419 protein-coding genes, 17 tRNA genes, 1 other RNA gene, 4 pseudogenes and 1 riboswitch (1 of these 442 running past the window's edge) are annotated in these 450604 nt (G+C 66.8%); of the genes and pseudogenes, 246 read left to right on the forward strand and 195 right to left on the reverse strand.

What is annotated here, in order from left to right; all coding sequences use genetic code 11:
• Positions 1 to 116: 116 nt before the first annotated feature.
• Entirely contained in the window at positions 117 to 2324 is a 2208-nt protein-coding gene (locus tag QP552_RS06375; protein WP_286075347.1) for a TonB-dependent receptor, read from the reverse strand.
• A 135-nt stretch (positions 2325 to 2459) separates the two neighbouring features.
• Here QP552_RS06375 and QP552_RS06380 point away from each other — a divergent pair, with 135 nt between their 5' ends.
• Complete coding sequence (locus tag QP552_RS06380) at positions 2460 to 2873, forward strand: MerC domain-containing protein (RefSeq protein ID WP_019338435.1); 414 nt, start codon at positions 2460 to 2462, stop codon at positions 2871 to 2873.
• A gap of 111 nt (positions 2874 to 2984) precedes the next feature.
• Positions 2985 to 3164, forward strand: a complete 180-nt coding sequence (locus QP552_RS06385) for a 30S ribosomal protein THX (protein WP_004150462.1) — start codon at positions 2985 to 2987, stop codon at positions 3162 to 3164.
• A 151-nt stretch (positions 3165 to 3315) separates the two neighbouring features.
• Here QP552_RS06385 and QP552_RS06390 read toward each other — a convergent pair whose 3' ends face one another.
• The 3 genes from QP552_RS06390 to QP552_RS06400 all read right to left on the reverse strand — a co-directional run bounded on the left by QP552_RS06390 (position 3316) and on the right by QP552_RS06400 (position 6967).
• Entirely contained in the window at positions 3316 to 4566 is a 1251-nt protein-coding gene (locus QP552_RS06390; protein WP_111112072.1) for an ectonucleotide pyrophosphatase/phosphodiesterase, read from the reverse strand.
• 434 nt (positions 4567 to 5000) lie between these two features.
• Positions 5001 to 5492, reverse strand: coding sequence for a methylated-DNA--[protein]-cysteine S-methyltransferase (locus QP552_RS06395; RefSeq protein ID WP_106550394.1), 492 nt, complete (start codon positions 5490 to 5492; stop codon positions 5001 to 5003).
• A complete protein-coding gene (locus QP552_RS06400; RefSeq protein ID WP_111111854.1) occupies positions 5489 to 6967 on the reverse strand; it encodes a DNA-3-methyladenine glycosylase 2 in 1479 nt (492 codons plus the stop codon). The genes QP552_RS06395 and QP552_RS06400 overlap by 4 nt, the downstream gene beginning before the upstream one ends.
• A gap of 460 nt (positions 6968 to 7427) precedes the next feature.
• Here QP552_RS06400 and QP552_RS06405 point away from each other — a divergent pair, with 460 nt between their 5' ends.
• From QP552_RS06405 to ubiM, 4 genes are all read left to right on the forward strand, one after another.
• A complete protein-coding gene (locus QP552_RS06405) occupies positions 7428 to 8591 on the forward strand; it encodes a hypothetical protein (protein WP_111112795.1) in 1164 nt (387 codons plus the stop codon).
• Between the two features lie 58 nt (positions 8592 to 8649).
• On the forward strand, positions 8650 to 9195 hold the full coding sequence (locus QP552_RS06410) for a DUF4019 domain-containing protein (RefSeq protein ID WP_111112796.1): 546 nt from the start codon (positions 8650 to 8652) through the stop codon (positions 9193 to 9195).
• A gap of 11 nt (positions 9196 to 9206) precedes the next feature.
• Positions 9207 to 9596, forward strand: coding sequence for an MAPEG family protein (locus QP552_RS06415; protein WP_111112797.1), 390 nt, complete (start codon positions 9207 to 9209; stop codon positions 9594 to 9596).
• A gap of 80 nt (positions 9597 to 9676) precedes the next feature.
• Positions 9677 to 10855: a 5-demethoxyubiquinol-8 5-hydroxylase UbiM gene (gene ubiM / locus QP552_RS06420; RefSeq protein WP_286075348.1), complete on the forward strand. Its 1179-nt coding sequence runs from the start codon at positions 9677 to 9679 to the stop codon at positions 10853 to 10855.
• 11 nt (positions 10856 to 10866) lie between these two features.
• On the opposite strand, the gene QP552_RS06425 is transcribed toward ubiM, so the two are convergent.
• Entirely contained in the window at positions 10867 to 11088 is a 222-nt protein-coding gene (locus QP552_RS06425) for an RNA-binding S4 domain-containing protein (protein WP_010486399.1), read from the reverse strand.
• 266 nt (positions 11089 to 11354) lie between these two features.
• Between QP552_RS06425 and QP552_RS06430 the strand changes: the two genes are divergently transcribed.
• The 6 genes from QP552_RS06430 to QP552_RS06455 all read left to right on the forward strand — a co-directional run bounded on the left by QP552_RS06430 (position 11355) and on the right by QP552_RS06455 (position 20968).
• Positions 11355 to 13301, forward strand: coding sequence for a DEAD/DEAH box helicase (locus tag QP552_RS06430; RefSeq protein ID WP_049432175.1), 1947 nt, complete (start codon positions 11355 to 11357; stop codon positions 13299 to 13301).
• Between the two features lie 227 nt (positions 13302 to 13528).
• Complete coding sequence (locus tag QP552_RS06435) at positions 13529 to 15952, forward strand: EAL domain-containing protein (RefSeq protein ID WP_286075349.1); 2424 nt, start codon at positions 13529 to 13531, stop codon at positions 15950 to 15952.
• 109 nt (positions 15953 to 16061) lie between these two features.
• Positions 16062 to 17726 (forward strand): diguanylate cyclase, encoded by a 1665-nt coding sequence (locus tag QP552_RS06440; RefSeq protein WP_286075350.1) that lies wholly within the window; start codon positions 16062 to 16064, stop codon positions 17724 to 17726.
• A 34-nt stretch (positions 17727 to 17760) separates the two neighbouring features.
• Positions 17761 to 18483 (forward strand): pseudouridine synthase, encoded by a 723-nt coding sequence (locus QP552_RS06445; protein ID WP_012510490.1) that lies wholly within the window; start codon positions 17761 to 17763, stop codon positions 18481 to 18483.
• 134 nt (positions 18484 to 18617) lie between these two features.
• Positions 18618 to 19682 carry a sensor domain-containing diguanylate cyclase gene (locus QP552_RS06450; protein WP_286075351.1) on the forward strand — a complete coding sequence of 355 codons (1065 nt, stop codon included), beginning with the start codon at positions 18618 to 18620 and terminating at the stop codon, positions 19680 to 19682.
• Between the two features lie 125 nt (positions 19683 to 19807).
• The gene (locus tag QP552_RS06455) at positions 19808 to 20968 is read left to right on the forward strand and encodes an AAA family ATPase (RefSeq protein WP_286075352.1); all 1161 of its coding nucleotides are present in this window, start codon (positions 19808 to 19810) and stop codon (positions 20966 to 20968) included.
• 45 nt (positions 20969 to 21013) lie between these two features.
• Here QP552_RS06455 and QP552_RS06460 read toward each other — a convergent pair whose 3' ends face one another.
• The 3 genes from QP552_RS06460 to QP552_RS06470 are packed head-to-tail and all read right to left on the reverse strand — an operon-like array spanning position 21014 to position 23254.
• Positions 21014 to 21961, reverse strand: a complete 948-nt coding sequence (locus tag QP552_RS06460; protein ID WP_010486385.1) for a DMT family transporter — start codon at positions 21959 to 21961, stop codon at positions 21014 to 21016.
• Positions 21962 to 21995: 34 nt separating this feature from the next.
• Positions 21996 to 22814, reverse strand: coding sequence for a DUF72 domain-containing protein (locus QP552_RS06465; protein WP_286075353.1), 819 nt, complete (start codon positions 22812 to 22814; stop codon positions 21996 to 21998).
• Positions 22811 to 23254 carry a VOC family protein gene (locus QP552_RS06470; RefSeq protein ID WP_049427701.1) on the reverse strand — a complete coding sequence of 148 codons (444 nt, stop codon included), beginning with the start codon at positions 23252 to 23254 and terminating at the stop codon, positions 22811 to 22813. Before QP552_RS06470 ends, QP552_RS06465 begins: the two co-directional genes overlap by 4 nt.
• A 110-nt stretch (positions 23255 to 23364) precedes the next feature.
• On the opposite strand from QP552_RS06470, the gene QP552_RS06475 reads away from it, so the two are divergent.
• The 3 genes from QP552_RS06475 to agp all read left to right on the forward strand — a co-directional run bounded on the left by QP552_RS06475 (position 23365) and on the right by agp (position 28272).
• Entirely contained in the window at positions 23365 to 24924 is a 1560-nt protein-coding gene (locus QP552_RS06475; protein ID WP_286075354.1) for a serine hydrolase, read from the forward strand.
• 172 nt (positions 24925 to 25096) lie between these two features.
• Positions 25097 to 26929 (forward strand): multidrug efflux ABC transporter SmrA, encoded by a 1833-nt coding sequence (smrA, locus tag QP552_RS06480; RefSeq protein ID WP_111112805.1) that lies wholly within the window; start codon positions 25097 to 25099, stop codon positions 26927 to 26929.
• A gap of 119 nt (positions 26930 to 27048) precedes the next feature.
• The gene (gene agp, locus QP552_RS06485; protein ID WP_286075356.1) at positions 27049 to 28272 is read left to right on the forward strand and encodes a bifunctional glucose-1-phosphatase/inositol phosphatase; all 1224 of its coding nucleotides are present in this window, start codon (positions 27049 to 27051) and stop codon (positions 28270 to 28272) included.
• 9 nt (positions 28273 to 28281) lie between these two features.
• Here the strand turns inward: agp and QP552_RS06490 are convergent, their stop codons facing one another.
• Positions 28282 to 29280 carry a polysaccharide lyase gene (locus QP552_RS06490; RefSeq protein WP_286075357.1) on the reverse strand — a complete coding sequence of 333 codons (999 nt, stop codon included), beginning with the start codon at positions 29278 to 29280 and terminating at the stop codon, positions 28282 to 28284.
• Positions 29281 to 29423: 143 nt separating this feature from the next.
• The gene (locus QP552_RS06495) at positions 29424 to 31232 is read right to left on the reverse strand and encodes a DUF885 domain-containing protein (RefSeq protein WP_286075359.1); all 1809 of its coding nucleotides are present in this window, start codon (positions 31230 to 31232) and stop codon (positions 29424 to 29426) included.
• 111 nt (positions 31233 to 31343) lie between these two features.
• On the opposite strand from QP552_RS06495, the gene QP552_RS06500 reads away from it, so the two are divergent.
• Positions 31344 to 31700, forward strand: coding sequence for a GFA family protein (locus tag QP552_RS06500; protein WP_106550376.1), 357 nt, complete (start codon positions 31344 to 31346; stop codon positions 31698 to 31700).
• 23 nt (positions 31701 to 31723) lie between these two features.
• On the forward strand, positions 31724 to 32497 hold the full coding sequence (locus QP552_RS06505; RefSeq protein ID WP_111112809.1) for a DUF4349 domain-containing protein: 774 nt from the start codon (positions 31724 to 31726) through the stop codon (positions 32495 to 32497).
• Positions 32498 to 32576: 79 nt separating this feature from the next.
• Here the strand turns inward: QP552_RS06505 and QP552_RS06510 are convergent, their stop codons facing one another.
• Together QP552_RS06510 and QP552_RS06515 are read right to left on the reverse strand one after the other, a co-directional pair.
• The gene (locus QP552_RS06510) at positions 32577 to 32870 is read right to left on the reverse strand and encodes a hypothetical protein (protein WP_106550374.1); all 294 of its coding nucleotides are present in this window, start codon (positions 32868 to 32870) and stop codon (positions 32577 to 32579) included.
• A gap of 69 nt (positions 32871 to 32939) precedes the next feature.
• On the reverse strand, positions 32940 to 33884 hold the full coding sequence (locus tag QP552_RS06515) for a LysR substrate-binding domain-containing protein (RefSeq protein WP_106550373.1): 945 nt from the start codon (positions 33882 to 33884) through the stop codon (positions 32940 to 32942).
• 115 nt (positions 33885 to 33999) lie between these two features.
• Between QP552_RS06515 and QP552_RS06520 the strand changes: the two genes are divergently transcribed.
• Positions 34000 to 34872, forward strand: coding sequence for a DMT family transporter (locus tag QP552_RS06520; RefSeq protein WP_286075361.1), 873 nt, complete (start codon positions 34000 to 34002; stop codon positions 34870 to 34872).
• 274 nt (positions 34873 to 35146) lie between these two features.
• Positions 35147 to 36091: an IS481 family transposase gene (locus tag QP552_RS06525; RefSeq protein WP_286075362.1), complete on the forward strand. Its 945-nt coding sequence runs from the start codon at positions 35147 to 35149 to the stop codon at positions 36089 to 36091.
• A 351-nt stretch (positions 36092 to 36442) separates the two neighbouring features.
• Here QP552_RS06525 and QP552_RS06530 read toward each other — a convergent pair whose 3' ends face one another.
• Entirely contained in the window at positions 36443 to 37345 is a 903-nt protein-coding gene (locus QP552_RS06530; RefSeq protein WP_286075363.1) for a peptidylprolyl isomerase, read from the reverse strand.
• A 136-nt stretch (positions 37346 to 37481) separates the two neighbouring features.
• Here QP552_RS06530 and QP552_RS06535 point away from each other — a divergent pair, with 136 nt between their 5' ends.
• Both QP552_RS06535 and QP552_RS06540 read left to right on the forward strand, forming a co-directional pair.
• Positions 37482 to 37847, forward strand: coding sequence for a PadR family transcriptional regulator (locus QP552_RS06535; protein WP_021203665.1), 366 nt, complete (start codon positions 37482 to 37484; stop codon positions 37845 to 37847).
• Positions 37844 to 38833 carry a sensor domain-containing protein gene (locus QP552_RS06540; protein ID WP_111112811.1) on the forward strand — a complete coding sequence of 330 codons (990 nt, stop codon included), beginning with the start codon at positions 37844 to 37846 and terminating at the stop codon, positions 38831 to 38833. The genes QP552_RS06535 and QP552_RS06540 overlap by 4 nt, the downstream gene beginning before the upstream one ends.
• A 68-nt stretch (positions 38834 to 38901) precedes the next feature.
• Here the strand turns inward: QP552_RS06540 and phaZ are convergent, their stop codons facing one another.
• Together phaZ and QP552_RS06550 are read right to left on the reverse strand one after the other, a co-directional pair.
• Entirely contained in the window at positions 38902 to 40209 is a 1308-nt protein-coding gene (phaZ, locus tag QP552_RS06545; protein WP_111112812.1) for a polyhydroxyalkanoate depolymerase, read from the reverse strand.
• Between the two features lie 93 nt (positions 40210 to 40302).
• Complete coding sequence (locus tag QP552_RS06550; protein ID WP_111112813.1) at positions 40303 to 40893, reverse strand: class I SAM-dependent methyltransferase; 591 nt, start codon at positions 40891 to 40893, stop codon at positions 40303 to 40305.
• Positions 40894 to 41042: 149 nt separating this feature from the next.
• On the opposite strand from QP552_RS06550, the gene QP552_RS06555 reads away from it, so the two are divergent.
• Entirely contained in the window at positions 41043 to 41498 is a 456-nt protein-coding gene (locus tag QP552_RS06555; protein ID WP_049426663.1) for a CopD family protein, read from the forward strand.
• Positions 41499 to 41652: 154 nt separating this feature from the next.
• Here the strand turns inward: QP552_RS06555 and QP552_RS06560 are convergent, their stop codons facing one another.
• The 24 genes and pseudogenes from QP552_RS06560 to QP552_RS06675 form a co-directional block, all read right to left on the reverse strand.
• Complete coding sequence (locus QP552_RS06560) at positions 41653 to 42612, reverse strand: acetyl-CoA carboxylase carboxyltransferase subunit alpha (RefSeq protein ID WP_286075364.1); 960 nt, start codon at positions 42610 to 42612, stop codon at positions 41653 to 41655.
• Positions 42613 to 42725: 113 nt separating this feature from the next.
• Positions 42726 to 43595 carry a hypothetical protein gene (locus tag QP552_RS06565; RefSeq protein ID WP_106550365.1) on the reverse strand — a complete coding sequence of 290 codons (870 nt, stop codon included), beginning with the start codon at positions 43593 to 43595 and terminating at the stop codon, positions 42726 to 42728.
• Positions 43596 to 43659: 64 nt separating this feature from the next.
• The gene (gene dnaE / locus QP552_RS06570; RefSeq protein ID WP_286075365.1) at positions 43660 to 47250 is read right to left on the reverse strand and encodes a DNA polymerase III subunit alpha; all 3591 of its coding nucleotides are present in this window, start codon (positions 47248 to 47250) and stop codon (positions 43660 to 43662) included.
• 216 nt (positions 47251 to 47466) lie between these two features.
• A complete protein-coding gene (locus QP552_RS06575; protein WP_286075366.1) occupies positions 47467 to 48126 on the reverse strand; it encodes a ribonuclease HII in 660 nt (219 codons plus the stop codon).
• A pseudogene (lpxB, locus tag QP552_RS06580) lies at positions 48123 to 49286 on the reverse strand (lipid-A-disaccharide synthase); the annotation flags it as partial. The pseudogene lpxB and the gene QP552_RS06575, both read right to left, overlap by 4 nt.
• 92 nt (positions 49287 to 49378) lie before the next feature.
• Positions 49379 to 50170, reverse strand: a complete 792-nt coding sequence (gene lpxA, locus QP552_RS06585) for an acyl-ACP--UDP-N-acetylglucosamine O-acyltransferase (RefSeq protein WP_049426783.1) — start codon at positions 50168 to 50170, stop codon at positions 49379 to 49381.
• A gap of 16 nt (positions 50171 to 50186) precedes the next feature.
• The gene (gene fabZ / locus QP552_RS06590) at positions 50187 to 50645 is read right to left on the reverse strand and encodes a 3-hydroxyacyl-ACP dehydratase FabZ (protein ID WP_005408737.1); all 459 of its coding nucleotides are present in this window, start codon (positions 50643 to 50645) and stop codon (positions 50187 to 50189) included.
• Positions 50642 to 51664 (reverse strand): UDP-3-O-(3-hydroxymyristoyl)glucosamine N-acyltransferase, encoded by a 1023-nt coding sequence (lpxD, locus tag QP552_RS06595; RefSeq protein WP_286075367.1) that lies wholly within the window; start codon positions 51662 to 51664, stop codon positions 50642 to 50644. The genes fabZ and lpxD overlap by 4 nt, the downstream gene beginning before the upstream one ends.
• A 498-nt stretch (positions 51665 to 52162) precedes the next feature.
• Complete coding sequence (gene bamA / locus QP552_RS06600) at positions 52163 to 54526, reverse strand: outer membrane protein assembly factor BamA (RefSeq protein ID WP_286075369.1); 2364 nt, start codon at positions 54524 to 54526, stop codon at positions 52163 to 52165.
• Positions 54527 to 54600: 74 nt separating this feature from the next.
• Complete coding sequence (gene rseP / locus QP552_RS06605; RefSeq protein WP_286075370.1) at positions 54601 to 55959, reverse strand: RIP metalloprotease RseP; 1359 nt, start codon at positions 55957 to 55959, stop codon at positions 54601 to 54603.
• Between the two features lie 55 nt (positions 55960 to 56014).
• Positions 56015 to 57205: a 1-deoxy-D-xylulose-5-phosphate reductoisomerase gene (locus QP552_RS06610; RefSeq protein ID WP_106550902.1), complete on the reverse strand. Its 1191-nt coding sequence runs from the start codon at positions 57203 to 57205 to the stop codon at positions 56015 to 56017.
• 2 nt (positions 57206 to 57207) lie between these two features.
• Positions 57208 to 58044 carry a phosphatidate cytidylyltransferase gene (locus tag QP552_RS06615; RefSeq protein WP_111112821.1) on the reverse strand — a complete coding sequence of 279 codons (837 nt, stop codon included), beginning with the start codon at positions 58042 to 58044 and terminating at the stop codon, positions 57208 to 57210.
• A complete protein-coding gene (uppS, locus tag QP552_RS06620; protein ID WP_106550900.1) occupies positions 58041 to 58808 on the reverse strand; it encodes a polyprenyl diphosphate synthase in 768 nt (255 codons plus the stop codon). Before uppS ends, QP552_RS06615 begins: the two co-directional genes overlap by 4 nt.
• 5 nt (positions 58809 to 58813) lie before the next feature.
• On the reverse strand, positions 58814 to 59368 hold the full coding sequence (gene frr, locus QP552_RS06625; RefSeq protein WP_049427358.1) for a ribosome recycling factor: 555 nt from the start codon (positions 59366 to 59368) through the stop codon (positions 58814 to 58816).
• Between the two features lie 96 nt (positions 59369 to 59464).
• Positions 59465 to 60193 carry a UMP kinase gene (gene pyrH / locus QP552_RS06630; RefSeq protein ID WP_005408745.1) on the reverse strand — a complete coding sequence of 243 codons (729 nt, stop codon included), beginning with the start codon at positions 60191 to 60193 and terminating at the stop codon, positions 59465 to 59467.
• Between the two features lie 121 nt (positions 60194 to 60314).
• Positions 60315 to 61853, reverse strand: coding sequence for a GGDEF domain-containing protein (locus QP552_RS06635; RefSeq protein ID WP_286075372.1), 1539 nt, complete (start codon positions 61851 to 61853; stop codon positions 60315 to 60317).
• 318 nt (positions 61854 to 62171) lie between these two features.
• Positions 62172 to 63047, reverse strand: a complete 876-nt coding sequence (gene tsf / locus QP552_RS06640; protein WP_005408747.1) for a translation elongation factor Ts — start codon at positions 63045 to 63047, stop codon at positions 62172 to 62174.
• Positions 63048 to 63173: 126 nt separating this feature from the next.
• Entirely contained in the window at positions 63174 to 63980 is an 807-nt protein-coding gene (gene rpsB, locus QP552_RS06645; RefSeq protein WP_005408748.1) for a 30S ribosomal protein S2, read from the reverse strand.
• 220 nt (positions 63981 to 64200) lie between these two features.
• On the reverse strand, positions 64201 to 64899 hold the full coding sequence (locus QP552_RS06650) for a molecular chaperone (RefSeq protein WP_286075374.1): 699 nt from the start codon (positions 64897 to 64899) through the stop codon (positions 64201 to 64203).
• Complete coding sequence (locus QP552_RS06655; protein WP_286075375.1) at positions 64899 to 65117, reverse strand: hypothetical protein; 219 nt, start codon at positions 65115 to 65117, stop codon at positions 64899 to 64901. The genes QP552_RS06650 and QP552_RS06655 overlap by 1 nt, the downstream gene beginning before the upstream one ends.
• 230 nt (positions 65118 to 65347) lie before the next feature.
• Complete coding sequence (locus QP552_RS06660) at positions 65348 to 66385, reverse strand: spore coat U domain-containing protein (protein ID WP_286075376.1); 1038 nt, start codon at positions 66383 to 66385, stop codon at positions 65348 to 65350.
• A complete protein-coding gene (locus QP552_RS06665) occupies positions 66382 to 68760 on the reverse strand; it encodes a fimbria/pilus outer membrane usher protein (RefSeq protein ID WP_286075377.1) in 2379 nt (792 codons plus the stop codon). The genes QP552_RS06660 and QP552_RS06665 overlap by 4 nt, the downstream gene beginning before the upstream one ends.
• Before the next feature lie 7 nt (positions 68761 to 68767).
• On the reverse strand, positions 68768 to 69517 hold the full coding sequence (locus tag QP552_RS06670) for a molecular chaperone (RefSeq protein ID WP_286075378.1): 750 nt from the start codon (positions 69515 to 69517) through the stop codon (positions 68768 to 68770).
• A complete protein-coding gene (locus tag QP552_RS06675; RefSeq protein ID WP_099551070.1) occupies positions 69517 to 70047 on the reverse strand; it encodes a spore coat U domain-containing protein in 531 nt (176 codons plus the stop codon). Before QP552_RS06675 ends, QP552_RS06670 begins: the two co-directional genes overlap by 1 nt.
• A 230-nt stretch (positions 70048 to 70277) precedes the next feature.
• Here QP552_RS06675 and map point away from each other — a divergent pair, with 230 nt between their 5' ends.
• From map to dapE, 6 genes are read left to right on the forward strand one after another with little or no spacing between them, the layout of a single operon-like run.
• Entirely contained in the window at positions 70278 to 71063 is a 786-nt protein-coding gene (map, locus tag QP552_RS06680; protein WP_005412748.1) for a type I methionyl aminopeptidase, read from the forward strand.
• A gap of 2 nt (positions 71064 to 71065) precedes the next feature.
• The gene (locus QP552_RS06685) at positions 71066 to 73693 is read left to right on the forward strand and encodes a [protein-PII] uridylyltransferase (protein WP_286075379.1); all 2628 of its coding nucleotides are present in this window, start codon (positions 71066 to 71068) and stop codon (positions 73691 to 73693) included.
• Positions 73693 to 74754, forward strand: a complete 1062-nt coding sequence (gene dapD, locus QP552_RS06690) for a 2,3,4,5-tetrahydropyridine-2,6-dicarboxylate N-succinyltransferase (protein WP_286075381.1) — start codon at positions 73693 to 73695, stop codon at positions 74752 to 74754. Before QP552_RS06685 ends, dapD begins: the two co-directional genes overlap by 1 nt.
• A 2-nt stretch (positions 74755 to 74756) precedes the next feature.
• Entirely contained in the window at positions 74757 to 75623 is an 867-nt protein-coding gene (locus QP552_RS06695) for a hypothetical protein (RefSeq protein ID WP_286075382.1), read from the forward strand.
• A gap of 31 nt (positions 75624 to 75654) precedes the next feature.
• Positions 75655 to 76026, forward strand: coding sequence for an arsenate reductase (locus QP552_RS06700; protein WP_180849163.1), 372 nt, complete (start codon positions 75655 to 75657; stop codon positions 76024 to 76026).
• Positions 76023 to 77150: a succinyl-diaminopimelate desuccinylase gene (dapE, locus tag QP552_RS06705; RefSeq protein WP_106550892.1), complete on the forward strand. Its 1128-nt coding sequence runs from the start codon at positions 76023 to 76025 to the stop codon at positions 77148 to 77150. The genes QP552_RS06700 and dapE overlap by 4 nt, the downstream gene beginning before the upstream one ends.
• A gap of 133 nt (positions 77151 to 77283) precedes the next feature.
• Here the strand turns inward: dapE and QP552_RS06710 are convergent, their stop codons facing one another.
• A complete protein-coding gene (locus QP552_RS06710) occupies positions 77284 to 78168 on the reverse strand; it encodes a tetratricopeptide repeat protein (RefSeq protein WP_286075383.1) in 885 nt (294 codons plus the stop codon).
• 330 nt (positions 78169 to 78498) lie between these two features.
• Here QP552_RS06710 and asnB point away from each other — a divergent pair, with 330 nt between their 5' ends.
• Positions 78499 to 80190: an asparagine synthase B gene (asnB, locus tag QP552_RS06715; protein WP_111111610.1), complete on the forward strand. Its 1692-nt coding sequence runs from the start codon at positions 78499 to 78501 to the stop codon at positions 80188 to 80190.
• 131 nt (positions 80191 to 80321) lie between these two features.
• On the forward strand, positions 80322 to 81713 hold the full coding sequence (locus QP552_RS06720; RefSeq protein WP_286075384.1) for a cation:proton antiporter: 1392 nt from the start codon (positions 80322 to 80324) through the stop codon (positions 81711 to 81713).
• Positions 81714 to 81788: 75 nt separating this feature from the next.
• Here the strand turns inward: QP552_RS06720 and QP552_RS06725 are convergent, their stop codons facing one another.
• Positions 81789 to 84116, reverse strand: a complete 2328-nt coding sequence (locus QP552_RS06725; RefSeq protein WP_286075385.1) for a penicillin acylase family protein — start codon at positions 84114 to 84116, stop codon at positions 81789 to 81791.
• Between the two features lie 123 nt (positions 84117 to 84239).
• On the opposite strand from QP552_RS06725, the gene bfr reads away from it, so the two are divergent.
• Positions 84240 to 84728, forward strand: coding sequence for a bacterioferritin (bfr, locus tag QP552_RS06730; RefSeq protein ID WP_010486279.1), 489 nt, complete (start codon positions 84240 to 84242; stop codon positions 84726 to 84728).
• A gap of 482 nt (positions 84729 to 85210) precedes the next feature.
• Here the strand turns inward: bfr and parC are convergent, their stop codons facing one another.
• Positions 85211 to 87454, reverse strand: coding sequence for a DNA topoisomerase IV subunit A (parC, locus tag QP552_RS06735; RefSeq protein ID WP_286075386.1), 2244 nt, complete (start codon positions 87452 to 87454; stop codon positions 85211 to 85213).
• Between the two features lie 60 nt (positions 87455 to 87514).
• Positions 87515 to 88396 carry a helix-turn-helix transcriptional regulator gene (locus QP552_RS06740; RefSeq protein WP_286075388.1) on the reverse strand — a complete coding sequence of 294 codons (882 nt, stop codon included), beginning with the start codon at positions 88394 to 88396 and terminating at the stop codon, positions 87515 to 87517.
• 172 nt (positions 88397 to 88568) lie between these two features.
• Between QP552_RS06740 and emrR the strand changes: the two genes are divergently transcribed.
• Genes emrR through emrB form a run of 4 tightly spaced genes read left to right on the forward strand, consistent with a single transcriptional unit; the run spans position 88569 to position 93289 of the window.
• A complete protein-coding gene (gene emrR, locus QP552_RS06745; RefSeq protein ID WP_049429561.1) occupies positions 88569 to 89012 on the forward strand; it encodes a multidrug efflux system transcriptional regulator EmrR in 444 nt (147 codons plus the stop codon).
• Positions 89009 to 90502 carry a multidrug efflux transporter outer membrane subunit EmrC gene (gene emrC / locus QP552_RS06750; protein WP_111112571.1) on the forward strand — a complete coding sequence of 498 codons (1494 nt, stop codon included), beginning with the start codon at positions 89009 to 89011 and terminating at the stop codon, positions 90500 to 90502. Before emrR ends, emrC begins: the two co-directional genes overlap by 4 nt.
• A gap of 11 nt (positions 90503 to 90513) precedes the next feature.
• Positions 90514 to 91695, forward strand: a complete 1182-nt coding sequence (emrA, locus tag QP552_RS06755; protein ID WP_106550639.1) for a multidrug efflux MFS transporter periplasmic adaptor subunit EmrA — start codon at positions 90514 to 90516, stop codon at positions 91693 to 91695.
• 7 nt (positions 91696 to 91702) lie between these two features.
• Positions 91703 to 93289: a multidrug efflux MFS transporter permease subunit EmrB gene (gene emrB, locus QP552_RS06760; RefSeq protein WP_286075389.1), complete on the forward strand. Its 1587-nt coding sequence runs from the start codon at positions 91703 to 91705 to the stop codon at positions 93287 to 93289.
• A gap of 218 nt (positions 93290 to 93507) precedes the next feature.
• On the opposite strand, the gene QP552_RS06765 is transcribed toward emrB, so the two are convergent.
• Together QP552_RS06765 and QP552_RS06770 are read right to left on the reverse strand one after the other, a co-directional pair.
• Positions 93508 to 93592, reverse strand: a tRNA-Leu gene (locus tag QP552_RS06765).
• A gap of 50 nt (positions 93593 to 93642) precedes the next feature.
• Positions 93643 to 94542 carry a LysR family transcriptional regulator gene (locus QP552_RS06770; protein WP_286075390.1) on the reverse strand — a complete coding sequence of 300 codons (900 nt, stop codon included), beginning with the start codon at positions 94540 to 94542 and terminating at the stop codon, positions 93643 to 93645.
• A 99-nt stretch (positions 94543 to 94641) separates the two neighbouring features.
• Here QP552_RS06770 and QP552_RS06775 point away from each other — a divergent pair, with 99 nt between their 5' ends.
• Entirely contained in the window at positions 94642 to 95388 is a 747-nt protein-coding gene (locus QP552_RS06775) for a sulfite exporter TauE/SafE family protein (protein WP_286075391.1), read from the forward strand.
• Between the two features lie 56 nt (positions 95389 to 95444).
• Here QP552_RS06775 and QP552_RS06780 read toward each other — a convergent pair.
• Positions 95445 to 95529, reverse strand: a tRNA-Leu gene (locus tag QP552_RS06780).
• A gap of 218 nt (positions 95530 to 95747) precedes the next feature.
• Positions 95748 to 95832, reverse strand: a tRNA-Leu gene (locus tag QP552_RS06785).
• A gap of 128 nt (positions 95833 to 95960) precedes the next feature.
• Between QP552_RS06785 and rnr the strand changes: the two genes are divergently transcribed.
• From rnr to rlmB, 3 genes are all read left to right on the forward strand, one after another.
• A complete protein-coding gene (gene rnr, locus QP552_RS06790; RefSeq protein ID WP_286075392.1) occupies positions 95961 to 98426 on the forward strand; it encodes a ribonuclease R in 2466 nt (821 codons plus the stop codon).
• A gap of 84 nt (positions 98427 to 98510) precedes the next feature.
• Complete coding sequence (locus QP552_RS06795; RefSeq protein ID WP_099551089.1) at positions 98511 to 98996, forward strand: GFA family protein; 486 nt, start codon at positions 98511 to 98513, stop codon at positions 98994 to 98996.
• A gap of 91 nt (positions 98997 to 99087) precedes the next feature.
• Positions 99088 to 99831, forward strand: a complete 744-nt coding sequence (gene rlmB, locus QP552_RS06800; protein ID WP_005408775.1) for a 23S rRNA (guanosine(2251)-2'-O)-methyltransferase RlmB — start codon at positions 99088 to 99090, stop codon at positions 99829 to 99831.
• A gap of 127 nt (positions 99832 to 99958) precedes the next feature.
• On the opposite strand, the gene QP552_RS06805 is transcribed toward rlmB, so the two are convergent.
• Genes QP552_RS06805 through QP552_RS06815 form a run of 3 tightly spaced genes read right to left on the reverse strand, consistent with a single transcriptional unit; the run spans position 99959 to position 104588 of the window.
• Positions 99959 to 101398 (reverse strand): TolC family protein, encoded by a 1440-nt coding sequence (locus QP552_RS06805; protein ID WP_286075393.1) that lies wholly within the window; start codon positions 101396 to 101398, stop codon positions 99959 to 99961.
• On the reverse strand, positions 101395 to 103353 hold the full coding sequence (locus tag QP552_RS06810) for a MacB family efflux pump subunit (RefSeq protein ID WP_286075394.1): 1959 nt from the start codon (positions 103351 to 103353) through the stop codon (positions 101395 to 101397). Before QP552_RS06810 ends, QP552_RS06805 begins: the two co-directional genes overlap by 4 nt.
• Entirely contained in the window at positions 103350 to 104588 is a 1239-nt protein-coding gene (locus QP552_RS06815; protein ID WP_286075395.1) for an efflux RND transporter periplasmic adaptor subunit, read from the reverse strand. The genes QP552_RS06810 and QP552_RS06815 overlap by 4 nt, the downstream gene beginning before the upstream one ends.
• Positions 104589 to 104792: 204 nt before the next feature.
• Here QP552_RS06815 and QP552_RS06820 point away from each other — a divergent pair, with 204 nt between their 5' ends.
• From QP552_RS06820 to QP552_RS06830, 3 genes are all read left to right on the forward strand, one after another.
• Positions 104793 to 105521 (forward strand): response regulator, encoded by a 729-nt coding sequence (locus QP552_RS06820; RefSeq protein WP_005408779.1) that lies wholly within the window; start codon positions 104793 to 104795, stop codon positions 105519 to 105521.
• Between the two features lie 6 nt (positions 105522 to 105527).
• On the forward strand, positions 105528 to 106937 hold the full coding sequence (locus tag QP552_RS06825) for an ATP-binding protein (protein ID WP_111112565.1): 1410 nt from the start codon (positions 105528 to 105530) through the stop codon (positions 106935 to 106937).
• Positions 106938 to 107114: 177 nt separating this feature from the next.
• On the forward strand, positions 107115 to 110141 hold the full coding sequence (locus QP552_RS06830; protein WP_286075396.1) for a ligand-binding sensor domain-containing diguanylate cyclase: 3027 nt from the start codon (positions 107115 to 107117) through the stop codon (positions 110139 to 110141).
• Between the two features lie 202 nt (positions 110142 to 110343).
• On the opposite strand, the gene rnt is transcribed toward QP552_RS06830, so the two are convergent.
• From rnt to pstS (QP552_RS06885), 11 genes are all read right to left on the reverse strand, one after another.
• A complete protein-coding gene (gene rnt / locus QP552_RS06835; protein ID WP_005408782.1) occupies positions 110344 to 110928 on the reverse strand; it encodes a ribonuclease T in 585 nt (194 codons plus the stop codon).
• 235 nt (positions 110929 to 111163) lie between these two features.
• Positions 111164 to 111685, reverse strand: coding sequence for a DoxX family protein (locus QP552_RS06840; RefSeq protein WP_286075397.1), 522 nt, complete (start codon positions 111683 to 111685; stop codon positions 111164 to 111166).
• Between the two features lie 26 nt (positions 111686 to 111711).
• Positions 111712 to 112467: a putative DNA-binding domain-containing protein gene (locus QP552_RS06845; RefSeq protein WP_286075398.1), complete on the reverse strand. Its 756-nt coding sequence runs from the start codon at positions 112465 to 112467 to the stop codon at positions 111712 to 111714.
• A complete protein-coding gene (locus QP552_RS06850; protein WP_286075399.1) occupies positions 112460 to 113335 on the reverse strand; it encodes a DUF692 domain-containing protein in 876 nt (291 codons plus the stop codon). The genes QP552_RS06845 and QP552_RS06850 overlap by 8 nt, the downstream gene beginning before the upstream one ends.
• Positions 113322 to 113678, reverse strand: a complete 357-nt coding sequence (locus tag QP552_RS06855) for a hypothetical protein (protein ID WP_049428737.1) — start codon at positions 113676 to 113678, stop codon at positions 113322 to 113324. The genes QP552_RS06850 and QP552_RS06855 overlap by 14 nt, the downstream gene beginning before the upstream one ends.
• 360 nt (positions 113679 to 114038) lie before the next feature.
• On the reverse strand, positions 114039 to 114746 hold the full coding sequence (phoU, locus tag QP552_RS06860) for a phosphate signaling complex protein PhoU (protein WP_049444209.1): 708 nt from the start codon (positions 114744 to 114746) through the stop codon (positions 114039 to 114041).
• A gap of 65 nt (positions 114747 to 114811) precedes the next feature.
• Entirely contained in the window at positions 114812 to 115642 is an 831-nt protein-coding gene (pstB, locus tag QP552_RS06865; RefSeq protein ID WP_005408788.1) for a phosphate ABC transporter ATP-binding protein PstB, read from the reverse strand.
• Positions 115643 to 115661: 19 nt separating this feature from the next.
• Complete coding sequence (gene pstA / locus QP552_RS06870) at positions 115662 to 116525, reverse strand: phosphate ABC transporter permease PstA (protein WP_032127902.1); 864 nt, start codon at positions 116523 to 116525, stop codon at positions 115662 to 115664.
• A complete protein-coding gene (gene pstC / locus QP552_RS06875) occupies positions 116525 to 117493 on the reverse strand; it encodes a phosphate ABC transporter permease subunit PstC (protein ID WP_008267250.1) in 969 nt (322 codons plus the stop codon). Before pstC ends, pstA begins: the two co-directional genes overlap by 1 nt.
• Before the next feature lie 82 nt (positions 117494 to 117575).
• Entirely contained in the window at positions 117576 to 118664 is a 1089-nt protein-coding gene (gene pstS / locus QP552_RS06880) for a phosphate ABC transporter substrate-binding protein PstS (protein ID WP_197595751.1), read from the reverse strand.
• 605 nt (positions 118665 to 119269) lie between these two features.
• Positions 119270 to 120286 carry a phosphate ABC transporter substrate-binding protein PstS gene (pstS, locus tag QP552_RS06885; RefSeq protein WP_049431219.1) on the reverse strand — a complete coding sequence of 339 codons (1017 nt, stop codon included), beginning with the start codon at positions 120284 to 120286 and terminating at the stop codon, positions 119270 to 119272.
• Between the two features lie 507 nt (positions 120287 to 120793).
• Here pstS (QP552_RS06885) and QP552_RS06890 point away from each other — a divergent pair.
• Positions 120794 to 122026, forward strand: a complete 1233-nt coding sequence (locus tag QP552_RS06890) for a porin (RefSeq protein ID WP_286075400.1) — start codon at positions 120794 to 120796, stop codon at positions 122024 to 122026.
• Positions 122027 to 122107: 81 nt separating this feature from the next.
• Here QP552_RS06890 and nth read toward each other — a convergent pair whose 3' ends face one another.
• From nth to QP552_RS06905, 3 genes are read right to left on the reverse strand one after another with little or no spacing between them, the layout of a single operon-like run.
• Entirely contained in the window at positions 122108 to 122800 is a 693-nt protein-coding gene (gene nth / locus QP552_RS06895; protein ID WP_106550328.1) for an endonuclease III, read from the reverse strand.
• Positions 122800 to 123153 carry a hypothetical protein gene (locus QP552_RS06900; RefSeq protein WP_005408795.1) on the reverse strand — a complete coding sequence of 118 codons (354 nt, stop codon included), beginning with the start codon at positions 123151 to 123153 and terminating at the stop codon, positions 122800 to 122802. Before QP552_RS06900 ends, nth begins: the two co-directional genes overlap by 1 nt.
• A 4-nt stretch (positions 123154 to 123157) precedes the next feature.
• Entirely contained in the window at positions 123158 to 123940 is a 783-nt protein-coding gene (locus tag QP552_RS06905; RefSeq protein ID WP_106550329.1) for an enoyl-CoA hydratase-related protein, read from the reverse strand.
• Positions 123941 to 124107: 167 nt separating this feature from the next.
• Here QP552_RS06905 and QP552_RS06910 point away from each other — a divergent pair, with 167 nt between their 5' ends.
• From QP552_RS06910 to QP552_RS06920, 3 genes are all read left to right on the forward strand, one after another.
• The gene (locus tag QP552_RS06910; RefSeq protein ID WP_005408797.1) at positions 124108 to 124809 is read left to right on the forward strand and encodes an FKBP-type peptidyl-prolyl cis-trans isomerase N-terminal domain-containing protein; all 702 of its coding nucleotides are present in this window, start codon (positions 124108 to 124110) and stop codon (positions 124807 to 124809) included.
• A gap of 217 nt (positions 124810 to 125026) precedes the next feature.
• On the forward strand, positions 125027 to 125830 hold the full coding sequence (locus QP552_RS06915; protein ID WP_286075402.1) for a CoA pyrophosphatase: 804 nt from the start codon (positions 125027 to 125029) through the stop codon (positions 125828 to 125830).
• A complete protein-coding gene (locus tag QP552_RS06920) occupies positions 125827 to 126729 on the forward strand; it encodes a sulfurtransferase (protein ID WP_286075404.1) in 903 nt (300 codons plus the stop codon). The genes QP552_RS06915 and QP552_RS06920 overlap by 4 nt, the downstream gene beginning before the upstream one ends.
• 316 nt (positions 126730 to 127045) lie before the next feature.
• On the opposite strand, the gene QP552_RS06925 is transcribed toward QP552_RS06920, so the two are convergent.
• Entirely contained in the window at positions 127046 to 127612 is a 567-nt protein-coding gene (locus QP552_RS06925; RefSeq protein ID WP_286075406.1) for an N-acetylmuramoyl-L-alanine amidase, read from the reverse strand.
• Between the two features lie 72 nt (positions 127613 to 127684).
• On the opposite strand from QP552_RS06925, the gene QP552_RS06930 reads away from it, so the two are divergent.
• A complete protein-coding gene (locus QP552_RS06930; protein ID WP_286075407.1) occupies positions 127685 to 128212 on the forward strand; it encodes a hypothetical protein in 528 nt (175 codons plus the stop codon).
• A gap of 145 nt (positions 128213 to 128357) precedes the next feature.
• Positions 128358 to 130496 carry a bifunctional 23S rRNA (guanine(2069)-N(7))-methyltransferase RlmK/23S rRNA (guanine(2445)-N(2))-methyltransferase RlmL gene (gene rlmKL, locus QP552_RS06935; RefSeq protein ID WP_286075408.1) on the forward strand — a complete coding sequence of 713 codons (2139 nt, stop codon included), beginning with the start codon at positions 128358 to 128360 and terminating at the stop codon, positions 130494 to 130496.
• A 121-nt stretch (positions 130497 to 130617) separates the two neighbouring features.
• Here rlmKL and QP552_RS06940 read toward each other — a convergent pair whose 3' ends face one another.
• The 7 genes from QP552_RS06940 to QP552_RS06970 all read right to left on the reverse strand — a co-directional run bounded on the left by QP552_RS06940 (position 130618) and on the right by QP552_RS06970 (position 139168).
• Positions 130618 to 130947 (reverse strand): DUF3325 domain-containing protein, encoded by a 330-nt coding sequence (locus QP552_RS06940; RefSeq protein ID WP_106550335.1) that lies wholly within the window; start codon positions 130945 to 130947, stop codon positions 130618 to 130620.
• Positions 130944 to 132581, reverse strand: coding sequence for a PepSY-associated TM helix domain-containing protein (locus QP552_RS06945; protein WP_106550336.1), 1638 nt, complete (start codon positions 132579 to 132581; stop codon positions 130944 to 130946). Before QP552_RS06945 ends, QP552_RS06940 begins: the two co-directional genes overlap by 4 nt.
• A complete protein-coding gene (locus QP552_RS06950) occupies positions 132578 to 132892 on the reverse strand; it encodes a DUF3649 domain-containing protein (protein ID WP_106550337.1) in 315 nt (104 codons plus the stop codon). The genes QP552_RS06945 and QP552_RS06950 overlap by 4 nt, the downstream gene beginning before the upstream one ends.
• Before the next feature lie 106 nt (positions 132893 to 132998).
• Complete coding sequence (locus QP552_RS06955) at positions 132999 to 135197, reverse strand: TonB-dependent siderophore receptor (protein WP_106550338.1); 2199 nt, start codon at positions 135195 to 135197, stop codon at positions 132999 to 133001.
• Positions 135198 to 135468: 271 nt separating this feature from the next.
• A complete protein-coding gene (locus QP552_RS06960; RefSeq protein ID WP_106550339.1) occupies positions 135469 to 136755 on the reverse strand; it encodes a DUF445 family protein in 1287 nt (428 codons plus the stop codon).
• 118 nt (positions 136756 to 136873) lie between these two features.
• Positions 136874 to 137752, reverse strand: coding sequence for a plasmid replication/partition related protein (locus tag QP552_RS06965; RefSeq protein ID WP_106550340.1), 879 nt, complete (start codon positions 137750 to 137752; stop codon positions 136874 to 136876).
• A gap of 63 nt (positions 137753 to 137815) precedes the next feature.
• The gene (locus QP552_RS06970; protein ID WP_286075409.1) at positions 137816 to 139168 is read right to left on the reverse strand and encodes an aspartate aminotransferase family protein; all 1353 of its coding nucleotides are present in this window, start codon (positions 139166 to 139168) and stop codon (positions 137816 to 137818) included.
• Positions 139169 to 139271: 103 nt separating this feature from the next.
• Here QP552_RS06970 and QP552_RS06975 point away from each other — a divergent pair, with 103 nt between their 5' ends.
• Positions 139272 to 140768, forward strand: coding sequence for an aldehyde dehydrogenase (locus tag QP552_RS06975; RefSeq protein WP_286075410.1), 1497 nt, complete (start codon positions 139272 to 139274; stop codon positions 140766 to 140768).
• A 144-nt stretch (positions 140769 to 140912) separates the two neighbouring features.
• Here the strand turns inward: QP552_RS06975 and QP552_RS06980 are convergent, their stop codons facing one another.
• Entirely contained in the window at positions 140913 to 141554 is a 642-nt protein-coding gene (locus tag QP552_RS06980) for a hypothetical protein (RefSeq protein ID WP_286075411.1), read from the reverse strand.
• Positions 141555 to 141701: 147 nt separating this feature from the next.
• On the opposite strand from QP552_RS06980, the gene QP552_RS06985 reads away from it, so the two are divergent.
• Positions 141702 to 143003, forward strand: coding sequence for an MFS transporter (locus QP552_RS06985; RefSeq protein ID WP_286075412.1), 1302 nt, complete (start codon positions 141702 to 141704; stop codon positions 143001 to 143003).
• On the opposite strand, the gene QP552_RS06990 is transcribed toward QP552_RS06985, so the two are convergent.
• From QP552_RS06990 to QP552_RS07010, 5 genes are all read right to left on the reverse strand, one after another.
• Positions 142984 to 143445, reverse strand: a complete 462-nt coding sequence (locus tag QP552_RS06990) for a bacteriohemerythrin (RefSeq protein ID WP_004151683.1) — start codon at positions 143443 to 143445, stop codon at positions 142984 to 142986. The genes QP552_RS06985 and QP552_RS06990 overlap by 20 nt on opposite strands.
• An 85-nt stretch (positions 143446 to 143530) precedes the next feature.
• Positions 143531 to 144874, reverse strand: a complete 1344-nt coding sequence (locus QP552_RS06995; RefSeq protein WP_106550344.1) for a diguanylate cyclase — start codon at positions 144872 to 144874, stop codon at positions 143531 to 143533.
• 96 nt (positions 144875 to 144970) lie between these two features.
• Positions 144971 to 146524, reverse strand: coding sequence for an MASE1 domain-containing protein (locus tag QP552_RS07000; protein ID WP_286075913.1), 1554 nt, complete (start codon positions 146522 to 146524; stop codon positions 144971 to 144973).
• 198 nt (positions 146525 to 146722) lie between these two features.
• Entirely contained in the window at positions 146723 to 148327 is a 1605-nt protein-coding gene (locus QP552_RS07005; protein WP_111112545.1) for an MASE1 domain-containing protein, read from the reverse strand.
• A gap of 51 nt (positions 148328 to 148378) precedes the next feature.
• Positions 148379 to 149656, reverse strand: a complete 1278-nt coding sequence (locus QP552_RS07010) for an FAD-binding oxidoreductase (protein ID WP_345782975.1) — start codon at positions 149654 to 149656, stop codon at positions 148379 to 148381.
• Positions 149657 to 149817: 161 nt separating this feature from the next.
• On the opposite strand from QP552_RS07010, the gene QP552_RS07015 reads away from it, so the two are divergent.
• From QP552_RS07015 to QP552_RS07025, 3 genes are all read left to right on the forward strand, one after another.
• Entirely contained in the window at positions 149818 to 150579 is a 762-nt protein-coding gene (locus QP552_RS07015) for a gamma-glutamyl-gamma-aminobutyrate hydrolase family protein (protein WP_286075414.1), read from the forward strand.
• Positions 150576 to 151973 carry a glutamine synthetase family protein gene (locus QP552_RS07020; RefSeq protein WP_111112543.1) on the forward strand — a complete coding sequence of 466 codons (1398 nt, stop codon included), beginning with the start codon at positions 150576 to 150578 and terminating at the stop codon, positions 151971 to 151973. Before QP552_RS07015 ends, QP552_RS07020 begins: the two co-directional genes overlap by 4 nt.
• 91 nt (positions 151974 to 152064) lie before the next feature.
• Positions 152065 to 153174 carry a polyamine ABC transporter substrate-binding protein gene (locus tag QP552_RS07025; RefSeq protein ID WP_106550350.1) on the forward strand — a complete coding sequence of 370 codons (1110 nt, stop codon included), beginning with the start codon at positions 152065 to 152067 and terminating at the stop codon, positions 153172 to 153174.
• Between the two features lie 38 nt (positions 153175 to 153212).
• On the opposite strand, the gene QP552_RS07030 is transcribed toward QP552_RS07025, so the two are convergent.
• Positions 153213 to 154613: an NAD(P)-binding domain-containing protein gene (locus QP552_RS07030; protein ID WP_286075417.1), complete on the reverse strand. Its 1401-nt coding sequence runs from the start codon at positions 154611 to 154613 to the stop codon at positions 153213 to 153215.
• A gap of 272 nt (positions 154614 to 154885) precedes the next feature.
• On the opposite strand from QP552_RS07030, the gene potA reads away from it, so the two are divergent.
• The 4 genes from potA to QP552_RS07050 all read left to right on the forward strand — a co-directional run bounded on the left by potA (position 154886) and on the right by QP552_RS07050 (position 159238).
• Positions 154886 to 156022, forward strand: coding sequence for a polyamine ABC transporter ATP-binding protein (potA, locus tag QP552_RS07035; protein WP_010486163.1), 1137 nt, complete (start codon positions 154886 to 154888; stop codon positions 156020 to 156022).
• Positions 156019 to 156951, forward strand: a complete 933-nt coding sequence (locus QP552_RS07040; protein ID WP_054171376.1) for an ABC transporter permease subunit — start codon at positions 156019 to 156021, stop codon at positions 156949 to 156951. Before potA ends, QP552_RS07040 begins: the two co-directional genes overlap by 4 nt.
• Entirely contained in the window at positions 156948 to 157790 is an 843-nt protein-coding gene (locus QP552_RS07045) for an ABC transporter permease subunit (RefSeq protein WP_004151945.1), read from the forward strand. The genes QP552_RS07040 and QP552_RS07045 overlap by 4 nt, the downstream gene beginning before the upstream one ends.
• Positions 157791 to 157873: 83 nt before the next feature.
• Positions 157874 to 159238 (forward strand): NAD-dependent succinate-semialdehyde dehydrogenase, encoded by a 1365-nt coding sequence (locus QP552_RS07050; protein ID WP_111112541.1) that lies wholly within the window; start codon positions 157874 to 157876, stop codon positions 159236 to 159238.
• Between the two features lie 105 nt (positions 159239 to 159343).
• Here QP552_RS07050 and QP552_RS07055 read toward each other — a convergent pair whose 3' ends face one another.
• The 8 genes from QP552_RS07055 to QP552_RS07090 form a co-directional block, all read right to left on the reverse strand.
• Entirely contained in the window at positions 159344 to 160366 is a 1023-nt protein-coding gene (locus tag QP552_RS07055) for a magnesium and cobalt transport protein CorA (RefSeq protein WP_049431296.1), read from the reverse strand.
• A gap of 6 nt (positions 160367 to 160372) precedes the next feature.
• Entirely contained in the window at positions 160373 to 161635 is a 1263-nt protein-coding gene (locus QP552_RS07060) for a DUF4105 domain-containing protein (RefSeq protein WP_286075420.1), read from the reverse strand.
• Complete coding sequence (locus tag QP552_RS07065) at positions 161632 to 162513, reverse strand: transporter associated domain-containing protein (protein WP_005408827.1); 882 nt, start codon at positions 162511 to 162513, stop codon at positions 161632 to 161634. The genes QP552_RS07060 and QP552_RS07065 overlap by 4 nt, the downstream gene beginning before the upstream one ends.
• 64 nt (positions 162514 to 162577) lie before the next feature.
• Complete coding sequence (locus QP552_RS07070; protein ID WP_286075421.1) at positions 162578 to 163165, reverse strand: hypothetical protein; 588 nt, start codon at positions 163163 to 163165, stop codon at positions 162578 to 162580.
• Positions 163165 to 163773 carry a hypothetical protein gene (locus QP552_RS07075; RefSeq protein ID WP_286075422.1) on the reverse strand — a complete coding sequence of 203 codons (609 nt, stop codon included), beginning with the start codon at positions 163771 to 163773 and terminating at the stop codon, positions 163165 to 163167. Before QP552_RS07075 ends, QP552_RS07070 begins: the two co-directional genes overlap by 1 nt.
• Positions 163774 to 163850: 77 nt before the next feature.
• The gene (locus QP552_RS07080) at positions 163851 to 164459 is read right to left on the reverse strand and encodes a hypothetical protein (RefSeq protein ID WP_286075423.1); all 609 of its coding nucleotides are present in this window, start codon (positions 164457 to 164459) and stop codon (positions 163851 to 163853) included.
• A 48-nt stretch (positions 164460 to 164507) separates the two neighbouring features.
• Complete coding sequence (ybeY, locus tag QP552_RS07085) at positions 164508 to 164993, reverse strand: rRNA maturation RNase YbeY (RefSeq protein WP_005408831.1); 486 nt, start codon at positions 164991 to 164993, stop codon at positions 164508 to 164510.
• A complete protein-coding gene (locus QP552_RS07090) occupies positions 164990 to 165976 on the reverse strand; it encodes a PhoH family protein (RefSeq protein WP_106550359.1) in 987 nt (328 codons plus the stop codon). The genes ybeY and QP552_RS07090 overlap by 4 nt, the downstream gene beginning before the upstream one ends.
• A 441-nt stretch (positions 165977 to 166417) precedes the next feature.
• On the opposite strand from QP552_RS07090, the gene QP552_RS07095 reads away from it, so the two are divergent.
• From QP552_RS07095 to QP552_RS07105, 3 genes are read left to right on the forward strand one after another with little or no spacing between them, the layout of a single operon-like run.
• Entirely contained in the window at positions 166418 to 167374 is a 957-nt protein-coding gene (locus QP552_RS07095) for an HlyD family efflux transporter periplasmic adaptor subunit (RefSeq protein WP_286075425.1), read from the forward strand.
• Positions 167375 to 167394: 20 nt separating this feature from the next.
• Positions 167395 to 168318 carry an ABC transporter ATP-binding protein gene (locus tag QP552_RS07100; protein WP_286075426.1) on the forward strand — a complete coding sequence of 308 codons (924 nt, stop codon included), beginning with the start codon at positions 167395 to 167397 and terminating at the stop codon, positions 168316 to 168318.
• Positions 168315 to 169427 (forward strand): ABC transporter permease, encoded by a 1113-nt coding sequence (locus QP552_RS07105; RefSeq protein WP_008265309.1) that lies wholly within the window; start codon positions 168315 to 168317, stop codon positions 169425 to 169427. The genes QP552_RS07100 and QP552_RS07105 overlap by 4 nt, the downstream gene beginning before the upstream one ends.
• Before the next feature lie 86 nt (positions 169428 to 169513).
• Here QP552_RS07105 and miaB read toward each other — a convergent pair whose 3' ends face one another.
• Both miaB and QP552_RS07115 read right to left on the reverse strand, forming a co-directional pair.
• A complete protein-coding gene (miaB, locus tag QP552_RS07110; protein ID WP_049399909.1) occupies positions 169514 to 170932 on the reverse strand; it encodes a tRNA (N6-isopentenyl adenosine(37)-C2)-methylthiotransferase MiaB in 1419 nt (472 codons plus the stop codon).
• Positions 170933 to 171129: 197 nt separating this feature from the next.
• Positions 171130 to 171750 carry a glutathione S-transferase family protein gene (locus QP552_RS07115; RefSeq protein WP_286071512.1) on the reverse strand — a complete coding sequence of 207 codons (621 nt, stop codon included), beginning with the start codon at positions 171748 to 171750 and terminating at the stop codon, positions 171130 to 171132.
• An 80-nt stretch (positions 171751 to 171830) separates the two neighbouring features.
• On the opposite strand from QP552_RS07115, the gene QP552_RS07120 reads away from it, so the two are divergent.
• The 7 genes from QP552_RS07120 to QP552_RS07150 all read left to right on the forward strand — a co-directional run bounded on the left by QP552_RS07120 (position 171831) and on the right by QP552_RS07150 (position 177932).
• Positions 171831 to 172799 carry a WYL domain-containing protein gene (locus QP552_RS07120; protein WP_286075427.1) on the forward strand — a complete coding sequence of 323 codons (969 nt, stop codon included), beginning with the start codon at positions 171831 to 171833 and terminating at the stop codon, positions 172797 to 172799.
• A 46-nt stretch (positions 172800 to 172845) separates the two neighbouring features.
• Positions 172846 to 173766: a lytic transglycosylase domain-containing protein gene (locus tag QP552_RS07125; RefSeq protein ID WP_111112424.1), complete on the forward strand. Its 921-nt coding sequence runs from the start codon at positions 172846 to 172848 to the stop codon at positions 173764 to 173766.
• Positions 173767 to 174003: 237 nt separating this feature from the next.
• Positions 174004 to 174624: a ubiquinol-cytochrome c reductase iron-sulfur subunit gene (gene petA, locus QP552_RS07130; RefSeq protein WP_004151998.1), complete on the forward strand. Its 621-nt coding sequence runs from the start codon at positions 174004 to 174006 to the stop codon at positions 174622 to 174624.
• Positions 174624 to 175883 carry a cytochrome bc complex cytochrome b subunit gene (locus tag QP552_RS07135; RefSeq protein WP_006429450.1) on the forward strand — a complete coding sequence of 420 codons (1260 nt, stop codon included), beginning with the start codon at positions 174624 to 174626 and terminating at the stop codon, positions 175881 to 175883. Before petA ends, QP552_RS07135 begins: the two co-directional genes overlap by 1 nt.
• A complete protein-coding gene (locus QP552_RS07140; RefSeq protein WP_111112425.1) occupies positions 175876 to 176625 on the forward strand; it encodes a cytochrome c1 in 750 nt (249 codons plus the stop codon). The genes QP552_RS07135 and QP552_RS07140 overlap by 8 nt, the downstream gene beginning before the upstream one ends.
• Before the next feature lie 134 nt (positions 176626 to 176759).
• On the forward strand, positions 176760 to 177395 hold the full coding sequence (locus QP552_RS07145; RefSeq protein WP_005408842.1) for a glutathione S-transferase N-terminal domain-containing protein: 636 nt from the start codon (positions 176760 to 176762) through the stop codon (positions 177393 to 177395).
• 84 nt (positions 177396 to 177479) lie between these two features.
• Positions 177480 to 177932, forward strand: a complete 453-nt coding sequence (locus QP552_RS07150) for a ClpXP protease specificity-enhancing factor (protein WP_049432553.1) — start codon at positions 177480 to 177482, stop codon at positions 177930 to 177932.
• Between the two features lie 104 nt (positions 177933 to 178036).
• Here the strand turns inward: QP552_RS07150 and QP552_RS07155 are convergent, their stop codons facing one another.
• From QP552_RS07155 to QP552_RS07170, 4 genes are all read right to left on the reverse strand, one after another.
• Positions 178037 to 178387 (reverse strand): DUF3301 domain-containing protein, encoded by a 351-nt coding sequence (locus QP552_RS07155; protein ID WP_005415950.1) that lies wholly within the window; start codon positions 178385 to 178387, stop codon positions 178037 to 178039.
• Positions 178388 to 178454: 67 nt separating this feature from the next.
• Positions 178455 to 179456, reverse strand: coding sequence for a DUF2272 domain-containing protein (locus tag QP552_RS07160; protein WP_111112426.1), 1002 nt, complete (start codon positions 179454 to 179456; stop codon positions 178455 to 178457).
• Between the two features lie 115 nt (positions 179457 to 179571).
• Positions 179572 to 180423, reverse strand: a complete 852-nt coding sequence (nadC, locus tag QP552_RS07165) for a carboxylating nicotinate-nucleotide diphosphorylase (protein ID WP_106549015.1) — start codon at positions 180421 to 180423, stop codon at positions 179572 to 179574.
• Complete coding sequence (locus QP552_RS07170) at positions 180420 to 180689, reverse strand: Trm112 family protein (protein WP_005408847.1); 270 nt, start codon at positions 180687 to 180689, stop codon at positions 180420 to 180422. Before QP552_RS07170 ends, nadC begins: the two co-directional genes overlap by 4 nt.
• 58 nt (positions 180690 to 180747) lie before the next feature.
• Here QP552_RS07170 and purE point away from each other — a divergent pair, with 58 nt between their 5' ends.
• The 3 genes from purE (at position 180748) to QP552_RS07185 (ending at position 182862) form a co-directional block, all read left to right on the forward strand.
• Positions 180748 to 181251, forward strand: coding sequence for a 5-(carboxyamino)imidazole ribonucleotide mutase (gene purE, locus QP552_RS07175; RefSeq protein WP_005412808.1), 504 nt, complete (start codon positions 180748 to 180750; stop codon positions 181249 to 181251).
• Positions 181248 to 182396: a 5-(carboxyamino)imidazole ribonucleotide synthase gene (locus QP552_RS07180; RefSeq protein ID WP_286075429.1), complete on the forward strand. Its 1149-nt coding sequence runs from the start codon at positions 181248 to 181250 to the stop codon at positions 182394 to 182396. Before purE ends, QP552_RS07180 begins: the two co-directional genes overlap by 4 nt.
• A 124-nt stretch (positions 182397 to 182520) precedes the next feature.
• Complete coding sequence (locus QP552_RS07185) at positions 182521 to 182862, forward strand: carboxymuconolactone decarboxylase family protein (RefSeq protein ID WP_004152082.1); 342 nt, start codon at positions 182521 to 182523, stop codon at positions 182860 to 182862.
• 78 nt (positions 182863 to 182940) lie between these two features.
• Here the strand turns inward: QP552_RS07185 and QP552_RS07190 are convergent, their stop codons facing one another.
• Positions 182941 to 183519 (reverse strand): superoxide dismutase, encoded by a 579-nt coding sequence (locus QP552_RS07190; RefSeq protein ID WP_286075431.1) that lies wholly within the window; start codon positions 183517 to 183519, stop codon positions 182941 to 182943.
• A gap of 121 nt (positions 183520 to 183640) precedes the next feature.
• Between QP552_RS07190 and grxD the strand changes: the two genes are divergently transcribed.
• The 11 genes from grxD to QP552_RS07245 all read left to right on the forward strand — a co-directional run bounded on the left by grxD (position 183641) and on the right by QP552_RS07245 (position 197081).
• Entirely contained in the window at positions 183641 to 183961 is a 321-nt protein-coding gene (gene grxD, locus QP552_RS07195) for a Grx4 family monothiol glutaredoxin (RefSeq protein WP_005408852.1), read from the forward strand.
• A complete protein-coding gene (locus QP552_RS07200; protein WP_286075432.1) occupies positions 183958 to 184734 on the forward strand; it encodes an SDR family NAD(P)-dependent oxidoreductase in 777 nt (258 codons plus the stop codon). Before grxD ends, QP552_RS07200 begins: the two co-directional genes overlap by 4 nt.
• Before the next feature lie 232 nt (positions 184735 to 184966).
• Entirely contained in the window at positions 184967 to 188212 is a 3246-nt protein-coding gene (locus QP552_RS07205) for a carboxypeptidase regulatory-like domain-containing protein (RefSeq protein ID WP_111112429.1), read from the forward strand.
• 252 nt (positions 188213 to 188464) lie between these two features.
• Positions 188465 to 189853 carry a nucleotide 5'-monophosphate nucleosidase PpnN gene (gene ppnN, locus QP552_RS07210; protein ID WP_049432572.1) on the forward strand — a complete coding sequence of 463 codons (1389 nt, stop codon included), beginning with the start codon at positions 188465 to 188467 and terminating at the stop codon, positions 189851 to 189853.
• Between the two features lie 161 nt (positions 189854 to 190014).
• Positions 190015 to 190530 carry a Tfp pilus assembly protein FimT/FimU gene (locus QP552_RS07215; RefSeq protein WP_043034372.1) on the forward strand — a complete coding sequence of 172 codons (516 nt, stop codon included), beginning with the start codon at positions 190015 to 190017 and terminating at the stop codon, positions 190528 to 190530.
• Complete coding sequence (gene pilV, locus QP552_RS07220; RefSeq protein ID WP_106549010.1) at positions 190527 to 191027, forward strand: type IV pilus modification protein PilV; 501 nt, start codon at positions 190527 to 190529, stop codon at positions 191025 to 191027. Before QP552_RS07215 ends, pilV begins: the two co-directional genes overlap by 4 nt.
• Complete coding sequence (locus QP552_RS07225; RefSeq protein WP_111112430.1) at positions 191024 to 192193, forward strand: PilW family protein; 1170 nt, start codon at positions 191024 to 191026, stop codon at positions 192191 to 192193. Before pilV ends, QP552_RS07225 begins: the two co-directional genes overlap by 4 nt.
• A gap of 3 nt (positions 192194 to 192196) precedes the next feature.
• The gene (locus QP552_RS07230; RefSeq protein WP_049432582.1) at positions 192197 to 192718 is read left to right on the forward strand and encodes a PilX N-terminal domain-containing pilus assembly protein; all 522 of its coding nucleotides are present in this window, start codon (positions 192197 to 192199) and stop codon (positions 192716 to 192718) included.
• A gap of 11 nt (positions 192719 to 192729) precedes the next feature.
• Positions 192730 to 196518, forward strand: a complete 3789-nt coding sequence (locus tag QP552_RS07235) for a PilC/PilY family type IV pilus protein (protein WP_286075437.1) — start codon at positions 192730 to 192732, stop codon at positions 196516 to 196518.
• 13 nt (positions 196519 to 196531) lie between these two features.
• Positions 196532 to 196957, forward strand: coding sequence for a type IV pilin protein (locus tag QP552_RS07240; protein WP_111112432.1), 426 nt, complete (start codon positions 196532 to 196534; stop codon positions 196955 to 196957).
• A 47-nt stretch (positions 196958 to 197004) separates the two neighbouring features.
• A tRNA-Asn gene (locus QP552_RS07245) sits at positions 197005 to 197081 on the forward strand.
• Positions 197082 to 197129: 48 nt separating this feature from the next.
• On the opposite strand, the gene QP552_RS07250 is transcribed toward QP552_RS07245, so the two are convergent.
• Positions 197130 to 197624 carry a GspH/FimT family protein gene (locus QP552_RS07250; RefSeq protein ID WP_111112445.1) on the reverse strand — a complete coding sequence of 165 codons (495 nt, stop codon included), beginning with the start codon at positions 197622 to 197624 and terminating at the stop codon, positions 197130 to 197132.
• A gap of 171 nt (positions 197625 to 197795) precedes the next feature.
• Between QP552_RS07250 and uvrB the strand changes: the two genes are divergently transcribed.
• From uvrB to QP552_RS07265, 3 genes are all read left to right on the forward strand, one after another.
• Positions 197796 to 199820, forward strand: a complete 2025-nt coding sequence (gene uvrB / locus QP552_RS07255) for an excinuclease ABC subunit UvrB (RefSeq protein ID WP_286075438.1) — start codon at positions 197796 to 197798, stop codon at positions 199818 to 199820.
• A gap of 107 nt (positions 199821 to 199927) precedes the next feature.
• Positions 199928 to 200002 (forward strand) — tRNA-Val (locus tag QP552_RS07260).
• A 98-nt stretch (positions 200003 to 200100) separates the two neighbouring features.
• Positions 200101 to 200175, forward strand: a tRNA-Val gene (locus QP552_RS07265).
• Positions 200176 to 200269: 94 nt separating this feature from the next.
• On the opposite strand, the gene QP552_RS07270 is transcribed toward QP552_RS07265, so the two are convergent.
• From QP552_RS07270 to QP552_RS07280, 3 genes are all read right to left on the reverse strand, one after another.
• Entirely contained in the window at positions 200270 to 200602 is a 333-nt protein-coding gene (locus tag QP552_RS07270; protein WP_111112433.1) for a hypothetical protein, read from the reverse strand.
• 257 nt (positions 200603 to 200859) lie between these two features.
• On the reverse strand, positions 200860 to 201048 hold the full coding sequence (locus QP552_RS07275; protein ID WP_005408865.1) for a hypothetical protein: 189 nt from the start codon (positions 201046 to 201048) through the stop codon (positions 200860 to 200862).
• A gap of 112 nt (positions 201049 to 201160) precedes the next feature.
• Positions 201161 to 201730, reverse strand: coding sequence for a TlpA disulfide reductase family protein (locus QP552_RS07280; RefSeq protein WP_106549004.1), 570 nt, complete (start codon positions 201728 to 201730; stop codon positions 201161 to 201163).
• Positions 201731 to 201892: 162 nt separating this feature from the next.
• Here QP552_RS07280 and QP552_RS07285 point away from each other — a divergent pair, with 162 nt between their 5' ends.
• Positions 201893 to 202033 (forward strand): hypothetical protein, encoded by a 141-nt coding sequence (locus QP552_RS07285; RefSeq protein WP_173364575.1) that lies wholly within the window; start codon positions 201893 to 201895, stop codon positions 202031 to 202033.
• Between the two features lie 42 nt (positions 202034 to 202075).
• Here QP552_RS07285 and QP552_RS07290 read toward each other — a convergent pair whose 3' ends face one another.
• Both QP552_RS07290 and QP552_RS07295 read right to left on the reverse strand, forming a co-directional pair.
• A complete protein-coding gene (locus QP552_RS07290; RefSeq protein ID WP_005408868.1) occupies positions 202076 to 202360 on the reverse strand; it encodes a hypothetical protein in 285 nt (94 codons plus the stop codon).
• A 30-nt stretch (positions 202361 to 202390) separates the two neighbouring features.
• Positions 202391 to 203158, reverse strand: a complete 768-nt coding sequence (locus QP552_RS07295; RefSeq protein WP_286075443.1) for a MipA/OmpV family protein — start codon at positions 203156 to 203158, stop codon at positions 202391 to 202393.
• A gap of 145 nt (positions 203159 to 203303) precedes the next feature.
• Here QP552_RS07295 and QP552_RS07300 point away from each other — a divergent pair, with 145 nt between their 5' ends.
• From QP552_RS07300 to QP552_RS07375, 15 genes and pseudogenes are all read left to right on the forward strand, one after another.
• Entirely contained in the window at positions 203304 to 203975 is a 672-nt protein-coding gene (locus QP552_RS07300) for a response regulator transcription factor (protein WP_033833867.1), read from the forward strand.
• Position 203976: 1 nt separating this feature from the next.
• The gene (locus QP552_RS07305; protein ID WP_106549002.1) at positions 203977 to 205320 is read left to right on the forward strand and encodes a HAMP domain-containing sensor histidine kinase; all 1344 of its coding nucleotides are present in this window, start codon (positions 203977 to 203979) and stop codon (positions 205318 to 205320) included.
• Positions 205321 to 205379: 59 nt separating this feature from the next.
• Positions 205380 to 207780 (forward strand): annotated as a pseudogene (locus tag QP552_RS07310) (DNA internalization-related competence protein ComEC/Rec2).
• Between the two features lie 3 nt (positions 207781 to 207783).
• Positions 207784 to 208446 carry a MotA/TolQ/ExbB proton channel family protein gene (locus QP552_RS07315; RefSeq protein ID WP_111112438.1) on the forward strand — a complete coding sequence of 221 codons (663 nt, stop codon included), beginning with the start codon at positions 207784 to 207786 and terminating at the stop codon, positions 208444 to 208446.
• A gap of 3 nt (positions 208447 to 208449) precedes the next feature.
• Positions 208450 to 208872: a biopolymer transporter ExbD gene (locus tag QP552_RS07320; RefSeq protein ID WP_106549000.1), complete on the forward strand. Its 423-nt coding sequence runs from the start codon at positions 208450 to 208452 to the stop codon at positions 208870 to 208872.
• The gene (msbA, locus tag QP552_RS07325; RefSeq protein WP_099552684.1) at positions 208869 to 210617 is read left to right on the forward strand and encodes a lipid A export permease/ATP-binding protein MsbA; all 1749 of its coding nucleotides are present in this window, start codon (positions 208869 to 208871) and stop codon (positions 210615 to 210617) included. The genes QP552_RS07320 and msbA overlap by 4 nt, the downstream gene beginning before the upstream one ends.
• Positions 210617 to 211636 (forward strand): tetraacyldisaccharide 4'-kinase, encoded by a 1020-nt coding sequence (gene lpxK / locus QP552_RS07330; protein ID WP_286075445.1) that lies wholly within the window; start codon positions 210617 to 210619, stop codon positions 211634 to 211636. Before msbA ends, lpxK begins: the two co-directional genes overlap by 1 nt.
• Before the next feature lie 74 nt (positions 211637 to 211710).
• Positions 211711 to 212484 carry a 3-deoxy-manno-octulosonate cytidylyltransferase gene (gene kdsB, locus QP552_RS07335; RefSeq protein WP_106548998.1) on the forward strand — a complete coding sequence of 258 codons (774 nt, stop codon included), beginning with the start codon at positions 211711 to 211713 and terminating at the stop codon, positions 212482 to 212484.
• Complete coding sequence (locus QP552_RS07340) at positions 212481 to 212969, forward strand: low molecular weight protein-tyrosine-phosphatase (RefSeq protein ID WP_286075446.1); 489 nt, start codon at positions 212481 to 212483, stop codon at positions 212967 to 212969. Before kdsB ends, QP552_RS07340 begins: the two co-directional genes overlap by 4 nt.
• Positions 212966 to 214378, forward strand: coding sequence for a hypothetical protein (locus QP552_RS07345; protein ID WP_106548996.1), 1413 nt, complete (start codon positions 212966 to 212968; stop codon positions 214376 to 214378). Before QP552_RS07340 ends, QP552_RS07345 begins: the two co-directional genes overlap by 4 nt.
• Positions 214375 to 216219, forward strand: coding sequence for an excinuclease ABC subunit UvrC (gene uvrC / locus QP552_RS07350; protein ID WP_286075449.1), 1845 nt, complete (start codon positions 214375 to 214377; stop codon positions 216217 to 216219). Before QP552_RS07345 ends, uvrC begins: the two co-directional genes overlap by 4 nt.
• An 18-nt stretch (positions 216220 to 216237) precedes the next feature.
• Positions 216238 to 216864, forward strand: coding sequence for a CDP-diacylglycerol--glycerol-3-phosphate 3-phosphatidyltransferase (gene pgsA, locus QP552_RS07355; protein WP_012510614.1), 627 nt, complete (start codon positions 216238 to 216240; stop codon positions 216862 to 216864).
• A gap of 266 nt (positions 216865 to 217130) precedes the next feature.
• Positions 217131 to 217206, forward strand: a tRNA-Gly gene (locus QP552_RS07360).
• Between the two features lie 138 nt (positions 217207 to 217344).
• Positions 217345 to 218451 (forward strand): annotated as a pseudogene (locus QP552_RS20975) (NAD(P)/FAD-dependent oxidoreductase).
• Positions 218452 to 218565: 114 nt separating this feature from the next.
• A tRNA-Gly gene (locus tag QP552_RS07375) sits at positions 218566 to 218641 on the forward strand.
• Positions 218642 to 218708: 67 nt separating this feature from the next.
• Here QP552_RS07375 and QP552_RS07380 read toward each other — a convergent pair.
• Positions 218709 to 219218 (reverse strand): hypothetical protein, encoded by a 510-nt coding sequence (locus QP552_RS07380; RefSeq protein ID WP_286075452.1) that lies wholly within the window; start codon positions 219216 to 219218, stop codon positions 218709 to 218711.
• Between the two features lie 29 nt (positions 219219 to 219247).
• Between QP552_RS07380 and QP552_RS07385 the strand changes: the two genes are divergently transcribed.
• Genes QP552_RS07385 through QP552_RS07400 form a run of 4 tightly spaced genes read left to right on the forward strand, consistent with a single transcriptional unit; the run spans position 219248 to position 223503 of the window.
• Complete coding sequence (locus tag QP552_RS07385) at positions 219248 to 220711, forward strand: efflux transporter outer membrane subunit (RefSeq protein ID WP_286075453.1); 1464 nt, start codon at positions 219248 to 219250, stop codon at positions 220709 to 220711.
• The gene (locus QP552_RS07390) at positions 220708 to 221847 is read left to right on the forward strand and encodes an ABC transporter permease (RefSeq protein WP_286075454.1); all 1140 of its coding nucleotides are present in this window, start codon (positions 220708 to 220710) and stop codon (positions 221845 to 221847) included. The genes QP552_RS07385 and QP552_RS07390 overlap by 4 nt, the downstream gene beginning before the upstream one ends.
• A gap of 10 nt (positions 221848 to 221857) precedes the next feature.
• Positions 221858 to 222586: an ABC transporter ATP-binding protein gene (locus tag QP552_RS07395; protein WP_111112242.1), complete on the forward strand. Its 729-nt coding sequence runs from the start codon at positions 221858 to 221860 to the stop codon at positions 222584 to 222586.
• Positions 222583 to 223503, forward strand: a complete 921-nt coding sequence (locus QP552_RS07400) for an HlyD family efflux transporter periplasmic adaptor subunit (protein WP_286075455.1) — start codon at positions 222583 to 222585, stop codon at positions 223501 to 223503. The genes QP552_RS07395 and QP552_RS07400 overlap by 4 nt, the downstream gene beginning before the upstream one ends.
• 2 nt (positions 223504 to 223505) lie before the next feature.
• On the opposite strand, the gene QP552_RS07405 is transcribed toward QP552_RS07400, so the two are convergent.
• Together QP552_RS07405 and QP552_RS07410 are read right to left on the reverse strand one after the other, a co-directional pair.
• A complete protein-coding gene (locus QP552_RS07405) occupies positions 223506 to 223955 on the reverse strand; it encodes a hypothetical protein (protein WP_111112244.1) in 450 nt (149 codons plus the stop codon).
• Entirely contained in the window at positions 223948 to 224349 is a 402-nt protein-coding gene (locus tag QP552_RS07410; protein WP_111112245.1) for a hypothetical protein, read from the reverse strand. The genes QP552_RS07405 and QP552_RS07410 overlap by 8 nt, the downstream gene beginning before the upstream one ends.
• 130 nt (positions 224350 to 224479) lie before the next feature.
• On the opposite strand from QP552_RS07410, the gene QP552_RS07415 reads away from it, so the two are divergent.
• From QP552_RS07415 to QP552_RS07440, 6 genes are all read left to right on the forward strand, one after another.
• Positions 224480 to 224555, forward strand: a tRNA-Gly gene (locus tag QP552_RS07415).
• A gap of 142 nt (positions 224556 to 224697) precedes the next feature.
• Positions 224698 to 224773: transfer RNA gene (locus QP552_RS07420), tRNA-Gly, on the forward strand.
• Between the two features lie 66 nt (positions 224774 to 224839).
• Positions 224840 to 224913: transfer RNA gene (locus tag QP552_RS07425), tRNA-Cys, on the forward strand.
• A gap of 474 nt (positions 224914 to 225387) precedes the next feature.
• Positions 225388 to 226293: a DUF4760 domain-containing protein gene (locus QP552_RS07430; protein ID WP_286075457.1), complete on the forward strand. Its 906-nt coding sequence runs from the start codon at positions 225388 to 225390 to the stop codon at positions 226291 to 226293.
• Positions 226294 to 226468: 175 nt separating this feature from the next.
• Positions 226469 to 227050 carry a hypothetical protein gene (locus tag QP552_RS07435; RefSeq protein WP_286075458.1) on the forward strand — a complete coding sequence of 194 codons (582 nt, stop codon included), beginning with the start codon at positions 226469 to 226471 and terminating at the stop codon, positions 227048 to 227050.
• A 57-nt stretch (positions 227051 to 227107) separates the two neighbouring features.
• On the forward strand, positions 227108 to 227341 hold the full coding sequence (locus tag QP552_RS07440) for a hypothetical protein (RefSeq protein ID WP_286075459.1): 234 nt from the start codon (positions 227108 to 227110) through the stop codon (positions 227339 to 227341).
• On the opposite strand, the gene QP552_RS07445 is transcribed toward QP552_RS07440, so the two are convergent.
• A complete protein-coding gene (locus QP552_RS07445) occupies positions 227342 to 228205 on the reverse strand; it encodes a hypothetical protein (protein WP_286075460.1) in 864 nt (287 codons plus the stop codon). It lies immediately after the preceding gene.
• 62 nt (positions 228206 to 228267) lie between these two features.
• Between QP552_RS07445 and QP552_RS07450 the strand changes: the two genes are divergently transcribed.
• Positions 228268 to 228480 (forward strand): hypothetical protein, encoded by a 213-nt coding sequence (locus QP552_RS07450; RefSeq protein ID WP_286075461.1) that lies wholly within the window; start codon positions 228268 to 228270, stop codon positions 228478 to 228480.
• Positions 228481 to 228482: 2 nt separating this feature from the next.
• On the opposite strand, the gene QP552_RS07455 is transcribed toward QP552_RS07450, so the two are convergent.
• Positions 228483 to 229046: a hypothetical protein gene (locus QP552_RS07455; RefSeq protein ID WP_286075462.1), complete on the reverse strand. Its 564-nt coding sequence runs from the start codon at positions 229044 to 229046 to the stop codon at positions 228483 to 228485.
• Positions 229047 to 229281: 235 nt separating this feature from the next.
• Here QP552_RS07455 and QP552_RS07460 point away from each other — a divergent pair.
• A pseudogene (locus QP552_RS07460) lies at positions 229282 to 229783 on the forward strand (hypothetical protein).
• 506 nt (positions 229784 to 230289) lie between these two features.
• Here QP552_RS07460 and QP552_RS07465 read toward each other — a convergent pair.
• Positions 230290 to 231318 (reverse strand): HEPN domain-containing protein, encoded by a 1029-nt coding sequence (locus QP552_RS07465; RefSeq protein ID WP_286075463.1) that lies wholly within the window; start codon positions 231316 to 231318, stop codon positions 230290 to 230292.
• 438 nt (positions 231319 to 231756) lie between these two features.
• Positions 231757 to 232161, reverse strand: a complete 405-nt coding sequence (locus QP552_RS07470; RefSeq protein WP_111112217.1) for an NUDIX domain-containing protein — start codon at positions 232159 to 232161, stop codon at positions 231757 to 231759.
• Between the two features lie 107 nt (positions 232162 to 232268).
• Here QP552_RS07470 and QP552_RS07475 point away from each other — a divergent pair, with 107 nt between their 5' ends.
• The 3 genes from QP552_RS07475 to QP552_RS07485 all read left to right on the forward strand — a co-directional run bounded on the left by QP552_RS07475 (position 232269) and on the right by QP552_RS07485 (position 233974).
• The gene (locus tag QP552_RS07475) at positions 232269 to 232766 is read left to right on the forward strand and encodes a GNAT family N-acetyltransferase (protein WP_111112218.1); all 498 of its coding nucleotides are present in this window, start codon (positions 232269 to 232271) and stop codon (positions 232764 to 232766) included.
• Positions 232767 to 232844: 78 nt separating this feature from the next.
• The gene (locus QP552_RS07480; RefSeq protein WP_258179449.1) at positions 232845 to 233354 is read left to right on the forward strand and encodes a GNAT family N-acetyltransferase; all 510 of its coding nucleotides are present in this window, start codon (positions 232845 to 232847) and stop codon (positions 233352 to 233354) included.
• A 92-nt stretch (positions 233355 to 233446) separates the two neighbouring features.
• Positions 233447 to 233974 (forward strand): DUF4124 domain-containing protein, encoded by a 528-nt coding sequence (locus QP552_RS07485; RefSeq protein ID WP_258179448.1) that lies wholly within the window; start codon positions 233447 to 233449, stop codon positions 233972 to 233974.
• Positions 233975 to 233978: 4 nt separating this feature from the next.
• Here the strand turns inward: QP552_RS07485 and QP552_RS07490 are convergent, their stop codons facing one another.
• Complete coding sequence (locus QP552_RS07490; protein ID WP_111112239.1) at positions 233979 to 234626, reverse strand: flavin reductase; 648 nt, start codon at positions 234624 to 234626, stop codon at positions 233979 to 233981.
• A gap of 103 nt (positions 234627 to 234729) precedes the next feature.
• On the opposite strand from QP552_RS07490, the gene QP552_RS07495 reads away from it, so the two are divergent.
• Both QP552_RS07495 and QP552_RS07500 read left to right on the forward strand, forming a co-directional pair.
• A complete protein-coding gene (locus QP552_RS07495) occupies positions 234730 to 235434 on the forward strand; it encodes a winged helix-turn-helix domain-containing protein (protein ID WP_111112220.1) in 705 nt (234 codons plus the stop codon).
• A 124-nt stretch (positions 235435 to 235558) separates the two neighbouring features.
• The gene (locus tag QP552_RS07500; RefSeq protein ID WP_106548983.1) at positions 235559 to 235828 is read left to right on the forward strand and encodes a hypothetical protein; all 270 of its coding nucleotides are present in this window, start codon (positions 235559 to 235561) and stop codon (positions 235826 to 235828) included.
• A 15-nt stretch (positions 235829 to 235843) separates the two neighbouring features.
• On the opposite strand, the gene QP552_RS07505 is transcribed toward QP552_RS07500, so the two are convergent.
• The 3 genes from QP552_RS07505 to QP552_RS07515 form a co-directional block, all read right to left on the reverse strand.
• The gene (locus QP552_RS07505) at positions 235844 to 236608 is read right to left on the reverse strand and encodes a thioesterase family protein (protein WP_111112221.1); all 765 of its coding nucleotides are present in this window, start codon (positions 236606 to 236608) and stop codon (positions 235844 to 235846) included.
• 116 nt (positions 236609 to 236724) lie between these two features.
• The gene (locus QP552_RS07510) at positions 236725 to 236925 is read right to left on the reverse strand and encodes a hypothetical protein (RefSeq protein WP_111112222.1); all 201 of its coding nucleotides are present in this window, start codon (positions 236923 to 236925) and stop codon (positions 236725 to 236727) included.
• 90 nt (positions 236926 to 237015) lie between these two features.
• The gene (locus tag QP552_RS07515) at positions 237016 to 238092 is read right to left on the reverse strand and encodes a hypothetical protein (protein ID WP_286075466.1); all 1077 of its coding nucleotides are present in this window, start codon (positions 238090 to 238092) and stop codon (positions 237016 to 237018) included.
• A 261-nt stretch (positions 238093 to 238353) separates the two neighbouring features.
• Here QP552_RS07515 and QP552_RS07520 point away from each other — a divergent pair, with 261 nt between their 5' ends.
• Positions 238354 to 238872: an ATP-binding protein gene (locus QP552_RS07520; protein WP_286075467.1), complete on the forward strand. Its 519-nt coding sequence runs from the start codon at positions 238354 to 238356 to the stop codon at positions 238870 to 238872.
• A 10-nt stretch (positions 238873 to 238882) separates the two neighbouring features.
• Here QP552_RS07520 and QP552_RS07525 read toward each other — a convergent pair whose 3' ends face one another.
• A complete protein-coding gene (locus QP552_RS07525) occupies positions 238883 to 239800 on the reverse strand; it encodes a LysR family transcriptional regulator (protein ID WP_106548978.1) in 918 nt (305 codons plus the stop codon).
• Positions 239801 to 239903: 103 nt separating this feature from the next.
• Between QP552_RS07525 and QP552_RS07530 the strand changes: the two genes are divergently transcribed.
• The gene (locus QP552_RS07530) at positions 239904 to 240923 is read left to right on the forward strand and encodes an aldo/keto reductase (RefSeq protein WP_286075469.1); all 1020 of its coding nucleotides are present in this window, start codon (positions 239904 to 239906) and stop codon (positions 240921 to 240923) included.
• A gap of 19 nt (positions 240924 to 240942) precedes the next feature.
• The gene (locus tag QP552_RS07535) at positions 240943 to 241353 is read left to right on the forward strand and encodes an SRPBCC family protein (RefSeq protein WP_106548976.1); all 411 of its coding nucleotides are present in this window, start codon (positions 240943 to 240945) and stop codon (positions 241351 to 241353) included.
• Positions 241354 to 241411: 58 nt separating this feature from the next.
• On the opposite strand, the gene QP552_RS07540 is transcribed toward QP552_RS07535, so the two are convergent.
• The gene (locus QP552_RS07540) at positions 241412 to 241906 is read right to left on the reverse strand and encodes a DUF6265 family protein (RefSeq protein WP_286075470.1); all 495 of its coding nucleotides are present in this window, start codon (positions 241904 to 241906) and stop codon (positions 241412 to 241414) included.
• Between the two features lie 134 nt (positions 241907 to 242040).
• Here QP552_RS07540 and QP552_RS07545 point away from each other — a divergent pair, with 134 nt between their 5' ends.
• On the forward strand, positions 242041 to 242874 hold the full coding sequence (locus tag QP552_RS07545) for an AraC family transcriptional regulator (RefSeq protein ID WP_111112229.1): 834 nt from the start codon (positions 242041 to 242043) through the stop codon (positions 242872 to 242874).
• Positions 242875 to 242877: 3 nt separating this feature from the next.
• Here QP552_RS07545 and crcB read toward each other — a convergent pair whose 3' ends face one another.
• Positions 242878 to 243270, reverse strand: a complete 393-nt coding sequence (crcB, locus tag QP552_RS07550) for a fluoride efflux transporter CrcB (RefSeq protein ID WP_286075471.1) — start codon at positions 243268 to 243270, stop codon at positions 242878 to 242880.
• 74 nt (positions 243271 to 243344) lie between these two features.
• A riboswitch (Fluoride riboswitch) is annotated at positions 243345 to 243408 on the reverse strand.
• Positions 243409 to 243430: 22 nt separating this feature from the next.
• Positions 243431 to 243832 carry a transcriptional regulator gene (locus QP552_RS07555; RefSeq protein ID WP_106548973.1) on the reverse strand — a complete coding sequence of 134 codons (402 nt, stop codon included), beginning with the start codon at positions 243830 to 243832 and terminating at the stop codon, positions 243431 to 243433.
• Positions 243833 to 243943: 111 nt separating this feature from the next.
• Between QP552_RS07555 and QP552_RS07560 the strand changes: the two genes are divergently transcribed.
• Complete coding sequence (locus QP552_RS07560; protein WP_111112230.1) at positions 243944 to 244153, forward strand: hypothetical protein; 210 nt, start codon at positions 243944 to 243946, stop codon at positions 244151 to 244153.
• 353 nt (positions 244154 to 244506) lie between these two features.
• The gene (locus tag QP552_RS07565; RefSeq protein ID WP_005408923.1) at positions 244507 to 244743 is read left to right on the forward strand and encodes a hypothetical protein; all 237 of its coding nucleotides are present in this window, start codon (positions 244507 to 244509) and stop codon (positions 244741 to 244743) included.
• 1 nt (position 244744) lies between these two features.
• Here the strand turns inward: QP552_RS07565 and QP552_RS07570 are convergent, their stop codons facing one another.
• Positions 244745 to 245788 carry a 4Fe-4S dicluster domain-containing protein gene (locus QP552_RS07570; protein ID WP_286075472.1) on the reverse strand — a complete coding sequence of 348 codons (1044 nt, stop codon included), beginning with the start codon at positions 245786 to 245788 and terminating at the stop codon, positions 244745 to 244747.
• Positions 245785 to 246072 carry a hypothetical protein gene (locus tag QP552_RS07575; protein WP_106548971.1) on the reverse strand — a complete coding sequence of 96 codons (288 nt, stop codon included), beginning with the start codon at positions 246070 to 246072 and terminating at the stop codon, positions 245785 to 245787. The genes QP552_RS07570 and QP552_RS07575 overlap by 4 nt, the downstream gene beginning before the upstream one ends.
• Before the next feature lie 178 nt (positions 246073 to 246250).
• Between QP552_RS07575 and QP552_RS07580 the strand changes: the two genes are divergently transcribed.
• On the forward strand, positions 246251 to 246691 hold the full coding sequence (locus QP552_RS07580; protein WP_106548970.1) for a group III truncated hemoglobin: 441 nt from the start codon (positions 246251 to 246253) through the stop codon (positions 246689 to 246691).
• Between the two features lie 44 nt (positions 246692 to 246735).
• Positions 246736 to 248145, forward strand: a complete 1410-nt coding sequence (gene hemN, locus QP552_RS07585; RefSeq protein WP_286075474.1) for an oxygen-independent coproporphyrinogen III oxidase — start codon at positions 246736 to 246738, stop codon at positions 248143 to 248145.
• A gap of 4 nt (positions 248146 to 248149) precedes the next feature.
• Here the strand turns inward: hemN and QP552_RS07590 are convergent, their stop codons facing one another.
• Both QP552_RS07590 and QP552_RS07595 read right to left on the reverse strand, forming a co-directional pair.
• The gene (locus tag QP552_RS07590; protein ID WP_106548968.1) at positions 248150 to 248617 is read right to left on the reverse strand and encodes a hypothetical protein; all 468 of its coding nucleotides are present in this window, start codon (positions 248615 to 248617) and stop codon (positions 248150 to 248152) included.
• Between the two features lie 56 nt (positions 248618 to 248673).
• Positions 248674 to 248760: transfer RNA gene (locus tag QP552_RS07595), tRNA-Leu, on the reverse strand.
• Between the two features lie 131 nt (positions 248761 to 248891).
• Here QP552_RS07595 and QP552_RS07600 point away from each other — a divergent pair.
• From QP552_RS07600 to QP552_RS07615, 4 genes are all read left to right on the forward strand, one after another.
• Complete coding sequence (locus QP552_RS07600) at positions 248892 to 249326, forward strand: BLUF domain-containing protein (RefSeq protein WP_099552647.1); 435 nt, start codon at positions 248892 to 248894, stop codon at positions 249324 to 249326.
• 142 nt (positions 249327 to 249468) lie between these two features.
• Complete coding sequence (locus tag QP552_RS07605) at positions 249469 to 250755, forward strand: nucleotide sugar dehydrogenase (protein ID WP_286075476.1); 1287 nt, start codon at positions 249469 to 249471, stop codon at positions 250753 to 250755.
• Positions 250756 to 250810: 55 nt separating this feature from the next.
• Positions 250811 to 252433, forward strand: coding sequence for an FMN-binding glutamate synthase family protein (locus tag QP552_RS07610; RefSeq protein ID WP_106548966.1), 1623 nt, complete (start codon positions 250811 to 250813; stop codon positions 252431 to 252433).
• 85 nt (positions 252434 to 252518) lie between these two features.
• Complete coding sequence (locus QP552_RS07615; protein WP_286075477.1) at positions 252519 to 252980, forward strand: GNAT family N-acetyltransferase; 462 nt, start codon at positions 252519 to 252521, stop codon at positions 252978 to 252980.
• A gap of 97 nt (positions 252981 to 253077) precedes the next feature.
• On the opposite strand, the gene QP552_RS07620 is transcribed toward QP552_RS07615, so the two are convergent.
• Positions 253078 to 254325: a TIGR03862 family flavoprotein gene (locus QP552_RS07620; protein ID WP_286075478.1), complete on the reverse strand. Its 1248-nt coding sequence runs from the start codon at positions 254323 to 254325 to the stop codon at positions 253078 to 253080.
• Complete coding sequence (locus tag QP552_RS07625; RefSeq protein WP_111112237.1) at positions 254312 to 254746, reverse strand: FKBP-type peptidyl-prolyl cis-trans isomerase; 435 nt, start codon at positions 254744 to 254746, stop codon at positions 254312 to 254314. The genes QP552_RS07620 and QP552_RS07625 overlap by 14 nt, the downstream gene beginning before the upstream one ends.
• Positions 254747 to 254816: 70 nt before the next feature.
• Here QP552_RS07625 and QP552_RS07630 point away from each other — a divergent pair, with 70 nt between their 5' ends.
• The 4 genes from QP552_RS07630 to QP552_RS07645 all read left to right on the forward strand — a co-directional run bounded on the left by QP552_RS07630 (position 254817) and on the right by QP552_RS07645 (position 258142).
• On the forward strand, positions 254817 to 255182 hold the full coding sequence (locus QP552_RS07630) for a DUF6164 family protein (protein ID WP_049430657.1): 366 nt from the start codon (positions 254817 to 254819) through the stop codon (positions 255180 to 255182).
• A gap of 307 nt (positions 255183 to 255489) precedes the next feature.
• Positions 255490 to 256257: a sulfurtransferase gene (locus QP552_RS07635; RefSeq protein ID WP_111113881.1), complete on the forward strand. Its 768-nt coding sequence runs from the start codon at positions 255490 to 255492 to the stop codon at positions 256255 to 256257.
• Between the two features lie 322 nt (positions 256258 to 256579).
• A complete protein-coding gene (locus QP552_RS07640) occupies positions 256580 to 257575 on the forward strand; it encodes an LLM class flavin-dependent oxidoreductase (RefSeq protein WP_106548961.1) in 996 nt (331 codons plus the stop codon).
• 69 nt (positions 257576 to 257644) lie between these two features.
• On the forward strand, positions 257645 to 258142 hold the full coding sequence (locus tag QP552_RS07645) for a pyridoxamine 5'-phosphate oxidase family protein (RefSeq protein ID WP_049428962.1): 498 nt from the start codon (positions 257645 to 257647) through the stop codon (positions 258140 to 258142).
• 90 nt (positions 258143 to 258232) lie between these two features.
• On the opposite strand, the gene QP552_RS07650 is transcribed toward QP552_RS07645, so the two are convergent.
• Complete coding sequence (locus QP552_RS07650; RefSeq protein ID WP_106548960.1) at positions 258233 to 258892, reverse strand: exopolysaccharide biosynthesis protein; 660 nt, start codon at positions 258890 to 258892, stop codon at positions 258233 to 258235.
• Complete coding sequence (locus tag QP552_RS07655) at positions 258876 to 260180, reverse strand: hemolysin family protein (protein ID WP_005408992.1); 1305 nt, start codon at positions 260178 to 260180, stop codon at positions 258876 to 258878. The genes QP552_RS07650 and QP552_RS07655 overlap by 17 nt, the downstream gene beginning before the upstream one ends.
• 292 nt (positions 260181 to 260472) lie before the next feature.
• Between QP552_RS07655 and QP552_RS07660 the strand changes: the two genes are divergently transcribed.
• Together QP552_RS07660 and QP552_RS07665 are read left to right on the forward strand one after the other, a co-directional pair.
• On the forward strand, positions 260473 to 261099 hold the full coding sequence (locus tag QP552_RS07660; protein WP_004152833.1) for a DUF47 family protein: 627 nt from the start codon (positions 260473 to 260475) through the stop codon (positions 261097 to 261099).
• A gap of 13 nt (positions 261100 to 261112) precedes the next feature.
• Positions 261113 to 262234, forward strand: coding sequence for an inorganic phosphate transporter (locus QP552_RS07665; RefSeq protein WP_006431323.1), 1122 nt, complete (start codon positions 261113 to 261115; stop codon positions 262232 to 262234).
• 425 nt (positions 262235 to 262659) lie between these two features.
• Here QP552_RS07665 and QP552_RS07670 read toward each other — a convergent pair whose 3' ends face one another.
• The 3 genes from QP552_RS07670 to parE all read right to left on the reverse strand — a co-directional run bounded on the left by QP552_RS07670 (position 262660) and on the right by parE (position 266858).
• Positions 262660 to 264153 (reverse strand): S10 family peptidase, encoded by a 1494-nt coding sequence (locus QP552_RS07670; RefSeq protein WP_286075480.1) that lies wholly within the window; start codon positions 264151 to 264153, stop codon positions 262660 to 262662.
• 109 nt (positions 264154 to 264262) lie between these two features.
• Entirely contained in the window at positions 264263 to 264841 is a 579-nt protein-coding gene (locus tag QP552_RS07675; protein WP_286075481.1) for a GNAT family protein, read from the reverse strand.
• Positions 264842 to 264968: 127 nt separating this feature from the next.
• Positions 264969 to 266858, reverse strand: coding sequence for a DNA topoisomerase IV subunit B (gene parE / locus QP552_RS07680; protein WP_111111340.1), 1890 nt, complete (start codon positions 266856 to 266858; stop codon positions 264969 to 264971).
• Positions 266859 to 267030: 172 nt separating this feature from the next.
• Between parE and QP552_RS07685 the strand changes: the two genes are divergently transcribed.
• The 10 genes from QP552_RS07685 to truD all read left to right on the forward strand — a co-directional run bounded on the left by QP552_RS07685 (position 267031) and on the right by truD (position 274924).
• The gene (locus tag QP552_RS07685) at positions 267031 to 267264 is read left to right on the forward strand and encodes a hypothetical protein (protein ID WP_049429546.1); all 234 of its coding nucleotides are present in this window, start codon (positions 267031 to 267033) and stop codon (positions 267262 to 267264) included.
• A 400-nt stretch (positions 267265 to 267664) separates the two neighbouring features.
• Positions 267665 to 269329 carry a CTP synthase gene (locus QP552_RS07690; protein ID WP_106548957.1) on the forward strand — a complete coding sequence of 555 codons (1665 nt, stop codon included), beginning with the start codon at positions 267665 to 267667 and terminating at the stop codon, positions 269327 to 269329.
• 89 nt (positions 269330 to 269418) lie between these two features.
• Complete coding sequence (gene kdsA / locus QP552_RS07695) at positions 269419 to 270249, forward strand: 3-deoxy-8-phosphooctulonate synthase (protein ID WP_014036736.1); 831 nt, start codon at positions 269419 to 269421, stop codon at positions 270247 to 270249.
• Positions 270246 to 270593 carry a hypothetical protein gene (locus QP552_RS07700; protein WP_286075484.1) on the forward strand — a complete coding sequence of 116 codons (348 nt, stop codon included), beginning with the start codon at positions 270246 to 270248 and terminating at the stop codon, positions 270591 to 270593. The genes kdsA and QP552_RS07700 overlap by 4 nt, the downstream gene beginning before the upstream one ends.
• Positions 270593 to 270922 carry a hypothetical protein gene (locus tag QP552_RS07705; RefSeq protein WP_106548955.1) on the forward strand — a complete coding sequence of 110 codons (330 nt, stop codon included), beginning with the start codon at positions 270593 to 270595 and terminating at the stop codon, positions 270920 to 270922. The genes QP552_RS07700 and QP552_RS07705 overlap by 1 nt, the downstream gene beginning before the upstream one ends.
• A 96-nt stretch (positions 270923 to 271018) precedes the next feature.
• A complete protein-coding gene (eno, locus tag QP552_RS07710) occupies positions 271019 to 272311 on the forward strand; it encodes a phosphopyruvate hydratase (protein WP_106548954.1) in 1293 nt (430 codons plus the stop codon).
• A 4-nt stretch (positions 272312 to 272315) separates the two neighbouring features.
• Complete coding sequence (ftsB, locus tag QP552_RS07715) at positions 272316 to 272669, forward strand: cell division protein FtsB (RefSeq protein ID WP_005412924.1); 354 nt, start codon at positions 272316 to 272318, stop codon at positions 272667 to 272669.
• Positions 272666 to 273364: a 2-C-methyl-D-erythritol 4-phosphate cytidylyltransferase gene (gene ispD, locus QP552_RS07720; protein ID WP_286075488.1), complete on the forward strand. Its 699-nt coding sequence runs from the start codon at positions 272666 to 272668 to the stop codon at positions 273362 to 273364. The genes ftsB and ispD overlap by 4 nt, the downstream gene beginning before the upstream one ends.
• Positions 273365 to 273398: 34 nt before the next feature.
• The gene (ispF, locus tag QP552_RS07725) at positions 273399 to 273896 is read left to right on the forward strand and encodes a 2-C-methyl-D-erythritol 2,4-cyclodiphosphate synthase (RefSeq protein WP_286075489.1); all 498 of its coding nucleotides are present in this window, start codon (positions 273399 to 273401) and stop codon (positions 273894 to 273896) included.
• A complete protein-coding gene (gene truD / locus QP552_RS07730) occupies positions 273893 to 274924 on the forward strand; it encodes a tRNA pseudouridine(13) synthase TruD (RefSeq protein ID WP_286075490.1) in 1032 nt (343 codons plus the stop codon). Before ispF ends, truD begins: the two co-directional genes overlap by 4 nt.
• A 415-nt stretch (positions 274925 to 275339) precedes the next feature.
• Here truD and QP552_RS07735 read toward each other — a convergent pair whose 3' ends face one another.
• Positions 275340 to 275879 (reverse strand): Smr/MutS family protein, encoded by a 540-nt coding sequence (locus QP552_RS07735; RefSeq protein ID WP_005409007.1) that lies wholly within the window; start codon positions 275877 to 275879, stop codon positions 275340 to 275342.
• A gap of 208 nt (positions 275880 to 276087) precedes the next feature.
• On the opposite strand from QP552_RS07735, the gene surE reads away from it, so the two are divergent.
• The 5 genes from surE (at position 276088) to QP552_RS07760 (ending at position 279693) form a co-directional block, all read left to right on the forward strand.
• The gene (gene surE, locus QP552_RS07740) at positions 276088 to 276867 is read left to right on the forward strand and encodes a 5'/3'-nucleotidase SurE (RefSeq protein ID WP_012510655.1); all 780 of its coding nucleotides are present in this window, start codon (positions 276088 to 276090) and stop codon (positions 276865 to 276867) included.
• The gene (locus QP552_RS07745; protein ID WP_049429575.1) at positions 276864 to 277541 is read left to right on the forward strand and encodes a protein-L-isoaspartate(D-aspartate) O-methyltransferase; all 678 of its coding nucleotides are present in this window, start codon (positions 276864 to 276866) and stop codon (positions 277539 to 277541) included. Before surE ends, QP552_RS07745 begins: the two co-directional genes overlap by 4 nt.
• A gap of 18 nt (positions 277542 to 277559) precedes the next feature.
• Entirely contained in the window at positions 277560 to 278174 is a 615-nt protein-coding gene (locus tag QP552_RS07750) for a YqaA family protein (RefSeq protein ID WP_014036746.1), read from the forward strand.
• On the forward strand, positions 278171 to 278953 hold the full coding sequence (locus QP552_RS07755; protein ID WP_106548951.1) for a peptidoglycan DD-metalloendopeptidase family protein: 783 nt from the start codon (positions 278171 to 278173) through the stop codon (positions 278951 to 278953). Before QP552_RS07750 ends, QP552_RS07755 begins: the two co-directional genes overlap by 4 nt.
• A gap of 251 nt (positions 278954 to 279204) precedes the next feature.
• A complete protein-coding gene (locus QP552_RS07760; protein WP_111113572.1) occupies positions 279205 to 279693 on the forward strand; it encodes a hypothetical protein in 489 nt (162 codons plus the stop codon).
• A gap of 27 nt (positions 279694 to 279720) precedes the next feature.
• Here QP552_RS07760 and QP552_RS07765 read toward each other — a convergent pair whose 3' ends face one another.
• Both QP552_RS07765 and yhbY read right to left on the reverse strand, forming a co-directional pair.
• On the reverse strand, positions 279721 to 280095 hold the full coding sequence (locus QP552_RS07765; RefSeq protein ID WP_111113573.1) for an Mth938-like domain-containing protein: 375 nt from the start codon (positions 280093 to 280095) through the stop codon (positions 279721 to 279723).
• A 13-nt stretch (positions 280096 to 280108) separates the two neighbouring features.
• On the reverse strand, positions 280109 to 280414 hold the full coding sequence (yhbY, locus tag QP552_RS07770; protein ID WP_004152868.1) for a ribosome assembly RNA-binding protein YhbY: 306 nt from the start codon (positions 280412 to 280414) through the stop codon (positions 280109 to 280111).
• A 65-nt stretch (positions 280415 to 280479) separates the two neighbouring features.
• Here yhbY and rlmE point away from each other — a divergent pair, with 65 nt between their 5' ends.
• The 15 genes from rlmE (at position 280480) to QP552_RS07845 (ending at position 295839) form a co-directional block, all read left to right on the forward strand.
• Positions 280480 to 281112, forward strand: a complete 633-nt coding sequence (rlmE, locus tag QP552_RS07775; RefSeq protein ID WP_005409014.1) for a 23S rRNA (uridine(2552)-2'-O)-methyltransferase RlmE — start codon at positions 280480 to 280482, stop codon at positions 281110 to 281112.
• A gap of 69 nt (positions 281113 to 281181) precedes the next feature.
• Complete coding sequence (gene ftsH, locus QP552_RS07780) at positions 281182 to 283116, forward strand: ATP-dependent zinc metalloprotease FtsH (RefSeq protein WP_049427664.1); 1935 nt, start codon at positions 281182 to 281184, stop codon at positions 283114 to 283116.
• Positions 283117 to 283217: 101 nt separating this feature from the next.
• Entirely contained in the window at positions 283218 to 283403 is a 186-nt protein-coding gene (locus QP552_RS07785) for a hypothetical protein (RefSeq protein WP_008265807.1), read from the forward strand.
• Between the two features lie 587 nt (positions 283404 to 283990).
• The gene (folP, locus tag QP552_RS07790) at positions 283991 to 284887 is read left to right on the forward strand and encodes a dihydropteroate synthase (RefSeq protein WP_286075491.1); all 897 of its coding nucleotides are present in this window, start codon (positions 283991 to 283993) and stop codon (positions 284885 to 284887) included.
• The gene (gene miaA, locus QP552_RS07795; RefSeq protein WP_286075492.1) at positions 284887 to 285840 is read left to right on the forward strand and encodes a tRNA (adenosine(37)-N6)-dimethylallyltransferase MiaA; all 954 of its coding nucleotides are present in this window, start codon (positions 284887 to 284889) and stop codon (positions 285838 to 285840) included. Before folP ends, miaA begins: the two co-directional genes overlap by 1 nt.
• 96 nt (positions 285841 to 285936) lie before the next feature.
• The gene (gene hfq / locus QP552_RS07800) at positions 285937 to 286212 is read left to right on the forward strand and encodes an RNA chaperone Hfq (RefSeq protein WP_004152891.1); all 276 of its coding nucleotides are present in this window, start codon (positions 285937 to 285939) and stop codon (positions 286210 to 286212) included.
• A 14-nt stretch (positions 286213 to 286226) separates the two neighbouring features.
• The gene (gene hflX / locus QP552_RS07805) at positions 286227 to 287537 is read left to right on the forward strand and encodes a ribosome rescue GTPase HflX (RefSeq protein ID WP_106550720.1); all 1311 of its coding nucleotides are present in this window, start codon (positions 286227 to 286229) and stop codon (positions 287535 to 287537) included.
• A gap of 103 nt (positions 287538 to 287640) precedes the next feature.
• Positions 287641 to 288135 (forward strand): nicotinamide-nucleotide amidohydrolase family protein, encoded by a 495-nt coding sequence (locus QP552_RS07810; protein WP_010484249.1) that lies wholly within the window; start codon positions 287641 to 287643, stop codon positions 288133 to 288135.
• Positions 288136 to 288169: 34 nt separating this feature from the next.
• Positions 288170 to 289852 carry a 2-polyprenylphenol 6-hydroxylase gene (gene ubiB, locus QP552_RS07815; RefSeq protein WP_106550724.1) on the forward strand — a complete coding sequence of 561 codons (1683 nt, stop codon included), beginning with the start codon at positions 288170 to 288172 and terminating at the stop codon, positions 289850 to 289852.
• Between the two features lie 227 nt (positions 289853 to 290079).
• A complete protein-coding gene (lexA, locus tag QP552_RS07820; protein ID WP_057498317.1) occupies positions 290080 to 290715 on the forward strand; it encodes a transcriptional repressor LexA in 636 nt (211 codons plus the stop codon).
• Positions 290716 to 290919: 204 nt separating this feature from the next.
• Positions 290920 to 291957 carry a recombinase RecA gene (gene recA, locus QP552_RS07825; protein WP_049428133.1) on the forward strand — a complete coding sequence of 346 codons (1038 nt, stop codon included), beginning with the start codon at positions 290920 to 290922 and terminating at the stop codon, positions 291955 to 291957.
• Positions 291958 to 292067: 110 nt separating this feature from the next.
• Positions 292068 to 292559, forward strand: coding sequence for a recombination regulator RecX (gene recX, locus QP552_RS07830; protein WP_106550719.1), 492 nt, complete (start codon positions 292068 to 292070; stop codon positions 292557 to 292559).
• Between the two features lie 109 nt (positions 292560 to 292668).
• The gene (gene alaS / locus QP552_RS07835; protein WP_111113578.1) at positions 292669 to 295317 is read left to right on the forward strand and encodes an alanine--tRNA ligase; all 2649 of its coding nucleotides are present in this window, start codon (positions 292669 to 292671) and stop codon (positions 295315 to 295317) included.
• 147 nt (positions 295318 to 295464) lie between these two features.
• On the forward strand, positions 295465 to 295668 hold the full coding sequence (gene csrA, locus QP552_RS07840; RefSeq protein WP_004152909.1) for a carbon storage regulator CsrA: 204 nt from the start codon (positions 295465 to 295467) through the stop codon (positions 295666 to 295668).
• Between the two features lie 78 nt (positions 295669 to 295746).
• Positions 295747 to 295839 (forward strand) — tRNA-Ser (locus QP552_RS07845).
• 120 nt (positions 295840 to 295959) lie between these two features.
• On the opposite strand, the gene QP552_RS07850 is transcribed toward QP552_RS07845, so the two are convergent.
• Positions 295960 to 298290: a TonB-dependent receptor gene (locus QP552_RS07850; RefSeq protein WP_286075493.1), complete on the reverse strand. Its 2331-nt coding sequence runs from the start codon at positions 298288 to 298290 to the stop codon at positions 295960 to 295962.
• A gap of 139 nt (positions 298291 to 298429) precedes the next feature.
• On the opposite strand from QP552_RS07850, the gene QP552_RS07855 reads away from it, so the two are divergent.
• The 3 genes from QP552_RS07855 (at position 298430) to QP552_RS07865 (ending at position 302257) form a co-directional block, all read left to right on the forward strand.
• Positions 298430 to 299368 (forward strand): helix-turn-helix transcriptional regulator, encoded by a 939-nt coding sequence (locus tag QP552_RS07855; RefSeq protein WP_286075494.1) that lies wholly within the window; start codon positions 298430 to 298432, stop codon positions 299366 to 299368.
• 111 nt (positions 299369 to 299479) lie between these two features.
• On the forward strand, positions 299480 to 301651 hold the full coding sequence (locus QP552_RS07860; RefSeq protein ID WP_286075495.1) for a TonB-dependent siderophore receptor: 2172 nt from the start codon (positions 299480 to 299482) through the stop codon (positions 301649 to 301651).
• A 123-nt stretch (positions 301652 to 301774) separates the two neighbouring features.
• Complete coding sequence (locus QP552_RS07865; protein WP_106550714.1) at positions 301775 to 302257, forward strand: LuxR family transcriptional regulator; 483 nt, start codon at positions 301775 to 301777, stop codon at positions 302255 to 302257.
• Positions 302258 to 302308: 51 nt separating this feature from the next.
• On the opposite strand, the gene aceE is transcribed toward QP552_RS07865, so the two are convergent.
• The 5 genes from aceE to QP552_RS07890 form a co-directional block, all read right to left on the reverse strand.
• Positions 302309 to 304978, reverse strand: a complete 2670-nt coding sequence (aceE, locus tag QP552_RS07870; RefSeq protein WP_286075496.1) for a pyruvate dehydrogenase (acetyl-transferring), homodimeric type — start codon at positions 304976 to 304978, stop codon at positions 302309 to 302311.
• Positions 304979 to 305226: 248 nt separating this feature from the next.
• A complete protein-coding gene (locus QP552_RS07875; RefSeq protein WP_286075497.1) occupies positions 305227 to 307335 on the reverse strand; it encodes a phospholipase C, phosphocholine-specific in 2109 nt (702 codons plus the stop codon).
• 8 nt (positions 307336 to 307343) lie between these two features.
• Complete coding sequence (locus QP552_RS07880) at positions 307344 to 309722, reverse strand: TonB-dependent receptor (protein WP_111111491.1); 2379 nt, start codon at positions 309720 to 309722, stop codon at positions 307344 to 307346.
• Between the two features lie 120 nt (positions 309723 to 309842).
• On the reverse strand, positions 309843 to 310769 hold the full coding sequence (locus QP552_RS07885) for a c-type cytochrome (protein WP_111111492.1): 927 nt from the start codon (positions 310767 to 310769) through the stop codon (positions 309843 to 309845).
• Positions 310766 to 312112, reverse strand: coding sequence for a cytochrome c (locus QP552_RS07890; RefSeq protein WP_111111493.1), 1347 nt, complete (start codon positions 312110 to 312112; stop codon positions 310766 to 310768). Before QP552_RS07890 ends, QP552_RS07885 begins: the two co-directional genes overlap by 4 nt.
• Before the next feature lie 183 nt (positions 312113 to 312295).
• On the opposite strand from QP552_RS07890, the gene QP552_RS07895 reads away from it, so the two are divergent.
• Entirely contained in the window at positions 312296 to 313414 is a 1119-nt protein-coding gene (locus tag QP552_RS07895) for an alpha/beta fold hydrolase (protein ID WP_049428170.1), read from the forward strand.
• 80 nt (positions 313415 to 313494) lie between these two features.
• Here the strand turns inward: QP552_RS07895 and QP552_RS07900 are convergent, their stop codons facing one another.
• On the reverse strand, positions 313495 to 314634 hold the full coding sequence (locus tag QP552_RS07900) for an MFS transporter (RefSeq protein ID WP_111111497.1): 1140 nt from the start codon (positions 314632 to 314634) through the stop codon (positions 313495 to 313497).
• Between the two features lie 184 nt (positions 314635 to 314818).
• Here QP552_RS07900 and QP552_RS07905 point away from each other — a divergent pair, with 184 nt between their 5' ends.
• Both QP552_RS07905 and QP552_RS07910 read left to right on the forward strand, forming a co-directional pair.
• Entirely contained in the window at positions 314819 to 315514 is a 696-nt protein-coding gene (locus QP552_RS07905; RefSeq protein WP_106550709.1) for an alpha/beta hydrolase, read from the forward strand.
• Between the two features lie 144 nt (positions 315515 to 315658).
• A complete protein-coding gene (locus tag QP552_RS07910) occupies positions 315659 to 317863 on the forward strand; it encodes a TonB-dependent siderophore receptor (RefSeq protein ID WP_111111494.1) in 2205 nt (734 codons plus the stop codon).
• 112 nt (positions 317864 to 317975) lie between these two features.
• Here QP552_RS07910 and QP552_RS07915 read toward each other — a convergent pair whose 3' ends face one another.
• Positions 317976 to 318677 (reverse strand): pirin family protein, encoded by a 702-nt coding sequence (locus tag QP552_RS07915; protein WP_049428172.1) that lies wholly within the window; start codon positions 318675 to 318677, stop codon positions 317976 to 317978.
• 140 nt (positions 318678 to 318817) lie between these two features.
• On the opposite strand from QP552_RS07915, the gene QP552_RS07920 reads away from it, so the two are divergent.
• Complete coding sequence (locus QP552_RS07920; RefSeq protein WP_111111496.1) at positions 318818 to 319738, forward strand: LysR family transcriptional regulator; 921 nt, start codon at positions 318818 to 318820, stop codon at positions 319736 to 319738.
• Between the two features lie 571 nt (positions 319739 to 320309).
• On the opposite strand, the gene QP552_RS07925 is transcribed toward QP552_RS07920, so the two are convergent.
• From QP552_RS07925 to QP552_RS07970, 10 genes are all read right to left on the reverse strand, one after another.
• Positions 320310 to 320386: transfer RNA gene (locus QP552_RS07925), tRNA-Arg, on the reverse strand.
• A 32-nt stretch (positions 320387 to 320418) separates the two neighbouring features.
• A tRNA-Arg gene (locus tag QP552_RS07930) sits at positions 320419 to 320495 on the reverse strand.
• 69 nt (positions 320496 to 320564) lie between these two features.
• Positions 320565 to 320641 (reverse strand) — tRNA-Arg (locus tag QP552_RS07935).
• On the reverse strand, positions 320632 to 321558 hold the full coding sequence (locus QP552_RS07940) for an alpha/beta fold hydrolase (RefSeq protein ID WP_286075500.1): 927 nt from the start codon (positions 321556 to 321558) through the stop codon (positions 320632 to 320634). The genes QP552_RS07935 and QP552_RS07940 overlap by 10 nt, the downstream gene beginning before the upstream one ends.
• Positions 321555 to 322364, reverse strand: a complete 810-nt coding sequence (thiD, locus tag QP552_RS07945; RefSeq protein ID WP_286075501.1) for a bifunctional hydroxymethylpyrimidine kinase/phosphomethylpyrimidine kinase — start codon at positions 322362 to 322364, stop codon at positions 321555 to 321557. The genes QP552_RS07940 and thiD overlap by 4 nt, the downstream gene beginning before the upstream one ends.
• 135 nt (positions 322365 to 322499) lie before the next feature.
• Positions 322500 to 323168 (reverse strand): YoaK family protein, encoded by a 669-nt coding sequence (locus tag QP552_RS07950; RefSeq protein WP_049430678.1) that lies wholly within the window; start codon positions 323166 to 323168, stop codon positions 322500 to 322502.
• A gap of 12 nt (positions 323169 to 323180) precedes the next feature.
• Positions 323181 to 323684 carry a hypothetical protein gene (locus QP552_RS07955; protein WP_286075502.1) on the reverse strand — a complete coding sequence of 168 codons (504 nt, stop codon included), beginning with the start codon at positions 323682 to 323684 and terminating at the stop codon, positions 323181 to 323183.
• Positions 323681 to 325081 (reverse strand): PhoH family protein, encoded by a 1401-nt coding sequence (locus QP552_RS07960; RefSeq protein ID WP_014036782.1) that lies wholly within the window; start codon positions 325079 to 325081, stop codon positions 323681 to 323683. The genes QP552_RS07955 and QP552_RS07960 overlap by 4 nt, the downstream gene beginning before the upstream one ends.
• An 84-nt stretch (positions 325082 to 325165) precedes the next feature.
• Positions 325166 to 325645 (reverse strand): peroxiredoxin, encoded by a 480-nt coding sequence (locus QP552_RS07965; RefSeq protein ID WP_087803263.1) that lies wholly within the window; start codon positions 325643 to 325645, stop codon positions 325166 to 325168.
• Between the two features lie 92 nt (positions 325646 to 325737).
• On the reverse strand, positions 325738 to 326298 hold the full coding sequence (locus QP552_RS07970; protein WP_005409051.1) for a glycine cleavage system protein R: 561 nt from the start codon (positions 326296 to 326298) through the stop codon (positions 325738 to 325740).
• Between the two features lie 164 nt (positions 326299 to 326462).
• Here QP552_RS07970 and dapA point away from each other — a divergent pair, with 164 nt between their 5' ends.
• On the forward strand, positions 326463 to 327356 hold the full coding sequence (dapA, locus tag QP552_RS07975) for a 4-hydroxy-tetrahydrodipicolinate synthase (protein WP_049430670.1): 894 nt from the start codon (positions 326463 to 326465) through the stop codon (positions 327354 to 327356).
• Positions 327357 to 327388: 32 nt separating this feature from the next.
• A complete protein-coding gene (locus QP552_RS07980; RefSeq protein WP_005409053.1) occupies positions 327389 to 327904 on the forward strand; it encodes a hypothetical protein in 516 nt (171 codons plus the stop codon).
• A gap of 167 nt (positions 327905 to 328071) precedes the next feature.
• On the opposite strand, the gene fdxA is transcribed toward QP552_RS07980, so the two are convergent.
• The gene (gene fdxA / locus QP552_RS07985; protein WP_005409054.1) at positions 328072 to 328395 is read right to left on the reverse strand and encodes a ferredoxin FdxA; all 324 of its coding nucleotides are present in this window, start codon (positions 328393 to 328395) and stop codon (positions 328072 to 328074) included.
• A 193-nt stretch (positions 328396 to 328588) separates the two neighbouring features.
• Between fdxA and QP552_RS07990 the strand changes: the two genes are divergently transcribed.
• A complete protein-coding gene (locus tag QP552_RS07990) occupies positions 328589 to 330013 on the forward strand; it encodes a sugar porter family MFS transporter (protein ID WP_286075504.1) in 1425 nt (474 codons plus the stop codon).
• Between the two features lie 537 nt (positions 330014 to 330550).
• On the opposite strand, the gene QP552_RS07995 is transcribed toward QP552_RS07990, so the two are convergent.
• Positions 330551 to 330625: transfer RNA gene (locus QP552_RS07995), tRNA-Glu, on the reverse strand.
• 52 nt (positions 330626 to 330677) lie between these two features.
• On the opposite strand from QP552_RS07995, the gene pcnB reads away from it, so the two are divergent.
• From pcnB to pgi, 7 genes are all read left to right on the forward strand, one after another.
• Complete coding sequence (pcnB, locus tag QP552_RS08000) at positions 330678 to 332057, forward strand: polynucleotide adenylyltransferase PcnB (protein WP_286075915.1); 1380 nt, start codon at positions 330678 to 330680, stop codon at positions 332055 to 332057.
• 3 nt (positions 332058 to 332060) lie between these two features.
• A complete protein-coding gene (folK, locus tag QP552_RS08005) occupies positions 332061 to 332546 on the forward strand; it encodes a 2-amino-4-hydroxy-6-hydroxymethyldihydropteridine diphosphokinase (RefSeq protein ID WP_286075505.1) in 486 nt (161 codons plus the stop codon).
• 34 nt (positions 332547 to 332580) lie between these two features.
• On the forward strand, positions 332581 to 333396 hold the full coding sequence (gene panB, locus QP552_RS08010; protein ID WP_061480290.1) for a 3-methyl-2-oxobutanoate hydroxymethyltransferase: 816 nt from the start codon (positions 332581 to 332583) through the stop codon (positions 333394 to 333396).
• Complete coding sequence (gene panC / locus QP552_RS08015) at positions 333393 to 334232, forward strand: pantoate--beta-alanine ligase (RefSeq protein ID WP_106550776.1); 840 nt, start codon at positions 333393 to 333395, stop codon at positions 334230 to 334232. Before panB ends, panC begins: the two co-directional genes overlap by 4 nt.
• A 66-nt stretch (positions 334233 to 334298) precedes the next feature.
• Positions 334299 to 334796, forward strand: a complete 498-nt coding sequence (locus tag QP552_RS08020; protein WP_099472945.1) for a hypothetical protein — start codon at positions 334299 to 334301, stop codon at positions 334794 to 334796.
• 87 nt (positions 334797 to 334883) lie between these two features.
• Positions 334884 to 335264 carry an aspartate 1-decarboxylase gene (gene panD / locus QP552_RS08025; RefSeq protein WP_286075507.1) on the forward strand — a complete coding sequence of 127 codons (381 nt, stop codon included), beginning with the start codon at positions 334884 to 334886 and terminating at the stop codon, positions 335262 to 335264.
• Positions 335261 to 336775: a glucose-6-phosphate isomerase gene (gene pgi / locus QP552_RS08030; RefSeq protein WP_286075509.1), complete on the forward strand. Its 1515-nt coding sequence runs from the start codon at positions 335261 to 335263 to the stop codon at positions 336773 to 336775. The genes panD and pgi overlap by 4 nt, the downstream gene beginning before the upstream one ends.
• A 102-nt stretch (positions 336776 to 336877) precedes the next feature.
• On the opposite strand, the gene QP552_RS08035 is transcribed toward pgi, so the two are convergent.
• Positions 336878 to 337441 carry a response regulator transcription factor gene (locus tag QP552_RS08035; protein ID WP_005409063.1) on the reverse strand — a complete coding sequence of 188 codons (564 nt, stop codon included), beginning with the start codon at positions 337439 to 337441 and terminating at the stop codon, positions 336878 to 336880.
• Complete coding sequence (locus tag QP552_RS08040; RefSeq protein WP_111113864.1) at positions 337438 to 338664, reverse strand: ATP-binding protein; 1227 nt, start codon at positions 338662 to 338664, stop codon at positions 337438 to 337440. The genes QP552_RS08035 and QP552_RS08040 overlap by 4 nt, the downstream gene beginning before the upstream one ends.
• Positions 338665 to 338778: 114 nt before the next feature.
• On the opposite strand from QP552_RS08040, the gene ispG reads away from it, so the two are divergent.
• From ispG to QP552_RS08055, 3 genes are all read left to right on the forward strand, one after another.
• A complete protein-coding gene (gene ispG / locus QP552_RS08045) occupies positions 338779 to 340044 on the forward strand; it encodes a flavodoxin-dependent (E)-4-hydroxy-3-methylbut-2-enyl-diphosphate synthase (protein WP_286075510.1) in 1266 nt (421 codons plus the stop codon).
• On the forward strand, positions 340025 to 340774 hold the full coding sequence (locus QP552_RS08050; protein ID WP_106550781.1) for a phosphatase PAP2 family protein: 750 nt from the start codon (positions 340025 to 340027) through the stop codon (positions 340772 to 340774). The genes ispG and QP552_RS08050 overlap by 20 nt, the downstream gene beginning before the upstream one ends.
• Positions 340775 to 340974: 200 nt before the next feature.
• Positions 340975 to 341622, forward strand: a complete 648-nt coding sequence (locus QP552_RS08055; protein WP_005409067.1) for a response regulator — start codon at positions 340975 to 340977, stop codon at positions 341620 to 341622.
• 292 nt (positions 341623 to 341914) lie between these two features.
• Here QP552_RS08055 and eda read toward each other — a convergent pair whose 3' ends face one another.
• The 5 genes from eda to zwf all read right to left on the reverse strand — a co-directional run bounded on the left by eda (position 341915) and on the right by zwf (position 347939).
• Positions 341915 to 342574, reverse strand: a complete 660-nt coding sequence (gene eda / locus QP552_RS08060) for a bifunctional 4-hydroxy-2-oxoglutarate aldolase/2-dehydro-3-deoxy-phosphogluconate aldolase (protein ID WP_049429315.1) — start codon at positions 342572 to 342574, stop codon at positions 341915 to 341917.
• 231 nt (positions 342575 to 342805) lie between these two features.
• Positions 342806 to 344722: a phosphogluconate dehydratase gene (gene edd, locus QP552_RS08065; RefSeq protein ID WP_111110829.1), complete on the reverse strand. Its 1917-nt coding sequence runs from the start codon at positions 344720 to 344722 to the stop codon at positions 342806 to 342808.
• Between the two features lie 57 nt (positions 344723 to 344779).
• Positions 344780 to 345502, reverse strand: coding sequence for a 6-phosphogluconolactonase (gene pgl, locus QP552_RS08070; RefSeq protein WP_106550784.1), 723 nt, complete (start codon positions 345500 to 345502; stop codon positions 344780 to 344782).
• The gene (gene glk, locus QP552_RS08075) at positions 345499 to 346506 is read right to left on the reverse strand and encodes a glucokinase (protein ID WP_099554236.1); all 1008 of its coding nucleotides are present in this window, start codon (positions 346504 to 346506) and stop codon (positions 345499 to 345501) included. The genes pgl and glk overlap by 4 nt, the downstream gene beginning before the upstream one ends.
• The gene (gene zwf, locus QP552_RS08080) at positions 346503 to 347939 is read right to left on the reverse strand and encodes a glucose-6-phosphate dehydrogenase (RefSeq protein ID WP_106550785.1); all 1437 of its coding nucleotides are present in this window, start codon (positions 347937 to 347939) and stop codon (positions 346503 to 346505) included. The genes glk and zwf overlap by 4 nt, the downstream gene beginning before the upstream one ends.
• Positions 347940 to 348291: 352 nt before the next feature.
• On the opposite strand from zwf, the gene ugpC reads away from it, so the two are divergent.
• Positions 348292 to 349374 carry a sn-glycerol-3-phosphate ABC transporter ATP-binding protein UgpC gene (gene ugpC, locus QP552_RS08085; protein ID WP_286075513.1) on the forward strand — a complete coding sequence of 361 codons (1083 nt, stop codon included), beginning with the start codon at positions 348292 to 348294 and terminating at the stop codon, positions 349372 to 349374.
• A gap of 207 nt (positions 349375 to 349581) precedes the next feature.
• On the opposite strand, the gene QP552_RS08090 is transcribed toward ugpC, so the two are convergent.
• The gene (locus tag QP552_RS08090; RefSeq protein ID WP_286075514.1) at positions 349582 to 350457 is read right to left on the reverse strand and encodes a folate-binding protein; all 876 of its coding nucleotides are present in this window, start codon (positions 350455 to 350457) and stop codon (positions 349582 to 349584) included.
• Between the two features lie 39 nt (positions 350458 to 350496).
• Between QP552_RS08090 and QP552_RS08095 the strand changes: the two genes are divergently transcribed.
• From QP552_RS08095 to QP552_RS08140, 10 genes are all read left to right on the forward strand, one after another.
• Entirely contained in the window at positions 350497 to 350667 is a 171-nt protein-coding gene (locus QP552_RS08095; RefSeq protein WP_005409075.1) for a DUF1674 domain-containing protein, read from the forward strand.
• A gap of 56 nt (positions 350668 to 350723) precedes the next feature.
• Entirely contained in the window at positions 350724 to 351116 is a 393-nt protein-coding gene (gene sdhC, locus QP552_RS08100; protein ID WP_286075515.1) for a succinate dehydrogenase, cytochrome b556 subunit, read from the forward strand.
• A complete protein-coding gene (gene sdhD, locus QP552_RS08105; RefSeq protein ID WP_099554226.1) occupies positions 351113 to 351499 on the forward strand; it encodes a succinate dehydrogenase, hydrophobic membrane anchor protein in 387 nt (128 codons plus the stop codon). Before sdhC ends, sdhD begins: the two co-directional genes overlap by 4 nt.
• Positions 351500 to 351530: 31 nt before the next feature.
• Positions 351531 to 353321, forward strand: coding sequence for a succinate dehydrogenase flavoprotein subunit (sdhA, locus tag QP552_RS08110; RefSeq protein ID WP_164139248.1), 1791 nt, complete (start codon positions 351531 to 351533; stop codon positions 353319 to 353321).
• 66 nt (positions 353322 to 353387) lie between these two features.
• The gene (locus tag QP552_RS08115) at positions 353388 to 354173 is read left to right on the forward strand and encodes a succinate dehydrogenase iron-sulfur subunit (RefSeq protein ID WP_005409079.1); all 786 of its coding nucleotides are present in this window, start codon (positions 353388 to 353390) and stop codon (positions 354171 to 354173) included.
• 98 nt (positions 354174 to 354271) lie between these two features.
• Positions 354272 to 354520 (forward strand): succinate dehydrogenase assembly factor 2, encoded by a 249-nt coding sequence (locus tag QP552_RS08120; RefSeq protein ID WP_286075518.1) that lies wholly within the window; start codon positions 354272 to 354274, stop codon positions 354518 to 354520.
• Positions 354471 to 354920, forward strand: coding sequence for a hypothetical protein (locus QP552_RS08125; protein ID WP_345782976.1), 450 nt, complete (start codon positions 354471 to 354473; stop codon positions 354918 to 354920). The genes QP552_RS08120 and QP552_RS08125 overlap by 50 nt, the downstream gene beginning before the upstream one ends.
• A 23-nt stretch (positions 354921 to 354943) precedes the next feature.
• Complete coding sequence (locus QP552_RS08130; RefSeq protein ID WP_049427320.1) at positions 354944 to 356185, forward strand: lipoprotein-releasing ABC transporter permease subunit; 1242 nt, start codon at positions 354944 to 354946, stop codon at positions 356183 to 356185.
• Positions 356178 to 356891, forward strand: a complete 714-nt coding sequence (lolD, locus tag QP552_RS08135; RefSeq protein WP_014036806.1) for a lipoprotein-releasing ABC transporter ATP-binding protein LolD — start codon at positions 356178 to 356180, stop codon at positions 356889 to 356891. Before QP552_RS08130 ends, lolD begins: the two co-directional genes overlap by 8 nt.
• 230 nt (positions 356892 to 357121) lie before the next feature.
• A complete protein-coding gene (locus tag QP552_RS08140) occupies positions 357122 to 357571 on the forward strand; it encodes a DUF6491 family protein (protein WP_106550790.1) in 450 nt (149 codons plus the stop codon).
• 67 nt (positions 357572 to 357638) lie between these two features.
• Here QP552_RS08140 and QP552_RS08145 read toward each other — a convergent pair whose 3' ends face one another.
• The 3 genes from QP552_RS08145 to ftsY all read right to left on the reverse strand — a co-directional run bounded on the left by QP552_RS08145 (position 357639) and on the right by ftsY (position 360431).
• Complete coding sequence (locus tag QP552_RS08145; RefSeq protein WP_014036808.1) at positions 357639 to 357908, reverse strand: oxidative damage protection protein; 270 nt, start codon at positions 357906 to 357908, stop codon at positions 357639 to 357641.
• A 5-nt stretch (positions 357909 to 357913) separates the two neighbouring features.
• Entirely contained in the window at positions 357914 to 359038 is a 1125-nt protein-coding gene (gene mutY, locus QP552_RS08150) for an A/G-specific adenine glycosylase (RefSeq protein ID WP_286075520.1), read from the reverse strand.
• Positions 359039 to 359129: 91 nt separating this feature from the next.
• A complete protein-coding gene (gene ftsY, locus QP552_RS08155; RefSeq protein WP_286075521.1) occupies positions 359130 to 360431 on the reverse strand; it encodes a signal recognition particle-docking protein FtsY in 1302 nt (433 codons plus the stop codon).
• A 141-nt stretch (positions 360432 to 360572) separates the two neighbouring features.
• On the opposite strand from ftsY, the gene QP552_RS08160 reads away from it, so the two are divergent.
• Complete coding sequence (locus QP552_RS08160; RefSeq protein WP_111110831.1) at positions 360573 to 360872, forward strand: hypothetical protein; 300 nt, start codon at positions 360573 to 360575, stop codon at positions 360870 to 360872.
• Between the two features lie 166 nt (positions 360873 to 361038).
• Here the strand turns inward: QP552_RS08160 and htpG are convergent, their stop codons facing one another.
• Positions 361039 to 362928, reverse strand: a complete 1890-nt coding sequence (gene htpG / locus QP552_RS08165) for a molecular chaperone HtpG (protein WP_286075523.1) — start codon at positions 362926 to 362928, stop codon at positions 361039 to 361041.
• A gap of 695 nt (positions 362929 to 363623) precedes the next feature.
• Between htpG and rsmD the strand changes: the two genes are divergently transcribed.
• The 6 genes from rsmD (at position 363624) to QP552_RS08195 (ending at position 368468) form a co-directional block, all read left to right on the forward strand.
• On the forward strand, positions 363624 to 364232 hold the full coding sequence (gene rsmD / locus QP552_RS08170) for a 16S rRNA (guanine(966)-N(2))-methyltransferase RsmD (protein WP_345782979.1): 609 nt from the start codon (positions 363624 to 363626) through the stop codon (positions 364230 to 364232).
• A gap of 26 nt (positions 364233 to 364258) precedes the next feature.
• Positions 364259 to 364768, forward strand: coding sequence for a pantetheine-phosphate adenylyltransferase (coaD, locus tag QP552_RS08175; RefSeq protein WP_005409091.1), 510 nt, complete (start codon positions 364259 to 364261; stop codon positions 364766 to 364768).
• A 60-nt stretch (positions 364769 to 364828) separates the two neighbouring features.
• Entirely contained in the window at positions 364829 to 365320 is a 492-nt protein-coding gene (locus QP552_RS08180; protein WP_286075525.1) for a hypothetical protein, read from the forward strand.
• 132 nt (positions 365321 to 365452) lie between these two features.
• A complete protein-coding gene (locus QP552_RS08185; RefSeq protein ID WP_004153175.1) occupies positions 365453 to 365734 on the forward strand; it encodes a YfhL family 4Fe-4S dicluster ferredoxin in 282 nt (93 codons plus the stop codon).
• On the forward strand, positions 365731 to 367461 hold the full coding sequence (gene ggt, locus QP552_RS08190; RefSeq protein WP_106551412.1) for a gamma-glutamyltransferase: 1731 nt from the start codon (positions 365731 to 365733) through the stop codon (positions 367459 to 367461). Before QP552_RS08185 ends, ggt begins: the two co-directional genes overlap by 4 nt.
• Before the next feature lie 119 nt (positions 367462 to 367580).
• The gene (locus tag QP552_RS08195; protein WP_005412984.1) at positions 367581 to 368468 is read left to right on the forward strand and encodes an MBL fold metallo-hydrolase; all 888 of its coding nucleotides are present in this window, start codon (positions 367581 to 367583) and stop codon (positions 368466 to 368468) included.
• A gap of 311 nt (positions 368469 to 368779) precedes the next feature.
• On the opposite strand, the gene QP552_RS08200 is transcribed toward QP552_RS08195, so the two are convergent.
• Positions 368780 to 369073, reverse strand: coding sequence for a PsiF family protein (locus QP552_RS08200; protein WP_106549394.1), 294 nt, complete (start codon positions 369071 to 369073; stop codon positions 368780 to 368782).
• A gap of 126 nt (positions 369074 to 369199) precedes the next feature.
• Here QP552_RS08200 and QP552_RS08205 point away from each other — a divergent pair, with 126 nt between their 5' ends.
• Both QP552_RS08205 and QP552_RS08210 read left to right on the forward strand, forming a co-directional pair.
• Positions 369200 to 369559, forward strand: a complete 360-nt coding sequence (locus QP552_RS08205; protein WP_345782980.1) for a metalloregulator ArsR/SmtB family transcription factor — start codon at positions 369200 to 369202, stop codon at positions 369557 to 369559.
• On the forward strand, positions 369540 to 370019 hold the full coding sequence (locus tag QP552_RS08210; RefSeq protein ID WP_111111979.1) for an SRPBCC family protein: 480 nt from the start codon (positions 369540 to 369542) through the stop codon (positions 370017 to 370019). Before QP552_RS08205 ends, QP552_RS08210 begins: the two co-directional genes overlap by 20 nt.
• Before the next feature lie 108 nt (positions 370020 to 370127).
• Here QP552_RS08210 and upp read toward each other — a convergent pair whose 3' ends face one another.
• A complete protein-coding gene (gene upp, locus QP552_RS08215; RefSeq protein WP_005409099.1) occupies positions 370128 to 370760 on the reverse strand; it encodes a uracil phosphoribosyltransferase in 633 nt (210 codons plus the stop codon).
• A 168-nt stretch (positions 370761 to 370928) separates the two neighbouring features.
• Here upp and QP552_RS08220 point away from each other — a divergent pair, with 168 nt between their 5' ends.
• The 4 genes from QP552_RS08220 to QP552_RS08235 are packed head-to-tail and all read left to right on the forward strand — an operon-like array spanning position 370929 to position 376594.
• The gene (locus tag QP552_RS08220) at positions 370929 to 373490 is read left to right on the forward strand and encodes a TonB-dependent receptor (protein ID WP_286075530.1); all 2562 of its coding nucleotides are present in this window, start codon (positions 370929 to 370931) and stop codon (positions 373488 to 373490) included.
• Positions 373490 to 374605: a phytase gene (locus tag QP552_RS08225; protein WP_286075531.1), complete on the forward strand. Its 1116-nt coding sequence runs from the start codon at positions 373490 to 373492 to the stop codon at positions 374603 to 374605. Before QP552_RS08220 ends, QP552_RS08225 begins: the two co-directional genes overlap by 1 nt.
• Positions 374602 to 375969 carry a metallophosphoesterase family protein gene (locus tag QP552_RS08230; RefSeq protein WP_286075532.1) on the forward strand — a complete coding sequence of 456 codons (1368 nt, stop codon included), beginning with the start codon at positions 374602 to 374604 and terminating at the stop codon, positions 375967 to 375969. Before QP552_RS08225 ends, QP552_RS08230 begins: the two co-directional genes overlap by 4 nt.
• Before the next feature lie 10 nt (positions 375970 to 375979).
• A complete protein-coding gene (locus tag QP552_RS08235) occupies positions 375980 to 376594 on the forward strand; it encodes an inorganic diphosphatase (RefSeq protein WP_286075533.1) in 615 nt (204 codons plus the stop codon).
• Between the two features lie 19 nt (positions 376595 to 376613).
• Here the strand turns inward: QP552_RS08235 and QP552_RS08240 are convergent, their stop codons facing one another.
• The gene (locus tag QP552_RS08240; protein WP_286075534.1) at positions 376614 to 377198 is read right to left on the reverse strand and encodes a hypothetical protein; all 585 of its coding nucleotides are present in this window, start codon (positions 377196 to 377198) and stop codon (positions 376614 to 376616) included.
• Between the two features lie 109 nt (positions 377199 to 377307).
• Between QP552_RS08240 and QP552_RS08245 the strand changes: the two genes are divergently transcribed.
• Positions 377308 to 378723 carry a deoxyribodipyrimidine photo-lyase gene (locus tag QP552_RS08245; RefSeq protein ID WP_286075917.1) on the forward strand — a complete coding sequence of 472 codons (1416 nt, stop codon included), beginning with the start codon at positions 377308 to 377310 and terminating at the stop codon, positions 378721 to 378723.
• Positions 378724 to 378862: 139 nt separating this feature from the next.
• Entirely contained in the window at positions 378863 to 379558 is a 696-nt protein-coding gene (locus QP552_RS08250) for an OmpA family lipoprotein (RefSeq protein ID WP_010484399.1), read from the forward strand.
• 580 nt (positions 379559 to 380138) lie between these two features.
• Here the strand turns inward: QP552_RS08250 and QP552_RS08255 are convergent.
• On the reverse strand, positions 380139 to 381170 hold the full coding sequence (locus QP552_RS08255; RefSeq protein ID WP_005409107.1) for a LysR family transcriptional regulator: 1032 nt from the start codon (positions 381168 to 381170) through the stop codon (positions 380139 to 380141).
• A gap of 147 nt (positions 381171 to 381317) precedes the next feature.
• Between QP552_RS08255 and QP552_RS08260 the strand changes: the two genes are divergently transcribed.
• The 6 genes from QP552_RS08260 to QP552_RS08285 all read left to right on the forward strand — a co-directional run bounded on the left by QP552_RS08260 (position 381318) and on the right by QP552_RS08285 (position 389142).
• Positions 381318 to 381545, forward strand: a complete 228-nt coding sequence (locus tag QP552_RS08260) for a hypothetical protein (RefSeq protein WP_286075535.1) — start codon at positions 381318 to 381320, stop codon at positions 381543 to 381545.
• Positions 381542 to 382312: an SDR family NAD(P)-dependent oxidoreductase gene (locus tag QP552_RS08265; protein WP_286075537.1), complete on the forward strand. Its 771-nt coding sequence runs from the start codon at positions 381542 to 381544 to the stop codon at positions 382310 to 382312. The genes QP552_RS08260 and QP552_RS08265 overlap by 4 nt, the downstream gene beginning before the upstream one ends.
• A 91-nt stretch (positions 382313 to 382403) precedes the next feature.
• On the forward strand, positions 382404 to 383627 hold the full coding sequence (locus QP552_RS08270) for an efflux RND transporter periplasmic adaptor subunit (protein WP_111111987.1): 1224 nt from the start codon (positions 382404 to 382406) through the stop codon (positions 383625 to 383627).
• Positions 383628 to 383754: 127 nt separating this feature from the next.
• Complete coding sequence (locus QP552_RS08275) at positions 383755 to 386925, forward strand: multidrug efflux RND transporter permease subunit (protein WP_057496844.1); 3171 nt, start codon at positions 383755 to 383757, stop codon at positions 386923 to 386925.
• 64 nt (positions 386926 to 386989) lie between these two features.
• Positions 386990 to 387727, forward strand: a complete 738-nt coding sequence (locus tag QP552_RS08280; protein WP_106549383.1) for an SDR family oxidoreductase — start codon at positions 386990 to 386992, stop codon at positions 387725 to 387727.
• Positions 387721 to 389142 carry an efflux transporter outer membrane subunit gene (locus QP552_RS08285; RefSeq protein ID WP_106549382.1) on the forward strand — a complete coding sequence of 474 codons (1422 nt, stop codon included), beginning with the start codon at positions 387721 to 387723 and terminating at the stop codon, positions 389140 to 389142. Before QP552_RS08280 ends, QP552_RS08285 begins: the two co-directional genes overlap by 7 nt.
• Before the next feature lie 41 nt (positions 389143 to 389183).
• Here the strand turns inward: QP552_RS08285 and QP552_RS08290 are convergent, their stop codons facing one another.
• Complete coding sequence (locus QP552_RS08290) at positions 389184 to 389561, reverse strand: VOC family protein (RefSeq protein WP_106549381.1); 378 nt, start codon at positions 389559 to 389561, stop codon at positions 389184 to 389186.
• Positions 389562 to 389700: 139 nt separating this feature from the next.
• Between QP552_RS08290 and QP552_RS08295 the strand changes: the two genes are divergently transcribed.
• Positions 389701 to 389964: a hypothetical protein gene (locus QP552_RS08295; protein ID WP_106549380.1), complete on the forward strand. Its 264-nt coding sequence runs from the start codon at positions 389701 to 389703 to the stop codon at positions 389962 to 389964.
• Positions 389965 to 389983: 19 nt separating this feature from the next.
• Here the strand turns inward: QP552_RS08295 and QP552_RS08300 are convergent, their stop codons facing one another.
• The 6 genes from QP552_RS08300 to QP552_RS08325 all read right to left on the reverse strand — a co-directional run bounded on the left by QP552_RS08300 (position 389984) and on the right by QP552_RS08325 (position 394278).
• Entirely contained in the window at positions 389984 to 390838 is an 855-nt protein-coding gene (locus QP552_RS08300) for an endonuclease/exonuclease/phosphatase family protein (RefSeq protein ID WP_286075538.1), read from the reverse strand.
• A gap of 156 nt (positions 390839 to 390994) precedes the next feature.
• The gene (locus QP552_RS08305; RefSeq protein ID WP_049429131.1) at positions 390995 to 391237 is read right to left on the reverse strand and encodes a hypothetical protein; all 243 of its coding nucleotides are present in this window, start codon (positions 391235 to 391237) and stop codon (positions 390995 to 390997) included.
• 134 nt (positions 391238 to 391371) lie between these two features.
• Positions 391372 to 391605, reverse strand: coding sequence for a hypothetical protein (locus QP552_RS08310; protein ID WP_049429130.1), 234 nt, complete (start codon positions 391603 to 391605; stop codon positions 391372 to 391374).
• An 87-nt stretch (positions 391606 to 391692) separates the two neighbouring features.
• Entirely contained in the window at positions 391693 to 392397 is a 705-nt protein-coding gene (locus tag QP552_RS08315) for a PA1136 family autoinducer-binding transcriptional regulator (RefSeq protein WP_286075540.1), read from the reverse strand.
• Positions 392398 to 392402: 5 nt separating this feature from the next.
• Positions 392403 to 393275 carry a glyoxalase III HchA gene (gene hchA, locus QP552_RS08320; RefSeq protein ID WP_286075541.1) on the reverse strand — a complete coding sequence of 291 codons (873 nt, stop codon included), beginning with the start codon at positions 393273 to 393275 and terminating at the stop codon, positions 392403 to 392405.
• 70 nt (positions 393276 to 393345) lie between these two features.
• On the reverse strand, positions 393346 to 394278 hold the full coding sequence (locus QP552_RS08325) for an AraC family transcriptional regulator (RefSeq protein ID WP_286075542.1): 933 nt from the start codon (positions 394276 to 394278) through the stop codon (positions 393346 to 393348).
• A 98-nt stretch (positions 394279 to 394376) separates the two neighbouring features.
• Here QP552_RS08325 and QP552_RS08330 point away from each other — a divergent pair, with 98 nt between their 5' ends.
• On the forward strand, positions 394377 to 395069 hold the full coding sequence (locus QP552_RS08330; RefSeq protein WP_286075544.1) for an alpha/beta hydrolase: 693 nt from the start codon (positions 394377 to 394379) through the stop codon (positions 395067 to 395069).
• A gap of 98 nt (positions 395070 to 395167) precedes the next feature.
• Here QP552_RS08330 and QP552_RS08335 read toward each other — a convergent pair whose 3' ends face one another.
• Positions 395168 to 397189 (reverse strand): alpha/beta hydrolase, encoded by a 2022-nt coding sequence (locus QP552_RS08335; protein ID WP_286075545.1) that lies wholly within the window; start codon positions 397187 to 397189, stop codon positions 395168 to 395170.
• A 153-nt stretch (positions 397190 to 397342) separates the two neighbouring features.
• Between QP552_RS08335 and QP552_RS08340 the strand changes: the two genes are divergently transcribed.
• The gene (locus QP552_RS08340) at positions 397343 to 397804 is read left to right on the forward strand and encodes an isoprenylcysteine carboxylmethyltransferase family protein (protein ID WP_286075546.1); all 462 of its coding nucleotides are present in this window, start codon (positions 397343 to 397345) and stop codon (positions 397802 to 397804) included.
• Between the two features lie 14 nt (positions 397805 to 397818).
• On the opposite strand, the gene QP552_RS08345 is transcribed toward QP552_RS08340, so the two are convergent.
• From QP552_RS08345 to ssrA, 3 genes are all read right to left on the reverse strand, one after another.
• Positions 397819 to 398301, reverse strand: coding sequence for a hypothetical protein (locus tag QP552_RS08345; RefSeq protein WP_111111996.1), 483 nt, complete (start codon positions 398299 to 398301; stop codon positions 397819 to 397821).
• An 80-nt stretch (positions 398302 to 398381) separates the two neighbouring features.
• Positions 398382 to 399971, reverse strand: a complete 1590-nt coding sequence (locus QP552_RS08350) for a hypothetical protein (protein ID WP_286075547.1) — start codon at positions 399969 to 399971, stop codon at positions 398382 to 398384.
• Positions 399932 to 400285, reverse strand: a transfer-messenger RNA (tmRNA) gene (gene ssrA, locus QP552_RS08355). Before ssrA ends, QP552_RS08350 begins: the two co-directional genes overlap by 40 nt.
• Before the next feature lie 207 nt (positions 400286 to 400492).
• On the opposite strand from ssrA, the gene QP552_RS08360 reads away from it, so the two are divergent.
• Together QP552_RS08360 and QP552_RS08365 are read left to right on the forward strand one after the other, a co-directional pair.
• Positions 400493 to 401623 (forward strand): hypothetical protein, encoded by a 1131-nt coding sequence (locus tag QP552_RS08360; RefSeq protein ID WP_286075548.1) that lies wholly within the window; start codon positions 400493 to 400495, stop codon positions 401621 to 401623.
• A gap of 168 nt (positions 401624 to 401791) precedes the next feature.
• Positions 401792 to 402364 (forward strand): hypothetical protein, encoded by a 573-nt coding sequence (locus tag QP552_RS08365; RefSeq protein ID WP_111112055.1) that lies wholly within the window; start codon positions 401792 to 401794, stop codon positions 402362 to 402364.
• A 160-nt stretch (positions 402365 to 402524) separates the two neighbouring features.
• Here QP552_RS08365 and smpB read toward each other — a convergent pair whose 3' ends face one another.
• Complete coding sequence (smpB, locus tag QP552_RS08370; RefSeq protein ID WP_005409231.1) at positions 402525 to 403028, reverse strand: SsrA-binding protein SmpB; 504 nt, start codon at positions 403026 to 403028, stop codon at positions 402525 to 402527.
• Positions 403029 to 403085: 57 nt separating this feature from the next.
• Here smpB and QP552_RS08375 point away from each other — a divergent pair, with 57 nt between their 5' ends.
• On the forward strand, positions 403086 to 403511 hold the full coding sequence (locus tag QP552_RS08375; protein ID WP_005409232.1) for a type II toxin-antitoxin system RatA family toxin: 426 nt from the start codon (positions 403086 to 403088) through the stop codon (positions 403509 to 403511).
• Positions 403512 to 403514: 3 nt separating this feature from the next.
• On the forward strand, positions 403515 to 403772 hold the full coding sequence (locus QP552_RS08380) for an RnfH family protein (RefSeq protein WP_005409233.1): 258 nt from the start codon (positions 403515 to 403517) through the stop codon (positions 403770 to 403772).
• Between the two features lie 36 nt (positions 403773 to 403808).
• Here the strand turns inward: QP552_RS08380 and bamE are convergent, their stop codons facing one another.
• A complete protein-coding gene (gene bamE, locus QP552_RS08385; RefSeq protein WP_005409234.1) occupies positions 403809 to 404201 on the reverse strand; it encodes an outer membrane protein assembly factor BamE in 393 nt (130 codons plus the stop codon).
• Between the two features lie 103 nt (positions 404202 to 404304).
• Here bamE and fur point away from each other — a divergent pair, with 103 nt between their 5' ends.
• Positions 404305 to 404712, forward strand: coding sequence for a ferric iron uptake transcriptional regulator (gene fur, locus QP552_RS08390; RefSeq protein ID WP_005409235.1), 408 nt, complete (start codon positions 404305 to 404307; stop codon positions 404710 to 404712).
• Positions 404713 to 404787: 75 nt separating this feature from the next.
• Here the strand turns inward: fur and QP552_RS08395 are convergent, their stop codons facing one another.
• Positions 404788 to 406044 carry an SGNH/GDSL hydrolase family protein gene (locus QP552_RS08395; RefSeq protein WP_111112057.1) on the reverse strand — a complete coding sequence of 419 codons (1257 nt, stop codon included), beginning with the start codon at positions 406042 to 406044 and terminating at the stop codon, positions 404788 to 404790.
• Positions 406045 to 406141: 97 nt separating this feature from the next.
• Between QP552_RS08395 and QP552_RS08400 the strand changes: the two genes are divergently transcribed.
• A complete protein-coding gene (locus QP552_RS08400; RefSeq protein ID WP_286075551.1) occupies positions 406142 to 407059 on the forward strand; it encodes a LysR family transcriptional regulator in 918 nt (305 codons plus the stop codon).
• A gap of 125 nt (positions 407060 to 407184) precedes the next feature.
• Here QP552_RS08400 and recN read toward each other — a convergent pair whose 3' ends face one another.
• Positions 407185 to 408846, reverse strand: coding sequence for a DNA repair protein RecN (gene recN / locus QP552_RS08405; protein ID WP_286075553.1), 1662 nt, complete (start codon positions 408844 to 408846; stop codon positions 407185 to 407187).
• 115 nt (positions 408847 to 408961) lie between these two features.
• On the opposite strand from recN, the gene hrcA reads away from it, so the two are divergent.
• From hrcA to dnaJ, 4 genes are all read left to right on the forward strand, one after another.
• Complete coding sequence (gene hrcA / locus QP552_RS08410) at positions 408962 to 410026, forward strand: heat-inducible transcriptional repressor HrcA (RefSeq protein ID WP_005416180.1); 1065 nt, start codon at positions 408962 to 408964, stop codon at positions 410024 to 410026.
• 63 nt (positions 410027 to 410089) lie between these two features.
• A complete protein-coding gene (grpE, locus tag QP552_RS08415; RefSeq protein ID WP_049429553.1) occupies positions 410090 to 410605 on the forward strand; it encodes a nucleotide exchange factor GrpE in 516 nt (171 codons plus the stop codon).
• Positions 410606 to 410814: 209 nt separating this feature from the next.
• Complete coding sequence (gene dnaK / locus QP552_RS08420; protein ID WP_106549320.1) at positions 410815 to 412740, forward strand: molecular chaperone DnaK; 1926 nt, start codon at positions 410815 to 410817, stop codon at positions 412738 to 412740.
• 154 nt (positions 412741 to 412894) lie between these two features.
• Positions 412895 to 414022: a molecular chaperone DnaJ gene (gene dnaJ, locus QP552_RS08425; protein WP_111112060.1), complete on the forward strand. Its 1128-nt coding sequence runs from the start codon at positions 412895 to 412897 to the stop codon at positions 414020 to 414022.
• A gap of 106 nt (positions 414023 to 414128) precedes the next feature.
• Here dnaJ and QP552_RS08430 read toward each other — a convergent pair whose 3' ends face one another.
• Entirely contained in the window at positions 414129 to 414926 is a 798-nt protein-coding gene (locus QP552_RS08430; protein WP_111112061.1) for a helix-turn-helix transcriptional regulator, read from the reverse strand.
• 72 nt (positions 414927 to 414998) lie between these two features.
• Between QP552_RS08430 and QP552_RS08435 the strand changes: the two genes are divergently transcribed.
• The gene (locus tag QP552_RS08435) at positions 414999 to 416198 is read left to right on the forward strand and encodes an MFS transporter (protein ID WP_286075555.1); all 1200 of its coding nucleotides are present in this window, start codon (positions 414999 to 415001) and stop codon (positions 416196 to 416198) included.
• A gap of 224 nt (positions 416199 to 416422) precedes the next feature.
• Here the strand turns inward: QP552_RS08435 and QP552_RS08440 are convergent, their stop codons facing one another.
• Positions 416423 to 417337 carry an IS110 family transposase gene (locus QP552_RS08440; protein WP_286074661.1) on the reverse strand — a complete coding sequence of 305 codons (915 nt, stop codon included), beginning with the start codon at positions 417335 to 417337 and terminating at the stop codon, positions 416423 to 416425.
• 630 nt (positions 417338 to 417967) lie between these two features.
• Here QP552_RS08440 and pdxY point away from each other — a divergent pair.
• Positions 417968 to 418876, forward strand: a complete 909-nt coding sequence (pdxY, locus tag QP552_RS08445) for a pyridoxal kinase (protein ID WP_286075556.1) — start codon at positions 417968 to 417970, stop codon at positions 418874 to 418876.
• On the forward strand, positions 418873 to 419997 hold the full coding sequence (locus QP552_RS08450) for a prephenate dehydrogenase (RefSeq protein ID WP_286075557.1): 1125 nt from the start codon (positions 418873 to 418875) through the stop codon (positions 419995 to 419997). Before pdxY ends, QP552_RS08450 begins: the two co-directional genes overlap by 4 nt.
• Before the next feature lie 221 nt (positions 419998 to 420218).
• On the opposite strand, the gene QP552_RS08455 is transcribed toward QP552_RS08450, so the two are convergent.
• The 5 genes from QP552_RS08455 to QP552_RS08475 all read right to left on the reverse strand — a co-directional run bounded on the left by QP552_RS08455 (position 420219) and on the right by QP552_RS08475 (position 424432).
• Positions 420219 to 420413, reverse strand: coding sequence for a hypothetical protein (locus tag QP552_RS08455; RefSeq protein WP_049428506.1), 195 nt, complete (start codon positions 420411 to 420413; stop codon positions 420219 to 420221).
• Between the two features lie 70 nt (positions 420414 to 420483).
• Positions 420484 to 422256 (reverse strand): ABC transporter transmembrane domain-containing protein, encoded by a 1773-nt coding sequence (locus tag QP552_RS08460; protein ID WP_286075558.1) that lies wholly within the window; start codon positions 422254 to 422256, stop codon positions 420484 to 420486.
• Positions 422249 to 422845 carry a YigZ family protein gene (locus tag QP552_RS08465; RefSeq protein WP_286075559.1) on the reverse strand — a complete coding sequence of 199 codons (597 nt, stop codon included), beginning with the start codon at positions 422843 to 422845 and terminating at the stop codon, positions 422249 to 422251. Before QP552_RS08465 ends, QP552_RS08460 begins: the two co-directional genes overlap by 8 nt.
• 40 nt (positions 422846 to 422885) lie before the next feature.
• On the reverse strand, positions 422886 to 423917 hold the full coding sequence (locus tag QP552_RS08470) for a hypothetical protein (protein WP_286075560.1): 1032 nt from the start codon (positions 423915 to 423917) through the stop codon (positions 422886 to 422888).
• A complete protein-coding gene (locus tag QP552_RS08475; RefSeq protein WP_238378638.1) occupies positions 423914 to 424432 on the reverse strand; it encodes an RNA polymerase sigma factor in 519 nt (172 codons plus the stop codon). Before QP552_RS08475 ends, QP552_RS08470 begins: the two co-directional genes overlap by 4 nt.
• A 292-nt stretch (positions 424433 to 424724) precedes the next feature.
• Here QP552_RS08475 and QP552_RS08480 point away from each other — a divergent pair, with 292 nt between their 5' ends.
• Positions 424725 to 427523 (forward strand): GGDEF domain-containing protein, encoded by a 2799-nt coding sequence (locus QP552_RS08480; protein WP_286075918.1) that lies wholly within the window; start codon positions 424725 to 424727, stop codon positions 427521 to 427523.
• Between the two features lie 19 nt (positions 427524 to 427542).
• On the opposite strand, the gene QP552_RS08485 is transcribed toward QP552_RS08480, so the two are convergent.
• Positions 427543 to 428136: a TIGR00730 family Rossman fold protein gene (locus tag QP552_RS08485; RefSeq protein WP_049428514.1), complete on the reverse strand. Its 594-nt coding sequence runs from the start codon at positions 428134 to 428136 to the stop codon at positions 427543 to 427545.
• 243 nt (positions 428137 to 428379) lie between these two features.
• Positions 428380 to 429876, reverse strand: coding sequence for an aminotransferase class III-fold pyridoxal phosphate-dependent enzyme (locus QP552_RS08490; RefSeq protein ID WP_049428517.1), 1497 nt, complete (start codon positions 429874 to 429876; stop codon positions 428380 to 428382).
• A 210-nt stretch (positions 429877 to 430086) separates the two neighbouring features.
• Here QP552_RS08490 and queA point away from each other — a divergent pair, with 210 nt between their 5' ends.
• The 6 genes from queA (at position 430087) to fabV (ending at position 437857) form a co-directional block, all read left to right on the forward strand.
• On the forward strand, positions 430087 to 431154 hold the full coding sequence (gene queA, locus QP552_RS08495; protein ID WP_111111630.1) for a tRNA preQ1(34) S-adenosylmethionine ribosyltransferase-isomerase QueA: 1068 nt from the start codon (positions 430087 to 430089) through the stop codon (positions 431152 to 431154).
• 245 nt (positions 431155 to 431399) lie between these two features.
• Complete coding sequence (tgt, locus tag QP552_RS08500; RefSeq protein WP_111111629.1) at positions 431400 to 432530, forward strand: tRNA guanosine(34) transglycosylase Tgt; 1131 nt, start codon at positions 431400 to 431402, stop codon at positions 432528 to 432530.
• A gap of 133 nt (positions 432531 to 432663) precedes the next feature.
• Positions 432664 to 433008 carry a preprotein translocase subunit YajC gene (gene yajC, locus QP552_RS08505; RefSeq protein WP_006434333.1) on the forward strand — a complete coding sequence of 115 codons (345 nt, stop codon included), beginning with the start codon at positions 432664 to 432666 and terminating at the stop codon, positions 433006 to 433008.
• 61 nt (positions 433009 to 433069) lie between these two features.
• Positions 433070 to 434926 (forward strand): protein translocase subunit SecD, encoded by a 1857-nt coding sequence (gene secD, locus QP552_RS08510; RefSeq protein ID WP_181358245.1) that lies wholly within the window; start codon positions 433070 to 433072, stop codon positions 434924 to 434926.
• A gap of 16 nt (positions 434927 to 434942) precedes the next feature.
• Entirely contained in the window at positions 434943 to 435923 is a 981-nt protein-coding gene (secF, locus tag QP552_RS08515; RefSeq protein ID WP_033834415.1) for a protein translocase subunit SecF, read from the forward strand.
• Positions 435924 to 436597: 674 nt separating this feature from the next.
• Positions 436598 to 437857, forward strand: a complete 1260-nt coding sequence (fabV, locus tag QP552_RS08520; RefSeq protein ID WP_286075562.1) for an enoyl-ACP reductase FabV — start codon at positions 436598 to 436600, stop codon at positions 437855 to 437857.
• A gap of 194 nt (positions 437858 to 438051) precedes the next feature.
• On the opposite strand, the gene QP552_RS08525 is transcribed toward fabV, so the two are convergent.
• From QP552_RS08525 to QP552_RS08535, 3 genes are all read right to left on the reverse strand, one after another.
• On the reverse strand, positions 438052 to 440121 hold the full coding sequence (locus tag QP552_RS08525) for an EAL domain-containing protein (protein WP_286075563.1): 2070 nt from the start codon (positions 440119 to 440121) through the stop codon (positions 438052 to 438054).
• A gap of 91 nt (positions 440122 to 440212) precedes the next feature.
• A complete protein-coding gene (locus tag QP552_RS08530; protein WP_286075564.1) occupies positions 440213 to 441397 on the reverse strand; it encodes an NAD(P)/FAD-dependent oxidoreductase in 1185 nt (394 codons plus the stop codon).
• Positions 441394 to 441942 (reverse strand): YaeQ family protein, encoded by a 549-nt coding sequence (locus QP552_RS08535; protein WP_106551293.1) that lies wholly within the window; start codon positions 441940 to 441942, stop codon positions 441394 to 441396. The genes QP552_RS08530 and QP552_RS08535 overlap by 4 nt, the downstream gene beginning before the upstream one ends.
• A gap of 123 nt (positions 441943 to 442065) precedes the next feature.
• Here QP552_RS08535 and QP552_RS08540 point away from each other — a divergent pair, with 123 nt between their 5' ends.
• The gene (locus QP552_RS08540; protein WP_286075566.1) at positions 442066 to 442959 is read left to right on the forward strand and encodes a pseudouridine synthase; all 894 of its coding nucleotides are present in this window, start codon (positions 442066 to 442068) and stop codon (positions 442957 to 442959) included.
• Between the two features lie 6 nt (positions 442960 to 442965).
• Here QP552_RS08540 and QP552_RS08545 read toward each other — a convergent pair whose 3' ends face one another.
• Positions 442966 to 443454 (reverse strand): YaiI/YqxD family protein, encoded by a 489-nt coding sequence (locus QP552_RS08545; RefSeq protein WP_286075568.1) that lies wholly within the window; start codon positions 443452 to 443454, stop codon positions 442966 to 442968.
• Positions 443455 to 443755: 301 nt separating this feature from the next.
• Here QP552_RS08545 and QP552_RS08550 point away from each other — a divergent pair, with 301 nt between their 5' ends.
• The 4 genes from QP552_RS08550 to QP552_RS08565 all read left to right on the forward strand — a co-directional run bounded on the left by QP552_RS08550 (position 443756) and on the right by QP552_RS08565 (position 447570).
• Positions 443756 to 443965 carry a cold-shock protein gene (locus QP552_RS08550; RefSeq protein ID WP_004153307.1) on the forward strand — a complete coding sequence of 70 codons (210 nt, stop codon included), beginning with the start codon at positions 443756 to 443758 and terminating at the stop codon, positions 443963 to 443965.
• A 184-nt stretch (positions 443966 to 444149) separates the two neighbouring features.
• Positions 444150 to 444839 (forward strand): glutathione S-transferase, encoded by a 690-nt coding sequence (locus tag QP552_RS08555; protein ID WP_111111597.1) that lies wholly within the window; start codon positions 444150 to 444152, stop codon positions 444837 to 444839.
• A gap of 32 nt (positions 444840 to 444871) precedes the next feature.
• Entirely contained in the window at positions 444872 to 446437 is a 1566-nt protein-coding gene (locus QP552_RS08560; RefSeq protein ID WP_286075570.1) for a protein adenylyltransferase SelO, read from the forward strand.
• A gap of 596 nt (positions 446438 to 447033) precedes the next feature.
• Positions 447034 to 447570 (forward strand): adenine phosphoribosyltransferase, encoded by a 537-nt coding sequence (locus QP552_RS08565; protein ID WP_049457836.1) that lies wholly within the window; start codon positions 447034 to 447036, stop codon positions 447568 to 447570.
• Positions 447571 to 447648: 78 nt separating this feature from the next.
• Here QP552_RS08565 and dbpA read toward each other — a convergent pair whose 3' ends face one another.
• Together dbpA and QP552_RS08575 are read right to left on the reverse strand one after the other, a co-directional pair.
• Positions 447649 to 449025 (reverse strand): ATP-dependent RNA helicase DbpA, encoded by a 1377-nt coding sequence (gene dbpA, locus QP552_RS08570; RefSeq protein ID WP_286075573.1) that lies wholly within the window; start codon positions 449023 to 449025, stop codon positions 447649 to 447651.
• 101 nt (positions 449026 to 449126) lie between these two features.
• Positions 449127 to 450206 carry a YeiH family protein gene (locus QP552_RS08575; protein WP_286075575.1) on the reverse strand — a complete coding sequence of 360 codons (1080 nt, stop codon included), beginning with the start codon at positions 450204 to 450206 and terminating at the stop codon, positions 449127 to 449129.
• A 102-nt stretch (positions 450207 to 450308) separates the two neighbouring features.
• On the opposite strand from QP552_RS08575, the gene QP552_RS08580 reads away from it, so the two are divergent.
• Positions 450309 to 450604, forward strand: partial view of a LysR family transcriptional regulator gene (locus QP552_RS08580; RefSeq protein WP_286075576.1) — the start only. Its footprint extends 580 nt past the window's final position; 296 of the gene's 876 nt are visible here — the first part of the coding sequence; the start codon lies at positions 450309 to 450311; its stop codon lies off the right edge, out of view.

Below are 450604 nucleotides of genomic sequence, written 5' to 3' on the forward strand. Positions count from 1 at the left end.
TCCTGCGGAAAGGGATCCGACCCCGCCGTGCCGGTAGATCCACGCCACGCGTGGATGCCGTTGCTCTGGGGTCAGAGCCCTTTCCGTCGGAAAGGGATTCGCCCCCCGTTACGCGATCAGAAGAACGCGCGGATGCCGAATGCGACACCACGGCCCGGCAGCGGCGAGTAGTCACGCAGCAGCGACGTATGCGGACGCACTTCGCGGTTGGTCAGGTTGCTGCCATCCAGGAAGACCTCGTAGCTGTTGCTGGCGTTGCGGTCCCAGCGATAGGCCAGGTGCGCATCGACCAGGGTGTAGCCGTTGCTCGGCTCCTCGTTCTGCGCGACGTCCTTCTGGCGGCTGTAACGCACCGCACCGACCGAGGCGCGCCAGCCGTCCTTCGACCAGCGCAGGTCGGCGCCGATGCGGGCCGGTGCGATGCGCGGCAGGTAGCCGGTGTTTGCCAGTTCCACCGAGTAATTGTGGCTGTGGTCGCCGTGCGGCACGGCGATGTCGAGATTGCGGCTGCCGCTGCCATCCAGCTTGGCCTTCACGTAGTCACCGAACAGGCGCAGGTCCCAGTCACCGGCGCCACCCTCGAACAGGTGCACCAGGGCCTCGGCCTCGGCGCCGCGGAACACCGCATCCTGCTGGGTCCAGGCGCGGACCGGCAGGCCCTCGGTCACCCCGGTGTCGGCCAGGTAGATGAAGTCCTTGAACCTGGTCTGGTAGATCGACGCCGAGAAGTCCAGGCGTTCGCTGTGGGTGTGGATGCCCAGCTCGACGCGCTGGCCGCGCTCGGTCTTGAGGTTGCCGTCGCCGATTTCCAGCGAACGGGTAGCAATGTGCGCACCGGCGGCGTACAGCTCTTCATTGGTCGGTGCGCGCTCGGAGCTGTCCACGCCGATGCGCAGGTCGACTGCGTCGTTGAGCTTCCAGATGCCGGCAGCCGACAGGTTGGTGGCGCCGAAGGTGCGGCGACGGTAGTCACCGGTCGGGTCCAGCTTGACCTGGTCGTGGCGGCCGCCCAGTTCCAGCTTGAACGGGCCGAACTGCTTTTCCTGCAGTACGAACAGGCCGATGTTCTTCGTGCCGGTATCCGGAACGAACGCCTCTTCGCCCTTGGCGCCGAAATCACTGTTGCCGAACTGCAGGCCGAAGGCACCGTCCCAGCCGCCGATCTGCTGCTGCACCGCCTCCAGGCGTGCTTCGATGCCACGGTTGGTGAAGCGGGTCGACGGTGTGCCGGCTTCCAGCTCCACGTGCTCGTAGTCGGTATAGGCCACGAGTGCGTTGATGTTCTTCAGGAACGAAACCGGGTTGTAGATGCCGGCTTTGGTCTCGAAGCGGTTCTGCACCATGTCGATGCGCACGTCGTGCTCGTCGCCGCCTTCCTCTTCGTCGCCATGGTCGTGGCCGTGGTCATGGCCGTGATCGTCGCCATCGGCGTGCACGTGCGCGCCATTGGGAATGCCGTAATTGGTGCGGTAGGTGCTGGCCGACACGCCGAAGTAGCCGCCTTCGCCCAGCCAGGTCGCGCCGACGCCGCCGGCGCGGGTGCGGATGGAGCTGTTGTCGAGGCGGCCGCGGCGCGGCTCTTCGCCTTCCTCGCCTGCGTGGTCATGGTCGTGGTCGTCGTGGTGGTCTTCCAGGCTGTCGATCACCGCATAGCCGGGAATGCGGTAGTCGTCGCCATTGCGCACCAGGCCGTCCACATGAAGCACGACATTGCCGCTGACGCCATCGAGGCGGAACATGCCGCTGCGCTCGTTGTTCACCGAATTGCCGCGCAGTTCGGCACGACCGCTGAGCGGTCGCTCCGGCAGCTCGCGCGCGATGCGGCCGTCGACCACATTGACCGCACCACCAATGGCGCCGCTGCCGAACAGCAGCGTGGCCGGCCCCTTCAGTACTTCGATCTGGTCAGCCAGGAACGGTTCGATGCTGGTGGCATGGTCCGCACTGACGGTGGACGCATCCATGTTGCCCATGCCGTTGGACAGCACGGCAACGCGCGGGCCTTCCTGGCCGCGGATGATCGGCCGGCCGACGCCGGGGCCGAAGAAGGTGCTCTGCACGCCCGGCAGCTTGGCCACGGTGTCGCCGAGGGTGCCGGCCTTCTGCTCGTCCAGGCGCTCGCCAGCCAGCACGTCAACCGGGCGCGCCAACGATTCGGCATCGCCCTGCAGCGGCGACGCGGTGACCTGCACCGACGACAGTTCAGTCAGGTGGCGGTCACGATGGGAGGTGTCCTGGCCGGCTGCAAAGGCAATGGACGGCAGCAGGGTGGCCAGAGCCAGGGCCAGGGAATGCGGCTTGAGCCGCGGGGTGTGGGCGGGCATGAAGAAGTCCTTTGTTACTGTATATCAATCGCTGGGCGCACGAATCCCGTCAGCGGGACAGGGGGAGGGAAACCGTGCGGGTCGGGAATGGATGTTATATTATTCCATAACGATTCGCCGACCCTGCTGGAAGTCATGTCCCTGTCCTCACGCCTGCGCCACCTGCTCGACCGTTTCGGCGCCACTGGTTCGATGCTGTGCGCGGTGCACTGCGCGGTGATCCCCGTGCTGCTGGCGGCGGCGCCGTCGCTGGGCCTGTCGTTCTGGCTGAGCGACGGCGTGGAGCAGGCACTGGTGGTGTTCGTGACCCTGCTGGGTCTGTTCAGCCTGGTCTGGGGCTACCGCCGCCATGGTGCGCTGCGCGCGCTGGGCTTCCTGATTCCCGGCCTGGTCGCGCTGTGGGCTGGCGTGCTGTACGACCCGCTGCATCACAACGCGGTGCCGCACGCGGTGGTGATGACCGTTGGCGGCCTGTTGGTTGGCGTTGCCCACCTGGTCAACCTGCGCCTCAACCACGGTCACGTGCACGACGCCAGCTGCGCGCACTAGGCGCTCCGTGATAGGATTTTCGATCGTGCGCGGGGGCGCCCAGCAAGGCTGGCCCCGCCGAACCCGTGTCAGTACGGGGTAACCAGATTTCACATTTGAGGAGTTGAAGACATGGGTAAGGGTGACCGCAAGACCGCCAAGGGCAAGCGCTACAACGCCAGCTATGGCAACGCCCGTTCGCACACCGCGAGCAAGGTCGCCGTAGGCGCCGCCGCTCCGGTTGCCAAGAAGACCGTGGCCAAGGCTCCGGCGAAGAAGGCTGTGGCGAAGAAGGCCGTCGCCAAGGCCTGATCCGGCCGAACGACCGGTTCAAGGAAAAACGCGGCGCCTGGCGCCGCGTTTTTTTATGCGTGCCGTCCGGGCCGCCGCGTTCGCCGGGCATGGCCCGGCGCTACCCACACTGGCGCGGTAGCACCGGGCCATGCCCGGCGGAGACATTCGATCAACGCAGGGTCTGCTTCAGCGTTTCCGGATTGCCGTCGTTCGGTGCTGCCGGTACCTGCAGCAGGTGGGCCAGCAGCGGGTAGACGTCGACGTTGTCGAAACCGTCGATCACCAGGCCCTGGCGGAACGATGGGCCACCGGCCACAAACACCGCACGCATCGACGGCAGCGCGTTGTCGTAGCCATGCGAACCCCGGTCCTGCTTGGCGCGCTTGGCGATCTTTTCGCGGTGCAGCGCATCCCAGCCTTCATCCATGGCGCAGACGATGGCCGGAACCCGCGGGTGCGTACCGTAATGCCAGCGCGGTGGCAGGTTTTCCTTCTTCCAGCATTCGTAATGCGCATGGCGGCCAAGCAGGGCGCGCTCGGCATCCGTTTCACGGCCGGGCAGAGGGGCGAACCCTACAGATTGGCCCTGGCTGACATTGCGCGCGATGTCCGGATCGACCATCGATTCGGTCGCGATCACGTGGCCATCGGCCACGCTGGCCATGCCGTGGTCAGACACCACGATCACGTTGGTGGTGGATGCCAGCCCACGCTGCCGCAGGCCGTCCAGTACCTGCCCGATGATCTGGTCGGCACGCACGATGGCGTCGGCGTACTGCTTCGAATCCGGGCCGTAGTGATGGCCGGCCTTGTCCACGTGTTCCATGTACAGCGTGGTCAGTCGCGGCGCATCGGCGTCGGTCTGCGCCAGCCAGTCGAGGACGATGCCGGCGCGCTGCTCCAGCGGCTCCTGCCCGTCATAGACGCGCCACTGGCTAGGGCGCACGCCGCGGATTTCCGACTCGCTGCCCGGCCACGAGGTGGTGGCGGTGCGCACGCCGACGTTCTCTGCGCCGACCCAGATCGGTTCACCGCCCCACCAGCCACTGGTGGTGACCGCCTCGCGGTTGCTCAGTTCGAAACGTCCCAGTGCTGCATCGTCCATGCTGTTGTTGACGATGCCGTGGTGGTCCGGGCGCAGGCCGGTGACGATGGTGTAGTGGTTGGGGAAGGTCAGCGAGGGGTACGAAGGCGTCATCCAGCGCGCGCGGACGCCGCCGTCGATCAGGCGCTGCAGGTTCGGCGTGAGCCCGCGGTCCAGCGCATCGGCGCGCAGGCCGTCGATGGAGATCAACAGCAGCTTCGGTGGCGCGACCGTTGCAGCAGCGGCGGGAACGGAGGCGGAAGGGGCGGGTGTGGTGGTGCAGGCGGCCAATGGCAGCAGCAGCGCCAGCGCGCAGGTCAGGCGTACGGAAGTCATCGCAACATCATAAGCGGCGGCAATGACGTGCCCAAGACACGCTGCACCGAAGGGCGCAGCGTGTCCGCGCATTTCTCCATATCCCCGCGCCTGTCGGCGCGCCCCCTTCAACAACAAGGGGGCTCTTCTCCAGACAGATTACAGACGCTTCCATCCACGCATGGCGTGGATCTACCGTGTCGACCCAGGTCGACACCTACCAGCCGCCGCGCGGTAGGCCATCCCGACAGATCGCAGGAACCTGTCGAAGGCGTGGTGGGTCCGGTTGCGGGGGTGTCCGCGGCATGGATGCCGCGGCCAAGCCCCCATGGAAGGGTTTACGGCGTCCCCCGCAACCGGACCCACCACGGCATCCCACGGAATCCTGCTGTTGCTTCGGCCGTTGCCGTTGCCGTTGCTTCTGCGGGTGCCGGGCGCCGCCCGGCCAGCAACTCTCAGGCGAACAGCGGTGCCTGGCGTTGTTCCAGCCGCAACAGCGCGGCCTTGGTTTCCAGCCCGCCGCCGAAACCGGTCAGCGCGCCGTTGCTGCCGATCACACGATGGCAGGGCAGGATGATCGGCAGCGGATTGCGGCCGTTGGCCGCGCCCACCGCGCGGGTCGCGCTGGGTTGGCCCAGGTGCTGCGCCAGCTGCAGGTAACTCCAGGTCTGGCCGAACGGGATCAGTGCCAGCGCCTGCCACACGCGTAGCTGGAACGGGGTGCCACGTGGCGCAAGCTGCAGGTCGAACTGGTTGCGCTCGCCGTGCAGGAACTGCAGCAGCTGGTCGCGTGCTTCCGGCAAAGCATCCGGCGCGTAATGCCAGTCGTCGCGGCCGCGTGCCGGATGGCGGTTCTCCGGGAACAGCACATGTGACAGGCCACGCTCGTCACCGGCGATGGTCAGCACGCCGATGGGGCTGTCGAAACGATCGAACAACAGGGTCATGTCGGTTCTCCAACGAAGGTGCCGGACAGGTGCCACAGGTGCAGCACGGCGTAGGCGCGCCACGGGCGCCACGGTTGCGAGCGGGCTTCGGTCGCACGTTCGCTCAGGCGCTGGCCCTGCGCATGGCCAAGCACCTGCTGCAGTACCAGGTCGCCAGCGGGGAAGGCATCGGGTTGGCCGAGCCCGCGTAGGGCGATGTACTGCGCGGTCCATGGGCCGATGCCCGGCAATGCCACGCAGCGGGCCACGAACTCCTCCAATGCCTGGCCGGGTCCGAAGTCGAGCTGGCCACTGGCACACGCAGCGGCCAGCGCACGCACGGTGGCGGCGCGGCTGCGCGGCAGGCCGATCGATTCCAGCGGCGCCTCGGCCAGTACCTCGGGCGCCGGGAACTGGCGATCGAACTCGGACGGCATGCCCGGCAGATGCGCGCCGTACGCATCCACCAGACGCCGCGCAAAGGTAGTGGCGGCGGCGACGCTGACCTGCTGGCCGAGCACGGCGCGTACGCCGACCTCGAAGCCATCCCAGCCGCCCGGAACGCGCAGGCCCGGGCGTTCGGCAATGCCGCGTGCCAGCAGCGGTTCCTCGCCCAGGGCTGCGTGGACCTGCTGCAGATCGGCATCGAGGTCGAACACGCGACGTACCCGGCGCACGATGTCGGGGATCAGGCGTGGATCGACGGCACCCAGCTGCAGGCGCAGTTCCGGCCGTTTCGGGTCGGCGGTGACGCGCAGCAGCGTGGGGCGTTCGGGTGTGCCGAGCACGCGCTGGTAGCTGTCTTCGCCGATCAGCTCGATGCCGGGCAGGCTGCGCTTGCGCAGGAACGCCAGCATGCGTGGGAAATCCAGTGGTGGGCGATACACCAGGCGCAGCACCAGGCCGCCATCATCGGCTGCCAACGGTTGATGCTGGCGGCGCAGCGCGGTCGGCGCCATGCCACAGCCTTGCAGGAACGCGGTATTGAAACGACGCAGGCTGTTGTAGCCGGCGGCCAGCGCGACGTCGGTCACCGGCAGCGTGGTTTCGGTCAGCAGCTGCTTGGCCAGCAGCAGGCGGTGGGTGGCATGGATCTGCCCGGGTGTTGCGCCGAGATGTTCGACGAACAGGCGCTGCAGCTGGCGCGCGCTGAGTCCGATCTTCTGCGCCAGGTCCGCTACCGGTTGCTCCTGCAGGAAGCCGCCATGGATGATGGCCAAGGCGCGCTGTACGGTCTGCCCGGCGAGGGCCTGCTGGGCCTGTGGCGCCAGTTCCGGGCGGCAGCGCAGGCAGGGGCGGTAACCGGCGGCAGCGGCCGCGGCGGCGGTCGGGTAGTAGGTGATGTTGCGTGGTTTCGGCGGCGGCGCCGGGCAGACAGGGCGGCAGTAGATGCCGGTGCTGCGCACGGCGGTGAAGAACACGCCGTCGAAGCGTGCGTCACGGGCCAGGCGGGCGCGGTCGCAGGCGGCGGTGTCGAGGGCGAGGGCGGTGTCCATGGTGCCAGTCTAGGCCTGCGAGGGCGGGGATACTCGCCACATTCGGACATGGATGCTGAAGGGGGTTCGGCAGGGCTGCGCCCTGCACCCGCCGAGGCCGGAGCAACAACAACAGCGGGCTTCCTGGGGGAGGGCGGGGTGGGTCCGGTTGCAGGGGACGCTGCAAGTACGTCCCTGTAAGCTCGGTCGCGCCATCCATGGCGCTCACGCCCCTGCAACCGGACCCACCCCGCCTTCGACAGGTTCCTGCGACCTGTCGGGACGGCGTTCTGTACTGCTGTTGGTGGGTGTCGACCTTGGTCGACACGGTAGATCCACGCCATGCTTGGATGGAGTGGTGGGGGACGCTGTAATGAAAAGGATGGAACCAGAGGGTCAGAAGGGGTTCAGTGCCACGCGCTGAATGCGCGGCCTGGACGGGTAGACTGTGGCCCTTGCTCCCTTGAAATCCGGTTGCCCGATGTCCGCCAAACTCCGCTGGTTGCCCCTGTTGTGCCTGGCCCTGGCGGGCTGCAGTCAGCTGGAGAATCCGGGCAATGTCACCGCCGCCGACAAAGCGGCGCGGGCGCCGGCCAGTGATGGCGAGAACATGGTCTCGATCAATGCGGCCGATGCGCCGCCACCGCCGGCACCGCCGCGCAGCCGGGCGGATCGGCCGTGGCCGCAGGCGCAGCTGGAGAATGGCCGCGCCTGGGTCAGCTGCAGCACCGAATATGCCGGCGATGCGGGCGACGGTGTCGAGCTGGAAGGCCTGCAGCGCGAGCAGATCAGCCAGGCGCTGGCGCCGTGTGCCGAGCGCGGCCTGATGCGCGTGCGCTACGCCGGCAAGATCAATCCGGGCTTCGCCGAGATGATGTGGCGGTTGGCCGTGGTCGCTGACGAACAGAAGATCCACAAGCGCATCCTCGACCTGGATTCCAGCGGTGGCCAGGTGGAATCGGCGATCGTCGCCGGTGACAGCATCGGTGAATCCGGCTGGACCATCTGGGTGCGCGAAGGCTCGATCTGCCACAGCGCCTGCGTGTTCGTGCTGGCCGCCGGTGACAACCGCCTGCTGTCGGGCAAGGTCGGCATCCATCGCATGATGCGCATCAGTTCCAAGGCCACCTCGCGCGCGGAACTCAACCGCGAGCTGCACGAGGTCTACGACAACGTGAAGGACTACCTGCAGCGCAACGGCGTGGCGGTGGGCGTGGCCGACCTGATGATGACCGTGCCCAACCGCAGCCTGCGCCTGCTGACCCCGGACGAGCTGCGCCAGTACGGTCTGGATGGCACCAACGCGGTGCAGGACGATCTGGAACGGATCAAGCAGATGCGTGCCTGCGGCGACGATTTCGTGCAGCGCAAGGACGCGTTCCTGATCGCTTTCGACCAGCAGTGCAAGCGCGAAGGCGCCGACATGGAATCGATCAACAGCTGCGGCCAGGCGCTGAAGCAGCGCTTCGGTTTCCCGGATGCGGTGTGCCCGGAAGAAAGCCCGCTGTCGGAAATCGACGTGGCGACGCTGCCGCCGGCGCCATCGGAGCCGCCGCCGGTGGCCGAACAGGCGCCGGCAGACACCGGCACGCCTGCCGCGCAGGCCGATGCCGCCGCGGTGGAAGGCAGCGCCAACGCGCGCTGACGGGCAGATCACCGCGCTGGCGTAGACTGCGGTTCTTTCCCGAGAACCGGCGGTGTCCATGAAGCGCGTGATCCTGCTGCTGTCCCTGATGCCCCTGACCGCGTTGGCGCAGGTTCCTGCGCCGAGCACGCCTGCACCGGCACCCGCGCGGCCTGCAGCGGCATCGCCAGCGGCTGCGAAACCGGCAACCGCTGGCGCTCCGGCGTTGACGGCTGCGCAGCAGGCGCAGGTCCAGAAACAGGATGCGGAAATGGGTGCGGCGGCAATGAAGGCGGCGCAGCTGGTCGATGCCAACCGCGCCGGCGAATTGTGGGATGGCGCCTCTGCCGTCGCGCGCCGTGCGGTACCGAAGGCCGCCTTCGTCAGCCAGTTGACCAGCGAGCGAGCGCGCCTGGGTGCGCTGGCCGGGCGTGGCCAGCCGACCATCACCCGGGTCAAGTACAGCGCCGGTGCTGCCGTGCCGGAAGGGCTGTACATCAACGTCAGTTTCCCTACCCGGTTCGCCAACAGCGCGCAGCCGGTGCGCGAGCTGGTCTCGTTCCGTTTCGACGAGGACCAGGTGTGGCGCCTGGCCGGTTACAGCCTGCGTGCGTCGGCACCCTGAGGAGATGATCGATGGCAACTGAACTGACGATGCTGGCCTGGTCGGTGCTGCTGGGCTTCGTCTACATCTTTGCTACCTCCACCGTGGTCACCCGCGAGCGCGGGATGAAGTGGAATGCCTCGGCACGCGATGGCGATGCAAAGCCGGTCAGCGCGCTGGCCGGGCGCCTGCAGCGGGCCCAGGGCAACTTCCTGGAGACCTTCCCGTTCTTTGCAGCCGCGGCAGTTGCGGTGGTGGTGGCCGGGCGTACCAACGACACCACGGCGCTGGCTGCGCAGGCCTACTTCTGGGCGCGCGTGGCCTATCTGCCGCTGTATGCCGCAGGTGTGCCCTATGTGCGCAGCCTGGTGTGGGCGGTGTCGCTGCTGTCGATCCTGGCGCTGGTGTTCGCGTTGTTGTGACCTGGGCCTGATCCAGATCAAGGCCAGTCATGCGGGCGGCGCTATGCTGGCGCGGACTGAATCAACGGCAGGAGGCGCGCATGCGCAGGATGGACGTGGTGGTGGTCGGTGCCGGGCCGGCAGGCCTGTGCTTCGCGCGCGCGCTGGCCGGCAGCGGCCTGCAGGTAGGGCTGGTCGAAGTCCAACCGCGCCAGGCCCTGGCCGAGGCCGCCTTCGATGGCCGCGAGATCGCGCTGACCCATGCCTCGCGGCAGAGCATGGAGCAGCTGGGGCTGTGGCAGCGCCTGCCGCAGGCCGAAGTCGCTGAACTGCGCGACGCCAAGGTAATGAACGGCGGCTCGCCGTTCGCGCTGACCTTCGCCAGCAGCCAGGTTGATGGCCAGCCGCTGGGTTGGCTGGTACCCAACCATCTGATCCGCCGCGCCGCATGGGATGCGGTGCAGGGCCAGGACGGCCTGGAACTGTTCGACGGACGCAAGGTGCTGGGCGTGCAGGCCGATGCGCAGGGCCACGTGGTCAAGCTCGATGACGGCAGCCAACTGCATGCGCGCCTGCTGGTTGCCGCCGACAGCCGCTTCTCCGCCACCCGGCGCATGCTCGGCATCGGCGCGCAGATGCGCGACTTCGGCAAGTCGATGCTGGTCTGCCGCATGCAGGTTGAGCGCGATCATCACCACACTGCGTGGGAGTGGTTCGGCTACGGCCGCACCATGGCGCTTTTACCGCTCAACGAGGGCCAGGCTTCGGCGGTGATCACGTTGCCGCCGCGGCAGATCGAGGAGCTGCTGGCGATGGACGAGGTGGCCTTTGGTGAGGCCGTCAGTGCCTGCTTCGAGCACCGCCTTGGCCGGATGCTGCCGGTGGCCACGCCGCAGGCGTATCCGCTGGTGGGGGTGTACGCGCACCGCTTCGTCGGCGAGCGGTCGGCGCTGATCGGCGATGCCGCGGTGGGCATGCACCCGGTCACCGCGCATGGCTTCAACCTGGGCCTGGCCAGCGCGCAGCGGCTGGCGCAGGGTATCGTCGCGCAGCAGCGCCGCGGTGCCGATATCGCCGCCGCCAGCATGCTGGCCAGCTATCAGCGCGGTCATCGGCTGGCATCGCGGCCCCTGTACGAGGCCACCAACGCGATCGCCAGCCTGTACACCGACGATCGCCGCCCGGCGCGCCTGTTGCGGGCGGCCGGCCTGCGCCTGGCGCAGGGCGTGGCACCGTTCAGGCAGTTGATCGCCTCGCACCTGACCCAGCGCGTGGCCTGAACCGGTTCAGATCAGCCGGCAGCCAGCACGCGGATCTGGCTGTCAGCGAACTCGACCACCTGGCCTGCGCGGATCTTGCAGGCCTTGCGCAGTTCGACTTCGCCATCGACCCGTACCTGGCCATCGCCGATGACCATCTTGGCCTCGCCGCCGCTGGTGACCAGGTCGGCCAGCTTGAGCAGCTGCTTGAGTTCGACGTAGTCGCCGTCGAGGTCGAATTCGAGAATCTGCATGGAACGGTTTCCTGGAGAGGGGCGTCGGCCAGCGGCCGGGCCGGGGAAGAGGGCGCGTATTGTGCGCCAGCGCGGGGCATGACGGCACACGCACGGCAAGCTGTACGCCTCGTTCAGGATCAATGCGGTATCATTCCGCTCTGAGCGAGTGAAATCTCCTCCGACCGAGCAGCGCCAGGGCACGCGATAAGAAGGGCGCCCAAAGCGCGGACCATCACCTTTTTTATCGCACTGCCAGGAAGACGGCAGTGCCTTCGGAGTTCCCCATGTCCCAAGATTCCCAAGCGCCGCTGCAGTTTGCGCAGCTCGGCCTGTCCGAGCCCGTGATGCAGGCGGTCACCGCCATCGGCTATGAAACCCCGTCGCCGATCCAGGCTGCCACCATCCCGGCGATGCTGGAAGGCCGCGACGTGCTGGGCCAGGCCCAGACCGGCACCGGCAAGACCGCAGCGTTCGCACTGCCGGTACTGTCCAACATCGACCTGCAGCAGATCAAGCCCCAGGCCCTGATCCTGGCGCCGACCCGCGAGCTGGCCATCCAGGTGGCCGAGGCGTTCCAGTCGTATTCCTCGAAGATTCCGGGCTTCCGCGTGCTGCCGGTGTACGGCGGCCAGCCGTACGGCCAGCAGCTGTCGGCGCTGCGTCGTGGCGTGCATATCGTGGTCGGTACCCCCGGCCGCGTGATCGACCACCTCGACCGCAGCACCCTGGACCTGTCCGAGCTGAAGACGCTGGTGCTGGACGAAGCCGATGAAATGCTGCGCATGGGCTTCATCGACGACGTCGAAGCCGTGCTGAAGAAGCTGCCGGAGCAGCGCCAGGTGGCCCTGTTCTCGGCCACCATGCCGCCGCAGATCCGCCGCATCGCGCAGACCTACCTGCAGGACCCGGTGGAAGTGACCATCGCGGCCAAGACCACCACCTCGGCCAACATCCGCCAGCGTTACTGGTGGGTGAGCGGCATGCACAAGCTGGATGCGCTGACCCGCATCCTGGAAGTCGAGCCGTTCGACGCGATGATCATCTTCGCGCGCACCAAGGCCGGCACCGAAGAGCTGGCCAGCAAGCTGCAGGCCCGTGGCCTGGCCGCTGCCGCCATCAACGGTGACATGCAGCAGGCCCAGCGTGAGCGCACCATCGCCATGCTGAAGGAAGGCAAGCTGGACATCCTGGTCGCCACCGACGTGGCCGCGCGCGGCCTGGACGTGGAGCGCATCAGCCACGTGCTGAACTACGACATCCCGTACGACACCGAAAGCTACGTGCACCGCATCGGCCGTACCGGCCGTGCCGGCCGCAGCGGCGAGGCGATCCTGTTCGCCACCCCGCGCGAGAAGGGCATGCTGCGCCAGATCGAGCGCGCCACCCGCCAGCCGATCGAAGAAATGCAGCTGCCGAGCGTGGAAGCGGTCAACGACACCCGCATCAACAAGTTCACCTCGCGCATCACCGAAACCCTTGGTGCCGGTGGCCTGGACTTCTACCGCCAGCTGCTGGAGCGCTTCGAGAACGAGCAGAACGTGCCGGCCATCGAAGTGGCAGCCGCGCTGGCGAAGATGCTGCAGGGCGATACCCCGTTCCTGCTGCAGCCGCCGGTGCGTGCCCCGCGTGAAGAGCGCGCGCCGCGCGAGCGCTTCGACCGTGGCGACCGCCCGGAACGCGGCGATCGCTTCGACCGCAACGAGCGTGGCCCGCGTTTCGAGCGCGGCCCGCGCCGTGACGACGCCGAAGGTGGTTTTGAGCAGCGTCCGCGCCGCGAGGTTCCGCCGCGTGGTGCACCGGAGCAGGGCATGGAGACCTACCGCATTTCGGTGGGCCACCAGCATGGCGTGAAGCCGGCCAACATCGTCGGCGCCATCGCCAACGAAGCCGGCCTGGAAAGCCGTTTCATCGGCCGCATCGACATCCACGACGACTTCTCGCTGCTGGACCTGCCGGCGCAGATGCCGCCGGACGTGCTGTCGCACCTGCAGAAGGTGTGGGTGTCCGGCCAGCAGCTGCAGATGCGTGCGCTGGCCCCGGGTGAAGACACCAACCCGGCCCCGCGTCCGTTCAAGCCGCGCTTCGACAAGCGTGGTCCGGGCGGCCCGGGTGGCCCGCGTCGTGGTGGTCCGGGTGGTCCGGGTGGCCACGGCGGCGACCGCGGCGGTGACCGCGACAGCCGCCCGCCGCGTCGTGACGGCTTCAAGCCGCGCGGTCCGCGCAGCTACTGAGCCGTACCGCAGCCATGACAACGCCAGCCTTCGGGCTGGCGTTGTGCGTTATGGGGCTGGAAAAGGGGACGGAGGGGATCAAGTCGTAAATGGCTGGCCGGGGCGCTTATGCCGAAAACGACTTAATCCCCTCCGTCCCTTTTTTCGCATGGCCAACACATTCCCGGTCCTAGGCTGAGCCGGTTCCAAAGGAGGTTGTCACCGCATCACATTCGGGGGGATCCGGGATGGGTAGGAGTGGCACGGACCAACAGAGCCGGCGGGTGCCGATGACCCGTGGCCTGGGACTGCGGTTTGCGTTGTTGACGGGCATGGCGATTGGACTGGTCGCACTGTCCGCCTTGATCCAGGAACTGCAGGCGGCTTCCACCGCCTGGATTGCCGGCCAGGGGTACTGGTCGCGGGGGCAGCAGGATGCGACCGCCGCACTCAGCCGCTACCTGGCGCGTGGTGATGCCCAGGACCTGGACGATGCGCGCCGGGCCCTGCAGGTGCCCATGGGGGATCTGCAGGCGCGGCTGGCACTGGAGCAGGCCGAGCCGGACGAGGCCAAGGCCCGGCAGGGCTTCCTGCGGGGTGGCAACGCGCGCGCCGATATTCCACGACTGGTGTTCTCGTTCCGGTATGCACGCGACATCGGTGCATTCCGTGAAGCGACTGCCCTGTGGCGGCAGACCGATGGCGACCTGATGGCCGTGCAGCGGCTGGTAGATGAGCTGCAGCAGCGGCATGGCCAAGGCGTGCTGCCGGTCGCTGCGCGTGACCGCTACCTTCAACAGCTGCGTGATCTCGACCGTCGCCTGCAGGTGCAGGCGCAGGCGTTCTCTCAGGCATTGCTGCGCATGGCCACCATGGTGCGCATCGCGACGCTGGTGGTGGGAGGACTGTCGGTGCTGGCGATCAGCCTGATGGCGGTGGCCCTCGCGCGCCGCGTAGGCAAGGACCTGACCGAACACGAGAGCCGCTTCCGCGCGGCGTTCTACCAGGCCAACGTTGGCATGCTCAAGCTTGACACCGAAGGCAGGGTGGTCGAAGCCAACCAGGCGATGGCCGATATCCTCGATTACCGGCGTGAGGTGCTGCTGCAGATGTCGCTCGGCGATCTGCTGATGGAAGGCGAGCTGGTCATCGACGGCGTTGGCCGCATCGACTGGGACCGCCAGCTGCGGCCGAGCGAACTGCGCTTCTGCCGCCGTGACGGCAGCCTGGTCTGGGGGCGCTGGAGCGGTACCGGGGTGCGCAGTGCCGGCGGTGGCCTGTCGGTGTTCGCGATCATCGAGGACGTCAGCCAGAACCATGCACTGGCACGCGAGATCGAGCACCACGCCAGCCATGATCCGTTGACCGGCCTGATCAACCGTCGCGAGATCGAACGCCTGCTGGAACGCGCGCTGCTGCAGGTGCGCAGCGATGGTGGAACGCATGCGCTGTGCTACATCAACCTGGACCACTTCAAGCTGGTCAACGACAGTTTCGGCCACGCCGCCGGCGATCAGATGCTGCGCAGTTTTGCCGACTACCTGGTGGCTGCGGTGCGTGATGGCGACTGGGTCGGGCGACTTGGCGCCGATGAGTTCGCGGTGTTCCTTGCCCATGCCAGCCAGGACGAAGCCAAGCGGGTGCTGCAGCGGGTGATCCGCAATCTGGGGCAGGCGACCTTCCCCATCAGTGAAGGCAGCCCGCAGCTGAGCTGCAGCATCGGCGTGGTCGAAGTCAGCGCCGACGCACCCGATGTTAACTGGCTGATGAGCGCTGCCGACAGTGCCTGCTATGCCGCCAAGCAGGCCGGCCGCAACCGCGTCCACTGCTTCAACGAGAACCGCATGGCACTGGAGGAGCGGCGGCAGGAGGCCGAGCGCCTGCAGGGTGTCAGCCTGGCGATGGCCGAGAACCGGATGCTGCTGTATGCGCAGCGCATCGCCCGGGTTGGCGATCCGTCCTACCTGCACTACGAAGTGCTGGTACGCATGCGCGGTACCGACGGCAGCCTGCACCTGCCCGGACAGTTCATGCCCGCGGTGGAGCGCTATGGCATGGCGGTAGCGCTGGACCGGCATGTGCTCGGACTGCTGTTCCGCCACCTGCAGGTCTGCCCGGTGCATGTCCGCCAGTTGGGGCTGTGCAACGTCAATGTATCTGCCCAGTCGATTGCCGAACCGGGTTTCCTTGCCTTCGTCTGCGACCTGCTTGAACGCAACCGTGCGCTGGCTTCCAAGCTGTGTTTCGAGATCACCGAAACGGCCGCGATCAGCAACCTCAGCCAGGCCCGTGCGTTCATCGATGCAGTGAAGGCGCGCGGCTGCAGGATGGCGTTGGACGACTTCGGGTCCGGCCTCTCTTCGTTCGGCTATCTGCGCCAGCTGCCGGCCGACATGCTCAAGATCGACGGCGCCTTCGTCCGCGACATGGACACCGACCCGGTCAGCCACGCCACCGTGCGCGCGATCAGCGAGCTGGGGCGCGAGCTGCAGATGGAAGTGGTGGCCGAATGGGTGGAGACCACGGAGGTGGCCGGGGCACTGACGCGGCTCGGCGTACAGGGCCTGCAGGGCTACGCGATCGAGCGCCCGCAGCCGCTGGAACGGATGACCCTGGCGGACCTGAGGCCGTTCCGGCTGGTGGCCGTGAAGGGGCCGCCCAGCGCTGGCTGAACCGCAGGCGCCGACTTTGGTCTACACATGCGCGGCGTGCCCGGCTGCGATAATGCGCGCCAGGGGCGACGCGCAGTGGGCGCGGACGTAAGCAGGAACAGGACGTGGCGTGGGCGGCAGGCAGTGGCGGTATGGAACAGGAGCGGTGCTGGCCGTCCTGATGGTGTGGTTGGCGTTGCCGTGGCCGCTTCAGGCTGCAGAGGCCGTGTCGGGCCGTGATTATCTTCTGGTCGGCGGCGCTACCGACGAGCCGACGCCGCACCGTGCGTGCACGCCGCAGATGCTGTCCGGCGCCCGCCAGCAGGCCGAGGTGCCCGCACCGCCCACTGGCTGGTCGGGGGAACCGCAGGCACTGGATGTTTTCAACGTCTTTGCCGGTGAAGTGCGCGTCCAGCATGGCGACCGCGAAATCTGCGGCGACATGCACGATGCCCGTACCCGCGATTCACGTTTCCGTGCTGGTATCGGCATGGTGGCCGTACCGCCGGCCGGCAGCCACGAGCCCTTCCTGGTTTCCTGGCAGGCGCCGCTGAAAACACGCTGGGTACCGACCCTGCGGCTGGGCGCGCCCAGCCCGGTGCAGCAGAACGATACCGCGCGCCTGCTGGTACGTGCCGCCTGCATCGCGGTGGCGATCGCGCTGGCGCTGTCGGCGCTGATGGCGTTCCTGACCACGCGCGACCGCAGCTTCCTGGTCTATATCGCCTGCACCACCGTGCTGGTGTTGTGGCAGGCCATCCTCGGTGGGCTCAGTGGCTACCCGGAACCCTGGCTGCCGGTGGGGGAGCACGGCGCGAGGTGGCTGCTGTCGTTGACCGCGGCCTCGCAGGCGCTGGTGCTGCCAGCGCTGTGGCGGCTGAACGGAGGCGACCGCGTGCTGCCTCGATCGCGCCCGGCGCAGCTGCTGGTGTTGTGGACCCTGATGGCGCTGGCCGCGCTGGTGCCGTGGCTGCGCTGGGAGCATCTGGCCTGGGTCGCACAGGGCCTGCAGGTGTCCTATCTGTCCGGGTGCGGGCTGGCACTGCTGGTCGGCATATGGGCACGCTGGCGCGGTGACCGTTGGGCGCAGGCGGGCCTGGCTGCGCTGGCACCGATGCTGGTGCTGATCATCGCCGATGCCTGTGGTGCGGAGTGGCTGCTGGAATACCGGGTGGAGGCGCTGCAGCTGGCGGTGACCTGGCTGCTGATGATGGCGGCCTATGCCCTGAACCAGCGGCTTGGCCGCCTGCGCCAGCAGCGTGACGAGCTGCGCCAGCTGGCCGAGACCGATGGCCTGACCGGCCTTCCCAACCGTCGTGCCGGCCTGCAGCAGCTGGCGCGGCATCTGGAGCGTGTCAACCGCGAGGGCGGGCCGCTGGTGATCGGCTTCCTCGACATCGACCTGTTCAAGGACATCAACGACCGCCATGGCCACGCGGTTGGCGACCAGGTGCTGGTGGCCGTTGCGCGGGCCCTGCGCACGGCGGTGCGCAGCCAGGACGAAGTGGTGCGGATGGGCGGCGAAGAGTTCCTGCTGCTGATGCCGGGCATGCCGCGTGAGGCGGCATCGGCGCGGCTGGATCGACTTCGCCAGCGCATCACCGAGGCTGGCCAGGCGCTGCAGGTAGCGGGGCTGGAGGTGACCGCCAGCATCGGCCTGGCACAGTGGCGGCCGGGCGAGGATGACCTGGCGGCGCTGCTGCGGCGGGCCGACCATGCCATGTACGTGGCCAAGCGCGCCGGCCGCGACCGTGTGTTCGACGGTGAAGAGCTCGATCCGCCCGGCCCGGCATGAGGCGCAGCGGGCGGCGATGCCGGATAATAGGGCGATGACCACCCGACTCAACAAACACATCGCCGACACCGGCTTCTGCTCCCGCCGCGAGGCCGATCGCCTGATCGCCGCCCGCCGCGTCACCGTCAACGGCCACCCGGCCGGCACCGGTGCGGTGGTGGGGGAAGAAGACCAGGTGCTGGTCGACGGCCAGCCGCTGCGCGCCCGCGTCGCCCGCAAGCCCGGCACCCGCCGCCACGTCTACATCGCGCTGAACAAGCCGGTCGGCGTCACCTGCACCACCGAAACATCGGTCAAGGGCAACATCGTCGACTTCGTCGGCCACGAACAGCGCATCTTCCCGATCGGCCGCCTGGACAAGGAGTCCGAAGGCCTGATCCTGATGACCAGCAACGGCGACATCGTCAACCAGATCCTGCGCGCCGAGAACGGCCACCAGAAGGAGTACCTGGTGGCGGTGAACAAGCCGGTTACCGATGAGTTCCTGCGTGGCATGGCCCGCGGCGTGCGCATCCACGACCAGATGACGCTGCCGTGCAAGACCTCGCGCATCGCCAAGTTCGGGTTCCGCATCACCCTGCAGCAGGGCCTGAACCGGCAGATCCGACTGATGGCTGCTGAATTCGGTTACCGCGTGACCCAGCTGCGCCGTGTGCGCATCGACAACATCAAGATCGGCGCGCTGAAGCCGGGCCAGTGGCGCAACCTGACCGAGCAGGAACTGCAGGGCCTGCTGCCGAAGCAGCTGGACTGGTAGTGCCGGCCGCTGGCCGGCGGCAATGGACGTGCGATGTACCCGGGATGCCGGCCAGCGGCCGGCACTACCCAGGGTGCAGATTGTGGACAGGCATCGGCTAGACTTCGCGATGACCTGCCGGAACGTGACGCTGCATGATCAAGCCCGACAAGCCTGCCAATGAAGCCCTTCGGCTTGAGGCGCTGTACCGCTACCGCATCCTGGATTCGGAGCGCGAAAAATCCTTCGACGACCTGGTGGTGATCGCCAAGGCGGTCTGCGGCACGTCGATGGCGGCGGTGACCCTGATCGACGTCGAACGGCAATGGTTCAAGTCGATCCAGGGCATCGATGCGGCGGAGAACCTGCGCAGCGAATCGATGTGCGGCCACGCCATCCTGCAGCCGCAGGAAATCATGGTGGTCGAGGACGCGCTGCAGGACATCCGCTTCCACGACAATCCGGTGGTGACCGGCGACCCGCACATCCGCTTCTACGCTGGGGCGCCGCTGATCAGTTCCGATGGCCTGCCGCTGGGCACGCTGTGCGTGTTCGATGCGCATCCGCAGCACCTGGCCAGCGACAAGGCCGAAGCGCTGGCCGCACTGTCGCGGCAGGTGATGCTGGTGATGGAACTGCGGCGCTTCGCCCTCGACATCCAGAAGCACATGCTGGAGCGGGATGATTACGAGCGGCTGTTGTCGGAATATCAGGACGTACTGCTGGCGCAGAATGCCGATCTGGCCGCACAGAGCCGTACCGATGACTTGACCGGCCTGCCCAACCGCCGTGCGATGGCGGCCGCACTGGAAGAGGCGGTGGCCGGGAATCCACCCACTGCGGCCTGCGTGGCGCTGCTGGACATCGACCACTTCAAGCACATCAACGACTTCCAGGGGCACGCCACCGGCGACCGGGTACTGGCCGAACTGGGAGCGTTGCTGCGCTCGCACTTCGCCGGCCGCGGCATGGCCGCGCGCTATGGCGGCGAAGAGTTCGTGGCGGTGATGCCCGGTACCGACCTGCGCACCGCGGAACTGCAATGCGAGTTCCTGCGCCTGGCGGTGGCCGACCTGCCGCTGGGTTTCCCGGTCACGATCAGTATCGGTGTCGCCCAGCACCGCACTGGCGAGAGCGTGGACGAGACCCTGGCACGTGCCGACAAGGCGCTGTACCGGGCCAAGGGCAATGGCCGCAACCGGGTGGAACGGGCGGGTTGAGCTGAATCGCCCCGCCCGGTCGATCCACGCCATGCGTGGATGCTGTTCCCGATTGGGTAACGCCGCGTCGCGGCCTGTGCGATTGCGCCCGGCGAACATGGCGTTCCTGCTCCCCGGACACGACCATGCTGCAGACCCTGGCCATCGCCCACTACCGTTCACTGCATGGGCTGGTGCTGCCGCTGCAGCCGTTGAATGTGGTCACCGGCGACAACGGCAGTGGCAAATCCAGCTTGTACCGCGCGCTGCGCCTGTTGGCGGAAACCGTGCAGGGCGGGGTGGCCGCGGTGCTGGCGCGCGAAGGTGGACTCGGCTCGGCGCTGTGGGCCGGCCCGGAAAAGATCGATCGCCGGGTCACTGCGGGCGACATTCCCCTGCAGGGTGGCCCGCGCCAGGAAGCGGTGGGCCTGAAGCTCGGCTTCGCCACCGACCAGTTCGGTTATGCGATCGACCTGGGGTATCCGCCGCCCAGCCGTTCAGCGTTCGCCCTGGATCCGCAGATCAAGGCCGAAGCGATCTGGGCCGGGCCGTTCCTGCGCAGCGCCAACCTGCTGGTCGATCGCCGCGGGGCGATGGTGCGGCAACGCCATGCGCACGGCTGGGATCTGGTCGATGATCGGCTGTCATCGTTCGACAGCCTGTTCACCCAGGTCGGCGATCCGCAGCGCATGCCGGAAACCATCGCCCTGCGTGAGTACATCCGTCGCTGGCGCTTCTACGATCATTTCCGCAGCGATGCCGATGCGCCGGCGCGGCAGCCGGCGATGGCCACGCGTACGCCGGTGCTGCATCACGACGGCCGCGATCTGGCGGCGGCCTGGGTGACCATCCTCGAGATCGGAGATCCGGTTGCCTTGGCACGCAGCGTGGACGATGCCTTCCCGGGTGCCACGATCGGCTTCGAGGAACTGGATGGCCGATTGGCCCTGCGTTTCCACCAGCCCGGGCTGCTGCGGCCCTTGTCGATGACCGAACTGTCCGATGGCACCTTGCGTTTCCTGCTGCTGGCTGCCGCGCTGCACACACCGCGCCCGCCGCCGCTGCTGGTGCTCAACGAGCCGGAGACCAGCCTGCATCCGGACCTGCTGCCGGCGCTGGGGCGGCTGATCATCGCCGCCAGTGCGCGCAGCCAGGTGTGGGTGGTCTCACACGCCAGCCGGCTGATCGCAGCACTGGAACAGGCACCGGGTTGCCACTCGCTGCACCTGCAGAAGGAGCAGGGCCGCACGCTGTTGAGTGGGCAGGGCTTGCTGGATGCCCCGGCATGGCACTGGCCGCAGCGCTGAAACGTCGATCCACGCCCGGTAGATCCACGCCCTGCGTGGATGCACTCAATCGGCGATGTTGCGCGCCTCGGCCGTGCCAAGGATTTCCGGATGCTGCACCGGCTTGCGGCGATTGAGCAGCGGATGCAGGAACACTGCACCGACGATGATCGCCACGCCCAGGTAGAACCATGGGGTGACCTCGTGCTGCTCGCGCAGCAGCACCACGGCCAGCACCACTGCGTAGACAGGTTCCAGGTTGGTCACCAGCTGTACGGTGTAGGCGCTCAGGTGGCGCAGCGCGACCAGGGCCAGGGCGAACGGCAGCAGCGTGCAGAACCCGGCCAGTACCAGCAGCAGGATGCCGTCGTGCAGGTCCGGAACCACCCACAGCGGGCTGGCCAGCGCCGGCAGCAGGTAAGGCATCAGCGGTGCCAGCAGGGTCAGGGTGAGGGTGCCCGCACCCAGTTCCAGCGCCGTGACCGTAAGCGGATCGGCGTGGCTGACCATGCGCTTGTTGAGCGAGCCGAACACCGCCACCAGCAATGCCGAGATCGCGCCGATCAGTACACCCAGGCGCATGCCATCGGGCACGCCACCCACCACCAGCGCCACGCCCGGCAGTACTGCCAGGCCGAAGGCCAGTTCACGCAGCTGGAACGGCCGCTTGGCCACCCACGGTTCGATGATTGACGTGAACACCGGCGCCAGCGCGATGCAGGTGGCGGCCACCGAGGCATTGGCCAGCTTCACCGCACCGTAGAACGTCAGCCAGTGCAGGGCGACCAGCGCACCGATGCCGGCGTAGCCGGCCACCAGCCGCAGGGGCAGGGTGCGCAGCCCGCGCCACACCCGTGGCAGCAGGGCCAGCATCGCCGTCACCAGCAGCATGCGCCACCACACCAGCGGCAATGCGGGCAGGGTGATCAGCTTGCCGAGGATGGCGGTGATGCCCCACAGCAGGACACAGAAATGGATCTGCCACAGCGCTTTGCGGGTGTCGGGTGTGCTCATCTGCCTATTGTGAGGCAAGGCGAACGTCGCAGCGCTACCCGCGTGCGGAATGGCTGCTCTGGTCAACCTGCCGCTGCAGCGCCATCGCTGCCGCCGGGTTGCGCGCCTTGCCTGCGCCGATGCACAGCAGGTAGACCTCGCGCGGGCTTTCAGGGGCGGGCCCTGCCAGGCAGGGCAGGTCGTCCACCGGCTCGCCGCGCGACCAGCGCCTGGCCCGTTCGGCCCAGCGCTGCTGCACGGGCGCCGGCAGGCCCTCCTTCAAGCGGGCCTGGCTGCGCTTGATCCGTGCGTAGACGAAGCCGGCGCTGACATCGCCGTGCAGGGGCGCCTCGTCGCTGTCCTCGATCACCAGGGCCACGCCATGCGCGCGTGCGGCGGTAACCAGTGCCGGGCCATGCGCCTCGGCATTGCGGACTTCCAGGGCGTGCTGCAGCGGCACGCCGTCCAGCTGCTTGGGCAGCTGCGCCATCAGCCGTTCCAGTGCTTCGGCATCGGCCGGATGCCGTGGATCGAACTGCCACAGCAGCGGGCCCAGCCGGTCGCCGAGTGCGAGTGCGGCCTGCAGGAACGGCGCCGCGGCATCCACCGTGCTGGACAGGTCGCGGCGCTGCACCAGGTAGCGCGGCGCCTTCAGCGAGAAACGGAAGCCTTCGGGGGTCTGCGCCGCCCACTGCGCACACTGCGCTGCGGTCGGCGTGCGGTAGAACGTGCCGTTGATCTCGATGCAGCGCAGCGCACGGCTGGCGTGTGCCAGCTCTTCGCGCTGCGGCAGGCCGGCGGGATAGAACACGCCGCCGCGCCATTGCGGAAACACCCAGCCGCCGATGCCGCAGCGGATCGCTTCGGCGGTCACTGGCCGTGGTCCGCGCGCCACGGATCGTAGCTGCCGAACCACCACAGGTAGCCTTCCGGATCGGCGCAGGCATAGCCACGGCCGCCGTAGTCCTGGTCGGCGATGTCGATGACGATGCGGGCGCCTGCGGCCTTGGCCCGGGCGTAGTGCGCGTCGGCATCGGTGACGATCACGCAGGCACTCTGGGTCTGGCGGCCGCCCACCTCGTCCGGCATTGCGGCATGCTGGCTCCACGCGCTTTCCTTGTTGGCCGAGCCGAGCATGATCATGCCGTTGCCGAAGGTCAGCTGGGCGTGGAACACGGTATCGCCGTCGGCATACACCGCCTGGGCATGGAAGCCGAAGGCGCGCTGCAGCCAGTCGATCGCCGCCTGCGCATCGCGGTAGCGCAGGCAAGGGATGATGGTGGATCCATTGCTCGGTTGGCCGTTCCCGTCCATGACACCCCTCCTATGGCACAGGCCAGCCTGCGCCGATGACCGTTACCATCGCGCGAACCCCTGATGACGGCCTGCACATGGCCGCCACCCCTGTTCGGAGATCGTGCTGGATGAAACCCTGGATTGGAGGAGCCGTGCTGCTGGCATGCACGACCATGGCAAGCGCGGCCACCCCGGCGCAGCTGCAGGACCTGGATGCGACCGTCGAGCGCGTACGCGCGCAGTTCGACGTGCCCGGCATCGCCGTGGCCGTGGTCAAGGACGGCCAGGTGGTGCTCGAGCGCGGCTGGGGCGTGCGTGAACAGGGCAGGCCGGAGCCGGTCCAGGCCGACACCCTGTTCGCCATTGCGTCCAATACCAAGGCGTTCACCGCAACCTCGCTGAACCTGCTGGCCGAGGACGGCAAGCTGAAGATGGACGACAAGGTGATCGATCACCTGCCGTCGTTCCGCATGTCCGACCCGTTCGTAACCGGCCAGATGACGATCCGCGACCTGCTGTCACACCGCAGTGGCCTGAGCCTGGGCGCTGGTGACCTGCTGTTCTGGCCGACCACCTCCTACAGCAATGCCGAAGTGGTGGAGCGCCTGGGCAAGGTGCCGCTGAAGGGCGGTTTCCGCGAAAGCTATGCCTACGACAACATCCTGTACGCGGTGGCCCAGCAGGTGATCGAGCATGTTTCCGGCATGAGCTACCAGCAGTTCCTGCAGACGCGCATCTTCGACAAGGTCGGCATGGCCGGCACGCGCTACAACGCCGATCACCTGAAGCCCGGTGACAAGGCCGCGGTCGGCCACGCCAAGTACGATTTCAAGGACCTGCGCACCGTTGCGCCGCTGACCTGGTCGAACAACGCCGGCGCCGGTGGCATCTATTCCAGCGCGCATGACATGGCGCGCTGGATGCAGGTGCAGCTGGCCGAAGGCAAGCTGGCCGACGGCACGCCGTTGTTCAACGAGAAGAGCCAGCAGCAGATGTGGCGGATGATCACGCCGCAGTCGATTCCGGCGCCAAGCGTGCCGGAGCTGGCACCGGCGCGGGCCAATTTCGCCGGCTATGGCGAGGGCTGGAGTCTGAGCGACTATCGCGGGCAGAAGCTGGTCTGGCATACCGGTGGCTGGCCAGGCATGGTCTCGCGACTGACCCTGGTGCCGGGCGAGAAGCTGGGCGTGGTGGTGCTGACCAACCAGGAGGTGGGTGCGGCGTTCAATGCGATCACCCTGAGCGTGCTCGATGCCTACCTGGGCGGTGAAAAGCACGACTGGGTGGATGCCTATGCCAAGGCCGTGGCCAAGGGCCAGGACAAGGCCGACGAGGCGTGGGCCAAGCACCAGAGTGCACGCGACAAGGGCAGCAGGCCGTCGCTGGCGCTGGCCGGCTACACCGGCACCTTCCGTGACCGCTGGTACGGCGACATGCAGGTCAGCAGCGAGGGCAAGGGCCTGCGCCTGCGCTTTGCGAAGACCGCACAACTGAGCGGGCGCCTGGAGCACTGGCAGCACGACACCTTCATCGTGCGCTGGGACGACCGTTCGCTCAACGCCGATGCGTTCGTGAACTTCAGCCTGGACCCGGATGGCAAGGTGCGCGAGGTGCGCATGCAGCCGATTTCCGACCTGACCGATTTCAGCTTCGATTTCCAGGACCTGCTGTTCACCCCGGCCACGTAACCCGATGCGGCCCACATGATCGGTAGCGCCGGGCCTCGCCCGGCGAGCGCGCAGCGCGGTTGCAGCGGGAACCGCCGGGCATGGCCCGGCGCTACCAGAATCGCGGCATCGTCGGCTGGCGTACACACCCGGCGTGGGATACTCCGCCGCTTGCAAGAGGCGAGGGAATGCAATGTTCCGTTGGTTTGAATCCCTGATTCCGGTGTTCCCGCCCGTGGACGGGCGCATGCCACCGCGCAAGGTGCTGCCGTTCTACCTGCACTACCTGCGCCCGGTGTGGCCGGTGCTGCTGGCCACGCTCATCGCCGGGCTGCTGCTGGCGCTGGTGGAAGTGGCGATGTTCGATTACCTGGGCCGCATCGTCGACATGGTCGCCGAGCAGCCGGGCGCCGACTTCTTCAAGCGCCACGCCAATGAACTGGGCTGGATGCTGTTCATCACGGTCATCGCGCGGCCGATCCTGGTTGGCCTGCACAACCTGCTGGTCAACCAGGCCATCGTGCCCGGCCTGAGCAACCGCTCGCGCTGGCTGATGCACAACTACGTGGTGCGGCAGAGCCTGAGTTTCTTCCAGAACGACTTCGCCGGCAGCGTCGCCAACCGGGTGATGCAGACCGGTACCTCGCTGCGCGAGTCGGCGGTGCAGATGGTCGATTCGCTCTGGTACATCGTGGTCTATACCGGCACCGCGCTGTACCTGTTCGCGCAGGCCGACTGGCGGCTGATGGTGCCGCTGATCCTGTGGCTGCTGGCCTATGCGGTGATCCTGGCCTACTTCGTGCCGCGCGCGAAGGAACGGGCATGGATAGCGTCGGAGGCGCGTTCCAAGGCCATGGGCCGCATCGTCGATGGCTACACCAACATCCCCACGCTGAAGCTGTTCGCCCATGGCGGGCGCGAGCAGGCCTACGTGGCCGAGTCGATCCAGGAGCTGGCGGTCAAGCACCGCGCACAGACCCGCATCACCACCGGCATGGACCTGACCATCGCCATCGTCAACGGCTTCCTGATCGCCGGTACCTGCGGTCTGGCGCTGTGGCTGTGGAACGGTGGCCACATCACCGTCGGTGCGATCACCCTGGCCACCGGCCTGGTGATCCGCATCCACAACATGTCCGGCTGGATCATGTGGACCATCAACGGCATCTTCGAGGATATCGGCACGGTGCAGGATGGCATCACCACCATCGCCCAGCCGCTGACCGTGCAGGACCGCGACGATGCGGTGCCGCTGCAGGTGACCCGCGGCGGCGTGCACTTCCAGGACATCCATTTCCACTATGGCAAGAAGGGCGGTGTGATCGCCGGCCTGGACCTGGTGGTCAAGCCCGGCGAAAAGATCGGCCTGGTCGGTCCGTCCGGCGCCGGCAAGTCGACCCTGGTCAACGTGCTGCTGCGCCTGTACGACCTGGAGAGCGGCCGCATCCTGATCGATGATCAGGACATCGCGTACGTCACCCAGGAAAGCCTGCGCCAGCAGATCGGCGTGGTCACCCAGGACACCTCGCTGCTGCATCGCTCGATCCGTGACAATCTGCTGTACGGCCGCCCGGATGCCACCGACGAGCAACTGCACGCGGCCGTGGCCAAGGCACGCGCGGCCAGCTTCATCGACACGCTGGTGGACGGGCAGGGCCGTCGTGGCTATGACGCGCATGTCGGCGAGCGCGGCGTGAAGCTGTCCGGCGGCCAGCGCCAGCGCATCGCCATTGCCCGCGTGCTGCTGAAGGACGCACCGATCCTGGTATTGGACGAAGCCACTTCGGCGCTGGATTCGGAAGTGGAAGCGGCGATCCAGGACAGCCTGGACGAATTGATGGGCGGCAAGACGGTGATCGCGATCGCGCACCGGTTGTCGACCATCGCGCGCATGGACCGGCTGGTGGTGATGGACCAGGGCCGCATCGTCGAGACCGGCACCCATGCGGAGCTGATTGCGGCCGGTGGCCTGTACGCACGATTGTGGGCGCGGCAGACCGGTGGCTTTGTGGCTGCCGATCAATGATCGCTTCGGGGTCAGAGCCCTCTCTGCGAGAGGGATCCGACCCCGATCCCGTATCCCTTGGGGTCAGATCCCCTTGTGAAGGAAAGGGCTCTGGCCCCAGCGTGCTTCTGGAGACCTGCATGATCCGCCCCCTACGCTCCCTGTTGCTGGCGCTCGCGCTGGGCATGAGCACTGCGACCGCGATGGCCGCACCCGTCGCAGACGAGCAGCTTGAGCAGGTCATCCTTCTCAGCCGCCACAACCTGCGCGCACCGGTGGTGGCGTCGGGCGCGCTGGCCAAGGCCACTCCGGAACGCTGGCCAGGCTGGGACGTAGGTGCAGGCGAGCTGACCACCAAGGGCGGTGTGCTCGAGGTCTACATGGGCCGCTACATCGGCCAGTGGCTGCGCCAGGCGCAGCTGCTGCCGGCAACGGGCTGCCCGAAGCCGGATGACTTCCACGCACACGCCAACAGCCTGCAGCGAACCCAGGCCACCGCACAGTTCTTCGTTGCCGGTGCCTTCCCGGGCTGCCACGTTGCGATCGAGCAGCGCATGCCGCTCGGCACGATGGATCCCTTGTTCAATCCGGTGATCCACAACGGAGACACGGCCTTCCGCGAGCGCGCGCTGTCGGCAATGCAGCAAGCGCTGACCGACGTGGACCTGGCGCCGGCACTGGCGGTGGTGGAGGCGGTCACCCGCTACCCGGAGTCGGCGGCGTGTACCGGCCGCGGCGACTGCCATCTGACGCTGGCCGATACCACCTTCAGTGCGGAGCCGGGCAACGAGCCTCGCGCTTCGGGTTCACTGGCGCTGGCCAGCGGGGTGGTGGATGCGCTGCTGATGGAGCACTACCAGGGAAGTGGCATTCCGCGCGAAGGTTGGGGCCGCTTGAACAACGAGGCGCAATGGCAGGCGCTGGCGCAGATCCGCAATCGCTACCAGGACATCCTGTTCGGTACTCCTGAAGTTGCTCGTGATGTGGCCGCACCGCTGCTGGCACGGGTGGATGCACTGTTCAAGGATCCGGCGTCGCCGAAGGTGAGCCTGCTGGTCGGCCACGACTCCAACATCGGCTCCGTGCTGGCTGCGTTGGGAATCGCTGACTACACGCTGCCGGGCCAGTACGAGAAGACGCCGATCGGAGGCCTGCTGCAGTTCGAGCGCTGGCGCGAGCGTCGCAGTGGCCTGGAGCGTTTCCGCGTGTCCTACGTCTATCCCACCACCGGGCAGCTGCGCGATGCGCTGCCGCTGACCGAGGTGCAGCCGCCGGGCCGCGTCGCACTGTCCTTGCCGGGCTGTAGTGCACAGGGCTGCAGCAGCGCGCAGTTCCAGCAGCTGCTGCAGCGGGCGATGCGCTGAGGCACGCGGCTAGCGCAGGGGCGTGCGCACGATGCCGTGCGCGGCCATCAGCGTAAGGTCGCCACCCAGCCGCGGTGAGTGGAACGGTCCACGTGCATGTGCCGCATCGAACAGGCCGCCATCCGGTGAGCGCAGACGATAGAACTCGACCCAGCCGCTGGCCTTCAGTGGCAGCTGAGCGACGCCGGTGCGTTGGTTGAACCACGCGGGGTCGTTGCTTCCACCGATCACCCGGCGCGCCAGGCGGTCGATGGCGTGATCGCGGCTGGCGTACCAGTCCTGGCCGCGCAGCCGCGCCAGTTCGGCCATCATCACCAGTGGCGCCAGCGCGTAGTCGTGGTAGTGCAGGGCACGCTGTCCGCGGGCCATTTCCAGCGGCAGGCTGCCATCGTCCTGGATGTCATCGATGCCCTTCTGGAAGGCCGCGTGGCCGGCCTGCCAGAGGGCCTGGTCATCGGTGGCCAGGCCGGTAGCCAGCACGCCCAGGCCGCCCCAGTAGTAGTGGTTGTTGCGGCGCCGTTTCGGGTTGTCCCAGTAGGCCAGGTTGGCGCGTGCCAGCTGTTGCAGCCACGGATCGATGCGCGCGCGCTGCTGCGGGTCGGCCTGGTCGTGCACTTTCAGGTAGGCCATCGCCACCGCATCGAGCATCCACTGCCGCATGTAGAACGACTGGTCGTTGTTGACCCGGATCATCTGCCCGAGCATCGCGCCTCCGTCTGCCCATGCACCCAGCCATGCCAGCGTGCATTGCGCCGCAGCCGGGTCACCGTTGCGCAGGTAGTCATCGCTCATGCGTGCCACGTCGGCGGCATAGCGGTCCAGTGGCGCGGTGGCGTCATGATTCTGCTGGTGCAGCGCCGGGTCGATCACCGAGCCGGCCTTGTCGGTGTAGTAGCCCAGGGCACGGATGTCGGGCTGGCCGGGCGGTGGTGGAGGGCAGGCGGCGAAGGCACAGGCGCTGGCCAGCAGCGTGGGCAGCTGTGCAAGACGGAACAGGGGGAGAGACATGGACGCTGGTGGAAGGGGGAACCCGGCGAACGATGCGCCCGTGCATGTTGCCGGTGCGTGATGCAGCCGCGGCTCCCGCCACCGCATGTAGAAACGGCCCGGGTTTGCCCGGGCCGTTCCATTTGCAACCTACATCCCCCCGATCATTCGATCGGCTGGTCCAGCATCAGCTGGCGTGCGAAGCGCACCGGCGGTGCGCCGTAGGACAGCACCTGGTCGTGGTACGCCTTCAGGTTGAACTTGTCGCCCAGCTTCTCCTGCACTGCCTTGCGGGTGTCGAAGTGTTCCTGCGCGCCGACGAAGTAGGTCGGCAGCTGCGCCGACGTCAGCTGTGCGCGTACCCACTTGCCGGCTGCTTCGCTTTCCTGCTGGAACGCGTCGTGGGTCATCAGGTGCATCGCCTTTTCGCGATCCCAGTTGTCCACGTGCACACCCTGGTCGAGGATCGCGTTGGAGATCGTGCGCAGGTAGAACTTCAGCTGCACCAGGTGGAACAGCGGATCGTTGTTGAGGTAACCCTGCTCCTGCATCATGCGCTCGGTGTAGACCGCCCAACCTTCGGCGAACAGGCCCGAACGCAGCACCGCACGCAGGGTGGAGGGGAACTTGGCCGAGTGCCAGCCTTCCAGGTAGTGACCCGGGGTGCCTTCGTGGATGCTGAGCAGGTGGATCATGCGCGAGTTGTATTCACGCAGGAACGAGTCGACCTGCTTCTCGTTCCAGTCGTCCGGAATCGGCGACACGGCGTAGAAGGTCTTCAGGTTCTTGTCCAGCGGGCCCGGCGAATCGCAGTAGGCCACGGCCACGCCACGCTGGAATTCCGGCATCAGGATGATGTCCACCGGCGCGTCGGGCAGGGTCACCAGGTCGTGCTCGCGCACGAAGGCGGTGGACTGCTCCAGCGCGGCCTTGGCATCGTCGACCACCTTGTCGCGTGCCGGCTTGTCGGCGTAGGCCAGTTCCAGCGCGGCCTCGATCGCCTTCTGCTGCTGCTCGTCGGTCGGCTGGGCCGGCATCTCCGGCGCACCCGGCTTGTCCTTCAGCACGGTCTGCGCGATGCCGTACATGTCTTCGCGCACGCGCTTGAGTTCGGCGCGCGCACGCTCACCGATCTCCTGGCGCGACAGCGACGAGCTCAGCGCGAACTTCAGCTTCTGGTCGTACTTTTCCGCACCGATGCGGAAGTCGCCCTTGGCGTTCGGCACCAGGGTCTTGTCCAGCCAGGTCTGCTGCTCGTCCACGGCCTTCTTCAGCCCGTCGATGGCAGCCTGCAGGCGCTGCTGGTCGGCCTGCGGCAGTTCACCGATGTGCGGGGTGATGAAGGTATCGACGATGCTGAGGATGCCCTTGTTCTGCTTGGCCACGGTCTCGGCATGGATCTTCGGCACGCGCGCCGGATCCAGGTTCTCGCGTGCCTGGGCGAAGATCGCCGGCAGCTTCTCCATGCGTGCGGTGGCCGACTTCAGGCGTTCCGGCAGCGGTGCGAATTCCCGCGCCATCAGGCCGTAGATCGCGCTACCGGCGATGCCGTTGTACAGCTGCGGGTCCCACTTGCCGGACTGCAGCACTTCGGCATTCCAGATTTCCGACTGCAGCTGGTTGCGCAGGATCGCCGCGTCCACCTGGTTCTCGCGGCCCAGCTTGGCCACTTCGATCTTGTCCAGCTCGCCCAGCAGCGCCTTGTAGGCGGCCACGGTCTTCTGCTGGCCGGCGGCGCTGAGGTCGTCCAGCTCGCTGTCGTAGCGGTGGTCGCCGATCTGGGTGGCGCTGACCGGGGACAGCTGCATCCAGGTGTCCAGGGCGCGCTTGGACAGATCGGCGAAGGCCGCATCGACCGCCGCGTCATCGGCCTGCTGGCTGGCGGTCGGGGTGGAAGCGTTGGTCGGGGCGTCGGCCGGCTGGCAACCGGCCAGGGCAGCGACCAGGGCAAGGGCAAGAAGATGCGGGCGCATCGGCGTTCCTGTACGGGGTCAAACTCCGAGCATAGGGCCCCGGAGCTGCTTTGTCCCCGTGCCATAGGATTACCATGGCGCAGACACGGACCCTCCAGCGGAGCACAGGACATGGAATACCAGGGAAGCTGCCATTGCGGCAGGATCGCATTCACCGTACAGGCCGAGGCGCCGATCAGTGACGTCATCGACTGCAACTGCTCGATGTGCCGCCGCCGTGGCAGCCTGCTGTGGTTCGCCCCGCGCGAGGCATTCCATCTGACTACCGATCCGGCGGACGTGGCCACCTACCACTTCAACAAGGCCCACATCGACCATCACCACTGCCGCGAATGCGGCATCGCTCCCTACAGCGAAGCGGTCGACCCGCGCACCGGCACGCCGATGGTGGCGGTGAATGTGCGCTGTGTGCCTGCAGTGGATCTGGCCACGCTGGCGGTGAGTTCTTACGACGGAGCCGCACTGTGAGGCCGGTGTGCGCGTGGACGCGCATGGCAGCAATGCCGGTGCTGCTGCTGGCGCTGGCAGCGTGCGGAAAGCACGGCGACGTCGCGGCCGATGCCGGAGGCGGTGCCGAAGCCGCGGTCGCTTCGCCGGAAGGTGCGTTCCTGGCCTACGAGCATGACGTGCAGATACAGCTGGACGCTGCGCAGATCGCACCGCGCATCCAGCAGGTGGCGCAGGCCTGCCAAAGCGCGAAGTTCGGGGATTGTGCGGTGCTGCAGGTTGATCAGCGCAGTGGCGAGCAGCCCAGCGGCGAGGTCAAGGTCCGCATTGCACCGAAGGGCACCGAACCGTTGATCGCAATGGCGGGCGAAGGCGGCAAGCTGCAATCGCGCAGCACTCGCGCCGAAGACCTCGCGCAGCAGGTGGCCGATACCGCCCTGACCAAGGCACGGCTGGAGAAGGAACACGCGCAGCTGCTGTCCTACCAGGACCGCAAGGATCTGAAGATCGAAGACCTGATGGCGATCACCACGCGGCTTTCGGAGATCGAGGCGGGCGTCGAACAGGCCAACAAGGATTCGGCGCAGCAGCGCCGGCGCATCGATACCCAGCTGGTGACGATGCACTTCGGCACCACCTCGGGGCAGCGCAGCCGCAGCGAGATCGGTGAGGCACTGAGCGAATCGGGCAGCATCCTCAGCACCAGTATCGCGTTCCTGATCCGTGCGGCGGCCGCATTGCTGCCGGTCGCGGTACTGGCGTTGATTGCAGGATGGGGCGTGCGGGCGTGGTGGCGTCGCCGCCGTCGCAAGGCCTGATCGAACGATGCGCCCGCCGGTCGTGGACCGGCGCTACCGGACAGGTGGAAGGTAGCGCCGGGCCACGCCCGGCGGACACTCACCCTTCGTCGGTTTCGTACTCGATGAAGACATCCAGCTCCAGCGCCAGCTCCTGCACCGCGTCACGCACCTTCTGCGCGGTGCTCTCGTTGCCGACTTCCACTTCCAGTTCGTGGATGCCCGGACCGATGTCATCGGACAGCCCGGCCGAACTGGAATCGTCGTCATCCATGTGCGGCATCAGGTCGTCGGTTTCCTCGACATGCTCGATGCCCTCCAGGCCAAGCAGCAGATCGCTGATGGCGCGGGCGTCGTCTTCGGTTCCGGTGATGCGCAGTCGCAGCAGGCTCATGTCAGGGGCACGTGGAAGGGTTCGCCTGCAGCCTAGCCAGCGCGAAGCAAAGAGCGGGTGAGGGCGCAGTCAGCCGCGCGTGGCCGGGCGCCCCAGCAGGCTGTCCGGCAGCGCGGGAATCGGCGTGCGTTCGTCCTGTGCCTGCTCCAGCAACCAGTCGATGAACAGGCGTGCCGCAGGGCTCGGCGGCTGCCCTTCGGCGTGCACCACGTAGTAGGCGTAACGGGCCTTCAGCGCAGGGCCGGGCAGGCGCACCACTTCATAGCGCTGCAGGTAGGGCTGGGCGACGTGGGTGCGTGCCAGCACCGCGCCCATACCGTACACCGCCGCGCGCATCGCATCGGTGCTGTCGGCAAAGGTGTGCATCGGTGGCAGCGGTGAGGGCGGGCGCACGCCGGCATGGCGGAACCAGTCGCGCCACCCCTGCGGCGACAGGTCGGTCAGCAGCGGCAGCTCGGCGATGCGCGCCGGGTCGTCCAGGGTTTCGACGCCGGCCAGCGCGGGTGACGCCACCGGGAACAGATAGTCGTCCATCAGGTGCTGCGCGCGCAGGCCGGGCCACTGGCCCAGTCCGTAGCGTATGCCGACCTCTGGGCCGTTGTCATCGTAGCGATCAAGCCCGCTACCGGTGTGCAGTTCGATGCGGATATGCGGATGCGCCTGGGTGAAGCGCGGCAGGCGTGGCAACAGCCAGCAGTAGGACAGCGAGCGCAGGGTGGTGATCCGCAGCGGCACGCTGTCGGCATCGGGGTGCAGGTGGTGGGCAACCGCCGCGACGTCGGTAAACGCGGCGCTGGCGGCGTCGGCCAGCTGCCGGCCTTCGGCGGTCAGGCGCACGCCGCGGGCGTGGCGCAGGAACAGCCGGGTCTCCAGCACCTCTTCCAGGCGACGCACATGGTGGCTGACCGCGCTGGCGGTCAGGTGCAGTTCCTGTGCGGCCTGGGCAAAGTTCTGGTGGCGTGCGGCGACCGCGAACACGGCCAGTGCGGGGAGCAGGGAAGGGCGTAGCTGCATGTCCAGCCTCAAACCATATTTGTGGCTGGCAGCGATACTACGCGCTTGTGCCGCGGGCGTCTGCGCCCGATCCTGTCCGCCCTGGCGAGGAATTGACGATGGACGGAGGCAAGGCATGAATGCGGTCCCACAGGCGGCCGAGCGCGATTGGCGCACACCGCTGGAGTTGACCCTGCTGGGCGCCATCTGGGGCTGCTCGTTCCTGTTCATGCGCGTGGCAGTGCCGTCGTTCGGCCCGTTCGCGCTGGTCGAGGTGCGGCTGGTGCTGGGGGCGCTGGTACTGCTGCCGTTCCTGTGGCGTGCCCGCGCCCAGTTCCCGCCGCGTCGCTGGCTTTGGCTGGCACCGATCGGGCTGATCAACTCGGCGCTGCCGTTCGTGCTGTTCGCCTATGCGGCGGAGCAGGCACCGGCGGCGATCGGCGCGATCTGCAATGCGATGACCGTGCTGTTCGCCGCGTTGATCGCTTTCCTGTTCTTCGGCGAGAAGATCGGCATGCGCCGCGCCGGCGCCTTGCTGGTCGGCTTCGCCGGCGTGGTGGTGCTGGCCACGGCAAAGGTGTCCGGCCTGAGCATCGGCACCGCGGTGATCGCCGGCGCTGCGGCGTCGCTGCTGTACGGGCTGGGCGTGAACCTGGTGAAGCGCCACATGACCGGCCTGCCGTCGGCAGCGGCTGCGGCGGCGACGTTGTCCTGCGCCTCGCTGTGGATGCTGCCGATGGCGGTGACGCACTGGCCGCAGGCCGCCATTCCGCTGAAGGCCTGGGGCGCGGCGATTGCGCTGGGCGTGGCCTGCACCGGCCTGGCCTTCCTGATGTTCTACCGCCTGATCGGTCGCATCGGCCCGTCGCGCGCATCGACGGTGACCTACCTGATTCCGCTGTTCGGCGCGGCGTTTGCGTGGTTGTTCCTGGGTGAGGCGGTGACGGTGCAGATGTTGATTGCCGGCGGGTTGATCCTGGGTAGTGTGGCGGTGAGTCAGAAGGGCTGAGGCGTTGGCGTTTTGCGCGTGGCACGTGCTGAAGGTGCTGCATTGTTCATGGGCGTCACTTTTCTTTTCGCGCGAAAAGAAAAGTAACCAAAAGAAACGCGCCGCCAGGTCGCGAGCCGCCTTGCTTCGCACGTCGGTCCACGCGCTTCTCGGTGAATCAGGGGACGGTGTGCAGAAGTCAGCCGACTAACTGTGATCTCTCTGTAGGTTGTTCATCCGGGACATCTTTGGAAAATGGTGGTTACCACACCTCTCCAGACCCCAAAGAGCCCGGATGAACCCCCATAAAAAAGCCCGTTTGACCGTCCATAGTCGAGCACTTCTTGTTCGCCGCATCCTCCACGAGGGCCTGCGCCCAGAGGAAGCAGCCCAAGCATGCGGCGTAAGTGTGCGTACGGCCTACAAATGGCTGGCCCGATTCCGGGAATTGGGGGTGTCAGGACTGGAAAACCGCAGCTCACGCCCTCACCGGACACCACATGCCACATCTGCACCGGTGGTCGAGCAGATCAAGGAGTGTCGCCGTAAACGGCAGACCTATCTGACCATCTCCAAAGCCTTGGGGATCGGCCACAGCACCATTTCCAGGCTGATGCGCGCCCACGGCCTCAATCGTTTGTGCCGGCTGGATCCGCCTAAGGAGGTCATCCGATACGAATACGATCAGCCCGGAGGGCTGCTACACCTGGACATCAAGAAGCTGGGCAACTTCCAGCGGCCGGGCCATAGAACCGACGCCAAGCGCCGAGGAAATGCCGGTGGCGGAGGCTGGGGCTACGTGCACGTGGCTATCGACGATCACTCCCGCATCGCCTACAGCAGCGTTCACCCCGACGAACAAAAGGAAACGGCCTGCCAAGCACTGCTTGGTGCCTTGGAGTACTACGCCAGCCTGGGAATCACCTTCAAACGAATTCTGACCGACAACGGGGCGTGCTATCGCTCCACTGCATTCGCCAAGCTACTTAAGTCCCTTGGGATCAAGCACATGCGAACCAAACCGTACACCCCGCGCACCAACGGCAAAGCGGAGCGCTTCATCCAAACCAGCCTGCGTGAATGGGCCTACGCCCGCGAATACGCCTCCTCGGACCAGCGCAATTCCGTGCTGACCCAATGGCTGCACCACTACAACTGGCACCGCCCTCACATGGGGATCGGTGGCCAGCCACCTATTTCCAGAGTCCTGCTGAACAACGTGGTGGGTTTACACAACTAACAGTCGGCTCTACAGGACATCGGCACCTCTTCGCCCCTGATTCCCCTGCGATGCTCGGCTCGCTCAAGGCGGATCCAAGGTCAAGAGCCACAGCTGCACAACGATGTTTGGTAGTGCCGGGCCGGGCCCGGCGAGCGAAGCGACCGCTTCTGCCTTTGATCTTGGATCCGCCTTGAGCGGGCCGAGGAGCGCAGGGTACCGGTGCGCAGCACCGGCTCGCGGCCGGCGGAACGTTTCTTTTGGTTACTTTTCTTTGCGTACAAAGAAAAGTAACGCCCATGAACAATGACGTGCCTTCAACATGCGCCACGCACGGAACTTGCCGCCATGCTCGCCGGGCATGGCCCGGCGCTACCGCACCGGCACCGGGATATTGCAGAGATCGATATGCCCGGCCGGGCGCTTGTAGAAATCGTCCACGCGATTGCGCCGCGCCTCCACCGTATCGGCGAAGGTCTTCGAATCGGTACGCAGCACCTGGATCGGCGTGCGCTCGGCCGCCGGCACGTCGCTGGCGCGGCGGATCGACACGATCGGAGTGCGCAGCTTCGGGTCGTTGTAGAAGCCCATCGGCGCCGGTCCGCGCGGGATCGCGCTGAGCAGCTCCATGCCCTTCAGCACGCGGCCGACCAGGGTGATGTTGCGGTCCAGCTGGCGCGGCGACTGGCCGGTCACCACGTACAGTTCGGCGCCGATGCTGCTGTCTTCCTCGTTGCTGCGGCCGGCGCCGAGCATGCCGTAGCAATGCGCCAGCCAGGCCTTGCCCGCCTGCGGGTCCTGGCCGACCGGGAAGCCGTCGACGAAGCCGGTCTGCGCCGCCCAGCCATCGCGATCCGGCAGCACGCTCACCTTCAGGCCGGTGCTGGCACGTTCGAACTCGGCCGGCAGCTTGCGCGCGGCGCTGCCGAACGGCTTGGCCTTGGCCGCGTCATCGGCGTCGGCATCGCCGAACTGCACCACGAAGTTGTCCTGCGAGCGGTAGATGCTGGTGCCGTCCCAGAAGTGCTCGTGGGCGAAGGTCTGGATGTTGGCCACGTGCCGCGTGGCGAACTGCGGCGCCAGCTCGATGATCACCCGCCCGGCCGGCAGGTCCATGTACAGCAGGTTGGCCGGGTCCGGGGTGCGCCAGTCGCTGGCCGCCGAGGCGTCGAGGATCTGCTGCGGGCTGCGGTACGGGGTGGCCGCGCTGGCCAGCGAGGGCAGCAGGCAGGCCAGGGCGAGGGCGGTCAGGGCAACGCGACGACGGTGCGGCATGGGATCCCCGGAACATGAACGAGGGTTCGATTCTGCGCGAGCCGCGCAGCCGCGCCAACCGGCACGATGACTAACGACACATTCGCTATACCGAACTTCGCACTACTGTGGACTTCAACGTAGTGGAGGTCCGGTCATGGTCGAAGACGATGTCCACCTGAAGAAGTTCCAGAAGGAGCTGAGCGCCGGAACGGTGTCGCTGGCCCTGCTGGCAGTGCTGGCCCGCGCCGGGGAGCCGCTGTACGGCTACCTGATCGCCAAGGAGCTGGAGCGCGTGGGCGAGGGGGTGCTGAGCGGCAAGCAGAGCGCGCTGTACCCGGTGCTGCGCAACCTGGAAGGTGCCGGCCTGCTGGAAAGCCATGTGGAGCCGTCCAGCAGCGGGCCGCCACGGCGCTACTACCGCATCAACGAACGTGGCCGCGAGGTGCTGGCGCAGTGGCGCCAGGCCTGGCAGGCCACCCGCGATTCCGTCGATTCCGTGTTGGAGGGGGTACCGCAATGAACGACCCGAGCCTGGCAGGCCGAGCCCTGCCGACCACCATCCCGCAGTATCTGGCGCAGCTGCGTGCGGCGCTGGAGGGTGCCGATCCGGCGATGGTGCAGGACGCGCTGTACGACGCCGAGGAGTATCTGCGCTCGGAGCTGGCCGCGCAGCCCGGCCGCAGCGAGGCCGAGGTGATCGCCGACGTGGCCGGCAGCTACGGTGCGCCGGACGAAGTGGCCGAGATCTACCGCGAGACCGAAGTGACGGTGAACCGCGCGCTGCGTACGCCGCGTGCGGATACCGCGCCGGTACTGCGTGCGGCGGCCGAAGCCAGTGGCGTCGAGCCAGCCGCACCGCCGCCGGCGCCGGTGCAGCGCTCGCTGCTGGCCCGCTTCTTTGGCGTGGTGGCCGATCCGCATACCTACGGCGCGCTGTTCTACATGCTGCTGTCGCTGGCTACCGGCATCTTCTTCTTCACCTGGGTGGTGACCGGCCTGTCATTGTCGTTGGGCCTGCTGATCCTGATCGTCGGCATTCCGCTGACCGTGCTGTTCTTCGGCTCGGTGCGCGGGCTGGCGCTTCTGGAAGGGCGGCTGGTGGAAGCGCTGCTGGGCGAGCGCATGCCGCGCCGTCCGCGTTACACCGACCGCAGCCGTACCTGGCTGCAGCGCATCGGCGACATGTTCACCGACGGCCGCACTTGGCTGACGCTGCTGTACTTCGTGCTGATGCTGCCGCTGGGCGTCATCTACTTCACCATCGCGGTGACGCTGCTGTCGCTGTCGCTGGGCCTGATCTGGGCGCCGGTGGCCGCGCTGTTCAGCGGTGACATTCCGGGCGTGTACGTCGACGGCGTGAACGTGCTGCCGATGGCGGCGTCGCCGCTGGTGGGCATCGTGATCGCGGCGGTGGGCGTGCTGCTGCTGCTGTTGACGATGCATCTGGCACGCGGCATCGGCAAGCTGCATGGGTTGATCGCCAAGAACCTGCTGGTGCGGCTGTAAGCGGTCGGGGTCGGATCCCTGTTCGCAGAACAGGGCTCTGACCCCGGGCTTCTGGGCAGAGCGGGGACTTACCCCGCCTTGCGCCGCAGCGGGGTGACGTTGCTCTTCTTCTTCGTCGCCTTCGCCGCCGGTGCTTCGGCATGCGCTGCGAAGAAGTCGCGCACCTTCGGATACACCACTTCGCGCCAGCGGCGGCCGCTGAAAATGCCGTAATGGCCGGCGCCTTCCACGATGAAATGCTCGCGACGGTCAGCGCTGATGCCGGTGCACAGTGCCTGTGCCGCTTCGGTCTGGCCGAGGCCGGCGATGTCGTCCAGCTCGCCTTCGATGCTCAGCAGCGCGGTATCGCGGATCGCAGACGGATCGACCTTCTCGCCGTTGACCACCCACTCGCCACGCGGCAGCAGGAAGTCTTGGAACACCACGGAAATGGTATCCAGGTAGTACTTGGCCGGCATGTCCAGCACGGCGTTGTACTCGTCGTAGAAACGACGGTGCGCGTCGGCGTCTTCCAGGTCGCCCTTGACCAGGTCGGTGTAGAAATCCCAGTGCGAGCTGAAATGACGGCTGGGGTTCATCGACAGGAAGCCGGCATGCTGCAGGAAGCCCGGGTACACGCGACGGCCGGCGCCGGGATAGCTCGGCGGCACGGTGTGGATGACGTTGTTCTCGAACCACGACAGCGGGTTCTGCGTGGCCAGGTTGTTCACTGCGGTCGGGCTGCAGCGCGCATCGATCGGGCCACCCATCATCACCAGCGTGCGCGGCGTCGGTTCGCCACGGCTGGCCATCAGCGAAACCGCGGCCAGCACCGGCACGGTCGGCTGGCACACGCTGACCACGTGCAGGCGCTCGACGCCGAGGTGGCGGATGAATTCCTGGATGTAGGCGATGTAGTCGTCCAGGCCGAACTCGCCTTCGCTGGCCGGCACCATGCGCGCATCCACCCAGTCGGTGACGTACACGCGGTGGTCGCGCAGCAGGGTGCGCACGGTATCGCGCAGCAGGGTGGCGTGGTGGCCGGACAGCGGCGCCACCACCAGCACGAACGGCTGGTTGAGCATGGTGTGCAGCTGGTCGGCTTCATTGCTGTGGCGCTTGAAGCGCAGCAGCTTGCAGAACGGCTTGCTCACTTCTTCGTGCACGACGATCGGCACGCGCTCGCCATCGACATCGATTTCGTTGATGCCCCATTCGGGCTTCTCGTAATCCTTGCCGATGCGATGGAACAACTCGTTGACCGCAGCCAGGCGATCGGCACCCGGCATCTGCGACCACCAGTGGCCCGGGTTGGCGAAGAACCTGGCGTTGGCCTGGGCCTGGTGCACCCAGGGGGCGAGCAGGTTGCGGGTCAGTTCGTGCAGTTGATAGAGCATGACGACCGAATATGTATGGTCATATGTTGCCGCGCAGCATATCCCATCCGGGTGTCCCGCAGGTTAAGTCGGCTGAAAATAATGAATCCGGATTCACGCCTGTTCCAGCGCGGCCGCATCGCCTGCCAGGGCGGGGCCCAGCCAGCAGTGCGACCCCACCGGCTGCAGGCCGTGCCGCCCAAGCGTCCGGCGGTACCAGCGCGCCGGGCGGGCCTGAAAGCCCTCGTGGTCGCCGTCGAACTCGTCCTCGGCGGCAAAGGTTTCCAGGAAGGCCACGCCGCCGGTCAGCTCGGCCACGCCGGCCAGGCCGGCGCGCAGCTCGCGGTCGGGCACGTAGTGCATCACGTCCGAACACACCAGCAGGTCGACCGGGGCGCAGGGCCGCAGCCAGGCGAAGTCGCCGAAGCCGGCCAGGTGCAGGTTGCGGGTGCGGCCGTAGCGGCGCACAGCGTACTCGCTGCTGTCGAAGCCGAGGTATTCGACCTTCGGACGCAGCTTCAGCAGCGGTGCGCGCCAGGCACCTTCGCCGCAGCCGATGTCCAGCACGCTGCGGATCGGCCGCTCCAGGTAGTACTCGGCGCTGGCCACGGCCAGGGCCACCTTGCGCGCCAGGCGGGCGCTGCCGCCGATATCGGCGCGGCGGTACCAGCGCTGGAAGTAGGCGGCGTCGTAGGTCTTGTCCATGCAGGCGTCGTGCGGTCGGGAAAACGGCGCCTATCGTACGGCGTTGCGGCGCGCCATGCGTCGATCCGTCGCGGCGGCGGCACGCGGAGAGGGCCGGCCATGGCATGCGAGAATGGCCGCCCATCCACGCCAGCCGCCGGAGCGAGCGCATGCAGAGCTACTACTGGGTCAAGACCTTCCACATCGTGTTCGTGGTGGCCTGGATGGCGACGGTGTTCTACCTGCCGCGCATCCTGGTGAACCTGGCCGAGACTGCAGGCCAGCCGGCCGTGACCGAGCGCCTGCAGCTGATGGGGCTGCGCCTGTACCGCTTCGGTCACTCGATGTTCGGCCTGGCCTTCCTGCTGGGCCTGGTGCTGTGGCTGGGCTACAGGGTCATTCCGGATTTCCCGACCATGGTCGCGCCGGGCGGCGCCGGTTGGCTGCATGCCAAACTGGGGCTGGTGGTGGTGCTGCTGGCGTACTTCATCTGGATCGGGCGGCTGCTGAAGGGCGTGGCCAAGGGCAGGGCGCTGCCGTCTTCGCGCGCGCTGCGCTGGATCAACGAGATCCCGCTGCTGGCCTTCATTCCGATCGTGTGGCTGGTGCTGGCCAAGCCGTTCTGACCCAGCGGGTAGATCCACGCCATGCGTGGACACGCCCGGTAGATCCACGCCATGCGTGGATGCCGTGAGGGCACAAACGAAAGAGCCGGGCATCTGCCCGGCTCTTTCGTTTGTGCAATTACCCGGATGCTGCCGGCCAGCGGCCGGCACTACCTCAGGCGGCTTCGTAGGTGCCGTAGCTGCGCAGGCGCGCGTAGCGCTGTTCCAGCAGCTGCTCGGTGGTCAGCTTTTCCAGCGCATCCAGTTCGTTCAGCAGCACGGCCTTCAGGCGCTTGGCCATCTGCGTCGGGTTGCGGTGGGCGCCACCGGTCGGCTCGCGCACGACCTTGTCGACCAGGCCCAGGCTCTTCAGGCGCGGGGCGGTCAGGCCCAGCTGCTCGGCAGCGTCCTTGGCCTTGCCGGCGTCCTTCCACAGGATCGAGGCGCAGCCTTCCGGGGTGATGGTCGAGTACACCGAATACTCCAGCATCACGGTGCGGTCGCCCACGCCCAGCGCCAGCGCGCCGCCGGAGCCGCCTTCACCGATCACGGTGCAGATGATCGGCACCTTCAGTTCGGCCATCTCGATCAGGTTGCGTGCGATCGCTTCGGACTGGCCGCGCGATTCGGCGTCGATGCCCGGCCAGGCGCCGGCGGTGTCGATCAGGGTCAGCACCGGCAGGCCGAAACGCTCGGCCATCTTCATCAGGCGCAGGGCCTTGCGGTAGCCCTCCGGCTTCGGCATGCCGAAGTTGCGCTTGATCTTTTCCTTGGTGTCGCGGCCCTTCTGGTGGCCGATCACCATCACGGAACGGCCATTGATGCGGGCCAGGCCGCCCATGATGGCCTTGTCGTCGGCGAAGGCGCGATCACCGGCCAGTTCCTGGAACTCATCGCAGATGATGCGCAGGTAGTCGGCGGTGTACGGGCGCGACGGGTGGCGGGCCAGCTGCAGCACCTGCCACGAGGTCAGGTTGCGGAAGATCTGCGCGGTGCGCATGCGCAGCTTGTCCTGCAGCGCGTGCACTTCCGCCTCGACATTGACCGCCGGCCCGGCACTGGCGTTGCGCAGTTCCTGGATCTTGGCTTCCAGGTCGGCGATGGGTTGCTCGAAGTCGAGGTAGTTCGGATTCATCGGAAGCCGTCGTGTAAAGAAGAGGGGAATTCTAGCCGAATGCGTGCAAACCACCCGTACGCCCTCGTCTGGAAGGCGACGGTAGCGCAGCCAGGCAGGGGGCGCCAGTCAGTTCAGGGCACCACCAGGGCGCTGCGGCCCATCAACTGGCTGCGCTGGGAGACGAAGTCGTTGTAGGCCTCGTTGGCCTCCCGGCCCAGCCCGCTGCCCAGCGTGGCGGTGGCCGAGGTGAAGGCCATCTGCGCGGCGAAGTCCTGCTTGCGCAGGGCCTTCTGTTCATCGGCGGTGGTGGCCTTCAGCCAGTGCGCATAGACCTCGCGCAGCGGCCCGGCGTGGGTCTCGAAGGCCGGTACCAGCGCCGGCAGGCTGGCCGGGGCCGGTTCCAGGCTGTAGGCCGGGGCCACGTAGCCGGCCGGCTGCTCGCGCTTGAACGCACCCGGCTCGCCCATGCCTTCTTCGACGTAGGCGATGAAGTCGGGGGCGGTGAACACCTTGGCCACGATCTGGCCACCGCTGGAGTCGACGTGGGCCACCACCTTTTCCTTCGGGAAGGGCTCGCGCACGCCGTAGGTCCAGGTCTTGTCGATGAACAGTTCGTGGTGCTTCTCGAACGGGCCTTCGAAGTCGACGCCACCCAGCTCGATGCCGGCCTTGCCGGTGCCGAAGTTCTTCAGCTTGCTCTCGTCGGTGACGTAGATCTCGCGGGCGACCACGTACTCGCTCAGGGTCGGGTTGATCAGTCCGCCGCGGCCATCGACGTAGACGATGAAGCGCACGTCGCCCAGTTTGTCGGTGTGCAGGCGGTGCTCACCGACGGCGAGCGAGATCGGGCGCGAACCCTGTGCGGCCACCGGCAGGTCCTTGCCATCGATGCTCAGCGCCAGCGGCGTGTCGGTCGGGTTGTCGATCTGGAACTCGATCTTCGACGGCGAGCAGGCGGCCAGGGCCAGAGCGGCGGCAAACGGGAACAGCAGGGTCTTCATGGGCAATCGTCCTTGATACTTGGAACGGGGAAACGGGGGGTTCAGGAAAACCAGGGAGCCAGCCTCAGCTGGCCCACGGTGGGCTGTAGCGCACCTTCAGCGTGCGCACGGCCGGGTCGGCGCGCAGCGCCTCCATCAACTTGGAATCGATGCGCACCGCGCTTTGCCCGGAGACATCGAGCATGCCGGCGACGCCGCCCTGCGGACCCTTCAGCAGCAGGTCCAGGCGCAGGGGGGTGCGTCCGGGGCGATGGCGGTCGAGCAGGGCGTCGATGCGCTCCCAGACCGGGCGCTGCTGGCGCAGGTCCAGGCGCAGCGACAGCCGCGTGGCGTAGTTGGCGCAGACCTCATCGAAGTCCCAGCACTGGCGGATGCGCAATGCGTAGCCGCCGTTGAATTCGTCCTCGCGCAGGCCACCCTTGACCACCAGGATGCGGTCCTTGGTCATCAGGTGGCCGAACTCGGCCATCGCGTCGGAGAACGCGCTGCACTCGACGCGGCCGCGGCCATCTTCCAGCTGGATGAAGATCTGGCTCTCGCCCTTGCGGCGCACGCCGACCACCTGGCCGGCCAGCACGGTCTGCACTTCCGGGCGCCAGCGCTTTTCGCCGCCACCGCCGCCACCGCTGTTGGCGCTCCAGATCTTCTCCACCGAGCCCAGATCGTTGCCGACCAGGTCGCGCACATCATCGCGCCAGGGATCGAACGGGTGGCCGCTGAGGTAGAAGCCCAGCGTGTCGCGCTCGCCGTTCAGGCGCTGCAGCAACGGCCATTCCTCGGCCTCGGGCAGGTCCAGCTGGATCGTGGTCGCGCTCGGGTCCGGGCCGCCGAACAGCGAGTTCTGCCCCGAAGCACGCTCGCGTGCCATCTGGTCGGTGGCCTTGATCACCTCCGGCAGCTGCAGCATCAGCGAGGCACGGTTGCGACCGAGCTCGTCCAGCGCACCGCAGTTGATCATCGCTTCCAGCGTGCGCCGGTTGAGCTTGGCCGAGCCGACGCGGGTGCAGAAGTCGAGCAGGTCCTTGTACTCGCCGCCCTTCAGGCGCTCGTCGACCACCGCTTCGCAGGCGCCCTGGCCGACGCCCTTGATCGCGCCCAGGCCGTACTGGATGGTGTCCGGGGTGACCGCTTCGAACATGAAGGCCGACTGGTTCACCTTCGGCGGCAGCACGGTCAGGCCGAGGTTGCGTACTTCGTCGAGGAAGCCGACCACCTTGTCGGTGTTGTCCAGGTCGGACGACAGCGTCGCGGCCATGAACTCGGCCGGGTAATGGCGCTTCAGCCACGCGGTCTGGTAACTGACCAGCGCGTAGGCGGCGGCGTGCGACTTGTTGAAGCCGTAGCCGGCGAACTTCTCCATCAGGTCGAAGATCGCATCGGCCTTGGCTTCGTCCACGCCGTCCTTGGCCGCGCCCTCGCGGAAGATCTCGCGGTGCTTGGCCATTTCGGCCGGCACCTTCTTGCCCATCGCACGGCGCAGCAGGTCGGCGCCGCCCAGCGAGTAGCCGCCGACGATCTGCGCCATCTGCATCACCTGCTCCTGGTACACCATGATGCCGTAGGTGTCCTTCAGGATCGCTTCGGTGCGCGGATCGGGATAGATGATTTCTTCCTGGCCGTGCTTACGCGCGTTGAAGGAGGGAATCAGGTCCATCGGGCCGGGGCGGTACAGCGACACCAGCGCGATGAGGTCTTCAAAACGGTCGGGGCGCGCGTCCTTCAGCAGGCGGCGCATGCCCGAGGATTCGAACTGGAACACCGCGCCGGTATTGCCGTTGGCGAAGATGTCCTTGTAGGTGGGCGTGTCGTCGAGCGGAATCGCGGCGATGTCCACCGGCGGAATACCCGCGCGTTCGTGGCGCTTGTTGATCGCCTTCACCGCCCAGTCGATGATGGTCAGCGTGCGCAGGCCGAGGAAGTCGAACTTCACCAGGCCCACTTCTTCCACGTCGTTCTTGTCGAACTGGGTGACCGGGTTCTTGCCGAGGCCGTTCTCGTCGTGTTCGGCGTACAGCGGGCAGAACTCGCTCAGCGGTTCGGGCCCGATCACCACGCCACCGGCGTGCTTGCCGGCGTTGCGGGTCAGGTCTTCCAGCTGCAGCGCCAGGTCGATCAGGTCGCGGACATCGTCTTCGGTCTCGTAGCGCTGGATCAGCTCCGGCGAGGCCATTTCCGAGCTGGGGCCTTCCTTGCCCTTGCCCAGTGCATCCTTCAGGTGGATGCCGAGGATGTTCGGGATCAGCTTGGAGACGCCGTCGACCAGGCCGTAGGGGAAACCGAGCACGCGGCCGGAGTCGCGCACCACCGCCTTGGCGGCCATGGTGCCGTAGGTGATGATCTGGCTGACGCGCTCGCGCCCGTACTTGCGCGCGACGTAGTCGATCACCTCGTCGCGGCGGTCCATGCAGAAGTCGATGTCGAAGTCGGGCATCGACACGCGTTCCGGGTTCAGGAAGCGCTCGAACAGCAGGTTGTACGGCAGCGGGTCCAGATCGGTGATCTTCAGCGCCCACGCCACCAGCGAACCGGCACCCGAACCACGGCCCGGGCCGATCGGGATGCCCTGGTTCTTGCCCCACTGGATGAAGTCGGCCACGATCAGGAAGTAGCCCGGGAAGCCCATCTTGATGATGGTGTTGAGCTCGAATTCCAGGCGCTCGAAGTACTCTTCGCGGGTCTTGCCCGGCGCCAGCGGATTCTTCTCCAGGCGCTCTTCCAGGCCATCGCGCGACATCTTCTGGATCCAGGTGTCCAGGGTCTCGTCGTCGGGCACCGGGTAGTTGGGCAGGAAGTAGGTGCCCAGCCGCATTTCGATGTTGCAGCGCTCGGCCAGCGCCAGCGTGTTGTCGATCGCATCGGGGATGTCGGCGAACAGCGCACACATCTCCTCGGCCGACTTCAGGTACTGCTGGTCGCTGTATTCGCGCGGCCGCTTGGGGTCGTCCAGCACGCGGCCGGTGGAGATGCACACGCGCGCTTCGTGCGCGCTGAAATCGGTCGGCGACAGGAAGCGCACGTCATTGCTGGCCACCACCGGCAGGCCACGCTGGCCAGCGGCCATCAGCGCGAACTGGTTGAAGGTTTCCTCGCCTTCGCGGCCGGTACGGGTCAGTTCCAGGTGCAGGCCATCGCCGAACACGCGCTGCCAGTCGGCCAGCTGCTGCTCGGCCAGCTCATGCTTGCCGTCCAGCGCCAGGCGCCCGGCCAGGCTCTGCCGGCCGGCCAGCGCGAACAGGTTGGCGTTGCCGGCCTTCAGCCAGTCAGGGTGGATGGCCACACCGCCTTCCGGACGATGGCCTTCCATCCAGGCGCGGGTCAGCAGTCGCGACAGGCTCAGGTAGCCCTCACGGTCGCGGCACAGCAGGGTCATACGCCACGGGTCCTGGCCTTCCTCGGCGATCAGCACGTCGGCACCGGCGATCGGCTTGATGCCCACGCCTTCGGCGGCCTTGTAGAACTTGACCAGGGCGAACAGGTTGTTGAGGTCGGTGACCGCCAGCGCGGGCAGGCCGAGTTCGACCGAGCGCGACAGCAGGTTGGCCTGCTTGGCCTTCTTTGGGTCCGCCTGGTCCGGCTTGGCCGGCACACGGATGGTGGAGTCCGCCAGCGAGAACTCGGTGTGGACGTGGAGATGTACGAAGCGGGAGTTGGACATGCCGGACCAGGTTGGAGCGCGCGGGCCCCGGGTGCCGACGGGGGAATCGTCGCCGGGGTCGGGAAGCGCTGGAGTGCCCGGTCAGGGTAGCGAGGGCAGGGGAAGGCGACAAGGACTTGACGGTACGTCGATTGCGCGAATGCCGCCGGGCATGGCCCGGCGCTACCGGGTGCGTTCACATTGCCGTGGTAGCGCCGGGCCATGCCCGGCGGCTGTTCAGGCGATCGTGGCGGCCTGCTCGGCCTGCAGGCACTCGCGTACCGGCGCGAAGCTGCGGCGGTGCTCCTCGCAGGGGCCGTGCTGGCGCAACGCGGCCAGGTGAGCCGGGGTGCCATAGCCCTTGTGCTGCTCGAACCCATACTGAGGGTGGCGGGCGTGCACGTCCTGCATGTAGCGGTCGCGCGAGACCTTGGCCAGGATCGAGGCGGCCATGATCGAACGGTCGATGCCATCACCCCCGACCAGGGCCTGCGCCGGCAACACCAGACCCTTGGGCACGACGTTGCCGTCGATGCGGGCGAAGCCGGCCACGTGGGCCACCGCTGCGACCACGTCGCGCATGCCCTGCAGGGTGGCCTGGTAGATGTTCAGGCGGTCGATGGTGTCCGCGTCCACCAGCACCACGTGCCAGGCCAGGGCACGTTCGATGATGCGGTCATGCAGCTGCTCGCGGCGGGCCGCGGTCAGCTGCTTGGAATCGTCCAGGCCGTTGATGCGCGGCCGGGATGGATCGAACACCACTGCTGCCACCGCCACCGGTCCGGCCAGCGGACCACGGCCGGCTTCGTCGACGCCGGCGACCAGGCGCTCCGGCTCGACCACGGCGGCGGCGTCGAACAGGGCCAGGCTGGCCGCTGCGGCGTGGCGGCGGCTCATGCCTGGGCCTGGTCGCGCATCAGCAGCTCGCCCACCGCGTCGGCCGCGCGGGCCGAGGCATTGCGGCGCAGGCGCTCGTGCAGGCGGGCATAGGTGTCCTGCAGGTCGGTCACCCGCTGCGGGTGGTCGAACCACTGCTGGATGGCCGCCGCCAGCTTGTCCGGCGTGCAGTCGTGCTGCATCAGTTCCGGTGCCAGGTCCTGGCCGGCCAGGATGTTGGGCAGGGCAAAGCGGTCGACCTTGATCAGGCCCAGCGCCTTGACCAGGCGGTAGGTCAGCTCGTTGACGCGGTAACCGACCACCATCGGCCGCTTGACCAGCATCGCCTCCAGCGTCGCGGTGCCGGAGGCCAGCACCACCACATCGGCGGCGATCATCGCGTTGCGTGCCTCGCCGTCGAGTACGTGCGAGAAGGCGACCGGCAGCGCCGAGCGTGACAGCTGCTCTTCGATCAGGCGCTTGCAGGCCGGGTTGGCCGCAGGCACCACCACGTGCAGGCCGGGGATGCGTTCGGAGACCTGCCAGGCGGCCTCGAAGAACGGTTCGCCCAGGCGCGAAATCTCGCCCAGGCGGCTGCCCGGCAACACTGCCAGTACCTTGGCCGAGGTTGGCAGGCCAAGCGCGGCACGGGCCTCCTCGCGGTTGCCCTGCAGCGGAATGTCATCGGCCATCGGGTGGCCGACGAAGCGCGCGTCGATGCCGTGTTTGGCATAGATCGGCGGTTCCATCGGGAACAGGCACAGCACCAGGTCGGCGCTGCTGCCGATCTTCTCCGCCCGCTTCTCGCGCCAGGCCCAGACCGAGGGGCTGACGTAGTGCACGGTGCGGACGCCGCGCTGCTTCAGCCAGCGCTCGATGCCCAGGTTGAAGTCGGGCGCGTCGATGCCGATGAACACGTCCGGCTGCCATTCCAACGCACGCTGGCGGAACGCCGAACGCAGTTTCAACAGGCGTGGCAGGTGGCGCAGTACTTCAGTCAGGCCCATCACCGCCAGTTCGCTGGCGTCGTGCCAGGTCTGGCAGCCGGCGCTGCGCATGGCATCGCCGCCGATGCCGGCGAATTCGGCATTCGGAAAGCGCGCTTTCAGTTCGCGCACCAGGCCCGCACCGAGCAGATCGCCGGAGGCCTCACCGGCCACCAGGGCGATCCGCAACGGGCGCTCGCTGAGCACCCGCTGGGCAGGGACGCTGCCGGCCATCGAGGCCAGCGGAATCACGGCAGCGCCGGCCGGCGCCTGGCCGGTCGAGCTGCTCATCGCAGCAAGGGCCTCTCGGCGTGCTCGATGAAGTCCAGCATCGCCTTCACGTCATCGCTGTCACGCGCCTGTTCGGTCAGCTGCACCTTGGCTTCGGCCAGCGGCAGGCCTGCCACGTACAGGGTGCGGTAGGCACGCTTGATGGCGGAGATGCGCTCGGCATCGAAGCCGCGGCGCTTCAGGCCTTCGCTGTTGATGCCGCGCGGGCGGCCCAGCGAATCGGTGCCGACCATGGTGAACGGCGGTACGTCGCCATTGGTCAGCGCGCCCATGCCGAGGAAGGCGTGCGCACCGATGCGGCAGAACTGGTGGGCACCGGCGAAGCCGCTGATGATCACGTAGTCGCCCACGGTCACGTGCCCGGCCAGCGTGGTGTTGTTGGAGAACACGCAGAAGTTGCCGACATGGCAGTCGTGCGCCACGTGCGTGTAGGCCAGCATCCAGTTGTCGTTGCCGATGGTGGTGATGCCGCCGCCGCCGCCGGTGCCACGGTTCAGGGTGACGAACTCGCGGAACACGTTGCGGTCGCCGATCACCAGTTCGGTGCGTTCGCCGGCGAACTTCTTGTCCTGCGGCTCGCCACCGACCGCCGCGTGGCCCACGAAGCGGTTATCACGGCCGATCTTCGTCGGGCCGTGGATGCTGCAGTGGGGGCCCACCACCGTGCCGGCACCGATTTCGACATCGGCACCGATCAGGGTGAACGCGCCGACCTGGACGTCGTCGGCCAGGCGCGCGGCCGGATCGATGACGGCAGTCGGGTGGATCCGTGGTGCGTTGTCAGTCATTGCTGCCTCCCGTGGATCAGCCCTTGGCACCGGCGCACATGACCTCGGCCGAGGCAACGACTTCACCGTTGACCTTGGCTTCGCCGTAGTACCAGCCCATGTTGCGGATCAGGCGCTTCATCTGCACATCCAGCATCAGCACGTCGCCGGGGACGACCTGCTTGTTGAAGCGAGCGTTTTCCACCTTGACCATGTAGAACAGCTTGGACTGCGCATCGCGGCCGAGCGTCAGCTGGGTCATCACGCCACCGGCCTGGGCCAGTGCTTCGATGATCAGCACGCCGGGCATGATCGGGCGGCCCGGGAAGTGGCCCTGGAAGAACGGCTCGTTGATGCTGACGTTCTTCTGCGCCAGGATGCGCTTGGCGTCGATGTCGAGTTCAAGCACCCGGTCCACCAGCAGGAACGGGTAACGGTGCGGGAGCAGTTCCTGGATCTGGCAGACGTCGATAGGAAGCTGCAGCGTGTCGTTCATTCTTTCTCCTTGCCAGCAGCCAGGACGCGGCGAGCCAATGCGTCCAGCTGCTTGAAGCGCGCGGCGTTCTTGCGCCACGTGCGGTTGTCGGTCAACGGGGTGCCGGACGAGTACTCGCCCGGCTCATGGATGGAATTGCGGACCACCGACTTGCCGGTGATCACGACCTTGTCGCAGATCTCGAGGTGGCCGACCACGCCGACGTGGCCACCGAGCAGGCAGTAACGGCCGATCTTGGCGCTGCCGGCGATGCCGGTGCAGCCGGCGATGGCCGAGTGCGCGCCGATCTGCACGTTGTGCGCGATCTGCACCAGGTTGTCCAGGCGCACGTCCTCGTCCAGCACGGTGTCTTCCAGCGCACCGCGGTCGACGCAGGTGTTGGCGCCGATTTCGCAGTCGTCGCCGATGCGCACGCCGCCGAGCTGTGGCACCTTGATCCACTTGCCGGCATCCATCGCCAGGCCGAAGCCATCGGCGCCGAGCACGGCACCCGGGTGCACGCGCACGCGCTTGCCGAGCTTGACCCGTGTGACCAGGGTGACCCGGGCGATCAGCTCGCAGCCGCTGTCCAGGCTGCAGTCTTCGCCGATCACGCTGCCGGTGCCGATGATGCAGTTCTCACCGACCACGCTGCGCGCGCCGATGGAGACGAAGGGACCGATATGGGCGCTGGCGGCGACCTGGGCGCTGGGATCGATGACGGCGCTGGGGTGGATGCCCGGTGGGCGCGTCGGTGCGATGTCGAACAGCGCGGCGATCTTGGCGAAGGTGGTGTACGGGTCCTTGGCCACGAGCGCGGCGCCGGGGGCGGCCTCGGCATCGTCGGCGCGCAGCACGACCAGTGAGGCCTGGCTGTCGGCCAGCTGGGTGCGGTAGCGCGGGTTGGCGAGGAAGGTCAGCTGGCCAGGACCGGCATGGGCGAGGGTGGCCACGCCATGGATGGCGGTGGCGGGGTCGCCATGGACCTGCAGGCCGAACTGCTCGGCGAGTTGCTGGGCGGTGTAGGTGGGAGTATTCACGGCGGGAGTTTAACGTGTGACGCCATTGCGGTCATGCGGGGCGGCGTTCTGCGGCCAACGGCGAGGCCCCTCGTGGCCGGCAGAGCCAGGTTCATGGGCCGGGTCGGACGGGGCGGAGCCGCGGGGGACGGCGCAAGTACGTCCCTGTAGCCTTGATCGCCGCATCCATGCGGCTCACACCCCCGCAGCCCCGCCCCGTCCGACCTTCGACGGTCTGGCGCGAGTGCCGGCCACGGAAAAACAGAAAAGATCAAAAGCGGGGTGCGCGCTTCCCGCATCCGGGCTAAACGAAAACGCCGGGCAAAGCCCGGCGATTCGAGACCCGTCTGGTGGAGAGCCCCCCTTCTGTTAAGGGGGGCGCGCCCCTAGGAATCGCAGGAGCGATTCCCAACGTTGCTATGCAACGGCCCGAAGGGCGCATGCCATGGATGGCATGCGTAATGGCGCGGGGGATAGGTGGAATGCGGGGGCAGTTCTGGCGAACCGCCACGCGGTTCGTCAGAACTGCCCACCGAACGTGAACTGCAGGCGTTCGATCTTGTCGCCGTCTTCCTTCTTCAGCGGGAACGCGTAGCTGATCGAGATCGGGCCGACCGGGGCGCGCCACAGCAGGGCTACACCGGTAGACACTCGCAGTTCGTTGGCCTTGAAGTTATCGGCGCCGTTGTAGACGTTGCCGAAGTCGACGAAGGCCGACACGCGGGCCGACGGGCTGTCGAACAAACGCGGGAAGTAGGCTTCGACCGAACCGACGGTCTTCAGCGAACCGCCCAGCGGCTGGCCTTCCGGATAACCGCGGGTTACTTCGCGCGGGCCGAGGGTGTTGTCCTCGAAGCCGCGCACGGAGTTGGTACCACCGGCGTAGAAGTTCTCGTAGAACGGCAGCCCCTTGGCGGTGACCGAGCGCAGGTTGCCGTTCTCGTCTGGCACCATTGCGGTCTTGTCGCTGCCATAGCTGTCGCCGTAGCCGATTTCGGCGCGGGTATTGATGACCAGCGAGGGCATGATCGGCCAGTACTTGCTGATCTGGTAGTTCAGCTTGTAGTACTCGATGGTCGAGCCCGGCAGCGTGGTTTCCAGGCCAACACGCTGATAGGTGCCGCGGGTCGGCATGAAGTAGTCGTTGCGCGAGTCGCGCGCCCAACCCAGTTCCGTGCGCCAGGCATGGAACGTCCTGCTGCCCAGCACGTTGATGTAATCGATGATCGACTGCGGGGTCGAGCCCTGGTACGTGGTGATCTGGTTGCTGTCGATGCCGAACATCAGCGAGACGGTATCGGTCTCGGTCAGCGGCACGCCGAACACCACCTGCGCAGAACCATTGGTGCTGTTGTACTGCGCGGTGTTGAAGTCGGAGTAGTCCAGTTCACGCCAGGACAGGTTGTAGCCCAGCGACACGCCGTCGTCGGTGAAGTACGGGTTGGTGTAGCTGAAGCCGTAGCGCTGCAGGTAGCTGCTGCGCGAGGCTTCGACCGACACGCGGTTGCCGCCGCCGAGGAAGTTGTTCTGCGACAGCTGCACCGAGGTGGTCATGCCGTAGGACTGGGAGTAGCCCAGGCCGAACACGAAGCTGCCGGAGGTGGTTTCCTTGACGTTGTAGACGACGTCGACCTGGTCGTTGCTGCCGCTGACGGCCGGGGTCTCGACGTCCACCGACTCGAAGTAGCCCAGGCGCTGCAGGCGGATCTTGGAGCGGTCGATCGCGGCCTGCGAGTACCAGCTGTTCTCGAACTGGCGCATTTCGCGACGCATCACTTCGTCGGAGGTGCGGGTGTTGCCACGGAACAGGATGCGGCGCACCGACACGCGCGGGCCCGGAACGACCTGCATGTTGATCGCCACGGTCTGGTCGGGGCGGTTGGTGGTCGGGATCGGGTTCACCTTGGCGAACGCGTAGCCGATGTTGGACAGCGAGTTGGTGATGGTGTCCGAGCTGAATTCCAGCAGGGCACGCGAGAACGTGTCGCCGGACTTCTGGATCACCATGCGCTCGACGTCCTCCTGCGGGAGGATGGTGTCGCCGCTGACCTTGATCTCGGAGATCTTGTACTGCGCACCCTCGGTTACGCCCGCGGTGAGGAACATGTCGCGCTTGTCGGGGCTGATCGAGACCTGGGTGGAATCGATGCTGAAGTCGACGTAGCCGCGGTCCAGGTACCAGGAGTTGAGCTTTTCCAGGTCGCCGGACAGCTTTTCCTTGGAGTACTGGTCGTCACGGCGGTACCACGACGCCCAGTTGTGCTCCTTGGACTCCCAGGTCTCCAGGATGTCCTTGCTCTCGAACTTCTCGGTGCCGACCAGGTTGACGTGGCGGATCTTGGCCGCCTTGCCTTCCTTGATGGCGATCGCGATGTCGACGCGGTTGCGGTCCAGCGGGCTCACGGTCGGGGTGATCTCGACGGTGTACTTGCCGCGGTCGTTGTACTGGCGGCGCAGTTCCTGGGTCACGCGGTCCAGGCTCAGGCGGTCGAAGGTGCCACCCTCGGTCAGGCCGATGTCGGACAGGCCCTTGAGCAGCTGCTCGGACTTGATGTCCTTGTTGCCGGTCACGGTCAGCTTGTTGATCGCCGGGCGTTCCTTGACGGTCACCACCAGGATGCTGCCCTGGCGGTCCAGCTGCACGTCTTCGAAGAAGCCGGTCTTGTACAGGGCGCGGATGGTCTCGCCGACCTTGTTGTCGGTGATGGTCTCGCCACGTTCCACCGGCAGGTAGGTGAACACCGTACCCGAGCTGATGCGCTGCAGGCCGTCGACGCGGATGTCGCTGACAGTGAAGGGCTCGGCTGCCTGGGCCAGGGCGGGAGCGCCGGTGACGGCGGCGAGGGCGAGGGCCAGCAGGCGGCGATTGGGGAGTCGCGTCATGTCACGTCCGGTAGGAAGGTCGATTTCATTGGTGCGGGATGCCGACGCTGTAGACGGCAACAACGTGGAAAAGTTCATCGCGGGACCAGGCCGAGGATGTCGTTGTAGAACGCCAACCCCATCAGCCCGGCCAGCAACGCCAGGCCGATGTATTGGCCGGCGGCGATGGCACGCTCGCTCAGCGGGCTGCCCTTGACCAACTCGATAAGGTAATACAGCAGGTGGCCGCCGTCCAAGATCGGGATCGGCAACAGGTTGATGATGCACAGGCTGAGTGACAGCAGGGCAAGGAACTGCAGGAACCAGTCGAGGCCGCGTTTGGCCGAGACATTGGCCACGCGGGCAATGGTGACGGGCCCGGAAACGTTCTGCAGCGAGGCTTTGCCGGTGACGATGCGGCCCATCATGCCCAGCGAATCGGCGGCAAGCCGGCCGGTTTCACGTACGGCGACGGTCACCGCATCCAGCGGCCCATAGCGCAGCAGGGTGTCGTAGGAGGGGCTGTAGGTGGTGGGGAAGCCGACGCCGATCTGCCAGACCGGATTGCCCTTGCCATCCTTGCCCTGGCGGGGCGTGACTTCCAGTGCAAGGCGTTCACCGCCTCGCAGGACCTCGATCATGCCAGGGCCTCCGGCACGGCCGAGGGCCTGGATCTCGCCGATCACCTGGTCGACGCTGTCGATGCGCTGGCCGTCGATCGCCACGATCAGGTCGCCCGGCTGCAGCAGCCCGGTGACCACCGAATCGGCGGTGAGCGAGTCGACCAGTGCAGGCTGCAGCCACGACTGCCAATACAGGCCGGCCAGGATCGGCACCCGTCGTTCATCGAAACCGGCGGGCAGCTGCGACAGCGGCAGGGTGCGCACGCGCACCTGGTCCACAGGGTCGAGTACTTCAAGCTTGACGTCGCGGCGATCCATCGCGGCGGCGGTCAGCGCCATGCTGGCCTCGCCCAGGGTGGCGACCTGGCGGTCATCCACCCGCAGAACGCGGTCACCGCTGGCCAGGCCGGCACTGGCGGCGATGCCGTCAACCCGGCCGATCGTCGGCGAGTAGTCCTGCTTGCCGATCACGAACATCGCCCACAGAAGCAGGATGCACAGCAGCAGATTGGCGATCGGCCCTGCAGCAACAATGGCGATGCGCTGCCACACGGTCTTGTGGTTGAAGGCCTGGCCGCGCTCGTGGGGATGGACCTCGACCTCACGTTCGTCGAGGAACTTCACGTAGCCACCCAGCGGGATGGCGGCAATGGCGAACTCGGTACCGTGCTTGTCGCGGCGCGACCACAGCGGGCGGCCGAAGCCGACCGAGAAGCGCAGGATCTTGACCCCACAGAGGCGGCCGACCCAGTAATGCCCGAACTCGTGGAACGTGACCAGCAGCCCGAGGCTGACAATCATCCACCAGACCGATCCGATGAAGTCAGTCATGCAGGCTCACAGTGGCGGGCAGGGGCGGCGTCGTCATGCTGGGCGAGGCGGTCGTTCAGGCGGCGTCGATGGCGTTCAGGGTGAGCTGGCGTGCCCGCTGGTCGGCGGACAACAGGATCTCCAGTGTATCGGCTGCTTGCGTCGGCAGTGTTGAAAGAGCGTTAGCAACCAGCTCCGGGATGGTCAGGAAACCGATCCGGCCCTGAAGAAATGCTGAAACCGCCTCTTCATTGGCGGCGTTCAGCACCGCCGGGGCGGTACCGCCGGCCTGCATGGCCTGCCAGGCCAGCGCCAGGCAGGGGAAGGCGTCGGTGTCAGGCGCCTCGAAATCCAGCCGGCCCTGCGCCAGCAGGTCCAGTCCGGCCACGCCTGATTCGATGCGCTGCGGCCAGCCCAGGCCGACCGCAAGGGTGGTGCGCATGTCCGGCAGGCCCATCTGGGCCAGGGTCGAGCCGTCGACGAACTCGACCAGCGAATGCACCAGGCTCTGCGGGTGCACCAGTACCTCGATGCGCTCGCCGGGCACCGCGAACAGGTGGTGGGCCTCGATCACTTCAAGGCCCTTGTTCATCAACGTCGCCGAATCGACCGAGATCTTCGGGCCCATCGACCACTTCGGGTGGGCCACGGCCTGGGCCGGGGTGACCTCGGCCAGCTCGGCGCGGCTGCGACCGCGGAACGGGCCACCCGACGCGGTCAGCAGGATCCGGCGCACGCCGGCGCCGTCGATGCTGGCGTCGCGCGAACGCAGGCACTGGAAGATCGCGCTGTGCTCGCTGTCGATCGGAATGATTTCGGCGCCGGCGCGCTCGGCGGTGCGGGTCAGCAGTTCGCCGGCCAGTACCAGCGATTCCTTGTTGGCCAGCAGGATGCGCTTGCCGGCCGCAGCGGCGGCGAGGGTCGAGGACAGCCCGGCAGCACCGACAATGGCTGCGACGACGGTGTCGCAGGCGTCGCTTGCTGCCAGCTGGTCCAGTGCGGCATGACCGGCGTGGGCTTCGGTGGACAGCCCGGCATCGCGCAGGCCGTCGCGCAGTTCGGTGAACAGCGCTTCGTCGGCGATGACCGCGTGCGCGGGCTTGTGCTGGCGGCACAGCGCCAGCAGCGCCTGCACCTGGCGGCCGGCGGCCAGCACCGTGGCCTGGTAGCGCTGCGGGTGGCGGGCGATCACGTCCAGCGTGGAGGCACCGATCGAGCCGGTGGCGCCGTATACGGCGACCCGGCGCAGGTCTGCGACAGCATTCATGGTCAGAACCCGAAGATTTCCTTGCCCAGCGCGAACACCGGCACGGCGGCGAGGACGCCGTCGACGCGGTCGAGCACGCCACCATGGCCCGGAATCAGGTTGCCCGAGTCCTTGGCACCGGCGTGGCGCTTGATCAGGCTTTCGAACAGATCACCCAGCACCGAGGCGAATACGGCTACCACCGAGGTGATCAGCAGGCCCGGCAGGTGCGCGATGTCGATGCCGGCCAGCCAGCCCAGGCCGAGGGCCACGGCGACACCGGCCAGCAGGCCGCCGAACAGGCCTTCCCAGGTCTTGTTGGGGCTGATCCGCGGCGCCAGCTTGTGCTTGCCGAAGTGACGGCCGGCGAAATAGGCGCCCGAATCGGCTGCCCAGACCAGTGCCAGTGCCGCCAGCAGCCACAGGTGGCCCTGCTTGCCCGGCGGGTCACCGCCAGCGTGGATCAGCACCAGCGCTGCCCAGGCCGGAACGATGGCCAGGGTGCCGGCCAGCATCTTCACGATCCGGGAGGGGGCCGTCGGCTGGGCACCGAAGTTGAAGAAGCGCAGCCAGACCAGCGCCGCCAGCCACCAGGCGACACCCGCCAATGTGGTGATCTGGAACAGCACCAGCGTGCTGCCATCGGCCCACACCAGCAGCACCATCAGCAGCAGGTTCAGCACCAGCAGCACGGTGCGCGCGAGGGTGTCTTCGATGCCGGCCAGCTTCAGCCATTCCCACAGGCCGATCAGCAGCACGGCGGCGGCGGCAGCGGCCAGCCATTGCGTCGGCAGCAGCAGGATCGCGGCGATGGCGACCGGCGCCATGATCAGCGCGGCGAGGACTCGGGTCTTGGTCATGGGCTGGAGGTCTCGGTGGCCAGTGCGGCGATCTGGGCGCTGGTCAGGCCGAAACGACGCTCGCGGCTGCCATAGGCATCCAGCGCCTGCTGCAGCAGGGCGGCATCGAAGTCCGGCCACAGCGCCTCGGTGAACCACAGCTCGGTGTAGGCCAGCTGCCACAGCAGGAAGTTGCTGATGCGGGTGTCGCCACCGGTGCGGATGAACAGATCCGGCGGCGGCAGGTCGGCCAGGGCGACCTGGCTGCCCAGCAGCGATTCGTCAATCTGTTCGGGCAGCAGGCGACCTGCGGCGACTTCAGCGGCCAGCGCGCGCGCGGCACGGGCGATGTCCTGGCGACCGCCGTAACTGGCGGCGATCGACAGGGTCAGGGTGGTGTTGTCGGCGGTGCGCTGCTCGGCCAGCTGCATGCGGCTGACCAGTCCGGCACCGAAGCGCTCGCGTTCGCCGATGAAGCGTACGCGCACGCCACGCCGGTGCAGCTCGTCCACTTCGCGGTCGAGCGCGCCGAGGAACAGCTTCATCAGGGCGTCGACTTCTTCCTGCGGCCGGCCCCAGTTCTCGCTGGAAAACGCGAACAGGGTCAGCGCCGGAATGCCCAGTTCAAGGCAGCGCTCGATGGTGCGGTTGACCGCGCGCGCGCCGGCGCGGTGGCCGATCACGCGCGGGCGGCGGCGCTGCTGTGCCCAACGCCCGTTGCCATCCATGATGATGGCGACGTGGCGGGGCAGGGCGGCCGGCAACGGAGGCGGGACTGAAGGCATCGACTTCAGACCGACAGCAGTTCTTTTTCCTTGTCGGCGACGACCTTGTCGACGTCCTTGATGTTGGCGTCGGTCAGCTTCTGGATGTCGTCTTCGCCGCGCTTCTTTTCGTCTTCGCTGATCGCTTTGTCCTTGACCAGCTTGGCGATTTCCTTGTTCGCGTCCTGACGGATGTTGCGGATCGCGATCTTGGCGCCTTCGCCTTCCTTCTGCACCTGCTTGGCCAGTTCCTTGCGGCGCTCTTCGGTCGGCGGCGGCATGTTGATGCGGATCGCGGTGCCCAGCGTGTTCGGGGTGAACTCGGCGTTGTAGAGACCCTTTTCGATCTCCTTGATCATGCCCTTGTCGAACGGGGTGACCAGCAGCGAGTGCGCGTCGGCGTTGGAGATCGAGGCAACCTGGTTCAGCGGGGTGCTGGCATTGCCGTAGGCATTGACCGTCACGCGGTCCAGCAGGGCTGGCGTGGCACGCCCGGTCCGGATGGAGGTGAGGGTGTGCTTCAGAGCGTCGATGCTCTTGGCCATGCGCGTCTGCGCGTTGTTCTTGATGTCGTTGAGCATCGCCCGGTCCTGGATGTATCTGGAATCGGGCGATTATAGGCGAATACGGGACGCTGCCGGGCCTGAATCGGCCCGGTTGTCGCCGCGCGCTCAGGCTCAGGCCGGATCGCGGCCCTGGACCAGGGTGCCGATGTTCTCGCCGTTGAGGATCTTCAGCAGCTCGCCCGGCTGGCCCATGTCGAACACGCGCATCGGCAGGTCGCTGTCGCGGGCCAGTGCGAAGGCCGCGGTATCCATCACTTCCAGGCCGCGGCGGATCACTTCGTCGTAGCTCAGACTGTCGAAGCGGACCGCATCGCTGTGCTTGTTCGGGTCCTTGTCGTACACGCCGTCGACCTTGGTGGCCTTCAGCAGCAGGTCGGCGCCGATCTCGATCGCGCGCAGGGCGGCACCGGAGTCGGTGGTGAAGAACGGGCTGCCGACGCCGGCGGCGAAGATCACCAGTCGGCCCTTTTCCAAGTGGCGGATGGCGCGGCGGCGGATGTAGTCCTCGCACACGTCGTTGATCTTGATCGCGCTCATCACGCGGGCCTTGGCACCCAGCTTCTCCAGGGCGTCCTGCATGGCCAGGGCGTTGATGACGGTGGCCAGCATGCCCATCTGGTCGCCGGTGACCCGGTCCATGCCGCCCGCGGCCAGGCCGGCGCCGCGGAAGATGTTGCCGCCGCCGATCACCAGCGCCACCTCGGCACCGGCCTGCTGGGCTTCGATGACCTCACGGGCCAGGCGGTTGATGATCTTCGGGTCGATGCCGTAGTCCTCATCTCCCATCAGCGCCTCCCCGGACAGTTTCAGAAGGATGCGGCGATAGGCGAGCTTGGACATGGGGACCTCGGGTGCGTGGAAATCGCGGGCGATTCTACGCGCATGCGGCGTCAGGCCATAGTGTTTTGTGCACTGCGGCGCAAAATCCTGGCGTTCGCCCCGGTCATCCGGGGCTTCCCGTTCAGCCCAGCTCGGCGCTGGCGGTCGCTGACAGCTCATCGTGGCCGAGGGCGCCGGGGGAACGCGCGATCACCCGGTTGCGGCCGAGGTTCTTGGAGCGGTACAGCACGTCGTCGGCGGCGCGCAGCAGGTCCTGCACGTCGGCGAAGCGTTCGTAGCCGCCCTGGGTGGCTACACCGGCGGAGAAGGTGACGAACAGCGGGCCGCCTTCCAGTTCGGCCATCGGCGTGGCGACGATGTTGGCCAGCACCCGGCGGATCACGTCCAGTGCCACCGTTTCGCTGGTGTTGGGCAGCAGCGCGACGAACTCCTCGCCGCCGAAGCGGGCCACGGTGTCGCTGTTGCGCAGCTGGCCCTGCAGCTTGCCGGCGAAGGCGCGCAACACTTCGTCGCCGGTCAGGTGGCCGTGGGCGTCATTGATTTTCTTGAAGTCGTCCAGGTCGATGAAGGCCACCGACAGCGGCCAGCCCTGGCGCCCGGCGCGCAGGAATTCCTGCTCCAGCACCGCTTCCAGCTGGCGCCGGTTGAGCACGCCGGTGAGGGCGTCACGATGGGCCTGGTCTGCCAGGCGCTTGGCCCGGGCTTCGAATTCGTCGGCGCGGCGACGGGCCTGGTCGGCATCCTGCAGCTCGCGCAGGTTGCGCAGGGTTGCCAGCTCCTGCGCGTGGTCGATCAGCTCGCGCACCCGCAAGGGGGAATTCAGGCCGGCCTCGAACAGGCTGGCGATGTCCGGCAGCGCCTCGCTGATGCGGGTCAGGACCTGGTCGAAACGGGCGCTGTCCAGTTCAAGGCGGTCATGCACCTGCTGCAGGGCGCGCTCGCGGGCGGCATCGGCGTCATCGTCCAGCCAGATGTCGGCCACCGCGCCGGACAGCTGCACGCAGGCCTGGAACGGCGATTCCGCGGCGTCCAGGTCTTCGCTGTGGCTGATGCTTTCCACCAGGTAGCGCGGCAGGCCCCACTGCTCGGCCACCCAGGCGCCCACCTCGGCGTGGCTGCAGCCCAGTTCGTCACGCTCGCGCGCGACCAGATCGATGTTGTCGCGCGCTTCGCGCAGCAGCGGCAGGTAGCGCTCCGATTCGGCCTGGGCCAGGCACAGTACGCCCAGGTCCTGCAGCAGGCCGGCCAGCATCAGTTCTTCCAGCCGGCGCAGGCCGCGGGCCTGGCCCAGCTGGCTGGCGGCCAGAGCGCTGAGGATGCTGCGCTTCCAGGCGCGTTGGCGCAGGTCGTGGTCGGCGCCGGTACCGCCGGTCAGCCCCTGGGTGACGGTGAAGCCGAGGGCCAGGCTGATCGTGGCATTCAGGCCGAGCATGGTCAGCGCCTGGCCGAGGTTCTCGATCCGGCGGCGGCTGGCGTACAGCGGCGAATTGGCGATGCGCAGCATGCGAGCACTCAGCGCCATGTCGATGGCGATGATGTCGGCGGCGGTGGCGATATCCGCTTCCGGGTCCTGTGCCAGTTCGATGATGCGCAAGGCAATACCGGGTGGCGAGGGCAGGTTGCGGCAGAGCGCCAGGGCAGCTGTCAGCTCGGGAGGCATGTCGGGTCGTTCAATTCCATTGGGACAAGAATACCTAGGAATGCATCACAGTCCGCGATTTTCGTTCCTGCTAAGTGACTGTTGATTCCCTGTGCCGAGTATCGGCTTGATTCGCGCGCAACGCAAAGCCCTCTGGTGCCGGTGTGCGCACCAACGGTGCGCACCCGCAGAGAGCAGCGGGTGCGCACAGAGAGCAGGGCGCCCTCGGAGACCAGCGGCAGCCACAGTGGTGCATGGCGCCCTCATCTTCCCGGGCATAAAAAAAGAGCCGCGGTTTCCCGCGGCTCCTCCTGGTCGTTTCACAGCCCGAAGCTGGAATCAGACCTGCATCGCCTTGGCAACTTCGGCGGCGTAGTCTTCCACCACCTTCTCGATGCCTTCGCCGACGATCAGCAGCTTGAAGCCAGCAACATCGGCGCCAGCGGCCTTGACCACCTGCTCGACGGTGGTGTCGCCCAGCACGTAGGTCTGGCCGTACAGGGTCACGTCGCTGACGATCTTGTTGATCTTGCCGCTGATGATCTTTTCCAGGATGTCGGCCGGCTTGGCCTTGTCCTTTTCGGACATCTTGGCCAGCTCGATTTCCTTTTCCTTCTCGACGAAGTCGGCCGGAACGTCCGCAGCCTTGTTGTGCGGCGGCTTCAGCGCAGCCACGTGCATCGCCAGGCCACGGGCCAGCTCGACGTCGCCGCCGATCAGATCGACCAGCACGCCGACCTTGCCGTTGGTGTGGACATACGCACCGATGTTGCCGGTGGTGTCGACATTCACCATGCGACGGATCTGGATGTTCTCACCCAGGGTCTGCACAGCGGTGGCGCGGGCTTCTTCAACGGTGCGGCCATCGGCCAGCTTGGCAGCCTTCACGGCTTCGACGTCGGTGGCGCCCGATGCAAGGGCGGCAGCGGCGACGGCATTGACGAAGGACTTGAAGTTGTCATCGTTGGCGACGAAGTCGGTTTCCGAGTTGACTTCGACCAGCACGGCCTTGCCGCCGTCCTGGGCCAGGCCCAGACGGCCTTCGGCGGCCACGCGGTCAGCCTTCTTGTCGGCCTTGGCAGCGCCGGACTTGCGCATGGCTTCAGCAGCAGCGTCGATGTCGCCGTTGGCTTCAGTGAGCGCCTTCTTGCATTCCATCATGCCGGCGCCGGTGCGCTCGCGCAGTTCCTTGACCAGGGAAGCAGTGATTTCCACGGGATTACCTCACGAAAGAAAGGGGTAGGGCCGGCATGGTGGCCGGCCCGTGTGACACGGTCCTGTCACGCGCCAAGGGCTGCGTGCAGGGAGGGTGGACGCCGGGCGTCCACCCCGGGGCCTGGATCAGGCCTGGGCGTCGTCGCCCTTCTTGGCAGCCTTCTTGGCCGGAGCGCGGCGGGCCGGCTTCTCTTCGCCTTCGGCAGCGGCTTCAGCGAACTCTTCCTCGCGCACCGAAGCGGCGTGCGGAGCAGCGGCCTTGCCTTCCAGCACGGCGTCGGCAGCGGCGCGGGCGTACAGCTGCACAGCGCGGATGGCGTCGTCGTTGCCCGGGATGGCGTAATCAACCAGTTCCGGGTTGTAGTTGGTGTCGACCACGGCGATGACCGGGATGCCCAGCTTCTTGGCTTCCTTGATCGCGATGTCTTCGTGGCCGATGTCGATCACGAAGATGGCGTCCGGCAGGCGGTTCATGTCCTTGATGCCGCCCAGCGAGGCTTCCAGCTTGTCGCGCTCGCGACGCAGGCCCAGCACTTCGTGCTTGACCAGCTTCTCGAAGGTGCCGTCGGTTTCACCGGCTTCCAGTTCCTTCAGGCGGGCAACCGACTGCTTGACGGTACGGAAGTTGGTCAGGGTGCCGCCCAGCCAACGCTGGTTCATGAACGGCATGCCGCAACGCTCGGCTTCTTCCTTGATGGTTTCGCGGGCGCTGCGCTTGGTGCCCAGGAACAGGACGGTGCCGCGCTTCTGGGCAACCGACGAGATGAAGTTCATCGCGTCGTTGAACAGCGGGACGGTCTTTTCCAGGTTGATGATGTGGATCTTGCCGCGGGCGCCGAAGATGTACGGAGCCATCTTCGGGTTCCAGTAGCGGGTCTGGTGGCCGAAGTGGACGCCGGCTTCCAGCATCTGACGCATGGTGACCTGGGGCATTGCAATACTCCTGATATGGAACCAGCGATTCCGCCCGCGGGGATAGGTATGCGGGACGCGTGGAAGCGCGATCGGTTCCGGGGTTGGGCTTCCCTGTTGCCTCCGTGGCCGAACTCCTTGCGGAGCACCCCGGCACGGATGGGGGCAGCAGGTGTGGATTCACCGGTGACGTCCGGTGTGGACGGGCTCCCGCGCACGCAGGCGGCAGGAATCCGGTCGATTATAGCCCGCTCGGTGCGCTGGCTGCAATTGCCGGGTCTGGAGCGGTCAGATCGACCACGCGGCCATCCTGCAGCCGGGCCTGGAAATGACCGCCGGCGTAGCCATCGGCGTGGGCGGGCAGGGCCCAGCGGCGCTCACGGCCGGCCAGCAGATAGCCGGCCAGGCCCGGCAGCAGCAGGGTCCGCCGGCCGTCGCTGGTGATGTAGGCGAGATCGTTCAGGCGTGCGTGCAGGGTACCGGTGTTGCTCAGTCGCAGGAAGGTATGTGACTGGCCCGGTTCGATCCCTGCATGCAGCCGCGGCTGGGTCATTGGCGTGGCGTGCCCGCGGAACAGCGGCAGGGAATAGCGCTGCAGGCCTGGCGTGGTGGGAGCCAGGACGACCCGATAGGCCTGTTCACCGACAGTGGGTGTCGGCTGGCGTGGCAGCAGCCAGATGCGCTGGCGGATGCCGGGCGGGATGTCGAGCTGGGTGGGGCTGGCGAGAACCTGGTCGGTGGGGCGCAGCACTTCGGCGTCGGCCTGCTGTTCCCACGCCAGGATCTGCACCCGCCCCTGCCAGCGGCCGGGACCGGGGTTGTAGAGCCACAGTTCGCCCTGGCCACCTTCGGCGGGCAGTTGCAGTGTGGTCGGCAACAGGTCCAGTGCTGCGGCAGGCCACGCCAGTAGCATCGCCAACAGGGTCGGAAGTGCCCGCATCAGTAGATGACGGTTACGGCGGACGTCGAGTCTTCGTCGTCGGCGGGAGGTGCGAGCTCGCGGACCTGGGGAGGCAGTTGCGGTGCGTCGCTGCGCTGGTGGGGGGCGGGGCAGTGGGTGCTGCCGGGGTCATCGCGACAGGCTTCGACCACGATCAGGCGGATCTGCAGCGGCGCGGGACTGGGTTCAGCCCATGCGGGCGTGCTGGCGACCAGCATCGCCCCGATCAGAATTGCGCGAACCACCTGCCAACCACCGTGCTGAAAGATCTCGCTGCGCGGTATCGGCTGGATCGGCCGAATCTGTAGAGTCGACTGTCAGTCGACTGCTCCTGGCGCAAGCGTGATGCGCGCATCCACGCATGGCGTGGATCTGCCGCCCCCGCCCTGGTGGGTGCCGACCATTCGAAACCCTTCCGCTGGGTGCCGACCGTTGGTCGGTACACCTATCAATAGGTGATCGTCACCTGCACCACGTCGTTGTAGGTGCCGGCCGGCGGCTGGCCGGTGACCGGCGGGACCCGGCCATAGATCGTCAGCTGCTGCGCGCTGCCAGTGCCGGTGCCGCTGGCGGTATCGACGGTCAGCGTGTTGCCCCAGCGCTGGGTGCGTGTGGAATCGCGGTACAGCTCGTAGGTGAGGTAGTAGGTGCTGGCGCCGATGGTGGTGGCCATGCGTCGCGTGCTGGTGGCGGTGGGGTTGTTCTGGCCGTTGTTGAGGCTGACCTGGTAGGCCGTGTTCTTGAGGCAGGTCAGGGTCAAGGTGGCGGTCTGGTCGATGTTGGCGGGAATGCTGCCGGTGACGTTGCCGAAGTTCATGTTGGTGGTGACATAGCTTCCGCACTGCGGCAACACGTTGGCGGTGGCGGTAAAGCTGAAGGCGGCACTGGCGCTGTTGGTACCGGTGGCGCCGCCGTTGCAGGTGGCGGGCACGGTGGCCGTGCCGAGCAGCACTTCGTTCCAGGCCCAGGTCAGCACCACGTTCGCACCGCTGAACGTACTGCTGTAGGCGCCCGACGCCAGGACCTGGTTGGCCGGAATCTGCGCGAACAGCTGGGTGGCCTGTGCACCGCTGCCACCGGTCAGCAACGGCACGCTGTAGGTCATGGCCAGTTCCTGTGCCGGCGGCGTGCCACGCGGGGTCAGCCCGGTTACCTGGCTGAAGTTGGAGGTGTTGTAGAGCTGGAAGTTCATGGTGTCGCTGGTGCTGGTGGCCATCGTGCGCCAGCTGGAGCTGCTGCCGCCGCCGCTGCCGGCGCCGATGCCCACGCAGACCCGCACGCCAGTGGTGGCCAGCAGGCTCAACGCAGCGGTTGTGCAGGACACCGTGATGTTGAGCGTGCCGGTGGTTGCGCCGGGCGCATTGCTGTTCACGTTGCCGAACGGCAGCGTCGGATCGGCGATGGCGGTGCAGACCGCGGTGGCACGTGCCGGTGCCGTTGCCAACAGGCCGGCAACCAGCAGCAATCCGAGCAGCAGCACCTTCATGGCGCCACCTCCGGAATGCACTGCAGCGGCGCCGGTTTGGGGCGTGCACCGGTGGCCACCACCTTGGGCAGGTCCGGCACCTTCACCCGGCACTGGCCGCGGCTGGTGGTGATGTACAACACGCTGCCGGCGGCCACGTCTTCCAGGTACAGCAGACCGTCATAGCCCACCAGCGCCTGGCGCCCGTCCGGCAGCTGCGCCTCGCTGCCGACCTCCAGCGGTTGCCCGTCCATGCCGTGCAGGGTCAGGCTCAACGACGGCCGCGAACGCAGCGCGAAGGTCACGTGGGTCCCGGCGCGCTGGCGTGGCGTCACCCAGTCTTCGATGCGGTCGGCGCGCATGTCCTCGGGCAGGTCCAGGGTATCGATGGAGACGCGGTTGCGCTGCCAGGACAGCAGGGGGCTGACCAGAAGCAGGCCGCGATCATCGGTCACGCCGATCAGCCGGTTTTCCAGCCGCACCGGCACGCCGCCGACGCCATTGGTGCTGATCACCGCGAATGCGTCGGAGACCTCGCGGGTGGCGAAGGCATGCCCGCCCATCCACACCAGGCTGCCACTGGCGCTGGCGTAGGCATAGTTCAGGCCGCCCTGGCGCGAGTCGCCGAATGAGTAGCGACCGACGTCATTGAGGATGCCGACTTCGGCCAGGCCACCATTGCCATCCTCCCCATGGCGCACCTGCGCGCGCCAACCGACACCGCCGGCGCTGCCGTCGCCAGGCACCGGCTGGGTGACATCGGCCACCCAGCTCTGGCTGTCGCCATTGCGCTGGCTGGACAGGCTGGCCTGGCGGTTGTTGCCCAGGCTGGCGGTGACCGAGAGGTAGATGCTGCGGTCATCGCTCTTGTCCAGGTTCTGGTTCACCGACAGGTACGCCGACCAGCGCTGGCTCCAGGTGCGCGACCAGAACAGGCTGGCGTAGCGGTTGTCCTCGCCGTCGGGGTAGCGCAGGCGCAGGTAGCTGGCGCTGAGTGTGCCCAGCCGCAGCAGATCGGCGCCGACCGTGGCCTGTTCGCTGATGCTCGGCGGCAGGTTGCCCTGCAGTGCGCCCAGGTCGCGGTAATCTCCATGGCTGCGCACGGTGCGCAGGTTGACGTTGAGCCGGCGGTTGTTCCAGCTGTAGCCCAGTGCCCATTGCCCGCCCTGCAGGCCGTGATAGTCACTGTGCGCATAGGCGGCGTTGAACACGCCCGCGCCGCCGAGCAGCCACCAGCCGCCGATGCCGGCCTGGGCCAGGCCACCGCCGCCTTCGGCATGTGCTTCGCCGGTGAAGGCATCGCTGACGCCGCCGCGCCAGCTGGCACTGGCCACGGTGCGATCGTCGTAGGCGAAGGAGCGCTGGCCGAAATCCTCACGCAGGCGGCCAACGCCGACCGACCAGTCCGACAGGCCCTTGGCCAGCAGCTGCTGGGTGCCATAGAAACTGAAATCCAGCGTCTGCATGCGGCCGAACGCATCGGTCACCACCACCTGCGCATTGCCGGTGCCGCTGATGCCGGGCTGCGCGGCCAGCTGGAATGGACCGACCGGCACCTGCCCGCTGTACTGGCGCAGGCCATCGACGTACAGCTCGACCGTGGACGGCACCACCGCCTGGCCGAGGAAGCTGGGCGTAGGGGTCAGCACGCGGTAGGGCTGCAGGCCGTAGTTGCGGCCGATCTGCAGGCCACCCATGCGCACGGGCCGGGTCCAATCGACGAAACCACTGTAGAAGTCGCCGACGTCCAGGGTCATCGCCCTGTCGGGGAAGTCCAGGCTCCACCGGGTGTCCAGGCGCACGCTCTCGCCACGCCAGCGGCGGTCACCGGATTGCTGGTAGCGGCGGCTGATCGCGGTGTTCTCGAAGGTGCCGTTGCCGATCCCGAACAGGCGCAGTTCAGAGCTGAGACTGAGGTTGCCGAGCGTGTCGACCCGGCTGCCATACACGTCGTAGTTCAGCAGCAGGCCGGGCGAGGCGCTGCCGGCCGGTGCGCGGGTCTGCGGCTGGCTGAGCACGGTGGTCGGCAGGGTCAGCTGGTCCAGTGGCACGTCCAGGGCCAGGGTCTGCATATGCGCGTCGTAGCGCACCACGGCCCCGCTGATCTGGTCCAGATAGACCGGCGCATCGCCGCGGGCGCTGAAGCCGAGCTGGCGCAGCACTTCCGGGCTGGCCTGCAGCCGGCCACGGTTTTCGGTGAACGGCAGCAGGCCGCGCGACGTGCTGTTGAGCGAGACGTCCAGGTAAAGCGTCTGGCTGGCGGTCAGGGGCGTGGGGGCAGGCAGGATCGCATCGGCCGACACCCCAGAGACATCCGCAGCCCCGGCAGCAGCCATGCCGGACACATCGGCGGCCTCGGTCGCCGCAGGAGCCAGGGCAGCCAACAGCGCGCCCATCAACGCCTCAGCGAGCCGGTGGTGGCGACAGCGGCGTCTGTTCCGACTCGCCATTGAGCTTGGCCGTGATCTGGTCGTTGTCGCGGTCGATGGCCGTGCGCTCGATCGGCCAGCGCATCACCTGCCCGGGCAGTACATACCCCAGCAGGCCGGGGTGCACGATGCGCGGACGCTGGGCGCTGCCCAGCGCCAGGTCGGCGATCTGTGCATAGGCGTTGCCGGTGTTGGCTACCTCCACGCCATTGCGTCCGTCCTCCAGCCGGACCAGGCTGGCCTGCAGGCGCGGCGCCAGCTTGCCGCCCGAGGGTTGCACGAACACCGGAATCGAATAGCGCAGCACGAACTGCATGCCGTTGGCACGGGTCGCCAGGTCAGGCACTTCGTCGACGATCAGCCGGTAGTACTGCTGTGACGCAGGCGGTTCGTGGTTCGGGCGCATCACCCGTACCAGCTGCTGCTGGCCAGCGCCCAGTTCCTGCATCGGAGGGGTGGCCAGCAGTTCATCGGTGGGCAGCAGTTGTTCCTGCCCATCCTGCTGTACCCAGCGGAAGACCCGCACCTGCAGCCTGACCGGCGAGGTACCACTGTTGGTCAGCCACAGTTCGCCGGCGCGCTGGCGGGCCTCAAGCTGGAGGCTGGTGGGGGCGACCTGCAGGCTGGTGGCACCGGCAGGGGCGGTGGCCAGCAGGCAAAGGGCGAGCAGCGCCACGCCGGTGGCGCGCCACGGGCGGGGTCCGGCCATGCGGGCGTGCTCCATCAATAGGTGATCGTGGCGGTAACCGTATCCAGGTAGTTACCGGTGGCCGGGTTGTTGGTGCTCAGGTTCAGGATCTGGCCGTAGACGATGTAGGGCACGGCCAGGCCGGTGCCAATGCCGGCCTGGGTGTTGGTGCCTGAGGTGGCGCCCCAGACCAGGGTATGCGCGGCGTCCTGGTACAGCTGGTAGCCGACGAAGTTGTTGGCGGTCACCGCGGCATTGGTGTTCTTCATCCGGCGGGTGGTGACGTCGTTGGCGGTGCTGGCGTTGGCGCCCGCGTTCAGCGAAATCGTGTACGGGGTCAGGGCCGAGCACTGGGCGGTCACCGTGCCCTGGCCCAGGGTGGGGGTCGCCGTGGTCGAGGCCGCCGTGCCGAAATCAACGTTGGTGGCGGCCGCGGCCGTGATCGTGCAGGCCTTGGTGACCACCAGGGTGACGTTGAAGGTCGTGGTATCGGCCGCCAGTGCGGGGCCGGCCAGCAACAGTCCGGTCAGGGCCCAGGCGAGCGGTGAGCGGAGCGTGGATCGCATGGACAACCTCCCTGACCCGAAGGTCTGTTGAACAAGGCGAAGGCGGCGCGTTCAGGGCCGCTTTGACGACGGTCGCGGCCAGCTTGTGCGGGTAAGTGTCTGTAATCCGTGATAAATAGGCGTGCGAAAGGGTGGAGGTCGTCACGCTTTCACTTTCCTTGCCGGAACCGTGCATGCCCCGGATCGCCAGTTGGGTGGCGTTCGTTCAGATTGCAGCCGGATCGGCGATAATGGGCGCCATGAGCGTGAATCTGAAAACCCCGCAGGAAATCGAGATGATGCGCATCGCCGGCCGCCTGGCCAGCGAAGTGCTCGACATCGTCACCCCCCACGTCAAGCCCGGTGTCACCACCGAGGAGCTGGACCGCATCTGCCACGACCACATCGTGAACGTGCAGGGCGCGATTCCGGCCAACGTCGGCTACCGCGGCTTCCCGAAGACCGTGTGCACCTCGGTCAACAACGTCATCTGCCACGGCATTCCCAGCGAAGGGAAGGTGCTCAAGGATGGCGACATCATCAATATCGACGTTACCGTCATCAAGGACGGCTGGCACGGCGACACCAGCCGCATGTACTTCGTCGGCACGCCGTCGGTGATGGCCCGCCGCCTGGTGGAAACCACGTACGAAGCGATGTGGCGCGGCATCCGTGCGGTGCGTCCGGGCGCAACCCTGGGCGACATCGGCCATGCCATCCAGAGCTACGCCGAAGGCGAGCGTTTCAGCGTGGTGCGCGAGTACTGCGGCCACGGCATCGGCAAGGTCTACCACGACGAGCCGCAGGTGGTGCATTACGGCCGCCCGGGCCAGGGCCTGGTGCTGCAGCCGGGCATGACCTTCACCATCGAGCCGATGATCAACGAGGGCACCCGCTACAACAAGGTGCTGCCGGATGGCTGGACCGTGGTGACCAAGGACCGCAAGCTGTCGGCGCAGTGGGAGCACATGATCGCGGTCACCGAGACCGGCGTCGACGTGCTGACGCTGTCGCCGGGCGAGTCGCAGGTCTCCTGAGGATGCTGCCGGCGAGTTCGCTGCTGGACACGCCGGCCGCGTCGCTCAACGACCCGGACTGGGCTGCTGCTGCGCGCCAGGCGCTGCAGCAGGCCGACGCGCGCCTGTACCGCCGCTTCGACCAGGGCGACAACATCGAGCGCCTGCTGGCGCTGCGCGCGCGTGCCGCCGATCATCTGATCCGCCTGGCCTGGCAGCGCTGCCTGCCGGCCGACAGCGGCCTGTCGCTGTTCGCAGTGGGGGGGTATGGGCGCGGTGAACTGTTCCCGCGCTCGGACATCGACCTGCTGGTGTTCGGCGACCCGCCGGCACAGCTGGCACACGAATCCGCACTGGCGCGCCTGTTCGCGCTGCTGTGGGATTGCGGGCTGGCGGTCAGCCATGCGGTGCGCAGTGCCGCGCAGTGCCGCGAGGCTGCTGCCGACCAGACCGTGTTGACCGCACTGATCGAAGCGCGTCCGATCCTGGCCGAGGACACTGCCCGCCGTGCGCTGCGCGAGGCTATCGACGACCGTGAGCTGTGGCCTGCACGTGCCTTCTTCCTGGCCAAGCTGGAAGAGCTGCGCAACCGCCACCAGCGTTTCGGCGACACCGCCGACAACCTGGAACCGGATCTCAAGGATGGCCCCGGCGGCCTGCGCGATCTCAACACGCTGGGCTGGATGGCGCTGCGCGCCTTCGGCGTGCGCGACCTGGAAGCGCTGGTCGGCCTGGGCCACCTGGGTGCCGACGAAGCGGCCGCGCTGAAGCGCGAGCGTGCGGTGCTGGCGCGGTTGCGGTTCGGCCTGCACCTGGTGGCACGCCGCCCGGAAGAGCGCCTGCGCTTCGATTACCAGAAGACCCTGGCCGCGCGCCTGGGCTTCGAAGACGATGCCGAGAATCTCGGTGTCGAAAAGATGATGCAGGGCTTCTACCGCGCCGCGCTGGTGGTACGCCGGATCAGCGACCGCCTGCTGCAGCGCTTCGAGGAACAGTTCGATGGCGAGGCGCAGCCGGAACCGCTGACCGTGGGTTTTTCCCTGCGACGCGGCTACCTGGCGGCCAATGATGCCGATTGGCCGCGTGGCGATATCGGCCAGGTGTTCGCGCTGTTCTCCAGCTGGGCCAACAATCCGCAGGTGCGCGGCCTGCATTCGCTGACCGCGCGCGCGCTGGCCGAATCGCTGCCGCTGCTGCCGGCCTACGACCAGGCCGACTCCGATGCGCGCGAGCAGTTCCTGGCCCTGCTGCGTGGCCAGCGCCCGGTCGATACGCTTTCGCGCATGGCGCGGCTGGGCGTGCTCGGCCAGTGGATTCCGGCATTCGCCCAGGTCAGCGGGCGCATGCAGTTCGACCTGTTCCATGTCTATACGGTGGACCAGCACACGCTGATGGTCCTGCGCAACATCGGCCAGTTCGCCAGCAGCCGTGCCGACGAGCGCTTCTCGATCGCACATGAGGTGTGGCCGCGCCTGCGCAAGCCGGAGCTGTTGCTGCTGGCCGGCCTGTTCCATGACATTGCCAAGGGGCGCGGTGGCGACCACTCCGAACTGGGCGCGGTCGATGCGCGCGCGTTCTGCCAGGCGCATGCCCTGAGCATCTCCGACACCGAACTGGTGGCCTGGCTGGTCGAACAGCATCTGCGCATGTCGGTGACCGCGCAGAAGCAGGACATCGCCGACCCGGTGGTGATCCATCGCTTTGCGACCCTGGTCGGCAGCCGCGACCGCCTCGACTATCTGTACCTGCTGACCTGTGCCGATATCGCCGGCACCAGCCCGAAGCTGTGGAACGCGTGGAAGGACCGCCTGCTGGCCGACCTGTATTTCGCGACCCGGCGCGCGCTGCGTGAAGGCCTTGAGCACCCGGTGCCTGCCGCCGAGCGCGTGGCCGAGGCGCGTGACAGCGTGCGTGCGCTGGTGCGCGAGCAGGGCTACGACGATGCCACCATCGACCGCCAGTTCGCCGTGATGCCCGACGAAGGCTTCATCCGCCTGCGCCCGGAGCAGCTGGCCTGGCAGGCCGCCGCGCTGGTACCGGTGAAACAGGGCCAGGCGCTGGTGAAGGCGCGCCGCATCAGCGTCGACGACCCGGCATTGGAAGTGTTCGTGCATTCGCCGGACCGCGACGGCCTGTTCGCCGCCATCGTGATGACCCTGGACCGCAAGGGCTACGGCATCCATCGCGCGCGCGTGCTGGATGGTCCGGCCGACACCATTTTCGATACCTTCGAAGTGAACCCGGCCGACAGCTTCGCCGATGGCAGCAGCGCCAATCTGGAGGCCGCGCTGCGCGAGGCACTCAGTGGTGACCTGTCGCGACTGCGCCCGTCGCGTCGGGTGGTGCCGCGCCAGCTGCGCCATTTCCGCTTTGCCCCGCGCATCGAGTTCCGCGATGAACCGGGCGCAACCCGTTTTGCCCTGGTCGCACCCGACCGCCCCGGCCTGCTGGCCGACGTGGCGTTCGTGCTGCGCAACCAGGGCCTGCGCGTGCATGATGCGCGCATTGCCACGTTCGGCGAACGCGCCGAAGACACCTTCGTGATCAGTGACGAACACGACCTCCCCCTGACTGAACCTGCCCGGCAGCAGCTGCATGACGCGATGCTGGCCTGCCTGGACCCTGATCGAAACGCCGGAGACCCCGCCTGATGGCCACCAAGCCTGTTAAGAAGACTGCTGCCACCGCCAAGAGCGCAGCGGCCAAAAAAACTGCCGCCGTGCCGGCCGCGAAGAAGGCTGCCGCGCCGAAGAAAGCCGCAGCGGTGAAGGCGCCGGCGAAGAAGGTGGCGGCACCGAAGAAGGCCCCGGCCAAGAGTGCAGAAGCCGCACGCGCCGAAACCATCGCCCGCAAGTCGCTGCGCAAGCCGGCCACGCCGGGCGTGGAAGAACTGAAGTTCGGCATCGAAAGTGCCTTCGAACGCCGCGCCACGCTGACCCTGCACGAACTGGAAGGCTCGACCAGGCCGCTGGTCAACCGTGTGATCGATGGCCTGGAAAGCGGCGAATTCCGCGTTGCCGAACCGGACGGCCATGGTGGCTGGAAGGTCAACGAGTGGTTGAAGAAGGCGGTGCTGCTGTACTTCCGCGTCAATGACATGGCCGTGGTCGATGCGCGCCCGGCGCCGTTCTGGGACAAGGTCGAATCGCGTTTTGCCGGCTATGACGAAGCGAAGTTCCGTCGTGGTGGCGTGCGCGTGGTGCCGGGCGCCATTGCCCGCCGCGGTACGTACTTCGGCAAGGACGTGGTGCTGATGCCGAGCTTCACCAACATCGGCGCCTATGTCGGTGAAGGCACCATGGTCGATACCTGGGCCACCGTGGGCTCCTGCGCCCAGATCGGCCAGCACTGCCACCTGTCCGGCGGTGCCGGTATCGGCGGCGTGCTGGAACCGCTGCAGGCCAGCCCGACCATCATTGAAGACCACTGCTTCATCGGTGCGCGTTCGGAAGTGGTGGAAGGCGTGGTGGTCGGCCACCACAGCGTGATCGGCATGGGCGTGTTCCTCAGCCAGAGCACCCGCATCTACAACCGCGCCACCGGCGAGATCAGCTACGGCTACATCCCGCCGTACAGCGTGGTGGTGTCCGGTTCGCTGCCGAGCAAGGACGGCACCCACTCGCTGTACTGCGCGGTGATCGTCAAGCAGGTCGATGCCAGGACCCGCAGCAAGACCAGCGTCAACGACCTGCTGCGCGGCCTGGCCGACTGAAGGTGACTGCGCCGGAAGACCTGGCGCAGTCCGCGATCTACCGGCATCCGTCCGACACCGCGTTCGGACGGATGCTGCCGCGCCTGCTGCATGCATCCCGCTGGAGCCGGCTGCGTCGCGCGCTGTCACGGCGTTGGCCGATGCCGGCGCTGGCCAGCGATGTGCGCGACGTGGTCTACGCGAGCTGGTGGGTCGACGTGCGCCATGCACCGTTGCCGCCACCGGGCCATCACTACGTGGTGCATGCCGGGCGCACGCCGTACACCATCCTCAGCTACCGTCACGGGCACTTCGGGCCCGCACTGGCCGGGCCGCTGCGCGCGCTGATGCCGTCGCCGCGGCAGAGCAACTGGCGCTGGTACCTGCGCAGCGATGACGATCCGGAAGGCACGCCGGTGGTGCTGTTTGACCGCAACGTGATGGACCAGCTGGCCTTCGTCGCCGGGGCGCGCGCGTTCAGTGATGCCATGCAGCCCCATCTTTCCACCCGCTTCGAACATGTGCTGGATGCCGCGGGTCGTGGCCGCACGCTGATTGAAGGCGGGCAGGGCAGTGCACCCGCGTTGGGACTGCAGTGGCAGGCCGCCGATGGCTGGCGGCACGACGCATGGTCGGCGGCGTTCGGTGGCCATCAGGCCCTGCTGCGCTTCCTGACCTGCCAGGACGAAGCCATCGCCCGCACCTGCGATCGGTACTGGGCCAGCACCCGTATCGCGCTGCCGGTGGACATCGGCAGCCTGCAGCCGCTGCACCTGGAAGGCGAGCTGCACTGCCCGCGCCTGCAGGCGATGGGCGTAGCGCTTGAATCGGGCCTGGCCTTCCGCTTGCCGAGAGTGCCGTTCCGGGTCGTGTCCGAGCGCCTGTTGTGAGATTCTGGACCCCTGTTTTCCAGCATCACAGATGGCCATGAGCACCACTGTCTACGGTTTGAAGAACTGCGATACCTGCAAGAAGGCGACCAAGTGGCTGGACCGCTTCGGCGTGCCGTACACCTTCGTCGATTACCGCGAGAACAAACCCAGCCCGGAAATGCTGTTGGAATGGGCCGCGCAGCTGGGGGGGCTGGCCGCGATGGTCAACAAGTCCTCCACCACCTGGCGGCAGCTGCCGGACAACCGCAAGGCCGCCGATTCCGAGGCCGAGTGGAAGCTGCTGCTGCGCGAGTACCCGCAGCTGATCAAGCGCCCGCTGGTGGTCACCGCCGATGGCAAGGCCAGCCAGGGTTTCAGTGACAACGGCTTCAAGGCCCGCTTCGGCCTGGGCGACGCATGAGTGCCGTCCTCGACCTGGCCTGCGAGCTGATCGCACGGCCTTCGGTGACGCCGGACGATGCGGGTTGCCAGGCGCTGCTGGCGGCGCGGCTGAAGCAGGCTGGATTCCACTGTGACCACCTGCGCCTGGGCGACGTCGACAATCTGTGGGCGACCCATGGCCAGGGCGCTCCGGTGCTGGTCCTGCTGGGCCACACTGACGTGGTGCCAACCGGCCCGCGCGAAGCCTGGACCAGCGACCCGTTCACCCCACAGATCCGCGATGGCGTGCTGTACGGGCGCGGTGCCGCCGACATGAAAGGCAGCGTGGCTGCGTTCGTGGTCGCCGCCGAGCAGTTCGTCGCCGCGCATCCCGATCATCCCGGCACGCTGGCGGTACTGCTGACCAGCGACGAGGAGGGCGATGCCATCGATGGCGTGCGCCACGTTGCACGCCTGTTCGCCGCACGCGGGCAGCGCATCGACTGGTGCATCACCGGTGAGCCGTCATCGACCGCGACGCTGGGCGACCTGCTGCGCGTGGGCCGCCGCGGCAGCCTGTCCGCCAAGCTGCGCGTGCAGGGCGTGCAGGGGCATGTGGCGTACCCGGAGAAAGCGCGCAATCCGATCCACCAGGCGGCGCCGGCACTGGCCGAACTGAGTGCGCGGCGCTGGGACGACGGCTACGAGAGCTTCCCGCCGACCAGCCTGCAGATTTCCAACATCCACGCCGGCACCGGTGCCAACAACGTGATTCCCGGCGAGCTCGAAGTGGATTTCAACCTCCGCTACAACCCGCATTGGGACGCGCCGAAGCTGGAAGCAGAGATCGCCGCACTGCTGGACCGGCATGGCCTGCAGTACACGCTGAAGTGGCACCGCAGCGGCGAGCCGTTCTACACCCCGGAAGGCACGCTGCGCGCCGCGGCACGGGCGGTGCTGGCCGAGCACATCGGCCGCGCGCCGGAAGAAAGTACCGGCGGCGGTACCTCCGATGCGCGCTTCATCGCGCCCTTGGGTGCGCAGTGCATCGAAGTAGGACCGGTCAACGCCAGCATCCACCAGGTGGACGAGAACGTGCGCGTGGACGAACTGGAAGCACTGCCCGGGCTGTACCAGCGGCTGGTGGAACGGCTGCTGGTGTAAGGACGGTGGGGTGGGAATGGTGGGTGCCGACCGTTGGTCGGCACGCCCCCCGCCCGGGGCTGCATCCCTGTAGAGCCGAGCCATGCTCGGCTGATGTCTACCGGCAGAAGCAGCCGAGCACGGCCCGGCTCTACTATTCCGAAAAAAGGAAGAACGGCGGCTCGACCGCTTTTTTCCAGTAGCCGGGCGCCGCCATGTAGAAGCGCTGCGCTTCGGCCTTCGCGAACCAGCGTGCCGCCGCCTCGGTGTCCTTCTCCACGCCCGGCGCACTCCGGCCCAGCAGCAGCCCGGCAAAGTACTGGCCGAACACATTGCCCTGTTCCCCGGCACGCTGGTACAGCTGCAACGCACGCGCCGGATCGCTCGGCACGCCCACGCCGCGTTCCAGCAGCGCGCCCAGATCCACCTGCGCCTCGGCATCGCCACGCGCCGCGCGACGCTGCAGGTGGGCGACCAGCGGGTGCACGGTGCCGGCCTGCGCGGCCACTGCATCCGGCAGTCGCGAGGAACGGCTTGGATAGCGGTGATAGATCATCGCGCGCAGGTCCCAGCGCAGTGCCTGCTGTGCGTCGCCCTGCTGGCGATAGGCTGCAGCCAAGTCGTGGAACGCGTAGGGATTGCCGTGGTTGGCCGCAGCCAGGTAGGCGCGCTCGCCGCGTCGCCACGAAGCGCGCAGCACCGGTGCAGGATCGATGCGGGGGCTGTCGGCATGCCGCAGCGTGCCGGAGGTCCAGATCCGGCCCAGTGCTTCTTCCGCCTTGGTGTTGTGGAAGGTCCAGGGCGTGACCGCAGCGGCACGCTCGTAGTAGGTGACCGCGCGCGGGTCGTTGAAGCGCTCGAAGGTCTCCGCGGTATCCCAGGCGCCGTCAAAGCTGCCGTCGCTGCCGCGTTGTTCCAGGGCCTGCTGCTGTGCTGGTGGCAGCCTGGAGGGCGGGGGCAGGGTATGGCAGGCAGCCAGGCCCAGGCAGAGCAGGGCGGCCAGTACGGCGGTGCATCCAGTGCGGTGTTGCATTTCCATTACACATTGCGGGGCGCGCCATTATGCGCTTCACGTGTGGTTGCCAACGCAACTGTTGCGCCGCGCCGGAAACCGGGGTACGGTCGATCCCATGTCGATCCGCCTGGCCACCGCCGTCAATAACAACAACCGCAATAATCTGCGCGCGAATAATCGTGCGCGGCCGATGCGGGACTGCGCCCTGGGTAGATAGACAGCAACACACGCCCGGACACCAGAAAACCCGCATCGGCCGATGCGGGTTTTTTTGTGCCCGGGCGCAGCCTTCCCGGGCCTGGATGGCCGGTCGAACACCTTCCCCTCGTGAAATCCCCCAACAGGAGCTCCGCCATGTGTTCGATCTTCGGAATCTTCGGCCTGCAGGCCGGTGACGATCTTCCCGCCCTGCGCCGGCACGCGCTGGAACTGTCGCAGCGCCAGCGCCACCGCGGCCCGGACTGGAGCGGCGTGTACCTGGACGAAGGCGCATTGCTGGTCCACGAGCGGCTGGCCATCGTCGATCCTGCCGGCGGCTCGCAACCGCTGCTGTCTGCCGACGGCCAGCTGGCGCTGGCGGTGAACGGCGAAATCTACAACCACCAGCAACTGAAGGCCGCGCTGACCACCGCCTACGACTTCCAGACCGGCTCGGACTGCGAAGTGATCAACGCGCTGTACCGCCAGGGCGGATCGCCAGCGCAGTGGCTGGAACAGCTCAACGGCATCTTCGCCTTCGCGCTGTGGGACCGTGACAGCGGCCGCGTGCTGGTGGCACGCGACCCGATCGGCGTGGTGCCGCTGTACTGGGGCCACGATGCGCAGGGGCGCCTGCGCGTGGCTTCGGAGATGAAGGCGCTGGTCGATTCCTGCGCCGATGTCGCGCAGTTCCCGCCGGGCCACTATTTCGACAGCGCCAGCGGCGAGCTGGTGCGCTACTACCAGCAGCCGTGGCGTGAGTATGCGGATGTGCAGGGCCGCCAGGCCGACCTCGCCGAACTGCGGCAGGCCTTCGAGCACGCCGTGGAGCGCCAGCTGATGAGCGACGTGCCCTACGGCGTACTGCTGTCAGGTGGCCTGGATTCATCGCTGGTGGCCGCCGTGGCCGCACGCTACGCGCGCCGTCGCATCGAGGACGGCGGGCAGACCGAAGCCTGGTGGCCGCGCCTGCACTCGTTCGCGATCGGGCTGAAGGGATCGCCCGATCTGGCCGCTGCCGCGGTTGCTGCCGAAGCGCTGGGTACTGTGCACCACGGGTTCGAATACACCTTCGAAGAAGGCCTGGACGTGCTGCCGGAAGTGATCCGCCACATCGAAACCTACGACGTCACCACCATCCGCGCGTCGACGCCGATGTTCCTGCTGGCGCGGCGGATCAAGGCGATGGGCGTGAAGATGGTGCTGTCCGGCGAAGGCAGCGACGAGATCTTCGGTGGTTACCTGTACTTCCACAAGGCGCCGGATGCCCGCGAATTCCACGACGAACTGGTGCGCAAGCTCGACGCCCTGCACAACTACGATTGCCTGCGTGCCAACAAATCGATGATGGCCTGGGGCGTGGAGCCGCGCGTGCCGTTCCTGGATCGTGAATTCCTCGACGTGGCGATGCGCTTCGATGCCGCACACAAGATGGTCGGTGCCGGGTTCGGCGGCCGTCGCATCGAGAAGGCGGTGCTGCGCGAGGCGTTCGATGGTTACCTGCCGGACAGCATCCTGTGGCGGCAGAAGGAGCAGTTCAGCGATGGCGTCGGCTACGGCTGGATCGACGGGCTGAAGGCGCATGCCGAAGCGCAGGTGAGCGATCGTGTGCTGGCGGCCGCCGACAAGCGCTTCCCGCACAACCCGCCGCAGACCAAGGAGGCGTACTACTACCGCCACCTGTTCGAGCAGTTCTTCCCGAGCCGCGCGGCGGCCGAGACCGTGCCGGGCGGCAAATCGATTGCCTGTTCGTCGCCGGCGGCGATCGCCTGGGATGCCAGCTTCGCGGCGGCGGCCGACCCTTCCGGACGCGCGATCGCCGGCGTGCACGAACAAGCCCTGGCGTAATGCTTCCGCCAGGCATGGCCCGGCGTTACCGAGCGATGGTAGCGCCGGGCCACGCCCGGCGAGCACAAGGAGGACTTAATCCCCTCCGTCCCCTTTTTGCGACGTATCATCGGCGCCCTGCACATTGGGGAATGTTCATGGACGTACCGCGCGGCAGCCAACGGCCGCCGATGAAGTGGGGATGGCGCTATCTGGCGTGGGCCGCGCTGCCCTTGCTGGCCGGTGTACTGCTGGCACGCTTCGCTGGCCCTGCTGAACCCGCTGCGGTTGCCCGCGCTACGGCTGTGGCCGAGGGTGGCTGGGCGCAGCATCTGGCCTCGCCGCTGGGCCTGTTCCTGCTGCAGTTGCTGGTGCTGTTGCTGGTGGCCAAGGGGGCGGGCGCACTGCTGAAGCGGCTGGGCCAGCCGGCGGTGATCGGCGAGATGGCGGCCGGCCTGATGATGGGCCCACTGGTGCTGGGCAGCGTGCTGCCGCAGCTGCATGGGGCGCTGTTCCCGGCCAGTTCGCTGGGGCCGCTGGGCATGCTCAGCCAGCTGGGCGTGCTGATGTTCCTGCTGGTGGCCGGTGCCGAGCTGGATCTGGCTGCGCTGCGCGGGCGACGACGTTTTGCGTTCACGGTCAGCCATGCCGGCATCGCGCTGCCGTTCGTGCTCGGCATCGCGCTGGCGATCTGGCTGTACCCGCAGCACGGCCCCGAAGGGGTGGGCTTCACCGCGTTCGCGCTGTTCGTCGGCATCTCGATGAGCATCACCGCGTTCCCGGTGCTGCTGCGCATCCTCGCCGACCGTGGCATCACCCAGACATCGCTGGGCCAGACCGCCATCGCCTGCGCCGCCTTGGGCGACGCCACCGCGTGGTGCCTGCTGGCGCTTATCGTTGCCGCGGCCCAGGCCAGTGGCTGGCTGCCGGCCAGCCTCAACCTGCTGTGCGTGGTTGCGTTCGTGGCGTTGATGCTGGGGCTGGTGAAGCCTTGGTTCGCCCGCCAGCAGATCGCGCCGGGCCGCGAGGGGCGCTGGCTGCTCGGCATCCTGCTGCTGTCGCTGGCCAGTGCGCTGGTCACCGAGATGCTCGGCATCCATGCGCTGTTCGGTGCCTTTGCTGCGGGCGTGGCGGTGTCGTCCAACGTGCAGCTGCGCGAGCTGCTGATGGCCCGCGTCGAACCGTTCGCAGTGACGCTGCTGCTGCCGCTGTTCTTCGCCATGACCGGTCTGCGCATGCGCGCCGACGCATTGCAGGCCAGCGATATCGTGCTGTGCGCGGTGGTGATCGTGGTGGCAACGGCCGGCAAGCTGCTGGGCACCTTCAGTGCTGCGCGCAGTGCCGGCATGCCCACGCGTGAGGCATGGCGGTTGGGCGCGCTGATGAATACCCGCGGCCTGATGGAGCTGATCGTGCTCAACCTGGGCTACGAGCTGGGCCTGCTAGGCGACCGCCTGTTTGCGGTGCTGGTGATCATGGCGCTGGTGACCACGGCGATGACCGGGCCGCTGTTGAACCTGATCGAGCGGCGCTACCGTCGGTGATGGGGTCAGATCCCTTTTCCCTTGGAAAAGGGATCTGACCCCGGGTCTTCCGAGGTTGCCGGCCAGCGGCCGGCACTACCGCGCTGGCACCAGCGTCATGGTGTGCTGCGCCTTGCCGGGCAGGAACGGGGTCGGGCGGCCATGTACCCAGTCTTCGTGGCCGGCGCCCCAGTACGGAGACAGGGGATGCCCGCTCTGGCCGCCGGGCATGTGCACGATGCCGTCGGCCTCGTGGCCGGGCGATACCACCATGCGCTCGGAAGCACCGAAGTTCGGCGTCTGCACCCGCGGCATATCGCGGTCGCCGGGCAGGCGGTCGGCCGGCATGCACAGCCAGCGCTTGGCGAACTCCGGCAGCGCGCGTGCGATCGGATGGCAGATCGCCGCGGTATTACGTTCCCCCCACGTGCGCTTGGCCAGTGGGCCTTGCCTGGAGAGCTCGGCTTCCGTGCGACGTGCTGCATCGATCAGCAGTGCATCCCAGCTGCCGAACGCTGGCGGCAGCAGGTTGGCCGGGCGCTGCTGCAGCATCGGCCAGGCCACGCCTTCCAGCTGCGCCAGGCGCGGATCGAGGTAGTCCTCACCCAGCTGCGCATTGGCCGGTGCCAGCAGCGCATCGGACAGCGTCTCCATCACCTGCGTGCGGAACTCGCGCACCACCCGGTAACTGACCGAGTCGGCTGAAGCGCGCCCGCCCCACTGATGGCTGACCGCCTTCAATCGCTTCAGCGCGGGATCGTCACTGCGTTCGATGACGTCGTGCAGCAGTGCCCACCAGCGCTGCAGGAACACCGCGCGGTCATCGAGCTGGATCGCCAGCAGGTCATGCTCGTCGAAGCGCTCCTGGATCGCGAGCAGGTCACGGATCTGCCGCGCGCGCGCGCCAAGGTCATAGCCACCGTTGCCGACGGTAGCCAGCGCCTCGCCGTCGAGGATGCGACCGTTGGCGGTCCACAGGCGGTGGTTGGGTGGGTCGATCAGTGCCGGCGAGGCATCGCTGCGGATCGGCCAGGGTGCGCAGTCCTGGTTGTTGGCGGCCGTGAAGCCCGCAGGCGCACAGCCGGAACCGCGGTCCGGGCGGGCGCCGATCAGGCGCCAGGCGATGCGTCCGCTGCGGTCGCCGACCACCAGGTTCTGCGCGGGAATCCCGGCGCGGTCGGCGAACTGCAGGGCACCGTCCAGATCACCGGCACGGGCCAGGTCACCGAAGTCCAGGCGCACCGCGCCGGGCAGGTGGGCGACCCAGCGCAGCGCATCGCCACTGCCATCGGCATGGGTATGCAGGATCGGGCCCCAGGCGGTTTCGCGCACCGGGAACAGCACGTCGGCCTGGCCAGCCACGGCGATGCGTTCTTCATGCACGGTCACTGCGGCGTTGGCCGGTTCAGTGCGGTAATCGGCGGTATCGATGTAACTGTTGGTGAAGCCCCAGGCCACGTGCCCGTTGCTGCCGACGATCACCGCCGGCAGGCCGGGCAGCGAGAAGCCGGTGACATCGACCTGGCCGCCCGCAGCCTGCGGGTCCGGGTAGCGCAGGCGCACACGGAACCACAGGCCGGGCGCGCGCAGGCCCAGGTGCATGTCGTCGGCGACGATCGCGCGGCCGTCAGCGGTGAGTGCACCGGCCACCGCGAAGTTGTTGCTGCCGATGACGTCGGCCTCTTCCTGCTCAGTGCCCGGTTTTCCCTTCAATGTGCGCAGATCGAGCTGGCTGGCATCGGGCAGGGCGGCATTGCCGGTCGGTTCGCCGAACAGCGGTGCATCCCATTCGGTGCCGTCGTGGGCGATCAGCGCGTACAGCGCGGGCGGCACCACTGCGCGGATGCGGCTCAGTGCAAGCTCGGTCTGGTTGCCCGGGTCCTGCAGGTCGGCGTACATGGCCAGCCCGGCCAGCACACTGTCGCTGGCCTGCCACGGTTGTGGCGATTGCCGCAGCAGCAGGTAGGCCCACGGGCGCACGGAGAGATCGGCCAGGCCCTCATTGACTCCACCGACGTAGGCGCTCACGGCTTCGATGTTGTCGCCCAGCGCAGCCTGCATGTTCGCCTCGGTGCGCGCGCGCAGCCGATGCACGCGCATGCGCTTGTCGGCGTCGATGGCCTTCGGCCCGAACAGCGCCGACAGCTCGCCGGCGGCGCTGCGGCGCATCAGGTCCATTTCGAAATAACGTTCCTGCGCATGCACGCGACCCAATGCGCGCATGGCGTCGGCCTGGCTGGCGGCGGTGATGGTGACCACGCCCAGCGCATCGCGCTCGATGGTGACCGGCTTGGCCAGCCCCGGCAGCGCATGCTCGCCGTCCAGGTCGGCCAGGCTGCCACGCAACAGCAGCCACAGGACCAGGGCGGTGACCAGGACGATGGCGATCAACACGCCCAGTACCCAACGCCATGTACGTCGCATCGCACGTCCTTTCCGAACTCGTGGGCCGATTGTAGCCGCAGGCGCAACTGCGACTGATTCCGATTAGATCACCGTATTTTGAAATGCGGCACCCTATGCCACATCGATTCACAGGAGCCCCCCATGAAAGGCAACCCGGACGTCATCGCCTGCCTGAAGGAACTGCTGCGCGGCGAGCTCGCTGCCCGCGACCAGTACTTCATCCATTCCCGCCGCTACGAGGACCAGGGCCTGTTCGCGCTGTACGAACGCCTGAACCACGAGATGGAAGAGGAAACCCAGCACGCCGATGCGCTGCTGCGCCGGATCCTGTTCCTGGGCGGCGACCCGGACATGCGCCCGCATGCCACCGAGCCCGGCAAGACCGTGGAAGAGATGCTGCAGAAGGATCTCGATACTGAATACGCCGTTCGGAACAATCTGGCCGCCGGCATGAAGCTGTGCGAAGAGAACGGCGACTACGTGAGCCGCGACATCCTGCTGGCGCAGCTGAAGGACACCGAGGAAGACCACGCCTGGTGGCTGGAGCAGCAGCTGGGCCTGATCAAGCGCATCGGCCTGGAGCTGTATCAGCTGAGCAAGATCGACGGCAACGGCGCCCCGGCGCACTGAGCCGGCAGCGGCTCTCTGTAGAGCCGACCCGGTAGAGCCGACCCGGTAGAGCCGACTGTTAGTCGGCTGCTTTTCGGTAAAGCAGCCGACTAACAGTCGGCTCTACCAGGAGCAAAAGAGCAGCCGACTAACAGTCGGCTCTACCAGGAGCAAAAAAGCAGCCGACTAACAGTCGGCTCTACCAGGAGCAGAAGAGCAGCCGACTAACAGTCGGCTCTACCAGGAGCAGAAGAGCAGCCGACTAACAGTCGGCTCTACCAGGAGCAAAAGAGCAGCCGACTGACAGTCGGCTCTACCAGCAGCACAGCGTTCTGTCGCCCGCCAGCACCGGAGCACCGCCAGCCAGCCTTCGCCCGCCAGCTGCTCCACCGCCCGCCAGCCGACAACGAAAAAGCCGGGGATTGCCCCGGCTTTTTCGTGTCTGATCCCCGGCAAGGCGTGTCAACCAAGGTTGACACCCACCAGGGGCAGGGCCCCAGCCCTTATTCCACCGACAACCCTTCGACCTTCTGCCAGCCGCGCGGCAGCAGGTGGCCGCGGGTGGCGCGTGCGCCGAGGTAGGCGTCGAGCTCGTTGAACTTCAGCCCCATCGTGCGCTGGCCACTGCGTATCTGCAGGGTCTGACCCGGGCTGATCGCCACGATGGCAACCACGCGCTCGGTGGCGAGCTTGGCCTTCGGGATCTCGATGATCTTGTTGCCCTTGCCCTTGTCCAGTTCCGGCAGGTCGTTGGCGGCGATCGCCAGCAGGTTGCCCGAGCTGGTCACCGCCACGATGCGGTCGGTGGCCACGTTGGCGAGCACCGACGGAGTGAGCACCGACGAGCCGGACGACAGGTTCAGCATCGCCTTGCCGGCCTTGTTGCGACCGATCAGGTTCTCGAAGCGGGTGACGAAGCCATAGCCATGACTGGAGGCCAGCACGAAGCGGGCATCCGGCTCGGCACTGGCCAGGGTCACGAAGCTGGTGCCCGGTGCCGGCGAGAAGCGGCCGGTCAGCGGTTCACCGTTGCCGCGCGCCGAAGGCAGGGTGTGCACCGGCGTCGAGTAGGCGCGGCCCTCGCTGTCGAGGAACGCGACCTGCTGGGTGCTGCGCGCGCGCACCGCGCCCTGCAGGGCATCACCGTCGCGGTAGGAGAGGGCGGACGCATCGACGTCGTGGCCCTTGGCGGCGCGGATCCAACCCTTCTCCGACAGCACCACGGTCATCGGCTCGCTCGGCACCAGCTCGGTCTCGTCGATGGCCTGCGCCGCCTGGCGCTGCACCAGCGGCGAGCGGCGTGCGTCGCCGAACTTCTTGGCATCGGCGGTCAGTTCGTCGCGGATCAGCTTCTTCAGCTTGGCCTTGCTGTCGAGGATGCCGAGGATCTTCTCGCGCTCCTTGGCCAGCTCGTCCTGCTCGCCGCGGATCTTCATCTCTTCCAGGCGGGCCAGCTGCTTCAGCTTGGTTTCCAGAATGTATTCGGCCTGTTCCTCGGACAGGCCGAAGCGCGCGATCAGCGCCGCCTTCGGTTCGTCCTCGGTACGGATGATGTGGATCACCTCGTCCAGGTTGAGGAAGGCGACCAGCAGGCCTTCCAGCAGGTGCAGGCGGCGCTCGACCTTCTGCAGCCGGTGCTGCAGGCGGCGGGTGACGGTGTTGCTGCGGAAGGTCAGCCATTCGCTGAGCAGCATCTTCAGGTTCTTCACCTGCGGACGGCCGTCCAGCCCGATCACGTTGAGGTTGACGCGGTAGCTGCGCTCCATGTCCGTGGTGGCGAACAGGTGGCCCATCAGCTGCTCGGCGTCGACGCGGTTGGAGCGCGGCACCAGCACCACGCGCACCGGGTTGGCGTGGTCGGACTCATCGCGGATGTCTTCCAGCCACGGCAGCTTCTTGGCGCGCATCTGCGCGGCAATCTGCTCGATCACCTTCGACGGCGACACCTGGAACGGCAGCGCCGTCACCACGATGTTGTTGGCCTCCTTGGTGAAGGTCGCACGTGCACGCACGCTGCCGTTGCCGGTCTCGTACATGTTCCGCAGGTCGTTGGCCGCGGTGATGATCTCGGCGCTGGACGGGTAGTCCGGGCCCTGCACGTGCTCGCACAGGTCGCGCACGGTGGCCTCGGGGTTGTCCAGCAGGTGCAGCAGCGCGCTGACGATCTCGTTGAGATTGTGCGGCGGCACGTCGGTGGCCATGCCCACGGCGATGCCGGTGGTGCCGTTCAGCAGCAGGTGCGGCAGCCGCGCCGGCATCCAGGTCGGTTCCTGCAGGGTGCCGTCGAAGTTCGGTGCCCAGTCGGTGGTGCCCTGGCCCAGTTCGCCCAGCAGCACTTCGGCGATCGGGGTCAGCTTGGATTCGGTGTAACGCATCGCGGCGAACGACTTCGGGTCGTCGCTGGAGCCGAAGTTGCCCTGGCCTTCGATCAGCGGATACCGGTACGAGAACGGCTGTGCCATCAGCACCAGCGCCTCGTAGCACGCGCTGTCACCGTGCGGATGGTATTTACCGATGACGTCACCGACGGTGCGCGCGGACTTCTTCGGCTTGGACGCGGCATTCAGGCCCAGCTCGCTCATCGAATAGATGATGCGGCGCTGCACCGGCTTCAGGCCGTCGCCGATGAACGGCAGGGCGCGGTCCAGGACCACGTACATCGAGTAGTCGAGGTAGGCGCGTTCGGCGTACTCGCGCAGCGGCAGTTGTTCGAATCCGTGGAACACGGGGCGGGCAAGTTCGGTCATGCGGCGTTGTTACCTGTTGTCGGGAGGCGGCGACGGCGGTCGCCGCTCGCAATCCTGTGATTATCCGGATGCGGCGGGGGATGCCAAGCCGCGCGCAGGGTCCAGCCCGGTTTCCAGGCCATGCCCGGCCCGCGCAAGGTAGCGCCCCGGCGGCAGCCCGAAGTGGCGGCGGAACACGGTGACGAAGGCGCTGGCGCTGCTGAAGCCCAGTGCATGGGCGATGTCGGCGACGCTGCGGCCGTCGGTCAGCTGGCGCAGGGCTTCGGACAGCCGGGCCTGCTGCCGCCACTGGGCGAAGCTCAGCGTGGTCTCGTCGCGGAAGTGGCGGGTCAGGCTGCGCGGCGACAGGCCGGCCCAGTGCGCCCACTCGGCCAGGCTGCGCTCGTCGGACGGGTCGGCCAGCAGCTGCGAGGCGATCTTCAGCAGGCGCCGGTCATGCGGCATCGGCAGGTGCATGCGCTGGCGCGGCGCGGTACGGATCTCGTCCAGCAGCACGTCGATGATGTGCTGGCGCTCGGGCGTGGTGTCGTAGCCCAGCGGCCATTCGCAGATGCGGTCGGCCAGCGCCTGCGCCAGCTTGGACAGGCCCAGCACGCAGGGATCGGCGGGCAGGGTGGCACAGGCCGGTGCGGCCAGCGCCATGCCCCAGCCACGCAGCGGACCGTCCAGGGTCACCGTATGCGGCTCCAGCGGCGACATCCAGCCGGCCGAGCCCGGCGCCAGCGACCACGTCCCGTGCGAGGTGCGGGTGGTCAGCAGGCCGCGTTCGACGCAGATCAGCTGGGCGCGCTGGTGGTGGTGCCAGTCCACTTCCCGGACCAGGCCGAGGGGGCTGTCGAAGCGGAAGGCGACCACCGGCGGGCCGTCGTTGCGCTCGAACCAGTCCAGTGCGTCGTCGCGCAGCAGGCGTTTCGGAGGGGGGATTTCTGCCTTGTTCATCATATCCGCTGGCTGAAATGTGTCATCCATTGGCTTAATTGTACTACCGGGCCAGCTGAGCGGACCATTAAGGTGTGCGCCGTTACTGATCCAGCCCACTGCTGCAACACAGCATTCGATGCCAGATCGAATATTTCCATTGAGAAATATTTTTTTTGGAAGAGAATGCTCCCCCATGATCTGTCCTGCAACCACTCCCCCCAGCTTTGGCCTGCTGCTGCGCCAGGTGCGCGACGGCCTGGTCCGGCAACTCGACGCGTCCATGGCTGAAGAAGACCTGGGTATCGGCTTCACCCACTACATCGGGTTGAAGGTGCTCTCGCACATGGCCCCGTGCACGGCCAACGAACTGGCCCAGGCCATCGACCAGGTACCCAGCGCGGTCACCCGCCTGCTGGACAAGCTCGAGGCACTGGGCTGCGTCCGCCGCGAACCGCATGCACAGGACCGGCGTGCGCTGCAGATCGTGCTGACCGATGAAGGCCGCGCGCTGTGGGCGCGGCTGAAGCTGCGCGGCGACGCGGTGATGGATTACGCGCTGCGTGATCTTTCCACCGACGAGCGCACGCTGCTGCTGTCCCTCCTTACCCGAATCCGCGATTCCCTGACGACCCCATGAACCCGATCCCGCATTCCACTCTCCGCCGGTCCGGGCGCGCGCTGCTGGTGTCAGCGCTGGCCCTGGCCCTGGCCGCCTGCGCCAGCAGCCGTGGCCTCAACCCCCAGGGCCACGTGCTCGATGTGGACAGCCTGCACAGCGAACGCACCCTGGCCGACACCGACCTGAGCGCCACCGGCTTCCCGGCGCAGGACTGGTGGAAGGCACTGGGCGACGCGCAGCTGGACGCGCTGGTTGCCGAAGGCCTTGCCGGTCATCCGAGCCTGGATGCCGCCGACGCGCGCCTGCGCCAGGCCCAGGCCCAGGTTGGCACTGCGCGTGCCGATGAGCTGCCCAGCCTGTCGGTGTCCGGTGGCTACACCGGCCTGCGCCTGCCCGAGTCGATGGTCGGCAGCGAGATGGGCGGCCGCTACGGCGGCAGCAGCCAGGTCGCCTTCGACTTCAGCTATGGCGTGGACCTGTGGGGCGGCAAGCGTGCCGCCTGGGAAGCCGCCGTGGATGGCGCGCATGCGGCCACCGTCGAGGCCCAGGCTGCACGCCTGAACCTGTCCACTGGCATCACCCAGGCCTATGCCGACCTGGCCTACGCGTGGCAGCTCAACGACGTGGCCGAGGAAGAGCTGGCCCGTTCGCAGAAGTCGCTGCAGCTGACCCGCCAGCGCCGCAGCGCCGGTATCGACAGCGATCTGCAGGTGCGCCAGGCCGAAGCCCGCGTGCCGGCCGCGCAGCAGCAGGTGCAGGCTGCGCAGCAGCGCATCGATGCCGCCCGCACCGCACTGGCGGCACTGGTCGGCAAGGGCCCGGACCGTGGCCTGTCGATCCAGCGCCCGCAGCCGTTGAATCCGATGGCGCTGCAGCTGCCGGGCGTGCTGCCCAGCGAACTGCTGGGCCGTCGCCCCGACATCGTCGCCGCACGCTGGCGCGTGGAAGCGGCCGACAAGCAGATCAAGGTCGCCAGGACCAAGTTCTACCCGAGCTTCAACCTGACCGCGCTGGCCGGCGTGGTCGCACCGAACGTGGGCGACCTGCTGAAGAGCAGCTCCACCTTCGCCTACATCGGCCCGGCGCTGAGCCTGCCGATCTTCGAGGGCGGCAAGCTGCGCGCCAACCTGGCCAACACCGATGCGCAGTACGACCTGGCGGTGGCCAACTACAACCAGGCCGTACTCGACGCATTGCGCGACGTTGCCGATCAGGTCAACGCAGTGCGTTCGCTGGCGCAGCAGGCGCACTCGCAGCAGCAGGCGGTGGACACCGCGCGTTCGGCCTTCGATCTGGCCCAGCAGCGCTACCGCGCCGGCATCGGCAGCTACCTGGACGTGCTGACCGCGCAGTCCACGCTGTTGCAGTCGCAGCAGCAGCTGGCCGGGCTGCAGTCGCAGCAGGTGCAGTCCTCGGTGCGCCTGAGCAAGGCGCTTGGCGGTGGTTTCCAGCCCGCTGACGCCGACCTCGCACCGATCGCCTCCCATTCCAATTCCTCGCATTCCTGAAGACGCCCGCCATGAGCCAGACCCAAGACACCGCGGCCCCGGCCGCCCCCAACCGCCGCGGCAACCTGCTGCGCGGCCTGTTCGTCATCGTCGTGCTGCTGCTTGCCGCACTGGCGCTGTGGTACTTCATGTTCGGCCGCTGGTTCGAAGAGACCGACGACGCCTACGTGCAGGGCAACCAGGTGCAGATCACCCCGCTGGTGGCCGGTACCGTGGTCGCCATCAACGCCGATGACGGCATGCGCGTGGAGCGCGGCCAGCTGCTGGTGCAGCTGGACCCGTCCGACACCTCGGTGGCACTGCAGCAGGCCGAAGCCAACCTGGCCAAGACCGTGCGCCAGACCCGTGGCCTGTACCGCAGCGTGGAAGGCGCACAGGCGGACTTGAACGCGCGCCAGGTGACCCTGAAGCGCGTGCGTGATGACTTCGCCCGCCGCAAGGACCTGGCCGCCACCGGTGCCATCTCCAACGAAGAACTGGCCCACGCCCGTGACGAGCTGGCTGCTGCCGAAGCGGCCGTGGCCGGTTCGCGCGAGACCGTCGAGCGCAACCGCGCACTGGTCGACGACACCGTGATCGCCACCCAGCCGGACGTGCAGGCGGCAGCCGCGCAGCTGCGCCAGGCCTTCCTCAACAACGCCCGCGCCGGCATCGTTGCGCCGGTCACCGGCTACGTCGCCCGTCGTTCGGTGCAGGTCGGCCAGCGCGTGCAGCCGGGCAACGCGCTGATGGCGGTAGTGCCGACCGAGCAGATGTGGGTCGAGGCCAACTTCAAGGAAACCCAGCTGCGCCACATGCGCCTGGGCCAGGAAGTGGAGCTGAAGTCGGACCTGTATGCCGGTGACGTGAAGTACAAGGGCCGCATCCAGAGCCTGGGCCTGGGCACCGGTTCGGCGTTCTCGCTGCTGCCGGCGCAGAACGCCAGCGGCAACTGGATCAAGATCGTGCAGCGCGTGCCGGTGCGCATCGCCATCGATGCCAAGCAGCTGGCTGAACACCCGCTGCGCATCGGCCTGTCGATGAAGGCTGAAGTGAGCCTGCGCGACCAGAAGGGTGAAGTGCTGCCGAGCACCCCGGCCAAGGGCACGGTGTTCGACACCGACGTGTATGCCAAGCAGCTGCATGATGCCGACGAGGTGATCCACACGATCATCCAGGGCAACCTGCCGCAGCAGCAGGCAAAGGTGGGCTGAGGTCGCCATGTCCGCACAAGCTCCAGCCGCGCCCGGCGCTCCGGGCGCACCGGCGGCGCCGGGTGCGGCCTCCGGGTTCCTGCCGCCCAGCGTCGCCCTGTGCACCGTTGGCCTGGCGATGGCGTCGTTCATGCAGGTGCTCGACACCACCATCGCCAACGTTTCGCTGCCGACCATCGCCGGTAATCTCGGCGCCAGTTCGCAGCAGGCGACCTGGGTCATCACCTCGTTCGCGGTCAGCACGGCCATCGCGTTGCCGCTGACCGGCTGGCTCAGCCGCCGCTTCGGCGAACGCAAGCTGTTCGTCTGGGCCACGCTGGCCTTCGTCATCACCTCGCTGCTGTGCGGCCTGGCGCAGAGCATGGGCATGCTGGTGCTGTCACGCGCGCTGCAGGGCTTCGTGGCCGGCCCGATGTACCCGATCACGCAGTCGCTGCTGGTGTCGATCTATCCACGCGAGAAACGCGGGCAGGCGCTGGCGCTGCTGGCGATGATCACGGTGGTGGCGCCGATCTGCGGCCCGATCCTCGGTGGCTGGATCACCGACAACTACAGCTGGGAATGGATCTTCCTGATCAACGTGCCGCTGGGCATCTTCGCTGCGTTGGTGGTGGGCAACCAGTTGAAGGGGCGCCCGGAGCACATCGAGAAGCCGAAGATGGACTACGTCGGCCTGGTCACCCTGGTGATCGGTGTCGGTGCGCTGCAGCTGGTGCTTGACCTGGGCAACGACGAGGACTGGTTCTCGTCGATGAAGATCGTGGTGCTGGCCTGCGTGGCGGTGGTGGCCCTGACCGTGTTCCTGATCTGGGAACTGACCGACAAGGATCCGATCGTCGACCTGAAGCTGTTCCGGCACCGCAACTTCCGCGCCGGTACGTTGGCGATGGTGGTGGCCTATGCGGCGTTCTTCAGCGTGGCCCTGCTGATTCCGCAGTGGCTGCAGCGTGACATGGGCTACACCGCGATCTGGGCAGGCCTGGCGACCGCGCCGATCGGCGTGCTGCCGGTGATCATGACGCCGTTCGTGGGCAAGTATGCATCGCGCTTCGACATGCGCATGCTGGCGACCATCGCCTTCGTGTTCCTGTCGATGACCAGCTTCCTGCGTTCGGGTTTCAATCTGCAGGTCGATTTCCAGCACGTGGCCGGCGTACAGCTGATCATGGGTATTGGTGTCGCACTGTTCTTCATGCCGGTGCTGCAGATCCTGCTGTCGGACCTGGATGGGCGCGAGATCGCGGCGGGCTCCGGCCTGGCCACCTTCCTGCGTACGCTGGGTGGCAGCTTCGCGGCGTCGCTGACGACGTGGCTGTGGGCACGGCGCACCCAGGTGCACCATGCCGACCTGACCGAGCACATCTCGGCCTATCAGCCGGGCATGCAGGACCAGGTGACGGCGTTGGGGCAGGGCGACCTGCAGCATGGCGCAGCGGTACTGAACAACATGATCAACCACCAGGCATCGCAGATGGGCTTCAACGACATCTTCTTCCTGCTGGGCTGGATCTTCCTGGCGATCATTACGTTCCTGTGGCTGGCCAAGCCACCGTTCGGTGCGGGTGCCGGTGCGGCGTCTGCCGGCGGGCATTGATCAATCCGCCGCGCGGTAGCGCCGGGCCATGCCCGCCGGCGTTCCCGCCAAATGCATCCACGCATGGCGTGGATCTACTGGAATGCAGAAACCCCGCCGGAAGGCGGGGTTTTTGTTTGGTAGATCCACGCCATGCGTGGATGGATCCTGGGGTTGTGCAATTCCCAACCCCCGGAAACGAAAAAACCCGCTTTCGCGGGTTTGATCATCTTGAGTCGTGGTGCCCAGGAGAGGACTCGAACCTCCACGGTTTTACCCGCTAGTACCTGAAACTAGTGCGTCTACCAATTCCGCCACCTGGGCGACTCAGGAGATGAATTGTGCGGTACGGCAGAGAGTGTGTCAACAACATTTCACACTTTTTTCTGAGGCTGCACGCCCAGGTGATGCAGCAGGCTGCGCATCGCCGGTGACAGCTGCGCCCACTCGGCGAAGCAGGCGCACAGGCGGCGTTGTGCCCACGCATCGGCGAGCGGTACGGCGACGGTGTGCGTACCACGCCGATGCTGGCGAGCAATGGTACGCGGCACGATACCGACACCAATGCCGTGGCCGACCATGATGCAAACGCCCTCGAAGGTCTTCATGCGGATGCGCACGTCCAGCCGGCGACCGATGTCGCGTGCCTGGTCTTCGATGTAGGTCTGCAGTGCATTGCCATCGGCCAGGGCAACGAAGGTCTCGCCGGCAACATCGGCGAAGGCCACGCTGCGCCGCGATGCGAAGCGGTGGTCTGCGGGCAGCAGCATCACCAGCGGGTCTTCCGCGACCACATGCTGCTGCAGGCCGGCGGCGTCGACCGCATCACTGATGATGCCGGCCTCGGCCTGGCCGGCGCGGATCGCGCGCACGACTTCGGGGCTGGTGCGCTCCAGCAGTTCCACGTGCAGGCGCGGGCGTTCGGCCAGCCACGGCGCGAGCCGCGAGGGCAGGTAGTTGGTCAGTGCTGCGGTGTTGGCATAAAGATGCAGGGTGCCGCGCGCGCCGTGCGCGAACGCCTGCAGTTCACCGCGCAGCTGCGCCTGCTGCTGCAGGATCAAGCGTGCATGGTGGGCGAGGGCGGCGCCGGCTTCGGTCAGGCTGACGCCGCGCGGATGCCGGTTGAGCAACGCGGTGCCGGCGTCGGCTTCGATCGTGCGCAGGCGTTCGCTGGCCGAGGCCAGGGCCAGGTTCGCCTGGGCCGCGCCGGCAGTGATGCTGCCGGCTTCGGCAATGGCCAGGAACAGTCGCAGGTCGGCGATATCCATCCGCATGTGATGCCCTCATCGCAACGCCTGCGCCTTCGGATCAGCCGAAGGCGAGGCCGGGAAGACCGCATTGTGCGCCGAGCGGCCGACCGATCCAATGAAGGCATGAATGAATCGATGTACTTCTACGTGCTGCTGGTGGTGGTGTTCGTTCTGGCCGGCGTGGTCAAGGGCGTGACCGGCATGGGGTTGCCAACCGTGGCGATGGGGCTGCTCGGCAGTACGCTGTCGCCGGTGGCGGCGGCGTCGATGCTGTTCATTCCCACCTTCGTCACCAATGCATGGCAGCTGTTGTCCGGGCCGTCGCTGGGCCACACCGTGCGGCGGCTGTGGCCGATGATGCTGGCGGTGGTGGTGGTGACGCTGGGTTCGGCAGCGCTGCTGGTGCGGGTCGATCGCACCTGGTCGCGCGTTGCACTGGGCCTGGCGCTGGTGGTCTATGCCGTCTATGCCCTGCTTGCACCGGTGTTCCGCGTGCCGCAGCGGCGCGAGCGTTGGCTGGGGCCGCTGGTGGGGGCATTGTCGGGCGTGGTGACCGGCGCCACCGGCGTGTTCGTAATGCCGGCGGTGCCATACCTGCAGTCGCTGGGGTTGCAGCGCGAGGAGCTGGTACAGGCGCTGGGGCTGGCGTTCACCGTGTCGACGATCTCGCTGACCACCGGCCTGGTGCTGCACGGCGCGTTCGGCATCCAGCAGTTGGGCCTGAGCGCACTGGCGGTGTTGCCGTCGCTGCTGGGCATGTGGCTGGGGCAGGTGATCCGGCAGCGGATCAGTGCGCGCGTGTTCCGCGCCTGCTTCCTCGGGTTCCTGTTGCTGCTTGGGCTGGAGCTGGTGTTGCGGCCGCTGTTCTGATGCCGGATTCCGGGCATGAAAAAACCCGCTTTCGCGGGTTTTTCTCATTCTCGACGTGGTGCCCAGGAGAGGACTCGAACCTCCACGGTTTTACCCGCTAGTACCTGAAACTAGTGCGTCTACCAATTCCGCCACCTGGGCGTCGAGGAGCGAGATTATGGGGTGCTGTGACGGGGATGTCAACACTTTTTGCTGCTATGGGGGCAGAGCCCTTTCCTCGCGGAAAGGGATCCGACCCCAGCGCCGATCGAAGCCGGGGTCGGATCCTGCTTCGCTCGCGAAACGGGCTCTGACCCCAGGGGCCACAACGCCGAACTGCGGGCAAAAAAAATCCCCGCCGAAGCGAGGAGTTTTTTCGTTGGTGCCCAGGAGAGGACTCGAACCTCCACGGTTTTACCCGCTAGTACCTGAAACTAGTGCGTCTACCAATTCCGCCACCTGGGCGTTCCAGAGGCGCAATTGTGAAGATGAATCCGGGGACTGTCAACGACTTCATGAAATTATTTGATCCAACGCCTCCAGGGCGGGCGCTGACCCGTTCTGCACGCCATCAACGGCTACCATGTAGGGCGATGACTACCAAAAAACCAAGCAAGGGCGGGAGCAAGTCCCGCAGCCAGGCCCCGAAGAAGGGCGCCAAGGCGGGCGCAGCCCGCACCACCAAGCCGGGCAAGCCGTTGCCGGGCTGGTTCCCCGAATTGAATGAAGGCGGCGCACCACCGCGCGGCCGCAAGGTCCGCAATACCGATGCCACTGCCCCCGGCCCGGCGCCGGGCCGCAAGCTGCCGCCGACCGGCAAGGTGATCGACGATCCCTACGCCGCGCGCGAAGCGGAGAAATACGAACAACCCATCGCCAGCCGCGAGGCCATCCTGGCCCTGCTGGAGCGCTGCGAAGGGCCGCAGACCGCCGAGGAACTGGGCGCACGCCTGGGACTGACCGCACCGGACCGTGCCGAGGCGCTGTCGCGGCGGCTCGGCGCCATGGTTCGTGATGGCCAGCTGGTGCAGAACCGCCGTGGCGGCTTCGCCCCGATCCAGACCCTGAACCTGGTGACCGGCGTGGTGATCGCCAACCCGGAAGGGTTCGGCTTCCTGCGCCCGGTCGAGGGTGGCGACGATCTGTTCCTGCCGCCCTATGAAATGCGCAAGGTGATGCACGGCGACAAGGTGCTGGCCCGCGTGACTGGCATCGACCACCGTGGCCGTCGCGAAGGCAGCATTGCACGCGTGCTCGAGCGCGGCATGACCCGCCTGATCGGTCGCTTCAGCATCGAGATGGGCATCAATTACGTGGTGCCCGACGACAAGCGCGTGCAGCGCAACGTGCAGGTGCCGCCGGACCAGACCGGTGGCGCGCGTGACGGCCAGCTGGTGGTCTGCGAGCTGACCCAGGCGCCGGACAGCCGCCGTCCGCCGATCGGCCGCATCATCGCCGTGCTCGGCGACAAGCTGACCGCCTCGCTGGTGGTGGAAACCGCCATCCACGGCCACGAGCTGCCGTTCGAGTTCCCGCAGGAGGTGCTGGACGAAGCCGCCTCGGTGCCGATGGTGGTCGAGCCGGCGATGATCGGCGACCGCGTGGACCTGCGCAGCACGCCGCTGGTCACCATTGACGGTGAGGATGCCAAGGACTTCGACGACGCGGTGTACTGCGAACCGAATGCCGATGGCTTCCGCCTGGTGGTGGCGATTGCCGATGTCTCCAACTACGTTCGCCCCGGTACGCCGCTGGACGAGGAAGCGCAGAAGCGCGCGACCTCGGTGTATTTCCCGGGCTTCGTGGTGCCGATGCTGCCGGAGACGCTGTCCAACGGCATCTGCTCGCTGATGCCGAAGGTCGACCGCATGTGCTTCGTCTGCGACATGCAGATCGACCGCGACGGCCTGGTCACGCATTCGCGCTTCTACGAAGCGGTGATGAACTCGCACGCGCGCCTGACCTACACCCAGGTGTGGAAGGCGGTGGGCGAGGACGATGCCGATACCAAGGCCTGGATGGGCGACCTGCTGCCGCAGGTGCAGCGCCTGCACCAACTGTACAAGGTGCTGTCCAAGGCACGCGCCAAGCGCGGTGCCATCGAGTTCGAAAGCAGCGAAGTGCGCTTCGTGCTGGACAACCGCGGTGAAGTCACCCAGGCCGGCATGCTGGTGCGCAACGACGCGCACAAGCTGATCGAGGAATGCATGATCGCGGCCAACGTCGAGGCGGCGAAGTACCTGCTGTCGCGCCACGTGCCAGCCCCGTACCGCATCCACGAGAAGCCGCCGGAAACCAAGTACGCCGACCTGCTGGAATTCCTCAAGGAGTTCAAGCTGAGCCTGCCGCCGTGGTCGAAGGTGCGCCCGGGTGACTACACCAAGCTGCTGAAGAAGATCCGCGACCGCCCCGATGCCACGCTGCTGGAATCGGTGCTGCTGCGCAGCCAGAGCCTGGCCATCTACAGCCCGGAGAATCACGGCCACTTCGGCCTGGCGCTGGAGGCGTACGCGCACTTCACCTCGCCGATCCGCCGCTACCCCGACCTGCTGGTGCATCGCGCGATCAAGCACGCACTGTCCGGCAAGCCGCTGGACAAGTTCACCTACAACGCCCGCGAGATGGCCGCGCTGGCACTGCAGTGTTCCGAACGCGAGCGACGTGCCGACGAGGCAGAGCGCGAGGTGGACGAGCGCTACCGCGCCGCGTGGATGGAAAAGCATGTGGGCGGCCAGTTCGACGGCGTGATCAGCGGCGTGACCAGCTTCGGCCTGTTCGTGGAACTGGACGAGTCGAAGGTGCAGGGCCTGGTGCACGTGACCCAGCTGCCGCAGGACTATTACAAGTTCGACGCCACCCGCAAGACGCTGACCGGCGAACGCCGCGGCAGCAGCTACCGGCTGGGCGATCGCGTGCGGATCCTGGTGCTGAAGGCCAGCATGGAAGAGCGCAAGATCGACTTCCGCCTGGTCGAACACAAGGGCGAGGACGAAGGCGATGGCCTGCCGCCGCTGCCCGAGCGTGGCAAGCCGGCCAAGCGCACCAAGAAGCAATATTGAATGGTGTGCCGACCAGCGGTCGGCACCTACCTCAGCTGGTAGGTGCCAACCTTGGTTGGCACGCCGTTACGGAGGAAAGCAGCAATGCAGGGCCAACCCGAATACAGCGGCGGCTGCCAGTGCGGCGCGATCCGCTTCCAGGCGCGCGGCGCGCTCACCGACAGTTCGATCTGCCACTGCCGGATGTGCCAGAAAGCCTTCGGTGCCTACTACGCTCCGCTGGTCTCGGTGCGCGGCGTGCAGTTCAGCTGGACCCGCGGCCAGCCGCGCTATTTCCAGTCGTCCAACGTGGTACGCCGCGGCTTCTGCGCCGACTGCGGTACGCCGCTGACCTACGAGGCCCCGGACGGCGTGGCGGTGGCCGCCGGTGCCTTTGACGAACCCGAGCGGCTGCCGCCGACGATCCAGTACGGAGTCGAGCGCAAGCTGCCTTTCGTCGATACGCTGTCCAGCCTGCCGGCCCGTCGTACCGAGGAGGACATCGCGGCCCTGGACTTCCTGGCGACGATCGTGTCCCACCAGCACCCCGACCACGACACCCCGCACTGGCCGCCGCGCACGCGCGGGTAGCGCCGGGCCATGCCCGGCGGCCGTTGGGCTGCCGCAGCACCCGGCCCGCCGATGCTCTACCATAGCCACCCCCTTTCCGGTCCCCGCCCGCATGAGCAAGAACAGCCAGTGGATCGTCGGCGTCAACGCCGTCGCCTCCTCCATCGAGAACGACGCCGAGAACGTCCGCGAAGTGCTGGTCGAGGCCGGTGCGAAGAACCCGCGCCTGACCGAGATCGAGGAAAACGCCCGCCGCAAGGGCATTGACGTGCGCAAGGTGAACAGCCAGGCGCTGGACGGTGTCGGCGGTTCGGTGCGCCACCAGGGCGTGGCTGCGCGTTATGCCGCGGCCCGCACCTACAGCGAGAACGAGCTGGAAGGCCTGGTCACCGCCGCCGAGGGCAAGGCCCTGCTGCTGGTGCTGGACGAGGTGCAGGACCCGCACAACCTGGGCGCCTGCCTGCGCTCGGCCGCGGCAGCCGGTGCCACCGCGGTGATCATCCCCAAGGACAAGTCGGCCACGGTCAATGCCACCGTGCGCAAGACCTCGGCCGGTGCCGCCGATCTGATCCCGGTGGTGGCGGTGACCAACCTGTCGCGCTGCCTGAAGGACCTGCAGAAGCAGGGCGTCTGGATCTATGGCCTGGCCGGTGAAGCCACCGCCTCGCTGTACCAGCTGGACCTGAAGGGCAACATCGCCCTGGTGCTGGGCGGTGAAGCCGACGGCCTGCGCCGCCTGACCCGCGAGAACTGCGATGGGCTGGTCAAGATTCCGATGCCGGGCGAGATCGAGAGCCTGAACGTCTCCGTCGCTGCCGGTGTCAGCCTGTTCGAAGCCGTGCGCCAGCGCGGTTGATTTCGGGGTCGGATCCCTTTTCCATGTGCCGTGTCGACCAAGGTCGACACCTACCGGGTCGTTGCCGTGTCGACCAAGGTCGACACCTACCGGGTAGTCGCCAACCTCGGTTGGCGCCCTTGCCGCCTTACCCCGCGCTGCCGCCCAATGCCTTGAACAGGGTCACGTCGTTGTTCAGCTGCCCCTGGCGCACGCGCGCCAGCGACAGCTCGGCATCGCGCCGGGTCTGCTGCGCTTCCAGCCAGGTGCGCAGGTCGGTGGCGCCCACGCGGTAGCGCACTTCCTGCGCGCGCTCTACTTCCACCGCCTCGTCATACGACGCCTGCGAGGCCGCCACCTGGCGCACCAGCTGCTCGCGGGCCGACAGTGCGTTGTCCACTTCAGAGAGCGCGGTGTACAGCGTCTTGCGGAAGTTGGTGGCGGCGATCTGATAGGCGGTGCCGGCGATATCCGTATCCAGCTGCGCGCGCTGCAGGTTGAGGAAAGGCAGCGACAGGCCCGCACCCAGCGTGGCCACCGGGTTGCGCAGCACGTCGCCCAGCGAGGTCGCACTGGAGCCGAGGCTGCCGGTCAGGCTCAATGCCGGGTAGTACTGGGTGGCGGTCACCTTGATGGACTTCAGGCTGTTGCGCAGGCGGAGTTCGGCCGCGCGCAGGTCGGGACGGCGGCCGAGCAGGTCGGTCGGCAGGCCTTCGCTGATGCCCGGGCTGTGTGCGCCCAGCAGGTCCTGCGGTTCGTCCTGCTGCGGCCAGGGTGTGCCGTCCAGCAGCACGGTCAGGGCATTGCGCACCTCAACCCGCTGCTGCTCCAGCGCGCTCTGTGCCGAGCGCTGCGACTGCAGGTTCTGCAATGCCTGGCGCACTTCCAGCCGCGATACCGCGCCGGCGTCGAAGCGGGCCTGCACCAGTTCGCGGGTGCGCTCCAGGCGCTCCAGGTTGGCCTGGCCGGTGGCGATCGACTGGTTGAGGTAGGCCAGGTTCCAGTACTGGGTGATGGCGTCGCCGATCACCAGCAGCGCGGTGTTCTGCCGGTCTTCCTCGCTGGCCTCGGCTTCCCAGCGGGCGATGTCACGCTGGGTGCGCAGGCGGCCCCACAGGTCCACTTCCCATCCCAGCGAAACCCCCGTGGAATAGCTGCGGCGCCAGTCGTCGGCCTGGTCGGTGGCGCGGCTGGCATTGCCACTGACACCGGACGACGAAGGCTGCGGCCACAGCGCGTTGCTGGCCAGCCCGGCCTGCAGGCGTGAGCGTTGCACGGCCAGGCCGGCGGCAGCGAGGTCGCTGTTGGCGGCCAATGCCTTCGCCACCAGACGGTCCAGCCGCTCATCGCCGAAGCCGTTCCACCAGGTGTCCTGGCGGATGTCACGGCCCGGTGTATCCAGGCTGCTGCGCGGGGCGTCGGCCGGTGCATTGAGCGTGGCATCACCACGCCCGTAGCTGGCCGCCACATCGGGGTCGAGCACTGGGTAGCGGCCGATCGACGCACAACCGGACAGCGCGAGCAGGACGGCGCCGGCCAGCAGCAGGCGCGAAGGAGCAGGGAAGGGCAATCGGGTCATCATCTTCATTCGCGGGCCAGGGCCTCGACCGGGTCGAGCTGCGCGGCATTGCGCGCGGGCAGGAAGCCGAACGCCACGCCGATCAGGGTCGAGCAGGCGAACGCGGCAACAATCGAAGCGGAGGAGAACAGCACCTGGAAGTCACTGGCGAAGCGGCCGATCATCGAGCCCAGCAGCAAGGCCAGGCCGATGCCGAGCACGCCGCCGAGCAGGCACACCAGTACCGCTTCGATCAGGAACTGCTGGCGGATATCACTCTGCCGCGCGCCCACGGCCATGCGCACGCCGATCTCGCGGGTACGCTCGGTCACCGACACCAGCATGATGTTCATCACGCCGATGCCGCCGACCAGCAGCGCGATGGCGGCAATGGCGCCGATCAGCAGGGTCATCGTGCGCGTGGTCTGTTCGATGGTCTCGCGGATCTCGGCGCTGTTGCTGAGGAAGAAATCCTCGGTGCCGTGGCGCAGGGTCAGCAGGCGGGTGATCGCTTCCTGTGCCGCATCCATCGGCGTGCTGTCGTCCACGCGCACGGTGATGCTGGAGACGTGGCTCTGGCCGAGCATGCGCGACATCACCGTGGTGTACGGCACCCATACGCTGAGGCTGGTGCTGCCACCAAAGCCGAAGCTCTGGCGCTTGGCCACGCCGACCACGCGTGCCGGCACGTTGCCGAGCAGGATCACCTGGCCGACCGGATCGACATCGGGGAAGAACTGGGTCTGGGTGTTCTCGTCGATCACCGCCACCTGGCCGAGGCCCTTCACTGCGTCACTGTCGAAGAAGCTGCCACTGAGCAGGGTCACGCCCTTGACCCGGAAGAACTGCTCGCCGACACCGCTGACCTGCGCGGTGGACGACTGGTTGCGGTAGCGCGCGGTGACCGAGGTCGACACGCTCGGAGTGGCGCTGTCCACGTAGCTCTGCTTGGCCAGGGCATCGGCATCGCTGGCTTTTAGGGTCTGCACGCGCGCCGATCGCATGTCGCCGAAGCCGCGGCCGGGATAGACGTCGATGGTGTTGGTGCCCAGCGCACTGATGTTCTGCAGGATCTGCTGCTGCGAGCCGTTGCCCAGCGCCACCACCGAGACCACCGAGGCAATGCCGATGATGATGCCGAGCATGGTCAGGAAGGTGCGCAGCCGATGCGCGTTCATGGCCAGCAGGGCCATGCGGAAGGCTTCGGTGAAACGATCCCGGGCCGCCCGCCAGCTGTTGCCGTGGGCAACGCCGGTACTGGCTTCGCGCTGCGCACGGTAGGTCGGCGCCTCCGGGTTGGCGCGGTCGGCGATGATCTCGCCATCACGGATCTCGATGATGCGCTGCGCGTGCTGGGCCACGCTCATGTCGTGGGTGACGATGATGATGGTGTGGCCTTCGGCATGCAGCTCGCCGAGGATCGCCATCACTTCCTCGCCGGATTTCGTGTCGAGCGCACCGGTGGGCTCGTCGGCCAGGATCACCTCGCCGCCGTTCATCAGCGCACGCGCGATCGAGACGCGCTGCTGCTGGCCGCCGGACAACTGGCCCGGCTTGTGGTGCATGCGATCACCCAGGCCCAGCCGCTGCAGCAGCTGTTCGGCGCGCGCGTTGCGCACCGGGCCGGGGCTGCCGGCATACACCGCGGGTACTTCCACGTTGCCACGCGCGTCCAGGTCACCCAGCAGGTGGTAGCGCTGGAAGATGAAGCCGAAATGCTCGCGGCGCAGTTCGGCCAGTTCGTCCGGCTCCATCCTGCCGGTTTCGCGGCCGGCCACCAGGTAGCTGCCGCGGGTAGGGCGGTCGAGGCAGCCGAGAATGTTCATCAGCGTCGACTTGCCCGAGCCGGACTGGCCGACGATCGCCACCATCTCGCCGGCGTGGATATCCAGGTTGACGTCGCGCAGTACGGCGATGACGTCATCGCCAGCCGGAAATTCGCGTCGCAGGTCGCGCAGGCGCAGCAGCGGCGCCGTCGTGCTCATCGGCGCGGACCCATGCCCGGGCCGCCGATCCGCATCTGCATGCCGCCACGGCTGCCGCCACCGGCCGCAGCCGCATTGGCCTCGCCGACCACCACGCGCTCGCCTTCCTTCAGCCCGGACAGGATTTCGGCCGAGGCGCCGTTGTTGATGCCGACCGTCACCTTGCGCGGCTGCGGCTGGCCCTTGTCATCCAGCACCCGCACCATGCGCTCATCGCCACGGCGCTTCGGCCCCAGCGCCACCGCCGGTACCATCAGCACGTTCTTGGCCTGCTTGAGCAGTACCGAGACCTGGGCGGTCATGTCGATGCGCAGCGTGCCGTCCGGGTTTTCCACGTCGAACAGCGCGTTGTAGTAGACCGCGCTGCTGGAACTGGAACTGGACGAGCTGCTGGAACTGGAGGAGTTCTCGTTGGCGATCGAGGCCGGCGCCGGATTGATCTGGCGCAGGGTGGCGTGGTACTTGCGGTCCGGGTCGCCCAGCGTGGTGAAGTACACCGGCATGCCGGCCTTGATCTTGACCACGTCGGCCTCGGAGATCTCGGCGTTGACCGTGACCACGTCCAGCCGCGCCAGCATCACGATGGTCGGCGCGGTCTGGTTGGCGTTCACGGTGCGGCCTTCCTCGGCCACCACCGCGACCACGGTGCCATCCATCGGCGCGGTGATGCGAGTGTAGGCCAGGTTGGCGCGGGCGGTGCCCAGTTCGGTCTGGCGACCCTTGATCTGCGCCTCGTAGGACTGCAACTGGGCGCGAGCGGTCTTCAGCTGGGCCTCGGCGGCATCATATTCCTGGCGCGAGGTGGCTTCGGCGGCCAGCATCTGCTGCTGGCGCGCGAACTCCAGTTCGGCCTGGCGCAGGGTGGCCTGCTGCACGGCACGCTGGGCGGTGACCTGGTCCAGCGAGGCCTGCGCGTTGAGCACCTGGTTCTGCTGGGTGGTGGCGTCGATCTCGGCGATCAGGTCGCCTTCCTTCACCGTGTCGCCCAGCTGCACCTTCAGCGACTTGATCTGGCCGGAGGCCTGCGCACCGACGCTGACCAGCTTGTAGGCGTCGATCACGCCGGTGGCATCCACGGTCTGCTCGATGTCGCCGCGGCTGACCGGGGTGGTCGCCACGGCAGGGGCGGCGGGCTTGCGCAGCAGCCACCAGGCGGCCACGGCAACGATCAGGGCAAGCAGGGCGATCAGTATCAGGCGACCCCGGCGGGTCGCGGGCAACAGGCGGAACGTCACGTCGTGGCTTCACTCTCGGGGCCGCGGTGGCGGCGTTGGTGGGCATTGTGAAGACCGGGCGATGGGCGGCTCAATCCTCGGGGTATGTCTCTATGTAACACTGTCGGTGAATACGCGTAACCACAGGTATCCCGCCCCCGGCTGGATACACTGGTACGCATTGCCCCGGATGCGGTTCAGCTGCCGACACGGGATGATCGCGCCATGGAGACTGAAAACACGATGCATCGACTGCTGATCGTCGACGACGACAACGACATCCGCACCCTGTTGGCCGAGCAGCTCGGCCGTGCCGGTTACCAGGTGAGCACCGCCGCCGATGGCACGGCCATGCGCCAGCTGCTGGACCGCGAGCACGTGGACCTGATCGTGCTCGACCTCAACCTGCCGCGCGAGGATGGCCTGACCCTGTGCCGCGACCTGCGCGCACGTTCGAACACGCCGGTGATCATGCTGACCGCGCGCGCCGAGCCGATCGACCGCGTGCTGGGCCTGGAAATGGGCGCCGACGACTATCTCGCCAAGCCGTTCGAACCGCGCGAGCTGCTGGCGCGCATCCGCAACGTGCTGCGCCGGACCGAGGCGCTGCCGGCCAATCTCGAGCCCCTGGCGGTGCGCCGCGCGCGCTTCTCGCGCTGGGTGTTTGATCTGGAGCATCGCCACCTGGTGGACCCGGACGACCGCGTGGTTGTGCTGTCCGGCGCCGAGTTCCGCCTGCTGCGGGTGTTCATCGCGCATGCCAACAAGGTGCTGTCGCGCGAGCAGCTGGTCGCGCTCAGCAGTGGCCGCAACTATGAGGCGCAGGACCGCGCGATCGACCTGCAGGTCAGCCGCCTGCGCAACAAGCTGGGCGATGACGGTGGCCCGGATGGCCTGATCAAGACCGTGCGCAACGAAGGCTACGTGCTGGCCTCCTCGGTGAACCTGGAATAAGCCGTCATGAAGCGCCTGCGCCATTTCCTGTCCTCGATGGTCGGGCGGTTGTTCGTCATCCTGCTGCTGGGCATGAGCGTGGCTGCGATCGGCGCGACCATGCTGGCTACCTCCAAACGCCAGCAGGAGTTCGAGCGGCAGAACCTGAACCGCATTGCCGACCGCCTGCAGGGCTACGTCAACCTGCTCGACGGCAATCCCGAACTGCGCGAGCGCCTGCTTGAAGTCGGCGGGCCCAGCGTGCGTGCGCTGCAGCCCGGCGCGCGCCTGGGGCGGGCGGATACCGCACTGATGGAAGTGCTGGACGACCGGCCCGGCCCGGTGTCGCGCGCGCATGTGCACTTCACCTCGTTCCGTTCCTGCATTCCCAAGCTGCAGGACCTGCTGCCGCCGCCGCCGCCGGGGCACCGGCGGCATCCGCGTGAGCGCGATCCGGCCTTCATTCCACCCAAGTGCCGCGCGGTCGATGTGACGCTCAACGACGGTACGCTGCTGAAGCTGGCGCTGGATTCGCCTGCGGTGGCCCACAACGGCATTCTGGCCGTGGACCCGTGGTTCCTGACCCTGCTGGTGCTGGCCATCGCTGTGCTGGCCTACATCGTCGCGCGCATGGCCAGCGCGCCGCTGCAGGAGCTGGCGGCCGCCGCCGAGGATCTTGGCGACGATCTGCAGCGCGATCCACTGCCATTGCGCGGGCCGCGTGAAGTGCAGCGCGCCGCCGAGGCCTTCAATGCCATGCAGCACCGCCTGCAGCGGCACCTGGCCGAACGCACGCAGATGCTGGCGGCGATCACTCATGACCTGCAGACCCCGTTGACCCGCCTGCGCCTGCGCCTGGAGAACGTCAGCGACGAGGTGCTGCGCGAACGTCTGATCGGCGATCTGGCGGCGATGCAGGCACTGGTGCGCGAAGGCCTGGAGCTGGCCCGCAGCGCCGAGAGCGCCGAGCAGCGCGCCGCGCTGGATCTGGATTCGCTGCTGGAAAGCATCGTGGAAGACGCCGCCGAGGGCGGTGCCGACGTGGTCTTTGAAGGCGGCACCGGTGCGGTGCTGATGCTGCGCCCGCTGGCCATGCACCGGCTGTTCTCCAACCTGGTGGACAACGCCGTGATGTATGCCCAGCGCGTGCGCGTGCGGGTGGAGCGCAGCGGCGGCGCGATCACGGCGATGGTGTCCGACGATGGCCCGGGCCTGGCGGAAGACCAGTTGGAGGCCGTGTTCGATCCGTTCGTGCGGGTGGAAACCTCGCGTTCGCGGGAAACCGGCGGCGCCGGGCTGGGCCTGACCATCGCGCGCGCCCTGGCCGAGAAGGATGGCGCGCGCCTGTGGCTGCGCAACCGTGCCGAGGGCGGCCTGGAGGCGGTGGTGCAGTGGCCGGCCAGTGCGCAGGTGGTGCCGCCTGGACGGGCCGGCTGAGCCTGCCGGCCACACGGCGATGACGCCGGGGCCAGGGTTTGGCCTATCATCTGCGCATCTCCCCAGTTTCTCCCCGATGAGTCAGCCCGTTTCTGCCGGCACGCTGTTCCGCGCTGCCCGGTCGTTCCCGCTTGCTGCCATGCCCTGCAGCCGCCACCGGCCACTGCCGCCGAGCTGATGGGCAGGCCAGGGGACAACGGGTGCTGGGTGGAGCGCCGCGTTTCGAAAGCCAGGCAGGCGCTGCAGCGCGGCCTGCTGTGGCTGTTGCTGGTCCTGGCGCTGCCGCTGGCCGCGCAGGAGGGTGCGCCGCCGCTGCGCGACTACGCCATCGATGTGTGGACCTCGCGCAATGGCCTGCCGCACAACTCGCTGCGCGATATCGCGCAGACCCCCGAGGGGCACCTGTGGTTTGCCACCTGGGAAGGCCTGGTGCGCTACAACGGCCTGGATTTCACCGTGTTCGACCGCAGCACCCGCCCGGGGCTGCGCGACAACGGCATCGGCGCACTGCTGGTCGATCGGCAGGGTGGGCTGTGGATCAGTGATTCGCGCGGCAATGTCAGCCATCGCGGCAACGACGGCCAGTGGCGGGTCTGGGAGCATCAGGCCGACACTCCCCAGGTGCTGATCCAGTCCATGCAGATGGACAGCCAGGGGCGCCTGTGGCTGCTGTACGAAGGCAAGGGCATCGGCTATCTGACGCCGGACAAGGGCATCGTCTACCAGGCACCGGCGGCCGACCTGCCGATGGCGATGAGCTTCACCAAGCTGGTGGTCGACGCGCAGGACCGGGTCTGGGTCGGCACGCTTGACGGGCTGGTGCTGCGCGACAACGACGGCGTGCTCAAGCGCGCACCCTTGGCGTGGGGCCTGGGGGCCGGCACCGGCCTGTCATGGCCGTACCGGGCGCCGGATGGCGCGCTGTGGATCGTCGCCGGCGAGCGCCTGTACCGCGTGGAGGACGATCAGCTGGTGCTGGTGCACCGGCTGCCGGGACAGCTGCACATGACCTCGATGCTGCAGGACCGGCACGGCGACCTGTGGCTGGGAACCGAAAACCAGGGCCTGCTGCGGATCTCGGCGCACGGGCTGGAACGGTTGCCGGCCGGCCTGAACCTGCCGGGCGGGCGCGTTGTCAGCCTGCGCGAGGATGCCGAAGGCAGCATCTGGGTGGGGGCCAACGGTGGCCTGTACCGCCTGCGCGAAACACTTTTCAGCAGCTACACCGAGCGCGATGGCCTCAGTGGCGACTATGTGCGCACGGTGCTGGAGGACCGCGACCGCCAGTTGTGGGTCGGCAGTGCCAGTGGCCTGGATCTGCAGACGCCCGATGGCCGCTTCCGTGCGGTTCCCCTGCACAACCGCGGTGGCAAGGCGCCATCGGTATTGAGCCTGGCGCAGGGGCCGGACGGCGACCTGTGGGTCGGTACGTTCGGCGATGGCGTCTACCGGCTGGGCCGCGATGGCAGCCTCCGCCACAACTATGCAGCCGCGGACGGCATGCCGGGTGGCAACATCCGCGCGATCAGTGTCGATCCGCAGGGCAGGGTCTGGGCGGGTACGCAGAAGGGCGTGGTACGCATCGACGGCGACCGGGTGCAGGTGCCCAATGCCCCGGGCATGCCCGGTGGCCTCATCACCGCACTCGAGCATGACCACCAGGGCAATCTGTGGATCGGCACCATCGAGGGCATCCGTGTGCTGCGTGGCGACCACGTGCAGTCGATCGACCTGGCACCGATGGGCGGGGGCCGCAGTGTGTTCGGATTCCATCAGCTGGGCGATGCGATGTGGGTCAGCAGCGACCGCGGCCTGTACCGTTGGCTCGACGGAAAACTGGCACGCGTCGGCCTGGAGCAGGGCATGCCGGTGGATGCGGTGTTCCAGCTGGTGCCGGACCGCCTGGGCAATGTGTGGATCAGCAGCAACCGTGGCGTGCTGCGCACCGACATGGCCACCCTCAACGCCGTGGCCGATGGCCGCGCACCGCGGGTAGTGGTGGAGCGCTACAACGAGATCGACGGCATGGCCAACGCACAGGCCAACGGCAGCTCCGGACCGTCGGCGATCCTGCGCCAGGACGGCACGTTCTGGGTGGTCACCGCCGGTGGCCTGAGCACCGTCGACCCGCAGCGCCTGCAGCGCTTCCGTGAGCGCCCATCACCGCCGGCAGCGATCGAGAGCGTACAGGTGGATGGCGCACCCGTGCATTGGGAGGGCCCGGATCGCAACTACATTCCCGGTGGCCGACGTCTGGCGGTGAGCTATGTGGGCCTGAGCTACCTGATGTCGGACCGGATCCGCTATCGCACGCGGCTGGATGGCCTGGACACCGGCTGGGTCGAGCGCGGCCCCCAGCGCAGCGTCGAGTTCGTCGGCCTGCCTCCAGGTGACTACACCCTGCACGTGTCGGCGGCGCATCCGGGCGGGGCCTGGGGCCAGCAGGAAGCCGTGTGGAGCTTCACGGTGGAGCCGTTCTGGTGGCAGCGCCGCAGCGTGCAGGTGCTGGGCGGGCTGTTGCTGCTGGCCGGGCTGGTTGTGCTGTACCGCCTGCTGCTGCAGCAGCTGAAGGCCAGCAACCTGCGCCTGGCACGACGCGTGGACGAGGCAACCTTCGACCTGCAGGCCAAGACCGTGCACCTGCAGGCGCTGAACCAGGAAAAGACCGAGCTGGCCGAGCGCCTTGCACGGCAGGCCGAGGCCTTCGAGCGGCAGGCGCGCGAGGATGCGCTGACCGGGCTGGCCAATCGCCGTGCCTTCGACGAAACGCTGGCGCGCGACTTCGCCCGCTCACAGCGCAGCGGCCACCCGCTGTGCCTGGTGGTGCTGGACATCGACCACTTCAAGGACGTCAACGACCGGCACAGCCACAGCATTGGCGATGCTGTGCTGGTGCAGGTGGCAAGGCTGATCGCCGCGGCCTGCCGCGACTCGGACCTGCCCGCGCGCACCGGTGGCGAGGAGTTCGCGCTGCTGCTCAACGACACCCGCCTGGAAGAAGCCGCGCAGCTGTGCGCGCGCCTGCGCGGCCTGTTCCATGACCACCCCGACTGGGCCGGTGTAGCGGGCCTGCGTGTGACCTTCAGTGCAGGCCTGGTGGAACTGGATGCCGATGACCGCACCCCGGCGCTGCTGTACCAGCGTGCAGACCGCGCGCTGTACCGCGCCAAGAGCGACGGCCGCGATCGCACGAGCATCGGTTGAATTCATCCACGCATGGCGTGGATCTACCGCGCGACCCGCTGCTTCTGACTTCGTTTTTTCTGATCTTTCCGTGGCGCCCAGCCATATGGATGGCGCGGCCAAGCCCCCAGGGATGGGTTCACGGCGTCCCCCGCGAATCCACCCTGCCCGGACTCAACCGGGATGCCTCATCCCGCCACGAGAGGCGCCGCCGTTGGCTGTCCTACCGCGGCCAGGCGTTGGCGATGGTGCAGAACAATCGTGCGGTCTGTTCGGTGTCGTACACCGCGCTGTGCGCTTCGTTCGCATCCCAGCCCAGCCCGGCAGCCGTGGCGGCACGCGCCAGCACGGTCTGCCCGTAGGCGATGCCGGCCAGGGTGACGGTGTCGAACACGCTGAACGGATGGAACGGATTGCGCTTGTGGCCGGTCCGGGCCACCGCGGCGTTGACGAAGCCCAGGTCGAAATGCGCGTTGTGGCCGACCAGGATCGCGCGCTGGCAGCCGTACTTCTTCATCGCCGCGCGTACCGGGGTGAAGATGTGGTCCAGTGCGGCCTTCTCTTCCTTGGCCAGCCGGAACGGGTGGTCGAGGATGATGCCGGTCACTTCCAGCGATTTCGGGTCGATCTCCAGGCCTTCGGCCGGTACCACGTGGGCACTGGCGGTCTGGCCGGGGTAGAGTAGGCCGTTCTCGTCCATCTCGATCGGCACTGCGGCGATTTCCAGCAAGGCGTTGCGCTGGCTGTCGAAGCCGCCGGTCTCCACGTCCACCACCACCGGCAGGAAGCCGCGGAAGCGTTGTGACATCGCGCGCTGCGCCTGGGGAACTGCGGAATCGGGAGCGGCGGCAGGTGCGGGAGTCGGGTCATTCATGCGTGAATTCTAGCAGAGCGACCCTGAGCGCCCGGCCAGCCTTCGGTGCATGCGTCCCCTGCGCAGGCGTGCGTCGACCAAGGTCGACACCTGCCGGGGCACCGCGCGCTCAGGATTCCGTTAGGTGCCAACCTTGGTTGGCACGGTGCGCTCCGACCAAGGTCGGCATCTACCGGACTGCTGGCCGCGCAGGCGTGGCCGAGGGAGACCTCCGTGCCAACCACGCATCCAGGCTCAGCCTACCGGCGCCGGTGAAGATCAGCGGCAGCAGCATCGCCATGAACAGTACCGGCAGCTTGAAGTTGCCGAAGCCCTGGTCAGTGATCGCGTAGCCCATGGCCAGGTCGGCCAGCGAGTTCCACTCCATCGGCCAATGCACCGCATAGGTGGCCACTACGGTCAGCACCAGCAGGCTGGCGGCGGCGAAACGCGTGCCGAAGCCCAATAGCAGGCAGGCCGCGCCGACCAGTTCGAACCAGGTCGCCAGCTGCCAGTTCAGCGCGCTCGGCAACTGGTCGAACGGGAACGGGAAGGCATCCTGCAGGTCGGCAAACCAGTTCTGACCATGCAGTTTCTCGCGGCCGGATTCGAAGTATTCCCAGGCCAGCAGCAGGCGCAGGCCGAGCGGGGCCAACCAGGGGGCGAGACGGTCCAGCTGGCCACGCGCAGTGGCCAGGGTCGGAAGCTTCATCGGTGGATCTCCGGGGGAAGGGGGTGTCAGCCGGGGGCCGGCAGTGGGCCGATCACGCCGGCCTGCAGGAACTGCTGCAGCAACGCGGCACCGGGTCCGGCCAGGGCGTCCTCGGGCAATCCATGCGCCGCGGCCAGCTGCTGCAGGTAGCTGCGGCCATCGAGGCCGGGTCGTTCGCCGATGCTGGACAGCAGGTACACCGCCAGCGGGCTGAGCGTGGCGAAGCGAACCTCGCCGTCGGCCTCGCGGCGCACAAGAAGGCCGGTCGGCTCGGCCGGCGGCTCGGTCGGTGCATCCTCGGCGCCGAGGCGGTGCACCGGCCACTGGTACAGCAACGGCCAGGCCAGCGGCGAGCGTTGCAGCGGCGCCCGCAACGGATCGATGTCGCCCGGCGCCGGCAGCGGTCCGGCGTCCAGCTGGTACAGCGCGGTTTCCACCCACTCGTAGTGGGCCAGCTCGGCCAGCGCCGGGTGTGGCAGCTGCGGCTGCGCCTGCAGCCATTGCACGAATTCAACGGCCAGTTCGGTGAACAATGGTGTCTGGCAGCGATGCGTGGCGAAGTAGTGGCGGACCAGCGTGCTCCAGGCCGGTTCGCCGAGCAGGCGCACGCAGACCGGGAAGCCGTTGCTCAACAGGCCGAGCAGGTTGTTGAACAGCAGCCGCTGGTACACCGCCACGCGGCGCGGTTCCAGCCCGGCCGGTGCAGCCACCGCCCGTGGATCGCGCAGGTGTGCGGTGAACGCGTGCTGCTGCGCGCGCAGCGTGGCGGGGGTATCAGCCATATACAGCCTCCGCGTGCGCGGCCTGCAGGCGGCGGATGGTCTGCAGTTCGCCGCGCAGTTCGGCGTAGGGCGGGAAATTGAAATCGCGCTCGAGCAGGGTGGGGCGAGCGCCGATGCGCGCATAGGTGCGTGCCAGCAGCTCCCAGACCGGGTCGATCACCGCACTGCCATGGGTATCGATCTTCAGGTCCGGTGCCTCGTCCAGATGCCCGGCCACGTGCAGGCAGACGATGCGGTCTGCGGGCAGGCCAGCGATGAACGCGTCGGCGTCGTAACCGTGGTTGCAGGCGTTGACGTAGACGTTGTTGACGTCCAGCAGCAGGTCGCAGTCGGCTTCGGCAAGCACGGCATTGGTGAAGGCCAGCTCGTCCATCGCTGGCTCCGGCGCCAGGTAGTAGGACACGTTCTCCACCGCGATGCGGCGGCCCAGCAGGTCCTGCACCTGGGCGATGCGCGCGGCGGTATGGTGCACTGCTTCATCGGTGAACGGAATCGGCAGCAGGTCGTACAGGTGGCCGTCGTCGCTGCAGTAGCTCAGGTGTTCGCTGTACAGCGGCACGCGGTGTTTTTCCAGGAACTGGCCGACCTGCTCCAACAGCTGCGTATCCAGTGGCGCACTGCCGCCCAGCGACAACGACAGGCCGTGGCAGCTCAGCGGATGGCGCTGCGCCAGCTCGGCCAGTGCGTCACCGGCAGGGCCGCCGACATGGATCCAGTTCTCCGGCGCGCATTCGAGGAAATCGAAATCGCCGGCCGGTGCATCGCGCAGCTCCTGCAACAGCGCCCGGCGCAGCCCCAACCCTGCGGCCGCCGCGCGAAGCGGCAACCGCGGGTTGACGACGCTGGCGCGGACGTCAGTGCTTGCCACCGCACTTGCCTTCGCCACACTTGCCTTCGGCCGCCTTCTTGTCGCCGGTCTTTGCCTTGGCGCCAGCTGCCGCACCGGCAGCCTTGCCCTTGTCGGCACCGCACTTGCCTTCGGCGGTCTTGCCGTCGGCACCACACTTGCCTTCGGCATGCTTGGTCGCGTCAGCGGCCATCTTGGTGTCGGCGGCCTTGGCGTCGGTACTGGCCTTGGCTGCCTGTCCGGCCACCAGGTAGCCCTGGGCGAGGTCGCTCATGCTCAGGGCCGAGGCACTGGCGGTCATGCCCAGGCCGGCGGCCAGGGCGGTAGCAGTCAGCAGGGACAGGGTCTTGTTGGAACTGCTCATCGGTCGTGCTCCTGGGTGGTGTGGGCGGGTGCCCGGGTGGCCGGCAGGGATGCCGGTGGAAACGATGGTGCAGCGATCCTACTCAACGAATCCTCGCCAAGAACTCAAATTTTCGTGAGGTTTGTTACAGAAGCGGAGAACGGTGGCCCGCGGCAGAGCATCCACGCATGGCGTGGATCTACCCCGACCGCCCGGCGGATCCACACCACGCGCGGACGAAGCCCCGGCAGATCCACGCCAAACGCCCTCCGGTAGATCCACGCCATGCGTGGATGAATTCACGGAGAAACCCAAAAAAGAAGGCCGCTGTCACCAGGACAGCGGCCACCTTGGACCCAACTCCGTTGTTGCAGTGCAGCGTCAGATCTGGCCGGTGCTGGAGGTCTCGTCGCGCTTTTCACGCGGCGGCAGCGGCTGCTCGCCGTGCACCAGGAACCACACGTTCTCGGCGATGTTGGTGGCGTGGTCGCCCACGCGCTCCAGGTTCTTGGCCATGAACAGCAGGTGGGTGCACGGGGTGATGTTGCGCGGGTCTTCCATCATGTAGGTCAGCAGCTCGCGGAACAGCGCGGTGTATTGCGCGTCCAGGCGGGCATCGTCCTCGCGCAGTTCCAGCGCGGCATCGGCGTCGTTGTCACGGTAGGCGGCGATGGCGCGGCGCACCTGCTGCGCGGCCAGGCGGCCGAGCGCACGCAGGCCCTGGATCTGCGGCAGCGGCGGCACCTTGCCCAGCGCGATCGAGCGCTTGGCCACGTTGGCCGCGTAGTCGCCGATACGCTCGATGTCCGCCGGGATGCGCAGGCCGGCGAGGATCTCGCGCAGGTCGCGCGCCATCGGCCCACGCAGCGCCAGGCGCATCACGTCGTGGCTGATCTGCTGTTCCAGCGCGTCGATCGCTTCATCATTGGCAATGATGCGATGGGCAGCGTTCTCGTCGCGCTTCTCGATCACGTCCATCGCCGCTTCGAGCTGGGCGACGGCCATCTCGCCCATGCGCACGATTTCGGCCACCAGGCGCTGCTGCTCTTCGTCGTAGCTCTTGACGATGTGGTCGTTGGGAAGATTCATGGTCTGCAATCCGGGTAGAGCCAGGCCATGCCTGGCTGGGACATATGGCGAAGGAACAGCGTCGATCAGCCGAAGCGACCGGTGATGTAGTCCTCGGTCTGCCGCTGCGACGGCTGCGAGAAGATCACTTCGGTGCGGTCGTGCTCGATCAGGTCGCCCAGGTACATGAAGGCGGTGTAGTCGGACACGCGCGCGGCCTGCTGCATGTTGTGGGTGACGATGACGATGGTGTACTCGTGCTTGAGCTCTTCCACCAGCTGCTCGATGCGGCTGGTCGAGATCGGGTCCAGCGCCGAGGTCGGCTCGTCCAGCAGCAGCACCGACGGGCGCAGGGCCACGGCACGGGCGATGCACAGACGCTGCTGCTGGCCACCGGACAGGCCCAGCGCGCTCTGCCCCAGCTTGTCCTTCACTTCGTCCCACAGAGCGCCCTGGCGCAGCGCCTGCTCGACGCGGTCGGCCATGTCGGCCTTGCTCAGCTTCTCGTGGTGGCGGATGCCGTAGGCCACGTTCTCGAAGATGGTCATCGGGAACGGCACCGGCTTCTGGAACACCATGCCGACCTTGCTGCGCAGGCGGTTCATCGGGTACTTCGGCGACAGGATGTTCTCGCCGTCCAGCAGCACCTCACCGCGCGCTTCCAGCTTCGGGTACAGCGCGTAGATGCGGTTGAAGATGCGCAGCAGGGTCGACTTGCCGCAACCGGAGGGACCGATCAGCGCGGTCACGCGCTTTTCCGGAATCTCCAGGTTGATGCCCTTCAGGGCGTGGAACTTGTCGTAGTAGAAGTCCAGTCCACGCGCAGCCAGCTTCACCGGCGACGGCGTGTGCAGGCTCTCGTGCGAGGACGGCACGGCGATGCGCTGCATCGGCACGGCGTTGGAAAGGTCGTTCATGGCGTTATCCACGGAAAGGTCAGTCATGGGAGATACGGTTGCGCAGCAGGATGCCGCGGGCGGCAAGGCTGACCAGCAACACGAAGACAGTCAGCACCAGGGCACCGGCCCAGGCCAGAACCTGCCAGGATTCATACGGGCTGCCGGCGAACTGGTTCATCACCACCGGCACCGAGGCCATCGGTTGGAAGATGTTGTTGTTCCAGTACTGGTTGCCGAAGGCGGTGAACAGCAGCGGTGCGGTCTCGCCGGAGATGCGGGCCAGCGCCAGCAGGATGCCGGTGATGATGCCGGCCGATGCACTGCGGTACAGCACCTGCACGATCACCTTCCACTGCGGGATGCCCAGCGACAGCGCCGCTTCGCGCATCTGCGAGGGCACCAGGCGCAGCATCTCGTCGGTGGTGCGCACCACCACCGGCAGCACGATGAAGGCCAGCGACAGGGCACCGGCGAATGCCGAGAAGTTGCCGCCGGTCTGCATCACGTACAGGGTGTAGACGAACAGGCCCAGCACGATCGACGGTGCAGACAGCAGGATGTCGTTGACGAAGCGGACCACGGTGCCGGCCTTGCGGGCGTTGCCGTACTCCGCCAGCCAGGTGCCGGCCAGCACGCCCAGCGGGGTGCCGATGCCGATCGCCAGCGCGCACATCACCGCGCTGCCGAAGAAGGCGTTGGCCAGGCCGCCTTCCTGCATCGGCGGCGGCGTCATCTTGGTGAAAAGATCCCAGTTGATGCCGGCCAGGCCCTTCGAGGCCAGGGTGAACAGGATCCAGCCCAGGAAGAACAGGCCGAACAGCGCGGTGGCGCAGGAGGCGGTGATCGCAACGACATTGCCGATGCGACGGCGCAGGTACAACGAATCAGCGGTGGTGGACATCAGTTGCCCTCCTTGCGGGACAGGCGCATCAGCATCAGGCGGGCGATGGCCAGCACCACGAAGGTGACGATGAACAGGACGAAGCCGAGCAGCAGCAGGGCCGAGCGATAGGTTTCAGTGGCTTCGCCGAAATCGTTGGCGATCAGCGCGGCGATGGTGGTGCCCGGTTCCAGCAGCGACGGCGACAGGCGCACGCTGTTGCCGATCACGAAGGCGACCGCCATCGTCTCGCCCAGGGCGCGGCCGAGGCCGAGGAAGATGCCGCCGATCACCGCCGAGCGGGTGTAGGGCAGCACGATGTCCCAGCTCACTTCCCACTTGGTGGAACCCAGCGCATAGGCCGATTCCTTCAGGCGGGTCGGCACGGTCAGGAACACTTCGCGCATCACCGAGGAGATGAACGGAATGACCATGATGGCCAGCACGAAACCGGCGGTGAGCATGCCGATGCCGAGCGGCGGGCCCTGGAACATCGGGCCGATGATCGGCCATTCGCCCAGGGTTTCGTTGAGGAACGGGGTGACGTACTCGGTCATCACCGGCACCAGCACGAACAGGCCCCACATGCCGTAGATGATCGAGGGAATGCCGGCCAGCAGTTCGATGGCGGTACCGACCGGGCCACGCAGCCAGCGCGGGGCGACTTCGGTGAGGAAGAAGGCGATGCCGAAGCTGACCGGCACGGCGATGACCATCGCGATCAGCGCGGTGACCAGGGTGCCGTAGATCGGGGCGAGGGCGCCGAACTTGTTTTCGACCGGATTCCAGTCGGCGGAGAAGAAGAAGCTCAGGCCCTGCATCTGCAGGGCATGGCGGCCGCCCCACAGCATCGACAGCGCGGCGCAGGCCAGGGCGATCAGGACGAAGATGACGGTGCCGACCAGCACCCATCGGAACAGTTTGTCGTTGCGGGCATCACGCGCATCACGCGTGGACGGGGCGGCTACAGGCTGGGCGATGGCATTCATGGGGACGGCAGGGCCAGGAAGGGGCGGGGCGGCACGGCGTGGAAGCGGCGGTGCCCGCGCGGGGCGGGCACCGTCGTGTCCATCACTTCAGGTCGGACGCCCAGTAGGCCTCGATCTGCTTGACCAGTTCGGCCGGCAGCGGCACGTAGTGCAGCTCGTTGGCCTGGGCCTGGCCGTTCTCGAAGGCCCACTTGAAGAAGGCCAGGGTGTCCTGGTTGCGCTTGGCGTCCTTCGGCTGCTTCTGCATCAGCATGAAGTTGGTGGCGGTGATCGGCCACGCCTGCTCGCCCGGGGCATTGGTGATGACCAGGTTGAAGTCCTTGGCGCTGGCCCAGTCGGCGCTGGCGGCCGCAGCGGCGAAGGTCTCCGCGCTCGGCTCGACCCAGTTGCCGGCCGCGTTCTGCATGGCGGTGTACGGCATGCCGTTCTGCAGCGCGTAGGCCAGTTCGACGTAGCCGATCGAACCCTTGATCTGCTTCACGTACGAAGCGACGCCTTCATTGCCCTTGCCACCGACGCCGTCGGGCCACTGCACCGAGGTGCCTTCGCCGACCTTGCTCTTCCACTCCGGGCTGACCTTGGACAAGTAGTTGGAGAAGTTGAAGGTGGTGCCCGAACCGTCCGAACGGTGGACCAGGGTGATCTTGCCGTCCGGCAGCTTCACGCCCGGGTTGGCGGCGACGATGGCCGGGTCGTTCCAGGTCTTGACCTTGCCCAGGAAGATGTCGGCCAGCAGGGCGCCGCTCAGGCGCAGCTTGCCGCCTTCCAGGCCTTCGATGTTGACCACCGGCACCACGCCGCCGATGGCGGAGGGGAACTGGGCCAGGCCGGCCTGGGCCAGCTCTTCGCTGCTCAGCGGCTTGTCGGAGGAACCGAAGTCGACGGTGCCAGCCTTGATCTGGGCGATGCCGCCGCCGGAACCGATCGACTGGTAGTTGATCTTGGCGCCGGTGCTGGCGTTGTAGTCAGCCGACCACTTGGAGACCAGCGGGAAGATGAAGGACGCGCCCGCGCCGGACACTTCGGCGGTCACCTTGGCACCGGCGGCGGCCGGAGCGGCGGCACCGTCGGCAGCCGGCTGCTGCGCGGCCTGCTTGTCGCCACCGCAGGCCGACAGGCCCAGGGCGATGGCCAGGGAAAGGGCGGCAAGGCCGGCCGAGTGCAGTTTCATGGTCACTCCATAGCGGGGAAGAGCCGACGTCGTCGGCGGATGCGGCTATGAAATGATGTTTTTGTTACAGCCGTATTACGACCATGACAGAGGTGTCCTGGATCACGTTACGACAAGGGTTTCACAGGGTTGGCCGCCCCCTGGCAGGGGCCCGGAGACCCCGGATCTGCGCACCGGTATGACGGCCGGGGCGCTGGGTAGAGTCGAGCCATGCTCGACTGCTCCCTGTCCTCGGCAGGTGCGGACCGTTGGTCCGCACGCTCCAGCCCCCAGCCGAGCGTGGGCTCGGCTCTACACGCGCTCCTGCCTTTGCTCCTGCCTTCCATGACCCCACCGCGCCCCCCAATGAACTGTCGAGAGTCGGTGGGCCAGGGCGTGCAGGACCGTCCACGGCATGGATGCCGTGGCCGAGCCCCCAGGGACGGGTTTACGGCGTGTCCTGCACGCCCTGGCCCACCGACTCCCCCATGGATCAGCGCAGGCGCAACGCTCTTCACGACCAACCCCCAGAAAACAAGAAGAGCGCGAGATCTCGAGGATCTCGCGCCCGGGTGGGATCGGCGGGGGAGAGAGGACCCGCCGACCCCGTTCCTGCGGGGGAACGCTTACTTCAGGTTCTGCGACCAGTAGGTCTCGATCTGGCGGACCAGGCTGTCCGGCAGCGGCACGTAGTCCAGCTGGCGGGCCTGGGCGTCGCCGCTCTTGTAGACCCAGCGGAAGAACTCCTGGGTGGCCTTGCCGTTGGCAGCATTCTTCGGCTTCTTGTGCACCAGGATGAAGTTGGTGGCGGTGATCGGCCAGGACTCGGCGCCCGGGGCGTTGGTCATCACCAGGTAGAAGTCCTTGGCGCTGGCCCAGTCGGCGCTGGCGGCGGCCGCGGCGAACGACGCATCGCTCGGCTGCACGAACTTGCCGGCGGCATTCTTCATCGCGGTGTACGACAGCTTGTTCTGCAGCGCGTAGGACAGTTCGACGTAGCCGATGCCGCCCTTGATCTGCTTCACGTAAGCGGCAACGCCTTCGTTGCCCTTGCCGCCGATGCCGGCCGGCCACTGGACCGAGGTACCTTCGCCGACCGAGCTCTTCCACTCCGGGCTGACCTTGGACAGGTAGTTGACGAAGTTGAAGGTGGTGCCCGAACCATCCGAACGGTGCACGACGGTGATCTTGGCGCTCGGCAGGGCCACGCCCGGGTTCAGCGCGGCGATGGCCGGATCATTCCAGGTCTTGATCTTGCCCAGGAAGATGTTGGCCAGCACGGTGCCGTCCAGCTTCAGCGCGCCCGGGGCGATGCCGGCCACGTTGACCACCGGCACCACGCCGCCGATCACCGACGGGAACTGCGCCAGGCCCGAAGCGGCCAGTTCTTCCGGCTTCAGCGGGGCGTCGGAGGAACCGAAATCAACGGTCTTGGCCTTGATCTGGGCGATACCACCGCCGGAGCCGATCGACTGGTAGTTGACCTTGTTGCTGGTGGCGGCGTTGTAGTCGGCCGACCACTTCGACATCACCGGGTAGATGAACGAGGCGCCCGCGCCGGTGATTTCAGCGGCGTTGGCGGCGAACACGGACGACGCTGCGAAGACGGCAACGGCAACGCGCGACTTGAAGGCGTGGATCACGGGGTGGCTCCTGGGTTGATTGGGATGCGGGGTTACCCGCCCGGCGCACATTCCATAACGGTTCGATGACAGCGCAGGGACCGTTGTATGACGCAACCGTTACAGCGCTGGCTGCTGTCGCTGCAGGGTTGTCCGTGAAGGTTTCGCGCGCGGTCGAAGGGCGGCGGGGTGGCGCGTCGCCAACCTCCATATGTCGTTGACGGCGCCTCCGCGCTGACGCGCACGCATCCCGGGAATGGGCATCCGGCAGCGATGTCATGTCCCGCACAGGGATGCATGGGGTCGCGTTGCGCGTTGAAGCGGATACATCACGCCATGTGCCGCAAGGCCTCGACACAGATGCCGGCGCAAATGCGTCGTCCGCATGACCGCACGAAGAAACCTGTGTTTGGTGCGCAGTTTGTCATTCGACTGTCATGGTTTTAACGGAACGTTCGCAAAACGCTTGACCGGCCTGCCGGCGTGGCGTTCTGCCCAAGCCATTCCAACCCTCTGGAGAGATCCAAAATGCGTTCCCATTTGCTCGCCGCCGCGGTCGTTGCAAGCCTCGGTCTGGTTTCCGCCGACGCCTTCGCAGCCCCTGCCAGCTCGGGCGTATCCCAGGCACAGCTGCAGCAGCTGCAGGCAGAGATCGCCGCGCTGCAGGCCCAGGTCCAGCAGTTGCAGAACGATTCGCAGGCGCTGCAGGCGCAGTCCGACGCGCAGTCCGAAGTGAACATCACCCAGGCGCAGGCGCTGGAAGGTGCACAGAAGACCCAGACCAGCGTCGACAAGCTGGCCAAGCTGGTCAATGACAACAAGATCGGCGGTCGCATGTTCTTCGACCTGACCAACATCGACAAGACCAGCAACGGCAAGGACACCGCCGCCAGCGGCACCGGCCTGGACGTCAAGCGCTTCTACCTGACCGTCGACCACAAGTTCAACGACATCTGGTCGGCCAACCTGACCACCGACTTCCAGTACAGCTCGGCCATCGGCAACACCGAACTGTTCGTCAAGAAGGCCTACGTGCAGGGCAGCTTCGACCCGGCCTTCAACCTGCGCGTCGGTGCCGCCGACATGCCGTGGATTCCGTACGTCGAGAAGTTCTACGGCATGCGTTATGTCGAGAACACCCTGACCGACCGCCTGAAGTACGGCAACTCGTCCGACTGGGGCCTGCATGGCTTCGGCAACCTGGGCAACAACTTCAACTACGCCGTCTCGGTCGTGTCCGGCGCCGGCTACAAGAACCCGACCCGCAGCAAGGGCATGGACGTGGAAGGCCGCGTGGCCTACACCCCGAACGAGAACTTCGTGGTTGCCGTCGGTGGCTACAGCGGCAAGCTGGGCAAGGAAACCGACATCCAGAGTTCCGAGAACACCTACACCCGCGCCAACGCGATGGTGGCCTACGCCGACAGCAATTTCCGCGTCGGTGGTGAGTACTTCCAGGCCAAGAACCTCAACAACGTGATGACCGTTGCCACCGACAAGTCCAGCGGCTGGTCGGTGTGGGGCAGCGTGCGCGTGACCGACGGCGGCATCAACGTGTTCGGTCGTTACGATGACACCGACGTCAGCAAGACCCTGGACCCGACCCTGAGCGACAAGTACTGGAACGTCGGCGTCGAGTTCCCGGTCATGAAGAATCTCAAGCTGTCGACCGTGTACAAGTACACCCACCTGGCCAACGCCGGTGACAAGAAGAACGACAAGACCAAGGAATTCGGCGTCTGGGGCGACCTGTCGTTCTGATCTCCTGAAGCACGCTTGTCCTGAAACACAGACGGCGGGCCTTGTGCCCGCCGTCTTCGTCTGGTCACAACAGAGACTGCGTCACGCCTCGGCCGTGGTCTTTTCCTTGAACCGGCACAGATCGGCGATCACGCAGCCCGGGCAATCCGGCTTGCGCGCCTTGCACACATAACGCCCGTGCAGGATCAGCCAGTGATGCGCGTCGAGCAGGAACTCGGCGGGGATCACCTTCACCAGCTTGTCTTCCACTTCGCGCACGTTTTTTCCCGGGGCCAGTCCGGTGCGGTTGGAGACGCGGAAGATATGCGTGTCGACCGCCATCACCGGCTCGCCGAACGCCGTGTTGAGCACCACGTTGGCGGTCTTGCGGCCCACGCCCGGCAGCGCTTCCAGCGCATCGCGATCGCGCGGCACTTCACCGCCATGCTTTTCCAGCAGGATCGCGCAGGTGGCGATCACGTTCTTGGCCTTGGCGTTGAACAGGCCGATGGTGGCGATGTACTGCTTCAGTCCTTCTTCGCCAAGCGCGAGGATCTTCGCCGGCGTATTGGCCACCGGGAACAGGCGGCGCGTGGCCTTGTTGACGCCGACGTCGGTGGCCTGCGCCGACAACGCCACCGCCACCAGCAGCTCGAACGGCGAGCTGTATTCCAGTTCGGTCTTCGGGTGCGGGTTGAGTTCGCGCAGGCGGGTGAACATCTCCACCACGTCGGCGCGCGGCATCGTGCCGCCACGCCGCGCCGGAGCGCGTGCAGTCTTCTTCGTGGTGGCCATTACTGCTCCTTGCCGCTGGCGCGGGCCTTGGCCCGGGCGAGGATGGCGGCCGCTGCGGCGGGCAGGGCGGGCTTCACGTCCGGCGCAGGGGCCGGGGTGCGCCGTGCGTCGCGTTCGGCTTCGCGGCGCGCCAGCCGTACCGCGCGGGCGCGATAGCGTTCGCGTGCCGCCCAGGCGGCCTGAAGCTGCTGCTGGGCCTGCTGCAACCGCTGCGGGAGTTCCGGGTGGCCGGGCAGCAACTGCGCGTCGTCGGCGCGGGCGACATAGTCCATCAGCCCGGCCTGCAGGGCGCCATCGAGATCGTCTGCCTGGACCCGGGCGAACAGCTGCGCGGGGTTGGGTCGGGATGCCATGGCGTCAGCGGTTCTGGAAGGCCGGCGGGCGGCGCTGCAGGAAGGCGCCGGTTCCCTCGCGCATGTCCTCGGTGGCGAACAGCAGGCCGAACTGCGCGCTTTCGTATTCCAGCCCGGCTTCCAGGCTGCATTCGCCACCCACGTGCACCGCGTCCAGCAGGCCGCGCAGGGCCAGCGGCGCCGAGCGCGCCAGCTGGCGGGCGACGTCATTCACGCGATTGTCCAGCGCGTCGGCCGGCACCACTTCGTTGACGATCCCCAGTTCCAGCGCGCGTGCGGCGTTGATCGGCGCACCCAGCAGGCAGAGCTCCAGGGTGGCGGCACGGCCGCACAGGCGCAGCAGGCGCTGGCTGCCGCCGAAGCCGGGAATCAGGCCGAGATTGATTTCCGGTTGGCCGACTTTGGCGGTATCGGCAGCGATGCGCAGGTGGCAGGCCATGGCCAGTTCCAGACCGCCGCCCAGCGCGAAACCGTTCACGCGGGCGATGACCGGCTTGGGCATGCGCTCGATCTGGCGCATCAGGGCCTGGCCCAGCAGCGAGAAATCACGTCCCTGAACCGCGCTGAGTGTGTTCATCTCGGCAATGTCGGCGCCGGCCACGAACGCCTTCGGGCCAGCACCGGTCAGCACTACCACGCGCACCTCCGGGTCTGCGGCGGCAGCACTGAAGGCCTCGGCCAGGGCCTGCAGGGTCGCGGCATTGAGGGCGTTGAGCTTGTCCGGGCGCTGGACGGTCACGGTGCGGATGGCGCCGTCGTCGGTGACAGCGATCAGGGCATCGGCCACGGGGAAACTCCTGGAACGTTAAAAAAAAGTGATATTGAACTCCGCGAACGCAGACGGGTCATAGCCTGCATCGTGAGTAGCGGTTACACGTTGCGCCCGTTATCCTAACCCGTCGCCTCAGGGCGGCGCAGAACGTCCCTGAGTTACCACCCCTGGAGAACTGTTTGATGAAGTTGCGTTCTATCGCGGTCGCCGTCGCGGCCCTGGCCCTGACGGGCAATGCCTTCGCCCAGGACGTTTCGTCCGAAAAGGGCAAGCTGAGCTACTACTTCGGTTACGACTACGGCAACAACCTGGCGGAGCTGACCGGTCGTGGTGAGCAGCTGGACATCAACTCGGTGGTGAAGGGCCTGCAGGATGCCTACGCCAAGAAGCAGCCGGCGATCACCGCCGAGCAGCTGAAGCCGGCCGTTGAAGCGTTCCAGAAGCGCGAGCAGGGCCGTGCCCAGGCTGCCAAGGCCGAGTACGAAAAGGCTGCTGCCGAAAACAAGACCAAGAGCGATCAGTTCATCGCGGCGAACAAGGCCAAGGCCGGCGTGCAGTCGCTGCCGAGCGGCGTCCAGTACCGCGTGATCGAAGCCGGCAAGGGTGCCAAGCCGACCCAGGCCAGCACCGTGCAGCTGGAAGTGGCCGGTCCGTTCCCGTACGGCCAGCGCCCGACCGAAGCCCGCCCGGCCCAGCAGATCCCGTCGATCAAGGTCAGCGAAGTCGAAATGAAGGCCATGCGCGAGACCCTGCTGCAGATGCCGGCAGGCTCGAAGTGGGAAGTCACCCTGCCGCCGGACCAGGCCTACGGTGCCGACCCGCGCACCCCGTTCCCGCCGAACGTGGCTGTGCAGTTCGAGATCAAGCTGGTCAGCGTCAAGTAAATCGAAGCAGCAAACCAAACGCGCCGGTGATCCCACCGGCGCGTTTTTGTTTGCGCAGTCCCTGACGGTAGAGTCGACCGTTGGTCGACTATCGCGCGCAGCGCGGGGTTCCCCGCAATAAGATGGAAGAGCAGTCGACTAACAGTCGACTCTACCGTCCGGCCGGGCCACCCGCGCAAATCCCGCCCATTCGCGCTACTGTTGGCGGGTGCAAACAATGGAAGAAACGGCGCGTGTTGTCGCAAGTCCCTGCATCGGAGTGTGCATGCTGGATCCGCACCGGCAGTGCAGCGGGTGCGGGCGGCACATCGACGAAATCGCGCGGTGGTCGTCGATGAGCAATGACGAACGCAACCGCATCCTGCATCGCGTGCAGCCATTGCGCCAACAGCTGCAGCAGTCACTGCGCGGTTCGCTGGCCGACCACGAACGGCTGATGCGCGCGCTGCACCCGCTGGCCGAACCGCCGGCCGGTGATGGCTGGAACCGCAGCGAACTGATCGACCTGTTGCCTCCGGGGCCGCCGGTGGAAGCGGCGGTGCTGGCCGGCATCGTGCCGCGTGCCAATGGCGCGCAGGTGATCCTCACCCGTCGCACCGAAACCCTGCGCACGCACGGTGGCCAGGTCGGATTCCCCGGCGGACGCACCGAGCCCGACGACCGCGACGCACTGGCGGCGGCATTGCGCGAGAGCCAGGAAGAAATCGCACTGGCCCCCGGCCAGGTGCAGGCGCTGGGCTACCTGGATCCCTTCGTGACGATCACCGGCTACCGGGTCACTCCGGTGGTGGCGGTGGTCGATCCGGACTTCGTGCCGGTACCGCAGCCCAGCGAAGTGGCCGAGGTGTTCGAGGTGCCGCTGGACTACCTGATGGCGGCGGACAACCTGCGCCAGGTCGAAATCAACCATCGCGGCCGCATCCGCCACGTTCTCGAATACGGCTGGCCCGGCCAGCGCATCTGGGGAGCGACCGCGGCCATTCTCTACAACCTGCGTCGCCGCCTGGAGCAAGTGCAATGAACCCGATCGATCCGCCGTGGACCACCTTGGTCGATGTCGCCACCCTGGCTGCCGCGTTGGGCGAGGGCATCCGCGTGGTCGATGCACGCGCCACCGCCAGCACTGCGGTGCGGGTGGTCGATGTGCGTTCCTCGCTGGCCGACCCGCAGGCGGGAAGTGGCCAGTATCTGGCAGGTCATATCCCGGGTGCGGTGTATGCCGATCTGAATCGTGACCTGTCCGATCTGTCGTGCGTCGGCCACGGACGCCATCCACTGCCGGACAGCGATGCCTTTGCCGCAAAGCTGGGGCAGTGGGGCATCGGCCCCGACACCCAGGTGGTGGTCTACGATGGCAGCGACGGCAGCATGGCCGCCTCGCGCCTGTGGTGGCTGCTGCGCCTGATTGGTCACCACAAGGTGGCCGTGCTCGACGGCGGTATCGCCGCCTGGCAGACCGCCGGGCACGCGCTGGAAAGCGACCAGAGTGACGTGGCGGTGCTGCCTGCCTACCCGGGCCGTTTCGACACCACCCAGATCGCCAACGCCGATGAAATCACCGCGCGCCTGAAACATGCACCGGGCTGGTTGGTCGACGCACGCGCGGGCGAACGTTTCCGCGGCGAAGTGGAGCCCCTCGACCCGGTTGCCGGCCACGTGCCGGGCGCGGTCAACCGTCCGTTCGCCTTGAACGTACTGGACGGCCGCCTGCGCGACGCACAGGAACTGCGCGCCGAACTGCAGGGCGTGATCGGCAACCGCGATCCGCAGCAGGTGGTGCTGATGTGTGGCTCCGGCGTGACCGCCTGCCACCTGCTGCTGGCGATGGAAAGCGCAGGACTGAGCGGTGCGCGCATCTATGCCGACTCCTGGAGCGGCTGGGTCAGCGACAGCAGCCGCCCGGTCGCCACCGGCGCCTGACTCTATCGTCTCGATTTCCACGCAAAAGGGCAGTCGAGCTACAAAAGCCCGTTCCGATCGCTTCAACGTCCATCCACGCATGGCGTGGATGGACCGTGTCGACCAAGGTCGACACCTACCAACAGCGGCGGAGATCTGTCGAAGGCGGGGTGGGGCCGGTTGCGAGGGTGTCCGCGGCATGGATGCCGCGGCCAAGCCCCCAGGGATGGGTTTACGGCGTCCCTCGCAACCGGACCCACCCCGCCATCCCACGGAATGCTGCTGTTGCCCTTGCTTCGGCCGTTGCTTCTGCAGGTGCAGGGCGCAGCCCTGCCGCTTACCCAACCGGCTGCAGTGGCACCCTCGCCAGCACCCGCGCCCACGGGAACAGCGGCCCCGGATCACGCTTGCGCGCCACCGTCAGCGCCGGATCATCACTGGCCGGCACCTGCTCCCGATCCAGCTGGTCATGCCCGGCAATCCGCCGCAGCGACGGATAGCGCGCCACCAGCGCCAGCAGCAGCGCCTCCAGGGCCAACAGCTGCGCCTCGGTGTAGGCCTCGTCCATCGCCTGGTGACGGCTGTCGAACCAGTGCGGGTAGCGCCCGGTGTTGACCAGCTCGATGCCCAGCGTATGCGCGTTCATGCCGCGTACGTGGTGGGCCACCCGTTCCGGCGCCACGTACTGCACCACTCGGCCATCGCGGTCGATGTAGAAATGCCCGCTGTTGCCGGCGCCACTGTCGTACAGCACGCGCTCGCCGTACTCGCGGGCCATCGCCAGATCGGGCAGCTCGGTGCAGTGGATCACCACCGTCTCCAGCGTGGCCGGGTCGCGCAGCGGCAGGCGGTCTTCGTAGGGCAGGGGCTGCAGCTGCAGGCCGGGCAGGAGCGGGTTGGGCATCCGGCGATGCTAGCATTGCGGCATGAACCTGCCTTCCCTTTCCTTGTCGATCCGCGCGCACGGAGCCTGCGCGTGAGCCGCGGCCACTGCATCCTGTCCCACGGCTTCGAGAGCGGCCCGGAAGCGACCAAGGTCACCGCGCTCGCCGAGGTGGCACAGCGCCTGGGCTGGACCCACGAGCGCCCCGACTACACCGACCTGGACGCCATGAGCGAGGTCAGCCGGGTAGGCGACGTGCCGACCCGCCTGCGCCGCCTGGTCGAGCGCGCCGCCATCGCCGCCCGGCAGGGTCCGGTGGTGCTGGCCGGCTCCAGCCTGGGCGCCTACATCTCCGCCATCGCCTCGCTGCAGGTGCCGGTGGCCGGCCTGTTCCTGATGGTGCCGCCGACCACCATGGGCCCGATGCCGGCGCTGGATGCCGCCGCGGTGCCGACCATGGTGGTGCAGGCCTGGCACGACGATGTGGTCCCGGCCGCCGGGGTCATCGCCTGGGCGCAGGCGCGCGCAGCGCAGCTGCTTCTGGTCGATGACGGCCACCGCCTGGAACACCATGTGGAGGCCTCCGCGCAGGCCTTCGAGCGCCTGCTGCGGCAACTGTGAAGCCCGGGCGCACGGCGCGCCCGCCCGCTTTGACTACAATGGCAGCCCCGCCGCTCCCGGCGCGGGCCTGCTGGCCGTGCTTGCGGCCCTCCTTTCCGACCGGCCCGGCCCTTGTGCCGCGCCCGACCACCTGCGAACCGATCCCGTGAAATTCTTCGTCTCCTGTGCCAAGGGCCTGGAATACCTGCTTGCCGATGAACTGTCGGCCCTGGGCCTTGGCAAGGCCACTGCCACCATTGCCGGCGTCAATGCCGAGGGCGAACTGGAGCAGGCGCTGCGGATCGTGATGTGGTCGCGCCTGGCCAGCCGCGTGCTGTGGCCGATCGACGAATTCGAGTGCCCGGACGAACAGGCCCTGTACGACGGCGTGCGTGCGCTGCCGTGGCACGAGCACATCAAGCCGGAGATGACCCTGGCGGTGGACGCGCACGTGTCCGGCGACAAGATCACCCACGCGCGCTTCGCCGCACAGCGGATCAAGGACGCCATCGTCGACCGCATGCGCGATGAAGGCCTGGAGCGCCCGTCGGTCAACACCGACCTGCCGGACGTGCGCGTCAACCTGTCGCTGCGCAAGGGCCGTGCCTCGCTGTCGATCGACCTCGGCGGTGGCCCGCTGCACCGCCGTGGCTGGCGTGGTGCCGCCCACGAGGCACCGCTGAAGGAAAACCTGGCCGCCGCGCTGCTGCTGCGCGCGCAGTGGCCGCGCCTGCATGCCGCCGGTGGTGGCCTGCTGGACCCGATGTGCGGCAGCGGCACGCTGCTGATCGAAGGCGCGCTGATGGCCGCGGACGTCGCCCCCGGCCTGATGCGCCATGGCAGCCTGCCGCCGAGCCGCTGGCTGGGCTTCGACAAGGCCGCCTGGAAGGCGATCCAGAGCGAAGCGCGCGAACGCGAGGCCGCCGGCCTGGCTGCGCTGAAGCCGGTCATCCACGGCAGCGACATCGACCCGAGCGCGATCCAGGCCGCACGCGAGAATGCGGAAGTGGCGGGCGTCGCCCACGCGATCCGCTTCACCCGTGCCGACGTGGCCGAACTGGCTGCGCCCGAACAGGAGATCGGCGCGGTGGTCTGCAACCCGCCCTACGACGAGCGCCTGGCCGCCGACCCGGCGCTGTACCGCGCACTGGGCAATGCCCTGCAGAAGGCGGTGCCGCAGTGGCGTGCCAGCCTGCTGTGCGGCAACGACGAACTGGCCTTCGCCACCGGCCTGCGCGCCGGCAAGAAGTACCAGATGTTCAACGGTGCGCTGGAATGCGCGCTGATCGTCTGCGATCCGATCGCCGTGCCGGGTCGCGATCCGGCGCAGCCGCGCGAGCTGAGCGAAGGCGCGCAGATGGTGGCCAACCGCCTGCGCAAGAACCTGAAGAAGTTCAAGAGCTGGCGCGCCCGCGAGGACATCACCTGCTTCCGCGCCTACGATGCCGACCTGCCGGAGTATGCGGCGGCCATCGACGTCTACGAGGAAGACGGTGGCAAGCGCCGCACTTTCCTGCATGTGCAGGAATACGCCGCACCTGCCGCGATTCCGGAGAACGACGTGCGCCGTCGTCGCAACGAGCTGCTGGCCGCCGCGCGTGAAGTGTTCGGTGTGCCGCCGGAGCAGGTCTCGATGAAGTCGCGCGAGCGCGGCAAGGGCGGCAGCAAGTACGGCCGCTTCGAGCAGCGTGATGAGTTCATCGTGGTGCGGGAGAACAACGCGCTGCTGCAGGTGAACCTGTTCGATTACCTGGATACCGGCCTGTTCCTCGACCACCGCCCGCTGCGCCGGATGATGGCCGAGCAGGTGCGTGGCAAGCGTTTCCTCAACCTGTTCTGCTACACCGGCGTGGCCAGCGTGCAGGCCGCCGTGGCCGGTGCCGCCAGCACCACCAGCGTCGACCTGTCGGCGACCTATCTGCAGTGGTGCTACGACAACCTGGCGTTGAACGGGCAGGGCGGCAACCAGCACCTGCTGGTGCAGGCCGATGCAATGGCCTGGCTGGAAGGCGACCGTGGGCAGTACGACGTGATCTTCTGCGATCCGCCGACGTTCTCCAACTCCGCGCGCGCCGACGATTTCGACGTGCAGCGCGAGCAGCTGAAGCTGCTGCGTGCGGCGGTGGCACGACTGGCGCCCGGCGGCGTGCTGTACTTCTCCAACAACTTCCGCCGCTTCAAGCTGGAAGAGAACGCCATCGCCGAGTTCGCCCAGTGCCGCGAGATCACCGCGCGCACCATCGGCCCGGACTTCGAGCGCAATGCGCGCATCCACCGCGCGTGGGAACTGAAGCGGTTGGGGTGATTCCAGCCGAAAGGGGATGCCGGCCAGCGGCCGGCACTACCCACGTGCGCGCAGAACAGTAGCGCCGGGCCATGCCCGGCGAGCGTGGGTCCGGTAGATCCACGCCATGCGTGGATGGCGGTTACAGCAACGCCACCACCAGCCCCAGCACCGGCAGCGCGATCGCCAGCGGCGCGATCCACGTCGGCCGGTACGGATACAACCCGAACGACAGCACCACGCCGCCCACGGTCATCGCGCCCAGCCACAGCACCGGGCCCATCGCCCAGCCGTGGTCGGCCACGCACAGTGCGAAGGTCACCGTCAGCAGCGCCCAGCCCAGCACCCGCCATTGCGTGCGCCGTGCCGGTGCGGCAGCGGCCTTGCCATGCAGGTCGTGCTGGTGCTTCTCCATCGCCAGCGACAGCGCGGTGAACGCAGAGAATGAGAGCGTCAGCGCCAGCAGCATCATGCGCTGGCCTCCGCTTCGGTCGTTTCTGCAGCGTCCACCGATGCCTTCGGTGCAGCCGCAGCGGCCGCACGTTTCTTCTTCTCGGCCGCACTCAGCGGTGGCGTCCAGCGCTGCATGCGCCAGCCGCACATCGCCAGCATCGCGCCGAAGGCAATCATCGACAGATCAACGCCGGCCAGCACCCAGTCACCGTTGCGCAGGGTGACGCCGAGGTGAGCATGCGTGGTCAGCGCGTTGACCACCGGCACCAGCGCGAACGCGGCCGCGCCCAGGTACAGCTGCCATGCCCACATCATCCGCTTGGGCCAGATGAAGGCGGCCAGCAACGCCGCGCCCCAGGCGTAGAAGAACACGTTGGCCTCGGCGCTGGAGCGCTCGGCGATGTCCAGCGGCAGCAGGCGGTTGCCCCAGAAGTACGCCGCGAAGGCAATCGGCAGGCCGGCCACGGTGCCGATGTTCAGCGCATCGACCAGGCGCAGGCCGAAGCCGGTGCGTCCACTCTTGGCATGCTTTGGCCGTTCCTTCACCGCCCACAGCACCACGCCGCTGGCCACCATCAGGCAGCCGACCAGGCCGGACAGGAAGAACAACGCGCGCAGGCCCCAGTCGGCGAAGCGGGCCAGGTGCAGGCCGTACAGCACGCCACGGGTGGCGGTGGCGCCACCGGAAGGCGGTGTTTCTTCCAGCAGCGCACCGCTGACCATGTTGTAGCGCACGGCCGGGGTGTCGGTGGACAGTCGCTTGCCGTCGCGCTGGCGGATGTCGATCACCGCATTGGCCGCGCCCGGGTTGGACACGGTGAAGCCGGCCACTTCCACGCCGTGCCAATGCGCGCGTGCGCTGTCCAGCAGCTGTGCGATCGGCAGCGGGGTGGCGCGTCCTTCGGCCGGCGCCGTCACCTCCGGCATGCCGCCGAAGGCCTCGAAGAAGAATTTGTCCTCGTCCTGCGGATAGGCCACCTTCACGCCCCAAGGCAGGTACATGATCATCAGGGTGACGATGCCGGTGTAGGTGATCATCGCGTGGTACGGCAGCGCCATCACTGCGCTGACGTTGTGGAAATCCAGCCAGGAGCGCAGGCCCTTGTCCTTGCGGAAGGTGAAGAAGTCCTTGAAGATTTTCTTGTGGGTGATGACGCCGGTGATGATCGCCACCAGCATGAACATCGCGCAGAAGCCAACCAGGTAGCGCGCCCACAGCACCGGGATGTAGTGCAGGTCGAAGTGCAGCCGGTAGAAGAAGTCGCCGCCGCGGGTCTCGCGTGCCTTCAATTCCTGGCCGGTGTTAGGGTCCAGCGTGGCGTCGCCAAAGCCACCGCGGCGGCCACGGCTGGGGTCGGCCAGCTCCGGTGGCAACCGCCAGAACATCTGCATGGCCGGGTTGCGCGGCTGCGGCAGCGTGACGAACCAGTTCTCGGCCTGGCTGGCATTGGCCTGCAGGTAGTCCACCGCGCGCTGCGCGGCCACATCGATGCTGACCTTGTTGGCCGGCAGCTCCGGGCGCATCCAGCGGCTGATTTCCTCGCGGTAATAGCTGGCTGTGCCCGCCATGAAGATCAGCAGCAGCAACCAGCCGACCAGCAGCCCGGTCCAGGTGTGCAGCCAGGCCATCGATTGGCGGAATCCGTTCTTCATGCCCAGGCCCCCATCAGACGCGCAATGCCTGCCATCAGCAGGGCCGGGGCGAGGATGCCAACCCAGGCGCGCAGTGCGCTGCGGGTGGCGAATGCCCACAGTGCGGCACAGGCGGCGACCAGGATCGCCAGCAGCATGCCGGTCAGCACGGTCTGGCCGCGCGCGCCGGGCAGCGCCACCGCGCAGAACACGCTGGTCACCGAGGCCAGCGCATAGCCGCCGAAGATCGCGGCCAATGAACGTGACAGCACGCCCCAGCGCGGGTTGGAGAAGAGGGTGCGGGGGCTGGCGGTTGCGGGCGAGCGGTCCACGGCGTTCCTGCAGGTTTCAGTGGAAGAAGGCCGGCGCACCGCAGTGCGCCGGAGGAGGCCATCCCTGGCCTGGCACCGGTCGCAGAACCGGTGCCATCCATCAGGGTCAGAGCTTCCAGCGCAGCGTCACGGTGACATTGCGTGGTTCGCCCCAGTACACGCCGTTGTAGAAACCGACGTTGTTGAAATACTTCTTGTCCAGCAGGTTGTTGATGTTCAGCTGGGCGCTGAAGTTCTCGTTGAAGCGGTAGCCGCCGGCGAGGTTGACCAGGTAGAACGCGTCCTGGGTGATCCTGGCCTTGCTGCGGTCGGGCTTGGTGCTGGTGTTCCAGATGCTGCTCTGCCAGGTCACGCCACCACCCAGCCAGAAGCGGCCGTCGATACCGCCAGGGCGCCAGCTGGTGTTGAGCCGGAAGGTATCCTGCGGGGCGGTGGTCCGCTGCAGCACGCCATCCTTGTTGCGGATGACGGTGTGGGCGAAACCGGCCGAGACGTTCCACTGCTCGCCGATGCTGCCCTGGGTTTCGATCTCCCAGCCCTTGACCTTGTTGCCCTTGCCGGTGGAGCGGTAGGCCTGGCTGCCATCGGGCAGCGAGTTCACCGGCACCGAATCATCGATCTCGGCAACGTTGTCCTGCTTGCCCTCGAACACGGCGGCCGAGGCATTGAGCAGGCCGCCGAAGAACTCGGCCTTGACGCCTGCTTCGTACATGTTGCCGACCACCGGCTCCAGGTAGTTGCCATTGCGGTCGCGGTAGTTCTGCGGCTTGAAGATGTCGGTGTAGCTGACATAGCCGCTGAAGATCGAATTGAAGTCGTAGACCAGGCCGGCATACGGGGTGAGCATGTCGTCCGGCCTGTAGCCGGTGCGGGTGGTGCGGTTGCGGTTGCCATTGGCATCGTAGCCATAGGCCCAGCTGCGGGTTTCCCAGCTGCCGTAGCGCGCGCCGACCACCGCCAGCAGCGGGTCGGCCAGGCGCAGCCGCGCGGCAACGTAGGCTGCGCGCTGGCGCAGTTCATTCTGCGAAGACAGCCTGCCCAGGCGGGTCACCGGCAGCACCGGCACATTGCCGGTCCAGTGGCGCCAGTCCGGCACCACGGCATAGGCATCGTCGTAGTCGAAGTCCATGCCTTCCGACTCGCCCTTGCGCACCGACTGGCCCAGGCCGAACACCAGTTCATGCTCGCGACCGAACAGCTGGAACGGGCCACCGACGTTGACGTCGAACACGTCCATCGTGCTGTGCTCGTTGAAGTGCGAGATGTAGGCGGTGACGCCGGTTCCATCGGCACGCGGATTGCCGGCGGCGCCGTACCAGACGCTGCCGTCGGTATCACGCACGGCGTGGCTGATATTGCCCTTCACCGACCAGCCGTTGCCGAGCTGCTGCTCCAGCCGCGCGAAGCTGGTCTTCTCCACGATCGGCCAGGCGCTCCACGAGGCCGACAGGTTGGTCGAGCGAGGCAGGTTGGCTGGCGTGCCATCGGCGCCCCAGTACGGCACCACGCCCCAGGTCACGCCGGTGGTGCGCGGCGACTGGTATTCGTAGCCCACTTCGAACAGCGTGCTGTCGCTCAGGTCGGCCTGCACGATGCCGTAGAACACATCCTTGTCGAGCGAATAGACATCACGGAATGAATCGCTCTGCTGCTTGGCTGCGACCACGCGCGCACGGATGCGGCCGTCCCAGGCAACCGGACCACCGAGATCGGCTTCCAGGCGGCGGTTGCCCCAGCGTCCCACGGTGAGGTTGGCGCCCATCTGGAAGGTATCGGTGGGGCGCTTGCGGATCATGCTGATGGTGCCGGAGGGATCGCCGGCGCCGGTGGTCAGGCCGGTGGCGCCACGGATCACCTCGATGCGCTCGTAGATCACGTTGTCGGTGTTGGTCTTGACCGAGCCACCGAACGTGTTGAGCATGCCGTCGATCTGGAAATTGTCGATGGTGTAGCCGCGCGAGACATAGTTGATGCGCTCGCTGTCGGTGACCGACACGCTGACGCCGGTCACCTGGCCCATCACGTCCGACAGCGAAAACAGGCCCATGTCGTCCAGGCGCTGGCGGGTGATCACGGTCACCGACTGCGGCGTCTCGCGCAACGACAGGTCCAGCCTGGTCGCGCTGCGCGCGTTCTTCACCGTGTAGCTGTTCGGGATCTCGCCATCGGCGGTCACCTTCACGGTGTCCAGCGTGCGCGCGGAAGATTCGGCGGTGCCGTCGGCGTGTGCCAGCGGAGCGATCATCAGTGCGGTCACGGCCAGGGCCAGCAGAGAGGGACGAGGGAGGTTCAGCGGCATTGCCATCGGTGCGATTCCATGCAGGACGAAACAGGCGATGGAATGCGCAGACGCAGCAGCCGTGCGCTCCGCGCACGTCGCCCAGCGAGTCCCATCGACGGTGCGCCACCCGCGCAGTGCGGGCGACCCGGTAGTCGGGGGATGTACACGGGCGAAGGGGCGGGTGGGTGCGTGCTTCCGTGCCCCGCTTGGCTAAGCGTACAACCGATTAGCAAATGATAGGCATTCGCATTTCGTTAATCAAGCGTGACGGCGCCCGCTCCCGTGCAGGGAGGCTTCAGAAGCGGAAAAGGACCGTCGCAGCGTGCAGCAGCAGGCCGATCAGCCCGCCGACCAGGGTGCCGTTGAAGCGGATGAACTGCAGGTCACGGCCCACGCTCAGTTCCAGCTGTTCGACCAGGTGCCGCTCGTCCCAGCCCTTCACGGTCTGCGCGATATGCGTGGTGACGCCCTCGCGCAGGCGCCCGGTCAGGCGCTGCGCACCTTCCATCAGATGCTGGTTCAGTGCCTGGCGCAGCGCCGGGTCGGCCTGCAGGCTGGCACCGAGCGAACCCAGGCTGCGCTGCAGGTGGCCGACCAGCGCCGAATCCTCGCGCTGCAGGTCCGCGCGAAGGCTGGCGTGGATGCGCGCCCACAGCCCCTGCACGTACTCCTGCAGGGCCGGGTGGTCGATCATTTCCTGCTTGAGCTGCTCGATGCGCTCGGCCAGCGCCGGATCCTCGCGCAGGCGCTGCACGTAGTTCTGCAACCAGGTCTCGTAGTCCTGGCGCAGCGGATGCTGCGGCTCGGCCAGCACCTGCTGCAGCTCTTCCAGCACCGCGCGGGCCAGGCGTTCGGCCAGGCTGTCGCCGATCTCGTCGATCGGCTTGACCCAGTTCACCGTGCTCGACAGCGTCGGCCATTCGCGCTGGATGTAGCGCACGATCAGCTGCGAGGCGCGTTCCTTCACCTCAGGCTGTTCCAGCCAGCGGCCCAGCCGCTGCAGGCCCTCGTCCAGCACGCGTTGATGGCGGCCATCGGCGGTCAGCAGGGCCAGCAGTTCACCGGCAGTGGCAGCGGCATTCCACTGCCGCAACTGCTGCACCACGAAGGCATGCAGCTGCCGGCGTACGGCCGTTTCGTCGAAGAAATCCAGCGCCTGCAACGCCCAACCGCGGGCCATGTCGGCCAGCATGCGCGAGCGTGCCGGGTCGGCCAGCCAGCTGCCGAGGCGGCTGGCCGGATCGAATACCTGCAGCTTGGCCAGCAGCACACCTGGCTCCAGGAACTGGTCGCGCACGAACAGCGCCAGGCTGTCGCCGATGCGCTCCTTGCTGCGCGGGATGATCGCGGTGTGCGGAATCGGCAGGCCCATCGGCCGCCGGAACAGCGCGACCACGGCGAACCAGTCGGCCAGCGCGCCCACGGCAGCGGCTTCGCAGAAGGCCGAAACCCAGGCCCAGATGCCGCGTTCACCCTGCCAGTGGCTGACCGCGAAACCGGCCAGCATCAACAGCAGCAGGCCCAGCGCGAGGGCTTTCAGGCGCCGCAGCTGAGCGCGGCGCGGATCGATGGCAGGCGTCATGCCGGAAGTCTAACCGCCACCGAATGAGCGCCGGGTAGTGCCGGCCGCTGGACGGCATCTGCAGTTCACCCGATACGTTCATGGGGTTGCCGGCCAGCGGCCGGCACTACCCAAGGGGTCAGAGCGCTTCCAGCTGCTTGCGCAGCGCGGCCAGCTGCGCGCGCAGAGTGTCGTTCTCGCGGGTCAGGGCGACCACGCGACGGCGCAGGGCCGGTGCATCCTCGCCCAGCTGTTCCAGTGCGGACAGCACTTCGGCATCGCGGCTGGCGATCTCGTCCTCATCCGCCTCCTCGAAATCCATCTCGGCCGGTTCAGGCTTCGGCGCGCGCGGCTTGCGCTTGGACTCGCGCACGCGCTTGGCGGCCTGCTTCAGCTCGTCCTTGCCACCGGCGGCGGCGGCGCGCTGTTCTTCTTCAGGCAGGTCGGCCACGGCCGCGGCGGCGCTGATCGAGATCATGCCGGCCTTCACCGCTTCCACCACCTCGGCCGCGGCCTGGGCGTGGATGCGTTCGATCATGCCGACCTGGCTGGTGCTCAGCTTGGCCTCGCGGGCCAGCTCGGCACGGCTGACCTTCGGTGCCGGCTCCCACGGCGGGCTGTCTTCACCGCCTTCATCGGCCATCTCTGCCGTGCCATCGCTCTCGCGCTGCAGCTGGGCCTGCTCGACCTGCTTGCGGGCGGCGAGGATGTCGCGCTTGCGCAGCGCCAGCACGCCGCGCTGGAAGTCGGACACGCTACGGCGCCCCAGGTGCTGCTCGATCATCCACAGGTGCACGTCTTCCATGCTCTGGAAGCGGGTGTTCTGCACGGTGTTGAACGGCAGGCCGTGCTTCTGGCAGATACCGAAGCGGTTATGGCCATCGACCAGCACATCGCCCCACAGCACCAGTGCATCGCGGCAGCCTTCGGCCAGGATGCTGCGCTCCAGCGCGTCATGTTCGTCCGCGGTCAGCGGGTCGATATAGGCCTTGAGTTCTTCTTTGACGACGATATCCATGGGCACGGCAGCGAGCAGGAGCGGAACCGCCCATTGTACCCGCTCGCCGCCGCCGGCCCGGGCTCAGGCGGTGGCCCGGATCATCTCGCCCAGCGTGCCGGCGATCTGGTCGATCTGCGCCTTGTCCACGATCAGCGGCGGAGACAGCGCGATGATGTCGCCGGTACAGCGCACCAGCAGCCCACCGTCGTGGAAGCAGCGCCGGAATACCTCGTAGCCCCGGCTGCCCGGGGTATCGCGACGTGGTGCCAGTTCGATGGCCCCGACCAGCCCGAAGTTGCGGATGTCGATCACGTTGGGCAGGCCCTGCAGCGCATGCAGCCGTTCCTGCCAGTACTCGCCCAGTTCGATGGCCCGCTCGAACAGGCGCTCCTCGGCGTAGACCTCCAGAGTGGCCAGCGCGGCCGCACAGGCCAGCGGGTGACCAGAGTAGGTATAGCCGTGGAACAGCTCGATGGCCTGCGGCGGCGCCTGCATCAGCGTAGCGTGCACCGCATCGCTGGCCAGCACGCCGCCCAGCGGCACCGCGCCGTTGCTGACCGCCTTGGCGAAGGTCAGCAGGTCCGGGGTGACCCCGAAGCGCTGTGCGGCGAAGGGCATGCCGACCCTGCCGAAACCGGTGATGACCTCATCGAACACCAGCAGGATGCCGTGGTGATCGCACAGCTCGCGCAGGCGCTGCAGGTAGCCCGGCGCCGGCAGGATCACGCCGGCGGACCCAGCGATGGGCTCGACGAAGACCGCCGCGATGGTCGAGGCGTCATGCAGCGCGATCAGCCGCTCCAGATCGTCGGCCAGTTCAGCGCCCTGGCGCGGCAGGCCTCTGCTGAACGCATTGCGCTGCAGGTCCAGGGTGTGGCGCAGGTAGTCCACGCCGCCCAGCTGCAGGCCGAACGCCCTGCGGTTGTTGGGCAGGCCGCCGAGTGCCATGCCGCCGAAGCCGACGCCGTGGTAGGCCTTCTCGCGGCTGATGAAGCGCGTGCGCTGGCCCTCGCCGCGCTGGCGGTGGTAGGCCAGCACGATCTTCATCGCGGTATCCACCGCCTCCGAGCCGGAGCTGGTGAAGAACACATGGTTCAGGGGCGTTGGTGCCAATGCGGCCAGCCGCTGCGCCAGCGCGAATGCCGGCGGCGAGCCCATCTGGAAGGCGGGCGAGTAGTCGAGCGTGCGCGCCTGCTCGACGATGGCCTCGACGATGCGCGGCCGTGCATGGCCCGCGTTGCAGCACCAGAGGCCGGCCGTGCCATCGAGGATCTGGCGGCCGTCGACATCCTCGTAGTGCATGCCCTCGGCACGCACCAGCACACGCGGCGCTGCCTTGTACTGGCGGTTGGCGGTGAACGGCATCCAGTACGCCTCCAATGACTCCGGGCGTTGGGTAGCCAGATCGTGCAGGTCGCTCGCGGAACGCTTCATGCCAGCTCCATCGGGTCCGATGGGGAGAATGTAGCGCAGCCACGTCACGGCGGAGTCGCGGCCACGCCGGTATAACCGGGGAAACTGTTCCGAGGAGCCCGGCATGGCCGACTTTCCCGACCGCAGCCACTGGCAGGCACTGGCCCAGCAGCTTTCGATGCCGACCCAGGCATTCATCGATGGCCGCTACGTCGATGCTGCCAACGGTGCGCGCTTCGACTGCATCAGCCCGATTGATGGCCGCGTGCTGGCGGCGGTCGCCGACTGCGACGCACAGGACGTGGAGCGCGCAGTGCGGGCGGCGCGGCGTGCCTTCGATGCGGGCCACTGGTCGCAGGCCAGCCCGGCCCATCGCAAGCGCGTGCTGTTGGCCCTGGCGGGGCTGGTGGAAAAACACGCCGACGAGCTTGCCTTGCTGGAAACCCTGGACATGGGCAAGCCGGTGCGCGATTCACGCCGCATCGACCTGCCCGGCGTGGTGCGCTGCCTGGCCTGGACCGCCGAGGCCGTGGACAAGCTGTACGGCGAAATCGCACCCACCGGACCGCATGAACTCGGCCTGGTCACGCGCGAGGCTGCCGGCGTGGTGGCGGCGATCGTGCCGTGGAACTTCCCGCTGCTGATGGCTTGCTGGAAGATCGCCCCGGCACTGGCGATGGGCAATTCGGTGGTGCTCAAGCCGTCCGAGCGTTCGCCCCTGTCGGCGTTGCGGCTGGCGGCGCTGGCCGCCGCGGCGGGCCTGCCGGACGGAGTGCTGAACGTGCTGCCCGGCCATGGTACGCGCGTGGGCGAGCCCTTGGCACTGCATATGGACGTGGACGTGCTGGCCTTCACCGGTTCCACCGCCACCGGCGCGAAGCTGCTGGAGTATGCGGGACGGTCCAACCTCAAGCGGGTCTGGCTGGAATGCGGTGGCAAGAGCCCACACCTGGTGTTCGCCGACGCCCCGGACCTGGACGCAGCGGCCAAGGCCGTGGCGCAGGGCATCTTCTTCAACCAGGGCGAAGTCTGCACCGCCGGCTCGCGGCTGCTGGTGCAGCGCTCGATCCGTGAGGACTTCGTGCACCAGGTGATTGCCTATGGCCAGCACATGCAGCCCCGCCATCCACTGGAGGCCGATGCACCGATGGGCGCGCTGGTCGACGCCGCGCACGTGGACAAGGTGCTGGCCGATATCGCCCGTGCCGAAGGCGAGGGCGCTCGTCTGCTGCTGGGCGGCCATCGGGCCGAGGTGGAGGCCGGCGGCTGCTATGTGCAGCCCACAGTATTCGACCAGGTGCGTCCGGACCACGCGTTGGCACACGAGGAAGTGTTCGGGCCAGTGCTGGCCGTGCTTGGTTTCGACGACGAGGCCGAAGCGGTGCGCGTGGCCAACGACAGCCGTTATGGATTGGCGGCGGGCCTGTGGACGCGTGACCTGGGCCGCGCCCATCGTGTCGCACGCCAGCTGCGCGCCGGCAGCGTGTGGGTGAATGGTTGGGATGGTGGTGACATGACCGCCCCGTTCGGTGGCTACAAGCAGTCCGGCAACGGGCGTGACAAATCGTTGCACGCGTTCGACAAGTACAGCGAGATCAAGGCCACCTGGATCCAGTTGTAACGACGCGCTTGCCGAGCGCTTTTCGTAGAGCCGAGCCATGCTCGGCTGCTGTTTGCTCTTTGTAGAGTCGAGCCATGCTCGACTGCTCTTCGCGAGATGCAGCCGAGCATGGCTCGGCTCTACAGAAGGCAGACAGCCGTCGAGCTACCGGCAACGCGCGCTCACCTGCAGCACCGCCGCACGCAGCAGTTCGCGGTCGTCCTCCTCAACGGCGTTCTGGAAATAGTCCATGTCCTGCTTGCCCAGCTCGCACGGGTCGACGATGTACCCCGGTGGCCACAGCCCCAGCAGTTGCGCCACGCCATGCACGATCTGCTCGGGGCTCATCTGCCGACGGATGCGGAAGTAGTTGCGGCGCGGTGCGAACGCGGGATGCACCTCGCGGCGGCCGATCAGGCGGGGAGCGATACCTGCGGCGCTGATGCCGTCACCACCGTCGATGCTGCCCGCAGGCAGACTCAGGATCAGTGGCGCCACCGCAGCCGCGTCCTCCGCAGCAGGCTGGGCGCTGTCTGCCTGCGCAACCGGGGCAGGGCGGGGCATCACCGATGCGGCCGGACGCGTCATCTGTGCGGAGGGCAAGGTGGGCTGCTTGGCTACCGGCGTCGGCAGTTCCGGTGGCAGCCAGCGCAGCATGATCCGTGGGCCCTCGCCGCTACGCAGTTCGATCCGGCCGCTGTCCAGCAGCCACAGAGTGAGCCCTCCATGCACCAGCAGTACCACCAGCCACGCCGCCATCCGCGGCAGCTTCGGCGAATCGGACCACGACAACGCGACTGCAGCCATCGGCAAGGCATCCATGCAGGGACCGGTGGCGCAGCCTAGCGGGCGGCAGGAAAAAATTCGTTGGCATCGGTGTCGGCTGAAACCATCGCCCCGTGCGACCACCGCCCCGTGGCAGAATCGGCCGATCTACCGTTATCCGTACTGCCGATGTCGACGATCGCTGCTGCCGCGCCACCCGTGAATTCCCCCCGTCGTGTCCTGCTGGCCAGCCTGATCGGCACCACCATCGAATTCTTCGATTTCTACATCTACGCCACGGCAGCAGTGCTGGTGTTCCCGCACCTGTTCTTCCCGGACAGCAGCGAACAGGCGGCGCTGCTGCAGTCACTGGCAACGTTCGCGGTCGCGTTCATCGCGCGCCCGGTGGGCTCGGCAGTGTTCGGCCACTTCGGTGACCGTATCGGCCGCAAGGCCACGCTGGTGGCCGCGCTGCTGACCATGGGCCTGTCCACGGTGCTGATCGGCCTGTTGCCCACCCATGCCCAGATTGGCCTGTGGGCCCCCGCGTTGCTGGCGCTGTGCCGCTTCGGCCAGGGCTTGGGGCTGGGCGGCGAGTGGGGCGGGGCGGTGCTGCTGGCCACTGAGAACGCACCGCCGGGCAAGCGCGCCTGGTATGGCATGTTCCCGCAGCTGGGTGCGCCGCTTGGCTTCCTGCTGTCGGCCGGCATTTTCCTGGTGCTCGGCCGCTGCCTGAGCCAGGACGACTTCCTGCAGTGGGGCTGGCGCATTCCGTTCGTGGCCAGCGCGCTGCTGGTGGGTCTGGGACTGTGGGTGCGGCTGAACATCCACGAGACGCCCGACTTCAAGAAGGCACTGGAGCGCAAGGCGCCAGTACGGCTGCCGATGTGGACGGTGCTGCGTGACCATCCGGTGCCGATGCTGCTGGGCACCCTGGGCGCCTTCGCCACCTTCGTGCTGTTCTACCTGATGACCGTGTTCAGCCTGGGCCACGGCACGGCGGTGCTGGGCTACAGCCGCGAGCAGTTCCTGCTGATGCAGATGGTCGGCATGCTGTTCTTCGCACTGGGCATCCCGCTGTCGGCACGCTATGGCGACCGCTGGGGCACGCGTCGCACCATGATCGTCGCCAGCGTGCTGATCATCGGCTTCGGCGTACTGTTCGCGCCGTTGTTCCAGCCGCACAGCCCATGGCTGGTCACCGCCTTCCTGTGCCTGGGTCTGTTCCTGATGGGCCTGACCTATGGCCCCTGCGGCACCTTCCTGGCCGAGATCTACCCGGTGGAGGTCCGCTACACCGGTGCTTCGCTGTCATTCAACCTGGCCGGCATCCTCGGTGCGGCACCTGCCCCGTATCTGGCGACCTGGCTGGCCGAGCGATTCGGCCTGGTCGCGGTGGGCTACTACCTGTGCCTGACCGCGGTTGCCACCCTGTGCGCGCTGGTGGCACTGCACCGGCGCGCGCTGCGGCTCAACCAAAGAAGCGCTTGAGCGTGCGACCCAGCCAGCCACCGCCCTGGTGTTCGCGGGCGAACTGGTTCAGGTGCGCCTTGACCTGCTCGGCATAGGCCTGGTCGTCGCCGCGGATGTGGTTGAACAGCCAGCGCGAGAGCATGGTGCGCAGTTCGTCGCTGATGTCCTCGCCGGCCTGGAAGCGCATGCGGTACTCCGATACCCGCTTGATGAAGACCTCATGCACGCGCTTGTGCGCGGCACAGAACGGGTAGCCCGCTTCTTCCATCAGCTCTTCCTCGAACGCGAAGTGCGACATGGTGTAGTCCACCACCTCGTCGATCACTTCACCCACCGCGGCACGCTGCATGCTGGCCTGGGCCACGTGCAGGTGGTTGAGCATCTCGATGATGCGGCGGTGTTGTTGGTCGATCACATCGATGCCGATGTTCAGATCGTCCTGCCAGACCAGTAGTGCCATCCCCGGCTCCCCTTCATGCGTATGTCGGGGCCGACTGTAGAGCCGCCCTGCGCGGGCGGCGTTGATCTGGATCAAAGCGCAGCGGTCAGGGCAGCGCCGGTTCGCGTGGGCGCAGTGGGCTGGCCACCGTGGTGCAGCTGACCCGGTTGCGGCCACCGGCCTTGGCCAGGTACAGCTGGCGGTCGGCTTCGGAGATCAGCCGGTGCAGTGCATCGCGCTGCGGGCGCAGGCAGCACAGGCCGATGCTGACGGTCATGCGCAGGGTTGCGGTGCCGATGTCGACCTCCAGCGCGGCGATGCGCTGGCGCAGTTCCTCGAAGTACAGCAGTGCCTCGTCCTGCTCCATGTCCGGCACCAGAAGGCAGAACTCCTCGCCGCCGAAGCGTGCGATCAGGTCCTGGCTGCGCGCGTGCGCGGCCACCGCGCTGGCCACCGCGCGCAAGGCATCGTCGCCGGCTTCGTGGCCATGGGTGTCGTTGATGTGCTTGAAGTGGTCGATGTCGATCATCGCCACCGCCACGCACTGCCCGTGCAGCTGCAGTTGCGGCAGCTGGCGCTGGCTCTGCTCGAGGAAGCAGCGCCGGTTGGGCAGCCCGGTAAGGAAATCCCGGGTGGCCAGGTCCTGCAGGGTGCCGATCAGCTCCAGCTGGTCCACATTCTGCGAGACCCGGCAGAAAAACTCCTCGCGTGAGAACGGCTTGCGCAGGAAATCGTTGGCGCCGTTCTTCAGGAAGCGCGGGATCAACGACGCATCGGTATTGCCGGAGATACCGATCACCGCCACCTTGTCGCGCGAGCGCAGGGTGCGCAGGCGGCGGGTGAACTCCACGCCCTGCATGCCTGGCATTTCCTGGTCGACCACGGCGAGGCGGATCGCCGGATGCGCCTCAATTGCAGCCAGGCCCTCATTGCCATCGGCCGCCTCGTGCACCTCGTGCCCATACATGCGCAGCAAGGCTGCGGCATAACCGCGTGCGGACGGTGAGTCGTCCACCACCAGCGCGGCGATGCGCCGGTTGCGTTCCAGCCGCTGCACCAGCCACACCAGGTAATCGATGCTGCCGGGCGTGTTCTTCAGCACATAGTCGATGATCTGCTGCTGCAGCACGCGCTTGCGCAGGTCTTCGTCGTAGACGCCGCTGACCACCACGGTGGGCAGGTTGCGCTTGAGGAAGAACTCGACCACCGCGTCGCGGTCGCCATCGGCCAGGACCAGCCCGGTCAGTACCAGGAACCAGCCGCCACCTTCGTTCAGCAGGCGGTCGGCCTCGGCCAGGGTGGAGGCGATCACCACCGGTAGCTCCAGGCGCTGCTCGATGGCCTCGCGCAGCATGCCGGTGAAGGCACGGGAGTTTTCGACCAGCAGGATCCGCTGCGGCAGCGGATCGGCCAGGTCGCCATCGACGGCGGCCTGCGGCAGGACGGGCATGATGCGGTGGCTCACGAGGGAGGGGCTCGGCACGGATAGCGGCGGTTTCGGCTGCAACTTTAGCTGCGAACGCTACGCGCCGGGCAGGATTGCGTGTCAGGCCGCCGCGGGCGACGCGTGGGTGATTGGTTCATGCAGGACCAGTCGCAGCCGATTGCCCCGGCAGTGGACTGTTCCGCCGTAGGCAAGCATCCGCCCGGCCAGGCGCTCGACGGCCTGGTGGGTGGTGCGCGTCGATAGCGTGCAACCACGGTCGAGCAGGCTCACCACAGCAACAATGCCGCGACGTTTGCCTGCCCGACCGCTTCGGGCGCGCACGCAGACCTGCCCGGTCTCCAGCTCGAGCAGAAGTGAAACCGCCTCGATCAGCGAGCGATAGATGGCCAGTTGCAGATCCACGGTCAGCAGGCAGGGATTGCCCGCCAGCCTGGGCGGAATGACGCGATGCGTGTTGTTCCAGATTTCGTATGCACCGCCGGCTTGCAGCGCGATGTAGAGCCCGACCTGTTCCAGTCCAGTGGGATAGACCAGGCTGGCCTGTTCACGGAACAGGCGTGAATGCACCGACGACGCATGCTGCAGGCTGTTTGCGACCGCATGGTGGCCTTGGGACTTCAGCCAGCTGACCATCTCGCTGAGCGAACTGTCCATGCCCTCTCCCAGATGTTTCAGGTGGACGGCCCGTTCACGCAGCTCACGCTCGCTGGTCTGATGCGAGCCGCGTGCCAGGCGCAGTGTGGTTGCCTCGGCCAGGCCGCGGGACCGGGCGCGCTGATGGTGGTAGCTGATGCTGGAACCGAGTGCCAGCAGTGCGACACTCATCACCGCCATGTTCTGTTGGGTGGCGAACGTGCCCAGGTCGAATGAGGAGGGCAGGCCGGTGCTGGGCGTCGCGCCGTGCAGGGGGAGGTTCAACAACGGAATCGCGATGGCCGCACCGCGCCACCCATGCATGAAGGTCAGGGCGATGGCGGGCAGGGCGGCCAGCAGCACCATGTGTGTGCGTGTCGTATGGGCACCGGCACTTGTCAATTGCATGCACAGGCCCAGCACCAGCATCACCAGGATCGCGGAGGCGGTAGGGGCGACGAAACGGTCGCTCCAACCGGGATCGGCCTGCCGTCGCGACCAGAGGAATGCCAACGGCACCAGGGTGATGATGGCGGCGAAGTGGCCAAAGATCGTCCGGTCGACCGCGTCCAGCAGATTGCTGGGTGGTGGGTTCGACCACAGGACATATGAAATGCCCAGGTTGAGACCCGGGACGAACAGTGCCGTGCAGAATGACAACGACAGCAGCCAGAGACCGGTAGCTGCTTCGGACGGCATTCTCATCCGATGCAGGTAGACCACCAGCATCGCCATCGGCATCAGCAGTGTCGAAGCCAGGATGACCCAGTCCAGGCCATAGGTGTCGATCATGGGGATGCGCAGCGTTGCGAAGTACGCGTACTCGCCCAGCAGCAGATAGGGCCACAGGCGGGTCGGGACGATCAGCAGTGCCGCTGCACGGATGCCCGCCGGCAGGAAGAACTGATCCAGCGAGAACTGACGCGAACCGAGGCAGCTCAGCGCATAGACGGCCGCGAGGGCGATCCCGGCTGGCCGGATACGGAAGCTCAGTTCAACTGCCTTTTTGAATCGGTCCAAACCCGAGCCTCCCTTGCTCGTGACATGGCAGCGGCTGTGCGGGTTGCTTGAACGCGCCATGACGCGCCATTGGTTGACAGTATCGATAGAAGCATGGGGGCGCAATTGCACGCCGGCGCCGGATCCTGACGGGGTGGGTTCGGCGCCGACCAAAGATCACTTTCGAGTAGTGATCTGCATCTCCTTTCATTGGGAACGTCAGATCGCGGCCCGGGGGGCGCCAGGGTCGATGGAGCGTGTGCTTTCCTTCACGGCTTCAGGAGCGCCTGCCTGGCGGGGAGCTTCCCGTGCTTCGGTCAACACCATCCTGAGCCTGTTACCACTCAAGTCCATGTGGCCCGCGTGTGCGAGGACCCGGCCCAGCAGCTGCTCGTTTGCCAGTTCCTTTGCCCGGCTTCCCAGTGATTCGTGGCGGTCCAGAAGAGCCACGCAGATGAAGGCACCACGCTTCCGGATGGAACTTCCGCAGCGGATACTGACCGAGATCTGTCCAGACTCGCATTTCAATAGAAGCGATACCGCATCGACCACGAGTCGATAGGCAGCGAGCTGCAGGCCGACCCCGAGCGCGCAGGGGTCCCCCGTCAACCTCGGCTGGCCGATTCGATGCGTAGCATTCCATGCCTCGCGCACCCCACCTGCCTGCAATGCCACGTACAGGCCCAGCTGTTCCAGGGCGGCGGGATAGATCATGCTGGCCTGGGCCCGGAACAGGCGTGAATGCACCTCCGAGGTATGCCGCAGGCTGTCGGCCACGGCGTGATGACCCTGGGCATGCAGCCAGTTCACCATTTCATTCAGGGACAGGTCCATGCCATCGCCCAGCTGGCGCAGGTGCGCCGCCCGTTCGCGCAGGTCCATCTCGCTGGCCAGATGGGAATTCCGCGCAAGCTGCAGGGCCGCTCTGCCATCTTCCTCGCGCAACCGGTGCTGGCTCTGGAAGTGGGTGATGCGCGCACCGAGCAGCAGCAGGGCGATGCTGGCGATGGCCATGGCCTGCTGGGTGGCGAAGGTGGCCGGATCGAATGCCGTCGGGTGGTCGGCAGGCGCGCTCAGGCCAAGGATCATGTTCACGGCGGCGACACCGATGGCCGCACCGCGCCATCCCAGCAGGCAGGTCAGGGCGATTGCGGGAATAGGCAGGATCAACAACAACTGCAGCGAACCAGGGGCCGTGATCGAGGCAGGTACCGGCGTCGCCTGCAGGCCGATGACCAGCATGGCGCCGAGTGCTGCGACCGTGGCCGCAACAGACCGGGTTGTCCATTTTTCCTCGGCGCGGCGTATCCACAGCAATGCCAGAGGCGCGAGGATCAGGATGCCGGTGAAGTCGCCCAGCGCATAGCGCAGCACATTGGTGAGAAATGTCTCTTCATGCAACGGGGCCCAGAGCAGGTACGAGATTCCCAGGTTGAGCAGGCTGATGACCGTCGCGGCGCATGCCGCGATGGAGATCACGCCGACGATCGTGGTACGTGCCAGCAGTCTCCGGTGCAGGCGCACGATCAGCATCACGGCAGGCATCAGGAATACCGAGGCCAGGATCACCCAGGTCAGGTTGTATTTGCTGATCAGCGGGATGCGCAGATGCGCGAAGTAGGCGTATTCACCAATCAGCAGGTAGGGCCAAAGACGGGGCGGGCACAGCAACAGCGCGGCCACCCGCACGCCGGCAGGCAGGAAGAACTGGTCCAATGACAGCTTGCGCGCGCCCCAGCAGGCGATGGCATAGAGCAGCGCCAGCACCAGCCCCTCGGGGCTGACGCGTATCTTCACCTGCAGGCCGTCCTTCCACCACTGCATCCACGTGCTCCCCCAGCTCCTGCGCCGATTATGTGGCTGGGAAGGGGCCCGCTACCACAACGCATCCCGCAGCTTGTACCACGACATCGCCGCCACCAGCAGCGGCGTGCGCAGCAGCCGGCCGCCGGGGAAGGGCGCATGACGCAGGCGCTGGAACACGTCCAGGCGCTCGCTCTGGCCGGCGATGGCGGCGGCGATCACCTCGCCGGCCAGCCCGGCGGCGGCGACGCCATGGCCGGAGAACCCCTGCGCGAAGTACAGATTGCCGTCCAGCCGGCCCCAGTGGGGTGCGCGGTTGCGGGTGATGTCCACGTAGCCCCCCCAGACCTGCTCCAGCGCCACGTCTGCCAGCTGCGGGAACACCTGGTGCATGCGCCGCTGCATCACCCCGCGCAGGCCGGGCGGGGGCAGTGCCGAGTAGCTGGCGCGGCCGCCGAACAGCAGGCGGTGGTCGTGGCTGAGGCGGAAGTAGTCCAGTGCCCAGGCGGTGTCGGCCACGGCCATGTTGTTGCCGATCAGGGCGCGGGCACGTTCGGCACCCAGTGGCTCACTGGCACCGATGTAGGTGCCCACCGGCATGATCCGCCGCTCCAGCTCGGGCAGCAGGCCCTGCAGCCAGGCGTTGCCGGCCACCACCAGGTGTGCGGCGCGCACGCGGCCCTGGGCAGTGTGCAGGCTCGGCTGCGCTCCGCGCTGGATGCGCACCACGGGCGAATCCTCGTGGATGACCACTCCCGCCGCACGCGCTGCAGCGGCCAGGCCGCGCGCGTACGCCAGCGGGTGCAGGTGCGCGCTGAGCGGGTCGAACATCGCGGCTCGATAGCGCGGGCTGTCCAGCTGCGCGCGCAGGGCGTCACGGCTCCACCACTGCATGGGGTAGTCGTAATGCCGTTGCAGGTGCTCGCAGTTGGCCTGCAGGTCGCGCTCGTGGCGTTCACGGATGGCGACGCTGGCGTGGCCTTCAACCCAATGGCAGTCGATGCGGTGGCGATCGATGCGGGTGCGCATCGCCTGCACCGCGTCGCGCGACCAGTCGAACAGGTGGCGTGCATCGTCGCGACCCAACTGCCGCTCCAGTTCGTCCACCTCGCAGCCGTAGCCGACCAGTGCCTGGCCGCCATTGCGGCCGGAGGCGCCCCAGCCGATCCGCTGCGCTTCCAGCAGCACCACGCGCTGGCCGCGCGCGGCCAGTTCCAGGGCAGCAGTGAGGCCGGTATAGCCGGCGCCGAGCACCGCGACATCGGCGTGTACGTCACCCTGCAATGGAGGCAGTGCAGGCGGCTCGGGCAGGCTGGCTGCGTACCAGCTGGGCGGGAAGGCGGCGCTCACTGCTGGCCTCGCGGGCGCAGGGCGGCAGGACGGAGCGGGGCAGGTCGATCAGCGTTCACCCGCATAGTTTCACCGATGCGCGACGGCCGTGGCGTGACGGCGACGACTTGCCGCATTCGCCGGGCGACGGGTAACGTGTCGGCACGCCAAGGAGTTTTCCCATGCACCGCCTGCCCTGGGTGGGCCTGCCCACCGACAGCACCGTGCTCGGCCATCATCGTTTCGCGGTGGTCGGCGAGAAGTACGTGCGCGCGTTGGTGGAGGCAGCCGGAGCAACCCCGGTGGTCCTGCCCAGCCTGCAGCCGCCGTTGCCGGCCGCGGAGTGGTTGCGCGGGCTCGATGGCCTGCTGCTGACCGGTGCGGTCAGCAACATCGAACCGCAGCACTATGAAGGCGGCCGCAGTTGGCCGGGGAACCCGCATGATCCGGCCCGCGATGCCAGCGCCTTCGCACTGCTGCACGAGGCGCTGGCGTTGGACCTGCCGGTGCTGGCGATCTGCCGCGGCTTCCAGGAGCTGAACGTTGCGCTGGGTGGCACGCTGCATCCGCAGGTGCACGCGGTACCGGGTCTGTCGGATCATCGTGAAGACCCGCAGGTGCCGGTTGAGGTGCAGTATGGGTCGGCCCATGCGGTCGCCCTGGCGGCTGATGGCTGGATGGCGCAATGGCAGGGCGGCGACCGCGCACAGGTCAATTCGGTTCACGGGCAGGGCATCGATCGACTGGCGCATGGGCTGCAGGTCGAGGCCGTGGCCGATGATGGACTGGTCGAGGCGGCGCGCAGCCCACGCCATCGTTTCGTGCTCGGCGTACAGTGGCACCCGGAGTGGCGTGTCATGGATTCGCCGTTCTATCACGCTATTTTCCGTGCGTTCGGCCAAGCTTGCCGGCAGCACCAACAGAACCGACTGGATTCCCGATGAGTTCCCGAACGCGCCCGCGCAAGACGGCTACGCCCCCCGCACCGCAGGAAAGCAGCCTGCTGCGCTGGCTGAAGGAGCGGCGCATCACCGAGGTCGAATGCCTGGTGCCGGATATCACCGGCAACGCGCGCGGCAAGATCATTCCCGCCGACAAGTTCTCGCACGACTACGGTACGCGGCTGCCCGAAGGCATCTTCGCCACCACCGTCACCGGCGAGTTCCCTGATGACTATTACGAGCTGACCTCGCCGTCGGACTCGGACATGATGCTGCGCCCCGATCCTGACACGGTGCGCATGGTGCCGTGGGCGGCCGACGCCACCGCGCAGGTCATCCACGACTGCTACACCAAGAACGGCGAGCCGCACGAGCTGGCACCACGCAACGTGCTGCGCCGCGTGCTGGCCGGGTATGCCGAACTGGGCCTGCGCCCGGTGGTGGCGCCGGAGCTGGAGTTCTTCCTGGTGCAGAAGAACACCGACCCGGATTTCCCGCTGCTGCCTCCGGCCGGACGCTCCGGCCGCCCGGAAACGGCGCGGCAGTCGTACTCGATCGATGCGGTCAACGAGTTCGACCCGATCCTCGACCTGATGTACGACTACGCCGATGCGATGAAGCTGGACGTGGACACGTTGATCCATGAGTCCGGCGCGGCGCAGCTGGAGGTCAATTTCACCCACGCCAATGCGATGGACCTGGCCGACCAGGTGTTCCTGTTCAAGCGCACCATGCGCGAGGCGGCGATGCGCCACGGCGTGTATGCAACGTTCCTGGCCAAGCCGATGGAGAACGAGCCGGGCAGTGCCATGCACATCCACCAGAGCCTGGTGCGGGTGAGTGACGGCAGCAATGTGTTCGCTGGCGATACCGATGCTGAAGGCGAGTTCAGTCCGGTGTTCGGCCACTATCTGGGCGGCCTGCAGAAGTACGCGCCGCAGGCGATGGCGTTCTTCGCGCCGAACGTGAATTCCTACCGCCGGCTGGTGTTCGGCGAAGTCTCGCCGAGCAACGTGCACTGGGGCTTCGACAACCGTACCTGCGGCCTGCGCGTGCCGCTGGATACGCCGGAAAACATGCGCGTGGAGAGCCGTTTCGCCGGCTCCGACGCCAATCCCTACCTGGCGATGGCCGCGACCCTGGCCTGCGGCCTGCTTGGCATCCGCGAGCGGCTGGCACCAGACGCGCCGGTCACCGGCAGTGCCAAGGAACTGGGCTACAACCTGCCGCGCTCGCTGGGCGAAGCGCTGGATGGCCTGGAGCAGTGCAGCGAGCTGCAGGCCCTGCTGGGCGAGCGCTTCTGCCGAGCCTACATCTCGGTGAAGCGCAAGGAATACGAGACCTTTTTCCGTGTCATCAGCTCGTGGGAGCGCGAGTTCCTGCTGCTGAACGTCTGAGCATCTGGAATAGAAAAATCCGCCGCCGGGGGGTAGGCTGGCACCCGTCGCCGGCCCCGCCGGCCCCCCTTCCCGCATTCTGGAGCACCCGATGAAGCTGCGTATCCTCACGCTCGGCCTGGCCTCCGCCATGCTTGCCGCCTGTGGCGGTGGCAACGGCGGCGCGCAGGACAGCCAGGTCCTGAACGTCTACAACTACAGCGACTACATCGCCGAGGACACCATCCCGACCTTCGAGAAGGAGAGCGGCATCAAGGTGACCTACGATGTGTTCGACAGCGATGAGATGGTCGAGACCAAGCTGCTGGCCGGCAACAGCGGCTACGACGTGGTGGTGCCGACCCTGAACTTCTTCGGGCGCCAGATCCAGGCCGGCGTGTTCCTGCCGCTGGACAAGAGCAGGATCCCGAACCTGGCCAACCTCGATCCGGCGGTGATGAAGCGCATCGCCACCCAGGACCCGGGCAACCAGTACGGCGTGCCGTACATGATCGGCACCACCGGCATCGGCTACAACGTGGAGATGCTGAAGCAGCGTTTCGGTGGCAGCACCGACATCGCCAACAGCTGGGACCTGGTGTTCAAGCCGGAGAACATCAGCAAGATGAAGGACTGCGGCGTGACCATCCTGGACACGCCGGCGGACATGATTCCGATCGCGCTGCACTACCTGGGCCTGGACCCGCACAGCGGCGACCCGGCCGAGCTGCAGAAGGCGGCCGACCTGCTGAAGTCGATCCGCCCGTACGTGCAGAACTTCCACTCCTCGCAGTACGTGGGTTCGCTGGCCAATGGCGGTACCTGCCTGGTGGTCGGCTGGTCGGGTGACATCATCCAGGCCCGCGACCGTGCCGAGGAAGCCAGCAATGGCGTGCACGTGGCCTACTCGATCCCGAAGGAAGGCGCACCGCAGTGGTTCGACATGCTGGCAATCCCGAAGGACGCCAAGCATCCGGAAGCCGCGTACGCGTTCATCAACTACCTGCTGCAGCCGAAGGTTGCAGCGGCCAACACCAACTTCATCCATTACGCCAACCCGGTGCCGACCGCGACCCCGCTGGTGGACGAGGCGATCCGTACCGACCCGACCATCTACCCGCCGGCCGATGTGGCCGAGAAGATGTTCACGTACTCGATCAACACGCCGGAGACCGACAAGCTCTACACCCGGCTGTGGACCGAGGTGAAGACCGGCCGGTAAGCGGCGCGGGTAGCGCCGGGCCATGCCCGGCGGCTGCCTTACCCTGCGTCGGAGTCGACCCTGTCGCTCCGGCCAAGGTGCTGCAGGATGGCAGGCAGCAGGTCGCGTGCATCGCGACCGCCGTTGCACAGGAACGACGAACTCATCCGCTGCAGGTTGTGCATGCCGATGAAGAACAGCCCCGGTTGCGGTGAAACACCGAACTCGCCCAGCGGGTAGCCATGTGCATCCAGCGCGCCCGGTACGTCGAGCCAGGGCCATTCGGCGACGAAGCCGGTGGCCAGCACCACCGAGCGGATGCCCGCGGGCCGCAGGTCCAGTTCGCGCGGGGATGCGTCCGGTTCCCAGTGCAGATAGACCTCCTCCGGAATGTAGCGGGCATCGTCGGTGCGTGGCTCGGGACGCGTGGCGTAGTACGCGCTGGCCAGCGAATCGAGATAGGCGTATTCGGCCCGCGTCGCCTCGATCGCGGTACGCAGCTGCGGGCGGACATCGGCGAAGCGGGCGATGCTTCCATCGAAGCCCTGCAACCGGCCCAGCAGCCTGATGCCCGCGCGGTGCATCGCCAGCAGGCTGATCGAGCTGCCGAGGCCGCCGCTTCCCTTGCCGGAAATGAGCGGGAACTCCGCGGTACGCGCCTTGCGCAGCGCATCCGGTTCCCCGGCCAGCACGCCCGCCGCTTCACTCACATGCTGGTGGATGCGCCCGGCCATGTCCCACCAGGTCATCGAGTCCTTGCCGCGCAGCCGGCGGGTATGCGAATGACGCTGGGCCAGTGACCAGTACACGTTGCGACCGCTGTCGCGCAGGTCCTGGGCGATCTGCGCGCCGGACTGCCCACCGCCGATGACCAGCACGGCGCCATCGGGCAGCTGGCGGGCACTGCGGTAGTCGCCCGAGTGCAGCACGGCAAGGCCGAGCGCGGGCGCGAAGGGGACCCGGGGCATCCGCGCACGGCGGTACTCACCGGTCGCCACCACCACCGCGCGGGCATGGATCAGCCCCTGGCTGCTGTCGATGGCATAGCTGCCGCACTCGGGCGCGACCCGATGTACCGCGCACCCTTCGCTGATCGGCAACACGCGCTCGTCGGCATAGTCGCGGAGCCGGCGGATCACCTCCGGGGCGCCCATGAAGCCTTCCGGGTCATCGCCCGAATAGGCATGACCGTGCAGGGCCATGGTCGCGTTGGCGGTGTTGGTCTGGAACGAATCCCAGCGCCGCTGCCAGCTGGCGCCCACGGTTTCGGCCTCCAGCACGCGATGCTCGACGCCGGCCTCCTGCAGGAGTGCGCTGAGGGACAACCCGGCCTGGCCGGCGCCGATGATGGCCAGCGGCAGCCCTGCGGGCACGGATGACGACGGACGGGAAGGGAGAGCGGAGGGGCTGACGGGGGGAATCAACGGGATGGGTCCATGCAAGGCCTTGATCCGGGCCATTGCGCGGGGGATGCCCCGGGCCTTCAACAGATCCCGCTCCGAAAAACGTTGCAGATCGGGTCGTTGCCCGTGGTGTCTGGCCGGGACGCCGCAGGCGCGATCGGGCAGCCCCGGCCTTTTGCGCGGACGGGCCCTGATGGCGGGGTAAAACCGACACCCCCTGCAGCCCGGGAGCGGGCCGCTGGCGGCTTCCGCCCGTCGCCGTCATATCCCCTTCGGCCCCCGGCCGTTAGAATGGCGGCCGCTGTCCACCGCCCGCTCCCGGAGCCCCCATGCCCGTTGAAGCCCAGCCGGTAGCCGCCGTCGTCGACACGACCGGTGCGCCCGGCTATCTCTCCATTCGTGATTTGCGCAAGGAATTCGACGGTTTTGTCGCCGTCGACGACGTCAATCTGGACGTGCGCAAGGGCGAGATCTTTGCCCTGCTCGGTGGCTCCGGCAGTGGCAAATCGACCCTGCTGCGCTGCCTCGGCGGCTTCGAGACGCCCACCAAGGGCAGCATCACCCTCGATGGCCAGCGCCTGGACGCGCTGCCGCCGTACCAGCGGCCGGTCAACATGATGTTCCAGTCCTACGCCCTGTTCCCGCACATGACGGTCGAGCAGAACATCGCCTTCGGCCTGAAGCAGGACGGCCTGGGCAAGGACGCGATCAGCAAGCGCGTCGGCGAAATGCTGGACCTGGTGCAGATGGGCCATCTGGGCAAGCGCAAGCCGCACCAGCTGTCCGGTGGCCAGCAGCAGCGCGTGGCGCTGGCGCGGTCGCTGGCCAAGGGGCCGAAGCTGCTGCTGCTGGACGAGCCGATGGGCGCGCTGGACAAGAAGCTGCGCTCGCAGATGCAGCTGGAACTGGTCAGCATCATCGAATCGTCGGGCGTGACCTGCGTGATGGTCACCCATGACCAGGAAGAAGCGATGACCATGGCCACCCGCATCGCGGTGATGGATGCCGGCTGGATCCAGCAGGTCGGCAAGCCCGACGAGGTCTACGAGCAGCCGGCCAACCGCTTCGTCGCCGAGTTCATCGGCTCGGTCAACCTGTTCGACGGGGTGATCGACGAGGACCTGCCCGAGTACGTGACCGTGCGTTCGCCGCTGTTCCCGGCGCCGATCTACATCGCGCACGGCATCACCGGTTATGAAGGGCAGCCAGTCGCGTTCGCACTGCGCCCGGAGAAGGTGATGATCGGCAAGGACGAGCCGGAAGGGCACACCAACAAGGCCCAGGGCGTGATCGAGGACATCGCCTACTTCGGCAGCCACTCGGTCTACCACGTGCGCCTGCCCAGCGGTGCCAAGGTACTGGCCAATTTCGCCAATTCGCAGCGCTGGGCCAGCGATGGCCTCACCTGGGGCGACAGCGTGTGGGTGCACTGGCGCGACAACGACGGCGTGGTGCTGACCTCATGAGCACGGCCGGCCTGAAGCGCTGGCTGCCGGGGCTGCGTGCCACGGTGATCGGCATTCCGTACCTGTGGCTGCTGCTGTTCTTCGCAGTGCCGTTCCTGATCGTGCTGATGATCAGCTTCTCGCTCAGCCGGGTCGGCTCGCCGCCGTATACCTGGCTGCTGCAGTACGTGGACGGCGGCTTCTCGCTGAAGCTGAACCTGGAAAACTACCTGGCGCTGTTCCGCGATTCGATCTATGCGCAGGCGTTCCTGAGCTCGATCAAGATCGCGGCGATTTCCACCTTCCTGACTCTGCTGATCGGCTACCCGATGGCCTATGCCATCGCCCGCCTGTCGCCGGCCGCACGCAACGTGGCGATGATGCTGGTGGTGCTGCCGTCGTGGACCTCGTTCCTGATCCGCGTGTACGCGTGGAAGGCGATCCTGGACCGAAATGGCCTGCTCGACCAGTTCCTGCAGTTCACCGGTCTGCAGTCGCTGATGACGTCGATGGGCCTGCCGAAACTACAGCTGATCGACACCCCGACCGCCGCCTACATCGGCATCGTCTACTGCTACCTGCCGTTCATGGTGCTGCCGCTGTACGCCAACCTGGTCAAGCATGACCACCGGCTGCTGGAAGCGGCCTACGACCTTGGCGCCAAGCCGTGGCAGGCGTTCCTGCGCATCACCCTGCCGTTGTCGAAGGCGGGCATCATCGCCGGTTGCATGCTGGTGATGATTCCGGCGATCGGTGAATTCGTGATCCCGGAAATGCTGGGTGGCTCGGAGACGCTGATGGTGGGCCGCCAGCTGTGGAACGAGTTCTTCAACAACCGTAACTGGCCGGGCGCCTCGGCGATGGCGGTGGCGATGATCCTGTTGCTGCTGGTGCCGATCCTGCTGTTCAACCGTTCCCAGCAGCGCCTGCTGGAAGGGAAGCAGGCATGAGCCCGCGTACTGCCAAGGGCCTGGGGTTGGGCGTGCTGCTGCTCGGCTTCGCCTTCCTGTACCTGCCGATCCTGCTGTTGATGTTCTATTCGTTCAACAGCTCGCGGCTGGCGATGGTCTGGGCCGGATTCTCCACCCGTGCCTACAGCGACCTGTTCGCCGACCGCGCGCTGATGGATGCGATGTGGACCAGCCTGGTGGTTGCGTTCTGGACCGCCTGCACCGCCACCGTGCTGGGCACGCTGGCGGCCATGGTGATGACCCGCTTCAAGCGCTTCCGCGGCAAGCCGCTCTTCGGTGCGCTGGTCACTGCACCGCTGGTGATGCCGGACGTGATCCTGGGCTTCTCGCTGATGGCGCTGCTGGCCTCGATGGGCGCGATTCCCGGCTTCCCGGCACGCGGCCTGACCACGATCTGGATCGCGCACGTCACCTTCACGCTGTGCTTCGTCACGGTGGTGGTGTCCTCGCGCCTGCAGGAAATGGACCTGTCGCTGGAAGAAGCGGCGATGGACCTGGGCGCGAGCCGGCTGACCGTGTTCGGCCGCATCACCCTGCCGATCATCGCGCCGGCGCTGGTGGCGGGCTGGCTGCTGGCCTTCACCCTGTCGCTGGATGACGTGGTGGTGGCGAGCTTCGTCGCCACGCCGGGCTCGACCACGCTGCCGATGAAGGTGTTCGCTTCGGTGCGCATGGGCATCAGCCCGAAGATCAATGCGTTGGCCACGCTGCTGGTGTCGGCGGTGTCGATCGCCGCGGTGATCGGCTGGTACATCAATGCGCGTGCGGAGAAGCGGCGCCAGCGCGACCTGCAGCTGGCGCGCCAGGACAACGGCTGAGCACACGGCCTGTCGACAGCACCGGCAACATCCGGCTCACGGCCGGCGGCGCACAATGGGGGTCTTCCAGAAGGAGATCCCCCATGACCGTCGAGATCGTCGACCCGGCCACCGGACAGGTGACCTACCGCCATGAATTGATGGGCGCTGCCGACATCGAGCAGCGCCTGCAGGCCGCCGCCGAGGCGTTCCCGGGCTGGGCCGAGCGCTCACTGCAGGAGCGGGGCGCCATCCTGCGCCGGATCGCCGCGCAGCTGCGCACGCGTCGTGACGATCTGCAGCAGGCGATGACCCACGAGATGGGCAAGCTCAAGGCCGAGGCGCTGGCCGAGGTCGACAAGTGCGCGGCCGCCTGCGAGTACTACGCCGACCATGCTGCCGACTACCTCAAGCCGCAGCTGATCGACACCGAAGCCCAGCGCAGCTACGTGCGCTACGAGCCGATCGGCTGCGTGTTCGCGGTGATGCCGTGGAATTTCCCGATCTGGCAGGTGTTCCGCTTCCTCGCCCCGGCGTTCATGGCCGGCAACGTGGCCCTGCTGAAACACGCCAGCAACGTACCGCAGTGTGCCGACCTGATTCTGGCGGTGTGCCGTGATGGTGGCCTGCCGGACGGCGTGTTCGACGTTCTGCACATCGACAACGACCAGGCCGCCGACGTGCTGCGCGACGCACGGGTGAAGGCGGTGACGCTGACCGGCAGCGAGCGGGCAGGGCGCTCGATCGCCTCCAACGCCGGCAACCAGTTGAAGAAGTCGGTGATGGAGCTGGGTGGAAGCGATGCCTTCGTGGTGCTCGACGATGCCGACCTCGACAAGACCGTGGCGGCGGCAGTGAAGTCACGCTTCGACAACAGCGGGCAGACCTGCATCGCGGCCAAGCGCTTCATCGTGGTCGATGCGGTGGCCGATGAATTCACCCGTCGCTTTGTGGAAGCGGCGGGTGAGCGCCAGTACGGCGATCCCGATGAGCGGGGCACCACGCTGGCGCCAATGGCGCGCGCCGACCTGCGTGACGAACTGCACAAGCAGGTGCAGGCCAGCGTCGCCAAGGGCGCACGCGTGCTGGTCGGTGGCGAGCCGATTGCCGGTACGCATGCCGGTTATCCGGCCACGGTGCTCGACCAGGTCGGCCCGGGCATGCCGGCCTACGATGAAGAACTGTTCGGTCCGGTTGCCGCGGTGATCCGGGTGAAGGATGAGGCCGAGGCACTGCGCGTGGCCAACGACACCCGTTTCGGCCTGGGCGGCAGCGTGTGGACGCGCGACCCGGTGCGCGGCGAAGGCTTTGCCCAGCGCATGGAATGCGGTGCCGCGTTCGTCAACGCCATCGTCAAGAGCGATGCGCGGCTGCCATTCGGCGGCAGCAAGCAGTCGGGTTTTGGTCGCGAACTGGCCGACCACGGCATCCATGAGTTCATGAACATCAAGACCGTCTACGTGGCTTGATGGATCATCCGATGTGCCACGACCAACGGTCGTGGCCTACCGGTTGGGTGGGTATCGACCGTTGGTCCCCGGGTCCGGTAGGTATCGACCGTTGGTCGATACGCTCTACAACCACTTCGCGCGCTTGAACAACCGGTACAAGCCCACGCACACACCGCCCACGCCAACGATCATCAACGGGTACGACCACGGCTCGCTCAGCTCCGGCATGTGGCTGAAGTTCATGCCGTACCAGCTGGTGATCAGTGTCGGCGCGGCCAGCAGCGCGGCCCAGGCACCCAGTCGCTTCACCGTCTCGCCCTGCGCCAGTGTCACCAGCGAAAGGTTCACGCTCAGCGCGGTGCCCAGCATCTCGCGCAGGGTGTCGATCACATCGCTGATGCGCACCGCATGGTCATGCACATCACGCACGTACAGCTTCACTTCGTCGGGAATCAGATCGCCCTGGTAGCGGCGGATCTGGGCCAGCACATCCTGCAGCGGTGCCACCGCCATGCGCATCTTGTTCAGTTCGCGCTTGAGCTCATACAGCCGCACCACCGTGCTGCGCTTGTAGGTGTCGGCGAAGATGTCCTTTTCCAGCAGGTCCAGGGTGTCGCGGAAGCGGTGCACGATGGGCAGGTAGTTGTCGACCACGAAGTCGGTCACCGCGTACAGGCAGTACGACGGGCCCATCTTCAGCAGCTGCGGCTCGCGCTCCACGCGTGCACGTACCGGGGCGTAGGACAACGAGGCGCCGTGGCGCACCGTCACCAGGAAGCGCGGGCCGAGGAAGGCATGGGTTTCGCCATACTGGATGCGCTCGTCGACCATCTGCGCGGTGGTCACCACCACGAACAGCGAATTGCCGTAGGTCTCGACCTTGGGGCGCTGGTGCGCATTGCGCGCATCCTCGATGGCCAGGTCGTGCAGGCAGAATTCTTCCTGCAGTTTCAGCAGCACGTCTTCGTTGGGGTCGTACAGGCCGACCCAGACGAAGCCGTTGCCGCTGGCAATGACATCGCTGATGGCGTCCAGGCTGATGTCGTGGCGCTTGCCCTCGTCATCGTAGTGGACGCAGTTGATGACGCAGGTAGGGTTGGCCGAAGCCGGGGCGGAAGCGGAGGCGGGCAATGACATGCCCGCCATCGTGCGTCAGGGCCGTGTTTCGGACAAGTGAGGACGACGCGCCAGCACCCACGCCAGGGCGACGTGCACCGGCAGCAGCAGCACGATCCACTGCACGTTGTACTGCGCCTGCAGGCTCAGCCAGTGCAGCACCAGCGCGGCCACGGCCTGCACTGCCAGCAGCCACAGCACCACCCTGAACATGCGGCCCGGCACGCGCCGGCGCAGCAGCGCGATCGCACCCGGCAGCAGCAGCACGGCCAGCGGCGAAAGCAGCAGCAGGTTGCGGTTGGCCCACGCGGCGTAGTGGATGCTGAAGCCCCACAGGAACACCAGCACGCCACCGAACAGGGCACACAGCAGCCAGAACGGCAGCGCCAGCCCGGCCAGCAGGCGCGGACGGCGACGCAGCGCCAGCACGCCGGCGGCGATCACCAGGCCGCACAGCAGCCACGGCCACCAACGGCGCGCGAACTCCTTCGGCTCCGGGGCGATGCGGTGCGGCAGCAGTTCCTGTTCGGACTGCACCAGCGGCCGGCCATCGCTGTTGCGCGCCTGGCGCAGGGCATCGGCCAGGCGCATCGGCACGAACGCCTCCTGCCAGCGCGACAGCGGCTGGTCGGCGAACGGCCCCAGGCCGACGTCGAAGCCCAGCCACATCCACGGCGCCGGCGAGGCCAGGCGCACCGATTCGCTGCGGTAGGTGTTGCCGCGCGAGCGGCCGGCCAGCTGTGACTGCAGGCCGCCACCCAGTGCCTTGTCCACGGTGTCGCGCACCATCGTGGCGCAGTTGGCGGTGTAGTAATCGTAGTGGTAGCGCGCGTTTTCCGGTTTGGCCCGTTCGGCCAGGTCGGCGGCCAGCGAGCGGGCCTGGTCGGGGCGCAGGTCCAGCCACTGCACGCTGGCGCCACGGCCGGTCTCGTCGTAGTAGGACAGGTCCTGCTGCAGCGGCAACGCCACCAGGTAATACATCATGTCGCCGCGTGCGAAGCGGCTGATGAAATCGTCTTCGGACGGATCGAAGTAGCCGAAGTTGTACGAGGTCGCTTCGCCGCTGAGCGGATCGGCCACGACGATGGCGTCGTGGCCGAAGCGTTCGAAGAACACCGTGCCCGGCTGCATGGTGACCACGCCGATGCGCGGGGCAGGGGCCTCGGCACCGGTGCCGGGCGCAGCAGGTGTGGCCGCCACCGGCTGCGCGAAGGCGGCCAGCGGCAGGGTCATGGCCAGCACGCATAGTGCCAGCCACAGCGTCAGGCGCAGTGCCAGGATGGGGCCGCGGCGCTTCAAGCGTCGTCCTGCGCGTCCGGCGGCAGCACGGTCACATGGAAGGCCTGCACCCGGCGCGCATCTGCGCGGGCCACGCGGAACATGAAGCGGTCCAGCGCCAGTTCGTCCCCGACTTCCGGCAGGTGGCCCACGGCCTCGGTGACCAGGCCACCGATGGTGTCGTAGTCCTCGTCGGAGAAGGTGGCACCGAAGCGTTCGTTGAAGTCGCCGATCGGGGTCAGCGCGTCGACCACGTACTGGCCGTCGGACTGGATCGCGATCTGCGCGGAAGGATCCTCGGCCTCGTCATGCTCGTCATCGATCTCGCCGACGATCTGTTCCAGCACGTCCTCGATGGTGACCAGGCCGGCGACACCGCCGTACTCGTCCACCACGATGGCCATGTGGTTGCGCGACAGGCGGAACTCCTTCAGCAGCACGTTGAGCTTCTTCGCCTCCGGGATCAGTACCGCCGGGCGCAGCAGCTCGCGCACGTTGGCCGGGCCGTTGTCGGCAACCACGCCGCGCAGCAGGTCCTTGGCCAGCAGGATGCCGAGGATGTCGTCCTTGTTTTCGCCGTGCACCGGGAAGCGCGAATGGCCGGATTCGACCACCTGCTTCATCAGTTCCAGGAAGGGCGCTTCGACCGGCAGCGAGACCATCTGCGAGCGCGAGATCATCACGTCGCCCACGGTCAGCTCGGCTACCGAAATGGCGCCTTCCATCATCTTCAGGGTATCGGCGGCGATCAGACCCTCTTCCTGCGCGGTGTGCAGGACAGCGACCAGCTCGTCGCGGGTATGGGGTTCGCCGGAGAAGGCGGAGGTCAGGCGTTCAAGCCAGCCGCGCTTCTTTTCACTGTGCTCCGCAGGGGAGCTACTACTGTCGTCTTCTGACATCTCTGGAAAAAAGGCACCCGGCAGGCCGGGCGTTGGCCCAAGTCTAGCAGGATGTGGCGGCCTGTCAGTGACTGCCGGTGGCCGGGGCAGGGGAGCCCGGGGCTGCCGCTTCCTCGGGCAGATCCAGGCTGTAGGTGCAGCCGGCCAGGGTCTTGCCGGGGTGGGAGGCCACGGTGGAGACGCTGAGGATGATCGACTCGATCTGGGCCTCGCCGGTCCGCGCGTCGGTCACATCGCGGCTGACCACCTCGCGGCCGGCCATGAACTTGCCATCCTGGTCGTAGCCGGTTTCCAGCGCCAGGCGCTTGGCCAGCGGCCGTGGGTCGGCCTGGTCGAGGACGGCCATGACGCTGGCACCGGCCACCGCCACCCGCTCGGTGCTCACGCCGAACACGCTGATCGGCTGGGCCAGGCGGTACTCGCTCATGAACTGGTTGCCCTGCGGCAGCGGCTGCAGGCCCTGGGCCACGGCCTTCAGCGGGTCGGCCAGCAACGGCGCCAGCGCGGCCTGGTCGGCCACGCCCTGGCGGCATTCGATCAGGGCCGGGAGATCAAGGCTGGAGGCGAAGGCAGGCTGGGCCGCAAGGGCACACAGCAGGGGCAGGCAGCAGCGCAATGACACGAGCGGTTTCCGCAGGCGGAGGGCGGCCATCATAGCTCCGGCGTACGCCTGAACGGTGCGGTGAGACGGCGGGCGAATGCGATCATCAAGGCCCGTATCACCATCAATGACAGGGTGAGCACCACCGAGGTCATGGCGATCTGCATGGCTTGCGCTGCGGCACGCACGGCGGCCGGCCACAGGCCCGGACCGGTCAGCCAGGGCATCAGCTCGTCCATCGCCTTGCCGCTCGCTTTCAGGTAGATCAGGGCCAGCACGAACAGCACCAGCAGCGAGGACCGGCTGGCGTGGAAGAACGGCAGCGCGTTGGCCGGGCGGCCGAGGTGCCGATGCACCAGCATCCGCCACAGCACCGGCAGGGTCAGCGCACCCGCCAGTACCAGGATCATCGACGCCCCCCACAGTCCGGGGGCATGGGCCGGTTCCCGCTCGCCATTGAGATGCGGGCCGATCAGGCCGATCGCCGCGCCGGTCAGCAGGCAGAGGGGCGACAGCAGGGCCAGGCTGCGCAGCAGCCAATGCCTGCCGCTGGGGTCGCGGGCGCTGATGCGGCGCACGGCATAGGCGCCAAGCGCCAGCAGCACGGCGAAAAGACCCACGCCGAGCGTAAACATCATCGAGCCGTTGTCCGAGGTCATCCTTGGTTTCCTTGCGCCCCATGCCTGGCGGCGAACAATAGCGCAGCGCGCGGACCGGCGCCCGCAGGCCACGTTGGTCAGGGGGATCGCCGCTGCGATGTCGCCGGATACCAGCGCAGCCTGACCGGGTAGCCCAGTTGCACCTGCAGGTGGTCGCGCACGGTCGCCGCCGTTGCGCGGTTGGCTGGGGTATCCCGGAGTTCCACCTCCAGCTCCCCGGTCTTGACATCCAGGCTATAGCCGAACAAGTCGGGCAGCTGGGCCCGCAGCCAGTCCCGCTGTGCATGCAGGCGGCGCTCCATCTCCGCTTCGGTCATCGCGGCGCCGGTGATGTAGTGCACACGTTGCGGGCCATCCGCCCCTGTGTGTGTCTCATCGGCCTCGGGTGCGGCGCCTGTCAGTCGCACCACAACGTTCCAGCCCGTCGCATTGTCCACCCAGAGGCCGGCCAGGCGGGCCGCGTGCCGGGCTTCCAGGCGGTCGATCAGCGCCCGTTGCTGGGCGGTGGCGACGGTATTGCGGGTGTCGCGCTCGTTGCTGCCAAAGAACGCCCGTAGTTCGGCGATCTTTGCGGTGATGTCGGCCTCGCTGTTACTGGTGGGGAACGGTGAGGGACGGTCAGGATCGGGCATCAGGCCAGCCCCGGACTGCAGTAGCGCGGCAAGCACAAGTGCGGGCAGGGACATGCTGCGCTCCTCTTCCGTGAGTGCGTGGGCTCGGAACAGAGCCCGGTGTCAGCGCTCGCCCGCGTACGGGTCGTCGATGCCCAGCTCGGCCAGGATCTCGCGTTCCAGCTGTTCCATCGCTTCGGCTTCCTTGTCGTCCTCGTGGTCCCAGCCGAGCAGGTGCAGCACGCCGTGCACGGTCAGGTGCGCGTAGTGGGCGTTGAGCGCCTTGCCCTGTTCGTCGGCCTCCCGCGCTACGACCGGTGCACAGATCACCAGATCGCCGAGCAGCGGGAACTTGACGCCCTTGGGCAGGCCTTCGGGCACCTCGGCCGGGAAGCTGAGCACGTTGGTGGCGTAGTCCTTGCCACGGTAGTGGCGGTTCAACGACTGGCCTTCCTTGGCGTCGACCACGCGGATGGCCAGGTCGGCCTCGCGGATGCGGCCCTTCAGCGCGGCAGCCACCCACTTGCGGAAGCTCACTGCCGCCGGCAGGCCGGCACGCGGCAGGGCATAACTGACGGCGACGTCCAGTCGCACGGGACCACGGGTCATGGAGTTGCTCCAGGTTGGATCTGATGCAGGTCGCGGCGGTCGTAGGCGCTGACGATGCGCGCGACCAGCGGGTGGCGGACCACGTCGCGCGATTCAAAGAAGGTGAAGCTGACACCCTCCACGTCGCGCAGCACATCGATGGCATCGCGCAGGCCCGACTTCACGTGCTTGGGCAGGTCGGTCTGGGTCAGGTCACCGGTGACCACCGCCGTGGAGCCGTAGCCCAGGCGGGTCAGGAACATCTTCATCTGCTCGATGGTGGTGTTCTGTGCTTCGTCCAGGATCACGAACGCATCGTTGAGCGTGCGGCCGCGCATATAGGCCAGCGGCGCGATCTCGATGACGTTCCTTTCCAGCAGCTTGACCACCTTCTCCACGCCCATCATCTCGTACAGGGCGTCGTACAGCGGTCGCAGGTAGGGATCGACCTTCTGGCTCAGGTCGCCGGGCAGGAAGCCCAGCTTCTCGCCGGCTTCCACTGCGGGGCGGACCAGGATCAGCCGCTGCACCCGCGATTCGTTCAGTGCTTCGACCGCGCTGGCCACGGCCAGGAAGGTCTTGCCGGTGCCGGCCGGCCCGATGCCGAAGTTGATGTCGTGGGTAGCGATCTGGTGCAGGTAGCGGGCCTGGTTGGCACCGCGCCCGCGTACCGTGCCGCGCTTGACCTTGATCGCCACCTCCTGTGCTTCATAGGAGCGCTCGGCGATCTGCTCGACATTGGCCTGCGCCAGGCGCAGGTGGATGGCGTGGTTGTCGAAGGTGGTCTCGGTGGTCTCGGCGTACAGTGCCTCGACCAGCTTCTGCGCCTCGACGATGGCCTCGTTCGGCCCGCTGATGCGGAACACGAAGCCACGGTTGGCGATTTCCACGCCGAGTTTCAGTTCGATCTGCCGCAGATGACCGTCGAACGGGCCACACAGGTTGGCCAGCCGTTCGTTGTCTTCCGGCGACAGGGTGAAGTCTCGATGCTCGATGCTTTTCATTGCTTCGGGTGGGGCGGACGCCTTCCACCGCAGTGTATTCAGGGGAGACAAGGGTAGCGCGCGCACGGGGCGCACGGCCAGCAGCAGGCCGATACGCGGTTCTCCACACCCGGTGTGGACGGGGTGCGCGAAAACCTGTGGATAGGCCCTCGCAGTGCTTGTGCCACAAGGTCCATGAGGTGGTGGTGAAAAAACCGTCACGGCCGGTCGGCCCGTGTGACGGCAGCGCATGTTCCGCTGCCAGGCACCCAATACGGCCACCTCCCGCCGGTTTTCCACACCGGCTGTGGAATGATGCTGAACCAAGCTGTGGATAGGTGGCGCGGAGCCTTGCGGTAAAAGGCCCGGCAGCCGGCGGTGAAAAAAACACCATGGCTGATTGCAATCATTGTGGGTGCACGGGGCGCATGGCACCGTGGCGCCGTCGCAGGAGGGGATGGCATGGACACCGGTAGCTGGACACGTGGAATCGGACTGGCAGGCCTTGCCCTGCTGGCAGGCTGTGGCCAGGCGCCTCCGGTTGCACTGGGCACGCTGGAATGGGATCGGATCACGGTGCCGGCGCCGGCGGCCGAGGTGATCGCTACGGTGGAGGTGCGCGAGGGCCAACAGGTCAAGGCCGGTGCGGTGCTGATGCAGCTCGACCCAGCGCGCGGCGACGCGCAGTTTGCCGCCGCCCAGGCCGACACGGTGCGCGCGCAGGCGCAGCTGGAAGAGCTGAAGATCGGACCGCGCCAGGAACAGATCGCACAGGCCCAGGCACAGCTGGCCGCGTTACGGGCGCAGTCTGCCGAAGCCAGTGCCTACTACCGGCGGGTGCAGCCGCTGGCACGCCAGCGCCTGATCGCCGCCGCCGAGCTGGACCGCGCACGGGCCGCCGCCGGCAATGCCGAGGCCAGCGTGCGTGCCGCCGAGCAGGCGTGGCTGGAACTGGTGCATGGCAGCCGGGCGCAGGACATCGCCCAGGGCCAGGCGGCGGCGGACGCTGCGCAGGCGCAGCAGGTGGTGCAGGGCGTCAACCTGCGGAAGCTGCAGCTGCGCGCGCCCCGCGATGGCGTCGTCGATGCCTTACCCTACCGGCAGGGCGACCAGGCGCCGATCGGCGCACCGCTGGCGGTGATGCTGGTCGGCGAGCGCCCCTATGCGCGCGTCTACCTGCCGCAGCCACTACGGTTGCAGGTCAAGGTCGGGCAGGCCGCGCAGGTTCATCTGGAAGGGCAGGGAGCCGCGTTGAAGGGGCATGTGCGCTCGATCCGCAGCGAGCCTTCATTTACGCCGTACTACGCGTTGACCGGTGACGACGTGGCGCGGCTGAGCTACCTGGCCGAGATCGAAGTGGACGACGCTGCCGACATGCAGAAGTTGCCGGCGGGAGTGCCGGTGCAGGTGAGCTTCTGAACACCGGCGGCGACATTGCGGTGCATGCGCAGGGCCTGACCCGCCGCTTTGGCGATCTGCTGGCCGTGGACAACGTCGACCTGACCGTGCCGCGCGGACAGGTCTACGGCTTCCTCGGCCCGAACGGCTCGGGCAAGTCGACCACGATCCGAATGCTGTGCGGCCTGCTGGAACCGAGCGCGGGCCAGATCGAGGTGCTCGGCCTGGCCGTGCCGGAACAGGCCGAGGCGCTGCGCCGGCGCATCGGCTACATGACCCAGCGCTTTTCGCTGTACGAAGACCTGTCGGTGCGCGAGAACCTGGAGTTCCTCGCCGCCATCCAGGACCTGCCGCGCGCGCAGGCCCGGCAGCGCGTCGATGCACTGTTGCAGCAGTATCGGCTGCAGGACCGGCAGCCGCAGCTGGCCGGCACGCTCAGCGGTGGGCAGAAGCAGCGCCTGGCCTTGGCCGGTGCCGTCGTGCACGCCCCGGAACTGCTGTTCCTCGACGAGCCGACCAGTGCGGTCGATCCGGAATCGCGCCGCGATTTCTGGGAGGCGCTGTTCGAACTGGCCGACGCCGGCACCACCGTGCTGGTCTCGACCCACTACATGGATGAAGCCGAGCGCTGCCACCGTCTGGCGATCCTTGATCGTGGCGCGCTGGTGGCCGATGGCACGCCGGCCGAACTGTGCGCGCGGCTGCAGGGGCGCACGCTGCAGGTCACCTCTTCGCAGCCGCGCCAGGCCAGCCGCGCGCTGGCCGAACTGCCTGGCGTGCTGAGCGTGGCGCAGATCGGCACGCAGCTGCGCGTACTGTGCAGTGAAGACGCCGCCGACATGGCCACGTTGCAGCGCGCATTGGCCAGTGCCGATCCGCAGGCCCGCATCGACGCGGTGGCGCCGAACCTGGAAGACGTGTTCGTCGCCGCCACCCGCGGCCGTGGCCGGGAGCCGGCGGCATGAACCTGCGCCGGCTGTGGGCGATCATGCTCAAGGAACTGCGGCAGCTGCGCCGCGACCGCATCACGCTGGCAATGATCGTCGGCATTCCGGTGATGCAGCTGCTGCTGTTCGGCTATGCGATCAACCTCAACCTGCGCCACCTTGATGCGGGTGTGGCCGACCAGGCCAACAGTGCGGCCTCGCGCGCGCTGGTGCAGGACATGGTCGCCACCGGTGTGATCACCCCGCGCAGCGAAGCCTACAGTCCGGACCAGCTGATGCAGGCACTGCGCCGCGGCGAGATCAGTGTCGGCATCGTGGTGCCGGCCGATTTCGAGCGTCGCCGTTTCGATGGGCGCGAAGCGGTACAGGTGCTGGTCGATGGCAGCGACACCGTGGTGCAGAGCGCGGCGATCCAGCTGGCCCAGGTGCCGCTGGATACGCGCCCGACCAGCAACACGCGGCCGCTGCGCGAAGGCAGCATCGCCAGTGGACAGGTCAGCGTGACCAGCTTCTACAACCCACAGCGGCGCTCGGCGGTGAACATCGTGCCGGGGCTGATCGGGGTGATCCTGACCATGACCCTGGTGATGTTCACGGCGGTGGCGGTGGTGCGCGAGCGCGAGCGCGGCAACATGGAACTGCTGATCGCCACGCCGGTATCGCGCAGCGAACTGATGGTCGGCAAGGTGCTGCCCTACGCAGCGATCGGCCTGCTGCAGACCACGCTGGTGCTGGTGCTGGGCACCTGGCTGTTCCAGGTGCCGATCCGCGGCAGCCTGCTGGACATCTACCTGGCTGCGGTGCTGCTGGTGCTGGCCAACCTCGCGCTGGGCCTGCTGATCTCCACGCGCGCGCGCTCGCAGTTCCAGGCGATGCAGATGACGTTGTTCCTGTTCCTGCCGTCCATCCTGCTGTCCGGCTTCATGTTCCCGTTCGCCGGCATGCCGCGGCCGGTGCAGTGGCTGGCCGAAGTGCTGCCGCTGACCCATTTCCTGCGCCTGGTGCGCGGCATCATGCTGCGCGGTGCCTCGCTGTGGGAGCTGTGGCACGACGCATTGGCACTGCTGGCCTTCATCGTGGTGATGATGACGCTGGCGATCCTGCGCTTCCGCAAGCGCCTGGATTGAGGGCAGGGGTCGGATCCCCGCAGGGGCTCCGACCCCATGGATCGTGCCGGCAGGTCGGAGCCCCTGCGGAGATCCGACCCTTGGATTTACTCCGCCACCACCCGCGCACGCAGCGAATTGGTCAGTGCTTCGGTGATCACCACATCCACGAACTGGCCGATCAGCCGCGCCGGCGCCGGGAAGTTCACCGACCGCATGTTCTCGGTCTTGCCGGTCAGCTCGTTCGGGTTCTTGCGCGAAGGACCTTCCACCAGCACGGTCTGCACGGTGCCGACCATCTTCTCGGAGATGCCGGCGGCGTGTGCATTGATGCGCTCCTGCAGGCGCGACAGGCGCGCGTGCTTTTCGGCATCGCTGATCGTGTCCTCCAGGTCGGCCGCCGGGGTGCCCGGGCGGCGCGAATAGATGAAGGAGAAACTGTGGTCGAAGCCGATGTCCTCGATCAGCTTCATGGTCTTCTCGAAATCGGCATCGGTCTCGCCGGGGAAGCCGACGATGAAGTCCGAGCTGATCGAGATGTCCGGACGCACCGCGCGCAGCTTGCGGATCTTCGACTTGAATTCCAGCGCGGTGTAGCCACGCTTCATCGCCGACAGCACGCGGTCGCTGCCGGCCTGTACCGGCAGGTGCAGGAAGTTGGCCAGCTGCGGCACGTCGCGGAACGCATCGATCAGCGAATCGCTGAACTCCAGCGGGTGCGAGGTGGTGAAGCGGATGCGGCCGACGCCGTCGATCTCGGCGATGGTACGGATCAGCAGGCCGAGGTCGGCGAATTCGCCATCACCATACGGGCCGCGATAGGCATTGACGTTCTGGCCAAGCAGGTTGATCTCGCGCACGCCCTGCGCGGCCAGCTGCGCCACCTCCACCACCACGTCCTCGAACGGGCGGCTGACTTCGGTGCCGCGGGTGTAGGGCACCACGCAGAACGAGCAGTACTTGGAACAACCTTCCATGATCGACACGAACGCAGAAGCACCTTCGGCGCGCGGCTCCGGCAGGCGGTCGAACTTCTCGATCTCGGGGAAGCTGATGTCCACCTGCGGGCGCTTCTGCTCGCGGCGGGCACGGATCAGTTCCGGCAGGCGGTGCAGGGTCTGCGGGCCGAACACCAGGTCGACGAACGGCGCGCGCTTGATGATCGCTTCGCCTTCCTGCGAGGCGACGCAGCCGCCCACGCCGATGATGACCTCGCGGCCCTTGTTCTTCAGGCCCTTCCACACGCCCAGCTGGCTGAACACCTTCTCCTGCGCTTTTTCGCGGATGGAGCAGGTGTTGACCAGGATGACGTCGGCGTCGTCCGGGCTGTCGGTCAGTTCCAGGCCATCGCTGGCGGCAAGCACGTCGGCCATCTTGGCCGAGTCGTACTCGTTCATCTGGCAACCGTGGGTCTTGATGTACAGCTTGCCTTTCACCTGGTCGGGCTTGCGCGGACCGGCGGGCAGGGCAACGAGCGGGGTACCGCCCGGCGTGGCGGGCGGAAAGACGTCTGGCGTCCCGGTCATGGCGCTTAATCCATTCGGGTGGCGGGAAAGCGGGCAATTCTACCCGCATCCCACGCCGCCCGCCGCGCGCTCTTGTAGAGCCGAGCCCACGCTCGGCTGCTCTTCCCGCTTCCCATGGGGCAGCCAGGCATGGCCTGGCTCCACTGAAACCAGCCGAGCGTGGGCTCGGCGCTACAAAGGAAGCCCGGCGGGCACCCTTACGCCGCTGCCAGCTCCGCATCGATCTGCCGCGAACGGTCGAAGGCGGTCATCGCGCTCATCCGGGCGATGTAGTCGGCCGTTGCCGGCGCCGGCTGCACCAGGCCGAAGGCGGTGGTCCAGGCCAGCGCATTGCCCCACAGCACGTCGGCGGCGCTCATCGTCTCGCCGAGCAGGTACGGGCCCTGCGCCAGCTGGGCCTCGATCACCTGCAGCACCGTCTCGGCGTCGTTGTAGGGCGACATCAGGCGCGGCGGCGGTTCACGATGCATCGCCTTGTCGATCATCGCCGGCTCGAAACAGGCGCCGTAGAACGCCATCCAGCGCAGGTAGGGGCCGCGCAGGGCGTCGCCGATCGGCGGTGCCAGCCCGGCTTCCGGGTACAGGTCGGCCAGGTACAGATAGATCGCCACCTGCTCGGTCACCAGCGCGCCGTTGTGGACGATGGCCGGCACCTTGCCCATCGGGTTGATGGCCAGGTAGGCCGGGGCGAGATTGGCGCCGGCCTTCAGGTCCAGCACCTGCATGTGGTAGTCGGCGCCCAGCGCTTCGAGCAGGGCCACGGCGCCGCTCGAGCGTGAACGGGCGGCGTGGTACAGGGTGATCTGGCGTGAGGTCATGGCATTGCTCCTTGCGGTGGGTGGTGAACTGGGTGCCATCCTGAGGCACTATTGCGGACGACTTCTGTCCTCGATCCTTCATGCGCCATACCGCCCATCGACTGCTGCGTCTGATCGCCCTGCTGCAGGCCCGCCGCCAGTGGTCGGGGGCCGAGCTGGCCGAGCGCATGGGTGTGGACCGGCGCAGCATCCGCCGCGATATCGAGCGACTGCGCGAACTGGGCTATCCGGTGCAGGCCTCGGCCGGGGTAGGGGGCGGTTACCAGCTGGGGGCGGGTGCACCGGTCCTGCCGATGCTGCTGGACGAAGAAGAGGCGACCACGCTGGCCATCGCGCTGCGCGCGGCCTCGGCCACCGTTGCCGGCATCGATGACACCGCGCGTGGCCTGCTGTCCAAGCTCGACCCGCTGGTGCCCACCCGCCGTCGCCAGCAGGCCGGCGAAGTGCATGCCGCCACCGCCACCCTGTCGGATCTGCCCGCCACCGACGCGCGCCTGCTTGGCCGGTTGGCGCAGCATTGCCGGCAGGCGTCACGGCTGGCCTTCGAGTACCGCAGCGCGCAGGACGCGGTCACCCAGCGCGAGGTCGAGGCCCAGCATCTGGTCAACTATGGCCGGCGCTGGTACCTGCTGGCCTGGGACCTGGGACGCCAGGACTGGCGCACCCTGCGCGTGGACCGGATGGGAGCGGTGCGCGAATGCGCCGAGCGGGGCCTGCATCGGCGCACGCCAGCGCCCCCGGACGTGATGGTGCGGCAGGCGGTCAGCCAGGCGCCGTTCGCGCTGCAGGCCATCCTCCGCCTGGCCGGCAGCCATTCCGAGCTGGAAGGCCGCATCCCGCCGTGGTGTGGAGTACTGGAAGCGGATGGCCCCGACCACTGCCTGCTGCGCATGGGGGCCGAGAGCCGCGGCATGATGCTGGCGCAGATTCTCAGCCTGGACCGCATACCTGTGGCGCTTTGGACCACCCCGCCGGGCCTGCGCGACGAACTGGCGCAGCGCCTGGCGGGCCTCGGCCAGCTGCTGGCTGTGCCGCCGGTCACAGGCTGAGCCACATCGCTTGGCAAGCCCCGGCGAAGCTGGGACACTCGCCGCCATGAAGGGGATACTGGGGACAACGGCGATCATCATCGCTGCGCTGACCGCTGCGCCGGCCAGCGCTGGAACCCTGTACAAGTGCCAGGGCGCCGACGGCGTCACCAGTTATGTGAGCAAGCGGGTGGCCGGCGCGCGCTGCAGCACCATCAGCTACAGCCGTGATGCCCGCCCGGCACCGCGCCCGGTGGTGGCTGCACCGAAGCCTGCGCCGACCACTGTCGCCAGCATCGAACGCAATCCGGTCGCCGTGGCGGCCAGCGCCGCTGCGCCGCCCCAGGTCGCACCGGCGCCGGCTGCGCCAGCCCCGGTCGCGGCAGCGACGGCCTCGCGCGCCGGGCGCATGGTCAGTGGCCAGGTCTATTCCTTCATGAAGGACGGCGTGCGGCACTACACCAGTGCGCGCCCGACCCAGGTGGCCAATCTTGGCCCGGTACGGACCATCCGCTACAGCTTCATGGAGCGCTGCTACGCCTGCGGGGTCAACCCGCGCGTGGACTTCGGCACGGTGCGGCTGAACACCTCGGCCTTCCAGGCCGAGATCACTTCGGCTGCGCGCGAGTTCGGCGTGGAAGAGGCGGTGGTGCGCGCCATCATCCATGCCGAGTCGGCCTACAACCCGACCGCGCTCAGCCGTGCCGGTGCACAGGGCCTGATGCAGCTGATGCCGCCGACCGCCGCGCGGTTCGGCGTAAGCGATTCCTATGACGCCGGGCAGAACATCCGTGGCGGCGTGCAGTATCTTGCGTGGTTGCTGAAGCGCTTCAATGGCGACCTGACCCTGGCCGCGGCCGGCTACAACGCAGGCGAGGGCGCGGTCGACCGCCACGGTGGCGTGCCGCCCTACAGCGAGACCCAGTACTACGTGCGCCGGGTCGGGCAGCTGGCCGAACGTTACCGCACCGCCCTGAGCAAGCAGTAGCGCCAGGCCATGCCTGGCGAGCGAAGCGGCAAGCAGCCGGTAGTGCCGGTCGCTGGCCGGCAACCCCTCGAACAGGTAGGTGCCGACTGTTAGTCGGCACGCGCTTCAAAATATTGTTGCACCGCGTTGTGTGGCGCGCGACGGTTCCGCTACACTCGCCCATGATTCAATGCGGCTCTGGCCCCCACCGGATCCGCTGGCAGCCTTAAAGCTACCTAATCAATATCGGAGTGCCGGATGGCCAACGATGGGGTACACGATCCAGTCAACACCGGACGTCGGCGTTTTCTTTCTGCCACCACAGCCGTGGTGGGCGCCGTCGGCGTCGGATTCACCGCAGTTCCTTTCATCAAATCCTGGAACCCCAGTGCCCGCGCCAAGCTTGCCGGCGCACCGGTGGTGGCCGACATCAGCGCCCTGCAGGAAGGCCAACGCCTGATCGTGGAATGGCGTGGCCAGCCGATCTGGATCGTCAAGCGGTCCAAGGCCATCCTCGATGCGTTGCACGGGCTGGATGGCCGTCTCAAGGACCCCGAGTCCGGCGAGAAGGACCAGCAGCCGGACTACGTGCTGAAGCAGAACCCCGAGCTGCGCTCGATCAAGCCGGACATCTCCGTGCTGGTCGGCCTGTGCACGCACCTGGGCTGCTCGCCGGAAATGGTCGCCGAGATCCGGCCCGAGCCCTACGACCCGCAGTGGAAGGGCGGCTACTTCTGCCCCTGCCACAAGTCGCGCTTCGACATGTCCGGCCGCGTCTTCAAGGACGTGCCGGCACCGATCAACCTGAAGGTGCCCGCGCACCACTACCAGGACGACAACACCATCATCATCGGTGTCGATCCGCAGGGGGCTGCCTGATGGCCAATATCCTCAGCCGTACCGCCAGCGGCGTCGCCGACTGGGTCAACGCCCGTGCGCCCGGCCTGATGCCGGTCTACCGCAAGCACGTCAGCGAGTACTACGCGCCGAAGAACTTCAACATCTGGTACTACTTCGGTTCGCTGGCGCTGCTGGTGCTGGTCAACCAGATCGTCACCGGCATCTTCCTGACGATGCACTACAAGACCAACGCCGCCGAGGCGTTCGGCTCCATCGAATACATCATGCGGGACGTGGAGTGGGGCTGGCTGATCCGCTACATGCACTCCACCGGGGCCTCGCTGTTCTTCATCGTGGTCTACCTGCACATGTTCCGCGGCCTGCTGTACGGCAGTTACCAGAAGCCGCGCGAACTGGTGTGGATCCTCGGCATGCTGATCTACCTGGTGCTGATGGCCGAAGCCTTCATGGGCTACGTGCTGCCGTGGGGCCAGATGTCGTTCTGGGGCGCCAAGGTGATCATCTCGCTGTTCGGTGCGATACCGGTGATCGGCAACGGCCTGACCGAGTGGATCATGGGCGATTACCTGCCCAGTGACGCCACGCTCAACCGCTTCTTCGCGCTGCATGTCATCGCATTGCCGCTGGTGCTGTTGCTGCTGGTGGTACTGCACCTGGGCGCACTGCACGAAGTGGGTTCGAACAACCCCGATGGCGTGGAGATCAAGAAGGGGCCGAAGGGCAACCGCTGGTCGCCGAACGCGCCGGCCGACGGCATTCCGTTCCACCCGTACTACACGCTCAAGGATGGCGTCGGCGCCGGCTTCCTGCTGATCATCGCCGCCTTCATCATCTTCTTCGCGCCCGGTTTCGGTGGCCTGTTCCTGGAACACGACAACTTCACCGAGGCCAACCGCCTGGTGACCCCGGAACACATCAAGCCGGTCTGGTACTACACGCCGTACTACGCGATGTTGCGTGTGGTGCCGAACAAGCTGGGCGGCGTGCTGGTGATGTTCTCGGCCATCGCGATCCTGTTCCTGGTGCCTTGGCTGGACAAGGCGCGGGTGAAGTCGGTGCGCTACCGCGGCTGGATCTCGAAGGTGATGCTGGGCGTGCTGGCGGTGTGCTTCGTGTGGCTGGGCGTGATCGGCTCCGGTCCGGGCACTGACGTGCACGAGACCTACATCGGGCGGGTGCTGACCTTCCTGTACTTCGCGTTCTTCATCACCATGCCGCTATGGACACGGTTGGACAAGACCAAGCCGGTACCGGAGAGGGTGACCACCCATGACTGATCGCTGGATGGTCCGGCTGGCCCTGACGGCCGCCCTGATGCTGGGCAGTTTCCTGGCCTCCGCCGCCGAAGGTGGCACCAAGCTGCTGCAGGCCGGCAACGACCTGGGTGACCGGGCCTCGCTGCAGCGCGGCGCGCAGCTGTACATGAACTACTGCTCCGGCTGCCACGCGCTGAAGTACCTGCGCTATTCGCGGATGGCGCAGGACCTGGGCCTGACCGAAGAGGAGGTGATGAACAACCTCAACTTCACCGGCTCGGCGATCGGCGACCCGATCCCGGTGGCGATGCCCAAGGAGAACGCCGAGAAGTGGTTCGGCAAGATGCCGCCGGACCTCAGCCTGATCGCGCGCGTGCGCGGCAGCGACTGGGTCTACACCTATCTCAAGTCGTTCTACCTGGACAGCAGCCGGCCGCTGGGCTGGAACAACGCGCTGTTCGCCAACGCGTCCATGCCCAACCCGCTGTGGGAGATGCAGGGCCTGCAGCATGCCGTGCATGGCAAGCCTGAAGCGCCGGGGATGGACCCGCCGGTGACCGGCCTGAAGATCGAAACACCGGGTTCGGTCGATGCCGGGCAGTACGACCAGGCCGTGCGGGACATCACCAACTTCCTCGAATATGCCGGTGAACCGGCCGCGCTCAAGCGCCAGCAGCTGGGCGTGTGGGTGATCCTGTTCCTGGCCCTGCTGACCTTCCTGCTGTACCTGCTGAAGAAGGAATACTGGAAGGACGTTCACTGATTCTGCCGCCGGCCATCGCACGGGCCTATTGGCTTTTGTGATGGTCGGTTGCACACTCGGGGAGGAGTCGATCGCTGGCACGGTGCCGGCGGCGCCGATGCGGCAGGCGGTCTCCTGTCGTGGGAGAGCCTTTGATGGCGGCGAGCGTACGCATGCGCAATACACTGACGCTGTTTTCCTCGAACGACGATGTGCTGTGCCACCGTGTACGCCTGGTGCTGGCGGCCAAGGGGGTCACGTTCGACTTCGTTCCGGTCGATCCGCAGAACCCGCCTGAAGACCTGATCGACCTCAATCCGTACCATTCGGTGCCGACCCTGGTCGAGCGCGAGCTGGTGCTGTACGCCGCATCGGTGGTCAGCGAGTACCTGGATGAGCGTTATCCGCATCCGCCACTGATGCCGGTCGATCCGCTCTCACGCGCACGTATTCGCCTGGCGATGCTGCGCATCGAGCACGACTGGGTGCCGCAGGTGCAGGCCATCCAGCTGGGCAACAAGACCCAGGCCGAGGCCGGGCGCAAGCGCCTGAAGGAACTGCTGACCGCCTCGCTGCCGCTGTTCAAGGCCAGCAAGTTCTTCCTCAACCCGGAAATGAGCCTGGCCGACTGCGCGATGGCGCCGATCATCTGGCGCCTGCAGTCGCTGGATGTGCCGCTGCCGAAGGACGGCAAGGCGATCGAAGACTACGGCAACCGCATCTTCCGCCATCCCGGCTTCGTCCGCAGCCTGACCGACCAGGAAAAGAAGCTGCGCGATCTGCCGGTCTGATCCGGCCATGCGTTACCCGTCTGCACGCCGACCGGCGTGCAGGCGATCCGCCCCGGCAGGGCGCCGGGCGCGTACACTTCACGCATGACCGAAGACTTCTTCCACATGACCAGCCACCGCCCGTACCTGCTGCGGGCGCTGGTGGAATGGATCAACGACAACCAGCTGACCCCGCACATCCTGGTCGACGCCGGCGTTCCCGGCGTGCAGGTCCCGCCTTCGGCGGTCAAGGATGGCCGGGTCGTGCTCAACATCGCCGAGCGTGCCGTCGTACGGCTGATGATCGACAACGAGATGGTGAGCTTCTCGGCGCGCTTCTCCGGCACCAGCTATCCGGTGCAGGTACCGATCAGCGCCGTGCTGGCCGTCTACGCCCGCGAGACCGGGCAGGGCATGGCGCTGCCGGACGATATTCCGGGCAACGACACCGCTCCGACCAGTGATGAACTGCTGCACGATGAAGGTACGCCGCCGGACGATACGCCGCCGGCCAGTCCGCCGCCCAAGGGCCGCCCGAACCTGCGCGTGGTCAAATAATGTTTCCGACGCCGCCCCGATGGGCGGCGTTTTTCTTTGCAGGATTCACCGGTGGGTGCAGGGATTGAGTGGGTGCCGACCGTTGGTCGGCACACCTTCAGTCCTTACACATCCTCGGCATCCTCCACATCCGGCCGGATCTGGCTGATCCGCGCCGCCCCCGGGCCGGTGAACGAAATCAGCTGGTCACCGCGCAGCACCATGCGCCCGACGTGGCGGTCGATGCCATCGTAGGAATACTCGAACTTGAAGGTGCGCTCGAAGCCGAGCCGGCCATCTTCGCCGCGCGACAGGCGCAGGCCGGTGGCGTGCACCGCCTGGTCCAGCCATTGCACATCGGCTGCGCGGCAGGCGTTGCGACCCAGCTCGACAGCGCGCTCGGCGGCCGAACGCGCAGCGTTCCAGAAGAAGTAGATGATTCCGCCGGCAATCAGCAACAGCAGCAGGGTGGGCATGGCGTTAGCCGTCAGAGTTCGATCCCGCAAAGATGGCGGCGAACGCGCGCTGGATCAAGCGCCGGCATCAGCGGGTCGGTCGAGGTTCGTCCGTCACCGGCTGTGCGGGCGCACTGGTCGGTTGCGGCACCGGCGTGGGTTGCAACGGCGTGGCAGTGGGCGAGGGCATCACCAGCGGTGAAGTCGCAGTCAGCTGCAGCAGGGCGGCCCAGTCCTGGCGGTTGAAACTGCATTCTTCCTCACGCCCCGGGGTGCAGCTGGGGTCAATGCCAGTGCTGTTGCGTTCGCGCGCCGGTGGCAGCTTGATCAGCCCGGTACGATCAAGCTGCAGCAACCGCATCGCCACCGTGTTCATTACGTTGCCGCCAACCAGGTACAGCGTCTGGTCGCCGCCGAGGTTGGCCGCCACCACTACTTCGCAATGCGATTTCCAGTGGCCCACCGAGCCATTGCCCAGCGCCTGTACCAGCCCGCTGTAGCTGAGCGTGGTACTGCGGTCACGCAGGAAGCACAGCAGGTCGCCGGGCGCGGGCTTGGCGGTGGCGGGGTCGACCAGCCGGTAAGGTACGCCCGATGGGCCGCCCTGGTAGGCCGCGCGGATGTAGTCGATATGGCGTGGCGAGGTGTTGAAGCCCGGAACACCGGCGCGCACCATCACCCAGGAAATGAAGGCAGCCGACCATGGGTTGTCGATCAGGAACGCCCGGCAGTCACTGTCGGTGTAGCGCGTGCCCAACGGGGCCAGGCAGCTGCTGGCCCCCGCGATGCTGCCCATCGCATTGAGCGTGCCGCTGTTGCGCCAGTAGCCGGCCACGCGCTGCCAGGCGATCAGTCCATTGTCGGCCAGGTGATCGCTTTCGGCCTCGGTAACGCTGAGGCTGGCGGCGCGGCCATCACGATCGATGAAGGGCCGGAACCACAACCGGTGCTCGTTGCAGGCGGTATTGCGGATGGCCACCGCCAACGGGCTCAAGCCGAAGCGGGGCGGAACATCGCAGGCTTCGGCGGCTGCGGCGGACAGCGGGGCTGCAGCGAGCAGCAGGCAGGCAGGCAAGAGCATCCGGCGCATGCGCGGCTCCTGTGGGGGATGGCCGCAGCGTCGCAGCGCCGTCGTGAACGCTGGGTGTGAGAACGGGGTCAGATCCCTTTTCCAATGGAAAAGGGATCTGACCCCAAGCCCGCCCTCAACCCGGCGGCGGGCCCAGCTTCAACGAAAGATCGATGGCCTGCACATGCTTGGTCAGTCCACCGATGGAGATGCAGTCCACGCCGTCTTCGGCGATCGAACGCAGGCCACCCAGTCCAACGCTGCCGGAGACTTCCAGCGGAATGCGGCCCGCCGTGATGCGCACGGCCTCGCGGCGCAGGTCGGGGCTGAAGTCATCCAGCAGGATACGTTCGCAACCGGCTTCCAGCGCCTGGCGCAGCTGCGCCAGATCCTCGACTTCAACCACCAGCGGCAGCCCAGGCCATTGCCGGCGTGCGGCGGCCACGGCCGCGGCCAGCGAACCGGCGGCACGGATGTGGTTTTCCTTCAGCATCACCGTGTCGTACAGGCCGAAGCGGTGGTTCTCGCCGCCGCCGCAGCGCACTGCGTACTTCTGCGCCAGGCGCAGGCCGGGCAGGGTCTTGCGGGTGTCGAGGATGCGCGTACCGGTACCGGCCACGGCGGCCACGTAACGGGCAGTCGTGGTGGCGGTTCCGGACAGCGTCTGCAGGAAATTCAGCGAGGTGCGCTCGGCACTGACCAGGCTGCGGCTGCGCCCGTGCAGCAGGGCCAGCACGGTGCCGGCAGTGACTGCGTCACCTTCGGAGACACGCCATTCGATGCGCACGTCCGGGTCGAGCGCGCGGTGGGTGGCGTCGAACCAGGGGCGGCCGGCGATCACTCCGTCCTGCTTGCACAGCAGGTAAGCGCTGTCGGCCTGGTCGGGCAGCAGCGCAGCGGTGACGTCGCCGCTGCCCAGGTCCTCGGCCAGCGCACGCGCGACATCGGCGGCGACAACGGCCGCATCCGGCGTCGGCAGCGCGCTCATGCGGCCGGGAAGTCGGCGATCTGGGCGGTCGGGATGGCTTCCTCGGCCAGCAGCACCGGGATGCCGTCGTCGACGCGGAACACCTGCTTGCGGTCGCGGGTGACCAGCGCTTCGCGCAGCGGCTGCGCCAGCGGGTTGCCATCGGCCTTGTTCACCGCGCCGGCGGAAATGGCCTTGTTGAGGGCTTCCAGGCCCTTGCCATCCAGCAGGGACAGGGGCTGGCGGGTGTCCGGCGACACCAGCAGGTCGAGCAGCTTGCGATCCATGGTTCTTCGTCTTGCGTGGAAGACGGCTAGAATACGTCTTTAAGGCAGGTGACGGCCAATGACCCCAAACCCGATCGCGCCGCTTGTCGGCATCGTCATGGGTTCCCGTTCCGACTGGGAAACCATGCAGCACGCCGCCCAGAAGCTTGAAGCCCTGGGTGTTCCGTTCGAAGTGAAGGTGGTGTCCGCGCATCGGACGCCGGATGTGTTGTTCAGTTACGCCGAGCAGGCGGGCCCGCGTGGCCTGCGCGCGATCATCGCCGGTGCCGGCGGGGCCGCCCACCTGCCGGGCATGATCGCCGCCAAGACCGCCGTGCCGGTTCTGGGCGTGCCGGTGCAGTCCAAGGCCCTCAACGGCATGGACTCGCTGCTGTCGATCGTGCAGATGCCAGCCGGCATCCCGGTCGCCACCTTCGCCATCGGCAATGCCGGCGCGTCCAACGCCGCGCTGTTCGCCGCCGCAATGCTGGCCAGCGACCAGCCGGCGATCGGCCAGGCGCTCGACGCCTTCCGTGCACGCCAGACCGAAGACGTGATGGCCCACGACGATCCGCGCCAATGAGTCTGACCGTCGGCATCCTGGGCGGCGGCCAGCTCGCCCGCATGATGGTCCTGGCCGGTGCGCCGCTGGGGCTGCGCTTCCAGCTGTACGACCCGGCGGCCGACGCCTGCAGCGGCCCGCTGGCGCCGCTCACCGTCGGTGCCTTCGATGACCGCCAGGCGCTGGCGGACTTCGCTGCCAAGGTCGACGTGGTCACCTTCGATTTCGAGAACGTGCCGGCTGACAGCGCACAGTTCCTGGCCGACCGCGTGCCGGTCTATCCGCCGCCGGCCGCGCTGGCGGTGGCCCAGGACCGGTTGAGCGAGAAGACCCTGTTCCAGCAGTTGGGCATCCCGCTGCCGGCCTTTGCCGATATCCGCAGCCGTGACGAGCTGGCGGCGAAGGCGGCTGAGTTCGGCCTGCCGTGCATCCTCAAGACCCGCCGCCTTGGTTACGACGGCAAGGGCCAGTTCCGCCTGCGCAGCGAGGCCGACATCGACGCCGCGTGGGATGCGCTGGGCGCGCAGGTCGAGCGTACCGGCCTGATCCTGGAAGGCTTCGTGGCGTTCCAGCGCGAGGTCAGCGTGGTGGCCGTGCGTGGCCGCGATGGCAGCTTCGAGGCCTGGCCGGTCACCGGCAACTGGCATGTCGACGGCGTGCTGTCGGCCAGCGTGGCCCCGGCCGTGCTCTCCGATGCCGAGCAGCAGGCCGCGATCGGCTATGCCCGCCGCGTTGCCGAGCACCTGCAGTACGTCGGCGTGTTCGCGCTGGAGCTGTTCTGCCGCGATGGCGAACTGCTGGCCAACGAGATGGCGCCGCGCGTGCACAACTCCGGCCACTGGACCATCGAAGGCAGCGAGACCTCGCAGTTCGAGAATCATCTGCGTGCCGTGCTGGGCCTGCCGCTGGGCAGCACCCGCATGCTCGGCCATGCCTGCATGCTGAACTGGCTGGGCGCGATGCCGGATCCCGCGCCGGTGCTGGGCCAGGCCAGCGGCCATTGGCACGACTACGGCAAGGAGCCGCGCGAAGGTCGCAAGGTCGGCCACGCCACGTTGCGCGATGACGAGGCTGCCGCGCTGGCCGATGCGCTGGAGCAGGTCGGCCTGGAGCTGGATCGCCAGGCGCAGGTGGCGCCGGCGGTGCACGCGCTGCGCAACCGCTGAGCAAAGGGGGCCGGCCAGCGGCCGGCACTACCCTGTGTGGCTGCAACGGTGTGGCGCGCCGGTGCAGGCATCGGCGCAACATTCCCGGTGGTAGCGTGGAGCTCCTTTCACAGGAGTCACCCCCATGCTCGACTGGAATGCTTACCGCAAGGAACTGAAGGGCCGCATCGGCGAGATCGGCAAGCTCTCGCCGGATACGGTGAAGGGCTACGCCACGCTGGCCAATGCCGGGGCCCAGACCAACCACCTCGATGCGAAGACCCGCGAGCTGATCGCGTTGGCGGTGGCGGTCACCACCCGCTGCGACGGCTGCATCACCGTGCACGTGGATGCCGCGCTGAAGCACGGTGCCAGCCGCGAGGAAATCGCCGAGGCACTCGGTGTGGCGGTGTCGCTCAATGCCGGTGCGGCGCTGGTGTATTCAGCGCGGGTGATGGACGCGGTGGCCGCGCACGAAAGCGCGTGAAGCCCATCGTGTCGCCGGGCATGGCCCGGCGCTACCGTGTCGGGCGTGGCAGCGCCGGGCCATGCCCGGCGGATGCACTCAGCGCAGCTGGCTTTCGGCGAATTCCCAGTTGACCAGCTGCCAGAACGCCTCCAGATAACGCGCGCGGTCATTCTGGTAGTCGGTGTAGTAGGAATGCTCCCAGACATCGCAGCACAGCAGCGGGGTGCTTTCACCCGTCAGCGGCGTGCCGGCATTGCGGGTCGCCTGGATGCCCAGCTGCCCGCCCGGGTGCTGCACCAGCCACACCCAGCCCGAGCCGAACAGGCCCAGCGCGGTGCGGTTGAATTCCTCGCGCAGGCGCTGCACGTCGCCGAACTGGCGCTTGACCAGCTCGCCCAGGCGGCCCTGCGGTTCGCCGCCGCCTCGGGGGCGCAGGCACTGCCAGTAGAAGCCATGGTTCCACGCCTGGGCGGCCGCATCGAACAGCTTTCCCTGGGCCTGGCGGACGATCTCCTCCAGTGACGCGTCCTCCCACTCGGTGCCGAGGATGCCGGCATTGACCGCATCCACGTAGGCGCGATGGTGGCGGCCGTGGTGCAGCTCCAGGGTCTGTGCGGACAGGTGCGGCTGCAGGGAGCCGGAAAGGTAGGGCAGGGCAGGCAATTCGACAGGCATGGACAGGTTCGTGGCCAGAGGGGCGGCGGCAGCCGGTTCCATCCGCTTACAATGGCGGCTACCGTGGGCAGTCTAGCCGACCACCGCGGTCGGTTTGTCCGGCGAAGCAAGGAGTGAGGTTGTGGCGGTAATGCAGCAAATCCAGGCCGAGGTCGATCGTTACCCGCTCGTGCTGTTCATGAAGGGCACCCCGCAATACCCGATGTGCGGCTTCTCCAGCCGCGCCGTGCAGGCGTTGATGGCAGCCGGGGCGGTCACCCTGCGCACCGTCAACGTGCTGGAAGAACCCGAGATCCGCGCCAACCTGCCGCGGTTCTCCAACCTGCCGACCTTCCCGCAGCTGTTCATCAACGGCGAACTGATCGGCGGCTGCGACATCGTCCTGGAACTGTTTGAAGCCGGCGAGCTCAAGCGCATCGTCGAAGAGGCGACCCAGGGATGAGTGCCTGGCCATCGACGTCACCGGCCAACGGGGCGCTCGATGGCCGCCCGTTGCAGGATCGCGTGGTGCTGGTTGCCGGCGCCGGCGGTGGGCTGGGCAGTGCGGCGGCCGTTGCCGCCGCCGCCGCCGGGGCTACCGTGGTCCTGCTGGGCCGCAAGCCGCGCCGCCTGGACCGTGTCTATGCCCAGGTCCAGGCCGTCGGCCCGGAACCGCTGCTGTATCCGCTGGATCTTGAAGGTGCGGGCCCTGACGACTATGCCGAACTGGCCCAGGCCCTGCAGCGCGAGCTGGGGCGGCTGGATGGAGTGCTGGTCTGCGCCGCGCATTTCCCCGGCCTGACCCCGTTCGAACTGGCCGACCCGGCCAGCTTCGCCCGTGCGGTCCACGTCACCCTGACTGCTCCGGCATGGCTGGCCCAGGCCTGCCTGCCGCTGCTGCGGCAGCGCGAGGATGCCGCCCTGGTGTTTGCGGTCGATGCCTCCGAACGGGTGGGGCAGGCCTATTGGGGTGGGTACGGCGTGGCCCAGCATGGCCTGCGCGGGCTGATCACCAGCCTGCACGACGAACTTGGCCGCAGCCCGGTGCGGGTCAGCGGCCTGTATCCGGGCCCCCTGCGCACGGCGCTGCGCGCCCGGGCCTATTCCGTCGACCAGGACCCGGCCGCGCAGGGCCCGGAGGCCGCCGCTGCTGCGGCCGTGGCCCTGCTGTCCAGCGCTGGCAGCGCCTGGCGGGGCCAGATTCTCGATGCCAGCCAGGCATTCCCCGGCGAGTGAGCCCCGGGGAAAGGCGGAGTGAAGAACCCGTCACGATTGCGTTGCGATCCGGTGCCGTTTGTCGCACAACCGTCACATTGATGGCGTAGCGTGTTAATCTAGTGTTAACCGTTATGGCTGCCTTCAGCCAAGCGGTAGGGAACCCCAGATAAATCTCCGACCAGCCACCCGCAGGGCTGTTTGGATGCGCTTTTTTTCCGCCATCGCCAACTCGCATCGAGGCTACCGAAAAATGACCCACCCACTCCGGATGTCCAAGCTTACCCTTGGTCTCGTGGCCGCACTTGCCGCCGCTCCCGCCTTTGCCCAGAGCACCTCTGCAGGTGTCGGTGGCCAGGTGATGTCCGCCGCAGGCCAGCCTGTCGCCGGCGCTGAAGTCACCATCACCCACACCGAGTCGGGCACCGTTTCGCGTGCGACGACCGATGCGTCGGGTCGATACAACGCGCGCGGCCTGCGCGTGGGTGGTCCGTACACCATCACCATCACCAAGTCCGGTGAAGGTACCAAGACCGAAGAAGGTGTCTTCCTGAACCTGAATCAGGTCAACACCGTCAACGCCAGCCTCGGCGGTGACCTGGCTGCGACCAACCTGGACGCAGTGAACGTGGTCGCCACCGCGGGTGGCCTGGACCTGTTCAGTGCCAACAAGATGGGCACCGGCAGCAACGTGACCCGCGAAACGATGGACGCGCTGCCGTCGGCCAACCGCAACATCCAGGACTACATCCGCCTGGACCCGCGCATCTCGCAGGTCAGCAAGGCTGACGGCGCGATCTCGGCCGGTGGCCAGAACACGCGCTACAACGCCATCCGCATCGACGGCATCAGCGCCTCCGATCCGTTCGGCCTGGGGTCCAACAACCTGCCGACCGAGCGTCAGCCGGTGTCGATGGACGCCATCCAGGAAATCAACATCGACCTGGCCAACTACGACACCACCATCGCAGGTGGTACCGGTGCGGTGATCAACGCCGTGACCAAGTCGGGTACCAACGAGTTCCACGGCACCGTGTACGGCTCGTACCGCGACAAGGACATGATCCGTACGCGCCTGGAAGGTGACACCACGGACTTCAACGGCTTCAAGGACGAGAAGACCTACGGCATGACCCTGGGCGGCCCGATCGTCAAGGACAAGCTGTTCTTCTTCACCAACTATGAAAAGTACGAGCGTAGCGGCGGCGGCGTGAGCCTCGGCGAAACCCCGTACAACAAGCCGAACGGCATCAGCGACGCCGACATCGCCCGCGTGCAGAAGCGCATGTCCGATCTGGGCTACCCGGTCGGCGGCATCGGTGCGCTGGACAACAAGACCTCGATCGAAGAGTACGCGATCAAGCTCGACTGGAACATCAACGAGAACCACCGCGCGGCCCTGCGCTACAACAAGATGAAGCAGGACGTCGTCCGCTTCCCGCAGGTCAACAACAGCGCCATCTCGCTGAGCGACTTCTGGTACACCCAGCCGACCCAGTACGAAACCTGGATGGGTGAACTGTTCAGTGACTGGTCCGAGAACTTCTCGACCGAGTTCAAGGTTTCGCACAAGGACTACTCGTCCAACCGCGTTGCTGCCTCGCACCTGCCGCAGATCCGCGTGCGCTTCGGCAACAACTCGCTGTACCTGGGTACCGAGCAGAACACCCACACCAACATCGTCGAGTCGAAGGAACTGAGCGCCTTCGGTGCCGGTACCTGGTACATCGGTGACCACACCGTCAAGTTCGGTTTCGATTACACCGACAACGACCTGATGAACTTCTACGGCCGCAACCTGTACGGCGCGTACGAGTTCGCCGACCTGGCTGCATTTGAAGCCGGTACCCCGTCGGCCTACCAGGTGCGCGTCCCGCGCGCCGGCGGCAGCGTTGACGACATCCCGGCCAAGTTCCACCTGAAGAACACCGGTCTGTTCATCCAGGACACCTGGGCGATCAACTACAACCTGAGCCTGATGTTCGGTATCCGTATCGACATGCCGGACTTCAGCACCCAGCGCCTGTACAACCCGCGCATCGAACAGCTGTACGGCTTCAACAACACCCAGCTGGTCGACAAGAAGCTGTTCCAGCCGCGCGTCGGCTTCAACTACACCTTCGACACTGATCGTCCGACCCAGCTGCGCGGTGGCGTTGGCCTGTTCGGCGGCGCTGCGCCGAACGTGTGGCTGGCAGGTGCCTACCAGAACACCGGCCTGAACTACTCCGAGTACAACCTGACCCGCAACCCGGGTGGCTTCAGCTTCGACGCCGACAACCCGTACATCCCGAACCCGTCGCTGGCCTCGGCCCGCCAGAACGTCGACCTGATCGCTCCGGGCACCCGTCTGCCGTCGGTGTGGAAGGCCAACCTGGCGTTCGACCATGAGCTGCCGTGGTACGGCATCGTGGCGTCGGCTGAAGTGCTGTTCACCAAGGTCAAGGATGGTCTGTACTTCGACCGCCTGGACGTGATGTCCCCGAATGCCAACCGTTCGGTTGGCCAGGATGGCCGTGCGCTGTACTGGAACGACTACGGCATGAACGGCGCCAATGCCGGCCCGAACGGCATGCAGGCTGGCCAGAAGAATGGCCGCGCCTGCTCGGCGACCGATCGGACCTGCCCGGGTGACCGCGTCAACCGTCCGGGTGACATCGGCGACGTGATCCTGCTGCGCAACACCGACAAGGGTCGTGGTTCGCAGGCTACCTTCTCGCTGGCCAAGCCGCTGACCGAGAACTGGGGCTGGTCGCTGGGTTACACCTACACCCAGTCCAAGGAAGTGAGCCCGCTGTCCAGCTCGCAGAACACCTCGAACTGGAACAACACGCTGAGCCTGAACGCCAACGACAACGTTGCGTACAACTCGCGCTACGCGATCAAGGACCGCATCACCGGCACCCTGGAGTGGAAGCACAACTTCTTCGGTGACAATGCCACCCGCGTTGGCCTGTTCTACGAAGGCCGTTCGGGCCGTCCGTACAGCTACGTCTACTACAACGACGTGAATGGCGACGGTGCCGGTACCAACGACCTGTTCTACGTGCCGAAGGGCCCGGGTGACGTGATCTTCACCGGTGGTGCCGACATGGAGAAGAAGTTCTTCGATTGGCTGGCGCAGAATCCGGAGCTCGAGGCCTATCGTGGCAGCGTGGTCCCGGCCAACTCGCACCGCGCCAAGTGGGTCAACAGCTTCGACGTCCGCATCAGCCAGGAATTCCCGGGCTTCGTGAAGGGGCACAAGGGTGAAGTCGCCCTGGACATCATGAATGTCGGCAACCTGCTGAACAAGAAGTGGGGCCTGATCGACGACTACGGCTTCTACGCCACCCGTCGCGTTGCCAACTACTCGGGTATCGACCCGGCTACCGGCAAGTACCTGTACAACTTCACCGGCCGTACCGACAATTCCTCGATCCAGGAAAACAACAACGACAAGGGCAACACCGCCGTGTCGCGTTGGTCGATGCAGCTGACCCTGAAGTACAAGTTCTGATCCGTCAGAGCCTGAAGCAGTAAGTGAAAACGGCCGGGGAAACCCGGCCGTTTTCCGTTCAGGCGAAAGTCCTTGCAGGCCACTCCGCATCGGCGTAGCATCCGGAAATGTGCGCGGTGCCAACGCCGCCGATGCGGTCCCGGAAAGGCGAACGCGGGGAGCACACATCCAACGGTCGGGCTTCCCGGCCGTTTTGCTTTTTAAGGGGGCGGCAGTACAGTCGGAAACCTTGAAGGAAGCGAAAAATTGGACATGACCACGAACGAAAAATCAGCCCGCGCACTGCCGGTGCAGGACGCGCGGATCTACCCGCGCGGCGGGCTGGATGTGCTGTCGCGGGCCGAAGTGGCCCGCCTGCGCGATGCGTCTGCCGGCGGCATGCACGAACTGCTGCGCCGCTGCGCGCTGGCCGTGCTGACCAGCGGCAGCGCCTCTGACGATCCGCGCGCGGCGCGCGATCTGTATCCGGATTTCGACATCCAGGTGGCACAGCAGGATCGCGGCGTGCGCATCGACCTGGTCAACGCACCGGCGATGGCCTTCGTCGATGGCGAGATCATCCGCGGCGTCGCCGAACTGCTGTTCGCGGTGGTGCGTGACCTGGCCTACATGGCCATCGAGATGGGCCCGGCCTACGCGGCCGAACTGGAATCGTCCGAAGGCATCACCAATGCGGTGTTCGGCCTGCTGCGCAACGCGCGCATCCTCAACCCGGGCGACCCGAACCTGGTGGTCTGCTGGGGCGGCCATTCGATTTCGCGCGACGAGTACCTGTACACCAAGCAGGTGGGCTATGAGCTGGGCCTGCGCGGCCTGGACATCTGCACCGGCTGCGGCCCGGGCGCGATGAAGGGCCCGATGAAGGGCGCCACCATCGCCCATGCCAAGCAGCGCAGGACGGTCACCCGTTACATCGGCCTGACCGAGCCGGGCATCATCGCCGCCGAGTCGCCGAACCCGATCGTCAACCACCTGGTGATCATGCCGGACATCGAGAAGCGCCTGGAGGCCTTCGTCCGCATCGGCCACGGCATCATCGTGTTCGCCGGTGGCGTCGGCACCGCCGAGGAGATCCTGTACCTGCTCGGCATCCTGCTGCGCGAGGAGAACAAGGACCTGCCGTTCCCGCTGATCCTGACCGGACCGACCGTGGCGGCGCCGTACTTCGAGCAGATCGACCGCTTCATCCGCCTGACCCTGGGGGACGAAGCAGCCGAGCGCTACGAGATCATCATCGGCGACCCGGTCGCGGTGGCGAAGAAGATGGCCAATGGCATCAAGCGCGTGCGCGAGCACCGCCTGGCGCAGAAGGACTCGTTCTTCTTCAACTGGTCGATCGAGATTCCGTGGGAGTACCAGCAGCCGTTCGTGCCGACCCATGAGGCGATGGCGGCGCTGGACCTGCACCACGGGCGTGCACCGCATGCGCTGGCGGCGGACCTGCGCCGGGCGTTCTCGGGCATTGTTGCCGGCAACGTGAAGGAAGACGGCATGCGCCGCATCGAAGAGTTCGGGCCGTTCCAGATCCATGGCGACCCGGACATGATGCAGGCCCTGGACGGGCTGCTGCGCGCTTTCGTCGAGCAGCGCCGGATGAAGATCTCCGGCGAATACCAGCCCTGCTACCAGGTGCTGGCCTGAGCCTGTGCCGGCGCGATGGGGATCGCGCCGGCCGGAGTGGGGCGGGGCGGGTCGTCAAGGCTTTGACGCCCGTCGCCCTGGATTGACCGTTCATCCTGCCGCCGCTTGCCGGTGGCAGGGCGATGGCCCATCGTGGCCATCAACACGCTGGGGAGCGTCCAATGTCTTTGCGCCGGCAAAACGGCTTCACGCTGGTCGAGTTGATGATCACGCTGGTCATCCTGGTCATTCTGGCCAGCATCTCCTATCCCAGCTTCCGCACCGCGATGCGCTCCAACCGCCTGACCACCACCAACAACGAGGTGATCGGTCTGTTGTCGCTCGCCCGCAGCGAGGCCATCCGCAACCGCCACGGTGGCGGGGTGTGCGGCAGCAGCAACGGTACGTCCTGCGATGGCGAGTGGAGCAAGGGCATGCTGGCCTGGGGCGACGTCGATGGCGATGGCTCCGTCAGCGGCAGCGAGAGCGTGCTGCGCTTCTCCAAGGGCAGCAGCAGCCTGGCGGTCGAGGCTCCCAGCCCGGCCGTCATCTCCTTCGACTCCCAGGGGCGCCGCCGCGCGTCCGCCGACCAGGTCGTGAGCCTGGTGCCGCAAGGCTGCAAGGCGGGTGACCCCATGCGGACCCTGATCGTCCTGTTCTCCGGTCAGGTCCGCTCCACCGCAGGAACCTGCAAATGAAACGTCGTCGTTCCGGCCTGGGCGGGCCCGCCCGCAGTCGTGGCTTCAGCCTGATCGAGGTGCTGATCGCGCTGCTGGTGCTGGCGTTCGGCCTGCTTGGCTTTGCGCTGCTGCAGACCATGAACGTGCGGTTCGTGCAGAGCGCCAGCCAGCGCACCCAGGCCACCAGCCTGGCCTACGATCTGATCGAGCTGATGCGCGTGCAGCGCAGCGAAACCCTCAACGGTGGCGAATACACCAAGGCCTCCTTCACCGCCGGCTCGGTCACCGCACCGGCGGGCCCCTGCACCTGGCCCAACAGTGCCGACGTGACGGCCTCCAAGGCGAACGTGGCGCGCTGGCAATGCCAGGTCGTCAAGGTGCTGGGAGGCAAGGCCAGCGCCAACGTGACTGTCAATGATGGCTTGGTCACGGTGGGCATCGGCTGGGGAGACGAGCGATGGAACGCAGCCAATCCCGACAGCATCACCACGTTCACCCTGGTTACCCGTCTATGAAGCGCGCGCCTTCCGTTGCCAGCCATGCGGCAGGCCTTTCGCTGGTGGAACTGCTGATCTCGCTGGTCATCGGCCTGGTGCTGATGCTGGGCGTGACCCAGATCTTCATGGCCTCGCGGGCGGCGTCGCAGCTGTCCGAGGGTGTCGCGCGCACCCAGGAAAACGCTCGATTCGCACTGGAGTTCCTCGAGCGCGACATCCGGATGGCCGGGCACATGGGCTGCGTGAACGACCAGGCGCACCTGGTGCGCGCCCAGGACAGTGTCAAGGTCAACATTGCCGGCGTGAAGTCGGGTGATGGCAGCCCGATGGACTTCTCGGTGCCGATCCAGGGTTACGAGGCGCAGGGCACCGCGCCTGGCAACAAGCTGACCCTCGGCGCAAGCTGGGGAGCTGCCGGCAGCACGCCGTCGGCGATCACCAATCTGAAGCCCAAACCGCTGGGTGGCAGCGACATCATCGTGATGCGCTACCTGGCGCCGGAAGGCTCGCCGGTGCTGTCCATCGGTTCCGGTAATTCACCGGACATCACGATCGCCAAGGACGCGGCAGCCCGACTGTCGGCCGGTGCCGTCACCACGCCCTCGGCGTTTGCCGTGGCCGATTGCAGCAAGGTGGATGTGTTCGCCGGGAAAATCGCCGACAGCACGATCACGGCCAGCAAGGTCGATCTCTCGGCGTATTCGGCCAACAACGCGGTGACCATGGTCTATCGGGTGGAATCGATGGCGTACTACGTGGCCACCAATACCGCTGGCGAACCGGCGCTGTACCGCGCGCGTGGCGCTGGCGACAACACGTTCGCCACCGGTGAGGAACTGGTGGAGGGCATCGAGAGCCTGCAGTTCCTCTACGGCCAGGATACCGAGACGGCGATCAGCAGCACCGCGCCGCCGACCGGGGTAATCGCCTTCCAGAAGACTGCCAGCGGGGTCAGTACCGGTACTGACGCCGCCGCTGTCGCGGCGTGGCGTCGGGTTGGCCTGGTGCAGCTCGGGCTGCTGGTGCGCAGCCCGCAGCGGGCCGCGGCCGAGCAGGCCAATACGGCGGTGGCCCAGCTGGGTGTGCTCGGCGTTGGCTTCAATCCGCCCACGACCTACGACGATCGCTACCGTGCCTCCTACGAGGTGTCCGTGGCACTGCGCAACCGACTGTTCGGGAACTGACCCATGAAGCCCTCCGTCTCCCGTCGATTCCAGGGGCGTACGCAGCAGCGCGGTGCGGTGCTGTACGTGGCCCTGATGCTGTTGATCCTGCTGTCGCTGATCGGCGTGGTCGGCATGCAGGTGGCGAGCATGCAGGAGCGCATGTCCTCCAACTACCGGGCCGCGAACGTGGCGTTCCAGGCCAGCGAACGAGCAGTACGCGATGCCGAGCGGTCGATCGAGGAGATCGACAACAATACCGGCGATGGCGGCGCGTTGAAGGCTGACGCCATCAAGCGCATCTGCGATGACGGCTTCGATCCCACCCGCTGGGTCGGTGAGCAGAAACTGTCGGCGGCCCCGGTGGTCAGCGTGCGCCGCATCGATGCCTGCATCCAGGGCGAATCGACGCTGGGCATGGGTACGCCGGAAAGCGAAGAACCCACCCGCGTCTACCAGATCACTGCGTTCGGCTCCGATCGCGATGCCGCCACCAGCAACGAGGGTACCTCCTCGGCGGCTGTCGACACTGTTTTCAAGCTTTGAGGAACCCGGTCATGGCGACCCGAAAGATCAAGATCCTGGCCGGCTCCGGGCTGTTGCTGGCGGTGGCTGGCGGCACCTGGCTTGCGATGAACCTGTTCGCCGCGCAGGCGCAGGGCACGTTGTCGCAGCACCCGATGAACCTGAAGGTCTCCGCGCCGCCGTCGTTCATCATGGCGGTGGACGATTCGGGTTCGATGACCTTCCAGACCCAGTTCCCGGGGCAGGATGGTACGGCGTGCTGGCACTACGGGAGAAAGAGTTTCTTCCGATCGGCCGGAGTGCTCAATACGCCTGAAGACGTGCCCGTAACCTATGACCGGTGGGGAAATGCCATCCAGACCGGTGAGTGCAGTTACTTCTATGTGCTGCCCGGTGCACGGATCAACAGCTACAACGGCATCCCGGCGCTGGATGTCTTCGGGTTTGCCCGATCGGCGGCCTACAATCCGACCTACTACGATCCTGCCATCAAGTACGAGCCCTGGCTGCGGATCGTGAACGAAGAAGTGCAGTCGTATCCAGCGGCGAGCACGTCGGCCACCCTCATCGATCCCCGTGAGACAGATACACTGGCGATCGCCAGCAGCTATCTGGGTACTTCGTCCTGGGACGTCCAGAGGATGCAGGAAGGGATGACGGTACCGGCCGGGCAGACCTACAGGACTGCAAGCAGGGCCAATGGCAATTTTGGCAACGAGAACGCCAATACGAGAGGCGCGACCTGGAGCTCGGCGGGCTATGCGTCGCTGCGCTATGTGCCCGCTACGTTCTACATGCCGTACACCAGCGATGGCGACGCCTATCCGCAGTTGCCGGGCACTGCCAATGCGTACGCAGGTATCCAGCGAACCAAGGTCACCGGCGCCTGCGGTTCGGGATGTGACATGTGGAAGTACGTCATCGGGACCGGTGATGCTGCCGCATTGCAGAACTTCGCCAACTGGTACTCGTACTACGGTAACCGCAACCGGGCGATGATCGCCGGCATGACGCGCGCATTGAATGTCAATGACATGTATGTCGGGTATTTCCGGATCAACGATTTCCAGAATTACAACAGTTCGACAGACTCCAACAAACGGCTTGCGATCCGGGACATGAGCGTGATCGGGCAGAAGTCCGCGCTCTACAGCAGCATGATCGCGCTGACGGCCAGTGGTGGTACGCCGAATCGACATGCCGTCAACGCCGCGGGCCTGCAGTTCATGCGGACCGATGACAATGCGCCCATCAAGCTGTCCTGCCAGAAGAATGCGGTGATGCTGTTCACCGACGGCTACAGCAACAATGGCAACAATCTTTCGTCATCCCTGGCGCCTGCCCCTGGCAACGTGGACGGAAACATGGGGACTCCCTTCTCGGATGGCAATTCCAACACCATGGGTGATATTGCCGCGTACTACTACGTGAACCCGTTGCGAACCGATGATCGGATGCCCCGGGGACAGGTGCCGGTACCGGAGCAATGTGCAACCAGCACCGACAAGTCGCTGGACTGCAACAAGGACCTGCATATCAACTTCTACGGGATCACGCTGGGCGCGCGTGGCAATCTGTTCGATCCGAACAGGCAGCAGAACCCGTATACCGATTCGGCGGTCTACAGCAACTGGCCGGATCGCCAGAACGACAATCCCAGCACTGTGGATGACATCTGGCACGCCGCGACCAATACCCGCGGTGAGTACATCAACGCGCGTACTCCGGCAGACATCACCACGGCCATGCGACGGGTGCTGTCGTCGGTCACCTCCGGGCCAGCGCCTTCGGGCAGCCAGGGCCTGACCGGCGTGCGTATCGGTACCGGATCGCTGGCGGTCACGCCCCAGTTCGAAGTGGCCAACGAGGAAACCGATTGGTTCAGCCGCCTGAAGGCATCCAAGCTTGCGGTGAACGACAAGACGCAGCAGACCGAGTACACGCAGGTGTGGGAAGCGGCCGAGAAACTGGGCGCGCAGCGTTCGCGCACCATCGTCGCCACCAAGGGCAATGCTGCAGTTGACTTCAGCAGCACCAACATTGCCTTCACCGACCTCTGCAACAAGGATGAAAAGCAGTATCCGGGTATTGCGCGCTGTTCTGCGACCGAGGCTGAAAAGCTGGGCGGCGACATCGCCACGGCCATGGCTTATCTGCGCGGCGACGCATCACGCGAAGTACGCAATTCGGGGGGCATCTATCGCACCCGTACCACCGTGCTGGGCGACATCGTCAATTCCAGCCCGGTGATCAGTTCGCCCCGCGACGACTATGGCTACCAGCGCATCAGCACCGCGATGGCGACCTCGTATGCCACGTACCTGACCCGCAAGCGCAACAATGGCCGCTACATGGTCTATGTCGGTGCCAACGACGGCATGCTGCATGCCTTCGACGGTGGCATGAACGGCAACGGCGTGAGTGACAGTGCCGGTGGCAGCGAGACCTTCGCCTATGTTCCCGGCACGGCGCTGGGCCACATGGCCAACCTTCTGTATCCCTACGTGGCGGCCAACAAGTCCGACCAGCGCTTCCGTCATCGCTACTACGTGGATGGACCTATCGCGGTGGCGGACGCACAGATCGGTGGCAACTGGGCCACGGCACTGGTCGGTACGGCGGGCGCCGGTGGGCGCTCGGTGTTCGCGCTGGATGTGACCACGCCGTCCAGCTTCGGTACCGGCAATCGCTTGTGGGAAATCAGTGACGTGGCGCCGGGGCTCGATAGCACCGTGAAGGCGAACATCGGCCATGTCCTTGGCAAGCCGGTGATCGTGCCGGTGAAGGAAGGGACCGGGGTGGCGTGGAAAGCGATCTTCGGCAACGGTTACAACAGCCTCAGCCGCAAGGCCGTGCTGTTCGTGGTCGACCTGGGATCGGGCGCGGTGCGGATGATCACTGCTACCGAGGCCGCGGCGACTGCACCTGCCGGTGACAACGGCCTGGGCAACATCGTGGCCGTCGACCGTTGGCGCGCCGAAAGCGCAGGTGGTACGGGGCGTGTACGTGGCCGCGACGGCCTGGCGGACACGATCTATGCGGCCGACCAGCGCGGCGCGCTGTGGAAGTTCGACCTGGAAAGCACGGCGACCTCGGTCACCACGCCGGTGTTCACCACTGCGCGCCAGACCAACAACAACAACCAGGTGTACCGCCAGCCGATTACCGGCGGCATGACCGCCGTGACCGGACCGGGTGGTGGCGTGATGCTGGTGCTGGGTACCGGCAGCTTCTCCTTCGACAATGACCCGCAGGATCTCACCGCGCAGTCGCTGTACGGTGTCAACGACACCAGCAAGGACCAGCCGGAGGCCACGATCGTGCCCGCCAATCTGCTGGCCTATACGGTGACCACCACCAACAAGTTGCGCACGGTCACGGCCACACCCTTCTCCGGGGCGGCGCGCGGGTGGAGCATTGCATTGCCCGGCGCAGGTGAACGCTTTGTTGGTAATCCTGCGGTGGCGTCGGGAACGGTGTTCATGCCGACCTACATGCCCACCGCGGGTGGCCGTGGCTGTTCGACCGAGGGAAGCAACTGGCTGTTTGGCCTCAATCCGATCTCGGGTGTTGCATCGCTGGAGCAGGCGCGGGTCGGGTCCATTAGCGGCGCGCCGTACGGAGCGGGCACGGCCGGCGTCAGTCTCGACACCGGCGGCACCGCACCGGTGAAGGACGTCAATGTCTCGGTGATGCCGCGCCTGGCAAAGGGTGCCGATCGAGGCGGGCGTGCCTGCTGGATGGCGGTCAACGTGGCGGGTGCTCCGACGATGTACGTGCCTTATCCCTGCGGTCGCCAATCCTGGCGCCAGATCCAGTAACGAAGACATTCCCATGAGCCTGAACACTCTTTCCAGCACCCTGCGTCGTCCCGGCAGGCAGCACGGTTTCTCCCTCATCGAACTGATGATCGTGGTGATCGTGCTCGGCATCCTGGCCGCGATTGTCGTCCCGTCGTACCAGCAGTACATCCGCCAGTCGCACCGGGGCGTGGCCAAGGCGGACCTGGTGGAGTACGCACAGCGTGCTGAGCGCTACTACTCGGTGAACAACACCTACTCGGGCTTCGCGCTGCCCAGCAAGGTGTCGCCGCGCGAGGGCGGGACCACACGCTACGCGATCACCTTCGATGGCAAGGCGTCCTCGTTCACGCTGACGGCGACGCCCCAGGGCAACCAGACCAAGGACAGCTGCGGGACGCTGAGCGTGGATCAGGCCAACCGCAAAACGGCCAGCGGCACGGTTTCCGATTGCTGGTAAATCAGGTGTTGATCTTCCTCTGAACGCCCAGTACAATGCGCCTCCCCGCCCGAATAGCTCAGCCGGTTAGAGCACTTGACTGTTAATCAGGGGGTCGTTGGTTCGAGTCCAACTTCGGGCGCCAGATACTGCAAAAGCCGCGAGAAATCGCGGCTTTTGTCTTTTTGGCCCGTCAGCAGGGGAGGGTGCGGTCGACACGCTCGCTGCGGACGCGGCCGCCATTGTTGATGACCAACCTGCCATGCAGCCGGTTTCCTGCGCAGATGCGTAGCGTCAGATTGGCGCCGGGACTGCGACCATCGGGTTGGAAGAACAGCAGCGGCCGTCCACTGCTGGCCTGGGCGACAATCGCGATGTCGGTCCGGCCCTGGTGGTGGGTCAGGATGTCCTCGGCGGATGCCGGTGTCCCCCGGTGCCTGCCGCTGCGATAGATGATCCAGCCGGCGCTCCAGTCGCGGGAGCAGTGCTCACCGTCATCGCTGGCGCACAGCCCGATCAGTTCGCGGCGCTTCAGGGCCTCGCTTCGGGCGCTGGAAAGACTGGCATGCAGGGCCAGTTGCAGGGCGTCGGCGCGATGCCGCAACAGCAGCGGGTGCAGGGCGGGCCAACCCACCGCCACCAGAACGGCAAGGACGGCGATCACCACCAGCATCTCGACCAGATGCATGCCGCGTGGCGCCGAACGATTGGGACGAGGGATGCGGTGCATGGCTTCAAGCCTCGCGCCCCGGCGGCAGTGCCGCCATCAGGCACCGCCGCACCGGCCTGCCCGGAAACCCCTCAGCCGGCCGTCACCCCTTGCCCCGTATACTTGTCCTTCCCGGGAACTGGCAACACCATGAGCGACCGTTTCGAACTCGTCTCGCCGTATTCGCCGGCGGGCGACCAGCCTGATGCCATCGCGAAGCTGACCAGCAACTTCGAAGCGGGCATCGCCAAGCAGACCCTGTTGGGCGTCACCGGCTCGGGCAAGACCTACACCATCGCCAATGTCATCCAGAACGTGCAGAAGCCGACGCTGATCATGGCGCCGAACAAGACGCTGGCGGCGCAGCTGTATGGTGAGTTCAAGGCGTTCTTCCCGCACAACGCGGTCGAGTACTTCGTCAGCTACTACGACTACTACCAGCCGGAGGCCTACGTGCCTTCGTCGGACACCTTCATCGAGAAGGACAGTTCGATCAACGAGCACATCGAGCAGATGCGGCTGGCCGCGACCAAGACCCTGCTGTCGCGCCCGGATGCGATCGTGGTGGCCACGGTGTCGGCGATCTATGGCCTGGGTGCGCCCGAGGACTACCTGTCGCTGCGCCTGATCCTGTCCAAGGGCGAGCGCATCGACCAGCGCGACCTGATCAATCACCTGACCCAGCTGCAGTACACGCGCAACGAGTACGAGCTGCAGCGTGGCACGTTCCGCGTGCGTGGCGAAGTGATCGACGTGTTCCCTGCCGAGTCGGACAGCGAAGCGCTGCGCATCGAGCTGTTCGACGGCGAGGTCGAGAAGATCACCCTGTTCGACCCGCTCACCGGTGAGACGATGCGCAACATGCAGCGTTTCACCGTCTACCCCAAGACCCACTACGCCACCACCCGCGAGCGCGTGCTGGCCGCGGTGGAAACCATCAAGGTGGAGTTGAAGGAGCGGCTTGAGCAGTTGTATGCGGAAAACAAGCTGGTCGAGGCGCAGCGCCTGGCGCAGCGCACCCAGTTCGACATCGAGATGATGGCCGAGGTCGGGTTCTGCAACGGCATCGAGAACTACTCGCGGCACCTGACCGGCAAGAATGCCGGCGAGCCGCCACCGACGCTGTTCGACTACCTGCCGCCGGACGCGCTGCTGGTCATCGACGAATCGCACGTGACCATTCCGCAGATCGGTGCGATGTTCAAGGGCGATCGCTCACGCAAGGAGACCCTGGTCGAGTTCGGCTTCCGCCTTCCGTCGGCACTGGACAACCGACCGCTGCGTTTCGAGGAGTGGGAGGAGCGCTGCCCGCGCGCGATCTACGTGTCCGCCACGCCGGGCCCGTATGAGTACCACGAGGCCGGCGACGAGATCACCGAGCTGGTGGTGCGCCCGACAGGCCTGATCGATCCGGTGGTGGAGATCCGCCCGGTGGGCACCCAGGTCGACGACCTGATGAGCGAGGCCAACGCGCGCATCAAGGCGGGTGACCGTGTGCTGGTCACCACGCTGACCAAGCGCATGGCCGAGAACCTCACCGAATACCTGACCGAACACGGCATCCGCGTCCGTTACCTGCACTCGGACGTGGACACGGTCGAGCGCGTGGAGATCATCCGCGACCTGCGCCTGGGCAAGTTCGATGTGCTGGTGGGCATCAACCTGCTGCGCGAGGGCCTGGACATGCCCGAGGTGTCGCTGGTGGCGATCCTCGACGCCGACAAGGAAGGCTTCCTGCGCTCCACCGGCTCGCTGATCCAGACCATCGGCCGCGCCGCCCGCAATGTGCGCGGCAAGGCGATCCTGTATGCGGACAAGGTGACCCGCTCGATGCAGGCAGCGATCGACGAGACCGACCGCCGCCGCGCCAAGCAGGTCGAGTACAACGAAGAACATGGCATCGTGCCGCGCTCGGTGGCGCGCCCGATCGTCGACGTTCTCGAAGGTGCGCGTTCGGACGCCGCGGAGAAGGAGGCCAAGAAGGGCAAGGGCAAGGGCAGGGCGGGTGTTGCCGAGGACGCAGCCGATTACCGTTCGCTCGGCCCGGCCCAGCTGGCGGCCCGTCTCAAGGCGCTGGAACAGCAGATGTACCAGCACGCCAAGGACCTGGAATTCGAGGATGCCGCACGCGTGCGTGACCAGATCCGGCAGCTGAAGGAAGCGAGTCTGGGCTGAACGCGGCGGTGCAGCATCTTCTTCACAAAAGTGTTGCGCTTCACGGCCGGCATCCGTAATATACGCGGCCTGCACCGACGCAATCGCGGACGTCCAGAAGCAAAAACGGGCGGTTAGCTCAGCGGTAGAGCACTACCTTGACATGGTAGGGGTCACAGGTTCGAACCCTGTACCGCCCACCACGAAGTCTCCGGAAGGGGGCTGTCGTGAACTGAAGAGCCCGGCCCTGGCGCCGGGTTTTTACGTAGCAAGGCCAGCCTTCGGGCGGCAAGAACAAGATGGGCGGTTAGCTCAGCGGTAGAGCACTACCTTGACATGGTAGGGGTCACAGGTTCGAACCCTGTACCGCCCACCACCTGGCTCCCGGCATTGCCGGTGCAGCGGTGGATCACGATGAAAGCCGGCCCTGGGCCGGCTTTTTCGTTTGCGACGGTTGCCGGTGCCGAGAGTCAGCGCCGGGCAACCCATTCGTCGATGCTGATCATGCGCTGCAGCCGCCAATGGCCGTCCACGCGTTCCCAGACCTGCGCGAAACGAGCTGAACCGGCCTGATGCTGCTGGCCGCCTGCAGGCAGGCGCTGGTTACCCACGCGCAGCACGCGGTCCTGGCGCAAGCGGTACAACTGCAGGGCCGTCGGCTCCGGTGTCTGGTCATGCGCCGGGGGCATGCCTGCATGCCCGGCGTCGGCCTGCAAGATCTGGCTGCGCAGGGAGGCATCCCCGGCGTCGGCATCGCGGCCGAACAGGCCAGCGCACAACAGCAGCAGGGCAAGCATCGGCATGGCACGGTGCTCCGGAGAAGGGAGTCCAGCGTGGCACTGCCCCCTGCGGTGTGAAACCGGTATGCGACGAAAGCCGGTAAAGCGCGCGCCAAGCCGCTGCGGGAAGGATGAATCCGTGACGGGAAGTGCCGGGCCGCGCTTCAAGGCGGCCCGGCGTGGTGGGCCACTGCGGGGTGGCCCGGTCATGGCCGCGGCGCTGGCTCAGCTCCGCGGCGGGTGAGGCAGGTCAGCGATGCCGACCCCATCCACGGATCCGGTTACAGCGGGTCGCAGCACAGCAGCTGGCCGTGCTTGCCCGCGTTGCCGAACGGGCACTGCGGGTGCGGTTCGCAGCCCGGTGCATATCCGGTCTTGGGCGAGACGGCGAAGGCCTGGCTGGCGCCGAAGGCCATGGCCGCGACAACGACGATACCGGCGACGGACGAAAGCACTTTCTTTCCGATCATGTGTATCTCCTTGGTTGGCGTTGTGGAGTTGCAGTTGCCGAAGGCACGGGAGTGCCGGTTGTGGCGCGAATGCGGTAACAGGGCGCCGCGTTGTGATGCGCGGCACGCGGGATCAGGGCAGCGCCGGCTTCGGTGCGAGCGACGCCACGGCGGCCTGCACGACCTGGGCGTCGAGCTGGCCCACATGCTTGTAGGCAACGCGGCCATCGGCAGCCAGCACCATCAGCATTGGCGTGACGGTGGCACGATAGCGCGTGGACGCGGCGGCTTCGTTGTCGATGGCGATCGGGAAGCGCAGTGCATGCTTGCCGGCGTAGTCCGCCAGCTGGTCGTACGGCGGCAGGCCGACACCGACCAGTTCGCTGTTGCCGCGGGCCGCGGCGATCTGTTGCAGCTGCGGTACCGAGGCCAGGCAGTAGCGGCATGCAGTGGAGAAGAAATAGAGGATCTGCGGAACGTCGCGCGCACCGCCGATATCGACGAAGGTCTGCTGCGTGGTGCGCAGCGCCAGTGCATCCGGGCGACTGCCCAGTTCGAGGCCATGTGCTTCAAGGCGCATGTCCTGCAGCTGCGTGGCCATCTGCTCGTTGATCTGCCGCAGCTGGCGGTTCTGCCATCCGAGCGCGATGACCAGCACGGACAGCAGCAGGGCGACAACAGGGAACAGGACGCGCTTGAGCATCGATCATCCTTGAACGCAGCGTTGGGTCGAACATACCCGAACTGGCGCGCAGGGTGTTAAGCGGATGTTCCTGGCACATCCGCAGGCGGCGCACCTGTACTAGAGTGGTGCCCGCGCAGGCATGCGTGCATACCCTCCATCCATCACCAGGATCTTTCACCCATGAGCGATCATGTGCCGGTTTCCAAGCCCAATCCGTTCTTTGAACTGCTGTTCGGCGGCAACATGCTGGAAGGCACGTTCAAGGCAGTGATCTGGGTCGCCCTGTTGTCCGCTGTGCTGGCCTGGACCACGTTCCGCTGAGCCGGTGCGCGGTACTGCGACACCGTTGCGGATGGCCTGTGCTCAGGCGCTGAAGGCCTGGCGCAGGCTGCGCAGGGTGGCCTGCCGATGCTCCTTCGCGCTGGCCTCGCCCATCTCCAGCTCCTGCAGGCGCAGCCCGACCAGGGTCATCGACAGCGCGTATCCCCGGGCCGCGTCGGCAACGCGCGACTGGCCGAGCGCGCGCCGTGCAAGCGCGCTCACGTGCTCAAGGTCGGGCATCAGGCCAAGGTAGACGCGCTCGGCGCTGTCCAGATCGGGGGCTCGCAGGATCGCGTGTGCTTCGGAGGTGGGGGAGACGGAGGCCATGGGGGGTCCTTGTCCGTAGCGGGCGCTCGTTCAGAACGAGCGCATCAGGGAAATGAAGGCCGACGACTGTGTGCCGCGTCGTGCCATCGGGCTGTCCTTCACTGCATCGCCGAACCACTGGTTGGCGACCACGCCGGTCGCGCGCCACTTCGTGCCCAGCGGCGTGCTGACGGCGATCTGCAGGCTTGGCGATGTCGTGCTGCCCGGCCGGTAGGCGGCCAGCCCGGAGCGCAACGCTTCCTCATCGCTGATGCCGTAGTAGTAATCCAGCAAGCGTGCGCTGGAGTGCACCACGCCCACCTTGGGAACCCAGGTGAAGCGGCCGGCCTGGATCGGATAGCTGTAGTGCAGGCGTGATTCGAAACCGCCGCCGTGGCCGGTGATCTCACGCATCACGCCCGCTTCGACGATGCCCCAGTCGGCGCTGTATTCGCCGTTGATGCCGGCCATGGCCGACATCTGCCGGCTGTGCAGGCGGCGCAGCTGCGGATCGTTCACGTCGTCGGTCTTGAAGCGCAGCGTGTAGGGCGTGACCGCCGCCGAAAGGCGCAGGCCCTCGCCCTTGTACAGGTACATCCCCAGCGAGCCGGGGCTGGCGAAGAAGCGCTGGCCCTGCCAGGCAATGGATGGGACCACCAGTGGCTTGACGTCGTAGTGCGCATACGCGCCCGAAGTCGCGCCAGCACTGATGCCGGCCTGCACGCCCGGGTTGCGGTCGGCGGCCTGCGCGAACACCGGCAGGCCGAAGGCAGCGGAGAACAGCAGCGGGCGCAGCAGGGTCGAGGGCAGTGGCGGCATCGGTCAAAGACTTTGCGGGGGATGGCTGCGCATGATGGGGGAGCAACATTGTCAGAACATTGCGTCGGCGCATCCGGCAGGCCGAAGCGGAAAAAGTGGGCGCCAGGCACTATGATCGGCACCGTTTCCGGTAGCCGAGCCCCCGATGCGCATCCTCCTGGTCGAAGACGATCCTGATCTGTCCCGAGCCCTGCAATCGGGACTGGAGCGGCAGGGCGTGGTCGCCGATGTGGTTGGTTGCCTGGCCGAAGCGGCCATCGCGCTGCGCGAACCCGTGCACCAGCTGATGCTGCTCGACCGCCAGTTGCCTGATGGCGATGGCGCTGGCTTCGTTGCCGTCGCGCGGGCCCTGCGCCCGAACCTGGCGGTGATCATGCTGACTGCCAAGGGCACGCTGTCGGACAAGGTCGAGGGCCTGGATGTCGGAGCCGATGACTATCTGGTCAAGCCGGTGGCGATCGAGGAACTGATGGCGCGCATCCGTGCGGTGTCGCGGCGACCCTCTGCGATGGTGACACCCAGCCTGCGACTGGGCCGGCTGGAGTTCGATTTCGAATCGCTGCAGGCGCAGGTCGATGGCCAGCTGCTGGCGCTGCCGCGCCGGCAGGTGCTGGTGCTGCAGGCGCTGGCGATGCGGCAGGGGCGCACCGTTACCCGCAGCGCGTTGGAGGCGGCGGTGTACGGTTTCGATGACGAGATCCAGTCCAATGCTCTGGACGCGCATATCTCCAAGCTGCGCAAGGCGCTGCAACAGGCCGGGGCCGGCGTGGAGATCCATGTGATTCGCGGCGTCGGCTACCTGCTGGCGGAGGCCTGAGATGGCACGTCCGATCCGTTCCATCACCCTGGGCCTGGCCTGGCGCCTGTTCCTTGCGCAGGCCTTCACCGTGCTGTTCGCGGTGGTCGCGTTGATCCTGACCTGGGGTGACAAGGACACCTGGGGCATGGACATGTTCATGGCCGAGGCAGTGGCCAAGGCGGTGCACAGCGAGGGTGGCCGGCTGGTGCTGGACCAGGCACGCTGGGAAAAGCTCGATGCCAGTGCAGGCGGCAACCTCTGGTTCGCGGCAGTCGACGACAAGGGTGTCTGGTTGGAGCGCGGCACGATTCCGGCGATCCACGCGCCGCTGCTGGCGCGGCTGCCGACGCTGGGCGCGACCGAACTTGGTTCGCTGGTGCCGCCTTACCTGGATGTGGCGCGGGTGATGATCCGCAACGAAGAGGGCCGCCGCATCACGGTGATGGTCGGTGGCGCTCCAAAGGGCGGGTTGCTGGATGGCGCGCTGATGGTGCTGCGCCTGATCGGCCTGTGGTTCTTCCTGCCGTTGATCGTGGTGACGCTGCTGGTGATGCCGACGGTGATCCATCGCGCGATGCGCGGCGTGCGCCGCTCCGCGCAGCAGGCCAAGGAACTGGACATCGGCCAGCCGGGCGCGCGCCTGGATGCGCAGCTGGTGTCGACCGAGGTCGCACCACTGGTGGAAGCGTTCAACGATGCGATCGACAAGGTGCAGCAGGGCTATGCAGCACGCGACAAGTTCCTCGCCGATGCCGCGCATGAGCTGCGCGTGCCGATCGCGGTGGTGCAGGCGCGTCTCTCGCAGCTGCCGCAGGGTGAACTGAAATCGCAGTTGCTGACCGATGTCGCCCGCCTCGGCAACGTGGCCGAGCACCTGCTCGACCTGCAGCGGCTCGACCGCAATGTTGGCGCGCTGCAGCGGCTGGACCTGGCGTTGCTGGTGCGCGAGGCGGCCGCCGATCTGGCGCCGCTGGTGGTCGGCGCCGGTTATGGCTTCGAGGTGGATGCGCCGGAGTCGCCCGTGTGGATCCATGGCGACAGCCTGGCGCTGGGGCGGGTGATCGCCAACCTGGTGCACAACGCCATCGTCCATGGTGGCGGGCGCGGCATCATCTGCGTGCGCCTGGATGCACGCGGCCTGCTGGAGGTCAGCGACCAGGGCGCCGGCATTCCGGTCGGTGACCGCGAAGCGATCTTCGAGCCCTTCCACCGCCTGCGTGCAGCCGGCAGCGGCAGTGGCCTGGGCCTGCACCTGGTGAAGGAAATCGTGCAGCACCACGGTGGCTCGGTCAGCGTCGGTGAAGCGGCGGGTGGCGGCGCCAGCTTCAGGGTCAATTTCCACCGCGGTACCGTACGGCGCTGACAGGCACACGGGGAAAGGCCCGATAGGCAGCCTGCCACCTCCGGCGGCAGGCTGGGGGAATGGTTCCCGATCGCTCCGCCCCGGCCCTGTTTGGCTTTGGCTGCGCCGCCGGCCTGGTGCTGGGGGCGCTGGCCTGCGTGCAGATGCCGATGCTGCTGCCGCTGTGGCTGAGCGTGCCGATGGCGGTCGCCGGCGCCAGCGGCTGGCTGCTGCGCTGGCGCGGCCGTGCGGGGGCCGCGATCCTGCTCGGCCTGGCATGGGCAACACTGCACGGGCACTGGGTCCTGCACGGCCAACTTGCGCCCGGCGCGCCGCCGCAGGATGTGCAGGTGCGGGGCCGGGTTGCCGACCTTCCGCAGCAGGGGCCCGGCTACACGCGTTTCGTGCTGCATGTCGAAGATGCCGACGCGCTGCCATCGCTGCGTGGCAAGCGCCTGCAGGTCACCTGGAACGATCCGTGGCGCGGCCCTCCGCAACGTGGCCCGGGCGCTGGACGCCATGCGGTTCGCGCCGGGGCGTACTGGGAACTGCCGTTGCGCGTGCGGGCGCCGCGTTCACGGATCAATCCCGGTGGCTTCGATGGCGAGCGCCACGCCGTGCTGCGGGGCATCTCCGGCAATGCCTCGGTGCGTGATCCGGCAAGTGCACGCGAGTGGCTGCCGGCGCAGGGCCTGCAGGCCTGGCGGGAACGCAGCAGTGCCGCGATCGCCGTGCAGGTGGCACATCCTGCCGCACGGTTCGTGCAGGCGCTGGCACTGGGCGATACCCGTGGCCTGTCCGATGCCGACTGGGAACACCTGCGCGCGTTGGGCCTGACCCATCTGGTCGCCATTTCCGGTTTCCACGTGGGCGTGGTCGCGGGCTTCGGCGTGCTGCTGTGCCGCCTGTCGTGGTGGCTGTGCCCGCTGCTGGGGCGGTACTGGCCACGGCCGCAGGCCGCCGCATGGGGAGCGGCGCTGGCCGCAGCCACCTATGCGGTGGCGGCGGGTGGTGCACTGCCGACGGTGCGCGCGGCGCTGATGATCGGGCTGGTCGCACTGGCCAGGGCCGGGCGTCGCCCGGTTGGCGCAGGGCAGGGGCTGGCGTTGGCCGCGATGGTGATGCTGCTGCCGGCGCCGCTTTCGGTGCTCTCGGCTGGATTCTGGCTGAGCTTCGGTGGCGTGCTGTGGCTGCTCTGGTGCCTGCCGAGGACGGGGCCGGAGGGTATCGGTGGTGGGCTGCGCGGGTTCCTTGCCGCGCAGGGGGTTGCCAGCCTCGGCCTGCTGCCGCTGTGCGTTGCCTTGTTCGGCGGGACCGCGCGGTTGGGGCCGCTGGTCAATCTGCCGATCATCCCGTGGTGGACAATGCTGGTTGTTCCGCTGTCGCTGCTCGGTACCGGCCTGCACGTGCTGCATGACGGCGCGGGGCGTTGGGCCTGGCGCGCCGCGGCCTGGCTGTTCGAGCTCAGCTGGGAGGCCCTGCAGCCGTTGGCGCTGCATCCGCAGGCGATGTGGTGGCTGGCCGAGGCGCCGCGCTGGGCGGCACCGGTGGCCTTGCTGGGCGTGTTCTGGTGGCTGCTGCCGCGCGGTGCCGGCGGTGGCCTCGCTGGCCTGCTGTTGTGCCTGCCACTGCTGTGGCCGGCACGGCATGCCCCTGCCGAGGGCGAGCTGGAGCTGCTGGTGCACGATGTCGGGCAGGGCACGGCGGTGCTGGTGCGCACGGCCCGGCACGCGCTCTGGTACGACGTTGGGCCGCCGACCGGTGGTGACGGCAACGAGCGGATCCTGATTCCGGCGTTGCGTGCGCTCGGTCAGGGGCCACCGCAGCAGGCGATGCTCAGCCATGACCACCTGGACCACACCGGCAGCCTGCCCGGCCTGCGCCGGCAGCTGGCCGGGCTGCAACTGCTGGCGCCGCCCGGCAGCGCCATCGCCGGGGCTGCCCCGTGCCAGCAGGGGACGCGCTGGCAGTGGGATGGGGTCGATTTCCAGGTCCTGCACCCCGCGACGGGCAGCCGGCAAGCCGAAAACGAGGACAGCTGCGTGCTGCGCATTGCCAGCCGCCACGGCGTGGTGCTGCTTCCCGGCGATATTGGTCGCCCGGCCGAGGGGGGCGCTGCTGCGGGCGTATCCGCACGCGCTGAAGGCGGACGTGGTACTGGTGCCGCACCATGGCAGCGGCGGCAGCTCCAGTGCGCCGTGGGTTGCAGCGGTGGCGCCGCGGCTGGCGGTCGTCTCTGCCGGGCACAGGAACCGCTTCGGCCACCCGCGCCAGGAGGTGGTCCGGCGCTGGCAGGCGCAAGGCGCGGAAGTGCTGGCCACGGCCGACTCCGGGGCGATCCGCGTATGGCTTGGCGCACAAGGCCTGCAGCTGCGTGAACAGCGCATCCATGCATCCCGGTGGTGGGATGCCGCTGGGCGGGCGCGGTCGGCTGCTATCCTATCGCCGATCGAACAAGCGGCCGTTGGGCCGGAGGGTTGAAACGTGTGGGAACTGGTCAAGGCCGGTGGCTGGCCGATGGTGCCGCTGCTGCTGTTGGGCGTACTGGCTTTGGCGATCATCCTGGAGCGTTTCTGGTCCCTTCGGCGGACTGAGGTGCTGCCGCCCGGCCTCGGCCAGGAAGTGCGCAACTGGGCCGCTCGCGGCAAGCTCGACCCGGCCCACCTGCAGACCCTGCGGGCGAACTCGCCGCTGGGGGCGCTGCTGGCTGCCGCACTGGAAGCCCGCAACCGCCCGCGCGACCAGATCCGCGAGCGCATCGAAGACACCGGCCGCCACCTGGTGCATCGCATGGAGCGATTCCTGAACGCACTGGGCACCATTGCCTCGGCGGGCCCGCTGCTGGGCCTGCTCGGCACGGTGATCGGCATGATCCAGATGTTCCTGGGCATCCTCGACCACGGCGTGGGCGACGTGAACCAGCTCGCTGGCGGCATCGGCAAGGCGCTGGTGTGCACCGCCACCGGCATGATCGTGGCGATCCCGGCGCTGATGTTCCATCGCTACTTCAAGGGCCGCATCCACGGCTACGTGGTGGAGATGGAGCAGGAAGCCAGTGCCCTGCTGGATACGCTCGACGGCCGCCCCGGGGTGATGAACCCGGCGCCGGCCACGCGCCAGGCCGGCGCCGCCACGGCGAAGGCCTGATCGATGCGTATCGGCAACGACCGATCCCAGGATGAGCCGCATATCGACCTGGTGCCGCTGATCGACGTCATCCTGGTGCTGATCATCTTCTTCGTGGTCACCACCACCTTCGACGCGCGTTCGACGCTGCAGGTGCAGCTGCCGACCGCAAGCCAGCAGCAGACCAACGAGCCGCCACGCTCGCTCAGCGTGCTGATCAACGCCGAAGGCCGCTACTTCATCAATGACCAGGAAGTGCTGCGCAGCGACGTCGAGTCGGTCAAGCAGACCATCGCCGCCGTGGCCGGCAGCGATCGCCAGCAGACCGTGCTGCTGCGCGCCGACGCGCGCACTCCCTACCAGGCCGTGGTGACCGCGCAGGACGCGCTGGGTCAGCTCGGCTTCCGCCGTATTGCCATTGCAACAGCACCCGAGGTGCGTCCATGAGTTCCAATCACGCGCCGGTGTGGCCGATCTACAAACGCCTGCTGGGGTACACCCGCGCCTACTGGGTGTTCATGGTGGCCGCGGTCATCGCCATGGTGGTCGAAGCCCTGGCGGGCTACCACTTCACCAAGTTGATGGAGCCGCTGGTCAACCGTGGTTTCGTCAACCCGGAACCGCGCATGGCGGTGATCCTGCCGCTGACCATCCTCGGCCTGTTCCTGATGCGCAGCCTCGCCACCTGGGTAAGCGACTATGCGCTGGCCAAGACCGGCCGCAGCGTGGTGCGCGACCTGCGTGAGCAGGTGCTTGCCAAGTACCTGCACCTGCCGTCCTCGCACTTCGATACCGAAGCGACGCCGGTGATGGTCAGCCGCCTGAACTTCGACACCGAACAGGTCACCCAGGCCAGTGCCGACGCACTCAAGACCGTGGTGGCCGACACCCTGACCATCATCGCCATGTTGGCGGTGATGCTGCAGATGAGCGTCAAGGTCACCGTGGCCATGCTGGTTGTGGTGCCGTTGATCGGCGTGATCGTGTCCTACGTGGGCAAGCGCTACCGCCGCATCAGCCGCGGTATCCAGGACGGCATGGGTTCGATGGCGCAGACCGCCGAACAGTCGCTGGCGGCGCAGCAGGAAGTGAAGGTGCACGGCACCCAGCAGCATGAGATCTCGCGCTACTCGCGCCTGGCCAACCGCATGCTGTCGCTGAACATGAAGGTGGAAGTCACCCGTGCGGCGGCGTCCAGCGTGGTGCAGTTCCTGGCCGCACTGGCGCTGGCGGTGATCGTCTGGGTATCGACCCGCGAAGCGCTGGCCGGCCGCCTCAACGCCGGCCAGTTCATGGGCCTGATGACCTCGATGATGGCCATCATTCCTTCGCTGCGCCGCCTGACCAGCGTGCAGACCTCGATCTCGCGCGGCGTGGCCGCCGCAGAGCGCCTGTTCGGCATCCTTGACATGCAGGTCGAGCGTGACGAGGGCCGCAACAGCGTGCAGCGCGTGCGCGGCGAACTGGCCTTCGACCACGTCATGCTGCGCTACCGCGAGGACAGCGGCATTGCCCTGGACGACATCAGTTTCGTTGCCAAGCCCGGCACGGTCACCGCCATCGTGGGTCGTTCCGGCAGTGGCAAGACCAGCCTGATCCGGCTGGTGCCGCGCTTCTACGAGCCCAGCGGTGGTGTCATCACCCTCGATGGCGTCGCGCTGGATGACTATCCGTTGGCCGACCTGCGCCGGCAGGTGGCGATGGTCGGGCAGAAGGTCATGCTGTTCGATGACACGATCGCGGCCAACATCGCCTATGGCATGGAAGCGAGCGAGGAGCAGATCCGTGCGGCGGCCGAAGCGGCCAATGCGTGGGAGTTCATCGCGCGCATGCCGCAGCAGCTGCAGACCCCGGTCGGCGAGAACGGCGCGCTGCTGTCCGGTGGCCAGCGCCAGCGCCTGGCGATCGCCCGCGCGATCCTGCGTGACGCGCCGATCCTGATTCTCGACGAAGCCACCGCCGCGCTGGACAACGAATCCGAGCGACTGGTGCAGGATGCACTGCAGCGCCTGATGCCCGAACGCACCACGCTGGTCATCGCGCACCGCCTGTCGACCATCGAGCATGCCGACCTGGTGCTGGTGATGGACCACGGCCGCATCGTTGAACGGGGCACCCACAAGGAGCTGCTTGCCATGGGTGGCCTGTACCAGCATCTGCACAGCATGCAGTTCCGCGAAAGGCAGGACTGATGGCTGGCAAGGGTACCCAGACCCCGCCGTACTGGTACGACGGCAGCCCGGTTCCGTGGGCGATGCGCCTGCTGGCGCCGCTGTATGCCGGCGTCACCGCGCTGCGCCGCCGCGCCTACCGGCGTGGATGGCGCAAGCGTCATACGCTGCCGGTGCCGGTCATCGTGGTCGGCAACATCACCGCCGGCGGTACCGGCAAGACGCCGCTGACCATCGCCCTGGTCGAGCGCCTGCGTGCGGCCGGCTGGAAGCCGGGCGTCGCCAGCCGTGGCTATGGCCGCGAAGACGCCGACAAGCCGCTGTGGGTGCAGGCCGACACGCCGACCGCCAAGGGCGGTGACGAGCCGGTGCTGATCGCCTGGAAGACCGGCGTACCGGTGCGCGTGGACGCTGACCGCGTGGCCGCAGGCAAGGCGCTGATCCAGGCCGGCTGCGATGTGATCGTCTGCGATGACGGCCTGCAGCACTACCGGCTGGCGCGCGACATCGAGATCGAAGTGGTCGACGCCCAGCGTCGCTACGGCAATGGCCGGATGATTCCGGCCGGACCGCTGCGCGAGCCGGTCAGCCGGGCCGGCGAATGCGATTTCCGCGTGGTCAACCTGGGCCAGGCCGATGAGGAAACCGCGGCCCAGGCCTGTGGTTTCGGCCAGTGGCCGATGGCCCTGCACATCGACAGTGCGCAGCCGCTGGCCGGTGGCCGCGCGCGCCCGTTGTCGTACTTCAAGGGCCAGCGTGTTCATGCGGTGGCTGGCATCGCCCATCCACAGCGCTTCTTCGACATGCTGCGCGCGCGTGGCATCGGCGTGGTGCCGCATGCCTTCGCCGACCACCAGGCCTACCAGCCACAGGACCTGTCCTTCGGCAGCCAGCTGCCGGTGCTGATGACCGAGAAGGACGCGGTGAAATGCCGCGCGTTCGGCAACGATTGGCATTACGCGGTGCCGTTGCGTGCCGAGCTGCCTGCCGCGTTCTGGGTGGCGCTGACTGACCGTCTGGACAAGCTGCGACCGAACTGAGTGGCGCGGAGGCGCTTGCATTCACGCGCCGCCGGCCGCATCCCCGTTGTAACGAGCCTGCCGAGTATCGCCCCATGACCGAATTCGTTGTCGCCATCCCGGCCCGCTATGCCGCCTCGCGGTTGCCGGGCAAGCCGCTGCGCCTGCTGGGTGGTGAACCGCTGGTGCTGCACGTGGCGCGCCGCGCGCTGCAGGCGGGCGCGGGCGAGGTATGGGTCGCTACCGACGATCAACGCATTGCCGACGCGCTGTCCGGGCTGGCCGAGGTGAAGGTGGCGATGACCGCTACATCGCATGCGTCCGGAACCGACCGCCTGGCCGAATGTGCGCGCATCGCCGGCTGGGCCGACGACACCGTGGTGGTCAACCTGCAGGGCGACGAACCGTTCGCGCCTGCGGCCGGCATCCGTGCGGTGGCCGAAGCGCTGGTCGGCGGCAACGCGCCCATGTCGACCCTGGCCACCTCCGTCGAGGATGCGCAGACGCTGTTCGACCCGAACGTGGTCAAGCTGGTGCGCAACGTGCGCAACGAGGCGATGTACTTCAGCCGCGCACCGATCGCCTGGCACCGCGATGGTTTCGCGCGCAGCCGCGACACGCTGCCGGAAGGGCATGCCTGGCTGCGCCACATCGGTATCTACGGCTACCGCGCCGGTTTCCTGCAGCAGTTCGCGGCGATGCCCCCGGGCCAGCTGGAGCAGGTCGAATCGCTGGAGCAGCTGCGCGTGCTGGAAGCGGGCCATCCGATCAGTGTGGCGATCTCGCCGGAACCGTTCCCGCCCGGCATCGACACGCCCGAGGATCTGGAACGCGCTGAAGCGTTGCTGCAGACGCTGGCCGCGCGATGAGGCTGCTGGTCGTCTGCCTCGGCAACATCTGCCGTTCGCCGATGGCCGAAGGTGCGCTCCGCGCACGCCTGGACGCTTCACCGCTGGCGGGGCGGGTGCAGGTGGATTCGGCCGGCACAGGCGACTGGCATGTCGGCGAGCCGCCGGACCGGCGCGCGATCGCCTGTGCGGCCGGGCATGGCGTGGACATCGGCGGCCTGCGTGCGCGCCAGCTGCAAGCCGCTGATTTCGACCGTTTCGACTGGATCCTGTGCGCCGACGAGGCGAACCTGCGGGATGCGGGACGCTTGGCTGCACCTGCCCAGCGTGAGCGGCTGGCGCTGTACCTGCCCTGGTCGGGCGGAGAGGGGCGGGTGGCTATCCCGGACCCCTACACCGGCGGCAGCGATCACTTCGAACAGGTCTGGACGCTGGTCGACAATGCTGCAAAACGTGCAGTGGCACGACTGTTGCATGACGCCGACTCCGGCATAATCGGGCCATGAACGTCCAGCCCGTCCCGGACCTGCCCGAGTTCGCCACCTGGCTCAATGCCGCCCCCTGCACCCTGACCGAACTGCGTGGTCGGCCGGTGGCGCTGTTGTTCGTCAACGCCGCTTCTGCCTGGAGCGCGCAGCGCCTGGCCGAGTTCGGTCAATGGCTGTCGCGTCACCCTGGCATGCTGCAGCCGCTGGTGTTGCAGGTACCCCGTTTCGATTTCGAGCGTGACGCCGGCGCCGCACTGAAACTGCTGCGTCGCCAAGGGCTGTCAATGCCGGTCCTGCTCGATGCCGACTGGGATGGCTGGCGTCGCTTCGGCATCACATCCTGGCCGACCGTGGTGCTGCTGGACGCGCAGGGGCGCGAACAGCAACGGCTGGTCGGGCTGGGTGCTCCGGGAGACCTTGAGCGTGCGTTGAATGCGCTGTGCCACGGCGCGCCGTCGGCACCGCCGCGCGGCGGTACCGAGCTGCATCCGGAGCCGCGCCAGGCACTGCGTTTCCCGCTGGGCCTGGCGGTCAGCACCGAACGCCTGTACATCGCCGACAGTGGCCATCACCGCATCCTCGAATGCAGCCACGGCGGGCGCATCCTGCGCCAGTTCGGGTTGGGGACTGCCGATTTCATGGACGGCAACCTCGCCGAAGCGGCGTTCCATCGTCCGCAGGCGCTGGTGCTGGAGCGCGACGCGCTCTACGTGGCCGACACCGGCAACCATGCCGTGCGTCGCATCAACCTGCTGACCGGCATCGTCGACACGCTGTGCGGCAATGGCCGCCCCGGCGCGCCGGTGGAGGGTCCGGTCGCGCAGGCGCGGCAGGTCTCGCTGGACCACCCGGTTGGCCTGGCCATCGCTGACAACCAGCTGCACATCGCCATGGCCGGCGACAACCGCATCTGGAGCTACCACCTGGGTCAGCGCAGCCTGCAATGGCGCGCCGGCAGCGGTGCCATCGACGAGCGTGATGGCAGCGGCCACCTGGCCGCGTTCGCACAGCCGACCGCACTGGCCGTGGTGCAGCAGGTGCTGTACGTGGCCGATGCGCTGGGCTCCTCGATCCGTGCACTGCAGCTGCGCGGTGACCTGGTGCAGACGCTGGTCGGGCAGGGCCCCTGGCGTTTCGGTGACGAAGATGGCCCGCGCGCACAGGCCAGCCTGCAGTTCCCACAGGCAATCGCGCTGAGTCCGGATGCACCGTTGCTGTGGATTGCCGATACCGGCAATGGTCGCCTGCGCACGCTGCGCCTGGGGGGTGGCGAACTGACGACCCAGCCGCTGCCGCGCCGCCTGCATGGCCCGGCCGGTCTGGCCGTGGGTGCCGGTGCGGTGTGGATCGCCGAGACCGATGCCCACGCCATACTGCGATTCGACCCCGAAAGCGGCGTGCTCAGCGAAGTGCCGATCAGCGAATGACCGACGTTCCCGCCCCGGCCTTCGACGGCAAGGCCTTCGCGGCCCAGCTCAGTACCGCCCCCGGTGTGTACCGCATGTACGCTGCCGACGACACGCTGCTGTATGTCGGCAAGGCGCGTGCGCTGCGCAACCGTGTCGGCAGCTATTTCAACGGCAGCCCGAAGAATGCGCGGATCATGTCGATGATCTCGCAGATCGTGCGCATGGACGTGACCGTGACGCGTTCGGAAGCCGAGGCGTTGCTGCTGGAAAACCAGCTGATCAAGTCGCTGTCGCCGCGTTACAACGTCTCACTGCGCGACGACAAAACCTATCCGCATGTGCTGCTGACCCGCGAGGACTGGCCGCGCATCGCCCTGCATCGCGGCCCGCGTGCCATTCCCGGGCGCTATTTCGGGCCGTATCCCGGCGTCACTGCGGTGCGCGAAACGCTGAACCTGATGCACAAGCTGTTCAAGCTGCGCAGCTGCGAGGACAGCGTGTTCCGCAACCGCTCGCGGCCGTGCCTGCAGTACCAGATCGGCCGCTGCAGCGCGCCCTGCGTGGAGCTGGTGGCGCCTGCCGAGTACGCCGAATCGGTGCGCCGCGCCGCGCTGTTCCTGGAAGGCAAGAGCGACGAGCTGACCCGTGAACTGGGCGAGCAGATGCAGGTCGCCAGCGAGGCGCTGGAGTTTGAACAGGCCGCGCGCCTGCGTGACCTGATTTCCTCGCTGCGCAGCATGCAGACCCGCCAGTATGTGGACGGCCGCGCCGCCGATCTGGATGTGCTGTCGGTGGCCATGCAGGGCTCCCAGGCCTGCGTGCTGCTGCTGGCCTTCCGTGATGGACGCAACCTCGGCACCCGCCCGTTCTTCCCACGCACCAATGGTGAAGAAAGCCCGGAAGAAGTGCTGGCGGCGTTCGTCTCGCAGTACTACATCGAGTTCGAGCCGCCGCGCGAGATCCTGCTGGATCGCGAGATTCCGGATGCCGATCTGCTGGTCGCCGCGCTGTCCGCTTCGGCCGAACGCAAGGTGCAGCTGAAGTGGAACGTGCGCGGCGAGCGTGCCGGCTACGTGGAACTGGCCAGCCGCAACGCGCAGCTGACCCTGGCCACTGAACTCAACAGCCGCAACGCGCAGCACGCGCGCAGCGATGCGCTGCGCGACATGCTGGGCCTGGCCGAGCCGGTCAAGCGCGTGGAATGCTTCGACATCAGCCACACCATGGGCGAGGCGACCGTGGCCTCGTGCGTAGTGTTCGACGCGGCAGGCCCGGTGCGCGCGCAGTACCGCCGCTTCAACATCAGTGGCATCGAGCCGGGCGACGACTATGCCGCCATGCGCCAGGCCATCGACCGCCGCTTCCGCCGTGCGGTGGAAGAGCAGGGCGTGCTGCCGGACGTATTGCTGATCGACGGTGGCGCCGGCCAGTTGGCGCAGGCCCAGGCCGCTCTGGCCGACCTGGGCGTGGAAGGCGTGCTGCTGGTGGGCGTGGCCAAGGGCGTGGAGCGCCGTGCCGGCCACGAAGCGCTGGTGATGCCTGACGGTCGCGAGCTGCGTCCCGGTGCAGCCAACCCGGCGCTGCAGTTCATCCAGCAGGTGCGCGATGAAGCCCACCGCTTCGCCATCACTGGCCACCGGGGCCGCCGCCAGAAGGCGCGGATGACCAGCAAGCTGGAGGACATCCCCGGCATCGGCCCGCGCCGTCGTGCCAGCCTGCTCAAGCATTTCGGCGGTCTGGTCGGCCTGAAAGCGGCTGGTGAAGCGGAAATCGCCAAGGTGGAAGGCATCAATGACGCCCTCGCGGCACGTATCTACGCTAACCTGCACGGGTTGGCCACGCCTGATGCGGCCGAGTAGAGAGAGAAGCACGCAAGCATGAAGTTGACCCTGCCCACCTGGCTGACGTTGTTGCGGATCGTGATGATCCCGGTGCTGGTGCTGGTGTTCTACCTGCCCTACACCTGGACCAACTTCGCTTCGGCAGCGATCTTCGGCCTGGCCGCGATCACCGACTGGCTCGATGGCTGGATCGCCCGCCGCTACCAGCTGGAGTCGGCCTTCGGTGCCTTCCTCGACCCGGTCGCGGACAAGCTGATGGTGGCGGTGGCGCTGTTCCTGATCGTGCAGGGCCACCCGACGCCGTGGATGGCGTTCTGGGCGGCGGTGATCGTGGGTCGTGAGATCGCGGTGTCGGCGCTGCGCGAATGGATGGCCGAACTGGGCCAGCGCGCCAAGGTGCGCGTGGCGATGATCGGCAAGGTCAAGACCACCGCGCAGATGGTCGCGCTGCTGTGCCTGCTGTATTCGGTGGCGCCGAACGTGCCGGTGGAAGACATCTGGATGGGCTGGCCGGTGTTCCACATCGGTGACTGGACTTTGGCGATTGCTGCGGTACTGACCCTGTGGTCGGGCCTGCAGTACCTGCACGCCGCCTGGCCGAGCCTGCGCGATGACGAGCGCGCGGCACGCGAGCGTGCACGGCAGAAGAAGCTGGGCAACTGAGCACCGGGGTCTGACCCCATCGATGCGCCTATCCACGCATGGCGTCGATCTGCGCGACGCGCTGGACGGATCTACGGTGATGCCCCATCCACGCATGGCGTGGATCTACTGGAAATGCTGCATCCACGGAGGATGCGGATCAATCGGTTTGCGGGGACGCCGTGGTAGATCCACGCCATGCGTGGATACGCGGTGCAAGGCGCCTCGCAGACCCTGAAAAAAGCACTTGACGCCATTCCCAGAATAGGTAGAATTTCGCCTCCCAAGCGGGAATAGCTCAGTTGGTAGAGCGCAACCTTGCCAAGGTTGAGGTCGCGAGTTCGAGTCTCGTTTCCCGCTCCAGATTCAAGAGAAACGCTCCCGCAAGGGAGCGTTTTTCGTTTGCATAGTGCGCGCTTCATCCCCACTTCACCGCCACTTCTTCGCCTCACCACGCCCCCGTTCGAAGCTGCATCTGTGTTCCTCCTGGACGATGCAGCAATGCCCCACACGCCCTCCGCCTACGACCACGATGTGGTCATTGTCGGCGCCAGCTTCGCCGGTGCCGCCTGCGCCTTGGCGGCCGCCCAGTACGGCCTGCGTGTGTGCGTGCTTGAACGCAAGGCCGACCCCGGCGAACGCCTGCACACAACGGGCATCGTGGTGAAAGAAGCGATGGAGCAGACCTGGCTGGGACGCATGCCCGAGCATCTGGTGCAGCGGGTCGCGAACGTGCGCCTGTATGCGCCTAACCTGCGCAGCGTGTTGCTGGCCGCGCCGGGCTATTACTTCCTCACCACCGATACGCCCAACCTGATGCGCTGGCTGACCAGTGAACTGATCGCCAATGGTGTCGACCTGCGCCTGCAGCAGTCCTTCTCCGCCGCCCATCGCAGTGTTGATGGCTGGTAGGTGGACGGGGCAGGCCGCTGCGCGTATCTGGTCGGTGCCGATGGTGCACGCTCACGCGTGGCACAGCGCACCGGGCTCGGCCAGGTGCGTGACAACCTCTACGGTGTTGAACGTGAGTTCGCCGGCCTGCAGGTGACGCAGGGCGATGCGCTGCATTGCTTCGTCAGCAAGCGCTACGCGCCGGGTTACATCGGCTGGGTCGCGCAGAATCCAACCGGCCTGCAGGTCGGGTTGGCGTTGCGTCATGACCGGCAACAGGCGCGGCCGCCGGATATCGATGGTTTCCTCGATCACGTGCGCGACGTGGTCGGCATTCCGCCTTCGGCGCGTCCCTCGGCCACTCGCGCCGGCCTGGTGCCCTGCGGCCGACCGGATGGCCCCACCGCTGGCCACCGCCTGATCCTGACCGGCGACGCAGCGGGCATCGTCTCGCCGCTGTCCGCCGGTGGCATCCACTCCTCATGGCGACACGGCTGGGCAGTCGGCGAGGCGATTGCCCGCCATCTGCGTGGGCAAGGGCCGGAGGCGGAACGCGTGGCGCGGCAGGTAGCGCCGGCATTCCATGGCAAGCGCCTGCTGCGTTGGGCGATGGATCATCTGCAGGCCGACTGGCCGCTCAACGCGCTGCTGCACGCGGCGGCCACGCGGCGCATCGCCGAGCAGGTCTACTTCCACCGCCGTGGCCTGCGCACGTGAAGAGAGCAGGCAGGGGCCTGAACGCCGTCCTCTCGCCGCGGTGAAAATTCCTGTTGACGCCGTGCAGCAATATCGACACAATAGCGCTCCTTCGACGCAGGTCGAACGAAATCTGCGGGAATAGCTCAGTTGGTAGAGCGCAACCTTGCCAAGGTTGAGGTCGCGAGTTCGAGTCTCGTTTCCCGCTCCAGATTCAAGAAAAACGCTCCCGCAAGGGGGCGTTTTTCGTTTGTCACACCGGTTGCACCGCTGCCGCGCTAGCGTGCCTTGCCGGGCAGGGCGCTGCACCAGGTCCTGGCGTCCTGGGGGTCGAAAGCGGGGCAGCGGTTGTCCCGCGGGATGTAGACGTAGGGAACGTCATCTTCGTAGGTGAAGTGGTAGTAGTAGGTCCGGTCCCTGCCGTACACCCAGTAGTTCGAGGAGCCCTGGTTGAGGGCATACGGCTCGAAGGTGAAGATCGAGGATTCACCGGGGATGAAGTTGCTGCGCTCCATCAGGAGCAGCATGGCGTTCGAGACCAGCGGGGTGGTCAGAACGAGCACGATCACGCCGACAGTCGCTGTCGTGATCGAGCCAATCAACAGCCAGCTGTGGGGACGTTTCACGGTCGGGCAGCGTCGAAGCAAAGCAGTGCCGCAATGTGCAATACGCCGTGAAAGCCGTCCAGTGTTCCGTGTTGAGAACGCATTGAAAGCGTAGTGAAAGGCCAACGGCATCGTTGCCTGAACCGCACGCGTGTTGTGACCTTTTTCGGACCATTTCTCCATGTTCGCTCCACAATCGCACGGTAGCCTTCATGCTCCTTCTACACGTTGGCGGGCTGGTGGTCAGGCGTATCACTCCAGTGGCAGTGCCCAGGACCGGGCGCGGATTTTCCCTGCAGGCAGTGCTGCGCCCCGGCGCGTTGCTGGCAAGCCTGGCTCTGGCTGGCTGCATGTCGGTGTCCGTCCCGGACCTGCCTGATCGCACACCCAGCGCCTGGACCCAGGTGCCGCAGGGGCAGGGCGTGGCGGTGGATGCCAAGCAGTGGTGGAAGGTACTGGCCGACCCGGCGCTGGACGGCCTGGTGGACCAGGCCATCGCCGGTAACCTCGACCTGCAGCAGGCCACGCTGCGGCTGCAGGCCGTGCGGATCGTCGCCGGCACCTCGGACTCGCGCTTCCTGCCGGAAATCTCGGCCAGCGCCAAGCAGGTGCAGGACGCTGCTGCGGTCGATACCTATTTCCATGCCGGCATCGAAGCGATCTGGGACCTGGGCCTGTTCGGCGCCGCCGAGAGCGCGCAGCTCAGCGCGCAGGCCTCGGCCGGCAATGCCGAGGCGCTGCGCAATGCCGCGCAGGTGGCGGTGATTGCCGACGTGGTGCGCAGCTATCTGGACCTTACCGTGGCGCAGGCCCAGCAGGACCTGCTGGCCCGGCAACAGGCCGTGGATGACCGCGGCGAGCAGCTGGCTCTGGTCCGCCAGCGCCTGCGCCTGGACGAGCCGGGCGAGCTGGACCGCCTGCGTGCACGCCAGGCCGCCACCCGCGCCGCCATCGCACAGGCTCGGGAAAACGCTGACAACGCGGCCCGCGCGCTGGCATTGCTGCTCGGCCGCGATGGGCCGGATCCAGCCTGGCGCGCGTACCGAACGCCGCCGAAGCTGGGCACGTTCTCGCTGCAGCAGGTTCCTGCGGATCTGCTGCGCCACCGGCCACAGATCCTGCTGGCCGAATCCGAGGTGATGCAGGCCGCGGCCAGCAAGGGCTCCGCGCGCGCGGCAATGTATCCGCGGGTCAGCCTCGGCGGCTCGATCCTGTACGCCTACAACCTCACCCAGAACGCACGCTCCAATTCCGATTCCAGCCCCTCGATCGGTCCGTACATCGATATTCCGCTGTGGGACTGGGGCCAGCGCCGTGCGCGCTTCCATGCCGATGAGAAGCAGCTGGATGCCGCGCTGCTCGGCTATCGCAAGGCAGTGCTGGAGGGCGTGAGTGAAGTGGAAGGCGCGCTGGGTAGCCTGGCGCGGCAGGACAGCAGCATCCAGTCGCTGCGTGCGGCCAATGATGCCGCCGGGCAGCAGGTCAAGCGCCAGGCGCGGCAGGTGCAGCTGGGCCTGTCCAGCGAGTTCGATGGCCTCGATGCGCAGCGTACCGCGCTGGCCTCGCAGGCTGATCTGATCGGTGCGCAGGGCGCACGCGTGCTGGCCTTTGCGTCGCTGTACCGTGCCCTTGGCGGCGCACCGCTGCCGGTCGAGGCTGAGGGCGAGGTGCAATGATCGCGCTGGCCCGCAAGACCCTGGCCTACGAGTGGCGCCGGTTCCTGCCGGTGGTGCTGGCGATGTGCTTCGCCGGCGTGCTGTTGATCGTGCAGGCCGCCCTGGTACTGGGCATCTTCGGCACCGCCGCGATCTACGTGAAGGCATCCTCGGCCGATATCTGGGCCGGTTTCCCCGGCACCCAGAGCGTCAACTACGGGCATGCGATCAGCGCGGATGTCGAAAGCCACCTGCGCATGGACCCGGATGTCTCCCGCGTCGAACCCTACGAATGGGTCGATGGCGAGTGGCGTTCCAGCGCGCAGGGTACCGGCAACGTGTCGGTGTACCTGTCCGGCATTTCCACCCGCGACGACGCGATGATGTTCGCTCGCATCCTGCCGGCCGATCTGCGTGCACAGCTGCGCGAACCGGGCGCCGTGATCGTGGACAGCGCCGACCTGGATACGCTGGGCGTGGACCTGCAGAACAACCGCGCGTGGATCAACGGCAAGGCGGTGCGTGTGGTTGCCGCGCAGCCGGGCCTGCGTGGCCTGGGTGGCGTAAACGTGCTGGCCTCGCTCGACACCGCGCGCGCCATCGCCGGCACCGACCCGCATGAGGGCAGCACCTATTTCGTGGCGCGCCTGCGCTCGCCGGAACTGGCCGATCGCGTGCGTGACCGCCTTGCGGCGTCGATGGGCCAGGCCACACCGGTCGAGTTCTGGACCGCACCGGAATTCGCCAGCCGCTCGCAGCAGTACTGGTTGTTCGATACTGGCGCAGGTATCGCGGTGTTGTTCATGGCGGTCATCGTCTGCTTCGTCGGTGCGGTGATCACCAACCAGTCGTTCGCGTCGGTGGTGGCCGGATCGGTACGCGAGTACGCCACGCTCAATGCACTCGGTGCGGGTCGCTATGCGCTGGCGCGCGTCGTGTTCGAGCAGGCCTTGCTGATCGGCGGCGTGGGCATGTTGCTGGCGGCAGCCTTCAGCACGGTGGTGCTGTTGATCGCGCAGACCCAGCGCGTGCCGGTGCAGCTGACGCCGATGGTGATCCTCGGTTGCGTGGCGCTGGTTGCGGTGATGGCCATGCTGTCGAGCATCATGGCGGTCCGCAGTGTGGTCCGTTCCGATCCATCGTTGCTGCTGCGTTGAGGAACGGCCGATGACCTCCAAACATGCCGTCGCCCCCACGTTGCAGGCCGACGCACTGGAAAAGGGCTTCATGTCCGGCGATGTGCAGGTGCCGGTGCTGCGTGGCCTGTCGCTGGACATCTATCCCGGCGAACTGACCCTGGTATCCGGCCCGTCCGGCTGCGGCAAGAGTACGCTGTTGTCGCTGCTGTCCGGCCTGTCCGCACCCGATGGTGGTCGCGTGCATGCACTCGGCCAGGATGTGGGCCACATGAGCCGCAGCGAAGTGGAGCGTTTCCGCCTGCACCATGTCGGTTTCGTGTTCCAGGGCTTCAACCTGTTCCCGGCACTGACCGCGCTGGAGCAGGTGCAGCTGCCACTGGGCTACCGCGGCATGAGCAATCGCGAAAGCGAACCGCTGGCGCGCCGTGCGCTGGAAGAAGTCGGCCTCAGCCATCGCAGCCACATGCGCCCGGCGCAGCTGTCCGGTGGTGAGAAGCAGCGCGTTGCTGTCGCCCGCGCGTTTGCCAAGTCGCCGACGCTGATCTTCGCCGACGAACCCACCAGCGCGCTGGATGCCGAGAACGGCCAGCGCGTGATCGACATCCTGCATCGCTACGCACGTGCGCATGGCGCCACCGTGCTGTGCGTGAGCCACGATCCGCGCCTGATCCGGCATGCCGATCGGGTGATCGCCATGGAAGACGGCATGGTCCGTGATGACCGCCGCCAGAACGAAACTGTAGAGTCCGCCCCATGACCAAGACGTCGCACCTGCTTCCCCTCAGCCTGGCCCTGTCCGCGGCATTGCTGCTCGGTGCCTGTTCCAGGGAAGCGCCCACCCCCGCATCGGCCCCCTCAGGCAAGGCGGGAACTGCCGTCGCCGGCAAGGTCGCCGTGGCGCGGGGCATCATCGACGTCGAAGGCGGGCTGATCGCACTGGCGCCGCCGGTGGATGGCTCGATCACCGCTGCGCCGGTGAAGGAAGGCGCCGTGGTGAAGAAGGGGCAGCTGCTGCTGTCGCTGGATGGCGCCCTGTTGCAGCAGGAAGTGGCAATGGCCACCGCCGACCTGGCGTTGGCCAATGACCGCCTGAAGGGCAGCCAGGCGCAGCTGCGCGAGCTGGAGCGCAACGCCACCCGCCTGTCCACGGGCGCCAGCGAAGGCGTGACCTCGAACCAGCAGGCCGATGCGGCCAAGCAGCAGCTGGCCGGCGTACGTGCCGATGTCGACGTTGCCGGTGCGCAGGTCGATATGGCCCAGCACAAGCTGGAGCACGCCAGGCTGAAACTGCAGCAGATGTCGCTGAGCGCGCCGGAAGCCGGTACCGTGGTCGGCCAGGTGCCGGGCCTCGGTGCCTTCGTGCAGGCGGGCAAGCCGGCGATCTCGTTGTTGCCGGCGCGCCCGCTGCAGGTGCGTGCCGAACTCAGTGCCGCCTACGCCGACGCGGTGCAGGTAGGCATGCAGGCCACCGTGGTGCCGGACAGCGATGGTGCCGAGAACACCGGCACGCTGCCGCCGGCACGCGTGGTGCGCATCAGCCCGGTGTTCGCGCAGGCCCGCCTGCCTGAAGACGCAGGCCGTGGCGTAGCCAAGGTGGTGGAGTGCGTGCTGGAGTTCGATGGCGAGGCCAAGGCGCGCTTCGGCCAGCACGTGCGCGTGGAGTTCCGGAAGTAACTTCAGCCCGGTGGCGGGGCTGGTTCATGGGCCCTGCGATGCCGGAGCGTGCGCCATGCGCTCACCACCGAGACAAGGCATAGCGCCAGCAGCAGGCCCACATCCAGCAGCAATAACCACAGCAGGTGGGTGCCATGTACCGGCGGCTGGTGCATTGCCGAGAGCATCCACGGCACCGACCACGCCAGCAGCAGCGCGAAGGCGATCAGCAGGCGCAACCACAGCCGCTTCAGTTTCCAGGGCCGCACGATCAAGGCGGCCACCACCAGCTCGACCGTTCCCAGCAGTGCGAACACGATGACGGTGCTGGTCGGGTAGGGCAGCTCGGCGCCTTCCAAGCGATGCAGCAGCCAATAGTCCGGAGTGAAGCCGGCATTGACCAGCGCGGCGATCAGCGCCAGCCAGGTCAGCGCGACCAGCAGCCAGAACAGGCGGACGTAGCGTCTAGGCATCGGCGGTGTCCGTGGTGGGGGGCAGGTGGTTGCGTGATGCATGCCACGCGGATATGACGATCGCGGCCAGTGCCAGCAAACCGGGCCCGACGGTGAAGTACAACAGGCGCAGCGGGTGGTTGTGCATCAGTGTCCAGCTCGCGAACGCCAGGGGAATCGCCAGCACCAGCAGCTTGGCGAAGAGCGGCCGCAGCACGGCGATCAGCGGCTGGGCGCCAATGAACATCCAGAACAGATAGAACTGGGCGATGCCCAGGCCGACGTCACGATGTGAAGCAAAGCCGAAATGGTCGCGATACCAGTTCATTCCCATCGGCATCAGTGCCCAGTACAGCAGGGCCACCAGCAGATGCAGCAGCAGGGCGATCAACAGGGGCGTGCCGCGAAGGAGCATGGGCGAACGGGGCCGGGCGGGGCAGCGTACCCCAGCGCGGACGCCCGTGACCGCATGATGTGAAGACTGTTGACGGCGTGAAGGAATTTGGACACAATAGCGCTCCTTCGACGCAGGTCGAACGGAATCTGCGGGAATAGCTCAGTTGGTAGAGCGCAACCTTGCCAAGGTTGAGGTCGCGAGTTCGAGTCTCGTTTCCCGCTCCAGATTCTACAGGGCCCCGGTAGGGGCCTTGTTTTTCTCCCGCCACGGCAAGGCGGGGCACGTTGGGCCACAAGGCTTTACGCGCAGTCAGAAAGGTGAAATCGCTGGTGTGTTTTCCGGATTTCCGGTAGCATGTCGGCTTACGCGGGAATAGCTCAGTTGGTAGAGCGCAACCTTGCCAAGGTTGAGGTCGCGAGTTCGAGTCTCGTTTCCCGCTCCATGTTCCGACAGGCCCCATCTTGGGGTTTTGTCTTGTCAGGGCTGCGTTCCTGGCGCGCAGTACGTTGGCCTCATGGCAGAGTGGCTATGCACCGGATTGCAAATCCGTTTACAGCGGTTCGATTCCGCTTGAGGCCTCCAAATAAACCCCTGATTTATCAGGGGTTTTTCTTTGTCTGGCGTTTGGTGGCAGGCCGCAGAACACCCCGACTCGGCCATGAAGTCATCGGTCTGCCACCCGTTTTCGGGTGGCAAACCCGCGTAAACATGTGTGAAGTGCGTTTACGGCAGTTGGACTCACGGAATTCTTTAGATGGTTTAACGGAACGCTGATTGCGATGAATGCTGCCCTTCAGGTGCTGGAAGGGGACTTGTCAGCTCGGTACCGGGAATGCGAGCATTCGCTTACCGGGTAACCAAGGGCTGCCCGGCAGCTGATAGAAGGCCCTTTGAGCAAAGCAAGGGAGACTGCCATGAGAGTTATCGGACAGACGACCGGCGACTGGTAAGCGCAAAGGGCCCCGATTGGGGCCCTTCTTACATCTACGACCTCTACAGGGGAAGGTCATGCTGGAAAGGAATCCGAACACCGTATGGGCGCACGTTAGCCGGCCAATGGCCGTTGGTTACGTTGCGCTCGCTCTCACGTTTGCGCTGTGTACTGGGCTGGAAATTGGTAGTCAGCCAACCTACTTGGCGCTTAAGCCATTCATTGTAGGATTGGGTGGCTTTGTCTTCCTCGTCATTTCTGCGATGGCCGTCAGGCGATGTGCGGATCATGGTCCAGGGAGCATCGGGCAGGTCTGCTTCTGGTCGGCCGTACTGCTTGGTTTCACAGTAACGCTGATGTACGTCACCTTTTTCCTTCTCTTTCCAAATGCATTGGATGAGGGAGAAGCCGTCTCAAAGATCCTCAATATTCCGCCTGTCATTGCGGCTGTCTGGGCTGCGGGCATAGGGTGGTATGTCCATTTCCAGGCCACGGCCAAAGCTCATAGAACCAACAATGCCTTCAACTTGCTGATGCAGACTCGCACCAACAAGGAGTTCATTGATCGGTCCGAGCTGATTCAGCGCTATTTCCCTCATGGCTCTGGGATTGTCGAGGTCGATACTGCTCCGGGCAGGGTTGATGATCGTATTCATCTTAAGTCGCTAGAGGATCAACTTGCGGCTGCAGAAGCGAGGAAGTGGCCGACTGCACCCTATGAAGAGCTGGCGCTTCTCCGGGATCGGATTGGGCGCGTCAAAGCGCAGTTGGCGCTTCGATACATGCTGAATTTTTACGAGGTCATGGCTGTCGCCATTGCGAAGAACGACCTGGATGAGGGGCTGCTCTACGATTCCCTAGGGGGGGTTGTGCCGTCCATCTATAGGCGTGCGGAAAAGATCATTGCCTATGAGCGTACAAAAGGGACGGTTGCAGTGCTCGTTTTTACCGGCTTGACGCCGTTGGTAGATCGATGGGAGCGAAAGAACGAGGCTGAGCGACGTAAGCTCGAGGATACGAAAAAAGCTTAGTCACTTCCCCGATGATCTGGTCATCAGATCATCCAGATAAGAAACGAATGGTGTGGCCGGTTAGCGCTAATGTATCTTGACACTTGAATTCGGCCGATACTACATGGCGACTAAGCGACGCCGGGGCGACTCCTGGTAGTACACGATCAAGCGAGCAGGCCTGCTGCCTCAGCCTGTGTATCTGAGCTTCACCTCGGAGGCAGAGGGCGACGAGTACGTGCGCCACCTCGAAGCGCTGCTCGACCGTGGGGTGGTACCGGAGGAGCTGGCCAACACCAAGGCAGCCGCGAAGGATTTACGCAGCCAGGTCAGCGAGTATCGGAGCGCGCAGCACATCTCGGTCGATGACGAGCAGCAGCTGCCCGTCCTGCTCTCGCGGCTGCCAATCGGCATCACCTTGCCGCAGCTGACTTTTACGTGGGCGACCGAGTGGGTCACCACCATGAAGCGTGAGCAGAACCTCGCGCCTTCGACAATCCGTCACTACGTGGGTGCCCTGTCGCGCGCCCTGGACTGGCTGGCTGCGCACGGCGCGCTGCCAATGAATCCATTGCGGCTTCTGCCGGCGCCGAGCGCGGTCGGAACATCCTCAGTGATCGCGGTGAGCAAGCCGCTGTCGACCTCACCATGCCGCTGTTTCCCAAGCCGCTTAGGCCAGTTGAGGTCGGTCCTATCATGCCGTTGGACTTGGTGGAGGTCGTTGGCGCTGCGGGGAGATGGCATGGTCAGTGCGAGGCGCTGCGCGTTGATGTTGTGATCGATCAGCAGGCAGCTGTGATCGAGCAGACCGTAACCCTTGAAATGCACTACAGCGATGCGGACTGACCTTTGGGATCAATTTGGCGAACTGGTCAGCAGCAACCCTCGATTGCTGGCGATCGTCACCGCGCACAACAGCGATGGCACCAGCACGCTCACGACGTATGACGATGTACAGATGCGAGCGTTCGGCCAGCTGCAACAGGCCATCCCATACAACGTCTGGGTTCGCGGTGGTCGCTTGGTCGAGGCGGCTCCCAACCTTCCGGTGATTGAGATCAAGATTTAGTCATGCTCTTGCGTCGATCTTTGGGCAGATTTTCTCCTGTTCAGTGACGTGTCCCCAGTCAATGACCTTGATCGCGGCTATCAGCAAGAGGCCGAATGCTATCAATGCAATAGCGACTGTGCCTATCCGTTGGTTAACTTCTTTAGGGGCGCGGCATATTCGGTCTACCAAGTGGGCGAGAATTCTCTCCAGCATTGCTATTCCGGCGCAGATGCCAACTAGCCAAAGATGATAGTAGAGGGGGGCTGCGTCGCCGAAAGTGACAGTTCGTTTGACGGCTGCCGCCAAAGCGACTCCCGCTATTGCGAAGGGAAGCTGTGTCGAGAAAGTAACTACCTCTTTGAACGACTTATTGAGGAAGGCTGCACCTTTGGCGCAGGTCAGCGGGAGTGCAGCTGTTATGGCAATAAGCAAAAGTGAGCTGGCCGAGATGAGTGCGACTGAGACAGCCATCAAGGGCACTGAGGAGAGCCCGGCCAAGGCTTGTGAAGCCACTTTAGCCATATCTTTTCGGAGGAAAAGTTCGGCAACTATGAGAAGCCCGGCCGCAACTCCTACTGAAACGTATGAAGCAAAGGCGGTGCCCAGAAAGTCTGTTAGAGAACGCCCTAGTTCAGGCATGGGGGGCAGCAATGGGCCGGCCTTGCTTGAGCTGTCCACGGTGTGCGTTTGCACCGGCTCCGGCTGGGGGCGAGAACTTTGCGGCGCAGCTGATACTCCAAGTCGCCACTGTTTGTATGCCCAAGACAAAAATGCTAGTCCGGCCACTGTCGTGATGATGCCGAGCACATTGCGCTTCTGCGCGCGGCGGCGAAGAGGCCTGTTGACTATTGGCTTGTTCATTCCTTGTTGATCCTCGTCCATGTTCGTTCACAGGCCAGCGGCCGATATCACTAAAACTTTAACGTCCACCTGTGGTTTATCAGATGAGTAATCGGCGATCATCAGTGACCGGTGAGATGGTTGCTGGCTTCGACTTGGTGCCGCTGCAGCTCGACTACACCATCGGCGGCGGGCAGGAGGGGGGAGGGAAGAAGTTCGGGGAATTGATCATCAAGAGCTGGGATAACAGCCAGGCCGGTTTGCTATGGCAGCACCAGCGCTCCGGCCGACTTCGGGCCGGCGCTGTTCGACCTTGATGTCACATGCCAGAGACCGGAAATCCTCTATCACGTGCGTATGCAGTTCCTTCGCCAACCAATCTGTACTCCCATACCCCTTTCGACGGATTGGCTATGTTGGAAACCCAGGATTGATCGATCAGGCCCTCCAGAGACTGCTCAATGTCCGAAAGGGGTGTGGCGTGTCCCATCCTGGCCAACAAGGCTGAGATCATTGCCAGGGATTGGTACTTGTTGTCGGCAATGCGCAGGGCCCGAATGCAGAGTACCTGTAGCGGTGTCGGCTCGAACGATGCGGGGACCGTCGCTGCTGCCTTGGCTAGAGGGGCTAACTTTGGCGCATCTTGCTCTACGCTCACTTGCCCCCTGTGATAGCCAATCGAGAGGCCAAGAATGGTCCCGAGGATCAACATTACTGCCATGAAGCCGAACACTTCCCAGATCAGGAATAGGGAGGGGCGTGTCAGGTACTCTTGCGCGCGGGGGCTGAGCCAAACGATGGCAGTAGTGCAAGCGGTCGTCACCAATCCGCCAGCGCCCGCTATGGCAATCTCTCTGGCGAATCCGCCCTTTTGTCCTTTCACTACGGTCCCCTATGGTGTTTTGTACTCTGCGGTTCGGGCAGGTCCATGGGACCGCATTCTAAGTAGTTCTTGCATGAGAGGCGTATGTGCTATCTGACTCTGTCGGACCCGCGGCCGCAGGCAGCTCAACCCGGGGGCGCGTGAGCAGCGCCGCGCCGGCACTCATTCCGAACGATTCAGCCAGGTCGCTGCCGCGTTCGCAGGATCTGCGACGGCCGGTCGTATCCTTCCGGCCATGCAGTCCTCCCACGTGTTCCGCACCGCCCCATCCCCTCTGGCTGGGTCCAGACTGGTGTGCGCCGGACGCTCTGGTACAACGGCCGCGAGACGGCTACCGTCACTCCAGACGGCAGCCCCGGCGTGCGCCTGTGGATGGAAGGCCAGAAGATGTGGCACGCCAAGGAAGCGCGAGCCGCCAACGTCCGGCAGGCGAAGCGCTATGCAGAGCGCTGGTGCGCCGCCAAGCTATATCCCGATCTGCCCCTTCGTGACGCCGTCGCTCGGCTGACCGACAGCACAGCACGTCGATCCAGCCATCGCCGCCTCTGACCGGCCTGCCGCCAACCCGCGAGCAGCAGCAACAGGCCCGGCGCCTGGCCGGGGCTGGAGCGAAGGAGATTGAGCGGATCAAGGCAGCACTCGAACCACGTAAGCCGTCGCCAGAGGCGAAGCCCCGCCCGAGGGACGCGCGCAAGGAATGGTTGAGGGAAGGCCTGCGGCAGCTGCGTCATCGATAGTCAACATGCCGCCATGATGCGAGGCGCGTGAAGTAGCATTGTCGTTCAGCCAATGCTGCCGGTGCGACGCATGGATTGGGTTCTGATGTTCGGTGCAGCTTCTACCGCCGGGAGCCCTCCCGGTGCTTTTGGGGGCGTTGCCTGGGGCGCCCTGGTGGGCGTGCCCTCGGATGGGCCCTTAAGGCGGTGTCTGACTTCTTAATGGAACGGCAGCGCCGTCGCGATGCGGCTGATGCGCGGCGGGAAAAGCGCTTCGACGAGTTGCGCAGCCGGCGAATCGAGGCGGAGCGGTAGAACTTATTGGCCCGGCGACTGGAAGACGAATCCATCCAGCTTGTCGCGCCGCCGTCGAATGACTGATGCTGCTCGGCGAGCCGGCTAGGGGTCATCCTACCTCCCTAAAATGTGAGCCTCTCGTAGAAAAAGCCTCGGCGCCGGGCTATGCGTCCGTAAAATGCGGCGTTCCATGCTATTGATTCTTGGTGTGGTATTGGCGGACTTTGAATCTATTGTTGCAGCTCTTCACATTCCTTTTGTATGACGGACGAGCATAGTTTCTGCATGTAGCGAAAATGTGCTTTTTCTTCGCTCGAAAGTTGGCTTTTTCCGGCATGGACTATCTTTGATCGTATGTCGTATCCGAGCCTGAATGTGGAGGTGATGCTCTCTCGATCAGCATTATTTTTACCGAGAAGATAAGCGCATCGGTTAGCCATAAGTACTCCCAGGCCTGTTTCTCGCCCCTGCTTTTCGTCGCCCAAGAGAATTTCAAGAGCTATGCAAACTTGCACAAATCGCACTTGATCGCTGGGGCCGCAGTGGCTATCGAAGTACCATCTGGCTGCGTTTAACAGCCGGGAGTTTGCCCTGTCCATAACCTTTCCAAGCGTGGAGATACGTGCTTGTATCCAAAGAGGTTTGGAACGCGTGTCATCGGGAATTATGTGGATGAGTTTGTCCATTTCTTTCGCGTGCGACGGGTCGAACGCGATATTTTCGCAGTAATTTTCCTCGGCTCCTGAAAGTCGGTAGGTGTCAATGCTGAAACTTTGAACTCGCTTTCTTACATAGTGCCAAGGATTGTGTGAAAGCAATCCAATCGACATGGCTATTCCAAAGATGGAGAGGATTGAGGCGGTGATTTGGTTCACTCCGGCCGACTCTCGATCTCTGGAGATGTAGCCAGAAAAAATAAGTCGAAGGTAGATTGCTTTCTCCTGCCTCCTGGCGCCCTGGGAAAGCAGTAGGGATCCAAGGGTAGCGAAGCCCACGCCGTCTGGTACGTCAGGTAGCTGCGCGCTTGGAATTAGCTTCAGTGTCGGTGTGAGATTGATTCCGTCTGTTCCAATCAGTGCCGGATCAATCTCGCCAGGAAATCGCACGTAGGCGGTGTGCTGCCACGGTAAGGACTCCAAGCCTGCCACAAACTCCTCAGCCCATTCACGAGGTACATCTGCGCCTAAAGCCTCAGCAAACGCCTTTGTTTCAACGCCCCCTTGCCACCGCCCCCGCTCCTTTCGGTAGGCCTCGCTCACGACAAAATTCGATACATGGTGGTCGCCAAGATATGTGGCGAGCTGCTGATCGGTTGGCGATCCAGTGGCGACTAGTCTGTGCAGCATCCAAGCGCTTGTATCGAGTTGAAGCACGGATCCTGAGACAATCTTAGACTTGGCCAGACTCTCCCGAATCTCCCCAACTAGCTTGCTACTCAATTTCTTAGGCAGTGAGATCGTCATCAGAGGTGGTCAGCGACAAGTTACGCTAAGTCTAAGGTCTTGGATCCAAACAATGCTGGGTGGCCGGGTAGTTGTCACGAGCATCCAGCTTATTGATATTCAACGATAGTTTTTGGATTGTAAATCCGTTTACAGCGGTTCGATTCCGCTTGAGGCCTCCAATTGAAAAGCCCTGACTTCGGTCCGGGCTTTTTTGTTTGCCTGGATACCGGCACGCGCGCGGATCGATACCCGCTACAACCGGGCCAGCGCCTGCACCGTGGCCTGGGTCAGCGGTTGCGGCAGGGCATCCCGCGCGAACCAGCCCAGCCCGGTCTGCACACCCGGCTCCTGGATGGAGGCCTCGATGCCGGCAATTGCCTGGGCTTCGTAGATCGGCGCGACCCAATGCTGCGCAAGCGCCGGCTCGAAATGATCGGCCACGCACAGCAGGCGCAGCAACGTCACTTCCAGCGCCGTCTCCTCGCGGATTTCACGGACCACGGCAGCCTCCACCGTTTCCATCCAGTCGACTTTTCCACCGGGCAGGCCCCAATGCCCGCGCTCCGGCTCGCGTCCGCGCTGGATCAGCAGGATGCGGCCGTCGGCATCACGGACGACGGCGCCACATCCCACGCGGGGAATCTGCAGTTCAGTCATGGCGTTGGGTGAAGAAGGGACGTTCTTCATTCTTGCATGCACGCCGCATCAGGCGGACCCGCGCTAGGCTGGGCGCCTGTGCATCAACAACCCCGCAGGTGTGTCGCATGCTCATCCGGCAACTTGGTGCTGACGACGCCGACATTCTCTGGCAGGCACGCTTGCAGGCGCTTCGCGAGTCGCCCGCTGCGTTCCTGTCCACGCTGGCCGAGGCGCAGAATGAGACGGCAGACGTGATGCGCACCCAACTTGCTGATCCTGGCACGCGCTACTTCGGCGCTTTCATCGACGGCATGCTTGCGGGCTTCCTGCGCTACGTACGCCCGATGCGGATGGCGCGACGGCATACGGCGGAAGTACACAGCGTCCACGTGGGCACCGACCATCGTGGCCAGGGCGTCGCCCGCCAGCTTCTTCGTGCTGCGTTTGCGTCTGCGCGCGCCGAGGGCATTGAATCGGTCACCCTGACGGTGCTGGCGGACAATGCTGCCGCGCGCGGGCTGTATGAATCGCTGGGTTTCAGCGTACTCGGCAGGGAGCCGCGGGCAGTCAAGCGCGAGGGCAGCTACACGGATATCGTCTCGTACTGGATCACACTGCACTGACAGTGAAACGTTGCCGCGGGTACGGTCATGTTTCCGTGGCACGATGAGGCTGGACACAGGTTCCAGGAAGACAGGGCAATGCACGTTCAGGTATCCAGCAGGGAGCGCGTGGCGCCGGAACACCGTCAGCAGGCGGTGGATCTGCTCCGCCAGGCTTTCCCGGACATGCAGGGCGAGGGCTACGCCATCCCGGGGCCGGTCGCTCTGGTCCTGGCGATGGAAAGTGATCACGTGGTCGCCCACCTCGCACTGTACGAACGCAATGCACTGCTGGACGGCGAGCCGGAACGCATCGGCCTGATCGGCGGCGTGGTGGTGCGTGCCGACGTTCGCCGGCAAGGCGTTGCCTCGCGCCTGATCGAGGCGGCCCATGCAGAGCTGCGCCGGCACGGTATCGATTTCGCCGTGCTGTTCGCTCTGGATCATCGGCACTATGCTTCTGCGGGCTATGTGCCGATGCAGAACGAGACCTGCTTCATTGAAGATGGTCACGCACGTCGGTTCGTCTATCGCGGTGGCATGGTGGCCACGCTGGGAGCGCGCCGCTGGACCACGGATGTGCTCGATCTGCAGGGCGAAACGGTCTGAACGGCGGCAGCGTGCAGTCGCCACCAAACCACCGTATCGTGGCGGTTGTCCAATGAACCAGGGAGCGGTGCAGGATGAAAGGGAAGGCAGTGATGGCGATGATCCTGCTGGGGTGTGCCCCGCTGGCATCGGCCCAGGTCTACAAGTGCAAGGGCGCATCCGGCGAAACGGTGTACAGCCAGAATCCCTGTGCTGCCGGCGCTGAACCCATGAAGCTGCGTTCCAGCCGTTCCTCCACGGAAACGGCGGGGGAGGCATCGAACCGCGCGGCGGTGTACCAGAACACCGAACTGGCCGACGCCGGCATCGCCGAACGCAATTGCGTGCAGGGTGAGCGCTCGCGCATCTACGGTCCGCTGGAGTCCCGCAGCCAGCAGGTTGGCCGGCAGGTCGCCGAGCTGAACCGTCAACTTGCCGTGGCGGGCACCAACCTGGCCGGCGCGACACAGGACTCCGGCATCCGTGCACAGATCGCCAGCCTGCAGCAGTCGTTGAGCGCTGAGCGCGTTGCAGCAGATACGCAGATGTCGAATGCGCGCGAGCAGTGTGCATCGGTCCGGCGCGAACGTGAGCGGTCAGTGCGCGACAAGTTCAGCAGTTCGACCGCCCCTGCGAACTGACTGGTCACTGCGCGGCAGACGCGCGCATGGGCGTTTCCGCGCGGAAGTTGCGCCCGACCGGCTCTCCTACACCCAGGTAGTGCCGGAACAGGTAGATCAACGGTTTCCAGCGCGCCACATCGATGTGCTGGGTGCCGTCCACCGTGATGTCTTCGTGCGCATGCACGCAGCGGATGCGGGCTTCGACGATCACGAAGCCCTGGCCATCATCTTCGCCGGGCGGATGCATCGCCATTACGCTGGCCTCCACCTGCAGCGGGCACTCGGCAATGGCCAGCGGAGCAACGTGCGTCGACGCGACGGGACTGAACCCGCCCAGCGCGAATTTTTCACGAACGTGCACGTAGCCCATCGCCTGCTTGGCGGCCGGCACAGGGTTGCAGCCGGTCGCTCTGGCGATGGCCTCGACCTGCGCGGCCTGCGCGGATGAGGGAAAGTTCAGCACGCACTCGTTGCGCAGCTGCAGGTTGCGATAGCCCTGGCCCTGCGTGCCGAGGCCCAGTACCACCCGGTTGCCCAGTGCCCAGAACGAAGAAAGCGGGCTGATGTTGCTGCTGCCATCGTCATTCAACGTGGTCATCAGCAGCACGGGCGTGCCCGGGTACAGGACCGAAGGGGTGATGCGGCGGCGATGGATCGAAGCGGTCTTCACGGCAGGTCTCGCGGTTGCGGGCGGCCACTGTGCCGTGCCATCGGCTGCAGACGCTTCGGCCTGCATCGAACTGTCGGCAGATGACGGCATGCCACAATGCAGCATGGTCCACACCTCCGGTTCCCTTGTCAGTGTCGGCGCCCTGGTCGGGGACCAGGCGCGTGCCGCCATGCTGCTGCAGCTGATGGATGGACGGGCCTATACCGCGATGGAGCTGGCGCGCGTGGCCGGGGTAACCCCGCAGACGGCGAGCACGCACCTGCGCAGGCTGGTCGAGGGCGACCTGCTGGTGGCGGTGGCGCAGGGGCGGCATCGCTACCACCGGCTGGCATCAAGCGAGGTGGCAGAGATGCTCGAAGGCATCCTGCGCGTGGCCGACCACACGCCCTCGTGCACCGCCGCAGCGTCACGCAGCATGCCTGCACTGCGCGAGGCGCGTTCGTGCTATCGGCACCTGGCTGGCGTGCACGCGGTAGCCATCACCGATCGCCTGCTACAGGCGGGGCATGTACTGCCGTGCGAAGGGCATTGGCGGATCAGCGCTGGGGGCGCTGGATTCCTTGCCGGGCTGGGCCTGCCGTTGCGCGAGCTCCTGCAGCAGCCGGTGACGGCCAAGCCGGCGCGCTACTGCCGTGGTTGCCTGGATTGCACCGAACGGCGGCCACACCTGGCAGGGCTGGTCGGTGAGGCGATGCTGGACAGTTTCGTGAACAACGATTGGCTGCGGCGCGTCGAGGGCCGGCGCGAACTGCGGCTGACGCCACCTGGGCGTGAGGCGTTGTGGCGGCTGTTCAGCCTTGCGACCTGAGCCGACTGATCAGTCTCAGCGGCCCGCGACATGGCAAGGCGTTATGGTCGAGTTCCACGTCTCAGGGAGCTGCAATGGCGAGCAAGGACATCACGGGTCGCTTCGGGCACGGAGCGAAACGGAAATGAGCAAAATCATGGCAGATGTGCGCTGGCTGACCTTTCGGTTGAAGAACGGGCAATCCATTGGACCGGAGCGGCTGAAGGACGGATGGGTGATTGCCTCGGAGACCGCCCGCTGCGAGGTCCGCCGCGAGAATATCGAGGGATCGGGCTTGGTGTATGCACTGTATGCGCCTGCCAACCTGGCCTCGCCACGGCGCGCGGAAATGCGCATGCGCGAATTCCTGATGAGCTCCGGCTACACCTTTACCATGGGCACGCTCGGCGGCTGACGCCGCCCGTTGCCGTCACGGGCGCACGGTCAAGGCCTGGCCAAGCGTGCCAATTGGACCGCGCGCATCGTGCAGCACGGTGCTGGTCAGGCCCAAGCCCTGGCGGCCGAACGACACCGAGGTGTCGAAGCCCAGCCATTCGCCTTCGGGCGTGCCGAACAGGTGGGCGGTCAGATCGAGGTTGGGGAAGGCGATCTCCTTCGGATTGGCGCGTACGGCCATGCCATTGGACAGATCGAACAGGGTGGCTGCACGCGCCAGTGGACTGACGGTCTCGCCGTCCAGCAGCGCATGCTTTGCACGCGCCCAGTAGGTGGCACGGCCGGGCCCCTGATCGTGTCGGCGGATCTCCACGCTCCTGATGAATCCGCCGGGCCAGACCGTGCCCGGGTCCCACGCCGGCATCGATGCCGGTGGCGCGATGGCGGCGATCGGCGTTCCGGCGATGGACTGCGTATCGTTCGGGCGCATCAGCCACGCACGTACGCGCAGCGCCGCGCGATCGTCATGGCGCAGCGTGGCTTCGACCAGTTCGATGGTGCGACCACCACGCAGCACCTGCACGTCGGCCTCCATCGCTTCGATCGGAATGGTGCCGAGGATGTCGTAGGACAGGCGCGCGATCAGGAAGCCGTGGCCACGTGCGGCGGCGTCGCGTTCCAGGTGGTGGGCCAGCAGTCCGATCGCAGGCGCGATGTGCTGTTCGCGGATGTTCCAGGCGCCGCCGGTGTGTTCGGTCGGCAGGTAGCGGGTGTCGCTCAGTCGTTCGAAGAAGGCCATCGTATGCGTTGTTTCAGCAGGGAGGGGGCGGCAGGAACTCCACCGGTCTCTGCATCGTAAGCGTTCGGCTGCATGGCGGGCTGGGCCGGCCCCCGAAGGAGCCGGCCGGACACCGGTCAGGGCGACGGGCAGTCCATTTCACGGCACAGCTTGTATTCGGCCAGGCACTGCTCGGAGGTCTTGCCCAGCGGTCCATGGGTTGCACGCAGGCATTGTTCGTACCGCAAGGTGCAGAACTCGCAGGAATCTGCGGCGAAGGCCAGGCCGGTCACGGCCATGCCAAGGAGCATCACGGTCTTCAAGGTCATCTTGATCATCACGTCAGTCCTTTGTGTGCCCGTCAATGGGCCGGGCCACCATAGCAGCACTTCCTGGACGGTCCTGATGCGCTGCGGCACGCGGTGGACTCAGGGCCGTACCGCCTTCAAGGCGTCGACCACCTGTGCTTCCGAAAAGCCACAATGCCCTTCGCCCACCGATGGCAGTACCCGCGGCGCTGGCCGCGCACCGGCGTGTGCGGCCAACTGCGGATACACCGCCTGCATGTGCGGCACGATGGTCGGGTCGTTGTGGTTGAACTGGATCACCAGCGGTCGCTTCAGGGCGCCGGTCAGCGCCAGCGTCGCGCGCACCTTGGCCTGTGCGGCAGGTACAGCATCCAGGCGGCGCACCCCGGCGTTGAATGCGGAGTCATCGCCGAAGCCGCTGTAGACCACGCCCATGTTGCCGACCGGCATGCCACCGCTGCGTGTGTCTAGTTCATGCAGGACCAGGGCGTGCAGGCTGATCGTGCCGGCTACTTCGTCGGGGGAAACCTGCAGCCGCTGCGCCAGCAACGCGGCATGCGTTGGGTCGCGCTGCAATGCAGTGGCGATACCCTGGTACAGCTCACCCTGCGGCAGCATGGCTGCTTCGCGCGATGCCAACCCGGTGCCAGGCAGCCCCTCAGCCTTGGGGAAGAAGTAATCGAATGCGACCAGCGTGGTCAGCAGGTCGGCCGCGATCTGTTCGCCGCTGAGATTGGCGCCGCACAGCGACACACCACCGGCATAGTGCTGCGGGAAGCGCTCGAGGCTGCCGATGGCCACGGCACCGCCCATCGAGAAGCCCAGCATCCAGGTGTGTCGCACGTGCTTGAGTTCCACCAATGCGTGTTGGCGCAGGTGCTCCATGTCGGTGATCGCCTCGGCCACCGCCCAGCCCTGGCCGGAATACGCGCTCTGCGCGACGGCGTAGCCCGCAGCCAGCAGTGCTGCGGTGCTGTCGTTGGCAGCCATCGGCGTGGTGCGCGGCACGCCCACGGGCTCATAGCCATGGGCCAGCATCACCAGGTCGCCGTTCCAGTCTGCCGGTACATCCAGCCGCCAGGGGGCGCCCTGCAGCTCGCCGCTGAGCATGCGTGGCGCCTTGGGTGGTGCTGCCAGCAATGCCGTCGAAGGAAGCAGCAGGCCAAGGGCGAGGGCACATCGAAGCAAGGGGCGCATCGTGGTCATTCCATGCGGGAATGGCGCCGAGCATAGATGCCAGCGAAACGTTGCGCGCGCTGCACTGCCGCAGGGGATTGCGGGCCGAACAGGCGGCGCTCTACGCTGTCGACATGGTCCCGCACGTCACCGCGTCGATTATCCGCATTCCCCACGGGAAGGCGGGGTAGCGCGCGGTCGTCACGGCCCTGCAACCCGCCCGGGAAGGCGGATTGCACGCAGCGCTCTCCCGGGAACTGGAATCCACCGAGGAGATCGCAGATGCAACACCCTTCACCCGCCGCCGATGGCGCAACCCTGCACCTGCTGTGCGGCAAGATTGGGGCAGGAAAATCGACCCTGTCGCAACAGCTGGCGGCGAAGCCTCGCCACGTTTTGATCAGCGAAGATGCTTGGTTGGCCACGCTGCATCCGGGCGAAATCCACTCCATCGCCGATTATCTGCAGCGCGCAGCCACGCTGCGCAGCGTGCTGACCGATCATCTGCATGCGCTGCTGCAGGCCGGCGTTTCGGTGGTGCTCGATTTTCCCTTCAACACGCCCGCCACCCGCGCGTGGGCGCGTGAGGTGTTCTCGCCAGTGGGCGCCGCGCATCAACTGCACTTCCTCGATGTTGCCGACGAAGTCTGCAAGGCGCGGCTGCGTGCACGCAATGCGCGCGGCGAGCATCCCTTCCAGGCCAGCGATGAGGAATTCGAGCAGATCACCCGTCACTTCGTGGCACCGGCCAAGGAAGAGGGCTTCGTGGTGATCCGGCATACGGAGGCCGGCCCGGTATAGCGCCGTCGGCTCAGTCGCCGAATGCCGGCTTGCCTTCGGTGGCGGTGCGCACGAGCGTCCTGCGGAAGGTCTCGACCAGGGGGCGCAGGTTGATGCGGTGCCAGGCCGCCCACAGCGGCGTGCGGTAGCTGAACCACGGCAGCTCACGCAGCACCACGCCGTCCGGCGCCTGGTGATCCAGGCTCTGCTGGACGGTGGTCAGGCCCAGGCCGGCGGCAACCAGGCCAAGCGCGGCCAGTGGCTCGGTCGCTTCCATGGCGATGGTCGGGGTGAACCCGGCTTTCGCACACGCGGCGATGAAGGTGTCGTGGCGCAGTGCGTTTTCCTTGTGCATCACGCCGATCCACTGTTGGCTGGCCAGATCCGCGGGCGTGATGATTTCCGCACTGGCCAGCGCGTGCGCGGCCGGCACGGCCAGCAGCATCGGGTCGTTCAGCACCTGCGTGGCTTCCAGGTCCGGGTCGTCGAACGCCGGTGGTTCGCAGACCAGGGCGATATCCAGGCTGCGTTGCCTCAGGCCTTCCAGCTGCACGTCCGACTGCTGGTTGTAGAGCGCGATATGCACCGCCGGGCGATCACCTCGCAGTTCGCGCAGGGCGGCGGGCAGTACGCCCGAGTGCATCGCGTACTCCAGATAGCCGATGCAGAGGCCACCTTCATCGCCGCGGCCGAGCCGGCGCGCCAGCGATTCCAGCCGGTTGGCGTGGGTCAGCAGGGCCCGTGCCTCGGCCAGGAAGGTGCGGCCATCGGCGGTCAGCCGGATGCGCTGCTGCGAGCGTTCAAACAGCTGCAGTTCCAACCGTTCTTCCAGCTGGGCGATCTGCCGGCTGAGCGGGGATTGGGAGATGTGAAGGCGCTCGGCAGCGCGGCCGACATGTTCATCTTCGGCGACGGCCACGAAGTAGCGCAGTTGGCGGAGGTCGAGCATAAGACCTTAAGGGACTCAAGATTAAGAAATTATGTCTTGGAAAGTCTTATAGGGCAAGCCTAGCCTGTGCCTCAACCTCAACAACCTCCCCAAGGGGAACTCCATGAGCATCAACACTCTGTTGGCTGGCAAGACCCTCGGCTTCGGCACCGCCCCGCTGGGCAACATGTTCCGTGACATTCCGGAAGCCGAGGCCCAGGCCACGGTGGACGCAGCCTGGGAGCAGGGCACCCGCTATTTCGACACGGCCCCGTTCTACGGTGCCGGCCTGGCCGAGATCCGGCTCGGCGACGCGCTGGCCAAGCGCAACCGCGACGACTTTGTACTCAGCACCAAGGTTGGCCGCCTGATCCTGGACGAAGTGGAAGACACCAGCGCCCGCGACCTTGGCGAGAAGGGCGGCCTGTTCGTCGCCGGCCGTCCCAACAAGCTGGTCAACGACTATTCGGCCGATGCCACCCTGCGCTCCATCGACGACAGCCTCACGCGCCTGAAGACCGATCGCCTGGATATCGTCTGGGTGCATGACATCGCCCAGGACTTCTACGGCGATGAGTGGCTGTCCTACTTCGAGACTGCACGCCGCGGCGCCTTCAAGGTGCTGACCCGCCTGCGCGAGGAAGGCGTGATCAAGGCCTGGGGCCTGGGCGTCAACCGTGTCGAGCCGATCGAGCTGACCCTGGACCTGGACGAAGCCCGTCCGGATGGTTTCCTGCTGGCCGGCCGCTACTCGCTGCTCGACCACGAGCGTGCGTTGCAGCGGGTGATGCCGAAGGCGGTCCAGCGCAACACCGCTATCGTGGTCGGTGGCCCCTACAGCTCCGGCGTTCTGGCCGGTGGCAGCCACTTCGAGTACCAGAAGGCGTCGCCGGAGATCCTGGCCAAGGTCGAGCGCATCAAGGCCATCGCCGCCGAGTACGGCATCAGCATCAAGGCGGCCGCCCTGCAGTTCTCGCTGGCAAACCCCGCAGTGGCGGCCGTGATCCCGGGCGCCAGTCGTCCTGAGCGCATCGCCGAAGACTATGCCGCACTGAAGGAAATCATCCCGGCCGGGTTCTGGCAGGAGCTGCGCGCCCAGGGCCTGGTCGCTGCCAACGCCCCGCTGCCGATCGACAACATCTGAGTCACAAGGAGACCTTTCCATGGCAACTGCATCTGTATCCATCACCGTACCGACCCCGGCCGACCAGGTCTGGAACCTCATCGGCGGCTTCGATTCGCTGCCCGACTGGCTTCCGTACATTCCCCAGAGCACGCTCAGCGAAGGCGGTCGCGTGCGCCATCTGGCCAATCCCGATGGCGAGGCCATCGTCGAACGCCTGGAAGCGTTCGACCAGGCTGATCGCAGCTACACCTACTCGATCCTGCAGGCGCCGTTCCCAGTCACCGGCTACCGTTCCACCCTGCGTGTGGTTGAGCAGGGCAGCGGTTCGCGGATCGACTGGTCCGGTGAGTTCGTCCCGGTCGGGGTCAGCAGCGAAGAGGCTTCCGCATTGTTCGAGGGAATCTATCGCGATGGCCTGAAGGCACTGGAAACCACGCTGGCCGGGTGATCGCCGGCGGTGCGTTGATTGCATGCAGGCGCCCCGGCCGGTCCGGGGCGTTTGTGTGTCAGCGTGCGGGAGCCGGCCCACCGCAGGCGATGCGGTGCATCGGGAAATCCATTGCCTGTTCCGGATTGTCCTGCGCGATCTCGATGCGCGCATGCGCCCTCTGCTCGTCCAGGCGCCGGTAGCGGATGCGCTGCGGGAAGTCGTTGGCCGGGTTCTCGAACACCGCTTCGTTGCCATCGACCCGCGTGGCGTTGAAGTCCGTGGCGTTCTGGCCAGAGGGCAGGGCGGTCAGCACCAGGCGCCCATCATCGTGCTGGCGCAGTTGCATGAATTCGAAGCCGACGGTTCGCCCGTCACGCAGGCTGCGGCTGCTGCCGAACAGGGTGTTTCCAGCAAGGCTGGACCACTGCTCGCCGGCGCCGGGCGGCTGCCCATCAAGCTGCCAGCAACCGGCCAGCCAGGCCAGGTGTTCGATCTGCGACGGCGGCAAGGCCTGTGCGTGGGCCACCGCAAGCAGCAGCGTCAGCAGGGCCGGGGCAATGCGGATCGACATCGGTGCCTCCATGCGCGGAAATCTGTGGCCTGTATAGCGCCCGGTGGATCGCCGGGCCAGTGCCCTCCTTTCCTGCAGTGATTCCGATACGATCTGTCGCACTGAGCCTGTCTCGCTTGACCCAACGTCCCGCCATGGTCGATCGCCTCGCCATTCTGCTTGAACGCTTCGCGGTCACCGCCTCGGTGTTCCATGCCGGTGCGCTGTGCGGCATCAACACGCTGGACGGCGAGGATGAGGCCGGCCAACTGCACCTGGTGCGACGTGGCCCGCTGCAAGTCAGTCATGGCCAGAAGACCGTACAGGTCGAGGTGCCCAGCCTGCTGCTGTACCCGCGCCCGATGCCGCACCGCTTCAGCAGCGATCCGCAGCGGGGCGCCGACATGGCCTGCGCGAACCTGCATTTCGAAGGCGGCCGGCTGAATCCGATCAGTGCTGCGCTGCCTGATTTCATCTGCCTGCCACTGGCCGAGCTGTATGGCGGCAACGCGGCGCTGGAGTTGTTGTTCGAAGAAGCATTCGAGCAGCGTTGCGGGCGGGCGGCGATGGTCAACCGCTTGTTCGAAGTGGTGATGATCCAGGTGCTGCGCCAGCTGATGGAAGGTGGCGAAATGCGCGGCGGTCTGTTCGCCGGGCTTGGCCATCCGCGATTGCGGCTGGCGCTGGTGGCGATGCATGAAGCCCCGGCGCAGGGATGGACGCTGGAAGATCTGGCCGAGGTGGCCGGCATGTCACGCAGCGTGTTCGCCTCCAGCTTCCGCGAGGCGATGGGGACCACCCCGGGCCAGTACCTGCAGGGCTGGCGGGTAGGGCTGGCACAGCAGGCGCTGCGCCAGGGCCGGCCGCTGAAGCGGATTGCCGACGAGGTGGGCTATGGCAGCGAGGCGGCACTCTCGCGCGCGTTCAAGGCGCACACGGGGCAGTCACCACGCGAATGGCGCGGACAGGCGCGCGCTGGCGCGGCCTGAGCCTCAGCCCAGGACCAGCCGGGCCAGCTTCATGCCGCCGAACAGGCCGGTCAGGCCCAGTGCCACCGAGCCACCGGCATACAGCGCGGCCAGCCCGTGCTGGCCGCGCTGCAGCAGCAGGCCGATCTCCAGCGCATAGGTGGAGAACGTGGTGTAGCCGCCGAGGATGCCGGTGGCGAGCAGCAGGCGCAGCTGCGGCGAGGCGCCATTGCGCATCGCGAAGACCTCGACCACCACGCCCATCAGCAGCGCGCCGCTGATGTTGATCAGGAAGGTCGACCACGGCCAGGGGCTGCCGACGGCCACCCGGGCGCCGATCAGGTTGCAGGCATGGCGAAGGCAGGCGCCGATGCCACCTCCGATGAAGACCAGGACATAGTTGTTCAGCGTTTGCATCGCGTGCCTCGAGTGCAGGGTCGATGGCGAACGCCGAGGGCAGGCACGGCCTGCCATCGACGAACACCGGGTTCGTCTTGGCAGGAGCCATCAGCCTTCTCAGGCGGTTATCGGGGGAGCCCCATCCCCATCGTGGTCCATGCTACCAGCGGTGGTGCATTCACGTCATCGAGGTGGTCAACACGCGGGCGACCTTGCTGCGGCTGAAGCCGTCCATCAGCAGTTCGAACGCGAGCAGGTCCAGCGCCGCGTGGCGGCGGTGGTCGATTTCCAGGCCATTCTCGGCCACCAGGTGACTGACCAGCTCGTAGGCGTCCTGCCAGACGTCAAGGTGGGCCTGGCTGGGAATGTAGGCGTTGCCCGGTTCACCAACGGCGCGCCCGTTCACTCCGTACAGCAGCTCGCGCGCGTCCAGCTTGGCCGCATCGGCGATGCGGAACAGCTGCTCGGCTTTCACATGGGACGCACTGACATGGTCGTTGAGCCAGTTGCTGATGGTTGCCGTGGTGGATTTGGCGGCGCGGGCCAGATCAGCCGGGCGGGGGTGCCCGGCTTTCTTCATGGCGGCGGCGAGTCGTTGGCCGAGAGTATTCATCTATGCAAGCCAGCTTAACGCGTGGAATGCGAAGAATCCTTGCCGCAAGAATAAGTCTGGTTAACAGAAGGGCAGACCATGACCGAATTCTGGAACAAGCGGCAGGTGCGGGCGCGGCTGGGATTTCAGACCGATGCGGAGCTGGCGCGCTTCTTCGGCATCAGCCGTTCCGCAGTATCGCAGTGGCCGAAAGACTTCCCGATTCCGGCTCTGCGGCAGTACATCCTGCATCAGCGCTACCCGAACCTGTTCCCCGCAACTGCCGCCGCCGAAGTCGAATCCATCTGAATTGCGCCGCCTTTTGTCGCATTTAGCACGCTAAGCACATTCTGCTAAGTACACTTAGCAAAATAGGAAAAACTGATCGTTCTGGCAGTACCGATCGTCGAGGCCTACCGGCTGCCGTGACAGGTGCCTGGGTCGCGTTGTCGGCTTCACCCCATCCGGGAGGGGCGGGGTCCCGTATGTAGTTTCGTGAACGATTAATAATTTCAATCACGAAAGTCGCTGCATGTAATTGACCTGTCGTGAAATCTATGACTAATTTGAATCAACCGGACGTGAAGCCCGGGAGTCTTTCAGTAGCACGCAAGTGAGTCGGTAGACCGTCAACGATGCAGAACAAGTCCAACGGAGGTCGTATGGAATACGGCATGCATGGCTTGGCTGAACGGGTACGCCGCGAACTGGAAGCCAGCTATCACAAACACGGATGCGGTCCGGCGTTCTGGGATACCTACCAGCAGGTGCTGGACCGGCTCGTCCCGCAGGGGACCGAGCGTACCGAGTTCACCAACGAAATGGCGCTGATCATCGAGCAGCTGGGCATTGTCCGACGTGCGCAGCTGGTTCCGCCGCACGCCGACGGGCCGCGTTGATTCAGAGCAGGCGCCAGGCGCCGCAGGCAAGCAGCATCAGCAGCAGGGACAGCAGGGCCAGGGTCCGGGGTCGCCACCAGCGCTTCGGTTGCCCGGCCATCGCCTGCGGACTGCAGTAACGCACCAGCCCCGGACCGAATCCGGCCCGGTGCTGTTGCTGTGCGCAGGCTTCCAGGCAGGCGCCGCAGGCCAGGCAGTCGGCCTGAGGCCCCTGGCGGATGTCCAACTGCATCGGGCAGGCGCTGACACAGGCGGCACAATCGGTGCAGTCTCCGAGCCGATCGGCGTTGAAGGTCGGCATCGGTCCGGCCAGCAGCGGGTGCGCGGCGCGGAACACGTAGTCCTGGGCGGTGGTCGGGTCGAGCAGGCCGCGACCCCGGCCCAGTACGCCGCCCAGCCCCGACGGGCGCGGCCCGCGCGGCTCGCCGCGGCGGGCGTCGTACAGCATGCGTGGCGTGTGTGGATCGGTCAGCAGCGGCTGCATGCGTGCGAATGGGCACAGCGAACGGCAGACCTGTTCGCGCAGGAAACCGGCATTGCCCCAGGTGGTGGCGGCGTAGAACAGCACCCAGAAGGTCTCCCAGCCGCTCCAGCCGGCACGCGGCGCTGCGATCACCAGCTCGGCGATCGGGCTGAACAGGCCCACGAAGGTGATGCCGGTCCAAAGTGAGAGCAGCCCCCAGGCCAGCTGCGTGGCCGCGCGCGCAATGCGTGCCGGAAGCGTGCGGACCATGCCGTCGGCGATCCAGTCGAAGGCGCGGCGCCACAGTGTCTGCGGGCAGGCGTGGCCGCACCAGATGCGCCCGGCGAGGTGGGTGAACAGTGCCAGCCCCACCGCGAGCACCGCCAGCAGGCCGATCAGCACCCCGACGTCTCCCGGCCACAGCGTCCAGCCGAACAGATCGAAGCGGCGGGCGTTGATATCGAGCAGCAACGCCTGGCGGCCATCCCAGCGCAGCCATGGCAATGCGTAGAACAGCACCAGCAGGATGGCGCTGAGCTTGCCGCGCCAGTGTCGCGGTCCCGGCGTGCAGGTCGTACTCATCCCAGCGGCAACTCGTCGTCGTCGTCGCTGGGCATCGGTCGCTGCAGGTACCAGGTGATCGCGCTGGACAGCGCCGTCACCGTCCAGAACATGAAGAAGCCAGCGGTGTAGCCCATTTCACGGCTGATCTGCGTGCCCGGGAAACTGATGGCCTGCAGCCGCAGCGGGTCGACGAAGGCGAAGAACACCACGCTGGCCACGCCGGCAGCGATGAAGCTGGGCCACAGGATGGCGCCCCAGTGCTGGATCAGCCGCTGGCGACGGCTTGGAGAAGGTCTGTTCATGCTGTCCCGGATCGAAATGTGGGCGGCGCGTATACTCGCCTGGGTTGGCGCGGCATCCGCAGGGCATGCTTCCTGCAAGCGTGCCAGCCTAGGTGCAGCGGACTGCGCCGACATTGATCTGGATCAACGGTGGTGCCGGCCGGCTGCGGCACACTGCCGGCACGCTTTGGGTACCCCGATGAACGCAACGCCGCCGCCTGTCCTTCCTGTCGCCTCGCCCGAGCTGTGCACCGAGCAGGAAGTGACCCGCCTGGTCCACGACTTCTACGCCCGCGTGCGCGAGGAAGAGCGATTGGGGCCGGTGTTCGAAGCCCACGTCCACGACTGGCCGGAGCATCTGGCCCAGCTGGTCGACTTCTGGTCGGCGATGCTGCGTGGCACCCGGCGCTTCAAGGGTTCGCCGATGTCCAAGCACATGGCCATCGAGCTGGACAGGGATCTGTTCGACCGCTGGCTGGTGCTGTTCCGGATCACCACGGCCGAGTGCGGCAACCCGCCCATGCAGGAGCTGGCCAACGACGTGGCCGCGCGTATTGGCGACACCTTCTGGAAGCGCTACCAGATGCTGCGCTGGCCCCAGGTCGGCCTGCCGGTGCTGGGGATGCCCGCCAAGGATTGATCTGGGTCAAGGCGTCGCCAGTCGACCGGCGCGATGCTGGCGTCATGGATACGTTCTCTCCCGCCGCCGGCGGCCTGGCCTGGACCTTCGACCCCGACCTGCTGCGCCGGCATGACCGGCCGGGGCCACGCTACACCTCGTATCCGACCGCGCCGCACTTCCACGATGGTTTCGATGCACCGGCGCTGCGCCAGGCGATCGCCGACAGCAACCAGCTGGCACGCGCGCTGTCGCTGTACGTGCATGTGCCGTTCTGTTCCAGCCCGTGCTTCTACTGCGGCTGCAACCGGGTGATCACCCGCGATCGCGGTCGTGGCCACAGCTATGTGTCGCGCGTGCTGGCCGAGGCCGATCTGCTGGCGCCACAGTTCGATGACGGTCGCGAGGTCATCCAGCTGCACCTCGGTGGCGGTACGCCGAATTTCCTGGATGCCGAGGCGATGACCACGCTGGTGGAAGGCCTGCGCCGTCGCTTTGACTTCAGCGATTCGCCGCAGCGCGATTTTTCGATCGAGCTCGATCCGCGCTTCATCGATACCCGCGATGTGGGGATGCTGGCGCGGCTGGGCTTCAACCGGGCCAGCCTGGGCGTGCAGGATTTCGACCCGTTGGTGCAGGAATCGATCAACCGCGTGCAGGGCGTGCAGCAGACCCTGGACATCCTGCGCGCGTGCCGCGACAGCGGCATGCGTTCGGTCAACGTCGACCTGATCTACGGCCTGCCCGGGCAGAGCCTGGAGGGTTTCGGCCTCACCCTGGAACGGGTGCTGGCGCTGCGCCCGGACCGCCTGGCGGTATACGGCTATGCGCACCTGCCGCATCTGTTCCGCGCGCAGAAGCAGATCGACGAAAGCCGCTTGCCCTCGCCAGAAGACAAGCTGGCGCTGCTGGGGCTGGCGGTGGAGAAGCTCTCCGCGGCCGGCTACCAGTACATCGGCATGGACCATTTCGCGTTGCCGGAAGAGGATCTGTCACGCGCGCAGCGTGCCGGCCAGCTGCATCGCAACTTCATGGGCTACACCACCCACGCCGATACCGATCTGCTCGGCCTGGGCGTCAGTGCGATCAGCCACATCGGCGCCACCTACAGCCAGAATCCACGTGACCTGCCGTCGTGGGAGGACGCGGTGGACCAGGGGCAGTTGCCGGTCTGGCGTGGTGTTGCGCTCAGCGCTGACGATCAGCTGCGCGCGGAGCTGATCCAGCAGCTGATGTGCCAGGGCGAGGTGGATGGTGCGGCGCTGGGGCAGCGCCACGGGGTCGATTTCGAGCGGTACTTTGCCGAAGACCTGCGTTCGGTGCAGCGGCTGCAACAGGACGGCCTGGCCGAGTACCGGGAGGGGGTCGTGCGCGCCAGCGAGCCGGGGCGGCCACTGCTGCGGTTGCTGGCGATGTGCTTTGACCCCTACCTGCGCGCCGCACACGAGCAGCCACGCTACTCGCGTGCGATCTGATCGCTCAGGGCTTTTTGCCGACGCCGCGTTCTGGATGACGGGCGGCCATGCCACCACTGGCAGTGGTGCGCCACCTGCCGCTCAGGTCGCGGGTGCTGGTCGAGTAGGAGCCGTCGCTGAACTCGGTGCGCCACCTGCCGCTCAGGTCGCGTGTGCTGGTGGAGCGCGCACCGTTGCTGTACTGCGTGATGACCCTGCCGCTCAGGTCGGTGCTGGTGTCGGAGTAGCTGCCATCGCTGTAGGTGGTGCGCTTGCGGCCACTGAGGTCAGTGGTGGTGGTCGAGCGGCTGCCGTCACTGTGTTCGGCGATCACGCGCTTGGACAGATCGCGCGTGATGCGGCTGGAAGACCCATCGCTGTAGCGGATGTCCACGCTTCCGTCGCGATTGTGGCGGCTGTCGGAGTAGGACTGCGCCACCGCCGGAAGGCTGGTCACGCACAGCAGGGGGAGTATCAGGACAGACAGCTTCATGTGCGGGTTCCTTGTGCAATGCCCCGAAGGGCGGACGCCATCCTGCGCTGCGATGCTGGTGCCCGGAGCCGGAATCGAACCGGCATGGGGTTGCCCCCGGCGGATTTTAAGTCCGATGCGTCTACCAGTTTCGCCATCCGGGCCTGCAACGCGGCGCCGATTGTAGCCCACCTGCAGCGCGGCGACCGGATCGCGTCACGGCGGTGACGTGCTTAACTGTTATCCCTGTTCATGTCATAGTCCCAGCCATCGTTCCCAGGGGGGGAGCCACCCGATGTCGCTGCACGCGATTGCCTATGCCAGTGAGGCCCGCGCCGATCTGCGGACAACCGATCTTGATCGCCTGCTGGCCGATGCCACGGCCTTCAATCGTGTAGCCGGCGTCACCGGTGTGCTGATGTTCGACGGCAGCCGCTTCCTGCAGTATCTGGAAGGCCCCGAAGATGGCATCGATTCGGTGTTCCAGCGCATCGTCAATGCACGCAGCCATGCGCAGATGAAGGTGTTGTGCCGTGCGCCGGTACTGCAGCGTGCGTTCCCGCGCTGGTCGATGGGCACGCGGCGGATCGATGCGGACCTGCTGACCCAGATCGTTGACGCGGCGTGGCCGGGTTTCCTGCTGGGCAGTGGAGGTTTCGAGCGCCTGCTGCAGGCCTGGACCGGTGCCGACGGCGAGCTGGAACCCGCTGCGGTCGCGCTGGGCTCCTGAGCCCGCCTTGGCGGCGGGGTGCCGGGGCCGTTAGGCTGTAGCCTTCCTGGTGCGGGTTTTCCGGAGTGGTACAGCGAATGAGTGGGTTGGCCGAAGCCATGGCAGCACGCATCCGGTTTCACCCGGTGCACGGGATGAGCCGATGAGCGTGCCCGTTGCGGCGGCGGTGACGCCGCGTTTCGCTGTGATCGGCCTGGGTTACGTCGGCCTGCCGTTGGCGGTGGCGTTTGGCCGGCACTGGCCGACACTGGGCTTCGACATCGATGCCGGCCGCATCGACGAGCTGCGCGGTGGCCGTGATCACACGCTGGAGATGGAGGCTGACGAGCTGGCCGAAGCCACGCATCTGCAGTACGGCAGCGATCCTTCGCTGCTCGATGCCTGCAACGTCTATATCGTTACCGTGCCGACCCCGATCGATGCCTACGAGCAGCCCGACCTGGAGCCATTGCGTTCGGCCAGCCGCCTGATCGCCAGCCATCTGCGCACGGGCGATCTGGTGATCTACGAATCCACGGTGTATCCCGGCACCACCGAAGAGGTCTGCGTGCCGCTGCTCGAGCAGGGCTCGGGCCTGCGCTTCAACGAGGATTTCTACTGCGGCTACAGCCCGGAGCGGGTCAGCCCTGGCGATCGCCAGCGGCGCCTGGCCGACATCCGCAAGATCACCTCCGGCTCGACGCCCGAGGTCGCGGCGGTGATTGATGGCCTGTACCAGCGCATCATCGACGCCGGGACCTTCCCGGCGCCGTCGATGCGCGTGGCCGAAGCAGCGAAGGTGGTCGAGAACATCCAGCGCGACGTCAACATCGCGCTGGTCAACGAGCTGGCGCTGATCTTCGACCGGCTCGGCATCGATACCCAGGACGTGCTCGATGCGGCGGGCAGCAAGTGGAATTTCCTGCCATTCCGGCCCGGCCTGGTGGGGGGGCATTGCATCGGCGTGGATCCGTATTACCTGCTGCACAAATCCGAAAGCGTGGGCTACCACCCGGACCTGATCCACACCGCACGGCAGGTCAACAACCGCGTCGGCGAGCATGTCGCCGCGCGGGTGCTGGCCATGCTGGCCGAGCGTGGCCGCGCACCCGCGCAGTCGCGTGTCCTGGTGCTGGGCGTGACCTTCAAGGAGGACTGCCCGGACCTGCGCAACAGTCGCGCGCTGGAACTGGCCCAGCGGCTGCGCGATGCCGGTGCCGATGTGGAAGTCAGCGACCCGTGGGTGGGCCCGGCGGCGCTGGCCGAGGCCGGCGTGCAGTGGCTGGCCGAGCCGGTTCCAGGCGGCTATGACGCGGTGGTGCTGGCGGTGGCCCATGCCCGCTTCAAGGCCATGGATGAAGCGGCCATCCGGGGCCTGCTGGCACCGGGTGGGCTGGTCTACGACGTGAAATCGGCCTGGCCGCGCAACGTGGTTGACGGTCGCCTGTAAGCCTGGGCGGCGGGCAGCGCGGTAGACTCGGGAGCAGTTGCAACCGAGGAAAGCCATGCACCGGTATATCGTCTACCTGCTCGCCATCCTGATGTTCCCGATATGCCTGTGGCTGGCCACGATATGGCCGGCCTGGTATTGGGGCGTCGGCCTGACTGCCGCGATGGTGGCATTGGGGACCTGGGATCTGCTGCAGAAGCGCAGCACGCTGCGCCGCAACTATCCGGTGATGGCGCATTTCCGTTACGGGCTCGAATCGATCGGACCGGAAATCCGCCAGTACTTCGTGCAGAGCGACCTGGAGGACGTGCCGTTCTCGCGCCAGCAGCGCGCGCTGATCTACCAGCGCTCCAAGAACGAGATGGACACGGTACCGTTCGGCACCCTGCGCAGCACCTATGCGGTGGACTACGAGTGGATCAACCATTCACTGGCACCGACCGCCATTGCCAAGCATGACTTCCGCGTGCTGATCGGTCCGAACTGTGCCAAGCCCTATTCGGCCAGCGTGTTCAACATCTCGGCGATGAGCTTCGGTTCACTGTCGGCGAATGCGATCCGCGCGCTGAACGAAGGCGCGCGGCGCGGTGGTTTCTACCACGACACCGGCGAAGGTTCGATCTCGCCCTACCACCGCGAGATGGGCGGTGACCTGGTGTGGGAAATCGGCTCGGGCTACTTCGGTTGCCGCGACGAGAAGGGTGGTTTCAGCGAGGAACGCTTCGTTGCCAATGCCACCCATGACCAGGTCAAGATGATCGAGATCAAGCTGTCGCAGGGTGCCAAGCCAGGCCATGGCGGCGTGCTGCCAGCGCCGAAGGTGACCGCCGAGATTTCGGTGACGCGCGGTGTGCCGATGGGTGTGGACTGTGTGTCGCCATCGCGCCACTCGGCGTTCTCGACGCCGGTGGAGCTGTTGCAGTTCGTCGCCCGCCTGCGCGAGCTGTCCGGTGGCAAGCCGGTCGGTTTCAAGCTGGCCATCGGCCACCCGTGGGAGTGGTTCGGCATCGCCAAGGCGATGCAGGAAACCGGGCTGCTGCCGGACTTCATCGTGGTGGACGGCGCCGAAGGCGGCACCGGCGCGGCACCGGCCGAGTTCGTCGACCATGTCGGCGTACCGATGCACGAGGCGCTGCTGCTGGTACACAACACCCTGGTGGGCCTCGATCTGCGCGAGCGCATCCGCATCGGTGCGGCCGGCAAGATCACCAGTGCGTTCGACATCGCGCGCACCATCGCGCTGGGTGCCGACTGGTGCAATGCCGGCCGTGGCTTCATGTTCGCGCTGGGCTGCATCCAGTCACTGAGCTGCCACACCGACAAGTGCCCCACCGGCATCGCCACCCAGGACCCGGCGCGCTGGAAGCATCTGGACGCACCGGACAAGGCCACCCGTGTGTACAGCTTCCATGAGCACACACTGCATGCGCTGAAGGAGCTGCTGTGTGCTGCAGGCCTGAATGACCCGGCGGAACTGGGCCCGGAACATATCCTGCGTCGGGTTTCGCCTGTTGAGATCCGCTCGCTGGCCTCGCTGTACCGTTACCTGGAACCGGGTGAGCTGCTGCACAAGGTGCCGGACCACGCCGTGTTCCATGCGTTCTGGGCCGATGCGCGCAGTGATTCCTTCCAGCCGCCGCCGAAGATCCAGGCACTGCGGGCCAGCAAGTCGCGATAACGTCTCTGTAGAGTCGAGCCATGCTCGACTGCTTTTGTGGAACGAAGAACAGCCGGGCACGGGCTCGGCTCTACAAGGAGATGCCATGCGATTCAGGACCGGCACCATGGATGACGTGGCCATGTTGTGGGCGCTGCGCACGCGATGCGTGCGTGAGACCTGCAGCAGCCATTACCCACCCGAGGTCATCGCGCCGTGGTCGGCCTCGCCGCCGCCCGCGCAGTACGCGCGGCTGCTGGGGCAGGGCGGTTGCGTGGTGGCCGAGGACGGCGAGGGTGCCCTGCTTGGTTTCGGGGTGTTCGATGCCGATGCCAATGAAGTCGACGCGTTGTTCGTTGATCCCGATCGTGGCGGCCAGGGCATCGGCCAGGCGCTGATGCAGCGATTGCTGGCAATGGCCGATCGTGAGCGTGAGGTGGTGCTGTCGGCCTCGCTCAATGCCGTGCCGTTCTATCAGCGGCAGGGGTTCATCAGCGTGAGCGAAAAGGCCTACCCACATCCCAGCGGCGTGGCGCTGGCGTCGGTGAGCATGCGCCGGCCGTGGTGATGTAGCTCGACGGCTTTTGTAGAGTCGAGCCATGCTCGACTGCTTTTGATTCAATCGATGAGGCAGTCGAGCATGGCTCGACTCTACAAGGCAGGCGTCACCGCTCCGCCAGCCACCCGATCACGCCTTCCGCAGCGCGCAGGCCACTGGCGTAGCACGCGGTCAACAGGTAGCCGCCGGTCGGCGCTTCCCAGTCCAGCATCTCGCCTGCACAGAACACACCGGGCACCGCCCGCAGCATCAGGCCATCATCCAGCGCCTGCAGGCGCACGCCACCGGCGGTGCTGATCACCTCGGCCATCGGCCTTGGACGCAGCACGCGCAGCGGCAGGCGCTTGAGCGTGGCAGCCACGGCCGGCAGATCGTTGCCGGCCTCCTTGCCAAGAATCTCGAACACCAGTGCGGCCTTCACCGCATCCAGGCCCGCCTGGCGACGCAGATGCTCACCGAAGCTGCGGCCCTTGCGGGGACGTGACAGGTCGGCCAGCAGGCGCGCTTCGTCGCGGCCGGGCACCAGGTCCAGCCACAGCATGGCGTGGCCATCGCGGTTGATGGTTTCGCGCAGATCGGCGGCCAATGCGTAGATCAGGCTGCCTTCAATGCCGTACTCACTGGCCACGCACTCGCCCTGCAGCGACTGCGGCTGTCCAGCCAGGTCGATCCAGTGTGCAATCACCGGCTTCAATGGTGCACCGGCATTGCGCTGGGCGAAGAACGGGGTCCAGTCCACGTCGAAGCCGCAGTTGGCTGACTGCAGTGGCGCGATGTCCACGCCACGCGCCTGCAGTGGCGCAACCCAGGCGCCGTCGCTGCCCAGCTGCGGCCAACTGCCGCCGCCCATCGCCAGTACCGTGGCATCGGGGCGCACATCGATTTCCCCTGCCTCGGTGGCAAAGCGCAGGGCGCCGTCGTCGCTCCAGCCGATCCAACGGTGGTTGGCATGCAGGCGCACCCCCTGTTCCTTCAACCGGCGCACCCAGCCGCGCAGCAGCGGCGCTGCCTTGCGGTCGACCGGGAACACCCGGCCGGAGCTGCCCACGTAGGTCTCCACGCCGAAGCCGGCGGCCCAGTCACGCAATGCCTGCGCGTCGAAGCCATCCAGCCAGCTGCCGACCACGGCGGCCTGCTCGCGGTAGCGGCTGTCGAACAACGGCCGCGGATCGGAATGGGTGAGGTTGAGCCCGCCCTTGCCGGCGATCAGGAACTTGCGGCCGGGTGACCCCTTGGCCTCGTACAGGTCGACCTCCAGCCCAGCGGCGCGCAGGTGCTCGGCGGCGAACAGGCCGGCCGGGCCGCCGCCGATGACGGCGACCCGCTGGGGCAGTGCGGTATTACGGTTTGACATCGAGCAGCTCGACGTCGAACACCAGCGACGAGCCGGCCGGGATCGGGCCGACGCGGCGGTCGCCGTAGCCGTAGTCCGGCGGGATCATCAGGGTGCGCTTGCCGCCGACCTTCATGCCGGCCACGCCCTCATCCCAGCCGCGGATGACCTGGCCTGCGCCCAGCGGGAAGGTGAACGGTTCGCCACGGCTGACCGAGCTGTCGAAGGTCTTGCCGTGCTTGGTTTCGGTGCGGTTGTCGTAGATCCAACCGGTGTAGTGCACGGTCACCTTGCTGCCGGAGACGGCTTCGGCGCCGGTGCCGGGCACGGTGTCGATGCGCTCGAAGGTGGTCAGGGTGCCGCCGGGCGGCGGGCCGGACGGTTCGGTCGTGCAGCCAGCGGCGGCGAGGGACAGCAGCAGGGGAAGCAGCAGGCGGCGCATCGGGCGTCTCCGGAAGGGCGCAGGGCGAGGGCGGCAAGGGTAGCGCATCGGCGCCGGGTATCATGGGGCCATGGCAAAACTCCTGCTCAATCTGCGCAATGTCGGTGACGACGAATATGCCGATGTCTGCACGCTGCTCGACCAGCACGGCATCGCCTGGTATCGCACCGAACCCAGCCCGTGGGGCATTTCCAATGGCGGCCTGTGGCTGCGCGAGGACGCTGATCATCCGCGCGCGAAGGCGCTGATGGCCGAGTACCAGGCCGAGCGCGGTCCTCGCATCCGCGCTGAGCGTGAGCAGGCATTGCGTGATGGCACCGCCGAGACCTTCGGCAGCCTGTTCCGGCGGCGGCCGGTCTACGTGGTGCTGGTGCTGCTGGGGATGGTGGGTGCAGCAGCGCTGGTGCTGCTGCCGTTCGTGCTGTTGCGGGGGTAAGGGGTTTCGGCCGGGTTGCACCCGGCACCCGCAGACGCAACCGCAACGTCAAACGCTGGTTTCCGTGGGATGGCGTGGCGGTGTGGACAGGCGGGACACGCCGTGAACCCGTCCGTGGGGGCTCGATGGCGCCATCCATGGCGCCAACGGTCCCGCCTGCCCACACCGCCACGCCTCTGACAGTTCCCCGCGGCTGTTGGTAGGTGTCGACCTTGGTCGACACAGCAGATCCACGCCGTAGATCCACGCCATGCGTGGATGAACGTGAAAATCTGACCCTTTGGCTGTCTGGCGCTAAAATGGCAGGATGATCGCCAATACCGCCGCTTACCATTTCGCCGTCATCGACGCCCCCCAAGCGCTCTGCGACCAGCTGCTGGCGCGTGCCGAGGCGGCGGAGCTGCGCGGCACGATCCTGGTGGCGGGCGAGGGGCTGAACCTGTTCCTGGCCGGTGCGCCAGGGGCCATCGAGGGCTTCTATGCGGCGCTGCGTGAAGATGCGCGTTTTGCTGATCTGCGGGTCAAGATCAGTCTCAGCGAGCACCAGCCGTTCGCGCGGCTGAAGGCCAAGGTGAAGGACGAGATCATCAGCTTCCGCCGCGATGATGGCCAGCCGCTGGACTATCCGCGTGCGCCGGCGGTCGATCCGGCCACGGTGCAGCGGTGGCTGCGCCAGGGGCATGACGACGCCGGCAAGCCGGTGGTGATGCTCGACACGCGCAACCTGCAGGAAGTGGAGTACGGCACCTTCAAGGACGCGCTGGTGCTGCCCATCCACAAGTTCACCGACCTGCCCGAGGCGTTGGCGCCGCATCGCGAGGCGCTGAAGGACAGCACCGTGGTCAGTTTCTGCACCGGCGGCATCCGCTGCGAGAAGGCCGCGCTGTGGATGGTCAACGACGGCATGGACAATGTGCTGCAGCTCGACGGCGGCATCCTCGGTTACTTCGAGGAGGTGGGCGGTGAAGGCTACGAGGGGCGTTGCTTCGTGTTCGACGAGCGCGTGGCGCTGGATGCCGAGCTGAAGCCGATGGTCGATCAGCCGCTGCCGGAGCCGCGCCCCAGCGCGTTCTGACCGGTATGCAGGTTGACCGGGGCGCAGGTTGATGGGAATGCGGGCTGGCGGGGACGATGGTTGACAGGGCGCCGGTAGAGTCGACTGTTAGTCGACTATCGCGCGCAGCGCGGGGGTTTCAGTCTCCCGCCGAGAGCAGTCCAGCCGCCGTCCAGCCGCCGTCCAGCCGCCGTCCAGCCGCCGTCCGCGGCCCGCGGCCCGTAATCCGTCGACCCTGTTCTCCTGAACCCATCCCGCGGGAATCAGCATCCCGCCACCGTCACTGGCCGTTGCGCCCGGCCGACCCCATCACAAAGGGAATCCTGTGACGGAATACCGCCTGATGATCCCGTTGTCGATTCTCGACCTGGCCCCGGTCTGCGAGGGCAGTGACACCACCGCCGCCTTCGCCAACATGCTGGAACTGGCCCAGCACGCCGATGCGCTGGGCTATCGCCGTTACTGGCTGGCCGAACACCACAACATGCCCGGCATCGCCAGTGCGGCCACCGCCGTGCTGATCGGCCATGTGGCCGGGGGCACGAAGCGCATCCGCGTCGGTGCCGGCGGCATCATGCTGCCCAACCATGCGCCGCTGCAGGTGGCCGAGCAGTTCGGCACGCTGGCCTCGCTGTATCCCGACCGCATCGACCTTGGCCTCGGCCGCGCGCCGGGCACCGACCAGCCGACCGCGCGTGCGCTGCGCCGCTACTTCGACAGCGCCGACCAGTTCCCGCAGGACGTTCGCGAACTGCTGCACTACTTCGAACCGGTACAGCCCGGGCAGGCTGTGCAGGCGGTGCCGGGGGGAGGCCTGCGGGTGCCGACCTGGATCCTCGGTTCGAGCCTGTTCGGTGCGCGCATGGCCGCCTCGATGGGCCTGCCGTACGCGTTCGCCTCGCACTTCGCGCCCGACGTGATGGACGAAGCGCTGGCGGTGTACCGCCGCGAGTTCCGCCCCTCGGCCACGCTGAAACAGCCGCACGCGATGCTGGCCTTGAACGTTGTCGCCAGCGACAGCGAAGCCGAATCGCGGCGTTTGTTCACCAGCCAGCAGCAGAGTTTCGTCAACCTTCGCCGCGGCCGTCCGGGCAAGATTCCGGCACCGATCGACGACATCGAGTCCTTCTGGGAACCGCATGAAAAGCTGGGCGTGGAGCGGGCATTGGCCTGCACCGTACTGGGTGATCCGCAGCAGGTGGCCGAGGGCATCGCCGCCTTTGTCGAACGGCACAAGCCCGACGAACTGATGCTCACCGCCAATCTGTACGACCACCGCGCACGCCTGCGTTCGTTCGAACTGGCGATGCACGCCTGGCATGCCCGCCACGCGGGCTGAACAATTGCGTCACGGCCTGTTGCGGCCGAACCACGTCTGATGGGGACTCCTACTTCTGGAGTCCCCACCATGGCCGAGACCCGCGCCGAACACATTGCCCAGCTGGCCGAACTGATCAAGGACGTGGAGGTGGCGATGTTCACCACCACCGGCGTCGACGGGCGACTCTACAGCCGGCCGCTGGCCACCCAGCAGGTGGCCTTCGATGGTGACCTGTGGTTCGTGATCACCGGCGACAGCCCGAAGGTGGCCGAGATCGCGCTCGATCCGCGGGTCAACGTGGCGTATGCCTCGCCCTCGAAGAACACCTATGTGTCGGTGGCGGGGCGGGCGCGCGTGGTTGACGATCGCGCGAAGATCGAGGAGCTGTGGTCACCGGCGATGAAACTGTTCTTCCCCGGTGGCAAGGATGACCCCAACCTTCGCCTGATCCACGTGCGCGCCGACAGTGCCGAATACTGGGATGGTCCGGGCACGCTGCTGGGCAAGGCGTTGACCTTCGTGCTGTCGGCGGTGCAGGACGAGCCGGCGGCGTTGGCCGACAACGGTTTCATTGATCTGCGCTGAGGTTTCGCCCCCACCGGGCATGGCCCGGCGCTACCGGGGGCGCATCGTGGGTAGCGCCGGGCCATGCCCGGCGAGCGCAGCGGTCGGCTTTCAGAACCAACGCTGGAACAGATCCACCGTGTAACCCACCAGCTGCCCCGAACTGAAACCGAAGAAGGCGATCGCCGCCAGCGCCGCGATCCAGTTGAACAGCATGAGCGCGCCATCGCGCTCCAGCAATGCCAGCGCGAACAGCAGCAGCTGGAAGCCGAACAGGAAATTGGTGAACGGAATCGGCAGCGACAGCAGCACGCCCAGCAGCACCAGCAGCAGGCCGGTGAAGGCGTGCGCCGGCAGCGGTGTCAGCAGCTGCGGCAGGCGCGGCTTCAGCATCTTGTCCAGGCGCCGCAGCGGGCGATCGATACGGTCAAGGAAGCGGTGCATGGTGCCGCGCTTCGGCCCGCGCCGGGCAATGAAGCCGGGCAGCCAGGGGCGGCGCAGGCAGCACAGCATCTGCAGGCCGATAAGGATCACCAGTGGACCGCTGACCGCGCCGCCCATGCCCGGAATCGGAATGAACGAGGGCAGGATGGCCACGAACAGGAATACGCCGAACGCGCTCTGCTGCAAGTTGCACAGGATCTGGCCAAGCGGCATGTGCTCGGCCGGATCACCGGAGGCGAACATCTCCAGCAGGGTGCGGATGCCCTCGTTGCGGTAGGTCGGGCGCTCGGCGCCCGGACCCTGGCCGGCCTCAGGCGGTGAGCTCATCGGCCTGCTCGTCGGACAACGTGCGCAGCAGCAGCTTGTCCACGCGCGCACCGTCCAGGTCGACCACTTCGAAGCGCCAGCCAGCCCAGTCGAAGTACTCGCCCGCGTGCGGAATGCGGCCGAAGTAATGGATGCACATGCCGGCGAGCGTGTAGTAGTCGCCGTCCTCGGCGTCGGGCAGGTCGTTGCTGCCGATCAGTTCGCGCACGTCTTCGATCGGCAGTGAACCGTCCACTAGCAGCGAGCCGTCCTCGCGGGTCACCACCAGTGCGTCCTCGTCGGCGTTCTCCACCGCCTGCAGGCGGCCAACCACCGCGCCCATCAGGTCGCTGATGGTCACCAGGCCCTGGATCTCGCCGTACTCGTCCACTACCAGTGCCATCGACTGCTGTTCCTCGCGGAAGATTTCCAGCAGTTTCATCGCGTGGGTCGATTCGGAAACGTACAGGGGTTCGCGCAGGGTCTGGAACAGCGCGTTGTCGCCGCGCGCCATGCGCGTGGCCAGCGATTTCAGCTCCAGCACGCCGACCACGTCCATGTCGTTGTCGCGGTACACCGGGTACCGCGAGAACTCGTGCTCGGCCATGATTTCCAGGTTGCGTTCCAGTCCAGCCTGGGTGTCGAGCCACGCGATGCGGTTGCGCGGGGTCATCAGGCTGTCGGCGGTGCGGTCGCCCAGGCGCATGACACGGTTCATCATGTCGCGCTCGTGGGCATCGATCACGCCGGCCTCGTGGCTCTCGGCCACCAGCATGCGGATCTCTTCTTCGGTCACCGAGGCGACTTCATCCTTGCCCAGGCCGAACAGGCGCAGGACCAGCTGGGTGGTCTTGGACAGCAGCCAGACGAAGGGCAGGGCCAGCTTGGCCAGCCAGCTCATCGGCATCGCCACCAGGCCGGCAATGGCCTCCGAACGGGTCAGTGCCAGGCGCTTGGGCACCAGTTCGCCGAAGATCAGCGTGATGAAGGTGATCAGGCTGACCGCCAGCGCCGTGCCGATGTTGCCGGCATAGGCGAAGCCCGGCATCAGGCCCTGGATCCAGCCGGCGAAGGCCTCGCCCAGTGCTTCACCACCGAGGTAGCCGGTCAGCACGCCGATCACGGTGATGCCGATCTGCACGGTGGACAGGAAGCTCTCCGGCTTCTCCGACAGCTCCAGCGCCTTGGCGGCGCGCTTGGAGGTGGCGGCCATCTGCTTCAGGCGGCTCTTGCGCGAGGTCATGACCGACATCTCGGACATGGCGAAGAAGCCGTTCAACAGAACGAGCGCGAAGACAATCAGGATCATTTCAAACACGGGCGTCGTCCCCGGTTGGTGGCAGGGAGGGCGGGTGCTTGCGATGGCGGCAGGCGCTCAGGAACGGGGTCCGGCGCGGCGCTGGGGGATAAGGGTCGTCGTCCATAAGGTGCGCCCGAAGGCACGCTGGCATCTTAGCAAAGGGGCGTGGCAGGGTGGCAACCGCCTGTTCAGGTTGGGGGTTCCACGTCCTTGAAAGGGGGCGGGGATACCCGAGATGGTCATCTAGCCGTCATAATTCCGTCTGGTGCCGTCCTTCCCGCGACGGCTGACAGGTTTCTCAATGTTCTCTCTGCAGACCATTTTCGGTTCCGGCAAACAGTTCTACACCCTGCTCGATGAGGCCGCCGTCGCGGCGTCCGACGCCGCCAAGGCGCTGCATTCCATGCTGCGCGAGGCCGACCGCCAGCCCGCGCTGGACGCCTTCAAGCTGGCCCGCCTGCGCGAGCGCGCGGCCTCGGACAAGATCAGCCAGGCGCTGGTGGACAGCTTCATGACCCCGATCGAGCGCGAAGACATCGAAGCGCTGGGCTCGGCCCTGTACAAGATTCCCAAGCAGATCGAGAAGTTCGCCGATCGCTATTCGCTGGCCACGACCCACCTGGAACACATCGACTTCGCGCCGCGCGCGGCGATGCTGGAACAGGCCGCCGGCGTGGTGGTGGAGATGGTGGCCGACCTGCGCCACATGAACCTGGACCGGATGACCGCGCTGAACGAGAAGCTGCGTTCACTGGAAAACGAGGCCGACCGCCTGATGCTCGAGCTGTACCGCGACATCTATTCCGGCCGCCTGGACAACCTGCAGATGTTCCTGCTGAAGGAATTCTTCGAGATCCTGGAAAAGGCCATCGACCGTTGCCGCGAGGCCGGCGTGGTGGCGTACCAGATCGTGTTGAAGAACAGCTGACGGACGCCGCCGCATGTTGACCCTTGTCCTGGTGGTGATCCTGGCCGCACTCGTCTTCGAGTTCATCAACGGCTTCCACGACACCGCCAACTCCATTGCCACCGTGGTCGCGACCAAGGTGCTCTCGCCCGGCTGGGCGGTGATGCTGGCCGCCTTCATGAACCTGATCGGTGCGCTGACCGGTACGGCCGTCGCATTGACGATCGCCTCCGGCCTGCTCAACACCAACGTCGTCGATGTCACCCCGCAGGTGATCCTGTGTGCCCTGCTCGGCGGCATCATCTGGAACCTGATCACCTGGTGGAAGGGGCTGCCGTCCTCGTCCTCGCACGCGCTGATCGGTGGCCTCTGCGGCGCCGGCCTGGCCGCGGCCCACAACAACTGGGACGCGCTGATCTGGTCCGAGCGCCTGGGCAGCTGGGCGCAGAACAAGGGCCTGCTGTGGAAGGTGTTCGTGCCGATGATCACCTCGCCGATCGCCGGTTTCCTGCTCGGCATCGTGGTGATGGTGCTGCTGTGGGGCCTGATCGCCGGCCTGGCCAAGATCGGTGGCGCCATCGGTCGCCTGGCCCGCCCGCGCATCGTCAATGCGTTCTTCGGCAAGGCCCAGATCGCCTCGGCGGCCTACATGGGCTTCGCCCACGGCCACAACGACGCGCAGAAGACCATGGGCATCATCGCCATGACCCTGATCGGTGCCGAAGCGACCGGCGCACTGAACGACCTGCCGTCCTGGCTGGCCTTCATGCACCCGGACGCGCACGCCGGTGACGGCATCGCGATGTGGATCGTGCTGACCTGTGCGGTGGTGATGGCTGCCGGTACCGCCTCGGGCGGCTGGAAGATCATCAAGACCCTGGGCCACAAGATGGTCAAGCTGCACCCGATCCACGGCTTCGCCGCGGAGACCAGCTCGGCCACCATCCTGACCCTGGCTGCCCACTTCGGCATGCCGGTCTCGACCACGCACAGCATCTCCACCGCGATCATGGGCGTCGGCTTCGCCAAGAACCCGCGTTCGCTGAAGTTCGGCGTGATCGAACGCATCGTCTGGGCCTGGATCCTGACCATCCCCGCCGCCGGCGGCTGTGCGTACCTGATCCTGAAGCTGTTCGAGCTGTTCGGCTGGACCTGATGCCTGCAGCCTGGGGGTCAGAGCCCTTTCACTGCGGGAAAAGGATCTGACCCCTGGAAAGAAAAAGCCCGCCGGATTCCGGCGGGCTTTTTTCATGGGAGAAACAATTCTTCGGCACCCATCATGTCGACCAAGGTCGACACCTACCAGAGCAGAACCAGGGTCAGAGCCCGTTGCCAAGCAACGGGATCCGACCCCGTGCCGACGAGCGGTCGACACCTAACAACAGCCGCAGGAATCTGTCAGCGGCGGGGTGGGGTGGGGTTGCAGGACCGTTGGCGCCATGGATGGCGCCATCGAGCCCCCAGGGATGGGTTTACGGCGTGTCCTGCAACCCCACCCCACCTCGCCAGCCCACGGAACCCCGGCTTGTGCCGTTGCCGTTGCCGTCAGCGGGTGCCGGGCCGCAGGCCCGGCCGAACCCCTCAATTGCGCTGGAACAGCGCCTGCACATCCTTCCGGAACGCCGCCTGGCTGTCCGCCCGGCTGTAGAACATGTGCCCGCCCGGATAGCTCCGCACCTGCACCCGGTCCGGGTTACTGCCCATCGCCGGCATCTGGTCCACCGTCAGGATCGAACCCATGAACGGGCACGACAGGTCATTCCAGCCGTGCACGATCAGCACCTGCAGATGCGGGTCGATCGCCACCGCCTGGCGCAGCTGGGTCACCGCACCCTGGCGCAGTTCGCCGTTGCGGTCCCACAGCCGGTTCACCTCGTAGTTCAGCGCCTGGTAGCGCGCATCCACCTTCCAGCCGACCACGCGCGTCACGAAGTCGACCATCGCCGTGGTGGTCGGCGCGATGATGCTGTCCAGCAGAGGATCGTTGGCACGCTGCTCCGGATCGTTCGGGAACGGATCGAACGCGGTCACGTTGGAATCGTAGCGGCTGCCCAGCGTGCCCTTGTCGCGGAACACTTCGCGCAGGTAGGCCTGGGTTTCCAGGCGGCCGCCGGCACGGCGCACGAACTGCGGGTCAAGCCCGGTCAGCTCGGTTACCCGGCGCAGCATCGCCTCGGTCGCCTGCGGATCGCTGCGGCCCTTCATCAGCGCGTTGGCGTAGTCGCCACGGGTGTACTCGACCACCTCGCGCATCGCCGCGTCGGTCAGCTTGCCCTGGCGCTCCAGGTGCGCGGCCGCGATCGACGGCAGCGTCTGCATCCACGCCATCGGCGAGACGTCGGCGTTGTCTTCCAGCGTCGGGCTGAGGTACGGCGACACCAGCACCAGGCCGTTCATCGCCACGCCCAGCCGGGTCTGCAGGAAGTGGGTGATGCGCGGGCCGCGATAACCGCCGTAGCTCTCGCCGGTCAGGTACTTGCGTGACGCCATGCGCTGGTTGCGCAGCAGCCAGTCGTAGATCGAGCGCGACAGGTACTCGATGTCGGCACTGGGGTTGTACAGCTGCTTCTTCGCCTCGTCATCGCCGATGCGCGCGCGGCTGAAACCGGTGCCGACCGGATCGATGAACACCAGGTCGGTGAAATCCAGCCAGGTACCCGGGTTGTCATGCAGGGTGGCCGGCGCCGAGGCGCTGTCGCCCTCCGAACCGAAGGTGACCACCTTGGGCCCGATCGCGCCCATGTTGAGGTAGACCGACGAGGCACCGGGGCCGCCGTTGAGCGCGAAGGTCACCGGCCGGTCCTTGCCCGGCATCGTGTAGGCGGTGAACACCACATCGGCGATCACCTTGCCCTTGTCATCGCGCACCGGCAGGGTGCCGACCGTGGCGGTGTAGTCGAGGCTGCGCCCGGCCAGGCGCATGCTCTGGCGGACCGAGGCATCGGCCGGCAGGGCGGGCGCTTCGCTCTTGTCATCCTTCTGATCGGGTTTGGCGTCGGCCGGTGCGGCCAGCACGCTGGCAGGGGCGATGAGCAGGCCGACGCAGAGCGCGGCAGTGTGCAGCAGGGACTTCATGGCACCGTATCGGCAACGGAAGGGGGTTCCGATGCTAGGCCGGTGGGTGCCGCACCGGATGTGTCCAAAGGCATGCCTGAGCGCGCTGGCCGGTTGCGGCCAGATTGGGTCAAGCGGTCAGGGCGGTTGCCGCTTCGTCGTTGGCCAACAGGCCGTAGACGGCCGAGTCCGAAAGCTCACCCTGGATGCGCCAGCGCTGGCGCAGCACCCCCTCGCGGTGGAAGCCCAGGCGGTCAAGCACATGTGCCGAGGGTACGTTGCGTGGATCGATCTCGGCTTCGATACGGTGCAGGTGCAGGGTGCGGAACAGATAGCCCAGCATCTGCTGCAGGGCCTCATGCATGTATCCCTGGCCCTGGCGGTCGGGCGCCAACAGATAGCCGATCTCGGCCCGCATGGCCTCGCGATCAATGGCAAACGCAACGCAGATGCCCAGCAGTGGGCCGTTGGGCGATTCGCGCACGGCCAGCTTCAACTGGGTACCGATGGCGTGCGCGGCAAGATCGTCGTCGATCTGTTCGCGGGCTTCGGCCGGACGCGTCCAGGCCGGGTGGTTCCACCAGCGCATCACGTCCGGATTGGACTGCAGCGTGAACAGCGCGGCCGCGTCGTCACGGCGGATCGGGCTCAGCACCAACCGGGCGCTGTGCAGCGGCAGGGCGGGGAACAGCAACGAGTGGCTGGCCAATACGATGGTCCACACGGGTGGACGCGCATTATGGCGCCGCCGGGTTTGCCGATGGCGGCGGGATGGGGCCGGAGCGGCTGGGGTCGGAGCCCTTTCCGCAGGAAAGGGCTCCGACCCCGCGCCGGCATCAGACTTCCAGCGACGCCAGGTCGCCCTTGCTCTCCAGCCAGCCCTTGCGGTCGGAGGCGCGCTTCTTGGCCAGCAGCATGTCCATCAGCGAGTGGGTCTGCTCGCCATCGTCCACGGTCAGCTGCACCAGGCGGCGCGTATCCGGGTGGATGGTGGATTCACGCAGCTGCGGCGGGTTCATCTCGCCCAGGCCCTTGAAGCGGGTCACGTTGATGGCGCCCTTGATCTTCTCGCGTTCGATCTTGTCCAGCATCGAGCGCTTTTCTTCCTCGTCCAGGGCGTAGAACACCTGCTTGCCCACGTCGATGCGGAACAGCGGCGGCATCGCCACGAACACGTGGCCGGCATCGACCAGCGCCGGGAAGTGCTTCAGGAACAGCGCGGTCAGCAGCGTTGCGATGTGCAGGCCGTCGGAGTCCGCGTCGGCCAGGATGATGACCTTGCCGTAGCGCAGGCCGCTGATGTCATCCTTGCCCGGGTCGCAGCCGATGGCGATGGCCAGGTTGTGCACTTCTTCCGAGGCCAGCACGCTGTTGGACGAGACTTCCCAGGTGTTCAGGATCTTGCCGCGCAACGGCATGATGGCCTGGAAGTCCTTGTCGCGGGCCTGCTTGGCGCTGCCGCCTGCCGAGTCACCTTCCACCAGGAACAGCTCGGTACGCGACAGGTCCTGGCTGATGCAGTCGGCCAGCTTGCCGGGCAGGGCCGGGCCCTGCGTGACCTTCTTGCGGACGACCAGCTTCTCGGTCTTCAGGCGCGCGCTGGCGCGCTCGATGGCGATCTGCGCGATCTTCTCGCCCAGCTCCACGTTCTGGTTCAACAGCAGGCTGAACGCATCGTGGGCGGCGCCTTCGACGAAACCGGCCGCCTGGCGCGAGGACAGGCGTTCCTTGGTCTGGCCGCTGAACTGCGGGTCGGTCATCTTCAGCGACAGCACGAACGACACGCGGTCCCACACGTCTTCCGGGGCCAGCTTGACGCCACGCGGCAGCAGGTTGCGGAAGTCGCAGAACTCGCGCAGCGCCTCGGTCAGGCCGGTACGCAGGCCGTTGACGTGGGTGCCGTGCTGGGCGGTGGGAATCAGGTTGACGTAGCTTTCCTGCACCAGTTCACCTTCCGGCAGCCAGGCCACGGCCCAGTCCACCACCTCAGTGTCCTTCTTCAGGTTGCCGACGAACAGGTCGGCCGGCAGCGATTCGCGCTCGCCCAGTTCCAGCTTCAGATAATCGCGCAGGCCGTCTTCGTAGTACCAGGTATCGACTTCGCCGGTGGCCTCGTCGGTCAGCTTGACGGTCAGGCCAGGGCACAGCACCGCCTTGGCGCGCAGCAGGTGCTTGAGCGCGCGCACCGCGAACTTCGGCGTATCGAAGTACTTCGGGTCCGGCCAGAAGCGCACGCGGGTACCGGTGTTCTTCTTGCCGACGGTGCCGACCACTTCCAGCGGGGTGGCGCGGTCGCCATTGCGGAAGGTGATGCGGTGCTCGGCACCTTCGCGCTTGATGTGCACTTCCACCAGGGTCGACAGCGCGTTGACCACGCTGACGCCGACGCCGTGCAGGCCGCCAGAGAAGGTGTAGTTGTTGTTGCTGAACTTGCCGCCCGCATGCAGGCGGGTGAGGATCAGCTCGACACCCGGGATCTTCTCTTCCGGATGGATGTCCACCGGCATGCCGCGGCCGTCATCGCTGACCTCCACGCTGCCGTCCTTGTACAGGGTGATCTCGATCGAGCGGGCGTGGCCCGCGAGGGCCTCGTCCACCGAGTTGTCGATCACTTCCTGCGCCAGGTGGTTCGGGCGCGCGGTGTCGGTATACATGCCGGGACGGCGCTTGACCGGGTCAAGGCCGGACAGGACTTCAATATCGGCGGCGTTATAGCGGGCGTTCATCTATCTTCTAAAGCGCGGAGCGACGCGCAAGTGTGCGGTCTGTGCGGCGAATTTGCACGCCTGCGGTTCAGCCTCGGCGGCGGGGAGGGGGTAAAATGGCAGTCGCTGGAATCTGAACGCCGGCGACCCCTGTTGGGTCGAAACATCCAAGCCATACCGCGAGGAGGACCTCATGAAGAAGTTGCTGACCATTGCGATCCTGGCCGCTGCCGCCGTTGCAGTGCCGCTGGTGGTGGCGCAGAACGCCGGCCAGCCGGCCCCGCAGCAGGGTGACCAGGCCGACAAGGCGCAGGCCGAAGCCGATGCCAAGGCCAAGCGCCGCGCCCAGGCCAATGCCGAAATGAAGGCGCAGGGCCAGCCGGCCCCGCAGCAGGAAGAGGAAGAAGAGGCGAGGAAGAAGAAGTAATCCTTCCACCCTCCGAAGCCCTTGCCGCAAGGGATTCGCCCCCCGACGCCCCGCCCAGCGGGGCGTTTCTTTTGGGTGATGGCCGCAACTGCCTCTTGGGTTGGCGGCCATCAATCTGTAAACTATGGCTTTCCGGGAGTAAGTGCGTGTCCACCCTTTGCGAATGGGCTGGCACGGCCATGCGTGGTCGCCAGCAATGCGGGTCGCAGGTGACGGTCGATATGACCGGCACGGCCGCCCCGACCTCGCAGGGTGGTCCCCGTCCGGCGCCTGCCGCCGCACGGCCCAGCACCTCCCTCGCTGCCCCAGCGAACCGGAAAACCCCCTTCAAGCTCCATGCCCGCCCTCCGGGTGCGCGTGGTGCTGCCGTTTTCCATTTCCAGACAGGATGCTTGCAGCCATGACTCCCTTGATTTTCGTAACCGGCGGCGTGGTGTCCTCGCTCGGCAAAGGCATTGCCGCTGCGTCACTGGCCGCCATTCTCGAAGCCCGTGGCCTGAAGGTCACGATGATGAAGCTCGACCCGTACATCAACGTCGACCCGGGCACCATGAGCCCGTTCCAGCACGGTGAGGTCTACGTCACCGACGACGGCGCCGAGACCGACCTCGACCTGGGCCACTACGAGCGCTTCGTGCGCACCCGCCTGAGCCGCAAGAACTCGGTCACCACCGGCCGCATCTACGAGAACGTGATCCGCAAGGAGCGCCGCGGCGACTACCTGGGCGCGACCGTGCAGGTCATTCCGCACATCACCGACGAGATCCGCCGCTGCATCGATGAAGCCACCGAAGGCTACGACGTGGCGCTGGTCGAGATCGGCGGTACCGTCGGCGACATCGAGTCGCTGCCGTTCCTGGAAGCGATCCGCCAGGTGCGCACCGAGCGCGGCCCGGAGAAGGCGCTGTTCATGCACCTCACCCTGGTGCCGTACATCGGCGCCGCCGGTGAACTGAAGACCAAGCCGACCCAGCACTCGGTGAAGGAGCTGCGCTCGATCGGCATCCAGCCGGACGTGCTGCTGTGCCGCTCCGAGCAGGCCGTGCCGGATTCGGAGCGCCGCAAGATCGCGCAGTTCACCAACGTCTCCGAGCGCGCCGTCATCAGTGTGCCGGACGTGGACGTGCTGTACCGCATTCCGTCGGGCCTGCACGCGCAGGGCCTGGACGAGATCGTGGTCAACCAGCTGAAGCTGGCCGACAAGGTGGGCCCGGTCGACCTGTCGATGTGGGAGGACGCGGTCGACGCGACCCTGCATCCGCTGGACGAAGTGACCATCGCCGTGGTCGGCAAGTACGTCGATCACCAGGACGCCTACAAGTCGGTCGGCGAAGCCCTCAAGCACGGTGGCCTGCGCCAGCGCACCAAGGTCAACCTGAAGTGGCTGGAAGCGCAGGATCTGGAAGGCACCGACATGGCCGCACTGGCCGATGTCGACGGCATCCTGGTGCCCGGTGGCTTCGGTGACCGTGGTTTCGAAGGCAAGGTGCTGACCTCGAAGTTCGCCCGCGAGCAGCAGGTGCCGTACTTCGGCATCTGCTACGGCATGCAGGCGGCCGTGGTCGACTACGCGCGCAATGTGGTGGGCCTGGAAGGTGCAAACAGCACCGAGAACGACCGCCAGTCGCCGAACCCGGTGATCGGCCTGATCACCGAATGGCGCACCGCCACCGGTGATGTCGAGAAGCGCGACGACAAGAGCGACCTCGGCGGCACCATGCGCCTGGGCCTGCAGGAGCAGCGCCTGAAGCCGGGCACGCTGGCCCGCGAGCTGTACGGCAAGGACGTGGTCGCCGAGCGCCATCGCCACCGTTACGAGTTCAACAACCGCTACCGCACCCAGCTGGAAGATGCCGGCCTGGTGATCGCCGGCAAGTCGATGGACGACACCCTGGTGGAAGTGGTGGAACTGCCGCGCGATGCGCACCCGTGGTTCCTGGCCTGCCAGGCGCATCCGGAATTCCTGTCCACGCCGCGTGACGGCCACCCGCTGTTCATCGGTTTCATCCGCGCCGCGCGCGAGCGCAAGGCCGGCGGCAAGCTGCTTTCCGAAGCGCGCGCCTGACTTGTGAATGGGGGCTTCGGCCCCCATCCTGCATGCTTCAACCCCCAGCGCACCGGCCCGGCCGGTGCTGCGGACAACAAGGAAACGCCATGAAACTGTGTGGATTCGAGGTCGGGCTGGACCAGCCCCTGTTCCTGATCGCCGGCCCCTGCGTGATCGAGTCGATGCAGCTGCAGCTCGATACCGCCGGCAAGCTGAAGGAGGTCACCGACAAGCTCGGTGTCAACTTCATCTTCAAGTCCAGCTTCGACAAGGCCAACCGCACTTCGGGTACCGCCTTCCGCGGCCCGGGCATGGAGGAGGGCCTGAAGGTCCTGGCCGAGGTCAAGAAGCAGATCGGCGTGCCGGTGCTGACCGACGTCCACGAGTACACCCCGATGGATGAAGTGGCCTCGGTGGTGGATGTGCTGCAGACCCCCGCGTTCCTGGTCCGCCAGACCGACTTCATCCGCAAGGTGTGCTCGGCCGGCAAGCCGGTCAACATCAAGAAGGGCCAGTTCCTGGCGCCGTGGGACATGAAGCCGGTCGTGGAGAAGGCCAAGGCCACCGGCAATGAGCAGATCATGGTCTGCGAGCGCGGTGCCAGCTTCGGCTACAACAACCTGGTCAGCGACATGCGTTCGCTGGCGGTGATGCGCGATACCGGTTGCCCGGTGGTGTTCGACGCCACCCATTCGGTGCAGCTGCCGGGCGGGCAGGGCACCAGTTCCGGTGGCCAGCGCGAGCACGTGCCGGTGCTGGCCCGTGCCGCCGTGGCGGTGGGCATCTCCGGCCTGTTCGCCGAGACCCATCCGGACCCGTCCAAGGCGCTGTCCGATGGCCCCAATGCGTGGCCGCTGGACCAGATGGAAGCCCTGCTCGAGACCCTGATGGAACTCGACGCGGTGACCAAGAAGCACGGCTTCTCGCGCTTCGCGTGAGTCGTGACCCGTGGGTGGCGCTGGAAGCCCAGCGTCATCGCCGGCACTGGAAGCAGTGGCCTTGGGGCCTGATCGCACTGGGCCTGGCGGTGCTGTTCACCGTGGGCATGTTCGGGCTGGCATTGATCGGCGCAGCGTCCGTGCGGCCACCGGGTGATGGTGGCAGCGCACTCAATCTGCGCGCGTACTTCATCGCGCTGCTGGTGGCGGAGCTGCTCGGCGCCGTGGGCTGCGTCGCTGCCGCCGTGCTGGCCTGGCGCCTGAATCGCGGCAAGGTGATGGCTGGCCTGGCGATCATCCTGCTTTTGCTGTGGTTCGGTGCCCTGTTCTACGGAGTGCTTTGATGAATACGACCACGTCGGCGCGCGGCTGGCCCTGGGGTCTGATCGCTCTGGGCCTGGCCGTGTTGACCTGGATGGCCCTGGTGGTGGGCGTGCTGGCCTTCACGTCCGGCTTCCGGCCGCCGGGAGACGGAAACAACGGCGTGCAGGCCACGCAATGGTGGATGCTGGGCGCGTTGGTCACGATGGTGCTGTCCTTCCTGGGCTGCCCGGTGGCGATGGTGCTGGCCTGGCGTCGGCAGCGTGGCCCCATCCTGGCGGCGATTGCCGGTGCATTGCTGGTGATGCTGGTGTCGATGGTCCTGATCGTGATCGGGTCCAGCTGGGGCTGAAGCCGCCTGCGCCATTTGGCAAGTGGCGGGCAGCCGGGGATAATCACGCGGCATTCGTTTTGTCGCCCCCTCTCCATACAGGTAACCGGCCCGACCATGAGTACGATCCGCAGCATCCACGCCCGTGAAATCCTCGACAGCCGTGGCAACCCCACGCTGGAAGCCGAAGTCATCCTGGAGGACGGTTCGTTCGGTCGCGCCGCGGTTCCCTCCGGCGCCTCGACCGGCACCAAGGAAGCGGTCGAGCTGCGTGATGGCGACAAGACCCGTTACCTGGGCAAGGGCGTGCGCAAGGCCGTCGACAACGTCAACACCACCATTGCCAATGCGCTGAAGGGCTTCGAGGCCACCGACCAGGACGGCCTCGACCGTCGCCTGATCGACCTCGACGGCACCGAGAACAAGGGCCGCCTGGGCGCCAACGCGCTGCTGGGTGTTTCGATGGCCGCCGCGCACGCCGCCGCCGCATCGAGCAAGCAGGCGCTGTGGCAGTACCTGGCCGCCAAGACCGGCGTGACCCCGTCGCTGCCGGTGCCGATGATGAACATCATCAACGGCGGCGCACATGCCGACAACAACGTCGACTTCCAGGAATTCATGGTGCTGCCGGTCGGCTTCACCTCGTTCTCCGAAGCGCTGCGCGCCGGTACCGAAATCTTCCATTCGCTGAAGTCGGTGCTGAAGGGCCACGGCCTGAGCACGGCGGTGGGCGATGAGGGCGGCTTCGCGCCGGACTTCCGCAGCAACGTCGAAGCGCTCGACACCATCCTCGAAGCGATCGGCAAGGCCGGCTACACCGCCGGTGAAGACGTGCTGCTGGGCCTGGACGTGGCGTCCAGCGAGTTCTTCGAGAACGGCAAGTACAACCTGGTCGGCGAGAACAAGCGCCTGACCTCCGAGCAGTTCGTCGACTTCCTCGCCGACTGGGCCGCGCAGTACCCGATCATCACGATCGAAGACGGCCTGGCCGAGAACGACTGGGCCGGCTGGAAGCTGCTGACCGACCGCATCGGCAAGAAGGTGCAGCTGGTGGGTGACGACCTGTTCGTGACCAACCCGAAGATCTTCCAGGAAGGCATCGACTCGGGCACCGCCAACGCGATCCTGATCAAGGTCAACCAGATCGGCACCCTGAGCGAAACCCTGGAAGCGATCGCCATGGCCGACCGCGCCGGTTATGCCGCTGTGGTCTCGCACCGTTCGGGCGAAACCGAAGACACCACCATCGCCGACATCGCAGTGGCTACCACCGCCACCCAGATCAAGACCGGTTCGCTGTGCCGCAGCGATCGCGTGGCCAAGTACAACCAGCTGCTGCGCATCGAGGAAGCCCTCGGTGCCGGCGCGCGTTACGCCGGTCGTGACGCGTTCGTTTCGCTGAAGCGCTGAGCCGATGCGCGACTGGCGCTGGATGCTGCTGGTGCTGGCCCTGCTGCTGGGCTGGCTGCAGTACCGCTTCTGGTTCGGTCCGGGCAATTCGGGCGAAGTGATGATGCTTGAAGCCCAGGTCGCCAATCAGGAGCGGGACAATGAGGGTCTGCAGCAGCGCAACGACGCGCTCGCTGCCGAAGTGAAGGACCTCAAGGAAGGCCAGTCCGCCATCGAGGAGCGCGCACGCAGCGAGCTGGGCATGATCAAGCCCGGCGAGAAGTTCTATCGTGTGGTCGAGGATGCGCCGGTCCACCCGGCGCAGCCTGCGGCAGGTGTCAGTGCGCAGGTTGGCGACCACCCGGCGGACGTGCCATGAGTGCGGCCATCTGGGTCGTGGTTCCGGCTGCGGGCCGTGGCACCCGCTTCGGCGCGCCGTTGCCCAAGCAATACCTGCAGGCAGGGGGACAGATCCTGCTTGCCCATACCCTGGACGCCCTGCTGGCGCACCCGGCCGTGGCCGGGGCGATGGTGGTGATCGGCCAGGACGACGCCGACTGGCCCGGCTGGAACGAGTGGGCGGGCAAGCCGGTGCTGACCTGCATCGGTGGCGCGACCCGTGCCGCTTCGGTGCTGGCTGGCCTGCAGGCGCTGCCGGAGACGGTGCGCGCTGATGAGTTCGTACTGGTCCACGATGCCGCGCGGCCGAACTTGTCGCCGGCCGATCTCGGCCGCCTGCTTGAGGTCGGCCGTGCCGACCCGGTCGGCGCGATCCTGGCTGCCCCGGTGCGCGACACGCTCAAGCGTGCGGGTGACGACGGTGGCATCGATGGCACCGAGCCGCGCGAACGCCTGTGGCGTGCACTGACCCCGCAGCTGTTCCGTCGCCATCAGCTCAGCCGCGCGTTGTCCGAAGCCGCGGCCGCCGGTGTCGACGTCACCGACGAGGCCATGGCCATGGAGCGCCAGGGCCAGCGCCCGCTGCTGGTGGAAGGCAGCGAGGACAACTTCAAGGTCACCACCCCGGCCGATCTGGACCGGTTCGAATTCGTACTTTCCCGCCGCGCTGGCTGATTGCCCGCGCGGCCCTGCTGCAAGGGTTGCATCCATGATCACCGCACCGTTCCCGCCCGTCCGCATCGGCCAGGGCTACGACGTCCATGCCTTTGGCGAAGGCGATCACATCATGCTCGGCGGGGTGAACGTACCGCACAGCTGCGGCGTGCTCGCGCACAGCGACGGCGACGTGATCCTGCACGCCCTGTGCGATGCGATGCTCGGCGCGCTGGCGCTGGGCGACATCGGCCAGCATTTCCCGCCGAGCGACGACCGCTGGAAGGGCGCCGACAGCAGCGAGTTCGTGCGCCACTGCGACAGCCTGCTGCGCGAGCGTGGCTGGCGCGTCGGCAACACCGACATCACCGTGATCTGCGAGCGGCCCAAGGTCGGCCCGCATGCCCTGGCCATGCGTGAGCGCATCGGCGAGCTGCTGCAGTTGCCGCTGGATACGGTCAGCGTGAAGGCAACCACGTCGGAGAAGCTGGGTTTCACCGGGCGCGGTGAAGGCATTGCCGCACAGGCGGTCGTGTTGCTGGTGGCGGCATGATCCCGCTGCCGCTCGCGTTCGGTGCGCCGTTGTTGACGGCGCGCATCCGCACCACGCCGGAAGATTTCCAGGTCGACGAGCTGCCCGCCTTCGAGGCGACCGGCGAAGGCGAGCACCTGTTGCTGCACATCCGCAAGCGCGGTGCCAACACCGTGCATGTGGCCAAGCTGCTGGCCAAGTGGGCAGGCCTGCCGGAAATGGCGGTGAGCTACGCGGGCATGAAGGATCGCCACGCGGTCACTACCCAGCGTTTCAGCGTGCATCTGCCCAAGCGCGTTGCGCCGGACCTGGCCGAGCTGGCCGGTGACGAGATCGAAGTGATCGAGTCCACATGGCACAACCGCAAGCTGCAGCGTGGCGCACTGGCTGGCAACCGCTTCAAGCTGGTGCTGCGCGAGGTGCAGGGTGATGCCACTGCGATCAGCGAGCGCCTGCAGCAGATTGCCGGGCGTGGCCTGCCGAACTGGTTCGGTGAGCAGCGCTTCGGCCGCGACGGCGGCAACGTGCCGGCGGCACTGGCGATGTTCGGTGGCCGCCGCATGCGCAAGGACCAGCGTTCATTGCTGCTGTCGGCGGCCCGCTCGGCTCTGTTCAACCGCGTGCTGGCCTCGCGCGTGGAGCAGGGCAACTGGGATCAGCCGCTGGACGGCGAAGTGTGGATGCTCGATGGCAGCCGCAGTGTGTTCGGCCCCGAGCCGTACACCGACGTGCTGGCCGAGCGCCTGGCGCGCTTCGACATCCATCCCAGTGCGCCGCTGTGGGGCGAAGGCGAACTGCGCAGTGCCGATGCGGCACGCGAGCTGGAGCTGGCCGCGCTGGACGACGAGGAATCGAAGGCGCTGCGGGCCGGCCTGGAAGACGCGCGCCTGAAGCAGGAGCGCCGCGCGCTGCGCCTGCGCCCGGCGCTGCTGCAGCACCAGTGGTTGGCCGATGACGTGCTGGAGCTGTCGTTCGCATTGCCGCCCGGCTGCTATGCCACCGCCGTGCTGCACGAGCTCGGCCCCGTCGAAGACGCCTCGCAGGCTTGACCGGGCGCGCGGTTTTCGCGTGCCGCTGGAAGAGCAGTCGACTGACAGTCGACTCTACACCGCTGTGCTGCACGAGCTCGGCCCCGTCGAAGACGCCTCGCAGGCCTGACCGGGCGCGCGGTTTTCGCGTGCCGCTGGAAGAGCAGTCGACTGACAGTCGACTCTACACCGCTGTGCTGCACGAGCTCGGTCCGGTCTGAGCAGAGCGCGCGGTATCCGCGTGCCGCTGGAAGAGCAGTCGACTGACGGTCGACTCTACACCGCTGTGCTGCACGAACTCGGTTCGGCCTGAGCAGGGCGCGCGGTAGAGTCGACTGTTAGTCGACTTGCGCGCGCAGCGCGGGGTATTCGCGTGCCGCTGGAAGAGCAGTCGACTGACAGTCGACTCTACCTGGACACATGGCGTCCCCATTTTTCATCGACGCGCCAGCAGCACCAGCACCGCGCCGGTACCGCCTTGCCCGGTTGGCGCCGAATGGAACGCCAGGACGTCGTTGCGCAGCCGCAGCAGGCGGTCGACCAGGTTCTTCAGTACTGGCGCGCCACCATCGGACTGCAACCCCTTGCCGTGGATGATGCGCACGCAGCCGTACTCGTGTGCATGCGCCTCCAGCAGGAACTGGCGCAGCAGCGTCTCCGCCTGCGCGGCAGTGGCACCATGCAGGTCCAGTTCGTCCTGCACCGAATACTGGCCACGCTTCAGGCGCTGGAACAGGCGCGGCGGCAGGTTGTCGCGGCGATAGCTGGCCACGTCGCCGGCTTCCAGCGGGGTGCTGTCGCGCAGCAGCCGGGCGAACTCGCCGGCCGCTTCGGCCTCGTCGCGTTCGGCCATGCGCGCGCGCGGCTTCGGCCGGGGCGCGGCGGGGGCCGGCTCGGCATCCTTGCGCAGCGGCGTCACTTCGCCGATGGCCGCACGGAACAATGCGGCCGGATCTTCGTCTTCAGGGTGCGACATGCGCACAGGGTAAACCGCCGGCGCAGGTCTGCCTATGACGGTTCGATGTCGGTCGTGACCGCCGGCAGGGTAGGACCGGCGGCTCGCATGCGGCACAATAGATGATGCCCTTGCAGGGTCGACGGCTTCCGCAGGGAGCACGACGGTCCCGCCCACACTGCACGGTGACGGAATCGAATTCTTGGAAAATCAAGCGGTTAAATCGAAGATGCGAATCCTGGTGAGTAACGACGACGGTGTCGACGCCGCAGGCATCCGGATGCTGGCCTCGGTGCTGCGCGAGGCTGGACACGAAGTCACGGTGGTCGCACCCGACCGCGATCGCTCCGGTGCCAGCAACTCGCTGACCCTGGACCTGCCGATCCGCCTCAAGCGCATCGACCATTACACCGTCTCGGTGGCAGGTACGCCCACCGACTGCGTGCACCTGGCGCTGACCGGCCTGCTTGAATTCGAGCCAGACATTGTCGTGTCCGGCATCAACAATGCTGCCAACCTCGGCGATGACGTGATCTATTCCGGCACCGTCTCGGCGGCGATGGAAGGTCGTTTCCTCGGCTTGCCGGCGGTTGCTGTTTCACTGGTCAGCCGCAATCACGACCCGAAGCATTTCGAGACCGCAGCGCGCGCCGCGGTCGAGATCGTTGCCCGGCTCAAGGCCGATCCGCTGCCCGCCGACACCATCCTCAACGTCAACGTGCCGGACCTGCCGTGGAACGAGGTCAAAGGCTTCGAGGTCACGCGCCTGGGCAACCGCCATCGCGCCGAAGGCTGCATCGCGCAGAAGGACCCGCGCGGCAACGAGGTCTACTGGATCGGCCCGGCCGGTCGTGAGCAGGACTCCGGCCCCGGTACCGATTTCCACGCGGTACGCACCGGCCACATCTCGATCACCCCGATCCAGGTCGACCTGACCCGCTACCAGGCCCTGGAGAAGGTGGCCAGCTGGGTCGGCGGCCTCAGCGCCGCGCTGGACCAGCCGGCATGAGTCCACGCCTTCGCCTGCAACCGGAAGCCGTTGGTATCGGCATGACCTCGCAGCGCGTGCGTGACCGCCTGGTCGATCGCCTGCGCGAGGCCGGCATCGTCGACGAGTCGACCTTGAATGCGATCCGGGTGGTGCCACGTCATCTGTTCATCGACGAAGCGCTTGCGTCACGCGCCTACGAAGACACCGCCCTGCCGATCGGCCACGGCCAGACCATCTCCCAGCCGTGGGTGGTGGCGCGCATGACCGAAGCCGTGCTGCAGGTCTCGCCGAAGAAAGTGCTGGAAGTCGGTACCGGTTCCGGCTACCAGGCTGCCGTGCTCGGCGCGCTGGGCCTGGAAATCTACACTGTCGAGCGCATCGGCGACCTGCTGCGACAGGCGCGCAAGCGCTTCCGTGCGCTTGGCATGAACATCCGCACCAAGCATGACGACGGCCGCGCCGGCTGGGCCGAGCATGGCCCGTTCGATGCCATCGTGGTCACCGCTGCAGCGCCCGCACTGGTCGATGAACTGGTCGGGCAGCTGGCCGAGGGCGGCCGCCTGGTGGCGCCGGTCGGTGGGCCGGGCGGGCAGTCGCTGGTGCAGCTGGACCGCAAGGCTGACGGCAGCATCGAACAACGCGTGCTGGCGCCGGTCACCTTCGTGCCGCTGCTGTCCGGCATGCTCGACTAATCCACGGAGCAGGGTTGCATGAAGATTTTCGGGCCGCTGTACGAGCGGGCGATGAAGTGGGCGGCGCACGAACGCGCGCCGACCTACCTGACGGTGTTGAGCTTCTTCGAGGCGATCATCTTCCCGGTGATGCCGGAAGTGATGCTGGCGCCGATGTGCGTGGCCCAGCCCAAGCGTGGCTGGTGGTTTGCCACCCTCAGCCTGGCCGGCTCGATGGTCGGCGCGCTGGTCGGCTATGCACTGGGTCATTACGCCTTCGAGGCGATCAAGCCGCTGTTCGAAGCGCTGGGCATGCTGCCGGCCATCGAGCAGGGCATCACCACCGTGCAGGCGAAGATGGCCGAGTCGCCCTGGGCGGTGTTCACCTTCCTGGTGCTGGGCGGATTCATGCCCATCCCGATGAAGGTCTTCACGTGGGCATCGGGTATCGTCGGCGTACCGATGCCGCAGTACCTGCTGAGCATGCTGATCGGTCGTGGCAAGCGCGTGTTCGTGCTGGCTGCGGTCATCCGTATCGGTGGTGCGCGTGCTGAAGCGGCACTGCGTCGCTGGATTGAACCGCTGGGCTGGATCGCCACCGCGTTGGTGGTGGTGCTGATCGCCTGGCTTGTATGGAGGTCGAAGTTCGCATGAGTCCTGATCGTCTGAGCAAGGGAGTGCGCATCGGCGCGCTGGCGTTGCTGGTTTCCACCCTGGCCGCCTGCGGCACCGCCACCGTGGTCCGCCCGGGTGGCGGCAGCACCGGTGGCGTGACCACGCCGAAGACCTCGGTGCCCAAGCCCGGGCAGACCGTGGTGGTGCGCAAGGGCGACACCATCTATGCGCTGGCCCGCATCCATGACATCACCCCGGCCGACCTGATCGCCTGGAACAGCCTGGACAACCCGTCGACCATTCATCCGGGCCAGGTGATCCGCCTGTATCCGGCCGGTGCCAGCGGTGGCCGCGCGCCGACCACGGTGGTGACCCCGCCGCGTTCCGGCGGTGGCAGCACGGGCAGCACCGCGCCGACCACCGCCCCGGTGGGCCCGGTGAAGAGCAATATCGCCTGGCGCTGGCCGGCCGATGGCGCGATCGTCGGGCGCTACGTGGCCGGTGACGCAACCAAGCAGGGCGTCGATATCGCCGGCACCAGCGGCCAGGCGGTGAAGGCCACCGCCAATGGCGTGGTGGTGTACTCCGGTGCCGGCCTGGTCGGCTACGGTGAGCTGATCATCATCAAGCACAGTGACCAGTGGCTGTCGGCCTATGGCCACAACCGCAAGCGCCTGGTGAACGAAGGCCAGAGCGTGAAGGCCGGCGAGCAGATCGCCGAGATGGGCCGTACCGGTGCGAACCGCGACATGGTCCACTTCGAGATCCGCTATAACGGCAAGCCGGTCGACCCGCAGCAGTACTTGCCGGCACGCTGACGCAGGCAGAGACGGGCAGCGCCAGATGTAGAGCCGAGCCATGCTCGGCTGCTCTTCGCTGCGATGCGGCGCCGCCCGGGCGTGGGCTCGGGCGCAGGCCACGGGTGATCCAGGGTAGGGCCGGGGCATGCCCGGTGTGCGCCCAGGCTGAACGGTAATGGCCGTTTACGACCCTGATTGCCGTGTCTCCATCTTCCCGGTCAACCGCGAACGCGGCATCCTGCCGCAGACCCCATCGCCTGTGGTGCCGCATGATCCGCCGCCTTCCTGTTCTGGCGTTGCTTGCCATCCCGCCGCTGGCCACCGCGGCCAGCGATCCGCATGAGGTCGTCTCGCGCTTCTACGCCGCCCTGCAGGCCAGTGGGCCAGACCAGGCCGCGATTGCGCCGCTGCTCGGCGATGCCCTCCGCTCAGCCATCGATGCGCAGCGTGCATATGAACAGGCCTGCACCGCACTGGCGGCGCCCGACGAAAAGCCGCACATGCTCGACCAGAGCCCGTATCTGATGGCGCCGGATCGGCCGGAAACGGTAAAGGTGGGGCTGCCCGCGACGAGCGGCGATGCCGGTTGGGTGCCCGTCGAAATGGCAATAGGCGACTATCGCTGGACCGACCGGGTCCTGCTGCAGAGGCAGGGCCAGGACTGGAAGCTCATGGATATCCGCTGGGGCCAGGGCGGCAACCTGATCGGGCGGCTGAAGGACTTCTCGGCCTTCCGTTGTACCGCCACGCACGGGTAGCGCCGGGCCATGCCCGGCGGCACCACGTCAGCCTTCGAGAATGAAGGCGGCGGCAACCTTGCGGCCTTCGCCTGCAAGGATGTTGAAGGTGCGCGCGGCGGCCGGATTGTTCATCACTTCCAGGCCGATCCCGCGCGACAGGCAGGCGGCCATCACCACCGCCGGCGGGAACACCTGGCGGTCACCGGTGCCAAGCACGATCAGTGCCGGATTCAGCGCCAGGATCGGCTCCAGGTCGGCCAGCTGCAGTTCGGCGGCCTGCTTCACCGGCCAGCGCTCGACCAGCTGGTCCGGGGTCAGGAAGAAGCTGCTGCCCAGCACCAGCTCGTTGACCCGGGCCGAGCGGCCGTCGGCGGCGCGCAGGCTGTAGGCGTAATCGGACGGTTCGTGGTTCAGCTGCATGGCAGTCGGGCGATCAGCCGCGCGGCAGCACGATCTGGCGCTGTTCCTTGCTCGGGCGGTACAGCACGGCGACGTGGCCGATGCGCTGCACCAGCGCGCTCTCGGTGGCTTCGACGATCTCGCCGATCATCACGTCACGGGCGTCGCGGTCTTCGGCAGCGACCTTCACCTTGACCAGCTCGTGGCGCTCCAGCACTTCGTTCAGCTCAGCGATGAAGGCCGGGGTCACACCCTTGCCGCCGGTCTGCAGCAGGGCCTTCAGGTCGTGGGCTTGGCCGCGCAGGAAACGGGTCTGGGAGGCGGTCAGGGCGATGGACATGCAGGAAAAGACGGTTGAATGGGGCGATCAGGGTATCATGAGGACCCCATCAGCCCCTATTTTCAATGGCTACCCGCAGCAAAAGCAGCCAGCGCTGGCTCAAGGAACACTTCTCCGACCCCTTCGTGAAGAAGGCCCAGGCCGAAGGCATGCGCTCGCGCGCCGCCTACAAGCTCGAAGAGCTGCTTGAACGTGACCGGTTGCTGAAGCCGCACATGGTGGTGGTCGACCTCGGTGCGGCGCCGGGTGGCTGGTCTCAGCAGGTGCGGAGACAGATCGGCGACACCGGCCGCGTGCTCGCCCTGGACATCCTGGACATGCCGCCGCTGGCCGGCGTTGAGTTCCTTCATGGTGACTTCAGGGAAGAAGCCGTCCTATCGCAGTTTGAAGCCATGCTCGGGGATCAGCCGGTAGACCTTGTGCTGTCGGACATGGCCCCCAATAAGAGTGGTGTGGGCGCGGTTGACCAGCCGCGGATGATGCACCTGGCGGAGCTGGCCCTGGATTTTGCCGACAACCACCTGAAGACTGGTGGGGCGTTCCTGATCAAGCTGTTCCAGGGTGAAGGCTTTGATGACTACGTGCGCGACATGCGCCGCCGGTACGACAAGGTCTCCATCCGCAAGCCGGAAGCGTCGCGCAAGCGCTCGCCCGAGGTGTATGCCTTGGGTCAGGGAAAACGCGCCCACATGAAGTAAGCTCGCAACGTACGCAAGTTCGACCCCAACGCAACGCCAGCACTAAGAGGAACACCGGAGCCAATGAGGATGAACGACTTGACCAAGAACCTCCTGCTATGGGTGGTCGTCGCCGTCGTGCTGATGGTGGTCTTCCAGAGCTTCTCGCCCAAGTCCTCCGGGGCCGGGGCGCAGGGCGCGTCGTATTCGCAGTTCCTGGACCAGGTGGACAGCGGCAACGTGCAGAAGGTCGCTTTCGGCGGCGACATGCGCGGCGGCACCAGCCAGCTGACCTACACCACCCGCGGTGGGCAGTCGTCCACCATCACCGCGCCGTTCGATCGTGACCTGATCAACGTGCTGCGTACCAAGAACGTGGAAATCGTGCAGGAGGAGCCGTCCAGCGGCATTTCCCTCGGTGCGATCCTGATGAATTTCCTGCCGGTCATCCTGATCATCGGCTTCTGGTTGTTCATCATGCGCCAGATGCAGGGCGGTGGCGGCGGTGCCAAGGGCGCGATGTCCTTCGGCAAGTCGCGCGCCAAGCTGCAGGGCGAAGACCAGATCAAGGTCACCTTCGCCGACGTCGCCGGCTGCGACGAGGCCAAGGAAGAAGTGGGCGAGCTGGTCGACTTCCTGCGCGACCCGTCCAAGTTCACCAAGCTGGGCGGCAAGATTCCGCGCGGCGTGCTGATGGTGGGCCCGCCGGGTACCGGCAAGACGCTGCTGGCCAAGGCCATCGCTGGCGAAGCCAAGGTGCCGTTCTTCTCGATCTCCGGTTCGGACTTCGTGGAAATGTTCGTCGGCGTCGGCGCCAGCCGCGTGCGCGACATGTTCGAGCAGGCCAAGAAGCACGCCCCGTGCATCATCTTCATCGACGAAATCGACGCCGTCGGTCGCCACCGTGGTGCCGGCCTGGGCGGCGGTCATGACGAGCGCGAGCAGACCTTGAACCAGCTGCTGGTCGAGATGGACGGTTTCGAGGGTGGCGAAGGCGTGATCGTGATCGCCGCGACCAACCGTCCGGACGTGCTGGACCCGGCGCTGCTGCGTCCGGGCCGCTTCGACCGCCAGGTCGTGGTCGGCCTGCCGGACGTGAAGGGCCGCGAACACATCCTGAAGGTGCACATGCGCAAGCTGCCGCTGGCCGACGACGTCGAGCCGATGGTGATCGCGCGTGGTACCCCGGGCTTCTCCGGTGCCGACCTGGCCAACCTCTGCAACGAGGCCGCCCTGTTTGCCGCCCGTGGCAACGAGAAGGAAGTCCGCATGGACCACTTCGACCGTGCCCGCGACAAGATCCTGATGGGTGCCGAGCGTCGTTCGATGGCCATGAGCGAGGAGGAGAAGACCCTCACCGCCTACCACGAAGCCGGCCACGCCATCGTTGGCCGCCTGGTGCCCGAGCATGATCCGGTCTACAAGGTCACCATCATCCCGCGCGGCCGCGCGCTGGGTGTGACCATGTACCTGCCGGAAGGCGACAAGTACTCGATGAACCGCGTGGCGATCAAGTCGCAGCTGTGCTCGCTGTACGGCGGCCGCGTGGCCGAGGAGCTGATCTTCGGTGCCGACAAGGTCACCACCGGCGCCTCCAACGACATCGAGCGTGCCACCAAGATGGCCCGCAACATGGTCACCAAGTGGGGTCTTTCCGACCAGCTTGGCCCGATCGCCTATGGCGAAGAGGACGACGAGGTGTTCCTGGGCCGTTCGGTCACCCAGCACAAGAGTGTCTCCAACGACACCGCGCGCCGCATTGACGAGGAAGTGCGCAACATCCTCGATGAGGCCTATGCGCGTACCACCGAGCTGATGACCGCCAACCTGGACAAGCTGCACGCGATGTCCCAGCTGCTGCTGCAGTACGAGACCATCGATGCGCCGCAGATCGACGCCATCATGGAAGGTCGCGATCCGCCGCCGCCGGCCGGCTGGAACAAGTCGAACAAGGACGGTGGCGACGACAAGGGCGGCGACGCCCGTCCGCTGCCGCCGATCGCAGGCCCGGCCGAATCGCACTGACGGCCCGCTGCAGGTGACACCAGACGAGGCCGGGGCAACCCGGCTTCGTCGTTTCCGGGCCACTGGCCCATCTGCTGAACTGAACTGACGCTGGAGTCTGCATGTCCGCCCCGAAGCCCGAACCGATTTCCCACACCGTCGAAATGGTCATCGCCACCGTGGTCGGCGTGGGTGTGGGCCTTGGCGCTGACAATCTGCTGCTGGGCTGTGTGGTGGGTATCGCCGTTGGCATCGTGCTGAGCATTGCCAAGACCCTCTACGTGGATCGCAAGCGCCGCCGCCGTTGAGGGCGCGGCAGGGCTGCGCCCTGCACCCGCGGTAGTGCCGGCCGCTGGCCGGCAACCTCAGCAGCAACAGCAACAGCAACATTCCGTGGTTTGGCGGGGCGGTGTCGGAGGGCGGGGACGCCGTAAACCCATCCATGGGGGCTTGGCAGCCGCATCCATGCGGCTGACACCCCGTCATCCGACACCGCCCCACCTCTGACAGATTCCTGCTGCTGTTGGTAGGTATCGACCCTGGTCGACACGGTAGATCCACGCCATGCGTGGATGAGTCTCCATCGAATTCGAGTATTTCGAGAATTGAACGAAGAGCATCCACGCATGGCGTGGATCTACCGGGCCCCATCCAACCGTCACCGGGAATCTGCCGAAGGCGGGGCGGTGTGGGGCTGCAGGACCGTTGGCGCCATGGATGGCGCCATCGAGCCCCCAAGGACGGGTTTACGGCGCGTCCTGCAGCCCCACACCGTCCCGCCAGACCATCAGCAATCCAGCGCTGCTTTGGCTTTGGCTTTGGCCGTTGCCTCTGCGGGTGCAGGGCGCCGCCCTGCCGAACTAAACTACCCGCCGTTGTCCCTGCAGGATTGCCCATGTTCGATACCTCGCCCCAGCTCGATTGCGCCGGCCGCATCCTGCGCCTGGACCGTGCCCGGGTCATGGGCATCGTCAACGTCACCCCGGACTCGTTCTCCGACGGCGGCGCGCACGACACTACCGAAGCCGCGGTCGCGCACGGCCTGAAACTGGTGGAGGAGGGCGCCGACCTGCTCGACATCGGCGGCGAATCGACCCGTCCGGGCGCTGCGCCGGTATCGGTCGAGGAAGAACTGCGTCGTGTGATTCCGGTGATCGAGCAGTTGGCCGCGCGCAGCGCCGTGCCGATCAGCGTCGACACCTTCAAGCCAGAAGTGATGCGCGCAGCCGTGGTGGCCGGCGCCGGCATGATCAACGACATTTTCGGCCTGCGCCAGGACGGCGCATTGGAAGCCGCTGCCGACGCCGGCGTGCCGGTGGTGCTGATGCACATGCAGGGTGAGCCGGGCCATATGCAGGCCGATCCGCACTACGACGATGTGGTCGCCGAGGTGCACGGTTTCCTGGTGCAGCGGCTGTTCGCTGCGGAAATGGCCGGTATCGCCAAGAAGAACCTGCTGATCGATCTCGGCTTCGGTTTCGGCAAGACCACTGCCCACAACATGACCCTGCTGGCACGCTCCGAGCGTTTCCTGGAGCTGGGCGTGCCGATGCTGGCCGGCCTGTCACGGAAGCGCAGCCTTGGCGAACTGACCGGCCGCGACATGCCCTCCGAGCGTGTGGCTGCCTCGGTGGCGGCGCATCTGATCGCGGTCCAGCGCGGCGCGCGAATCGTGCGCGTGCATGACGTGGCAGCCACCGTCGATGCGCTGAAGATCTGGCAGGCCGTCGACGCCGTGCCGGCACCACGTGCCGACGCCACGCCGTCGATCCGCTGGCCGGACGAAGACTGATGGGTATCGACCGGCGGCCGCTGGCGATCGCCGTGATGGGTCCGACTGCCAGTGGCAAGACCGCCACGGCGATCGCCCTGGCCCGGCAACTGGACGGCGAGATCGTCAGCGTCGATTCGGCGCTGGTCTACCGCCATCTGGATATCGGTTCGGCCAAGCCCGACGCCGCCGAGCGTGCGCAGGCGCCGCACCATCTGCTGGACCTGCGCGATCCGTGGCAGACCTATTCGGCGGCCGAGTTCGCCGCCGATGCCGGCCGGGTCGTGGCCGACATCGTGGCGCGTGGCAAAACGCCGATCCTGGCAGGTGGCACAGGGCTGTACTTCCGGGCCCTGCTGCAGGGCCTGTCGCCGATGCCGGAGGCCAACCCGGAGATGCGTGAAGCGCTCAGCGCCGAAGCTGCCGAGCGTGGCTGGGCAGCGCTGCATGCGGAGCTGGCCGAGGTCGATCCGGCCGCGGCCGCGCGGATCCATGCCACCGACCCGCAGCGCATCCAACGGGCGCTGGAGGTCTATCGCCTCACCGGCACCCCCATCTCTGAATGGCAGCGCCGGCCGGGCGTGGCGCCGTTGCCGGTGCGCACCCTGAAACTGATCCTGGCCCCGCGTGACCGCGCGGTACTGCACCAGCGCATCGAGGCCCGCTTCGATCTCATGCTGGCGCAGGGCTTCCTGGATGAGGTGCGGGCACTCCGTGCAATGCCGGAAATGGCCGCCGTGACGGCGCCGCTGGACCTGCCGGCGGTGCGCGCGGTCGGCTACCGCCAGGCCTGGGAATACCTGGACGGCGAGGGTGATGCCGCCCGTTTCCGTGACAAGGCGATCTTCGCCACCCGCCAGCTGGCCAAGCGCCAGCTGACCTGGCTGCGCGGCGAGCTTGATGCGCGCTGGTTCGACCCCCATGTGGATGGAGAGCGCCTGGCCGGCGCGGTGTCGACCTTCGTCGCACGCTGAACCCCCGCCGGCCGTGTAACATCATCGGTCGGCGGGCGGCTCGGGGGCCGTGGCAACCGTCGGCAACCCAATAAGAACAATAATCAGGAGTGTGCAATGTCCAAGGGGCAATCGCTGCAGGATCCTTTCTTGAACGCACTGCGGCGCGAACGTGTGCCGGTTTCGGTGTACCTGGTCAACGGCATCAAGTTGCAGGGCACGATCGAGTCGTTCGACCAGTTCGTGGTTCTGCTGCGTAACACGGTCAGTCAGATGGTCTACAAGCACGCCATTTCCACGGTCGTTCCGGCACGCAACGTGAAGGTCGGCCCGGGCGGTGGTTACGTGCAGTCGGGTGAAGGTGGTCAGGCAGGTGATGAAGCAGACGAGTAAGACCGGAGCGGTGAATGTTTGACCGCTCGAAAAAGGGCGAACACGCCCTGTTGATCCAGCCGCATTTCGGCAAGCTGGAAGACGATGTGCTGGAAGAGTTCGGTGATCTGGCCCGCTCGGCTGGGGCCAGCATCGCCGCGACCATTACCGCGCGGCTGGACCGCCCCAATCCGTCGACCCTGATCGGCAGCGGCAAGCTGGACGAGATCAAGGCGGCGGCCGACGCCAGCGGTGCCGACCTGATCCTGGTCAACCATGCCTTGAGTCCGGGCCAGGAGCGCAACCTGGAACGCTTCCTGGAGCGCCGGGTGATTGACCGTACCGGCCTGATCCTGGACATCTTCGCCCAGCGTGCGCACAGCCACGAAGGCAAGCTGCAGGTCGAGCTGGCGCAGCTGCGCCACCTGGCCACGCGGCTGGTGCGCGGCTGGACCCATCTGGAACGCCAGCGCGGCGGTTCGATCGGCCTGCGCGGCCCGGGTGAAACCCAGCTGGAAACCGACCGCCGCCTGCTGCAGAAGCGGGTCGAGCAGCTGCAGAAGCGCCTGGAAAAGGTCGAAGTACAGCGCACCCAGATGCGCCGTGCGCGCGTGCGCAGCGAGCTGCCGCGCGTGGCCCTGGTGGGCTACACCAACGCCGGCAAGTCGACCCTGTTCAATGCCATGACCGGTGCCGAGGCCTATGCCGCCGACCAGCTGTTCGCCACGCTGGACCCGACCGTGCGCCGCATCGCTGTGCCCGGTGGCAACGTGGTGCTGGCCGACACCGTCGGTTTCGTCCGCGACCTGCCGCATGATCTGGTCGCCGCGTTCCGCTCGACACTGTCGGAGGCACGCGAGGCCGATTTCCTGCTGCACGTGGTCGATGCTGCCGATCCGCATCGTGAGGAGCGCATCGCCCAGGTGGACGAGGTGCTGACCGCGGTCGGTGCCGGTGATCTGCCGCAGCTGCTGGTGTTCAACAAGATCGACCGCATCGACGGTGCCGACGTCCGCCACGACGGTCAGGATGGCATCCCGGACGAATCGCGCCGCGAGCGGGTGTGGATTTCCGCACGCGACGGGCAGGGCCTGGAGCTGCTGCAGGCGGTGCTGGGCAAGCGCCTGGGCCTGCAGCACGTCACCGGCGAACTGCGTCTGCCACCCGATGCCGGTCGCCTGCGCGCGCGGCTGCACCAGCTGGAAGTGATCCGCAGCGAACAGGCGGATGAAGAGGGCTGGCTGCTGCAGGTTGACCTGCCGATCGCCGAAGCCGAAAAGCTGGCCGCCAGTGCCGACGGTGCACCGATCCGGTCGCTGCTCCCGGAGAAGCTGCCGGAGTGGTGAGGTAGCGCCGGGCCATGCCCGGCGGCTGCCATTGCGGCGGTGCGCGACATCAGGCTGTCATCTGCGGTACAACGTGCAGGTTCTTCACCCCACCGTCATGCCGATGTCCATCCCCACCGACGCTGAACTCAATGCCCAGTCCGCCGCGCTCGGGCAGCGCCTGCAGCAGGCCTCGCTGCAGCTGGTGACCGCTGAAAGCTGCAGTGGTGGCTGGATCGCCAAGTGCATGACCGACATTGCCGGTTCCTCGGCGTTCTTCGACTGCGGCATGGTGGTCTACAGCTACGAAGCCAAGCAGCGCCTGCTCGGCGTGCGCGCGCAGACCCTGGAGCAGTTCGGTGCGGTCAGCCGCGAAACCGTGCTGGAAATGGTCTCCGGCGCGCTGGTCAATTCCGGTGCCGGCATCGCGGTGGCGGTGACCGGCATCGCCGGCCCCGGCGGTGGCAGCCCGGACAAGCCGGTCGGCAGTGTCTGGATCGGCTGGAAGCGCCGTGGCGGCTATGCCCGCGCCGAGCTGTTCCAGTTCGATGGCGACCGCGAAGCCATCCGCCGGCAAACCGTGGCGGCGGCATTGCGCGGTATCGACGCCCAGCTGTGACATGCTGCTCCGGTAATCGTCCGGAGCACGCATGATGTGGGAAACGCTGGGCACGGTCCGTGACCTGGGCCGACTGCAGGAAATCGCGGTTGTCCTGATCCGCTATGGCTTTGGTGACGTGGTGCGGCGCATCGGCCTGGCCAGCACGCTGGAGCGGGCAGGCCGCCTGCTGCACTGGAACGAAGAGCGGCAGGAACTGCTGCGGATGACCGCGCCGGTGCGCGTGCGCAGCGCGATGCAGGATCTCGGTCCCACTTTCGTCAAGCTCGGGCAGGTGCTGGCGACGCGCGTTGACCTGCTGCCGCCGGAATGGATCGCTGAACTGTCCGAACTGCAGAACGCGGTGCCGGCGCTGCCGTACGCGGATATCCGAGAGCAGCTAGAAGCCGACCTTGGCGCCTCGCCGACGGAAGTGTTCGCCTTCCTCGATGAAACCCCGATGGCCGCCGCCTCGCTGGCGCAGGCCCATCGCGCGCGCCTGCATGACGGCCGTCAGGTGGTGCTGAAGGTGCGGCGCCCGGGTATCCGCGATGTGGTCGAGGCCGACCTGCGGCTGCTGGCCCGCCTGGCCGAGATCGTCGAGGCGCGCCTGCCGGACCTGCGTCGCTATCGTCCGGCCGAGGTCGTGCAACAGTTCACCGTGTCACTGCGCCGCGAACTGGATTTCGCCGCCGAGTGCCGCAACGCCGAGCGCATCGCGCGCAACTTCAACGGCCGTGACGACATCCTGATACCCAGCGTGCACTGGCAGTGGACCTGCGAGAGCCTGAACGTGCAGGATTTCGTCGACGGCATTCCCGGCCGAGACCTGGCCGGTGTCGATGCGGCCGGGCTGGACCGCCGCGAGCTGGCCCGACGCGGCGCCGACATCGTGTTGAAGATGGTGCTCGAGGACGGCAGCTTCCATGCCGACCCGCACCCCGGCAACATCATCTACCTGCGTGACGGCCGTATCGGCGTGATCGACTTCGGCATGGTCGGCGCGCTGTCCGAAGTGCGCCGCTTCCAGGTCGCGCAGCTGCTGCACGGGCTGGTCGAACAGGATCCGCAGGGCGTGGCCGACGTGCTGCTGGACTGGGCCGGCGGAGTTGAGGTGGACGAGAACCGGCTGCAGCACGATATCAGCCAGTTCGTAGATCAATACCGTGGTGTGCCGCTGAAGGACCTGCGCATCGGCCTGATGCTGGGCGACATCACCCAGCTGCTGCGCAGCTACAGCCTGACCCTGCCGGCCGACCTGGCGCTGATGATCAAGGCGTTCCTGACCCTGGAAGGCATGGGCCGGCAGCTGGACCCGGATTTCGACATGGCCAGTGCCGCGCGCCCGTTCCTGGAGCGGGTGGTGCTGCAGCGCTATGCGCCCAGGGCACTGCTCAAGCGTGGCCGCCGCAGCCTGTTGGGCCTGGTCGACTTTGCCGGTGAGCTGCCTCGGGACCTGCGCAAGCTGGTGCAGGCCGCGCGCCGTGGACGCCTGCAGTTGAAGGTGGAAACCACGGCGCTGCAGGGCTTTGGCGAACAGGTGAACCGCGCAGCGAACCGGCTGGTGATGGGCATCGTCACCGCCGCGCTGATCATCGGTTCCTCGATCGTGATGCACAGCGTCGGCGGCGTCTCCAGCCGCTGGCTGCTGGCGCTGGGCGTATGCGGCTTCATCGGTGCCGGCTTCTGCGGCGTGTGGATCCTGTTTTCGATATGGAGAAGCGGCAAGCACACGTAGTGTGCTTGCCGCAGCGGTTCCCAACGGGAACCGCGGAATCGCGCAGCGATTCCTGTAGAGCCGACTGTCAGTCGGGTGCATCTGCTTTTGCCCTTGCCTTTGCCTTCTTCGACCGGCTGGCTGGCCGGGGCGCGCCTGCCGAGCATGCCCCGGCCCAACAGGCCCGCATCACTCCGTGTCGCCCCCGGCACTTGCAGTCCTGGATATTAGTAGTAATACTACTAACCATGGACCTGACCGACACCCAGCAGGCGATCCTGCAGTTGATCGCCGAGCGTATCGAGAGCGAAGGCGCACCGCCGTCGCAGACGGAAATCGCACGTGCGTTCGGCTTCAAGGGCGTACGCGCGGCCCAGTACCACCTGGAAGCCCTGGAGCAGGCCGGTGCGATCCGTCGCATTCCGGGCCAGGCCCGGGGCATCCGCCTGGTACAGGCGCCGGCGGTCGAGAAGCTGGCCGAACCGGGCCTGCCCGACAGCGTACTGCGCCTGCCGGTGCTGGGCCGGGTTGCGGCCGGCCTGCCGATCGGCGCCGATATCGGCTCGGACGACTTCGTGGTGCTGGATCGGGTGTTCTTCTCGCCGGCACCGGACTACCTGCTGAAGGTGCAGGGCGATTCGATGATCGACGAGGGCATCTTCGATGGTGACCTGATCGGCGTGCACCGCACCCGCGACGCCCATTCCGGGCAGATCGTGGTGGCCCGCATCGATGACGAGATCACCGTCAAGCTCCTGAAGATCGCCAAGGACCGCATCCGTCTGCTGCCGCGCAACCCCGATTACAAGCCGATCGAGGTGCTGCCGGACCAGGACTTCGCGATCGAAGGCCTCTATTGCGGCCTGCTGCGGCCCAACCGTTGACCCGTTCCATAGCGCATTACCCCGCGGTCTTTTGTGGCGATTCTCTGGTTCCACTGAGGTTGGTACGGATGTCCGATAATTCTTTTCAGAGCGCCGGGCAGAATCTCAGCCTGTGCGATACGTCCGACTTAAAGTGAACCCATGGCAAAGAAGACCCCCAAAGACAGCACCCCCAACGACACGACCTCTGCAAGGACCAATCCGATGGACGAGAACAAGAAGCGCGCCCTCGCTGCAGCTCTGGGCCAGATCGAAAAGCAGTTCGGCAAGGGCTCGGTGATGCGCATGGGCGACCGCGTGGTCGAGCCCGTCGAAGCCATTCCGACCGGTTCGCTGATGCTCGACATCGCACTGGGCATTGGTGGTCTGCCGAAGGGCCGTGTCGTCGAGATCTACGGGCCGGAATCCTCGGGCAAGACCACGCTGACCCTGCAGGCCATTGCCGAATGCCAGAAGCTGGGCGGCACCGCGGCCTTCATCGACGCCGAGCATGCGCTGGACCCGATCTACGCCGCCAAGCTGGGCGTGAACGTGGACGACCTGCTGCTGTCGCAGCCGGATACCGGTGAGCAGGCGCTGGAAATCGCCGACATGCTGGTCCGTTCGGGCTCGGTCGACATCCTGGTGATCGACTCGGTCGCCGCGCTGACCCCGAAGGCTGAAATCGAAGGCGAGATGGGCGACCAGCTGCCGGGCCTGCAGGCCCGCCTGATGAGCCAGGCGCTGCGCAAGCTGACCGGCAACATCAAGCGCTCCAACACCCTGGTGATCTTCATCAACCAGCTGCGCATGAAGATCGGCGTGATGATGCCGGGCCAGAGCCCGGAAACCACCACCGGCGGCAACGCGCTGAAGTTCTACGCCTCGGTCCGCCTGGACATCCGCCGCATCGGCGCGATCAAGAAGGGTGACGAGATCATCGGCAACCAGACCAAGATCAAGGTCGTCAAGAACAAGCTGGCACCTCCGTTCAAGCAGGTCATCACCGAGATCCTGTATGGCGAAGGCATCAGCCGCGAAGGCGAACTGATCGACATGGGTGTGGATGCCAAGCTGGTCGAGAAGGCCGGCGCCTGGTACAGCTACGGTGAAGAACGCATTGGCCAGGGCAAGGACAACGCCCGCGGCTACCTGCGCGACAACCCGACCGTCGCCGCCAAGCTCGAGGCCGAGCTGCGCGAGAAATTCCAGCCGGCCGAAGCGGCCCGCGAGGAAGGCGACGACGAAGGCGACGACGAGTAAGGCTTGCTGTGGGGCAGGGCGGCGCCGTCAGTGACGTCGCCCTGTCCCGCAGGTTCGAATCGCCCAGGGATGGGCTGGGCGCCACGGATGGCGCCACCCTTGGAGTACCCATGTCCGACGCCGAAGACATTCCGACCGGCCGCAAGCGCCGGCCGCGTGAGCAGAGCCCCGTGCAACGGGCGCTGGGCCTGCTGGTCCGCCGCGAGCACTCGCGCAAGGAACTCACCCGCAAGCTGACCGCCCGTGGCATCGAAGACGAAGCCGCGCAGGCCGCTGTCGCCAAGCTGACCGAGGCCGGCTGGCAGGACGACACCCGCTTCGCCGAGAACCTGGTGCGGATGCGCGCCAACACCGGCTATGGGCCGATCCATGTCCGTGCCGAACTCGGCACCCACGGCCTGGACAGTGCCGCGATTGCCGCAGCGATGGACAGCTACGAAGGCGACTGGCAGGAAAACGCCCGTGACCTGGTCCGCCGACGCTTCGGCGAGGCCGGCCCGCAGGACCTGGCGCAACGGCGGAAGGCGGCCGATCTGCTGGCCCGACGCGGCTTCGACGGCGACAGTATCCGTCGCGCGACCCGCTACGACCCGGATGACTGAGACTGGCGGCGCCGGGCCTGATACCCTTTAGGTTTTCGGCGGTCCCTCGCGACCCTGGCCAACGCGGCCGGTGGTCCGGGCCCGCCGGCCCGCAGACTGCCAGCCCCCAATGAACGCATCCGCCAAATTCACGACCTCCCAGATCCGCAGTGACTTCCTTGAATTCTTCAAGGGCAAAGGCCACACCATCGTGCCGTCGGCGCCGCTGGTGCCGGGCAATGATCCGACCCTGCTGTTCACCAACTCCGGCATGGTGCAGTTCAAGGACGTGTTCCTTGGTGCGGAGAAGCGCAGCTACGTGCGTGCAGCCGACGTCCAGCGCTGCCTGCGCGCGGGCGGCAAGCACAACGACCTCGACCAGGTCGGCTACACCGCGCGCCATCACACCTTCTTTGAAATGCTGGGCAACTGGTCGTTCGGCGACTACTTCAAGAAGGACGCGATCGCCTGGGCCTGGGAGCTGCTGACCCAGGTCTGGAAGCTGCCGGCCGATCGCCTGCTGGTCACCGTCTACCAGACCGACGACGAAGCCTACGAACTGTGGCGCGACATGGTCGGCGTTCCGGAAGAGCGCATCGTGCGCATCGGCGACAACAAGGGTGCGCCGTTCGCTTCGGACAACTTCTGGCAGATGGCCGACACTGGCCCCTGTGGCCCGTGCACCGAGATCTTCTACGACCACGGCGACCATATTGCCGGTGGCCCCCCGGGTTCTCCGGATGAAGACGGTGACCGCTTCATCGAGATCTGGAACCTGGTGTTCATGCAGTTCGACCGCCAGCCCGACGGCACCCTGGTGCCGCTGCCGGCGCCGTGCGTGGACACCGGCATGGGCCTGGAGCGCCTGGCGGCGATCCTGCAGCACGTGCACACCAACTACGAGATCGACCTGTTCCAGGCACTGATCCGCAAGGCTTCCGAGCTGACCGGCACCGCCGACCTGGAAAACAAGTCGCTGCGCGTGATCGCCGATCACATCCGTGCCTGTTCGTTCCTGATCGTCGATGGCGTGCTGCCGTCCAACGAAGGCCGTGGTTACGTGCTGCGCCGTATCATCCGCCGCGCCCTGCGCCATGGCTGGATGCTGGGCGTGCGCCAGCCGTTCTTCAGCAAGCTGGTGCCGACCCTGGTCGAGCAGATGGGCGAGGCCTATCCGGAACTGCCGGCAGCGGTGGACACCGTCACCCGTGCGCTGCAGGCCGAGGAAGAGCGTTTCGCTGAAACCCTCGACGCCGGCATGAAGATCTTCGAGGACGTCGCGGGCAAGGCCAGCAATGGCGTGATCCCGGGCGTTGACGCCTTCCGCCTGTACGACACCTATGGTTTCCCGCTCGACCTGACCCAGGACATCGCTCGCGAGCGCGACCTGACGGTCGACATCGCCGGCTTCGATGCTGCGATGGAGCAGCAGCGCGAAACCGCACGTGCGGCCGGCAAGTTCGGCGGCGGCGTGACCCTGCCGGCCGAGCTGGTGGCGACCCTCAGCCCGACCCGCTTCCTGGGCTACGACCGCCTGCAGGCCGATGGCCTGACCGTGCTGGCCGTGCTGAAGGACGGTCGACCGGTGCAGTCGGCCGATGCCGGTGATGCAGTCATCGTGATCACCGACCAGACCCCGTTCTACGCCGAATCCGGTGGCCAGGTCGGCGACACCGGCGTGCTGACCGGCAACGGCGTACGCCTGGCGGTGGACGACACCCAGAAGTTCGCCGGCCAGTTCCATGGCCACGTCGGCACCCTGTCCGACGGCGGCCTGAAGGTCGGCGACGTGCTGTCCGGCCAGGTCGATGGCGAGCGCCGCGGCGCCACCATCCTCAACCACTCGGCCACCCATCTGCTGCACGCCGCCCTGCGCGAAGTGCTGGGCACCCACGTGCAGCAGAAGGGCTCGCTGGTCGCTCCGGACCGCCTGCGTTTCGACTTCTCGCACTTCCAGCCGATCAGCGCGGAAGAGCTTGCCGTGATCGAGCGCAAGGTCAACCAGCAGGTGCGCGCCAACAACGCCGCCGAAGTGCACAACATGGGCATGCAGGAAGCGCTGGACTTCGGTGCGATGGCACTGTTCGGCGAGAAGTACGGCGAGCACGTGCGCGTGCTGAAGATGGGTGACTACTCCACCGAGCTGTGCGGTGGTACCCACGTCAACCGCACCGGCGACATCGGCCTGTTCAAGATCACCTCCGAGGGCGGTGTCTCCGCCGGCGTGCGCCGCATCGAGGCCGTTACCGGCCAGGGCGCCCTGGATTACGTGGACGCCGAAGAGGCCCGCCTGGCCGAGGCCGCTGAACTGCTCGGCGGTAGCGCTACCGACGTGGTCGAGAAGATCCGTGCCCTTGGCCAGCGCCAGAAGCAGCTGGAGCGCGAACTGGAAGCCGTGAAGGCCAAGGTCGCCGCAGGTGCCACGGCCGACCTGTCCAGCCAGGCCGTCGAGGTCGCCGGCGTGAAGGTGCTGGCGTCCCGCCTGGAGGGCTTCGATGCCAAGGCCCTGCGTGACGCCATGGACCGCCTCAAGCAGCAGCTGGGCGACGCGGTGATCGTGCTGGCCGGCGCCCAGGACGGCAAGGCCGCCCTGGTCGCGGGTGTGAACGGCAGTGCAATGGGCAAGGTCAAGGCCGGGGAACTGTTGTCCCATATCGCCAGTCAGATCGGGGGCAAGGGCGGCGGACGCCCGGACCTCGCCCAGGGTGGTGGCGAGGACGGGCCCGCCCTTGCCACTGCGCTGGCTGCAGTCGTCGAATGGGTCAGCCCCCGCCTGTGATGAACCTGGCCGTCCCCCTCCTTGTAGGAGCGGGACGGCTGACGGTACCATTGCGAATCTTTTCCCTTTGTCGTGGTAGCGCTTCTTGACGGAGCGTCAAGCCGGTGGGGGATACCCTTCCACACGGTTCCATGGAGACTTACAAAAATGTTGATCCTGACTCGCCGCGTCGGCGAAACCCTGATGATCGGTGACTCGGTGAGCGTCACCGTGCTTGGCGTCAAGGGTAACCAGGTGCGTATCGGCATCACCGCGCCGAAGGACGTCGCTGTGCATCGCGAAGAGATCTATCAGCGCATCCAGCGCGGTGACGAAGCCGGTGGCACCGGTAGCGAAAATTCTGCCGAATAACGCTTTACCTTCGCACTCGATTAACGTTATGATTCACGCCCCGCTGAGGTGCAACGCACCAGACGCGGAGAAAACCCCGGAGTGATGCCCGAGTGGCCGAAGGGGCTCCCCTGCTAAGGGAGTATAGGGTCAAAAGCTCTATCGAGGGTTCGAATCCCTCTCACTCCGCCAGATACAAAGAAGCGCCTGCAGATCCTCGATCTGCAGGCGTTTTTCTTTATGGCGGCACTCATTGCCGGTGCACCATCCACTGATCATCGATCAATGGATGGCGCTTCGGATGCCCCCGGCTCAGAGCCTTACCGTCACCCCCACCTGGAACCCACGCCCCGGCAACGGCGCGATGTATTTCAGCGGCGAGTTGTGCGGGCGTGCTTCCTCGTTGAGCAGGTTGCTGCCATTGACGAACACCTCCATGCCGGCGATGTAGCTGTTGCGTACCGGCAGCTCACGACTGACCTGCAGGTCGACCAGGTTGAAGGCATCCAGCGGCACTTCCTCGCTCACGTTGCGGCCGAGGTACTTCTGCGTGTCGTAATAGGTGCTGGACAGCTGTGCCTTCCAGCCTTCGCGCTGCCACTGCAGGTTGGCACCGTAGCGGTTGGTCGGCATGTTCGGCAGGTACTCGCCATCGTTGTGGGCGCGCAGCGAATCGGGGCGATCGGCCTTGTTCTTCACCAGATCGGCGAAGGCGGAGAGGTTCAACGTGCCATAGCGGCCAAGGTCCAGAGCCTGCGATGCGTCGATCTCGAAGCCCTTCACCGTGGTGCCGGTCTGCTTCCAGTACTTCAGCGGCAGGCGGTTGGCCGTCTGCACGCCGGAATAGCCGAGGTAGAGATAGTTCTCGTACTTCATCCGGTAGGCGGTGGCCGACAGTTCGAAACCGCCGACGTGGAACAGGCCGGTCAGCTCCAGGTTCTTCGCGCGTTCCGGCTCAAGATTCTGGTTGCCTTCTTCCTGCGTCATCACCGAGTAGTGCGCGTTGCTCGCATACAACTCATTGATCTCCGGTGCGCGCTGGGAGGATGAGTAGCGCACCTTGGCGGCGAACAACGGACCGAGCTCGACATACGAACCCAGGCTGTAGCTGTTGAGCCGGTAGGAACGATCCTGCAGTTTCGTGTTGGCAGCATTGCGCGCGGTCTTGAAGCGGCTCGGCTGCAGTTCGTGATCGACACGCTCGTGGCGCACGCCGGCATCGAAGGTGGCCCAGCCGACGTCCAGCGTTTCCTTCAGGAACACCGCGTTGCTGCGGGAATCCACATCAGGCAGATAGCGCAGCGAGCCACTGCCGGTCACGTCACGCGACTGGTGGCTGAAACCGAGCAGGCCGCTGAGTGGTCCGATCCGCTGGTGGCTGAGCAGCAGTTCGGCCTGGGTACTCTCGAAATCGTAGTCGTTGGCCTTGGAAGCACCCAGCCGTTCGCCGGAGGTATTGTCGAGCCTGGAAACGCGCAGTTCGGCACGCTCGAACCCCGGCAGCGGATCGCGCAGCAGTGTTTCCAGCGCGTAGCGCTGCTGCTTGATCACCACGCCCACCGGCAGCCCATCGGCATAGTTGGAACCGAACGACAGGTTCTGCATCGAGAAACCAGGCACGCCGTACTCGCTGTCCTTGGCATCGATGCTGACGCCCACGTAGCCACGGTCGAAGAACAGGGTTGACCCGAACGCCACCTGCGAGTTGCGCGCGTAGCTGTTGCCCAGCCGGTGATGGTAGTTGGGCGTCACATCGTTGTTGATCTGTTTCTGCACGTATGAGGGCGTGCCAGCGACATAGGCAGGATTGACCGGGTTGATGTAGGTGCGGCGCTGCCAGACCGAAGTCGGGTTGTTGGTGTAGAACGAGAAATCACCGTCGGCCCAGTCCGGGTTCTCGGTCATGAACTGGTCGATGTAAGGCTGCGAGGCCTTGTTGTAGATCTGCTGCACGCGCGCTTCCTTCTGGCAGCTGTCGGCCAGCGCAGAGTTCACGCCACCGGTCGGCGGGAACAGGCGCGTATTGCAGACACTGGCCTTGCTGTTGCCGGGGATGTCGTAGTGCGAGATGCGCTGGCGCGAGACCTGCAGGTTGGTCGAGACGTTGCGCTGGTTGTTGAAGTTCATGCGGAAGCCCTGCGCGTCGGCGGCATTGAAGCCCTTGCGCAGGACCAGTTCCATCGACTGGTCCTTGTCTTCCATTCTGCGCGAGATCAGGCCGGAGTCGATCTCCACGCTGCCGCCGATCGCGTTGCCACCGTAGCGCACGGTATCGGACGACTTGTTGACGGTGACGCTGCGCACGAACAGCGGGTCGAACGGAATGCTGATATCGCCGCTGATCGCGTTCATGCCGAGGATGGACTGGCCGTCCTGCAGGATCTGCACGCGGTTGCCGCTGAGGCTGCGGATGACCGGCGCGCCGGCATTCGGCCCGAAGGCGCTGCTCTGCACGCCGGAGACGTGCTCCAGCAGGTTGCCCAGGGTGCGGTTCTGCGCCTGCGGGTTGTCGACGGTGACCCGGCTGTCGATGCGCGAGGGTTGGGTGGCCTCGACCCGGAGGGTGGGAAGGGTGGGTTCGTCCGCGGCCTGGGCGGACTGGACGGCGAACAGAATGGCTGCAGCAAGGAGATGACGACGCATGACACGATCCGTGAAGTTGACGTGAAATGTTATAACGTAACTATTTATGTCAACAAGGGCGGATTGGGCCCTGCCATGAGGACTGGATATGAGAATGGTTCTCATATCAGAATGGCCGCGGATTCTCTGCAGGCGCACCATGCACAGCCTCTCCCTTGCCGACCTTGATCGACTGGGCCGCAGCAGCGGCTTCCACTACCGATTGCCTGCAGTGGCCTCAGCCGATGGCTCGGTGGAGCGTTGCGTGGTGCAGGGCAGGGTGGAGCAGCGTTGCCTGCGCCCGGGGATCACCCTGGCGCTGTCGGACGTGATCGCCCATCAGCCGTTCGAGGCGACGTCGGAATCGCCGCCGGCCTTCTCGGCGATCGTGATGCTGGAGGGACGCGCTGGAGCGCGGCTGGCGGGGCAGGCGGTGACCGGCATGCGTCCAGGTGCCGGTGCGATGGTGCTTTCCGAGGCGGCGCCGATGACTGCGATTCATCCCGCCGGGCAGCGGATGCGCAGCCTGAATGTCTCGCTGGATGCAACCGCCGGGATCGACGATCCGGTGATCAGCGAACTGCTGTCCACTGCGCGTCGCGGCGGTCAGCCGCGGTTGCGGGGTTGGCAGGTGCCCGGGCATCTGGAGCGCGCCGCCGATCAGGTGCTGTCGGGCACCTGGCACGGCGCGATGCATGCGTTGCTGTGCGAGGGTATCGGCCTGCAGATGCTGGCACAGGCGCTGGGCGCACCTGCAGGGGATGCCTTGCCGGACCTGCGTGTTTCAGCGCGTGACCGCCGCATGCTGGAACGGGTGATCGATTGCCTGCAGTCGGCACCGGCCGCCGAACACAGCCTGGAGGCGCTGGCACGCCTGGCCTGCATGAGCCCGAGCAGCCTGCGCCTGAAGTTCCAGCAGGTGCACCAATGCTCCGTGTTTGGCTGGCTGCGCGAGCGGCGCCTGCAACTGGCCTGCGAGCAGCTGCGGCAGGGCTGCAGCGTGCAGCAGGCCGCACATCTGGTCGGCTATCGGCACGCCACCAACTTCGCGACCGCGTTCCGTGCACGTTACGGCATCGCCCCCAGCCAGTTCCGCTGAATCCGGGTCATCGTCGGCAGCGCGCATACACCTGTTGTGTCCGCGCATACCTGCGCTCACGCTCAGATGACAATAATTCTCATCCAGCCTTTCTCTCCTGCTGGATCTCCCATGCCTGCCTGTTCCCGCCCGAGTGCCCTGGCAACCGCCATCGGCGCGACCCTGGCGCTGTTCAACGCCGCCCATGCCGCCGAGCGCGCCCCGTCCGCGACAACCTCGCAGCTGCCGACCGTGCAGGTCACTGCCGACCTTGATGGCAGCACCGAAACGTCGCGTTCCTACACCACCGATTCCATGGGCACGGCGACCGGGTTGTCGCTCACCTCGCGGCAGACGCCGCAGTCGGTCAGCGTCATCACCCGCCAGCAGATCGAGGACCGCGGGCTGCTCAGCACCGCCGATGCACTGGCCACCGCTCCGGGAATCTCGGTCACGCGCAGTGATGCCAACCGCTACTCGTTCTCGGCACGCGGCTTCGACATCGACAACTACCAGTTCGACGGTGTGGTCATGCCAGTGCTGTCGCCGTGGAATTTCGGCGAAAACAACCTGGACATGGTGGTGTACGACCGCATCGAGATCGTGCGCGGCGCCAATGGTCTGATGACCGGTGCCGGCAACCCCTCGGCGGCGGTGAACTATGTGCGAAAGCGTCCGCTGCGTGATTTCGCTGCCAGTGGCGGCATCAGCCTGGGCAGCTGGGACGCGCGGCGCGCCTGGGTGGACGTGTCCAGCCCACTCAGCCGGGAAGGGCGCGTGCGTGGCCGCGTGGTCGCCGCCCAGGCCGAGGGGGACAGCTATACGGCGGGCCTGGACAGCACCGCGAAGACGCTCTACGGCGTGGTCAGCATGGACCTGGGCGAAGACACCGGATTGATCGCCGGCTTCTCCTACCAGGCCAACGACAACCGCGGCTTCGGTAGTGGCTTCGCGCTGTTCAATGCTGACGGCACGCGTACCCGCTTCGATCGCTCGGTATCGGCTACCACCCCGTGGGCACGGATGAGCACCGATACCCGCAACGGCTTCTTCGATTTCAACCACCGTTTCGGCAACGACTGGCAGGCGCGCGTGTCCTACAGCCGTTCGCACACCGACATGGAAATGAAGCACCTCTATCGTGGCGGCTATCCCGATCCGGGCACTGGTGCCATGCCCAGTGGCAACAGCTTCACCCGTTACGACGGGCCGGTGCGCCGCGAGGCGGTCAGTGTCAGCCTGACCGGCCCGTTCCAGTTGTTCGGCCGCCAGCACACTGCGTCGATGGGCTGGTCGCGCTCGCGAGATCAGATCGCACTGGGGCAGTACCGCGCACTGGCGCCGTTGCCACCGTTGGCCAGCTATTTCGACTGGCACGGGCCGGGCACGCCCGAGCCGGTGTGGGCCAGCAACAAGACCCAGGCCGATGATCTGGACAATCATCAGAGCGGCGCCTATGCCGTGGCGCGGTTGTCGCTGGCCGATCCCCTGCATGTGATCGTCGGTGGCCGCCTGAGCAACTGGGAGACCGACCAGGTCTACTTCGGCAGCAAGCGGAAATACCGTTACCGCAACGAGTTCGTGCCGTATGCCGGCGTGGTCTGGGACCTGAACGGCTACAGCAGCGCGTATGCCAGTTACACCGGCATCTTCAAACCACAGAACAACCGCAATGAAACCGGGCAGATCCTCGACCCGGTCAGCGGCCGCAGCTATGAGCTGGGTCTCAAGGGCAGCTGGTTGCAGGAGCGCTTGAATGCCTCGGCGGCACTGTTCCGCACCCAGCAGGACAACCTCGCCGAAGCTACCGGTGGGCTGGTCGAGGGCAGTACGCAGGCGGCGTATCGTGCGGTGAAGGGCGCAACGGTTGACGGCCTGGAACTGGAACTGGCCGGTGAGCCGCTGCCGGGGTGGAGCCTGGGCACCAGCTTCACCACCTTCATCGCGCAGGACGCGCAGGCCAGGGCGATCAACACCGCCAAGCCGCGCAGCCTGTTCAAGCTGTTCACCACCTGGCGCCTGCCCGGTACCTGGGACCGGCTGACCATCGGTGGAGGTGTGGACTGGCAGAACCGCATGTACCAGACCGCCACCGCGCCAGGGAACCGGCGGGTGCCGGTGGAGCAACCCAGCTACGCGTTGGTGAACCTGATGGCGCGCTACCAGTTCAGCTCCAACGTGTCGGCGGCGGTCAACATCAACAATCTGTTCGACCGCCACTACTACTCGCAGATCGGCTTCTACAACCAGGGCTGGTACGGCGCGCCGCGAAACGTGATGTTCACCGTGAAGGTTGGCTATTAAGGCAGGAGGTTGCCGTACGTTCAGCGCCCTGCCTTGTGCAGGGCGACGATGCTGTGCACGATCCGGGGTGCTGCGCCCCACAGCGCTTCACGCAGCGTCTTCTTCACGGGAATGGAGCAACGTATGAAGCTGCTGTCCGCTGTGTTGATGTCTGCGCTTTCGCTGCCGGCCGCTTCGGCGTTCGCGGTGGAGGCAGCGCCCTCACCGCTGCTGGGGCGCTGGTCGCTGGATGTCGCCACGTCTGCGCTACCCGAGGCGCAGCGCCCGAAGCACGTGGTGCTGGAGTTCAAGGATGCCGGTGCTGGTCGTTGGAGTTCGCACGTGGACATCGTCCTGCACGACGGCAAGACCATGAAGTCTGATGGAACGCTGTCCCTCGACGGCACGCCGGGCGCCTTGTCCGGCACCTACGGCGCGGACAAGGCCAACCTGAAACTGCCGGCGCCGAACACCCTGGTGATGCAGCTGGTGGACCATGGAACGCCAGCGTCCACCCGCATCTATACCGTAGCGGCCGACCGCACGACGATGACCGAAACCAAGGCGTTCTACGGCCACGACGGTACCCCGATCCTGCAGACCAATCTGTTCAAGCGCATGCCGTAGCGGCGTCGCCTGCACCACGCCCGCACAGCGGGCGTGGTGAATGCAGCAGCCCTACACCGCAGCCGGATCGCGCTTGCCGGTGTCGATGCCGTACCTGTCGATGGCTTCCTGCATCCGCGAGCGCTCGATGCGGCCTTCGTCGGCCAGCGACTTCAATGCCGCCAGCACAATGAAGTGGCGATCGACTTCGAAGAACGTGCGCAGCGATTCACGCGTGTCGGAACGGCCGAAGCCATCGGTGCCGAGTGCGGTGAAGCGGCGGTCGTTGATGAAGGGACGGATCTGGTCGCCGACGATCTTCATGTAGTCGGTGGCCACCACCACCGGGCCGTCGTGGCCCTGCAGGCACTGCTGCACGTAGGGCACGCGCGGCTCCTCGGCCGGATGCAGCAGGTTCCAGCGCTCGGCGGCCAGGCCATCGCGGCGCAGTTCGGTCAGGCTGGTCGCGCTCCACACATCGCTGGCGATGCCGAAGTCCTGCTGCAGCAGCTCTGCCGCTGCTTCCACCTCGCGCAGGATCGCGCCGCTGCCCATCAGCTGCACCCGTGGCCGGGTGGTGTCGGCGGCCGCCGGGTGCAGCAGGTACAGGCCCTTCAGGATGCCGGCTTCGGCGCCCTCGGGCAGGGCCGGCTGCGGGTAATTCTCGTTGAGTACGGTGATGTAGTAGTAGATGTCTTCCTGGTCGACATACATGCGGCGCAGGCCGTCGTGGATGATCACCGCCAGCTCGTAGTTGTAGGTCGGGTCGTAGGACACGCAGCTCGGGATCACCGACGACAGCACGTGGCTGTGGCCGTCATCGTGCTGCAGCCCTTCGCCCATCAGCGTGGTGCGGCCCGACGTGGCACCGAGCAGGAAGCCGCGGGTACGCGCATCGGCAGCGGCCCAGGCCAGGTCACCGACGCGCTGCAGGCCGAACATCGAGTAGAAGATGTAGAACGGAATCGTGGCCAGGCCATGGTTGCTGTAGGCAGTGCCGGCGGCGATCCACGAACAGATCGCACCGGATTCGTTGATGCCTTCCTGCAGGATCTGGCCGTCCTTGGCTTCCTTGTAATAGCTCAGCTGGCCGGCATCCTGCGGCGTGTACAGCTGGCCGAGGTAGGAGTGGATGCCGATCTGGCGGAACAGGCCCTCCATGCCGAAGGTGCGCGATTCATCGGGCACGATCGGAATCACCAGCCTGCCCAGGTCCGGATCTTTCAGCAGGCTGGTGAGGATGCGCACGAAGCCCATGGTGGTGGACTGGCCACGATCGCCGCTGCCCTGCAGCTGGGTGTTGAAGATCGACAGTGGTGGCAGCGGCAGCGGATCGACCTTGGCCAGGCGCGCTGGCAGCTGGCCACCCTGGATGCGGCGGCGCTCGGCGAAGTAGGCCGCCTCGGCGCTGCCGGGTTCGGGGCGCAGGTAGGGCATTTCTTCCAGCTGGTCGTCGCTGACCGGCAGGTTGAAGCGGTCACGGAAGGCGCGCACCGCGTCGGCGCTCATCTTCTTCAGCTGGTGGTTGATGTTCTGGCCTTCGCCGGCTTCGCCCATGCCAAAACCCTTGACCGTCTTGGCCAGGATCACCGTCGGCCGGCCGCTGGTGTTCACGGCCTGCTGGTAGGCGGCGAACACCTTCTGCGGATCATGGCCACCACGCGCCAGCGCCCAGATATCGTCGTCGCTCATGTGCGCGACCAGCTCCAGCAGCTCGGGGTAGCGGCCGAAGAAGTGTTCGCGCACGTAGGCGCCGCTCTGCGACTTGAAGGTCTGGTAGTCGCCGTCCACGCACTCCATCATGCGCTGGCGCAGCAGGCCGCTGTGGTCGCGGGCCAGCAGGTCGTCCCAGCCGCTGCCCCAGATCAGCTTGATCACGTTCCAGCCGGCCGCACGGAAGGTGCCCTCCAGTTCCTGGATGACCTTGGCGTTGCCGCGTACCGGCCCATCCAGGCGTTGCAGGTTGCAGTTGACCACGAACACGATGTTGTCCAGCCGCTCGCGGCCGGCCAGCGAGATCGCCGCCAGCGATTCGGGCTGGTCCATCTCGCCGTCGCCGAGGAAGGCCCAGACCTTGCGGCCCTGGTGTTCCTTCAGGCCGCGGTATTCCAGGTAACGCATGTAGCGCGCCTGGTAGGCGGCGGTGAGTGGCCCCAGGCCCATCGATACCGTGGGGAACTGCCAGAACTCCGGCATCAGGCGTGGGTGTGGGTACGAGGACAGGCCTTCGCGACCGGCTTCGCGGCGGAAGTTGTCCATCCGTGCCGGATCGATGCGGCCTTCCACGTAGGCGCGACCATAGATGCCCGGCGCGGAGTGGCCCTGGATGTAGATCATGTCGCCGTCGAAGGTGTCGGTGCGGCCACGGAAGAAATGATCGAAGCCGACGTCGTACAGCACCGCCGCCGACTGGTAGGTGGCGATGTGGCCGCCGACGTTGGAATGCTTGCCGGCACGCAGCACCATCACCATCGCGTTCCAGCGGATCATCGCGTTCAGTCGGCGCTCGATGGCCAGGTCGCCCGGGTAGGCCGGCTGGCGCTCGGGCGGGATGGTGTTGACGTAGGCCGTCCAGGCACGGGTATGCAGGTCGCCGTGCTGCTGGGCATCCAGATCGCTCAGCTGGTCGATCAGGTAATGCGCGCGCGGCCGGCCGCCGGCCTGCATCACCGCCTCCAGCGATTCACGCCACTCCCGTGTTTCCAGCGGGTCGGTATCGAAGGGGATCAGGGCTTGGTTCATGACTGTCTCCAGAGGGCGCCGGTCGGACTTCTGCCTGGGCGACAACACCGGCAGGGCGCACAGCACTGGAGCGGGGTCGCAACGGCGGGGCCGTGACGCGAAGGGCGGCCGTGGCGGCCACCGAGAAGACAAGCGTAGGTGCGTGCCCGGATCGCGGGTAGACGGGCGCGGCTTGGGTCTGCGCCAATCCAGTGTTGCTTCCCGTGTGTAGAGTCGAGCCATGCTCGACTCCACAACAGCGCGGCGGTTCAATCGTGATCGAACCGCAGTGGCTCGCTGCCCATTGCCGGGTCGCTGGTGCCGGGGCGGCCATCCTCGGCGCGTCCGGCCAGGCGCAGCACACTTTCACCCGCGCTGAGCTGCAGGTCGTACCAGCCTGCGGTAGGGGCCGCATCCCAGGCCAGCGAGGTCTCGGCATGCGCCGGCAGCGCCAGCGTCTGCTCGGGCATGTGCCCGGTATAGGCACCGGCATGCACGCGCAATTGCTGCGCGCTGTCACCCATATTGCGCAGGTGCAGCCGCAGCTGGCCATCCGCACGCTCGACCGTGGCCTGCACAGCGGATGCCTTGGCGCTGCCCTTGAAGTGCCTGTGGAAGCCGTTCGGGCCGAGCAGCCACAGGTCATAGCGGCCCTGGGCGTCCAGCGGCCAGCGCTCGCGCAGCGGCATGCCCGGCAGCAGCGTGTAGCGGCGTGGCACCGCGTCCAGCCGCAGCCGGTCGTAGACATGCAACACCGCCGCCGCGCCTTCGCAGGACAACGCCAGATCCACGCCCGAGGCGTCGACCTCAGCAATCGATGCCTGCGGCCGATAGGGCAGGGCACGTGCAGGGCGCACGCCGCTTTCCTGTTTCGCCGGTTTCAGTCCCTCCGGCAGCGCCGGCACGGTACGCCCCGGCAGGGCTGCCGCACGTGCCGCCACCGCGCTGACATCGGGCAGGCCGCGCACGAACGGACGGGTATCACGCTGGGCGAAGTCGAAGGCGCCCGTCAGGTCACCGCAGACGGCGCGGCGCCACGGCGAGATGTCCGGTGCGGCCACGCCGAAGCGACGTTCGATCAGCCGTATGACCGAGGTGTGGTCGTACACCTGCGAATCGACCCAGCCGCCGCGGCTCCACGGCGAGATGACGTACAGCGGCACGCGCGGACCGAGACCATACGGGCGTCCGCGCAGCTCGGCGGCATCGTACTTCTCGTCGCCCGGTGCGGGATGACGGTGATACTCGCCCTCGGTACTGACCGACGAGGCACCTGCCCATCCACCGTTCACCGGCGAGGGAGGGGCCGGTGGCGGCATATGGTCGAAGAAGCCGTCGTTCTCGTCGAACATCAGCAGCAGGGCGGTGCGGCTCCACACCTCCGGATCGGCGGTCAGCGCGTCCAGCACGCGTGCCGTATAGGCCGCGCCCTGTGCCGGGCTGGACGGGCCAGGATGTTCGCTGCCGGCAGCGTCGGCAATGATGAAACTGACCTGCGGCAGGCGCCCGTCCAGCACATCCTGGCGCAGCTGTGGCAGGCCACGGGTGCTGACACCGCGTGCGCGCAGCTGCGGATCATGCCCGGGCGCAGCGCTGTAGGCCCGACGGAACGCCTCGAAGCCGGCCAGCGGGTTGTCGGTGAAGTTGTCGGCCATGTCCTGGTAGATCTGCCAGGACACGCCGGCCTTCTGCAGGCGCTCGACATGGCTGGTCCAGCGGTACGACGCCGGATGCCCGCCGTGTTCGGGGAAGTTGTCGTGCGAGTTGGCGATCACCGGGCCACCCGCGCGGGCCTGCGCATCGTTGTGACCGGTCCACAGGAACACCCGGTTCGGGTTGGTGCCGGCCTGCATCGCGCAGTGGTACGCATCGCAGATCGTGAAGGCATCGGCCAGCGCGAACTGGAACGGCAGGTCGTTGCGCTGGAAGTAGCCCATCGAGTGGTTCTGCTTGGCCTTCGGCCATTGCCCCATGCGCCCGTGGTCCCAGGCGCGCTGCGCATCGGGCCAGGTATGCGGCGTGCCTTCCACGCGCATGTAGCCGAAATGCGCGGCGGTATCCAGCGGGAAGGGCGCGATCGCACGCTTGCCGCTGGCATCAGGCTGCAGCCACAGGCTGCGGGTGCGGCCACCCGCTTCCAGCGCGGCGGCCGGGGCGACGAACCGGTCACCGAAGCCACGTACGCCCGGCAGCGTGCCGAAGTAGTGGTCGAACGAACGGTTCTCCTGCATGAACACCACGATGTGCTGCAGGTCTTCCAGGCTGCGCGTCTGCGCGGCGGGGGCGATCGCTGCGGCCCGGGCGATGCTGGGCAGCAGCGGGGAAAGGCCGGCGGCGACGCCGGCCTGCAACAACCGGCGTCGGCCGATATCGGTCACGGGCTCACTCACAGGTCCACGCGGAAGGAGATGCCGACGGTGCGCGGAGCGCCGATGAAGGCGTTGTCGCGGCCGTCCACCCCTGCAAGATACCGCTTATCGGTGAGGTTGCTCACCACCAGGTTGGCACCCATGCCCTTCAGGCGCGGCGACAGGCCCTGCAGATCGAAGCCGATGTTGGCGTTGAACACGGTGGCCGAGGGCAGCTTGTTGACGTTGGCGGCATCGAGGTAGCGCGTGCCCAGGTAACGGCCGGAGAGGCCGAAGTTCCAGTTGGCGCCCTGCCAGTCGGCCGACAGCACCAGGGTGTTCTCCGGCTGGCCGATCACCTTGGCACCGTCGACGATGCCCAGCTGGGTATCGCGGGCGGCATTGCCACTGCCCAGGTACTTGGAGCGGTTGTAGGTGTAGGCCGCGTTGATCCGCCAGCCATTGTCCCAGCCATAGCCGAACGCCGCTTCCAGGCCGTTGCTTTCCACGCCACCGAAGTTCTCGTAGACGCCGTCGGTCTCGCCGAGGTAATCGATGCCGCTGACGAAGCCCGCCGGCAGGTAGACGATGCGGTTGTCGAACTTGATGTTGTACAGCGTGACCGAGGCGGTCAGCGGCCAGCGGCTGATGCGCATGCCCACTTCGATGTTGTCGGCGGTTTCGGGCTCGACGTTGCGGAAGCGCTGCGGGTCGGTCTCGCCAAGCACGCCGGACGGAATCGCGGCGAAGTTCTGCGAGAAGCCGGCGAACAGCTCCATGCCTTCCACGCCGGGTGCCCAGGTGAAGCCGGTGGAGAGCAGCGGATCGGACTTGGAATCGGAGGTGACGTGCTCACTGGCACCGATCACGCGGCGGCGCGACTGGTCGACGAAGAACTGCTTCACGCCCAGGCGCGCGCTGAACGGGCCGAAGCGGGCCACGTCCTCGACGTAGTACATCTGCTCGTCAACCTTGTACTTGTCCTCGAACTGCACCCAGTACGGCTGGTGGTCGAAGTCGATGCTCTGGCCGACATTGAGCAGGCGATGCCAGTCGCGGCGCGCCGAACGGTCCAGCTTCTCCACCCACAGGCCGCCGCGGATCGTGTTGTCGACCGCGCCAAACGTCTGGCGCCATTCGACGTCGGCGGTCACGCCCATGCGATCATTGTCGTAGTGGGTGTGGCGGTACGACTGCGCGCCCAGCACGTTGCCGGCGTAGCAGTTCGGATCGTACTCGGCGGTGAAGCCCAACCGCGGCGTGCAGCTGGCCAGGCGCTGCGCGGCGCTGCCGTCGGGATTGACGAAGAAGATCTGGCCGCGGTTGCTGCCGCCGTACACGGTCTTTCCACCGATGTACTCCGACTCGGGGCGGCCGGCACCGTCATCGCTGACCTGCGCCAGGTACGGCGGCAGCCAGTCGCCGCGGCCCTGCATGCGGTGCCCGTAGGCGGCCACCGAGGCCTTGAATCCATTGCCGCCATCGAACGCCGCGCGCAGGTAGCCGAAGGTGTTCTCGCGCAGCGCACGCGAACCGGAACGGTAGTTCTGGTCCAGGTACGGGATGCCGGTCAGGGTGCCGACCAGGTTGTCGCGCTCCGGGTTGGTGGCGAAGCCCTTCGGCGAAACGCTGGTGTACTCCGGTTCGTCGGCATCGTTGTAGGACAGGTAGCCGGTCAGCGTCCAGCGGTCCAGTTCGGTGATGAACTTGCCGGCGATGTGATCGTTGCTGGCGTGGCCGGTGCCGTCGATCCAGTCGTGCACCTTGGACGATGAGGCGCTGACCCAGGCGCGTGTGTGGCCGCCGAGCAGGCCGGTGTCGTAGCGCACGTAGTACTTGCGCGCATCGTTGTCACCGGCACCGACCACGAAGCGCAGGCGGCTGTCCTGCAGCGGATCGCTGGTGAGGAAGTTGAGCGTGCCGCCCAGCGCCTCGTTCGAGCGCGAGGAGATATCGGCGGTGCCCTGGCTGACTTCCACCGTCTCCAGATCGAGGGTGTCGATGTAGCGGTTGGCCAGCGAGCCACCGCCGTAGCCCGAACCACCGTTCGGCAGGCCGTCGATGGTGGTGCCGATCTGCTGCGTATCGCGGTTGGTGACGAAGCCGCGCATGCTGATCTGCGTGCCCCACACCGACGAACCGGTGGCATCGGCCTCGCTGACCACCACGCCCGGCACTTCATTGAGCGCGTCGTTGACGCTGCTCATCACCGTCTGCCGGTTGAGTGTTTCCGCGCGCACCGAGGTCTTGGCGTAGCTGGTGGCCTGGCCGATCACCTGCACCTGGTCCAGGGTGCGGGCATCAGTGCTGCGCGCCTCGGCCGCGTCGCCCTGCGGTGCTTCGGCCAGGGCGTCCAGTGCAGGGGCGATCAGCAGGGCAAGCAGCGAAACACGGGGAAAGCGCGCAATCGTTCGCATCGAAACCGGACCTTCAGCAGAGGGAAGCCCCGGAGTGTCGGCAGCGCCAATGACATCGGCATGACGTAGAGATGCAGGAACCGTGTTGTGTGACGGCCGGTGCCTCCGGCCGCTTGCCTGTCAGTACCGCGCGTCCTTGGGTTTCGGGTCGCGCGGCCAGTCCTTGGCCTTGTTGGCGAAGTCCGGCCGCGGCTGGTTGATGAAGTAGCTGGCGATGTCCACCGCATCCTGGTCGGGCATCACCTGCTGCCCGAGCGGGGGCTCGCGGGTCACTGCCGGTGGCATGTTGTGCTTGACGAAACCGGCGGCCTTGTAGAGGCGCGCCATGCCGGCGCCGATGTTGAAGCTGTGGTCGCCCCACAGCGGTGGGAAGGCGATGTCACCGCTGGCGTCGCGCCGGCCTTCGCCGTTGTCGCCGTGACACGCTGCGCACTGCACGGCGTACAGCGCCTGGCCACGGTTCGGGTCCGGGGTCAGTGTGCTGTCGATCGGTCCTTCGCTTGGGGCGGCGACCTTTGCACCGTCTGGTACAGGACTGCTCAGCCACGCCATGTAGTCGAGCATCGCGCGCATCTGCGGCGCGTCCTTCGGCAGCGGCTTGCCGTTCATCGAACGCTGCAGGCAGCCATTGATGCGCTCGGCCAGCCCGATCATCTTGCCCGGGCGCGGCATGTAACGCGGATAGGCACCACCGCCGGTGTTGAAGTAGTGGTTGCCGAACGGTCGCTTGCCTTCGGCCATGTGGCACGAATTGCAGTTCAGATCGTTGCCGACGTTGTCCGGCAGCAGTCGCGCGGTTTCGTTGAGGAGGCGGCGACCGAGCATCACCGATTCGGCATTGCCCAGCCCGGCGATCTCTTCGGCGCTGGGCGCCTGGTAGTGGCCGACCACCTTGCCCTGCGCATCGAGGATATCGATCGTGCTGGCCACGGCGGCATCCAGGTCCGGGTACAGGTGGCGATAGGCAAGGGTGCCAGCACCGGCCAGCAGCGCCATGGTGATCGCGCTGCCGATCAGCAGGCGGGAACGTCTGCGCGAACGCTTCATCGTGCGGCCTCCTGCGGAACGTAGTGCACCGGCTTGTCGCGCACCACCCGGCGCATCCGCGCCACGTCGACCTCGCTCACCGCGCTGGCCTGGTTACCCCAGCTGCTGCGGATGAAGGTCAGGATCTGTGCCAGCTGCGCGTTCGGCAGCTGCTCGAAGCCGGGCATGGTGAAGGCCATGCGGTCATGCGGCGTATGCGGCGTGCGGCCGCCGATCAGGGTCACCTGCACCAGCGAACTGGGATCGTCAGCGAACACGATCGAGTTGCCGGCCAGGGCCGGATAGACGCGCGGCATGCCGCGGCCGTCGGCGCGATGGCAGGCCTGGCAGTGCTCGGCGTAGGCGAGGGAACCGGCCACGCGGTAGTCGCCGCTGCGCAGTGCGGCGGTGGTCGTATCGGTGCCGGGCGACCACTGCGCGCTACGCCCTTCGCGGGCGGGCAGCTGCTTCAGGTAGCGCGCCATCGCCAGCAGGTCAGCATCGGACAGGTACTGCGTGCTGTGCTCGACCACATCGGCCATGCCACCGAAAGCCGCCGAACGATCGGTGCGGCCAGTGCGCAGGAAGTCGACGATCTCGCCTTCATTCCAGCTGGCCAGGCCGGTCGATTCATTGCGCAGGTTCTTCGCATACCAGCCTTCCAGCACCGAACCGGACAGGAACTGGCGGCTGCCATCGTCGGCCATGGCCTTTTCCTGGAAGGCCAGGCCGCGTGGCGTATGGCAGGCACCGCAATGGGCCAGGCCTTCAACCAGTTCAGCGCCGCGCTGCTGGCCGGCATCCAGCTTCGGATCCGGGTTGAAGCTGCGCGGGCGTGCGAACAGGAGCTGCCACCAGGCCAGTGGCCAGCGCATGTTGGCCGGCCACGGGATGGTGCTGTCGGCATTGTCCTGCTTCACCGGCTGCACCGAGCCCATGAAGTAGGCGTACAGCGCCTTGACCTCGGCATCGCTGGCGATCACATACGAGGCGTACGGCATGGCCGGATACAACGGCTGGCCATCGTGGCGGATGCCACGGCGCACCGCGCGCTCGAAGTCGGCGTAATCGTAGGCACCGATGCCGGTCTGCGGATCGGGCGTGATGTTGGTCGAGTAGATCGTGCCCATCGGCGTCTGCATGCCGAGGCCACCGGCGAACGGCTTGCCGCCCGGTGCGGTATGGCAGGCCGCGCAATCGGCGGCGCGCGACAGGTACTGGCCCTGCGCGATCAGCGTCGGGTCGTGGATATCGACCTGCGCCGTCTGCCGCGGCGCAAACCAGTAGGGCGTGGTGCGGGCGATGCCGTAGGCGGCGGCCAGCGAGGCGGCCAGGGCAATGGCGAGCTTGAGCGAGGTGCGCATGGCGGCACTGTGGAGATTCCCGCGCGCGTGTTCACTGATCCGGATCAATGACTGAACGGATACAGCTTGTACACCAAGCTGAATCGTTCCTGCGTTGTCATCAAGCCGTCATCCATGCGCGATAGATGGCCCGTGCCCGCGTCGCTAACCTGCCACGCTGTCGCACCTTTTCCCCGATTGCCCATGAAGCGCCTGCTGCTGTTGTTGCTGGCGTGCGCCGGCCTGTGGCTGGCTGCATGCTCTTCCTCGATCAACGCGTCGTCCACCTCGCTCGCCGATCGGCTGATCGCGCCGGGTGGCGTGTCGACCCTGCTCGATCGCCCGCGCATCGCCGCGGCCATTGCCGAACTGCCCAACCGCCATGGCTTCGCACCGGGTCGCGATGGCGTGCCGATCTTCTGGCGCGTGTTCGACCCGGGGGATTACGGCGCGCGCTACCGCTACCTGCCGCAGCGCCACGAGAACGGCCTGCCGCTGGATACCGGCCTGAGCCTGGCGGTACCGCAGCCGTTCCGTGCGCAGGCGCCGCGCGGCACCGTGGTGCTGCTGCACGGGTGGATGATGAACGGTGATTCGATGTTGCCGTGGTCGCTGCAGCTGGCCGAATCCGGCTACCGCGTGGTCACGCTCGACCTGCGCAACCATGGCCAGTCCGGTGCGGGGCCGTCCGGCTATGGCACCTACGAATCGGACGATGTGGTCGATGTGATCAGCGAACTGCGTGCACGCGGCGAAGTGACCGGCCCGCTGTATCTGTTCGGCGTGTCGTATGGCGCGGCCACGGCGGTGTTCACCGCCGACAAGCTGGGGGACCAGGTGGAAGGCGTGGTGGCGATGGAATCGTTCGCCAACGCAGGCGTGGCCATCCGCACGATGATTCCGCACCTGATGGGGCTGCAGCCGGAAGGCCTGAAGGCGCAGGCGGTGGCCTCCTACGCGCGCTGGCGCTATGGCGGCCAGGACATCAACCAGGTGATCGCCGCCGCCAGCCGCCGCATCGACGTCGATCTGGACCGTGTGGACGTGGCCCGCGCGCTGGCCGATACCCGCGCCTGCGTGCTGTTGCTGCACGGGCAGGGCGACCAGCACATTCCGGTCAGCCAGGGCCGCGAGTTGGCCCTGGCCAACCCGCGCGCGCACTACATCGAGATGCGCGGCGAGGACCACATCACCCTGCCGCTGCGGCTGGACCTGCTGGCCGGCGTGGTCGACGACTGGATGGCGCGCGACGAGCACCACCCGAAGAGCGCCTGTCCGGCCCCGCAGCTGCCAGCCCAGGCCGAGTGGCTCACCCACACCTGAAAAACGGGACGGAGGGGATCAAGTCGTTTCCCGCACACCTGCGTTGGAAACGACTTGATCCCCTCCGTCCCCTTTTTATGTCAGGGCAGGCGTTGTGCCAGTGCGCGGGCGGAGGCGGCTACGCCGAGCAGCAGGGCGGCCACGCACAGGAAGGCGAAGCCGAGGCTGGTGGCGTGAGCCAGCGCACCAATGGCTGCCGGGCCGGCGAGGATGCCGGCGTACCCCAGCGTGGTGACTGCGGTGATGGCGATGCTCTCCGGCATCACCCGTTGCTGGCCGGCCATCGAGAACAGCGCCGGCACGATGTTGGCGCAGCCCAGCCCGACCAGCACGTAGCCGGCCAGTGCCACCGGGAACGACGGCACCAGCGTGGCCAGGCTGAAACCGGCCGCTGCGGTGATGCCGCCGATGACGATCGTGCGGGTACGACCGAGGCGCTCGACGATGCCATCGCCGAACAAACGCATCGCGGTCATTGCCAGGGTGAACACCGCAAAGCCAGCCCCGGCCTGGTCGCGCGGCACATCTCGCACTTCGGCCAGGAACACCGCGCTCCAGTCCAGCATCGAGCCTTCGCCGAGGAACACCACGAAGGCCAGCACGCCGATGAACAGCACCACGCCATGCGGCAACGCCAGCAACGGCCCCTCATGCAGGATCCGTTGCGGGCGCCAGTGCGGCGCCGAGAGCGCCGCCACCAGCAGCAGTGCCGTCACCGAAGCCAGCGCGGCCATCCACAACGGTGTTCCAAGCACAAGCAGGCCGGTCATGCAGCCGGCGCCGACGAAGCCGCCGATGCTGTAGAAGGCATGGAAGCCCGACATCATCGGCCGCCCGGCATCGCGTTCGACGGCCACTGCCTGCATGTTCATCGCGCAGTCCAGGGCGCCGACGCCTGCACCGAACACGAACAGTGCCGCCCCCAGTGCCAGTGGCGTCGGTGCCAGTACCAGCAGGGGCAGGGCGCACAGCATCATCGCGCAGGTGATCACCATTACCCGGCGGCAGCCCAGCCGCCCCGTCAATGCGCCCGCCAGCGGCATCGCCAGCAGCGAGCCGAGGCCGAGGCACAGCAGCACGGCACCGAGGCTGGCATCGGACAGCCCGGCCTTGGCTTTGGCGTAAGGCACCATCGGTGCCCATGCAGCGGTGGCGAATCCGGGAATGAAGAAGGCAGCACGGGTGGCGTGCTGCTGGGCACGTGGGGATGAAGGCGTCATGCGCGGCGCGAAGCTCCAGGGAATCGCCATGAAAACGGTTCCAGTCGGGTTCGGCAAGTGCCATGCATGACATCGGACGACGCATACGATTGCAGTGACCCGATTGCGTCACCAGTGATTAACGCCATGCACGGACAGTGGCTGCACGGTCGGCATCCCGCCGGCCGCTGCCGGAGACCTGTTCATGAGCACGACACCGACCATCCTCCTCGTCCATGGATTCTGGGGCGGGGCCGCACATTGGGCCAAGGTGATCCTGGAACTGCATCGCAATGGCCACGACCGCGTGCAGGCGGTGGAACTGCCACTCACGTCGTTGGCCGACGACGCAGGGCGCACCCGGAAAATGATCCGCCAGATCGATGGACCGGTGCTGCTGGTCGGCCACTCCTACGGCGGCGCAGTGATCAGCGAGGCCGGCAACGAGGCCAATGTGAAGGGCCTGGTCTACATCGCCGCCTTTGCTCCCGATGCAGGTGAGAGCCCCGGCGGCATCACCCAGCAGCATCTTCCGGAAGCGGCGCCGAACCTGGCCCCGGACAGCGACGGCTACCTGTGGCTGCGTGCCGACAAGTTCCATGAGAGCTTCTGCCAGGACCTGAGCGACGACGAAGGCCGGGTGATGGCGGTGACCCAGAAGGCGCCGCTGGCCAGCACCTTTGGCGATACGGTGAGCGACCCTGCATGGAAGCACAAGCCAAGCTGGTACCAGCTCTCCCGCCATGACCGCATGATCGCACCGGAAAACCAGAAGGCCATGGCCGGACGGATGCAGCCCAAGCGCCTGCTGGAGCTGGATGCCAGCCATGCCTCGCTGGCATCGAAGCCCAGGGAGGTCACCGCGTTGATCCTGGAGGCCTGCGCCGCCATCGGCGGTTGAGCCCCAGCAGCGCAGCACGACGGCACGCTGCACGACAGCCGGGGCGCAGGGGAGTACACTCCTGCGCCTGCGGCTGTCCGGCCGCGTTCCCATCCTGCCTCCAGCCGCCGCCAGAGGATCCCACCCGATCGTGGAGGTCCTGTCGTGCTGTACGTGCCCGTTGTCCGTCTTCCGTCCTCATTGCCGCGTCGCCGCCTGCTGCCGCAGGTGCTCGCGCAGAGCCTGCTGGTTGCATTGTTGGGCAGCAGCGCAATGGCTGCCGCGCAGTCCGCGACCGAACCGGACAAGGATCGCCAGGCACCCGCCTCGCAGACCCTGCAGACGGTGCAGGTCACGGCCAACCAGCTGGGCACCATCACCGAAGGCAGCGGCGCCTATACGCCGGGCACCATCGCCACCGCCACCCGCCTGGTGCTGACGCCGCGGCAGACTCCGCAGACCATCAGCGTGATCACCCGTGCCGAGATGGATGACTTCGGCCTGCACGGCATCGATGACGTGATGCGGGTGACCCCTGGCATCAGCATCGTCACCTACGACAGCGAGCGCACCGAGTACTACGCACGTGGCTTCGCCGTGCAGAACTTCCAGTACGACGGCATCCCGATGTCGCGTGACTCGGCCTACTCGGCGGGCAACACGCTCAGTGATACCGCCATCTATGACCGCATCGAGGTGCTCAAGGGCGCCACCGGTCTGTTGACCGGCATGGGAGATCCCGGCGCGACCATCAACCTGGTGCGCAAGAAGCCGGGCAAGGACTTCGCCGGCAGCGCGACGCTGGGTGTGGGGCGCTGGGATGACTACCGTGCCGAGATCGATGTCGGCGGCCCGTTGACCGCCGATGGACGCGTGCGCGGTCGTGCAGTGGGCGCCTGGCAGGACAAGCATTCCAATCTCGATTACTACCAGCGCACCAGCAAGGTCGGCTACGCGGTGCTGGAAGCCGATCTGGGCGAGCGCACGCTGCTGACCGTGGGTGGCGATGCGATGGACAGCGACCCGAAGGGTTCGACCTGGGGCGGCATTCCGCTGCTGGACAGTGCCGGCAACTTCAATGACATGCCGCGTTCGTTCAACAACGGCACCCGCTGGAGTGGCTGGCGCCAGTATGTTCGCACCGGCTTTGCCACGCTCGAGCACACCTTCGCCAACGACTGGGTGGCCAAGCTGCAGCTCAACCACCAGGTCAACGGCTATGACGCGGCGCTGGCGGGTGCGGCCGGTGGCAATCCCGATCCGGTCACCGGCGAAGGCGTGTCGTTGTGGCTGGGCAAGTACGTTGGCAAGACTGTCAGCAACGCGGCCGACTTCTACCTGAGCGGTCATTTCGGCCTGTTCGGCCGCGAGCATGAGCTGGTGGTCGGTGGCAGCGCCTCGCGCAAGCGCTGGACCAATACCGGTTACTCGCCGCAGCCCGGCTATCCGACCGAGGTGCCCGATTACCGCGCATGGCAGGGCGACATTGCGGAGCCGCAATGGCAGCGCAGCTACGATAACAATGAAGTGACGCGCGAGAACGGCGTCTATGTGGTCGGTCGTTTCGACGTGGCCGATCCACTGAAGGTGATCGTGGGCAGCCGCCTGGCCAGCTACCGCTCGCCGGGCACGCGCGAGACCGGCGTGTTCGTGCCATATGCCGGTGTGGTCTATGACCTTGGCGAGCACTACTCGGTGTATGCCAGTTACAGCACCATCTTCAAGCCGCACAGCGAACGTGACGAGCAGGGCAAGGCGCTGGATCCGCTTGAAGGCCGCAGCTATGAGATGGGCCTGAAGGCCGAGTTCCTCGATGGGCGCTTCAACGCCAGTGCGGCGCTGTTCCAGCTCGACCAGGACAACTTCGCCCAGCCCACCGGCGGCAAGACGCCGGACGGGCAGGATGCCTATCGCGCCCTGATGGGCGTGCGTACCAAGGGCTACGAGCTTGAGATGTCGGGCCAGCTGGCCGAGGGCTGGCAGGTGCAGGGTGGCTTCTCGCACAAGATCGCCCGCCAGGCCGGTGCCAAGGTCACCACGCTGGAGCCGGAAAACCAGTTCAGCCTGCACACCAGTTATCGCCTGCGTGGCGACTGGAAGGGCCTGACGCTGGGCGGTGGCGCGCGCTGGCAGGATTCCACGTTCGGCGAGATCAGCAACCCGGCCACCGGTGCGCAGGTCGTGCATCGCACCCAGCCGTACTGGCTGCTCGATGCGATGGCGCGCTATGAATTCAACGATCGCCTGTCGGCCACGCTCAACGTCAACAACCTGCTGGACAAGCGGTATTACACGATCTTCAGCTGGTACAGCACCTACACCTGGGGCGAGCCGCGCAATGTGCGGTTGAGCCTGAATTACAGGTTCTGACGCCGGTCCTGTAGAGCCGAGCCCACGCTCGGCTGGCTGCCAACCGCAGCCGAGCATGGGCTCGGCTCTACAAAGACGCCCGCGATGCGTGATGGCATCGCGGGCGCTGTCGTTACAGCGGCAGGTCGAACACCAGCACTTCGGCGTCGTTGCCGTTCTCCAGGGTCAGCTGCGCTTCGTCGCTGACCTGCAGCGCATCACCGGCTTCCAGGGTGATGCCGTTCACCTGCAGCTGGCCACGCGCCACCTGCACGTACGCGCCACGACCGTTGCCGAGAGCGTGGTGCAGCTTCTGGCCGCCATCGAGAATGGTGGCGAAGATGCGGGCGTCCTGATGGATGCGCAGCGAACCGTCGGCACCGTCCGGCGAAGCGATCAGGCGCAGCTGGCCGCGCTTGCTGTCCGGCGTGAAGTGGGTCTCCTCGTAGGACGGCGCGATGTTCTCCGCATCCGGGAAGATCCAGATCTGCAGGAAGTGAACGGTCTCGTCGGCCGAGTGGTTGAACTCGCTGTGGGTGACGCCGCTGCCGGCGCTCATGCGCTGCACGTCGCCGTAGCGCAGCACCGAACCGGTGCCCATCGAGTCCTTGTGTTCCAGCGCACCGCCCAGCACGTAGGAGATGATCTCCATGTTGCTGTGGCCGTGGGTGCCGAAGCCCTGTCCGCCGATCACCTTGTCTTCGTTGATCACCCGCAGCGGGCCGAAGCTGACGTAGCGGGGGTCGTAGTAGTTGGCAAAGGAGAAGGTATGGCGCGAGGACAGCCAGCCATGCTCGGCCAGGCCACGGGTAGCGCTCTTGCGGATCTGCAGCATGATGGAATCTCCTTGTTCGATGGTTTCGATGGGGCGGGGTGGGCTGGTAGCCGCTGTGTTTCCCCGTTGGAGAGAAGTATCCGCTTGCGCCCAGGGTTTGAAAAACGGATAGTTTTGACAGCCATCATCGAAAAATTCGAATGCTCAAGCTCAGCCTCGATGCCCTGCAGATCCTGGACGCCATCGACCGCCGCGGCTCGTTTGCCGGCGCCGGCAAGGCCCTGCACAAGGTGCCCTCGACCATCTCCTACACCGTAGCCAAGCTGGAGGAGGACCTGGGCGTTCAGTTGTTCGACCGGGTCGGCCCGCGCGCCGAGCCGACCGAGGCCGGTCGCGCGCTGCTGGACGAGGGCCGTCATCTGCTGCGCGCCGCACGCGAGCTGGAACTGCGGGTGCGCCGGGTGGCGTCGGGCTGGGAGACCGAGCTGACCCTGGCGGTGGACTCGGTGTTCCCGACCTGGCTGCTGGGGCCGGACATCGCCGCCTTCCGTGAGGCCGAGGCGCCGACCCGGCTGCGGTTGATCGGCGAGGCGCTGTCCGGTACCTGGGAGGCCTTGCTGGATCGCCGGGCCGACCTGCTGGTCGGCGCGCCGGGCGAGGGGCCCAGTGGTGGCGGTTACGTGGTCGAGCCGCTGGGCACGGTGGATTTCGTATTCGCGGTCGCACCCGATCATCCATTGGCTGCAGCACCGGGCGTGCTCGGGCGCGAGCAGCTGGTCGAGCACTGCGCGATCGCCGTCTCCGATTCGGCGCGGCGGCTGTTGCCACGCACGGTCGGCCTGTTGATGGGGCAGGAGATGCTGACGGTGCCGGACATGGCCAGCAAGCTGAAGCTGCAATGCGAAGGCGTGGGCTTCGGCTTCCTGCCCGAGCCGTGCGCGCGTGCTGCGGTGGCGCGTGGCCAGCTGGTGATCCGCGAGGTGGAGGAACACAAGCCGGAAGAGACCTTCTGGCTGGCTTGGCGCACCGGTGAGGATGGCGCCGCATTGCGCTGGTGGCGCGAACGCCTGCGCAGGCCGGAGCTGCTGTCGCAGTGGTGGCAGGCGATGGCCAGGGGGTAGGTGTACGGCAGGGCTGCGCCCTGCACCCGCTACGAGCTGGAGCAACAGCAACAGCAACAGCAGAAGCTGGTTTGCTGAGGGATGGCGGGGTGGGTCCGGTTGCGGGAGACGCCGTAAACCCGTCCATGGGGGCTTGGCCGCGGCATCCATGCCGCGGACACTCCCGCAACCGGACCCACCCCGCCTTCGACACATTCCTGCGGCTGTTGGTAGGTGTCGACCTTGGTCGACACGGTAGATCCACGCCATGCGTGGATGCTTTTCGATCTCGATTCGAAATGTTCGATTCCGATGGAGATCCATCCACGCATGGCGTGGATCTACCAGATCGCTGAAATCTGTCAGAGGTGGGGTGGCATGGGCAGGCAGGACCGTTGGCGGCATGGATGCCGCCATCGAGCCCCCATGGATGGGTTTACGGCGTGTCCTGCCTGCCCATGCCGCCCCGCCATCCCTCGGAATGCCAGCTGTTGCTGTTGCTCCGGCCGTGGCCTCTGCAGGTGCAGGGCGCAGCCCTGCCGAAAAACACGCATAAAAAAACAGCAGGCCGAGGCCTGCTGTTTCGGTGTAATGGTGCGCCCGGAGAGATTCGAACTCCCGACCGCCTGGTTCGTAGCCAGGTACTCTATCCAACTGAGCTACGGGCGCCAATTACATAAACTTGTTGTGTTGACTGTGTATGGTGCGCCCGGAGAGATTCGAACTCCCGACCGCCTGGTTCGTAGCCAGGTACTCTATCCAACTGAGCTACGGGCGCGCGGTACACAATCAATTTACTGCTTAATTTTACTTCATTTCCAGCGGCGGATGCTGGAAACCTGTCGAGTGGTGCGCCCGGAGAGATTCGAACTCCCGACCGCCTGGTTCGTAGCCAGGTACTCTATCCAACTGAGCTACGGGCGCCCTGCGACAGGAGCGGAATTATGCGGATGTCGGCGCGCACCGTCAACAGTTTTGTGAAAATTTTCATCCAACTGAATGAAAAAGCTGTCAGCCACGGCGTCCGGGGCCTTCAGCCAGGCGAAGTGATCGGCGTGCGTACCCAGTTCCTGCGCGGACAGCACGCGCAGCTGCGCGACCACATTCGGCAGTTTCGCCAGTAGCGTCTGCATCGATCCGGTCGGTGCCAGCCAGTCATGTTCCATCAGCACCGCCTGCGCGCTGCCATGCACGCGCGCCATCTGCGCGTCGAGGTCTTCGTCCATGCCGACCGCGGCGTAATGGTTGTTCAGGCCGACGCGCGCCCAGTCGGCGATCAGGCCGCGCGCCTCGGTGCCGCCGAAGCCAAGGCGACGGCCATGCAGGACGCCCTGGCGTTGCGCGATCCACGGCAGGAAGCGGTAGACCAGCGGCAGCAGCCAGCCCCGTGTTGGCGGGAAGCTGCGCCAGAACGGTGAGCCGCTGGCAGCCAGCCACAGGCGCTTGAAGTGCTGCGGATTGCGGCCTGCATGCACGCAGGCCAGCTGCCCACCAAGGCTGTGGCCGCCGATGATCCAGGGCAGGGCGCCAGCCTCGTCATCCGCTGCAGCCAGAACGGCCTGGCTGCCCGGTAGATCCTGTTCGAGTACTTCCCGATAGCCCCAGTCCCGCGTGCGCGATGGCCGCAGCGAGCTGCTGCCGTTGCCGCGCCACTCATGCAGGTAGACCGCCACGCCCCTCGCTGCCAGTGCCTGCGCCAGCGGCAGATAGTGGCGCGCAGCCACGCCCAGCGCGGGCAGCCACAGCAGGCGCGCGATGGCCTCTGCGGGCACGCAGGCGATCACTTCGTAGCGATGGCCGTCGTTGCACTGCACGGCGAGGATGCGCGGCGTCAGGCTCATGCGTGCGGTGCCGCGCCGAAATGGTCGAGCACCAGCACTTCGCTGCGGCCCGGCGCATAGCCTTGCTGCAGCCCACGTGCAACGTAGTCGATGCCGGCTTCGCAGGCATTGGCCAGGCTCAGGCCATTGCACAGCTGCGCAGCAATGGCCGAAGCCAACGTGCAGCCGGTACCGTGCGCGTCCAGTGGCAGGCGCGCATGGATGAATTCTTCGCTGCTGACGCCGTCGAAATAGCGGTCGATCACGCGATTGCCTTCCAGCAGGTGGCCGCCCTTGAGCAGCACTGCGCCAGCTCCGAGGTCGAGCAGGGCCGAGGCGGCCTGTTCTGCGTCTTCGCCGTTGCTGATCTTCCGGCCGACCAGCAGTTCTGCTTCCGGCGTGTTGGGGGTGATCAGCGTGGCCAGCGGGATCAGGCGCTCACGCATGGCCTGCAATGCGCTGTCTTCCATCAGGCGTGCGCCGCTGGTGGCGACCATCACTGGGTCCAGCACCACGTGGGGCGGACGATGCTTCTCCAGTGCGTCGGCGACGGCGTTGATCACTTCGGCGTTGGCCAGCATGCCGAGCTTCACCGCGTGGATGTCGAAGTCGTCGAAGCAGGCGTCCAGCTGCGCACGCAGGAAGTCGATCGGTGGCACATGTACGGCGGTCACGCCGCGGGTGTTCTGTGCGGTCAGCGCGGCGATCGCCGAAAGGCCGTGCACGCGATGCGCGGCGAAGGCCTTCAGGTCGGCCTGGATGCCGGCGCCGCCGCCGGAGTCGGAGCCGGCGATGGTGAGGGCGGAAACGGGAGTGGTCGGGCTCATCAGGCGATTGTGCCGTGGTCCTGCAGGGGAGGGTAGATCCACGCCATGCGTGGATGCCTTCGATCCGTCAGGCGGGGTCAGATCCCTTTTTCGCAGGAAAAGGGATCTGACCCCCAGGCGCCCGCAGCGCAACCCTCAATGCCGCCAACGTGCCCACTGCTGGTACAGCACATAGCCCAGCCCGGTCAGGCCGGTCAGCAGGGCCGGAGCGAGCAGGGCGTCGTATTGCCAGCGTACGAACAGCCAGGCGCCGATGACACCGCCGGCGAGGAAGCCGCTGATGATCAGTCCGCTGAGGGTCAGGCGCCGCACCTGCAGCGGCAGCCCGCGCAGCAGGTGGCCGAGGCCGATGCCCAGGTCGGTGAACATGCCGCTGAGGTGGGTGGTGCGCACCACCGCGCCACTGAAGGTGGTGGCCATCGCGTTCTGCAGGCCGCAGGCCATGGCGGCGGCCAGCGCGCCCCAGATCTGCTGTTGTTCAAAAAGCGGAATGGCGATCAGCAGCAACGCCGATTCCAGCGCCAGTGCCACGCCATAGCGCCGGCCCAGTTGCAGGGCGCTGTCCTGGATCAACAGGCCGCTGAGCATCGCGCCCAGCGAGAACGCGATCAGCAGCCCCCACAGGTGCCCGACGGCGCGCCAGTCCCCCTGGGCCAGTGCCATGCCGAGCTGGCTGGTACTGCCGGTCATGTGGCTGACCGCCTGGTGCTCGAAACCGAGGAAGCCGACCACGTTGACCATGCCGGCTACGCACGAGAGCGCGACCGCACCGATCCAGACCCAGGTGGGCAGGCGTATTCCCATCGGCGAGGCCCCTCAGGGCCCGCCGAAGCCGCCGTTGAACTGCAGCTCGCTGAAGGTGTTGCTGGCCGGATCGAACACTGCGCCCCAGAACTGTGCTCCGCCATCGCAGGCGCGGATCGCTTCCCGTGCGGGATTCACGCCGCTGTCGTCGTGCGGGAAGGCGTTGATGTAGATCAGCCGCTGGCCGGCACTTTCGATGCCGACGTACTGGCGGTCGAAGTCCAGCACCTTCGGCACCTGTGCTTCAAGCGATGACAGCCGCGCTTCCAGCTGATCGATCTGCTGCCGGCTGGGTGCCCAGTAGCCGCTGACCCGCCCGGCCTCGCGGCCGGGGCTGGGCCGCGAGCAGGTGTCGAGCACCTGCGCGGCGATGATCGGGCGGGTGACGACCCAGGACTGGCCGGTGCGCTCGGCGGTCGGCACGCTGGCCGGGCCGCGCGTAGTGGTGCAGGCGCCGAGCACGGCTGCGAGGGTGATCGCAGCCGTGGGCAGCAGCAGGCGGGTGCAGCGGTTCACAACACCTCCGAAGCGTAATCGGCCAGGCGCGAACGCTCGCCACGGCGCAGGGTGATGTGCGCACTATGCGGCCAGTTCTTGAAGCGATCCACCGCGTAGGTCAGGCCCGAAGTGGTTTCGGTCAGGTACGGGGTGTCGATCTGCTCGACGTTGCCCAGGCAGACGATCTTGGTGCCGGGGCCGGCACGGGTGATCAGCGTCTTCATCTGCTTCGGGGTGAGGTTCTGCGCCTCGTCCAGGATCAGGTAGCGCGACAGGAAGGTGCGGCCGCGCATGAAGTTCATCGAGCGGATCTTGATGCGGCTGGCGAGCAGGTCGTTGGTGGCCTGGCGGCCCCAGGTGCCGCCTTCCTGGTTGTGCGTGAGCACTTCCAGGTTGTCGGTCAGCGCGCCCATCCACGGCGTCATCTTCTCTTCCTCGGTGCCCGGCAGGAAACCGATGTCCTCGCCGACGCTGACCGTGGCGCGGGTCATGATGATCTCGCGGTAGCGCTGCTGGTCCATCGTCTGCGCCAGGCCGGCGGCCAGTGCCAGCAGGGTCTTGCCGGTACCGGCGGTACCCAGCAGGGTGACGAAGTCGATCTCCGGGTCCATCAGTGCGTTGAGCGCGAAGTTCTGCTCGCGGTTGCGCGCACTGATGCCCCACACGGCGTGGCTGCCGTGGCGGAAATCATCGACCAGCGACAGCACCACCTTGCCGTCGCCGACCACGCGGCTGACGCGCAGTTCGACTTCGTCTTCGCCGGGCAGGTAGACGTACTGGTTCGGGTACCACTCCTCGCCGTCCTGCGCGAGGATTTCGTAATGGGTACGGCCCTTGTCGCTCCAGCTGCGCAGGTCGTCGCCGTGGCGCTTCCAGAAGTCTTCCGGCAGCTCGGTGGCGCCGGTGTAGAGCAGGCTGAAATCGTCCAGCGCGCGGTCGTTTTCGTAGTCCTCGGACACGATGCCGGCGATGGCGGCCTTGATCCGCAGGTTGATGTCCTTGGAAACGAACACCACCGGCAGGTCCGGCGTTTCTTCCTTCAGGGCCAGGATCGCGCCGAGGATGGCGTTGTCCGGAATGACCTTGCCGAAGCTCTTGCCGGCATCGAAATGGCTGGTCTGGAAGCGCAGCTTGCCCGCGCTCTGCTTGCCGCGCAGCTGCAGGCCATTGGGCCGCTGCAGCGGAATGCCGTCGGCCAGGTTGTCCAGGCCCGATGCCTGCACCAGTTCGTTGAGGAAGCGGCTCACCTGGCGGGCGTTGCGGCTCGCTTCGGAGGTGCCCTTCTTGCCGTTGTCGAGCTCCTCGATCACCTGCATGGGCAGGTAGACGTCGTGCTCCTCGAATTTGAACAGCGCGGTGGGATCGTGCATCAGCACGTTGGTATCCAGCACGTAGATGCGCTTGCCTCGGGTCATCGTCGATTCCTGGTTACGGACAGGGAAAAACCACCACGGCCTGCTGCGGGGCAGGGTGATGGCAGACACAGTAGGCAGTGGGACTCACTTGGACTGGGAGGCCTTCAGTTCGGCGAGAACGGCATCGGCATGGCCGGCAACCTTGACCTTGCGCCAGGACTGCACGATGCGGCTGTCGGGGGAAATCAGGAAGGTGCTGCGCTCGATGCCACGTACCTGCTTGCCGTACATGTTCTTCATCTTGATCACGTCGAAGGCGGTGCACAGCGCTTCGTCGCCATCGCTGACCAGCGGGAAGCTGAAGCCCTGCTTGGCACAGAAGTTGTCGTGCGACTTCACCGAGTCGCGCGAGACACCGAGCACGACCGCACCGGCCTTCTTGAACTTCGGCAGCAGCGCGTTGAAGTCGATGCCTTCGGTGGTGCAGCCGGGCGTGCTGTCCTTGGGGTAGAAGTACAGCACCAGCCACTGGCCGGCATAGTCGCCGAGGGTGGCCTGGTTGCCACCGGACAGTGCCAGCGGCAGGGAGAGGGTAGTGCTGTCCAGGGTATCGCCGTTGTTCATGAGGTCCTTCTGTCGAGCCTGGGTTGTTTCTACGACAATTGCATGAAACGCCACGCGCCCGTGAGAGGCGCGCGAAAAATCCGCACTTCCGATCAGAATTTCATCGGGTCCATGATCGCGTCCAGGTTCAGGTGGTCGCAGAACTCGAGGAAATCGTCGCGCAGCGCGGCGATGTGCATGTTGGCCGGCACGCCGATGGTGACCTGCGCGCTGAACATCTCCGCACCGGTCTGCATGGCGCGGTAGCGGGTGCTCTGCAGGTTCTCGATGGTGATGCCCTGGCGGTCGAAGAAATCGGCCAGCTGGAACAGGATGCCCGGCTTGTCGGCAGCGATCACCTCGACGATGTATGGCAACAGGTTGGACTGCGCCTGCTTGGCGGCGGTGCGGTACCAGACCAGCTTCAGGCCTTCCTCGCGCTCGAGCCGGGTCAGCATCGCTTCCAGCTTGGCCACCGAGTCCCAGGAGCCGGTGGCCAGGGCGGTGACCGAGACATCGCGACCGACCGTGGCCAGGCGTGCGTCCACCAGGTTGCAGCCGCTGTCGGCGATGCGGCGGGTGACGGACAGCAGGGGGGACTCCGGATGCGTCGTGTAGGCGTTGATCAGGAGGTGGTTTTCGCTCGGCGCGGGGCGCGGGGTGGTGTCGGTCAAGGCGATTCCGGGTAATGCATGCGTTAGTCTGAATGCCCGCCAGAGGCGGGGATCCACCGGTGTCCAGCATACTTGCCCGTGCTTTCGCGCCGCAAGTAACATTCAGGTCGCCCCCGGCCTTTCGTGGCGGGCGTTTTCCCTTTCCAGCCAAGAGCAGCACGTCCTTGTCCCTTTCCGGCCTCATCACCGCGCTGGCGACCCCGTTCCGGGCCGACGGCGCCCTCGATCCCGACGGTTGGCAGCGCCTGCTGCACCTGCAACTGGAAGGTCGCGTCCACGGCGTTGTCGTTGCCGGCTCGACCGGCGAAGCGGCCACCCTCACCGATGCCGAGTACGACCTGCTGCTTGCCAGCGCGGTCGAGCGCATCGGCGGCCGCATTCCGGTCATCGCCGGTACCGGCCTGTCGGGCACCGCCAAAACCATCGAACAGACCCGCCGCGCCGCTGCACTCGGTGCCAGCCACGCGCTGGTGGTGACCCCGCCGTACGTGCGGCCGACCCAGGCCGGCCTGATCGCGCACTACCGCGCAGTGGCCGACCAGGGTGGGTTGCCGGTCGTGCTGTACAACGTGCCCGGCCGTACCGGTTGCGACATGCAGCCGGAGACCGTGGCCGAACTGGCCAGCCATCCCAACATCGTCGGCATCAAGGAGGCGGTGGGCGACACCGGCCGGGTGCAGGCGCTGCTGGCCCTGCGCAGCCCGCAGTTCGCCGTGCTCAGCGGTGACGACGGCACGGCGGCCCGGTCGATCCAGGCCGGCGTCGATGGCTTGATCTCGGTCGGTTCCAACGTGCTTCCGGGCGCCTACCGCCGGATGTGCGAGCTGGCCGCCGCCCACGACCATGAAGCCACCGGGTCCTGGGACGCGCGCCTGCAGCCGTTCCATGACTTCTGCGGTGTCGAGCCGAACCCGATTCCGGTCAAGGCGCTGCTGCGCCGTATCGGCATCGGCCACGACCTGCGCCTGCCGCTGCTGCCGCTGTCGGCGCCGCACCATGCGGCTGCCGACCATCTTGCCGGCGACATCGCCGCCCTCGAAGCCCTTTCCAGCCACTGACCTTTCGTCTTGGTCTGACCCAGGAGATTCACATGCGTCAATCCGTTTCCACTGTCCGCGTGCTGTCCTACGCCCTGCTTGCTGTAGCTGTTGCGGCCGGCACCACCGGTTGCTTCAAGCGTGGCGTCAAGGGCGACTACGCCCTGGCCCCGGAAATGCGCCCGCTGGAAGTGCCGCCGGACCTGAACCTGCCGGCCACGACCGGTGACAACAAGGTGCCGGCGCTGGTTTCGGCCACCAAGCCGGCAGCACCGGCGGCCGCGGCTCCGGCCGTTGGCAACACCGGTTTCACCATTGCCGGTGGCAAGGATGAGGCCTTCGCCAAGGTCGGTACCGCGCTGGAAGGCGTGGAGGGCGTGACCATCGCCAGCCGCGCCCAGCTGCTCGGCTCGTACGACGTGGCCTACGAAGGCAGCAACTTCCTGGTCCGCGTGGTCGCCGTCGATGCCGGCGCCTACATCTCCGCGGTCGACCCGCGTGGCCTGCCGGCCACCGCCGAAGCGCCGGTGAAGCTGATCGCCGCGCTGAAGGCGAAGCTGGCGCAGTAAGGGCCAGCTGGCTGGGTGTGGGCCTTGGTCCGCACCTGCCTTGGGTAGCGCCGGGCCATGCCCGGCGAGCGTGAAGCGCGGCCCAGGATCCGCCGGGCATGGCCCGGCGCTACCGGAAATGGAAAAGGGCGCCGATGGCGCCCTTTTTCGTTGCCGTTGCTGGCGCCTCAGCGCTCCAGCAGCTTCAGCTTGTCCGGCTTGCCATCCCATTCGCCGGCGTCGGCCGGCGGGTCCTTGCGCACGGTCAGCACCGGCCACTCTTTCGCCAGTTCGGCGTTGAGGGCGACGAAGCCTTCCTGGCCGGCGGGGACATCGTCCTCCGGGAAGATCGCATTGACCGGGCACTCCGGCTCGCAGAGGGTGCAGTCGATGCACTCATCCGGGTCGATCACCAGGAAGTTCGGGCCTTCGTGGAAGCAATCCACGGGGCACACTTCCACGCAATCGGTGTGTTTGCACTTGATGCAGTTTTCGGTGACGACAAAGGGCATGGGCTGGGGGTGGATCGATTCCTGAACCCGCCAATTCTAGAACAGGTTGGCCTTCGGTGTCGGCGCAGGGCGGAAATCGGGCGTCTGGCAGGCGCGGCCGTGGTGGTCATTGGCGGCAGGGCAGGGCCTGTGCGACGCTGCGGGGCGATCGGTCACCCATCGTGGCCGGATTCCCTTCCCAGCAGGATCGTCCATGTCCCAAGCCCAGCCCGGCACCGCGCCCCACGGCGGTGAGAACACTGCATTCATCGTCCTGATCAGCTGCGTGGCCACCCTCGGTGGATTCCTGTTCGGCTTCGACAGTGGTGTCATCAATGGCACGGTCGACGGACTTCGCCAGGCCTTCAACTCCAGCGAGGCGGCGCTCGGTTTCGAAGTCGCTTCGATGCTGCTGGGGTGCGCGATCGGTGCCTTCCTGGCCGGTTGGCTGGGGGATCGTCTGGGCCGTCGTGGCGTGCTGATCGTGTCGGCACTGATGTTCCTGGTGTCGGCGCTGGGCGCCGGTGCTGCCCACGCCTCCTGGCTGTTCATTGCTGCACGCGTGCTGGGCGGCTTCGCGGTGGGGGCGGCCAGCGTGATGTCGCCGGCCTACATCGCGGAAGTGGCCTCGGCGCGCTATCGCGGGCGTCTGGCCACCGTGCAGCAGATGGCGATCATCTGCGGCCTGTTCGCGGCGTTCCTCAGCAACTACCTGCTGGCCCGTGCCGCCGGGGCCTCGACCGAGCCGTTGTGGCTGGGCCAGGAGGCCTGGCGCTGGATGTTCTGGATGCAGGCGCTGCCCTCGGGGCTGTTCCTGCTGCTTTTGCTGGTGATTCCCGAAAGTCCGCGCTTCCTGGTCGTGAAGGGGCGCCCGGAGCAGGCGAGGGCGGTGCTGTCGCGCCTGTATGGTGAGGGCACGGCCGCGACCAAGCTGGCCGAGATCGAGGCCAGCCTGGCCCAGGACCAGCACAAGCCGCGCTTCGCCGACCTGCGCGACAAGGTCACCGGCAAGCTGCGCCCGATCCTCTGGGTCGGCATCGGCCTGGCGATGTTCCAGCAGCTGGTCGGCATCAACGTGGTGTTCTACTACGGCGCGGTGCTGTGGCAGGCGGTCGGCTTCTCGGAAAGCGACGCACTGCTGATCAATGTGCTGTCCGGTGCGCTGAGCATCGGCGCCTGCCTGCTGACGGTGTTGCTGATCGACCGCATCGGGCGCAAGCCGCTGCTGTGGATCGGCTCGGTCGGCATGTCGGTGGCGCTGGTGCTGATGGTGGTGGCCTTCGCCAGCGGCAGCCTGGCCGACGGTCGCCTGCAGCTGTCCGACGGCATGGGCCGGCTGGCGCTGGTCGCGGCCAATGTCTACGTGGTGTTCTTCAACATGTCCTGGGGCCCGGTGATGTGGGTGATGCTGGGCGAGATGTTCCCGAACCAGATCCGCGGCCCGGCGCTGGCGGTGGCCGGCGCGGCGCAGTGGACGTCGAACTTCGCGATCACCGTGACCTTCCCGATGCTGCTGGCCGGCATCGGCCTGGCCGGCGCCTACGGCATCTATACGGTGGCGGCCATCCTCTCGATCGTCTTCGTGGTCCGCTACGTGCGCGAGACCAAGGGCAAGGAGCTGGAGCAGATGGAAGGCTGACGTTGCTCACCTTTTCAGCGCCTCCCTGTTACGAGGGGAGGCGGCAGGCCAGCCGATCCAGGACACGCCGTAAACCCATCCATGGGGGCTCGATGGCGCCATCCATGGCGCCAACGGTCCTGGATCGGCTGGCCTGTCGCCTCTCGATACATTGCGGGTGGCGGACGCAGGTGTGCGCGTCGGGATTGAATTGACTGCGGAGGAGCGAGGCTGTTCGTGCCGCCGTCGCGGGAAACTGTCAGGAGGGGGCGGGTCACCCTTGACTGGACCGTTGGCGCCATGGGTCGGGCGCATGCGCCCGACGGGTTGGGCAGGAGCCCAACCCTGGTCTTGCCGAGTGCGCAGGACAGCGCACGCGAGCAAGGCGCCATCGAGCACCATGGATGGGCTTTTGCGTGTCCAGGCAAGGGTGACCCGCCCCCTCCCGCGCAGGGACAGGGAGGCGCTACTGCGGCCAAGCCGACCGATGCCATTGCAAGCCCCGGAAAACAGAAAAGCCCGCACAAGGCGGGCTTTTTCGGTTCCTGCTGCGGCGACTGGCGCTCCCTAGGGGACTCGAACCCCTGTTTTAGCCTTGAGAGGGCCACGTCCTAACCACTAGACGAAGGGAGCGTAACTGTGTCGCTGCCGAGGCAGGAGCGCTAGTATATGCACCTCGATGCCATTGGGCAATCCCGAAACTTCAACCGGAAGCGCCAACATCATTTCCTCTGCTACATCACCGTTCAGCCTGCGCGTCATCCCGCGCGACCAGCACACGATCTCCCGCAAGGACATCAGCCCGAACGCCCTGCGCGTGCTTTATCGCCTGCGCGATGCCGGCTTCGGCGCCTACCTTGTCGGCGGCGCGGTGCGCGACCTGCTGGTCAATGGCCAACCCAAGGATTTCGACGTGGCCACCGACGCCACGCCCGAACAGGTCAAGCAGCTGTTCCGCAACTGCCGCCTGATCGGCCGCCGCTTCCGCCTCGCCCACGTTGTGTTCGGCCGCGAGATCATCGAAGTCGCCACCTTCCGCGCCAACAGCGATGACGGCAGCGGCGACCGCGAGATGGAAAACGGCATGCTCGTGCGCGACAACGTGTACGGCACCATCGAAGACGACGCCGTCCGCCGCGACTTCACCTGCAACGCCCTGTACTACGCCATCGAGGACTTCTCGGTGCGTGACTACACCGGCGGCTTCGAAGATGTGCAGGCGCGCCTGATGAAACTCATCGGCGACCCGGTACAGCGCTACCAGGAAGACCCGGTGCGCATGCTGCGCGCCGTGCGCCTGGCGGCCAAGCTCGGCTTCCAGATCGAAGAGGGCACCGCCGCGCCGATCCCGCATCTGGCCGGCCTGCTCAACGAAGCCGCGCCGGCACGCCTGTTCGAGGAAGTGCTGAAGCTGTTCCTGTCCGGGCACGGCGTGGCCAGCTTCGAAGGCCTGGAGCGTTACGGCCTGCTCGACGTGCTGTTCCCGGAAAGTGCCAAGGCGCTGAAGTCCAACCGCACCGGCGCGCTGCGCCGCATGCTGGTCGAGGGCCTGGCCAACACCGATGCGCGCGTGGCCAACGACGAGCCGGTCTCGCCGGCGTTCCTGTTCGCGCTGCTGCTGTGGCCGGCGTTCTGCCGCGCGCAGGCGACCCTGCTCAAGCAGGGCGTGGCACCGGAAGAGGCACAGCGTCGTGCTGCCGACCGTGTGACCGTGCAGCAGCTGAGCACCATCGCATTGCCGCGCCGCTTCTCGCTGCCGATGCAGGAAATCTGGCTGCTGCAGTCGCGCTTCGGCTCGCGCCAGCGCAAGCGCGTATTCCGTACGCTCACGCACCCGCGCTTCCGCGCCGCGTTCGACTTCCTCAGCCTGCGCCAGGTGGCCTCGGCCGAACACGCTGCCGATGTTGAATTCTGGCGTGAGGCACAGGCCCAGTCCGGCCGCGAGCTGGAATCGTCGCTGGATGCGATGCACAGCGAAGAGGGCGATGACGAGAACGGAGCACCGCGCAAGCGGCGCCGTCGTCGTCGCCGTCCGGGTGCCTCGGCCGGTGCAGCTGGCGAGTAAGCAATGACGCCTGCGTGGATCGGCCTCGGCGCCAACCTCGGCGATGCGGCCACGACTGTCGGCGCGGCGATCACCGCGCTGGACGGCCTGCCCGGGACACGTGTGCTGCAGGCCTCGCGCCTGTACGCAACGCCGGCCTGGGGCAATGAAGACCAGCCACCTTTCGTGAACGCGGTGGTTGCGGTCGAAACGTCACTGGCGGCCGATGAACTGCTGCAGGCGATGCTGGCGCTGGAGCAGCGCTTTGGTCGCGTGCGTGATGCGGCGGTGCACTGGGGGCCGCGCGCGCTGGACCTGGACCTGCTGCTGTATGGCGCGCAGGTGCTCGACCAGCCTGGCCTGCAGGTACCGCACCCTTACATGCACGAGCGTGCCTTCGTGTTGGTGCCGCTGGCCGAAATCGCGCCGGATCTGGCCATTCCCGGGCATGGCCGCGTGCGGGATGCAGTGATGCGGGTGGATGCCTGCGGGATTGCGCCGATAGGGTGATAATGCCCGGGTTATCTCCCCCGGTTATCAGCACATGAGCACCCACGCAGACAGCAAGCCCTGGACCGTTCCCGCCCTGGCCGAGGCCAAGCGCAACGGCCAGAAGCTGGTCATGTTGACCGCCTACGACGCTGGCTTCGCCCGCACCTTCGATGCCAATGGTATCGACCTGATCCTGATCGGCGATTCGCTGGGCATGGTCGTGCAGGGCCATGATTCGACCCTGCCGGTGACCGTGGCCGACATGGTCTACCACACCCGCGCCGTGGCCCGCGTGCTGCAGCGTGCGCTGCTGGTGGCCGACCTGCCGTTCGGTGCCGATGCCACCCCGGAACGCGCGCTGGATGCCTCGCTGCAGCTGCTGCAGGCCGGTGCCGAGATGGTCAAGATCGAAGGTGCCGGCTTCAAGGTCGACATCATCCGCTACCTGGTCGAGCGCGAGATTCCGGTCTGCGCGCATCTGGGCCTGACCCCGCAGTCGGTATTGCGCCTGGGCGGCTTCAAGATCCAGGGCCGTGGCGATGCCGCGCGCCAGCTGGTGGAAGATGCCAGGGCGGTGGCCGCCGCCGGCGCCAGCATCATGGTGCTCGAATGCGTGCCGACCCCGGTCGCTGCGGAAGTGACCGCGGCGGTGGATGTGCCGACCATCGGCATCGGTGCCGGCCCGCAGTGCGACGGCCAGGTGCTGGTGCTGCACGATTTCCTCGGCCTGGACAGTGGCCATCGCCGCCCCAAGTTCGTCAAGGATTTCCTTGCCGAAGGCGGCTCGGTGGCAGGAGCCACCCGCGCCTTTGCCGACGCCGTTCGCGACGGCAGCTTCCCCGACGAACAGCACGCCTACGCCCAATGATCCAGACCTTCAACGAGCTCGGCGCGCTGCGCGAGCAGATCGCCCAGTGGAAGCGCGAGGGCCTGCGCGTGGCGCTGGTGCCGACCATGGGCAACCTGCACGGTGGCCACCATTCGCTGGTGACCCTGGCCCGCCAGTACGCCGACAGGGTGGTGGCGAGCATCTTCGTCAACCCGACCCAGTTCGGGCCGAACGAAGACTTCAACCGCTACCCGCGCACGCCCGAGGCCGACGTGGCCGGGCTGGAGCAGGTCGGCTGCGACGCGGTGTGGTTGCCCAGCGTCGAGGCCATGTACCCGCTGGGTGTGGACAAGACCACGCAGATGCACACGCCGGGCGTGAGCGAGGTGCTGGAAGGCGCCAGCCGCCCGGGCCACTTCGATGGCGTCTGCACGGTGGTGGCCCGCCTGTTCCTGCAGGTGCAGCCGGATGTGGCCGTGTTCGGCCGCAAGGACTACCAGCAGCTGGCCGTGATCAGGCAGATGGTGGCTGAGCTGTCGTTCCCCATCCAGATCGTCGGCGCCGAGATCGTGCGCGACGAGGACGGCCTGGCCAAGAGTTCCCGCAACCAGTACCTCAGCGCTGAACAGCGCCCGGTTGCGACGACCATCCACCGCACGCTGCTGGGCATGCGCGAAGGCTACGTGGCCGGGTACACGCGGGCGCAGATCGAGGCCGACGCCACGGCCGCGCTGCAGGCGGCTGGTTTCCAGGTCGATTACGCGGTGCTGCGCACGCCCGAGCTGGCTGAGCCGACCTTCGATGGCGGCGGCCGCGTGGCGCTGATCGCCGCGCGCCTGGGCACGACGCGCCTGATCGACAACCTGGAATTCTGAGCCGCACCTGGCTCCTGGGCGCCCCCACGGGGCGCCTCTCACCATCCCACGGACGGGAGACTGGAAATGAAAGAACCGGACACTGATGCGGGCCGCCTCGCCCAGGCCTCGATCCTGGCGGTGCTGGCGGCAGGCATGTTGCCGGCCCAGCTGTTTGGCGGCCTGTTGTTCGCGCTTGAATTCAGGCGTACGCCGATGCCTGCGCTCACGGGGGGTGGGCTGATGTTCGTGCTGGCAGCCTGCAACGCGATTGCCGTGCTGCTGCCGATGGCATTGATCCAGCAGTCTCAGCGACGCCTGCGCCGGGCCGGTTTCGTGCTGGTCGGCTTTGGCCTTGGCGCGCTGGCGATGGCCACCTGCGGCTGGCCGGGTGAAACCCAGGGCCCGCTGCTTCACCGCCTGCGCTATGTCGATACCTTCGATGTGATCAGCTACGCCTTGATGGTGCTGGCGGCGGGTGGCTTCGGCCTGGTTGCCGGGCTGGCCTTCCATGCGGTGTTCCGCCTGTGGCTGGAGGGTGCCTCCGGCCGCGCTCCGGCAATGCCGCCGGGCGAGGGCACCTGAACGGCCTTCAGCGTCCTGCCTTGGACCCCTGACGATGGCCAAGCGGGTGCTAGAATCCGCTCTTTCCTTTGCCGTTGCAGCGCCCCCATGCACCTGTCCCTGCTCAAGACCAAGATCCACCGCGCCACCGTCACCCATTCCGAGCTGAACTACGAAGGCTCGATCGCCATCGATGACAACCTGCTGGCTGCCACCGGCATCCGCGAGTTCGAGAAGGTGCACATCTGGGACGTGACCAACGGTGCGCGCTTCTCGACCTATGCCATCCGTGCCGAAGCCGGCAGCGGCGTTGTCTCGCTCAACGGTGGCGCCGCGCGCCACGTGCAGGTCGGTGACATCATCATCATCGCCGCGTTCGCCAGCATGACCGAGCAGGAAGCCGACAGCTTCAAGCCGAAGCTGGTGTACGTTGATGGCAAGAACCAGATCACCCACACCAACGACACGATCCCGACCCAGGCCGCATGACAACGAACAACGGATTCGACTCGCTGCATTCCCACGCCCAGCGCCTGAAGGGCGCAAGCATCCCCAGCCTCCTCGCCGCCGAACCCGGCCGCGTGCAGGACCTGGCGCTGCGGGTCGGTCCGTTGTACGTCAACTTCGCCCGGCAGAAATACGATGCCGCGGCGTTGCAGGCATTGCTGGCTTTGGCCGCCGAACGTGATGTCGGCGGTGCCATCACGCGCCTGTTCCGTGGTGAGCAGGTCAATCTGACCGAAGGTCGCGCCGCACTGCACACCGCACTGCGCGGCGACGTGGTCGATGCGCCGGTGGCGGCCGAGGCCTATGCCACCGCGCGCGACATCCGCCAGCGCATGGGCGTGCTGGTGCGCGCGCTGGAAGACAGCGGCGTGACCGATGTGGTCAGCGTCGGCATCGGTGGTTCCGATCTCGGCCCGCGCCTGGTCGCCGATGCGCTGCGCCCGGTCAGCGGTGCGCGCCTGCGCGTGCATTTCGTGTCGAACGTGGACGGCGCCGCCATGCAGCGCACGCTGGCCACGCTGGATCCTTCCAGCACCGCCGGCATCCTGATCTCCAAGACCTTCGGCACACAGGAAACCCTGCTCAACGGCCAGATCCTGCACGACTGGCTGGGTGGCAGCGAGCGCCTGTACGCGGTCAGCGCCAATCCGGAGCGTGCCGCCAAGGCCTTCGCCATCGCCGCCGAGCGCGTGCTGCCGATGTGGGATTGGGTCGGTGGCCGTTATTCGCTGTGGTCGGCGGTTGGTTTCCCGATTGCGCTGGCCATCGGTTTCGAGCGTTTCGAACAGCTGCTGGAAGGCGCCGCGCAGATGGATGCGCATGCACTGGATGCGCCGCTGGAGCGCAACCTGCCGGTGCTGCACGGCCTGACCGACATCTGGAACCGCAACCTGCTGGGCCATGCCACGCATGCGGTGATGACCTACGACCAGCGCCTGGCGCTGCTGCCGGCCTACCTGCAGCAGCTGGTGATGGAAAGCCTGGGCAAGCGCGTGCAGCGCGATGGCCAGCCGGTCACCACCGACACCGTGCCGGTGTGGTGGGGCGGGGCAGGCACCGACGTGCAGCACAGCTTCTTCCAGGCGCTGCACCAGGGCACCAGCATCGTGCCGGCGGATTTCATCGGCTGCGTGCACAACGATGATCCGTACACGATCAATCACCAGGCGCTGCTGGCCAACCTGCTGGCGCAGACCGAAGCGCTGGCCAATGGCCAGAGCAGCGACGACCCGCACCGCGATTATCCGGGTGGCCGCCCGAGCACGCTGATCCTGCTCGACGCGCTGACCCCACAGGCGCTGGGTGCGTTGATCGCCATGTACGAACACGCCGTGTACGTGCAGTCGGTGATCTGGAACATCAACGCCTTCGACCAGTTCGGTGTCGAACTTGGCAAGCAGCTGGCCAGTGGCCTGCTGCCGGCGCTGCAGGGCGAGGATGTGGCGGTAGCCGATCCGATGACCCGCGAGATCCTGACGCAGCTCAAGCGCTGATGCCCTGGTAGTGCCGGCCGCTGGCCGGCCTTCCGGCGATGCGTCCACCGTTCATGAGGTTGCCGGCCAGCGGCCGGCACTACCGGTGGACGGCGTGGCGTGTCACCGGCTCGGGTCGCGTTCCGGGCTGGGCCGCTTGGCCAGCTTGCGCTGCAGCGAACGCCGGTGCATGCCGAGCAGGCGTGCGGCCGCCGATACATTGCCGCCGGTCTCGTGCATCGCCTGCTGGATGTGTTCCCACTGCAGTCGGCTGATCGGCGTCATTGCATCGGGCACTTCCATTTCGCCGTCGTCGGCCGGGCCGTCATCCTCCTCGCCCAGGGCGCGCAGGATCATCGGTACCGTGGCCGGCTTCGGCAGGTAGTCGTCGGCCCCGAGCTTGATCGCTTCCACCGCGGTGGCGATGCTGGCGTAGCCGGTCACCAGCAGGATCCGCATGTCCGCGCGCAGGGCGCGCAACGGCTGGATCAGTGCCAGGCCGGAGTCGCTGCCCAGCTTCAGGTCGATCAACGCGAAGGCAGGCGGATGCTGGCGGGCCAATGCCAGCGCGCTGGCGGCATCCTGCGCGGTCTGGGTTTCAAGCCCCTTGCGGGCCAGGCTGCGCTGCAGGGTGCGCAGGTACAGTTCGTCGTCGTCGACCAGCAGGCCGAGGGTTGAGGCGCTCATGGGGTTTCCTCGCGTGGGGCCAGCGGCAGGCGGAAGCCGACGCGGCTGCCGGCCCCTTGGGCCGGGCGCATCCACATCTCGCCGTCGAGGCGTTCGATCGTGGCATGGGACAGGGCCAGGCCGACCCCCATGCCTTCACTCTTGCTGCTGCCGAACAGCTTGCCCGGCAGTACTGCGGCGCGCGCGTTGAAGCCGTGGCCGTAGTCGCGTACTTCGCCGATCAGATCGTCGCCTTCGATGCGCAGGTCCAGGTCCACGCGCGGCCGGCCGGCCTGTTCGCCGGCATCGGCGGCATTGTTCAGCAGCACCATCAGCAGGTGGCCCACGCCGGGGTCGAGGGGCAACCGCAGCGGCGCATCGTCGTTGCGGTGCAGGTCGATGGTCGGACGCACCAGGCGCCATTGCTCCAGCACCTGCTGGGCGCTGGAATGGCTGCGTCCGGGCGCATCGGCCGAGGCCGGTGCGGCCAGCGCCAGCACGCGCTCGCGGCACTGCACCAGCAGCTCGCGCAGCGTTTCCATGTCCTCACGCACTTCCGGCTCTTCACTGCGCTCGGCCACATCGTCGGCCAGCAGAGTCATGGTCGCCAGCGGTGTATTCAGTTCATGCGCCACTGAAGCGGCATGGGTGGCCAGGGCGACGATGCCTTCGTTGCGGGCGAAGCGCTCGCGCAGTGCCGACAGTTCCAGTTCGCGCTCCCGCAGGGCCAATGCCAGGCGGGTGGAGAACGCCAGCACCACCGCAGCGGAAATCAGGAAATTGGCAACCACGCCCCAGCGGTTGAGATCCTGCGCGCGGAAGTAGCCGTCCGGCAGGGACTGGCCGAAGATGCCACTGCTGGCATAGCCGAGCAGGCAGGCCAGCGCGACCGCCAGCGCCCAGCGCAGGGGCAGGGCGAATGCGGCCAGTGCGATCAGGATCAGGAACAGCGAACTGAACGGATTGGCCATGCCGCCGCTCCAGCCGACCATCCAGGTCAGGATGATCACGTCCACCAGGATGTGGCCGAATGCGGTCAGCGGCGCGGTGTCGGCCGCTTCCGGGCGCAGCTGGGTATAGACGTTGAACAGGGCCAGCACCGCCACGCCCGCCCACAACGGCAGCTGCGGCAACGGCAGCCCCAGCACCCAGGTGGCGACCAGGATGGTGGCGGCCTGGCCGCCCACGGCAAGCCAGCGCAGGCTGCACAGGGTACGGAGAAACGGGGCGTCGGGACCGGTCATGCACGCTCATCGTATGCGTTCACGCGTGCACGTGCCTGCGACAATCGGCCGCAGCCGTGCCGCCGGCTGAATGCGAGTCACCCCGAATGCAGGGCCGGGCGGTAGAATGCGCCCATGCACGACGCCGTCACCCGCCCGACTCCGCCCTCCGATGCCACTGCCTGGCCGCGCCGCCAGACCCATGCCGTCCAGATCGGCGGGGTCACCGTGGGCGGGGGCAAGCCGGTGGCGGTGCAGTCGATGACCAATACCGACACCTCCGACGTCGCTTCCAGCGTGAAGCAGGTGGCCGATCTGTGGCGTGCCGGTTCGGAGATGGTGCGGTTGACCGTCAACACCGTTGAGGCTGCCGCCGCCATTCCGCGCATCGTCGAGAAGCTGGCGATGATGGGCATTGACGTGCCCCTGATCGGCGATTTCCACTACAACGGCCACCAGCTGCTGACCGCCGAACCGGCGTGTGCCGAAGCACTGGCCAAGTACCGGATCAACCCGGGCAATGTCGGTTTCGGCAAGAAGAAGGATCTGCAGTTCGCCCAGCTGATCGAGTTCGCGATCCGCTACAACAAGCCGGTGCGCATCGGCGCCAACTGGGGCTCGCTGGACCAGGCCCTGGCGGCGAAGCTGATGGACGAGAACAACCTGCGCGAACAGCCCTGGGACGCCGGCCGCGTGCTGCGCGAGGCGCTGATCCGCTCGGCGCTGGATTCTGCCGAACAGGCAGTGGAGCTGGGCCTGCCGCGCGATCGCATCGTGCTGTCGGCCAAGGTCAGTGGCGTGCAGGAGCTGATCGCGGTGTACCGCGACCTGGCCCAGCGCTCCGACTTCGCCCTGCATCTGGGCCTGACCGAAGCGGGTATCGGCAGCAAGGGCATCGTGGCATCGTCCGCGGCGCTGAGCGTGCTGCTGCAGGAAGGCATCGGTGACACCATCCGCATCTCGCTGACCCCGGAACCGGGCCAGTCGCGCACGCAGGAAGTGATCGTCGCCCAGGAGCTGCTGCAGACCACCGGCCAGCGTGCCTTCACGCCGCTGGTCACGGCCTGCCCAGGTTGCGGCCGCACCACCTCCGAGTTCTTCCAGGAGCTGGCCAAGGTGGTGCAGAACCACGTGCGCGAGAAGATGCCGCTGTGGAAGATCCACCACCCGGGTGCGGAAAACATGACCCTGGCGGTGATGGGCTGCATCGTCAACGGGCCGGGCGAGTCGCGTCACGCCAACATTGGCATCTCGCTGCCGGGCACGGGTGAGACGCCTGCGGCACCGGTATTCGTCGATGGCGAGAAAAAGGTGACCCTGCGCGGCGACAACATCGCCCAGGAGTTCGTCGCCCTGATCGACGATTACGTCGAACACAAATATGTCCGAAGCGCCGGATAAGCCTGCGATCCTCGCCGCACCGGAGTCCGCCTCCGGCTTCCGCCACTGGATGGCGCGCAACGCCTGGCGCCTGGTCCTGTTGTTCGGTGGCGTACTGCTGCCGTTGGCAGGCTTTGTTGCCCTGGCGGACGAAGTGCACGAGTTTGAATCGTTCCATTTCGACGCGCCCCTGCTGTGGCAGATGCATGGCCTGCATTCGCCGTGGCTGGACCGTTTCTTCGTGCTCATCTCGAAACTGGGCTACGAGTGGTTCCTGATCCCGGCCGACGTGCTGATCATCGGCGCGCTGCTGGGCTACCGGCGCTGGCGCGAGGCGACCTTCGTCGCGGTCAGCTTCGTGGGCTCGGCGCTGCTGAACATGGGCAGCAAGCAGTTCTTCCAGCGCCAGCGCCCCAGCCTGTGGGAATCGATTGCGCCGGAATCGACGTTCAGCTTCCCCAGCGGGCACGCGATGGGCTCGATGACCCTGGCGGTGACGCTGGTGCTGCTGGCCTGGAACACCCGCTGGCGCTGGCCGGTCCTGATGCTGGCACCCGCGTTCAGCCTGCTGGTCAGCGTGTCGCGGGTCTACCTGGGGGTGCATTACCCCTCCGACATCCTGGCCGGATGGTGTGCCGCGCTGGTTTGGGTGGTAGGGTGCTATCTGGTCATGTTCAGTCGCCGGCACCCTTGGCGACGTCACGGCCCGCCGCCAGCGAAGGCCAGCGAAGCACCACCACAGGGGGTTTGACGTGGATGGCCCTTGAGGGACGTCTACGTGATAGATCAGTTGTTTCGTTGCAGCAGGTTCTGCAAGACAGGGGGCAAGCACAACGCGCGGTTATGTGATGCGCAAGGCAGATCGCCGGCGCCGCATTCCGGACGCGCTTGCAGGGTATCGGCACCCTGCCTAGCTTGACCTGCAATGGCCGCATTCGAAGAGGTACGTGAATGACGATTCGAGTCTACCTGGTGGATGACCACGCACTGGTCCGCACCGGTATGAAGATGATTCTGTCGGGGGAAACCGACATCGAGGTGGTGGGCGAAGCCGAGACCGGTGAGGACGCACTGCGCGAGGTCCGCCAGCTGTTGCCGGACGTGGTGCTGTGCGACCTGCATCTGCCGGGCGTGAGCGGCATGGAAGTGACCGAGCGCATCGTCCGCAGTCACCGCAATACCCGCGTGGTGATCGTGTCGGTACTGGAAGACGGCCCGCTGCCCAAGCGCCTGCTCGAAGCCGGCGCGGCCGGTTACATCGGCAAGGGCTGCGATGCGCAGGAACTGCTGCGTGCGGTGCGTGATGTGGCGGCCGGTCGTCGCTACCTGGGCACCAGCATCGCGCAGAATCTGGCGCTGTCGACGGTGGAAGGCAATGGTTCGCCGTTCGACAACCTGTCGCCGCGCGAGCTTGAGGTGGCGCTGCTGCTGACCCAGGGCCTGCGCCAGGAAGATATCGCGCGGCGCCTGAGCCTGAGTGCGAAGACGGTGAATACGCACAAGGCGCGGTTGTTCGAGAAGATGGGGATCCACGACAACATCGCGTTGGCGCGGATGGCCAGCCAGTACGGGCTGGTGGATCCGGCACGGCCGTTGTAAGGGATTCGGCCAACGGCTGAGCCCCTCGCGGTGTATTGCCGCTGACATCGGCGGCTTGGTCGGGCGGGTTGGGTTCGCGGGGGACGCCGTGAACCCATCCCTGGGGGCTTGGTCGCCGCATCCATGCGGCTCACACCCCCGCGAACCCAACCCGCCCGACCTTGGACAGTTTCCCGGGCATTCACCGCGGAATGAAGAAGGAAGAGCAGGGGCCGGTCGCGCGCTGCGCGCGCTCGTAGCTTGGGGTCGGATCCCTTTCCCGACGGAAAGGGCTCTGACCCCGATCCTCTTGTCAGTGGCCGCGGACGCGCTTGATGATCTTCGCGGCGTCGGCGGCGCTGGCGCGCACCTTGTCCCATTCGCCGTCGGCGATCCAGTTGCCCGGCACCATCCACGAACCACCGATGCAGACCACGTTCTTCTGCTCAAGGTACTCGGCAGCGGTGTTTTCGGTGATGCCACCGGTCGGGCACAGCTTGAGGTCGGCGACCGGGCCGGCCAGGCCCTTGATCATTGCCAGCCCGCCCACGGCCGTGGCCGGGAACAGCTTGCACACGCGGAAGCCGCGCGCGTAGAGCGACAGCAGCTCGGTCGGCGTGGCCGCACCCGGCACCACCGGCAGCGGCGCAGCGGCCAGTGCATCGGCCAGCGCCGGCGGCGTACCCGGGGTCACCAGGAAATCCGCACCCGCGTCGATGGACTGCTGCATCTGCTCCACGGTCAGCACCGTGCCCGCGCCCACTACCACATCGGGCAGCTCGCGCTTGAGCATCGCCAGCGCTTCCATCGCCACCGGCGTCCGCAGCGTCAGCTCGATGGCCGGCAAACCACCTTCCAGCAGCGCCGCACTGACCGCCCGCGCCTGGTCCAGCGTATGAATCGTCACCACCGGCAGGATGCCCGCCGCATGCAACAGCTCCGCCGCCTTCACCTGATGTTGTTCGATACCCATAGCTCTGCTTCTGCCTTTGCTTTCGAATTTGATTTTCAATGATCACTTCGCGGCGCGAGGGCGCCGGGAAACTGTGCTGAGGCGGCGGGTAGCCCCCACCAGGACCGTGAGCGGCATGGATGCCGCGACCGAGCCCCCAAGGATGGGTTTACGGCGTGTCCTGGTGGGGGCTACCCGCCGCCTCAACCAGGACACTCACCGCCAACGCACGCCCGCAGCGCTCTTCAACCCTCAGGCGTCCTTCGCCTCATGCGGCGCCGCCGCCGCGGCCGCATCGTGCCCCAGCTCATACTCCGCGTCGTAATCCCACGGCCCGCCATCGGCCGCCGCCGGCCCGCACGAAATCGAGATCGCCCCCTGGTCCGCCGGACCCACCACGCGACGGTTGATCGCGAACAGATTGCGGCCCAGGTCATGCGCGGCCGGCGCGGTGTTCGGTGCCAGCGAACGTGCGGCCCATTCGGCCGCATCCACCAGCACTTCCAGCGTGCCAGCTTCACCGTCCAGGCGGATCATGTCGCCCTCGCGCACCTTGGCCAGCGGGCCACCGCGCGCCGCTTCCGGCGTCACATGGATGGCCGCCGGAATCTTGCCCGAGGCACCGGACAGGCGGCCGTCGGTGACCAGCGCCACACGCCGGCCCTGGTTCTGCAGCAGGCCCAGCAACGGCGCCAGCGAATGCAGTTCGGGCATGCCGTTGGCACGCGGGCCCTGGTAACGCACGACCGCCACGAAGTCCTGCGGCAGCAGGCCACCGGCGTGCAGCTTGTTCAACACCTGCGGTGCATCCACCACCACTGCCGGTGCTTCGATCGTGCGGTACTGCGGTTTCACCGCCGACAGCTTGATCAGCGACTTGCCCAGATTGCCGCGCAGCAGGCGCAGGCCGCCCTGGTGTTCGAACGGGTTGTCGACACCACGCACGACCTCGTCATCGGCGCTGTGTTCCAGGCCCGGCAGATAGACCAGCTGGCCGTCGCGCAGCTGCGGTTCGCGCGCGTAGTCGGCCATGCCGCCGCGCGCCACGCTGACCAGGTCGCCGTGCATCAGGCCGGCCTTGATCAGCTCACCGAACACGAACGCCGGGCCGCCGGCAGCAGCGAAACGGTTCACGTCGGCGTCGCCGTTCGGATAGACGCGGGCCAGCAGCGGAATCAGCTGCGACAGCTCGTCGAAGTCGTCCCAGGTCAGCACGATGCCGGCGGCACGTGCCACCGCGATCCAATGGATGGTGTGGTTGGTCGAACCGCCGGTGGCCATCAGCGCGATGACCGCGTTGATGATCGCGCGCTCGTCGATGATGCGGCCCAGCGGACGGAAGTCATCGCCCAGCGCGGTGATGTCCAGCGCACGTTCGGTCGCTTCGCGGGTGAGTGCATCGCGCAGCGGCGTGCCCGGATTGACGAACGACGCGCCCGGCAGCTGCACGCCCATCGCTTCCAGCAGCACCTGGTTCGAGTTGGCGGTGCCGTAGAAGGTGCAGGTGCCGGCGCCGTGGTACGAGGCGGACTCGGCTTCCAGCAGCTCTTCGCGGGTGGCTTCGCCGGCGGCATAACGCTCGCGCACTTCCGCCTTCTGCTTGTTCGGGATGCCCGGGGTCATCGGGCCGGCCGGCACGAACACCGCCGGCAGGTGGCCGAAGGCCAGTGCACCGATCAGCAGGCCGGGCACGATCTTGTCGCACACGCCGAGGTAGACGGTGGTGTCGAACATGTCATGGCTGAGCCCGATCGCGGTCGCCTGTGCGATCACATCGCGCGAGAACAGCGACAGTTCCATGCCGCCACGGCCCTGGGTGACGCCGTCGCACATCGCCGGCACGCCGCCGGCCACCTGTGCGGTGGCGCCCAGCTCGCGGGCGATCCCGCGGATCTGCTCGGGATAGGTCTCGAACGGCTGGTGCGCCGACAGCATGTCGTTGTAGGCGGTGATGATGCCCAGGTTCGGCGTCACGCCACCGCGCAGGCGGCTCTTGTCGGTGCCGCCGCAGGCGGCGAATCCGTGGGCGAGGTTGCCGCAGCTCAGGCGGCTGCGGAACGGGCCCTCGCGCAGGGAGGCGTCGATTGCGGCCAGGTAGGCAGCGCGCGAGGCGGCGCTGCGGCGGATGACGCGCTCAGTGATGGCTTGCAGTTGCGGATGGAGGCTCATTGGCTACCGGCGTTCGTGGTGGCGAGAGGCAAGCGGCGGCATGCGCCGCCGCCGACATCAATCAGCCCAGTGGACGCGCAGGCGCGCGCCTTCCAGGTTGATCGCATTGAGGATCGGGTACTGCTGGGCGTCATTGCTGTCCAGCGCCTGGCGCAGCACCTGCAGCTTCTGCTTGCCGCGCAGCAGCAACAGGCGCTGGCGGCACTGGCGCAGGCCATGCGGCGTCAGCGTGATGCGCAGCGGCCACTGGTTCGCGCCCGGGCAGCCGGTGGCATCCAGCGCTGCGTAGGGCAGGGTGCTTTCCAGCGCACGGGCCAGGTCCTTCGAACCCGGGAACAGCGAAGCGGTGTGGCCGTCGTTGCCCATGCCAAGTGCCACCAGGCTCGGCGGCTGGCTGTGCTGGGCCTGCAGGTTGGCGGTATAGACGCATTCCGGCAGCGGCTTGCCGATCCGCACCAGCGGATCGAAGTGGGCGCCTTCGGCGCGCTTGAGCAGGTGCTCGCGGACCAGCCAGGCGTTGCTGTCGCGATCCTGCGGCGACAGCCAGCGCTCGTCGGCCAGGCTCACCTCCACGCGGTCCCAGTGCACGTCCAGTTCGGCCAGGGCCTGGTACACCGGCGCTGGCGTGGTGCCACCGGACAGCAGGATGCGCGCACGGCCTACTTCATTGATGTCGTGGTTGAGGGTCTGCGCCATCTCGGCGGCCACCGCTTCGATCCAGCCATCGGCGTCGCCGTGGTGGATGAACTCGATGCGATCGTCGTGGAAGGTGGGGCTCATGCGGCAACTCCTGGTGCGTCACGTTCGGCGTCGGCGGCATAGGCGGCGGCGCCCAGCAGCCCGGCGTGGGGGTGCATCACGGCCAGCGACGGCACCCGCGCCATGATCGAGGAGAACCGCCCCTTGTGTTCGAAGCGCTGGCGGAACCCGGAGTGCTGCAGTGAATCGAGCATCTTCGGGGTCAGTCCGCCGGTGAGGAACACGCCGTCCCAGGCGCCCTGGGTCAGTACCAGGTCGCCGGCAATGGCGCCGAACACGGCGCAGAACACATCGACGGTGCGCATTGCCTGCGGATCGCCATGCAGGGCGCGGGCGGTCACGTCCACCGGTTGCAGCTGGCCCGGGTCGATGCCGGCCATCTCGCACACCGCGCGATGGATGTTGACCAGGCCGGGGCCGCAGATCAGCCGCTCGTTGGAGACGCGGCCGAACTGCTCGGACAGGATCTCCAGGATGCGGATCTCTTCCGGAGTACCCGGCGGGAAGCTGACATGGCCGCCTTCGGTTTCCAGCGGATAGCAGCGGCCGTGGCGCAGGATCAGGCCACCGACACCGAGGCCGGTACCCGGCCCGATCACCGCGTAGTTGCGCGGCTGGCCCGGCTTGCCCGGCACCCAGGCGGCACCGCCGACCTGGACCACGTCATCGGGTTGCAGCAGCGAGATCGCCATCGCCTGCGCGGCGAAGTCGTTGATCAGGTGCAGTTCGTTGAAACCCAGCATCGCCGCGGTGCGGCTGCGCGAGATCACCCACGGATGGTTGGTGATGCGGGCTTCATCGCCATCGACACGGCCGGCCACCGCGAATACGCCGCGGCTGGCGGCAGCGCCGATCTGCTCAAGGTGGTGGCGGGCCGCATCGCCGAGCGACGGGAACTCTGCCACTGCATATTCGCGGATGCTCTCCTTCAGCAATGGCGCGTCCAGCGAGGTGTCGGCCAGGGCGAAGCGGGCGTTGGTGCCGCCGATGTCGGCGACCAGCACCGGCTGCGAGCTGGCACTCATGCCGAGGCTCCGCTGTCCGGTGCGTCCACGCCCTGCGGCAGGAACTCCGTTGCGTTGCTTGGGCCCCATTGGCCAGCGGGGTAGGGTTCGAGCGGCAGCTTGGCCTCTTTCCATGCGTCGGCCACGCTGTCGATCCAGGCCCAGGCGGCACGTACTTCGTCGTCGCGCACGAACAGCGTGTGGTTGCCGTTGAAGGCGTCCAGGAACAGGCGTTCGTAGGCGATGCGGCGATGCAGGCCGGTCGGCACCGACAGTTCCAGTTCCAGCGGATGCAGTTCCAGCGCGCCCCATTCCGGGCCGGCCAGGCTGCTCATCAGGCCCAGTTCGATGTTTTCCTGCGGCTGCAGCTGGAACACCAGGCGGTTCGGTGCGGCCTGCGCACGCTGCGGACGCTCGAACAGCCAGTGGGTGACCGGCTTCAGCGTGACCACCACGCGGGTGGTGCGCTCGGGCAGGCGCTTGCCGGTGACCAGGTGGAACGGCACGCCGCTCCAGCGCCAGTTGTCGATGTGCGCGGTGACACCGGCGAAGGTTTCCACGTCGCTGCCTTCCGGCGGCTGGTAGGCCTGCGCCGGCTGGCCATTGATGGTGCCGGCGGTGTAGCGGCCGCGGATGCTGTCACGCGCGGCGTGCTTGGCATCGAGCGGACGCAGCGCGCGCAGCACCTTGACCTTCTCGTCGCGGATGCGGTCTGCCTCCAGCGAGGCCGGCGGTTCCATCGCCACCATGCACAGCAGCTGCAGGATATGGCTCTGCACCATGTCGCGCAGCGCACCGGAACGGGCGTAATAGGCATCGCGGCCATCCACGCCCTCGCTCTCGGCCACCAGGATGTGCACCGATTCGATGTAGTTGCGGTTCCACACCGCTTCCAGCAGCGTGTTGCCGAAGCGCAGTGCGATCAGGTTCTGCACCGCTGCCTTGCCCAGGTAGTGGTCGAGGCGGAACACGCGGTCCTCGTCGATCCACTGGCCGATGGTGGAGATGATCTCCTCGGCGCTCTCGCTGTCGCTGCCGATCGGCTTTTCCAGCATCAGGCGCGCCGGCGCGGCGAGGGCGCCGCCCTTGGCCAGGCCTTCGCAGGTGGAGATGTACAGGCCCGGCGGAATGGCCAGGTAGCTGACGCACTTGCGGTGCACCAGGTCGGAGACCGCGGCGGCGACAGAGTCGACGTCGCGCAGGTCGACCGAACGGTAGTCGATGCGGCGCAGCAGGCCGTTGATGTCGTCCTGCGATGCCATCGGCATGGCCTGCTGCAGGCGCGGGCGCAGGATGTCATGGAAGGCTTCGGTGTCATGCCCGGAAAGGGCCAGTGCGCGGATGCGGAAGTCCTCCGGCAGCAGGCCGTCGCCAAGCAGGCGAAGCAGCGAAGGGAACAGGTAGCGCTGGGCCAGATCACCTGTGGCACCGAACAGGAAGAGGGTGTCGTGCATCGCTCGAGTTTCAGATCCGGGTGACATCGTTGTCAATCGCTTCATGGCTGGGTTCGGGGGACATCCGCGCAACTGCCTGTCCGAGGTTCGTCAGGGGCGTTCTACCGTACTGCGGAAGACCGTTCCATTCGAAACCACTGCCCCGGCGGAACCTTCGTTCAACCGCCGACGCAGATCGGTGCGCACCGATCATCGGATAGTGCCACGTGAAAACGTTTACATGGCAGAATGGGCAACTGTATTCGATTGCAGTGCTCGCCGTCATGCGGCAAGCGCGCAATCATCACTGCCATCGGGAGGGCCGAGGCAGTCCCAAAAGACAGCCCGGCTTCGGGCGGACCGGATAGGTGATATGGCAAAAGTGCAGTTGCAGGGTGTGCGCAAGGTCTATGACAACGGCCAGGTCGCGGTGAAGGACGCCACCTTCGAGGTCGCCGATGGCGAGCTGATGGTGCTGGTCGGTCCGTCCGGCTGTGGCAAGTCGACCCTGCTGCGGATGGTGGCCGGCCTGGAGGAGATCAGCGGCGGCACGCTGAGCATCGGCGACCGCGTGGTCAACGACGTGGCGCCGAAGGACCGCGACATCGCCATGGTCTTCCAGAGCTACGCGCTGTACCCGCACATGACCGTGGCCGAGAACCTGGCCTTCGGCCTGAAGCTGCGCGGCCATGACAAGGCCACCATCGACAAGCGCATCGCCGAGGCGGCGCAGACGCTGGGCCTGACCGAGATGATGGACAAGCTGCCCAAGGCGATGTCCGGTGGCCAGCGCCAGCGTGTTGCGCTGGGCCGTGCGCTGGTGCGTGAGCCGGCGGTGTTCCTGCTGGACGAGCCGCTGTCCAACCTCGATGCCAAGCTGCGCCACAGCGTGCGTACCGAAATCGCGCAGCTGCACCGCAAGCTGGGCACCACCATGATCTACGTGACGCACGATCAGGTGGAAGCGATGACCCTGGGCCAGCGCATCGTGGTGCTGAAGGACGGCATCATCCAGCAGATCGATACGCCGATGGCGCTGTACGACCGCCCGGCCAACCTGTTCGTGGCCGGCTTCCTCGGCAGCCCGGCGATGAACGTGCTGCGTGGGATGCTGCAGGGCGATGCCGGTGGCGTGACCGTGGTCGACGGCGACTGGCGTGCACCGCTGGGCCAGGCCACGATCGATCCGGCGTGGCTGCAGAAGCCGATCGCGGTGGGCGTGCGCCCTGAGCATCTGCAGCCGGCGGCGGCCGACGATGCGCATGCGTTCAGCGCGCGCATCGAAGGCATCGAGCCGGTCGGCAATGAAATCTTCGTCAACCTCAGCAGTGGCCAGCATGCGCTGACCATGCGCGTGGCGCCGCAGTCGCTGCCGGCCGTGGGCGAGGATATCCGCGTGGCGATCCACCCGCAGGGCCTGCATTTCTTCAACGCGGAAACCGGCGAACGCCTCTGACCCTGTAGAGCCGAGCCCACGCTCGGCTGTATTTCATGGAGAAGCCGAGCATGGGCTCGGCTCTAGAGAAGGTGGGTTCAGTAGATCCACGCCATGCGTGGATGAGGTGCCGGAAGAAGCAGTGCGGACCAAGGTCCGCACCCACCAGGTGAGGTCGGCACACACCAGGTCAGGTCCGCACCCACCCGATGCGGTTTCCCAACAGCCTCAGCGCGCCAACCCATCCAGCAACGGCACACGCTGCGCCACGGCGCCCCCCACCTGCAGCTCGGCGTCGCCGGCCTCCAGTGGCAACACCGCCAGCGCCAGCTCACCGGCCACGCTGGCAATCGTCCCCAGCGCGGCGCCGTCCTGCTGCACGCCATCGCCGGCCTGCGCCGGTGCGGCGGTCTGCAGCAACTGCACCGCGCGCTTGGCCTTGCCGAGGAAGTGGGTGCGGGCAACGATTTCCTGGCCCGGGTAGCAGCCCTTCTTCACGCTGTAGCCGTTCAGGCGGTCCAGGCCCAGCTGCTGCGGGGTCCACACTTCGCGCTGGCTTTCATCCAGCCGCGGCAGGCCGTAGCGCAGGTCGGCCTGGCGCCAGGCCAGGGCGAAAGCGGCCTCATCGGTTTCGCTGCCGGCGGCAAAGGCATCAGCGGCGCCAATCCGCAGGCTGCGCGGCAGTGCGTCGCTGCCCAGGTCCAGTTCCCAGTCGTCCGCTGCAGCGTGCGCAATCGCGGCGCCGCTGGCGGCCTCCGGCGCAGTGAACGCGCCGGCCACGGCCAGATCGCTGCGCACCTGCACCTTCACCTTGCGACGGAACACGAAGCGCTGCAGTTGCGACGCAATCGCATCGGCATCGCCGTCGGCCAGCACCAGCATCACGTGGTCCTCGGCCAGCCGAAGCAGCTGGAACACCGCCAGGGTGCGGCCCTTGGCGCTCAGCCAGGCACTCCACTGCCAGTGCAGCAGGGGCAGGGCGGTGACGTCGCTGCTGAACTGGGCGTGGGCGAAAACGGCCGCATCCACACCCTGCAGGCTCAGCAGCTGGTGGCCGGGCAGGCGCGGATATCCGACGAAAGCAGGGGGCAGGTTGTCAGGCACGTGAACGAGGTCTAAAATTTGTGCGTTGCGAGACCGAACATGATAGGCCAAACAACCCCCACTCCCGACGACGAATCTGAAGCCCCGCTGGTCCCCGCGGCACCCGTGCCCGTGGAACAGGAAAAAGCAGAGGAATTCGGCGGCCGCGGCGGACTTGATCCGGTGCGGTATGGCGATTGGGAGAAAAACGGACGCTGCATCGATTTCTGATCAGCATTGAGCCAACGCGGCCGTGTGCCGCCCAGCCGAGACAACGAGCCCAGCGAATGGCGACCAGACAACGCCCACTTTCCCCGCACCTTCAGGTGTATCGCTGGCAGATTCAGATGGCCACCTCGATCCTGCATCGAGCCACTGGCGTCTTTCTGTCTGTTGGTGCCCTCATCATCGCCGCCGGCCTGCTGGCCCTGATGATGGGGCCCGAGTCCTGGAACTGCTTCACCGGCCATGCCGGGGCCTGGTATGGCCGCGTGTTCCTGTTCGCGTGGACATGGTCGTTCGCCTACCACCTGTGCAATGGCATCCGCCACATCGTGCAGGACTTCGCCATCGGCTTCCGCATCGCCACCTTCATCCGCAGCAGCTGGATGTCGGTCATCGGCAGCCTGGTGATCACCCTGGCCGTGTGGGCCTATGTGATGTTCGGAGGTGCCGCATGAGCAAGTTCCGTACTCCGCTGAAGAGCGTGCGTGGCCTGGGTTCGGCCAAGACCGGCACCGAGCACTTCGTGCATCAGCGTCTGACCGCTGCCGCGCTGGTGGTGCTGGGCATCTGGTTCCTCGTGTTCGTGCTGGGCCTGCTGGGCTCGGATTACGCGACCGCCACCGCCGCGATCGCCAAGCCGTGGAACGCGGTGCCGCTGATCGGCCTGCTGATCGCCATGTTCTGGCACGCGCAGCTCGGCCTGCAGGTCGTGCTGGAAGACTACATCCACGAATCGCTGCTGGCCCTGGTGCTGCAGACCGCGGTGAAGTTCGTCGCCGTGCTCGGCATGATCGTCAGTGTGTTTGCGGTGGGCCGCATCGCCCTCGGCGTTGCCTGAGCCCAGGCGCCAAGACAGGAATCCAGACTAGATGTCCGCTTACAAGATTACCGAACACAAGTACGACATGGTCGTGGTCGGCGCCGGCGGCGCCGGCCTGCGCGCCACGTTCGGCCTGGCCGCCAAGGGCCTGCAGACCGTGTGCCTGACCAAGGTCTTCCCGACCCGTTCGCACACCGTTGCCGCCCAGGGCGGTATCTCGGCCGCACTCGCCAACATGGGCGAGGACGACTGGCGTTACCACTTCTTCGACACCATCAAGGGTTCGGACTGGCTGGGCGACCAGGACGCCATCGAATACATGTGCCGTGAGGCCATTCCGGCCATCATCGAGCTCGAACATTACGGCGTGCCGTTCTCGCGTACCGCCGAAGGCAAGATCTACCAGCGCCCGTTCGGCGGCATGACCACCAAGTACGGCGAAGGCCCGGCGGCGCAGCGTACCTGCGCGGCGGCCGACCGTACCGGTCACGCGATGCTGCATACCCTGTACCAGCAGTCGCTGAAGCACGATGCGCGCTTCATGATCGAGTACTTCGCGCTCGACCTGATCTTCGACGACGAAGGCGCCTGCCGCGGCGTGCTGGCCCTGGACATGTCCGACGGCACCCTGCACCTGTTCCGCGCCCAGGGCGTGGTGCTGGCCACCGGCGGCTACGGCCGTGCCTACTTCAGCGCCACCTCGGCGCACACCTGCACCGGTGACGGTGGCGGCCTGGCCATGCGTGCCGGCCTGGCCATGCAGGACATGGAGTTCGTGCAGTTCCACCCGACCGGCATCTACGGCGCCGGCTGCCTGATCACCGAGGGTGTCCGCGGTGAAGGCGGCATCCTGCGCAACAGCAGCGGCGAGCGCTTCATGGAGCGTTACGCACCGCATTACAAGGATCTGGCCTCGCGCGACGTGGTCAGCCGTTCGATGACCATCGAGATCCGCGAAGGCCGCGGCGTCGGCGAGCACAAGGACCACATCCTGCTCGACCTGACCCACCTCGGCCCGGGCGTGATCGACGACAAGCTGCCGGGCATCGCTGAAAGCGCCCGCATCTTCGCCGGCGTCGACGTGCACAAGCAGCCGATTCCGGTAATCCCGACCGTGCACTACAACATGGGCGGCATCCCGACCAACTACCACGGTGAAGTGGTGCAGCGGGTCGGCGACAACGACAATGCCGTGGTGCCGGGCCTGTACGCCATCGGCGAAGCGGCCTGCGTGTCGGTGCACGGCGCCAACCGCCTGGGCTCGAACTCGCTGCTGGACCTGGTGGTGTTCGGTCGCGCGGTGGCCAACCGCTGCGCCGAGACCATCAAGCCGGGCGCGGCGCACAAGCCGCTGCCGGCCGATGCCTGCGACAAGGCGCTGGGCCTGCTGGACAAGCTGCGCCACGCCAACGGCGATACCCCGACCTCGGTCATCCGCGATCGCATGCAGCGCACCATGCAGGCCGACGCGGCGGTCTTCCGCACCAGCCAGACGCTGAAGGAAGGCTGCGAGAAGATGGACAAGATCTTCGACTCGTTCCAGGACGTGAAGGTCTCCGACCGTTCGCTGGTCTGGAACTCGGACCTGATCGAGACCTACGAGCTGAACAACCTGCTGCTCAACGCGGTGGCGACGATCAACTCGGCCGAACAGCGCAAGGAAAGCCGCGGCGCGCATGCGCACGAGGACTATCCGGACCGCGACGACGTCAACTGGCAGAAGCACACCCTGGTCAGCGTCGACGAGAAGGGCAAGTGCAGCTTCGACTACCGTCCGGTGCACATGTACACGTTGACCGACGACGTGTCCGTGGTGCCGCCGAAGCCGCGCGTGTACTGATCCGACCCCGCCTACCATGCAATCCGCGCCCAAGGGCGCGGGCCGCCTGAGCCAACGAGAGCAGCCATGGCCGAGTTTTCACTCCCCAAGAATTCCAAGATCACGAAGGGCAAGCACTTCCCCGTCAAGAACGGCGGCAAGAACGTGCGCACCTTCAAGATCTACCGCTGGAGTCCGGACGACGACAGCAACCCGCGCACCGATACCTATGAAGTCGATCTGGACGCCTGTGGCCCGATGGTCCTGGACGCCCTGATCAAGATCAAGAACGAGATCGACCCGACCCTGACCTTCCGCCGCTCCTGCCGCGAAGGCATCTGTGGTTCGTGTGCGATGAACATCGACGGCACCAACACCCTGGCCTGCACCCGAGCCATCTCGGACTGCGGCAAGAAGGAAGTGCCGATCTACCCGCTGCCGCACATGAACGTGGTCAAGGATCTGGTTCCGGACCTGACCCACTTCTACGCGCAGTACGCCTCGATCAAGCCGTGGATCCGCACCCAGACCCCGGCACCGCCGGACCGCGAGCGCCTGCAGTCGCCGGAAGACCGCAAGAAGCTGGACGGCCTGTACGAGTGCATCCTGTGCGCCTGCTGCTCGACCAGCTGCCCGAGCTACTGGTGGAACGGCGAGCGTTACCTGGGCCCGGCGATCCTGCTGCAGGCCTACCGCTGGATCATCGATTCGCGCGATGAGGACACCGGTGCGCGCCTGGACGATCTGGAAGATCCGTTCAAGCTGTATCGCTGCCACACCATCATGAACTGCGCCCGGACCTGCCCGAAGGGCCTGAACCCGGCGTTGGCGATCGCCGAGATCAAGAAGCTGATGATGGAGCGCCGCGCCTGATACGGTCCGGCTGTACCTGGTAGAGCCACGCCACGCGTGGCTGCACCACCTCAGTAGAGCCACGCCATGCGTGGCTTTGCTGTATCTGGAGAAACACGATGGAAGAAGACGTTCTGCTGAAGAAGCTGCGCTGGCGCTGCCGCCGCGGCATGCGCGAGCTAGACCAGCTGTTCGGCCGTTACCTCGACCACGAATGGAGCACTGCGCCGACCGAAGAGCGCGAGGTTTTCCTGTTCCTGCTCGACTGCGAGGACGATAGGTTGTGGCGCTGGTTCATGGGCTATGAGGCCTGCCCGCATGCGCACGCAATCCCCCTCATGCAGAAGATCCTCGCCCTCAAGCCTTGAGTGGCGGCCCTCACGGCTGCAGGCCGCCGCCCAGCTGGCGGTGCTGCTGGCCGCACCCTGGCTGCTGCGCGCATCGGACCTGCCGCCGCGCCTGCTGATGCCCGCGGTACTGCTGGCCTGGGCCATTGGCGTGACCGAACTGGCCTGGCGACAGCGCAGGCCGCGCGTGCAGGTGCTTCTGCCGGCGCCACCCGAGCCGCTGCAGGTGGCGGGGAAGGAGGTGGAGGCGCCGCAACTGGTGGTGCGCGGCCCCTGGCTGCTGTTGCTCTGGCGTGAGGATCGGCGCCGCCGGCGCCTGCTGTTCTGGCCGGATGTGCTCGATTCCGGGCAGCGACGTGAACTGCGACTGGCCGTCGCCGCACGCAGCGTTTCCCGTCGGCCCCGGTCGATGGCACCATAAGCTGAATTGACCGGCGTGCCTGCATGTTCAAACCCATCCCCGTGGCCATCGGCCTGCGCTACCTGCGCGCCAAGCGCCGCAACGGCTTCATCTCCTTCATCTCGATGGCATCGATTCTGGGCATCGCGCTCGGCGTCACGGTGCTGATCACCACCCTGGCGGTGATGAGCGGTTTCCAGAAGGAAATCCGCAGCCGCCTGCTGCAGATGACCGCGCACACCACCATCAGCCGCGACGGCGAGCCGATGCCGGACTGGATGCGGGTGGTCGACGTGGCCAACAAGGATCCGCGCGTGGCCGGTGCCGCGCCCTACATCGAGATCCAGTCGATGATCAGCGGCCCGCGCGTGCAGGGCGCGATCATCCAGGGCATCGATCCGGCGCTGGAGCCGAAGGTGTCGGTGATCGACAAGAAGATCACCAAGGGCAGCTATGACAGCCTCAAGCCAGGCAGCTTCAACGTGCTGCTGGGCAAGGAGCTGGCGATCTGGCTGGGCGTGGACGTGGGCGACCAGGTGCTGGTGACCTTTGCAGAAGTGCAGGGCACGCCTGCCGGCGCGGTGCCACGGATGAAACGCTTCACCGTCAGCGGCATCTTCGAGGCCGGTTACAACGAAGTCGACCGTGGCGTGGGCTTCGCCAACATGCAGGACCTGGAGCGCGTGCTGCGCAGCGACGGCGCCACCGGCGTGCGCCTGAAACTGCACGACATGGACCGCTCGTTGGAAGTGGGCGTGGATCTGGCGCAGAACCTCGGTGGTGCCTACCGGGTGAGCGACTGGACCCAGCAGAATGCCAACCTCTATCACTCGCTGCGCATGGAGAAGGTGGTGATGGGCATCCTGCTGTCGCTGATCATCGCCATGGGTGCCTTCAACCTGGTCTCCTCGCAGGTGATGCTGGTGACCGACAAGCAGGCCGACATCGCCATCCTGCGCACCCTCGGCCTGACCCCGGGCGGCGTGATGCAGGTGTTCATGGTGCAGGGCTCGCTGATCGGCATCTTCGGCACGCTGGCCGGCCTGATCGGTGGCATCACCCTCACACTCAACCTGGAGCGCATCCTCGGCGCCATCGAGAGCGTGTTCAACGTCAAGCTGATGCCGGAGGATGTCTACTACATCACCGGCCTGCCGACCGACATGCAGACCGGCGACGTGGTGGCGATCACCGTGGTCGCACTGCTGATGAGCTTCCTGGCCACCCTGTACCCCGCCTGGCGGGCAGCACGCACCCAGCCGGCGGAGGCCCTGCGTTATGAATAAGGTCTTCAACCGCGGCGATGAAGTGATCCGCGCCGAAGCACTGGGCAAGACCTACGCCGAAGGACGCATGCAGACCCCGGTGTTCGATGGCCTGGACCTGACCGTGACCGCCGGCGAGACGGTGGCGATCATCGGTGCCTCCGGCGCCGGCAAGAGCACGCTGCTGCACCTGCTGGGCGGCCTGGACATTCCGACCGCCGGCGAGGTCTATGTGACCGGCCAGCGCATGTCGGCGCTGTCGGACACCGCGCGTGGCCTGCTGCGCAACCAGGCACTGGGTTTCGTCTACCAGTTCCATCACCTGCTGCCGGAGTTCACCGCGCTGGAAAATGTGATGATGCCGGTGCTGCTTGCCGGTACCGCCGTGGCCGAGGCGAGCAGCCGCGCCACCACGCTGCTGGAAGCGGTCGGCCTGGGCCACCGCCTGGATCACAAGCCGGGCGAACTGTCCGGTGGTGAGCGCCAGCGTGCCGCCGTAGCTCGTGCACTGGTCAATCATCCTGCCTGCGTGCTGGGTGACGAGCCGACCGGCAACCTGGATGACCGCACCGCCGGCACCGTGTTCGAGCTGATGCTGGAGCTCAACCGCGCACGTCACACCAGCCTGGTGCTGGTCACCCACGACCGCAGCCTGGCGCGTCGCCTGGACCGGGTGCTGGAGCTGCGCGAAGGGCGCCTGCACGCACTGGCCCATGCCGACGTCTGAGGCGCTGGGCCCGCTTTGGTGGAAGCCGACCTTGGTCGGCTGCTCCTGCAGGGCAAGCGCCAACCAAGGTTGGCGTCTACCGGAATCCGGCGTTCCGGGCCCGCTTTGGTAGAGGCCGACCCTGGTCGACCAGGGAAGCCGCCGACCAGCGGCTGAATGGGGCTGCCGGTCGTCGCGCCGGCGTTGCCAGGCCAGGCGCATGATGGCGGCAGTTCCCCGAGGAGATCGCCATGAAGACCCCGCTTCTGCTGGCCGGCCTCTGCCTGGCCCTGGCCGCCTGTGCCACCACCGGTCGGATCAGCAGCACTGAAAAACTGGCCCTGTACCGCGCCCATGCGGGCGCGCCACAGAATGACATGCAGTTCTTCGGCAGCCTCAATGGCTGGACCGAACTGGGTGACAGCGCGCTGGCGGTGTGGACCCGGCCCAGCGAGGCTTATCTGCTGGAGTTGAGAGGCCCCTGCCAGGACCTGCCGTATGCCACCGCCATCGGCCTGACCAGCCAGATGGGCCGCGTGTCGTCGCGCTTCGACAAGGTGCTGGTGCGCGACCCCACCGGCGGCCCACGCATGCCGTGCTTCATCGACAGCATCCGCAAGCTGGACGTGAAGGCACTGCGCACCTCCGAACAGGAGCTGCGCCAGGCGCAGGTGCAGGAGCGCGAGGAAGCCGCGAAATAGAGAGGTAGCGCCGGGCCATGCCCGGCGGAATCGGGAACGCCGGGCATGGCCCGGCGCTATCTCGAGATCAGGCTTCCGGAGTGAAGCCAGCCGGCTTTTCCGCGTCCTTCTCGAACAGGAACTTGACCAGCTCGCCTTCAAGGAACGCGCGATGCTCCGGCGTGCGCGGCGACAGCCGGTTCTCGTTGATCAGCATGGTCTGGTGCGCCAGCCATGCGGCCCAGGCCTGCTTGCCGATGTTGTTGAAGATGCGCTGGCCCAGCTCGCCGGGGTAGGGCACGAAGTCCAGGCCCTCGGCATCGCGTTGTTCGTACTGGCAGAAGACGGTTCGGGGCATGGCACTCACTCGTGGTTGCGGGATTTCTTGGAGGTTCGTTTCGGCGTCTTGATCGTGGCGCCGTCGAGCAGTTTGCGGATCGGCGCCGGAAGGCCCAGCGCGGGCAGTTCGTCGGCAGCCACCCAGCGCAGCGTGGGTTCTTCCACGCGCAGTCCGTGTACCTGCCGTGACAATACCTGCAGATGCAGCTTGTAGTGGCTGAAGGTGTGCTGCAGCACCGGCAGTTCGTCGGCATCTTCCAGCGAGCCGTCGACATGCGTGTCGAACCAGTCCTGCAGGTCACTGCCCGCCTCGGCCTGCGGCAGCGTCCACAGCTGCGCCCAGATGCCGGTGTCCGGCCGCTTCTGCAGCAGCACGCGCTGCTGGGCGTCGCGCAGCAGCAGGGCGACCGCTTCGCGCTCGGGCAGGGTCTTGCTCGGCTTGGGCGTGGGCAGGTCCGCAGTGCGGCCTTCGCGGCGTGCCACGCACGCGTCCTGCAGAGGACAGATGACGCAGGCGGGTTTGGCCCGGCTGCACACGGTGGCGCCCAGGTCCATCTGCGCCTGGGTATAGTCGGCCATGCGCCCGGCCGGCACCTGTGCCACGTGCGCCTCGGCGATGGCCCACAACTGCTTCTCGATGGCCGGCAGGCCGGGGAAGCCGTCGATGCCGTGGTAGCGGCTGAGCACGCGCTTGACGTTGCCGTCGAGGATCGCGAACGGGTCGTTCCAGGCCTGGCTGAGGATTGCTCCGGCGGTGCTGCGGCCGATGCCGGGCAGGGCATGCAGCGCATCGAAGTCACGTGGCAGGTCGCCATCGTGCAGTTCGACGCAGCGCTTGGCTGCCGCATGCAGGTTGCGCGCGCGGGCGTAGTAGCCGAGCCCGGCCCACTGCGCCATCACCGCGTCGTTGCTGGCGGCGGCAAGGTCGGGCAGGGTCGGGAAGTGCTGCAGGAAACGCTGGAAATACGGGATGACCGTGGCCACCTGGGTCTGCTGCAGCATGATCTCCGACAGCCAGACCCGGTACGGGCTGCGCGGATGCTGCCAGGGCAGGTCGTGGCGGCCGTGGTCGTCGAACCAGTGCAGCAGGCGGGCGACGAAGTCGTCTTGCTGGGCGGTGTCGGCGCTGGCTTGCAGCTGGCGGGGCATTGGAGTTCCAGAGAGGCAGCCACCCCTGGGTTCACCCTTGTAGAGCCACCCCATGGGTGGCTGCACCAGAGTGCGGTGGCTGCACGGTCTATCAGGCACCCAGCGCTTCAGGCAGCAGGGCGTCGACGAAGGCTTCCGGATCGAACACGCGCAGGTCTTCCGGGCGCTCGCCGATACCGGCAAAGCGGATCGGAATGCCGAACTCGCGGGCCAGCGCGAACACCACGCCGCCCTTGGCAGTGCCGTCCAGCTTGGTCACCACCAGGCCGGTCACGTTCACCGCAGCATTGAACTGGCGCAGCTGCGACAGCGCGTTCTGGCCGGTGGTGCCGTCGATCACCATCAGCACCTCATGCGGCGCGGTGGGGTCGATCTTGCCGAGCACGCGGCGGATCTTGCCCAGTTCGTTCATCAGGCCGGACTGGGTGTGCAGGCGGCCGGCGGTATCGGCGATCAGCACCGAGGTGCCACGGGCCTTGCCGGCCTGCAGCGCGTCGAACGCCACCGAAGCGGCATCGGCGTTCTGCCCCTGGGCGACCACGGCCACGCCGTTGCGCTCGCCCCAGGCCTGCAGCTGCGCCACGGCAGCGGCACGGAAGGTGTCGCCGGCGGCCAGCATCAGGCTGTGGCCATCATCCTTGAAGCGCTTGGCCAGCTTGCCGATGGTGGTGGTCTTGCCGACACCATTGACGCCGACGGTGAGCACCACGAAGGGCTTGGCGTTGCGGTCGATCACCAGCGGCTTGGCGACCGGCTGCAGGATCGCGATCAGCTCGGCGCGCAGCGCGGCCAGCAGCGCATTGGCATCAGCGAACTCGCGCGACTTCATGCGCTTGCGCAGGCCTTCGACCAGGTCGGTGGTGGCGCCCACGCCGACGTCGGCGGTGATCAGTGCGGTTTCCAGCTCGTCCAGCAGGTCGTCGTCGAGCTTGGGGTTGCGCGAGAACAGGCCGCCGAAGCTGCGCGCGATGACGCTGTTGCGCAGGCGTTCGCGCCAGCCGGGCTTGCCGGCGGGCGCCGGAACGGCGTCGACCGAAGCAGCGGCCGGCAGGTCGTCGGCGGCCGGTGCCGGGGTGGACTCAGGCGCCGGTGCCGGTTCGATGGCCGCGGGCGCGATGGGAGCGACGTCGATCACCGTCGGAGCTGCCGGAACCGGAGTGGCTGGAGCCTGAATCACCGGAGTGGGCTCGACAGCGACCGGAACGACGGCTGCGGCGGGTAGCTCGACCGGTGCAGGCTCGGCTGGTACGACTACCGGTGCCGGCTCTTCGTCCTCGACCGGGGCGGCCGACGGGAACGCCGCCGCCAGCTCTTCAGCCGAGTAGTGCTGGGTCTTGGGGGCCTCCGTTGCGGGGGCATCCTGGGGCTTCTTGCGGCGGAAAAAACTGAGCATTGGCAAAAGGCGCTGAAATCAGGGGGATATGCTACCACTCGGGCCTGTCCGGCCGATGTGGACTCAAGGTCGCGGCCCGCCGGCCGTTAACTGGTCCGGAGGGCTGCGCGGGGCGGCCCGGAGACCACCATGAACAACGTCATGAACAACGTGATGGGAACTGCACTCGGCGGCATGCGTGCAGCCCAGCAGGGCGTGCAGGTGGCCGCGCACAATGTTGCCAACCTCGCGACCCCCGATGCCGAGCGCTTGCAGCTGCAGCGCAGTGCGGTGGCGCAGGGCGGGGTGGAGACGGCGGTGGCCACCACCGGTTCCGATCCGGGCGCGCCGCTGGGTGATCTGCTGGCGGCCAAGGCCGAAGTGGTGGCCTTCGCCGCCAATGCCGCGGTGATCCGTCGCCAAGACCAGTTGCTGGGGTCGCTGCTGGATCGCGAGGCCTGAGCGACCCGCCTCGGCAGGTGCCAGCCGCCGCCCCTGGTGGGTGCCAACCGCCGCCTCTGGTGGGTGCCAACCTTGGTTGGCACGCCCGACCCGCCCTGGTAGGCGCCAACCAAGGTTGGCCTCTACCAAGGCATCGCCGGGCCATGCCCGGCGACCACCGCCTCGATCAGGCCGACAGCTCCAGCAGCAGCTTGTTCAGGCGCGCCACGTAGGCGCCCGGGTCCTTCAGGCTGTCACCGGCGGCCAGCGCGGCCTGGTCGAACAGCACCCGGCCGAGGTCGTCGAAGCGTGCACCATCGGCCTCGGCATCCAGCTTGGCGATCAGCGGGTGACCCGGGTTGATCTCCAGTACCGGCTTGCTGTCGGGCACCTTCTGCCCGCTGGCTTCCAGGATCTGGCGCATCTGCAGGCCCAGGTCCTGTTCGCCGATGGCCAGCACCGCCGGCGAATCGGTCAGGCGGTGCGACACGCGCACCTCGGCCACGTCATCGCCCAGCACCGTCTTCAGGCGCTCCACCAGGCCCTGCTTGTCCTTGGCGGCCGCTTCCTGTTCCTGCTTGTCGGCCTCGCTTTCCAACGCGCCCAGGTCGAGGTCGCCACGGGCGATGTCGACGAAGCCCTTGCCGTCGAAATCGGTCAGGTAGCCCATCAGCCACTCGTCGATGCGGTCGGTCAGCAGCAGCACTTCCACGCCCTTCTTGCGGAACACTTCCAGGTGCGGGCTGTTGCGCACCTGGCTGTAGCTCTCACCGGTCAGGTAATAGATCTTGTCCTGGCCTTCGGCCATGCGGCCGATGTAGTCGGCCAGCGACACGGTCTGCGCATCGGCCTCGCTACGGGTGGAGGCGAAGCGCAGAAGGCCGGCCACCTTCTCGCGGTTGTTGTAGTCCTCGGCCGGGCCTTCCTTCAGCACCTGGCCGAATTCCTTCCAGAACGTGGCGTACTGCTCGGGCTTGTCGGCAGCCAGCTTTTCCAGCATGTCCAGCGAGCGCTTGGTCAACGCGGCCTTCATCGAATCGATGACCGGGCCGGACTGCAGGATCTCGCGTGAGACGTTCAGCGACAGGTCGTTGGAATCGACCACGCCCTTGATGAAGCGCAGGTACAGCGGCAGGAACTGCTCGGCCTGGTCCATCACGAACACGCGCTGCACGTACAGCTTCAGGCCCTTGGGCGCGTCACGGTGGTACAGGTCGAACGGCGCGCGGCCGGGCACGTACAGCAGCGAGGTGTACTCCAGCTTGCCTTCGACCTTGTTGTGGCTCCACGCCAGCGGGTCGCTGTGGTCGTGCGCCACGTGCTTGTAGAACTCGGTGTACTCGGCGTCGCTGATCTCGGTGCGCGGGCGGGTCCACAGCGCGCTGGCGCGGTTGACGGTTTCCCATTCCAGCGCGGCGCCTTCTTCGCCTTCCTTCGGCATCTGGATCGGCAGGCCGATATGGTCCGAGTACTTCTTGAGGATGCTGCGCAGGCGCCAGCCATCGGCGAAGTCATGCTCGCCGTCCTTCAGGTGCAGCACGATGCGGGTGCCGCGCTCGGCCTTGTCGACGGTGGCCACTTCGAAATCGCCTTCGCCACGCGAGGTCCAGCGCACGCCTTCGCCTGCAGCCAGGCCGGCGCGGCGCGAGGTCACTTCCACTTCGTCGGCGACGATGAAGGCGCTGTAGAAGCCGACACCGAACTGGCCGATCAGCTGCGAATCCTTCTTCTGGTCGCCGGACAGCTGGCGCAGGAAGTCACCGGTGCCGGATTTTGCAATCGTGCCCAGGTGGGCGATGGCTTCGGCGCGGCTCATGCCGATGCCGTTGTCTTCGATGGTGATGGTGTGGGCGGCGGCGTCGAAGCTGACACGCACGCGCAGCTCGCTGTCGCCTTCCAGAAGGGCCGGCTGGGTCAGGGCCTCGAAGCGCAGCTTGTCGGCGGCATCGGCGGCGTTGGAGACCAGCTCGCGCAGGAAGATTTCCTTGTTGGAGTACAGCGAGTGGATCATCAGCTGCAGCAGCTGCTTGACTTCGGTCTGGAAGCCAAGGGTTTCGGTCTGGGTGGTCTCGGTCATCGATAAGGCTCCATGTGCAATGCCGCGCCAGCGCGTGCGGCCTCGCCAAGGGGTATGGCTGATTGTCCCGAAATCAAGGGGTTGTTCTGGCAGGGCGGCGCCCTGCACCCGCAGAGGCCAAAGCAACAGCAACAGCAACAGCAACAGCGAGCTATCCGTGGGATGGCGGGGCGGTGTGGGTTGGCAGGACACGCCGTAAACCCCCAGGCCGGCCCAGCCGCTGGCGGCTGTGCGTTCGGGCGCTTGCGAAGCAGTGCTTCGCAAGCAAAGCGCCCTCACCCCTGGGGGCTCGATGGCGCCATCCATGGCGCCAACGGTCCCGCCAACCCACACCGCCCCGCCTCTGACAGGTTCAATCGGCTGTTGGTGGGTGTCGACCTTGGTCGACACATCTGTCAGATATCGATACATCAAATGGGGTCAGATCCGTTTTCCGTAGGAAAACGGATCTGACCCCAAGAGTCGTTCCGACAGCTCGCAGGAAACTGTCGAAGGCGGGGTGGGTCAGGTTGTGGGGGTGTCTGCGGCATGGATGCCGCGGCCAAGCCCCCATGGATGGGTTTACGGCGTCCCCCACAGCCTGACCCACCCCGCCTACCCACAGGAAACCAGCTTTGCCGTTGCTCTGGCTGTTGCTTCGGCCTCTGCGGGTGCCGGGCGCCGCCCGGCCGAACTACAATCCCGTTCATGCTGAAATTCTCGAATACCTCCCGCCGGGGGCGCCTGTGAGCGGCCGTGCGGGCAACGACGGCCAGGTCCGCATCATCGGCGGGCGCTGGCGCAATACCCGCTTGCCGGTGCCGACCCTGCCAGGCCTGCGGCCCAGCAGCGACCGCGTGCGCGAAACCCTGTTCAACTGGCTGATGCCCAAGCTGGGCGGTGCACGGGTGCTGGACCTGTTTGCCGGCAGTGGCGCGCTCGGGCTGGAGGCAGTCTCGCGCGGTGCCAACCACGCCACCCTGGTCGAGCGTGACGCTCAGCTGGGGCGCAATCTGACCGCCGCCGTGGCCAAGCTGCAGGCTACCGAACAGGTCACCGTGGTGCAGGCCGATGCCCTGCGCTGGCTGCAGGGCGCTCCGGCACAGCTGGCCGACCTGGTCTTCATCGACCCGCCGTTCGCCGACGGGCTCTGGCAGGACGTGCTGGCCCAGCTGCCGCGGCACCTGGCCGCCGATGCCTGGCTGTACCTGGAATCCCCGGCCAGCCACGTGCCGGTGCTGCCGCCGGAATGGCTGCTGCACCGCGAGGGCGGCACCCGCGAGGTGCGCTTTGCCCTGTACCGCCGCGCCACTGCTACACTTTGACTTCATCTGAACATCTGCATCCGCCCATGACCGTGGCCAACCGCCGCATCGCCGTCTACCCCGGCACGTTCGACCCGATCACCAATGGTCATATCGACCTGGTCAGCCGGGCCGCGCCGCTGTTTGAAAAGGTCGTGGTGGGCGTGGCGCAGAGCCCGTCCAAGGGCCCGGCGCTGCCGCTGGAACAGCGCGTGCAGCTGGCGCGTGGCGCACTCGGCCACCATGGCAACGTCGAGGTCATCGGCTTCGACACCCTGCTGGCCCATTTCGTACGTTCGGTCCAGGGCGGGGTGCTGCTGCGCGGCCTGCGCGCGGTGTCCGATTTCGAGTACGAGTTCCAGATGGCCAGCATGAACCGACATCTGATCCCCGAGGTCGAGACCCTGTTCCTGACCCCGGCCGAGCAGCACAGCTTCATTTCGTCCTCGCTGGTCCGCGAGATCGCGCGCCTGGGCGGTGACGTGTCCGGCTTCGTGCCGGCCGCGGTGCTCGAAGCCCTGCGCAAGGTCCGCGAAGCGAAGGCGGCACAGTCGTAAGCCCCGCTGTACCCGCACCCCATTACGTACAACACCACGCACCATTCCGGGAGGAAACCCATGAACACCACCATGCGCGCGATGCTGATCGCTTCGTTGGCCCTGGCCTTCACCGCCTGCAAGAAGGAAGAGGCCGCTCCGGTCGACGAGGCCAAGCAGGCCCTGGTCGCGCCGTCCAAGGACGACGATGCAGGCTGGAAGAAGTACCTGCAGGAAGTGGCCATCCAGAACATGGGCAACATCACCAACAGCCCGTTCCTGTACTACCTCTCGCCGGAATCGGACCCGGACTTCCAGTCCAAGTACGAGCGCCAGACCGAGAGCGCGACCCAGGCCGTGGCTCGTGGCGTGCAGCCGGGCAACATGCTGGCCTTCGGTTCGTCGGCCTCGGGCAAGATGGCTGACATGATCCAGGCCGTGTTCAAGGACGTGTCGCCGGATTCGATGAAGGGCGTGCGCGTCGTCTTCATCGGCCAGTCGGCCGACAACGCCCGCGTGCAGGCTGCCATCCAGCCGACCGGTGCCGAGTACATTTTCGTCGAAGCCAAGTAATACCGAGCCATGGCGGCCATGCTCCGGCATGGCCCGGGCGGCGTCCTGCAAGGGCGCCGCTGATGACCTGACCGGCCCGCGCGCCCGCGCTGGCCGGTCCTTTGTCCCAGGGCGCGGGCGAGGAGTATCGCCGTGTCGCTGAAAATCAACGAGCTCTGCGTCAACTGCGACGTATGCGAGCCGGCCTGCCCGAACCAGGCCATTGCGATGGGTGAAACCATCTACGTGATCGACCCTGCGCGCTGCACCGAATGCGTGGGTCATTTCGACGAGCCACAGTGCGTGGTCGTCTGCCCGGTCGAGTGCATCGATCCGGACCCGGAGATCGTGGAAACGGAAGACCAGCTGCTGGCCAAGCTGCGCCAGCTGCAGCACGATCACCCCGAACTCTATGCGGAGCCCCCATCCGAATGAAGACGCTGATCGTCCGTCCCCTGTTGCTGCTCGGCCTGCTGCTGAGCCCGATTGCCTGGGCCGACAGCCCGGCCCGTGCCGAGCGCCCCGATGGCGCGGCCATTGCCAGTGGGCACGCGCTGGCGACGCAGGCCGGCATCGACATCCTGGCGCAGGGCGGCAATGCCTTCGACGCCGCGGTGGCAGTGTCGTCCACGCTGGCGGTGGTCGAGCCGATCAGCTCCGGCCTGGGCGGCGGCGGCTTCTTCCTGCTGCATGACGCGGCCACCGGCAAGGACGTGATGCTGGACGCGCGCGAGACCGCGCCGGCCGCTGCAACGCCGCAGGCCTTCCTCGACAAGCAGGGCAACCTCGACCGTGACCGCTCGGTCAACGGTGCCTGGTCGGCCGGTATTCCGGGCCTGCCTGCAGCACTGGTCGAACTGTCGGCCAAGCATGGCAAGCTGCCGCTGTCGGCCTCGCTGCAGCCAGCCATCCGCATCGCGCGCGAAGGCTTCCCGGTGTACGACCGCATGGCCAAGGGCTATGCCTCGCGTCGTGAGGTGATGGAGCGCTATCCCGGCACGCGCGAGGTATACCTGCGCAACGGCAAGCCGATCGCCACCGGTGACCTGTTCAAGCAGCCGGAACTGGCGCAGACGCTGGAGCGCCTGGCTGCGGGCGGCTTTGATGGCTTCTACAGGGGCCAGACCGGAAAGCTGCTGCTGGCCGGTGTGAAGCAGGCCGGCGGCAAGTGGACCGCTGAAGAGCTGGCCGGCTACCGCGTGAAGCAGCGCGAGCCGATCGTCTTCAACTACAACGGCTGGAAGATCACCACCGCGCCGCCGCCGTCGTCCGGTGGCATCGCGCTGGCCAGCATGCTGCAGATCCTGGAAGGCTGGGACATCAACAAGATGGACCCGGCGCACCGCACCCACCTGGTGGTGGAGTCGATGCGCCGTGCCTACCGCGACCGCACCTTCTTCCTCGGCGATCCGGACTTCGTGCAGATCCCGCAGAAGGTGCTGACCAGCAAGGATTACGCACAGGGCCTGCGCGCCACCATCCATCCGGAGAAGGCCACGCCCAGCGACCTGCTGTCGGGCAATCCGACCCCGCTGGAAGACGATGAGACCACGCACTTCTCGATCATCGACCGTGACGGCAACCGTGTCGGCGCCACCCAGACCGTCAACCTGCTGTACGGCTCGGGGCTTATTCCGAAGGGCACCGGCGTGCTGCTGAACAACGAGATGGACGACTTCGCGCTGAAGCCGGGCACGCCCAATGCGTTCGGTGTGATGGGCTACGAGGCCAATGCGCCGAAGCCGGGCAAGCGCATGCTCAGCTCGATGACGCCGACCTTCATGGAGAATGCCGACAAGGTGGTGGTGCTGGGCACCCCGGGTGGCAGCCGCATCATCACCATGGTGCTGCTGGGCATCCTCGGCTACGACGCCGGGCTGGATGCGCAGCAGGTTGCCGCGCTGCCGCGTTACCACCACCAGTGGCTGCCGGACCTGATCGAAGCCGAGGACGATGCGTTCGACGCGGCGACGGTGAAGCAGCTGCAGGCGATGGGCCACAAGATCGACCTGCCGGGCAATGTCGCCGCGGGCGGCCGCGGTTCCAGCCACGTGTGGGGCAACCTGCAGACCGTGGAATGGGACCGCAAGGCCAATAAACTGTTCGGCGGCAGCGACCCGCGCAACCCGGTGGGCAGCGCCCAGGTCGTGCCGGCGCACTAAGGCGGCGGTAGCGCCGGGCCATGCCCGGCGAAATGAGAATCACCGAACCCCGCCACCCGGCGGGGTTTTCTGTTTTCTTCCTAGCGATTATTTAACGAGCCGGCGCCGATAATCGGCGGATGAAACTCTGGTCTATTCGTGGAAACTCGCAACGCCTCGATGGCGGCGCGATGTTCGGCAACGCGCCGCGTGCGTTGTGGGAAAAATGGGCGGCACCGGACGAGCTCAATCGCATCGAGCTGGCCTGCCGTGCGCTGCTTGCCAGCCCGCTGGAAGGCAAGACAGTGCTGTTTGAAACCGGTATCGGGGCATTTTTCGACCCGCGCATGCGCGAGCGTTACGGCGTGCAGGAAAGCCAGCACGTGCTGATCGATTCGCTGCGCGAGGCCGGTTTCGAGCACGAGGATATCGACGTGGTGGTGCTGAGCCACCTGCACTTTGATCACGCCGGTGGCCTGCTGGCGGCATGGAGCGAAGGGCGTGAGCCGGAACTGCTGTTTCCCAATGCGACCTATGTGGTCGGTGCGCAGCATTGGCAGCGCGCCATGCAGCCGCATCCGCGGGACCGGGCCAGTTTCATTCCGGAGCTGCCTGGCCTGCTGCAGGCCAGCGGCCGCCTGGAAGTGGTGGACGGCGAGTATTCGAAGGTACTGGGTCGCAGCGTCCGCTTCAGCTACAGCGATGGTCACACGCCGGGGTTGATGCTGGCCGAGATCGTCGGCCATGCGCACGCCGGCGAGGATGCGCACGGCGGGGTGGTGTTCTGTGCCGACCTGATTCCCGGCCGCTCATGGGTGCATGTACCGATCACCATGGGCTACGACCGCAACGCCGAACTGTTGATCGACGAGAAGCGGCAGTTCCTTGAGGACAAGCTGGCGCGCAACGTGCATCTGTTTTTCACCCACGATCCGCAGGTGGCACTGGCGCAGCTGGGGCGCGATGACAAGGGGCGTTTCGTGACCCTGCACGAGCAGGGCGAACTGAAGGCGCGCGCGCTGGGGTGAGGGGTGTTCGGCAGGGCTGCTCCCTGCACCTGCAGAAGCCGAAGCAAGATCAAGAGCGGCATTCCGTGGGATGGCGGGGCGGTGTGGGTGGTCAGGACACGCCATAAACCCATCCATGGGGGCTCGATGGCGCCATCCATGGCGCCAACGGTCCTGCCCACCCACACCGCCCCACCTCTGACAGGTGGCCGGTGGCTATTGGTGGGTGCCGACCGTTGGTCGGCACATCTGTCAGATAGCGATATTCAAATGGGGTCGAATGCCGTTGCTGTGCAACGGGCTCTGACCCCATTCGATTGAACTGGACTGTCTTACGAGGCCTTCAGGCAGCTGCTCATGAAGGTCTTGCGCGCGTCACCGGCCAGCTTCTTGGCACCCGCGTCAGCGTTGCACTTGCGCATGCGTTCCTGCTGCGCATTGACCGGCTTGGCTTCGGCGGCATGGCCACTGAGGCAGGAACTCTGCGCGGTCTTGTAGGCGTCCCCCTTCAAGCCCTTGTTCTTGGCCGAGCAGTCGGCCATGCGCTGCTGCTGTGGCGTGGTGGCATTGGCGGCCAAGGGCAGGCTGACCAGCAGGACAGCGGCCAGCAGGAAAGAAGCTTTCATCGAGGACACTCCAAGCGGTGGCGGGTGCGCGGAGCATTGGCCTGCGGGCAGCAAGGCCACGTGAAGAATCGTGCCCCGGCAGCGATCGCTTGCAGCGGCATTCAGATGGGCGTATTACTTAGCCGCATGGGTAAGTATGATCCTGCCATTCAAGACGTGTTCCAGGCACTGGCCGACCCCACCCGATGCGCGATCGTGGCCGCGCTGGGGCAGGGGCCGCGCACGGTGTCGACCTTGGCCGAGCCTTTCGAGATGGCCTTGCCCTCGCTGATGAAACATCTGGCCGTGCTGGAGCGCAGTGGCGTGGTGCGCAGCCGCAAGCAGGGACGTGTACGCACCTGCGAACTGGTGCCGGAACGGTTGGGCCAGGCCGAGCAATGGCTGGCCGCGCAGCGCGCCGTGTGGGAAGCACGCGCCGAGCGCATGGTCGAGTTTGTCGAAACCCTTCACCGACAGGAGCAGGCCCATGGCCGAAGACGCAGGTAACAACCCCGACACCGATCTGGTCATCAGCCGTGTGCTGAACGCACCGCGTTCCGCCCTGTGGCGGGCGTGGACCGACCCGGAACTGCTGCGCCAGTGGTGGTGCCCGAAACCGTGGACCACCGAGGTACGCGCATTCGACCTGCGCCCCGGCGGGGCCTTCCACACCTTCATGCAGGGCCCCGACGGCGGCCGCAGTGACAATCCGGGCAGCTTCCTGGAGATCGTGCCGCAGCAGCGCCTGGTGTTCACCTCGATGCTGGGCCCGGGTTGGCGGCCGCAGTCACCGTGGCTGGGCTTCACCGCCATCATCACGATGGAGGACGAGGGCCAGGGCTGCCGTTATACCGCGCGGGTGATGCACCCGGACAAGGCCCTGCGTGACCAGCATGAGCAGCTGGGCTTCTTCGACGGCTGGAACACCGTCATCGGCCAGCTGGAAGCGTTCGCAGCCGGCCTGTAGTACAGCGCTTGGGGTCAGAGCCCTTTCCGTCGAGAGGGATCCGACCTCGTGCCGGTTGGGGTCAGATCCCTTTCGGCACGAAAGGGCTCTGACCGCCGGTATTCCGGATCAGCCCACGCGGGTACCGAAGATGCGATCACCGGCATCGCCCAGGCCCGGCAGGATGTAGCCCTTGTCGTTGAGCTGGGCGTCGATGGCCGCGGTGTAGATTTCCACATCCGGGTGCACGGCCTTGACCGCCTCGATGCCTTCCGGCGCGGCCACCAGGAAGATGCCCTTGATGCGGCGGGCACCGGCACGCTTGAGCATGTCGATGGTGGCGATCAGGGTGCCGCCGGTGGCCAGCATCGGGTCCAGGATCAGCGCGTCGCGCTCTTCCAGGCGGCCGGTCAGGCGCTCGAAGTAGGGCACTGGCTGCAGGGTTTCCTCATCGCGCTGCAGGCCGACCACGCTGACGCGGGCGGCCGGGATCAGCGACAGCACGCCGCTGAGCATGCCCAGGCCGGCACGCAGGATCGGCACCACGGTGATCTTGGCGCCGGCGATGCGCTGTACGGTGACCGGGCCGGCCCAGCCGGGCAGGGTGTGCGGTTCGGTGTCCAGGTCGGCGGTGGCCTCGTAGGCCAGCAGGGTGCCCAGCTCGTTGGCCAGTTCGCGGAAATCCTTGGTGCTGAGCGCGGCATTGCGCATCAGGCCGATCTTGTGCTGCACCAGCGGGTGGCGCACTTCGACGATCTTCATGGTCGGGAAGGGGAAAAAGGAGAGAGGACGCCATTTTGCCGGATTGGGCGCACAACCCCAAACCGGGGCCGGAGACGGCCTGCATGAAATGTGCAGATCCATGTCACGGCCATGCAACCTTGCGGACATACCGTGCAGACCCATTCTTAACAGGAATGGGGATTCCCAGTGCATATCAAGACTCCGTTGGCCGTTGCCATCACCCTGACCCTGGCGATGGGGGCTGCCGCACCGCTGCAGGCCGCCGGGCAGCAGGCGGTCGCCGCCACCGGCGCCGTGGCCGCCGATGCGGTCGACCTGGACCGCATTGAAGTGCGCGCCCAGCTTGAATCGCAGATCCGCGCAGTGGACCTCAAGCGCAGCAGTGACGCGATCGAAGACGCGGTGTCCTCCGACGCGCTGGGCCAGTACCCGGACAAGAACGTGGCCGAGTCGCTGCAGCGGCTGCCGGGCATCAGCGTCACCCGCGACCAGGGCGAGGGCCGCTTCGTGGTGATCCGTGGCCTGGATGCCAATCTCAACAGCGTCAGCGTGGATGGCATCGCCGTGGGCACGCCGGAGGATTCCAGCCGCGCCGCCCCGCTGGACGTCATCCCGTCCGATTCCACCGAGCGCCTGCGCGTGGTGAAGTCACCCACCCCGGACATGCCCGGCGACGCCATCGGCGGCGCGGTGCTGGTCGAGTCGGCCTCGGCCTTCGACCGTGACGGCCGCAGCCTGCGTGGCAAGATCGAAGGCAGCCATCAGCAGCTGTCCGGTGAAACCAGCCCGAAGGCGGCCTTCAACTACAGCGAAGTGTTCAACGACACCTTCGGCGTGGCACTGGGCGTGAACTACCAGAAGCGCAAGTTCGAGTCGGACAATACCGAAGTGGAGTACGACGGCGAGGATGACGCCGCACCGGGCGACGTCACCGCGATCAACCTGCAGCACCGCAAGTACGAGATCGAGCGCAAGCGCATCGGCGCCAACCTCAACCTCGACTGGCGCCCGAACGAAGACAGCAGGTACTACCTGCGCACGCTGTACAGCCAGTTCGACGATGCCGAAACCCGCCAGCGCGTGATCTTCAACTTCGACGACGCGAAGATGGTCAAGACCGGCACGGACCAGTACCGCCTGGATGGCATGCCGAAGGATTCGATCGACAAGCGCATGCGCTATCGCACCAAGAAGGAAAACACCTTCGCGGCCAGCCTGGGCGGCGAGAACAAGCTGACCAACGCCGTGGTCGACTACAAGGTGGGCTACACCCGCACCGAAGAGCGGGTGAATGACGAGATGGAGGCGCGCTTCAAGCTCAATGGCAAGGCCTTCAATGGCACGCTTGACCAGAGCAGCCGCCTGCCCAGCTACAGCTTCGACAATCCGCAGTGGCTGGACAACAGCAACTACGCCTTCGACCGCTTCGTGCTCTCGCCCAAGCAGGTCAATGACAAGGAACACAGCGCGCAGGTCAACGTGCGCTTCGACGGCGACAGCGGCAGCATCAAGATCGGGCTGCTGGGCCGCTGGCGCGACCGCGACGTCAATGTCGACGAGAACGAACTGCGGGTCGGCCCGAAGGTCGCGCTGTCGAGCTGGAGCACCTCCTCGCCCGAACACCGCCATGGCAACCTGGGCGACGGCATGGACTCGGCTGCGATGCGCGCGTTCTGGGCGGCCAATGGCAGCCAGTACAGCGCCCGCCCGCAGGACATTGGCGGCAACGCGATGACCTCGCTGGAAGAAGACTACGTGGCCAGCGAGGACATCTTCGCCAGCTACGCGATGGGTACCTGGGACATCGGCGCACTGCGCATCATCGGCGGCGTGCGCGTGGAGAACACCCAGTTCAAGGCGACCGGCAACCAGGTGGACGTGGCGGCCAACGGCCGCAGCTTCACCGTCACCCCGCGCGTGGCCAACAGCAGCTACACCAACGTGCTGCCGGGCCTGCACCTGCGCTACGACGCCGCAGACGACTGGGTGCTGCGTGCCTCGGCCAACAAGACCGTATCGCGCCCCTCGTTCGGTGACATTTCACCGCGCGTGGGCTACAGCCGGGGTGACGAGGAAGTGCGCCTGGGCAATCCGCAACTGGACCCGTACGAATCGAAGAACATCGACCTGTCGGTGGAGAAGTACATCGGCAGCAGCGGCATCGTCTCGCTGGGCCTGTTCCACAAGTCGATCGATGGCTACATCGTGGAAACCGTGCGCACCAACGACCCGGCCTACGGCGGTTTCGACGTGACCCAGCCGATCAACGGCCGCAAGGCCACCGTGCGTGGTGCCGAGTTCAACTGGCAGCAGCAGCTGGCCTTCCTGCCTTCCGGCCTGGATGGACTGCTGGTCGGTGCCAGCGGCACCTGGCTGGACACCACGTTCGATGCCGGCATCAAGGACCGCCCAGGCGAGGACTTCACCCTGCCGCGTGCCTCCAAGCACGTCTACAGTGCCCACATCGGATATGAGAAGTACGGTCTGAGTACGCGGCTGGCGGCGGTGTACCGCAGCGAGTACCTGGACAGCATCGGCAAGGGCCGCGCCTTCGATATCTACGTTGCACCGAACACCCAGCTCGACTTCTCGCTGGACTACAAGTTCACCCCGCGCGTGAGCATGTACCTCGAAGCGCAGAACCTGCTGGACAAGCCGCTTGAGCTGTACCAGGGCACGCGCTCGCGCACGCTGCAGATGGAAGAGTATGGCCGTACCTACGCGCTGGGCCTGAAGGTGGCACTGTGATGGGGCGTCGCATCAGCGTCATGGCCGCGGCGCTGGCGGCTGCCCTGCTGGCGGGCTGCACGCCGGCCACCAGCAACGATCCGTCCGTGGCCAAGCCCGAGGCGAAGGCCACGGCCGAGCGTGCGGTGACCACCATCGCCGAGGCATTCCTTTCGCCGATGACGCCGGCCGACAACATCGATTCGCCCGCCGCCTGGCGTGCACCTGACGGAAAGCTGTGGCTGATCGCCACTGCCAAGGCCACCGACAAGCTGGTGGTCTACGACGGCAGCAGCGGCCAGCACCTGCGCGACGTCGGCAGCAGCGGCACCGCGCCAGGGCAGTTCGACCGCCCAAACGGCATCGCGGTGACCGACGATCTGCTGTGGATCGTGGAGCGCGACAATCACCGCGTACAGGTGCTGAGCCTGCCGGACTTCACCCCGCTGGCGACCTTCGCTGCGGACGACCTGCGCAAGCCGTACGGGCTGTGGGTCGACCGCCGTGCCGATGGCTACAGCGTCTACGTCACCGACTCCTGGGACAACGGCGAGGATGCACAGGGCCGTGACATCCTGCCGCCGCTGGCCGAGCTGGACAAGCGCGTGCGCCAGTACCAGGTGACCCGCGATGGTGCGAAGGTCGAAGCGAAGCTTTTGGCCAGCATTGGTGACACCACGGAGGCCGGTGCCCTGCGCGTGGTCGAATCGATCTGGGGCGACCCCGAGAACGATCGCCTGCTGATCGCCGAAGAGGACGAGAGCTACGCCAGCGAGTTCAAGGTCTACACGCTGGCCGGGCGTTTCACCGGCACCACCTTCGGTCGTGATGTGTTCAAGGCGCAGGCAGAAGGCGTGACCCTGCGCACCTGCGGCAAGGACGGCTGGTGGATCACCACCGAACAGGGCAAGCAGCGCAGCGTGTTCCACCTGTTCGACCGCCACACCCTGAAGCCGGTTGGCGCATTCCAGGGCAATACCGTGGCCAACACCGATGGCATCTGGATGATGCAGCAACCCAGTGCACGCTTCCCGCACGGTGCGCTGTACGCGGTGCACGACGACCAGGGCGTGGTGGCGTTTGACTGGGAGAGCATCGCCAGGCAGCTGGCGCTGCCGCTGGAGTGTGGCGCATGAGCCGGCCTTGCGTGGTGCGCACGCTGGTGCTGGGCCTGCTGTTGGCCGTGCCGTCGCTGTCGTTCGCAGCGGCTGAACCGAACACCCAGGTGCCGGTGGGCAGCCGCCATTACGCGGCAACCATGGGGCCTGACCGCATCGTGGCTTCGCCTGCAGCCGATCCCAGCCACGGTTTCGCCGTGGCCTGGCGCACCGACGGCAGCGTGCAGGCGCCGCTGCTGGAAATCGCTCTGGCCGGTGATTCACCCGCCATCGAGGGCATCCGCCAGATCCGTGCGACGACCCGCACACTGCAGACAGAGAACGGTGTATCGCACCATCATCGCGCCGACATCGATGGCCTGGAGCCGGATACGCAGTACGTCTACCGCGTGCAGGGCAATGGCAGCTGGAGCGCCTGGAACCAGCTGCGCACGCTGGCTGCGCCCGACCAGCCGCTGACCCTGCTGTACTTCGGTGATACCCAGAACAAGAACGTCAGCCATGTCAGCCGCGTGGTGCGCGCCGCACAGAAGGCCGCACCCGCAGCACGCCTGAGCCTGTTCGCCGGCGATCTGGTCAGTGGTGGCGACGGTGCCGATGACAGCGAGTGGGGGGAGTGGTTTGCCGCCACCGGTTGGCTCGCGCAGGAAACGCTGGTGGCGCCGGCGATCGGCAACCACGAGTATTTCGAGGAGTTCGAGGACACCCCGCAGGAGCGCCGCGTGCTGGGCAGGCACTGGCCGGTGACGTTCGCGCTGCCGGGCAATGGGGCTGCCGCCGCACAGCAGACCAGCTACTGGTTTGATGCGCAGGGCGTGCGCGTGGTGGTGGTCGATGGCACTTCGGCACTCGACCTTGGCACGGCCAAGGCACAGGCGCAGTGGCTGGACAAGGTGCTGACCGGCAATCCGCAGCCGTGGACCCTCGTACTGCTGCACCAGCCGTTCTATTCGCCGCGCGAAGGCCGCGAGAACGCCGCGCTGCGCGACGTGCTGCTGCCGGTGGTACGCCGCCACAACGTCGATCTGGTGCTGCAGGGCCACGATCACACCTATGGTCGCCGTGGCGAAGGGCAGGCCGCGACGCCACAGTACGTGGTGACCGTGGCGGGGCCGAAGCAGTACCGTCTCTCCGACGAGGCACGAAAGACGATGGATCCGGTGGCCGAGGACACCCAGCTGTTCCAGGTGCTGCACATCGACCCGCAGCACCTGCGCTATGAAGCGCGAACGGTGACCGGCCGGCTCTACGATGCCTTCGAGCTGCGCCGCGACGCCAAGGGCGGCAAGCAGCGCACGGAGCTGACCGAGGGCCGCATCACGCCACGCGACTGCCCGCGTGCGCAGACCGCCAAGGGTCGTGCCGATCGTTGCTGGGAATGAGGAGAAGCAGATGACCACGCCCCGCCGCATCCTCCCGTTCGCCGCCATCGGCGCCGCTCTTCTGTTGCTGGCCAGTGCGGTGACCGCCGCCGATACCGTATTGCATCCGTTCCTGGTGGCGCAGCCGAAGCAGGCGCCGCAGGAGGTGAATCTGGCCGTTGAGATTCCGGCAGGCAGCTTCACCAAGTACGAAATCAAGGAAGACGGCCTGGTGCATGTGGATCGCTTCCAGTCGATGCCGGTCGCCTATCCGGCCAACTACGGTTCGATGCCGCGTACGTTGGCTGGCGACAACGATCCGCTGGACGCGCTGGTGCTGACCCGTGAACCCCTGCACCCGGGCGTGATCGTGCGCTTCCGGCCGATCGGCTACCTGAAGATGATCGACGGCGGCGAGCACGACGAGAAGATCATCGGTGTGCCGACCGACAAGGTTGACCCGACCTACGCCAACATCCGCGATCTGGCCGATCTGCCGGAGATCGAACGACAGCGCATCGAAGCGTTCTTCCGTATCTACAAGGACCTGCCGGCCGGGCGCAACCCGGTGCGGCTCAACGGTTGGGGCAACGCCGCCGAGGCGCGGGCACTGATCAGCGAGGCGATGCAGCGCTTCGAAATGTAGATCCACGCCATGCGTGGATTCAGTCCAGCAACGTCTCGATGAACGACTCGGCCTGCAGGCGGTCGCCCAGTACCCGGGCCACCGCCTGTACGGCTGCCTCCTGGTGTTCAGGACGGATGCCGCCATCGTCGTCATCGTTGTAGAGGTCGTCACCCGCATCCAGGTACACGGTGCCGGCAGCCGCCAGCATGGTCATCAGGGTCGGCACGTCGGCGGCGATCTCGCCGGCATCCAGCAGACCTGCACCGTGGTGGCTGAACAGCACACGGCCGTCATCCAGGTCGAGGATGAACGGATCGGCGCCGCGATCGGCAATTACCAGCCAGTTCGATGGCCAGTTGTCGATCGGCTCGCCGCTGATGCCATGCCAGCGATAGCCGGCCTGGTGGCTCCACAGGCGCCGCAGCGGCGGTATCCAGACATCGAGGCCGGGAATGGTGATGCCGGCATTGCCCACCCTTGCGTTGATCTCATGGCCCAGCGGTCCCACCTGCGCGTAGAAGCGCGCCAGCACCGGCGGTAACGGGAGCGGTCCCTGCCAGTCACCTTCGTGCTGGACCCGCAGCGGGCCGAAGCGGGCGAATGGGGCGTGCAGATCATCCATGGCAGGGTCCAACGAGGAGCGGCCCGGCAGCCTAGCAGATGGCGTCTGCGTGCAACGCCTTCACCGCCGCTGGCTATCATGTCCGCCTTCAACAACGAAGGCGGTGTCTGTGTCGGTAGCGTTGGTATGGTTCCGCCGTGATCTGCGGCTGCAGGACAATCCGGCCCTGCAGGCCGCGCTGGACGCCGGTCACGACGTGGTGCCGGTCTACATCCATGCGCCGCACGAAGAAGGCGAGTGGGCGCCGGGTGCTGCCTCCGATGCGTGGCGCCACCGTTCGCTGGCCGCGTTGGATGCGGATCTGCGCGCGCGGGGTTCCTCACTGGTGCTGCGCAGCGGTGACAGCCTGCCGACACTGCTGGCCCTGATCGAACAGACCGGCGCAGAAGCCGTGTACTGGAACCGCAAGTACGAACCGGCTACCCAGCCACGCGACGCGACTATCAAACGCACGCTGCGTGAGCTGGGCATCGACGCGCAGAGCTGCAACGGCAGCCTGCTGTTCGAACCCTGGGATATCGCCACCCAGCAGGGGCAGCCGTACAAGGTGTTCACTCCGTACTGGCGCAACGTGCTAAGCCATTGGCGCCTGCCCGCACTGCAGGCTGCACCGGAGAAACTGCCGGCACATGAGGTCGACAGCCGCGCGCTGGACGCGCTGCAGCTGGCGCCTGCACTGGACTGGGACACCGGCTTCTGGGAGCACTGGCAGCCAGGCGAGGCAGGTGCGCTGGAAGCACTGTCCGTCTTTGAAGACGGTGCCCTGCGCGGGTACCGCGAGCAGCGCGACCTGCCGGACCGGGTCGGGACCTCGCGGCTGTCGCCGCACCTGCATTTCGGCGAAATCGCACCCTGGCGCATCGCCCACGCGCTGGAAGGGCTGCGCAGTGCCGGCACCGACGCCGACATCGATGGCTACCTGCGCCAGCTGGGCTGGCGCGACTTCGCCTACCACCTGCTGCATCACTTCCCGAAGACGCCCACCGACAACCTCAACCCGCGCTTCGATCGCTTCCCATGGGCAACGCCCAGTGATGCGCAGCTGCGCGACTGGCAGCGCGGCAACACCGGTGTGCCGATCGTCGATGCAGGCCTGCGCGAGCTGTGGCACACCGGCTACATGCACAACCGGGTGCGGATGATCGTCGCCAGCTACCTGTGCAAGCATCTGCGTGCGCACTGGCTGCATGGCGCGCGCTGGTTCTGGGACACCCTGGTCGATGCCGACCTGGCCAACAACACGATGGGCTGGCAGTGGGTGGCGGGAACCGGTGCCGACGCCGCACCGTATTTCCGTGTGTTCAACCCCGTGACCCAGGCCGAGAAATTCGATCCGCAGGCTCGGTACATCAGCCGCTGGGTGCCCGAACTGGCCGCGCTGCCGGTGAAGGCACGATTCGCGCCCTGGCAGCATCCGTTGCTGCTGGCGGCACACGCACCGGGCTATCCACGCACGCCGCTGGTGGATCTGGCCGCGGGCCGCGACGCCGCGCTGGCGGCTTACCGCCAGTCGGGGGCAGGGTAAAGAGCGACCTGAGCGATCCGGTCAGTTAGCTGAACGTGGGCCTGTCGCGGTGCCCGATCATCATTCCGGCATCGCATCGGGCTGTTTATTCTCTTTGCGCCCGCAGGCCGCCGGCCGACCGGAAACCAAGGAGAACCTCATGATCCGCAACACCACCCGCAACGTCGCACTGGCCCTGATGAGTGCGGCCGTCCTGTCGGCCTGCGCCACCGGCGGCTCCTACGTACAGAGTGACCAGTACGGCAACCCGACCGAGCAGCAGAACCGCACCGGCCGCAACGCCCTGATCGGCACCGCCATCGGCGTGGCAGCCGGCCTGCTGACTGGCGACAGCGCCACCGAGCGTCGTCAGCATGCCCTGATCGGTGCCGGTATCGGTGCGCTCAGCGGCGCCGCCGTCGGCCAGTACCAGGACCGCCAGGAACGCGCGCTGCGCGAGCGCACTGCCAACACCGGCATTGATGTCCAGCGCCAGGGCGACAACATCATGCTGAACCTGCCGGACGGCATCACCTTCGACTTCGGCAAGTCGACCCTGAAGCCGCAGTTCTACGGTTCGCTCAACGGCGTGGCGGGCACCCTGCGTGATTACAACCAGACCATGATCGAAGTGGTCGGCCATACCGACAGCATCGGCAGCGACGCGGTCAACAACCGCCTGTCGAAGGAGCGTGCCGACTCGGTCGCGCAGTACCTGATCGGCCAGGGCGTGCAGAGCGTGCGTATCGAAACGCTGGGCGCCGGCAAGTCGTATCCGATTGCCGACAACAGCACCGATGCCGGCCGCGCAAAGAACCGCCGCGTCGAGATTCGTGTGATTCCGCTCAAGCAGTAACGCGCAGGTTACAGTTCCGGCGTAGCCGGAACGAAAATGCCGCCCTTGCAGGCGGCATTTTTGTAGGTGCCGAGCTTGCTCGGCACGCCGATAGCATTCCCGTTCGCGGCTTCTCCCAACGGCGCCGACCAAGGTCGGCATCTACCGGAAGCCGGGCGCACCCGGAACGAAAATGCCGCCCTTGCAGGCGGCATTTTTGTGGGTGCCGAGCTTGCTCGGCACGCCGATGGCGTTCCCGTTCGTAGCTTCTCCCAACGGTGCCGACCAAGGTCGGCATCTGCCGGAAACCGGGCGCACCCGGAACGAAAATGCCGCCCTTGCAGGCGGCATTTTTGTAGGTGCCGAGCTTGCTCGGCACGCCGATGGCGTTCCCGTTCGTAGCTTCTCCCAACGGTGCCGACCAAGGTCGGCATCTGCCGGAAACCGGGCGCACCCGGAACGAAAATGCCGCCCTTGCAGGCGGCATTCTTGTGGGTGCCGAGCGTTGCTCGGCACACCGATAGCGCCTGTAGAGCCGAGCCACGCTGGAAAGCGGCATCGCGCGCCCGGGTAGATCCACGCCATGCGTGGATACCCTCGGTCATGCCGCCGAAGCGGCCACCTTCTCCAGGATCCGCTTGCCGCTGCTTTCCAGCGCTGCGTCTTCCTTTTCCTTCTGCTGCTGCGCCAGCTTCGCGCCCGGGCACTGCGCCAGCATGTAATTGGCGTCAAAGTTGAGCTTCTCGACCAGGAAGTCGACGAACGCCCGCACCTTCGGCGAAACCAGACGGCCGCCGGCGAACACAGCGTTGAAGTCCACTTCCGGGCCGGTCCAGCCAGCCAGCACGCGGCGCACCATGCCCGATTCGACGAACGGTTTGGCCATCACGTCGCCGGTCAACAGCAGGCCTTCGCCACACACCAGCGCGCCATTCAACGCAGACATGTCGTTGGCGGTCATCAGCGGGGTGACCGGGAAGTCGCGCAGTTCACCGCCGTTCTCGCCCAGCTGCCAGGTGAAGCGCGGCGAATTGCCAGTGTGGTACGGCTTGCGCATGGCCAGGATGCGATGGAACTGCAGTTCTTCCGGATGCAGCGGTTCGCCATAGCGCTCGATGTAGGCAGGGCTGGCGAACACCTGCGTACGCAGGCTGCCCAGCTTGCGCGCCACCAGGTTGGAATCGGGCAGGGCACCCACACGTAGTGCAAGATCCGCTTCACCTGCAATCAGGTCCAGCTTCTCGTTGCCCATGTGCATGTCCAGGCGGATTTCCGGGTACTGCGCATGGAACTGGCCCAGCAGCGGGGCGATCCAGGTGATGCCGATCGAATAGGGCACGGTGAAGCGCAGCCAGCCGCGCGGACCGGACTGCAGCTGGCTCACCGCGCTCTCGGCTTCTTCCAGTTCGCGCGCGATGCGCTGGCAATGTTCGTGGTAGATCGAACCGGCTTCGGTCAGGCCGAGGCGGCGCGTGGTCCGGTGCAGCAGGCGCGCGCCCAGGCGCGTTTCCAGCTCCTGCACTTTGCGGCTGACCGTGGTCTTGGGCAGGCCGAGCGATTTGGCAGCGGCAATGAAGCTGCCTTGCTCGACCACTTTGACGAAGATCAGCGTCTCGTTGAGATCGTGGGACATGGTCGGGGATCCTGGACGTCGGGGATGGGGCAATCGTGACAGAACGATTGGACCGGGAGCGGGATGATTATTCCCCTTAATCAGGACTAATCAAGTAAAGGTTTGAGGTCTATCGTGGCGCCATTCGTTAATTGGAGCCCGTCCGCCATGAGCCTGCGCAACATTCTTGCCCGACTCCGGAACGCCGGCCAGAACACCCTGGACCTGGCGATGACCGTCGAAGCCCGTCCGAGTTCCTTGGTACACAAGGACTTTCGTGAGTTTACCGCGCCCATGCGTCAGCAGCGTGGCGGCGCCATCCGCCTGATCCCTCACAAGGGTGACCGACTGCGCCGAATCGGGACTATCCCGGATTTGGGAGGAAATGTCCCGTGAATGGGATGCTGACGCCCGAAGTCCTGGTCCTGGGCGGCACCGGTGCCGTCGGCCAGGGTGTGGTTGGCGCGCTGCTGGAGGCCGGCAGCCCGGTACTGGTTGTCGGCCGTGATCCGGGCCGGCTGGCGGCGCTGCACGAGCAGTTCGCCGATGAGCCGGGCCTGGAGACGCTGCTGGGTTCGCTCAGTGACGACGGCTCTGCGCGCGTGCTGGCCGAACGTATCGCGCAGCGCCCGCGCCCACTGGCGGCAGTGATCGCCGCAATGGGCGGCCCGTACCGCCGCGGTCGCGTGGTCGATCGCAATGGTGACGAACTGATGGGCGCGATGCAGGCCGATCTGATGCCGCACGTGCACGCGGTGCGTCATCTGCTGCCGCTGCTGCAGGACAACGTGCATGCACGACGCTACGTGATGATCGGCAGCCCGGCCGACGCCAAGCCGTGGGCGGGCTACGGCGAGACCTCGATCACCACCGCCGCGCTGCGCATGTACGCGCAGGTCGTGCACCAGGAAGCGCAGGCGCTGGGCGTGCGCGCGCAGATGCTGGAAGTCTGCAGCCCCGTCTGTACCCCGGCCAACGCGGCCAATGCCTGCATCGAGTGGCCCAGCTCGCTGCTGGTCGGCCGTCGCGTGGTCTCGCTGCTGGATGGTTGCCGCGACAACCGCGCCATCGTCCGCTGTGACAGCAGCGATGCCGAACTGCCGCGTGGCCTGCTGCACCTGGAAGGTCCCCCTTTGTGGCGCGATACCGCAGGCGTCGCTTGACCTCGACCATGGTTGAGGTCGCAGTATGCGGCGCCGATTTTTGCAACACGTTCTCATATAGCTGTACCACCCCTCCGTACGGATGCATGCCATGACTTCCCCCAATACCACCCCACATCGTTTCGGCCATCGCATCGCGATGGTCGGCGTGTCGATCCTCGCCGCGGCCGTGCTGGCGGCCTGCAGCGGCGGCCATGCCGAAGAAGCCGGTGCACCGCCTCCGCCGCAGGTCAGCGCAGCGCCGGTGCTGGTCAAGCAGGTCAGCCAGTGGGACGAATTCAGCGGCCGCGTCGAAGCGGTACAGAGCGTTGAACTGCGTCCGCGCGTGTCCGGCTACATCGACAAGGTCAACTACGTCGAAGGCCAGGAAGTGAAGAAGGGCGAAGTGCTCTTCACCATCGACGCGCGCAGCTACCAGGCCGAGTACGATCGCGCTGCTGCAGAACTGGCCCGTGCCCGCACCCAGGCTACGCTGGCCCGCAGCGAGTCCGAGCGTGCCAAGCGGCTGTCCGAGCAGCAGGCGATCTCCACCGAGACCGCTGAACAGCGTCGCGCGGCGGCCGACCAGTCCGGTGCCGCTGTGCAGGCCGCGCAGGCGGCGCTGGATGCCGCCCGCCTCAACCTGGAGTTCACCAAGGTGCGTGCACCGATCGACGGCCGTGCCGGCCGCGCGATGGTCACCGCTGGCAACCTGGTCACCGCCGGCGACAGCGCCAGCGTGCTGACCACGCTGGTCTCGCTGGACACGGTGTTCGTCTACTTCGATGCCGACGAAAGCACCTTCCTGCGCTACGCCCAGATGGCACGCAAGGGCGAGCGCCCGAGCGAGCGTGACAGCGAGCTGCCGGTGAAGGTCGGCCTGTCCGGTGAGGAAGGTTACCCGCACTCGGGCAAGGTCGACTTCCTCGACAACCAGGTCGCCCGCAGCACCGGCACCATCCGCGTCCGCGCACTGCTGGACAACGCCGACCGCCAGTTCACCCCGGGCCTGTTCGCCCGCGTGCAGCTGCTCGGCAGCGGCCAGTTCCAGGCCCTGCTGATCGACGACAAGGCCGTGCTGACCGACCAGGACCGCAAGTATGTCTACGTGGTCGACAAGGATGGCAAGGCCCAGCGCCGCGACATCCAGCTCGGTCGCACCGCCGACGGCCTGCGCATTGTCGAACACGGCCTGGCCGCGGGCGACAAGGTGATCATCGACGGCGTGCAGAAGGTCTTCATGCCGGGCATGCCGGTGCAGGCCAAGGCGGTGGCGATGCAGCCACAGGCCGCGCCGGCACCGGGCCGCGATGCCACCGCCGCCCTGAAGTACTGATCCGCCGTCTCCTGATCCGAGTTTCCGCTTAGCTGCCGGCGCCAGCGGCAGCCTTCCCTGCCTTCGTCATTTCGGCGAGGGGCAGGGTGGCTGTTGCCCGCCGAATGCCTTTCCCAGGAATTCCTCCATGGACTTTTCCCGTTTCTTCATCGACAGGCCGATCTTCGCGGCGGTGCTGTCGATCGTGATCTTCGCCGCCGGCCTGATCACGATTCCAATTCTGCCGATCAGCGAGTACCCGGAAGTGGTGCCGCCGTCGGTGGTCGTGCGCACGGTCTATCCGGGCGCCAATCCCAAGGTCATTGCCGAGACCGTCGCCACGCCGCTTGAAGAAGCCATCAACGGCGTCGAAGGCATGATGTACCTGAAGTCGGTCGCCGGTTCCGACGGCGTGCTGCAGATGACCGTCACCTTCCGCCCGGGCACCGACCCGGACGCGGCGGCGGTGAAGGTGCAGAACCGTGTGGCGCAGGCGCAGGCGCGCCTGCCCGAGGACGTGCGCCGGCAGGGCGTGACCACGCAGAAGCAGTCGCCGACCTTCCTGATGGTGGTGCACCTGACCTCGCCGCAAGGCAAGTACGACACCCTGTACCTGCGCAACTACGCACGCCTGCACGTCAAGGATGCGCTGGCGCGTATTCCGGGCGTGGGTGACGCGCAGATCTTCGGTGGTGGCGACTACGCCATGCGCGCCTGGCTGGACCCGGACAAGGTGGCCTCGCGCGGCCTGACCGCCAGCGACGTGGTGCGCGCCATGCGCGAGCAGAACGTGCAGGTGTCGGCCGGCCAGCTCGGCGCCGAACCGCTGCCGGACAGCAAGTTCCTGACCCTGATCAATGCCCAGGGCCGGCTGAAGACCGAAAAGGAATTCGGCGACATCGTGCTCAAGAGCGGCACCGATGGCGAGATCGTGCGCCTGTCCGACGTGGCCCGTCTGGAGCTGGGTGCGGGTGACTACACCCTGCGCTCGCAGCTGGACGGCAAGAACGCGGTCGGTATCGGTATCTTCCAGTCGCCGGGTGCGAACGCGCTGGAAATCCGCGACCAGGTCATCTCGACGATGGACGAGATGCAGAAGACCATGCCGGCTGACGTGAAGTACGAAGCGGTGTATGACACCACCATCTTCGTGCGCGACTCGATCAAGGCCGTGGTCTCCACGCTGCTGGAAGCCATCGCGCTGGTGGTGCTGGTGGTGATCCTGTTCCTGCAGACCTGGCGCGCTTCGATCATCCCGCTCATCGCGGTGCCGGTGTCGGTGGTCGGTACCTTCGCCGCGCTGTACCTGCTGGGCTTCTCGATCAACACGCTGAGCCTGTTCGGCCTGGTGCTGGCGATCGGCATCGTGGTCGACGACGCGATCGTGGTGGTGGAGAACGTCGAGCGCAACATCGAGGAAGGGCTGTCGCCCACCGCGGCGGCACACCAGGCCATGCGTGAGGTGTCCGGCCCGATCGTGGCGATCGCGCTGGTGCTGTGTGCCGTGTTCGTGCCGATGGCGTTCCTGTCCGGTGTCACCGGCCAGTTCTACAAGCAGTTCGCAGTCACCATCGCCATTTCCACGGTGATCTCGGCGATCAACTCGCTGACCCTGTCGCCGGCCCTGGCCGCGCGCCTGCTGAAGGCCCACGGCGCACCGAAGGACGGCCCGAGCCGCCTGATCGACCGCCTGTTCGGCTGGGTGTTCCGTCCGTTCAACCGCTTCTTCAAGTCCAGCTCGGAGAAGTACGAGCGTGGCGTGGCGCGCATCCTCGGCCGTCGTGGTGCGGTGTTCGTGGTCTACGCGATCCTGCTGGTCGGTACCGGCGTGATCTTCAAGCTGGTGCCGCCGGGCTTCATCCCGACCCAGGACAAGCTGTACCTGATCGCCGGTGTGAAACTGCCGGAAGGTTCGTCGATCGCGCGTACCGATGAAATGCTGCGCAAGGTCGCCAAGATCGCCCAGGAAACCGATGGCGTGGCCCACACCATCTCGTTCCCGGGTTTGAACGCGCTGCAGTTCACCAACACGCCGAACACCGGTGTGGCGTTCATTCCGCTCAAGCCGTTCGCCGAGCGCCATGGCCGTACCGCCGCGCAGATCAATGCCGAGATCAACCAGAAGATCGCCGGGCTGCAGGAAGGCTTCGCCTTCGCGATGATGCCGCCGCCGATCCTCGGCCTGGGTAACGGCAACGGCTACCAGATGTTCATCGAGGACCGCGGCAACCTGGGCTACGGCGCGCTGCAGAATGCCGTGCAGGCAATGCAGGGCACCGTTGCGCAGACGCCGGGCATGGCCTTCCCGATTTCCAGCTACCAGGCCAACGTGCCGCAGCTGGATGCCGAGGTGGACCGCGTCAAGGCCAAGGCGCAGGGCGTGCAGCTCACCGAACTGTTCGACACCCTGCAGACCTACCTGGGTTCGGCCTACGTCAACGACTTCAACCAGTTCGGCCGTACCTGGCAGGTGATCGCCCAGGCTGACGGTCCGTTCCGCGAGACGGTCGAGGACATCGGCAAGCTGCGCACCCGCAACGATCGTGGCGAGATGGTGCCGATCGGTTCGATGGTCACCATCAAGCAGACCTTCGGCCCCGACCCGGTGCTGCGCTTCAATGGCTACCCGGCAGCGGACCTGGCCGGTGAAGCCGACCCGCGCCTGCTGTCCTCGGCTGAAGCGATGAACAAGCTGACCGAGATCGCCGGCAAGGTGCTGCCGGTGGGCATGACCACTGAATGGACCGACCTGAGCTACCAGCAGGCCACCCAGGGCAAGGCCGCCTTCATCGTGTTCCCGGTGGCGATCATGCTGGCCTTCCTGGTGCTGGCCGCGCTGTACGAGAGCTGGTCGCTGCCGCTGGCGGTGATCCTGATCGTGCCGATGACCCTGCTGTCCGCGCTGTTCGGCGTGTGGCTGACCGGTGGCGACAACAACGTGTTCGTGCAGGTCGGCCTGGTGGTGCTGATGGGCCTGGCGTGCAAGAACGCGATTCTGATCGTCGAATTCGCCAGAGAGCTGGAGATGGGCGGCAAGGGCATCGTTGAAGCCGCGCTGGAAGCCTGCCGCCTGCGCCTGCGCCCGATCGTGATGACCTCCATCGCCTTCATCGCCGGCACCGTGCCGCTGGTGCTGTCGCACGGTGCAGGCGCCGAGGTGCGCTCGGTGACTGGTATCACCGTGTTCGCCGGCATGCTGGGCGTGACCCTGTTCGGCCTGTTCCTCACCCCGGTGTTCTACGTGGCCCTGCGCAAGTTCGTCACCCGCAATGGTGGTGGCCAGCTGGTGCAGCACGGCGAGCCGACCATCCACCACTGACATGGAACCCCGCCGCCGCCGGCCATTGGCCGGCGGCGGCTTTCCCCTCACAAGGCATGAATCCATGAACACCCATCAGAACAAGATCGCGCTGGTCACCGGCGCCACCCGTGGCATCGGCGCCGAGACCGTGCGCCAGCTGGCCCAGGCCGGCGTGCACACGCTGCTTGCCGGCCGCAAGCGCGAGACCGCCGTGGAGCAGGCGCTGAAGCTGCAGGCCGAGGGCCTGCCGGTGGAAGCCATCCAGCTGGACGTGACCGATGCAGCCAGCATCGCCGAAGCGGTCGAGCAGGTTCGCCAGCGCCATGGCCGCCTCGACATCCTGGTCAACAACGCCGGCATCATGATCGAGAATCCGGCGCAGGCGCCGTCGGAGCAGTCGCTCGATACCTGGAAGCGCACCTTCGACACCAACGTGTATGCGCTGGTGGCGGTCACCCAGGCCTTCCTGCCGCTGGTCAAGCAGGCCAAGTCCGGCCGCATCGTCAACGTATCGAGCATGCTCGGCTCGCAGACCCTGCACGCCGACCCGGCGTCGGGCATCTACGATTTCAAGGTGCCGGCCTACAACGCCTCCAAGGCAGCGGTGAACAGCTGGACGCTGAGCCTGGCCTACGAACTGCGCAACACCCCGATCAAGGTCAACACCGTGCATCCGGGTTACGTGAAGACCGACATGAACGGCGGCAACGGCGAAATCGAAATCAGCGAAGGCGCACGTTCCAGCGTGGAAATGGCGCTGATCGGTGAATCCGGCGCCAGTGGCAGCTTCACCTACCTGGGTGAGGTGCTGCCATGGTGATCCGCACGTTGGCGATGGCCGTCTCCAGCCTGGTGCTGGCAGGCTGTGTCAGCGTCGGCCCGAACTACAAGGCGCCCGTGCAGGAGCCGGTGGTGCTGCAGGGAGCGCAGCAGCCGGTGTTCAGCACCACCTCGCCGGTGGCCAGCTGGTGGGCGCAGTTCGATGATCCGGTGCTGGAAGAACTGGTGCACGGTGCGCTGTCGGACAACCTCGACCTGCGCGTGGCGGTGGCCCGCGTCAGCCAGGCCCGTGCGGTGTTCGTCGAAAGCCGTTTCGACCAGGCCCCGCACATCACCGCAGGCGGCAGCTACGACCGCCGCAAGCAACCCGATCCGCAGCTGGGTGGGCAGCGGGTGTTCAGTGAAAGCTACCAGCTCGGCTTCGACGCCGGCTGGGAGCTGGATCTGTTCGGCCGCAAGCGCCGTGCTGCAGAAGCCGCGCGCGCCGACCTCGACGCCGAGCAGGCCAACCTGGCCGATGCGCAGGTACTGGTCGCCGCCGAAGTGGCGCGCAACTACTTCGAGCTGCGCGGTACGCAGAAGCGCATCGCGGTGGCCCAGCACACCCTGGTCAACCTGCGCGATACGCAGAAGCTGACCGAGGCGCGCTGGGAGCTGGGTGCTGGCAGCGAGCTGGACGTGCAGAGCAGCCGTGCCCGGTTGAAGGCGATCGAGGCCGACATTCCGCTGCTGGAAGTATCCGAGACGCAGTCGCGCAACCGGCTGGCGGTGCTGCTGGGCCAGCGCCCGGAAATGCTGACCGCGATGCTGGCACCGCATGAAGTGCCGGCGTTCGCCAAGGCGTTGCCGCTGGGCGATACCCGCGAACTGCTGCGCCAGCGCGCCGACGTGCGTGTGGCCGAGCGTCGCCTGGCGGCGGCGACCGCACGCGTGGGCGTGGCTACTGCGGACCTGTTCCCGCGGCTGTCGTTGTCCGGTTTCGTCGGCTTCCTCGGCGGCGACGCCAGTGGCCTGGTCAATGGCAACAACAAGGCCTGGTCGCTGACCCCGTCGCTGAGCTGGGCCGCGTTCGACTTCGGTACCGTACGTGCACGCCTGCGTGCCAGCAAGGCTGAAGCCGAGGGTGTGGCTGCGCAGTATGAGCAGGCCGTGCTGTTGGCGCTGGAAGACACCGAAAACGCGCTGACCCGCTATTCCAAGCAGCAGGCGCGGCTGGCGATCGTGGTCGAGCAGGCGCAGGCGGCACGACGTGCCGAATCGCTGGCGCAGATCCGCTATCGCGAGGGCTCGGAAGACTTCCTGACCCTGCTGGATGCGCAGCGCACGCAGCTGGCGGCGGATGATGCATTGGCGGCGGCCGAGGCCGAAGTCAACGTCAGCGTGGTTGGCGTGTACAAGGCGCTGGGCGGCTGGGGGCAATCGCCGCAGCAACCCAGCGTGGCGCAGCTGCAGTAGGCATGAGGGGACGGAAGCCGCGGCTTCCGTCCCTTTCTGCTTCAGGGCCAGAGATTGGCCGGTACTGCGCGTTCGCGCATGCGCACGATGCAGAAGCGATGGCCGGTGGGCGCTTCCATCACCCACCAGCGTTTGACGAAGCCGATCCGGCGCGCGCCGAGTTTTTCCAGTCGATCTGCCTCGGCATCGATGTCGTCGCTCTCGATGTCCAGGTGCACGCGCGAGGGGTGAGCGACCCGCTGCACCTCCACTTGCAGCCCTCCCGGCGCATCCCGCAGCTCGGCATACTCGGCGCCATCTTCGCCATACGATGGCTGCGCCTGCAGGCCGAGTGCGGCCGCCCAGAAGCGCGCGCCTTCGTCAGCGGGCGTGTCCTGGCAGTCGATGATGAATCCGGCCAGACGGCTCTGGTGCGCCATGACGTCCTCCGCAGATTGGGAATGGAGGCAGGGTAGCGCGTCGCGTGCTGTGGACGTTGTCACAGTCATGACGTTTCTGACTCTGCCGGAACCGGGGCCCGCGGTGTAACTAGTGGGGCAGATTCCAGGAGGGCAGGCGATGAGCGATGACAAGCGCGATACCCAGCGCATGCTGTTCGGTGATCCGGGACCGCCCGGCGCAGGGCTGTCGGTAGCGGTCGTAGCGCTGATGGTATTGGCTACGATGGCGGCTGCGATCGGCTTCGTGCGCCTGCCGGACCAGATGCTGGGGCTGGGCCTGATCGGCATCTCCGTGTTTCTGGCGGTCGGTGCCCGCATCTGCCAGGCACGCAACCAGCATCAGGCGCTGTACCGGCTGATGTCGCGACAGCCGCCGCCGTAGCTGCGGCCGCCGCGCAGGTTCAGTGTTTCGGCCAGTCCAGCTCGACCACCAGCGGGAAATGATCTGACGGCAATACACCGTCGATGCGCCGGTCATCGGTGACGAAGCTGCGTGCATGGAAGCCATGCACCAGCACCCAGTCCAGCTGCACCGTGGCCTTGCCGGTGAAATCGTGGAAGGTCAGGCGTGGCCCCTGCGGAGCCTTCACCTGGGTACGGGTGTCCTGCAGCAGGCGGGTGAATGCCTTGTAGGTGTCACCACCGGGCTCGCTGTTGAAGTCGCCGGTCAGGACCACTGGCAGGTCGGCCGGCAGGGTTGCCAGATGCTTGCCGATCAGTTCGGCACCCTTCACCCGGCGCGGCTCGTCCTCGTCGCGGTAGGGCAGGTGGGTATCCATGAAGTAGAAACGACGGCCATCGTCCAGGCGCCGGAACAGGGCCCAGGTGACCATGCGCGGGTACAGGTTGCCCCAGGTGATGCTGCCGGGCACCTCCGGCGTATCGGACAACCAGAAGTTGCCGGATTCCTCGACGGCCAGCACCTTGCTGTCGTAGAACACGCCCATGTGTTCGTCACCGCTTCCGCCGCGGCGGCCTTCGCCGAACCAGCGATAGCCGGGCAGGTGCTCGGACAGGTAGTCGGCCTGCTCCTTCACCAGTTCCTGGGTGCCGATCACGGCCGGGTGTGCATCGAGGATGACCTTGACCATGGCATCGCGACGGTCCGGCCAGCGTTTGCCCGGTTCCGTATCAGCCGGGGTGCGGACATTGAACGACATCACTTTCAGTGGCGCCGGTGCGGCGGCCCAGGCAACGGCAGGCAGAGCAAGCGCCAACAGCGCGCACAGCGCAGGGCGACGGAAGCGCGACAACATCGTGGAATCCCTCCATTCCATGAAAACGGTTTCATGGAGCATGCCATGGAAGGCGGGGGCAGCGGTATGCCGGGATGGGCGGATGGCAGGTGCCGGGCGGGCGGTGAAAGCGCCGCCCGGCGGATCGCGCGGGCGCGATCAGGAGATCATGTCTGCTCAGTCGGCGGGCAGGTACCACTGGCCATTCTGGTCAATCCAGTACACCCGGATGTAGGGAGTGCCATCCTCTTCGAAGTACGTCACTTCGCAACGTTGATGGTAATAGGGCCCCATCTTGACCCGGACGCAGTTCGTGTTCTCCGGACCACCGCCACCACCGCTGGCGGTGGCCTGGGACGACGTGGAGAGAGCTCCCACAGCAAGCATCAGTGCGGCCATCGAGGCCAGGTGCAGTTTCATGGGCATCATCCTTGTGTCTGCAATCGCGCATCTGCGCGGTGTCATGCAACTACCCCCGGTAGATCAGGCGACCGTGCGGCAGCTGCTGCGTACGCGCCGGCCCGGCTTGCGGCCCGGCGCAGTCCCTTCCCGGCTCAGTCGCGCAGGTAGGGGTTGCCGTACTCGTCGATCCAGTACTCGGCTGTGTAGACGTTGCCGAATTCATCGGTGTAGGTTTCCGTGCAGTGGTGGTGGACGCGGTTGCGGTCCACATTCACAGGCACACAGGAAACATTCTCTCTCGGGACCCCTGTGTTGGCGTCCGCCACCGGAGCCAGGGTTGCAGTTGCCACCACCAACGCGGCCATCGTGGCCAGTTGCAGTTTCATAAGCATCATCCTTGCTTTCTGCAATCGCGCACATGCGCATGACGTGTGTAACACGCGAGCCAGACCGCCGGAAGTGCCTCGCCGCGATCAGTCTTCGATCTCGCCGCGACGGCTGGCGGCACGCACTGCCTGCGCGGTGGTCGCCACACCCAGGCGTTGGCGCGCGTGGCGCAGATGGTTCTCCACCGTGCGCGTGGAAAGCCCAAGCGTGGCCGCGATCTCAGCCTGCCGTCGGCCGGCGGCAACCCAGCGCAGCACTTCGCGCTCGCGGTTGCTCAGCGCGCTTCCCGAAAGCTCGGCAGGCGATTCGGCCAGATGGCGTGCGGCTCGGAATGCTGCGGTTGCAGCAACCTCCAGCTGCAGGCGCGCGCTGGCCGACGCGTCGATCGACGTACCGGCAACGCTGATCGAGCCCTCCAGGCCGGTGGTGCCGAACACCGGCACCTGCAGACCATGCAGGCCTTCGCCGCGTGGCTGCTTCACTATCTGGTAGCGTTCGCCGCGAACGCCCTGGCGCTTGCTCCAGAAGAACGGCGCGTCGCTGTCCAGCACGTGGCGATTCACCGGGCAGGCGTGAAGGTAGCGCGCAAGGTCGGTATCGCTGCCATCGCCGAACCAGTCGCCTTCGATCCAGTACACGCGTTGTGTACCCCGCTCCAGCCCGGTGCCGGTGGCGAACACCAGCACGCGGTCGTAGCCGAGTGGTGCCGCGATGCCTCGCAGGACCGCACCCACCGCGCTCAGCGAACGGGCGCGTTCCAGTTCCAGCAACGCCTGCACCAGCGCGGTCATCCGGTTCAGCGCCCGGCCAGGGCGTCGAGCAGGGTGCGTGCAGCCAGTTTGCCCAGCGCATTGCCGGCCAGCGGGCTGTCACCGGTCAACAGCAGTCGGTCCTGCAGCACGCTGCCATCGATGCCGTCGTTGACGATCTGCACGCCCTGCTGTGCCAGGCGCTCACCGAAGAACCACGGCAACTGTCCAGGCATGTAGCCGATCTCCGGCGTCTGCCGGTCCATCGCATCGGGGAAGGCGCAGATGCGGTAGCCGCGGAACAGCGAACCGCCATCGGCCTCGTCCACGCCTGCAGCGAGCAGTGCGGCCGGACCGTGGCACAGGGTGATGATGTGGCGTTGCTGGGCCATCGCCCAGTGCAGGACGGCCTGCACCGCGCGGCTCTGCGGCAGTCCGATCAGGGCGCCATGGCCGCCGGGGATGAACACCGCGGCATAGTCCGAATCCGCATCAAGCCCGGCGACCACCTCGTCCAGCGGCAACGGCTGGCGGAAGCGCGACTCGTAACGTTCGTACAGTCCGGCGATCTCCTTGTCCTCGCGCGGGAACGCCCACCACTCGAATTTGGCGGCGTTGCCCGACAGCGTGGCCACATCGATGCCGAAGCCGGCCTTGTCGAGGTGGTACATCGGCAGCAGGGTCTCCACCGGATGGTTGCCGGTGGAGAACAGGTGGCCATTGGCGGTGGGCAGGTAGCGCTCGTCGGCGGCGATCATCAGCACCTTCCAGCGACCGTCGCGGCGTGCGTCCGGATAGTCGGCACCGGACAGGTCGCTCCTGGGCGAGGTGAACTGCGACAGCGAGTAGGGCGACGGGAAGAAGGCATCGCGCTCGGCCGGGTCGGGGCTGGGCTGGCGGCTGGGCTCTTGCGTGTTCATGCGGACCTCCTGCGGGGAATGTGAGGCCAGCATAGGAGGACGGGTGCGCAGGCGCGATGAGGGATTTCCCTCAGTCGGATGTCGCCGGCGCCTGTTGGCGCCAGGCATTCGGGCTCATGCCGAACGCGCGGCGGAACGCACGACTGAATGCGGGTTCGGACAGATACCCGACGTCTCCGGCAATCTGCGACACCCGTCGGTTGCCACTGCGCAGCATCTGCGCGGCCAGCTGCAGTCGCGACTCAGCCAGATAGCGCATCGGTGACATGCCGGTGGCGAGGCTGAATCGCTGCGCGAAATTGGAGCGGGACTGATTCAGGCACGCTGCGAGTGACTCGACGGTCCATGCGTGTGCGGGCCGGGCCTGCATCAACGCCAATGCTCGCCCGATCAGTGGGTCGGCCAAGGCGTGCAGACGCTGGCAGTTGTGCGGACCGGACGTTCCGAGCCAGTAGCGCAGGGTCCAGACAAACAACAGGTCGAGCAGGCGTGACAGCATCAAGCCGCTGCCCAGCGTAGGCCGGGATGCTTCAGCCTGGATCGCGGCCAGGGTTACCGCCATCCAGTCGGCCGATTTGGCGGGAAATCCGCTTGGCATCCGGTCCACCCCTGGGACATGCAACCAACCGGGCAGGGCATCGAGCAGCAGACGGCTGCCGGGGCCATCGAACCCGAACGATGCGGTGGTCAGATGGGCCGGGCCCTGCGCGTCGGCGGCGCAGTCGATGCGATGCGTCCGGCCATGCGGCATCAACAGCAGCTCGCCCGTCTGCAGCGGCACGACGGCGGAATCTGCATGCAGCCGCGCCGTGCCGTGCTCGATGAAATGGAAGCACCCCTGGCCTTCGGCAACGGTGAGTGATCCGCCGGGCTGCATGACGTGGCGGCTGATGTCGCCGCCCTGCATGCGCGACGACTGGAAGATCGCAAACAGTGCGTCGGATCCAGCCTGGAGCGATTCGGTGTTGTGGAGCCTTGGCATGGTTTTCAGGAGTCCGTGCATCGCTGCTGGCGGGTGCGATCCGTAGTCTGGCCGGGTGGCTTCAGGCAGCGCGGGCTGCTGCCAGCCAACCATCCCATCCAAGTGAGGAGTCCTGCAAGATGAGCAAGCCAAGCATCATTCTGGTTCATGGTTTCTGGGGCGGTGCCGCGCATTGGGCCAAGGTGATCCTGGAGCTCGATCGCCGAGGCTTCCACGACCTGCATGCCGTGGAACTGCCCTTGACGTCGCTGGCCGACGACGCGGAACGCACCCGCCGCATGATCCGCCAGGTCCAGGGGCCGGTGCTGCTGGTCGGCCATTCCTATGGTGGAGCCGTGATCACCGAGGCCGGAAACGAACCCAACGTGATGGGGCTGGTCTTCATCGCCGCGTTTGCGCCGGATGCGGGCGAGAGCCCCGGCGGCATTACCCAGCAGCAGTTGCCCGAGGCGGCGGCCAACCTGGCCCCGGACAGCGACGGTTACCTGTGGCTGCAGCCGGGCAGGTTCCACGAAAGCTTCTGCCAGGACCTGCCGGCCGACGAGGCGCGGGTAATGGCGGTCACGCAGAAGGCACCTCTGGCGAGCACGTTCGGCGATGCCATCAGCGATCCGGCGTGGCGGCACAAGCCGAGCTGGTACCAGGTCTCCAGCGCCGATCACATGATCCATCCCGACAACCAGCGGCGCATGGCGGCGCGCATGCAGCCGCGTGCCACCGTCACGCTGGATGCCAGCCACGCGTCGCTGGCATCGCAGCCGGTAGCAGTGGCAGATCTGGTCACCGAAGCTGCAGCCGGCGGAGAAGGCTGAGCAGTTCGCGCCTGCCGCAGTGGCGGTGTTCCGGCAAGACCGGGCACCGCCGCTGTGATGCGGCCGCGCGGGACAGCCAGCGGCCGTGATGATGTGGGCTACCTGTTCTGGCGGTCGTGCTCCTGCATGTCCTCATGCAGGATCCGCCGCAGCTCGACGATGGCAGGCGTGGCTTCCTGCACGCTGTGGCCGGACACGATCACCTTCTCCGAGTCCGCGTGCGGCAGGTGCGAGCTCCAGTACGGCACCAGTCCGTCGTCGGTCTTTTCCAGCGGGCCATCGGCCTTGGCGCGCGCGATGATCGAGTGGTAGTGCACCTTCGGCGACATCGGCAGGTCGGCCACCGCGCGGACGAAGGGATCATCCTTGTCCAGGTTCTGGATGCTGTTCATTTGGTAGCCGTGCTTGCCGTCATTGCGGTCGATCTGACCATCGTTGGCAATGGTGGCCACGTCTTCCAGCACGGTCAGCGGCAATCGCACCAGGCGTCCGATCCAGCGGCCCAGGCGGGTGCCGGCCACGTCGGTGCCGCGGTGCGGCGTGGCGATGAACACCACGCGCGACACTTCCGGTTCCGGCAGGAAGGTCAGCACCGGTGCGCCCTTGGTGCGCAGGAGTTCCTGCTGTGCGGGTGTCATCTGCGCGGTTGCCAGCAGCGTGTCCACCAGATGATCGCCGGAAGAGGAGATCATCAGCCGCGCGATCACGCCGCCCATGCTGTGCCCGACCAGCACCATGTCGTGCGAGGCCTGCGCCTTGCCGCCGGGATCGAAGTGCTTGAACACATCGGCCAGCGTATGGCGCATTGCATCGTGGCTCATCGCGATGGGCATGTTGGTCGGGTAATAGAACTGCCAGATCTGGAAATCCTGGCGGATCTCGTCGTCACGCATCAGCTCGTTGGCAACGTTGACCCAGGCTTCCGGGCTGCTGGCCAGGCCATGGATCATCAGCAGCACGCGGCGGTTGGGATCGTAAGGCTGCATCATGTACAGATGCGGCGTGTCGATGCCGCCCTTGCCGCCGAACAACGAGCGCAGCGACTGGTGGCTGAAGTTGGAACGCGCCAGCCACAGCGCGTAGCCAGCGGTGAAGTTCGCGGCCAGTGGCACTTCCTGTCCATGCAGGGTGACTTCCGTGACCTGGTAGGGATCGTGGATCTCCAGTTCCGGCTCGTCGTCGTGCAGCACTTCCCACAGGTTCTTTCCCGAGAAGCGCAGCAGCACCGTCATCGACGGCGACGGCATCTCGCTCCAGCTCTGCGTGGCCGGAGCGCTGGCCTGCGTCGCAGGCGTCGCTGCCGGCGGCGTGGTGGTCGTGGCGGCTGCGGGATCATCCATCACCGCCACCAGTTCGGCACCGAAGCCATCGCGGCGATGCACGCTGCGCAGCGTGCCGGTGAACGACAGCGATGCGGCGGGCACCAGTTCGCTGGGGGTGCGCGTATCCAGGGGCGAGGGTTCGCCGGACGGGGCCAGCACAAAGGTCCATCGGCCCAGCTGGAAGTGGCTGGCTTCGCTGTGCACGCGGCCGGTGGCGTAGGCGTTGTACAGCTGTACCGAGGCTTCCTGCACGGCCAGGTTGTAGTAGTCGCGCACCTGGGTCTGGCGGTCTTCGAAGCCGCGCTGGTTGGCGGTGCGCTCGGTGAAGAACAGATAGGCGTAGGCCTGGCGCGCGACCTGCATCCACGCGTCCAGGCGCGGTTGGAAATCGGCATCCAGCTCGGTGATCGCGCTCTTGGCACGGCCGGAGGTGGAATACTCGCGCTTCGGCGCGGGCAGGGTCATCGCATACTGCAGCCACAACTCGGCCAGGCTCGAACGCTTGTCCTCCTCGCGCACCACGATGCTGCCTTCCATCGCTTCGATGCAGGGCAGGCCCGGCTTGGCGCAGACGCCTTCATCCAGGCCGGCCACGCGCAGCGTTTCCATCGTCGCCGAGCTGAGCTTGCCGGTGGTGAGGATGTCGCCGCGCTTGAGCGCGATGTACTGGCCGGGCGTGACCGAAGCCACCTGCACCGAGGGGCCGAACTGGCGCAATGTCGCGCAGCCACCCAGGGTGAGCAGCACGGTGATGATGAGGGTCGTGCGGCCGATGAAGCCCAAGCCCGTGGTAGCCATACGATCCTCCTGCGCGGTCGCGCCACTCTAGCGGTCGGCATGTCAAAGCGGAAGATACCGGGCGGTCGGTTTGGGCCCCTGAGCCGCTGCCGTGCAAGCGATTCAGGCAGGTTCGTGTGACACTGGGGTGAATGGAGCGATGCAGGGACTGCGATGACGTGGCTTGAGACCCGGATCCCGCCGCCGCTGGTGATGCTGCTGTGCGCGGGAATCGGCTGGCTGGGTAGCCGGCTGTGGCCGGATGCGGTGTTGCCCCTTCCGATGCCAGCGCTGATGGCAGGCGGGGTGATGGCGATCGGTGTGGCGCTGAACCTGCTGCCGAAGCTCGCGTTCCAGAGGGCGCGCACCACGGCCAATCCGATGCGCCCTTCGGCATCGAGCGCGCTGGTCATGCACGGCGTGTACCGCTACACGCGCAATCCGATGTATCTGGGCCAGGCAACGATCCTGACCGGTGCGATGTTGTACCTGCAGAACACGATCACGTTGCTGGCGGTGCCGTTGTTCGTGCTGTACATCACCTGGCTGCAGATCATGCCGGAAGAGCGGGCGTTGCTGGCCCGCTTCCCCGAGGTGTATCCGTTGTTCCGCCAACGTGTGCGGCGTTGGTTGTAGCGCAGGTGATGCCGTTACCGGGTGATCTGGCACTTCACGGCTGCGGAATAGCCTTCGTAGTCGTCGCCTGCGATCACGTGCAGGGTGTGTCGCTTGTCGATGGCCTTCACGTATGAAGGCTCCTCCGTGTTGGCGTGCTCGTTGACCGTGGTCACTGACCATGCCTTGGCCAGACGCTTGGAATCAACGCCGTTCAAGTAGACGAAGAGGCTCTTCTCGCCTTCGGCCACGTTCACATCCGCGCTGGTGACGGTACCGCCGAACAGGGCAACCGGCTTGTCCTCCGGCTCGAAAGTGCCACCTGGTTTCCTGGCCAGGCCGGCGGCCTGCAGTGCATCGATGGCGTCGGCCTCGCTGAAGTTCGAGCCGGCCTTGCAGGCCAGCATGGCTTCCAGCGTGGCGGTGCCAGGTGGCGCAATGGCTGGTGCGGCGGCGTGCGTGGCCGAAGTTGCGGCGAATGCGGCGAAGAGCAGGGTGAGGGCGAGGGGGGCTTTCATGGCAGGTCCTTCAACGTGTTGCGGGATAGCCGGTGGCGGGGCGAACAGCCCCGGCCACCGGCCACATTCGACGCGATGGGTCAGTCGAACCAGACCAGTGGCATGTCGGCATTGAGCGACATGTGGCGGAAATCTCCCAATACCTGGGCCACGGCCTGCACGGTGTGGCAGCCCGTCCCCAGCGCGGATGATCCCGCGCTCAGGTAGCTGGCGGAGATGGTGCGGGTGCTGACCGAGTCCGGCTTGGAGCCCAACTGCTGGGTGCCGAGGCTGCCCACCTGCTGGCCATCGATCTTCAGGAACAGGAACACGCTTCCGCCACCGTCGTTCGGGTCACCCTGCACGCGGGACTTCGTAGAGAAAAGCACCACGCCGTTGTGCCCCTGCGGAATGCAGACCTGGCCCTCGCCAATGACCACCTGCGAGCCCACCGACGGACAGCCCGGCGCGAAGCCATTGGTCCCGACGCAGACATAGGCGAATCGGCGGTAGGGGCCTGCGGCGGCGTAGTTGAATCCAGGATTCAACCCCTTTCCGACTACGCCAAAGCCGTTGGACAGCGTCACCAGTCGGGAGTTGGCGCCGAACTTGTACTTTACGTTGTTGGTGTTGGCGTCCTGCGGTTGGTAGTACGGCGATTCGGACGCGACGAAGCTGACAGTGCTGTAAGCCGGCGGACTGACGAACAGGCCCTGCGAATAGAAGGGAGCCTGCGTTTCTGCGCCACTGAAGATGTCATTGATCGACCAGGTCATCGATTCGATGCCTGGCTCCTGCTCGTTCAGGAAAATTCCCATCATGCCATCGCCGTAGTTGCCCCACGCGAACGCGCGGCCGGAAGCCATGGCCACGATGGGGCCACCGGGATTGCCGGCCTGGGCAGTCATCAGCAGCTTGCGGTCCTTGGCCTGCAACGCCATTCCTTCAGGGCTGCCGACCGTATTGAAGTCCAGCTGTGCAGTGTCACTCGCAAGGCCGCTGTTGGTAACCGCGCCCGCAGAGGTGATGAGCACGGAGAGGTTGCTGGCGGAGCCGAAATTGACGGCCGAACCGATGGCCTGCCCGGCCAGGTTGACCGTATGGCGTCCGGCAGGCAGGTACTTGGCACCGATGACATTGAAGGAGTGCTGTTGGGCCGACGTTGACTGCCGCCAGTCGATGTAGCTGTCGTTGGAGACCACCTCACCGTTGATGGTGATGTAGGCATTGGCAGCCGAGCTGCCGCCAGGGAAGTACCGTCCATCCGACTGCACATACACCCAACCGGGGGCGCTCAGATCGATGGTGCTCGAAAGCAGGGTTGCCGTGCCGGGTTGTACGCGCTGGTCAGCGGCCAGCTGCAGATAGCGGGAGCCTGGCGTGGCAGCGGAAGCCTGCCCCAGTGCCAACGCCACGGCCAAGCCCACAAACAGTGTGATGCGCTTCATCTGATGTCCTTTCAGGTTTCGGGTCACGTCGTGTGACGCATGGACTCTACTGGATCCGGATCTCAGCTTCTGTGACTGGCTCCCGATGCGGGTGGCATTGGGGGGCGGATCAGCAGGCGGGGGCGCCATCTTCGGGAAACAAAAAAGCCGGAACTCCATTGACGGGAGATCCGGCTTCTTGCGGCCTCGACAGGCCATACAGATGGTGGAGGTGGGCGGAATTGAACCGCCGTCCGAAGGCACTCCATCCCCAGCACTACATGCTTAGCTCGCCGTTAGATCTCGTCCCCGAACAGCACGGCGTGCAAAGCGCATCCGGGAACCAGCCTGTTGTGTTCTAGTGCCGGACTGACAGGCAGCCACCCAGCGCGATTCCATGATAGTGACTCTACACCGCGAGCATGGACACAAGCGGTTTCGAGGCTTAGGCCTTAAGCGGCCAGAGCGTAGTTGTCGTCGTTGGCAACTAGAGTTTTGCAGCTGGATTTACGAGGAAAGCTACCCCCTCGGCATGCGCCAGGCGACTTCACAACCCCCGTCGAAACCAATGCACCCCCGGTTTCTACAGTGCTGCAAGGTACAGGGCCGATTCCGTGTCGCCACGGGCAGGGCCTGCCCAACGCCGCGAATGTTACGGCAATACGGCTGAACAGTCACGCACGGGAGTCGGAACCTGGAAATACACGATGGAGCCGGAGGAGGGGCCATCCGCCCGTCGCCGGCTCCGCCCATGCCGCTTGGCACGTTGTGGTCAAAGCAGCGGCGTGCTCGAATCGGTCAACACCCTTCCGCGGACGGCCCCGGCCATGCCCTCCAGCTCCCGCATTCTGCGATTCCGTGGTGCTGCCGCTGTACTCGCCGTCCTGATGGCGATGCCGTTCTGCACGCTCCAGGCGGCGGAGCCTCCCTATTCGGTGGAGGTCCGCTACAGCCGGGCGCTGGATCTGTTCAATCTGCTGGACAACCTGCCGGACTGGCTGCCTGGATACACCTCGCCGGTGTATCAGGAAGCGTGGCAACGCCGCTTTGGCCTGAGCGATCAGGACAGGGCGCTGCTGGCCGGCTACGCGGCTTTCCGGCAGCGCACGTCACCGCTTGCTCGAAGCGGTTCGGAACCGTCGGCGCCAGCTGATCGCCTGTTCGCGGGTGCTGACACCCGCACCGGCGATCCCTACGCGAGGCATTTCCTGGCCGCGCCGTCCTTCATCGCAGCTGTTGACGCCGCCATCGCGGGGCAGGACAGGGAGGATCAGCTGCTGCTGCGCCGCTACTATGCGCACTTCGCGCCACATGCCGAACAGCTGCTGGCGGCCCATGCGCCGTTTGCTGCGCAGCGGGCGTCGCTTGCCCGGCAATTGACCGCGCCTGCGGTGCTGGCGCTGGCCCAGCAGATGAAGACGTTCTTCAACGTGGACGATTCGCCCGTCTTCCAGGTGCGCTTCGTATGGTGGCCCGAGGCGGAACGAACCCAGGCCAAGCTGCGCGGGGGCTACATCCTGCTGTTCTCGACGTTCGAGACCGACGACGATTGGGCGCCGATCGTGATGCACGAGTTCAGTCACTTCCTTTCGGCGGGACAGCCGGCGCCGCAGCGGCGGATCCTGGCCGAGTCCTTCGCCGCGTTGTGCCCGCAGGCCCTGGCGCTGCCCAACCCCCTCAATGCACTGGAAGAGCCGCTGGCGATCTACTGGGGCCAGTACCGTTTCGAGCAGCAGGTGCGGGGCGAGGCGCTGCCAGCGGAGAGCGCCTGGTACGTGCAGCCGCAGGCCGACCGTGCGGCGAAGGCGCTTGCATTGGCCTTCCCGGCCGGCGGCCCTGCGCCACGCCTGGAGGTGGGCCCCTTGCTGCGAGCTGCGGCGTCTGCCTGCAGCGCTCCAGAAGACGAGCGGCGTTGATCGGCATGCCGGGGTATCCGGTCCGCAGGGTTGGCGCCTGCCAGCGCATTCTGGCAATCCGCAAGAAGTTGTAGAGCCGCCGTCATAGCGGATTGGTAACGTCATTGGCACGAATTTGCGACACACTGGCGACGACCATCCAAGCCAGGACAGACACGGAGACGGTGGGTGACCGATGCAAGCCAACAACGCAGCCTGCGACAGCTGATCGGGCCGGTCGGTGCCGACTACCAGCGGCGCGCGTTGCCGCCGGGCTGGGTCTGGGCGGTGCTGGCGGTGCTGCTGGCGGCCACCTGGCTGACCGAGCTGCCGGCCACGGCTGCGGCCGCGCTGATCGCCAGCGCGGTGGTGGTGCACTGGTCGCAGCGCGGTCGCATCCATTGGCTGGGTTGGCGCTTGCCGGGCCTGGCCGTACTGGCGGCCCTGCTGTGGGGGCCGGAAGTGCTGTCGCAGTGGTTCGAGCACGGGCTGGCCGTGGTCCTGATGTCGCTGGCCAGTCTCAGCATTGGCGTGCACGTGTGGCAGTCGCGGCAGATGGCGCGCCAGCTGCAGGGCGCGGCCGATGCGCTGGATGATGCCCAGCTGCTGTCGTTGCTGCCGGATGATGCCGCGCAGCTGGCCCAGCAGTGGCGGGAGGGGGATGATCGCTACGCGCCGGAACTGGCGGTGGTGATGCACCTGGCGGTGATGCACGCGGCGCTGGCGCCGCGCATGCGCGGGCAGGGCGTGCTGGCGGGGTGATCCGCCTTTTGTAGAGTCGAGCCATGCTCGACTGCTTCTTCGCCGAAGCCGAGCATGGCTCGGCTCTACAGAAAGCCAAGGCAGCCGAGCATGGCTCGGCTCTACAGAAGACCAAGGCAGCCGAGCATCGCTCGGCTTTACAGGGTGATGCGCAGCGGCCTTACGCGTCGCGGTTGCCGCGACGCATCACGCGCTGCTTCTCGATCGCCCAGTCGCGGTCCTTGGCGGCATCGCGCTTGTCGTGGGTCTGCTTGCCCTTGGCCAGCGCGACTTCGAGCTTGATCTTGTTCTTGCTCCAGTACATCGCGGTGGGCACGATCGTGTAGCCATCACGCTCGACCTTGCCGACCAGCTTGTCGATCTCGCTCCGGTGCAGCAGCAGCTTGCGCTCGCGCCGGTCGTTGGCGACCACGTGGGTGGAGGCCTGGATCAACGGGGTGATCTGGGCGCCGATCAGGAAGATCTCGCCGTGCTTCACGTAGGCGTAGGCATCGATGATGTTGCCGCGGCCAGCGCGGATCGACTTCACCTCCCAGCCCTGCAGCGCCAGGCCGGCCTCGAAGCGTTCTTCGATGTGGTACTCGTGGCGGGCACGCTTGTTCAACGCGATGGTCTTGTTGGCCGTCGCGCTCTTTGCTTTATCCTTGCCGCTGTTCTTGCTCATTTCCGTATTGTCTCCGATTCGGGCCCGCCCGGTCGATTGCCGAAACGTCCTGTATTCATGCCTACTATCCGCCGCAGCGCCCTGGTCGAGCATTCGTCCGCGCGCATGTTCGACCTGGTCAACGATGTCCAGGCCTATCCGCGCCGCTTCCGCTGGTGCTCGGCTGCCCAGATCCTGGAGCAGGGCGAGGACCGGCTGGTGGCGCGCCTGGACCTGGGCCTGGGTTCGTTCAGCACCTGGTTCCAGACCGAAAACACCCTGCAACGCCCGCACAGCATCGACATGCAGCTGCGCGATGGCCCGTTCAAGCAGTTGCACGGCCGCTGGGAATTCCATGCGCTGGCCGAGGATGCCTGCAAGGTCACCCTGACCCTGGAATTCGAGCCCAGCTCGCGCCTGCTGGGACCGGCCCTGGCGATCGGCTTCCAGGGTCTGGCCGATCGGATGGTCAATGATTTCGTCCGCGTTGCCGACGAGGCCTGAGCGATGATCGAGGTCGAGGTGGTGCTGGCCTGGCCGCAGCAGGTGCTGTCGCGCCGGCTGCAGCTGGACGAGGGCGCGACCGTGGCCGATGCCATTGCCGCCGCCGCGCTGGAAGGCAGTGACCGATGCCCGGCCGTGGCCGTGCATGGCGTACTGGCGCGCCCGCAGCAGGTGTTGCTGGAGGGTGACCGCATCGAGCTGCTACGCCCGTTGCTGGCCGACCCCAAGGACAACCGCCGGCGACGCGCGCTCGGCGGTTGATGCCCGCAACCCGTCCGTGGGGACGGGCAGGGGGCCTCAGCGGCCCTTCTTCTTCTTGTCCTTCGGCAGGTTGCGGCCGAACTGGCGCACGGTCTGCTGGGCCAGGGCCTTGTCGTTGCCCGGGAAGTAGTCGCCTTCCCAACGGGTCACGGTGTCATTCTCGAAGAACACCACGAAGTTCTTCACTTCGGTACGGCCCAGGCGGTTCACGCGCTGGCTGGAGGTGTAGTCCCAGCGCTGGGCGTGGAACGGATCGGGAATGGACGGGGTGCCCAGCAGCGCGGTGACCTGCTGCTTGCTCTGCCCGACCTGCAGCTTGGCCACGGCATCTTCCCGGATCAGGTTGCCCTGATAGATGGGTTGCTTGTAGATGATGCCGCACCCGGTGGTGGACAGGGCGACGGCGGCGACCAACAGGAGATTGCGCATCGGGACTGGCGGTTGGGGAAATCAAACCGATGATACACTCCCGGCGTGCCACCGCGACCCAATCCGAGGCAGCTGGCGCTAAATCGCCAATGAACGGAGACCTATGGAAACCCACGACCTGCGAAAAGTCGGCCTGAAGGTGACCCATCCACGGATGCGGATCCTGGCGCTGCTCGAACAGCGCAATGCCCAGCACCACATGACCGCCGAAGACATCTACCGCCAGCTGCTGGAGCATGGCGATGAGATCGGCCTGGCTACGGTCTACCGGGTGCTGACCCAGTTCGAGGCCGCCGGCCTCGTGCTCAAGCACAATTTCGAAGGCGGCCAGGCCGTCTACGAGCTGGACCGTGGCGGCCACCACGACCATATGGTCGATGTGGACAGCGGCAAGATCATCGAGTTCGAAAGCCACGAGATCGAGGAGCTGCAGCGCAAGATCGCAGCCGACCACGGCTACGAGCTGGAAGAGCACTCGCTGGTGCTGTACGTGCGCAAGAAGCGCAAGTAAGCCGATCCGGCCAGCCATATGCGACGAAACCCCGGGCCTGCCCGGGGTTTTTCGTTGGTGGGCCTGATGCTGGGGTCAGAGCCCTTTTCCATGGGAAAAGGGCTCTGACCCCTGACCTCCAAGCAGCGCGTCCAGATCCACCGCCTCGGCCATCGCCCGGTTGCCCGCATCACCCGGGTGCAGGTGGTCGCCGGAGTCATAGGCGGCGGCCATCCGCGACGGATCGGCCGGGTCGCGCAGCGCCGCGTCCAGGTCGATCACTGCGTCGAACGGGCCGTCGGTGCGCAGCCACGCATTGAGCTGGCTGCGCAGGGCGTCCTTGTCCGGCTGGTAGTAGTCGTCCAGCGGCGTACCGGGCAGGGCGCCGGCGAACGGTGGCAGGGTCGCGCCCACGATCCGAACGCCACGGCGATGGGCCTGTCCGGCCAGAGCGCAGTAGCCCGCCTGCAGTTCGGCAAGCGTGGGCCGCGCCTGCGTGCGCGCGAAGGCGGTGCCGGGCCAGCTGATGTCGTTGATGCCGATCAGCACGATCACGCTGGCCAGGCCGGGCTGATCCAGCACATCGCGCTGGAAACGGGCCAGCGCGGCTTCGCCCATGCCGTCGCGCAGCAGCCGGCCGCCGGAGATGCCGGCATTGACCACCGCCACCCGCTGCGCAGCCAGGCGTGCGGCCAGGTGGTCGGTCCAGCGCTGGTCCCGGTCGAGGCTGGCGGTGGCGCCGTCGGTGATCGAATCGCCGATCACCACCACGCTGCGTGCGCTGGCCGGGGCCTCGACCTCGATGCCGGTCAGGAACAGGCGGGCCGTGGTGGCGCTGGCCTGGTCCAGCTCGCGCGCCAGGCTCTGGTCGCCGGGGGCGATCCAGCTGGTCTGGCGGCCGTCCCAGTGGAAGGTCTGCAACGGCGTCGACTCCGGCACAAAGACGCTGACCTGCAGCGCTTGACGGTCCTGCACCGCCAGCGACAGCGGATCGCTCAGCCGTTCCTGGCCGGGGCCGATCAGCACCTCGGGCCGGCCATCGAAGCGGAGCTGATGCGGCGTCGCACCGGCCTGCGGCGCGACGCTGGCACCGCCGATCCGCAGCGGCTGGGTGCCATAGGCATTGCTCAGCCGCACCCGTAGGCGCGGGCCGCCCAGGCTGATGCGCGCGGTCTGGCGGAAGGTCTGGTCGTGCAGCGACGCCGGTATCAGTGACGGGAACAGGAAGTCCGCTCCCCAGACCGGTTGCGGGCTGGCCTGCCAGCTGGCCACCCAGTGCGGGGCAGGGGCGGCGCTGGCGGCGCCGGACAGGCCGATCAATGCGGTGGCTACGAGCTGGCTGAAGCGGTTCATCGGGCAATCCCGGGTGGAGGGAAGGCCATGGTGATTCCGCACACATCTGTGAACTAGACTGCGCATGGACAATCATCTGTGAACTGGATTCATTGCCATGGCGCGCTCCGACATCAACCGATCCGGCGAACTGGAAGTGTTCGTGCGGGTGATCGAGACCGGGGGTTTTTCCGCGGCCGCCCGAACGTTGGAGATGACCCCGTCGGCGGTCAGCAAGCTGGTGGCGAGACTGGAACAGCGGCTGGGGACCCGCCTGCTGCAGCGTTCCACCCGCCAGCTGCAGCTGACTCCCGAGGGCTGCGCGTTCTACGAGCGCGGCCTGCGCGTGCTGGCCGACCTCGACGAGGCCGAGCGCTGTGCCAGTGCGCACGCCGAGCCGCGTGGACGCCTGCGGGTCAATTCCAACGTGCCGTTCGGCCAGCATTTCCTGTTGCCGCTGCTGCCGGCGTTCCTGCAGCGCAACCCGCAGGTAGGCGTGGACCTGACCCTCAACGACGAGGTGATCGATCTGCTGGAGCAGCGCACCGATGTGGCGGTGCGGGCCGGTCCGCTGAAGAGCTCCAGCCTGGTCGCGCGGCGGCTGGGCGCGACGCGGATGATGATCGTGGCCGCGCCGGCCTATGCGCAGCGCCACGGCCTGCCGGCCGACGTCGAGGCGCTGCAGTCGCACAATCGGCTGGACATCGGCCATGCGCGGGCGATGCAGGGCTGGCCGCTGCTTCAGGACGGGCGCGAGCGGATGCTGCTGCCCAGCGGCAATGCCCGTGCCAGCAACGGCGATGCACTGCGCCAGCTGGTGCTGGGTGGGCTGGGCATGGCACGGCTGGCAGCGTTCCAGGTGCAGGCCGACATCGCTGCCGGACGCCTGCTGCCGGTGCTGGAGGAAGCCAATCCCGGTGACCTGGAAGAGGTGCACGCGGTGTTCCTGGGGCAGGGCGGCTACCTGCCGCTGCGGGTGCGCGCGTTTCTTGATTTCCTGGTGGAGAACGTCGACCTAGCGCAGCCACGGCGGTAGTGCCGGCCGCTGGCCGGCAACCTCACGCTCATCGTCCACCGGTGTTGGGTTGCCGGCCAGCGGCCGGCACTACCGTGCGGGTGGGTTGTAGATCCACGCCATGCGTGGATAACCGCGAGCAGGCCTCAGACCTGCAGCAGCTTGCGCGCAGCGGCGCGCGCCTCCTTGCTCACTTCCACGCCGCCGAGCATGCGCGCCAGCTCTTCCTCGCGCGCCTTGCTGTCCAGCTTCTCCACGGCGCTCTGGGTCATGCCTTCCACCGGCGCCTTGCTGACCCGGTAATGCGCGTGGCCCTTGGAGGCAACCTGCGGCAGGTGGGTCACGCACAGCACCTGGCGCTTCTCGCCGAGCGCGCGCAGCTTCTGGCCGACGATGTCGGCCACAGCGCCACCGATGCCGGAGTCGACCTCGTCGAACACCATGGTCGGCACCGCATCCAGGTCCAGCGCGGCGACTTCGATGGCCAGCGAGATACGTGACAGTTCACCGCCCGAGGCGACCTTGCGCAGGGCGCGCGGCGGTTGGCCGGCATTGGCCGCGACCAGGAATTCCACGCGCTCGGCACCCTGCGGATCGGGCTTGCCGGCGTCCTGCGGCTCCAGCTCGATCAGGAACTGGCCACCGCCCATGCCGAGCTCGGCGATGATGCCGGTGGTGGTAGCCGACAGCTCGGCGGCGGCATTGCGGCGGCTGGCGGTGAGCACCTCGGCCTGCACGCGCCAGGCGGCAGCGGCCTTGTCGATCTCGCCGGCCAGGCGCTGCAGGCGCTCGTCGGCACCGCGCAGCTGTTCCACTTCGGCATGCATGCGCTCGCGCTGCGCGCCCAGCTCATCCATCGGCACGCGGTGCTTGCGGGCCAGGTCGTGCAGGCGACCGAGACGGCGCTCGTTCTCTTCGAACTGCTCCGGGTCGGCGTCGAGGTCGTCATGCACCCGGTCCAGCAGCGACAGGGCTTCGTGCAGCTGGATCGAGGCATTCTCGATCAGGCCATCCACCTCGCCCAGGCGCGGGTCGTGTTCGATCAGGCGTGACAGCTCGTGGCGCACCTGCTGCAGCAGGTCCAGTGCGGAACTGCCGTCGTCGCCGTTGAGCTGGTTGCTGGCCGCCTGGCAGGCGCTCAGCAGGGCGCTGGCGTGGGCCTGGCGGCGGTGGCTGGCGCCGAGTGCGGCAATCGACTCCGGCTCCAGGTCTTCACGGTCGAGCTCGCGCAGCTGGTGCTCCAGGAAGCCGATCCGGTCACTGACGTCGCCCTGTTGCGACAGCGCCAGCGATTCATCGACCAGTGCCTGCCAGGCCGCGGCGGCGCGGCGCACCTGGCGGCGTTCGTTTTCGTTGCGTGCATAGGCATCGAGCAAGGCCAGCTGCGACGGGCGCGTCAGCAGGGCCTGCTGTTCGTGCTGCCCGTGGATCTCCACCAGCAGCGAGGCCAGGTCGCCCAGCTGCGCCAGGGTCACCGGGCGGCCATTGATCCAGGCCCGCGAACCGCCATCGGCGCGGATCACCCGGCGCAGCTGGCACTGTTCCTCATCGTCCAGCTCGTTGTCGGCCAGCCACTGGCGCGCGGCCTGCAGCTGCTCCAGCGCGAACTCGGCCGAAAGCTCGGCGCGGGCGGCGCCATGGCGGACCACGCCGCTGTCGGCGCGCAGGCCGGACAGGAAGCCCAGCGCGTCGACCATCAGCGACTTGCCGGCGCCGGTCTCGCCTGAAACCACGGTCATGCCTGGCCCGAACTCCAGTTCGGTGGCGCGGACGACGGCGAAATCCTTGATCGAAAGATGTCTGAGCATGGGTAAGGGGGTATCAGCAGCCGCGCAACGCTAGCACGCGGGCGAGGGAGGTCCAATGACTTGCCAAGGTGATGCGCCGCCATTATCTAGTGTCCGTGTCTCACAGGTTGATTCCATGCACGGTTCTCCCGACCAGCTTGCCCCGCGTGCGCGCCATCTGCTGCGCACGCTGATCGCGCGTTACATCCAGGACGGTGAGCCGGTCGGCTCGCAGACGCTGGCGCGCGTGGCCGGCCTGGAGGTCAGCCCGGCCACCATCCGCAACATCCTCGGCGACCTTGAGGACCTGGGCCTGCTGGCCTCGCCGCATACCTCGGCCGGGCGCGTTCCGACCGCGCATGGCTACCGGGTGTTCGTCGACAGCCTGCTGCAGATGCAGCCGCCGGGCGAGGGCGAGCTGGCCCGGTTGCGCCAGGAGCTGGCTGGCGGCGGCAGCACCCAGGCCCTGCTCGGCAGCGCCTCGGAGCTGCTGTCGGCGATGAGCCACTTCGTCGGCGTGGTCAGCGCGCCGCGGCGCGAGCAGTTCGCCTTCCGCCAGATCGATTTCGTGGCGCTGGACGGGCGACGGGTGCTGGCGATCCTGGTGTTCGCCGACAACGAGGTGCAGAACCGGGTCATCGAGACCCGGCAGGAGTTCGCACCGGGCCAGCTGGAGCAGGTGGCCAACTACCTCAATGCCCATTTCGCCGGCCTGCCGATGGCCGAGATCCGCACCCGCCTGCTGCTGGAACTGCGTGACGCCCGCTCGGAGCTGGAGCAGCTGCTGGCGCACAGCATCGAGCTGGCCGAGCAGGCCCTGCAGCCGGCTGCCGACGACATGCTGGTGGCGGGCCAGACCCGCCTGATGGGGGTGCAGGACCTGTCCGACCTGGAGCGCCTGCGCGAGCTGTTCGAGCTGTTCTCCAGCAAGCGCGAGATACTGCAGCTGCTGGAGCGGACCATCCAGGCGCCCGGCGTGCGCATCTTCATCGGCGAGGAGACCGGGATGATGCCGCTGCAGGGCGTCTCGCTGGTCACCGCCCCGTACACCGCCAACGGCCAGGTGCTGGGCGTGCTGGGCGTGATCGGCCCCAAGCGGATGGCCTACGACCGTGTGATCCCGCTGGTCCAGGCCACCGCCGATGTGCTCGGCGCGGCCTTTTCGCCGGCCGGCCGCACGCCGGGAACATCCGACGCTTGAAACGCAGCATCCCGCCCACACTAGGGTGGGTGGAGGCGGAGATTGACCGCCAGGGACCCAGACATGAACCACGAACATCCAGATATCGAATCCCAGCAGAGTGCCGCTGATGCGGCTGCCGCCGCCGGCGTCAACGACGAAGTGGAGCGCCTGCGCGCCGAAGTCGAGCAGATCAAGGCCGATGCGCTGCGTGAGCGCGCCGACCTGGAGAACCAGCGCAAGCGCGTGGCCCGTGACATCGAGCAGGCCCGCAAGTTCGCCAACGAGAAGCTGCTGGGCGAGCTGCTGCCGGTGTTCGACAGCCTGGATGCCGGCCTGAAGGCCGCCGGCGACGACCCGCACCCGCTGCGCGAGGGCCTGGAGCTGACCTACAAGCAGCTGCTGAAAGTCGCCGCCGACAACGGCCTGGTGCTGCTGGACCCGATCGGCCAGCCGTTCAACCCGGAACACCACCAGGCCATCAGCCAGGTGCCGACCCCGGGTGCTGCCCCGGGCAGCGTGGTGACCGTGTTCCAGAAGGGCTACCTGCTCAACGAGCGCCTGCTGCGGCCGGCGCTGGTGGTGGTGGCCGCCGACTGATTGCCACGTGGGGCAAGGCCGCCGGGCATGGCCCGGCGCTACCTGGCCCCGATCGGCATCGTCGGGCTATGACCGGCGAAGGTTTTCCAGGCGCTGAACACAGCGTTCGGGAGATGGCTTGAATGTTCCACGAGCCTCCCCCACATCGTATTCATCCACCGGCCGAACGGCCGGACTGACCCCAACAAGCATCCTCAGGAGTCTCCCCCATGGGCAAGATCATTGGTATCGACCTCGGCACCACCAACTCGTGCGTGGCGATCATGGACGGCGGCAAGGCCCGCGTCATCGAGAATTCGGAAGGCGATCGCACCACCCCGTCGATCGTCGCCTACACCAAGGACGGCGAAGTCCTGGTCGGCGCCTCGGCCAAGCGCCAGGCCGTGACCAACCCGAAGAACACCTTCTACGCGGTGAAGCGCCTGATCGGCCGCAAGTTCACCGACGCCGAAGTGCAGAAGGACATCGCGCACGTCCCCTACAGCATCCTCGCCCATGACAATGGCGATGCCTGGGTGGCCACCAGCGACGGCAAGAAGATGGCCCCGCAGGAAATCTCGGCCAAGGTGCTGGAAAAGATGAAGAAGACCGCCGAGGACTTCCTCGGTGAGAAGGTCACCGAAGCGGTCATCACCGTGCCGGCCTACTTCAACGACAGCCAGCGCCAGGCGACCAAGGACGCCGGCCGCATCGCCGGCCTGGACGTCAAGCGCATCATCAACGAGCCGACCGCGGCCGCGCTGGCCTATGGCCTGGACAAGGGCGACAACAAGGATCGCAAGATCGTGGTGTACGACCTGGGCGGCGGCACCTTCGACGTCTCGGTGATCGAGATCGCCAACGTCGACGGCGAGAAGCAGTTCGAAGTGCTGGCCACCAACGGCGACACCTTCCTGGGCGGCGAAGACTTCGACAACCGCGTCATCGAGTACCTGGTTGAAGAGTTCAACAAGGACCAGGGCATCGACCTGCGCAAGGATCCGCTGGCCCTGCAGCGCCTGAAGGACGCTGCCGAGCGCGCCAAGATCGAGCTGTCCAGCGCCCAGCAGACCGAAGTGAACCTGCCGTACGTCACCGCAGACGCGTCGGGTCCGAAGCACCTGAACATCAAGCTGACCCGCGCCAAGCTGGAAGCGCTGGTGGAAGACCTGATCAAGAAGTCGATCGAGCCGTGCCGCGTCGCCCTGAACGATGCCGGCCTGCGCTCGAGCGACATCAGCGAAGTGATCCTGGTCGGTGGCCAGACCCGCATGCCGAAGGTGCAGCAGGCGGTGACCGAGTTCTTCGGCAAGGAACCGCGCAAGGACGTCAACCCGGACGAAGCCGTGGCACTGGGTGCGGCGATCCAGGGTGGCGTGCTGGGTGGCGACGTCAAGGACGTGCTGCTGCTGGACGTGACCCCGCTGTCGCTGGGCATCGAGACCATGGGTGGCGTGTTCACCAAGATCATCGAGAAGAACACCACCATCCCGACCAAGGCCTCGCAGGTGTTCTCCACCGCCGAGGACAACCAGTCGGCCGTGACCGTGCACGTGCTGCAGGGTGAGCGCGAACAGGCCCGCTTCAACAAGTCGCTGGCCAAGTTCGACCTGTCCGGCATCGAGCCGGCCCCGCGTGGCCTGCCGCAGGTGGAAGTGTCCTTCGACATCGACGCCAACGGCATCCTGCACGTGTCGGCCAAGGACAAGAAGACCAACAAGGAACAGAAGGTCGAGATCAAGGCCGGTTCGGGCCTGTCCGAGGAAGAGATCGCGCGCATGGTCGCCGACGCGGAAGCCAACCGCGAGGAAGACAAGAAGTTCCAGGAGCTGGTGCAGGCCCGCAACCAGGCCGACGCCCTGATCCATGGCACCCGCAGCGCCATCACCGAGCACGGCAGCAAGGTCGGCGGCGATGTCATCGGCAAGGTCGAGGCGGCGCTGGCCGACCTGGAAACCGCGATGAAGGGTGACGACAAGGCACAGATCGAAGCCAAGTCGAAGGTGCTGGAAGAAGCGGGCCAGTCGCTGTTCGCCGCTGCTTCGGCCGACCAGGGCGGTGCTGCCCCGGGTGCCGACGCCGGCAACGCAGGCAAGGCGCAGGATGACGTGGTCGACGCCGAGTTCACCGAAGTCAAGGACGACAAGAAGTCCTGATCCGGACCGACACGGGACGCTGGCCACCAGCGTCCCGTTGTCGCATCAGGGTCCTGACCGCCCACCGGCGTGTCGGGGCGCCCGACGCAAGAGCGGACCTGGTTCCGCTCTTCCGCTTTGACGAATCCCGACTTTCCGGAACCAGATTCACGATATGAGCAAGCGCGATTACTACGAAGTGCTGGGCGTTGCCCGCACCGCCACCGACGACGAGCTGAAGAAGGCGTACCGTCGCTGTGCGATGAAGTTCCACCCGGACCGCAACCCGGGTGATGCGGCGGCCGAAGCCTCCTTCAAGGAGTGCAAGGAAGCCTACGAAGTACTGTCCGACGGCAACAAGCGCCGCATGTACGACAGCCACGGCCACGCCGCGTTCGAGCACGGCATGGGCGGTGGCGGCGGTCCGGGCGGCCCGGACATGAACGATATCTTTGGCGATATCTTCGGCAACATCTTTGGTGGCGGCGGCGGTGGTCCGCGCCAGGCCCGTCGCGGTGCCGATATCGGCTACGTGATGGAGCTGGACCTGGAAGAGGCCGTGCGCGGCGTCGAGCGCCGCATCGAGATTCCGACCCTGGCCGAGTGCGGCGACTGCGATGGCAGTGGCTCGGAAGACGGCAAGGTCGAGACCTGCAACGTCTGCCATGGCCGTGGCCAGGTGCGCATCCAGCGCGGCATCTTCGCCATGCAGCAGGCCTGCCACAACTGCGGCGGCCGTGGCCAGATCATCGCCAAGCCCTGCAAGACCTGCCATGGCAACGGCCGTGTCGAGGAAGACAAGGTGCTGTCGGTGAAGGTGCCGGCCGGCGTCGATACCGGCGACCGCATCCGCCTGCAGGGCGAGGGCGAGGCCGGCCCGGCCGGTACGCCGCCGGGTGACCTGTACGTGGAAGTGCGCGTGCGCGAGCATGCCATCTTCCAGCGCGATGGCGACGACCTGCACTGCGAAGTGCCGATCCGCATCTCGCAGGCAGCACTCGGCGACACCGTGCGCGTGGCCACCCTGGGCGGCGAAGCGGAGATCCGTATCCCGGCCGAGACCCAGACCGGCAAGCTGTTCCGCCTGCGGGGCAAGGGCGTGCGTTCGGTGCGCAGCCGCAGCGAAGGCGACCTGTACTGCCGCGTGGTGGTGGAGACCCCGGTCAACCTCACCAACGACCAGCGCAAGCTGCTGGAGCAGTTCGAAGCCACCTTCGTCGGCGAGGAAGCGCGCAAGCATTCGCCGAAGTCGGCCACCTTCATGGATGGCGTGAAGGGCTTCTGGGACCGGATGACGTCCTGAGTTTTCAACGCAAGCGTTGAACGGTAGCGCCGGGCCATGCCCGGCGTTTTCGTATGCGGGCGCGGCTGCATTCCGCCGGGCATGGCCCGGCGCTACCGGGAAATGCTCACCGGAAAAACGCCGCCGGCGTCTGCCCCAGCTGCCGTTTGAACATGCTGGTGAACGCACTCGGGCTGTCATACCCCATCGCCAGCGCAACATCGATGACCTTGTCGCCGACCGCCAGCCGCTCCAATGCGGCCAGCAGCCGTGCCTGCTGCCGCCACTGCCCGAAGGTCATGCCCAGTTCGCCGGCGAAATGCCGCTGGATGGTTTTCACGTCCACCTCCAGCGCCTGCGCCCAGTCCTGCAACGTGGCGTCGTCACCCGGATGCTTCTGCAGGTGCTGGCAGATCCGCCGCAGGCGCGGGTCGGTCGGGGCGGGCAGGTGCAGCGGCAGCACGTCCATGCGATGCAGTTCGTCCAGCAGCAGGCGCACCACGCGGCCATCGCGGCTGTCTTCGATGTGCTCGCCCTTGATTAGGGTGGCTGCCTGCAGCAGTTCGCGCAGCAGCGGTGCCACCTGTACCGCGAACGGTTCGGCTGGCAACTGCGGGGCGAACGATGGATCGATGTACAGGCTGCGCATGTGCACGGCGGCGATGCAGTCCACCGCGTGCACCATGCCCGCCGGCATCCAGATCGCGCGGGTCGAGGGCACGACCCAGCGACCCACTTCCGAGCGCACCACCATCAGCCCGGAGATGGCGTAGACCAGCTGGTGGCGCTGGTGCTTGTGCCCGGCGATATGGGTGCCGGCCGGGTATTGGGTAACCCGGTAGGTGACAGGGCGATGCAGCGGCACCTCCCGCCACGGTGCGGCCGGATCGACATCGCTGGCAATGTCCTTTTTGCGATAGGGCATGACCCGAACGCGGCAGAAGGGAAGAGGGCGCAACCGTAGCATGCGTGGCTCGCCCCCAACCTGACTGCGTCCATGTCCGCCTTGGCTTCCCCCGCAACACCCTCACGCCCGGTGGCTCCCGGCGTGCTGGCCGCCATTTCCACCTCGCATGTCGTCAACGACATGATGCAGTCGCTGATCCTGGCGATCTATCCGGTGATCAAGGGCGGCTTCAACCTGAGCTTCACCCAGATCGGCCTGATCACGCTGACCTACCAGCTCACCGCTTCGATCTTCCAGCCGCTGATTGGTGCGGCCACCGACCGTCGCCCGGCGCCGTACTCGCTGCCGATCGGCATGGCCTCGACCCTGTGCGGCATGCTGCTGCTCGGCTTCGCACCGAACTACGCGGTGGTGCTGATGGCCGCGGCGATGGTCGGCATCGGTTCGGCGATCTTTCATCCGGAAGCTTCGCGCATCGCCCGGCTGGCCTCGGGCGGCCGGCACGGTTTCGCGCAGTCGGTGTTCCAGGTCGGCGGCAATTTCGGCACTGCGCTTGGCCCGTTGATCGCCGCCGCGGTGATCGTGCCGTATGGCCAGCACGCAGCATCGTGGTTTGCCGGCGCCGCGCTGATCGGCATTGCGCTGCTGACCTATGTCGGCCGCTGGTACGCGCTGCACCTGGGCACCCCGCGCACGGCCAGCACCGCCTCGATGGCTCCACGCCATCCGCCGCGCACCGTGGCCAAGGTGCTGGCGATCCTGCTGGTGCTGATCTTCAGCAAGTACTTCTACATGGCCAGCATCGGCAGCTACTTCACCTTCTACCTGATCCACCACTTCGGCATTCCGGTTGCACAGGCGCAGCTGCACCTGTTCGCGTTCCTGGTGGCGTCGGCCGCTGGCGGCTTCCTGGGTGGTCCGCTGGGTGATCGCATTGGCCGTAAGCCGATCATCTGGACCTCGATCCTGGGCGTGGCGCCGTTCGCGCTGATGCTGCCGCATGCGGATCTGTTCTGGACCACGGTGCTGGCGGTGCTGATCGGTTTCGTGCTGTCCTCGGCGTTCTCGGCGATCGTGGTGTACGCACAGGAAATGATGCCGCACCGCATCGGCATGGTCTCCGGCCTGTTCTTCGGATTCGCCTTCGGTATGGGCGGCCTGGGTGCTGCCGTGCTCGGCCTGCTGGCGGACAAGACCAGCATCGAGTACGTGTACCACCTGACCGCGTTCCTGCCGTTGCTGGGCATCGTGGCGGCGTGGCTGCCGCCGTCGCGGCCTGCAGTTCACTGAGGGAGGCTGGGTTTGCAGGGCTTGCAGCCCTGCACCTGCTGAATCAACGTCAACGTCAAAAGCGGGTTTCCTGTGGGTAGGCGGGGCGGTGTCGGATTGCGGGGACGCCGCAAGTACGTCCTTGTAGCAACTGTGTTGCCGGGGAGGCCTGGCCCTCTCCGGCAGACAGGCACGGTAGTGCCGGCCGCTGGCCGGCAGTCTCTGGGGGAACGCCGCAACTGTCCTTAGGCAGGGACCGGTCCGCTTCGGGCGTCGCGTACGCGGGCGTTGAGAATCACCAGCATCTTGCGCATTACCGCCACGATGGCCACTTTTCCTTCCTTGCCGCGAGCCCGCAGCGACTGGTAGAAATCGCGCAGTCGAGGTTCATGCCGCATGGCCGACATGGCGGCCATGTAAAGCACTTGGCGGATCTCGGCCCTGCCACCGTGGATGCTTCGTTTGCCGCGCATGGTCCCGCTGTCGTGGGACATGGGTGCTACACCGACCAGGCTGGCGATGGCCTTGCCGCTGATCTTCCCCAACTCGGGAGGATAGCTTGCCAATACCGCCTGCAGGCCAGAGCCAACGCCTTTCATCGACTTCAGGACAGCCAGTTGAGGCTGATGGGCAACCTGCTCGGCAATTTGCTTTCCCAGACGTTCAACCAGCGTCTGCAAGCGGGTGATGTTGGCCTGCAGTAGCCGGCGCAATTCACGATCACCGACCATTTCCTGCTGCTGCCGCGCGATGGTCAGCGCGTGCATCGCCTGTCGACGTGCCCGCACGAATTCCCGCATTTTCTGCTGCCAAGGCTCCAGCGGTTGGTAGGCGGGCAGTTTCACCAAGGCTGCCATCTGCGCCAATGCATAGGCATCCAACCGGTCGGTCTTGGCCATCTGGCCCATCCCCTGGGCCAGCCTGCGGGCCCGCAGGGCATTGGCGCGGACCACCGGATGGCCCGCTGCGTGCAGAAAATCCAGCACCGGCCGCTCGTAGCCGCCGGTGGCTTCCAGCACGATCTGGCTGACCGGACGCTTCTTCAGCCAATCATCCAACTCAGAAAAGCCGGAGCGGCTATTCCAGACCTGCAGGGTCTCTCCGTCCGTCGTGCCGACATCCAGTTGGCGCTTGCTGACATCAATCCCGATCCCGTTCATTACCGGACTCCGTATAGTCTGGAAGGGTCGAGAGCTCCCCCGCTTGCCCAGTCTTATCACTGCGAGTGTCAGCTCCAGCAACTGTTCGGGCGGATCAAGGGAGATTCCGGCGTGGGCGCCAAGCTACATGGCGATCGTCGAGATCCAGGCTTGTACGGCGGCCCACGCCGGCTCTCGGCACCTACGCTGCCAGATTCCGATCAGATAAGGCTCGGTCGCCGCATCCATGCGGCTCACGCCCCCGCAACCGGACCCACCCCGCCTTCGACGGTTTTCCGCGATCTGTTGGGACAACTCGCGGGGTCGGATCTGTTTTCCTTCGGAAAACGGATCCGACCCCATTTTTGTGTATCGATATCTGACAGATTTCATCCACGCATGGCGTGGATCTACTGGCCGCCGGCCAACTGTCGAAGGCGGGGCGGTGTGGGTGGGCAGGACCGTTGGCGCCATGGATGGCGCCATCGAGCCCCCATGGATGGGTTTACGGCGTGTCCTGACCGCCCACACCGCCCCGGCAACTCACGGAATGCCGCTTCGGCTTCGGCCGTTGCCGTTGCCGTTGCCGTTGCATTGAGCGGGTGCAGGGCGCAGCCCTGCCGAACCCCTCCCCGGGCGTAGAATGCGGTCATGAGCGAATCCCTTGATAACCACCTGGTCCACGGCCGCCGCCAGCGGCCAGACGGTCCGTCGCCGATCGATGTCATCTCGGTCCAGTCGCAACTCGTCTACGGCCACGCCGGCAACAGCGCCGCCGTGCCGCCCATGCGCGCACTTGGCGTGCGCGTCGCGGAAATCCCGACCGTGCTGCTCAGCAATGCGCCGTTCTACGACACCACCCGCGGCCGCGTACTGCCCGCTGACTGGTTCGCCGACCTGCTGCTGGGCACCCGCGAACGTGGCCTGCCGCAGCGGGCGAAAATGCTCGTCTCGGGATACTTCGGCAGTACCGCCAATGGTGCTGCCTTCGCCGACTGGCTGGACGAGATCCTGCCGGCCTGCCCGCAGCTGCGCTACTGCCTCGACCCCGTCATCGGCGACACCCACACCGGCCCCTATGTGGAGCCAGGCCTGGAAGCGATCTTCGCCGAGCGCCTGTTGCCGCATGCCTGGCTGGTCACGCCGAATGCTTTCGAACTCAATCGCCTCACCGGCATGCCGGCGTTGGCCGAAGCCGATGCCATCGCCGCCGCACGCACGCTGCTGGACCGTGGCCCGCACTGGGTGATCGCGCATAGCGTCGGCGGCAACCCGGGGGAACTGGTGACTCTGGCCGTCGGCCGCGAGGAAACCTGGCGCTGGACCTCACCGCTGCTGCCGGTGGACGTGGCCGGCACCGGCGACGTGCTGATGTCGCTGGTGGTGTCGTTCCTGCTGCGCGGTGAATCGATGCAGCAGGCGATCTCGCGTGCGATCGCCGGTACCCATGCAGCGTTGGAAGCGACTCTGGACAACGGCTTCGAAGAGTTCGACGTGATCGTCGCAGCACCCGCTGCCCTGGCCGGTGGCGCACGCTTCCGCGCCGAACGCGTGGCATGAGCGGCCTGCTCGAACGCACGCCGCGCACGGTCGGCATCGTCGGAAGTGCAGGCGCCTACGGGCGCTGGCTGACCCGCTTCTTCCAGCAGCACATGCAGCTGCAGGTGATCGGCCATGATCCGGCGGATCCGCAATCGCATACGCCGGAGCAGTTGCTGGCCCAGGCCGACGTGCTGGTGTTCTCGGCGCCGATCCGGCATACGCCCGCATTGATCGCCGAGTACGTGCGGCAGTCCGCAGGCCGCGAACGCGATCGCCTGTGGCTGGACGTGACCTCGGTGAAGGAGGCGCCGGTGCAGGCGATGCTGGCCTCGCAGGCCGAAGTGGTCGGGCTGCACCCGATGACCGCGCCGCCCAAGGCACCCACCCTGAAGGGCCGGGTGATGGTGATCTGCGAAGCACGGCTGCAGCACTGGCAACCCTGGGTCGATGCGTTGTGCACGGCGCTGCAGGCCGAGTGCGTGCGCGCAACCCCGCAGCACCACGACCAGATGATGGCGCTGGTGCAGGCGATGGTGCACGCCACCCATCTGGCCCAGGCCGGCGTGCTGCGCCAGTACCAGCCGCAGCTGGGCGACCTGGCCGCGATGATGCCGTACCGTTCAGCGTCGTTCGAACTGGATACGGCGATCATCTCGCGCATCCTGTCGTTGAACCCGGCGATCTACGAAGACATCCAGTTCGGCAACCCGTATGTGGCGCCGATGCTGGAGCGCTTGGTCGCCCAGCTGCAGGCCCTGCAGGCCCAGGTCGGGCAGGGCGACGACAATGCGCGTGGTGCATTCCGTGAGCAGCTGCTGTCGGCCAATCGCAGTGCGTTCGGCGAGCAGGCGCTGGCCGAGGGCAACTACACCTTCGAACGCGTGGGCTATCTGCTGGCAGACCTGACCGAGCGCAACGCGCTGTCGGTGCACCTGCCCGAAGACCGGCCGGGTTCGCTGCGTGAACTGCTGAACGTGTTCGAGCAGCACCGCATCAGCCTGGCCTCGATCCACTCCTCGCGTACGCCCGGCGGCGAAGTCCATTTCCGCATCGGTTTCGTTGCGGGCAGCAATCCTGCAGCGATCACCCTGGCGGCGGCCGAGGTGGACGCCAGCGGCATCGGACGCGTGCTCGGCTGAGCGCATTCATCCACAGGCGGTGTGGATGATTCCTGAGCAAACATGTGGATAACCGCGCGCAGCCCTTGGCAGCCAAGGCTGTCAAGATGGTTGATCAAAAATTGACCACACTTTTTTGTAGAGCCGGGCCATGCTCGGCTGCTTTCGGCCAAGGCGCGTGTCGACCAAGGTCGACACCCACCAGAACGGATCCGGTAGCGCCGGGCCATGCCCGGCGTACCTCAGATCGTCAGCCTCAGCTCACCACCGCTGGTGGTGAATTCGCGGCCATTGCGCACCAGCAAGCGACCATCGTCGAGCTCGTAGCGGGGCGTGGCTTCGGAGTGGTGCCCGCTGCCGTTCGCCTCGGGCTTGAACTCGATGATGATGTGGCTTTCACCATGGCTGTCGACGGCGGGAAACTGACGGAACGACATCGTGCACCTCCTTCAGCGGATGCTGTTGATGCGGTGCCAGCTTCACTCCGCCGATGTTAGCCGGCCGTCATCAATCGATGAACTGCAGTCGTGCCAGTTCAGCGTACAGGCCGCCTTCGGCAAGCAGCTGTGCGTGCGTACCTTCCGCCACGATGCGGCCCTGGTCCATCACCACGATGCGGTCGGCCTTGAGCACGGTGGCCAGGCGGTGCGCGATCACCAGCGTGGTACGGCCAGCCATCAAGCGCTCCAGGGCCTGCTGCACGCCATGCTCGCTCTGTGCGTCCAGCGCGCTGGTGGCTTCGTCCAGCAACAGGATCGGTGCGTCCTTCAGCAATGCGCGGGCAATTGCCACGCGCTGCTGCTGGCCGCCGGACAGGCGCGCGCCGCGCTCGCCCAGCTCACTGTCATAGCCCTGCGGCAACGCACGCAGGAAACCATCCGCCTCGGCGGCGCGTGCGGCAGCCTCGACCTCGCTGTCGCTGGCCTGCAGGCGGCCATAGCGGATGTTGTCACGCGCACTGGCAGCAAACAGCGTCGGCTGCTGCGGCACCAGCGCCAACTGTCCACGCAGCTCGGCCGGGTCGACCTGGCGCACGTCGATGCCATCCACCCAGATGCGGCCCTCCGCCGGATCGTGGAAACGCAGCAGCATCGACAGCACCGTGCTCTTGCCCGCGCCCGACGGGCCGACCAGGGCCACGGTCTCGCCCGGGCGCACGTGCAGGTTGAAGTGGTCCAGCGCGGCCTGGTCCGGTCGCTGCGGGTAATGGAACACCACGTCGTCGAACTGGATCTCGCCACGCAGTGGCTGCGGCAGCAGGTGCGGCTGCGCCGGCGCGCGGATCTCGATGTCTTCCTGCAGCAGTTCGCCGATGCGGCCCATGCCGCCGGCCGCGCGCTGCAGTTCGTTCCAGACTTCGGCCAACGCACCAACCGAGCCACCGCCGATCAGTGCGTACAGCACGAACTGGCCCAGGGTGCCTGCGCTGAGGCGGCCGTCGATGACATCGTGCGCACCCAGCCACAGCACGCCGACGATGGCGCCGAACACCAGCAGGATGGCGCTGGCGGTGACCAGCGACTGCGCACCGATGCGGCGGCGGGCGGCCTTGATGGCATCGCCCAGTGCGTGGTCGAAGCGGCCGCGCTCGTAGGGTTCGCGTGCGTGTGCCTGCACCGTCCGTACCGCACCGAGGGTCTCGCTGGCCAGGCTGTTGGCATCGGCGATGCGGTCCTGGCTGCTGCGCGCGACGGTGCGCAGCTTGCGCGCACCGATGATGATCGGCAGTACCGCAAGCGGAATGCCCAGCAGCGACCACGCCGCCAGCCGTGGGCTGGTGACGAACAGCATCGCCAGGCTGCCGACCACCGTGACGCTGCTGCGCAATGCCACCGACATGGTCGAGCCGACCACGCTGCGCAGCAGTTCACTGTCGGCGGTCAGGCGCGAGACCAGCTCACCGCTGCGGCTGCGGTCATGGAATCCGGCACCGAGCTGGATCAGGTGTGCATACAGGCGGCTGCGCAGGTCAGCAACGACCTTTTCGCCCAGCAGCGACACGAAGTAGAAGCGCGCGGCAGTGGCCAGGGCCAGCACCACGGCCACCAGCATCAGCAGGGCGAAGGCGCGGTTGATCTGGCCTCCGCTGCTGAAGCCATGGTCGATCATCTGCTTGACCGCCGGCGGCAGGCTCAGCGTGGCTGCCGAAGACACCGCCAGGGCCAGCAGCCAGGCGGTGAACAGGCCACTGTGGCGGCGCACGAACGGCCATAGCGTGCGCAGGCTGCCGAGGCGGCGCAGCGGCGGGGGCGAGGCGGGGGCGCCGTCCTTGTCAGTCATCCTGGTGGTCGTCTTCTATGCGGATACGGTCACGAGTGGCGTCGCGCAGGCGGATTTTCAATGCGTCGACCTGATCGGCCGGCAATTCGACCCGCAGGCACACCCCGTTCGCGTCGAACTGTTCATCGCGCTTCTCCGCGCCGAATGCCGGCAGGGCCGCATGCAGGGTGCCCAGGTCTTCGAAGCCGGCCTGCAGCTGCAGCCGTGCCATGGCAACCAGCGCCCGTCGCGGCGCAGTGCGCAGGCATTCGGCGGCGGCGCCGCCGTACGCCCGGACCAGGCCGCCGGCACCGAGCTTGATGCCACCGAACCAGCGCGTCACCACCACCATCACCCGATCGAAGCCCTGGCCGTCGATCGCGGCCAGGATCGGCCGCCCGGCGGTGCCTGCCGGCTCACCATCATCGCTGGAGCGGTAGTCCTGGCCATGCCGGTAGGCCCAGCAGTTGTGCGTGGCGTCGGCCACGGCAACCTGTTGCAGGAACGCCAGCGCTGCGGGGGCGCCGTCGATCGGCGCGGCATGGGCGATGAAGCGGCTGTGTTTGATTTCCAGCGTGTGGCTGACGGGCTGGGCGAGGGTATCGAGCATTCCCGCCATTCTACGGTGTTGCCGGGTACCCCCGTCCGTTTCAGTCGTCCAGCAGCGGGCGCAGGTCGCGCGGCAGGCGCGCTTCCGGATACTGCTGGATGTAGCGTTCCAGGCTGGCACGGGCGAGGTCGCGCTGGTCCTGGTCACGGCGCTCGCGGATCTTCTGCAGCCATTGCCGGCGTGGCAGGCGCGCGTCGGCGTCTACTTCGGCCTGCACCGTGTCCGCACTCAGTCCGGCTTCGCTGCTGCGACGCATGACGCCGGGTGCCGAGCGGTTGGTGGCAACGCGCTTGCTCGAAGTGACCTGGACCCGATCGAGTGCCGGAGCCGGTTCGGCGTCGGCTGTGCTGGCTGCGACTGGCGCAGCGCTGCGCGCCTGCATGGCGCCGACCGGAGCCGGTGCGGATGCTGGAGCGGGTGCTGGAGCGGGTGCGGCGTAGGCAACCGGTGGCGCCGCCGCCGGCGGAGGTGGTGGCAACGCCACGAAGGCGGTATCGGCGACAGGCTCTGCGACGCGTGCGCGTGCCGCCTCTGCCTTCGCCGAGGCGGGGGCCGGCGCTTCAGCAGGCGCTGCCGGGGCTGGCACCGGGGCGCGGGCGAGGGCGGGTGCCGGAGCGGCAATGGGCGTCGCCTCGGAAGCGGCGGGGGGCATCGCCTGGGGTGCGGCGAATGGCGCCGCCTCTGGCGCGGGCGGAGCCGGAGCCATCGCAGTCTCGGCCGCATTGCCTTCGGCGGCCTGGTCGGCCACGGCGTCGTCAGCGGCAGGCGCGGCGGCGACCTGCGCTTCGCCGGCCGGAATCGGCGGCGGTTCCGGTCGCAGCTGCCAGGCGATGCCGATGGCGAACACCATCGAGGCGGCGATGCCGAACACTGCCGGCCAGCGTGGGCGTGCTTGCCGTGCGCGCGGTGCGTCCGCAGGGGCAACGGTGCCAGCGGCCGGAGCATCCACGGCGGCACGCGCCGCGGCCAGGATGGCAGCATCCAGCGCGGGCGGCGGTGCCTGCTCGGTGCGACGGCCGAGCAGCCGGGCCAGCTCGCGTTCTTCCGGCGTCAGGGGTTCGTCTCGGTTCATGCGTTCAGTCCCGCACGCAGCTTGTCCATCGCATAGCGCAGCCGCGATTTCACTGTCTCCCGGCCCACGCCGGTGATCTGGCCGATCTCCTCCAGGCTCAGTTCCTGATCCAGCCGCAGTTGCAGCACTTCGCGCTGCTCGGGCGGCAGTTGCTCCATCGCCAGCTGGATGCGGCGACGTTGTTCGAATTCAGAGAGTTCCGCTTCCGGGGTCTGCCCATCCTCGATCGCCGCCAGGCGCAGATCGGCGTCGGCTGGTGCAGCCGGGCGATGACGGGCCGCGCGCCAGTGGTCGTTCAGGCGGTTGTGGGCGATGCGGAACAGCCAGGTGCTGAACGCCGCCTCGGGTTGCCAGCCCGCGCGCGCGCTGATCACCCGCTGCCACACGTCCTGGAAGATCTCTTCGGCCAGCGCGGTATCGCGCAGTTGCCGCAGCAGGAAGCCGAACAGGCGCTTGCGGTGGCGTGCATACAGGCTTTCGAACGCGCGCAGGTCGCCACCGGCCCAGGCCAGCATCAAGGCTTCATCGGTTGGCAGTGCGCTGGCTTCCACGGCGTACAGGGTAAGGCCTGCAGGCGGTGGCGCATAGCCGGTGGCAGGGGCGGGCAGGGCGAGGTTCATGGCATGGAAGCGGCTACGGACAGCACGAAAAACGCACGAGCGCACGATTCGGGGTTTACGGGCTTCCATTGCCCCCCGGGTGGCGCGCTATGCTCGGCGGCTCAGGGGAGGCGACGCACAGACGGCGCCAAGAGATTGTCATTTGTCCACGCATGCTGAATCGGCGGAAGAGCCACCACACGAGGCCGTGTTGAGCACGGCGCTGGTGCGCGCGTTGCATGCGCTGTTGCCGGAGACGGCGGTGGTCCGCGTCGGTTGGGACGATCCGCAGCTGGGGTATGGCCAGGGGGGCTGGCCCTTGCTTGCGATCGGCAGCGCTGCGTCCGTGGAACCCGGCACCGGCGATGGCCAGCACGGCTGGGAGTATGACGGTGCGCGGCTGCTGCTGTCGGTTGCGGGCGCGGCGCCTTCACCCGCGTGGTGGGGGCTGGCCCGGCAGGCGATGGAGCTGGCCCTGCAGCGCGGCCGCCAGGCCGGCCAGATCAAGGCGCTGGAAGAAGCCGAGCGGCTCCAGCAGGCCCTGTTCCAGATCGCCGACCTGGCCGGTGCCGACCTGGAGATGGGCGAGATGCTGCGCCACGTGCACGGTGTGCTGGGCACACTGATGTACGCGGAGAACTGCTACATCGTCGAGTACGACGATGTGCGTGAACAGATCCGTTTCCTGTACTTCGCCGACCAGGTGGATGACTTCGTTGCTGATCCGTCGCAGAGCCATGACGCCAGCGAGATGCCGCGCAGCCTGACCGTGGCGCTGCTGCGGCATGGCAAGCCGCTCAGTGGCCCGTCGCGCGAACTGCTGGCGCGGGTGGTTGAACAGGAGCATGACCCGCAGCGTGGTCCGGAAAGCCTTGACTGGCTGGGCGTGCCGATGCTGCGCGATGGCCGTGTCTGCGGCGCCATCGTAGTGCAGAGCTACGAGCATGCCGCCCGTTATGGCGAGGCAGAGCGGGCCCTGCTGGGGTTTGTTGCCCAGCACGTCCAGACTGCGATGGATCGGCGCCAGGCGCAGGTCCGGCTGGAACAGCAGGTGGAGCGGCGCACGCTTGAGCTGCAGCGCGCCAACCGCAGCCTGCAGGACGAGGTGGCCGAGCGTCGCCGCGCCGAACAGCTGCAGACCGCGCTGTACAACATTGCCGAGATGGCGATGTCGGCCGACAGCCTGGCCCAGTTCTACGGCCAGGTGCATGGTGTGGTCGGGCGCCTGCTCGACGCCCGGAATTTCTACATCGCGCTGGTCAACCCGGCTGGCAACGGGCTGGACTTCGTTTATTCGGTGGACGAGCACAACGCCAGCCGCGCGCCACGGCCGTTCAGCCGCGGCCTGACTGAGTACGTGGTGCGCAACCGGCGCCCGCTGCTGGCTTCACGCGCGCAGATCGATGCGCTGCTGGCCAGCGGTGAAGTGCGCGAGTCCGGCGCACGCTCGCATTGCTGGCTGGGCGTGCCGCTGCTGCGCGACGACGAGGTGGTGGGTGCGATCGTGGTGCAGAGCTACAGCGAGAACAGCACGTTCAGCGTGCATGACCAGCGCCTGCTGATCTTTGTCGCGCAGAACATCGGTACCGGGCTGGCCCGGCAGCGCGACCAGCAACGGCTGCGTTTGGCGCACGCCGAGCTGGAAAAGCGCGTGGAAGAGCGTACCCGCGAGCTGGCCGAAGTGAACGAGAAGCTGCTCGGCCAGATCGGCGAACGCCTGCGCGCCGAGCAGCGTCTGACCCACCAGGCCATGCACGATGCGCTGACCGGCCTGCCCAACCGCCTGCATCTGCTGGATCGCCTGCAGGATGCCCTGGCACTGGCCAGGCGCGAAGGCGGGCCGGTATTTGCCGTTCTGTTCCTCGACCTTGACCGCTTCAAGCTGGTCAATGACAGCATCGGCCATGCCGCCGGTGACCGCATGCTGGTGGAAGTGGCCAAGCGCATCGTGTCGATGGCCGGTACCGAAGATGTGGTGGCACGGCTCGGCGGTGATGAGTTTGCTGTGCTGCTGCAGTGCCCGCAGGGCCTGGCGCAGGCATTGGATTTCGGCCAGCGGCTGCTGCTGGCGTTGCAGGAGTCGATGTGGATCGCCGGGCGCGAACTGTTTCCGTCCGGCAGCCTGGGCATTGCCCTGTGGAATCCGCGCTACCGCACCGGTGAAGAGCTGCTGCGCGATGCGGACGCAGCGATGTACCGGGCCAAGGCGCAGGGCCATGACCGCTGTGCGATCTTCGACGAGGACATGCGCGAAGAAGCCATGCGCAGCCTGGACCTGGAAGCCGATCTGCGCCGTGCGATCAACAACCGCGACTTCCTGCCGTTCTACCAGCCGATCGTGCGCTTGTCCGACGGTGAAGTGGTCGGTCACGAGGCGCTGCTTCGCTGGCAGCATGAGCGCCGTGGCCTGCTGCTGCCCGGTGCGTTCCTGGAACTGGGCGAAGAGAGCGGCCTGATCGAACAGGTGGACTGGCTGATCTACGAGCAGGTCATCGCGGGGCTGGCACGGGGGGGCGAAGGCTACGTCTCGGTGAACGTGTCGCCTCGGCATTTCCGCTCGGCGGAGTTCAGTGATCGCCTGTTCGGCCTGCTCGACAGCTGCGGTGCCGATCCGCGCCGGCTGCGCCTGGAAATCACCGAGGTGGCGTTGCTGGACGATGGCCCGCACACGCTGCGCATCCTGCAGGGCCTGCGCGAGCGCGGCATCCAGGTGCAGCTGGATGATTTCGGCACCGGCTTCTCCGCGTTGTCCTACCTGCATCGCTTCCCGATCAGCACGCTGAAGATCGACCAGAGCTTCATCGCCGGACTGCATGGTCCGGAAGTGCAGAGTACGCGCGCGCTGGTTGAAGGCGTGCTGTCGCTGGCGCGCACGCTGGGCATCGAAACCATCGGCGAAGGCATCGAGACCGACGCGCAGCGGCAGACCCTGCGCGAACTGGGCTGCGATTACGGCCAGGGCTACCTGCTGGGGCGGCCCGCCCCGTGGGCGACCGCGGCGGCCTGAGCCGCCGCGTGCAGCTTCGTCATCGCAGGGCGGCGCGGCGCTTCTCGTCGATCCACTTCGAGGCCTGCGCCGGCTGGTAGTTCTTCATCCACTCCAGCATCTCTTCGATGTCCGAGCCGTACCACAGGTCCTGGCGCTGGTCCGGGTGCAGGAAGCGCTCTTCCACCATGCGGTCGATCATGCCGATCAACGGGGCGTAGAAACCTTCCACGTCGAGGAACGCGCATGGCTTGTTGCCGATGCCCAGCTGGCGCCAGGTCAGCATCTCGAAAATCTCTTCCATGGTGCCGAAGCCGCCCGGCAGGGTGACGAAGCCGTCGGCGAGATCGAACATGCGCGACTTGCGCTCATGCATCGAACCGACGATTTCCAGTTCGGTCAGGCCACGGTGGGCCACTTCCCAATCGGCCAGCTGGCGCGGGATCACGCCGGTCACCTCGCCGCCGGCGGCGAGCACGGCATTGGCCACGGTTCCCATCAGGCCGACATTGCCGCCGCCATACACCAGGCGCAGGCCATCGCGGGCGATGCGGTCACCCAGGGCAATGGCACGTTCGGTGTAGGCCGGCTTGCTGCCAGCGTTGGAACCACAGTACACACAGATCGATTTCATGGATCTTCCTGTCTCTTGGCCGGAAACGAAAACGCCCCGTCGCCGACCGGAAGGCGGTCAGGGACGGGGTGTGCGTAGAGTATGAGGCCTTGAGAAGCCTTCTGTAGAGCCGAGCCGCGCTCGGCTGCTCTTCGTTCAGATCGCCACATGCCCTTGTAGAGCCGAGCCATGCTCGGCTGCTCTTCGTTCAGATCGCGGCAAGGTCCCAGCCGAGCATGGCTCGGCTCTACAAGAAGCAGGGGCTTACGCCGCCGCGGCCTGCTCGCGGCGCGGGCCTTCACGCAGGGCGCGGCCGACCATGCCCACCAGCAGGTCCAGCTCCTCGCTGTCCATGCCGAAGTGCGGGGTGAAACGCAGCGAGTTCTCGCCACCGTGGATCACGTTGATGCCGTGCTGGCGCAGCCATTCCTCGGTGGAGTTGGCGCCGTAGCACTTGAACTGCGGAGCCAGCTCGCAGGAGAACAGCAGGCCGGTGCCCTGCACCTTGGTGATCAGGCCACCCAGCTCGCCCTTGAGCTGCTCCAGCTTGCGCACGGCCTCGGCACCGCGCTCGGCGATGTTGGCACGCACCTGCGGGGTCAGCTGGGCCAGGGTGGCGCAGGCCACGTCCAGCGCACGCGGGTTGCTGGTCATGGTGTTGCCGTAGATGCCCTTGCGGTACAGCTGCGCGGCATGCTCGGTCACCGCCAGCACCGACAGTGGGTACTGCGCCGCGTTGAGCGCCTTGGAGTAGGTTTCCATGTCCGGCGGGTCCAGGCCTTCGAAGCCCGGGTAGTCGACGACCGAGAGCACGCCATGCGCGCGCAGGCCGGCCTGGATCGAGTCCAGCAGCAACAGGCTGCCATGGGCACGGGTCAGCTCGCGGGCCACGGCATAGAACGACGGCGGCACCGAGCGGCCGGGGTCGCCTTCGCCCATCACCGGCTCCAGGAACACCGCTTCGATGAACCACTGGTTGCGTGCGGCATCCTCGAACACCTTGCGCAGGCCGGCCTCGTCATAAGGCGCCACGGTGATCACCGAATCCTCGCCACGGTAGCTGGCCAGGTGCTGCATGTAGCTCTTGCGGCTGGAATCGGAGTACAGCGCCGGGCGGTCGGTGCGGCCATGGAAGCTGCCCTTGACCACCACGCGCTTGATGGCGGCGCCGGCGTGGCGCGCGCCCGGATCGGTCTGCAGCTTGGCGTTGACGTCGGCGATGCGAGCGGCCAGGCCGACCGCTTCGGAGCCGGAATTCAGGCACATGAAACGGGTGAACGGGCAGCCGCCACGGCGGTGGCCGATCTCGGCGCGCAGGGCGGTGATGAAGCGCTGCTGCGACAGGCTGGGGGTCATGATGTTGGCCATCACCTGCGGGCGGGCCATCGCCTCCAGCACGGCGTCCGGGGTATGCCCGAAGCCGAGCATGCCGTAGCCGCCGGCGTCATACAGCACGGCGCCCTTCAGGGTGACCACCCAAGGACCGCGCGCGGCCAGCGCCACGTACGGCGTCACCGCGTCATCGGCGTAGAAATTGACGAAGCCGTCCTGCATCGCGTCGATCTGCGCCTGTTCGTCCTGCGCCAGCAGCGGCCCCAGGTCGGCCTGCACGCGCGCGAATTCCTCGGCGGCGGCGTCCACCGCGGCGATCAGCTGCGGGTGGTGGGCGGACAGGGCGGTCAGGGTGGCGTCGTCCAGGCCGGTGGTGAGGCGGGTGCCGGGCTGGCTGCGCAGGGGGGCGAGGCGTTCGATGAAGCTCATTGCAGATCTCCTGAAACAATGGGTCGCACGGGTCTTCAAAAGCAAAACGCGCGTCATCACGCGCGCTTGGGGCAGGCTCGTGCAGCGGACTTCCGGCTCGATGCTAGCACTTGTTTTTTTGCGCGATAACCCCGCATAAACCTGCTGCATAGCAGCATTTTGCGCGACGTTCGCCGCGAAGCGCGCCGGCTCGCAGACGCTGGACGTACAATGCGCGCCATTGTCGACCTGTTGCCGCCTACCGCCTTGAAGAAGTCCGATTTCCATTACGACCTGCCGGCTGAACTGATCGCGCAGGCTCCCTTGGCCGAACGTTCCGCCAGCCGCCTGATGCTGGTGCCACCCGCACCGGCCGCCTTCACCGACCTGCAGGTGCGTGACCTGCCGTCGCTGCTGCAGCCGGGCGACCTGCTGGTGTTCAACGACACCCGGGTGATCCCGGCGCGCCTGTTCGGGCAGAAGGCCAGCGGTGGCCGCGTGGAGATCCTGATCGAGCGCCTGCTCGGCGGCCAGCAGGCCCGTGCGCAGGTCGGCGCGAGCAAGTCGCCGAAGGCAGGCAGTCGCATCGCCCTGGACGCCGGTGGCGAAGCCGAGGTGCTGGGCCGTGATGGCGAGTTCTACGTGCTGCAGTTCCATGTACCCGAGTCGCTGGAGCAGTGGCTGCTGCATGCCGGCCGCCTGCCACTGCCGCCCTACATCCAGCGCGAACCGGGCGTGGACGACCGCGAGCGCTACCAGACCGTGTTCGCGCGCGAAGTGGGTGCGGTGGCGGCACCGACCGCCGGCCTGCACTTCGACGAACCGCTGCTGGCCGCGCTGAAGGACAAGGGCGTGGAGTTCGGCCACGTCACCCTGCACGTGGGCGCGGGCACCTTCCAGCCGGTGCGCGCCGATGACCTGAAGGACCACGTGATGCACCGTGAGTGGCTGAACGTCGGCGCCGAACTGGTGCAGCAGGTGCGGCGCACGCGCGCCGCCGGCGGCCGGGTGATCGGCGTCGGCACCACCGTGGTTCGCGCGCTGGAAAGCGCGATGCGCGATGGTGAGCTGCTGCCGTTCGCTGGCGAAACGCAGATCTTCATCACCCCCGGCTACCGCATCCGCAGCGTCGACGCGATGGTGACCAACTTCCACCTGCCGGAAAGCACGCTGCTGATGATGATCTCCGCGTTTGCCGGCAAGGAGCGCGTGTTCGAGGCCTACCAGCACGCGATCGAGCAGCGCTACCGCTTCTTCAGCTACGGCGACGCGATGCTGCTGTTCCCGCAGGCGGGGTAGGGGGCTGACCTCTGCTTGCCTCTGGTGGGTGCGCACCTTGGTGCGCACGTGCCGGTGCTTGCAGGCCAGGAAAGCCACGCATGGCGTGGCTCTACTACCCAGGTAGATCCACGCCATGCGTGGATGAAACCGGTAGCCCCGGCCATCCCGGGCAAACCGCTCCGCCGGGCATGGCCCGGCGCTACCGGAGCAGGAAGGGCGGTTTTGGGAGACAATGGGCGACTATTTGCCTGAACGACCGCTCCATGTCCCGACTGCAGTTCCAGCTCAAGACCCGCGACGGCCGTGCCCGCCGTGGCCGCCTGACCTTCCCGCGTGGCACGGTGGAAACGCCGGCTTTCATGCCGGTGGGTACCTATGGCTCGGTCAAGGGCATCCTGCCGGACCAGGTGCGCGCGCTGGGCGCCGAGATCATCCTCGGCAACACCTTCCACCTGTACCTGCGCCCGGGCCTGGACATCATCGCCGACCACGGCGGCCTGCATGGCTTCTGCCGCTGGGATGGCCCCATCCTGACCGACTCCGGCGGCTTCCAGGTGTTCTCGCTGGCCCACCGCCGCAAGATCACCGAACAGGGCGTGACCTTCGCCTCGCCGACCGACGGCGCCCGCGTGTTCCTGGGCCCGGAAGAGAGCATGAAGATCCAGAAAGTGCTCGACTCGGACGTGGTCATGATCTTCGACGAGTGCACCCCGTACCCGGCTACAGAGGATGTTGCCCGCCGCTCGATGGAACTGAGCCTGCGCTGGGCCCAGCGCAGCCGCAACGCGCATGACGAGCTCGGTAACGACGCGGCCCTGTTCGGCATCGTCCAGGGCGGCGTGCACACCGACCTGCGCAGCCGCTCGGCCGAGGCCCTGCAGGCGATCGGCTTCGACGGTTACGCCATCGGCGGCCTGGCTGTGGGCGAGCCCGAGCACGAGCGCAATGCCATGCTCGACCACCTGGACCCGGAGCTGCCCAGCGACCGTCCGCGCTACCTGATGGGTGTGGGCCGGCCGGAGGACCTGGTCGAGGGTGTCGCACGTGGCGTGGACATGTTCGATTGCGTGATGCCGACCCGCAATGCGCGCAACGGCCACTATTTCACTTCGTTCGGCACCGTCCGCATCCGAAATTCGCAGTACGCGCGGGACATGGACCCGATCGAGCCGGGCTGCGGCTGCGTGGCCTGCACCGGCGGCTACACCCGCTCCTACCTGCGCCACCTGGACCGCTGCAACGAGATGCTGGCGCCGATGCTGGGCACCCTGCACAACCTGTTCTATTACGAAAAGCTGATGGCCGACATCCGCGCGGCGATCGAGGCGGGAACCTTCCTGGCCTTCCGTGAGTCTTTCTACGCGGCACGCGGGGCGGTCGCGCCGCCCCTGTAACCCGGACGCCCCCTGCCAAACGGCCCAAGGACGAACGCCCGGGGCCGTGGCATACTTCAAGGCTGACCCAGATCCGCGGTCGCGACCGTGGCACCTGATGGTGCCGGGGCGCCGCCCAACCAAAGGACCAACGATGAACCTGCTTGCTTTCCTGATTCCCGCCGCCCACGCCCAGGCCGCCGGCGGCCAACCGCAGGGCATGGGCCTGACCACCCTGCTGTTCCCGATCATCCTGATCGCCATCATGTACTTCCTGATGATCCGCCCGCAGATGAAGCGGCAGAAGGAGCACAAGGCCATGCTGGAGAAGATCAAGCGCGGCGACGAAGTGCTGACCAACGGCGGTATCGCCGGCATCGTCACCGACATCGGCGACAACTTCATCACCATCGAAGTGGCTGACAACGTGCGCATCCGCGTGCAGAAGGGCGCTGTCGGCAACGTGCTGCCGGCCGGTACCCTGAAGTCGGCCCAGTAAGCCACTCCCTTTCCGATGCACAACCGCGGCGCCGGGGATGGCGCCGCGCGGGACCCAAGCAATGCTCGAATTTCCACGCTGGAAGTACGTCGTCATCCTGATCGTACTGGCGCTCAGCGCGCTGTACGCGCTGCCCAACATCTACCAGAAGGACCCGGCCGTCCAGATCACCGCCAACCGTGGCGGACAGGTCGACGACGCGCTGCGCGACCGTGTCCTGGCCGACCTGAAGAAGGCCGGTGTGGACACCCTCGGTGCCGAGAAGGAAGGGGAGAGCCTGATCGTCCGCCTGCCGGACCTGAAGGCGCAGTCCGCCGCCAGCGACGCCCTGCGTGACACCGTCGGCGAGAAGTACACCGTGGCCCTGAACCTGGCCTCGACCGTGCCGGACTGGCTGGCCAACCTCGGCGGTCGCCCGATGGTGCTGGGCCTGGACCTGCAGGGCGGTGTGCACTTCGTGCTGCAGGTCGACCAGAAGGCCGCCCTGGACAAGCGCCTGGACGCCTACACCGAAGACGTGCGCAGCACCCTGCGTGACGCGCGCATCGCGTACCAGTCGGTGGAGCGCCGCGCGGACAACAGCATCGTGGCCAACCTGAGCCCGTCCGCCGGTGATGACGCCGCGCAGCGCGCCCGTACGGCCCTGGTCAAGGCGCAGCCGACGCTCGGCTACGACGTCAGCGGCAACCGCATCACGGTCACCGTGCCGGAGACCGAGATCGCGCAGATCGCCAATGGCGCCATCGAGCAGAACATCAACACCCTGCGCAACCGCGTGAACCAGCTCGGCGTGGCCGAGCCGATCATCCAGCGCCAGGGTGCCGACCGCGTGGTCGTGCAGCTGCCCGGCGTGCAGGACACCGCCGAAGCCAAGCGCATGATCGGTGCCACCGCCACCCTGGAATACCGTGCGGTGGTCGAAGGCAACGCGCAGGACGCGATCAACTCCGGCCGCATCCCGCCGGAAGCGAAGGTCTATCAGCGCCGTGACGGCGGCGGTCCGATCCTGCTGAACAAGCGCGTGATCGTCACCGGCGACCAGATGGTCGGCGCGCAGGCGGTGACCGACTCCAACAGCGGTGCACCGGCGGTCAGCGTGACGCTGAACAACGTCGGCGGCCAGCGCATGTTCGATTTCACCAGCGCCAACGTGAACAAGCCGATGGCGGTGGTGTACACCGAGCGCGTGCCGACCGTGACCATGGTTGACGGCCAGGAAGTGCGTGGCTTCAAGGTCAACGAGGAAGTGATCTCGGTGGCCAACATCAACGGCGTGTTCGGCAAGAACTTCCAGACCACCGGCCTGCAGAAGAAGGAAGCCGACGACCTGGCCAAGCTGCTGAAGTCCGGCTCGCTGGCCGCACCGATGGACTTCGTCGAAGAGCGCGTGGTCGGCCCGAGCCTGGGCGCCGAGAACGTCAAGAACGGCATGCGCGCGGTGGTGTTCGCGTTCCTGTTCACCCTGGTGTTCTTCAGCGTGTACTACCGCATGTTCGGTGTGATCACCTCGGCAGCGATGCTGTTCAACCTGCTGATCGTAGTGGCGGTGATGTCGCTGTTTGGTGCCACCATGACCCTGCCGGGCTTCGCCGGCCTGGCGTTGTCGGTGGGCCTGTCGGTGGACGCCAACGTGCTGATCAACGAGCGTATCCGCGAAGAGCTGCGTGCCGGCGTGCCGGGCAAGACCGCGATCGTGACCGGCTACGAGCGTGCCTCGGGCACCATCCTCGACGCCAACCTGACCGGCCTGATCGTCGGTGTGGCGCTGTTCGCATTCGGTACCGGTCCGCTGAAGGGCTTCGCGCTGACCATGATCATCGGTATTTTCGCCTCCATGTTCACCGCGATCACCGTGTCGCGTGCGCTGGCGACGCTGATCTACGGCCGTCGCAAGAAGCTCCAGAACGTGGCCATCTGACGGGACGACACGCACAATGAAACTGTTTCCGCTGCACATCCTCCCGAACGACACCAAGATCGACTTCATGCGCTGGCGCCATGTCGCCATGGCAGTCACCATCGTGGTGTTCCTGGCCTCGATTGCCATCATCGGCATCAAGGGCTTCAACTACGCGCTGGACTTCACCGGCGGCACCCTGATCGAAGCCCGCTTCGACAAAGCGGTGGACGTCGAGCAGGTCCGCAACAAGCTCGAGCAGAATGGCTTCGAAGGCGCCCAGGTACAGAGCGTCGGTGGCAACACCGACCTGCTGATCCGCCTGGCGCCGCACGGTGAGCATGCGCCGGGTACCGGGGACGCCGCCGCCGAGGACAAGGCCACTGCTGCTGCAGTGGTGAAGGCGCTGTCGTCGGCCGACAACCAGGCCACCGTGCTGCGCAACGAGTTCGTGGGTCCGCAGATCGGCAAGGACCTGGCGATGAATGGCCTGTACGCCACCATCTTCATGCTGGCCGGCTTCCTGATCTACATCGCGGTGCGCTTCGAATGGAAGTTCGCGGTCACTGCCAGCATCGTGGCGATGTTCGACCTGATCGTGACGGTGGCTTACGTGTCCCTGCTGGGCCGTGAGTTCGACCTGACCGTGCTGGCCGGCCTGCTGTCGGTGATGGGCTTTGCGATCAACGACATCATCGTGGTCTTCGACCGCGTCCGCGAGAACTTCCGCAGCCTGCGCGTGGACTCGATGGAGGTGCTGAACCGTTCGATCAACCAGACGCTGTCGCGTACGGTGATCACCGCGGTGATGTTCTTCCTGTCGGCACTGGCGCTGTACATGTACGGCGGCAGCTCGATGGAAGGCCTGGCCGAGACGCACATGATCGGTGCGGTGATCGTGGTGCTGTCCTCGATCCTGGTGGCGGTGCCGATGCTGACGATTGGCTTCCTGCGCGTGAGCAAGCAGGATCTGCTGCCGAAGGCGAAGGACGTCGAGGCCCTGGCCCGTCGCCCGTAATCACCTGCTGCCCGCAGCACACAGAGAACCCCGCGCAAGCGGGGTTTTTTGTTGGCAGGGCTTGCAGCCCTGCACCTGCTCAATGCGACTTCAACTTCAAAAGCCGGAGCAGCATTCCGTGGGATGGCGGGGCACTGTGGGTTTGCGGGGACGCCGTAAACCCATCCATGGGGGCTTGGTCGCCGCATCCATGCGGCTCACACCCCGCAAACCCACAGTGCCCCGCCTTCGACAGGTTCATGCGGCTGTTGGTAGGTGTCGACCTTGGTCGACACATCTGTCAGATATCGAATGAATTCAATCGTGTCGACCAAGGTCGACACCCACCAGAGCAGAATGCGGTTCCGACAGATCGCGGAAAACTGTCGAAGGCGGGGTGGGTCCGGTTGCGGGGGTGTCCGCGGCATGGATGCCGCGGCCAAGCCCCCAAGGATGGGTTTACGGCGTCCCCCGCAACCGGATCCACCCCGCCAACTCGCAGGAACCGAGCTTCTGCCGTTGACGTTGCCTCTGCGGGTGCAGGGTGCAACCCTGCAAAACAAACACCACCCTACGCCAGCGTCGGTTGTGCATTCGGCCCCCGCGCACTACGATCCTGCGGTTCGCGCGCGCAGGCGCGCGCCCGTATTCCTGCTGAGCGCCCCGTGCGCCGCATCTGCCAACCCGAGGTATCCATGGTCATCAAACCGCGCGTCCGCGGCTTCATCTGCGTCACCACCCACCCGACCGGCTGCGAAGCCGCGGTAAAACAGCAGATCGACTACATCCGCGCGCGTCCGCCCATCCAGAACGGCCCCAAGCGCGTGCTGGTCATCGGTGCCTCCACCGGCTACGGCCTGGCCGCACGCATCACCGCTGCCTTTGGCAGCGGCGCCGCGACCCTGGGCATCTTCTTCGAGCGACCGGGCACCGAATCCAAGCCGGGCACCGCCGGCTGGTACAACTCGGCCGCGTTCCACAAGTACGCCGACGAAGCCGGCCTGTACGCCAAGAGCATCAACGGCGACGCCTTCTCCGATGAAGTGAAGGCCAGGACCATCGAGATGATCAAGGCCGATCTGGGCCAGGTCGACCAGGTCGTCTACAGCCTGGCCGCGCCGCGCCGCAAGCACCCGAAGACCGGTGAAATCATCAGCTCCACGCTGAAGCCGATCGGTGAGCCGATTACCCTGCGCGGCCTGGATACCGACAAGGAAGTGCTGACCGAGACCCACCTGCAGCCGGCCACACCGGAAGAAATCGCCGGCACCGTTGCGGTGATGGGCGGTGAGGACTGGCAGATGTGGATCGATGCGCTGGCCGATGCCGGCGTGCTGGCCAACGGCTGCACCACCACCGCCTTCACCTATGTGGGCGAAGAAATCACCCAGGCGATCTACTGGAACGGTTCCATCGGTGCCGCCAAGAAGGATCTCGACAACAAGGTGCTGGGCCTGCGCGAAAAACTGGCGAAAATCGGCGGCGACGCGCGCGTGTCGGTGCTGAAGGCCGTGGTCACCCAGGCCAGCTCGGCCATTCCGACCATGCCGCTGTACCTGTCGCTGCTGTTCAAGGTGATGAAGGAAAAGGGCACCCACGAAGGCTGCATCGAGCAGCTCGACGTGCTGTACGACATCCTATACGGCGGCAAGGCCGACGGCGTGGCGATCGATCGCCTGCGCCACGACCTGGTCGATGGCGAGGGCCACACCGTTGCGCTGGTCGATGAGGAAGGCCGCCTGCGTGCCGACTACAAGGAAATGGCGGCGGACGTGCAGGGCAAGGTGGTCGCGCTGTGGCCGCAGGTGACCAACGAGAACCTGTACGAGATCAGCGACCTGGCCGGCTACAAGGCTGACTTCCTGCGCTTGTTCGGCTTTGGCGTGGAGGGTGTCGACTACGAGGCCGACGTCAACCCGGACCTGAAGATCGACAACCTGGTCGACATGACCTGATCAATGAAAAGGCCGGCGAAAGCCGGCCTTTTTGTTTGTGTAGAGCCGAGCCATGCTCGGCAGCTCTTCGCTTGAGTCCCGCAGCCGAGCCCGGAACCATCCCCCCGGAACGGAGAGCTCCGCGCGCATTGCGATGCGAGGTTTGCAATGGCACCGCCGGTTAAACGCGGCGCGGCTCGGCTCTACAGAGGGCATCACCCGAACTCGAACCCCATCTCCGGCAGCGCCGGGCCGACGAAGTCGCCCTGCACGTAGTCCACGCCGGCACTGAACAGCAGGGTCATCGAATTGGCATCGCTGACGAACTCGGCGATGGTGCGGATGCCGGCTTCCTGCGCGCGTGCGGTGATCTGGCTGATGCGGTCGATGTTCTCGCGGGTGGCCGCCAGGTCGCTGGTGAAACCGCGGTCCAGCTTGAGGAACTGCGGCTGGAAGTGGGCCAGCAGCTGGAACGAGTCCAACCCCGAACCAAACTGTTCCAGGCCGATGCGGCAGCCCAGCGGCGCTACTTCGGCAAGGAACTGCTGCGCACTGCGCAGGTGGGTGAATACCTTCGCTTCCGGCGCATGCAGCCACAGCCGTTCACCGGGCACACCCTGCGCCTGCAGTTCGCGCCGCAGGGTGGCGATCATCTGCGGGTCGTCGAACGACTCCGGCGTCACTTTCACCAGCATCTGGGTGGCATGGCCCTCGCGGGCGCGCTGGCCGAGCACTGTGATCGCCTGCGAAACGACCCAGCGGTTGATATCGGCCAGCAGGCCGTACTCCTCGGCAATGCCCAGGAACGCGGTCGGGCTCAGCAGTTCGCCATTGTGCTCCAGGCGCAGGTAGGCCTCGTACAGCTCCAGCGGCTCGCCCTGCAGGTTCAGCACCGGCTGGTAGTGCAGCTGGAAGCCGTCGCCGGCCAGTGCTTCACGGATACGGGTGACCCAGCGCAGCACGCGCTCTTCCTCGACGCGGTCGGCCGCGGCCGGGTCGAAGATGCGGCAGGTATTGCCCAGTTCGGCGGCGGCATGCGTGCACTCGCTGGCGCGTGCGAGCACCTGGCCGATGCTGGCGATCTTCTCGCCCACCTGTACGCCACCGATGCTGACCGTCACCGTGGCCGAGCGCGCACCGATGCTGAACACATGCGCTGCATACGCTTCGCGGATGCGCTCGGCCAGTGCCACGGTCTGTGCGTAGGGCCCGGCCTGCAGCACGGCGAAATTGTGTTCGCCGAAGCGGGCCAGCTGGGCCTCCTGGCCGACCACCTCGGCCAGCAGGGCGGCCAGGGCGCCGATCAGGGTGTCGGCCGATGCCAGGCCGATGTCCGGCAACAGGCGCGCGTAGTGGTCCGGCTCGATCAGCAGCAGGCCGAACTGGCCTTCGCTGCGGCCGGCCTGGGCCACCGCGCTTTCCAGCTGCAGCATGAAGGTTGGGCGGTTGAGCAGGCCCGTGACCTGGTCGCGCTGGCGCAGGTCCTCCACTTCGCGGGCCAGCTCCGGATCGAATTCCATGCGGCGGCGAAGCACCACCTGCAGGCAGGATTCGCCTTCATAGGTGGCAGCGGTGAATTCCATGGTTGCCGCGAACGTACTGCCATCCTCATGGCGGGCATCGAGCTGGTACTGCGGTGGCGGGGCCTCGCCGCGGCTGAGGCCCTTCAGCAGCTGCTTGAAGCCTTCCACGTGCTGGGCCGCGACCATGTCCAGCAGCGAGATGCCTTCGATGTCGTCGAACTGCTCGTAGCCGAACATTTCAAGGTAGGCATCGTTGGCACGGATGTGCATGCCTTCGTGCACGTAGGCGATGGGATCGCGCGAAGAGGCGATCAGCGCATCGCAGCGGCGCTCGGTCTCACGCATCTGCGCCTCGATGCGGCGCAGGCCGCGACGGGCCTGCAGGTCCACCCATTGGTCGCGGACCACGGCCAACAGATGTTCGGAGCGCTGGCGCAGGGCGAGGGCACGGATGCCGTGGCTGCTGGCCTGCACCAGCTCGTCCTCGTCGATGCGCTCGGCCAGCAGCACCAGCGGGATGTCCTTGCCGCTGGCGGCGATGTGTTGAGCCACCGCCGGCAGAGGAATGCCCTGCGAGGGCGACGCCAGCACCAGGTCGATGGCCTGGCTGGACAGTACCTGGGCCAGCTCGGCCGCATCCTGCGGCCGCCAGGGCCGCACCGCGATGCCGCTGTTGCGCAGGGTGCTGACAATGGCTTCGGCGTTTTCGCCGCTGTCATCGACGATCAGCAGGCGGATGGTGATGTCGTTCGCGTTCTGCATGCACTGCTCCCCAATCTGCGAATCTAGATACACGATGCGCGGCGAACCGTCCATGCGCGCACCCCTTGCGCGCATCGAACGGCGATCTGGTTCACACCACGCCACCGGCCGCGTGGCCGCTGGCCCAGGCCCACTGGAAGTTGTAGCCACCCAGCCAGCCGGTCACGTCCAGCACCTCGCCAACGAAATGCAGGCCGGGCACGCGCTTGGATTCCATCGTGGAGGACGAGACCTCGGCGGTATCCACGCCGCCCAGGGTGACTTCGGCAGTGCGGTAACCCTCGGTGCCGCTGGCCACCAGCGGGAACGCGCCCAGCAGCTGCGCGGCCTGGCGCAGCACCGGCTCGTCCAGCTGGCGCACGGGCCGGTCGGGCAGCCAGTGCTCGCACAGGCGCTGCGCCAGTCGCTTGGGCAGCACCTCACCCAGTACCGTGCGCAGCTCGGCGGCCGGGCGCTCGCGCTTCATCTGGCGCAGCCACTCGCCGGCATCCTGGCCGGGCAGCAGGTCCAGCTCCAGCGCATCGCCGGGTTGCCAGAACGAGGAGATCTGCAGGATCGCCGGGCCGCTCACGCCGCGATGGGTCAGCAGCATGAAGTTCTGGAAGCGCTTGCCGTTGCAACGTGCCTCGATCGGCAGGGCGACACCACTCAGATCGGCCAGCCGCTCCTGGTGCTTGCCGCTGAGCGTCAGTGGCACCAGGCCTGCGCGGGTTGGCAGCACCTGGTGGCCGAACTGGCGCGCGATCTCGTAGCCGAAGCCGGTCGCACCCATGCTCGGAATCGACAGGCCGCCAGTGGCCACCACCAGCGAGGCGCAATGGAACAGGCCATGCGTGGTGTGCAGGCGGAAGCCATCGCTGCCGTGCTCGATGCGCTGCACGGCACAGTCGGTGCGGATCTGCGCGCCCGCGGCCTGGCATTCGTCCACCAGCATCTTCACGATCTGCTTGGACGAGACGTCGCAGAACAGCTGGCCCAGCTCTTTTTCGTGATAGGCGATGCCGTGCTTGCTGACCAGCTCGATGAAGTGCCAGGGCGTGTAGCGCGCCAGCGCCGACTTGCAGAAGTGCGGGTTGGCCGACAGGAAGTTGGCCGGGGTGGTGCCGGTGTTGGTGAAGTTGCAGCGGCCACCGCCGGACATCAGGATCTTCTTGCCGACCTTGTTGGCATGGTCGATCACCTGCACCTGGCGGCCGCGCTGGCCAGCCGTGATCGCGGTCATCAGCCCGGCCGCGCCGGCGCCGATGACCACCACGTCGCAGCGGATCGTGCTCATGCCTTGGCGCGCTTGCGCCAGTTCGGGATCACGTCGAGCTGCATCTGATCGTTGAGCAGCTGCACTTCACCGTCCTGGATCAGCACGCTCCAGCGCATCGCGCGCTGGACCTGCTGGCCCCAGCGTTCGACGAATTCACCGTCCAGATCAACCACCGACAGGTTGTCGAAGCGCGCCAGGCCCTTGCCCTGCTTGCCCCACCAGATGTCCGAGGCGTTGCCGCCGTAATTGATCACCTGCACCTGGCGGCTGCGGTTGCTGGCCTTGCGGATGCGGGATTCGTCGGGATGACCCAGGTCGATCCACTGCAGGATGTCGCCGGTGTAGTCGTGTTCCCACAGGTCCGGCTCATCGTCGGTGCTCAGGCCACGGCCGAACTCCAAGCGGTCTCCCGCATTGAGCGCGAAGGCGAGCAGGCGCACCATCAATCGTTCGTCGGTCTCGGACGGGTGCTGGGCCAGGGTCAGGTTATGGGTCGCGTAGTAACCGCGATCCATGTCGCTGATCTGCAGTTCGGCCTTGCGGATGGTGGCGGTAAGAGCCATGGGGGATCCGTGGACTAAAGACGACAATGATAGAGGTTTGCTCCTGGGGTGTCCGTTGCGGGGCTGTCTGCGGGACGTCAACGTGGCACGCTTGCACGCTTTCCCGCCGCAGGAATGGATCCGATGACCCTGCCCAGCCGTCTGCAGCTGCCACCCGGCCACTGGCCCAGCCTGCTCGAAGGCCTGTGCGCACGTTTCCCGCGCATCGACCGTGCGCAGTGGCAGGATCGATTCGCGCGTGGCCGCGTGCAGGACGTGCAGGGCAGGGCGCTGCCGCCGGACATGCCCTGGCAGGCGGGGCTGGAGATCCAGTACTTCCGCGAGGTGGCCGACGAACCGGTGATTCCCTTCGCCGAGACCATCCTGCACCTGGATGAGCACCTGCTGGTGGCCGACAAGCCGCACTTCCTGCCGGTGACGCCGGCCGGCAGCTACGTGCGCGAAACCCTGCTGGCGCGCCTGATCGCACGCACGGGCAATACCGGGCTGGTACCGCTGCATCGGCTGGACAGGCTGACCGCTGGCCTGGTGCTGTTCTCGACGCAGGCGGCTACGCGCGATGCCTACCAGCGGTTGTTCCGCGAGCGCCGCATTGAAAAGACCTATGAGGCGCTGGCACCGGCGCTGCCCGGACTGGCGCTGCCCGGACTGGCGTTCCCGCTGCGGCGGCACAGCCGGCTCGCGCCGGGCGAGCCGTTCTTCCGCATGGCCGAAGTGCCGGGCGAGCCCAATGCGCGCAGCCTGATCGAGCCGATCGAGGCCGAGGGGCCGATCTGGCGCTACCGGTTGAAGCCGGAAACCGGCCGCAAGCACCAGTTGCGCGTACACATGGCCGCGCTGGGCGCGCCGATCGAGGGCGATGACCTTTACCCGCAGCTGCAGTCGCGGCCGGAGGGCAGCGCCGAGCCACCGCTGCAGCTGCTGGCACAGGCGCTGGCCTTCGATGACCCACTCACCGGGGAGCCGCGGCGGTTCAGCAGCCAGCGGCACCTGCGCCGAATGGACCAGGGCGGCTAGCGCGGGTCAGCGGGCCCGGCGCCGCGCCAGCCAGCGGTCCAGCTCGGCTGCGAACAGCTGCCGGTCGCGCGGTCCCAGCGGAGGCGGTCCTCCGGTCTGCACCCCGGCACCGCGCAGCTCCTCCATGAAATTGCGCATCGACAGGCGCTCGGCCATGTTGTTCGGCGTGTACAGCTGGCCGCGCGGGTTCAGCGCCACGGCCTTCTTCTCCAGCACCAGTGCGGCCAGCGGGATGTCCTGGGTGACTACCAGGTCGCCGGCAGCCACCCGTTCGACGATGGCACTGTCGGCCACGTCCAGGCCCTGCGGCACCTGGATCGAGCGCAGCCAGCGCGATGGCGGGGTGCGGATCCACTGGTTGGCGACCAGGGTCAGCTCGATCCCGACCCGTTCAGCGGCCCGGAACAGGATGTCGCGAATGACGGTGGGGCAGGCATCCGCGTCCACCCAGATGCGGGGGAGGGCGGGTTCAGCTTGGGTTTCAGCTTCAGTCATTTACCCAGTGTAGGGTAGGAAAAACCTGAATGGGGACTCGGGTTTAGCCCTGATCGGCTGCCAGCCCTTGCCACGCCTAGCGGGCGGGGCCTGCTCATGAACGTCCGGGCTATCGCTTTTTGCAGAAAACACGCGTATCGTTCGTCCCACTGTGTTTGCTAGGGTCACCGTGAATCGTGGCCTGGTGCAGTTGATCTCACGATCCGCTCATCGATCCGCTTTACCAACGCCTGCAACTCAGTCTCGGCCCCGATACCCGGTGGCTGCGATTTTTTCAACATGTGTTTCAGGAGTTAGTCAAATGTCTGATCGTCAGACCGGCACCGTCAAGTGGTTCAACGACGCCAAGGGCTTCGGCTTCATCACCCCGGAAAGCGGCCCGGACCTGTTTGTGCACTTCCGTGCCATCCAGGGCACCGGCTTCAAGACCCTGCAGGAAGGCCAGAAGGTTACCTTCATCGCCGTCCAGGGTCAGAAGGGTATGCAGGCTGACCAGGTGCAGGCGGTCTAATCCGTCTGCTACCGTTTGGTAGCCAGAACGCCGGAAGCGAAAGCTTCCGGCGTTTTTTGTTGCCCGCTGTTCTGTAGCGTCGAGCCATGCTCGACTGCTCTCAAAGGCAGTCGAGCATGGCTCGACTCTACATGGGGCATGCAGCCATCACGGTACGATGTGGGCTTCCCCAAGGATCGTCCCCATGCGCATCGTCCATCATCTGGAAAACTCCCGTTCCCTGCGCGTGCTGTGGATGCTGGAGGAGCTGGGGCTGGACTACGAGCTGCGCCGCTATCCGCGCGATCCGAAGACGCTGCTGGCACCGCCGGAGCTTCGCAACGTGCATCCGCTGGGCAAGTCGCCGGTACTGCAGGATGGCGAACTGGTGCTGGCCGAGTCCGGTGCCATCCTCGACTACCTCGCGGATCGCTATGACACCCAACGCCAGCTGTCGCCGTCACCGATGCCGGCCGATGGCGCAGAGCGCATCGCTTATCGCTATTGGCTGCACTACGCCGAAGGCTCGGCGATGCCGCCGCTGCTGCTGACCCTGGTGATGGGCCGCATCCGCAACGCGCCGATGCCGTTCTTCGCGCGCCCGATCGCGCGCAGCATCGCCGACAAGGCCGAGCGCGGCTTCGTCGGTCCGCAGCGGCGCCTGCACCTGGACTGGATGGAGCGCCGCCTGGCCGAAAGCCCGTGGTTCGCGGGTGAGCGGTTCAGCGCAGCCGACATCCAGATGAGCTTCCCGATCCAGGCCGCGGCCGCACGGGGTGGTGGCCTCGACGACAAGCCGGCGCTGCGTGGCTTCCTCAAGCGCATCAGCGAGCGGCCGGCCTACCAGCGCGCCGAAGCCCACGGCGGGCATCTGCAGGCGCTCAGCGGCAATTGAGGAGGGCGGCGGTCGCCCCCATCTTCAACGCCATGGATACCGACAGCCCCCGTTTCGACAACCGCCTGCTGCATGCCCTGCCGGGTGATTCAGAATCCGGCCCGCGCCGCCGCGAAGTACTGGGCGCCGCCTGGTCGCCGGTGATGCCGACGCCGGTGGCAGCCCCCACGCTGCTGGCCTGGTCGCCGGACGTTGCCACGATGCTCGGCTTCGACACCACCGAGGTCGAGAGCGAAGGCTTTGCGCGTGTGTTCGGCGGCAACGCGCTGTACGCCGGCATGCAGCCGTGGGCAGCCAATTACGGCGGCCATCAGTTCGGCCAATGGGCCGGGCAGCTCGGCGACGGCCGCGCGATCTCGCTGGGCGAACTGGTCGCACCCGATGGCCGTCATTGGGAGCTGCAGCTGAAGGGGGCGGGCCCCACGCCGTATTCGCGTGGCGCCGATGGTCGCGCAGTGCTGCGCTCATCGATCCGCGAATTCCTGTGCAGCGAAGCGATGCACCACCTGGGCGTGCCGACCACGCGCGCGCTGTCGCTGGTCGGCACCGGCGAAAACGTGGTGCGCGACATGTTCTATGACGGCCACCCGCGTGCCGAGCCCGGCGCGATCGTTTGCCGGGTATCGCCCTCGTTCCTGCGCTTTGGTTCATTCGAGCTGCCAGCGTCACGCGGCGAAACCGCGCTGCTTCAGCAGTTGGTCGACGCCTGCATCGCCCGCGACTTCCCGGAGCTCGAAGGGCAGGGTGAGGCGCTGTACGGCGACTGGTTTGCGCAGATCGCGGTGCGCACCGCCGAGATGATCGCGCACTGGATGCGCGTCGGCTTCGTGCATGGCGTGATGAACACCGACAACCTGTCCGTGCTCGGCCTGACGTTGGACTACGGCCCCTATGGTTGGGTCGAGGACTTCGATCCGGACTGGACGCCGAACACCACCGATGCCCAAGGCCGGCGCTATCGCTTCGGTACACAGCCGCAGGTGGCGTACTGGAACCTGAGCCGATTGGCACAGGCGTTGTCACCGTTGTTTGCCGATGTCGAACCGTTGCAGGCAGGATTGGCCGCGTACCAGTCCACGTTCGTCGCCTGCACCCGTCGCGATGCCGCAGCCAAGCTCGGCCTGGCTGCGGCGGATGATGAAGACCTGCAGCTCTACCTGCGCTGGCAGCAGCTGATGCAGGACGGCGCGATGGACATGACCCTGGCCTGGCGCGCGCTGATGCGCATCGATCCAGCGGCACCGGACGCAACGGTACTGGACGCGGTGTACTACGACGAGGCACGCCAGCAGTCGGTGCAGGCACCGTTGCAGCAGTGGCTGCAGGATTACGCAGCGCGGCTGCGCGTGGATCCGCTGTCGGCCAGCGAGCGCACGGCGAAGATGGCCGCGGCCAATCCGCTGTACGTGCTGCGCAACTGGCTGGCGCAGGAGGCCATCGATCGCGCCGAACAGGGCGACCTCGGCGGTGTTCATGCGTTGCAGGATGTACTGCGTGATCCGTACACCGAGCGTGCCGGGCTCGAGCACTTTGCCGGCAAGCGCCCGGCCTGGGCCGACCACCGCGCCGGCTGCTCGATGCTGTCCTGCAGTTCCTGAGGGTGGGGTTCGGCAGGGCTGCGCCCTGCACCCGCAGAGGCAACAGCCGAAGCCAAAGCGGCTCTGGATTGCTGATGGTCTGGCGGGGCGGTGTGGGGCTGCAGGACACGCCGTAAACCCGTCCCTGGGGGCTCGATGGCGCCATCCATGGCGCCAACGGTCCTGCAGCCCCACACCGCCCCACCTCCGACAGATTCCCGCTGCTGTGGGAAGGTGTCGACCTTGGTCGACACGGTAGATCCACGCCATGCGTGGATGCTCTTCGTTCAATTCTCGAAATATTCGATTTCGATGGAGATTCATCCACGCATGGCGTGGATCTACGACAGACCGCAGGAACCTGTCGAAGGCGGGGTGGGCCCGGTGGCGGGAGTGTCCGCGGCATGGATGCCGCGGCCAAGCCCCCATGGACGGGTTTACGGCGTCTCCCGCCACCGGGCCCACCCCGCCATCCCACAGGAAATCCGCTGTTGCCGTTGCTGTTGCCTTGGCTTGAAGCCTCTGCAGGTGCCGGGCGCAGCCCGGCCGAACACCCCCAACAGGCAGCCGGCGCCCGGAACAGGTACCCTATGCCGCCATCAGATAGCCAACGTGACATGACCGACGCCCTCGTCGCTCCGCAGTGGGCCTCCCGCCTGCGCGACATCGCCGACTTCCCCAAGCCCGGCATCCTCTTCAAGGACATCATGCCGCTGCTCGCCCACGGCGAGGACTTCCGCGGTGCCATCACCGCGATGGCCGACCGCTGGCGTGACCAGAAGCTGGACGCGGTGGTGGGCATCGAATCGCGTGGTTTCATCCTTGGCGCCGCGATGGCGCTGGAGCTGGGCGTGGGCTTCGTGCCGGTGCGCAAGCCGGGCAAGCTGCCTGGCCAGGTGCTGCGCGAGGAATACACGCTGGAATACCGCAGCGACTGCATCGAAGTGCATGCCGATGCGCTGCCGGCCGGCGCGCGCGTGGCGATCATCGATGACGTGTTGGCCACCGGCGGCACGCTGGTCGCTGCCTTGTCGCTGGTGCGCCGCCTGGGCGTTGACGTGGTCGGCGCCGGTGTACTGGTCGAACTCGACGGCCTTGGCGGCCGTGCGCGCTGGGAAGCGGACCTGCCGCTGCACACCGAACTGGTGTTCTGAGTCTGTCGCCGGGCGTGGCCCGGCGCTGCACGCGGCATGCAGGTAGCGCCGGGCCATACCCGGCGACCACCCTGCCGATCACATCATCCGCACGCGGAAGCGACGGCCCTTGATCTTGCCGGCTTCCAGCTTGGCCACGGCCTTGTTGGCCTGCTCACGCGCGATCGCCACGTAGGAACGGGTCGGGAAGATCGCGATCTTGCCGATGAACTTGCTCGACAGGCCGGCGTCGCCGGTCAGCGCACCGAGAATGTCGCCCGGGCGCAGCTTGTCGGTCTTGCCACCGTCGATGCGCAGCGTGCGCATCGCGGCCTGCGGCAGCTCGGCCGGGCGAGCGGTCGCCAGCGGCGTCTTCTGCCAATCCAGCGGTTGCCCCATCTGCGCTTCGATGGCTTCGGCGCGGGTCTTTTCGCGGCCGGCCACCAGGCTGATCGCCAGGCCACTGGCACCGGCACGGCCGGTACGGCCCACGCGGTGCTGGTAGCTCTCCACGTCGGTCGGCAACTCGTAGTTGATCACCGCGGCCAGTTCTTCCACGTCCAGGCCACGTGCGGCCACGTCGCTGGCGACCAGTACGTTGCAGCTGCGATTGGCCAGCAACAGCAAGACTTCCTCGCGGTCGCGCTGCTCCATGTCGCCGTGCAGGGCGAGTGCGGAGAAGCCGAACTGCTGCAGCGAGTTCGCCACTTCGTCCACGTCCTTGCGGGTGTTGCAGAACACCACCGCCGATTCCGGCGTGTACTTCAGCAGCAGGCCGGCCAGCGCCTTCTGGCGGTGCGCCGGTTCCACCTCGCAGAACATGTGGCGGATGGCCGGGGCCTGGTCGGCACCTTCCACGGTCACTTCCACCGCGTCGCGCAGCAGGTCACGCGCCATGGCGCGGATGCTGTCGGGGAAGGTGGCGGAGAACAGCAGGCTCTGGCGGTCCTTGTGGGTGCGGCCGGCGATCTCGCGGATCGGCTCCTCGAAGCCCATGTCGAGCATGCGGTCGGCTTCGTCCAGCACCAGCGTGCGCACCGCGCCCAGGTTCAGCGCGCGCTTGCGCGCCAGCTCCTGCACGCGGCCGGGAGTACCGACCACCACGTGCGGATCGTGGCCCTCCAGCGAGGCCAGCTGCGGGCCCAGCGGCACGCCGCCCACCAGCAGCAACAGCTTCAGGTTGGGAATGCCGGTGGCCAGCTTGCGGATCTGCTTGCCGACCTGGTCGGCCAGTTCGCGGGTCGGGCACAGCACCAGCGCCTGCACGCGGATCAGGCTGGGGTCGATGGCCTGCAGCAGGCCCAGGCCGAACGCGGCGGTCTTGCCGCTACCGGTCGGCGCCTGTGCGATCACATCGCGGCCATCGAGGATGGCCGGCAGGCTCTGCGCCTGCACGGGGGTGAGAGTGGTGTAGCCGAGGGCATCCAGGCCGGGCTGCAGGGCCGGGCTCAGCGGCAGGGTCGAGAAGTCAGTCATGGCGCATTGTACCTGCCTGCGCGGCCGGTCCTGCTCCGGGGCCTTCATCCACGCATGGCGTGGATCTACGGGTGGGTGCCGACCGTTGGTCGGCACTGCCCTCAGCCCATCAACGCCAACACGCCCTGATGAATCGCCAGGCCACCGAACAGCAGCCAGGCGAACAGGATCAGCGCCAGCAGCAGTGGCTTCAGGCCCGCCTGGCGCAGCGCCGAGACGTGGGTGGTCAGGCCCAGCGCGGCCATCGCCATCGCCAGCAGTACAGTGTCCAGCTGCACCAGCCCCGCCTGCAGGCCGGCCGGCAGCAGATGCAGCGAACTGAAACCGGCCACCGCCACGAAACCGAACGCGAACCACGGCACCACGATGCGCGCCTTGTTGCCGTTGGCGCTGGCCTTGCCGCCACGCGCCAGCCACAGCGACAACGCGATCAGGAACGGCGCCAGCAGCATCACCCGCACCATCTTGGTGATCACCGCGGTATCGGCGGCGGCTTCGTTCACCGCACGGCCGGCGGCCACCACCTGCGCCACTTCGTGCACCGTCGCACCGGTGAACTGGCCGTACTGCCGCGCGTCCATCGCCAGCCAGCCGTGCGATTGCACCAGCGCGTACAACGCCGGATACAGGAACATCGCCAGCGTGCCGAACACCACCACCGTAGAGACCGCCACCGTGACCTGCGCCGCACGGCCGCGCACCACCGGTTCGGCGGCCATCACGGCCGCTGCGCCGCAGATTGCACTGCCGGCGCCGATCAGCATCGCAGCCTCGCGTTCCATCTTGAACACGCGTACGCCCAGCCAGCAGGCCAGGCCGAAGGTGCTGGCAACCACCAGCACGTCCATCAGCACGCCGCTGACACCGACATGGCCGATGTCCTGGAAGGTCAGGCGCAGGCCGTACAGCACGATGCCGGCGCGCAGCAGCCAGTGCTTGGAGAAACCAACACCGGCCGCGCTGCTCGGTGCCAGCCGCGGATAGAAGGTGTTGCCGACCACGATGCCGGCCACGATGGCCACGGTCAGTGCGCTCAGGCCATGCGCCTGCAGCCAGGGCAGCTCGGCCAGGTACAGCGACGCCGCCGCGACCAGGCCGACCAGCAGCAGGCCGGGCAGGCGCGGCTGCCAGCGCTGGCGCAGGGCGGGCAGGGACCAGGGGGAGAGGGCGGGGGCGTTCATGGCAGGGGCAGGGCTGGAGTGATGGGGCAAGCGTGCGCCTCAGACGATGACCTGTAAAACGAATAATATGGGTGAAACCTACCCATCTAAAAGGTAAGTGCCATGCGCCTGACCTTGCGCCAGCTGCAGGTCTTCGTCGCCATCGCCGATCACGGCAGCACCACCGCTGCGGGCCAGGCCATCGCGCTTTCGCAGTCGGCCAGCAGCGCCGCCCTGCAGGAGCTGGAGGCACACTTCGGTACCCCGCTGTTCGACCGCATCGGCCGCCGCCTGGCGCTGAACGGGCACGGCCGCGCGCTGCTGGAGCCTGCCCGCACGCTGCTGGTCAACGCCGCCGACCTGGAGCGGCAGCTGGCCGCGGGAGGCGACCCGGCGCAGGGTGCACCGCTGCGGCTGGT

Origin of the sequence: Stenotrophomonas sp. 59 (assembly GCF_030291095.1) — a bacterium.
Taxonomy (GTDB): domain Bacteria; phylum Pseudomonadota; class Gammaproteobacteria; order Xanthomonadales; family Xanthomonadaceae; genus Stenotrophomonas; species Stenotrophomonas maltophilia_Q.

Bases quoted from the DNA above. Each gene is read 5' to 3' on its own strand.
- QP552_RS08115 (WP_005409079.1), top strand. From the start codon at position 353,388: ATGGCCGAGTTTTCACTCCCCAAGAATTCCAAGATCACGAAGGGCAAG.
- QP552_RS06445 (WP_012510490.1), top strand. From the start codon at position 17,761: ATGACCACCCGACTCAACAAACACATCGCCGACACCGGCTTCTGCTCC.
- QP552_RS06675 (WP_099551070.1), bottom strand. From the start codon at position 70,047: ATGCGATCCACGCTCCGCTCACCGCTCGCCTGGGCCCTGACCGGACTG.
- ggt (WP_106551412.1), top strand. From the start codon at position 365,731: ATGAAGACGCTGATCGTCCGTCCCCTGTTGCTGCTCGGCCTGCTGCTG.
- folK (WP_286075505.1), top strand. From the start codon at position 332,061: ATGACGCCTGCGTGGATCGGCCTCGGCGCCAACCTCGGCGATGCGGCC.
- miaB (WP_049399909.1), bottom strand. From the start codon at position 170,932: ATGACCGGGACGCCAGACGTCTTTCCGCCCGCCACGCCGGGCGGTACC.
- QP552_RS07275 (WP_005408865.1), bottom strand. From the start codon at position 201,048: ATGATCGGAAAGAAAGTGCTTTCGTCCGTCGCCGGTATCGTCGTTGTC.
- QP552_RS07520 (WP_286075467.1), top strand. From the start codon at position 238,354: ATGCAACACCCTTCACCCGCCGCCGATGGCGCAACCCTGCACCTGCTG.
- eno (WP_106548954.1), top strand. From the start codon at position 271,019: ATGAGTACGATCCGCAGCATCCACGCCCGTGAAATCCTCGACAGCCGT.
- QP552_RS07280 (WP_106549004.1), bottom strand. From the start codon at position 201,730: ATGCTCAAGCGCGTCCTGTTCCCTGTTGTCGCCCTGCTGCTGTCCGTG.
- ftsH (WP_049427664.1), top strand. From the start codon at position 281,182: ATGAACGACTTGACCAAGAACCTCCTGCTATGGGTGGTCGTCGCCGTC.
- QP552_RS07565 (WP_005408923.1), top strand. From the start codon at position 244,507: ATGGAATACGGCATGCATGGCTTGGCTGAACGGGTACGCCGCGAACTG.
- pgsA (WP_012510614.1), top strand. From the start codon at position 216,238: ATGAAGTTGACCCTGCCCACCTGGCTGACGTTGTTGCGGATCGTGATG.
- QP552_RS08130 (WP_049427320.1), top strand. From the start codon at position 354,944: ATGTTCAAACCCATCCCCGTGGCCATCGGCCTGCGCTACCTGCGCGCC.
- QP552_RS06665 (WP_286075377.1), bottom strand. From the start codon at position 68,760: ATGGGCGCGCTGTTGGCTGCCCTGGCTCCTGCGGCGACCGAGGCCGCC.
- ubiB (WP_106550724.1), top strand. From the start codon at position 288,170: ATGTGGGAAACGCTGGGCACGGTCCGTGACCTGGGCCGACTGCAGGAA.
- QP552_RS06505 (WP_111112809.1), top strand. From the start codon at position 31,724: ATGGCAGCAATGCCGGTGCTGCTGCTGGCGCTGGCAGCGTGCGGAAAG.
- QP552_RS08270 (WP_111111987.1), top strand. From the start codon at position 382,404: ATGACTTCCCCCAATACCACCCCACATCGTTTCGGCCATCGCATCGCG.
- QP552_RS06700 (WP_180849163.1), top strand. From the start codon at position 75,655: ATGGCCATGAGCACCACTGTCTACGGTTTGAAGAACTGCGATACCTGC.
- QP552_RS07980 (WP_005409053.1), top strand. From the start codon at position 327,389: ATGCGTCAATCCGTTTCCACTGTCCGCGTGCTGTCCTACGCCCTGCTT.
- map (WP_005412748.1), top strand. From the start codon at position 70,278: ATGGGCGCCATGAGCGTGAATCTGAAAACCCCGCAGGAAATCGAGATG.
- QP552_RS08250 (WP_010484399.1), top strand. From the start codon at position 378,863: ATGATCCGCAACACCACCCGCAACGTCGCACTGGCCCTGATGAGTGCG.
- QP552_RS07865 (WP_106550714.1), top strand. From the start codon at position 301,775: ATGAAGCTGCTGTCCGCTGTGTTGATGTCTGCGCTTTCGCTGCCGGCC.
- QP552_RS07965 (WP_087803263.1), bottom strand. From the start codon at position 325,645: ATGAACAACGGCGATACCCTGGACAGCACTACCCTCTCCCTGCCGCTG.
- QP552_RS06475 (WP_286075354.1), top strand. From the start codon at position 23,365: ATGAAACCCTGGATTGGAGGAGCCGTGCTGCTGGCATGCACGACCATG.
- QP552_RS08555 (WP_111111597.1), top strand. From the start codon at position 444,150: ATGCGCATCGTCCATCATCTGGAAAACTCCCGTTCCCTGCGCGTGCTG.
- mutY (WP_286075520.1), bottom strand. From the start codon at position 359,038: ATGCCCCGCCAGCTGCAAGCCAGCGCCGACACCGCCCAGCAAGACGAC.
- QP552_RS08295 (WP_106549380.1), top strand. From the start codon at position 389,701: ATGAGCGATGACAAGCGCGATACCCAGCGCATGCTGTTCGGTGATCCG.
- QP552_RS07905 (WP_106550709.1), top strand. From the start codon at position 314,819: ATGAGCACGACACCGACCATCCTCCTCGTCCATGGATTCTGGGGCGGG.
- QP552_RS07610 (WP_106548966.1), top strand. From the start codon at position 250,811: ATGCACCGGTATATCGTCTACCTGCTCGCCATCCTGATGTTCCCGATA.
- QP552_RS08280 (WP_106549383.1), top strand. From the start codon at position 386,990: ATGAACACCCATCAGAACAAGATCGCGCTGGTCACCGGCGCCACCCGT.
- QP552_RS07055 (WP_049431296.1), bottom strand. From the start codon at position 160,366: ATGGCGGGCATGTCATTGCCCGCCTCCGCTTCCGCCCCGGCTTCGGCC.
- nth (WP_106550328.1), bottom strand. From the start codon at position 122,800: ATGGCCACCACGAAGAAGACTGCACGCGCTCCGGCGCGGCGTGGCGGC.
- QP552_RS06375 (WP_286075347.1), bottom strand. From the start codon at position 2,324: ATGCCCGCCCACACCCCGCGGCTCAAGCCGCATTCCCTGGCCCTGGCT.
- QP552_RS06565 (WP_106550365.1), bottom strand. From the start codon at position 43,595: ATGAAGACCCTGCTGTTCCCGTTTGCCGCCGCTCTGGCCCTGGCCGCC.
- QP552_RS07445 (WP_286075460.1), bottom strand. From the start codon at position 228,205: ATGGACGAGGATCAACAAGGAATGAACAAGCCAATAGTCAACAGGCCT.
- QP552_RS08160 (WP_111110831.1), top strand. From the start codon at position 360,573: ATGAACAACGTGATGGGAACTGCACTCGGCGGCATGCGTGCAGCCCAG.
- QP552_RS08460 (WP_286075558.1), bottom strand. From the start codon at position 422,256: ATGACTGACAAGGACGGCGCCCCCGCCTCGCCCCCGCCGCTGCGCCGC.
- yajC (WP_006434333.1), top strand. From the start codon at position 432,664: ATGAACCTGCTTGCTTTCCTGATTCCCGCCGCCCACGCCCAGGCCGCC.
- dbpA (WP_286075573.1), bottom strand. From the start codon at position 449,025: ATGACTGACTTCTCGACCCTGCCGCTGAGCCCGGCCCTGCAGCCCGGC.
- QP552_RS08260 (WP_286075535.1), top strand. From the start codon at position 381,318: ATGAGCCTGCGCAACATTCTTGCCCGACTCCGGAACGCCGGCCAGAAC.
- QP552_RS06560 (WP_286075364.1), bottom strand. From the start codon at position 42,612: ATGAATCCGAACTACCTCGACTTCGAGCAACCCATCGCCGACCTGGAA.
- QP552_RS07030 (WP_286075417.1), bottom strand. From the start codon at position 154,613: ATGGCCCGGATCAAGGCCTTGCATGGACCCATCCCGTTGATTCCCCCC.
- QP552_RS06830 (WP_286075396.1), top strand. From the start codon at position 107,115: ATGGGCAGGCCAGGGGACAACGGGTGCTGGGTGGAGCGCCGCGTTTCG.
- QP552_RS07400 (WP_286075455.1), top strand. From the start codon at position 222,583: ATGACCAAGACGTCGCACCTGCTTCCCCTCAGCCTGGCCCTGTCCGCG.
- recA (WP_049428133.1), top strand. From the start codon at position 290,920: ATGGACGAGAACAAGAAGCGCGCCCTCGCTGCAGCTCTGGGCCAGATC.
- QP552_RS08210 (WP_111111979.1), top strand. From the start codon at position 369,540: ATGGCCGAAGACGCAGGTAACAACCCCGACACCGATCTGGTCATCAGC.
- QP552_RS07650 (WP_106548960.1), bottom strand. From the start codon at position 258,892: ATGAGCTCACCGCCTGAGGCCGGCCAGGGTCCGGGCGCCGAGCGCCCG.
- QP552_RS07760 (WP_111113572.1), top strand. From the start codon at position 279,205: ATGATCCGCCGCCTTCCTGTTCTGGCGTTGCTTGCCATCCCGCCGCTG.
- fdxA (WP_005409054.1), bottom strand. From the start codon at position 328,395: ATGCCCTTTGTCGTCACCGAAAACTGCATCAAGTGCAAACACACCGAT.
- QP552_RS06985 (WP_286075412.1), top strand. From the start codon at position 141,702: ATGTCGACGATCGCTGCTGCCGCGCCACCCGTGAATTCCCCCCGTCGT.
- QP552_RS07615 (WP_286075477.1), top strand. From the start codon at position 252,519: ATGCGATTCAGGACCGGCACCATGGATGACGTGGCCATGTTGTGGGCG.
- QP552_RS07915 (WP_049428172.1), bottom strand. From the start codon at position 318,677: ATGCTGCAGATCCGCAAGAGCGCTACCCGTGGCCTGGCCGAGCATGGC.
- sdhA (WP_164139248.1), top strand. From the start codon at position 351,531: ATGTCCGCTTACAAGATTACCGAACACAAGTACGACATGGTCGTGGTC.
- phoU (WP_049444209.1), bottom strand. From the start codon at position 114,746: ATGAATCTTCCCAACGACCACATCGTCAAGAGCTACGACGAAGAGCAG.
- hchA (WP_286075541.1), bottom strand. From the start codon at position 393,275: ATGAACACGCAAGAGCCCAGCCGCCAGCCCAGCCCCGACCCGGCCGAG.
- QP552_RS07065 (WP_005408827.1), bottom strand. From the start codon at position 162,513: ATGTCAGAAGACGACAGTAGTAGCTCCCCTGCGGAGCACAGTGAAAAG.
- QP552_RS06430 (WP_049432175.1), top strand. From the start codon at position 11,355: ATGTCCCAAGATTCCCAAGCGCCGCTGCAGTTTGCGCAGCTCGGCCTG.
- QP552_RS08290 (WP_106549381.1), bottom strand. From the start codon at position 389,561: ATGGCGCACCAGAGCCGTCTGGCCGGATTCATCATCGACTGCCAGGAC.
- QP552_RS06915 (WP_286075402.1), top strand. From the start codon at position 125,027: ATGGAAGAAACGGCGCGTGTTGTCGCAAGTCCCTGCATCGGAGTGTGC.
- QP552_RS06415 (WP_111112797.1), top strand. From the start codon at position 9,207: ATGGCAACTGAACTGACGATGCTGGCCTGGTCGGTGCTGCTGGGCTTC.
- QP552_RS06910 (WP_005408797.1), top strand. From the start codon at position 124,108: ATGAAGTTGCGTTCTATCGCGGTCGCCGTCGCGGCCCTGGCCCTGACG.
- QP552_RS08300 (WP_286075538.1), bottom strand. From the start codon at position 390,838: ATGTTGTCGCGCTTCCGTCGCCCTGCGCTGTGCGCGCTGTTGGCGCTT.
- ispD (WP_286075488.1), top strand. From the start codon at position 272,666: ATGAGTGCGGCCATCTGGGTCGTGGTTCCGGCTGCGGGCCGTGGCACC.
- QP552_RS08310 (WP_049429130.1), bottom strand. From the start codon at position 391,605: ATGAAACTGCAACTGGCCACGATGGCCGCGTTGGTGGTGGCAACTGCA.
- QP552_RS06555 (WP_049426663.1), top strand. From the start codon at position 41,043: ATGCAGAGCTACTACTGGGTCAAGACCTTCCACATCGTGTTCGTGGTG.
- QP552_RS08540 (WP_286075566.1), top strand. From the start codon at position 442,066: ATGACCCTGCCCAGCCGTCTGCAGCTGCCACCCGGCCACTGGCCCAGC.
- uvrB (WP_286075438.1), top strand. From the start codon at position 197,796: ATGAGCGACCGTTTCGAACTCGTCTCGCCGTATTCGCCGGCGGGCGAC.
- QP552_RS08235 (WP_286075533.1), top strand. From the start codon at position 375,980: ATGACCACGCCCCGCCGCATCCTCCCGTTCGCCGCCATCGGCGCCGCT.
- QP552_RS06395 (WP_106550394.1), bottom strand. From the start codon at position 5,492: ATGACCCTGTTGTTCGATCGTTTCGACAGCCCCATCGGCGTGCTGACC.
- QP552_RS08200 (WP_106549394.1), bottom strand. From the start codon at position 369,073: ATGAAAGCTTCTTTCCTGCTGGCCGCTGTCCTGCTGGTCAGCCTGCCC.
- aceE (WP_286075496.1), bottom strand. From the start codon at position 304,978: ATGAACCAAGCCCTGATCCCCTTCGATACCGACCCGCTGGAAACACGG.
- QP552_RS06940 (WP_106550335.1), bottom strand. From the start codon at position 130,947: ATGATGCTGCTGGCGCTGACGCTCTCATTCTCTGCGTTCACCGCGCTG.
- QP552_RS07235 (WP_286075437.1), top strand. From the start codon at position 192,730: ATGGCGACCCGAAAGATCAAGATCCTGGCCGGCTCCGGGCTGTTGCTG.
- QP552_RS07160 (WP_111112426.1), bottom strand. From the start codon at position 179,456: ATGCGCCGGATGCTCTTGCCTGCCTGCCTGCTGCTCGCTGCAGCCCCG.
- QP552_RS06490 (WP_286075357.1), bottom strand. From the start codon at position 29,280: ATGTCTCTCCCCCTGTTCCGTCTTGCACAGCTGCCCACGCTGCTGGCC.
- smpB (WP_005409231.1), bottom strand. From the start codon at position 403,028: ATGAGCAAGAACAGCGGCAAGGATAAAGCAAAGAGCGCGACGGCCAAC.
- QP552_RS06525 (WP_286075362.1), top strand. From the start codon at position 35,147: ATGAACCCCCATAAAAAAGCCCGTTTGACCGTCCATAGTCGAGCACTT.
- QP552_RS08465 (WP_286075559.1), bottom strand. From the start codon at position 422,845: ATGCTCGATACCCTCGCCCAGCCCGTCAGCCACACGCTGGAAATCAAA.
- QP552_RS08490 (WP_049428517.1), bottom strand. From the start codon at position 429,876: ATGAGCTTCATCGAACGCCTCGCCCCCCTGCGCAGCCAGCCCGGCACC.
- QP552_RS07890 (WP_111111493.1), bottom strand. From the start codon at position 312,112: ATGCGCACCTCGCTCAAGCTCGCCATTGCCCTGGCCGCCTCGCTGGCC.
- QP552_RS08040 (WP_111113864.1), bottom strand. From the start codon at position 338,664: ATGACCGGTCCCGACGCCCCGTTTCTCCGTACCCTGTGCAGCCTGCGC.
- crcB (WP_286075471.1), bottom strand. From the start codon at position 243,270: ATGCAAACGCTGAACAACTATGTCCTGGTCTTCATCGGAGGTGGCATC.
- pilV (WP_106549010.1), top strand. From the start codon at position 190,527: ATGAAACGTCGTCGTTCCGGCCTGGGCGGGCCCGCCCGCAGTCGTGGC.
- pyrH (WP_005408745.1), bottom strand. From the start codon at position 60,193: ATGTCCAAGCTCGCCTATCGCCGCATCCTTCTGAAACTGTCCGGGGAG.
- QP552_RS06980 (WP_286075411.1), bottom strand. From the start codon at position 141,554: ATGGCTGCAGTCGCGTTGTCGTGGTCCGATTCGCCGAAGCTGCCGCGG.
- QP552_RS07885 (WP_111111492.1), bottom strand. From the start codon at position 310,769: ATGAAGCGTTCGCGCAGACGTTCCCGCCTGCTGATCGGCAGCGCGATC.
- QP552_RS06425 (WP_010486399.1), bottom strand. From the start codon at position 11,088: ATGCAGATTCTCGAATTCGACCTCGACGGCGACTACGTCGAACTCAAG.
- QP552_RS07285 (WP_173364575.1), top strand. From the start codon at position 201,893: ATGAGCGATCATGTGCCGGTTTCCAAGCCCAATCCGTTCTTTGAACTG.
- hflX (WP_106550720.1), top strand. From the start codon at position 286,227: ATGTTTGACCGCTCGAAAAAGGGCGAACACGCCCTGTTGATCCAGCCG.
- QP552_RS06965 (WP_106550340.1), bottom strand. From the start codon at position 137,752: ATGGATATCGTCGTCAAAGAAGAACTCAAGGCCTATATCGACCCGCTG.
- pgl (WP_106550784.1), bottom strand. From the start codon at position 345,502: ATGAGCCCCACCTTCCACGACGATCGCATCGAGTTCATCCACCACGGC.
- QP552_RS08485 (WP_049428514.1), bottom strand. From the start codon at position 428,136: ATGAAATCGATCTGTGTGTACTGTGGTTCCAACGCTGGCAGCAAGCCG.
- htpG (WP_286075523.1), bottom strand. From the start codon at position 362,928: ATGACCGAGACCACCCAGACCGAAACCCTTGGCTTCCAGACCGAAGTC.
- QP552_RS07475 (WP_111112218.1), top strand. From the start codon at position 232,269: ATGCTCATCCGGCAACTTGGTGCTGACGACGCCGACATTCTCTGGCAG.
- QP552_RS07605 (WP_286075476.1), top strand. From the start codon at position 249,469: ATGAGCGTGCCCGTTGCGGCGGCGGTGACGCCGCGTTTCGCTGTGATC.
- thiD (WP_286075501.1), bottom strand. From the start codon at position 322,364: ATGAGCCCGACCACTCCCGTTTCCGCCCTCACCATCGCCGGCTCCGAC.
- QP552_RS07495 (WP_111112220.1), top strand. From the start codon at position 234,730: ATGGTCCACACCTCCGGTTCCCTTGTCAGTGTCGGCGCCCTGGTCGGG.
- QP552_RS08330 (WP_286075544.1), top strand. From the start codon at position 394,377: ATGAGCAAGCCAAGCATCATTCTGGTTCATGGTTTCTGGGGCGGTGCC.
- QP552_RS06825 (WP_111112565.1), top strand. From the start codon at position 105,528: ATGAAGCGCCTGCGCCATTTCCTGTCCTCGATGGTCGGGCGGTTGTTC.
- QP552_RS06575 (WP_286075366.1), bottom strand. From the start codon at position 48,126: ATGAGCCGCCGCCACGCCGCAGCGGCCAGCCTGGCCCTGTTCGACGCC.
- QP552_RS06925 (WP_286075406.1), bottom strand. From the start codon at position 127,612: ATGCCCAACCCGCTCCTGCCCGGCCTGCAGCTGCAGCCCCTGCCCTAC.
- pstS (WP_197595751.1), bottom strand. From the start codon at position 118,664: ATGAAACTGCACTCGGCCGGCCTTGCCGCCCTTTCCCTGGCCATCGCC.
- dapD (WP_286075381.1), top strand. From the start codon at position 73,693: ATGGCCACCAAGCCTGTTAAGAAGACTGCTGCCACCGCCAAGAGCGCA.
- fabZ (WP_005408737.1), bottom strand. From the start codon at position 50,645: ATGAACGACACGCTGCAGCTTCCTATCGACGTCTGCCAGATCCAGGAA.
- QP552_RS07095 (WP_286075425.1), top strand. From the start codon at position 166,418: ATGGACACCGGTAGCTGGACACGTGGAATCGGACTGGCAGGCCTTGCC.
- coaD (WP_005409091.1), top strand. From the start codon at position 364,259: ATGACCGTGGCCAACCGCCGCATCGCCGTCTACCCCGGCACGTTCGAC.
- parE (WP_111111340.1), bottom strand. From the start codon at position 266,858: ATGAACGCCCGCTATAACGCCGCCGATATTGAAGTCCTGTCCGGCCTT.
- QP552_RS06455 (WP_286075352.1), top strand. From the start codon at position 19,808: ATGCTGCAGACCCTGGCCATCGCCCACTACCGTTCACTGCATGGGCTG.
- QP552_RS08450 (WP_286075557.1), top strand. From the start codon at position 418,873: ATGAGCGGCCTGCTCGAACGCACGCCGCGCACGGTCGGCATCGTCGGA.
- QP552_RS07120 (WP_286075427.1), top strand. From the start codon at position 171,831: ATGCGCCATACCGCCCATCGACTGCTGCGTCTGATCGCCCTGCTGCAG.
- QP552_RS07205 (WP_111112429.1), top strand. From the start codon at position 184,967: ATGACCCACCCACTCCGGATGTCCAAGCTTACCCTTGGTCTCGTGGCC.
- ftsY (WP_286075521.1), bottom strand. From the start codon at position 360,431: ATGCTCAGTTTTTTCCGCCGCAAGAAGCCCCAGGATGCCCCCGCAACG.
- QP552_RS06805 (WP_286075393.1), bottom strand. From the start codon at position 101,398: ATGAAGATGATGACCCGATTGCCCTTCCCTGCTCCTTCGCGCCTGCTG.
- QP552_RS07290 (WP_005408868.1), bottom strand. From the start codon at position 202,360: ATGGCCTCCGTCTCCCCCACCTCCGAAGCACACGCGATCCTGCGAGCC.
- QP552_RS08470 (WP_286075560.1), bottom strand. From the start codon at position 423,917: ATGAACCGAGACGAACCCCTGACGCCGGAAGAACGCGAGCTGGCCCGG.
- asnB (WP_111111610.1), top strand. From the start codon at position 78,499: ATGTGTTCGATCTTCGGAATCTTCGGCCTGCAGGCCGGTGACGATCTT.
- QP552_RS06845 (WP_286075398.1), bottom strand. From the start codon at position 112,467: ATGGCTGATACCCCCGCCACGCTGCGCGCGCAGCAGCACGCGTTCACC.
- pdxY (WP_286075556.1), top strand. From the start codon at position 417,968: ATGAGCGAATCCCTTGATAACCACCTGGTCCACGGCCGCCGCCAGCGG.
- QP552_RS07755 (WP_106548951.1), top strand. From the start codon at position 278,171: ATGAGTCCTGATCGTCTGAGCAAGGGAGTGCGCATCGGCGCGCTGGCG.
- QP552_RS07005 (WP_111112545.1), bottom strand. From the start codon at position 148,327: ATGCAGTGGTGGAAGGACGGCCTGCAGGTGAAGATACGCGTCAGCCCC.
- QP552_RS07340 (WP_286075446.1), top strand. From the start codon at position 212,481: ATGAGGCTGCTGGTCGTCTGCCTCGGCAACATCTGCCGTTCGCCGATG.
- QP552_RS08440 (WP_286074661.1), bottom strand. From the start codon at position 417,337: ATGAACGGGATCGGGATTGATGTCAGCAAGCGCCAACTGGATGTCGGC.
- QP552_RS06535 (WP_021203665.1), top strand. From the start codon at position 37,482: ATGGTCGAAGACGATGTCCACCTGAAGAAGTTCCAGAAGGAGCTGAGC.
- QP552_RS07075 (WP_286075422.1), bottom strand. From the start codon at position 163,773: ATGACCTCGGACAACGGCTCGATGATGTTTACGCTCGGCGTGGGTCTT.
- QP552_RS06610 (WP_106550902.1), bottom strand. From the start codon at position 57,205: ATGAATGCTGTCGCAGACCTGCGCCGGGTCGCCGTATACGGCGCCACC.
- lpxA (WP_049426783.1), bottom strand. From the start codon at position 50,170: ATGACTGACAACGCACCACGGATCCACCCGACTGCCGTCATCGATCCG.
- sdhC (WP_286075515.1), top strand. From the start codon at position 350,724: ATGGCGACCAGACAACGCCCACTTTCCCCGCACCTTCAGGTGTATCGC.
- petA (WP_004151998.1), top strand. From the start codon at position 174,004: ATGGCCAACGATGGGGTACACGATCCAGTCAACACCGGACGTCGGCGT.
- QP552_RS07480 (WP_258179449.1), top strand. From the start codon at position 232,845: ATGCACGTTCAGGTATCCAGCAGGGAGCGCGTGGCGCCGGAACACCGT.
- QP552_RS06900 (WP_005408795.1), bottom strand. From the start codon at position 123,153: ATGGCATCCCGACCCAACCCCGCGCAGCTGTTCGCCCGGGTCCAGGCA.
- ugpC (WP_286075513.1), top strand. From the start codon at position 348,292: ATGGCAAAAGTGCAGTTGCAGGGTGTGCGCAAGGTCTATGACAACGGC.
- surE (WP_012510655.1), top strand. From the start codon at position 276,088: ATGCGAATCCTGGTGAGTAACGACGACGGTGTCGACGCCGCAGGCATC.
- pgi (WP_286075509.1), top strand. From the start codon at position 335,261: ATGACAACGAACAACGGATTCGACTCGCTGCATTCCCACGCCCAGCGC.
- QP552_RS07560 (WP_111112230.1), top strand. From the start codon at position 243,944: ATGACCGAATTCTGGAACAAGCGGCAGGTGCGGGCGCGGCTGGGATTT.
- QP552_RS08180 (WP_286075525.1), top strand. From the start codon at position 364,829: ATGAACACCACCATGCGCGCGATGCTGATCGCTTCGTTGGCCCTGGCC.
- QP552_RS06500 (WP_106550376.1), top strand. From the start codon at position 31,344: ATGGAATACCAGGGAAGCTGCCATTGCGGCAGGATCGCATTCACCGTA.
- QP552_RS07050 (WP_111112541.1), top strand. From the start codon at position 157,874: ATGACCGTCGAGATCGTCGACCCGGCCACCGGACAGGTGACCTACCGC.
- QP552_RS08095 (WP_005409075.1), top strand. From the start codon at position 350,497: ATGATAGGCCAAACAACCCCCACTCCCGACGACGAATCTGAAGCCCCG.
- QP552_RS06770 (WP_286075390.1), bottom strand. From the start codon at position 94,542: ATGCGGATGGATATCGCCGACCTGCGACTGTTCCTGGCCATTGCCGAA.
- QP552_RS06530 (WP_286075363.1), bottom strand. From the start codon at position 37,345: ATGCCGCACCGTCGTCGCGTTGCCCTGACCGCCCTCGCCCTGGCCTGC.
- kdsA (WP_014036736.1), top strand. From the start codon at position 269,419: ATGAAACTGTGTGGATTCGAGGTCGGGCTGGACCAGCCCCTGTTCCTG.
- QP552_RS07380 (WP_286075452.1), bottom strand. From the start codon at position 219,218: ATGGAGAAATGGTCCGAAAAAGGTCACAACACGCGTGCGGTTCAGGCA.
- QP552_RS07555 (WP_106548973.1), bottom strand. From the start codon at position 243,832: ATGAAGAAAGCCGGGCACCCCCGCCCGGCTGATCTGGCCCGCGCCGCC.
- QP552_RS06810 (WP_286075394.1), bottom strand. From the start codon at position 103,353: ATGAGCACGACGGCGCCGCTGCTGCGCCTGCGCGACCTGCGACGCGAA.
- QP552_RS07090 (WP_106550359.1), bottom strand. From the start codon at position 165,976: ATGAAAAGCATCGAGCATCGAGACTTCACCCTGTCGCCGGAAGACAAC.
- QP552_RS07950 (WP_049430678.1), bottom strand. From the start codon at position 323,168: ATGGGAATACGCCTGCCCACCTGGGTCTGGATCGGTGCGGTCGCGCTC.
- QP552_RS07505 (WP_111112221.1), bottom strand. From the start codon at position 236,608: ATGGCCTTCTTCGAACGACTGAGCGACACCCGCTACCTGCCGACCGAA.
- QP552_RS08535 (WP_106551293.1), bottom strand. From the start codon at position 441,942: ATGGCTCTTACCGCCACCATCCGCAAGGCCGAACTGCAGATCAGCGAC.
- QP552_RS08055 (WP_005409067.1), top strand. From the start codon at position 340,975: ATGACGATTCGAGTCTACCTGGTGGATGACCACGCACTGGTCCGCACC.
- potA (WP_010486163.1), top strand. From the start codon at position 154,886: ATGCCCGTTGAAGCCCAGCCGGTAGCCGCCGTCGTCGACACGACCGGT.
- dnaE (WP_286075365.1), bottom strand. From the start codon at position 47,250: ATGTCCAACTCCCGCTTCGTACATCTCCACGTCCACACCGAGTTCTCG.
- pstB (WP_005408788.1), bottom strand. From the start codon at position 115,642: ATGAACGACCTTTCCAACGCCGTGCCGATGCAGCGCATCGCCGTGCCG.
- QP552_RS07440 (WP_286075459.1), top strand. From the start codon at position 227,108: ATGCGGACTGACCTTTGGGATCAATTTGGCGAACTGGTCAGCAGCAAC.
- QP552_RS07900 (WP_111111497.1), bottom strand. From the start codon at position 314,634: ATGACGCCTTCATCCCCACGTGCCCAGCAGCACGCCACCCGTGCTGCC.
- folP (WP_286075491.1), top strand. From the start codon at position 283,991: ATGTTCGATACCTCGCCCCAGCTCGATTGCGCCGGCCGCATCCTGCGC.
- lpxK (WP_286075445.1), top strand. From the start codon at position 210,617: ATGGCTGGCAAGGGTACCCAGACCCCGCCGTACTGGTACGACGGCAGC.
- QP552_RS07320 (WP_106549000.1), top strand. From the start codon at position 208,450: ATGCGTATCGGCAACGACCGATCCCAGGATGAGCCGCATATCGACCTG.
- QP552_RS08430 (WP_111112061.1), bottom strand. From the start codon at position 414,926: ATGCCCTATCGCAAAAAGGACATTGCCAGCGATGTCGATCCGGCCGCA.
- glk (WP_099554236.1), bottom strand. From the start codon at position 346,506: ATGAGTGCCAGCTCGCAGCCGGTGCTGGTCGCCGACATCGGCGGCACC.
- QP552_RS07115 (WP_286071512.1), bottom strand. From the start codon at position 171,750: ATGACCTCACGCCAGATCACCCTGTACCACGCCGCCCGTTCACGCTCG.
- QP552_RS07880 (WP_111111491.1), bottom strand. From the start codon at position 309,722: ATGCGAACGATTGCGCGCTTTCCCCGTGTTTCGCTGCTTGCCCTGCTG.
- rlmB (WP_005408775.1), top strand. From the start codon at position 99,088: ATGAGCAAGAACAGCCAGTGGATCGTCGGCGTCAACGCCGTCGCCTCC.
- QP552_RS08475 (WP_238378638.1), bottom strand. From the start codon at position 424,432: ATGCTGGCCTGGGCCGGTGGCGACCTGCGCGCGTTCGAAAGCCTGTAT.
- QP552_RS08375 (WP_005409232.1), top strand. From the start codon at position 403,086: ATGCCTACTATCCGCCGCAGCGCCCTGGTCGAGCATTCGTCCGCGCGC.
- QP552_RS07150 (WP_049432553.1), top strand. From the start codon at position 177,480: ATGACCGAAGACTTCTTCCACATGACCAGCCACCGCCCGTACCTGCTG.
- QP552_RS08140 (WP_106550790.1), top strand. From the start codon at position 357,122: ATGAAGACCCCGCTTCTGCTGGCCGGCCTCTGCCTGGCCCTGGCCGCC.
- QP552_RS06650 (WP_286075374.1), bottom strand. From the start codon at position 64,899: ATGCGGGCACTTCCGACCCTGTTGGCGATGCTACTGGCGTGGCCTGCC.
- QP552_RS06670 (WP_286075378.1), bottom strand. From the start codon at position 69,517: ATGGAGCACGCCCGCATGGCCGGACCCCGCCCGTGGCGCGCCACCGGC.
- QP552_RS07080 (WP_286075423.1), bottom strand. From the start codon at position 164,459: ATGTCCCTGCCCGCACTTGTGCTTGCCGCGCTACTGCAGTCCGGGGCT.
- QP552_RS06635 (WP_286075372.1), bottom strand. From the start codon at position 61,853: ATGCCTCCCGAGCTGACAGCTGCCCTGGCGCTCTGCCGCAACCTGCCC.
- QP552_RS07500 (WP_106548983.1), top strand. From the start codon at position 235,559: ATGAGCAAAATCATGGCAGATGTGCGCTGGCTGACCTTTCGGTTGAAG.
- QP552_RS07535 (WP_106548976.1), top strand. From the start codon at position 240,943: ATGGCAACTGCATCTGTATCCATCACCGTACCGACCCCGGCCGACCAG.
- QP552_RS07920 (WP_111111496.1), top strand. From the start codon at position 318,818: ATGCTCAAGCTCAGCCTCGATGCCCTGCAGATCCTGGACGCCATCGAC.
- QP552_RS07990 (WP_286075504.1), top strand. From the start codon at position 328,589: ATGTCCCAAGCCCAGCCCGGCACCGCGCCCCACGGCGGTGAGAACACT.
- QP552_RS06450 (WP_286075351.1), top strand. From the start codon at position 18,618: ATGATCAAGCCCGACAAGCCTGCCAATGAAGCCCTTCGGCTTGAGGCG.
- QP552_RS06795 (WP_099551089.1), top strand. From the start codon at position 98,511: ATGCAGGGCCAACCCGAATACAGCGGCGGCTGCCAGTGCGGCGCGATC.
- QP552_RS07470 (WP_111112217.1), bottom strand. From the start codon at position 232,161: ATGACTGAACTGCAGATTCCCCGCGTGGGATGTGGCGCCGTCGTCCGT.
- QP552_RS07200 (WP_286075432.1), top strand. From the start codon at position 183,958: ATGAGTGCCTGGCCATCGACGTCACCGGCCAACGGGGCGCTCGATGGC.
- QP552_RS06775 (WP_286075391.1), top strand. From the start codon at position 94,642: ATGAATGAATCGATGTACTTCTACGTGCTGCTGGTGGTGGTGTTCGTT.
- QP552_RS08395 (WP_111112057.1), bottom strand. From the start codon at position 406,044: ATGAACCGCTTCAGCCAGCTCGTAGCCACCGCATTGATCGGCCTGTCC.
- QP552_RS06855 (WP_049428737.1), bottom strand. From the start codon at position 113,678: ATGAGCAGTTCCAACAAGACCCTGTCCCTGCTGACTGCTACCGCCCTG.
- QP552_RS07940 (WP_286075500.1), bottom strand. From the start codon at position 321,558: ATGAGCCTGACGCCGCGCATCCTCGCCGTGCAGTGCAACGACGGCCAT.
- QP552_RS06655 (WP_286075375.1), bottom strand. From the start codon at position 65,117: ATGCTGGTCGCCAGCACGCCCGCATGGGCTGAACCCAGTCCCGCGCCG.
- QP552_RS06460 (WP_010486385.1), bottom strand. From the start codon at position 21,961: ATGAGCACACCCGACACCCGCAAAGCGCTGTGGCAGATCCATTTCTGT.
- bamA (WP_286075369.1), bottom strand. From the start codon at position 54,526: ATGACGCGACTCCCCAATCGCCGCCTGCTGGCCCTCGCCCTCGCCGCC.
- uvrC (WP_286075449.1), top strand. From the start codon at position 214,375: ATGACCGACGTTCCCGCCCCGGCCTTCGACGGCAAGGCCTTCGCGGCC.
- emrB (WP_286075389.1), top strand. From the start codon at position 91,703: ATGTCCGCACAAGCTCCAGCCGCGCCCGGCGCTCCGGGCGCACCGGCG.
- rnr (WP_286075392.1), top strand. From the start codon at position 95,961: ATGACTACCAAAAAACCAAGCAAGGGCGGGAGCAAGTCCCGCAGCCAG.
- QP552_RS07020 (WP_111112543.1), top strand. From the start codon at position 150,576: ATGAGTTCCCGAACGCGCCCGCGCAAGACGGCTACGCCCCCCGCACCG.
- QP552_RS07140 (WP_111112425.1), top strand. From the start codon at position 175,876: ATGACTGATCGCTGGATGGTCCGGCTGGCCCTGACGGCCGCCCTGATG.
- panB (WP_061480290.1), top strand. From the start codon at position 332,581: ATGAGCACCCACGCAGACAGCAAGCCCTGGACCGTTCCCGCCCTGGCC.
- rnt (WP_005408782.1), bottom strand. From the start codon at position 110,928: ATGTCACAACGCTTCCGCGGCTTCCTGCCGGTGGTGGTGGACGTGGAG.
- QP552_RS07395 (WP_111112242.1), top strand. From the start codon at position 221,858: ATGACCTCCAAACATGCCGTCGCCCCCACGTTGCAGGCCGACGCACTG.
- QP552_RS06495 (WP_286075359.1), bottom strand. From the start codon at position 31,232: ATGCGCCCGCATCTTCTTGCCCTTGCCCTGGTCGCTGCCCTGGCCGGT.
- QP552_RS08340 (WP_286075546.1), top strand. From the start codon at position 397,343: ATGACGTGGCTTGAGACCCGGATCCCGCCGCCGCTGGTGATGCTGCTG.
- panD (WP_286075507.1), top strand. From the start codon at position 334,884: ATGCACCTGTCCCTGCTCAAGACCAAGATCCACCGCGCCACCGTCACC.
- QP552_RS07405 (WP_111112244.1), bottom strand. From the start codon at position 223,955: ATGCCTAGACGCTACGTCCGCCTGTTCTGGCTGCTGGTCGCGCTGACC.
- QP552_RS07190 (WP_286075431.1), bottom strand. From the start codon at position 183,519: ATGCCTGTCGAATTGCCTGCCCTGCCCTACCTTTCCGGCTCCCTGCAG.
- QP552_RS08305 (WP_049429131.1), bottom strand. From the start codon at position 391,237: ATGAAACTGCACCTGGCCTCGATGGCCGCACTGATGCTTGCTGTGGGA.
- QP552_RS06435 (WP_286075349.1), top strand. From the start codon at position 13,529: ATGGGTAGGAGTGGCACGGACCAACAGAGCCGGCGGGTGCCGATGACC.
- QP552_RS08545 (WP_286075568.1), bottom strand. From the start codon at position 443,454: ATGACTGAAGCTGAAACCCAAGCTGAACCCGCCCTCCCCCGCATCTGG.
- QP552_RS07215 (WP_043034372.1), top strand. From the start codon at position 190,015: ATGTCTTTGCGCCGGCAAAACGGCTTCACGCTGGTCGAGTTGATGATC.
- QP552_RS06540 (WP_111112811.1), top strand. From the start codon at position 37,844: ATGAACGACCCGAGCCTGGCAGGCCGAGCCCTGCCGACCACCATCCCG.
- QP552_RS07750 (WP_014036746.1), top strand. From the start codon at position 277,560: ATGAAGATTTTCGGGCCGCTGTACGAGCGGGCGATGAAGTGGGCGGCG.
- QP552_RS08565 (WP_049457836.1), top strand. From the start codon at position 447,034: ATGACCGACGCCCTCGTCGCTCCGCAGTGGGCCTCCCGCCTGCGCGAC.
- QP552_RS06920 (WP_286075404.1), top strand. From the start codon at position 125,827: ATGAACCCGATCGATCCGCCGTGGACCACCTTGGTCGATGTCGCCACC.
- rseP (WP_286075370.1), bottom strand. From the start codon at position 55,959: ATGACTGACTTCATCGGATCGGTCTGGTGGATGATTGTCAGCCTCGGG.
- hemN (WP_286075474.1), top strand. From the start codon at position 246,736: ATGGATACGTTCTCTCCCGCCGCCGGCGGCCTGGCCTGGACCTTCGAC.
- QP552_RS07170 (WP_005408847.1), bottom strand. From the start codon at position 180,689: ATGGATCGCAAGCTGCTCGACCTGCTGGTGTCGCCGGACACCCGCCAG.
- QP552_RS07645 (WP_049428962.1), top strand. From the start codon at position 257,645: ATGGCCGAGACCCGCGCCGAACACATTGCCCAGCTGGCCGAACTGATC.
- QP552_RS07630 (WP_049430657.1), top strand. From the start codon at position 254,817: ATGGCAAAACTCCTGCTCAATCTGCGCAATGTCGGTGACGACGAATAT.
- emrA (WP_106550639.1), top strand. From the start codon at position 90,514: ATGAGCCAGACCCAAGACACCGCGGCCCCGGCCGCCCCCAACCGCCGC.
- QP552_RS06615 (WP_111112821.1), bottom strand. From the start codon at position 58,044: ATGACCAAGACCCGAGTCCTCGCCGCGCTGATCATGGCGCCGGTCGCC.
- recX (WP_106550719.1), top strand. From the start codon at position 292,068: ATGTCCGACGCCGAAGACATTCCGACCGGCCGCAAGCGCCGGCCGCGT.
- recN (WP_286075553.1), bottom strand. From the start codon at position 408,846: ATGCTCAGACATCTTTCGATCAAGGATTTCGCCGTCGTCCGCGCCACC.
- QP552_RS08560 (WP_286075570.1), top strand. From the start codon at position 444,872: ATGGATACCGACAGCCCCCGTTTCGACAACCGCCTGCTGCATGCCCTG.
- bfr (WP_010486279.1), top strand. From the start codon at position 84,240: ATGAAAGGCAACCCGGACGTCATCGCCTGCCTGAAGGAACTGCTGCGC.
- QP552_RS06960 (WP_106550339.1), bottom strand. From the start codon at position 136,755: ATGACGCCTGCCATCGATCCGCGCCGCGCTCAGCTGCGGCGCCTGAAA.
- QP552_RS08225 (WP_286075531.1), top strand. From the start codon at position 373,490: ATGGGGCGTCGCATCAGCGTCATGGCCGCGGCGCTGGCGGCTGCCCTG.
- QP552_RS06410 (WP_111112796.1), top strand. From the start codon at position 8,650: ATGAAGCGCGTGATCCTGCTGCTGTCCCTGATGCCCCTGACCGCGTTG.
- QP552_RS06390 (WP_111112072.1), bottom strand. From the start codon at position 4,566: ATGACTTCCGTACGCCTGACCTGCGCGCTGGCGCTGCTGCTGCCATTG.
- QP552_RS07345 (WP_106548996.1), top strand. From the start codon at position 212,966: ATGAACGTCCAGCCCGTCCCGGACCTGCCCGAGTTCGCCACCTGGCTC.
- QP552_RS07860 (WP_286075495.1), top strand. From the start codon at position 299,480: ATGCCTGCCTGTTCCCGCCCGAGTGCCCTGGCAACCGCCATCGGCGCG.
- secD (WP_181358245.1), top strand. From the start codon at position 433,070: ATGCTCGAATTTCCACGCTGGAAGTACGTCGTCATCCTGATCGTACTG.
- rlmE (WP_005409014.1), top strand. From the start codon at position 280,480: ATGGCTACCCGCAGCAAAAGCAGCCAGCGCTGGCTCAAGGAACACTTC.
- QP552_RS06405 (WP_111112795.1), top strand. From the start codon at position 7,428: ATGTCCGCCAAACTCCGCTGGTTGCCCCTGTTGTGCCTGGCCCTGGCG.
- QP552_RS08380 (WP_005409233.1), top strand. From the start codon at position 403,515: ATGATCGAGGTCGAGGTGGTGCTGGCCTGGCCGCAGCAGGTGCTGTCG.
- QP552_RS07185 (WP_004152082.1), top strand. From the start codon at position 182,521: ATGCTCGACTGGAATGCTTACCGCAAGGAACTGAAGGGCCGCATCGGC.
- nadC (WP_106549015.1), bottom strand. From the start codon at position 180,423: ATGAGCGCGCTGCCGACGCCGGATGCGGCCGTTGTCGCCGCCGATGTC.
- QP552_RS08120 (WP_286075518.1), top strand. From the start codon at position 354,272: ATGGAAGAAGACGTTCTGCTGAAGAAGCTGCGCTGGCGCTGCCGCCGC.
- QP552_RS08195 (WP_005412984.1), top strand. From the start codon at position 367,581: ATGAAACTCTGGTCTATTCGTGGAAACTCGCAACGCCTCGATGGCGGC.
- secF (WP_033834415.1), top strand. From the start codon at position 434,943: ATGAAACTGTTTCCGCTGCACATCCTCCCGAACGACACCAAGATCGAC.
- QP552_RS07510 (WP_111112222.1), bottom strand. From the start codon at position 236,925: ATGATCAAGATGACCTTGAAGACCGTGATGCTCCTTGGCATGGCCGTG.
- QP552_RS07580 (WP_106548970.1), top strand. From the start codon at position 246,251: ATGAACGCAACGCCGCCGCCTGTCCTTCCTGTCGCCTCGCCCGAGCTG.
- QP552_RS07300 (WP_033833867.1), top strand. From the start codon at position 203,304: ATGCGCATCCTCCTGGTCGAAGACGATCCTGATCTGTCCCGAGCCCTG.
- QP552_RS08435 (WP_286075555.1), top strand. From the start codon at position 414,999: ATGTCCGCCTTGGCTTCCCCCGCAACACCCTCACGCCCGGTGGCTCCC.
- emrC (WP_111112571.1), top strand. From the start codon at position 89,009: ATGAACCCGATCCCGCATTCCACTCTCCGCCGGTCCGGGCGCGCGCTG.
- ppnN (WP_049432572.1), top strand. From the start codon at position 188,465: ATGACCACGAACGAAAAATCAGCCCGCGCACTGCCGGTGCAGGACGCG.
- QP552_RS07515 (WP_286075466.1), bottom strand. From the start codon at position 238,092: ATGCGCCCCTTGCTTCGATGTGCCCTCGCCCTTGGCCTGCTGCTTCCT.
- QP552_RS07070 (WP_286075421.1), bottom strand. From the start codon at position 163,165: ATGGCCGCCCTCCGCCTGCGGAAACCGCTCGTGTCATTGCGCTGCTGC.
- truD (WP_286075490.1), top strand. From the start codon at position 273,893: ATGATCCCGCTGCCGCTCGCGTTCGGTGCGCCGTTGTTGACGGCGCGC.
- alaS (WP_111113578.1), top strand. From the start codon at position 292,669: ATGAACGCATCCGCCAAATTCACGACCTCCCAGATCCGCAGTGACTTC.
- QP552_RS07525 (WP_106548978.1), bottom strand. From the start codon at position 239,800: ATGCTCGACCTCCGCCAACTGCGCTACTTCGTGGCCGTCGCCGAAGAT.
- lolD (WP_014036806.1), top strand. From the start codon at position 356,178: ATGAATAAGGTCTTCAACCGCGGCGATGAAGTGATCCGCGCCGAAGCA.
- QP552_RS07620 (WP_286075478.1), bottom strand. From the start codon at position 254,325: ATGTCAAACCGTAATACCGCACTGCCCCAGCGGGTCGCCGTCATCGGC.
- QP552_RS08035 (WP_005409063.1), bottom strand. From the start codon at position 337,441: ATGAGCGCCTCAACCCTCGGCCTGCTGGTCGACGACGACGAACTGTAC.
- QP552_RS06840 (WP_286075397.1), bottom strand. From the start codon at position 111,685: ATGAAGCTTCCGACCCTGGCCACTGCGCGTGGCCAGCTGGACCGTCTC.
- edd (WP_111110829.1), bottom strand. From the start codon at position 344,722: ATGAGCCTCCATCCGCAACTGCAAGCCATCACTGAGCGCGTCATCCGC.
- QP552_RS06995 (WP_106550344.1), bottom strand. From the start codon at position 144,874: ATGCCCGTCCTGCCGCAGGCCGCCGTCGATGGCGACCTGGCCGATCCG.
- dapE (WP_106550892.1), top strand. From the start codon at position 76,023: ATGAGTGCCGTCCTCGACCTGGCCTGCGAGCTGATCGCACGGCCTTCG.
- QP552_RS08230 (WP_286075532.1), top strand. From the start codon at position 374,602: ATGAGCCGGCCTTGCGTGGTGCGCACGCTGGTGCTGGGCCTGCTGTTG.
- frr (WP_049427358.1), bottom strand. From the start codon at position 59,368: ATGCTCAACGACATCAAGAACAACGCGCAGACGCGCATGGCCAAGAGC.
- QP552_RS07305 (WP_106549002.1), top strand. From the start codon at position 203,977: ATGGCACGTCCGATCCGTTCCATCACCCTGGGCCTGGCCTGGCGCCTG.
- QP552_RS06955 (WP_106550338.1), bottom strand. From the start codon at position 135,197: ATGGCAATGCCGCTGAACCTCCCTCGTCCCTCTCTGCTGGCCCTGGCC.
- QP552_RS07125 (WP_111112424.1), top strand. From the start codon at position 172,846: ATGAAGGGGATACTGGGGACAACGGCGATCATCATCGCTGCGCTGACC.
- QP552_RS07705 (WP_106548955.1), top strand. From the start codon at position 270,593: ATGAATACGACCACGTCGGCGCGCGGCTGGCCCTGGGGTCTGATCGCT.
- QP552_RS07105 (WP_008265309.1), top strand. From the start codon at position 168,315: ATGAACCTGCGCCGGCTGTGGGCGATCATGCTCAAGGAACTGCGGCAG.
- QP552_RS06550 (WP_111112813.1), bottom strand. From the start codon at position 40,893: ATGGACAAGACCTACGACGCCGCCTACTTCCAGCGCTGGTACCGCCGC.
- QP552_RS07295 (WP_286075443.1), bottom strand. From the start codon at position 203,158: ATGCCGCCACTGCCCTCGACCCTGCTGCGCCCGCTGCTGTTCTCCGCT.
- QP552_RS06400 (WP_111111854.1), bottom strand. From the start codon at position 6,967: ATGGACACCGCCCTCGCCCTCGACACCGCCGCCTGCGACCGCGCCCGC.
- QP552_RS07655 (WP_005408992.1), bottom strand. From the start codon at position 260,180: ATGATCCTGATTGTCTTCGCGCTCGTTCTGTTGAACGGCTTCTTCGCC.
- QP552_RS07640 (WP_106548961.1), top strand. From the start codon at position 256,580: ATGATCCCGTTGTCGATTCTCGACCTGGCCCCGGTCTGCGAGGGCAGT.
- QP552_RS07485 (WP_258179448.1), top strand. From the start codon at position 233,447: ATGGCGATGATCCTGCTGGGGTGTGCCCCGCTGGCATCGGCCCAGGTC.
- QP552_RS07690 (WP_106548957.1), top strand. From the start codon at position 267,665: ATGACTCCCTTGATTTTCGTAACCGGCGGCGTGGTGTCCTCGCTCGGC.
- QP552_RS07590 (WP_106548968.1), bottom strand. From the start codon at position 248,617: ATGAAGCTGTCTGTCCTGATACTCCCCCTGCTGTGCGTGACCAGCCTT.
- rpsB (WP_005408748.1), bottom strand. From the start codon at position 63,980: ATGCCCCAGGTCACCATGCGTCAGATGCTGGAAGCCGGCGTCCACTTC.
- QP552_RS08550 (WP_004153307.1), top strand. From the start codon at position 443,756: ATGTCTGATCGTCAGACCGGCACCGTCAAGTGGTTCAACGACGCCAAG.
- QP552_RS06725 (WP_286075385.1), bottom strand. From the start codon at position 84,116: ATGCGACGTACATGGCGTTGGGTACTGGGCGTGTTGATCGCCATCGTC.
- QP552_RS07785 (WP_008265807.1), top strand. From the start codon at position 283,218: ATGTCCGCCCCGAAGCCCGAACCGATTTCCCACACCGTCGAAATGGTC.
- phaZ (WP_111112812.1), bottom strand. From the start codon at position 40,209: ATGCTCTATCAACTGCACGAACTGACCCGCAACCTGCTCGCCCCCTGG.
- pstC (WP_008267250.1), bottom strand. From the start codon at position 117,493: ATGAATGCCATCGCCCAGCCTGTAGCCGCCCCGTCCACGCGTGATGCG.
- QP552_RS07230 (WP_049432582.1), top strand. From the start codon at position 192,197: ATGAAGCCCTCCGTCTCCCGTCGATTCCAGGGGCGTACGCAGCAGCGC.
- miaA (WP_286075492.1), top strand. From the start codon at position 284,887: ATGGGTATCGACCGGCGGCCGCTGGCGATCGCCGTGATGGGTCCGACT.
- QP552_RS08125 (WP_345782976.1), top strand. From the start codon at position 354,471: ATGCGCACGCAATCCCCCTCATGCAGAAGATCCTCGCCCTCAAGCCTT.
- QP552_RS08530 (WP_286075564.1), bottom strand. From the start codon at position 441,397: ATGAGCACGATCCGCTGCGACGTGGTGGTCATCGGCGCCGGCGCGGCC.
- zwf (WP_106550785.1), bottom strand. From the start codon at position 347,939: ATGCACGACACCCTCTTCCTGTTCGGTGCCACAGGTGATCTGGCCCAG.
- upp (WP_005409099.1), bottom strand. From the start codon at position 370,760: ATGAAGATCGTCGAAGTGCGCCACCCGCTGGTGCAGCACAAGATCGGC.
- QP552_RS08285 (WP_106549382.1), top strand. From the start codon at position 387,721: ATGGTGATCCGCACGTTGGCGATGGCCGTCTCCAGCCTGGTGCTGGCA.
- panC (WP_106550776.1), top strand. From the start codon at position 333,393: ATGATCCAGACCTTCAACGAGCTCGGCGCGCTGCGCGAGCAGATCGCC.
- QP552_RS07765 (WP_111113573.1), bottom strand. From the start codon at position 280,095: ATGCAGCTGAACCACGAACCGTCCGATTACGCCTACAGCCTGCGCGCC.
- QP552_RS08455 (WP_049428506.1), bottom strand. From the start codon at position 420,413: ATGTCGTTCCGTCAGTTTCCCGCCGTCGACAGCCATGGTGAAAGCCAC.
- fabV (WP_286075562.1), top strand. From the start codon at position 436,598: ATGGTCATCAAACCGCGCGTCCGCGGCTTCATCTGCGTCACCACCCAC.
- QP552_RS07450 (WP_286075461.1), top strand. From the start codon at position 228,268: ATGAGTAATCGGCGATCATCAGTGACCGGTGAGATGGTTGCTGGCTTC.
- QP552_RS08240 (WP_286075534.1), bottom strand. From the start codon at position 377,198: ATGGATGATCTGCACGCCCCATTCGCCCGCTTCGGCCCGCTGCGGGTC.
- QP552_RS08315 (WP_286075540.1), bottom strand. From the start codon at position 392,397: ATGACCGCGCTGGTGCAGGCGTTGCTGGAACTGGAACGCGCCCGTTCG.
- parC (WP_286075386.1), bottom strand. From the start codon at position 87,454: ATGACCGAACTTGCCCGCCCCGTGTTCCACGGATTCGAACAACTGCCG.
- QP552_RS07625 (WP_111112237.1), bottom strand. From the start codon at position 254,746: ATGCGCCGCCTGCTGCTTCCCCTGCTGCTGTCCCTCGCCGCCGCTGGC.
- ybeY (WP_005408831.1), bottom strand. From the start codon at position 164,993: ATGACCCGTGGTCCCGTGCGACTGGACGTCGCCGTCAGTTATGCCCTG.
- smrA (WP_111112805.1), top strand. From the start codon at position 25,097: ATGTTCCGTTGGTTTGAATCCCTGATTCCGGTGTTCCCGCCCGTGGAC.
- QP552_RS08145 (WP_014036808.1), bottom strand. From the start codon at position 357,908: ATGCCCCGAACCGTCTTCTGCCAGTACGAACAACGCGATGCCGAGGGC.
- QP552_RS07180 (WP_286075429.1), top strand. From the start codon at position 181,248: ATGAGTCTGACCGTCGGCATCCTGGGCGGCGGCCAGCTCGCCCGCATG.
- QP552_RS07960 (WP_014036782.1), bottom strand. From the start codon at position 325,081: ATGACCCGAGGCAAGCGCATCTACGTGCTGGATACCAACGTGCTGATG.
- emrR (WP_049429561.1), top strand. From the start codon at position 88,569: ATGATCTGTCCTGCAACCACTCCCCCCAGCTTTGGCCTGCTGCTGCGC.
- QP552_RS07745 (WP_049429575.1), top strand. From the start codon at position 276,864: ATGAGTCCACGCCTTCGCCTGCAACCGGAAGCCGTTGGTATCGGCATG.
- purE (WP_005412808.1), top strand. From the start codon at position 180,748: ATGACCCCAAACCCGATCGCGCCGCTTGTCGGCATCGTCATGGGTTCC.
- QP552_RS06660 (WP_286075376.1), bottom strand. From the start codon at position 66,385: ATGAAGGTGCTGCTGCTCGGATTGCTGCTGGTTGCCGGCCTGTTGGCA.
- lexA (WP_057498317.1), top strand. From the start codon at position 290,080: ATGGACCTGACCGACACCCAGCAGGCGATCCTGCAGTTGATCGCCGAG.
- QP552_RS06740 (WP_286075388.1), bottom strand. From the start codon at position 88,396: ATGATGAACAAGGCAGAAATCCCCCCTCCGAAACGCCTGCTGCGCGAC.
- kdsB (WP_106548998.1), top strand. From the start codon at position 211,711: ATGACCGAATTCGTTGTCGCCATCCCGGCCCGCTATGCCGCCTCGCGG.
- QP552_RS06470 (WP_049427701.1), bottom strand. From the start codon at position 23,254: ATGGACGGGAACGGCCAACCGAGCAATGGATCCACCATCATCCCTTGC.
- QP552_RS07240 (WP_111112432.1), top strand. From the start codon at position 196,532: ATGAGCCTGAACACTCTTTCCAGCACCCTGCGTCGTCCCGGCAGGCAG.
- QP552_RS06520 (WP_286075361.1), top strand. From the start codon at position 34,000: ATGAATGCGGTCCCACAGGCGGCCGAGCGCGATTGGCGCACACCGCTG.
- fur (WP_005409235.1), top strand. From the start codon at position 404,305: ATGGAAACCCACGACCTGCGAAAAGTCGGCCTGAAGGTGACCCATCCA.
- QP552_RS07855 (WP_286075494.1), top strand. From the start codon at position 298,430: ATGCACAGCCTCTCCCTTGCCGACCTTGATCGACTGGGCCGCAGCAGC.
- QP552_RS07040 (WP_054171376.1), top strand. From the start codon at position 156,019: ATGAGCACGGCCGGCCTGAAGCGCTGGCTGCCGGGGCTGCGTGCCACG.
- eda (WP_049429315.1), bottom strand. From the start codon at position 342,574: ATGGGTATCGAACAACATCAGGTGAAGGCGGCGGAGCTGTTGCATGCG.
- QP552_RS08335 (WP_286075545.1), bottom strand. From the start codon at position 397,189: ATGGCTACCACGGGCTTGGGCTTCATCGGCCGCACGACCCTCATCATC.
- QP552_RS06710 (WP_286075383.1), bottom strand. From the start codon at position 78,168: ATGGAAATGCAACACCGCACTGGATGCACCGCCGTACTGGCCGCCCTG.
- QP552_RS08575 (WP_286075575.1), bottom strand. From the start codon at position 450,206: ATGAACGCCCCCGCCCTCTCCCCCTGGTCCCTGCCCGCCCTGCGCCAG.
- QP552_RS07600 (WP_099552647.1), top strand. From the start codon at position 248,892: ATGTCGCTGCACGCGATTGCCTATGCCAGTGAGGCCCGCGCCGATCTG.
- QP552_RS07660 (WP_004152833.1), top strand. From the start codon at position 260,473: ATGTTCTCTCTGCAGACCATTTTCGGTTCCGGCAAACAGTTCTACACC.
- QP552_RS08400 (WP_286075551.1), top strand. From the start codon at position 406,142: ATGGCGCGCTCCGACATCAACCGATCCGGCGAACTGGAAGTGTTCGTG.
- QP552_RS07045 (WP_004151945.1), top strand. From the start codon at position 156,948: ATGAGCCCGCGTACTGCCAAGGGCCTGGGGTTGGGCGTGCTGCTGCTC.
- QP552_RS06945 (WP_106550336.1), bottom strand. From the start codon at position 132,581: ATGAAGAACGGATTCCGCCAATCGATGGCCTGGCTGCACACCTGGACC.
- hrcA (WP_005416180.1), top strand. From the start codon at position 408,962: ATGCACGGTTCTCCCGACCAGCTTGCCCCGCGTGCGCGCCATCTGCTG.
- csrA (WP_004152909.1), top strand. From the start codon at position 295,465: ATGTTGATCCTGACTCGCCGCGTCGGCGAAACCCTGATGATCGGTGAC.
- QP552_RS06970 (WP_286075409.1), bottom strand. From the start codon at position 139,168: ATGAAGCGTTCCGCGAGCGACCTGCACGATCTGGCTACCCAACGCCCG.
- QP552_RS07895 (WP_049428170.1), top strand. From the start codon at position 312,296: ATGAAGCGCCTGCTGCTGTTGTTGCTGGCGTGCGCCGGCCTGTGGCTG.
- QP552_RS07735 (WP_005409007.1), bottom strand. From the start codon at position 275,879: ATGTCGCACCCTGAAGACGAAGATCCGGCCGCATTGTTCCGTGCGGCC.
- pstA (WP_032127902.1), bottom strand. From the start codon at position 116,525: ATGTCCACCACCGCTGATTCGTTGTACCTGCGCCGTCGCATCGGCAAT.
- sdhD (WP_099554226.1), top strand. From the start codon at position 351,113: ATGAGCAAGTTCCGTACTCCGCTGAAGAGCGTGCGTGGCCTGGGTTCG.
- QP552_RS06820 (WP_005408779.1), top strand. From the start codon at position 104,793: ATGGAGACTGAAAACACGATGCATCGACTGCTGATCGTCGACGACGAC.
- QP552_RS08050 (WP_106550781.1), top strand. From the start codon at position 340,025: ATGTCCGAAGCGCCGGATAAGCCTGCGATCCTCGCCGCACCGGAGTCC.
- queA (WP_111111630.1), top strand. From the start codon at position 430,087: ATGCGCGCCATTGTCGACCTGTTGCCGCCTACCGCCTTGAAGAAGTCC.
- QP552_RS06510 (WP_106550374.1), bottom strand. From the start codon at position 32,870: ATGAGCCTGCTGCGACTGCGCATCACCGGAACCGAAGACGACGCCCGC.
- QP552_RS07155 (WP_005415950.1), bottom strand. From the start codon at position 178,387: ATGCCCACCCTGCTGCTGTTGCTGATTGCCGGCGGAATCATCTACTTC.
- QP552_RS07015 (WP_286075414.1), top strand. From the start codon at position 149,818: ATGCACCGCCTGCCCTGGGTGGGCCTGCCCACCGACAGCACCGTGCTC.
- QP552_RS07430 (WP_286075457.1), top strand. From the start codon at position 225,388: ATGGCCGTTGGTTACGTTGCGCTCGCTCTCACGTTTGCGCTGTGTACT.
- QP552_RS07850 (WP_286075493.1), bottom strand. From the start codon at position 298,290: ATGCGTCGTCATCTCCTTGCTGCAGCCATTCTGTTCGCCGTCCAGTCC.
- QP552_RS07385 (WP_286075453.1), top strand. From the start codon at position 219,248: ATGCTCCTTCTACACGTTGGCGGGCTGGTGGTCAGGCGTATCACTCCA.
- QP552_RS07665 (WP_006431323.1), top strand. From the start codon at position 261,113: ATGTTGACCCTTGTCCTGGTGGTGATCCTGGCCGCACTCGTCTTCGAG.
- QP552_RS07685 (WP_049429546.1), top strand. From the start codon at position 267,031: ATGAAGAAGTTGCTGACCATTGCGATCCTGGCCGCTGCCGCCGTTGCA.
- QP552_RS06890 (WP_286075400.1), top strand. From the start codon at position 120,794: ATGCGTTCCCATTTGCTCGCCGCCGCGGTCGTTGCAAGCCTCGGTCTG.
- QP552_RS07225 (WP_111112430.1), top strand. From the start codon at position 191,024: ATGAAGCGCGCGCCTTCCGTTGCCAGCCATGCGGCAGGCCTTTCGCTG.
- QP552_RS07635 (WP_111113881.1), top strand. From the start codon at position 255,490: ATGATCGCCAATACCGCCGCTTACCATTTCGCCGTCATCGACGCCCCC.
- QP552_RS08345 (WP_111111996.1), bottom strand. From the start codon at position 398,301: ATGAAAGCCCCCCTCGCCCTCACCCTGCTCTTCGCCGCATTCGCCGCA.
- QP552_RS08205 (WP_345782980.1), top strand. From the start codon at position 369,200: ATGGGTAAGTATGATCCTGCCATTCAAGACGTGTTCCAGGCACTGGCC.
- QP552_RS07410 (WP_111112245.1), bottom strand. From the start codon at position 224,349: ATGCTCCTTCGCGGCACGCCCCTGTTGATCGCCCTGCTGCTGCATCTG.
- QP552_RS07575 (WP_106548971.1), bottom strand. From the start codon at position 246,072: ATGAACAGACCTTCTCCAAGCCGTCGCCAGCGGCTGATCCAGCACTGG.
- QP552_RS07145 (WP_005408842.1), top strand. From the start codon at position 176,760: ATGGCGGCGAGCGTACGCATGCGCAATACACTGACGCTGTTTTCCTCG.
- QP552_RS08255 (WP_005409107.1), bottom strand. From the start codon at position 381,170: ATGTCCCACGATCTCAACGAGACGCTGATCTTCGTCAAAGTGGTCGAG.
- QP552_RS06685 (WP_286075379.1), top strand. From the start codon at position 71,066: ATGCTGCCGGCGAGTTCGCTGCTGGACACGCCGGCCGCGTCGCTCAAC.
- uppS (WP_106550900.1), bottom strand. From the start codon at position 58,808: ATGCCTTCAGTCCCGCCTCCGTTGCCGGCCGCCCTGCCCCGCCACGTC.
- QP552_RS06990 (WP_004151683.1), bottom strand. From the start codon at position 143,445: ATGGCACTACTGGTCTGGCAGGACGATCTGAACATCGGCATCGATGTG.
- ispF (WP_286075489.1), top strand. From the start codon at position 273,399: ATGATCACCGCACCGTTCCCGCCCGTCCGCATCGGCCAGGGCTACGAC.
- QP552_RS06385 (WP_004150462.1), top strand. From the start codon at position 2,985: ATGGGTAAGGGTGACCGCAAGACCGCCAAGGGCAAGCGCTACAACGCC.
- tgt (WP_111111629.1), top strand. From the start codon at position 431,400: ATGTCCCGACTGCAGTTCCAGCTCAAGACCCGCGACGGCCGTGCCCGC.
- QP552_RS07390 (WP_286075454.1), top strand. From the start codon at position 220,708: ATGATCGCGCTGGCCCGCAAGACCCTGGCCTACGAGTGGCGCCGGTTC.
- bamE (WP_005409234.1), bottom strand. From the start codon at position 404,201: ATGCGCAATCTCCTGTTGGTCGCCGCCGTCGCCCTGTCCACCACCGGG.
- agp (WP_286075356.1), top strand. From the start codon at position 27,049: ATGATCCGCCCCCTACGCTCCCTGTTGCTGGCGCTCGCGCTGGGCATG.
- yhbY (WP_004152868.1), bottom strand. From the start codon at position 280,414: ATGTCCATCGCCCTGACCGCCTCCCAGACCCGTTTCCTGCGCGGCCAA.
- msbA (WP_099552684.1), top strand. From the start codon at position 208,869: ATGAGTTCCAATCACGCGCCGGTGTGGCCGATCTACAAACGCCTGCTG.
- QP552_RS07570 (WP_286075472.1), bottom strand. From the start codon at position 245,788: ATGAGTACGACCTGCACGCCGGGACCGCGACACTGGCGCGGCAAGCTC.
- QP552_RS06515 (WP_106550373.1), bottom strand. From the start codon at position 33,884: ATGCAGCTACGCCCTTCCCTGCTCCCCGCACTGGCCGTGTTCGCGGTC.
- QP552_RS08525 (WP_286075563.1), bottom strand. From the start codon at position 440,121: ATGCAGAACGCGAACGACATCACCATCCGCCTGCTGATCGTCGATGAC.
- QP552_RS07250 (WP_111112445.1), bottom strand. From the start codon at position 197,624: ATGCATCTGGTCGAGATGCTGGTGGTGATCGCCGTCCTTGCCGTTCTG.
- dnaK (WP_106549320.1), top strand. From the start codon at position 410,815: ATGGGCAAGATCATTGGTATCGACCTCGGCACCACCAACTCGTGCGTG.
- QP552_RS07135 (WP_006429450.1), top strand. From the start codon at position 174,624: ATGGCCAATATCCTCAGCCGTACCGCCAGCGGCGTCGCCGACTGGGTC.
- QP552_RS06975 (WP_286075410.1), top strand. From the start codon at position 139,272: ATGGCCGACTTTCCCGACCGCAGCCACTGGCAGGCACTGGCCCAGCAG.
- ftsB (WP_005412924.1), top strand. From the start codon at position 272,316: ATGCGCGACTGGCGCTGGATGCTGCTGGTGCTGGCCCTGCTGCTGGGC.
- grpE (WP_049429553.1), top strand. From the start codon at position 410,090: ATGAACCACGAACATCCAGATATCGAATCCCAGCAGAGTGCCGCTGAT.
- ispG (WP_286075510.1), top strand. From the start codon at position 338,779: ATGCACGACGCCGTCACCCGCCCGACTCCGCCCTCCGATGCCACTGCC.
- QP552_RS08275 (WP_057496844.1), top strand. From the start codon at position 383,755: ATGGACTTTTCCCGTTTCTTCATCGACAGGCCGATCTTCGCGGCGGTG.
- dnaJ (WP_111112060.1), top strand. From the start codon at position 412,895: ATGAGCAAGCGCGATTACTACGAAGTGCTGGGCGTTGCCCGCACCGCC.
- hfq (WP_004152891.1), top strand. From the start codon at position 285,937: ATGTCCAAGGGGCAATCGCTGCAGGATCCTTTCTTGAACGCACTGCGG.
- QP552_RS07270 (WP_111112433.1), bottom strand. From the start codon at position 200,602: ATGCCGATGCTTGCCCTGCTGCTGTTGTGCGCTGGCCTGTTCGGCCGC.
- ubiM (WP_286075348.1), top strand. From the start codon at position 9,677: ATGCGCAGGATGGACGTGGTGGTGGTCGGTGCCGGGCCGGCAGGCCTG.
- QP552_RS06720 (WP_286075384.1), top strand. From the start codon at position 80,322: ATGTTCATGGACGTACCGCGCGGCAGCCAACGGCCGCCGATGAAGTGG.
- QP552_RS07540 (WP_286075470.1), bottom strand. From the start codon at position 241,906: ATGTCGATCCGCATTGCCCCGGCCCTGCTGACGCTGCTGCTTGCGGTG.
- QP552_RS06380 (WP_019338435.1), top strand. From the start codon at position 2,460: ATGTCCCTGTCCTCACGCCTGCGCCACCTGCTCGACCGTTTCGGCGCC.
- QP552_RS07545 (WP_111112229.1), top strand. From the start codon at position 242,041: ATGGTCGATCGCCTCGCCATTCTGCTTGAACGCTTCGCGGTCACCGCC.
- QP552_RS08020 (WP_099472945.1), top strand. From the start codon at position 334,299: ATGAAAGAACCGGACACTGATGCGGGCCGCCTCGCCCAGGCCTCGATC.
- QP552_RS07025 (WP_106550350.1), top strand. From the start codon at position 152,065: ATGAAGCTGCGTATCCTCACGCTCGGCCTGGCCTCCGCCATGCTTGCC.
- QP552_RS07530 (WP_286075469.1), top strand. From the start codon at position 239,904: ATGAGCATCAACACTCTGTTGGCTGGCAAGACCCTCGGCTTCGGCACC.
- QP552_RS08325 (WP_286075542.1), bottom strand. From the start codon at position 394,278: ATGCACGGACTCCTGAAAACCATGCCAAGGCTCCACAACACCGAATCG.
- QP552_RS07810 (WP_010484249.1), top strand. From the start codon at position 287,641: ATGTCCATCCCCACCGACGCTGAACTCAATGCCCAGTCCGCCGCGCTC.
- QP552_RS07670 (WP_286075480.1), bottom strand. From the start codon at position 264,153: ATGAAGTCCCTGCTGCACACTGCCGCGCTCTGCGTCGGCCTGCTCATC.